Genomic DNA, 455,929 nt, shown 5'->3' on the forward strand with positions numbered 1-455,929 from the left:
CCCAGGCTCCGCTCACGACAGCATCTGGTACGGAACCACCACCAAAGGCCACTTCCAGACCGGCTCCATCGAGGTCAAGGGCACCTACACACCCGTCCCCTGAAGGCACCTGACGTCGGATCGTCCCGGTTCGGGGATCACGGTCGGGTGAGAGGCCGCCGTGATCGGTCCGATGCCGTGTGGGCCCTCGTCCGGCCGTTGCCGCCCCGGTCCGAGCGGGGCCGCAGTGGCCGGACGACGGGACGGTCCTCGGCAGAAGCATGTGGAGGTTCCGGACCGGGACGGCTTGGTGACGTGCCCGAGCGGTACGGCTCCTGGGCACGCAATGACGGGCGCAAAGCACCACTGACACCCTTCCTGCGAAGAGGCCACCACCACCGCAGTCGACGACCACCCGCCGTCCGCCGCATGAACAACCCTGCGGGGCAGGCCCTATGGCCGGCCGGCCTCCCCCAGGCAGTGCAGAGCCTCGCGGAAGTCGTCGAGCGCGGGCCCGAAATCGCGGGCGGCGGCGCGGAAGGCCGATCGGTCGATCAGGGTCCGGGCGAGGGTTCGCGTTCCCTCTGCCGGGTCGTGCCGGGACAGCCGTCGGGCCAGGTCCACCCCGTCGTCGAACAGCGGGCGCACCCGGTCCGCGAACAGATGGGTGCGGTGCTGCCAGTAGACGGCGGAGCGGATCGTGAGGACCCGGTGCAGACGGACCAGATCGGCCAGATGACGGTCCGGATCCTCGGCAGCCCGCGCGGCGAGGGTGTCGGCCTCCTCGCGGAGGGCATGACGGCTGTCGAAGTAGCGCTGCCTGGCCTCCGGTGACCAGTCCAGGAGGGCCACTCCCGCAGGCGGACGCGGCCCCTCGGACGGAGGCCGATCACTCTCGGCTCCGGAGAGGGTCAGCAGCGCCGCCCAGAACGCCGTCTGACGGCCGCTGCAGGAATGCCGCCCGCCGGTATCGGCCAGCTCCGTCAGCGCGGCGCGTGCCTCCTGCCGTACGAGGGCGGCCTGCTCCCCCCGGCCGTGCAGGTCGAGCATCCGCGCGTGTCCGATCAGCACATGGAGACGGCAGGCCGTCCGGCCGGGGTCGTTCGCGGCCCCGGCGGCTTCCGTGTCGACGACCACCCGGAACCCGGCGAGCGCTTCACCGGACCGGCCCGCATCCTGGAGAGCGGCGATCCACGCCAGGTGCGACGAGGGGAGCGCACCGCTGCCGTATCCCTCGGGCCGGACCGCTCCGACCAGCTCCGTCAGGGCGTCGGCGGCCTCGGCATAGCGGCCTTCCTCGGAAAGCCCCGTGGCCCAGCCGTACAGCCCTGCGACCACGGGCTTTCCGGACCGTTCGGCCTGTGCACGGCCGATGGCGAGCATCTCGGCGCGGGTGGCGAGCCCTTCGGCACGTCGCCCCGCGCCGTACAGCTCCCTCTGGTACGTGTCGAGGGCCCCGTACAGCACGTCCGCACGGGCCGGGTCGGCCGGGTCCATGGACCGCGCCGCGGCCACCGCCTCCTCGCCGAGGGCGAGGGAAGCCGCATGCCTCCTGCCGGTCGCGGTGTCGTAGGTCAGTCCCTGCAGCGCCCTGGCCAGGAGGGGCAGGTAGGAGGCGGGGCTGACCCGGGCGAGCACCCGGTAGGCGTCGACCTCCTCGCGCGGCGTACGGCGCCCCGACGCGAGCAGCACGTTCCGCGCTCGCATGATGTCGTCCTGATCGAATGTGCCCGCATGCTTCATGACGGGGATTCTGGGTTCCCGGGAGAGGGCTGGACAAGGCCGGCTCCCTGTGCTGTTCCTCCTACGCGAACGCCCTCTGAGCTGTCATGATGGGTGTGACGTCCTCCCTCCGGCTTTGCGGACGGCTTCCTCGACATCGGGCGGGCGACGTGCCAAACCCTCATCGATCATGCCGTCCATCAGACCACTCCCGGCCGACAGTCCCCACCGAGATGGGTGACGGCCGGCTGAACGAGGCACGGAAGCCCCGCCGGCGGGACCGGCGGGGCTCCAGCGTCACTCGCTTCGCGGCTTCTCGGATGCGTCATCCGACGAGCCGACATCAAGATACTGCCGGTACATCAGGCGCGAAAGCGCCGCATACGCATGCAGGTTGCGGGCGGATACCCGGACCTCGGGACTTCCTTCAGCAATCATCCTCTCCGCCCGGAGCAGGAGTCCGTCCAGGTAGGAGAAGACGTCGACTTTCGGAGGGTCGAAAGTCCCGTAGTCGACCAGGTTCGTCACGGACAGCAGGAATTCGTCGGATACCAGCAGGTCCATTCGGAGATCCCGGGTTTGCTCGTCCACCCCCTGCGGAGGGCGGACGAGCTGTCGCCACAGGCTGTAGGAATCCATGAATTCCATTCCCGGTGCACCTCTCCCTAGGGTCTGTCGTTGTCGTTGTACCAGAAGCTGACGAGCTTCCGGTTCTTGATGATACCTCCGGGCCCCTTCCCGCCCGGAGTCCGATACCGGGCGCCCTGCGTCCCATCTGCCAGTTCGATCAGATCCGAGTCCAAATGCTGCCTGGCCGGATTCGATTCAAGCCATGCCTGCGCGTCCGCTTGATATTCTTGTTCTGTTTTCCCGAACGCCTTGGCGTGCTTCTTGTAGTGCTCCGTGAAGCTGTCGGCGAGGGTCTTGTTCGGAGACATCCAAACGGCCTCGAGGGCCTCTTGGCATGGCGTCCAGTTGTGAACGAGGACCGGAGTCCTACCTGCCAGCACGTAATACGTGTGCAGGTCGTTCACCGTCAGGTCGTACGCCGGCCGGCGCTTCTTCCAGTGGACGACCTCGGCAATCCGGGCGGCACCGCCGACCGGGGTGCGCAGGGTGTCGCCGACGTTGAGAGACGCCGCGTCGGTCCACTGTCGACGGTTCTGGGCCCAGAACGGGTGGTGGTCGGTTGCCGTGAGGGAACCGCCGCCGGCGGCGGAATCAAGAGTGATTCCGGTGAAATCGATGTCATCGGGGGTATGGATCGTCCTCTCGACGCGGCGTGTTCCGGACTTCCCTGTGACGGGATCGGTCGCCAGGACGACGTCGCCGACTCTGACACGTTCGATGGGGCGGGAGGTTCCGTCCCCCATCAGCACCGGCGTGCCGGCGGGGAAGCTGTGCTTCTTGCCGGGACAGCGCACCGCGCTGTCAATCTTCTTTTCGAAGCGCTTCAGCTTTTCCCAGAGCGATTCAGCTTTGCTGTACCACTTCTTCCCCTTGGGAATGTAGGCACCCCAGCCGAGGAACGGGATGGCCGCAGCGCAGGACCACGCCGCATCGGTGAACTTGCTCGAGTCGCCGAACGCGACTCCCTCCAGGCCATAAAGAAGGCAGTTGTAGCCGTCGAAGAACTCTCCCAGGCCGGGGATCCCGCCGGCCAGGTCAGCCCCGGCGTGGATCAACTCCCCCTTCAGACGCATTTTGTCCGTGTACGAGAGGTTCAGATACCAGATCAGGGTCTGCTTGGCGGCTTCTCCGGCGTAGTCGACGCCGTATTCCATGCCCTCCACGAACAGCTGCCCGTAGGACTGGTACTTCTCCAGGGCCTTGTTCCACCAGGTCTGCTCGTTCGCCCGCGCCTTTTCGACGAGGTACGCGTCGAGGTGCCGCTGGTAGGTGGCGGCTGCGGCGTTTGCGTCGGCTCCGGCGTTGATGGAGGACTGACGTGCGGCCTCGGCCCCGGCGTAGGCCTCGGCGGCATAGCCGCGGGCCAGCTCGGCGCTGGCTTCGGCCCAGGCCGCAGAGGCGTTGGCGCTGTTCGCACTGGCACGGGCCTGCCGCTGGGCGTTGCGGGCGGTGGCCGCGTGTTCGGCCGCCTTCTTCGCGGAGGCTTCGGCCTGCTTGGCGGATTCGTCGGCCTGGGTGGCGAAGCCGGCAGCCTGGGCGGCGTAGACCTGGGCCTGCTGGGCGTACGCGGTCGCCTCGTTGCCCGCGTCCAGCGCGGTCGCGGCGTTCTTCTGGGCCTCGGCCGCCCGCTGCTGGGCGCCGGCCGCCACCTGTGCCGAGCCGGCGATGATGTTCTGGATCTGCGCGACGTGGCCGGAGTTGATCTGATCCCGGCGTGCCGCCTTGTACTGGCCATTCTCCACGAAGGTGTGCAGGCCCGGGGCGGGACCCTCGATGGCGATGTCGGCGTAGGCCTTCACCTCCGGCCCGGCGTTCTCCGCCAGGCCGGCCACGATCGCCTGGTCGTCGCTGTGGCGGGCGGTGTGCTGACCGGTGGTGAGGAAGTCCAGCAGGGGCTGGTAGCCGGTGCCGTTGAGGGCGGCGTCAGCGGCCTTCTTGACGGCCGGGCCCCCGGCATTGCCGATGCGGGCGACCTCGACCCGGTAGTCGGGGGCGGCCACCTTGTGCTGACCGTCCACCAGGAAGGCGTGGATCTGCGCCGCATCGCCGCTCAGCGCGGTGGTGGCGGCGGTGCTCACCGCGTCGTACGGCGAGTCGCCGGCCAGCTTGAGGACGTGGTCACGCTCGTCCCGCTGCTCCGCCGCACGCCAGCCGTTGCGGGCGTACTCCACCACCACGGCGTCCGGGGCACCGAGGACGCTTTCCGCAGCGGCCCGGCTCCACGGGCCCTGGGTCTGGAGGGCGGCCAGGGCCATCTTCCGGCCCGACATGGCGATCTGGGCGGGGTCGGCCGAGGGCTGTGCGGCGTCCTGGGCGAGGCGGGCGAAGTCGGCCTGGAGCTTCTCGGCGTCCGCCTTGGCCTTCTTCTCGTCGGCCAAGGTCTTGTCGTACGCGGCCTTCATGTCCTTGGCCTGGTTGATGCCGGTGGCCTTGCGGGCGGCGAGTTCCTCGGCCTCGGCCTTGCGGGCCTGGTCGTGGATCTCCTTGGCCTTGCCCACGGCTGCCATGGCCTCGTTCGCCCGCTGGAGGGCCGCGTCGGCGTGGGCCTTGGCCTCCTCGGCCGCCGCCCTGGACCCGGCCGCGTGCTCGCCGGCCTTCATGGCGGCATCGGCGGCGTTGCGTGCGTGCCTGGCGGCCGAGCGGGCCGCGTCGCGTGCCTCGCGGGCGGCGCGTGCCGCGTCGGCCGCGTGCGCGGCGGCCCGGTTCGCGGCGCGGGTGGCCTCCGCCGCATGGCGGCGGGCGGTGGCTGCGGCCTCGCGGGCCTCTGCGGCGGAACCGCCGGCTTCCTCGTTGTACCGGCCGGCTTCCTCCGCGGCGGCGGCTGCGCCGTCCGCGTTCACGATCGAGGATGCGGCGGCCTTCGCGGACGCGGCGGCGGCGTCGCCGGAGATCGCTGCCCGGTCCGCGGCGGTCGCGGCGGCGTCGGCGGCGTCGGCGGCCTGCCGGGCATGGGCGGCGAGCGCCTCGTCGCGCTTGCCCGCTGCCGCGAAGGTGAGCACCTTCGCCGCGGCGTTGGCGGCCCCGGACGCGGCCCGGGCGGCGGCCGTGGCGGCTGCGGCGGCGACCTGGGCCGCGGAGTTCGCGGAGCGTGCGGCGGAGATCGCCGCCTGCGCGGCCTGGGCGGCACGCCGGGTGGACTCCGCAGCGCGGCGGGCGGCGTCGGCGGCCTTGGCGGCGTCCTTCTCGGCCGCGCGTGCCTCGTCCCTGGCCCGCTCAGTTTCCTTCCTGGCCAGCAGGGACAGGGCGATGGCCTTGTCGGCGGATTCCTTGGCGGCCTTGCTCTCCCGCTCCGCCGCGTCGCCGGCGTCCTTGGCCTGCTGGGCGAGTTCGCTGACGGAGGCGTGTTCCTGGTCCTGCGCCCGGGCCACGTGCTGGCCGAAGGCGAGGAACTCGCGGACGTCCTCGATCGAGCCGTTGAGCGCCGCGGTGGCGGCGGCGCGGACCTTGGGCCCGCCGGCCGTTTCGAGCTGCGCCACGCGGACCCGTGCGTCGGAGTCGCGCTTCTTGTACTGACCCTCGCTCAGGAAGGTCCGTACCGCTTCGATGTCGGAGTTCAGTGCGGCATCGGCGGCCTCCTTCAGAGTCCTGCCGCCGGCCTCGCCGATCCGGGCCGCCTCGACCCGCTGGTCCTGGTCCAGAGGCGCCTTCCAGCCCTCCTTCAGGAAGGCGTCCAGCTGCTCCGGGGTGCCCGCCAGCGCCTGTTCGGCCGCCTTACGTACCGCCGGTCCGGCTTCTGCGACGACCTGGAGCGCCGCCTCGCGGTCGTCGAGGTTCTCCGCGATGGCGCGGCCCTTGTCGAGGAAGGCGCGGATGTCCGCGTCCGAGCCCGTCAGGGCGGCCCCGGCGGCGGACTTCATCGCCAGACCGCCGGACTTCCAGAAGGCGACGGTCTTCTCCCGGTCACTGACCGGTGTCTCCTCGGCTGCGGCCACCGGTGCCCCGGACACCAGGGTCGACAGGAGGGCCAGCGGGAGCAGGCCGCCTATCAGCAAGCGCGAAGCACCAGGTCTCCTCCCCACCCTGCCGTGTGGTCGGCCTGTTGTGTGACGCACGGATCTCCCCCTCTGTGTGCCGGAACCGCCGGGACCGGCGTGCATGAAGCCCAGCCGAACTGGGCGTGAACTGACGGACCGCCAGATGGAGACGCCCCGGGCCGCCGACGGGAACTGCACTGCCCGTCGCAGGGTTGCGCGCCCGACGGACGACGCGCGGACACGGCCGGCCATGGCCCGTGCCCGGGCATGGGGGTCTCCCGACCTGTGAGGACCCTATGAAGGAACCCGAGGGATTTCAACTGCCGTTGACATCAAGCAAACGTCAGTTGATAAGCGGGCGCTGAGCCGTTACCGTCTCCCCTCGGAAGACCACGAGCACAGGAATCCGGGGGGAGGCCACACTGTGAGTGCCAGGCCGTTTCCCGAGCCGATCGACACGCTCAGGCGCATCCTTGACCTGATCGGGCGGGCGGGGCTCGACCGCGGAGATGTGCTGAGGGTCGAGGGCGAGGGCGGTCTCGCCTTCGCATCGGGCCCTGCCGTGGCCGAAGTGGAGGCGTTGCTCCGCGGAGACCGGCCGAACACGCACACAGGCCGCGGTGATCAGGTCGTCGAACGGATCCGACTCCTGCGCAGGACCCGGCTCAAGGCGGCCGAGGACGGCGGCAGGCGCACCTACCCCCTGGCGGAGATCGCTGCGAGTGCGGGAACGAGCGCGCAGCGGCTCGACAGGGTGCTCAAGGCCGGCAGGGCCCCGAACCTCGACCACGAGGCCGAGATCGCCGGGCTCTTCGGCGAGGGCATCGAGTTCCTGACGGACCCTCCGGCAAAGGCCCTGCACCGGGTGTTGCAGCAGATCCACACGGACCTGCTGGTCCGGCTGCTGGAGGACTCCGGCACGGCCGGAGTCCCGGCCCCGGCCCCGGGCTGCGACATGGACACCGTCGCCTGCCAGGCCGCGCGTGCGCTCGCAGACGTGCCCGAGGACACCGCCCAGCCCCTCGTCCCGCTCATCGAATCGGTCGTCGGGCTGCCTCGGTAGCGCCTCGCACGGCGGCCCTCCCGCATCCTCCAGCCGTCCGGCACGAGCCGGACGGCCCCTCAACACGAAAGTGATGTTCATGGCACTGCGCACACGCCGGTGGCTGCCGGCAGCCACCGCGACCGCGGCGGTCCTCGTAGGGGCCGCGACACCCCTGGCCTCGGCCGCCGGTGAGCCGGCCGCCAACGCCGACGCCCCGTTCGTCTTCGAGGACGGCACCTACCCGAACAGCGCCGAGGTCCTGGCCGAAACCGGCGCGAAGCTGATCAGCGGTGACGGCGGCATCACCTACACCTCCTGCGACGGCCCCTACCAGATCAAGGTGTGGGCCCGCGATCTGAAGCTGCCCGAGGAGCGGATGTGCTTCGCCGCCCCGCAGGACACCGGTCACCTCACGGTCTCCATCCCGGGCGCGTACCGGATCCAGACCTACAAGCGGTCGGTGAAGGCCAGCATCTCCGTCAGGAACGAGACCCAGAGCCTGGACATCCCCGACAGCAGCAGCAAGGGCTTCGGCGAAGCGGGCGCAGACCCGTCCGCCGCCGTCCTGCTGGAGCTTCGGGTCACCGGCAGCTCCGCTGCCCGCGGGGCCGGACAGCCCGTCGACACCGCCGGGCTCGCCTTCAACACCAAGCTGACCATCGGCGACGGCAAGCGCTCCTGCTCCGGTGCGCTCGTCGACCCGTACTGGGTCCTGACCGCCAAGAGCTGCTTCGCCGAGGACCCCGCCAAGAGCAACACCGTGGCCGCGGGCGCGCCGAAGGACAAGACCACCGCCGTGGTCGGCAAGTCCCTGCTGATCACCAGCGGCGGCCACTCCAGCGACATCGCCGAGCTGGTCCCGCACGCCGACCGTGACCTGGTCATGGCCCGTCTCGCGCAGCCCGCCGATGACATCACCCCCGTCCCGCTGGCGGCCACCGCGCCCGCCACGGGGCAGGAACTGACCGTCGCCGGCTTCGGCCGTACCAGGACCGAGTGGGTCCCCGCCACCCGCCATGCGGCCGTGTTCACCGCGGGCAACGTGACCGCGACCGGCTTCGACCTCGCCGCCAGGACCCCGGCCGACGCCACCGTCTGTGCCGGCGACGCCGGCGGTCCCGCGTTCCGCACGGAGGGCGGCAAGCCCGCCCTCGTCGGCATCACCAGCCTCGGCTGGCAGGGTGGCTGCCTCGGCACCCCCGCCACCGAGACCCGCTCCGGGGCGTTCAGTACCCGGGTCAACGACCTCCACGGCTGGTTCCAGCGCGTCCGCGCCCAGTCCCCGGGGTGGAAGACCCAGGCCCTCGTGCAGTCCGGCACCACCCTCTACCAGGGCGTCCGGGTGAACGACGGTTCCTGGACCGGCTTCGAGGACATCCAGACCCAGGGCTCCGGCAACATCGGCGGCATCCGCAGCTCCGCTGTCGTCGGCATGAACGGCGACACCCACGTCCTCGCCGTCAGCAACAACGGCGGGCTGTTCCACACGACCCGCAAGCAGGACGGCACCTGGGGCACCTGGGGCGACGTCTTCAGTGTGGCCAACTCCCTCGGCAGCCTCACCAGCGTCACCGCGACCAACAACGGATGGGATCTCCACGTCGTCGCCGTCGCCGACGGCAAGGCGTTCCACACCATCCGCAACGCGAGCGGCCACTGGACGCCCTTCCGGGACATCACCTCCGGCAAGGTCGGCAACGTGACGGCCGCGGCCACCGCCGTCGTCCGGGGCGAGCTCCAGGTCACCACCGTCAGCGGTGGCAAGGCCTACCACACCATCCGCCAGGCCAGCGGCAACTGGCTCGCCTGGGGCGACGTCGCCGACGCCGCCGGCCCGACCGGCCCCATCACCGCCATCAGCACGGTCGGCTCCGGGGACCAGACCCACGTGGTCATCGCGACCGACAACGGCGCCCGCCAGTACCACGCCATCCGCAACTTCAGCGGCCACTGGGAGCCGCTGGCCGAGATCAAGGGCATCCTCGGCACCGTCACCGCGAAGTCCGTCGCCACGGCCCACGTCGCCGGCGAGGTCCAGGTGGCCGTCACCACCGCCGACAACAAGGTCCTCCACACCACCCGCCGCGCCGACCGCACCTGGACCACCACCACGGCCGTCCCGGTGAGCCTGCCCGGAGCCCCCGGCCACCTGGCCATGACCGGCACCTGGAACGGCTGACACCGGAGCCGGACGGCCACTGGCCGCCACGATCCGCCGGTGAGGGCACCCCACGGGGGTGGCGTGCCCTCACCGGCATTCGAAGGAGCCCCCGGGGGCGGCGATCCGCCGTCGGCCGGGGGCCACGGCCAGCGCCCGGGAGACCGACACCAGGAGGTCACGGTCCGCCGCCTCCGCCGAGCACACGGCGGCCAGCGCAAGAGAGCCCTGCTCCGGCGCGGGCGGCACGGTACGGGCCCGGGCCTCCGCCGCCGTGAACATGGCGGCGAGGCCGGCGGCCACCGCCTCGCGCTCCGCCGCCCCGCTCTCCTTCGCCTGCCGGTAGGCCGCCTCACGCACCTCGTCCGTGCAGTGGACGCACAGGGCGAGCATCCAGTCGTGGATGGTGGTCATCCGGTAGAGCAGGACCTGCTCCGGTCCGGCGTACCACGGCGGTGGGAGGAACATCCTGCTGCCGGGGGTCAGCCCGGAGACGCTGACCAGACGCCACAGGGGCCGCAGTGCCCTGATGCCGAGCAGCGGGTGCCACACGCGGTCGATCAGCGCGGGTCCGTACGCCGGTACGAGGAGCCCGACGCCGATCATCATCCCGCTGGCCGAGATGAAGGGCGACAGGCTCTCGTTGAGCGCGTCCCAGTCCCGGCCGGCCCAGCGGGCCGCGATGGCGGTCAACTTGAACGAGCCGAAGACGATGTTGGCCAGGGCCGCGATCACCAGCACGAGCAGCCCGATCTGCAAGGACCGGTCGCCTGCCGTCCTGGTCTCCTGCCCCGCCGTCCGTCTGCCGATGTCGAGCAGCCAGCTCCAGCAGACGACGGTGGTGGCCACCCCGGCCGCGACGTACCCGAGCAGGTACAGCACGAGCATGGCGCTGATGAACGGGGTGGTGGCGTAGTACGTGTCGAAGTCCCGCGGGCGTTCCACCGGGACCTCGCCCAGCGCGAAGAGTCCCACCAGGGCCGTGATCACCACGCAGCAGCCGGCCTTCCACACCCGTACGCGTCGGCGCGTACGGGCGCAGTCCACCGACTCCGCGCGCCAGTAGTCCAGCAGCACCAGGGACGCGCACGCATAGACGGTCAGGATGCAGTGGACGAGGAGGGCCGAGAGGTTGCTGATGCCGGTGAGCCGGTTGACGGCGGTGATGGTCGGCGGGGAGGAGAGGACGAAGCCCGCGCAGGGCAGGAGCAGCAGGGCGTTCACCGTCCGGACCGTCGCGCTGCGCCACCCGCGGACCAGAGCCGGCAGCTTCACCAGCAGGGCCGCGCCCAGCACGGCGGCGGGCAGGTAGTAGTCGGCGCCTTCGTGCATCACCGGCCCCCCAGGGACTCCCAGATGCGCCCGGCCCGTGCGTCGGGGGGCGTGCTGCTGCGCGTGCCGAGCAGGAACGGCCGGAACTTCGCCCCCAGCAGCCGGCCGAACCGCTCCGCCCGCCGTTCCTCGGCGAGGTCGTAGTCGGTGCGCGCCGCAACATGGGCGACCGCATCGCCCTCGGCCTCCTTGCGGTGCCACAGCTCGTGGCCCAGGATCACCATCTGATGGACCGACAGGGTGTTCTTCTCCACCGCGATCACTTCGTGGTCGCCCAGGTCGAGCCAGAGCCCGCTGACCGTGCCCGGAGGGAACGGCTCGAGCACGAGACGGACCTCACGCCCGCTGCTCTCCGAGACGTAGGCGCAGACCGCGTACAGCAGTTCGTGCGGTTCCGGTGCGAGCGGGCGCATCACCCCGGCGAACAGTTCGTCCCGATGACGCTTCATTTCACGGGATAGGCAAACCGCGTCCCACATGTCTTCCCCCGGACGCCTGGCCGGCCCCCCGCTCGTCGTTCCCCCGAACAGGCGCACGGCGCTCTGTCAGTCGTGCGCCCGCGACAGTAGCCATTTGTGGCGGCGGAGGCAACTGCGGCCCGCCACCGGCATCGTCCCTGGCCAGAGGCCCTTTAGCGGCTCTCCCGGGCGCGCTCCTCGCGCGAGCGCCGGGCAATGGACTCGATGAGGGCGATGATGGGCTGTGCGGTGTCGTCCGGGACGTCGGCGAAGGCACGGGCGGCGTAGCCGACGATGCCGAGATCGGAACCGGTGGGTGCGCCGGAACCGACAGAACCCACGGACGCGAGGGCGTCGGCGTTCCTGAGGCGCTCGATGTGCTCCTCCTGGCGCGCCACGGTCCGCTCCAGCAGGTCCTTGTGGATCCGCTGGAGCACCCGGTCCAGGGCCTCGGCCGGCTCGGCGACCAGGAATTCGATGCTCTCTCCGAAGAAGTCGGCTATCCCGGCCGCGTGATCGAGGTTCGGGGCCTTCCCCGTCTTGATCATCTTGTCGAGCCACTGCGCGCTCGTCCCCGCACCCGCCGCGATGTCCGCCAGCGAGTACGCACGCCGCTGGCCGTCGGAGGTGGTCCGCAGCCGGGTACGGCGCAGGAAGACGATCCGGGCGACCACCCGGCGGTGGCGCTCTTCCACCGGGTCCGCCGCCCCGCCGCCGTCGCCCAGCGGCAGCCGCTGACCGCGCAGCAGTGCCTGTACGTCTTCCACGGGCAGCCCGGAGGCGTACGACAGGCCGCCCTCGCCCTCCACCCGGAGCGGGTCCTCGCCTTCGAGCCCGGCGCGCTCCAGCAGGGACCTGATGCGCCCGGCGGTCCTGACGGGATCCGCGGCGGACCTCTCGCTCATTCCTGCTCCCCCGCTCCATGCCGGTGACTGGGCCGATGACGAATCAGAGCGTCACACACTATCGACTTCGGCTCGGCATCAGCAACCAGGGATGAAGGACATCAGCCTGCATTGACCCCGTTGACGGCCGGGATGATCTCCGCCCCGTAGGCGTCGATCGTCGCCTCCTTCGCGTCGTGCATGTCGTAGACGGCGAACTGGTCGACGCCCAGCGCCCGCAGGGCCTGGAGCTTCTCGATGTGCGCCGCGGCGGGACCGAGGAGGCAGAAGCGGTCGACGATCTCGTCGGGGACGAAGTCGGTGGACGGGTTTCCCGCACGGCCGTGGTGGCTGTAGTCGTAGCCCTCGCGCTCCTTGACGTAGGCCGTCAGCTCCTCCGGTACCGCCTCGGAGTGCTCGCCGTAGCGGGAGACGAGGTCGGCGACGTGGTTGCCGACCATGCCGCCGAACCAGCGGCACTGCTCCCGGGCGTGGGCGAGGGCCTCCGGGGAGTCGTCGGCGGTGACGTAGGCGGGGGCCGCGACGCAGACGGTGACCGAGGCCGGGTCGCGGCCGGCCTCGGCGGCGGCCCGCCGGACCGCCTTGACCATCCACTCGGTCAGGAAGGGGTCGGCGAGCTGGAGGATGAAGCCGTCGGCCTTCTGCCCGGCGAGGGCGAGGGCCCTGGGGCCGTAGGCCGCCATCCAGACCGGCAGCCGGCCGCCGCGGACCCACGGCAGGCGCAGCGTCCTGCCGTCGACCTCCGCCTCCCGCCCCTCGGCGAGGTCGCGTATCACGCCCATGGCCTCGCCGAGCCGGGCCAGGGTGTCGGGCTTGCGGCCCGCGACCCGCATCGCGGAGTCGCCCCGCCCGATCCCGCACACCGTGCGGTTGCCGTACATCTCGTTCAGCGTGGCGAAGGTGGAGGCGGTCACCTCCCAGGTGCGCGTTCCGGGGTTGGTCACCATGGGGCCGACATGGAGCGTGGTGGTGTGCTCCAGGATGCGGCTGTAGATGACGAACGGCTCCTGCCACAGCACGGCCGAGTCGAAGGTCCAGCCGTAGCGGAAGCCGTTGCGCTCCGCTCGGCGCATGAGTCCGACCACCTCGGAGGCGGGCGGGTCGGTCTGGAGGACGAGTCCGAAGTCCACGCGGGAGCCTCCTAGTCGAGGTACTGGCAGGTCGAGCGGGGTGTGTAGACGCCGTGTCCGGCCCGGCCGGTGTAGGTGCGGTTCTCGATCACCGTCTCCCCCCGGGAGAGGACGGTCTCGACGCGTCCGGTGACGGTGCGTCCCTCGTAGGCCGAGTAGTCCACGTTCATGTGGTGGGTCGCGGCCGAGAGGGTCTGGGTGGCGTGCGGGTCGTAGACGACGATGTCGGCGTCCGAACCGGGGGCGATGGTGCCCTTCTTCGGATAGAGGCCGAACATCCGCGCGGGGGTGGCGCAGGCGATCTCGATCCAGCGGCGGCGGGAGATGTGCCCGTCGACCACGGCCTGGTGGAGGAGGTCCATCCGGTTCTCCACCCCGGGCAGCCCGTTGGGGATCTTGGAGAAGTCGCCGCGGCCGAGGTCCTTCTGGCCGGTGAAGCAGAAGGGGCAGTGGTCGGTGGAGACCACCTGGAGGTCGTTGGTGCGCAGCCCCCGCCACAGGGCGGCCTGGTGCTCCCTGGGACGCAGCGGGGTGGAGCAGACGTACTTGGCGCCCTCGAAGTCCGGCTCGGCGAGGTTGTCGGTGGACAGGAACAGGTACTGGGGGCAGGTCTCGCCGAAGACGGGCAGCCCCTTGTCGCGGGCGGCCGCGAGCTCGGCGACGGCCTCCTCGGCGGAGACGTGCACCACGTAGAGCGGGGCGCCTGCCACCCGGGCCAGCTGGATGGCGCGGTGGGTGGCCTCGGCCTCCAGCAGCACCTTGCGGACCTCGCCGTGGTGGCGGGGGTCGGTCTCCCCGCGGGCCAGGGCCTGTTCGACCAGGACGTCGATGGCGATGCCGTTCTCGGCGTGCATCATGATCAGCCCGCCGTTGGCGGAGGAGCGCTGCATGGCGCGCAGGATCTGCCCGTCGTCGCTGTAGAAGACGCCGGGGTAGGCCATGAACAGCTTGAAGCTGGTGACGCCCTCCTCGACGAGGTGGTCCATCTCCTTCAGCGAGGAGGCGTCGACGTCGGAGAGGATCATGTGGAAGGCGTAGTCGACGGCGCAGTTGCCGTCGGCCTTGGCGTACCAGGCGTCCAGCCCCTCGCGCAGGGGGCGGCCGACGGTCTGGACGGCGAAGTCGACGATGGTGGTGGTGCCGCCCCAGGCCGCTGCGCGGGTGCCGGTCTCGAAGGTGTCGGAGGCGAAGGTGCCCCCGAAGGGCAGCTCCATGTGGGTGTGCGCGTCGACGCCGCCCGGGATGACGTACCGGCCCGTGGCGTCGATGACGCGGTCGGCGGTCCAGGACTCGGCGGCGGGGGTGCCGTGCGCGGCGAGTGCCGCGACGCGGCCGTCCTCCACCAGGACGTCGGCGTGGATCTCGTCGGCGGCGGTGACGACGAGCCCGCCGCGGATCAGGGTGCGGGTGCTCATGGGCGGTCCCTTGCTGGTCGTCGGTCCCTCAACGGGTCCGCGGGTCTCGGGTCACAGGCTGCGCAGGGCCCCTTCGAGCACGGCGGCGCCCTCCTCGGCCTCGGCGACGGTGAGCGACAGGGGCGGGGCGATGCGCAGCACGCTGGTGCTGTGCCCGCCGCCCTTGCCGATCAGCAGGCCGTGCTCCCGGGCGTGCTCCAGGACCCGGGCCGCGGCCCCGGGGTCGGCCTCGTCGGTGCCGGGCCGCACCAGTTCGACGCCGATCATCAGTCCGCGGCCCCGGACCTCGCGTACCGCGGCGACCTGGGCGCCGATGGCCCGCAGCCGCTCGATCAGCAGCCCGCCGACCCGGCGGGCGTTGCCCTGGAGGTCGTGTTCCAGCAGGTGGGCGAGGTTGGCGTTGGCGGCGGCCATGGTGAGAGGGGAGCCGCCGAAGGTGGAGATGGAGTTGGCGTCCAGGCTGTTCATCACCTCGGCGCGGGCGACGACCCCGCCGACGGACATCCCGTTGCCGATGCCCTTGGCGAAGGTGAGCAGGTCCGGCGGGCCGTTCCGGTCGTGGGCCTGCCAGCCCCAGAAGTGGTCCCCGGTGCGCCCCCAGCCGGTCTGCACCTCGTCGGAGATCCACAGGATGTCGTGGCGCTGCAGGACCTCGCGGAAGGCCGCGTAGAGCCCGTCGGGGGGCGCGGTGAACCCTCCGACGCCCTGGACCGGTTCCGCGATGAGGGCGGCGGGCGCGCGGGTGTGGCCGAGCAGGTCCTCCAGGTCCGCGACGCAGGCCGCGGTGAAGTCGGCGTCGGACAGGTGGGCGTAGGGGCCGCGGGTGCGGACACCGCCGTGCACGTAGAGCGTCTGGAGCGGGGACAGGCTGGTCGGGGACCAGGCGCTGTTGCCGGTGACGGAGACCGTCGAGAAGGAGCGCCCGTGGTAGCTGTTGCGCATCGCGAGGATCTGGTTGGAGCCGCGGTGCGCCGTGGCGAGGAGCAGGGCGGTGTCGTTGGCCTCGGTGCCGGAGGTGGTGAAGAAGACCCGGGCGTCGGGGATGCCGGAGAGGGAGGCGATGCGCTCGGCGAGTTCGACCATCGGCCGGTTCAGGTAGAGCGTCGAGGAGTGGATGATCCGCCCCGCCTGCTCGGCGACGGCCTTGGTGACCTCGGGCAGGGCGTGGGCGGTCATGGTGGTGAGGATGCCGCCGAAGAAGTCGAGGTAGCGGTTGCCGTCCGCGTCCCAGACATGGCGGCCCTCGCCGTGGGTGATCTCGATCGGGCGGTCGTAGTAGAGGGCGAGCCACTCGGGCAGGACGGCGCGGTGGCGCGCGTGGAGGTCGTTCACGGCCGGACCAGCCCCTCGTAGGCGTCGGGGCGCCGGTCGCGGTAGAAGGCCCACTGCCGGCGCACGGTCTCGATCAGGTCGAAGTCCAGGTCGCGGACGAGGAGTTCCTCCTCCTTGTCGCTGGCGAGGTCGCCGACGAAGCGGCCCCGGGGGTCGACGAAGTAGCTGGTGCCGTAGAAGTCGTTGTCGCCGTACTCCTCGGTGCCGACGCGGTTGATGGCGGCGATGAAGTACTCGTTGGCGACGGCCGCCGCGGGCTGCTCCAGCTGCCAGAGGTAGGCGGAGAGGCCGCGGTGGGTGGCGGAGGGGTTGTAGACCAGCTGGGCTCCGCCGAGGCCGAGTTGGCGCCAGCCCTCGGGGAAGTGGCGGTCGTAGCAGATGTACACGCCGACCTTGCCGACGGCGGTGTCGAAGACCGGCCAGCCCGCGTTGCCGGGGCGGAAGTAGAACTTCTCCCAGAACCCCTTGACCTGCGGGATGTGGTGCTTGCGGTACTTGCCGAGGTAGCTGCCGTCGGCGTCGATCACGGCGGCGGTGTTGTAGTAGAAGCCGGCGTCCTCGACCTCGAAGACCGGGACCACGATCACCATGCCGGTCTCGCGGGCGAGGTCCTGCATCCGGCGCACGGTCGGGCCGTCGGGCACCGGCTCGGCCCACCGGTAGTGCTCCGGGTCCTGCACCTGGCAGAAGTAGGGGGCGTTGAACACCTCCTGGAACCCGATCACCTTGGCGCCCTGGCGGGCCGCCTCACGGGCGTGCTCCTCATGCTTGGCGATCATGGACTCGGTGTCGCCGGTCCAGGTCGCCTGGACGAGGGCGGCGCGTACGACATGGGCCATGAGCTGCTCCTTCGACGGGACGCCAGAGAGCCTCTACGCACGTAGATGCGATGCGCAGATGGAGAACGTAAGCCACCTCACACGGCGGGGCAAGACCATCGCCGTCAACCCGCCGAGTCGATCATGTTTCATCAGCGCGCGGTCGATTGCGGCAGTATGTCCGATCAACGAGGCCGCCGCCGGTCCGAAGCGGTCGCCCGGCGGCGCGGAGTGACCGGCGGCGCGGGGTGGCCGATGCCGCGGAGCGGCCGGCGGCGCGGGGTGGCCGATGCCGCGGAGCGGCCGGCGGTGCAGGGGAGCCGATGCCGTGGAGCGGCCGGATCCAGCGCCCGGGAGCGGCTCCTTCTCGGACAGCGCGCCGGTTCTCCGGACAGCCCGCCGAGGGCCCTCAGCCCGCCAGGTGGCCCGCGACCCGCAGGGCGTGGACGAGGTCCCGCTCGCGGGAGGCGGAGACGGCCCGGGCCGCGTGGAGCAGCCGCGGCACCAGTCTGCCGGGGTCCCGTCCGGCGACCGCCGCGGCCTCCGCGGCGCTGCGGACCTCGACGTAGACGGCGAGCAGGGCGTCCGCGCGCACGCCCTGCCCGCGGTCCTCCAGCGCCACCGCCGCCTCGGCGATCTCGGCGGCCGGGCGGGCCACGCCCTGGCGCAGGAGCTGCCGGGCGTCCTCGCCGCGCCCCGAGGCGTCCAGGAACTCGGCGGCAGCCGCGACCCGGTCGGCGGGCTGGGAGGCCACCTCCCACAGCAGCGTGGAACGGTCGGCGGCGAGTCCGGCGCGGTCCAGCGCGGCGGCGAGCGGGGGCAGCCAGTCCACGGGGCGGGCCGCGGCCTCGCAGAGCACCACGTGCGCCTCGCCGCTGCGCCCCTCGGAGCGCAGCCGCCTCAGGGCGGCGGCGGTCTCCAGGGCGGCGGCAGCGGCCCCCTCGGGCACGGGCGGCGGGGCGGGTTCCGGCTGCGCCGCATCGGCAGCGGCGCCGCCGAAGCGTGCCCCGCGGGGCGAGTCGGCCGCACCCGGGAGCACCGGGACGGGGAGGACCGGCAGTGCGGGGGCCCCGGCCGTGTCGTCCTCGACCCCCGCGAACCGTGCGCCGCCCCGGCGGCGCCCGCTCCGGTGCCCGCGGGGGCGGCGCGCCGGGGCGTCGGCGGGCGGCGCGGAGGCGGCAGGTGGCGGGGAGGCAGGTGGCGGGGCGTCGGCGGGCGGCGCGGAGGCGGCAGGGTCGGCGGAGGCGGGCGGGCCCTGGGAGGCGGCCGGGTCCGGCCCGGCGGCGGGGCCGGGACCACCGGCGGGGAACGGTGCGGCGCCCGGTTCCCGGGAGGCGGCGCCCTCCTGGACCCGCCCGCCGGAGGCCCCCGTCCGCCCGGGCCGGGAGGGGGCGGACGCCCGCGGGGGCCCGCCGGGGGACCGCGGCGCGGGCACCCGGGGGGCCTGCGCGCCGCCGAACCACTCGGCACCGGGAGGGGCCGCCTCCGGTGGACACGGGCCGGGCGGGGCGGCAGGCGCGGCATCCGCGGCGGCGGTCGCCGCCCGCGGCGCCGCCTCGGGCAGCCCGCCGGGGAGCGGACCGGTTCCGCCCGGGGCCCCGGGCGGAGCACCGTGGCCGGCCGGCCCCGCCGGACGGCCGCGGGCCTCCACGCCCTCCGCGTTCACCCGCGCCAGCCGCGCGGAGAGTTCGGCGATGCGCGCCATGGCCCGGGCGTGGTCGTCACGGGTCCACGCCAGCTCGTGGGAGAGCCGCTCCGCCTCGGGGCCCCGCTCCGGTACACCGGCCAGGAGCCTCAGCAGCTCCTCGGCGCGCCCCTTGGCATGGAGTTCCTCGCGGAGCATCAGCTCCAGCCGCTCCTGGAGCGCCCCGGCCCCGCCCGGCAGCCGGTCGTGGGCGGCGGCCGCGGCGGTGTGGAGGGCGCGGGCCCGCGCGGACTCGCGTCCCGCGTAGACGGCCCCCGCTGCCGCCGCCAGGTCGTGCAGAAGGGACTCGACCACGTCCCAGGGCGGTATCTCGGTTCCGTCCAGGCAGGCGCGCAGGCCGTCGGGGTCCCGTCGGCGGAAGATCGCGTACCAGCCGTCCGTGCGGTCGATCCGGCCGGTGAGGTCCGCCAGGTATCGTGCGAACACCCCGGCCTCGACCGGCAGTTGATGCACCGTCATCGCCATCCTGCCCGTTGGTGAGGTCCAACCGGGAGGCCATTCGACCGCAGTCGTGTTACGGCGCTGCTACACAGCGTTTTCAGAAGGTGACCGCGATGCCCGTATGGGGCCGCTTTCCGAGGCGGACGACGGTTGCCGGCCAGTCGATGGCCCAGAACTGCCAGGTGTACTTCCGGGCGAGCAGCTTGCGTACGGCGCGGGTGCCGGCCTCGTCGAGCAGGCGGCCCGTCCCCTCGGCGCTCACCGCGCCCTCGGCGACGTTGCCGCGCGCATCGCACACGGTGACCACCACACGGCTGTCGTTGCGCAGCCGCTTGACCTTCCAGGAGTCGGTGCGCGTCCACACGAAGAGCTCGCCGCCCTCGACGGCGAACCAGACGGGGGTCGCCACGGGCGTCCCGTCCCTGCGGTGGGTGGTGAGGCTGACGTAGCGGGCCCCGGCGAAGCTGTCTGCTGCGTTCATGCCCGCCGACACTACGCCCCGGGGACGCCCGGTGCGCCGTCAGCCCGCCGGAACCAGGGCGCAGTGCACCACCAGCGTGTCCAGGGAGAGCCCGAGCGCGCCGGCGAGGGCCGCGACGGTGAAGAAGGCCGGCGTGGGGGCGCGTCCCGTCTCGATCTTGCGCAGGGTCTCGGCGGAGATCCCGGCCGCGGCGGCCACCTCCGCCATGCTGCGACCGGCTCGCGCCTCCCGCAGCAGGCGGCCGAGCCGCTCGCCGCGTTCGCGCTCTTCGGGGGTGAGGGGGGTGCGGACCATGCCGTTATTCTAATCCCACCCCGGCCCCGCCCCTCCAATCCCCCCAAGCGGTATTCTCATACCGGTCGACCGGTATAGTAATTGGCATGATCGAGCTCAAGACGGATGCATCCCTCGACGCGATGCGCGCATCGGGCCGCGTGGTGGCCCACGCACTGGCGGCCGCCCGGGCGGCCGCAGCCCCCGGAGTGACCCTGTGGGAACTGGACCGCGCCGCGCGGAAGGTCCTCGACGAGGCCGGGGCCGGCTCGCCCTTCCTCGGCTACCACCCCGACTGGGCGCCGGTCCCCTTCCCCGCCGTGGTCTGCACCTCCGTCAACGACGCCGTGGTGCACGGCATCCCGACGGACGAGAAGCTGGGCGACGGCGACGTGGTGAGCGTCGACTGCGGCGCCCTGCTCCACGGGTGGGCGGGGGACGCCGCCGTCACCTTCACCGTCGGCCGCCCGCGCCCCGCCGACACCCGGCTGATCCGCACGGCGGAGGACGCACTGGCCGCGGGCATCGCGGCGGCGGTGGTCGGCAACCGGATCGGGGACATCGCCCACGCCGTGGGGCGGGTGTGCCGCGAGGCGGGCTACGGCCTCCCGGACGGCCTCGGCGGCCACGGCATCGGGCGCCGCATGCACGAGGACCCGGGCGTCCCCAACGAGGGGCGCCCGGGTCGCGGGGTGCGCCTGCGGCACGGCATGGTGCTCGCGATCGAGCCGATGGTGCTCGCGGGCGGTCGCGACGGCCACTACACCGCGCGCGACGGCTGGACGGTGCGCACCGGCGACGGAAGCCGGGCCGCCCACGCCGAGCACACGGTGGCGATCACCGAGGACGGACCGCGGATCCTGACGCTTCCCTAGACGGTGCCGGACACGGCCTGGTGGCGCGGGGGCGCCGCGGCGTGGTTCCCGGCGCGGGTCCGGGCCGGTGAAGCCCGCGGCGCCGCCGTGTCCGCGCTACCCGGCGGCCCCCGGGCCGTGCGCGCTCCGGGAGGCGTCCGCGGCGCCCGCCGCGCCCCGGGGGGCGGCGGACGGGGCGGGCTCCCCGAGCGCACCCAGGTCGTGGGCGTAGGTGCCCACCGCGTTGGCGATGACGTCGGTATGGACGTCGAGTGCCCGCATGCTGATGTTCCCGAGGGTGTCGCCCGGCCCGTGGTAGTCGGCGTGGAAGGCGACTCCGGCCGTGCCCCCGAACAGGGCCGCCTCGGCTTCGGTCTTGATCGCCTCCGCCCCGGCGAAGGTACCGCCCGCCGGGATGCCCGCGAGGAGGAAGGCGGTGTAGTCGGAGCGGCTCACGAACGGGGTGCCCGCGTGCGGCAGGCCCCGCCGGTCGAGGAAGGAGGCGATGTCCCGTTCCAGTTGGGCCGACCCCTCGGGCACGGGCGTCGTGTTGGCGCCGTCGGAGCCGTCGCCGTCGAAGACGAACAGCCCGTAGTTCGGCGAGGCGATGGTGCTGAAGTCGAGGTAGAGCCGGACCTCCTGCCGCTGCCGCGGCGTGAGGGCGCCGACATGGTGGTTGGAGCCCACGAGGCCGAACTCCTCGGCCGACCACCAGGCGAAGCGCACCTTGTTGCGGGGGCGGTTCTCCTTCTGCGCGAACTTCAGGGCCACGTCGAGCAGGGCCGCGGACCCGGATCCGTTGTCGTTGATCCCGGGGCCCGCCTTCACCGAGTCCAGATGCGCGCCGAGCATGACCGTGCGGGCGGCGTCGCCGCGGGGGGTCTCGGCCAGCACGTTGCGGGTGAGGCGCTTCTCCTGGAGCTGCCGGATCTCGAAGCGGAGGGCCACCGGCCCCCGGGCGGCCTCGGCGGCGAGCCGCTCGCCGTCGGCCAGGGAGATCCCGCCGGTGGGGATCCTGGCGGCGGACGGGTCGCTCAGGGTTCCCGACAGGGGGCCGTAGCCGGTGTCGATGTTGTTGTAGATCACGGCGCCGATCGCGCCCGCGTCGGCGGCCCGCTGCTGCTTGGTGGCGAAGGCGCAGCCCCCGCGCTTGACCAGCGCGATCCGTCCGGTGAACGCGCCCTCGGCGTAGTCCCCGGGTTCGCACCCGGTGGTGCCGTCGGCGTCCACGGGGACGGCGGCGAGCTCGGCGGTGACCCCGCCGACGGGGGTGGACGTCGTGTAGGTCATGGCCTTGATCTCGACGTCCTGCGGTGCGGGCGCGACGGTGGCGAGGCGCTCGGCCAGGGTCTCGGTGTAGATGAACTCGAAGCTCTGGTAGGAGACCCGGTACCCGGCCTTCTTCAGACGGCTGTAGACGTAGGCGGCGGAGGCGTCGTGGCCCAGCGATCCGGCGACGCGGTGGCCACCGGTGGAGTCGGCTATCGCCTGTAAGCGCTCCAGGTGCCGGTGCGCACCCTCCGCGGAGGCGGCCCCGACGAGCGCCCTGGACAGCCGGGCCGCGTCCCCGCCGGCCCCGTCCCGGTGGGCGGAGGCGGAGGGCGCGGAGGCCAGCAGGAGCGGGGTGGCGAGGGCGGCGGCGGCCAGGGTGGCCACGGCTCTTCGGCTGCGTATGGGCACAGCGATCCTTCCCGGTGCGAACGATGGTGACCGGAAACTAGCGATCCACCCGTCGCACTGGGAACACATGAGCCACAACTCAGCGCCTATATCGCACCGTTGTCATCTTCTCGCAGTACGTGACCATGGCGCATTCCGCTTTGGGGACCCCGCTCCGCGGGCAGATCGCGCCTGACCGCGGGGCTCCTCCACCAGGCCGGAACGGACGGCTCCCTTCCGTCCTGGCGCGATCCCCACCGACCGTTCCGGGCCACCTGCGGGGGATCGAACCGGCCTTCCGGTCGCCACCCGGCTCAGTGCGGTCGCTCCGGCGGGCGGGCGGCGACGACGCGGCGGAAGAGGGCCTGCACGGCGGCGGTGACGTCGCCGTCGGTCCGGGTGTGGTGGCAGGGGCCGGTGTAGCCGTGGGTGAGGAAGTCGGCGGTGAGTTCGGGGTCGGGGACGTCGAACTCGCCCGCCTCGCGGCCCTGCACGAGGAGGGTGACGAGCAGCTCGCGGGCAGCGGTCAGCGGCTCCTCCGCGCCCGCACCGCCGGGTTCGTGGAAGAGCTGGTGGTAGAGCTCGTGGTGGTCCTGCTCGGCGGCGATCCAGGCGGCGACGAGTCCGTCGAGGCGTTCGGTCCAGGTCAGGCCCGGCTGCTCCAGGAGTGCGGCGGGCCGCTGGAGCATGCGGTCCCACATCTGGGCCCGGAGGGCGGCCAGGAGCGCCTGCTTGGAGTCGAAGTAGAGGTAGACCGTGCCCTTGGCGACCCCGGCGCGGGCGGCGACCCTGCTGATCGTCAGGGCCTCGTAGCCGTCGGCCAGGAGCAGGGCCGCCGTGGCGTCGAGGATCTGGCGGCGCCGTACGTCCGGGGGCTGGAAGCGGCCGATGGGCTGGGCGGGGGCGGACTGGTCCGCGGGCACGGTCCCTCCTGCGGCGTCGGATGACTGACCGGCGGTCGGTCGGTCGGGGGCTCCCAGGGTGCCATGCGCCCGGCGGGCGGGGCGGGGGCCGCGCGACCTCCCCCCGGAGCGCCGCATCCGGTGGCGGCACCCCCCGCGCACGGCGGCCACGAGGGCGCCGCCGACGCCGCGCCCCGGGTCCACGGCGCCGCCCGGGCGCCATGCGCCCGGTGGGCGCGGACCTCCGCTGCGGGGCCGGCGGCGGCCCTCCCCCGGCGATACGGGCGCCGCACACCCGGATCCGGACGCGCGGTGCCCCCGGGTCCACAGCCCCGCGGGGCGCCGGGGCGGCGACCGCTGCATATGTCGCGGCTCACACCCCCGGGGGAATGCGGGCGAGCGAATGACCGTTGGTCAGTAGTATGACCACCGGTCATTCGATGTACGCCACATCCCCTCGGAGGCACCTCGTGAACCCCGCACCCCGGTACGACACCGTGATCGTCGGCGGCGGGCCCGCCGGTCTGACCGCCGCCCTGGCCCTGACCCGCTACCGCCGCCGCACCCTCGTCGTCGAGTCCCCCGCCCCGCCCCGCAACGCCGCCTCCCGGGGAGTCCACGGCCTGATCGGCCTGGAAGGCGCCACCCCCGACGAGCTGCGCACCCGCGCCTGGGAGGAGCTGGACCGCTACGGACTGGCCCGGCGGCTCGACGCCACGGTCGGCGAGATCGTCCCGCTGGGCGGCGACGGCTTCACCGTGCGCGCGGACGACGGGACCACCGCCCGCGCCCGCACCGTGATCCTGGCGACCGGCATGGTCGACAGGTACCCGGACGTGGAGGGCTTCGCCGCGTGCTGGGGCCGCACGGTGATCCACTGCCCGTTCTGCGTGGGTGAGGAGAACGCCGACCGCACCTGGGCCCTGGTCTCCGACGAACCGGGCCACCTCGGCATGGCGGCCACCGCCTTCCGCGCCTGGACCGGCGACGCCATCGCCCTGGCCCCGCCCGCGCTGCCCGGCGCCGAGGCGCTGCGCCGGGACCTGCGCGCGCGGGGCAGCGACCTCGTCCAGGGCGAGATCACCCGTCTGCACCACACCGACGGCGACCTGCACACGGTGGAGCTGGCCGACGGGACCCTCCTGAAGCGCCAGACCCTGCTGTGGCCCCTGCCTCAGCGGCAGGTGCCGCTCGTCGAGCGCCTTGCCGCGGAGCACGGCCTGGCCCTGAGCGACGGGCGGGTGACCGTGGACGGCGACCGCCGGACCTCCGTCCCCGGCCTCTACGCCGCCGGCGACCTGACGGGCAGGACCTGGGAGCAGGGAGCCGTCCCCGCCGTCACCGCCGGAAGCACCGCCGCCGACGCCATCCACTTCGCCCACCTGGCCTGACGGCCCCGACACCGCCACCGGAGCCCTCCGTGACCGAGCAGGACTTCACCGCCTACGGCGACCGCATCGGCGACCGCACCACCCTCTACCGGGCCGTCGCCTCCCACACCGGAGCGCGCCGCGTCCTCTACCCCGGCAGCTACCTCGACCTCGCCCCCTCCTCCGTCTGGCCCGACGTCACCTACCTCGACGCCGACCACCGCGCCCGCAGGGCCTTCCAGGGCCCCGGCGCCACCGCGCTCGCCACCCGGCACAAGGAGTACGCGGGACAGCCCCGCATCACGTTCGTGCCCGGCGACTACACCCGCACCCTCGCGGAACTGCCCGAGACCACATGGGATCTGGTGATCTCCCTGTACGCGGGGCCCGTCTCCGAACACGCCACCCGCTGCCTGCGCCCGGGAGGCTGGCTCCTGGCCAACAACAGCCACGCCGACGCCGGGCTCGCCCACCTCGACCCCCGCTACCGGCTCGCCGCCGTGCTCCGGCACCGCGCGGGCCGCCACCACCTCACCACCGACGGCCTCGACCGCTACCTGCAGCCCGAACGCCCGCCCCACCCCAGCCGGGAACAGCTCCACGCCACAGGCAGAGGCGCCGCCTACACCCACCCGGCCGCCGCCTACCTCTTCCGCCTCGGCCCCCACACGCGCGAGGGGTGACCGGGCCGCGCAAACGGTGACCGGGCGGCGGAGCCGCCCCCGGTCCGCGCGAACGGTGGGCGCGGCCACGGGACGCGGGGGCCCGCCACCCCGGTGGGGCCCGCGGGTGCCGGGGGGCGGGCCCGGCGGGCGTCAGGACGGGGTACCGGCGCCGAGCGTCCCCGCGACCAGCTCACGGGCGAGCGCCTCACCCAGCGCGGTGGCCGCCGCGCGGTTCTCGACGGGCTCGGCCCGGGCGCCGGGGAAGAGGATGTAGGTGACACCCGACGCGGCGCCGCCCCGCCCCGGGTGGGGGTCGATGCCGAGGGCCTCGGCGGCCGCGTAGGAGGCCTCCCCGATGGTGTCCGCGGGCCCGGTGTCGCCCACGACGCCGTAGACCACCCGGTCCCTGTGGACCACGGCCGCGACGGTGCCGCCGCGGATGCCGGAGGCCCAGTAGTTCCAGCGCGGGCCGGGGGCGGGCACCACCACGAAGGGCAGCTCCTCGGAGTTGAGGTAGCGCCCGTCGGACTGTGTGAAGGCCGTGGTGGGCTGGAAGTAGGGGTCGGAGCCCGGATGGCAGTGCGCGGTGCGGATCCCGTCGCAGTCGATGTCGAGGTCGGCGGTCCAGTGCACGACGCCGTCGCGTCCGCACACCGGGACGTCGGCGGGGGCGCCACGGTCGGTGCGGTAGGCGCCGAGTGAGATGCGGTGGCAGCTGCTGACCGCGGCGCGCAGCGCCTCGGCGTCCACCGCGGGCGCCGAGCCCGCCCGGGAGTCCGCCGAGGGCTCCCCGGCCCCCGGGACGGAACGGCCGTCCACGTCCGTCCCGGGGGCCGGGGGCGGCATGCTCACGGGCGTCCGCCGGGCCGGGGCGGGGCGGGAGCCGGGGCCGGGCGGGCCCCCGTCGGCCGCGGTCGCGCGTTCGGCGAGCGGGCCCCGGGGCGGCGCCGCGACGGGCTGCGCCGCCGCGGGGAGGGCGAGGCTGCCGATGAGCACGGATCCGGCGGCCGCGGCCAGGACGGTTTTTCGCTTGTGCACAGGAGAGCCTTTCTGTCGACAGGCTCCTTACCCGCCCCTCCGTGAACCGGCTCCCCCGCGCCCGCCGGACGGGTTACCCCGCGCCCCGCACCCGCCCGCGCCAGGGGCCGCGCGGCCCCTGGCGCGGAGCGCGGGCCGCCCGCCTCAGCGCACCGGGCGCACCACCCGTGCCGCCCCGCCGCCCCGGCGCTCCGTCTCCGCCGCGGCCAGCCAGCGGCCGCCGCCCAGGCGCTGGATGCCGGTCACCGCGCCCAGTTCGGGGTGGGGCCGGAAGCGGTGCCCCAGGGCCTCCAGCTCACCGCGTGTCCGCGCGTCCCACAGCCCGGGCTCCAGATCGGTCGCGCTCTGGTTGCGCTGGCTGGCGCGCGGCGCGGCGATCGCCTCGACGAGCGGCATGCCGCGGTCGAGGTGGTTGGTGAGCGTCTGCAGGACGGTGGTGATGATGGTCGACCCGCCCGGCGACCCCAGGGCCAGCACCGGGGAGCCGTGCCGGTCCAGGACCACCGTGGGCGCCATGGACGAGCGCGGCCGCTTCCCCGGGCCGGGGAGGTTGGGGTCGTGGACCCGCGGGTCCGCCGGGGCGAAGGAGAAGTCGGTCAGTTCGTTGTTGAGCAGGAAGCCCCGGCTGGGCACGGTGATGGCGCTGCCGCCGGTCTGCTCGATGGTCAGCGTGTACGAGACGACGTTGCCCCACCGGTCGGCGGTCGTCAGATGGGTGGTGCTCTCGCCCTCGTAGGTGGTCGGCACCGCCCGGCCGCCACCGGCGCAGCGGGCGGGGTCGCGCGGGTCGCCCGCTGCCAGCGGGCTGGTCAGGACGGCGTCGTCGCGGACGAGGCAGGCCCGGGAGCCGGCGAAGCCCCGGGAGAGCAGTCCGCGGGTGGGGACGTCCTCGAAGGCGGGGTCCCCGACCCAGCGGCCGCGGTCGGCGAAGGCGATCCTGCTGGCCTCGATCAGGCGGTGGAGGTAGTCCGCCTCGGAGGCCCGGGACAGGTCCCAGCGCTCCAGGATGTTCAGGGCCTCGCCGACCGTGGTTCCGCCGGACGAGGAGGGGGCCATGCCGTACACCCGCAGGCCCCGGTAGGAGACCTCGGTGGGGGCCCGCAGGACGGTGCGGTACGCCCGCAGGTCGCCGCGGGTCAGGTCGCCGGGCCGGACGACCCGGTCGGCGCCCTCGGCGACGGGCGGACGCCGGACCGTGCGCACGATGTCGTCGGCGAGCGGGCCCCGGTACAGCGCCCCGGCGCCCCGGCGCCCCAACTCCCGGTAGGTGCGGGCGAGGTCGGGGTTGCGGAAGACGGAACCCACGGCGGGCGACCGGCCCCCGGGGAGGAACAGGGCCGCGCTCGCCGGGAAGTCGGCGAAGCGCTCCCGGTTGGCCTCGGTCTGCGCCCGGAAGGTCGCGTCGACGGTGAACCCCCGCTGGGCCAGGCGCTCCGCGGGGGCCAGCAGGCTCCGCAGCGGCCTGGTGCCCCAGGCGTCCAGTGCCGTCTCCCAGGTCGCCGCGGTGCCGGGGGTGCCGACGGCGAGCCCGGAGGTGACGCCCTCCGCGAACGGGATGGGCGCACCGCCCTCGAGGAACAGCGCGGTGTCCGCGGACCGGGGTGCGGTCTCCCGGCCGTCGACCGTGTGCACGCTGCGCGAGGCGGCGTCGTAGTAGACGAGGTACCCGCCCCCGCCGATACCGGCGGAGTAGGGCTCGGTGACGCCCAGCGCCGCGGCCGTCGCCACCGCCGCGTCGACGGCGTTGCCGCCGCGGCGGAGCACCTCGATCCCCGCGGCGGAGGCGTCGGCGTCCACGCTGGCGACGGCCCCGCCGTACCCGACGGCCACCGGGGTCTTCACGGGGGGCGGAGCGGGCGGTGCAGGGGCCGGGGTGGCGACCGTGGGCGGAGCGGCGGCCCCGACCGCCAGGGCGGCCGCCACCAGGGCGGGTAACGCGATGTTCCGAAGGGCGCTGCGACGCATGCCTACCTCCCGTGTGCGGACGTCGGCGCAGCGTAACCCCGCGCGGTGCCCGGCGACAGGACCGCCTCGGACAGCCCGGGGCCGATGCCGCTACCATGCGCGCCCATGAGTGACGAGATACGCGACATCGTGCTCGGCGTGGCGACGGCGGGCCTGTGCGCAGCGATCGGCTGGCTCGCCCGGACGCAGCTGTGGCGCCGCCGGCTGCGCCGCAGGCGGGTCTTCTTCGGCATGCCGGAGGGGTCCGAGTGCGCGCTCGTCGTCAACCGCGAGGCGGGCCGCGACGGCTCGGTGCACCGCTTCGACGTCTTCGCGCTGATGGAGTTGTCGGCGCTGGTCCGGGAGTGCGGGGCGCATCCGCAGGTGGTGTGGCACGACACGGCCCAGCAGGGCTTCGGCGAGCGCACGGAGTTCTGCGTCGGCGGACCGGTCTCCAACCGCCGCACCTCCGCCCACCTGTCGTCACTGCTGCCCGGGGTGCGGATCAACACGGATGCGGAACCCGGCCCGGAGCAGGGCTCGTTCCAGATCGGCCCGGACCACTACCGCATGGATCCGGGTGTCTGCGAGTACGTGCTGCTGGCGCGGTTGACGACGGGTCAGGACGCGCGTCCGGTGTTCCTCTTCTGCGGGCAGCGGGCCATCACCAACCAGGCGGCGACCCGCTATCTGTCGCGCCATCACGAGAGGCTGGCCCGCAAGCACGGCAACGGCTCCTTCGTGCTGCTGCTCAAGGTGGTCAACTCCCGCGCCTACGGGCCCGATGTGGTGGAGGTGGTCGCCGACGTGTCCCGTGCGGCGCAGGCGCCCCTCCCCGGCCCGCGGACCCAGCAGCGCGCGGCCTCCTCCTGACGCACGGGGCGGCGCACCGCGCGCGGGCGGCGTGCGGCACAGGGGGCGGTGTGCGGGACGGCTGCCGCCGTGGGCGTTCCCCCGCCCCGCCGTCCGGGCACCCTCCGCCGGCCGGGGTTCACGGAGCAGCCGGGATTCACGGAGCAGCCGGGGTTCACGGAGCGGCCGGGACGGACCGCCGGGCCGCCGGGCCGCAGGCGACGGACCGTCACCGCTGCTGCGGGGAGCCGAGGGGAGCGGTGCCCCCGCCGCCGCACATGGCGGCGGGGCACCGCTCGGCGTCGAGCACGACCCCGCCCGGTGGGCAGCTGACCTTCTCCCCGCGGGGAGTGATCACCGGCTGCCACCGGCCCCTGCTCCGGGCAGGGAAGGGCGATGCCCCGTGAGCCGCTGCCCCCTCCGTCCCCCGCGCCCGGTGGCGGGGGGCGGCCGCCCCATCACCACGGGGCTGAACGACACAGCGTAGTCCAGATCGGGCGTGCGTCGGGCGCCCAGGGGAGGCGAGCCCTTGTTCGCATCGCGGACGCGCCCCCTCAGCGCTTGACGGTCTTCGACAGGAGGCCCTCGGCCCAGCCGTTCCCCGCAGCGTCGGAGCGGGCGTCCGGGGGCCGGTCCCCGACGGCCCTCCCGGCCGCCGCGCGGAACGCCGGGCGGGCGAACCCCTGCTCGCGGGGTGCGACGACCGCGGTCGTACCCGCGCGGCTGGGGCCCCGTGCCGCGTCGGTCACCTCGTCGGTCCTCCCGGGGGCAGGCGTCGGCTCGTCGGGGAGCAGGGCCTTCGGGTCCGTGGCCGGTGGGCGGGCGAGCGCGACGCGCCGCCACCGGACCCCGGTTCGCCGCGCCGGCAACATCGCGGCCCGGTCGGCGAGTCCGAGCCGCCCCAGCGGTTCGCTGGCCCGTCGTTCGGCCTCCTGTCTGCTTCGGCCCCGGGCCCGCCGCGGCCCCGGGACGTGTTCCGGGACGGTGCCGGCGGGCCCGGGCCCGCGGGCCGGGGAGCCGAGGCGCGGCAGGTCCGCGCCCGTTTCGGCTTCCGCCCGGCCGGGCGGGAGCCCCGCGGGCCGCAGCGGCGGTCCCGCGGCGCGTGCCCCGCGGGGCTCGCCGGCCGGATCCGCTCCCCGGAGTGCGGGCAACGGGCCGGCGGGCCCGTCGGCGCGGCGCGGCTCGGTCAACGGCTCACCGGCCATCCGATGCCCTCCCCCTGGTCGCTGTCTCGGTCTCGGTATCGGTCGGAGCGCGCGGTGGCTGTTCCGCCGCGATGGGAAACTACCCACCCGGAAGGGGCCCTTCATGCCGACACGCATAAGGGCCGGATAAGCCGTACTAGTCGAGAAGTCGCACCGGGCACGACCGCGGAGCGCGGGGCGCACGCGGCGGGCGGGCGGCCGGGGCACGCGGGGCCGGGGCGCGCCCCGGCCCCGCTACGCCTCCGCGGCCTCGGCGTAGACCTGGGAGAGTTCGGGGGCGCCGGTGACGGCCCAGTCGAGTCCCGAGTCGACCACCCGGATCTCCCGGCCCGAGGCCAGGCGCACCACCGGCTGCCCGCCGGGCCAGATGTGCCAGTAGGCGCCGGGCACGGTCCGGACGATCACGGTGCCGAGGTAGAGGCCGGCGTCGTTGCCGAGCCAGGGAAGCTCCTCGGGATCGTCGCGCCAACGGGGCGGCACCTGGTCGAGGGCGGTCAACGAGGCCGGGGTGTCGTCCAGTTCGATCCCCGCCTGGGCCGCCCGGGCGCGCAGCAGCTCGCACTCCGACAGCAGTTCGGTGACGGCCGCGGCGCGCTCGGGGTCCCGCTCCCGCGCCGCGCCGTGGCCGCCGCCGGGCTCCTGCTGCTCCTCCTCGCCGGAAAGCCGCCGGAGCCAGTTGTCCAGGAAAGGGATGTTCATGCCCTCCAGCGTCCCACCCCGGCCGGAGGATGCACCACACGGCACGTCAGGGCGAACGCTGGATGTCCAGGTCCACAACAACCGGTGCGTGGTCGGACGCCCCCTTGCCCTTGCGCTCCTCGCGGTCCACATAGGCGTCCGCCGCGGCCTCGGCGAAGGCGGCGTTGCCGTAGACGAGGTCGATGCGCATGCCCCGGTTCTTGGGGAAGCACAGCTGCCGGTAGTCCCAGTAGGTGAACGGGCGGTCGTACTTCAGGGGGCGCGGGACCACGTCGGACAGCCCCTGCTCGCGCAGCGCCGCGAGGGCGGCGCGCTCGGGCTCGGTCACGTGGGTGAGCCCCTCGAAGGCCGCGAGGTCCCACACGTCCTCGTCGGTGGGCGCGATGTTGTAGTCCCCCATGACGGCGAAGGGGCGCTCGCCCGCGGCGTCGCCCGCCACGGCGCCGGAGAGCGCCTGGAGCCACCGGAGCTTGTAGCCGTAGTGGTCGTGCGCCACCTCCCGGCCGTTGGGCACATACACGGACCACACCCGCACGGGACCGCAGGTGGCGGAGACGGCGCGGGGCTCCTGCACGCCCTCGTACTCCGGCCCCCCGGGGAGCCCCCTGACCACGTCGTCGAGGCCGACCCGGGAGACCACGGCGACGCCGTTCCACCGGCCGGTCGCATGGACGGCGGACTCGTAGCCGAGCTCCCGCAGCGCCTCGGCGGGGAACTGCTCCTCGGTGCACTTGGTCTCCTGGATGCACAGCACGTCGGTGCCGCTGCCCTCCAGCCAGGCCAGCAGCCGCGGCAGCCGGGCGGTGATCGAGTTGACGTTCCATGTGGCGATGCGCATGCCGTCAGCCTAAGGGCTGCGTACGACAGCGCGGCCGCGCCCGGCCCGGCCCCCGGGGGCGCGGCAGGGCCCGCCGGAGGAGTCCGGTGGAGAGCCCTGCGGCTCGCAGCGGTCCGGCCCGCCGGGGCGGACGGGAAGCCCCCGCGGCCGGCCGGCACCCCTGCCTCCCGTCGACCGGGGCCGGCCGCGGCGGGACCGGCGGCCCTCCCCCGACGGCTCTCCCCCCGACGGCCTCCTCCCGGCCCCGGACGGCCTGGTCACGATCCGGTCTCGTCCCGCGCCACCTCTTGCCGATCACTCGTGTAATCGATTCCAATCGTCCCTGCACACCCCGTGTAATCGATTCCACTGCCGAGATTCCACGGCCTGTCCGACAGAGAGGTGGACCAGCGATGGCGAGTATCAAGGACGTCGCCGCCGAGGCGGGCGTCTCCGCCGCCACGGTCTCGCGTGTCCTGAACGACCATCCTTCGGTCAGCGCGGACGCCCGGGCGCGCGTACTGGCCGCCGTCGAGACCCTCGGCTACCGCCCGAACGCCGTCGCCCGTTCCCTGCGCACCGACCAGACCCACACCCTCGGCCTGGTCATCAGCGACGTGCTCAACCCGTACTTCACCGAGCTGGCCCGCTCCGTCGAGGAGGAGGCCCGCGCGCTCGGCTACAGCGTGATCATCGGGAACGCCGACGAGCGGCCCGACCTCCAGGACCACCATGTGCGCAACCTGCTGGACCGCCGGATCGACGGCCTGCTGGTCTCCCCCACCGACGGCGGCTCCCCGCTGATGCTGGACGCCGTGCGCGCGGGGACGCCGATGGTGTTCGTGGACCGGTGGATCCCGGGAGTGGACGTCCCCGTGGTGCGGGCGGACGGGCGCGCGGCCGTACGGGATCTGGTGGCGCATCTGCGCGGCCTCGGGCACCGGCGGCTCGCGATCATCGCGGGACCCGCCGCCACGACGACCGGGCGGGAGCGCGTGGATGCCTTCAGGGCGGCGCTCGGCGCCCACGGTCTCGAACTCCCCGACGCCTACGTGGGGCAGGGCGACTTCCAGGCCGAGAGCGGGCGCCGGGTCACCGAGGGCCTTCTCGACCTGCCCGAGCCTCCCGAGGTCGTCTTCGCGGCGGACAACCTGATGGCGCTCGGCGCCCTGGACGCCGTACGGGCGCGAGGGCTGCGGGTGCCCGAGGACATCGCGCTCGCCGCCTTCGACGACATCCGGTGGTTCGTCCACACCGACCCGCCGATCACCGCCATCGCCCAGCCCACGGGCGAGCTGGGGCGCGCCGCCGTACGCGCCCTGGTCGCCCGGATCGAGGGGCGGCCGGGCGAGTCCGTGACCCTCTCCGCCCGTCTCGTGGTCCGCCGCTCGTGCGGCGAGCCCCCCTCGGCCCTGCCGCCCCTGTCCCCCGTACCGAGGAGTAAGCCGTGAGCGACCCGGACGAGTTGCTGCGTATCGAGGGCATCCGCAAGAGCTTTCCCGGCGTGGTCGCGCTCGACGGCGTCGACTTCGCTCTGCGCCGGGGCGAGGTGCATGTGCTGCTCGGCGAGAACGGGGCCGGCAAGAGCACGCTCATCAAGATGCTCTCCGGCGCCCACACGCCCGACGCCGGGCGGATCCTGGTGGACGGCGAGGAGGTGCGCATCGGCGGTGCGCACGACTCCGAGCGGCTCGGGATCGCCACCATCCACCAGGAGTTCAACCTCGTTCCCGACCTGTCCGTCGCCGAGAACATCTACCTCGGGCGGCAGCCCCGGCGGTTCGGGATGGTCGACCGGAAGCGGATGGAGGCCGACGCCGGGGAACTGCTCGCGCGCGTCGGCGTGGACGTGTCCCCGCGCACGCCCGTGCGTGAACTCGGCATCGCCCGGCTGCAGATGGTCGAGATCGCCAAGGCGCTCAGTCACGACACGCGCGTGCTCGTCATGGACGAGCCGACCGCCGTCCTGACCACCGGGGAGGTCGAGAAGCTGTTCGCCATCGTGCGGCAGCTGCGGGCGGACGGTGTCGGGGTGGTGTTCATCACGCACCACCTGGAGGAGATCGCCGCCCTCGGGGACCGGGTGACCGTCATCCGCGACGGGCGGACCGTCGGGCAGGTGCCCGCCTCCACCGGTGAGGACGAGCTCGTACGGCTCATGGTGGGGCGGTCCATCGAGCAGCAGTACCCGCGGGAGCGGGGCGATGCCGGGGACGCGCTGCTGACCGTCGAGGGGCTCACACGGGACGGCGTCTTCCACGACGTGTGCTTCGAGGTGCGGGCCGGTGAGGTGGTGGGGATCGCCGGGCTCGTCGGGGCCGGCCGTACGGAGGTCGCACGGGCCGTGTTCGGAGCCGACCCGTACGACCGGGGGACCGTGCGGGCCGCGGGTGCCCCGGTGAGGCGCCATGACGTCAACGCCGCCATGGCCGCCGGGATCGGCCTCGTGCCCGAGGACCGCAAGGGGCAGGGGCTGGTGCTCGACGCCTCCGTCGAGGAGAACCTCGGGCTGGTCACCCTGCGGAGGGCCACCCGCGCGGGGCTCGTCGACCTCAGGGGGCAGCGGGAGGCCGCCGAGCGGATCGCGGGGCAGCTCGGGGTGCGGATGGCCGGGCTCGGGCAGCAGGTGCGGACCCTCTCCGGCGGCAACCAGCAGAAGGTCGTCATCGGCAAGTGGCTGCTCGCCGACGCCAGGGTGCTGATCCTCGACGAGCCGACGCGCGGGATCGACGTCGGCGCCAAGGTCGAGATCTACCAGCTGATCAACGAACTGACCGCCGCCGGCGCCGCCGTGCTGATGATCTCCAGCGACCTGCCCGAGGTGCTCGGCATGAGCGACCGGGTGCTGGTGATGGCCCACGGGCGGATCGCGGGCGAACTCCCCGCCGACGAGGCGACCCAGGACGCGGTGATGGCCCTCGCCGTCAGCACCCCCCCTACTACGGAAACGGAGGCCACCCGTGGCCAGTGACACCCTCAGGAACTCCGCGGGCCCGGGCGGCACCGCAGGGCTGCGCCGGCTGCTGCTCGACAACGGCGCGCTCACCGCGCTCATCGTCCTCGTCATCGCGCTGTCGGCGCTGTCCGGCGACTTCCTCACCACGGACAACCTGCTCAACATCGGCGTCCAGGCGGCCGTCACCGCGATCCTCGCCTTCGGCGTCACCTTCGTCATCGTCGCGGCGGGCATAGACCTGTCGGTCGGCTCGGTCGCCGCGCTCTCCGCGACCGTGCTCGCCTGGAGCGCGACCGACGCGGGCGTACCGGTGGCCCTGGCCGTGGTCCTCGCCGTCGCGACCGGCACGGTCTGCGGCCTGGTCAACGGCTTCCTCGTCTCGTACGGCAAACTCCCGCCGTTCATCGCCACACTCGCCATGCTGTCCGTGGCACGCGGGCTGTCGCTGGTCGTCTCCCAGGGCTCCCCGATCGCCCTTCCGGATTCCGTCTCCCACCTCGGCGACACACTCGGCGGCTGGCTGCCGGTGCCCGTGCTGGTGATGGCCCTCATGGGGCTGATCACGGCCTTCGTGCTGGGGCGTACGTACCTCGGGCGGTCGATGTACGCGATCGGCGGCAACGAGGAGGCGTCCCGGCTGTCGGGGCTGCGGGTGAAGAAGCAGAAGATCGCCGTCTACGCGCTGTCCGGGCTGTTCGCCGCCGCCGCGGGCATCGTCCTCGCCTCCCGCCTGTCCTCCGCCCAGCCGCAGGCCGCGCAGGGCTACGAACTGGACGCCATCGCGGCCGTCGTCATCGGCGGTGCCTCGCTCGCGGGCGGCACCGGCAAGGCGTCCGGGACGCTGATCGGTGCGCTGATCCTGGCGGTGCTGCGCAACGGCCTCAACCTCCTGTCGGTGTCCGCCTTCTGGCAGCAGGTGGTCATCGGTGTGGTGATCGCGCTGGCCGTGCTGCTCGACACCGTGCGGCGCCGGGCGGGGGCGACCCCGGTCGGTGCCGGCCCGGGCGGCAGCAGGGGCAGGAGGGCGGGCACGTACCTCCTCGCCGCCGTGGTCGCGGTGGCGGTCGTGGGGGCGACCTCGCTGCTGCACGGCGGCTCGTCGACGGCCGCGCAGCGGAAGATCGGACTGTCGCTGTCCACGCTCAACAACCCCTTCTTCGTCCAGATACGGGCGGGCGCGGAGGCCGAGGCGCAGAGGCGCGGGGTCGACCTCACCGTCACCGACGCGCAGAACGACGCCTCGCGGCAGGCCAACCAGCTGCAGAACTTCACCAGTGGGGGCCTGGCCTCCATCGTCGTCAACCCGGTGGACTCGGACGCGGCGGGCCCGGCGGTACGGGCCGCCAACGAGGCCGGCATCCCGGTCGTCGGCGTCGACCGGGGCGTCAGCAAGGCGAAGACGGCCGCACTGGTCGCCTCCGACAACGTCGAGGGCGGCGTGCTGGGCGCCAAGGCGCTCGCCGAGAAGCTCGGCGGCACGGGGACGATCGTCGTCCTGCAGGGCCAGGCCGGGACCTCCGCCAGCCGGGAGCGCGGCGCGGGCTTCGCCGAAGGGCTGAAGGCCTACCCGGGCATCAGGGTGGTCGCCAGGCAGCCGGCCGACTTCGACCGCACCAAGGGCCTCGACGTGATGGCGAACCTCCTCCAGGCGCACCCCGGCATCGACGGCGTCTTCGCCGAGAACGACGAGATGGCGCTGGGCGCGATCAGGGCACTGGGCCCGAAGGCCGGAACCTCGGTCCAGGTGGTCGGTTTCGACGGTACGCCGGACGGACTGCAGGCGGTCGCGGACGGGAGCCTGTACGCCTCGGTGGCCCAGCAGCCGAGGGAACTCGGCCGCATCGCCGTGGAGAACGCCCTGCGGGCCGCCGACGGCGAGAAGCTGAGTGCGACGGTGAAGGTGCCGGTGAAGGTGGTCACCAGGGAGAACGCGGCCGACTTCGGAGGCTGAGCGTCCGGCAACCGCACAGGACTGGCGCCTCGGCCCCAGTCACCCACCACGACGGGGAGCAGGGAAGACATTGATGTACGACTACGACCTCCTGGTCATCGGGTCGGCCAACGCCGACCTGGTGGTCGGGGTCGAGCGGCGGCCCGGGCCCGGGGAGACGGTGCTCGGCTCCGAGCTGGACGTCCATCCGGGCGGCAAGGGCGCCAACCAGGCCGTCGCGGCCGCCCGGCTGGGGGCCCGTACGGCTCTGCTGGCCCGGGTCGGTGACGACGCGTACGGCCGGCTGCTGCTCGACGCGCAGCAGGCGGCCGGGGTCGACACGGCGGGCGTGCTGGTCGGCGGCGCGCCGACCGGTGTCGCGCTGATCACCGTGGACCCGTCCGGTGACAACAGCATCGTCGTCTCGCCGGGGGCGAACGGGAGGCTGACGCCCGGGGACGTGCGGGCGGCGGGGGGCCTCCTCCGCGCCTCCCGGGTGGTGTCGGCGCAGTTGGAGATCCCGCTGGAGACGGTGGTGGAAGCGGTGCGGGGCCTGGCCCCCGGCACCCGCTTCGTGCTCAACCCCTCGCCGCCGCGCCCCCTGCCGCCGGAGGTGCTGCGGGCGTGCGACCCGCTGATCGTGAACGAGCACGAGGCGAGGGTGATCCTCGGCGTGGAGCCGGTCGGCGAGGAGCCCGCCGACCGGGCGCGGGCCCTGCTCGCGCGCGGGCCGCGGTCGGTGGTCGTGACACTGGGGGCGCGGGGCGCGTGGGTGGCCTCGGCACAGGGGGCGTTCCCGGTCCCCGCGGTGCCGGTGGACGCCGTCGACACCACGGGCGCGGGCGACGCCTTCACGGCGGCGCTGGCGTGGCGGCTGGGGAGGGGCGACGCGCTCGCGGACGCGGCGGCGTACGCGGTCCGGGTCGGGGCGGCGGCGGTGACGAGGGCGGGGGCCCAGGCGTCGTACCCGACGCCGGAGGAAGTCGCCGCGCTGTGAAGAGGGCCGGGATCCTCAACCGTCATCTCGCCGGGGCGCCGGCGGAGCTGGGGCACGGCGACGGCGTGCTGGTGTCCGACGCCGGGATGCCGATCCCGGACGGGCCGCGCGTGGTCGGCCTGGCGTTCCGGGCCGGGGTGCCGTCCTTCGCCGAGGTGCTGGACGGGCTGCCGGCCGAGCTGGTGGTGGAGGGCGCGACCGCGGCGGCGAGGTCCGGCGGGCCGATCCGGCGGTGGCCGCGCTGCCGGACGGGCGCTTCCCCGGGCTCGGCCTCGTACCGCACGAGCGGCTGAAGGGGCTGGCGGGCGGCGCGCGGCTCGTCGTACGCACCGGGGAGGCGTCCCCCTACGCCAACGTGCTGCTGCGCTGCGGCGTCTTCTTCCCCTGAGGGCGGTCCCGCAGCCGTGCACCGGGGGCCGCACACGCCGACGCCGGCGCGTCCGTGCGCGTCCGTGCGCGTCCGGGGCGAGCACCCGCCCGGCCGGCGCGTCCGCCCTCCGTGGTGGTGCCCTGCGGCAGCCCGCGCCCCGGGCGGGGGCAGAGGGTCCGCGGTCCCGTGCCGCGTCCCCGGACCGGACGGCGGCGCCGGTCGCCGTCCGGTCACCGGGCGCAGCGGCCTCCCACGCCCTCGGCCGCGCCGCCCCGCGCAGCTCCGGGCCACCGGGTCCGGAGCGGGCCCCTCCGGGCCGCCGGGTCCGGAGCGGGCCGATCGCCTCGGAGACCGTCGCCTCAGAGGTTCCCGGAGTGCTCCGGCAGGTCCAGGGAGGCCCCCGGAGCGAGGCGGCCGTGCTCGGCGCCGCCGAGCGCACCGATCTGGCGGTCGTAGATCGGCCGTGCACGATCCGTCAGGAGCGCGTCGTGGACGTCGAGCGCGTAGCGGGGCCGCACCTCGCGGACGTAGTCGATCACCTCGGAGATCTTGTTCCACGGTGCGTGCACGGGCAGCAGCAGGGTGTCCACCGGTGCCTCGGGCACGGTCAGGGCGTCGCCGGGGTGGAACACCGTGCCGTCCACCAGGAAGCCCACGTTGGTGATGCGCGGGATGTCGGGGTGGATGACGGCGTGCAGCTCGCCGTGGACCTGGACCCGGAACCCCGCCGCCTCGAAGGCGTCGCCGTGCCCGACGGTGCGGACCCGCCCGGGGAAGGCCGGTGACAGCTGCCCGGCGACGCTGCGCAGGGTCCACAGCTCGGCGGCGGGGTCGGCCTCCAGGGCTGCCCGCAGCCGTCCCTCGTCGAAGTGGTCGGGGTGCTCGTGCGTGACGAGCAGGACGTCCGCCCCGGCGGCGGCGTCCTGCTCGCTGAAGCCGCCGGGGTCGATGACGAGTGTCCGTCCGTCCTTCTCCAGCCGGACGCAGGAGTGGGTCTTCTTGACGATCCTCATCCCTCCATCCTGCTACGCCCGGTGCGTGGTCTCCTCCCGGATGACGTTCCGGGCGACGCGGAAGGCGGCGTTGGCGGCGGGCATCCCGCAGTACACGGCGGCCTGGAGGAACACCTCGCGGATCTCGGCGGGCGTCAGCCCGTTGCGCAGCGCCGCCCGGGTGTGGACGGCGAGCTCCTCGTGGTGTCCGCCCGCGAGCAGCGCGGTGAGGGTGACACAGCTGCGGGTGCGGCGGTCCAGTCCCCCGCGGGACCAGACCTCGCCCCAGGCGTACCGGGTGACCAGGTCCTGGAAGTCCGCGGTGAAGTCGTCGGCGGAGGCGGCGGCCTCGTCGACGTGGGCGTCGCCCAGGACCTCCCGGCGGAGCTTGGTGCCGAGCTCGTGGGGGTCGGGCCGGGTGTCCACGGGGACGGCGACGGGCTGCTCGGCCGCCGCCGGGGCGGGCTCGGGTGCCGGGGCGTCCGCAGCGGGGGCGGCCGGGACGGCGTGCGGGGCCGTCTGCGCGGGCGGGCCCGCCACCGGTACGGGGACGGCCGTGAGCGTGTCCTGCCAGGCGGTGCCGAAGTGGTGGGCCAGCAGGTCGGTGACGGCGGAGGGCTGCTCGACCGGGGCGAGGTGCGAGGCGCCCGGCACCAGCGCGAGGCGTGCGTCGGGTATCCCGGCCACCAGGGTCCGCGCCTCGGCGGGGCCGGTGACCCGGTCCTCCGAGCCGACCAGGACCAGGGTGGGGACGCCCACGCGGGAGAGGTCGCCCCGCACGTCGAAGGCGGCGAGCGCCTCGCAGGCGGCGATGTAGCAGCCGGGGTCGGTGGTGCGCACCATCTGGACCGCCCACTCGACGATGGCGGGCTGTGCGGCGGCGAAGGCGGAGGTGAACCAGCGCTCCGGGGCGCTGCGGGCGACGGGGTCCAGGCCGTTGGTGCGGACGACGACACCGCGCTGGCGGAACTCGTCGGCGGTGCCGAACCGGGGGGAGGCCGCGACCAGCGCGAGGGAGGCCACCCGGTGGGGGTGGCGCAGGGCGAGTTCGATGCCGATGGCGCCGCCGACGGAGCAGCCCGCGTAGCCGAAGCGCTGCACGCCCAGGGTGTCGAGGGTGGCGAGGAGCCGTTCTGCGAGTTCGGCGACGGAGTCGGCGGGCTGGGCGGGAGCGCCTCCGTGCCCGGGCAGGTCGAAGCGGACCAGGCGCCAGCGCGAGGACAGTTCGGCGATCTGGCGGTCCCACATGTGCCAGGTGGTGCCCAGTGAGGGACCGAGGATCAGGGCGGGTGCGTCCTCGGGCCCGTCGAGCCGGTACTGCAGGGTGTTCGTCGGTGTCTCTCTCACGCCCTGCACGCTCTCACAACTGCCCCCGCGCCCGGGTCGGAACCCCCGTCAAGTCCGCCCGGGGGGTGGCGATCGGGGGGGCCGGGGCGCCGGCGGGGACGCGGGGGCCGGGGGCGCCCGGCGCGGGGCGGCTACGGGGTGGAGGTGGAGACCACGTAGACCCAGGGCTTGAGCGGTTCGGAGAGGTCGACGGTGATGCTCTGGGTGGGCCGCGGAGGGGTGTTGCGGTGGGTGAGCCCGGCCCACCGGCGGTCCGGCAGGGTGAAGTTCCAGCCCACGACGTCGGCGTGGCGGCCGTCGATGGTGACCTCGCCGTCGTTCAGGGCGGAGCGGTCGGTGCCGACGTCCTGGAGGAACTCGTCCAGCCCGTCGGGCGTGGTGCGGAACTGCACGTAGAAGCGGCTGGTCTTCCAGTTGCTCGTCTCGAAGTAGCCGACCCGCCAGGCGCCGTCGGGGATCGGGATCTCGAAGATGCGGCGCTTCACCAGGGAGGGCCAGCGGTCGCGCAGGCCGGTGGCCTTGGCGTCCGCCTCCTTGTCGCGCCCGCTCTCGCGGCTCTGCTCGGCGGAGACCAGCAGGTAGCCGGCGGGGATGCCGACGAGGAGCACGATCGTGAGCAGGGTGAGGCTGCGGCGCACCAGCATGCGGCGCCGGCTCTCGTTCCCGGTCGGCGTCGGGGCGGGCGGGCGGGTCACGGTGGTCATGAGGCGGGGGGTTCCTGGGTCGGGCGGGCGGAGCCGGGGTTGCGCAGGGCCTGCGCGTAGCGTTCGTAGCGTTCGTGCCGCTCCACCCGGCGCCGGTTGGTCCGGCGGAAGCGCCGGGCGACCAGGCGGGCGAGGTCGGCGGCACCGACCATACCGGCCTCGGGACCCAGCTGGGCCTTGGCGATCCGGGCCTCGGGGCGGTAGCCGCGGCCGGTGAGGTGGCGCCGGAAGGCGTCGCGGGCGGGGGCGATCAGCAGGTCGTCGGCGGCGCTGACGCCGCCGCCGATGACGAAGCAGGAGGGGTCGAGCGCGGCGGCCAGGTTGGCGATGCCCACGCCGAGCCACTGCCCGATGTCCTGGAGGAGTTCGACGCACATCGCGTCGCCCTCGCGGGCCAGTTCGGTGATGAGCGGGCCGGTGATGTCCCGGACGTTGCCGCCGACCCGGTCGATGATGCCGTAGGCCACCGGGGAGTCGGCGGCGGCCAGCTCCCGGGCCTCGCGGACCAGGGCGTTGCCGGAGCTGTACTGCTCCCAGCAGCCGCGGTTGCCGCAGGGGCAGCGGTGGCCGCCCGGAACGACCTGCATATGACCGAACTCACCCGCCACCCCGTACTTGCCGCGCTTGACGCGTCCGTCCTCCAGGATGGCGCCGCCGATGCCGGTCCCCAGGGTGATCATCACCAGGTGGTCCTCGCCGCGGCCGGCACCGAAGCGCCACTCGGCCCAGGCGGCCGTGTTGGCGTCGTTGTCGACCAGCACCGGCACCGCCAGACGGGCGGTGAGGGCGTCCCGCAGGGGTTCGTTGCGCCAGGCCAGGTGGGGTGCGAACAGGACGGTGGCGCGGTGGGCGTCCACCCACCCGGCCGCCCCGATGCCCACGGCGTGCACGTCGTGCCGGTCCGAGAGGTCGAGCACCAGCTCGCAGATGGTGTCCTCGACGACCTTGGGGCTCTTGGACTTGTCGGGGGTCTCGGTGCGGATCCTCTCCAGGATGACGCCGTCGGCGTCGACGACGCCCGCCATCACCTTGGTGCCGCCGATGTCGATGCCGACCGTGGGGACCCGGGGCGCGGAGAGGTGCGAGCGGCGCTCGCGGGTGCCGACGGTCCGCAGGACGCCGGCACGGGCGGTGCCTCGCTGCGTGAAGTCGCGGTACGTGCTCACGTCGTCCCTGCGGGTAGGTCGTGGGGGTGCCGGTCCGCTCTGCGGGACCCGGGGCGGACGGCGCCCGCCGCCGTCGATGCTAGTACTCCTCCCGGCGGGCGGACGCCCGGCGCGGCCCCGCCCGCCGGGCCGTCAGGCGTCCTCGGCCCGGTCGGCTCCTGCGGGGGGCGGGGCGGGCGACCGCTCCAGCTCGTGGGCGAGGTCCTCCAGCTCGCTGCCGCCGGCCATCTGCCGGGTGAGCTCGTCCAGGGTCACCGCGCCCCGGGTGTGGGCGGCGACCATGGCGCCGCGCTTGAGGAGCACGAAGCGGTCGCCGACCAGGGAGGCGTGGTGGGGATTGTGGGTGATCAGCACCACGCCGAGACCCGCGTCACGTGCGGCGGCCACGTACTTGAGGACCACCCCGGACTGCTTGACGCCGAGTGCGGCGGTCGGCTCGTCGAGGACCAGCACCCTGGCCCCGAAGTAGACGGCGCGTGCGATGGCCACGCACTGGCGCTCGCCCCCGGACAGGGTGCCGATGGGCTGGTCGACGTCGCGCAGGTCGATGCCCATGCGCAGCAGCTCGGAGCGGGTGGTGGCGCGCATCAGCCCGACGTCCAGCCGCCGGAAGGGGCCCTTGCCCCTGACCGGCTCGGAGCCGAGGAAGAAGTTGCGCCAGACCGGCATCAGGGGGACGACGGCCAGGTCCTGGTAGACGGTCGCGATGCCGCGGTCGAGGGCCTCGCGGGGGTTGCCGAGGACCGTCTCCTCCCCCTCGATGCGCAGGGAGCCGGCGTCGTGCCGGTGCAGACCGGCGATGATCTTGATGAGGGTGGACTTGCCCGCGCCGTTGTCGCCGAGGACACAGGTGATCTCCCCGGCGCCGACGGTGAGCGAGACGCCCTCCAGGGCGCGGATGTTGCCGTAGTACTTGCTGACGCCGTCGAGTTCGACGAGGGGGGTGGTCATCGTGTCGCCTCCGCCCGTCGGCGGACCCAGGTGTTGAGGAGGGTGGCCAGCAGGAGCATGGCCCCGAGGAAGAAGGTGAACCAGTCGGGGTTCCACTCGGCGAAGACGATGCCCTTGGAGGTCATGCCGAAGATCAGGGCGCCGACGGCCGAGCCGATGGCGGAGCCGTAGCCGCCGGTGATCAGGCAGCCGCCGATGACGGCGGCGATGATGTACGTCAGCTCGTTGCCGACGCCCTCGCCGGACTGCACCACCTCGAAGGAGAACAGCAGGTGCTGGCCCGAGACCCAGGCGGCGAAGGCGACACCCGTGTACAGCAGGGTCTTGGTCCGCCGGACGGGGACGCCGACCGCACGGGCGGCCCCGGCACCGCCGCCCACGGCGAAGACCCAGTTGCCGAAGCGGGTTCGCAGCAGGATCCAGGTGGCGAGCGCCACCAGCAGCACCCACCACAGGACGGTGGACTTCACGGTGGTGCCGAGGACCGGTGTCTCGGCGAAGACCGCCCGGGCGGAGGCGAACCCCTCCATGTCGGAGATCGACTTGGTCGACACCGTGCCGCTGATCAGCTTGGTGAGGCCCAGGTTGAGCCCGGTCAGCATCAGGAAGGTGCCCAGCGTGATGATGAAGCTGGGCAGTCCGGTGCGGGTGAGCAGGAAGCCGTTGAAGCAGCCGACGGCCAGCGTGACCAGCAGCGACACCCCGACGCCGACCCAGACGTTGGCGGTCATCTGGTAGCTGAACATCGAGGAGACCAGTGCCGAGGTGGTGACCAGGACACCGGCCGAGAGGTCGAACTCCCCGCCGATCATCAGCAGGGCCACCGGCACCGCCATCACCCCGAGGGTGGAGGCCGCGTACAGCACGGTGTTCAGGCTGGACGGCTGGAGGAAGGAGTCCGCCACGAGGGAGAAGAAGACGAAGACGGCGACGGCGCCGACCACGGACCCGAGTTCGGGCCGCCCCATCAGGCGGCGTGCGAGCGAGGTGCGCAGCAGCCGCTCGTCGGCCGCCGCCCCGGGGGCCGTGCCGGGGGAGGCGGGCGGTGCGGTGGTGCTCATCGGGTGCCCCGCTCGGTGAGGTCCTTCAGCCGGGCGGCGTCCTTTTGGGTGACGATCTGCGGTCCGGTCAGCACGGGCAGGCCGCCGCCGAGGACGTCGGCGTTGTACTTGTAGAGCCACAGCAGGTCCACGGCCTGGTAGCCCTGGAGGTAGGGCTGCTGGTCGACGGCGAAGCCGAGCGAGCCGTCCTGGAGGCCGGCCGCGACCTTGGCGTTCAGGTCGAAGGTGTCGACCTCGGCGCCGGAGCCGGCGGCCCTGGCCGCCTGGACGGCGGCGTCGGCGAAGGGGGCGCCCAGGGTGACGACGGCGTCGATCCCGGGGTCGGCCTGGAGCTTGGCCTCGACGGAGGAGCGGACGTCGGGCATGTTGGTGCCGTCGACGTACAGGTTCTGCAGGTCGCCGCCGAAGCCCTCGCGGGCCCCGTCGCACCGCTGCTCGTGGCCCACGTTGCCCTGCTCGTGCAGGACGCACAGGGCCTTGGTGCGGCCGCGGGCCTGGAGCTCCTCGCCGACGGCGCGTCCGGCCACGGACTCGTCCTGGCCGATGTGGGTGAGCGCGCCGAACTCCCTGGACTGCTCGGACCCGGAGTTGACCGTGATCACGGGGATACCCGCCCGGCGGGCCTTGCCGACCACGTCCTTCATCGCCTCGGGCTTGGCCAGGGTGACGATGAGCGCGTCGACCTCCTTGGCGATGTAGGAGTCGACGAGCTGCGCCTGCTGCTGGGCCTCGTCGCTGTGGGCGTAGAGGAAGTTGATGTTGTCCTTGGCCGCCGCCTCCCGGGCGCCCTTCTGGACGATGTCCCAGAAGGTGTCGCCGTCACCGGAGTGGGTGACCATCGCGAAGGTCCAGCGGGGTGTGGTGACCGCGGCCTCGCCCCGGGCGGCCTCCGCGGCCCTGCGCGCGTCCTCGGCGCGCTTGCCTCCGGTGCTGCTGCATCCGGCGAGCCCCATGCCGACCGCCACTGCGAGCACCGCGCCGATCACGCGGAGTCCTGTCCTTGCCCGTGCCACGAAGACGTGCCCTTCTTGCTCTGCCGTTCCTGCGGGCCCGTCCGGCCCGGCCGGGGAGGCACCGCCCGGTCCCGGCCGCCGACCAGTATCCGTCACGCCTGGTGGGGGTGGCCGAAGCGGGTGGAGGCGGGCGGTGGTGCGGGGCTCGTGCATGGCGGTCCGCCGTCCTGTCCCGGGGCCGCCCGGGTGCGGCCGGACTGCGTTTCTACGGCGGGCCCGTAACCCGGTCAAGGCCCGCTCCGGACGCACGGGGCCGGTGTGGCGTGTTCCGGTCATACCGGCGGGGTGCCCCCGGTCCGGCGCACGGGACGGGCACGCTCAGGGGCGGACCAGGAGCTGGAACTCGAAGGCGTAGCGGCCCGCCCGGTAGACGTGGGAGCCGTACTCGACCGCCCGGCCGGTGTCGTCGAAGGTGGTGCGCTCCATGGTGAGCAGCGGGGCGCCGGGCTCCTCGCCGAGCAGCTCCGCCTCCGGGCCGTCCGCCGCCCGGGCGCCGACCGTCTGGCGGGCGCTGTGGAGGGTGATGCCCGCCGCCCGCATCATCCGGTACAGCCCGGTGGCCTCCAGCCGCTCGCTCTCGCAGTCCAGCAGCCGGGCGGGCAGGTGGTTGCGCAGCCGGGCCACCGGCTCGCCGTGCGCGAGGCGCAGCCGCTCGATCCGCCGCACCTCGCTGCCCTCGGCGATGCCCAGCGACGCCGCGACGAGCGCGTCGGCGGGCTCGACGGTGTTGCTGAGCACGGTGGTGGCGGGGTGCTGCCCGGCGGCTTCCAGGTCGTCGTACAGACTGCTGAGTTCCAGCGGGCGGCGCACCCGGCTGTGCACCACCTGGGTGCCGACACCGCGCCGCCGGACCAGCAGTCCCTTGTCCACCAGCGACTGGATGGCCTGGCGGACGGTGGGGCGGGACAGCCCGAGGCGTCCGGCGAGGTCGATCTCGTTGCCGAGCAGGCTTCCCGGGGTGAGCACACCGCCCTCGATGGCCGATTCCAGCTGCTGGGCGAGCTGGAAGTAGAGCGGGACCGGGCTGCTGCGGTCCACGCTCAGGGGTAGCGGCGCTGCGGGGTCGGGGTCGTGGCGGGGCTGCTTGGGCACGTGGGGGAGCGTAGTCGCACGCCATGTCGACGGGAAGCCATCAGGTCCAATTGTCAGGACAAACTCTTGACAGTGGGGCGCGCGACCCCCACCTTTGGGCCATGCGCATCGGATTGATCGGCACGGGACGGATCGGCGGCTTCCACGCCGGGATCCTCAGCCGCCACCGCGAGGTGGGTTCCCTGGTCGTTGCGGACACCGACGCGGCGCGGGCGGTGGCGACGGCCGACCGCTACGGGGCCACCGCGGCCCCCAGCGCCCACGAGGTGTTCGCCTGGGGCGTGGACGCGGTGGTGATCGCCTCGGCGACCGCCGCGCACGCCGAACTCATCGGCCGGGCCGCCCGCAGCGGGCTTCCGGCCTTCTGCGAGAAGCCGATCGCCCTGGACCTCCCGGGAACCCTCGCGGCGCTGCGCGAGGTGGAGAAGGCGGGCACCGCGCTGCAGGTCGGCTTCATGCGGCGCTTCGACGCCGGGTACACGGCGGCGCGGGAGCGGGTCCGCTCCGGGAGGCTGGGACGGCTGCACACCGTCAGGGCGGTGACCTCCGATCCCGCACCGCCGCCCGCCGACTACCTGCCGCTGTCGGGCGGGCTGTTCCGGGACTGCCTGGTGCACGACTTCGACATCCTGCGCTGGGTGACCGGCCGGGAGATCACCGAGGTGTACGCGACGGGCTCGGACGGTGCCGGCGCCGCCTTCCGGGAGGCGGGCGACGTGGACACCGCCGCGGCGCTGCTCACCCTGGACGACGGCACCCTGGCGACGGCCACGGCGACCCGCTGCAACGGCGCGGGCTACGACGTGCGGATGGAGCTGGCGGGCGAGCTGGACCAGGTGGCCGTCGGGCTGGACGACCGCACCCCGATCAGCTCGGTCGAACCCAAGGGCCTGCCGCCCGTCGACAACCCGTGGCCGGGGTTCATGGAGCGCTTCGCCCCCGCGTACGAGGCCGAGCTGGACGCCTTTCTGCGCCTGGTGACCGGCGAGGGCGGCAACCCCTGCGACGGCCGGGAGGCGCTGACCGCCCTACGGGTGGCGGAGGCGTGCGAGCTGTCCCGGGCGGAGCGCCGACCGGTGCGGCTGGAGGAGATCCCGGGCGGCTGACCGGGGGCCCGCGCGGGTCACCAGCGCACCGGGAGGCGCCGGGTGCCACGGATCAGCAGTCCCGGCAGCCACTCCTCGGGCCCCGCGTCGGGGTCCGGCGCCAGCCCGGGGCAGCGGGTGAGGAGCGAGGCCAGGGCGGTCCGGGCCTCCAGCCGGGCGAGCGGCGCGCCGAGGCAGAAGTGGATGCCGTGGCCGAAGGCCAGGTGCCCGCGGGCGTCGCGGCGGATGTCGAAGCGGTCGGGCTCGGGGAAGCGCGCGGGATCGCGGTCCCCGCCCGCGAGGCAGACCAGCACGGTCTCCCCCGCGGGCACGGTGGTCCCGCCGTAGGTGACGGGTTCGGTGGTGAAGCGCAGGGTGGCGTTCTCCACCGGGCCGTCGTAGCGGAGCATCTCCTCGACGGCGCCGTCCAGCAGTCCGGGGTCGGAGCGCAGCAGGGCGAGCTGCTCGGGGTGGGCGAGCAGGGCGCGCACGCCGCCCGCGATCAGGTTGACGGTCGTCTCGTGTCCGGCGATCAGCAGGAGGTAGGCGAGCGAGCGCAGCTCGGTGCCGGTCAGCCGCTCCTCCCCCGGCTCCGCCTCGGAGGCCGTGCCGATCAGCGCGGAGAGGAGGTCGTCCGAGGGGCCGGAGCGGCGCTTGTCGGCGATCAGCCCGTCGAGGTAGGCGCCGATGCCGAGCACGGCGGCCTCCCCGGCCTCGGCGGAGGTGGGCGCGACGATCTCGTCGGACCAGGCCCGGAAGGCGTCCCGGTCGGTGGCGGGGACGCCCAGCAGTTCGCAGATGACGATGATGGGCAGCGGGAAGGCCAGGTGCTCCACCAGGTCCGCGCGGCCGCGGGGCACCATCGCGTCGAGCAGTCCGTCGGTGATCTCCTGCACCCGCGGTGCCAGCCGCTGGGCCCGGCGCGCGGTGAACTCCCGGGCCACCAGGCGCCGCAGGCGGGTGTGGTCGGGCGGGTCGACGGAGAGCAGGGTGGAGCCGATGACCTCCTGGTCGAAGCGGACCACGCCCACCGTGGCGGGCGACTTGGACAGGGCCGGGTCGGCGAGGGCCCGGCGCGCCTCCTCGTATCCGACGACCAGCCAGAAGTGCGTGCCGTCCTCGCCGCGCAGCCGGTGGACGGGGCCGTCCTGGCGCAGACGGGCGTAGGTCGGATACGGATCGGCGGTGAACTCGGGCCCGAACACGGCGAGATCGGCTGTCGTCATCGCCTCAGCGTACGAAGCGCGGGCGCCCCCGTCATCGCGGGGCGGCCCGGCGACGGGGGCGGGGAACGCGATCCGGACACCGCCGCCGGGGCCCGTTTCCCCCGCGGTACGGGGCAGGCGGGTCCTCGCCGGGGGGAGAGGCGGGTGCGAGGTCGGCGCGATCTCGGCGCCGGGGCGGCCGCGGTGGGCAGCCGGGCCGCGCCGGGCCGCCGGAGGCGGGGGGCGGGAGGCGGGGGGCGGGGCGGGATCCGGGGGGCGTGGGGACGCGGGCCGCGGCTGGCGGGGGCGGGCAGGGCGGCTCCCCCGGAAGCTGCCGGATACCGGGGTGGCCCGGCGTGCGCGGCGGGTGCGGACGCGGGCGCCGCGGGGGGCGGACACGGGTGCAGGTGCAGGTGCAGGTGCACATGCAGGTGCGGACACGGGTGCAGGTGCAGGTGCGGACACGGGCGCGGGCGCCGCGGGTACGGGTGCGGGGCGCGCCGCCGCCGTCCGGCCGGTGCGCCCCGCGGGCGGGAGGGTGTCGCGCCCCGGTCAGCCGCCCAGTTCCCGGTGGCGGGCGGCGAGTTCCGCGGTGCCGCGCTCGGTGAGGGAGCCGAAGAGCCGCAGCCGGGAGATGCCGCCGTCGGGGTAGATGTCGAGCCGGGCGTCGGTGCCCGCGGCAGGGGCGTCCAGCACGAAGCGGTGGTTGGTGTCGGGCTGGAGGCGGGTGCGGGGCAGTACCTCGCGCCACTCGCCGTCCTCGCCGTCGCGGAGCGAGAGGGCGGCCCAGCCCGCGCTGTTGCCCTTGAGGCAGGCGGTGTCGATCTCGACGGCGCGGACCTCGCAGTGGGCCGCCAGGTGGTAGCGGATCCAGTCGTTGCCCCGGTCCCGGCGGCGGCGGGTCTCCCAGCCGTCGTCCATCTTGCGCGAGCGGCCGGGCTGGATGGTGTGGGCGGCCGGGGAGTAGAAGCGGTCGGAGGCGTCGTCGACGCGGCCGCCGTTCTCCAGGGCGGCTACGTCGAAGGTACCCAGGGCGGCCAGCCACTGCGGGTCGGGAGCCACCTCGCCGTACACCCGCAGCCGGGCGATGCCCCCGTCGGGGTGCTGGTTGACACGTAGGTGGGTGTAGCGCTGCTCGCTCCGGACGGCGAAGCCGTTGGCGGCGTGGCCGCCGACGGCGGTGCGCGGGACGAGGGTCGTCCACTTCACCTCGCCCGACAGCAGTTCCCCGGGGGAGGGGGAGCCGGCGACCGTGGCGCCCTCGACGGAGACCGCCTGCGGGTAGTTGCCGCGGAAGTGGGCGGTGTCGACGACGATGCCGCGGACGACCCCGGGGGCTCCGAGGCGGACGAGTGCCCAGTCGTGGTCCTCCGCGGCCGGGTGGGGCTCGGCGGCGGAGGCGCCTCGCCGGCGGCGGGTCTCCCAGCCGTCCATGACCTTGCCCTTGTGGCCGAAGTGCTCGGGGTCGAAGTGCGCGGCCTCCGGCCTGAGCAGGTTCTCGCGCTCGGCGAAGAACTCGTCGTTGGCGGCGATCACGCCCGCGCCGAGCCGGCGGTCGGCGAGGTCGGTCAGGTGCGCGAAGGGGAAGCCGCCGGGGCCGGGGCCGCGGTAGTCGGCGTAGGGGTCGCCGCCGCCGTAGGGGGCCGCGTCGCCGGTGAAGGACGGGAGGGAGGATGCGGACACGGTTTCAGTTGTTCCTTTCGAGCAGTCGGCCCGCCGGTCCGGCGACCTCGCCGCCGGTGGCGATGCGTCGGCCGCGCAGCCAGGTCGAGCGGACGACGCCGTGCAGCGTCCGGCCCGCGTAGGCGGTCACCTGGTTGCGGTGGTGGAGGCGGGCAGGGTCGACGGTGAAGGTCTCGTCGGGCGCGAGGACGGCGAAGTCGGCGTCCCGCCCGGCCTCGACGGCGCCCTTGCGGTCCAGGCCCGCGAGGGCCGCCGGGCCGGCGGACATCCAGCGGGCGACGTCGTCGAGGGTGTGGCCCCGGCGGCGGGCCTCGGTCCAGACCGCGGGCAGGCCGAGCTGGAGGGAGGAGATGCCGCCCCAGGCGGAGGCGAAGTCGGGGGTCTTGAGGTCGGTGGTGCAGGGCGAGTGGTCGGAGACGATGCAGTCGATCGTGCCGTCGGCGAGGCCCTGCCAGAGCAGGTCCTGGTTGGCCGACTCCCTGATCGGGGGGCAGCACTTGAACTCGGTGGCGCCGTCCGGGATCTCCTCGGCGGTCAGGGTGAGGAAGTGGGGGCAGGACTCGACGGTGACCGCCACGCCCCGGCGGCGGGCGCCGGCGATCAGGGGCAGGGCGTCGCTGGAGGAGAGGTGCAGGATGTGCACCCGTGCGCCGAGGCGCTCGGCGTGGCCGATGAGGGACTCGATCGCGGTGTTCTCCGCGTCGCGGGGGCGGGAGGCGAGGAAGTCGGCGTAGCGGGGCCCGGGTCGCCGGGGCGCGGCGTCGAGGTGGTGGGGGTCCTCGGCGTGGACGATCAGCAGTCCGCCGAAGCCCGCGATCTCGGCCATGGCACGGGCGAGGTGCTCCTGGTCGAGTGCGGGGAACTCCTCGACGCCGGAGGGGGACAGGAAGCACTTGAAGCCGAACACGCCGGCGTCGTGCAGCGGGCGCAGGTCCTTGAGGTTGCCGGGGATCGCGCCGCCCCAGAAGCCGGTGTCCACGTGCGCCTTGGAACGGGCCACCGCCTGCTTGGTGCGCAGGTGGTCCGCGGTGGTGGTGGGGGGCAGGGAGTTGAGCGGCATGTCGAGCAGGGTGGTGATGCCTCCGGCGGCCGCGGCGCGGGTGGCCGTCCAGAACCCCTCCCAGGCGCTGCGCCCGGGGTCGTTGACATGGACGTGGGTGTCGACGAGCCCCGGGAGCAGGACGTCGTCGCCGAGGTCCTCCACGCGGGCTCCGGGGGGCGGGGCGGTGTCGTGGGGGTCGACGGAGGCGATGGTGCCGCCCGCCACGGCGACCGCCGCAGGGCGGGTGCCCTGGGGGGTGACGACCCTCGTCGAGCGCAGTACGAGCGTCACACCGGCGTTCACGGCCGCGGTGTCGTCCACGTCGGGCACCCGTCCACCTCATCTCTCTCGGCACCGGGGGATCCTGTATCCAGCGTCCGGCAGCGCACGGCAAACCGAAAATTCAACGAACTGTTGAAGCGATCAGGAGTCTTCCCCTCCGCCGCACCCCCGTCAAGACCTCCCCGGCAGAAGGGCGGCCCGAGGGGAGCGGGATTGGACGTTTCCACAAAGTGGAAGTATTTTTCCGCAGAGTGATTGGGGTGGTTCCTCCGAGGGAGGTCCCGCCCACTCCTTGCCGGGGCAGCCGACACCGGGACAAACAGGCCCTGACCGGCAGGGACGGCCCGGCGGGCGCGAGCCGCCCGATGCGGGCGACCGGTAGGCTGCTGCCTTGCCCCGCCTGCCCGAAAGGACCGCCGACGTGCCGACGTCCCACGCCACCGACGCAGCCAAGCCCGCCGCCAGCGGAGGGGTGCAGTCCCTGGAGCGCGCCTTCGACCTCCTCGAACGCATGGCCGACGCCGGGGGCGAGGTCGGGCTCAGCGAGCTGTCGGCCAGCAGCGGGCTCCCGCTGCCGACCATCCACCGGCTGATGCGCACCCTCGTGGCCTGCGGCTACGTGCGCCAGCAGCCCAACCGCCGCTATGCCCTCGGCCCCCGGCTGATCCGTCTCGGCGAGTCCGCCTCGCGTCTGCTCGGCACCTGGGCCCGCCCCTATCTGGCCCGCCTGGTGGAGGAGACCGGCGAGACGGCGAACATGGCCCTCCTCGACGGCGACGAGGTCGTCTACGTGGCCCAGGTGCCCTCCAAGCACTCCATGCGGATGTTCACCGAGGTCGGCCGCCGGGTGCTCCCCCACTCCACCGGGGTGGGCAAGGCGCTCCTCGCGCACACCCCGGCGGAGGAGGTCGCCGCGCTGCTGGCCCGCACCGGGATGCCCGCCGCCACCGAGAAGACGATCACCACCCCCGAGGGCTTCCTCGCCGCCCTGGAGCAGGTCCGCAGCACCGGCTACGCGGTGGACGACAACGAGCAGGAGATCGGCGTGCGCTGCCTCGCCGTCCCCGTGCCCGACTCCCCCACCGCCGCGGCGATCTCGATCTCCGGCCCCGCCGGACGGGTGACCGAGGCGGCCACGGACACGATCGTGCCGGTCCTGCAGGAGGTCGCCCGCGAACTGTCGGCCGCCCTCAGCAGCACCGGCGGAGCGTCCGGCGCCTGAGGGTCCGGCCCGGGCGCCCGCCGGGAACCGGCACGGGCGCCGGCACGGGCGCCGGGGCCCGCGGGTCAGGCCCCGGTCAGGCGCCCGTCCCGCATCGTCAGCACCCGGTCCGCCCGCGCCAGGTGCTCCCGGTCGTGGGTCACCAGCACGGTCGCGGTCCCGCGCTCCCGGGTGAGGCCCACCAGCAGGTCCAGCACCGCCGCGCCGCGCTCGTGGTCCAGTGCCGACGTGGGCTCGTCGACGAGCAGCACCGCGGGGTCGTTCATCAGGGCACGGGCGATGTTCACCCGCTGCCGCTGCCCCCCGGAGAGCCGGTGGGGGCGGCGGTCCGCCTCGCCCGCCAGGCCCACCGCGGCCAGCAGCTCCCGCGCCCGGTCGCGCGCCGCGGCCGCCGGGCGCCCCGACAGGTGCGCCATCACCTGCACCTGCTCCACCGCGGTGAGCGACGGCAGCAGGTTGGGCTGCTGGAAGACGATCCCCACCCGTTCACGGCGCAGCCGGGAGCGGGCGCCGCGGTCCAGCGCCGCCGTGTCGGCGCCGTCCACGACGACCCGCCCCCGGTCCGGTGCGATCAGGGTCGCCGCCACGGCGAGCAGGCTCGACTTGCCGGAGCCGGAGGGCCCGACCACCGCCGCCACCGTCCCCGCGGGGACGTCGAGGCGGACGCGGTCCAGGGCGGTCAGACGGCCGCCGCCGTCCTCGTAGGTGAGCGTAACGTCGTCGAGCAGCAGGGTCATCGGGCGCTCCCCAGAGCGGTCAGCGGGTCGACGGCGGTGATGCGCCGCACGGACAGGGCGGCCCCGGCGGCACCGAGGACCACGGTCACGGCCGCGGGCACCAGCACCGTGGCCGGCTCCACGGCGAAGGGCACCTCGCTCCGCCCGATGAGCAGACCGGCCCCCGCGGCCAGGGCGGTCCCGGCGAGCGTGCCGGCGGTGAGCACCAGCACCGCCTGCCCGAGCGCGTCGCGCAGCAGATAGCCGGTCGAGGCCCCGAGCGCCTTCAGCACCGCGATCTCCGGGGCGCGCTGCACCGTCCACACCGTGAAGAAGGCGCCCACCACGAGCGCGGAGATGGCGAAGAGGAATCCGCGCATCAGCTGCAGGGAGCCGTTCTCCGCCTGGTAGGAGCCGATGGCGGCAAGGGCCTCGTCGACCGTGAGCGCGGTGGTGCCCAAGGCCTCGTCGGCGGCGTCGGACGCGGCGGCCGTGAAGCCCTCCCCCGTCGTCAGCGCGATCACCGTGGCTCCGCCGGGCGCGCCGGGCAGCCGCCGCCAGTCCTGCAGCGCGGTCCACACCACGGGCAGGTGGGCGTGGGAGGCGTCGCCGTCCACCGCGGCGACCGCGGCCGTGCCCGGGCCGAGGCGCACCCGGTCGCCCACCCGGACACCGAGCTCCTCGGCGGCCCGGGCGGACAGCACCACCCGGCCCGGAGCGAGCCCGCCGGGTGCCAGGCGCCCGCCGGGCTCCGCGCCGAACGCGGCGACGGCGACGCGGGCGGCCCCGCCGCCCGGGTCACCGCCGCCGGGGCCCGGGGCGGCGGCGGCCTCGGTGGTGCGCACACCGAGCGGTGCGGCGTCCAGCACCCCGGGACGCTTGGCCCAGGAACGCCACTGCCCTTCGGACACGGCCGAGTCCGAGAAGGACGGCGACCTGCCCTCGGGCGGTGCGGCGAACACCAGCCGGTCGGCCGGAAGGCCGCTCACCCCCGAGACGTTCTCCCTGGCCAACCCGGCGGTGAGCCCCGACAGCAGCCCCACCAGCAGGGTGACGAGCACGATCACCGCGCCCATCAGCGCGAACCGCCCCTTGGCGGTCCGCAGATCTCTCCATGCGACGAACATGGCGCCCAGCCTGCTCGGCGGGGGCCGCCGGCGGCATCGCACCCGGGTGCACCGCCGGGTCAACCTTTCGGTTGACCCGGCCGCCCGGCGGGCCCGCTTAGGCTGGACGGGACATGGACTCCCGCACCCTCACCCCCGTACTGCGCGTGCTCCGGCTGTGCCTGCACGCCCTGCTGCTGGGCCTACTGGCGCTGGCCGCCGTGCGGGCCGCCGCCCGCGGCGGGCCGCAGGCGCCCGCCGCCGCGGTCCTCGCCGCGCTCACGGCCTGCGTCTACACGGCGGGGGTCCTCACGCCCGCCGTCCGGCACTCCGCCCGGGCCTCGGGCGTGTGGCTGGCCGCCCTCGGGGCCGCCTGGCTGGCACTGCTGGCCGTCTCCCCGGACGCGCTGTGGGTGGCGTTCCCGCTCTACTTCCTCCAGCTGCACCTGCTGCCGAGGCGCTGGGCGCTGGGTGCCGTCGCCGCGACCGCGGCAGCGGCCATCGGCGGGTTCCTGGCCCACGACGGCACGGCCACCCCCGGCACCTTCATCGGACCTCTGCTGGGCGGGGCCGTCGCCGTCGCCACCGTGCTCGGCTACCAGGCGCTGTACCGGGAGAGCGAGAGCCGCCGGCGGCTGATCGAGGAACTCGTCGCCACCCGTGCGGAGCTCGCCGCCGCCGAGCGCACCGCGGGCACCCTGGCGGAGCGCGAGCGGCTGGCCCGCGAGATCCACGACACCCTCGCCCAGGGCCTGTCGAGCATCCAGCTGCTGCTCCGCGCCGCCGAGACCTCGCTCGCCGGGGACGCCCCGGCCGCCCGGCACGTCGCACAGGCGCGCCGCGCCGCACAGGACAACCTGGCCGAGGCGCGCCGCTTCGTCCGGGCCCTGTCCCCGCCCGACCTGGAACAGGGCTCCCTGCACGGCGCGCTCCGGCGGCTGTGCGCGGGCGCCACCGGCGGCCCCGAGGTCCGCTTCGGGGTGAGCGGCACGCCCGTCGAGCTGCCGACGCCGTACGAGGTGGCGCTGCTGCGCACCGCCCAGTCGGCGCTGGCCAACACGGCCCGGCACGCGGGGGCGACCCGCACCGAGGTCACCCTCAGCTATATGGACGCCTCGGTCTGCCTGGACGTGGTGGACGACGGCGCGGGCTTCGACCCCGTCCGGGCCCTGCGGGCGGCGCCGCGCGGCGACGGCGGGTTCGGCCTGCGGGCGATGCGGGCCCGGGCCCGGGCCCTCGGGGGCACGCTGAGCGTGGAGTCCGCACCGGGACAGGGGACGGCGCTGGCGGTGACCCTGCCGATGCCGGACCGGGACGCGGCGGTGGACGCCCCCGGCGCCGGGCCCGCGCGGCGGGAGGCGCGGGACGCCGGGGGGTGCGCCGCATGACCGGGGCCGCCCCGATCCGGCTGCTGCTCGCGGACGACCACCCGGTCGTCCGGGCGGGGCTGCGCGCGGTCCTGGACACGGAGGACGGCTTCGCGGTCGTCGCCGAGGCCGCGACGGCCGAGGAGGCGGTGCGCAGGGCCGCGGCGGGCGGCGTCGACGTGGTGCTGATGGACCTCCGGTTCGGGCCGGGCCTGCACGGCGCGCAGGCCACGGAGCAGATCACGGCGCTCCCCGGGGGCCCCCGGGTCCTGGTGCTCACCACCTACGACACGGACGCCGACATCCTGGCCGCCGTCGAGGCCGGAGCGGCCGGATACCTGCTCAAGGACGCCCCTCCGGGCGAACTCGCGGCGGCGGTGCGCACGGCGGTCGCGGGCCGGTCGGCACTCGCCCCGGCCGTGGCGCACCGGCTGATGGACCGGATGCGGTCCCCCGCGCAGGCGCTGACCAAGCGGGAGCTGGAAGTGCTGGGTCTGGTCGGCGAGGGGCTGTCGAACCTGCAGATCAGCAGGCGCCTGTTCCTGAGCCAGGCCACGGTGAAGTCCCATCTGGTGCACATCTACGCCAAGCTGGGCGTCGATTCGCGCACCGCGGCGGTGGCCGCCGCGGCCGGGCGGGGCCTGATCCGGCGCGCCTGACGGGCCGGGGACCGCGCCGCACGGCCCGTCGCCCGCGCCCGGCGACGGGTCCCACGGGCGCCGGGGCGACGGGGCGTCGGAGCGTCGGAGCGTCGGAGCGGGAACGCCAGGACCGGCCTCTCGGGCCCACAGGACCTGCGGGCCCTCAGGGCCGGCGGAGGCCGGCGGACCTTCAGGGTTTGCACGCCTCGACGAGGGTGCGGGTGGAGTGGGCGAGGAAGACCCCGTGCTCCAGGATGTGCTCGTGCAGGTCGCGCAGCCGCTCCCGGTGGGTGTCCACGGTGAACCCCGGCACGGTCCAGACCACCTTGCGGAGGAAGTACACGACGGCGCCGACGTCGAAGAACTCCATGCGCAGCCGCTCCGTGCGCAGGTCCGCGACCTCCAGCCCGGCGGCCCGCGCGTCCGCGGCCTCCGTGTCCGGATGGCGCAGGGCGCGGGCCTGCGGCTGCGGGCCGAGGAAGTGCTCCACCAGCTCCCAGGCGGTCGCGGGCCCGATGTGCTGCGCCAGATAGGTGCCTCCGGGGCGCAGCACCCGCGCGATCTCCTCCCACCACACGGTGGCGGGGTGGCGCGAGGTGACGAGGTCGAACGCCCCGTCGGCGAAGGGCAGGGGCGGTTCGTCGGGATCGGCGACGACCACCACGCCCCGCGGGTGCAGCAGCCGGGTCGCCCTGGCGAGGTTCGGCGGCCAGGACTCCGTCGCGGCCATGGTGCGGGGCAGCCCGGGCACCCCGGCCAGCACCTCTCCCCCGCCGGTCTGGATGTCCAGCGCCGCCTCCGCCGCGGCCAGCCGCCGGCCCATCAGGCCCTGGTAGCCCCAGGAGGGGCGCTCCTCGGTGGCCCGGCCGTCGAGCCAGGAGAAGTCCCAGCCCTCGACGGACACGGCGCCGGCCTCGTTCAGCAGCTCCTGGAATGATCGCTCCACCGCCCCAGTGTGGCCGAAGGGGGCGGCCGACCGCCCTGCCGGGGCCGCGTGTCGTCGCCTGTCCGGGCGGCCGCACCGCGACCGGCGGCGCTGCCGCGCTGGTCGGCACCGGCGCCATGGCTCGTCACCGGCGGCACGGCCGGGGCCGCGGCCCGGCACGCGACCCGGCTCAGGGGCCGCCGGGCCGCCCCGGGTCGGCGCCGGGCGGGGCGAACGGGCCGTCGGCCGGGGGCTGCACCGGCGGTGCGGCCTCGGCGAAGAGCTCGACGGCGTGGCGGACCTGCAGCAGTGCGTGCGACAGCGCGCTGACCGAGCCCACGGCACCGGCCACCAGCAGCAGCGAGCGCCGCATCCTGCGGATCTCCGGGTCTCCGGCCGCGGCCATCGCGGCCAGCACCGCCAGTTCGTCCTCGGCTATGCCCCGGTCGCCGAACTCGGCCGGATGTCCCGCCAGTTCGCGGCGGAGCCGGGAGACGGCCGCACGCAGGCGCGCCACCCTCGGATCCTCGCCGCTCCCCGCCGCACGCGTCTGCCCCACGCTCCGTAACACGGCCCCGCCCCTCGCACGTCCAGGTGCCCCTGCGCACCCCCGCGGGCAGGTGCAGCGCCCGAGGGGTGCGGGCAAGTAAACGCCATCGCCCCGCAACACGCCACCGGCAGGACGGAATTCAGGACGCGGCGGCTCGTTCGATCGCGTCGCGCCAGACCGTCATGTCCAGGGTGATGTAGGCGCTGGGGTCGGTCTCCGGCGCCGTGCCCTGGTAGGTGGCGACCCCGACGTGCCCGGAGTTGGTGAGCACGCAGAAGCGGGAGCCCTTGGAGAGGATCTTCAGGTCGATGATCGTGGCGTAGCGCGTCTCCGTGCGGCAGGTGTCCAGGTCGGCGGACTGGCTGGAGCGCAGCAGGATCAGCTTGCCGTTGTCCGTGCGCACCTGGTTGGTGAGCCCGCTGTAGCGCAGGTCGGAGGGCGTGGAGTCGTCCACGGGCTTGAGCGGCTCGTCGTCGAGGGTGAGGTGGTAGCCGTGGACGATGTTGAGCCCCTGGTAGACACGGGACTCGGGGTCGTCCAGGGGCTCGTCCGGCGGGAGGTCCACGCTCTGGCCGCCGTCGTCCTCCGTGCCCTCCGGGGTGGCCTCCGGTGCGGCGGCGGGGCTCTCGGCCGCCGGGGCGTCCGCCTCGGTGCCGCCGCCGCCCGGGTCCGCGGCCCGGCTCTGCCCGGCGGCCTCCCCGCTGCCCTCACCGCCGGAGAGGGCGAGGTAGGCGCCGCCGCCCGCCGCGCCGGCCAGCACCAGGAGGGCGGCCACGGCGAGGACGGCGGTGCGTCCGGTCCTCCTGGCGGGCCCGGGTGACGGCGCGGGCACCGGGGCGACCGGTCCGGTGCCGGCGTGCGGGGTGGGCCCGCCGGGCTGCTGGGGAGCGGCCGGATGCGGGTGGCCGTAGCCGGGGGTGTGCGGCCCGGGGGTTGCCGGGTAGCCGTACGCCGGCTGGGTGGTGTGCCCCGGCTGGGGGCCCGTCGGGGCCTGGGGGGCGGACGGCGGGGTCGGGGGGCCGAAGCCCGGGGGCGGGGTGGCCGGGGCCGCGGGCACCGTGGCCGGGTGGGTGGGCGGCGCGGCGGGGTGGGTGGGCTGTGCGGCGGGCGGCGCGGGTGCGGCCTTGCGGGTGGCGATCTCCTGCGCGACGGCGCCCGGCAGCCACTCGTCGGGGCGGCGCAGGACGGTGCCGTCGCCCGCCGCCTGGCAGAGCGCGAGGATGTCGGCGACGGAGGGGCGGTCCTCGGGAGCCTTGGCCATGCAGCGGGTGACCAGTTCCCGGAGTTCCTCGGGGAGGCCCGTGAGGTCGGGTTCCTCGTGGACGATCCGGTACAGCACGCCGTGCGAGGTGCCCTCGCCGAAGGCGGCCCTGCCGGTGGCGGCGTAGGCGGTGATCTGGCCGAGGGCGAAGATGTCGGTGGCCGGGGTGATCCGGCTGCCGGCCGCCTGCTCCGGGGCCATGAAGGACGGGGTGCCGATGGTGACGCCGCTGCCCGTGAGGGAGGTGGCGTCGGCCGCCCGCGCGATCCCGAAGTCGATCACCCGGGGGCCGTCCGCGGCCAGCAGCACGTTGGCGGGCTTGAGGTCGCGGTGGACGATGCCCGCGCCGTGGATGACCTGGAGGGCCTCGGCGACTCCGGCGACGAGCAGCAGCACGGTCTGGACGGGCAGCCGCCCGTGCTGGACGACCGCGTCGGCGAGCGAGGGGCCGGGGACGTAGGCGGTGGCCAGCCAGGGCTGCTCGGCCTCGGCGTCCGCGTCGATGACGGGCGCCGTGAACAGCCCCTGCACCCGCTGGGCGGCCTGGACCTCCTGGGCGAACCGGCGGCGGAACTCGGCGTCCTGGCCGAAGTCGGGGCGGATCACCTTGATCGCCACGGCCCTGCCGCCGGGGGTGTAGGAGAGGTAGACCTTCCCCATGCCCCCCGCGCCGAGGCGGGCGGCGAGCCGGTACCCGGCGACGCTCCCCGGATCGCCGTCCCCCAGTGGCTTGAAGACCGTATCCCCGTGCGCGTGCCCAGTCATCGACTCTCGATCCCCCTGATGAAGCCTCAGTATCGGACATGCACCCTATCCAAGAGGGATGCACGCCCTCCAATGCGAAGGCGCGAGGGCGTCCGCCGGACGCCGCGAAGAGAACCGAGGAGAAGCCGCCATGACGGACCATCGACCCCGCGGCACGGAGGCACGGCCGGACCGGCGGCCCGCGGCGGGAGCCGCGGCGGCGGGTGCGGAGCAGCCCGGCGGGCGGGCCCTCGGGGACGGCGGCGCGGCACGGGCGGACGGGCGCGCCGCCCCGGCCGCGGACAGCGCCCCGGGGACGGCCGGGGGGCGGGCCCCGGGGCGCGGCCGTGTGGCGGGGCTGCTGCTCGCGGCGGGCGGGGGGAGGAGGCTGGGCGGGCGCCCCAAGGCGCTGCTGCCGTACCGCGGCGGCCTGCTGGTGGAGCATGCGGTGGAGGTGCTGCGCGCGGGCGGGTGCGGGCCGGTGCACGTGGTGCTCGGTGCGCAGGCGGAGCGGGTCCGCGAGCGGGCCCCGGGGCTCGCGGGGTGCACGGTGGCCGTGAACGAGCGGTGGGAGTCGGGCATGGGGTCCTCGCTGCGGGTCGGTCTGGACTCGCTCACCCGGGCGGGCGGCGCGGACGCGGTCCTGGTGCTGCTGGTCGACCAGCCGGGCATCGGCCCCGAGGCGGTGGCCCGGGTGCGGGCGCACGGAGCGCGGGACGCACTGGCGGCGGCCGCGTACGGGGGCCGCCGCGGGCACCCGGTGCTCTTCGGGGCGGAGCGGTGGGCCGAGGTGGCGGCGAGCGCGGCCGGCGACCGCGGGGCGCGGGCCTACCTGGCCGCGCACGAGGAGGCCGTGACGCTGGTGGAGTGCGGTGATGTGGCCGAGGAGTCCGATATCGACACGCCCGGGGACCTGCGGCACCTGCGCTGACCCCGCCCCGCGCCCGGTGCGCGCACGCTCGCACCGTCCCCGGCGGGCGCCCGGCCGGGCGCGCCCGGAGCCCCGCCCGGGCGCTGCGGACGGGGAGGGAGGACGCCCGGTGAACGGCGTGGCACGGTGCGCCACGGTCTGTCGACCCGGAGAATCTCGATGTCAACAAACCATTGAACTTCCACTATGCGATAACTACTATCCACTGATCAGAAGCGCCTGACCCATCGGACGGCGCCCGCGACCGTACCCCCGGGCCCATGGCACCCGGTGCCGTCACCGCGGCCCGCACGTCCCGGTGTCGTCCGCGAAGACCGTGAAGACCGTGAAGCCCGCTGAAGGAAGTGACAGCTCATGTCCGCACCAGCGCCGTCCCCGCTGGCCATCGTCGAAGCCGAGCCCCTGCCGCGGCAGGAGGAGGTCCTCACCGAGGCGGCCCTCGCGTTCGTGGCCGAGCTGCACCGCCGGTTCACGCCCCGGCGCGACGCACTGCTCGCCCGCCGCGCCGAACGCCGCGCGGAGATCGCCCGCACGTCCACGCTGGACTTCCTCCCGGAGACCGCCGCCGTCCGCGCGGACGACTCCTGGCGGGTGGCCCCCGCGCCGAAGGCCCTCGACGACCGCCGCGTGGAGATCACCGGGCCCACCGACCGCAAGATGACCGTCAACGCCCTGAACTCCGGCGCCAGGGTCTGGCTCGCCGACTTCGAGGACGCCTCAGCCCCCACCTGGGAGAACGTCGTCCTGGGCCAGCTCAACCTGATCGACGCCTATGAGCGCCGCATCGACTTCACCGACCCCCGGTCCGGCAAGTCGTACGCGCTGCGTCCGGCCGAGGAACTGGCCACCGTCGTGATGCGGCCCCGCGGCTGGCACCTGGCCGAACGCCACCTCACCGTCGACGGCACCCCCGTCCCCGGTGCACTGGTCGACTTCGGCCTCTACTTCTTCCACAACGCCCGGCGCCTGCTGGACGCCGGCAAGGGCCCGTACTTCTACCTCCCGAAGACGGAGTCCCACCTGGAGGCCCGCCTCTGGAACGACATCTTCGTCTTCGCCCAGGACCACGTCGGCGTTCCGCAGGGCTCGGTCCGCGCCACGGTCCTGATCGAGACCATCACCGCGGCCTACGAGATGGAGGAGATCCTCTACGAACTGCGCGACCACGCCTCGGGCCTGAACGCGGGGCGCTGGGACTACCTCTTCTCCATCGTCAAGAACTTCCGCGACGGCGGCGAGAAGTTCGTCCTGCCGGACCGCAACGCGGTCACGATGACCGCCCCGTTCATGCGCGCCTACACCGAACTGCTGGTCCGCACCTGCCACAGGCGCGGCGCGCACGCCATCGGCGGCATGGCGGCCTTCATCCCCTCGCGCCGCGACGCCGAGGTCAACCGGGTGGCCTTCGAGAAGGTCAAGGCCGACAAGGACCGCGAGGCCGCCGACGGCTTCGACGGCTCCTGGGTCGCCCACCCCGACCTGGTGCCGATCGCGATGGCCTCCTTCGACGCCGTCCTCGGCGACCGCCCGAACCAGAAGGACCGGCTGCGCGAGGACGTCTCCGTGGCGGCGGGCGACCTGATCGCCGTCGACTCCCTCGACGCCAGGCCCACCTACGAGGGCCTGCGCAACGCGGTCCAGGTCGGCATCCGCTACATCGAGGCATGGCTGCGCGGACTCGGCGCCGTCGCCATCTTCAACCTCATGGAGGACGCGGCCACGGCGGAGATCTCCCGGTCGCAGATCTGGCAGTGGATCAACGCGGGCGTCGTCTTCGAGAACGGCGAGCGGGCCACCCCCGAACTCGCCCGCGCCGTGGCGGCCGAGGAACTCGCCGCGATCCGCGAGGAGCTCGGCGGGGAGGCGTTCGCCGCCGGCCACTGGCAGCAGGCCCACGACCTGCTGCTGAAGGTCGCCCTCGACGAGGACTACGAGGACTTCCTGACCCTCTCGGCCTACGAGCAGCTCACCGGCTGAACCGCGCCCCGAGCCGCCCGCCCTCCGTCCCGCGGTACCGCACAGCACCGGGGGACGGGGGGCGTCCGGTTGCACGGCGGAGCGGTCGGCCGGTTCGGCCGGCCGCCCCGTACCCCTTCGGCGGGGCACGCCGGGCCGGGCCGGAGCAACGCAGTCGCTGCCGTGGAGCCGGTCCGGCGCACCCGCACCGGCCGCGCCCGTGGTCCTCCCGAGCCGCGGTGAGCGGCCGCGCCCCCGGCCCGCTCCCGCCGCCGCGAGGACCGGCCCCTGCGCCGGGAACGCGCTTGCCTCGCACGCCGCGGCGCTGCGAGGGTTCGGGCCATGCACACGTTTCCCGCCCCCGACGGCACGCCCCTCGCCTACCACCCCTCCGGAGCCGGAGCACCCCTGATCTGCCTGCCCGGAGGGCCGATGCGCGACTCGGCGTACCTCGGCGACCTGGGCGGTCTCGCGGACACGGGGGTGCGGACGGTGCGTCTGGACCTGCGCGGGACCGGCGACTCGGGGGTGCCGGCCGACCCCGGCAGCTACGCCTGCGAGCGCCAGGTCGAGGACGTCGAGGCGCTGCGCCGCCACCTCGGGCTCGACCGGATCCGGCTGCTCGGGCACTCGGCGGGCGCCGCGCTGGCCGTGCTCTACACGGCCCGCCATCCCGAGCGCGTCTCCTCCCTGGTGCTGGTGACGCCTCAGGTGGAGCCCCTGGGCGAGCCGGTGCGGGTCGAGGACCGGCTGGAGACGGCCCGGCTGCGCAAGGGCGAGGAGTGGTTCCCCGCCGCCTACGCCGCGATGGAGGCCATCACCGGGGGCCGGGCCACCGAGGCCGACTGGGCGGCGGCCGCCCCGCTCAGCCACGGCCGGTGGGACGAGGCCGCCCGCGCCCACCGGGCCGCCGGCCCGGCGCAGCGCCACCCCGAGGCGGCCGCCGCCTACGCGGCGGAGGACATCGATCCGGACACCGTCCGCACGGCCCTGGGCGCCTACCGGGGCCGGGCTCTGCTGCTCGCCGGGGAGTTCGACGTCGCCTCGCCGCCCCGCCCGGTGACCGCTTGCGCCTCGGCCTTCCCCGACGCCGAGACCGCGGTGCTCACCGGCGCGGGGCACTTCCCCTGGCACGACGACCCCGCGGGCTTCGTCTCCGCGGTGGCGGGCTTCCTCGCCTGACGCCCCCGCCTGCACGGACCTCTCGCCTGCACGGACCCCTCGCCCGGGACGCGGCACCGCCCCGGGCGCGGGCGGACGGTGCGCGCGGTACGGTCCACGGGCGGCACGGCGCGGCCCCGCACCGAACCGGCCGCGGCGGGTGCGCCAGGGAGGCGGCCCGCACGAGAACGCAGGAGAACGCAGGAGAGGCAGCAGCCGTGATCGTCGTCGCCGGAGAGGCCCTGATCGACCTCGTACCGCTGTCGGCGGGCGACCCGCTGGCGCCCCTGCGCCCGGTGCGCGGGGGCGGCCCCTACAACACGGCCGTCGCCCTGGCCCGCCTCGGCGCCGAGGCCGCCTTCTGCTCCCGGATCTCGACCGACGCCTTCGGCGACGCCCTGGTCGGGCGGCTGCGGGAGGAAGGAGTGGGGGTCGGCCTGGTGCAGCGGGGACCGGAGCCGACCACCCTGGCCCTGGCCTCGGTCGGCGCCGACGGCTCGGCCGTCTACGACTTCCGCACCGAGGGCACGGCGGACCGCCTCTTCCAGGCGCCGGGCAGGCTCCCCGAGGGCACGCTGGCGGTCGCGTTCGGCACCTGCTCCCTGGTCCTGGAACCCGGCGCGAGCGCCTACGAGGAGCTGATGCGGGAGGCCGCGGGGAGGGGCGTGTTCACGGCGCTGGACCCCAACATCCGGCCCGGGCTGATCCCGGACGCCGACGCCTACCGGCGCCGCTTCGCGCGGTGGCTGCCGCACACGGGCCTGCTGAAGCTGAGCGAGGAGGACGCGGCCTGGCTCGGCGGCACGGTCCCGGACTGGCTGTCCGCAGGGCCGGGCGCCGTCGTCGTCACCCGGGGGGCGCGCGGACTGCGGGTGCACCTCCGCGAGGGCCCACCGGTCGAGGTACCGGCCGCTCCGGTCGAGGTGGTGGACACCATCGGCGCGGGCGACACCGTCTACGCCGCCCTGCTGCACGCGCTCGCGGAGCGCGGGGCCCTGCGACCGGGCGCACTCGGTGCCCTGACACGGGGCGACTGGCGGGAGGTGCTGGCGTTCGCGGCCCGTGCCGCGGCCCTGACCTGCTCCCGCCGGGGAGCGGAACCGCCATACGCGGGCGAGGTCTGAGGGAGCGCCCCAGGTCCTGCACGGGGAGTGCGGGGAGGCCCAGGAGGTTCGCCGCGGGGAGCACGGGGAGTCCCAGGAGGTCCCCGGCCCGGTCGCCCCGTCCGTGACCGCCGTGCCCGAGCGCCCCGGTCGCCCGGGGGGTCGCCCGCGGTGCCGCCCGGGCCCTGCCGGGTGGAGAAGCCCCTCACCGGGGCGCGTCGTCCTTCCCCGTCTTTCCCCCCCCCGCGTGCGCATCCCTCGACCCCGCCGGCACGATCGTCACCGTGCGCGGTCCGGTCCGGCGGGCATGCGCCACCCACCACCGGGCGGAAGGCCCGAACCACCGGCCCTGACCGCACCTCCTGCCGCACGGCGCCCCACGGAATCCGCGAGCCCGCTGTCGGTGGGCGGTGCTAGGTTCCGCGACATGACCGCTCACGCGCTACGGCTGCTGCGGCAGGACCGCCGCCTGGCCGAACTGGCCGCCTCCCCCTTCGGCTTCGATCTCGACCGCGCCGCCCGCGGCCATGTCGAGGAGGTCCGCCTCGCTTCGGGCAGGCCGCTGGAGGCGGTGGCCGGGGACGACACCGGCGGTACCTACTTCGTGTGCGCGGACGGCTCGGTGCTCCACGCCGACTCGGAAGGCTCCGCGGGGATCATCGCCGCCAGTGCCGACGAGGCCCTGGAACTCCTGATCGGCCTGCCCGGCTGGCGCGACTGCACACTGCTGTCGCCGGACGACGGCGAGCAGAGGATCCTGGCGCGCGCCGCGGAGACCGAGGACGCGATCCGTGCGGACCGCGGAATCGACGCGGAACGGGCCGAACTCCGCGCGGCGCTGGGCTTCCCGGACCGCTCCCCGGTCGAGTTGGCGGGCAGGCTGCATACCGCGCTGCTGCGCACCGAGCCGGACTTCGTCCTCCTCGACGCGGAGGAGGGGCGCGCCTACGGCCGGATGGGCCCGGCCGGTCCCCCGCTGTGGGAGCCGGTGCTCGCGGCGGGCCGCGCCGATCTCGCCCGGTTGCGGGAGGGTGACCGCACGGCATGGCGCGAGGTCGCCGAGGACCCGGTGCGACGCCGGATCACCCTGAGGGCCGCGCAGTTCGACCGCGCCGAAGGCGATCTGGAACTGCTGCGGCATCTGCTGCGGCACGAGACACGCGCGTCGATGACGGGCGAACTGCGGCTCGCGGCCGTGCTGGTGGGGCTGCGCGGGGACACCGGAGACCTGCCGCTGCTGCACGAGGTCCGGGAGACGGACTTCGACACGGCGTGCGGCCTGAGCGACATACCGGAACCGGGCGCGGACGCCGACGAGTTGCGGCTGTGGGCGCAGGCGCTCGACGCGTCGATGTTCGGGACGGACCCCTCGGACGAGCCCGTCTCCACCTGGACCGACCTGGCGCGGGACCAAGGGATGACGGAACTCGCCCGGGTGGCGCTGATCCGCGAACTCGACGGCATCGCGCCGGACCGGAGCGGGCTCCGCCGCCCCGAGGCACCCCTGGGCACGGCTCGGCTGAGCGGCCTCGCCCGGGACTTCGAGGAACTCGGCGACCTTCCCCAGGCGCTGCGCGCCCAGCGCCTGTACACCGCCCTTCAGGAGACGGCATGGGACCGGGCCTCGGAATGGCGCACCCTGGCACGCCTCGAGCGGGAGGCGGGCCGGTTGCCGCAGGCGGCGGACAGCCTGGCCGCCGTCCGCGAGGCCCTGGCCACCCCGGGCGACGCGTCACTGCGCCACTGGCAGCGGGTCAACCTCGGCCGCTTCATCGCCGAGGAGCACTACCACCTCGCACTCGCCCTGGCCGACGCCGGCCACCCCGAAACGGCCCGTGCCCTCCTCTCAGCAGCCGACGCCCTCGTCGGCGAGCTCTCGGAGAACGCCGCGAGCGGAGTCCGCGAGCTCGCCGGGCGGACCGCCGCGAGAGTACGGGGGAGCGGCTGAGGACGGGCACGGCGGGCGGGCCGCCGGGCAGCCGCGGGTGCGGGCGGAGCACGGTCCCCCTGCTGCTCCGCCGGGAGCGGCGCGGTGCGTTCGGGCGGCCTCCCGGCGGGCCGCTCAGGGCCGCGCCGGGGTCAGAAGGCGAAGCGCTCCAGCACGGGCCGCCGTCCGCGGCGGCGCAGGAAGTGGCCGCGCCAGCCGGCCGCGACGGTGAGGAGCGTCCATCCGCCGGTGCCGGTGACGAGGCCCCCCAGCCGGCCCTCCGGGTCGACGTCCCCGGCCTCCTCCATCGGCACGACGCCCTCCGGGTCGCGGACCACCTCGACCCGGTCCCCCACGTCGATACCGGGGTGGCTGCCGCGGTGGCGGAGCGTCTCGTCGAGCTCCCCCTCGGGACCCACCAGCGTGAAGCGGTGGTCCGTGCTCCCCGTGCCCTGCGCACTGTCCTCGGTGACGACGACGGCCTCGTGGACACCGCGGCGCTCCAGGGCCGCCTCGGGCGCGTACTGGACGGATCCGACCAGCACGAACAGGCCGGGGACCAGGGAGAGCAGGGCGAGCCACCAGGCTCCGTGCAGCATCCTCAGGGCCACGACCACGGCCAGGACGCCGATCAGGCCGGTGACGACGGGGACCGCGTCCAGGCCCAGACTCGCGTACGCGATCCCCGTGTTGGCGGCGGGCACCGTCCAGCACAGGCCCAGCACCGCCGAGGTGGCCGCGAGCGACCGCAGGACGCCACCCCGGACGGCCCCCGGTACCGCCGGTCCGCCGGGTGCGAGGTGTGTGGCTGCTCCGCTCATGCCGGGCAGCATAGGGGCTCGCCCGGCGGATCCGCCGGGCGGCCGCGTCCGGCCACCGACCGGGCGCGGCGGCCTCCTCGCCCAGCGCCGCGGCGATCGCCGTGACGCCTCTGCGCAGGCGGCGGAAGCCTCGGCTCCACGGCGTCCGCCGTCGCCGCGCCCGCGGAAGGAGGCTTGGACCGACCGCGTGCGCGTCCGCCGGCTCGCGGGTGAGGCGGAAGCGGAGGTGCCGTGGGCGAGCCGACCCCCGGTGAAAGTTTCCGCGCGCCCCGTCGGAACGGCCGCGGCGCGCCCAGCCGTGCAGCAGGCGGCCTGGTGTACGGCTCCGGGCCCGCCGTGAGCGGGTACCCGTCCCCCGTGCCGAGCGCCGAGCGCCGGGCACCGGGCGGGAGGGACGACGGCGCAGTCGACCCGGCGGCCGGTCGCGGCTGCCGCGGCGGCCTGCGCCACGGCCACGCTGCTGACGGGCCGGCCGGCAGTGGCGCGGCGCGGGACCGGCCGTCTGGCCCCCGCCCGTCCCCCGGTCCGCCGCGCGCTGCGGCGGACCGGCGTCCACATCGCGGGACCACGACCGTGGCAGCCGTGCTGACCTGCCCGTTTTGTGATCGGTTCGTGCTGTCCCGGAGCCGGTGCGAGCGAGCAGCATAGGCCCCTGTGCGACGGCGAGGGGTGGATCACGTGACGGTGTCGAGGCGGCGGCGTACCGCGGTGCTGGGCGCCCTGCCGATCCTGCTCGGGGCCCTGTCGTGCGAGACCGGCGGAAGCGGCACGGCGGCCCCGGCGCCCGGTGCCGCGGTCTTCTCGCTCCCTCCCGCGCAGCAGCTCCGCGCCGCGGCCGAGGCCACCCGCCGGGCGGGCACGGCCACCTTCGTCGGCACCCTCGCCCTCTCCTCGGCGGCCGGTACGGCCGTCGAGCACACCACCGGGGCCATGGACTTCGCCGAGAGCAGGTCCCGCGCGGAGGTGTCCCTGGAGGTCGCGGGGGCCTTCCCCGAGGACGCGGCCGCCGCGCTGGGCGGCGGTCGCGAGGCGCCCGGGCCGCTGTCGCTGGCGACCGACGGAGGCGATGTCTTCGCCAGGGGCGAGGACTCCGCCTGGCTCCGGTTCACCCCCGGCGCGGTCGAGGAGTTCGGGGGCGCCGTCGCTGCGTTCTCGGAGCACTCCGCGAGCCCGGCTGCGCCCTACGGCGGCACCCTGGCGGACCTGGTCCCGTCGGCGGTCGCGGAACGGGCGCCCGAGGAACGGGCGGACGGCAGCCGCCGCTACCGGGTGACGGTGCCGGCGCGCACCGCGGCGAAGGCCCTTCCGGCGGCGCTGCGCCCGGGGACCGCGGAGCGGGGCGGGGAGCAGGTGCCGCTGACCGTCGAACTGGACGGGCTGGGCCGGATCACGCGGGTCGACGCGGACTTCGGCCCGCTGCTCGCCGCGCTGCGGCAGGAGGGTCTGCCGGAGGGGGTGACGGACGTCCGCGGAACACTGGAACTCGGCGCTCTCGGCGAGCCGACCGCGTACCGGCTGCCCGGCAGGGACGGGGCGGGGGTGGAGGACGCGCGCAAGGTGCTCACCCCGCTGCGCGAGTTCGCGGCCGGGAGCTGCGCGGCCCGCGAGCCGGTGCTCGCGGCGGCGCCCCTGACCCGTGCGAGCCCGTTGCGCACCGCGGACTGCGACGCAGCGCACGACCTGCGGGTGCTGGCCCGGTTCGGGCCCGGCGAGCCGCCCTCCGGACAGCATCCGGTCGGGGGCGCGGAGTCCGCCACCCGGTGCGCGGGGGCCCTCGCCCGTGCTCCGGAGGAGTGGAGGCGCGAGGCGCGGCGGGACGGGGCCGCGCTGGTGGTCGCGGTGGAGCCGCCCGCTGCCGCGGCGCGCCCCGGCGCCGCGGGGACGGGCGGCACCACGGGCGGCACCACCTGTGTGGTGGGGCGCGTCTGAGGGACGGCTCGCGCCGGATGGCCTGCCGGTGCCACCGGGTGCCGGCCGCGGGCGCGGGGTGCCGACCGCAGCGTGCCGGCCGCGGGTGCGGGCGTCAGCCGAGGGGCGCTCCGGTGCCGGTGACGCGCACCCTGGGGTCGCCCTCGCGGAGGTCCACGGTGAGCACCCCAGGACGCCCCATGTCCTCGCCCTGGTACAGGGTGAGCGTCGACTGCGCGGGAACCAGGCCCAGTTCGCGGGCGTAGGCGCCGAAGGCACCCGCGGCCGCCCCCGTGGCGGGGTCCTCCACCACGCCGCCCACGGGGAAGGGGTCCCGGACGTGGAAGACGGCGGGCCCCTCGCGCCACACCAGCTGGACGGTGGTGAGGTCGAGGCGGTGCATCAGGGCGGTGAGGCGGTCGACGTCGTAGTCCAGGTCGGCCAGGCGCCCGCGGGTGGCGGCGCCGAGCACGAGGTGGCGGGCGCCGGCGAAGGCGATGCGCGGCGGAAGTGCCGGGTCCAGGTCGGCCGCGGGCCATCCCAGGGCCTCCAGTGCCTCGGTGAGGTCGGCGTCCCGGACCGCCTCCACCGCGGGCTCGACCGTGGTCAGCGTGGCGTGGAGGAGGCCGTCCCGCTCGGCGACCGACACCGGGACCCGGCCGGCCCTGGTGGTGAAGAGCAGCTCTCCTGGTCCGATGCGCTCGCCGAGGGCGATGGCGGCGGCGACCGTGGCATGGCCGCAGAACGGCACCTCGGCCCTGGGGCTGAAGTACCGGACGGCGAACGCGCGTCCCTCCTCGGCGTCCGTCCCGGCGGGCGGCGGCGTCAGGAACGCCGTCTCGCTGTAACCGAGTTCCGCGGCGACGGCGAGCATCTCCGCGTCGCGCAGACCGGCCGCGTCGAGGACGACCCCGGCGGGGTTGCCGCCGGCCGGGTCGGCGGAGAAGGCCGTGTAGCGCAGGACCTCGGGCTTCGTCGTCATGGTCGGGGGAACCCGGGCGGGGTGCGGATTGTTCCCGGCGCCGCCGTCGGCCCTGCGCGCTGACGCCTCCGGCGCCGGGGACGGCCGTCGCGCCCCGGGGCGGTGGCTACCCGGAGGCCGTACGCCGGAGGATGACCTCGCTTCCCAGCGGGACGAACCCGGCGGCCAGGAAGGCGCGCAGCGACCGGGCGTTGCCCGGGGAGACCGCGGCGAAGACCGGCTCGCCCTCCGGGACCAGGGCGAGGGCGTCCCGCAGCAGGCCCCGGCCGTGCCCGGCGCCGTGGCCGCGCCCGTCCAGCTCGATGCTCAGCTCGCGGCGCCCGGCCGGGCCGCGGGCGAGGGTGACGAGGCCGCGCCCGTCCCCGTGGACGCGGACGGTGCTGCGCAGGGCGCGGGCGTGGCGGACGCGGGGGTGGTCGTCGGCGTCGTGGCGGCGCGGCAGGCGGGGCTCGCCGCCTGTGCCCCGGGCGGCGAGGACCACGTCGAGGCAGTCGATCCAGCCGTCGCGGCCCGCGAGGTACCGCAGGAAGTCGGGGGCCTGGGCGCCGCCGTAGCCGTCGGGCTCCCGGGCCAGGACCTCGTCCTCGGGCAGGTCGGTGGCGATGACGGAGTGGCCCGTGAAGGCGACCGAGCAGGACAGGCCGCCCGGGAGCGCGGGGAGGACCGTCACCCGGCCGTCCACGGTGGGGAAGCGGCCGTCCACGGCGTCGTGGAGGTGGCTCAGGAGAGGATGCGGGTCGGGCACGGGGGTCCACGGTACGCGGTCCGCCGTGCGGGCAGGGCGGTCCGGGCCCGGATGCGGTCCCCGGCGGCCTTCGCCGGCGGCCCGGGTGCCGCGTAGGCTCAAGGGCGCCCCCGCCCCGGCCCGGCAGGTTCCTGCCGTCCCGTCACCCGGGGCCCGAGACCCGAGGACCATGCCATGCCCCGTCCCGCCGGCGGACCCACCGGCCCTCAGTCGGTCGACCGCGCGCTCGAGATCCTGGACGTCGTCGCGGACGCGGCCGGGCCGGTGGGTGCCAGGGAGCTGGCCCGGTGCCTGGGCTGCTCGCTGTCCACCGTGTACCACCTGCTTGCTCCGCTCACGGCCCGCGGGCATCTGGCGAGGACCGCCGACGGTTATGCGCCCGGGCCCCGGGTGGCCTCGCTGCACCGGTCCTACCGGCGGCACCTGGGGCTGGACCCGCGGGCCGCGGAGCTGCTGCCGCGGCTGCGCCGGGCGACGGGGGCGGAGGCGTACCTCAGCGCCTACCGGGACGGCCGGATCGTCATGACCGACAGCACGGTGCCGGTGACGGACCGGGAGCACCCGTTCCTGCCGGGCCCCGAGACCCGGGCGCATGCGACGGCGCACGGGAAGGTGCTGCTGGCGGGGGTGCCCCGTCCGGCGCGCCGCCGGTATCTGGCCGAACACGGGATGGCCCGGTACACCGGGCGCACCATCACGGGTGCCGAGCGTTTCGAGGCGGAGCTGGCCGGGGTGCGCGCGCAGGGCTTCGCGGTCTCGATCGGCGAGGCCGATCCGGCGTTCACCTGCCTGGCGGCCGTGCTCCCCGGCGGTGCGGGTGTCCCGGACGGCGCGCTGCACGCGGTGTCGGTGTCCCTGCCGACCGCGGACTTCCTGCGGCGGCGGGGCGAGATCCGGGCGGCGGTGGCGCGGGCCGCCGCGGGCCGGCTGCGCTGACCGCGCCGCCCCGGCGCGGGGTGCCGCCCCGCGCGTGATTCCGGCAGGGCCGGAATCACGGGCGGCGACGGTGGCGCCTGCGGGCCGTCCGGGGCCACCGTGGGGGCATGATCTTCATCGCCGTCAGGTTCACCGTCCGCCCCGAGTGCAGCGACCGCTGGCTGGACACCGTCGACGCGTTCACCCGCGCCACCCGCGCCGAGCCCGGGAACCTCTTCTTCGACTGGTCCCGCAGCGTCGAGGACCCGCACCGCTTCACGCTGCTGGAGGCCTTCGCGGACTCCGGCGCCGGGGCCGCGCACGTGGCCTCCGACCACTTCCGCGCCGGGCTGGAGGCGATGGCCTCCGCGATCGCCGCCACCCCGGAGATCATCAACGTCGAGGTGCCGGGGCAGGGCTGGAGCGAGATGGCGGAGCTGAGGCCCGCGCCCTGACGGCGGCACCGGTCAGATGCCCATCGAGGCCATCTCCACTGCGGAGCGGTAGTTCGCGGCCGTCGCCACCACGCAGGCCCGGTAGCTGCGGTTCTCCTTGACGACGAGGAAGTAGTCGCGGACCTGCTTCCAGTACTGCCGCAGGTAGCCGGGACCGGGGAAGAAGGCGGGCGGGCGCGGGACGAGGGCGAAGGCCTCCGAGCAGCGCAGGATCTCGCCGGTGGCCGTCCCGAGCAGGGCTTCGACCTCGCTGTTCATGTTCCAGCCCGCGGCCAGTTGCGGGGTCCAGATCGCACCGGCCACCTCCCGCAGGTGCTGCTGCTCCTCGGGGGTCGGGTCGGCGTGGACCACGAGGGTGGTGCGGACGGCCGCCTCCGCCGGTCCGGGATGGGCCGCCGCGGGTGCGCCGCCGAGTGCCGCGGCGAGCAGCGCCGCGGCCAGTGCGGTCGCCGCTACGGACGGCATCCGGCTTCCTCTTGTGTGCGTCATGGGTTCCCTCCCCTTGGTCGTGGCGCCCCTCCCCCGGTGCGCCCGCCCCGTGCGCGGGGCGGCGTGCCGCACGCTGGCACGTCGGCCCCGCGGGGTCAACGAGGACGTGTGCGCCACGGCCGGATTGCGCCCGGGCGGGGTGCGGAGCCGCCCGGGCGGCGAGGCGTGCTCCCTCTCGGTGCCCGTCCCCGGAACGGGGGGGTGGCCGGGGGCCTCAGCCGACGACGACCACGGTCCGCTGGGCCGAGAAGCCGCCCCAGCCGCCGTCCGGCAGTCTGGCGCGGATCTTGATGCTGTAGCGGGTGCCCGGCGGGTCGGTGACGGTCATCGTGTAGCCCACCTCGGGGCCGGGTGGGACGGTCCCCCACACGATGGTGGTGGCGGGCCGCCCGTTGAGGTGGAGCTGGTGCTCGGTGACGGGGGCGCCGGTGTCCGGCGGGGTCCAGCGGAGGTCGATACGGCCCGGACGGGCGGAGGCGGTGAGGCCGGTGGGGGCGGTCGAGGGCCCGCCGTCCGGTCCGGCGGGGGTGGCCAGGTCGACGGGTTCGCTGTCCGGGGAGGAGTTCTCGGCGGCGTCCCGCGCCCGGACGGTGAAGGTGTACACGGTGCCCGGGCGCAGGCCCGTGACCCGGGCCCGGGTGGCTCCGCCGCCGACGCTGTGGATGCGTACGTCCTCCCGGTACACGTCGTATGCGGTGACGCCGCCCGCGTCGGTGGCGGGCGACCAGGTCAGGACGGCGGCCCGGTCGCCGTCGAGGGCTCCGCGCACCGCCCCGGGGCGGGTGGGGGGCGTGTGGTCGTCGGGCGTCTGCTCCGGAGTGGTGACCGAGACGGGGGCGGTGGCCGGGGAGAGGTTGCCCGCCGCGTCGCGGGCGCGGACGGTGAAGCGGTAGCCGGTGCGCGGTGCGAGGCCGTCCACGTCGACCATGTGCCGGGGCGCGGCGAGGGTGGTGACGCGGGTGCCGCCCCGGTAGACCTCGTAGGCGGCCACGTCGGAGCAGTCCTCGGCCCGGTCCCACATCACATGGACGGAGGTGGCGCTCCCCGCCTGGGCGGTGAGGCCGGAGGGGGCGGCGGGCGGCTCGCGGTCCTCGGGCTCCGCGCAGCCGGCGAGGACCACGAGGAGCGCGGCGCAGGCCGGCGCGGCGGGGGCGGTGGGGCGTTGCACGGTCGGACCTCCGCGGGGGACGGGCGGGCTGACGTGGTGCCGCTGCCATGCTGGCAGCCAGCCACCCATTGGTCCAGACCTGCGCGGGGGCCGGTGCGGGCCGCGAGGCGCCCGGCCCGACCGGGCCGGCGCACTCCCGCGGGACCCCAAGGGGATCTTGGTCGCACCTTTATGGCTTCTTGAAGAAAGGCCTTCGGGGGCTCCGGCGCGCCGTGGGGACGCATACGATCTCCGCCAACCCCCCACGAATCCCGGCGGGCGCGGTGAGCGCCTGCCGGGATTGTGCTCAACGTCGACACTCCGAGGTGTTACCACGCATGGGTTCCCATCGAGCCGGCAAGCGCACCGCGAGCCGCCAGCCCCGCGCCCACGCCCGCCCCGCCACCGGCGGCCGGGCACGGAGTGCGGCCCTGGCGCTCGGCGTGTTCACGGTGGCCGCGGGTGTCGGCACCACCCTGGTCGCGAACGGGGGCGGGCAGGGCGCGGCGGACAGCGTCGCCGCGGACGTCCCCGACGCCACCCTGCCCTCGCTGGGGGTGAACGCGGCGGGCGGGGCCACTCCACTGGTGACGCCCACTCCCTCGGCCACCCCGTCGGCCACTCCCACGGCGCTGCCGAGTGCGACGCCGACCAAGTCCGCCACGGTCAGCGCCACGCCCTCGCAGCGGCCCACGGAGGACCGGGCCGAGCGCAGCGCCACACGGAGCGCGACCAGCGCGGCGCCGTCCCCGGCGCGCAGCACGGCGTCCGCCGGCAGCGGCGGCAGCACGGCGAGCGGCTCGGGCGGCAGCACCGGCAGCAGCACGGGAGGCGGCGGATCGTCGAGCGGAGCCCCGGCCGACGGCGCCGAGGCCCAGGTCCTGGCCCTGGTCAACAAGGAGCGGGCGGCGGCCGGCTGCCGCCCGGTGACCTCGGACCCGCAGCTCACCCGCGCCGCGGACGACTACAGCGACGTCATGGCCGCCTCGGGGGTCATGTCGCACACCGGCCCCGACGGCTCCACGATGACGAGCCGGGTCGAGGCGGCCGGGTACGCATGGTCCACCCTGGGCGAGAACATAGCCAGGGGGCAGGGCGACGCCGAGGCGGTCATGGACGCGTGGATGAACAGCCCCGGCCACCGGGCCAACATCCTGAACTGCTCCTTCACGGAGCTGGGCGTGGGCGTGCACATGGGGGACGGCGGTCCCTGGTGGACGCAGAACTTCGGGGCACCCCGCTAGGGCTGTCCTGTCCGGCCCCCGGCACAGGGGCCGAGGGGGCGTGGAGGAGGAGGCCGGGTCCGGGCGGAAACGCCCGCACCCGGCCTTTCGCCGTGCCGCGGGGAGGACGCGGACCCGGCGCCGCGGCGGCCGCCGGGCGGCGCGACCGCTCCCGCGGCGGTGGGGCCGGGACCGGCGGCGAACCGGTCCCGACGGTGCGGGGTCAGACCACCGGCCCGGCCAGGGAGAACGAGACCCGCACACGCGCGCCGCCCAGCGGCCCCCGGGAGATGCCCAGGTCCCCGTCGGCGGCGCGGGCGGCCCGGGCCACGATGTCCAGCCCGAGTCCGGTGCCCCCCGACCCGCCCGTGCTGACGCCGCGGGTGAGGGCGGCCTCGGGGTCGGCGACGCCGGGTCCGGCGTCGTCCACCGTCAGGACGGCATGGCTCCGGGTGCGCTCGACGCGCACCGAGAAGGCCGTCCCCTGGGGGGTGTGGCGGAAGACGTTGCCGATCAGGGCGTCGACCACGGCGGAGAGATCGTCCTCGGGGAAGCGCACCGGAGTCGCCCTCGGGGAGAGCGAGCGCTCGCAGGGGCGGTCCTGCTGGGCGGCGAGGACCGACCAGAAGTCCAGGCGCAGGGCGACCACGTCGCCGAGCTCCACCGGCCGCCCCGCGGTGCCGGGGCCCGGCTGGCCGGCCGCGAGCGGGGTCCGTGCGGCGGTGATGATCGAGTCCAGCTCGCGCTCCAGCCGGGCGACGGCCACGCCGATGCGCCGGGCGCCGGGCGCCTGGCCCATCAGGTCCGCCTCCAGCGACAGCGCGGTGAGCGGGGTGCGCAGCCGGTGGGAGAGGTCGGCGACCATCTCCCGTTCGACCGCGAGCAGTTCGACCACACGGTCGGCCATGGTGTTGAAGGCCTGCCCGGCCTCCTGGAGTTCGGGCGGTCCGTCCGGCTCCACCCGTACGTCGAGATCGCCCGAGCCGAGGGCGAGCGAGGCGCTCTTCAGGCTGCGGGAGGAGCGCACCACACGGGCGCCGAGCCGGTCGGCGACGAGGACGGAGCCGCCCACCAGGCCGAGCGCGAGCAGGGACATCACGCCCCAGGAGGCCCAGACGCCGCGGGTGAGGTCGGCGCCGGGGACGTACGCCTCGACGACGGCGACGCGGTCCTCGGGCAGCACCACGGGCTGGAGGTGGACCCAGCCGTCGCCGGTGTCCGCGGACAGCGTCTCGCGCTTCCCGACGGCGCGCTCCAGCGCCTGGGGAGGGGCCTTAGAGGTGCCGACGAAGCTCCCGTCCGGGAGCCGGACGGCGAGTTGGTCGCGGGAGCCGATCTCGGCCACGGCCTGCTGGACGTCGGAGCGTTCGGTGGTGAGCGCGAGGACCGGGGAGAGCGCGGCGGCGCGCTGCTCGGCCGCCGTGGTCACCCGGTCGCGGGCCTGCTCGCGCACGAGCAGCGCGAGGGGGATGAGGAAGGACAGCGCGACCATCGAGGTGACGGCGAGGGCGATGCCGACGAGGGCGCGCCTCATGGCGTGGTGACCAGTTTGATGCCGATTCCGCGCACCGTGTGGAGATAGCGCGGATCGGATGCCTTCTCACCGAGTTTGCGCCGGAGCGCGGAGAGGTGGACGTCGACGGTCGGCTCCTCCAGGTACGGCTGCTGCCAGACCTCGGCGAGGATCCGCTTGCGGGACACCACCTGGTCGGCATGGGCGGCGAGGTAGGCGAGCAGGTCGAACTCGCGGCGGGTGAGCGACAGCTCCCGCCCGGCGAGGTGGGCGGTACGGGCGTCCGGGTCGATGCGCAGTTCGGCGACCTGGAGGACGGGGCGGCGCTCCGCCTCCGCCTCGGCGGGGCCCGACCTGCGGAGCACCGCGGCCAGGCGGGCGGCGAGCTGGCCGCCGGAGAAGGGCTTGACCATGTAGTCGTCGGCACCGGCGTTGAGCAGCCGGATGACCTCGGTGTCCTCGTCCCGCGCGGTGGCGACGAGGACGGGGACACGGGATATGCCGCGGATCATCCGCAGCACGTCGATCCCGTCCAGATCGGGCAGACCGAGGTCGAGCACCACGATGTCGGGCGGGTCCTGGGTGATCTCGCGCAGCGCCTCGAAGCCCTGGTGCGCGGTCTTGACGGCGTACCCGTGCCCCGTGAGCACCTCTATCAGGGCACCACGGATGACCGGGTCGTCCTCGACGACAAGTACGGAGGCCATGGGCAGGCACGTTAGCCGGTCCGTCACTATGGTGTCGTGTCCCGTCTCCTGCGCTACGTGTTGATCTGGCTGTCCTGCACCGCGGCCAGTGTGACGGCCGTCATGCTCACCGTCCATTTCGTGGTGGGGTCGACCCGGCCGACGGCTCCGGTCGCCCAGTCCGCGCCGGGCCCCTTCCCGGCGTCCCCGTCCGCCGTGCCCTCCCCCTCGCCGTCCCCGTCCTCCTCGCCGTCGCCCTCGCCGAAGCCCAGTCCGAGCCCCCGCACCACCTCCCCGGCCCCCGCCCGCACCACGGCGGCGCCCCCTCCGCCGCCGACGCCGACACCCGTGGCGCGCACCACGGCCCCGCCGCCGTCGACGAAGCCGCCGGCCGCGCCCTCGGGCGGGGGCTGCCAGGAGGGCGGCTCGGGGGTGCACACCATCTCCGCCCAGGGCGGCAAGGCAACGGTCCGCTTCGGCAGCGGCGGCGTCTGCCTGATCTCGGCCGTACCCAACCAGGGGTTCACCGCCAGTACGGAGCAGGGCTCCCCGCAGACGCTGACGGTCACCTTCGCCGCGGAGCGGCACCGCTCGGAGATCACCGCCTCGACCGAGCCCTCGGACCGGGCCACGGTGCGCGAGACGTCCTTCTGAGAGGGGTCCCGGGGCGTCCGGCGGAGCGCCCGACCGGGTGCGCCCGGCGGGTCAGGGCCGGTGCCCGCGCCGCCGCCCGAGTTCCTTGAGCTCGTGCGCGGCCGCGTCGGCGACCGCGGTGTCCGGGTGGTGGCCGCGCAGCGCGGACAGCACCCCGCCGACCGACCCGGGCGCGGCACGGGCGAGCCCGGCCACCAGGGCCGCGCCGCCCCGGGGCCAGTCGGCGGCGGCCGCGTCGAAAGCGCCGAGCAGCCGGCGGGGTGCCTGCCCGCCGCCCTCCACGCCCCCGGGCTCCGCGGCGGCCGTGTGGCGGTCGGCGAGCCGCCGCTCCTCCAGCTCCTCGGCCAGCAGCAGCGCCCGCGACTCCAGCGGCACGGCGGCGGCGTCGGCGTCCTCGCCCCGGGCGCGGAGCACCCGCAGGGCGTGGGCGCCGAGCACCGGGTCGGTGAGCGCCGGGCGGAGCACCCCGTTCGGCACCCCGGCGTGGTCGAGCACGGCGACGGCTCCGAGCAGCGCGGGTCCGCGGTGGCCGGCGTCCCGTTCCCCGGCGAGGGCGGCGAGCAGCGGCGCCCACTCCGCGTCGCCGCCGCCGCGGTGCTCGGCCCAGGCCGCGAGCGCGGCGGCGGCGACGGCCGGGGGCCAGCGCCGGGCGGCCGCCGTGGTCGTCCGCGCGTCCCAGGCGGCCGCCTCGGCCGCGTCGGGGGCCGCCACCCCGCCGCTGAGCAGGACATGGCGCAGGACCGTGCCGCCCAGGGGGGTCAGGCCGTAGGCGTCCCCGCGGCGGAAGAGGCACCCCGTGGCCCCGAGGGCGTCCACCACGGTGGCGAGGGCGCGGGCGGGGGCGGCGAGGCGGGCACGCTGGGCCTCGGTGACCTCGGGCCGGCCCAGCAGGTCCGCGAGTTCCGCGAGCGGCGGCAGCGCGTACGCGCCGTCGTCGGCAGCGGAGGCCGGGACGGGCACCGGCTGCTCCTCGGCCTCCACCGCCACCTGCGCGCCCGCCGCCTCGGCGACCCGGCGGGCCACGGAGTCGGGGGTGCCGCCGCGCTCGTAGAGGGAGTAGAGCAGGTGCGCCGGGTCGAGCGACCAGTCCTCCCCCGTGTCCGCCCCGGCCTCCCCGTCCGGCACGGGCCCGTCCGCCGTGACCGCGGGGAGCCGCTCGGCGACGGCGGCCAGGAGGTCCGCGGCCAGCTCGGTCAGCTCCTGCGGGGTGCCGCCCTGCCACACGGCCAGCGCCCCGGGGAAGCCGCAGCGCTCGGCGATCGCCTCGATCTCCGTCTCGGCGAAGGCGGCCGGGGTCCGCCGGGGGGCGGCCCCGGGCAGGGCTCCGGCGGTGGTGCCGGGCACACCGGCCGCCACCGCGTCGGGCAGCGGGGCGGCGTGCAGCAGGGCGCGGACCTCCTCCGGGGCCGCCGCGCGCACGGGCGGCGGGAGCGGGGCGTCCCCGGCGCCGTAGTAGTCGAGGTGGTCGTCGCGCAGGCGGTCCGCCAGCTGGAGGTGGGGCAGCACCTCGGGGCCGGGGGCCAGGTCGGCGTGGCGCCCGGCGAAGGCCGCGCTGAGGCCCGCCGCCGTCCAGCGGTCGGTCAGGGTGTCGGCCAGGGTCTCCAGGGCCGCACCGAGCGCCTCGTCCGGCCGCGCGTCGGAGAGCGGCGGCGGGGGCAGCAGCGGCCCCTGCGGGTCCGGGCGGGTGTCCCGGGAGAAGGCGGCGAGGAGCAGTTCGGCGAGGCGGGCGCGGGCGGCGAAGGTCCGGCCGGAGACCGCTGCCCGGCGCAGCGTCCCGGGCAGCGCGGGACGGCCCTCGTGGGGGGCCGCGGCGTAGCCGCCGAGCCAGGCGGTGACGGCCGACGGGTCGTCGGGGTCGACCCCGTCCGCGCGCAGCAGCGAGGCGTACCAGCGGTGCCAGGTCAGCCGGGCGGGGTCGGCCATGGCCTGCCGGAAGGCGGGGACCGCCGCGTCGACGGCCTCCAGCAGCCGCAGGTGCCGCTTGGCGTTGAGCCGCCCCGCCTGGTGGACCCGGTCGGCGAGCGCGTACAGCACCTGCGGTACGGCGTCGGTCTCCGGGGCGGTCGCCCACAGCAGCCCGGGCAGGTCCTCGCCGAGCACCCGGGCGACGAGCTCGGGGGTGGGCTCGGGCACCCCGGCGCGGCGGTCGGCACCGCGCAGCGCGAGGAGGCACAGCACGGCGTCCGCGGGCCGCTCGGGCAGGGCGGGAGCGCCCTCCCGGGCGGCGGCCCAGGCGAGGAAGTCGTCGAGTCCGGTGTTCAGGCCGGTGGTACGCGTCACGTCGTGAGCGTAGGGAACCGCGGGGGCCCCGGCCCGCGGGGCCGGTCCGGTGGTACGCCGAACGGCGGAGGAAGGCGGCCGGTGCGGCGGTGCGCGGGCGGGCGGTCCGCCGCGCCGCGGGCGCCCCCCACGCCCGCCTGGCCGCCTGCCCGCCTGGCCGCCTGCCCGCCTGCCCGCCTGCCCGGGAGGAGATCCGCGGTCACCCGGGGCGGTGTGCTCGGCGGCGCCCTCGGCGCGGCCGGGCACACCGCGTACCTGCGGCGGGCTGCCGCCTCCGCTGTGGCGCCGGGGGAGGCCACCGGCGGGGCCACCGGCGGCGGGACGTCAGGGGGCCTCCTCCTCGGGCAGCGGCTGCTCGGCCCAGATGACCTTGCCCTCGTCGGTGTAGCGGATGCCCCAGCGGTCGGCGAACTGGGCCACCAGGAACAGCCCGCGACCGCCCTCGTCCGTGATCTCGGCGTGCCGCAGATGCGGCGAGGTGCTGCTGGAGTCGTGCACCTCGCAGACGAGTGTGTGGTCCGCCCTGATGAGCCGGACGGCGATGGCACCGCTGGTGTACCGGATGGCGTTGGTGATCAGCTCGCTGAGAATCAGCTCGGTGGTGAAGGCCAGGTCGTCCAGTCCCCACGCGCCGAGTTTCCCGGTGACGACTCCGCGCATCGCCGGCACGGACGACGGGTCGGGGGCCACGTCCCAGTCGGCGACGTGGTTCTCGTCGAGCGCCCGGGTGCGCGCGACGAGCAGGGCGATGTCGTCCCGCGGCCGTTCGGGCAGCAGTGCGCCCAGTACGGCGTCGCAGGTCTCCTCCGGAGCCGTCGGCGCGTCCGCCAGGCGGGCGCGCAGCAGCTCCAGTCCCGTGTCGATGTCCCGTTCGCGGCTCTCGACGAGACCGTCGGTGAACAGGACCAGCCGGCTGCCTTCCGGCAGCTCGCGTTCGGCCGTCTCGAAGGGAAGCCCGCCCAGGCCCAGTGGTGGGCCGCCGGGCAGTTCGGGGAACTCCACGGTGCCGTCGGGGCGCACCAGGGCGGGTTCGAGGTGCCCGGCGCGTGCCATGGTGCAGCGTCGCGTGACCGGGTCGTAGATCATGTACAGGCAGGTGGCGCCCGTGATCGCCCGTCCGCCGTCGTCGGCCTCCTCGTGGTCGATCCGGGTCACCAGCTCGTCCAGGTGCCACAGCAGCTCCTCGGGAGGCAGGTCGAGGGCTGCGAAGTTGTGCACCGCGGTCCGCAGCCGGCCCATCGTCGCCGCGGCGTGCAGGCCGTGCCCCACGACGTCGCCGACGACCAGGGCGACGCGGGCTCCGGAGAGCCGGATGACGTCGAACCAGTCGCCGCCGACGCCGCCCATGCCGGCGTGGGCGGGCAGATAGCGGTGGGCGACGTCGAGCGCCTGCTGTTCGGGCAGCAGACTCGGCAGCAGGCTGCGCTGCAGGGTGACGGCCATGGTGTGCTCGCGCGTGTAGCGCCGGGCGTTGTCGACGGCCAGCGCGGCGCGGGCGACGATCTCCTCGGCGAGGGTGACGTCCTCGCCGTCGAAGGGCTGGGGCCTTCCGGAGCGCCAGAACGTGACCACGCCCAGGATGTCGCCCCTGGCCTGCAGCGGAGCACTGATCATCGAGTGCAGCCCGTACTGGACCATCCTGCGGGCCCGGGACGGATCCTGTTCCTGCCAGCCCGAGAAGGTCCTCATGTCGGGCTCGAGAACGGCCATCCCGCTCTGGAAGCCCTCGGCCTGCGGAGTGGTCGGGACGAAGTCGATCAGGGCACCCAGCGGGTAGATCGGGGCGTCGCCCCGGATGCCGGACACGGCGACGCGCCGCATCAGGTCGGAGTGCGCGCCGGCGCGCCCCGGATCGTCGCCGGACAGCACGCGCTCGAGCAGGTCCACGGTCGCGAAGTCCGCGAACTGCGGCACCACGAAGTCGGCCAGCTCCTCGGACGTCCGCACCACGTCCAGGGTGTTGCCGATCCGCAGACCGGCTTCGTACACCAGCCGCAGCCGGGCACGCGCCGTGTCCGCCCGTCCGGACAGCTCCTGGAGCTCGGTGGTGTCGCGCAGGGTGGCGACGGTGCCCGGCGGTCCGCCGTCCTGGTCCGTCGACCGCTGGTTGATCGCCAGCAGCCGGTCACCGGCCAGGTACACCTCGTCCGAGGCCGGACGGCCGGACCGCAGCAGTTCGGTGAGGCGGGGACTGAGGCCGAGGTCCGTCACCTGACGGCCCTCCGCCTCCGGGGGCAGGTGCAGCAGGCGGCGCGCCTCGTCGTTGGCGAGCAGCAGGCGGCCGTCTCCGGCCACGATGACCACACCCTCGCGGACCACGTGCAGCACCGCGTCGTGGTGGTCGTACATGCGCGTCATCTCGGCCGGGCCCAGGCCGTGCGTCTGGCGCCGGAGCCGCCTGCTGGTCAGGCCCGTGCCCACGACGGACAGCAGGAGAGCGGCCCCGCCGGCACCGAGCACCACGGGCAGCTGGCGGTTGGCCTGGCCGCTGACGTGCTCCACCGTGACCCCGGCGCACACGACCCCGATGACGTCGCCCGAGTCGTCGGTGATCGGCACGATCGCCTGCACCAGCGGGCCGATGGTGCCGGTGATCCACTCGACGACCACTCCCTCGCCCTGGAGAACGGGCTCGATGGTGCCGACGAACGTCTTGCCGATCCGGTCGGGCAGGGGGTGGGTGTAGCGGATCGCGTCCTCGTTCGTCACGACGATGAAGTCGACGTCGGCCGCCTCGCGAGCCGCCTCGGCGGCCGGCTGGAGTTCCGCCGTGGGATCGGGGCTGTTCATGGCCTCGGTGAGGCCCGGGGAGTTCGCGAACGTCTCGGCGACGGCCAGGGACTGGTTGCGGGCCTCACGCCGGACGTCGCTCCGCGCCTGCAGAACCAGCGCGGTGACCGTGCCGACGACGAGCAGCGCCACGATCGCCACCTGCAGGATGAAGACCTGCCCGGCGACGGTGCGCAGGCTTTCGGCCAAGCGACGACGTCGGCCGGCGGCGGGGGCCGCCGGATGCTGCTCGGGTCCCGGAGAGCGGCGAATCCGGAGGTTCCGGACCATGTTCTCCTTTCTACCATCGGTGCCGTTTCACATCGAACGTGAATGCGATCGGCAGACCCCCCGTGTGCGGGATGCGGGGTGCGTCGGGTCGCGGCGCCCGCGACTCCCCCACTCCCCCCGCGAGGACGGGGGCGCCCGTACGCCCCCGCGCCGCTCCGGCCCGAGGGTCAGGGCCGTTCCGGAGCACCCGGTTCCGCTCCGACGGCTCCTGCGCCCGCCCCGGGCCGAGGGCTCAGCAGCAGCGCGAGGAGGTCCGCTGGCAGCAGGCCCTCGTCCAGGGCGGCTTCGACGGCCCCGGTCTCCCCGGTACGCGGTGCACGGGCGCCCGGGCGCGCCTCGGCCGGGTCGGGCCCGCCGCGGTGAGCCGTGCCGGTCATGAGGCGTCCGCATCGCGGGCGGCAGGACGGGCGTGCACGGCGGGCCGCGGCTCCCCTCCGCAGGCGAATCGGCGCCCCGCGGCCTCGGCACCCTGTGAAAGCGCCGGGACCGGCGCCTCTTCACCGGGAAACCGCGCGGGTGCGGCTTCGGCCGGGAAAGCGGAAATGAACGGCTCCGGAATGATCGTTGCGGGCAATGGGACCTCCATGAAAGGAAGAGGGTGCCGGGGGGATCGGTTCGGCAGGAATTCCCCGATGATTCCAGCGATTCCCCTGATCATGGAATCTCCTGGAATCGGTTCGGCAGGCAGGCAACCGCCCCTGCGCCTTCCGGCGGCGGGAGCCCGTCCGGCCTGCGGTCTCCCGCCCCTGCCGGCCCCGGGCCGACCGGAGGCGACGGCGCGGGACCCGGGGCCCTCCTGTGCGGGGGCAGACCGCCGCCGTCCCCGTCCGCACACGAGGGCAACCTGCCGGCGTGCACGGTCGCGCCCTGCGGCGAGGCCGGCGCAGGGCGCGCCCCTCGGTGTCCCCGTCCACCGGGAATTCGGTCATGAGAAGCGCTCCGCCCGTCGTGATGGGGAGAACGCTAATGAGGTCGGACGGGCGGCGTCATCGCATCTGAGGAGAATCTGAGGAACAGCCGCGGGCCCGAGTCGGCACCCGGAGCCCGGGGGTGCGGAAGTTTCCCGCCGGTAGGCACCTGGCGTCTGCGGTGGATAATCGATCGAATGTGTCCGCATCCCGGATGCCGTCTTGACGTCGCCCGTGGAATCGGAGTGGATTCACCGCACTGTCATTTTCCGCACGACTGATGAATGTCTGGGAGACGGAATGCGACTGCTGCTGGTCGAGGACGACAACCACGTGGCCGCGGCGGTGTCCGCCGTACTGACCCGGCACGGCTTCCAGGTGGTGCACGCCGCCACCGGCCAGGCGGCCGTGGACGCCGTGCTGTCGACGGGCGCCGGCCCGTTCGATGTCATCCTGCTCGACCTCGGTCTGCCCGACCAGGACGGGTACACGGTGTACGGCAGGATCCGAAGATGGACCGGCACTCCGGTGATCATGGTCACGGCGCGCGGCGACGTTCGCTCACGCATCCACGGCCTCAACCGCGGCGCCGACGACTACGTGGTGAAGCCCTACAGCACCAGTGAGCTGATCGCCCGAATCCATGCCGTCAGCCGGAGGGCCGCCGCACCGGTCGGTGGTGAGGCGCGGAACGAGCCCGACCTGCGGCTCGGTGCCGTACGCATCGAGCTGACCGCCCGCCGGGTGAGTGTGGGCGGCTCCGAGGTGCATCTGACCCGCAAGGAGTACGACCTGCTGGTACTGCTGGCGCAGCGCCCGGGAGTCGTCTTCCGCCGGGAGCAGATCATCAGCGAGGTGTGGGAGAGCCGCGGGGAGGGGACCGAGCGCACCCTGGAAGTCCATGTGGCCTCCCTGCGGTCCAAACTGCGGACGCCCGCGCTCATCGAGGTGGTTCGAGGTGTGGGGTACCGACTCGCCGCCACCGCCCCGTAGCGCCCTCCGGCCGGACCGCTGAACGGGCTCCGGTGCCGTGAGCACCTCTCCGGCGTGGCCGGAGCCGCCAGGTGCGGGCCGCCGTCCCCGGAGAGGGTTCAGCCGCCGCGCGGGGCGTACATGATCACGGCCATGCCCGCCAGGCAGACGAGGGCTCCGGCGATGTCGAAGCGGTCGGGGCGGTACCCGTCGGCCACCATCGCCCAGGCCAGGGACCCGGCGACGAAGACCCCGCCGTAGGCGGCGAGGACGCGGCCGAAGTCGCCGGAGGTCTGCAGGGTGGCCACCACCCCGTACAGCCCGAGGGCGACCACGCCGGCACCGACCCAGATCAGGCCGCGGTGTTCGCGCAGGCCCTGCCAGACCAGCCAGGCGCCCCCGATCTCGAACAGGGCGGCGAGGGCGAACAGGGCGGCTGAGCGGGCGACGTTCACGGGGGCCTTCCGGGTGGGGGCGGATCGCCTGGAACTCCACCGTCCCCGGCGGGGGCCCGTCAAGTCCGCGCGGCCGGGGCGGGCGGGCCGGGCCTCCGGCGGGGCGGAGGCGACGGGCGGCCCGGGACCGGGCCGCCCGTGCTGCGGGCCCAGGGGCGCGCCCGGCCGCCCGCGCGCCGCCTTCGCCGCGGGCCCCGGACGGGGCTGCCCTCTCAGTGGGCCGCGGACGCGGGCTGCCTGCCGGTGATCCCGTCGCCGGACTCCCCCGGAGCGGTGTCCTCCCCGCTCCCGTCCCGCTTCCCGAGGTGGTTGAAGACCAGGTTGAGCAGGACGGCCGCGACGCAGCCGGTGGAGATGCCGGAGTCCAGGATGATCTTCGCGGTCTCGGGGAAGGCGTGGTAGAACTCCGGGGCGCTGATCGGGATGATGCCGACGGCCAGGGAGACGGCGAGGATCAGCACATTGGCGTCCTTCTCCAGCCCGGCCCGGACCAGGGTCTGGATGCCGCTGGCGGCGACCGAGCCGAACAGCACGATGCCCGCGCCGCCGAGGACCGGGCGGGGCACGACCGCGATCAGGGCGGCGGCCATCGGGCAGAGCCCCATCAGGACCAGGAAGCCGCCGCCGCAGGCGACGACGAAGCGGCTGCGGATGCGGGTCATGGCCACCAGGCCGATGTTCTGGGCGAAGGCGCTGCACATGAAGCCGTTGAACAGCGGGCTCAGCGCGGAGCCGAGGGTGTCCGCCCGCAGCCCGGCGGCAATGGTCCTCTCGTCGGCGGGGCGCTCCACGATCTCGCCGAGGGCGAGCATGTCGGCGGTGGACTCCGTCATGGAGACGATCATCACCACGCACATCGAGAGGATGGCGGCGAGCGCGAACTGCGGGGCGCCGAAGTGGAAGGGCGTGGGGAAGCCGACGACGTCCGCCCCGGTGACGGGGGCGAGGTCGACGACGCCGAAGGGGACGGCGGCCAGGGTGCCGGCCACCAGGCCGACGAGGACCGCGATCTGCCGGAGGAAGCCGGTGGTGAAGCGGCGCAGCCCGAGGACGATCAGCAGGGTGAGGGCCGCGAGGGCGAGGGAGCGGGCCGATCCGTAGTCGGCGGCCGAGGGGTCCGGGCCCTGGGCCCAGCCGAAGGCGACGGGGAGCAGGGAGATGCCGATCAGGGTGATCACGGTCCCGGTGACCACCGGGGGGAAGAAGCGCACGAGCTTGCCGAAGAACGGTGCGGCCAGGAAGCCGAGCAGGCCGGCGACGATGATCGCGCCGAAGATGATCGGCAGGGCGTCGTCCTTGTTCGGCGCGGTGTCGACGATCGCGAGCATCGGCGCCACACCGGCGAAGGTGACGCCGTTGACGAACGGGAGCCGGGCTCCGATCCTCCAGACGCCGAGGGTCTGGAGGAAGGTGGCGAGGCCGGCGGTGAACAGGCTGGCGCCCGTCAGGAAGGTGAGTTCGGCGGCGGAGAGGCCGACGGCCGCTCCCACGATGAGGGGCGGGGCCACGACGCCCGCGTACATGGCGGCCACGTGCTGGAGGCCGCTGGTGAGCATCCTGGCGGGGGGCAGGATCTCGTCGACCGGATGCCTCCGGTCCTCCCCGTCCGCGCGGCCCGGGGACTCGGACCGGTCCGGGGTGTCGGCCCGGTCCGGGGATCCGGCCCGGTCCGGGGTGTCGGCGTTCGGCTTCTGCACGGCCACGGCGGTGCCTCCGGTCGGTTAACACGTCGTCGTCGACATGGGTGTCAGGGAGGTGGTGCTGGTGGTGCGGTGCACGCACCGGGCGCCCGTCCGGTGTGGTGCGGTGGTGCGCGGTGGCACGGGGTCCGCAGGGGGCACGTGTCACCGCATCCGGGGGGTGCGCCGTCCGTTGACGCGCACCCCCCGGTGCGGCCGCCGTGGACCCCGCTCGGGTCCACGGCCGCCGGCCGGGGGCCGTCCCCCCCGGCCGGAGCCTTGTCGGTGCGGGCCGCGGCGGCCCGCGGTCCGCGGGGCCGTCAGCCCCCCGCGGCGATCCGCGCCAGGCGCCGGGCCTCGTCCCGGGTGGAGCGGGCGACGGCCTCCTCGTCGACGGTGGTGAGGCGGCCCGCCTCGACGACCGGGCGCCCGTCCACCAGGGAGAGGGTGACGGGTGCGGCGGCGCCGAACACCAGGGCGACCACCGGGTCGGCGATCGAGGAGTGCGCGAGGGTGTCCAGCTTCCAGAGCACCAGGTCGGCGACCTTGCCGGGCTCCAGGGAGCCGATCGCGTCGGCGCGGCCGAGCACCTGGGCGCCGCCGTAGGTGCCCAGGCGCAGCGCCTGGCGGGCGTTCAGGGCCGCCTCGCGGTGGGCGCCGAGGCGGTTGATCAGGAGCGCGTTGCGCAGTTCGGTGTGCAGTTCCCCGGACTCGTTGGAGGCGGTGCCGTCGACGCCGAGGCCGACCGGGACACCCGCGGCGAGCATGTCGGGGACCCGGGCGATGCCGGCGGCGAGGCGGGCGTTGGAGGAGGGGCAGTGGGCGACGCCGGTGCCGGTGCGGGCGAAGGCCTCGATGTCGGAGTCGTTCATGTGGACGCAGTGGGCCATCCACACGTCCTCGCCCAGCCAGCCGGTGGACTCGAAGTAGTCGGTGGGGCCCATGCCGAAGAGCTCGTGGCACCACTTCTCCTCCTCCACGGTCTCCGAGCCGTGGGTGTGCAGCCGGACGCCGAGGCGTCGGGCCAGCTCGGCACCCTGCCTGAGGAGTTCGGTGGAAATGGAGAAGGGGGAGCAGGGCGCGACGGCGACCTGCGTCATGGCGTCGAAGGAGGCGTCGTGATGGGCGCGGACGGTCTCCTCGGTGGCGGCGAGGGCGCCTTCGAGGGTCTCGACGGCGAAGTCCGGCGGCAGACCGCCGTCCTTCTCGCTGCGGTCCATGGAGCCGCGGGCGAGGGTGAAGCGGACGCCCGTCTCACGGGCGGCGCCGATGATGGCGCCGGACAGGTCGCCGCTGCCCTTCGGGTAGACGTAGTGGTGGTCCATGGCGGTGGTGACGCCGCCGCGGGCCATCATGGCGAGGGAGCCCTGTGCGGCGGCGCGGACCATGGCCTCGTCGATGCGTGCCCAGGTCGGGTAGAGGGCCACGAGCCAGTTGAAGAGGTTGTGGTCGGTGGCCAGTCCGCGGGTGATCCACTGGTAGAAGTGGTGGTGGGTGTTGACCAGGCCCGGGGTGGCGAGGTGGCCCGTGGCGTCGATGCGGCGCACGACGTTCTCCAGGCCCTCGGGGGCCGCGCCCGCGCCGACGGACTCGATGCGGTTGCCCGCCACGACGATGTGGCCCGTCGCGTACTCGGTGTCCCGGGCGTCGACGGTGGCGACGGCGCAGTTCTCGATGACGAGGCGTTCGGTCGTTCCGGGGGCTGCCGAAGGTGCCATGATGCGTCCTTCTTCGTGTCGGGTGGGGTGGCGGAGGCTCCCCGGGACGGCCGTCCGGGGACGTCGCCCGGGCGGCGGCGTCCTCGGGCCGGGATCCCGGGGAAGGGCACGGCAGGACCCTGGAGGATTTGAGTGCCGCAGCCGGGCGGCCCGCCGGGGAGGCCGGTCCGGCGGCTGCGGGTGCCGAGAGGGTGGAGGAGCGGGGCGGGGGACAGGGCCGGGGCCGTGGACGGGGCGGCGGGCCGCACGGGCGCGGGTCGTGCGGAGGCGCGCCGCCCGCCCGCCAGGGGGGGGCGGCGCCGGGGCCGGTACCGGGTGCCGGGCTCCCGGACGCCGGGGGCTGTGCCATGGTCCTCCCTCCGGTCCGCGGGCCGCTCCGCCCGTGTCGGCGGGCGGGGCGGCGCGCGGCCTCGCGTCAGAGGTTGGTCATGTCGACCGGGATCCTCGGTTCGACTCCGTCGCGCAGCACGGTGGCCTCGATGAGGCCGTAGGGGCGGTCCGCGGCGAAGTAGACCTCGTTGTCGTTCTTCAGGCCGAAGGGTTCGAGGTCGGCCAGGAAGTGGTGCTTGTTGGGGAGCGAGAAGCGGATCTCGTCGATCTCGCTGCGGCTGTTGATGATGCGCGAACCCATCTGGTAGAGGGTCTGCTGCAACGACAGCGAGTAGGTCTCGGCGAAGGCCTGGAGCATGTGCTTCTTGGCCTGCTCGTAGGACTTGTCCCAGTTCGGCGAGCGCTGCTCGTCGGAGGTCCAGTTGTAGCGCCACTGGGCGGCCACCTGGGTCGCCAGGATGCGGTCGTAGGCCTCCTTGAGGGTGGTGTACCGGTCCTTGACGTAGCCCCAGAACTCGGAGTTGGTCGAGTTCATCACGACCAGGTCCTTGAGGCCGGAGACCACCTCGAAGGACGAGCCGTCGTAGGTGACCTGGGTGGTGCGGATCTCCTGGCCCTTGCGGACGAAGGAGTGCCGGACCTCGTCGGCCCCGATGAACCTGGAGTTGCCGTCGGAGGTCGTGATGCGCTCCCAGGCGTACTCCTCGATGCGGATGCGCGCCCGGTGGATCGGCTCCTGGCTGGTGACGAAGTGCCGGGCCAGGTGGATGCCGAACTGCTCGGCGGACTCGATGCCGTACTCCTTGGCGAACGCGAACACCGTGTTCTTGGTGGTGTCGGTCGGCAGGACGTGGGCGTTGGAGCCGGAGTAGTGCACATCGTCCATGTCGCCGGAGAGGGCGACGGAGACGTTCAGGTCCTTGATGTGGTGGGTGTCGCCGTCCCGCGTGATCCTGACGACGCGGTTCTCTGCTTTGCCGTACTGGTTCTGGCCGAGAATCGTGGGCATTGTCTGCTAGCTCCCTCGGTAAACGGAGTAGCCGAACGGGTTGAGCAGCAGCGGTACGTGGTAGTGCTCGCCCGGTACGACGGCGAAGGTGATCGCCACCTCCGGGAAGAACGCACCGGTCGCACCGCTGTCCCGATTCGCGGGGGCGTCCTGCTGCACATCGGCTTGCTGGGGTCCGGTGCCGCGGCGGAGGAGGTACTCCTCGGTCGCGAAGTCCAGACGTACGTGGGTCGTGCCTTCCGGCAGGGCCGGGAGGTCCTTGCACCGCCCGTCCGCGTCGGTCGCCGAGGCGCCGAGCGCCCGCCACGCCGCACCGGCGCCGCCGCCGCGGGCCGACAGGGAGACGGCGACGCCCTCGGCCGGGCGTCCGATGCTCGTGTCCAGGATGTGCGTGGACACCGATGCGGTGGTGTGCGTGCTCATGCCTCTTCTTCCTCTGCGGGCTCCACGAGACGGGCCAGCCGGATGCGGTTGATCCTGCCGAGTTCGGTGCGGACGGTCTCCCGCTCCTGCTCCGGCGTGTTGCCGATCCGCTCGCGTGCGGCGTCCCTCATCTGCTCCCCGGTGCGCCCGGTCGCGCAGATCAGGAAGACGTGCCCGAACCTCTCCTGGTAGGCCAGGTTGAGTTCGAGCATCTCGGCCTTCAGCTCCTCGGACGCCCCGGCCATGCCGCGCTGTTCGCGGGAGGAGGTGGGGTCGCCGGGCCTGGGGCGGCCGATCGGGGGGTGCCCGGCCATCGCCTCGGCCAGGTCCTGCGCCGTCAGCCCCGCCGTGGCGGTGTCGCTGGTGCGCATCAGGCTCTCCACGTCGGCGTACGGGCGCCGGGCGAGGATCGCGCCCACCCAGGCGGCGCTGGCGCACACCTCGTGCAGTGCGGTCTGCGCCGCACTGTCCTCGGAGGCGTTGAACCGGGCGAGGCCCGGGTTCTCAAGTGCAGTCACGGGAGCCTCCGTGGCTTGATCATCTCGGTGCGTCGGACGGGCTGCGGATAGCTAACGCCCTCCCGAAGTCGACGTCAACACTTTGTTGAAAAGTCGTGGGGGGTGGAGGCCGCCGGCGGCCGCACCGGGCGGCGGCTCCCACGGGCACCGGGACTCAGTCGCCGCGGGCGGCGTTCTCCCTGTTCAGGTAGTTGTACACGGTGAAGCGGCTGACCCCGAGGGCCGCGGCCACCGTCTCGACGCCGTGCCGCACGGAGAAGGCCCCGCGGGCCTCCAGCGTCCGGACGACCGACTGCTTGGTCCTGCGGTCGAGTTCGGCGAGGGGGCAGCCGTGCCGGCGCTCCATCGCGGCCAGGATGTGCTCCAGGGAGTCGGCGAGCTGCGGCAGGCGCACCGCCACCACCTCCTCGCCCTCCCAGCTGAGCACCACGTCGTCGTCCTGCGCCTCGGCGGGGGCGAGCAGCTTCCCGCCCATCGCGTCGACCAGCGGCTTCACCGCCTGCGCGAGCGCGTGCTCCGCCCCGCTCATCCGAGCCCCTCCCCGGCACCGTCCACCACGTTCACCTGGAGGGACACCCGGGTCGCACCGCTGCGCAGAGCCGCGCGCAGCAGCGCGTCGACGGCCCCGAGCACCTCGTCGGCCCCGCCCTCGGCGGTGTTGCCGAAGGGGCCGACGTCCACCTTGTCCAGCGCCGCGCCCTGGACGACCTCGCGAGCGGCCACGGCGTGCGCGGGCGGTTCGTCGAGGTCGAAGGGCTCGGTCGTGAACTCCACTCTCAGTCGCACCATGCCCCCACCGTAGCGGCGCCCGCGCGGATCGGACCCGCCCCGGCGGCACCGGCTCCGACCAGGGGCGGAACACCGGCACCCGGGCTCCCGGCGACCCGCTGGACGGAGGGGGATTTCGCGCCGGCGGCTTGACAGGCCCGAGCCCCGCTCTACAGAATTCCGTTAGGCAGAAAGAAACTTCCGCAATACGGAAGGAGCGCACCCCTCATGGGATTCGCGGACCAGCGCTTCGATGTGAACCTCTCGATCCTCTTCACCGAGCTCCCGCTCCTGGAGCGCCCCGCGGCCGCGGCCGCGGCGGGCTTCACCGCGGTGGAGCTGTGGTGGCCCTGGACCGACACCCCCACCCCCGGGCAGTCCGAGCTCGACGCCCTGAAGAAGGCGCTGGACGACGCCGGCACCCGGCTGGTGGGCCTGAACTTCTACGCCGGGCAGCTCCCGGGCCCGGACCGCGGCGCCCTGTCGGTACCGGGCGAGGAGTCCGACCGCTTCCGGGCCAACATCGAGGTGGCCGCCGACTTCGCCGCCTCGACGGGCTGCACGGCACTCAACGCCCTGTACGGCAACCGCGTCGAGGGCACCGACCCCGGGACCCAGGACGCGCTCGCGCTGGAGAACCTCGTCCTCGCCGCCCGCGCTGCCGACCGGATCGGCGCCGTCCTGCTCGTCGAGGCCCTCAACCGGCCGGAGTCCCCGCTCTACCCCCTGGTGAGCGCCCCGGCGGCGATCGAGGTCGTCGACAGGGTGAACGCGGCGACCGGCCTGGGCAACGCCCGGTTCCTGCTCGACATCTACCACCTGTCCATGAACGGCGAGGACGTCTCCGGGGTCATCGCGGCCTACGCCGACCGGACCGGCCACGTCCAGATCGCCGACAACCCCGGCCGCGGCGCCCCCGGCACCGGCTCGCTCCCCCTGGAGCAGCTGCTCGACGAGCTGCGGGCAGCGGGCTACGACGGCTGGGTCGGGCTGGAGTACAAGCCCGGCGACCGCCCGAGCGCCGAGGCGTTCGACTGGCTCCCCGCCCCGGCCCGAGCGGCCAACTGACCCCCTTCGCACGTGTTTTCCAGAGAGGTACCCTCATGAGCACTCCCACCATCGCCTGGATCGGCCTCGGCATCATGGGCTCCCCCATGTCCGAGAACCTGCTGAAGGCCGGCTACTCCGTCACCGGCTTCACGCTGGAGCAGGACAAGCTGGACCGCCTGGCCGCCGCCGGCGGCACCGCGGCCTCCTCGGTCGCCGAGGCGGTGCGCGACGCGGACGTCGTGATCACGATGGTGCCCGCCTCCCCGCAGGTCGAGGCCATCGCCTACGGCCCGGACGGCATCCTGGAGAACGCCAGGCGCGGCGCCCTGCTGATCGACATGTCCTCGATCACGCCGCAGACCTCGATCGACCTGGCCGGGGCCGCGGCCGAGAAGGGCATCCGGGTCCTGGACGCCCCCGTGTCCGGCGGCGAGGCGGGCGCCGTCGAGGCCGTGCTGTCCATCATGGTCGGCGGCGAGCAGGCGGACTTCGACGCCGCCGAGCCGATCCTCCGGGCGCTCGGCAGGACGATCGTGCTCTGCGGGCCGCACGGCTCCGGCCAGACGGTGAAGGCCGCCAACCAGCTGATCGTGGCGGTGAACATCCAGGCCTGCGCCGAGGCCGTGGTCTTCCTGGAGAAGTCGGGCGTGGACCTGACCGCCGCCCTCGACGTCCTGGGCGGCGGGCTGGCCGGCTCCACGGTGCTCACCCGCAAGAAGGCCAACTTCCTCGACCGGGACTTCACACCGGGCTTCCGTATCGACCTGCACCACAAGGACATGGGCATCGTCACCGACGCCGCCCGCGCCGTGGGCGCCGCCCTGCCGGTCGGCGCGGTCGTCGCCCAGCTGGTCGCCTCGCTGCGCGCCCAGGGCGACGGCGGGCTCGACCACTCCGCCCTGCTCCGCGCCGTCGAGCGGCTGTCCGGCTCTCAGGCCTGACCCCTTCCCGGGCTCCCGTCCCGCCCGCCGCCCTTCCCGGCGGCCCCGCACGCCCCGGCCGCGGGCGGGTGCGGGCAACGTCTTCCGGTCGGTGCCGGTGCCGACACCTGTCCTGTCGCGCCCAGGCGCCGGCACCGGCCGGAACCCCTCGCCAGAATTTCAACAAACTGTTGACGTCTTCTCGGGAGCGAACCTACGCTCCTCGCACCGTCAGCCAGTGCAGCCCCGTACGGAAGGTCACGATGTCGAAGCGCGTGCTTACGACCGAGTCCGGCGCCCCCGTCGCCGACAACCAGAACTCCGCCACCGCCGGCGTCGGTGGCCCCCTCCTCCTCCAGGACCAGCACCTGCTGGAGAAGCTCGCGCGCTTCAACCGTGAGCGGATCCCGGAGCGCGTGGTGCACGCCCGCGGCTCCGGCGCCTACGGCTACTTCGAGGTCACCGACGACGTCACCGCGTGGACCAGGGCCGACTTCCTCTCCGCGGTCGGCCGCCGGACGGAGACCTTCCTGCGCTTCTCCACGGTCGCCGACTCCCTCGGCGGCGCGGACGCCGTCCGCGACCCGCGGGGCTTCGCGCTGAAGTTCTACACCGAGGAGGGCAACTACGACCTCGTCGGCAACAACACCCCGGTGTTCTTCATCAAGGACCCGATCAAGTTCCCCGACTTCATCCACTCCCAGAAGCGCGACCCGTTCACGGGCCGCCAGGAGCCGGACAACGTCTGGGACTTCTGGGCGCACGCCCCGGAGGCGACGCACCAGGTGACCTGGCTCATGGGCGACCGCGGCATCCCCGCCTCGTACCGCCACATGAACGGCTACGGCTCCCACACCTACCAGTGGACCAACGCGGCGGGCGAGGCCTTCTTCGTGAAGTACCACTTCAAGACCAACCAGGGCATCCGCAGCCTCTCCGCCGAACAGGCGGCCGAACTGGTCGGCGAGGACGCCACCTCGCACCAGACGGACCTGCTCCAGGCCATCGAGCGCGGCGTCAACCCCTCCTGGACGCTCTACGTCCAGGTGATGCCCGCGGCCGAGGCCGCCGACTACCGCTTCAACCCCTTCGACCTGACCAAGGTGTGGCCGCACGCCGACTACCCGCTCCAGCGGGTCGGCCGCCTGGTGCTGGACCGCAACCCCGACAACGTCTTCGCCGAGGTGGAGCAGGCCGCGTTCTCGCCCAACAACTTCGTCCCCGGCATCGGCCCGTCCCCGGACAAGATGCTCCAGGGCCGCCTGTTCGCCTACGCGGACGCCCACCGCTACCGGCTCGGCGTCAACCACACCCAGCTGCCGGTCAACGCCCCCAAGGCGGTGCCCGGGGGAGCCGACAACTACGGCCGCGACGGCTTCATGGCCACCCGCAACGGCTCCCGCCACGACCGGAACTACGAGCCCAACTCCTTCGCCGGCCCGGCGCAGACGGACGCCGCGCTCGCGGCCCCGCTGGAGGTCCGGGGCTGGACGGGCACCCACCCGGCCCCCGGGCACGCCAAGGACGACGACTTCTTCCAGGCCGGCGAGCTCTACCGGCTGATGTCCGAGGAGGAGAAGCGGCGCCTGGTCGCCAACATCGCCGGCGGCCTCTCCCAGGTCACCCGCGACGACATCGTCGAGAAGAACCTGGCCCACTTCCACGCCGCGGACGCCGACTACGGCCGGCGCGTGGAGGAGGCGGTCCGCGCCCTGCGCGAGGACTGAGCCGACAGACTGCGCGCGGAGCACACCACGGGAGGTCCGCTCCGCGCGCGAAGCCCGCGCCGCGTGACCCGATGAGGGGTGGTCACGCGGCGTGGCACAGGCGAGGACCGCGGCGGTCGGACGATGCCAGTGCGGTGGTCAAGGCCACCGGCACCCTCTCCGACCTGACGTGAGGAATGCCGGCGGGCCGATCGCCCCGCCGCGGTCCCAGCCGCCCTCCCCCGCTCCGCCCGGCGGCGCGAACGCACTGCACCGACAGCCTCGCACCGTCGGGCGGCCACCACGGGGGCGCCGCCGCCCGGCGCGACCCCCGCTCCGCCCCGACGACCGGGACCCGGCCTTCACACGGAGGCCGGGTCCCGGCCGTTCCGGGCCGGGTGCCGTGCCGCGCCCCCGGTCTGCGGCGCGGCGCACCCCCGGGGCGGGCTCAGCCGCCGCCGACCGCGCTCAGCACACGCGGGCGGAGCGGCGCCGCGGGCACCGGCTCCTCGGCGGCCCCCGGCCGGCCCTCCTGCGGGTCCGTCAGCAGGGCGACCAGTGCGGCCCGCGCCCGGGCCACCCGGGAGCGCACCGTGCCCACGGGCACGCCGAGCGCCTCGGCCGCCTCCGCGTAGGGCAGCCCCAGCACCTGGGTCAGCTCGAACGCGGCGCGCCGCTCCGCCGGGACCGCGGCCAGCAGCTCCGCCAGCGCCACGCCGTCCTCGAAGCCCGGGGTCCTCGGCTGGCGCCGCTCGGCGACCCCCTGCCAGTCCTCCCGGTCCGACAGCCGGGGCCGGGCGGCCGCGCGCCGGAGGCTGTCGACGACCGTGCGGCGGGCGATGGACAGCAGCCAGGTCCGGGCGGAGGAGCGCCCCTCGAACCGGTGGAGGCTGCCGAGGGCGCGCAGGAAGGTCTCCTGGGTCAGGTCGTCCGCGCCCTGGGGGTCGGCGCTCAGATAGGCGACGTAGCGCCAGATGTCCCGGTGGAGGGCGCGCACCAGGCCCTCCACGGCACGGGCGTCCCCGCACCGTGCGGCAAGGGCGATCCGGGTGATCTCCTCGTCGGTGGCGGCCGGGTGGGAGGCCGTTCCCCGGGGGGGTGCGGCCGTGTCGGTGGCTGTCGGGGCAGCAGTCATCGCCGTGTGTCCTTCGGTGAGTCGGGGTCCGGCCGGCGCACGGCGGCCGGTGGGGGTACGGCCCGCCGCAGGGCAGGGCCGATGCCCGAGGCGCCCGGTGGCGGCGCGTCGGGGTGCCGGCTGTCAGCAGACAGCGGAGCCGGCGGGTGGACCCCGGGTGACGCAGGAGGAGGCGAGAAGGAGCAGGCGCAGCCGCACGCAGGCGCGCCTGCGGCGCACCCGGCTGCGCGGGGCGGTGGGCGGCGGCGCGAGGCGCAGCACGCACCGCAGCGGGGCGGCCAGCCAGCCGGCGAGGGCGTGCAGCGCACGAAAGACGGCGCGTTCGCCGTGCGCGAGCCACAGCCCGCACAGCAGGGCGGCCAGCAGATGGGCGGCCAGCATGCCCGCAGGCGACATGCCCGCCGACCCGTGGCCGGCCGGTATCGCCCCGTGCGCCAGGTGGGCGGCCCCGTGGCCGAGGTGCCCGGCGGAATGCGCCGCGGCGGCGCCGGAGAGGTGTGCGCCGGTGCCGGGGGCCGGTGAGCACAGCAGGTGGCCGGCCCACTCGCGCAGCAGGGAGCCGGACCCCGTCCGGGGCGCGGCCAGCGCCTGCGCCAGCGAGAAGGCCGCGTGCAGGCCCGCCTGGACGGCGACGGTGGCGCCCGTCACCGCGCCGGGGGTGCGCTCGCGGCCGCCGAGGAGCCAGGCGAGCGCCCCGGTCACGGCGAGCGCCGCGGCGAGGCCGCCCGGACCGACCGGTGAACCCGACATGAGGATGTGGCCGACGGCGGCGAGCAGCACGCAGACGGCCGCGAACATCGCGGCCCTCGCTGCGCGGCACCACCGGCCTGTCGTCATGGCGGCCTCATCCTCGCACTCCTCGGGGAGCTGACACGTGTTGGTACGGGAATCGCCCTCCGGCCCTTCACCCGGCCCCATGTGTCCTGCGCCACAGTCGCGTGGGGGAACCGGACGGGGTCCCCGCACGACGCCTGCCCGCGGGCGCGGCCCGCCCCCCGGCCGGAGGAGGCGGGCCGCCGCGGCGCCTCGCCGCCCGGTGTGACGCCCCCTCAGGCGCCCGTGCCGGCCTCCCCGTACGCGCGCAGGACCCGGCGGGCGACGGCACCGATGTGGAGTTCGTCGGGGCCGTCGAGGATGCGGGCGGCCCGGCCCACCCGCATCAGGGCGGGCAGGGCGGTGTCCGGGCCGAGTCCGGCCGCGCCGTGGACCTGCACGGCCGCGTCCGTGACCTGCTGGAGCATCCGCGCGGCGGCCACCTTCGCCAGCCCGACCTCCGTGCGCGCGTCCCGTCCGTCGGCGATCAGCGCCACCGCCTCGTGCACGAGGGGTCCGGTGGTGCGCAGGGCCAGCAGCGCGTCGAAGACGTGCTGCTGGACGAGCTGGTGGGAGGCGAGCGGCCCGTGGCTCCCCACCCGCCCCGCGGCGCGGGCGCACATCAGGTCGAAGGCTCGGCGGCCCTGCCCGAGCCAGCGCAGCGCGCGCAGCGTGCGGCCGAGCTGCAGACGCTCTCCGGCCACGGCGAGGGCGGCGCCGGGCGTGCCGATCACATGGTCCGCGGGCACCGGGACGCCGTCCAGCTCGATCTCGCCCTGCCCGGCGGCGCCCAGGACGGGGATCTCCCGGACGAACCGGAAGCCCGGCGCGTCGGCGCGGACGAGGAGCAGCGACAGCCCGTCGCGGTCGCCCGCCGCGCCCGCGGTCCGCGCGAGGACGGTGACCACGTCGGCGTGCGCCGCGCCCGAGACGAACCACTTGCGCCCGGTGACCCGCCAGCTGCCGTCCGGTCGCTGCTCCGCCCGGGTGGCGACGAGCGCCGGGTCGCTGCCGGGGACCTCGGGCTCGGTCATGGCGTAGCTGGCGGAGACGTCCCCCGCCACCAGCGGCCTCAGATAGCGGTCGCGGACGGCCGGGCGGGCGTGCCGGTCGAGCATGCCCGCGTCGAGCAGGGAGGCGGAACCGAGGACGGCGGGGCCGTGGTCGCTCGCCCCCTCGGCCTCCGCCACCGCCGCGTAGCGCAGGAGGGGCATGCCCTGGCCGCCGAACTCCTCCGGCAGCGGCAGGGCCCACAGACCGGCCTCCTTGGCCTCCCGGCGCAGCGCGGCCCGCGCACGGCGGGCGTCGGGTCCGCCGGCGTCCAGCTCCGGTTCCCGGGGCACGACCCGGGAGCGGACGAACTCCTCGACCCGGTCCCGTACCGGGTCCTCGCCGCCGGTGCCGCGGGTGCGGTCCTGCACGGAGGGGGTCATGGCGTGTCTCCCGTCTGGCCCGGCACCCCGGTCCGGGGCCTGCCGGTACCCGGTGGTGCGGCGGTCGCTTCCGTGGCAGTGGTCGGGCGGAGGCGCCGGGGGGTTCCCGAGCCCGGGGCGGCCGGGGCGGGGGCGGCGGGCCGGAGGGGACGCGCCGGGGCCCCGGCGCGCGGCGGGGCGCGGGCCGGGGCCTCGGCGGGGGTGCGGCGGGCGGTGGTCCGGTCAGACCTGAAGCGGCCTGACGGCCGTGGGGGCGTGGCCGGGTTCGGTGGCCGGCTCCTCGAACTCGGAGATGTCGCTGATGTCCATGGTGCGGCTCATCGAGATGTTGGTGACCCGTTCCAGGATGGCCTCGACCACGACCGGCACCCGGAACTCGGCGGCGAGCTTCTTCGCCTGCTCCAGCGCGGGGAGCAGGCCGTCGGGCTCGGTGACGCGGATCGCCTTGCAGCCCAGGCCCTCGACGACCTTGACGTGGTCCACGCCGTAGACCCCGATCTCGGGGGAGTTGATGTTCTCGAACTCCAGGTTGACCTGGAAGTCGATGTCCAGGCCGAGCTGGGCCTGGCGGATCAGGCCCAGGTAGGAGTTGTTGACCAGGACGTGGACGTAGGGGATGCGGTGCTGCGCGCCGACCGCCAGCTCCTCGATCATGAACTGGAAGTCGTAGTCCCCGGACAGGGCGACGACCTGGGCCTCGGGGTCGGCGGTGGCGACGCCGAGGGCGGCCGGGACGGTCCAGCCGAGGGGGCCCGCCTGGCCGCAGTTGATCCAGTGGCGCGGCTTGTAGACGTGCAGCAGCTGCGCACCGGCGATCTGGGAGAGGCCGATGGTGGTGACGTAGCGGGTGTCGGGGCCGAAGGCCCTGTTCATCTCCTCGTAGACGCGCTGCGGCTTCAGGGGCACGTCGTCGAAGTGGGTGCGGCGCTGGAGGGTGGCCTTGCGCTCCTGGGCGGAGGCGATCCACGCGGAGCGGTCGGGGAGGCGGCCGGCGGCCTTCAGCTCGCGGGCGACCTCGACGAAGAGCTCCAGGGCCGCCCTGGCGTCGGAGGCGATGCCGTAGTCGGGGGCGAAGATCCTGCCGATCTGCGTCGGCTCGATGTCGACGTGGACGAAGGTGCGCTCGCCCCGGTAGACGTCGAGCTTGTAGCCGGTGTGGCGGTTGGCCCAGCGGTTGCCGATGCCGAGGACGAAGTCCGACTCCAGGAACGTGGCGTTGCCGTAGCGGTGGGAGGTCTGGACGCCGACCATGCCCGCGTTGAGTTCGTGGTCGTCGGGCAGCGCGCCCCAGCCCATGAGCGTGGGGATGACGGGGGTCCCGGTGAGCTCCGCGAACTCGACCAGCAGCTCGCAGGCGTCGGCGCTGATCACGCCGCCGCCGGCGACGATCAGCGGGCGCTCGGAGTCCAGCAGGTAGGAGACCGCCTTCTCGATCTGCGCCCGGGTGGCGGCGGGCTTGTAGACCGGCAGCGGTTCGTAGGTCTCGGGGTCGAAGTCGATCTCGGTGAGCTGGACGTCGATCGGCAGGTCGATGAGGACGGGCCCGGGGCGCCCGGAGCGCATCAGGTGGAACGCCTGCTGGAAGACGCCCGGGACCTGGGCGGCCTCCAGGACGGTGGTGGCCGCCTTGGTGACCGGGCCCGCGATCGAGGCGATGTCGACGGCCTGGAAGTCCTCCTTGTGGATGACCGCGGTGGGCGCCTGCCCGGTGATGCAGAGGATCGGCACCGAGTCGCCGGTGGCGGAGTAGAGCCCGGTGATCATGTCGGTGCCCGCGGGCCCCGAGGTGCCGATGCAGACGCCGATGTTGCCCGGGTGGGTGCGGGTGTACCCCTCGGCCATGTGGGAGGCGCCCTCGACATGGCGGGCGAGCGTGTGGTGCACGCCGCCGCCCTCCTTCAGGGCCTTGTAGAAGGGGTTGATCGCCGCGCCCGGCACGCCGAACGCGTGGGTGACGCCTTCACGCTTGAGGATCTCAACGGCCGCTCGGGCGGCGGTCATACGAGGCATGGGTGCTCCTGCTCCGGCCTTCGGGATCGGGCTCTGCCGCGCCACCTGAGAGCGTCGGTCCCGTGTCGGCGTCCAGTCGGTATTCCCTCATCTTCCACATCGCGGAATATGAGTTCTGCTATACGGAAGCAATCTAGAACGTGCCCGTGACCACGTCAAGGGACGGAGCCGCACCCGGTCGCCCGCGGGGGCGGCTCGGGGCGCACCGGGGGCGCAGTCCGGCAAGCGCCTCGCCAACTCCCGTCCCGTGATGGACGATGGACCGCGACACACACCCACGGGGGTCCCGCGGGCAGCGGGCCGAGGGCCCGCTGCGGCGCGCGAGCCGGTGTGACGCACGAGGGGAAGACTCCGCGATGATCGAGAGCGTGCCGGTCCGCTGCCCGGCCTGCCGACGTGAGCACCTGTACGCCCCGCCGGTCTATCCGTGCGCCTGCGGGGCCCCTCTCGCGCCGCCCCTGCTGCCCGCGGCTCCGCCGCAGCCGGTCACCCACCGGACCTGGAGCGACGACTGGGTGACCGTCTGCTGCCCGGCCTGCCGACGGCACGACCAGTGGCCGCAGCCCGAACTGGGCTGCCCGTGCGGGACGGTCCTGCGCATCGCCGTGCGCCCCCCGGACGACGCCCCCGCCGCACCGCACCACCCCGCCCCCGGGATCGGCCCCGCGGGACTCCGCACCCCCGACCCGGCCGGCCCCCGGATGCCCGCCCATCTGCCGGCACCGCCGCACCTCGCCGCGCCGCCGGTGCGCCCCGCGTTCCGGCCCGTGCCGATCCGCACCGCCCGGGACGCGGTCACGGCCGCCGCCATGTACCTGCGCTGGCTCGGCTACACCGAGGTCGTGCAGCCCGAGGGCCGCCCCGTCTCGGGGATCGATCTGCGCGGCGCGGGGGTCCTGGCACAGGTGGACCCCTCCACCCGCCCCTCACCCCTCCGCTCGGTGGAGTGCCTGTGGCTGAGCGGCCTCGCCGAGTCCGCCCAGTGCGTGTTCTTCTCCCTGGCGGGCTACTCCGCCGAGGGCCGCGGCGGGGCCGACCGCCTGGGCGTCCCCCTGTTCGTGCTGGACCTGGCGGGCTGCCCCCAGCCGGTCAACGCCGCCGCGGACGAGCTGATCGCGACCGGGCCCTGAGCTTCGCCCCGCGGTACGGCACGGGCGCCGCGGGGGCGGCCGCCGCCGGCCCGGAACGCGCCCGGACCGGCAGCCGCCGGGCCGTGTCGCTCCGGCAGGCAGGACGCCTGGACGGCGCTCAGAGCCCACTCTCCAGCCTCTTGACCATGACGGAGTATCCCGGCACGTCACCGGAGGGCTCCGTCTCCCCGGCCTTGCCGTAGCCCCAGCGCTCGTACATGGCCCGCACCCCGGGGCGTCGCAGCTCGACCAGCAGTGTGACGGTTCCGGCCGCCACGTCGTCGAGCAGCGCGTCGTGGATCCGCAGTGCGCGACCGGTGCCCCGCCATGCGGGCACCACCAGGAACTCCGACAGGGCGAAGACGGGGCTCTTCAGCCCGGAGGGGCGCTCATGCCTCCTCCACCAGCCGCCCGGTGTGAACATGGAGCCGTAGGCGTACCCGACGGGGCCGCCCGCCTCCCATCCCGAGACGCATCGCCAGTCCGCCCGCGCGGACCAGAGGTCGACGTAGTAGGCGAAACGCTCACGCGAGTGAAACGGGTCCGCCGAGTCGCCGTACGCCTCGTCGTGGACGTCGAGCAGCAGGGAACGCACGTCCCGTGCGTCGGCATGCGTGTAGCGCTTCAGGTCCATGCGCCGGACTCCTCGATCCACTCGATGACCCTGGGCGACTTCGTGCCCGAGGCCAGCAGGACGCTTCGCGTGGCGTCCAGGGTCCTTGCCGTACGCCGTGATCCGCAGGCCGAGGACACCGGCAACCGCGCCTGGCGGCTCGTCGCGCAGGCCAGCTCCGGTTCGTTCTGTCTGGCCTGAACCCAGGCGAGATGTGCTGTGTACAGGGCCCGGTTTCGGGCCATGCCTTCCGGAAGAAGCGCAAGCGTGCGATGCAGGCGGTACTCGGCCCGCCCGAATTCGCCAAGTGCTGCCCACACGAACGCGGACAGGGCTTCGAACTCACCGGTGTCGTAGAAACCGATCCCTCGGAGCGTCGTTTCTCTTCGGAGCGGGCGAACGCGCGCTCGGCGTCGCCGAGCGCACGAAGAGCCTCGGACCTTCGCCCCACACGCGCCGGCCCGTTGGCGTGTCGCAGATGCCCGAGAGAGAGATACAACGGGTCACGTCGAGCAATCGACGAACGCTTCATGACGTCTGCCCCGGCGATGGCTTCAGCGGGATTCTCCTGCTGACTGGACGCCAGGAACATATGGTTCCAGACGTGGTACACCGCCTCCCCGTCTCGTGACAGACCCGCGAAGGCGAGGGCCTTGCCGAGATGGGCACGCGCCCGCAGTGGCCTGCTGGCGTCGAGTGAAGCAAAGGCCGCCGCACTGATGACCTCTGCCGCCAGTCGGTGCAGCATGTCCCGCACGCGGGCTGAAGCCGTGGAACGGGCGAGCGCCGTCCGAATCCGGGAGGCCAACTCCACGGCACGGCACTCCACGTGCCGTGGCCCCCTTCCTTCGTGGTCAGCCCGAAGGATGGTCATGTACTCCTGATGGAGGCGCCGGACGTCGCCGACGCCGACCCGGCCGTGGTCGCCGATGCCGGACACCCCGACGGCCAGCACCGAACCGCTCGCCCCGCTGAGGTGCCCGAAGGCGTCGGCAAGGAACTGCGGTTCACCGCAGCCGAGTTGGACGACTTCGCCCGCGGCTGGGTGAGGGACCGCGACCTGACCGCTTGACCTGCTCCATCCCCGTCCCGGGCGGCCCGCCCCCTCTTACGGAAGGCACGCACGATGTGGACAGGACACATCCACGGCTTCGGGCCGTGGACCGGATCACCCGACAGCTACCACCGGGAGGGCGATCGGCGGCCCCCGCCCCCCTCCACCCCGGCGCCCCCCATGTCGGGCGACGACACGGCGGGCATCCGCATCCTCCGGCGGTACCGCGAGGTCACCGCCGATTTCCCGGCATCGCGCCTGCCACCCATGATGACGGGCCAGTGGCTCATGAAGGCGAACCAGGCATCCCCGCGGCGGACCTGGGACGAGGCCCCCGCGGCCCTCGACTGGCTGGTGGAGCAGTACCTCGCCAACCCCCCTGTGGAGCGCGAGGACGGGCGGCGGGCCTACGCGAGCCTGGACGCAAAGCGCCGGTACGCACTCGACGCCCTGCCGGTCGGCGTCGACGTGAGCTGGGTCTACTACAACCACTCGGGCAGCATCGTGTCAGTCGGCCTGGTCTGCTGCCCGAACCGCCACCACCCCGGTCTCCCCTGCCCCCTCGGGCGACTCGGAAGCTGATCCCGGCTCCATCCCGTGGCCAACACCAGTGCGTTAAGCCTGTGACCTGCGGTGCAACCTGCCCAGGGAAGGTCTATCGCGATTTTGGCATTTTAGGCCATTTGACCTAGAGGCGTTTTGTTGGTCTGACTGGCCCACACTCGTCCGGCGTTAAGGCGGGCCGGTCCGCTTGGGCATCGTCTTGACGGCGCCCAGGGCGTCCTCGGGGGAGTTGTAGTCGGCCAGCATGGTGCTCGATCCTCGTGCGTTCCATCGTCCGTGTCCACCACGCCGACACGGCACTGCGCCGTCGCGCGGCTCGCCAGGTGCATCGCCGTGGCCAGGTCGGCGTGCGAGATGTTCTTGGTCGCAGGTCGGCGCAGGGAGGGGTCACGTACGGCCTCCACGCACTCCAGCAGCCCGGTGGTGCCGTCGGTGGCGGCCGCGTGCTCACCGCGCACCGGCCTGGGAGGGCAGCGCGAACAACCCGGACTCGATTTCGGGCCGTGCAGCGCCGCGGCCGACTACCCGCCGTCGCTGCCGAGCGCGGCGACGTCCTCGGCGGCGAGCGGGCGGGACCAGGAGCTGCTCCTGATGGTGGTCGAGGTGCGCGGGAATCTGTCGCCGGTCCGGCCGGGGCTGGACCGCTGCCGACCGCCGACCTACCCGGCATGGATCACGGCCGGATCAACGTGGTGGATGCCGGGGCGCAACAGGGTGTCAGCTCCGTCCTCCGAGGTCGTGATCAAGGTGACGGTGATCCTCCTGCTGCTCGCCCAGACCGCCCGGGCCGAGACCGTGGAGGACCTCATCGCGGTGCAGGCAGCCTGGACCCGGCCACCGGTCAGGCCCTCGGAGCCGGTCAGGATGTTCTGGACATGATCACTTCCTGGCCGCCCATCGGCAGGTTGAGGGAGAAGGCTGTCACTTCCGGGGGTGTGGTTCCCAGCAGGCCGGGCTCGCACTGCGTGTCCCTCGCCGTGACCTCCATGTACTCGGTGGGGCCCTTGGCCTGGAAGACCGGCACCGTCAGCATCAGCCTGCCGACCGACTGGGTGGACACGATCTTCATGGGGCCCTGGACCTGATGGGTACCGCTTGAGCCGAGCACGGCCAGTCTCATGACGTACGTGCCGGGCTTCGGGAACTCCAGCGTGTAGGTCAGCTGCTGGGGGCCGCCGTCCACGAGGGTCGTCCCGGTGAACGTCCCTTTGTAGTCGTGGAAGGACTGCCCGCACGCATCGGCTGCGAACGCGGTGGCCGCGGGAACGACTCCCGGGACCATACCTCCGAGAGCCGCTACTCCGGCGGCGATGGCAAGGCTCCTGCCCAGCAGGCGAGCAGACTTCATGTCAACCCCACTTCTCTGTGGTCCAGCCACAGCATTTGAGACGGAACACACCATGTGTTCCGTCTGTGATCACGATCTGTGATCACGATGCTTGTCGTGGCCGGACCAGAACGCCACTCGGTAGACCCGGACGGGGATCTGACCCGTCAGCCCCCGGGTGCCCGCCATCGTGCGGGCGGGTTTCTCTGAGCCGGGCACAGGCTCCCTCCCGTCGCTGCCCACGGCCTTCCCGGATCCCGGGCCGGACGGCCGGGTCCTGGGATGCGGGGAGAGGTGACAGCAGGTCAGATGGGGCTCGTGACAGGAGCCCTGACGAGGTCCGCCCCGAGGAAGTACCCGCTGGGATCGCCTCAGCGTGCGGTGCAGATGTACCGGACCACCGAGCCCGCGAACCGGCGGGCCGGGTCTGCGCCGACGAACGCCGCGGCGAACCCCGCGCCCCTTGAGAGCATTGACGGCTGCGCGACAGCCGGCACATCCGGCAACGGCCCGGCCCCCTCACGCCACGAACAGGCGCTACGCCAGTCGGGCAGCCACCGAACCAGTGAACCTGAAACCACGTCATCCCACCCCGCGCGGCTGGTGAGCCACCTTCCGTACAGCGGGGGAAACTCAGACCTCTCACAAGGACGACACATGGCACGCGGACCGGGACACATCGACGCGCAGCTGCACCTCGGAGCAGCCCTGGCCCGGCTCGCGCTCCATCCCCCACCACGGACTTGATCCGCCTCGACGGACATGCGCGACCAGAGCTCGGCCCCTGGAGGCGGTCCCAGGGGCGAGGTCTCTCATGGAGAGCATGCAGGTGAAGAATCCTCGCCCCCGCCGTTCGTTCACACCAGGGTTCAGGGCCCCGGGGCGTCGAGCTGAACCGTTCCGGGTTCGGTAGGGACTCGATGGCTCCATCGACAACGTCAACGGCCCCTACTGAACCCGACGAACACCATCCCCACCCCGCAGAACCGACCAACGGAGCACTGGGACACAGCCCCCGGGACAACGTAACCGAACACCCCGTCGCGGCCCCTCAGCCCGCCCACTGTTCAGGAGGAACTCAGGCTGCGGACCCTCTCCCACCCACACCCCCGCGCACCGCCGAACCGGTCTGCGATACCGGCTGCGCATCCCCCTGCAGCCCAAGACCTCCAGCATGCCCGACGCGTGCGGCACAACGGCCAGGACGCGGCAGCACCCCCTCGGACTCGCGGACCCACCGCTGCCGCCCACCCGAAGGGCCCCGTCCAGCCTGCCCACACGCTACTCCCAGCCGCGGGCCTCGCGGCCGGAATCCCGGTCCTGTCACTCCAAGACAGAGGTCACCATGTCATCCACACTCCAGCCGCGACCCGCGGCACACCCACACCCCGCACGCACGACATGGCGCGTGCTCCTCACCTACCTCATCACCGCCGCCCTCATCGCCGCCTCCCTCGTCCTGGCCACCGCAACCGCCAGCCACGCGGCACCCGGCAACCACAGCCCCGCCACCTGGAACATGCAAGGCGCAGGCACCGGAAAGTGGTCCTGGGTAGCGAAGTTGTCTGACGGCGGGGCGTACGGCCGCAACTTCGTAGACAGCCATGACGTGATCGCCCTCCAGGAAGCCGGATCGCTCGATTCGCTGCCCCATGGCGCAACACAGCTCGAACACACCACGCTGGCAACACATTCAACCATGTGGGATGTCGCCGTCTACGAATGGGGCAGTCGCTACATCACGTTTCTGTGGTGCGACCTGACTGGGAATCGCACCAACATTGCCTTGGTGACACACGAAAGACCAAATCTGAGTCGCGTTCACCTGGTGCATTCCGTAATGAGGAATGGAAGTGTCCCCCGCCGCCCCGCCCTAGGAATCGAACTCTCCGACGGAAGCGTGTTCTACAGTGTCCATGCAAGCTCCAACGGCAACAACACCACCAACGAAGTCGATAACCTGCTCGACGACATTGCCCAACGCCATAACCAAACCGGCAGGCGATGGGCTGCCCTCGGCGACTTCAACCGGGACCCGAATTTGGTGACAGTCCCCCAAAGCGCTGGTCTTTACCGGACCGGGCACGCAACTCATACAGGGTCCCGCGGCGGCGAACTCGACTATATGATTTCCAACGACACGCAGAACTTTGCAGGCTGGACAGGGCGGACACTCACCGGGGGCGGATCCGACCATATGAGCGTCGAATTCGCATTCCGCGCCAACGCCCAGCGTCACAACATCCTCCACAAAGACGGTGGAGTGGGTCGGGTTGGACAGAATTCATGCCTGACATTCGACCCATTCGTCGCGGGGGGCGACTTCAACGCCCATGTTGACGGTGACCCGAACCTCGTGAGATGCGAGAACGACCCCAACAAGGCCCACTATTTCGATTTCGACTTCTCGGGTGAATCAATCAAGTCATATACCCTGTGTCTGGATGTCGACTACGAGGGCACCGCCAACGGGAGCGGCGTGGGTGCGTACCCGTGCAATGGGCAGTCGAATCAAAGATGGGAGCGAACAAGTAGCGGCCTGATCAGGGGTGTGGAATCCGGACGATGCTTCGCAACGGGCGTGTCGAGTCACAGGTGGTTTGAAATCTGGGACTGCAACGCCAACGATCCTGCCCAGCAATTCATCATCCCTCAGTTCGCCCCTTACGTATGGGACATGAGCACCAGCTCCTGGGATGGCACGCCTGATGACGCAGAGCGAAACGACGGCACACCGCTAAGCGATCCACTTAGCTCGTCGTCGGGCACTGCCGGAACTTCCAACAACGACACCTCGACCGGTTCGTCGGGGGACTCCGGTTCGTGTCCCATGCCGTCCCACCCCGTCCTGGACCCCTGTCATCACATCTCCAAGCGGAGCACGACCGATGTGGACATCCCTGACAACAGTACGGTCCACAGCCCCATCAGTGTCACCGACATCGGCGGCAGCGCCCCGTCCACCCTCGGGGTCGGTGTGGACATCAAGCACACCTACCGAGGAGACCTCCACCTCTCTCTCCTCGCCCCTGACGGCACCTCATACCTTCTGGAGGACATCCCCAACAACGACGACGGGGACCACGTGTACAAGTCGTACACGGTGGACGCCTCCTCGGAGACCGCCAACGGCACATGGAGGCTGCAGGTGCGTGACACGGGCTCCGGTGACACCGGCTATATCGACGCCTGGAACCTCACGTTCCCCAATGGAAGCGACTCCGGAGGCTCTGGGGGCACGTCCAGCGGCGGCTCGTCCGGGGGCAGCACCTCCGGCGGTACGGGTGACTTCGAGAACACCAACGACGTACCGATCCTCGACAACCGGTCGAACGACAGCCTCATCACCGTCTCCGGCATCAGCGGCAACGCCCCCTCCAGCCTCGCCGTCGGCGTGGACATCAAGCACACCTACCGCGGAGACCTCACCATCAGCCTCGTCGGCCCGTCCGGCAAGGCCTACCTGCTGGAGGACTTCGACAACAGTGACGCCGGCGATGACGTGAACAAAACCTACGTCGTGGACGCCTCGTCCGAGCCGGCGAACGGTACATGGGCACTGCGCGTCAACGATTTCGGAGACGGGGACACCGGCACGATCGACGCCTGGAGCCTCACCTTCGACGAACCGATCTCCCCCCAGTCCCTCACCGGAGACGACTCCGGCTCGGGGACGTGCTTCACCCCCGGCGGCTCCCCCATCCCCTGCTAGCAGCTAGCGTCGGGACCGGGAGGCGAGTCCGTTCTCCATGAACGTGATCTCTGTGTGGACGGTGTAGTGCCGCGCGCTCTGGGGGTGTTTGCCGGCGTTGGGGCCGTACTTGCTTGTCGAGTTCTTGATGCTGCGTGCCTTGACGCGGTGGCGCCGACGGGCGGGCCAGAGGTGGGCCAGGGCGGCGGCGCCGATCGCACCGACCAGGTCGACGTTCCCGGTGGTGATGCCGCGGCCCGTGACCACGGTGTCGGCGGCGGTCTGGAGCAGGACGGTGAAGCTGAGGCGGTCCATGTCCAGGTCGGGCCGGTGGGCAACGGCGTCCGAGGCGGCTCGGATGAGGGCCTGGTAGGTGGCAAGCAGGGCCCAGACCTCCTGGTCGATGCCGTCGATGCTGTGGGAGCGCAGGACCCGGCCGTCCAGCAGGCTCGCCTTGATCGAGAAGTAGGCGGTCTCTACTTGCCACCTTTCGTGGTAGAGATCTACCAACTCGGCGGCGGGGTGGTGCTCGTGGTCCAGCAGGCTGGTGATCAGACGCCACTGTTCACGGCGCACTGTGCCGTCGTCCAGGGTGACGGTGATCCATGCCTCAACCACCCGCACCGTGTGGGACGAGTAGCCCCGGCCGGCCCGGTAGGGGCCGCTCAGCCGGGAGAGGTAGGAACCATCGGGCAGCCGGCGCACGACGGTAGGGCAGCGCGAAGCACCCCCGAGCGCACCAGGAACTGTACTCCGGTATCCCGTACGCGTTCCAGGAGGTCACGGGCGTCGAAGCCAGCGTCGGCCAGTAGCAGTGCCGTGTCGTCCAGGACGTGCAGGAGCCGGGCGGCATAGGTGGTCTCGCCGTCGCTCTCGGGGCCGAAGGCCGCGGCGAGCAGGGCCCGGGTGCCGCACTCGACGATCACCAGCAGCCGCAGCAGTGGGTAGCCGAACTCCATCTTCTCCCCGGCCCGCTTGGGGTATCGCCAGAGAATCCGCTCGTCCTCGGGGACGTGCAGGCTGGTGCCGTCGATGGCGACGGTCCGCAGGCCCCGGTAGTACACGCCGGGCCGGCTCTTCTCACCGACCGGCCCGGCCAATATCTCGAACAACACCTTCAACGGGCGGGCACCCAGGCGGCGCCGGGCCCGTGAGAGCGAGGAGACCGCCGGACGCGTGATGACCGCAGCGGGCAGATGCACGGTCAGCTTGCCCCACACCGCCCGGTAGGAGCAGTCCTCGAACAGTGCCAGCGCGAGCACGAAGTAGACCACCACCCGGGCCGGCAGCAGCCGTACCCGCTTCTCCCGCGCTCCGGTCTCGGCGAGAACGGCATCCACAAGGTCGAAATCCACGACCTGGGACAGCTCGCCCAGATGCCCCGGCGCGTGGACCCCCGAAGCCCTCCCCACGGACGACGTGATGACAGACTGCTCCTGCAACGAGACTCCCGACGACTTTCGAACTTGGTCGCAAGACGATCTATCAGGGGTCCCGTTCGTCATTCACCCCGGGGTTGCACCGCAGGTCACAGACTTAACGCACTGGTGTTGATCCCGTGGCGGACCTCTCCGGGCGCCGCGCGCGGCGGTCGCCGACGGCCCGGAACGCGCCCGGACCGTCGGCCCCCCTCCCCCGTGGACGCCGCACGCACGGGCACCCCCGAACGCGCCCGTGCGTGCGGCGGTCCCGCCCCCTGGTCAGCCGCCGAAGCGGCTCCGCAGCTCCACCTTGCGCACCTTCCCGCTCACGGTCATCGGGAAGGCGTCGAGCACCTCCAGCCGCCGCGGCACCTTGTAGTGGGCGAGGCGCTCCCGGCAGAAGGCCGCGACCTCCTCCAGGGTCGGCGGGTCCGCCGGGTCGCGCGGGACGACGCAGGCGAGGACCTCCTCCCCGTAGCGCTCGTCCGGCACGCCCACCACCTGCACGTCGGCGATCTTGGGATGGGCGTAGAGGAACTCCTCGATCTCGCGCGGGTACACGTTCTCGCCCCCGCGGATGATCATGTCCTTGATGCGCCCGACGATCCGGACGTAGCCGTCCTCGCGCATCACCGCCAGGTCGCCCGTGTGCATCCAGCGGCCCGCGTCGACGGCCTCCGCGGTCCGCTCGGGCTCCTCCCAGTAGCCGAGCATGACCCCGTAGCCCCGGGTGCACAGCTCCCCTGCCTCACCGCGCGGCAGGGTGACCCCCGTGGCGGGGTCGACCACCTTGACCTCGGTGTGCGGCAGGACCCGGCCCACCGTCGCGGTGCGGCGGTCGAGGTCGTCGTCGCGCCGGGTCTGGGTGGACACCGGCGAGGTCTCCGTCATGCCGTAGCAGATGGACACCTCGGCCATGTTCATCTCGGCGACCACCCGCTTCATGATCTCCACCGGGCACGGCGAGCCCGCCATGATGCCGGTGCGCAGCGAGGAGAGGTCGTAGGAGGCGAAGTCCGGCAGCCCCAGTTCGGCGATGAACATGGTCGGCACGCCGTACAGCGAGGTGCAGCGCTCCCGCTCCACCGCCCGCAGGGTCGCCGCGGGGTCGAAGGACGGGGCCGGGATCACCATGCAGGCGCCGTGCGAGGTGGCCGCGAGGTTGCCCATCACCATGCCGAAGCAGTGGTAGAAGGGCACCGGGATGCACACCCGGTCCTGCTCCGTGTAGCCGAGCAGCTCCCCCACCAGGTAGCCGTTGTTGAGGATGTTGTGGTGCGAGAGCGTGGCTCCCTTGGGGAAGCCGGTGGTACCGGAGGTGTACTGGATGTTGACCGGGTCGTCGCAGGAGAGCTCCGCCTCGCGGGCGGCGACCGCCGCCTCGGGCACCCCCTCCCCCGCCTCCAGCAGCCGGTCCCAGGAAGCGTCCCCGATCAGGTGGACGGACCGCAGCGCGGGGCACCGGCCGCGGACGGACTCCACCATGGCCGCGTAGTCGCTGCCCTTGTGCGAGCGGGAGGCCACCAGGAGCGAGACTCCCGCCTGGTTCAGCACATAGGCCAGTTCGTGCGCCCGGTAGGCGGGGTTGATGTTGACCATGATCGCGCCGATCCGGGCCGTGGCGTACTGCACCAGCACCCAGGCGTCGCAGTTGACGGCCCAGATCCCGACCCGGTCCCCCTTGGCGACGCCGCTGCCGAGCAGGGCGCGGGCCAGCCGCCCGACCTCGGCGTGGAACGCGGCGTACGTCCAGCGGCTGCCGGAGGCGGCGTCGACCAGCGCCTCCCGCCCGGGCCAGCGCTCCACCGCGCGGTCGAGGTTGCGGCCGATGGTGTCGCCGAGCAGCGGGGTGCCGGAGACGCCGTGCGCGTAGGACGCGGCGCCCCGGGGGGCGGACGCGCCGCCGGGGGCTCCGGTCCGCGCGGCGGGTGCCGGGCCGGAGCCGGTGGCGGCGGGTGCCGGACGGGTCATCGCAGGTCCCCCTCGTGGTACTCGGCGGTCGACCCCTCGGCGGTCAGCCGGCGCAGTTCGACCCGGCGGATCTTGCCCGAGACGGTCTTCGGCAGCTCGGCGAACTCCAGCCGCCGGATGCGCTTGTACGGGGCGAGCACGGCGCGTGCGTGGGCGAAGAGCACCTTGGCGGTGTCCGCTCCCGGTTCCCAGCCGTCGGCGAGCACCACGTACGCCTTGGGGACGGCCAGGCGCACCGGGTCCGGTGCGGGCACGACGGCCGCCTCGGCCACGGCCTCGTGCTCCAGCAGGGCGCTCTCCAGCTCGAAGGGGCTGATCTTGTAGTCGCTGGCCTTGAAGACGTCGTCGGAGCGGCCGACGTAGGTGAGGTAGCCCTCCGCGTCGAGGGAGCCGATGTCGCCGGTGCGGTAGTAGCCGTCCGCCATCGCCTCTGTGGTGCGCTCCGGGTCGCCGTGGTAGCCGGTCATCAGGCCCACCGGCCGCCCGGACAGGTCGAGGGCGATCTCGCCCTCCGCGGCGCCGGGGGCCCCGGTCACCGGGTCCAGCAGGGTGACGGTGTACCCGGGGCTCGGGCGCCCCATGGAACCCGCCTTGAGCGGCTGCCCGGGGCTGTTGGCGATCTGCACCGCCGTCTCGGTCTGGCCGAAGCCGTCGCGGACGGTCACTCCCCAGGCCCGCCGGACCGACTCGATGACCTCCGGGTTCAGCGGCTCGCCCGCGGCGACCGCCTCCCGGGGCGGGGTGGCGAGCGCGGTCAGGTCGGCCTGGACGAGCATCCGCCACACGGTCGGCGGCGCGCAGAAGGCGGTCACGCCGTGCCGGTCCATCTCGGTCATCAGCCGGGCGGCGTCGAAGCGCGTGTAGTTGTGCACGAAGACGGTGGCCTCGGCGTTCCACGGCGCGAACAGGTTCGACCAGGCGTGCTTGGCCCAGCCCGGCGAGGAGATGTTGAGGTGGACGTCGCCCGGCCGCAGGCCGATCCAGTACATCGTGGCCAGGTGGCCCACCGGGTAGGAGGTGTGGGTGTGCTCGACGAGCTTGGGCCGGGCGGTGGTTCCGGAGGTGAAGTAGAGCATCAGGGGGTCGTCGGCCCGGGTGGGACCGTCGGGCGCGAAGCCCGGGGGCGCCGAGGCGGCCTCGCGGTAGTCGAGCCAGCCGTCGACGGGCGGACCGACGGCGATGCGTGTGTAGTCGCCGGGCACTTCGGCGAACTTCCCGGTGTCCCCGGAGCGCGCCAGGACGTGCCGGACCCGGCCGCGCCCGATCCGGTCGCGCAGGTCGGCGGGGCCCAGCAGGGGGGTCGCGGGGATGAGCACGGCCCGCAGCTTCATGGCCGCGAGCGCCGTCTCCCACAGCTCGGCCTGGTTGCCGAGCATGCCCAGGACGCGGTCCCCCGCGGCGACTCCGTGCGAGCGCAGCCAGTTCGCCGCGCGGTCGGAGGCGTCCGACATCGCGGCGAACGAGACGCGTGTCCCGGTCCCGTCCTCCTCGACGAGGTGGAGGGCGGTGCGGTCGTTGTCCCGCGCGATGGCGTCGAACCAGTCCAGGGCCCAGTTGAAGTGCTCGAAGCGGGGCCAGGAGAAGCCCGCCCGGGCCGCGGCGTAGTCCTCCCGGTGCCTGAGCAGGAGGTCCCGCGCGGCCCGGAACCTCTCGGTCGCACTGCCAGACGTCATGTGTCCTCCTCGTTGCGGGAGCGGCCCCGTACATCGTGTAATCGGTGACGCAGCTCTCACCACCCCCGGACGGGGGTGCCGTCACGGGCGCGGCCGGTCAGGAGGAACAACGCATGCGGGCACCCGAGGACGCGGCCGAGATCCGTTCCGCCCTGCTCGGGCTGCGCCGCTCCACCGGGCTGCCCGTCGCCTTCGGGGGTCTGCTGCCCGGCTCCGGTGGGGCCGGAGGCGGTGGCCGGCTGCGCATCGCCGAGCTGACGGGTGCCTCGACGGGGGTGCTGCGCGGTCTGGAGATCCGGTCCGGGAACGGCCTCGGCGGGCGGACGATGGCGCTGGCGCGGCCCTGTGCGGTGGCGGACTACCCGGTGGCGCGCACCATCAGCCACGAGTACGACGCGGCGGTGGCGGCGGAGGGGCTGCGGTCCGTGGTCGCCGTGCCGGTGGTGGTGCGTCGCGCCGTGCGCGGTGTCCTCTACGGGGCGCTGCGCCAGCCCCTGGCACTCGGTGACCGGGTGCTGGACGCGGCGGTCGCGGCGGCCCGCGACGTGGAGCAGGCCCTGGCCGTCCGGGACGAGGCACGGGCGCTGCTGGCCGCCGCGGCGGGCGCTCCGCCCGGAGCGGCGCCGGGTGCCTGGGAGACCGTCCGCGAGGCGCACGGGGCGCTGCGCGCGCTGGCGCCGCGGATCGCGGACGAGGCGTTGCGGGGCGAACTCCTCGCGGTCTGCGGCCTGCTGGCCTCGGCGGCGCGGCCCGGCGGCGGGCCGGGCCGGCCGGGGCCGGAGCTGACGGCGCGGGAGAAGGACGTGCTGAGCTGTGTGGCGGGCGGGGCGACGAACGCGGCGGCCGCGCAGCGGCTGGGCCTGCGGCCGGAGACCGTGAAGAGCTATCTGCGGTCCGCGATGCGGAAGCTGGGCGCCCACACGCGGCTGGAGGCGGTCACCGCGGCCCGCCGTGCGGGGGTGCTGCCGTAAGGCCGGGGCGGTGGGCGGGGCTGGGCCGTGGCGGCCCGGCCCGCCGTGCTCAGGGGCCGGGGATCAGCCGGTCGACGGCCGGTGTGCCGGAGGAGGTGTAGCCGGCGGTCATCGCCCGGGCCAGTCCGGGCCGCTGCACCCCCGGCTCCGGGAGCCGCCCCTCCAGGGGCACGCCCGCGGCCACGACCGTCCCCTCCAGGCCCGTCGGCGGCAGGGGTGCGGCGGCGCGCGGCACGACCGACTCCGGGGCCACCGCCCGGGGAGGGAACGGCTCCACCGCGGCGGCGGGAGGGGCGAGGGACTGCGCGGGCCGCAGCGCCGGGGCGGCGTGCCGGGCCGCGGGCGGGGCCGCACCGGGCACGCTCGCCAGCATCGGCCGCACCGCCGCCGGTTCGGGGGCGGGCGGCGGAGCCGTCACGCGCCGCCCGTACAGCACCTGCTCCATCGCCCCGACCAGGCGCTCCACGTCGGGCTCGGGCCGTACCACGAGCCGGAGGAAGCGGCTGGAACTGCCGATCTTGTTGCCGCACTCCCGCACCAGCACACCGTGCTCGGCCAGCAGCCGGTCCCTCAGCACGGCGCCGTCGGCGCCCTCGGGGAGGCGCACGTACAGGAAGTTGCCCTGGGAGGGGTAGACGGTGAGCCCCGGCAGGCCGGAGAGCCGGGCGGTCATGTCGCCGCGGTCGCGGCAGACCCTGCGCAGGCTCTCGGCGTACTCCTGCCGGTGCTCCCCCAGCATGAACACCACCGTCTCGGCGAAGGAGTTGAGGTTCCACTTGGGCAGCGCGGCGCGCACCCGGCCCGCCAGCTGGGGGTTGGCGACGAGGTAGCCGAAGCGCACCCCGTGGAGTCCGAAGTTCTTGCCCAGGCTGCGCAGCACGATGACGTTCGGCCGCAGCACCGCCTCCTGGGCGACGCTCGTGCGCGGTCCGTCGTCGGCGAACTCCAGGAAGGACTCGTCCACGACCACCAGGTCGAGGTCGTGGAGCTGGTCGAGCAGCGAGAGGACCTCGCCCCGGTCCAGCAGGCCCCCGTCGGGGTTGTTGGGGTTGCAGACGACCGCGGCCCGCGATCCGCGGCTGCGGACGAAGCGCACGAAGGAGGCGGCCTCCAGGGCGAATCCGCGTGCCTCGGGCAGCAGCATCATGTCCACCCGCTTGCCCGTCTCCATGGGCTGGTCGGTCCAGCGCCCGAAGGTGGGGACCGGTACGGCGAGGGACTCCCGGACGAGCAGGTGGTCGATCCAGGTGATCAGTTCGGTGGAGCCGTTCCCCATGGCGACGGTCTGGGGGTTGAGGTCCAGCAGCCGGCAGAGCTCGGCGGTGATGGTGTCCGCGCTGCTGGGGTAGTAGGTGAGGATCTCCCGCAGCCGCCCGCCGAGCCGGTCGAACATGTCGGGCGTGGGGAAGTAGGGGTTGCAGGGGATGCAGAAGTCCACGATCTCGCCCGCCCGGGCCCCTGCGGCCCGGCCGAGCGTGAAGTACGAAGGGCTGTGCGCGGTGGTCGCGCGGAACAGTGCGGTGACGTCGCTGCCGGCCACGGCATGCCTCCCAGGGGCTGCTTCCCGCCTCCGCCCGGACGCGGACGCGTCCCGGCCGCCCGGAGGTACGCACGGCGCGGCGCGGGCGTTCACGGCCGCGGCGGCCTTGAGGCCGGGTGCGGCGGGGCCGGGGGCCCTCGCTCACCGGGCTGCCGGGGTGCGGGCGGCCGTGGACGGCGGGGCGCGCGCCGTCCCCGTAGCGCGGCCCGGCCCGGTGGCGCGGCCCGGCCCGGTGGCGCGCGGGCGGGCGGCACCGGGCCGGGACGTGGCTCGCGGCGGGTGCTCCCGGGGGCGTCCCCGGTCACCCGCCGAGGTGGTCGCGTCGTCCCGTGGCTCCCCGGCGGCAAAGGCCCCGGGGCGTATCAGGCGACCGAGCCGATGCGGCCCGCGACGTCCTCCGGGCCGTCGTGGTGGATCGGGGTGTGGGCCCCGGTGAGGGGGACGCCCGAGCCGCCGCGGCGGCTCGCGACGATCTCGGCGCCGATCGACAGGGCCGTCTCCTCGGGCGTGCGCGCGCCGAGGTCGAGCCCGATCGGCGAGCGCAGCCGGGCGAGTTCGAGTTCGGTGACCCCCGCCTCGCGCAGGCGGCGGTTGCGGTCCTCGTGGGTACGGCGCGACCCCATGGCGCCGACGTAGGCGACCGGGAGGCGCAGCGCGGCCTCCAGCAGCGGGACGTCGAACTTCGCGTCGTGGGTGAGCACGCACAGCACGGTCCGGCCGTCCACCCCGGTGGAGGCGAGGTAGCGGTGCGGCCACTCCACGACGACCTCGTCCGCCTCCGGGAAGCGGGCCCGGGTGGCGAAGACCGGACGGGCGTCGCACACGGTGACGTGGTAGCCGAGGAAGCGGCCCACCCGCACCAGCGCGGCGGCGAAGTCGATCGCACCGAAGACGATCATGCGGGGGGCGGGGACGCTGGACTCCACCAGCAGGGTCAGCGGCCGCCCGCAGCGGGAGCCCTCCTCGCCGATGACGAGGGTGCCGGTGCGGCCGGCGTCGAGCAGGGCGGCGGTCTCGGCGGCCGCCGTCCGGTCCAGTTCGGGGTGGCCTCCGAGGGTCCCCTCGTGGGTGCCGTCGGGGCGGACGAGCAGGGCCCGCCCCGCGAGGTCCGGGGGGCCGTCGGCGATCCGGGCGAGGGCGGCGGCCTCGCCCCGCGCGGCGGCGGCCAGGGCGGCCGCGTACACCGCCCGGCCGGGGTCGTCCGGGCGGACGGGGACGACCAGGATGTCGATGACGCCGCCGCAGGTCAGGCCGATGGCGAAGGCGTCCTCGTCGCTGTATCCGAAGCGTTCGAGCACGGTCCGGCCGTCGCTGAGCGCCTGCGTGCACAGCTCGTAGACCGCGCCCTCCACACAGCCTCCCGACACCGATCCGACGGCGGTCCCCTCGCTGTCGACGGCGAGCGCCGCCCCGGGCTGCCGGGGCGCGCTGCCGCCCACCGCCACGACCGTGGCGACGGCGAACGAGCGGCCCTGCCCGACCCACCGGTCCAGCTCTTCGGCGATGTCCAGCATCTGGGGTTCTCCTCGGGGGTGTCGGGAGGCGGGGGCGGACCCGCCGTGACGGGTCCGCCGGTGGCCGGCTACTTGACGCCGAGCCACCCCTCGATCGGGTGGAGGGCGAAGTAGGCGAGGAACACGGCGGTGAGGACCCACATCAGCCAGCCGACCTCGCGGGCCTTGCCCTGGGCCGCCTTGATCAGGACGTGGGCGATCACACCGGCCGCGATGCCCGCGGTGATGGAGTAGGTGAAGGGCATGAGCACGGTCGTCAGGAAGACCGGGATCGAGGTCGCCGAGTCGGTCCAGTCGATGTGCCGGGCGTTGCTCATCATCATCGCGCCGATGACCACCAGGGCGGCGGCGGCGACCTGCGAGGGGATGAGCTGGGCCAGCGGGGTGAAGAACAGGCAGAGGGTGAAGGCGAGACCGGTCACCACGCTGGACAGGCCCGTCCGTGCGCCGTCGCCGACTCCCGCGGTGGACTCGATGAAGACGGTCTGCCCCGAGGCGCCGGCCACACCGCCGATGACGCCGCCGGCGCCGTCGACGGCCAGCGCGCGGTTCAGCCCGGGCATCCTGCCCTGGTCGTCGGCCAGGTTGGCCTGCTGGCCGATGCCGATGATGGTGCCCATGGCGTCGAAGAAGCCGGCCAGCACCAGGGTGAAGACGATCACGCCGACGGTGATGCCGCCGACGTCGGTGATGCCGCTGAAGGAGACGTCGCCGAAGAGGCCGAAGTCCGGTGCGCTGACGACCGACCCGGTGATCTCGGGTGCGTTGAGACCGCCCCAGGCGTCGCGGTCGAGCCCGGCGAACTGGTGGACCAGCGCGGCGAAGACGGTTCCGCCGACGATGCCGATGAGGATCGCGCCGGGCACCCTGCGCACCTGGAGGACGAAGATGAGCAGCACGGTCACCGCGAAGCAGAGCACCGGCCAGCCGGTGAGCATGTCCGCGGTGCCGAGCTGGATGGGCTTGGCACCGGCCACGCCGCCCGGACCCGGCATGGAGGTCACGAAGCCGGCGGAGACCAGGCCGATCAGGCAGACGAAGAGCCCGATGCCCATGGTGATGGCGTGCTTGAGCGCCAGGGGTATGGCGTTCATGATCAGCTCGCGGAGGCCGGTGACGACCAGGAGCACGATCACCAGACCGTAGATGACGCACATGCCCATCGCGTTCTGCCAGGTCATCTCGGGTGCGACCTGGAAGGCGATGACGGCGGAGACGCTGAGCCCCGCGGCGAGGGCCAGCGGCACGTTGCCGACGAGGCCCATGATGATCGTGGTGGCGGCGGCCGCGAAGGCGGTGGCGGTGGTCAGCTGGTTGCCGTCGAGGGTGGCGCCGGTGGCGTCCGGCACGGAGAGGATCACCGGGTTGAGCAGGATGATGTACGCCATCGCCATGAAGGTGGTGATGCCGCCGCGCACCTCCCGGCCGACGGTGGATCCGCGCCGGGAGATGTGGAAGTAACGGTCGAGCCAGGATCTTCCGGCGGGCTGGCGCGTTCCCGCGCCGGCGTCCTCCGCCGTGGTTCTCGGCTCGGTGGACTGCTGGGTCATGATGCCTACTCCCAAGGTTCACAGGGGCACCCGCCGCACAGGGGCGGCGGCGGGATTTGGGAAGGTGCTTCGGCTGCACGACCCGGGGGACGGCCCGAGACGAACGTGCTCTGCGGGGTCTTGCGGTACTGCTCGGGGGCGCGGGTCCGGTCGCTGCCGGGGTCCCGCGGGTACTGCGTGGGGGTGCCGGTGGTCCGGCCGCGAGCGGTGCGGCGGGGCGGCTGCTCCGGGTGGTGCGGGCGGCGCCCTCCGGCCCGCGGCCGGGGCCGCGGGCGGCAGGGGGGCCTGTGCTCGGGCACTGCGCGCACCACCCGGAGGGTTCGGGGGCCTCTCAGGTTCCGGTGAGGTGCTCGGGGCGCACCGGCGTCCTGTTCAGCTCCAGCCCGGTCGCGTTCCGGATCGCCGCGAGGACGGCCGGGGTGGACGACAGGGTGGGGGCCTCGCCGATGCCGCGCAGCCCGTAGGGGGCGTGCTCGTCGGCGAGTTCGAGCACGTCGACCGGGATGGTCGGCGTGTCGAGGATCGTGGGGATCAGGTAGTCCGTGAAGGAGGGGTTCCTGACCTTGGCCGTCTTGGGGTCGACGATGATCTCCTCCATCACCGCCACGCCCAGGCCCTGGGTGGTGCCGCCCTGGATCTGGCCGATGACGGAGAGCGGGTTGAGGGCCTTGCCCACGTCCTGGGCGCAGGCCAGCTCGATCACCTTGACCAGGCCGAGTTCGGTGTCGACCTCGACCACGGCCCGGTGGGCGGCGAAGGAGTACTGGACGTGGCCGTTGCCCTGGCCGGTGCGCAGGTCGAAGGCCTCGGTGGGACGGTGGCGCCACTCGGCCTCGATCTCGACGGCCTCGTCCTCCAGCACGTCCGCCAGGGAGGCCAGTACCTCGCCGCCGTCGGTGACGACCTTGCCGCCCTCCAGGAGGAGTTCGGCGGTGGCCCAGGCCGGGTGGTAGGAGCCGAACTTGCGGCGCCCGATCTCCAGGACCTTCTCGCGGACCAGCTCGCAGGAGTTCCTGACCGCGCCGCCGGTGACATAGGTCTGGCGGGAGGCCGAGGTGGAGCCGGCGGAGCCGACCTGGGTGTCGGCGGGGTGGATGGTCACCTGGGTGACGCCGAGTTCGGTGCGGGCGATCTGGGCGTGGACGGTGATCCCGCCCTGGCCGACCTCCGCCATCGCGGTGTGCACCACGGCGACGGGCTCGCCGCCGATGACCTCGATGCGCACCCTGGCGGTGGAGTAGTCGTCGAAGCCCTCGGAGAAGCCGACGTTCTTGATGCCGACCGCGTAGCCGACACCGCGGACGACGCCCTCGCCGTGGGTGGTGTTGGACAGGCCGCCGGGCAGCGCGCGGACGTCGGCGCCCTCGGTGGTCTCCCACTGGCGCTCGGGCGGCAGCGGGCGGGCCTTGACGCGGCGGAGCAGCTCGGCGACGGGCGCGGGCGAGTCGACCGGCTGGCCGGTGGGCAGCAGGGTGCCCTGCTCCATGGCGTTGAGCTGCCGGAGGGCGACCGGGTCCATGTCGAGGGCCGCGGCGAGCTTGTCCATCTGCGCCTCGTAGGCGAAGCACGCCTGGACCGCGCCGAAGCCGCGCATGGCGCCGCAGGGCGGGTTGTTGGTGTAGAGGGCGATCGCCTCGATGTCCACGTCCTCGACCACGTAGGGGCCGACGGAGAGGGAGGAGGCGTTGCCGACGACGGCCGGGGAGGCGGAGGCGTAGGCGCCGCCGTCCAGCACGATCCGGCAGCGCATGTGGGTGAGCTTTCCGTCCCTGGTCGCGCCGTGCTCGTACCAGAGCTTCGCCGGGTGGCGGTGGACGTGGCCGAAGAAGGACTCGAAGCGGTTGTAGACGATCTTGACGGGCTTGCCGGTGCGCAGCGCGAGCAGGCAGGCGTGGATCTGCATGGACAGGTCCTCGCGGCCGCCGAAGGCCCCGCCGACCCCGGAGAGCGTCATGCGGACCTTCTCCTCGGGCAGGCCGAGGACGGGGGCGATCTGGCGCAGGTCGGAGTGGAGCCACTGGGTCGCGACGTACAGGTCGACGCCGCCGTCCTCGGCCGGAACCGCGAGGCCGGACTCCGGGCCCAGGAAGGCCTGGTCCTGCATGCCGAAGGTGTACTCGCCGGAGACGACGACATCGGCGCGCGCGGCGGCCGCGTCGGCGTCGCCGCGGACGATCGGCTGGCGGTGGACGATGTTGGGGTGGGGCACGTGGCCGACGTGGTGGTCGTCACGGCCCGGGTGCAGCAGCGGGGCGTCCTCGGCGACCGCGGAGGCCTCGTCGGTGACGACGGGCAGCTCCCGGTACTCGACCTTGATCTTCGCGGCGGCGCGGCGGGCCGTCTCGGGGTGGTCGGCGGCCACCAGGGCGACCGGCTCGCCGTGGTGGCGGACCACACCGTTGGCGAGGACGGGGGTGTCCTGGATCTCCAGTCCGTAGTTCCTCACCTCGGTGGGCAGGTCCTCGTAGGTGAGGACCGCGTAGACGCCGGCCTGGGCGAGTGCCTCGGAGGTGTCGATGGAGACGATCTCGGCATGGGCGACGGTGGAGCGCAGGATCTGGCCCCAGAGCATGTCCTCGTGCCACATGTCCGAGGAGTAGGCGAACTCGCCGGTGACCTTCAGGGTGCCGTCCGGGCGGAGGGTGGACTCCCCGATGCCGCCCCTGGTGCGGGAGCCCTGGGTGACCTCGGTGGGGGTGCCCGCGGGGGTGGACGCGACCCGGGTGTGCTGCGTCATCGTCAGACCGCCTCTTCCTGGCGCTCCTGGCGGGCGGCCGCGAGGCGGACGGCGTCCAGGATCTTCTCGTAGCCCGTGCAGCGGCAGAGGTTGCCGGAGAGGGCCTCGCGGATGTCCTCGTCCGTGGGCGAGGGGTTGCGCTCCAGCATCTCGTCGGCGGCGACGAGGAGACCGGGGGTGCAGAAGCCGCACTGGACGGCCCCGGCGTCGATGAAGGCCTGCTGGATCGGGGCCAGTTCGGTGCCCTCGCCGGTGTGGGAGTCGGTGCCCTTGGCGCTCCAGCCCTGGGCGTCCTGGAGGCTGGTGCCGCCCGGGGCGCCGCCGCAGGCCCCGGAGGCGCAGCCCTCCTCGCGCTGCCTGGCGTAGTCCGCCAGGCCCTCGACGGTGACGACCTCGCGGCCCTCGACCTGGCCCGCGGCGACGAGGCAGGAGCAGACCGGGACGCCGTCGAGGCGCACGGTGCACGAACCGCACTCGCCCTGCTCGCAGGCGTTCTTGGAACCGGGCAGGCCCAGGCGCTCGCGCAGCACGTACAGCAGGCTCTCGCCCTCCCAGACGTCGTCGGCCTCCTGGCGGCGTCCGTTGACGGTGAAGTTGACGCGCATGGCTATGCAGCTCCTTCCAGCGTGCGGGCGGTGCCGCGGTACTGCTCCCAGGTCCAGCCGAGGGTGCGGCGGGCCATGATGCCGACGGCGTGGCGGCGGTACCGGGCGGTGCCGCGGACGTCGTCGATGGGGTTGCAGGCGCCGGAGGCGAGCTCGGCGAACTGCTTGGCGACCGACGGGGTGATGATCTTGCCGCTGTCCCAGAAGCCGCCCTCGTCGAGTGCGGCGTTCAGGAAGTCCTCCGCCTCCTTGGCGCGGACGGGGGTGGGGGCGGCGGAGCCGATGCCGGTGCGGACGGTGCGGGTCTCGGGGTGGAGCGCGAGACCGAAGGCGCACACCGCGATGACCATGGCGTTGCGGGTGCCGACCTTGGAGTACTGCTGCGGTCCGTCGGCCTTCCTGATGTGCACCGCGCGGATCAGCTCGTCGGGGGCGAGGGCGTTGCGCTTGACCCCGGTGTAGAAGGCGTCGATCGGGATCATGCGGGAGCCGCGGACGGACTCCGCCTCCACCTCGGCGCCCGCGGCCAGCAGGGCCGGGTGGGCGTCGCCGGCCGGGGAGGCGGTGCCGAGGTTGCCGCCGACGCCGCCGCGGTTGCGGATCTGGGGGGAGGCCACCGTGTGCGAGGCGAGGGCCAGGCCCGGAAGCTCGGTCCTCAGGTTCTCCATGATCGCGGTGTAGGGGACGGAGGCACCCAGCCGGACGCTCTCGCCGCCGACCTCCCATTCGGTGAGTTCGCCGATGCGGTTGAGGTCCAGGAGGTACTCGGGCCGGCGGTGGTCGAAGTTGATCTCGACCATCACATCGGTGCCACCCGCGATGGGGACAGCCGTGGGGTGCTCTGCCTTCGCAGCGAGCGCCTCCTCCCAGCTGGCGGGGCGAAGGAAGTCCATGAGCGGCTCTCTTCTTCTTGGTCGAATCTGATCGGGGTCCGTCGCAACGGGCCCGGGACGGCCGGCCCTCGACTGGATGTTCATGCGCTGTTCATGCGATGTGGTCCAGTACACAAGCCGCCACCGGCGGGGTGCAGTCACCGAAACCATGAAGGAGTTGGCTGGCCGCCTCCCTCGTCTTGTAGATTCGAACGAAAGGCGGACACCGGCAACCTCACCGTTTCCCCCCGGAAACCGTGGCCACGGCTTTCCGCCTGGTACCGGCCAACCAACGACAGATCGGCGGCGACGACATGCGGCTGCGCGCACTGCTGGAGACCGATGCGCTGGGGCTGCGCCTGCTCGGCGGCGAGGAGGAGCTGGACCGCGGGGTGCGGGGCGTGATGACCACCGACCTCAAGGACCCGAGCCGCTACCTCTCCGGCGGGGAGCTCGTGCTGACGGGTCTGGCGTGGCGGCGAGGCCCCGAGGACTCCGAGCCCTTCGTGCGGATCCTCGCGGGCGCCCAGGTGGCGGGGCTGGCGGCGGGCGAGGCGGAGCTCGGGGACATCCCCGAGGATCTCGTCCAGGCGTGTTCGCGCCATCGGCTGCCGCTCTTCGCGGTGAACGAGTCCGTTGCGTTCGCGACGATCACGGAGCATGTCGTCCGCCAGGTCTCCGGGGAGCGGGCAGGGGACCTCGCCGCCGTCGTCGACAGGCACAGACGGCTGATGACCTCCGGCCCCACGGGCGGCGGCCCCGACGCGGTGCTCGACCTCCTCGGCTCCGACCTGGACCTGCGCGCCTGGGTGCTGTCCCCCACCGGCCGCCGGATCGCCGGCCCCGGCGAGGCTCTCGCCCGGCCGACGGCGGCCGCCCTCGCGGGCGAGCACCTCGCCGCCGTCCGGGCCGGTCGGCGCACCCCCCACCGGGCGGCCGTGGACGGGACCACGTACTCGCTGTTCCCGATCCGCAACGCCGCGCGAAGCGGCGGGCCCGCCGCCCGCGACGTGCGCGAGCAGGTGCTCTCGGACTGGCTGCTGGCCGTCGAGGCGGACGCCGCCGACTGGCCCGCCGCCCGGCTGGACCTGCTCCAGGGCGTCACCCAGCTGATCGCGGTCGAGCGGGACCGGCGGGAGGCGGCACGCACCGTGCGCCGCAGGCTGGCGCAGGAGGTGCTGGAGCTGGTCCAGACGGGAGCCGCACCGGCGGAGATCGCCGCCCGGCTGCGGGTGGCCGCGCCGGTGCTGCTGCCGGGCCTCGGCACGGCGCCGCACTGGCAGGTCGTGGTCGCACGGGTCGACTGGGGAGGTCCGCAGGCGGACTCCGAGCCCGGCCCGGTCGCCCAGTCCCTGCTGGAGGAGGTGCTGGTGGACCCCGCGGTGACGGGGGCCGACTCCGCGGACCGGATCGCCGTCGCCCACTCGGGCGACGAGGCGATCGCCCTGGTGCCGCTGCCGCCGCTGGGGCCCCCGGGCGCGGACGGGGAGGGCGGGCGGGGTGCGGCACCGGACGCGGACGCGGGCCTGCACGCCGACGCACTGCTCTCCTCCGTGCAGGAGCCGCTGTCCGCGGGGCTGGCCGACGACGGCCGCCTCACCCTGGGGGTCAGCGCGGCCGTGCACTCGGCCGAGGGGCTGCGCGGAGCGCTGGAGGAGGCGCGGCACGCCCGACGGGTGGCCGCCGCCCGCCCCGGGCGGGTCTGCGCGGCGGGCCACCATGAGCTCGCCTCCCATGTGCTGCTGCTGCCCTTCGTGCCGGACGACGTCCGGCGGGCCTTCACCGCACGGCTGCTGGACCCGCTGCGGGACTACGACCGCAGGCACCGGGCGGAGCTGATCCCCACCCTGGAGGCGTTCCTGGACTGCGACGGCTCCTGGACGCGCTGCGCGGGCCGGCTGCACCTGCACGTGAACACGCTGCGCTACCGCGTGGGGCGCATCGAGCAGCTCACCGGCCGGGACCTGTCCCGGCTGGAGGACAAGCTGGACTTCTTCCTGGCGTTGCGGATGTCCTGACGCCCCGGCACCCGGCCCCGGACGGACGCCGGTACGGACCAACGCGGGTACGGACGGACCCCGGTACGGACGGACGGCGGTCCGCGTGGGCGGCGTACGCAGGGCGCCGGTACGGACGGAGGGCACCCGGGGGCGCGGACCGGACACCGCACGGCGCCCCGGGTCCCGGGCGGCACCGGCCCGTCCTCCGGCCGTGCGTCGGCGCGCACCGCACGGTCTACGCAGCCGTCCACACGGCCGGCGACGCACGCGCCCCGCCTGCTGCGCATTCCGGCGTAGGCGGCGTCCGCGTCCGGGCGGGGAGCCCGCCCGCGGGCGTCGCCCCGACCGCCGGCGGGGCGCCTCCGGCAGGGGGCGGTGCGGCGCCTCACCCGCCCGGCCGCCCGGCGCCCTCACCCGTGGGGGTCGAGACGGATACCGCCGGATTGACGACGAACGGGCCGGTGGGGAGGGGTCCCTGGGGGCGCGGCCGGGAGGCCGGCCCCGCTCAACCACGGGGGCGGTGGGGGTTCCGGCACCCCCGGCGACCGTTCCCACCGCGATCCGGTCGTCCGCCGAAAGATTGTGAACCAATTCACTCGACCCCTTGGCCCGGTGCGCGGATCCGTGCTGAGATTCCCTCCTGACTCGACAGCTCAATGGCGTGCTAGGGGAGGGCAAGTGGCGCATACCGCCATGTCTGGTTCCGGAACCACAGCAGGTGACGATCCCCTCCAGACCGCGGTATGGCGGCTGCGCTCGCGCGGCTGTTGGACCGACGCTGCGGCGCTCCTGACGGACCGCGCGGACGAGCCGGCGGCGGCTCTGGAGCGGGCCGGGCTGCTCGTCGAGCGGTGCCTGTTCACCTCCGAGGGCTGGGCCGAGGCCGAGGACGCCCTGCGGACGGCCGAGGCCGTGGCGGGCGACGACGAGGAGCGCGGCGGGGCCGCGAGCGAGCGGGGCAGGCTGGCCTACACCGCCACCCGGCTCGGTGTCCGGGACCGTGCGGACGAGGCGCGCTCGGCGCTGGGCCGCGCGGCGGCGCTGCTGTCGCCGGTCTCGCCCCGCCGTCCGCTGCTCGACTTCCGGCGGGGGCTGGTCGCCGAGCACATCGGCGACGCCCCCCAGGCGGCGAGGGCGGCCTACCAGCGGGCGCACGCGGGCGCGGAGGCCCAGGAGGACCCGCTGCTGCTGTCCTTCACCTGGGAGCAGCTCGCGGGGATCGACCTGGCGGAGGGGGATGCGGCGGCGGCCCGTACGGGGTTCACCGAGTGCCTGCGGATCCGCGAGGAACTCGGCTACCTCGTGGGCACGGTGCCCGCGCTCGCCGGGCTCGCGGACTGCACGCCCGACCCGGACGCGGAGCGGCTCCGGGCCGAGGCGCGACGCCTGTTCCGGCTGCTGGGCGGAGTGCCGGTGTCCCTGGCGGGGCGGCTCTCCGCCGTCCCCGCCCAGCCTTCCCCGGAGACGCACCCGGAGCCCGCCGCACCGTGAGGACGCGCCGCAGGGAGGGCGACGTACCGGAGCCCCGGACCCGCTGGGACGAGATCACCACCGGGCTGTGGATGGGCGGTCATGTGTGGTCCGACGGCGTACTGGCGCATCAGGACGTGGTGGTGGGCCGCGAGTTCGACCTGGTGATCAGCCTCTGGACGCGCAGCGGGCACGGTCCGGCGGGCGGTGTGGAGCACCGGGTGGCGCCCATCCCGGACGACTGGCTGACCGCCGGTGAGATCGACACCGTGCGCCGCCTGGCCGTGGTCGCGGCGGACGCGGTGCGCGACGGACGCAGGGTGCTGGCGCGCTGCTACTCGGGCTACAACCGCTCGGGCCTGGTGGTGGCGCAGACCCTGATCGAGCTGGGGCACGACGGCGGCAGTGCCATCGACCGCGTGCGGCTGCGGCGTTCGCCGTGGGCGCTGCACAATCCGGCCTTCGAGCAGTATCTGCTGACGGGGCTGGACGTGGCCTCGCTGCTGTCGGGGCTGGACCCCCCGCCCTGACCGGGGGCGGCCCGGGGCCCGGGCCGCCCGGAGCGGCCGGGGCACCCGCCCGGGTGGACGGCGCCGGAGAAGGTGGGCGGCGTCAGAGGAAGGGCAGGACCTGCTCCGGGAACAGCAGGGCCAGGACGAAGCCGAGGGCGACGGCGATCCAGATGAAGGCCCACACCCCGCCCCGGCGGACGGGCGCCCGCCCGGGCGCGCTCCAGGCGCGCCAGCCCTCCGGCTCGGCGCGGCCCCCGCGGCGGCGCCGCCGCGGCCTCAGGCGGCGCAGCCCGCGGCTCCGCCGGGCGGCTTCCTCGTCCTGGCGGCGCAGGCGCTCGGCGACGATGCGCGAGCGTGCGGAGGGCTCCTTCGGCGCCCGCAGCCGGGCCGGGCCCTCGCTCTCGATCTGGAAGGCCTTCCACTCCTCGTCGGAGTAGGACGCCCGCGGTTCGTCGGACTGCTCGTCGGCCATGGCACCCCCTGACACCTGCGACGGCTCCGTCCGTCCTGAACGGATGGGCTCCCAGGGTAGTCCACCCATGGCCACGATATGACCGAACGTGATGCGTTCACGACGGGCCGGATCGCGGCCCGCCGCGCGCCTCCGCCCGTCGCGCGCCTCCGCCCGTCGCGGGTCTCCGGTCGCCGCGGGTCTCCGGTCGCAGGGCCGGTGCGAGCGGTTCCGGGCGGCCGCCCGGCGCCGGCCGAGCACACGGCCGCCCGGTGCGGGCCGAGCACACGGCCGCTCAGTGCGGGCGGAGCATGACGAGCGCCTCGTCGGTGGCCACCACGAGCTCGCCGGACCGGGTCGCGGCGACCGCCCGCACCGCAGGACCCGGCCGGAAGCCCGGGCAGGGGCCCGGTCCGGGGCCGTACAGCTCGGCCAGGCCGTCGGCCCAGGCCACCGCCACCGCCGGGCCCCGCCCGGTGACCGCCGCATGGAGGGCCACCACGGCGTGGCCGCGCTCGGCGAGTTCCTCCCCGCCCGCCCCACGGCCGGAGCGCCCGGGGCGCCAGCGGCGGACGGCGCCGTCGGCGCCACCGCTGAACACCACCGGCCCCGCCGCGGCGAGCGCCGTGACCCGGCCCGCGTGGAGCGCCGCCTGGTCCAGCCCGGCCGGGCCGAAGGCGTGCACCGACCCGGTCCGGTCCCCCACCGCTATCGCCCCGCCGCCCACGGCGAGGGCCGTGCCGGGGTGGACCTCCAGCGTGGCCGCCACGGCCCTGGTGAGGGCGCTGCCGGGGCCCCGGGTCCGCAGCCGCCCGCGCTCGTCGAGGATCAGCAGGGTGGCGTCGGGCAGTGCGGCGAGGGCACGGATCCGGGCGGCGGTCGGCACCGCCACCGGGCGCCGCTCGTCGAGGCCGTGCACGGTGCCGGAGCGGTCGGCGACCAGGAGCCGGCCCGCGAAGTCGGCGAGCGCCACCACGGGCCCGGGAGCCTCCCAGCGGTCGGCCACGGACCAGTCGGCCGCGGCGGCCAGGGCTCCCAGCGCGGCCCGCAGCACGGCGGGGGCGTCCGGGGGAAGGGCGGCGAGCAGGACCAGCGCACGGTCGGCCGGCGCCTGCTCCCGCACCAGCGCCTGTCCCGCGCGCAGCCAGGCGGTGCGCAGCCCGCCGCGGTCGTCCTCGTCCGCCTCGAAGGCCGCCGTCACCTTCAAGGGGTCCGCCGCACAGAGGGCAGCCGGGTCGCCCGGGTGGGGGTCCGGTGGCGGGGGCGGGGCGGGCTCCGGACCGGGCGCCTGTTCCCCGGAGGGTTCGAGGAGGATCCGCCCGTGCCCGAACTCGCCCAGTATCCGGGCGAGTTCGCCGAGCTTCTCGGGGTCGTGCCCGAGCGGGGCGAGGCGCACCGGGCCGCGCGGCGGTCCGGAGAGCAGGGCGGACTGGAGTTCCGCGGGCGTCGTGGCCACCACACCGAGCTGGTTGGCCACCGCCCAGACCGTGCCGCGCACCGATCCTCCCGTCAGGCGTCCGAGCCGGAGATGTGCCCGCGGACCAGCGAGCGGACGACGTCGAGGTCCTGCGCGATCAGCGCCTCCAGCAGGGCCGTGTGCTCGGCCGCGTCCGCGGCGAGGGCGGCCCGGTCCGGCGCCGCGGCGCCGGGGGCGGGCGGCGGCCACCGGGAGCTGCGGTGCAGTTCCTCGGCGAGCGCGAGCAGCCGCCGGTTGCCCGCGAGGGAGAGGAGGGCGCGGTGGAAGGCGAGGTCCGCCTCGGCGTAGGCGGCGCGGTCCCCGGCTGCCGCGGCCGCGGCCGTCGCCTCGGCGAGCGGACGCAGTTGCTCCCACCGCCCGGCGGGCACGGTCCTCGCGAGGCGGAGGACCACGGGCACCTCGATCAGCGCCCGCACCTCGGCGAGTTCGGCCAGTTCGGCGGCGGAGCGCACGCAGACGCGGAAGCCGCGGTTGGGGACCACGTCCACGGCGCCCTCGGAGGCGAGCTGCTGCATGGCCTCCCGCACCGGGGTGGCCGAGACGCCGAAGCGCGCGCCGAGGGCGGGGGCGGAGTAGACGCGCCCGGGTTCCAGCTGGCCGCCGGCGAGCGCGGAGCGCAGCGCCTCCAGCACCTGCCCGCGCACGGAGTGGCGGCGCACCGTCCGGGGAACCGGACCGGGCGCCGGGGACGCGCTGCCACCGCCCGGGCCCGCGCCCGGTACGCCGGGCGCGGGGCGACGGCCGCCGACGCCCTGCGCCGGGGAGGGGGCGGTGCTCGGCGCGGGAGCGGCCGGTGGCCCGGCGCTCGGCGCGGGGGCAGGGGCGGCGTTCGGCGCGGGGGCGGCCGGTGGCCCGGCGGGTGCCAGAGGGGCCCGGACGGGGACGCGGGCGGCCGGGACGCACGGCCGCGCCTCGGCGGCGCGCATGCGCGCCTGCTCCATGGGAACCTCCTCCGGCCGGAGCGGCACCGCCGGTGTGCGCGGTGCCCGGTGAGCACGATAGGCGGGCAGGGCGGCAGGTCAAACACCACGATGATCGGGTAAGGTAAGCCTAACCTGCTGACGATCGCGATTCGGTGGCCCCGGCATGACCGTTCCCGCACTGCTCTCCGGCCTGTCCTCCCCCGTCGGGGCGGCCTACACACGCCTGACCGAGGTCTTCGGGGGCCTACGGGTCACGGAGCTGGCGGCCGCCGACCCGGCGCCCTCGGGGCCGGACTGGGTGGCCGCGGCGGACCTCGCCGCGGGCGGCCCGGCACTGGAGGCGTTCCTCGCCTGGGACGACGCCCAGGTCCTGCGCGACTACGGGCAGCGGGCCCGGCCCGACGTGACCGCGAGCTTCGGTCTGCACCGCTACGCCTGGCCCGCCTGCCTGCTGGTCACCGTGCCCTGGTTCCTGCTCCAGCGGGTGCCCCGGCTGCCCGTCGGCGCCGTGGCGTACCACCGGGGTGCCGGCGAGATGGCGGTGCGGGTCGGGGGCTTCGCCTGCCTTCCGGGCGACCCGGCCGCCGCGCTGCCCGGTGCGCGGGTCGTGGCGGACGAGGAGGCGCTGCGCGGTGAGGTGCGGGCGGCCGTCGCCGAGCACCTCGGCCCGGTGCTCGACGGCTTCCGCCCCCGGATGCGCCGCGGCAGCAGGGCCCTGTGGGGCATGGCGACGGACGAGATCGTCGAGGGCCTGTGGTACGTCGCCCACCTCCTCGGGGAGGAGGAGCGGGCCATGGCGGAGCTGGAACTCCTGCTGCCCGGCACCACCCGGCCCTATGTGGGCACCGCGGGGTTCCGCCGCCTGGCCGCTCCGGGCGGCGGGTCGCTGCCCACACGGGACCGGGCGAGCTGCTGCCTGTTCTACACCCTGCGCCCGGAGGACACCTGCGTGACCTGCCCGCGCACCTGCGACGAGGACCGGGTGGAGCGCCTGCTGCGGTCGGCCTGAGAACCCACTCGGACACCCACCGCCCAGGTCCCTCGTTCGAGCGAGTCGATCTCGAACACATCCCGATCATCCTGCGTACCCGTTCGACCGGATCGCACCTATCCGTGCCGTGATCCGCCTCATTGGCGTTCACTTGCCCCGAAACCCCCTGGGGCCCCTTCGCGGTCGGCCACTATGTGCGCCGGAACGCCTACCGCGATGCAAGGGACACCGCATGAGACTGACCGACATATCGCTGGACTGGCTGCTGCCCGGCGGCGTGATGCTCCTCGGGGTCCTTGCGGCGGTCGCGGTGCTCACGCGCGGCAAGCGCGGCGGCGACACCGACAAGGCGGCCGAGGACACCTGGGAACGCAGCGAGGAGCGCCGGCGGCGCAAGGAGGCCGTCTACGGCACCGCGTCCTACGTGCTCCTCTTCTGCTGCGCCGCCGTGGCCGCGGCCCTCTCCTTCCACGGGCTGGTGGGGTTCGGGCGGCAGAACCTCAACCTCTCCGGCGGCTGGGAGTACCTGGTGCCCTTCGGACTGGACGGCGCCGCCATGTTCTGCTCCGTGCTCGCCGTGCGCGAGGCCAGCCACGGCGACGCCGCCCTCGGCTCCAGGCTGCTGGTGTGGACCTTCGCCGGGGCCGCCGCCTGGTTCAACTGGGTCCACGCGCCGCGGGGCATCGGGCACGCGGGCGCCCCGCAGTTCTTCGCGGGCATGTCGCTGTCCGCGGCCGTGCTGTTCGACCGGGCGCTCAAGCAGACCCGCCGTGCGGCGCTGCGCGAGCAGGGCCTGGTGCCCCGGCCGCTGCCGCAGATCCGCATCGTCCGCTGGCTGAGGGCTCCGCGGGAGACCTTCGCCGCCTGGTCGCTGATGCTGCTGGAAGGGGTGCGCTCGCTGGACGAGGCCGTGGACGAGGTGCGCGAGGACCGCAGGGAGAAGCAGCAGAACCGGATGCGGCGCCGGGACCAGGAGAAGCTGGAGCGCGCCAGGATCAAGGCGTACAACCGCCAGCACCGGTCCTGGGGGCTCGGACGCTCCTCCCGACCGGCCCAGCTGCCGGCCCTGGGGCCGGCGGGCGGCCAGCCGGGACAGGCGGCGGGGGGCGCGATGGTGGAGTCGGCGGGTTCCGTCGTGGAGCCCGCCATACCCGAGCCGCCGCAGCTGCCGGTACGTACCCGGCCCTCGCTCCAGGCGGTCGGTACACGTGGCCCTGAGCCGGTCACCGTGGACCTGACGGCGGAGGACGACACCCAGACGCTGCCCCGGCTCGACTCCCTGGAGCGCAAGCTCAAGGATCTGGAGCAGCAGTTCGGCTGAGTACGGCAGGGCCGCCCGTCCACCGCGGGCGGCGGCCACCGGACCGGGCGGATCCGCGCCGTGGGGCGGGCGGGTCCGCCCGGTCCGCCGTACGCGCGCACCGCGGGCGGCCGGAGCCGGGCCGCGACCGGGACCTGGCGCCGTCCGACCACAGGGCGGGGTGCGCGGCGTCCGGTGCGTGCCCTCGCACGGCGGAGGGGCGGCCTCGCCGTGGACGTACGCGGATGGCTCCGGCAACGCAGCGAGTGTGCGTGCGGGGCATCGCGCGCCGGGCAGGCGGTCGGTCGGCCGGTCGGCCGGAACGAGCTAGGCCGCTCCCGCGTGCAGTTCGAACCAGATGACCTTGCCCACCCCCTGCGCGGTGCGCACCCCCCAGGCGTCGGCGAGGCTCTCCACAAGGATCAGTCCGCGCCCCGAGGTGCCGAGCGGAGGATCCTCGGGCGCCCGCCCCGGATCGGGGTCGGGGGCGTCCCGCACGGGCAGTCCGGCCACGAAGTCGCGGACCTCCACATGGAGTCGGCGGTCCTCCACCGTTGCCGTCACCACGGCGCCCCGGTCGGTGTGGATCAGGGCGTTGGTCACCAGTTCGCTGGCCAGCAGCTCCGCCACGTCGACGGCGTCCACGGTGTGGTCGGCACCGGGGCTCGCGGCGTCCGCGCCGGGCTCGGGCCACTTGCCGAGCAGATCGCGTAACGCGTGGCGGACCTCGGGCACGGCCGTGAGGTCACCGCTGCAGAGTCTCCTGTGCAGCCGTCCCCGCACTTCGGTGCCCCCGTGACGTCCTGTCATGTTCCCCCCACTCGGGCCGAGTCCGCACTGCGTGTCCGTTCATGGTTCGTAGACGTTCACGGGATGCATGCCCCACCGGCGGAACGCCACGCATGGGATTCCCCGGTACCGGAAGGCGGGCCTCAGGGCGGCGGACGGTGCGTAGGCCGGATCGGGCCATGCCGGGCGGCCGCCGGGGGCCTCATGCCTCCCAGACCGCCACCGCGGTGCGGTCGTCGGCATAGCCCTTCACCCGCAGCTGGGCGTCGGCCAGGAACTCCGCCATGCCGGGCGGCTCCGCTCCCGCCCAGCGCAGTGCCAGTTCACGGGCGAGGGCGGCCTCGCCCCGGAACGGGTCGGCGAGCCCGCCGCTGCACAGCAGCAGGGTGTCACCGGGACGGGCCACCGAGGCACGGAAGCGGAACGGCTCGGCGGGCGGCGGGAGCGGGTCCCCGGCAGGGGCGCCGGGTGGTGCGGCGACGTTCAGGTCCAGGGTGAGCCGGTCTCCGCCGGGGCCCGCCTCCGGGACGTCACGGGCGACCGGGCCCCGCTCGGGCGAGCCGTAGCCCACGACGGGCCCGCCCGTCGCGGGGGCCGACGGTTCCAGGTCGTGCCAGGCTCCGTCGCGCAGCCGGAACAGCCCGCCGGGTCCGACACCGAAGAAGACCCGGGTGCGGCACCGGGGGTCGGCGGGCAGCAGCAGGCAGCGCAGCCCCGCGGTGTACTCCTCGGGGGCGATGCCGAGTTCCGCGGCCCGGGAGCGCAGCCTGCCGTAGCCACGGTCGGTGAGCCGGTGCAGGCCGGACTTCAGGTCGTCGCGGCGAGCGGCCCTTATGTCGTCGGCGAGCCGGGCGTGGCTGCGTCCGATCGCCGTGCAGATCCGGCGGCAGAGCTCGGCGGCCGCGAACGGCGCATGACCGGTGTGCCGACTGCCTCCCGCGACGGCCACGAGGACGAGCGCGCCCTCCCCGGTCCCGAAGCGGGCGGTCATCAGCGCGTCGCTGCGCGGGGCGCCCCGGAAGCGTGCGGAGTCGCCGCGCACGGAGGCCGCGCGCAGGGTGTAGGTGCCGTAGCGCGCACCGTCGAGGACCGTGTCGGGAACGACCCGGTCCGGCGCCAGGGGGTCGGCGGCGGGGAGCGCGGTGGGTTCGGGCTCGTAGGTGGGCGGTCCCGCCCCCACCACCTCGACCCGGGGCCGCGGCACGGCACCCGGCGGCTCCGCCTCGGTGCGCCCCGCCCCCTGCGCCGGGCCACCGGGGACGGCGGCCCCTGCGGCGGGTTCCCGGGCCGGCTCCGGCGGCACCGGGGACGGCGGGGATGCCGGGGACGGCGTGGGTGCCGGGGGCGGGGGCGTCCCGGGGCGCCGCTCGCGGGCGGCTGCGTCCCCGGGGCCCGCCCGCCCGGGGGACGCGGCCGGTGGGCGGGCGGGGGGAGGCGGCACCTCGGGAGGTGCGGGCCGGGCGGGCGGGTGGTCCGCCGGATCCACCGCACCTCCGACGGCCCCCGCGGGAGCGGCGGGCGGGGGCGGCGGCGCGGCGGGCGGGGGCGGGGGCTCCCCGGGAGCAGCGGCGCGGCCGGGGACGCGGGGGTCCGGGGCCCCCGGCCCGGCGGGCGGCCCGCCCGCCCCCTCCGGGGTCCGGGACAGGGCACCGGCGGCAGAGTCGAAGCGGTCGTCCAGGCTGTCGCCGGCCGGGGCGGGCGGGGGGCCCGTGTCCGGGGCGCTCTCCTCGTAGAGCCGCCGCCACCACTCGTCCTCGGACCGCGGGCCGACCGGCGGCCTCTCCCCCTGATCGCTCATGCCGGTATCTTCCACCGCCCGCCGTCCGGAAAAACGGTGTCCGCCGAAAAATGGCAATACGACGCATGGGGCCCCGGCGGCGGCGCAGGTGGTCCGCCAGGCGACCCAACCCCCCACGGGAAGATCGCCCGGCGGACCCGTCGTGGTCAGCGCACGGCGTTTGCGCCGACCACGAGCCGGTGGGCGGGGGCGCCCGGCGGGGCGGCACGGCGAGTGTCGGCCCTCTGCCGTGTCCACGGGTCCGCTGCGCCCTTCCGCGGGGTATCACGCGAACAACACCGCGTCGCGGCGGGACGGCCCGAGGACCGGGGCACCACCCGTGCGGGTCGGGGTGACGGGCGCATGGCCTTCACCTCCGGGCCGGGCCGCGAACAGGGACGAATGCCGCGTATCCGGAACTCCTCGGCTCCGCGGTGGCGCCCACCTTGGCAGACGGCCGCCCGCTGCGGGGATGATGTCGCCTGGCGGGTTTACGCCGTGGCCGATTTCCGCCAGGGCAGGGACGGCGCCCATGTCAGGGGAGGTCCGCGGTGGCGGCAGTGGCACCAGGGGAGGTCAGGCAGTGCTGGGAGCGATAGGTCTGGACGAGAGGCAGGAGACGGCCTACCGCGCGCTCGTCGCGCTGGGAGCGGCCGAGATCGGCCATCTCGCGCACCGGCTCGCACTCACGGAAGCGGAGACGGAGAGGGCGCTGAGGCGCCTGGAGCAGCACGGCCTGGCGGCCCCGTCCTCGGCGGGTGCGGGGCGGTGGGTGGCCGCGCCGCCCGGGGTGGCGCTGGGGGCGCTGCTGACCCAGCAGCGGCACGAGCTGGAGCGGGCGGAGCTGGCGGCGGCGGTGCTGGCGCAGGAGTACCGCGCGGAGTCGGCGGGGTCGGCGGAGCCGGACGTGCGGGACCTGGTGGAGGTGGTGAGCGGGGCGAGCGCCGTGGGCCACCGCTTCGCCCAGCTGCAGCTGGGGGCCGTGCGCGAGGTCTGCGCACTGGTGACGGGCAAGCCGGTCGCGGTCCGCGGCACGGACAACGAGGCCGAGGAGAAGGCCGCCGGGCGCGGCGTGTCCTACCGGGTGGTGGTCGAGCGGGAGGTGCTGGCGCTCCCGGGCGGGGTCGGCGAGCTGACGGCGGCCCTCGGGCGCAACGAACAGGTCCGGGTGGTCGACCGGGTACCCACGAAGCTGGTCGTCGCGGACCGCTCGCTGGCGATGGTGCCGCTGACCGGACGGGGTTCCGAGCCGGCGGCCGTGGTGGTGCACGGAAGCGGCCTGCTGGAGTCGCTGGTGGGCCTCTTCGAGGCGGTGTGGCGGGACGCGCTGCCCCTGAGGCTTCAGGACGGCGGCCGGGTCGCGCAGGCCGTGGCGACGGGCCCGGACGCCCTGGACCTCCAGGTGCTGTCCCTGCTGCTGGCCGGGATGACGGACGCGAGCGTCGCCAAGCAGCTGGACCTCGGTCTGCGTACGGTGCAGCGCCGCGTCAAGGGACTGATGGAGCTGACCGGGGTGACGACCCGGCTCCAGCTCGGCTGGCACGCCTACGCCGAGGGCTGGGTGGCCCGCGAGCACCCGGACCGGGGCTGAGCCCGCACCCGGACCACGGCTGAGTCCGCACCCGGACCGGGGCCGAGTCCGCACCCGGGCCCTGACCCGGTCGCCGGGGCGCCCCGTCCGGGCAGCCGTGCGCCCCGGCTCCCTCCCGGGCCCGGACGGGACGGCCCCGGGAGGGTGCCCGTGCCGGGCGGGCGGGCGGTTGTTCCTGCACGCTGGGCAGATGGGCGTGTGGCAGCAGCTGTTGGTCGGCAGCGTGATGCTGCTGGGCCTGCTGGGAGTGCTCGTCCCGGGCGTGCCGGGACCGTGGCTGGTGTGGGCCGCGGTCCTGTGGTGGTCGCTGCACGAGCTCTCGGGGCCCTCCTGGGCGCTGCTGGTGGGGGCGACCGTGGTGCTGCTGCTCACCCAGGCCGTGGTGTGGCTGCTCCCGCAGCGCCGCCTGCGGGGAGCGGGCGTCACCCGGCGCACGGCCGTGTGGGCCGGTCTGGGCGCCCTGATCGGCTTCGTGGTCGTACCGGTGGCGGGGGCGCTGCCGGGCTTCGTCGGGGGGACCTACCTCTGCGAGCGGCGGCGGCTCGGGGGCCACGGGCAGGCGAAGGCCTCGACGCGGGCGCTGATGCGGGCCGGGGGGACGAGCGTGCTGGTGGAGCTCTTCGGGTGCCTGCTGGTGGTGGCCGCCTGGGTCGGGGTGGCGGTCACGGCCTGAGCCCCGGACCAGGGCCTTCACCGCCGCGCAAGCCGGGCGCACCGTTGGAGTGAGAAGGGTCCGGGAATCAGGTCAACCACCCGTGTCACGACCGCCCCGCCGGAGCGGCGCTCCCGACGATGCCCGGTATGAGACCCATCTCCCAGCGCCTCACCGCGCTCCGTTCGCGCGCCGGTTCGACCGGCGTCGCCTGCGCCGTACTGGCCACGGTCATGCCCGTCCTGACCCTCGGGCTCGGCGCGGCGCCGGCCGCCGCCGCGCCGCTCCCGGGCGGTCTCGGCCCCTGCGTACCCGGCGACTGCCCGGACCCGTTCCCGCCGATCAACAACGATGCCGAGTTCAACGGCCGGGACGCCGCGATCAACATCTTCGTCGGTGACGACTTCCTGGTGCGGGGCCGGGCCGCGGAGGCCGAGGGCCGGGTGGTCGTGCTCGACGACTTCGACCAGAACAAGGAGGCCGGCATCAGCAGCGTCTACAACCTGGGCATCGTCGGGGTCGGCTCCCGTGTGCCCCCGCCCTCCGACGCGGACTTCCTGACCACGGGCGGGGACGTGACCGTGGCGGACGGGCAGACGCTGGACACGACGGGCGGCGTGCTCGGCGAGCAGGGCACCATCCGGCACGCGGGAACGGCCGACGGCGACTTCACCGGGACGCTCGTGCAGGACGACGAGGCGGCCGCGCCCTACCTCGCGCTGCGCGACCAGCTGTCGGAGGCCAGCCAGTGCTACGCGCGGGTGGACGGCGAGCAGCGCACGCCGACCGGCACGGCCGTCAACCAGATCTTCCAGACGACCTTCACGGGAGACGGCACCTCGCGCCTCCAGGTGTTCAACGTCGACTTCGACATGGTCGGCACGGCGGGCGCGCAGCAGGGCGTCGTCTTCGAGAACATCCCCGACGACGCGACCATCCTGGTGAACGTCTTCGGCACCGACCGGGTGCTCAACACCTACAGCGGCGGGATCGCCGACGACACCGACCCGCTGAACGCCTATCGCGAGCGCCTGCTGTGGAACTACCCGGACGCCACCTCGGTGCAGCTGACGGGCACGGGGCAGTTCCAGGGCAGCTTCCTGATGGGTGAGCAGTCCTCCATGACCACGGTGGAGCTGCCGGGCATCAACGGCCGCTTCTTCACCACCGGTTCGCTGACGCACACCAGTGCGGCCACCGGCGGTGGCGGGCAGGAGCTGCACGCGTACCCGTTCAACGGGGACCTGCCGGAGTGCGGCGAGGAGCCGGGGCTCGGCGAGGTCAGCGTCCTCAAGAGTGACGCCGACACCGAGGAACCGCTGGCCGGGGCCGAGTTCACCCTCTGGCGCGAGACCAACAACATCCCCGGGCTCCAGACCGAGGGCACCGACCCCGACACCACCGTCACCACCTGCACCACCGACACCGACGGCCTCTGCACCGTCACCACCACGCCCGGCACCTACTACTGGGAGGAGACCGCCGCACCCGACGGCTACGACCTCCCCGACCCCAACACCTTCGGCCCCCTCACCCTCACCGAGGACAACGCCGACGAAGGCGTCCGCACCGAAGCAGCCAACACCCCCACCACCGCCACCACCGGCGACGTGAGCATCCTCAAGACCGACCTCGACACCCAGGACCCCCTGCCCGGAGCCCAGTTCACCCTCTGGCGCGAAACCAACAACATCCCCGGACTCCAGACCGAGGGCACCGACCCCGACACCACCGTCACCACCTGCACCACCAACACCGACGGCCTCTGCACCGTCACCACGACACCCGGCACCTACTACTGGGAGGAGACCGCCGCACCCGACGGCTACGACCTCCCCGACCCCAACACCTTCGGCCCCCTCACCCTCACCGAGGACAACGCCGACGAAGGCGTCCGCACCGAAGCAGCCAACACCCCCACCACCGCCACCACCGGATCGATCGAGCTGGTGAAGACGGACCGCAAGAACGGCCGACCGCTCGCGGGCGCCGTGTTCGAGCTGTGGCGCGAGTCCAACGGCACCGCCGGCCTGCAGACGGGCGGCACCGCCCCGGACACCCTCCAGGACGCCGGGTGTGCGACCGACACGGCGGGGACCTGCTCCTTCGAGGACCTGCCGCTCGGCGCGTACTACCTGCGGGAGACCGCGGTGCCCGAGGGGTACGTGCTGCCGGACAACCCGGTCTCCGGCCCGTACGAGGTGACCGAGGAGAACAGCTCCACGGGCGTGGCCGTCGCGATCGGCAACACCCGCGGCGAGCCCTGCAAGGGCAAGGACTGCAAGCCCGGCAAGCCCGGCAAGGGCGGGAACGGCCGGCACGGGGTGTAGCACCTCGCCCCGGACTCGTCCCCTCACCGGTTCGGCCGCCCACGCCTGGGCGGCCGGACCGGGCAGCTGATGGACTGGCAGGGCCCCCGGCGCTCTCTCCAGGAGGTTGTGACGTGCGCCCTGCCCGACTCCCCCGTGCCGCGGCCGCCTCGGCGGCCGCGGCACTGCTGTGCGCGGCCGCCGTACCCGCCGCCTCCGCGGCCCCCGCCGGCGACGCCTCCGCGTGCACGGCGCCCACCGGCCCCTACCAGCGGCCGCTGGAGCGGTATCTCGACCGGCCGGTGGACGGCCGGCAGTCCCCGGAGGACTGCCGGGCGATCCGTGCCTTCCAGGCCGACTACGGCACCTCGCGCACGGACGGCTATGCCGACCTCGGCACCTACCGCACGATGGTCGCGGCCGAGGCGGCGCCCGACCCCAACGCGGCGGGCGACTGCCCCGTCCGCTCCTTCACGGTCACCTGCGTCGACATGGACCGCCAGCTGCTGTGGGTGCAGAGCGGGGACCGGGTGGACTTCGGGCCGGTGCCGATCCGGACAGGCCGCGACGCGCAGGAGACGCGGCCCGGCTGGCACACGATCTACTGGCGCAGCAAGGACCATGTCTCGACGCTCTACGACGACGCGCCCATGCCCTACGCGCAGTTCTTCGACGGCGGCCAGGCCCTGCACGGCCACCCGGGGGACCTGTTCGACGGAGGCGGCTCGGCCGGGTGTGTGAACCTGACCGTCGACGACGCCGCGAGCCTGTGGATGCTGCTGGACATCGACGACAGCATCTACGTGTGGGGCACCAAGCCCGGGACGGCCGACTGAGCCGCGCCCCCGGTGCGGGACGCGGCGAACGGCCGCGTCCCGCACCGGGGCTCCGCGGGCGGGTCAGCGGACGCGGCCGCGCTTGGCCTCCATCGCGGCCTTGCCCTCCGCGCTGCGGAGTTTCCACTCCCGGCGCAGCTCCGCCCGTACCCGCGCATCGGTCTTGGCGACGATGCGCATGTTCTCGCGCTGGAGCTTGCGGTAGCTCTCCAGGCGGCGGTGGTCGAGGCTGCCGTCCTCCAGGGCGGCCAGCACCGCGCAGCCCGGCTCCGCCTCATGGGCGCAGTCGTGGAAGCGGCAGTCCGCGGCCAGGTCCTCGATCTCGGAGAACACCTGGCCCACGCCGTGGCCCGCGTCCCAGAGCCCCACACCCCGTACACCGGGCGTGTCGATGAGCACTCCGCCGCCGGGCAGCGGCAGGAGGTTGCGGGTGGTCGTGGTGTGGCGGCCCTTGCCGTCGGCGTCCCGGGTGGCCCGGACGTCCATGACGTCCTCGCCCAGGAGCCGGTTGGCGAGGGTCGACTTGCCCGCTCCGGAGATGCCGAGGAGGACGCTGGTGCCGGTGGAGACGATGGCGGCCAGCACCTCGACCCCCTCACCGGTGGCGGAGCTGACCGGCAGCACCTGGACCCCGGGTGCCACGGTCTCCACGTCCTGGACGAGGTAGGACAGCCCCGTGGCGTCGGGGACGACGTCGGCCTTGGTGAGGACGACGAGGGGCTGCGCCCCGCTCTCCCAGGAGTCCGCCGACGTACGCAGCAGTGCCTCACCACTCGAACTGGACATCGCGAGCGCGAGGAACCGTTCGATCCGCCCGAGGTCGAGTTCGACCGCGAGCGACACACAGATGACGATGTGATCGATGTTAGTGGCCAGCACCTGGCCCTCGGACCGCTTGGAGGACGTCGACCGCACGAAGGCAGTCCGCCGAGGCAGGATCGTCCGCGCGTACCGGGGGTCACTGCCCTCAGGGTCGACGGCGACCCAGTCCCCCGTGCACACGACCTTCATCGGGTCATGAGGAACGACGAACGCGGTGTCGGCACGAATGACACCGTCAGGGGTAGTCACATCGCACTGGCCACGATCGACCCGGACGACCCGGCCCGGGACCAGGCCCTGGGCGGCGTACGGGGCGAACTCGGCCTCCCAGCCCTCGTCCCAGCCGTAGACGGCGAGCGGGTGCTGGACAGCGGAAGAGGAAAACGGGTAGAGCGAAGCGTTGGACAAGGGGAACCCTTCGAAGGGTGGCCCCGGCGGCGCGCTCCGAGCGCGCGGGATCGAATGGGTGTCAGCCGGAGACCACAGGGGTGGGAACGATGAACTCCTGAATGCGGGCAGAGCCCGTCACCGTGACAGTCATCAATGTCCTCACCTCCTGCTTCTTCTCGCACGAACCAACACCGTGCCCTCGGCAACGACACAGCCGCGCCTTGGAACGAGCAGAACCCTAGTCCCACCCCAGGGCGCGGCACCACCGATTAAATTCGGGGCCTCACCTGCACGACGCCGACAACCAGCCGACCGGCGTCACGCCGCGAGTCGTACAGCGTTCTGGGTGAGGACCTGGGTCCTGCCGACCTCAACGATCGGCCGCCTGTAGCTCACGGCGATCCCGGAGCGCGTGGTGAACTCCACCAGTCCGTACCGCAGTACACCCACGGCCGGAACAGCCGCCGCTTCCAGGGCGGCAGCCAACACAGGCAGCTCGGCAGCGAACTCCCACGAAGTCGACGCGAGGGAGAACACGCCCAGCTCGGGAAGGTCCGCCAGCCGGAAGTCGACTCGGATCTCCGGCGTCGGCCCGCGACCTGCCTGGGCTGCCGCCTTGCGTTCAGCCAGGCTCGCCGGACATCCGCACAGCGATCCGCGTGCGCCCGCTGGCTCCAGGAATCGGGTTCCGTCGCAGACATGGAAAGTCTCACCAGCTCCGCGCATCACCATACGAAGCGAGACGGCCCCGCGGCCACCCAGCAAGACAGGGATGTGATCGCGGCGAGTCAGGACCTCGACGGCATGCTCGTCGCCGGCGTCCAACAACTGCGGCGCACCCCCATAGAGCCCGCCCACAGCGTCAGCGATCGCATGGTCCTCGGTTGTAATGCGCCACGCGGACACCGCAATGGGCCTTCCACCTTGCTGTCGCGCCACGTGGAAACGGCCCACGGGATCCGACGCGGATCCGCGCCGCTGATCCGCCCTACCGTCGTCGAGCTTCTGATCCCGACTGGGGCTGTGGTGCGGGTGGGGAGCCATGGTCTTCCTCCGGCGGCGCGATGTTCAGAGGCTCCAAGGATCCGATGCACTCGCCGGTTGGCGTAGCCGGGATTCACATGTAGAGAGATGCCAGCTCGCACGTCATCAGGTCTGAGCAAGGTCAGATCAGGTCCACGAGCACTGCCAACTCAGCGGCGGCCCAACAGCGCATCCACGCAGCCGATGCTTTCGGTAAGTTGCCCCCCTTACAGTGGAACAGCACAGCCAGCGCACTGGCTCCGGTCACCCGGGGCCCCGCACCTACACCCCCGGGGGCTCTGTGACGGACGAGCAGCAGACAGTTGACCAGCACCTGTGGAGACTCTTCGACTCCCTCCGAGGCCGGCTCTCCTCTAATGAACTGGCTGACTCGTTGCTGTGGAATGCCGTCGACTGGAGAACCCGCGCCACCGGCCTGCCAGCTCCCAAAATCGACATTATGCAGCTTGCAGCCCAGCGTGTGAGGAAGCTCAACCCTGCGCTGGATCCCACGCTAGAAGGCGAACAGGAGCTGCTACAGACCTACACCCCGGCACAGATCCGGCGCTACGCAAGGACGTTGCTGCGCCCTGTGCACCAACACGACGAGTTTGCCACCTCCGCGTCTCTGGTGAAGGTCGCCGAAGCTACCTTGACCTCTTACGAGCGCGGAGGCCGCACGGATGCGCTGCATCTCTATGACCCGGCGTGCGGGTCCGCCACTCTGGCGCTCGATGTCGCCGAGTCTCTGACAGATCAGGCAGGCGTGCCGGTCAGCATCGCCGGCCAGGACATCAGCTCATCCACCGTTCAGCGCGCCCGGGCACACGCCTACCTTGTCGGAGCGGACGCCGCATTCAGCTTGTCAAACTCTCTCGAAGAGGACGCCTTCCCCGGCCGCCAGTTCGACTACACGGTGGCCGAGATCCCCTACAACATGTCGTGGCACAGCAGCCTAGCGTCCTGTTCAGCTGAGGCTGAGCGCCTGGATGGACGATTCCCCGCTGGTCTGCCGCAGCCCAATAATGCCTCCCTGCTGTTCGCCCAGATCCTGCTAAGCAAGCTTCGAGACCCGACGGACGGTGGCGGCCGAGGGATTATGTTCACCGCTACAGGGCCGCTGTCTGACACGGGCGGCGGCGCGATACGTACCTGGCTGCTGGAGCAAGATCTCCTGGACGCTGTGGTCGCTCTGCCCGAAGGACTCAGCGCGAACACAAGCATCCGGCTGTTCGCCCTGGTCTTCTCCAACGGCAAGCCCAAGGCGCGTCGGCGGAAGGTTCAGTTCATCGACCTCCGCGGCTTTTACGAGGACGTGCGCTCGCGCCGGCTTGAGCGCCGTACCATCAGCGACGCGGCCCTAGATGAGCTGTCACGAAGCCTGAAGCAACCGAAGCCGACGCCCTACAGCAGGACAGCCTCGGCGAGTGATCTCTCATTCCGTCGAGTCAACGTCATGCACGACACCACTGCAGCCACCGGCAAGCCCGGGCAGGGCCATGTGCCGTCGCTCACCATACTGCTGCCGGTCACGTCCTCCATCGAAACGTGGCGCAATGCCCGCTACGTCACAACGCCACCGGACGTGAGCGACGTGGCGAACTCACAGCTCACGATGTTCGATGTAGACCGCGTCTTCCGAACCGACCGACCTCCGCGCGCGCTGCGCGACCTCACCCAGCACGGCTGGAAGACCGCCCGTCTGACCGAGCTCGCTCAGCACATCTGCTACGTCCCCTCAGCCAAAGCAGCCGACCGCCCGGCCATACTGTCATCCGCCTCAGGAGAGCCAGCACTCATCCTCCCCATCGAACCGCACCTGGACGCAGTAACCGGGGATCCGGGGGAAGTCGCTCCCGACAACCGCATCCTCGTTGTCCAGACTAGAGACAAGCACGCCGACGCCGACTACCTCGCAGGCTGGCTCAACTCCCCACTAGGCCGGAAACTGCGCTCGGCGGCCGCCAGTTCCGGCAGCGACAGCTACGTCAGCCCTCGCGGCTTCAATCTCACCCAAGCCTGGCGCATGGCAGACGACCTTCTGATCGCCCTGCCAGACCTGCCTGTCCAGCGCGACATGGCCCGCACAGAGCGAGCTCTGGGCGCCGCCCGCCGTCACCTTGTCGACTCGCACCGAGAGCTCTGGAACGACCCCAGGAAGCGCTCCGATATCTACAGGGAGGCGAGCCGCCTCATCCCCTCGGCAGACCTAGCCCAATGGGCGGCAACTCTGCCCTTCCCCATGGCCAGCGCCCTGTGGGCCTACGAATCCAAAGGTGACAGCAACCTCCACGCCCGCCACGCTCAGATGTTCCACTACTGGGACGCCACTATTCAGTTCCACGCCACTGTCCTCCTGTCAGGCCTTCTCCAGGACCGTTCAGGCCTCGAGCAGGAACTCCCCGCCCTCGCTGCGCAGTTCAGTAAAGTGGGGCTTTCCCCCGAAAGGGCCAGCCTCGGTGTCTGGCATATCGTGCTGCAACGCCTCACCAAGAGGTACCGCACCGCGGTAGCCGGGACCGACACCGACGAGCAGGCACGGGTGCGGGCAACCTTCGCCGACGCGCCACCCGACTTCATGGATACCCTCCTGAGCACCGACGTCACGAACCTGTTCGGAGAAGTGATCCATCTACGCAACACATGGAGTGGCCACTCGGGTACGACCAGCGAGGACTCCCTTAGGGAGCAGCTCGGCATCCTAACCGGCCACGTGCACACCTTGCGTAACCTGATCGGTGCCGGCTGGCTGGACTTTCCTCTCGTACGCGCTGGTGGGGCTCGGATTAGGAACGGGGTATTCCACCATGAGGTGGACCTGGCCGTTGGCCCAAACACTCCGTTCAAACAGGAGCAGTTCCCGAGCAACCTGGCTCTGGAGGAAGACGGCCTATACCTCGTCTCCCGCGAGGGCGGCGGCGCACTGCCACTTGCCCCGCTGGTCAAGCTGCAGCCAGCAGCCTTCGGAGCAAACAGCGACTGCTACTACTACAACCGCCTGCAAACCAATGGCATGCGGTTTGTGGCCTACCACGAAGCAGCTAAATCAGAAACACTCACGGCCGCCGTGCCCACTGCCGCCCTTGTCGCCGCCCTGGCCTCCGGGGTGCCTGCCTCACAGTAGCCAGTTCCGACAGGTGATACGCACAAGAATCTACATGTCAAAGACCGGCGCTTCCGTTCAAGATAGACAGGAAAGAATACTCGGATTCGCCGCCGCTCGACGTCGGCACTGCACTGCACTGCACTGCACTGCACTGCAGAAGCGTGGGTATGGGGTCTCAGCACTTCGACGGTAGGACCAAACTCCACCGTCAGTCAGACGTAGCACCTTTTCCATCGTTTCGCATCTCAATCGAAGGCAGCCGCTCGACTTGGATTCCCCCGAGGATCTTCCAGATTTCAGCCAGCTTCGCTTCGTCGAGCAACGACGGATTGGCCTCAAGCATCAGCGTGATGCTGTCCTCAACCTGCTTGGGCGTGAGGGTCTCCAATACGCCACTCAGCCGCGAAGAGCCATCTTCATCCTCGATCCGCGCATTGCGTAGAATTCTGAACTGCTCTTCGCTAAACAGCCTGGCCACTAGAGCTGCAACGAATCGCTCGCGCGCCTCCACGCCACGCATGGCGACTCTATGCCCTTCGAGCTCGGCAACCAATTCTCGCAAATCCTCTGAAGACACAGATTCGACCAGGGCGGACGACTCAGGCCTGATGGCTCGACTTTCATCCTTGCCAGTCCGGGCAAGTCTGCTGCGCGTCGACTTCACGAACGGGCGGAGCTGATCATTCCACCATCTCTTGAGGTGTGGCGCAGCCCTCTCCGCAACTTCGACGAGAATAGCCAGGAGCTCGACTATCTCCTGGGGCTCCAAGCGTTCCCGCCCTCGGGAATCCGCCCCATACTCGCTGGCGACGCGGACGACCGGCGGCGAGTCCGTCAGCGAACCCCCTTCACCCTCGCCAATGTCATAAATCTTGACTTGCCCCTTAACCCCTTTCGAGCCAGGGGTGAACAGATTTGGGCTCGATGCGCCATCACCGTCTCTTGATCGCCCAAGCTGCATGCCTTCTTCGTACTCAATCTCGACTGTCTTTCTAACCATCCGTTACCTCCCTGCTGCAAAGCACGGTCGATTCTTCGGGACCCATTCTCTAACTGCACCTGTATAGGCGGCGATCCGGTCGGCGAGCCTGGTGCCCGGGGCGAGACCGAGGTCTACTGCTCTATTAGCTTCCAAGGCGCGGGGCCGATCAATGGCGCGATAGATCTTCCCCCAGCCGATTAGCCCAGGTCCTGGCGAAGGCGGCGGAGATAGGCGTCGATCTGCGCCAGCCCCGGCCAATCGTTTCCCCGTAGATGGGAGGTTTCCGACCGGAGACGACCACCAACCTCCAGTGCCTGGGGAAGGTTTTCCGCTGCTGCATGCAGGCTCATGAGCCGTGCGAGGGCATCCAGGTGGCGATTGACTGCGTCTTCACTATCGGAAGCAGGCGTGATCTCCACGACGCGGTCGAAGGCTTGGATGGCTGCGGTGGCCTCGCCGAGTTCCATCCGGCACTGCGCGGCGTAGTACCAGCACAGCTGGGCTTGCTCGTCGTGGTCGCCGTAGCGGTCGGTGTAGTGGTGGGCGAGCGGCTCGAAGAGCGCGAGGGCCTCGCGGTGGCTTCCGGCCAGGAACTTCACCTGGGCGAGGCTGAACTGCATGCCTTCTTTGAGCTCCGGGTCAGCGGCTCTCGCGATGGCTTCGGTTAGTGCGTCGGCTGCCTGGGTGAACTGGCCATCCTGAGCCAGTCGCGCTGCCCTGTCGGAGACCGCGTCCGCCTCGTGCTCGGTCAGTGCGGCGGGGCCTGGCTCCGGCCCCTGCGGTGCGGCGGCTGGCGGGGGCGCGAGCGGCGAGGGAACGACGAGCGTGGGGGTGTACGAGGAGGCGAGACTGGGGCTGGACGCCCGGCCGCCGAAGGGCCGCAGGAACGGCAGACGGGGGTCGAGGATACCCTCGTCGGTCGCGGCGGGGGCACCGGTGGCGGCATGGACGAAAGGCAGGAGGGTGTCGTAGACCTCCATCGCGTCCATGCGCTGTTCGGCTTCCTTGGTGAGCATCGCAAGCAGGAGCTTCTCGATCTCGGCTGGCACGTCCGGGCGCAGGGTGCGGATGGGCGGGGGCGAGGTGTGGACGTGGTGCCACATGTGGGAGCGGCTGTCGTCGGGGGTGAACGGCGGCTTGCCGGTGAGGAGTTCGTGGAGCACGCAGGCGAGGGCGTAGACGTCTGCGGCGGGGCCGACGGCGTTGGCCAGGCTCTGCTCCGGGGACATGTAGGGCGGGGTGCCTACGGTCATGCCGACCTGGGTGAGGCGGGGCAGGGTGCCGACTCCGCGCAGGGCGGCGACGCCGAAGTCGAGGACCTTGACCACGCCTCCGGGGGTGAGCATCAGGTTGGACGGTTTGATGTCGCGGTGAACGACGTCGTGGTGGTGCACGGTGTCAAGGACGGAGGCGATCTGGGCGCCGACGGCCGCGGCCCAGGAGACGGGGACCGTCTCGCTTTCGTAGTCGGTCTCGTCGATGAATGTCTGCAGTTCGCGTCCCTGCAGGAGCTGCATGACGACGAACAGCCGTCCGCTGGCCTCGTCGGTTCCGGTGTCGTAGACGGCCGGCACGCCCAGGTGCTCGATGCCGGCGGTGATCTGGACCTCGCGCAGGAATCGGGCGCGGCGGGTCTGCAGGGTCTCCTCGAAGGCCGCGCCCTGGAACCCGGGCGGGACCGGGCTCTCGGCCAACATCATCTTCACCGCGACCCGGCGGTCCAGGCGCTCGTCGTACGCCTGCCAGACCTCGCCCATGCCGCCCGCGCCGATGGGCGTGTGCAGCCGGTACCGACCCGCGATCACGCGGGCCGGTACGCCGGCGTCGAAGCTCGGCGTGCCGCCCTGCACCATGCGAGGTCCCTCTCTCGTGTGGTCGGAGCGTGACCACCCCGTTCGGCCTCTTGCCCGATGTGCTGCAGAGCACAGGCTATGCGGTCGGCGGTTCCGCCCGATGGCTTCCGGACGACTTGAGTTCGGCTGCCCGCTGCTCGGTGGCCCGGCGCTCGGCCTCACGTCGGACCGGGCGTCGAATGAGCTGGTACGCCTGCTGGGTCGCGACCTGCTTGAACAGGCGGTTGACGTCGGCGTCGTCGAAGTAGCGGACCATCAGGGCGTCATTCGACGCCGCCTGGTCGATGACGATCCGGTCGAGGTCCTTCTCCAGCTCCCCGCCGAAGACCTCCTGGTCCTGGTGCAGGGCGATGGCCCGGAGTTCGGGGTCCTCGCTGACGGCAACCACGAGCTGGCCGAGCAGGATCTGGTCGGTGGTGGAGAGCCCGGTCCCGTACTCGTCGTTGACGGACTGGATCACCTCGGCCAGAGACATTTCCTCCGCCTCGGCCACTGCTCCGGCCGCCTCGGGTACCAGGCCAGGCAGTACCTGCGCGCCCGCCGCCTCCAGGCGCAGCTCCGGGGTGCCCGTCTGAGCGATGCGCATGTGACTCGGGGCGGCCGTCCCTATGTCGGCACCAGCGCTACGGGCGGGCGCGGGCAGGCGGCGCAGCAGGAAGCGTCCGTACTGGTAGAGCCGTTCCAGTTCGAGGTTCTCGAATCCGATGACGTGGGAGAGCCAGCCGTACGCCTTGGTGTAGGAGTCCAGGGCGCGGCGGAATTCGGCGGCGGTGTCCGGTTCCGTGGCGTTGAGGGCGTTGAAGCGGTCCAGGGCCGGCTGCAGGTAACCGTAGAGACGGGCGTGGGCCTTCATGATGGCGGTGTCGGTGGCCGAGCCGCCCTGGAAGGCTGCGAAGTACGCGGTGACGAAGGCGTCCATCTCGGCTTCCACCAAGAGCTGATAGGCCATCACCTCGCTTTCGCGGTCGAACAGCAGGTTGGGGTCGGTGGGCTCGCTGACCGACGCCTCGTAGTACTGCTGGAAAGCCTGCTCGATGTCCTCGGGGCGGTTCGCGAAGTCGAGGATGAAGAGGTCCTCGGTGGTCTTGAGCCGGTGGGTGCGGTTGAGCCGGGAAAGGGTCTGCACCGCGGCCAGCTTCACCAAGATCTTGTCCACGTACATGGTGGTCAGCAGCGGCTGGTCGAAGCCGGTCTGGTACTTCTCGGCGACGACGAGGATGCGGTGCTCGGGCTTGGGGACGGACGGCGGGTTCGGGTCGTCCGCGCGGGTGTAGCCGAAACGTGCCGGCAGTTCGCGTTCGGGGAAGCCGTTGAGCTTGGCCTCGGTGTACTCGATCCCATCGAGGGTCAGGGCCCCGGAGAACGCGACCAAGGTGCCGCAGTCGGTGAAGCCCCGCTGGTCGATGTAGGCCCGCATGGCCTGGTAGAGCCGTACGGCGTGGTCACGGCCGGAGGTAACCACCATCGCCTTGGCCCGGCCGCCGAGACGCGGGCTGGAGTGCGACCGGAAGTGGTCGACGATGATCTTCGCCCGGGAGGCCATCGACGCCTCCGACATCAGCGCGGCCCGCACCAGCCGCGAGCGCGCCTTACGCGGGTCCACCTGCTGCTCCGCCTCCTCGGCGGCGGCCTCCTGGAGCTTGAAGTACGTGGCGTAGGTGATGTAGTTGCCGAGCACGTCGAGGATGAAGCCCTCCTCGATGGCCTGCCGCATCGAGTAAACGTGGAACGGCCCCTTCTCCTGCTCCCCCGAGCCGGGATTGGCGTAGGGCGTGCCGAAGAGGTCGATCGTCTTCGCCTTGGGGGTGGCCGTGAACGCGAAGAAGGACAGGTTCGGCTGCTTGCCGCGCGCCAGGGCCGCAGCCGTCAGCGGGTCACCGTCCTCGTCCACCGCGTCCGAGCCAAGACGTCCCAGCGCCTTCTTCAAGGCCGCCGCGCTTTCCCCGCCCTGTGAGGAGTGCGCCTCGTCGATGATCACTGCGTAGCGCTGACTTCCCAGCCCCGCGACCTTGTCCAGGACGAAGGGGAACTTCTGCACCGTGGTGATCACGATCCGGGCCGTCGGCCCGGTCAACGCGTCCGCGAGCTGCTGGGAGTTCTCGTCGATCCGCACGACCACGCCGGCCTTGTGGTCGAACTGGTAGATGGTGTCCTGGAGCTGCTTGTCCAGTACCCGCCGGTCGGTGATGACGATGACCTTGTCGAAGACCAGCTTGTTCGCTCCCAGACCAGAGGCGAGCGCGGCGGGTGCGATCTGCCCAGGGTCGTGGGAGGTGTGCAGGCTGGACAGGTGGTGCGCGAGCCAGGCGATGGTATTGGACTTGCCCGAGCCGGCGGAGTGCTGGATCAGGTAGTTCTCCCCCGCCCCGTGGCGGGCCGCGTGTGCGATGAGCTTGCGCACCGCGTCCCACTGGTGGAACCGCGGGAAGATCAACGGCTGCGTGTGCGCGCTACCCGGCTTGTGCGACGGCGCCCGACCAGCCTTCGCGGCGGCGTCCTCGACGTGCAGGAACCGCTGCAGCAGCTCCAGCCAGTTGTCCCTAGCCCACACCTCGTCGAAAAGGTAGGAGGTGGGGTACTTCCCATCAGTCGAGGCCGGGACGTTTCCCGCTCCGCCCATCTGGCCAGGGCCACCGGATCCGGTGTTGAAGGGGAGGAAGCGGGTGGCGTCGCCGGCCAGGCGGGTCGTCAGGAAGGCGAGCGTCGGATCGACCGCGAAGTGGACCAGGCTGCGCTTTGCGAAGAAGAGCTCCTTCGGGTCGCGGTCGCGGCGGTACTGCCGCTTGGCGTCCTCGACGGTCTGGCCGGTCAGTCCGTTCTTCAACTCCACCGACGCGACTGGCAGTCCGTTGAGGAAGAACGCCATGTCGAGGCTGTCGGCCGGGCGGGCGACGGAGTAGTGGAACTGGCGCACAAAGGTGAGCCGGTTGGCGTCGTACTCAACCAGGGCGTCGGCAGCGAGGGTGTGCGCCGGGCGGAAATAGGCAAGCTGGATCTTCACATTGCGGTCATTCACGCCCCGACGCAGCACGTCCAGCAGGCCGCGCGAGTCGATCTCCCGCGCCACGCGCTTCGCGAACCGGCCGATGGCCTGCTCTTCATCCTCGCCGTACGCCGCCTGGAGCGCCAACCACGCGTCGTTCTGCGACGCACCGAGGAACGCGGCCAGTTCGGAGGTGTCGATGCCGAGCGTGGGGTTGTAGGTGTTCGACAGCCCGCGCTGCCATCCCCGGCCGTTGCGGCCCCCGCGACGCATTAGCGCCGCTTCCACCGCATTCTCGAATGCCTTCTCGGTGTACACGCGGGCGTCGTCCACCTGAATCCCCCTCAGAAGTCTTAGTTGTGCGTCGGACGGGCTGTGGTGACGTCGAGCTGGCCAGTGACGGCGGCGGTGGTCAGTGCTTGGCGGCGCTCCACGAGAAGCGCGATCTGGCGCTTTACAGCATCCGCTAGCCGGTCAATGTCTCGGTTCTGATCACGGATCTCCTCCACGATTCGACGCTGTTCCGCCAGACCAGGAAGAGGAATGCGCAGCATCTGAAGGTCAGGCACATAGATGGTCTTGTGCGTGGAGCCCATGGCAAGACGCCCGAGAAGGTCTTGGCGCATGGCGCGCAGGCACCACAGTAGGTAGTACGGATCCAGACGTGGACCGCAAATCCAGGTGACGAAGTCCTGACTGGTCGCCATTTCCGTTCCCATGACGGCCGAGTAGCCCGCAGATGCGGTTCTGCACAGGACGACGGTGCCAGCCGGGCAGAGTTCGGCGGAACTGTTTTCCAAACCGAGCTCGCTAATCTTCTCACGAGTTTCGGTGATCTCTTCACGCCGATCGTCGCGAACCTGACTGACTTCACCTGTTGTAATCCACGGGATAGTGCAGTCAATCCACCACTCGGGATGAGATCTACTGGGAGTATGGCCGCTTCCCATGCGTGCCACCAGGCCCAGCCGAACTTCCTTCCAATCGCCTGGCAGAGTCGCTGACCACGCGAGCCCAGATCGCCTCCGGTCAGGATGGTGCGCCCCAGTAACTGCGGCAATGACGCCAGCCACCCTCCGCTCTGTCAGCTTGGCAGAGATTTGCTGCTGAGATTCCACCAGTCGATCGATCTGAGCGGACTCGGCATCGAGGAAGTCAGCGATGCGCCGCTGCTCTTCCAAGGCCGGTAGGGGAACGGAAATGTCGCCAAGGTCTTCCGAATTGATTCGCGGCGTGCGGACACTACCACTCTCGGTGCCACCAATTCCGCGAAGCCGCGAAATCATCTCACCAACAAACCAATGAGATCGGAAAAGATGATGCAAATACCTCGCGTCCGTATCACGGTTCGGTCTCATCACCAAGTAGTCCGGACTCACCAGACCCCGCACTGGAGAAATCCCAATCGCCCCCTGAAATGCCCGCATCCGATTCAGGACGATATCTCCGGGCAGGCACACCTTGTAGTGGCTCAGGTCTTCAGCACGAGGCAATTTATCGGTCAGGGAATCACGCGGGACGACACCGTGGTGGATCGAAACAGCCAGCAATGGAGGCTGGTCCATTCCTGCGCGGCAATCGATCACGCGGTACTGGTGCTTCAGTCGTACGCTGCGCCAGGTCATCCAGCCACCTCCCCGAGCATGTCCTGAATGTCCGACGCCAGCGATTTCAGCTCGGCATCGATTTGCGACAGCGGCCTCGGCGGCGTATAGACGTAGAAGTGGCGGGCGAAGGGGATCTCGTACCCCACCTTGCACCGCTCCACCTCCTTCGTCTTCGGGTTGCGGGTCTCTGCGATCCAGGCATCAGGGACATGTGGCAGTACCTCGCGCGCAAGGTACTCGTCAATGCCTTCGCCCAGCGGTACGTTTTCGTTGTCGCGCAGTTCGGGGTCAGGTTCAGGCCTACCCTTGATGAGCTGAACCTCGCCGTCTGGGTCGGTCACTCCTACGGCATCGCGCAGGGCCTTCTGGAACGGTGCGACGGAGGGCCACAGCACACCCCCAGCCACCATGGCCGCCCGCAGGGCATCCCATGCCTCAGCCTTTGCGGACCACTGCGAACCGATCAACGGCTTGAGCGCAGCAATTAGCAGCTGGACCACAGCCTCGCCTCCCACAGCCTTCTTCACGGCGGCCGACGCACCGAGCTGGGCAAGGCTGTCCTCGGTCAGCTCGAATCGAAGCCTGAGGGGCCGGTCTACAGTGATGCGCTGGTAGCCGAAGTCCCGGTTGGTGAAGACCTTCACGCGCCCATGATCCGGATGGGTCTCGTCGCCAGCGATACTCAACACGTCACGGTAGATCGTACAAATGTGTCCGATCTGAGCCCGCGTGATCTCCTTGCGCTTCTCGCCGAGAGACTTGCGCATCTTGGTCCACTGGTCGCGGGCGTCGAGGAGGATTACGCGGCCCTTGCGGTCGTCTGACTTGCGGTTGGTGACGATCCAGAAGTACGTGGAAATGCCGGTGTTGTAGAAGAGCTGGTCAGGGAGGGCAACAATCGCCTCCAGGTAGTCGTGCTCAATGATCCACCTGCGGATCTCCGATTCGCCTGACCCCGCTGCACCGCTGAAAAGAGGGGAACCGTTGAAAACGATGGCCAAGCGGGTGCCACCGACCTCGTCGCCCGCCGCGTCCTTTTTGAGCGGCTGCATCTTGCTCATCATGTGCTGCAGGAACAGCAGCGAGCCGTCGTTGATCCGCGGCAGGCCGGCTCCGAAGCGGCCGTCGAATCCGCGGTCCTCGTGCTCCTGGCGTACGACCTTCTCGACCTTCTTCCACTCCACACCGAAGGGCGGGTTGGCGAGCATGTAATTGAAGGTCTCGCCGTCGTGGCCGTCCTGGCTGAAGGAGTTGCCGAAGCGGATGTTCTTGGCCGTGTGGCCCTTCAGAAGCATGTCGGAGCGGCAGATCGCGTACGACTCGGCGTTCAGCTCCTGTCCGAACAGGTTGACGCGCACGCGCGGGTTCAGCTTGCGGATGTGCTCTTCAGCTGCCGAGAGCATGCCGCCGGTGCCACAGGCCGGGTCGAGGATCTTGACGACCTGGCCCTCTCCGTTCAGCCGGTCGTCATCCGGGGCGAGCAGCAGCTCGACCATGAGCTCGATGACCTCGCGAGGGGTGAAGTGCTCACCGGCGGTCTCGTTGGAGGCATCGGCGAACTTGCGGATCAGCTCCTCGAAGACGTAGCCCATGTCGTGGTTGTCCACGGCCTCGAAGCTCAGGTCCAGGCCAGCGAACTTCCGCACCACCTGGTAGAGCAGGTCGGCGTTGTCCAGGCGGTCGATCTGGAGGTGGAACTCGTAGCGGTTGATGATCTCGGTGGCCTCCGAGGAGAACCCCCGGATGTAGTCCTTGAGGTTCTTCGCCACGTTGGCCGCGTCACTGCTAATCGTGTCGAAGGTCTGCTCGGACAGGTTGTAGAACTTCAGCTTGGACGCCGCCAGGAGCAGTCCGTCCTTGTTCTCTCCGGTGTAGGAGGCCGCCCGGTCCCACACCGCCTGGCGGGTCGGAGCCATGACGCAGTCCAGTCGGCGCAGCACCGTCAGCGGCAGGATGACCTTTCCGTACTCCGAGCGCTTGTAGTCACCGCGCAGGAGGTCGGCCACCGACCAGATGAAATCGGCCAGTTCCTGGTTCTTGCTCAAAGTGTCCTGTCCTCTCGCCCCACTGCGGCGTCTCCGTTGGTCGTCGTGCTTTGGTGCTCGGCGTTCCCGCCGTTACGGGTCGGCGGCGGATCGAGTGCGCCGCCGGTGAGGCCGTCACGGGCGAGCCGCGCAGCCTGGTCGCCCATGCTGGCGAGTTCGGCGAGTTCGCGCTCGAACGCGCCCAACGAGCGAAAGGCGTCGCCGTAGCGGCGTTGTCGCTCAACATCCATGCGGGGTAGGCGCGCCGCCTGCAGGTCCGCTCGGAACGTACCCGAGGAGGACGTGCTACGACGGACGTTCGCCGCGCTGCCAGCGAACCCACGCACGTAGTCGGGGTCCAACTGATCGCTGACGGAGGTGAGCTCGTCACCGTCCAGGCTGACCAGGCCGGCGGCCAGCAGGTCGCTCACCGCCACCGGGACGCCATCGTCCAGGGCGTCGGCCCGGCCACGTGGTGGCAGCTCGGGAAGCAGCGCCCGAAGGAGGCGCAGGCGCCTGTCCAGATCCTCACGCAGCTTTGCGTACTCCACCGCGTAGTCGGGTTCCGGCTCACGTACGTAGCGGCTGGGAGTGAGGTCCACCTCGTTGTCCAGCAGATCGATCAGCGGCACCTCCGCCTCCTGATGCGGCTGAGGGTCCCACGGCCCGTCTGGGCTGTTTGCGCTGAGATCCACCATCCGTACAGTCCCCGCCGCCCGCCCGGGGAAGGAGGGACGGCCCAGCAGCCACAGGTGTAGCGGAAGTGCGTGACTGGCAGCGAGGCCGGGCGGTAGAGCCACCACCGCGGTGACGCAGCCGCGACGCACCAACTCCGCACGGATTCTGCGACCGGAGCGGCGATGGGCGACCGATGCCGGCAGGACCACCACGGCTCGCCCGCCGGGTGCCGTGTGGTGGTAGCAATGCTGAAGCCAGGCGAGTTCACTCTCCCCGCGCGACGGCACACCAGCCTCCCAACGCGGATCGACGAGCAACTGCTCGCGACCCCAGTCGGCCACGGCCGTCGGAGGCTCACACACGACCAGGTCCGCGCGGAGATCAGGGAACGCGTCAGCCCGCAATGAGTCGCCTACCACCACCTGAACCGGCGCCGCCGCCCCAGTGGCAGCCAAGGCCGCACGCACCTGGGCTACGCGTGCCGCATCCGCCTGCGTGTCCTGCCCCAGCCTGTTCTGGACCGCACCGCCGCCCACCGCAACGAGGAGCGAGCCGATGCCGCACGCAGGGTCAAAGACGGTGCCTGAGGTCTCACCAGCGAATTCTCGGACCGCGCGAGACAGTCGCAATGTCGAGGCCCCGTCCAACGCGGCGCGCGCGGTGGACTCCAGCAGACGGGCGACCAGAGCATCCATCACCTCGGTGGGCGTCCGGTCGGCGACCAGCCCGTCCACCGCCTCTCGGGCCGCCTGGTCGGCAAGGTCTTCCGCATCGCCCCGGAGATATTCCCCGAGAGCAGCCAGCGCCCCGGCCATTTCCTCGCCGTAGGCACCGCGCAGCGCCTGCCAGAGCCGGACCTCCCCGCTGACCTCTCGCCCGTCGCGCTGCCCGTCCAGCCACTGCCGTACCTCGGCGAGCGAGAACAGGGGACTCGCCGAGGTGCCGCCTACGGGCGCGGGGAAGTCCGAACGACGCCTGCGCCAGTTGGACACCGCAGCACGCGTCACGCCCGCCAACCGCGCGATCTCCGCAGCGGTCGCCGTGGCATCGGGCGCCTCGTTTCCTCCGGTCATGACGCGACCGTACACCGTTCACGCTCGGATCTCCAAGTTACATTCAGTTGACAGCGTTAACTAGCTCCTGTTCACTGGGTGTCACGCGCCAAGGACTCCGCCGCACACAACCACCGCACCGGAGGAGAACCGGGCGTGGGCACGAAGTCACGCGGATCGAGGAGAACGACCCCGCGGCACCGACCTCCGGCACCTCGACTCAAAGGAGCATGACGTGGCCGCCAAGGAGAAGAGCAGTACCGGCACCCGAAAGTCCACGTTGCACCGGCTCTCTGTTCCCAACGGTGGCGAGGTGGAACTCCGCACTCTTGTGCGCCCCCACTATCTCGACAGACCCGGTTACCAGGTCCGCGGGTTCGCCTGGGAGGGCGTCACCGGCCTGCTGGTGAACGGAGGAATCCCCCGAGACCGCGCCGACTGGTGCCCGGCCGTCGAACGGATCACCGGCCTGGAGGTCAACGAACGGAATCACTCTGCTGCCGGCCTGGTACTCATGCGCACCGAGCGCGGCCTGTACGCCCTGAGTTACGGGGTCGGCCAGCACATGCTGGACCCGTACTACCGTGATGATGAGTTCGGCCTGGAGTTCGCCACCCGCTGCCTCGACGAGGACGGCATCATCAAGGTGCGCAACCAGATCATGGACGGACGAGGGCGCGTCGACGAGTACTCCGTCGCCCGGGGAGAGCGTATCGACGGCTTCGGACTCGACCGGTTCGGCGCAGTCGTCCGCCGCATCTGTGGAACGGTCAGCGGCATCCCGTTGACCTCACTGCCCGCCGGTAGCTCCAAGCATGTTCGAGTCGAGTGTTCCGAGTCGACCATCAAGCTGCCGCTGGCCACCACCCCGGAGGAATTCCTCAACGACCTGCGCGCGATAGAGGAGGTCTGCTCGCGCCCGGATCCGCTGCCCGAACTGGGCTTCGTCGATCGGCTCCGTACGCTGGACAAGCGCAGCCGCAAGGCGGTGGACGCCCAGGCAGTCCTTGAGCGCATGCTCGCCGACCCTACTCACCCGCGGCTCACGCTGGGAGTTCCGGAGAGCTGCCAGGAGGGCTTCGGCTCCGCCCAGGCGTTCCGGATCAGCTCGGGTAGCCGCAGCATCGACGTCACCGACCTGGACCTTCCGGTCCTCCTCGGCTTCGTCTCGGACAAGACCGAGGGAGAGCGCCTCAAGGCGCTCGGCCAAGTCCGGGTCGTCATGTTCAGCGACGACGACTTGAAAACGCCGGCCAGCGCCGCGACCACCGGCAAGGAGTGGCTCATCGCGGACGTCCCTGTGGAAACAGTGCGGTACTTCTACGGCCACGGAAAGTGGTACGAGGTGGGAGCCGGATTCCTCGAGACGCTGGAGGAAGAGCTCCGGGAACTGCTCGGCAAGTCGGCCAGCGTCCAACTGCCCGCCTGGCCAAAGGGAGTACCGAACGCCAAGGGGCGGGACTCTCACGATGAGGACTGGTACAACAAGCAGGCGGCAGGCCAGGAGGGCTACCTCCTCTTCGACAAGAAGAACATCGTCACGGACAAGTTCAACGGTGGCGGCCTGGAGGTCTGCGATGTCCTCGGCCCGGACAACCAGCTGATCTGCGTCAAGAAGGCCACCAGCAGCAACGGCACCGCACCGCTGAACCACCTCTTCGCCCAGGCGGTCACCGCCGTCGAAACCCTGCGCAGCGACAAAGCCATCCGCAGCGCCTTCCTGGGGCAGGTTGCGGACCGTACTCCCGAGCACCGTCTCCTGAGCGACTTCGGCACGCTGAAGGTCGTGCTCGCCATCCTCCTCAAGGACGGAAAGGAGATCACTGTCGACTCCCTCTTCGCCTTCGCCCAGGTCTCCCTCCTCCAGTCGGCACGTCGCTTGCGCGCGATGAACGCAGAGGTCGAGGTCGTCGCTATCCGACGCTGAGCCACGCCGCCCTGGGGGTGATCCCCACACCCACTTCGCGAGCGCCGTGACGCGTCCAGCACCCGTCCGAATCTGGCAAGCCCAACGCAGCTGATCATCTTCCGTGAACGGCCCCGAGGCGTCCACGTTGGCTGAGAAACAGCGAGCGGTAGCCCGACGAGACAGGAGACGCAGGTATCCGCTGGAATACCCGCAGGCCGGTTTCGATTGCTCCTCTTGTAGTGATCACGGAGGGGGACGCTGGTGGCCGAGCTGATGTTGTTCCGGCAGGACGCGGACGGGCGGGATGTCGAGCTGTCCGGTTCGACGGTGGCGCTGGAGGTGGAGCTGCAGCGGCGGGTCGAGGCGGGTCTGGAGCAGATGCTCGGTATCCGGTTCGTGGCGTCGGAGTACGCGACCGGTCCGTGGCATCGAGGGCGGATCGACACGCTGGGGCTGGATGAGAACGGCAGCCCGGTGGTGATCGAGTTCAAGAAGGGTTCCGACAGCGGGGTGCTGTCGCAGGCCGTCTCGTACCTATCCTGGCTGCGTTCGGCGCAGCACGAGTTCGAGGCGCTGGTCCGGAAGGTGCTGGGCGCGGATGCGGCCGAGTCGATCGACTGGCAGCGTCCGCGGATGGTCTGCATCGCGGCGGGCTTCTCCCACCATGACCGTGTGGCCGTGCAGTGGTTGCCCGAGCGCATCGATCTGGTGCGCTACCGGGTCTTCGATGGCGGCCTGCTGAGTCTGCTGCTTGTCGATTCCTTGCCCGGCTCGCCGAGCGTCCCTTCGTCTCGGCGGAGCCGGGAGCGGGACGCGGTGGTCGGCAGCGTGCAGGCGGCACCGGCGACTCCTATGCCTACGGGTGCCAGCCTAGTGCCGGATTCCTTGCGGGACCTGTACGCGGAGCTGGACGAGGCGCTCACGGCGTGGGGCGAGGTCGAGGTGGCGCCGCTGCGGCACTACATCGCCTACCGACGGCTGGTGAACGTGGCATCGGTGATCTTCCGTCCGAAGCACGGGGCGATCCTGGTCTATCTCAGACTCGACCCGGACTCGGTCGTGCTGGAGGAGGGCTTCACCCGGGACATGCGCGGCGTCGGACACCTGGGGACCGGGGACCTGGAGGTGCGTCTCGCCTCGGCGGCGGACCTTGAGAAGGCGGCGCCGTTGATCCGGCGGGCGTTCGAGGCGGCGTGACGCAACGAGAAGGGCGGCTGGTGCATCGGATTCTCGATGCACCAGCCGCCCTTCGGCGTCTGCGGCCCGCCGGCCCCGGGCTCTCTCCGCTCTCATGGTCACGCCTCCGGTCCGGCCAGGTCGAAGTCGTCCTTGGTCAGCTCGGCGCGGAGCCGCTGCTCGGCCACGTCGGCGTAGTGCGAGGACAGCTCGACGCCCACGAAGCGACGTCCCTCGCGAAGGGCTGCGACGCCCGTGGAGCCGCTGCCGGTGAAGGGGTCGAGGACGGTGCCGCCTTCGGGGCAGACCTGTACGAGCTGCTGCATGATCCCGACGGGCTTCTGGGTGATGTGCACCCGGTCCTTGCGGGGCTGGGAGGCGATGTAGTGGCCGGGCAGGTAGAGGTCGCGGGTGTTGTCGAGGGATCCCTTGACGCCCCAGATGATGAACTCGGAGTCCTGCTTCGGCCCGCCCTTGCGGGGCCGGCTGGCGGGCTTGATCCACGGGATGGTGCCGCTCCAGGTCCACCCGGCCATCTGTAGGGCGTCGGACGTGGTCGGTTCCTGGCGCCAGTCGGAGAAGACCATGGCCACCGCGTGCTCGGTCGAGGCCCGGTACGCCTCGGTGAGCAGTTCGGTCAGCCAAGAGCGGTAGGAGCGCTGGTCGCGGTTCTCACCGGGGAAGTTGGCGAGGTCGTGGGCGCTGTTGCTGGTGACGTACTTGGCGCGCGCGGTCCGTCCGGTGCGTTCCGAGCTCGTCCGGCCGCCGGAGTTGTACGGCGGGTCGGTGATCACGGCGTTGACGCTCTCGTCCGGAAGAGACTTCAGCACGGTCAGGGCGTCGCCTCGGTGCAGCGTGTAGCTCATGGGAAGGGCCTCTCTCAGGGCATGGCAGGGCCGGGACCGCTCCGGGCAGGGCTCAACGGCGTCCTTCCGGGGCGGGGTTGTGCTGGAGGTTAGCGGCGATCACCGGCCGCACCTAACGAGGCGGGCCGTGCTGCGGCCCCGGTCCGGGAGTCGTTTGGTGCGGCCGGAATCCCTGTCTACTGTCTCGCCGTGTCACCGGGCAGGAGCCTCGCTCCACCCCGCTGACCTGTACTTATCCGTGCTGTCTCGTCCAGTCGAGCGGTATCGGAGGCACGTTGCCCTCTTCCTTCCCGCACACCGTCAGGAGCCCCTGTGTACCGCCTGAGATTACGAGCGCGGCTGGCTGCCGCGCATGACCTGAGACCGGCGTCCGGGAGCTACCAACTCCTCTGACCCGGGCCCGCCCGAGCGGCGGATGCACATCGGCGCGGTGCCGACGGCTTTGCACGAGAAGTCGGCACCGCGCCTCCTACGAACACCGAGGAGCCGCTGCGATGCAGCATGCCCTGATACCTCCGCGCTCCGACCCGACGCCGTCACCCGGCCGGCACCGCCGCCTCGGTGAACGGTGGCGGCGATGAAGAAGACCACCAAGGGCGTCGTCGGTCTCTGCGCAACCGCTCCGCTGCTGCTGGCCGTTCCGATTCTCGCCATCGGGGCCGGGACCGCCTCGGCCGCCTGCTCGACCGCCGGGGCACAGGATGTGGATACCGCCGCCGTCGCCGCCCAGGTGAAGGCCATCCTGGACGGCGGAGACAAGGGATCGGTCTCCGTGCCGGGCCTGGACGACCCGGTCGAGCAGGTGCCCAACGCCAAGACGATCCAGGCCACCGGCGTCGCAATGAACATCCCGGCCCGCGGGCAGGTCGTGGCCCTGGCGACCGCCCTGCAGGAGAGCGGCCTTCGGAACCTGACCTACGGCGACCGCGACTCGCTGGGGCTTTTCCAGCAGCGTCCGTCGATGGGTTGGGGCACGGCGAACGAGATCCTCGACCCGGTGCACGCCTCGACCAAGTTCTACGAGGGGCTCAAGAACGTCTCGGGCTGGCAGTCCCTGTCCGTCACGCAGGCCGCGCAGGCGGTGCAGAGGTCGGGCTTCCCGGAGGCGTACGCCAAGTGGGAGCCGCTTGCTACCGCTCTACAGAAGGCCATCGAGCCCCTGCTGCCGAAGGCCGGTGGCGCGTCACCGGACCCTTCGCCGTCCGGCTCGGCCGGCACCGGCAGCCCTTCGCCTGGTATCGCGGGCGGTTGCAGTGCCGAGGGGGACGGGACCGACTTCGGCACCATCCCGCCCGGCGCGCTGCCGCCCGAGTACAAGATCCCCGCCAACGCTCCTCCGGAGGTCCAGACGGCGATCCGGTGGGCGCTCGGCCAGCTCGGCACGCCATACCAGTGGGGCGGGACCTGCACGAGCTCCCACGGCAAGGACGCCATGGGCCGGTGTGACTGCTCCTCTCTGATGCAGCAGGCGTACAAGGCCGCCGGGGTCACCCTGACGCGGACGACGTACACGCAGGTCAAGGAGGGCAAGGCGGTGTCGGTCGATGCTCTTCAGCCGGGTGACCTGCTCTTCACCGAGGGGACGGCCTCCGTACCCGAGCACGTCGGGATGGCCATCGGGCAGGGCCTGATCGTCCACGCCCCGCGCACCGGCGACGTGGTCCGCATCACGACCCTCGCCTCCTGGAAACCGCGGATTCTCGCGGCCCGCCGAGTCGTCTGACCGGCGCTTCTCCCCCCTTCCCCTTTCCTCGCACCGCCGCTTCGCCCCAGCGGGCTTTGACGTGCATGCAATCGAACTGGAGTTCCCCATGTATCTCGCTGACCAGGTCATTCAGCTCGCCTACGATCCCGGAATCAAGCCGAACGAGGGCGGTCTGCCGGGCCTGTCCGTCCTCAAGCAGGTGATGGGCTCGATCAATCTCTTCGGGCTCATCGCCGTGGTCGGCGCCCTCGCAGTCAGCGCGGGCGTCTGGGCCTGGGGTCACCACTCCGGCGGCCACCAGGCGGAGGCCAACGGCAAGAAGGGCGTGCTGGTGAGCGCCGGCGCGGCCCTTCTGCTCGGCGCGGCGAACGGCGTGGTGGCCTTCTTCAGCACGCTGGGGACGCAGGTCCACTGATGAGTCAGCACTCCACCCACCCCGGCGGCGCACCTCGCGTGCGGCGCCGGGCGCTGCTCGGCACCGTCGTCCTGGTGGTGCTCGTCGCCCTCGCCGGCCTGGCCGCGTACCTCACCCGCGACGGCAGGGGCCCTTCCGAATCCCTTGCTCCACCGCCGAGTTCACCCTCGGGCCCCTCTTCGGCCCCTTCGGCATCCGGGTCGTCCACTCCGCACACAGTTCCTCGTGCCCTTCCCGTCCCGCCGAAGACCCATGACCCGATCGCGTACGGGAAGGCAGCCGCAGCAGCGATGTGGTCCTACGACACCCGCGCGTACTCGCAGCCCGAGCTGCGGAAGGCTCTGCACGGGTGGCTGACCACGGAGACCAAGTACGCCGACCCGGCCTCGGTCGACAAGGTCGTCCCCTCGGCGGTGCTGTGGAAGGAGATGGCCGCCAACGGCCAGTTCGCCACCGCCAACGTGCACGAGGGACACTTCCCGAACGCGTTCACCCGGGCCCTGCAGGAAGACCCCGGCGCGATCACCGAGGCGTACGTCTACGCCGTCACGGTCTCCGGCAAGCAGTCGATCGCCTGGAAGGGCTCGCCCGCCGGCGGCGCGGAGAGCCGTGCCACCACCCTCGCGGTCCAGTGTCGGCCCGACCGTCCCTGTGCCCTGGTCGGCGTCATGCCGTCCGTCGCGCCCTAATCCCCGTTCAGGAAAGGAGGTATCGCCATGGGAGTCTGCGACTTCCCGCTGATGGACAAGGTGTGCGGAGCCGTCGACTTCGCCACCAACCCCGCCGGAACCGTCACCGACGGCATCGGCGCGTGGATCGCGAAGTCGATGGGTGAACTGGCGGCCAGCGCGGCCGATCTCGCCGCGAAGGCCGTCAACGAGACGACCGCGATCGACCTCAACGCCGGATGGTTCCGGGACAACTACGAGCTCCTGCTGCCCATCGGGCTCGCTCTGACCGTCGGCATCTTCTGCATCCAGCTCATGACCGCGGCCTGGCGACGCGATGAACGCGCTCTTGCTCAGGCCGCGTTCGGCACCATGACCGGCGTCCTCTTCAGCTTCTCCGCCATCGCCTTCACTACCGTCGCCATCACCGTGGTCGACGCCCTCTCCGACGGACTGTTCCATGCAGCCAACACCTCCGTCGACGACGCGATCCGGCGCGTGGTGAAGGTCAATCAGTTGGGTGCGATGTACGGCCTCGGCTGGGGCGTCCCAGCCCTGGTCGCCCTCGGGTGCGCGATTGGCGCCTTCCTGTACTGGGGCGTCATGGTCGCCCGCAAGGTCGGCGTCCTGATCATGGTCTCGCTCGCCGTGTTCGCCGGAGCCGGCGGTGGCTGGGAGGTCGCCAAGCGGTGGCGGCGCGGCTGGATCGAGGCCACCGCCACCCTGATCGTCTCCAAGCTCCTGATGACGGTGGTCTTCCTGATCGGCGTCTCCGCCATGGGCAAGAGCGACGCGAGCGACGGGATGGCCGCCCTGTCCGACGCGATGGCGGGCATCGTCGTGATGGTCCTCGTGCTGCTCTGCCCGTATGCGACGTACAAGTTCGTGCACTGGGCCAGCGACGGCGGCGGCCACGACGACCTGCACCGCACCGGCGTCGCCGGCATGGCGGTCGCCGCCGGGGCGGCGAAGACCGCGGCCACCCTGGCGATGCAGGCCGGCACCGGCGCCCCCGCTCCCCAGGGGCCGAACCAGGTCCCCGGTGCGGGCGCCGATGGCGTCGCCTCCGGCATCAACCCCGCCGGCGGCACCCTTAGCAAGGAGGGCATCGACGCCGGTCCGCCCAAGCAGCAGACCCGCTTCCGCTACGGCGAGGACCCGAACGCCACCGGCGACAAGGGCCGGGCCCTCATCCAGCGGCCCGGGATCCCACCGCTGATCACGCGTCCTGGCACAGACGAAGCGGAAGGGTCCGAGGTGGCCGTCCACGGCGTCACCAGCAGTTCCGACCATCTCGTCGGCGCGTCGGCACCGGGCGGCAGCATGACCTCCCTGCCGCCTGTCGGCCCCGTGACTGTGCCGCCACCTCCCGCCGGACCGTCGGCCACCGGTTCTCCGACGCCGACGAACTGGGTGTTCCCCACCCAGCCGCCGTCGGGTTCCTGACCCATCACACCCGGGGCGGGCTGTACACCACGGCCCGCCCCACCCTGACCGACCAGCAGAGGAGTCCCCTCATGACCTCCAGAAGAGCGCCGCGCGCCCCGTCCTTCGCCCGCTCCCACCGTCTGGAACCACCATGTCCGGCAAGCACCAGGCCCCTACGGCCACCGTGAAGTTCCCCCACCGCAGCAGGCGCGGCATCCTGCTCGGGCTGACCGCCCCGCAGCTGATCGTCGCCAGCCTCACCGGCCTTCTCCTTCTCGCCGTCGTCCTCACCCGCGGCGTGGTCGGTGCCCTCCCGCTCATCCCGCTGTGGGCCGTCATCGCCCTGTTCGTCTTCGTCCGCCACCGTGGCCGTGCCCTGGCGGAGTGGGCTCCGATCGTCACCCGGTACGGCCTGCGCCGGATGCGCGGCCAGCTCGTCTGGCTCACGCGGCCCTCCCGTCGGCCGACCCGCGAGGGACTCCTCCACCTTCCCGGCACCGCCGCCAGCCTGCGCGTGGTCACCGCCCCCGACGGCCGGTACGGTGCGGTCCACGATCCCCACCGCGGCACGCTGACCGCCGTGGTCAAGGTCTCCTCCCGTGCCTACGCGCTGCTCGACCCGGGCACCCAGCAGGCCAATGTCAGCGGCTGGGGACGCGCGCTGGCCGCGCTGGCCCGTACCGGGCAGGTCGCCCGCATCCAGGTGATCGAGCGCACCGTCCCGGACTCCGGTGACACGCTGCGCCGCTACTGGGAAGAACACGGCCGACCCCACGCCCCCATGGCTGGCGCGATCTACAGCGAGCTGATCCAGAGCGCGGGCCCGGCAGCGGCACCCCACGAGGCATACGTCGCGGTGGCGCTGGACACCAAGGCCGCGCGACGGCTGATCAACCAGGCCGGCGGTGGCCTGACCGGCTCCTTCAGCGTCCTGGCACAGCTGACATCCGCCTTCGACCAGGCCGCGCGGACCGCCGGGCTCAACCCCACCGGCTGGCTCACCGCCCGCGAGATCGCCGCCGTCGTGCGCACCGCCTACGACCCCAAGGCCCTCACGGCGCTGGACCGGTGGTCCACCGCTGGCCGTCCCGAGGCCGAGTCCGCCGCCGCCGGACCCGTCGTGGTCGTCGAGAAGGCGGACCACATCGCGACCGACTCGGCCGTCCATGCCACGTACTGGGTGGAGAACTGGCCGAGGACCGAGACGTCGGCCGGCTTCCTGCACCAGCTCCTGTTCACCGGCGGCGTCCGGCGCACGCTGTCGCTCTCCTACGAGCCGAAGGGACTGGACGCCGCGCTGCGCGACGTCCAGCGCAAGAAGGCCAGTGTGATCGCCGATGCAGCCGAGCGGGCCCGGCGCGGCCAGGTCGACTCCGAGGCGGACTCGATCGAGTACCAGGACATCAAGTCCCGCGAGCGCCAGCTCATCGCGGGCCACGCCGATGTCGCCCTGACCGGGCTGCTGACCGTCTCGGCCGACTCCGAGGACGAACTCCGCTCCGCCTGCGCGGTCGTGGAGACCGCCGCCGTCGGTGCCCAGCTCGACGTCCGGCCGCTGACCTGGCAGCAGGCCGAAGCGTTCACCGCCGCCGCTCTGCCGCTCGCGCTCTCCGCCTGACGCCGGCCCTTCCCTCCCTTCGAAAGAGCACCCGCATGTCCCGCACCGCCAGCCCGATCGCGCAGGACTTCATGCCCTTCGCCACCGCCGCGCTCGACTTCCACCGTGCGCTCAACATCCCCGGCGGCCCGCTCGTCACCACCCGGATCGAGTTGGACGCTCTGCACGCGCACCTCGTCTCGGTGCACGGGCTGCTCGACGCCCACGCCGCCCGCACCGGTCAGCTCGTGCCGATCGAAGGCGACCAGCTTCGCGCCGCCCGCACCCGCATCTGGCAGGCCGCCGACCACCTCCACGCCGCCTACCACGCGGCGCCCCGGCCGGATTCGGGCGAGGTACCCGAGCCCGAGGCGTGCCAGGCCGGCCTGCCCGAAGGGGCACCGGAGCTGACCATCTGCCAGCGCCACCAGCGCGCCGCGCACCTGATGCGCCGCCGTACCACCCCGGCCGACCTGCACACGCCGTTCACCGGCCTCGTCCGCCGCTGACTCCATCACCTGTCTGGAGAAACATTCATGCCCCGTACCCGCGCCAGCGCCTCTCCCCTGTACGTGCCGCACAACGCTTCGCGGGCCCAGCAGAGGGCCGCCCGAGCCGGATTCGCCGAAGCCCGCCGACAGGCGCGCCTCGCCGGAACACCGCCCAAGCACCGCGCCGAGCAAACCCTCGACCCGGAGCTGCGGCCGACCTACCCGCCGACCGGTCGTCCCGGTCCGTCCTCGGCCCGGGGCGGCAAGCTCCGCCTGCCCGCCCACCGAATGACCACCGCCACCGCTTCGGGTGCCTACCCCTTCGTGGCCGAAGGCGGCCTGGGGGCGGAGGGCATCTTCATCGGCCGCGACGTCCACGCCGAAGCCGCCTTCTGCTTCGATCCTTTCTCGCTGTACAGCAGCGGCCGGATCGAGGGCTTCACGAACCCCAACGCGGTCCTCGCCGGGATCATCGGCATGGGCAAGTCCGCGCTGGCGAAGTCCATCGCCACCCGGTCGATCGCCCACGGCTACCGGATCTACATCCCCTGCGACCCCAAGGGCGAGTGGACCGGCGTCGCACAGGCCCTCGGCGGCTACAGCATCGCCCTGGGCCCCGGCCTCCCGGGCCGGCTGAATCCGCTGGACGCCCCGGCCCGGCCCGCCTCCGTCAGCGAGGACGACTGGGCCACCGAGGTCCGAAAGCGCCGTCTCCTGCTCCTGGCCGGCCTGGCACGCACCGTCCTCAAGCGCGACCTGCTGCCGATGGAGCACACCGCCCTCGACCTCGCCCTCGACCTGGTCGTCGCCGAGGCCACCGCCCGTGGCATCGTGCCGCTGCTCGGAGAGATCGCGCACGCTCTCGGCTCACCCGAACGCCTCGACCGGGCCATCGGCCACCAGGCCGGACACCTCGGGTCGGCCGCCCAGGACCTCGCGCACGCCCTGCGCCGCCTGGTGCACGGCGACCTCAGCGGAATGTTCGATGCCCCCTCGACGGTGGCCTTCGATCCGACCGCACCGATGCTGTCGATCGACCTCTCCCGCCTCGGCGGCTCCGGAGACGACACCGCCCTGGTCCTCGCGATGACCTGCGCGAGCGCGTGGATGGAGTCCGCCCTCGCCGACCCCGACGGCGGCCGGCGCTGGGTGATCTACGACGAGGCGTGGCGACTGATGAGGCACGTCGGCCTGCTCGAACGGATGCAGAGCCAGTGGAAGCTCTCCCGTGGTCTCGGCATCGCGAACTTGATGGTCATCCACCGGCTCAGCGATCTGCTCTCGGCGGGCGATGCCGGTTCACGCGGCCGGGTGCTGGCCGAGGGCCTCCTGGCCGACTGCTCCACCCGCGTCATCTACCGCCAAGAGCCCGACCAGCTCGCCGCCGCCACCTCCCTGCTCGGCCTGACCGGAGTCGAGACCCAGGCGGTGTCCGCCCTGACCAAGGGCCGCGGCCTGTGGAAGGTCGCCGGCCGCTCCTTCATCACGCAGCACATCCTGCACCCGGCCGAACGCGAACCGTTCGACACCGACGCCCGCATGTCGGCGTAGGGTCCGTCCGGAGGATCGATCATGTCTGCTTCTCCCAGTTCTTCCGGCCTGGCCGAGAATCCGCCGCCGCCGTCCACCGACCGCCTGGCGTGGCGGAGGCACAGCCCGGCGCTGGCCTCCGCCGCCGCCGGGATCAGGCAGGCGTCCGAAGCCTGGGACGCGGTCTCGGACTCCTTCTGCGACGGCGACGGCTGGCCCGTCGACGAGCAGGGATACGAGGACGGCAAGGTGAAACGCGACGCCGAGGCGTGGAAACACGTGGAGGTCTTCCTCGCCCACGGTCCCGAAGTCCTAGCCGGCGTCCGCGCCGCCGCCCGTGGAGCTGACTACGTCGAGGGGCCGGCCAGCGAAGACCTCCGCCGGCTGCGCGGGATCGACACCACCCTGGAACGGGCGGGACAGCTCCAGCGCGAGTGGGACCAGATCATGGCCCTCATGGACGCCTCGCTCCCCGGCTCGCGGAAGCTCTACGAGAGCCAGGCGGAGGAGAACCGCAACGCCGACGGCTGGCACTACGCGGACGAGCTGGCCTTCCAAGGCCCGGCCCTCGTACGGGCCGCCGACTACTTGGCCGACCGAGCGGACCGCGAACAGTCCTCGCGGACCGAACAGGCACGCGTGGCCCTCGCCCGATCCACCTCCGACCGGCGCGGGCCCCTGCCCGCTTCTCCCCCGGCGCCACCGGCACCCGGCCCACCGGTGCCGGGGCGCTCCCGCTGACGCCCGTAGCACCGAGTCCCGGCGGGACCAAACCTTCCGATCGCCAGATCCTCGTAGACCACCGCCCGCCCAGCACCGCGTGCCCGCAGCCCGCGCCGCCGACCGCTGGAACACCCCATCGCGGAGAAAGCCCATGCACCAGTACAACCCGCTGATCACCTTCGAGCGAGAGGGACCACACATCACCGCGTGGACCAGCATCTCCTCCTCGCCTGTTGTCTCCGAGGATCCGAAAGAGGATCACGGGTACGGCTGCCTCACCGCTCCCCTCCGCCAGCGCGGCCTGGAGGTCACCGTCGAATACGGCCTGAGCGACTACATCGTCCACGCCGCCCTCCCCGACGGCAGTTCGCTGATCATCTCGCCGCCGCAGGAACCGCCCAGCGAGGACCCCGAGTTCCCCGAGAGCTGGACGGCAATCCGCCACAGGGACACCGCGCCCTCGGTGTACGAAGAGGTCTACGACTCGGAACCTGGCGGCCCTGACGCCCGGTACGGCGGCAGCATCCCGAGTCTGCTCGCCGCCGTCGACACACGCCTGGACCAGCTCGGCGTGCCGCCACGCCCCGAGCAGCAGCGCTCCTCGCAGGAGCGCGTCGCCGACGCCGTGCTCCACCGTGCGGGTTTCATCGCCGCCGTCTCATTCGACGGGGAGCGCTACCACCGGCTGCCCACGGCCATGACCGATCCGACCGAGCAACGGCGGGCGGTGACCCAGGCTTTCGCCGCGCTGCAGGACCAGGGGTTCACCGTCCTGTGCGACTCGGCCCTGCTCACGTCCAAGGGCCGAAGTCCGATAGACCGGACCGCCCTGCCGGCCTCTGCTCAGCCACGGGTGAGCGCTGCTCTCGCGCCCTCGCCGTCGGCCGGACCGCGCACGGTCCGCACGCACCTGGCGCGTCCCGCGCTGCCACCCGTACGTCCCTCCACCACCCCTGGTCGCTGATCTCTTCCCGTCTCGGAGTACGCCGTATGCCTCTCACCAGCAGAACCGTTCCGGCCCTCGACCTCCCTCGTCATCGAGCCCGCACCGGATGGATCAGCCGTGTTGCCCACCTCCGCCGAAGAACTGCTTGCCGACGTCACCGTCGGCCGCCACCCCGACTACGGCATCGTCGCCGCGAACCCCAAGAACCTCGCCGCCGGAACCTGGATGCTGGAGCGGCTCGACTTCCGCCCCGTCCTAGGCGAGCCGACCCTGTACGCCCTGACCGACCAGCAGCGTGACGGGCAGGGCCGCGCCACCCGGGCCATCGCGTTGCTGCGCAACGCCGGCTTCCGGGTCGACACGGACGCCGTGTTCAACCCCTCCCTGGTACCCGGCGCGGGGCCCATGCCGTCCCGGGCTCCGCATGCCGAGCCAGATGTCGCGTTCGCCGAGCATCCACGGCTCGGCATCGTCGCGGCCGTCGACAGCCGCGCCTCCGGGCTCACCGGACTCGCCGTGGTCGAGCACGGCTGGCGGCACGATCACCGCCTAGACGTCTACACACTGCCCGCCGCCACCAGCCGCGACGAGGCCCTGGGGAAGGTCGCCAACGCCACGCTGGCTCTGCACCGTTCCGGTGTCCAGGTTGCGGTGCAGCCCCGCCTCGCCCAGGACGTAGCGGCCCGCCACCGCCCCGCGCCCGCCTCGTCCCGCGACCGCATCCAGGGTGTTGGCCGTAGTTCTCCGATCAGGGCCGCCGCGCTCGCCGCCAGCCCGACCCTCGCCGGTCTCCCGGGCAAGGCGCCGATGCCCGCTCCCGCCAACTCCGTACCGGCGGCCCGGCCGGTCGACCCGCGCATCGCGTTCTCCCGCGACCGCTGATCCCAATGAAGCGTTCCGTTCGATCCGCAAGGAGTAGGCCCGTGAGCTGCACGAGAGCCGAGCGCGCCCCGCCCCGCCCGCTCGCACCCCAAGGAACCTCCCGTGCCTTCCCCGCGCACCAGTGCGCCGTCGACCATCACCGGCTCCGACGCGCTCCTCTACCTTCTGTTCGGCGTCCTCGGCGCCGCCATGGCCTTCGGCTCCCTCGCCTGGCTGACCGGCAACCTCACCAACTCCCTCGTCGGAAGCGGCCCGTGGCCCCCGTTCCGCGCCACCGACACCCTGCTGCACCCCGAGGTGCTGTGGCCAGCCCTGAGTACCACCGCGCTGCTGGTCGGCGTCCGCGTCGTGCCCGGCCTGCTCACCCTGGCGCTGATCACCACCGGCCTGGTGCTGTGGATGCGCTGGCGCTCCGGTTCCAAGACCGGTCTTGCCCGCAAGGGCGACCTGGCCCCGCTGCTGGACAAGGAGATCACCGTCAAGGCAAAGAGCCTACGGCCGTCCCTGAGCGGCCGGGAGTGTAAAGAGGTCGCTCCCGCCGACCGCGGCATCCTGCTCGGCACCCTCGACCCGGGCCAGGCCGAAGTCCGAGCCTCCTGGGAAGACGTGATCGTCGCGATCATGGCCCCGCGCAGCGGGAAGACCTCCGGACTGGCGATCCCCGCGATCCTCGCAGCCCCCGGCCCGGTCCTGCTCACCAGCAACAAGGCCGCGAACGACGCGTTCACCGCCACGGTGGACGCCCGAGCCGAGGTTGGCACGGTCTGGACACTCGACCCCCAGCAGATCGCCCACCATCCGCGCCAGATGTGGTGGGACATCCTGGCCGACGCCCGCGACCTGGCCGGGGCGAAGCGGCTGGCCGGGCACTTCGTCGCGGCGAGCGTGGACGAGACGAGCGGCTCCGACTTCTGGTCCACCGCCGCGTCCAATACCCTCAGCGCCCTGTTCCTGGCGGCCTCGAGCCATCGACGGCCGATCACCGACGTGCTGGCCTGGCTCGCCTCCCCCGCCGACCGGACCCCGGTCGACCTGCTCACCGACGCCGACCACGACGCTGTCGCAGCCCAGCTCCAGGGCACGGTCTCCGGCGCGACCGAGACCCGCGACGGCATCTATGAGACGGCGAGGCAGTACGCGAGCTGCCTGCTCGACCCGGACGTCGCCGCCTGGGTCACCCCGAGCGAGGACCTCCCCGAGTTCAAGCCCCTCGCCTTCGCCACCTCCCGCGACACGCTGTACCTGCTGAGCAAGGACGGCGGAGGCAGCGCGTCCGCGATCATCGCGGCAGCGGCCGACGCCGTGATGCGCGCGGCCGTGATCGTCGCCGAATGCTCCGGCGGACGGCTCGACCCGCCTGCCCTGTGCGTCCTCGACGAGGCCGCCAACGTGTGCCGCATCAGCGATCTCCCGGACCTGTACAGCCACCTGGGCAGCCGGGGCGTCATCCCGATGACGATCCTGCAGTCCTACCGGCAGGGCCAGCGGTGCTGGGGCGAGGCCGGGATGGACGCCCTCTGGTCCGCCGCCACCGTCAAGATCGTCGGATCGGGCATCGACGACGCCGACTTCGCCGACCGCCTCAGCCGACAGGTCGGCGACCACGACGTCCAGACCGTCTCGGTCTCGACGAGCGAGGGCGGCAAGTCCACCTCGGTGAGCATGCGCACCGAGCGGATCCTGCCGCCCGACGCGATCCGCGCCCTGCCCAAGGGCAAGGTGCTACTGCTGGCCACCGGCCTGCGGATCGCCATGCTCAGCATCCGGCCCTGGTACAAGGAGCCCTCTGCCAAGGTGGTCGGGCCGGCCTCCGCCCGCGCCACGAAGGCGATCACCGAGCGGGCCTTGGCAAAGACCGTCGGCCACGACGACTTCGGGCTGTCGGCATGAACGCGCCCATGCCGCGTTCCGCGCGGCTGGCGCAGTCGCCGGTCGTCCTGCGCGAGGGCCGGTGGTGGCTGGTCTCCGATGATGCCGGGTCGGTTCCCGTCGCCGATCCCTCCTTCGCCACCGTGCTGGACGACTTCGCCGAGGCGGTGGCCGCCGCCGACCGGGCGGTCGCCGATCTGCGTGCCCGACCGAGTGAGCCGTCCGCTTCCAGCACACGAGGTCGTCGATGAACCCGCTGCTGAATGCCGAGCAGGCGCTCCTCGGCGCGGTGCTGCTCGACCCGGGCCAGCTCTCGCACCTGGAGTGGCTCGCGCCGGATCACTTCTACCGGCCGGTCCACCAAGCACTGTTCGCCGCGCTGTGCAAGCTCCGAGGCGATGGCCACCCCGCGGTGGAGGGCGAGGGGCCGGTGCCGCTGGCGTGGGTGACCGACGCTGTCAACGAGGCCGGCCTCCACGTCAGGGGGCTGACGGCGTCGTACGCCCATCTCCTGGTCTCGGCCTGTCCGCGTCCGGCGCACGCTCCGGTGTACGGCCGCATGGTGCTGGAGGGGGCGATCCACCGCACCGTCACCCAGCACGCGATCTGTCTTCACCAGGAGGCTCGCGCGGGCGCCCTGCGAGGCGAGGTCGAGGGAGCGCTGCACTACGCGGACGTCCTCACGGGGGTGCTCACCGATCTCGCCCGGCGGTGGGGCACCGAACCGCGACCGGTCGCGCCCGCGACGCCGCCGGCCACCGCCCCGTCCGCCCTTCCGCCGGCTCAGGCCGATCGGGTTGCCGAGGACGAGGAGTTCATTCTGACCGTCCTCGTCGAACGGCCAGGGGCCGTGGACGAGGTGGTGGATTGGCTGCGTCCGGGGGACTTCGCCGACCCGGTCCACGGGCAGCTCTACCGGTGCCTCGGGGCGTTGCACCACCGGTGCGAGCCCATCGACCGGATCACCCTGCTCTGGGAGGCCCAGCGGCGCGGCCTGCTGGCCGACGGCACGCTGTCCGAGGACCGGTTCGCCGCCATCTGCGACGGCGTGGGGGCCGGTGACGCCGAGTGGCTCGGCAAGCAGGTGATGCGCTCCTCCCTCACGCGCACCGCAGCCGCCTCCGCCCGCGCCGTCCGCGCCCTTGCCGAGGACGAGACCCTGGCCCCCGGTCGGCTCATCAACCACGCCCTGCACGCGCTCGGTCCGCTCGACGAGGTCCGCGCCCGCTGGCAGACCGCGAACGGCCGGCCAGCCTCCCGAGCGCCAGCCACCGCTCCTTCCCTGAGCGAGCCACCACCGGCACGGGTGCACGCGGCCCTCACCCGCAGTACGCCGCGCCCCGCTCCGTCTCCACCGGGCCAGCTCGGCCCCAGGCCCACCCCGACCGCCGCGCGCCCGCCCTCGCGCAACCACAGCTGACACCCCCTATCCACCGCTCGTCCTCACGTACAGGAATTCATCGTGCCCACGAACCCTCTCGCCGACGCCCTGGCCATACGTGCCACGGCCTCGGCCTTCGATGCCCAGCGCGGCAAGCTCCCGGTCTCCGGCGACCCTCACCGCCTCCCCGGCAGCGTCGCCGTCGCCCAGCAGATCTCCGAACTCGGCAAGTTGATCACCGAGCTGGGCGACGAGGTCCTCTTCCGCACCGTCAACAGGGAACACCGCTCTCGCACTTCCCTGGCCGTGTCCAGCTTCTCCGCCGCCGTACGGCCTGCCGGTGAGGCGGCAGCGGCCCTCGGGGAAGTGGCGCAGCAGCTCGCATTCCTGGAACGGACCGAGCATCTGCACGACCGGCCCGACACCCGGGATGCTCGTGAGGCGGCGGGGCGGGTGATCGACGAGGCGCTCGGGACGGCGGACACGGCCCTACGGGAAGCGGCCGACTCCCTGCACGCCGCCTCGACGGCGGTCTCGCCGCCGTCCTCGCGGCTCCGGGCCGCCCTCGGCCGGACCACGACTGCCGTGTATGAGGCCGTACCGACTGCCCCCGCAGCGTCGGCGACGGCTCTCGTGCCTCGGACCGTACGGGGCCGGTGACATGCCCGTCACCGTCTACCGCCCTCCGCTGATCGGGTCGCTCTGCTCCGGGTACGGCGGCCTCGACCTGGGCGTGCAGGCCGCTCTCGGCGGCACCCTGGCCTGGCACGCGGAGGTCGATCCGAACGCCTCGCGCATCCTGGCCCGCCACTGGCCCGGCGTCCCCAACCTGGGCGACATCACGAACGTCGACTGGTCCAGCGTCCCCCGCGTGTGCGTCCTGACGGCCGGCTTCCCCTGTCAAAGACGTCTCGGTCGCCGGCCGCCGGGCCGGACTCAACTCCCAGACCCGCTCGGGGCTGTGGCTGCACGTCGCCCGTGCGGTCGAGGCCCTCCGACCCTGCTTGGTAGTGATCGAGAATGTGCGCGGCCTCCTCACCTCCCCCGCCGGTTCCCCTGGCGACGTGGAACACTGCCCGTGGTGTCTGGGAGACACCGCAGGTCAGCCTCCTCTGCGGGCACTCGGTGCCGTACTCGGCCCCCTGGCCGACCTCCGGTACGACGCGAAGTGGCTCGTGCTTCGCGCCTCTGACGTCGGAGCCCCGCACCGGCGCGAGCGGACCTTCCTCACGGCCTGGCCCGCCGGGGACCCTCCTCAAGACGCCGACCAGCAACATCGGCAAGAACGGCGGCTCCCAGCACCCGGCCAAGAGGAAGAGCGGGGGTCACGGTCCGAACCTGGCCGACGAGGTCGAGTGGCTCCTGCTGCCGACCCCGAAGGCGTCGGACGAGATCAAGGGATCTCCCAACCAGCGCCACGGCAATGGGGACATGACCCTGCCCAGTGCGGCGGCGTCGCTGCTGCCCACACCCCGGGGCAGCGGCACGGGCACCCCGGGCCGCCGCCCCGGCAAGGGGTGGCGGCCTCCCCTGTCGGCGGTGGTCCTGCCGCTGTGGGCGGAGCGGTCCCCGGAAGCCGAGGAGTCGAGCGGCCATGGGGAGCGTACGCAGCCGCCATCGCCCGATGGGAGACGCTCACCCGCCCCGCGCCGGCGCCCACGGACGCGGCCGGTCGCCTCCGTGCCGACTTCGTCGAGTGGATGCAGGGCCTCGACGCCGGCTGGGTCACCGCCACCCCGGGACTTGGACGCCCGGCTCAGCTCACCGCGCTCGGGAACGGCGTCGTGCCCCAGCAAGCAGCACGAGCCCTGCAGTTGCTGGCGCCGCCGTTCCCGCGTTGTCCGCGCTGCGCGGCCGGGTAGCGGCTCCCTACCGGGTTTTCCCGGCCGGGCCAAACCGCGGATTCTCCGCATCCTCTCGGGCATGTCGCCGTCTCACAGATGGAGCACGCTCTCATGTCCGACACCAGCCCGACCGTCTCCGCCCCCGGCCCTGAGCCGTTCCAGGTCTCCGACGAGAACCTCGACGACCTCGCCAGCACCCTCGCCAGGACCATCGCGGAGGTCAGGCGCCACGGCGTCATCCTCGACCGCCTCGGCTCCGAGCCCGACCCCGTACCCCCTGCCGATCAGCAGACGGACGGCGCTGCGGAAGCCGGGGCGGCCGACCCCGAGAAGGTCGACGGCCCCACCTCGGTGTTCATCCTCGCCCTGGGCGGCGAGGCGTACGCCGTCGAACTCGCCGCACTCAGCGACTGGGTGAACCACCTCCTCCTGCCGGTGTACGGCCGGGAGATCAGCACGACTCGCCCCTGGTGCGCGCAGTGGCACGAGCACCCGGAGGCCGTCGCCCGGCTGCACGCCCTCTGGCTCGCGTGGCAGCAGCTCACCGACACGGAGGCCGGCTTGGCCGGTCCGTCGACCTGGCACCGCGACCACCTGGACCAGGCGCTGGTGCACCTCCGCGCCCCGGACGGTCCGTTCGCCGCGTGCACGACCAGTCCGACCCGTCCCAACCACCGGGTGCTGACCACTCCCGCCCCTGAGCAGTCGGGGGTGGCGGCATGAACGACCACTTCGATTTCGCCTTCGATTTCGATCTCGGCGAGCTCGCCCCCGCCGATGCCGCGTCCGAGGAGGCAGTGGAGAGGTTCTGGTCCGGTGACCTGACGGCGCTGTCCCGGCACCACTTCACGCCCGACGGCTCCCGCAGCTTCGTCGTCGCCCACGACCAGTCGGCCACGTGGGGAGTGCCTGGCGCGCCCCAGGTCATGGCGATCGCCGTCGCCCGGGATCTCACCCGGTTCACGTTCACCTTGGAGACGAGCTACCACGCCACGGTGTCCTTCGCCCAGGCATGGCTGGTCGAACGCGGCTGTCCGCCCGAGAAGATCGCCAAGATCCGCGACGGCGTATTGAAGCCCGCCGACGACCTCACGGTGTGGGGCGAGCGGCAGATCCGCGAGTCGGGCACCCGGTACGAGGTCCTCGACAACCACACCTCGGACTCCGATCCGTGCGAGACGTGGACACTGACGCGCGACTCCAGTGCCGCCCAGGCACCGGTTCGTCTCTTCCACGAAGAGTGGAATCACTACGCCGGCACGTACACGATGCGCGAGGGCGCCTTCGCCGACATCGGCGCCGCCCGCGCCTGGCTGGACGACCGCAGCGGCCCGCTGCCGGAACCGCCGGAGTACAGCGATCACAACGGTGCCGTCGTCCGGGCCCGCATCGCCCGTATCGCCCTCGCCCGGTCGGCCAGTGCCTCCACGACGCCGAAGGCCAGCCTGGACGCCCCCCGTACGCCTCCGGCGGGACCGGTCCAACGTCCGGTACAGGGGAGGCCGATGTGAGCCGCGCCCGCTTCGCCTTCGCCGCGCACCCTGACGCCATCGCCGACCTTCGGGAACTTCCCGATGAGATCCGTGACTTGGCGCTGCTGGAGCTGCAGAACCTGGTCCACGGAAGTGACGACTGCCTGCCGTTGAAGGGCCGCCTCGCCGGCTTCCACAAGGTCTACGTCGACCCCTCGGTCGCGTACCGGCTGGTGATCCAGTTCCGCCCGGCCGCACCGACCTCGACTCACAAGCGCGAGATCTATCTCGTCGCTGCCGGAAGCCGGAAGGACTACGCGGTCTACCGCTCGGCCCACCTGCGTACCCGCCCGCGGCAGGACACCGAGACGGCCTCCGCCGACGAGGCCCGCGTCCAGGCCGCCCGGTCCCGTTCCTCCCTCACCGCCGGCCGCCCGACGGCCGCCCCGGCAGCTCCTCCCCCAGCGGCACACTCCACGGCCGCCCCTTCCCGAAAGGTCCCCCAGCGATGACCGCCGACCGCGCCCCGCTGTCCCGTACCGCTCTGGCCGGCCTTCTCACCGAGGCCGCCCAGAGCGTCTCCGGAATCCTCGCCACCGAGTACCCGGCGGTCGCCAGCCGCTCCTACCTGCACCCCGTACTGGGCGCGCTGTCCGCCGGCCCGCGCGTGGTGGGCGAACTGACCGACCAGCTCGAGGAGTTCATGGCCTCCGAGCCGCGTCCCGCCACGCCGGCGGGTCTGTTCACCTTGGCCTCCTACGCCTCCGCACTGGGCTGGCTCACCGAGTCCCTCGCCGAGCTGACCACCGCCGTCGACCAGATCTGCACGCGCGTGGGCATCCCCACGGAACCTCGGGACCTGGCCTTCGCCGCGACCGAGGACGCCGAGAAGGAAGACGGGTTCGGCTTCGCCTTCAGCCCGCTGGAGCTGGCGGCGATCCGCAGCGCCGCCGAGGCCGCCGGGCTCCCGCCGGGCGACTACGTCGACGTGCTCTCCCAGTCGCTGCTCGCGGCCTCCCGGATCACCGACGCCTGCATGGAGATCTCCAGCGGCCTGCTCGAAGACGCCGCATACGTCCTCGACGGGGCAGCCGACCGCATCTGGACCGGCGGCGAACCAGGGGGACTGCCCACTCTGGTCCGTTCACTGCTCGCCCGGATGGAGACGGCCGAATGAACCCGCGCGATACGCCCGAGCAACCCTCCACCTTTCCCATCGGTTCGTTCGATGCCCAGCGCATCGAGGACGCGCTCTCCCTGATGGGACCGAAGTGGACCGCCTGGGCGGCGATGACCTTGGCCCAGGAGGGCCGTCCCATGCGTGTACGGGACGTCACCGCCAGGCTCCCCTTCGTCAGCGAGCAGTTCGTCGGCAAGCGGCTGGCCGCATGCACACTGACGGGTTGGTCGTCCGAACCGACGAGCGCTATGGGGCTCCATACCGACTCAGCCCGCTCGGCGAGTCCCTGACGCCCGTGCACCGCACCCTGGCTGACTGGTCCCGCGCCTACTTGTCGCCCGACAGGATGGCCGAAGCCAAACGCGTCGAGGACGCCGCACAGCGTCTGCGGCTGCGGCACTCAACCGCCATGGTCTAGGTCCTCGACGCGGGCGGCCCGATGCGGTTCGCCCACATCGCCGAAGGCGTCGACCTGGACGTCGCCCTCACCCGGCAGCGTCTTCTCCGGCTTCAGGCCGACGGCCTGGTCACCCGCACGGGGCCACGCCACGGATACCCCTACGTGCCGAGGGATGCCGGCCAGACGCTCGGTCCCGTGTACGCGACCGTCGAGCACTGGAGCACCCCCTTGGCCACGCAGCGGGTACTGTCGCCGCCCGCTTCCGTCACGGTGCCCCAGCGGACCCACCCCGGCGTCCCGTTGGGGACGGACGGCGCCCGGACCGCAGCAGCCCTGCGCCGGTGCGCTGCCGTACCGAACGCCCTGCTCAGCCACGCCTCCCAGCCACAATCACGGATGCCGACGGCCGCAACCGCCCGGTCGCCCCCGGGACGGGACAGGCTATCCGGGTGGCGCCCGAAACCCGAGACACGCCGCCATCCCCACAGCGTCCGCGTGCGCTCCAGCCGTTCATCGCGCTGCGCACGCCGGGCGCGTTCCCCTCCTCCCACACACGCCTGGAGCTTCGACCATGTCCGCCCTTCCCGACCCGTCCTGCCACGAAGAGGTACTGGTCAGCCCCACGTATCTCGCCGGCTCCAACGGGACCGGAGACGCCGGCTTCGCCCCCGTGACCCACTGGCCGCACCACTACCTCGACGACGGCCCCTGCCAGCTCCTCGTCACCTCTCCCGACCAGCGGATCCGGATCGGCTGGTTCGGCGACGACTTCGAGCTGTGGAGGATCACCGCGGCCGAGGAGGCCGTCGCCGCGCCCCGCTGGACGGCGACCTTCAACCACGTCACCCCGGCCGAGATCGTCGCCGGCCTCACCACCGCCCTGGCCCGCGACTACGCCGAATCCGACCCGTACGAGAACAACGGACGCTTCCTGGCGGACCCGTCGTCGTACTGGGCTGATGCCGTCCAGCCGTTGCTCGATGTCGGCTGGCGCCGAGGGACAGCCAAGTACGGAACTGTCGAGATCACCGCTCCCGACAGGCTGGCAGGTGTCGTGATCGATACCCTTCGCGGCGGACGGGACGCCGAGGCCGTCATACTGTGGGCCGGTCCCCGGGGCTGGGGTACGCGGGCGGAGGCGGTGTTCACGGCCCGCACTCCGTCCCATCTGATCGCTGCGACGGCGGCCGAAATGGCCAGTCCGGCCCCGGTGGTCCGTGAACGGCACATGATCCACCGCGAGATGGAGCCGCTGGTCACGCTGACGCCGGTCGGCCCGGCTGCCGATCTCCGGGTCTCTCGCTCTCCGACTCCGCTCGACGTACGCCGCACTGCTGTCACCGAGGCCGTACGCCGTGCCGCGCGCGTTCCGCGGACAGCAGCCGACCTCCGCGTGATGGCGGCCCAGAGCCGCACCACGTCCTCGGCGCAGAAACGGTCGAGCACCCTCGCGCCCGCAGCCGCAGCACGGCCGCCGGCCGCTTCGTCGGCTCCCCGGCACAGCCGCTGACCCCCGCCCGGACCTTCCCGGACGCCTCCTCCGCCCCTCCGGACAACAGGAGTTCCTTCATGCCCGACACCACCGCGCTCGACCAGGCCACTTCCATGATCGAGAAAGCCTGGGGTCAGCCCATCGAGGTGTTGGAAGTCCTCGCGGTCCGTCGCCCCTGCGACGACCCGCTTCTGCGCTCGGCCATGCACATCCGTACGACCCTGGCCATCACCGACAACGCGGTGTCCGTTCACCAGGATCGTCTGCACGCGATGACCCGACCCGGGTATGTGCCGGCCATCTACGAGCTGGACCGGCTCGTCAGCTCGGCGGCCGACCTTCGCGTCGCCCTCGCGGAGAGCAGTACGTACGTGCAGGGGATCCGGCGTGTGGTCGAAGCACGCGAAGCCGCCTCGACCGCGGACCGGGGGCCGGGGGCCGGGGGCCGGCGGCGAACCTGTCCCGGGCCGCTGCCGCCCGTTCGGGGCTCGCTTCACATGCCCCGGGCCAGGTGCCCGACCAGCCTGTTCCTGCGGCTGTCGTCGGGCCGTCGGCGCCCTCACCGGGGCCGCGCCGCTGAACTGTCAGACAAGGTCTTCGTCGTGGTGGGCGTCCTCGGTACGGGCACCCACCACGCGGGCCAGCTCCTCCACCGTCAGCTCGACGTGTCGTCCGTCCGCGACCCGGTGCTCCACCACCGCTTCCTCGTCCGCCCACCTGTCGGACTGCGCGCCGACGGCCCACTGGCCGTCGGCGACCATCGCGATGTCACCCACGGTCCACGGCCGCCCGGCGGCGCGGATCTTGCGCTGCAACCCGGCCCCGTCCCAATGTCTGCTCGGCTCCGGCATCCCTGCTCTCCCTTCGGTCCCGTACGGCCCGCTGCCATAACTCGGTTACGACAACTCCGGCCGTCGTTCCATTCCCGTGCCGCCGATGTTCTGGGCGTCTGCCCGTGATCAGTTCGCCCACGGCAGACGGGGCGTCTCCGGAAACGACTACGGACTTCGGTACACCCCATGTCAACGTACGGGTGTCAGGAAAAACCGCAGGTCAACGAATGGATTGTCCAACCGTGAACGCCTCCGCCACCCTCCTGCCCGCCGTCGTCCGGCCGACCGTGGAAGACCGCCACTGGCTCTCCTCGGACCACTGCGCGGGCCCGGTGCTCGAACTCCTTCACGCCCTCGGCTGGACGGTCGTCGACACCCCGGAGGCCAACAGCCACGCGACGAGCCCGGACGGCCGCGTCTACGTCGGCTGGCTCCCCGAGGATCCCGCCGCCTGGACGCGCGACATCGTCTGGCAGGTCCGAGCGCAGCCAACCGAAGGCGACGTGTGGGTCCAGGAGTTCGGTATCGACACCCCTTCCGAGGCCGTGGCCGGATTCGTCGCCGCCCTCGTCGCCCACTCCCCCTGCTGAGTCGGTGAGCGGGCTACACCACCGGCCCGGCCCCCTCACCTGCACCTGTTCTCGGGGCCTGCCCTCCCGGCCGACCGGCTCCGTCCTCGCTCACTGGCCCAGCAGGAGGTTCCGATCGCACGCATGCTCCTGGCGACCCGTCCCGGCTACCGCCGTAAGTGCGCCTTCGCCCGGCGCTGCACCCGCTACTACCTGCCCGGCCAGTACGGCCGCCACGCCAAGCCCCTTCGCCGCCGAGCCGCGCTCCGAGCCGAACGACGCCAGTGGTGGCGCGACCTCTCCGAATGAGCGAGCACCCTGATGTCCACCGCCCCGGCAGTCCAGGGGCTCCTCCCCAACACGATGAACTCACCGTGCCCTTCCACGCCCCGCTCACCAACCACCACTCCGACGGCAGCCTCTGCCCGGCGGATAACAAGCACACCAGCTCCGGCAAGCCGCTCCAGGCCGACTGCCCGGGGCGCTCGTACACCCAGGCCGTCTGCTCGTGCGGTGGCTGGGAGATGAAGCAACGCGGCAAGGGCTACGTCAACGAGTGCCGCAAACGGCACCTCGCCGGCCACGCCCAGGGGCCGAAGGTCCTCACGGACCTGCTCCGTCTCGACGCTCCCTGACGCTCCGCCCCGCCCACCCGTACCGCTCTCTCGGAGGCTTCCTTGCCCCAGTACATGACCGTCGGCCATCTGCTCCGCCAGCTCCAGGACCTCGATCCCACCCTGCCGATCCGCCTCGCCGTCAACCCCGACTTCCCCTTCACCCACTACGTGGGGACCGAGGTCGTCGTCCAGGACGGCAAGGCATTCATCCCCGACGACGGCCAGGAGGACTATCTCCCCACGTCGGTACGCGACGCCCTCACCTGGTCCTAACCCCTTCCCTGCTCACCGGAGGCTTCCATCTCGTCACACACCCTGCCGCTGCACAGCCTCGCCGTACATCCCATGCCGGACGGCGTCCGCGGCGCGCTGGTCCAGCGCGTCACCACCCGGCACGACGGCCCACTCGACGTCACGTGGCTCGCCGCCGAAACCCCGAAGCTCCCCCTCGGCCGCATTCGCCTCCACTGGGAGCCCGCCTCTCGCTCTGGTTGGAACGTCACCGCCCACCTGGGCCTGGCCTCCACCGAGGTGCACCTCGCCTCCTGGCTAGCCGCCCCGGACGACTGGCCGCGCCTGGTCCGCCCGACCCTCCACGAAGTGACCGGCCTGTGCGCCGCCCTCGCGTTCGCGACCGACGCCCTCGACCTCTCGAACCGCCTCGTCGAGGCCTGACCGAGAACCACAGAAGGCCGTCCCAGGCAGGTCAGGCAGCGGACGGCCTTGCCGTACGCCGTTGAGTAAGAGGGACGCAGCGATCCGAACGTTTCGTACATGGTCCCGATGACGAGCTACGGCCAGGAAGCGACGAGAAGGACGCTCCTCGATGTCTGACGCCCTGAAGTGAGTTGCGGGGTGGCGGAGGAAGCTTCCGCGACACGCGCCCCTGCTTCTACCCCCTGGCCTGCGGCCCGACATCGGGCCGAACTGGTGTCCGGCGGAGAATTCTCCGAAGAGCCCGGTCTCACCAACGCCAACGCCCCGAACTCCCTGACGAGGTAAGGGAGATCTGACACTCGGGCAAGGGCGGAAGGCAGCCACGATCCATCTGAGCGTTCCGCTCGAAGTAGGCAGCACCGAAGCCCCGCCGGCAGCGGCGGGGCTTCCTGACTTCGAGGGCCGCACTGACCTACGGCGCGGTGGCGAGCCGGGCGGTCACTCGCCCTTGGGCTTGTCGTCGTAGGTGCTGTCGAACCAGTCGATGAATTCGCGGACGCTGCCGATCTTCGCGATCCGAGCGTGCAGGGCCTTCTGGTCATGGCCGATGACGAACCATCCACCGGTCACCAGCTCGCCGCAGCCGCAGTAGCAGGTGCGGGCGTCGTGCGGGGCGTCGAAGTAGGTGATCGGGTTACGGGTCGTCTCGACGGGCGTGGCCTTGCCGACGTAGGTGTCGTACACCTCGTCGCCCGGCGTGAGGTACCTGCCTTCGATCGCCTTGCGTCCCCCTGTCACGGGGACGAGCTTGTCGATTGCGATGGCCATACGGACCTCGCCCTCGTGGGAGAGCAGGGCGAAGCGCTCCTTCTCGGCACGTTCGCCCAGTACCCAGCACCCACGGTTGGCGTGGAAGAGAGCGTCGTCGTCCATGACCGGGTCGAAGCCGACGATGTTGCGGCCGAGCTGGTCCTCCTGCGGGTTGACGTACCGCCTCGAACCAAGGGTGATGTGGATCATCGAGTACCCCCATAGATGCATACCCAGGGCTCCCCGCCCTGCGGACTATGTGGATCCTTGCACGACGACCCAATACCTTCAACCCCTAGGCCCCTAGGCTTACATCCTTTCGAACGAGAAAACACCTGCCAGCCCCTGCCAGACGACACCCCCGATTCGATTCTCTCCAAGTCACCCTTGATACAGGCGCGTTCGGCGGTCAGGCGACCAAGGGCCAGACTAGTTTCATACCCTGCACACGCGCCCCGACGAAAACTCCCAGAGGACCGTTTACACCGCAAACGTGGCGGGCATATGCTGCCGCCGAACGGAAGAGGGACAGCTCGTTCCGCCCTGGCAGGAAAGTTGAACGACCTTGGATCTCCGATCCGCACTGGCGGACCTCCTTGGTTCTCTCCGCCGCGTCGCAGTTGACGGCATCGTCCCCGCTGCCGTGTTCGAGACACAGGTGGCACCGCTGGGCCTCGACAAGGACGCACGAACGCGACTCCTCTCCGAGCTGCGCAACTTGGGTATCCAGGTGTCCGACGCCCCGTCCGTTCCCCGGCTCAAAGCATCCTCCCCTCGCGTGGGCGCTGCCTTCGACCTCCTGAGCCGATACGTGGAAGGGCGCCGGGTTACAGAACGGGCCCGTTCCGGGGTGATACGCCTGACGGGCTTGGCTTCCTCAGAACAGGCCCGTTTCGACCAGTTGGTCCGGCAAGCCGGCATCAAGGTCGTAGGCCGGAGTCCGGGGCAGACCACCACGGCCACGGTGCGGGCCCCGGAAGGCACGGGCCCAAGGGCGACAACCCGGCAAACCTCCTCAAAGGCAGCCGGGCCGAAAGCGCCCAAGCCCGTACCGCAGCCACGAGTCGCTCCGGCCCGGCCGGAGCCCCACTCTGCAGTGGCCCCGGCCGGCTCCGGGACCGCCCGGCCATCCTCATACCCAGCCGAACCCGTGCCGCGCCACCTCATGCGCCCCATCGAGGCGGCGCAGCGCGTCCTGGATGAGGACCGGAGTACCGTCAGACCGGACAAGCGGATCCTCAGCGCGGATGCAGAAGTCGGGCTAAGTGTCCTCCTGCGCGGTGGTCCCCGACGTATGGGCGTCGAGCCGACGGCCGAGGAGATCGCGGCCTTGCCGCGCGACGACCTCCGACGCCGGGCCTATGACTGCCTGGTCCTGCACAACCAGCGGCTCGCCTGGTCCTACGTCAAGGGGTTCATCGGTCAGGGCCTGGAGGACGAAGACCTCGTCCAACACGGCATACTCGGCGTGATGCGGGCCGCGCGGAAGTTCGACCCCTCGATGGGCTACAAGTTCTCGACCTACGCCTCCAACTGGATCAGGCAGAGCATGAGCCGGGCTGTCGCCGACGAGGGCGCCGCCATCCGCATTCCCGTGCACATGCACGAGACCATGCGGAAGGTCGCCCGCATCGAGCGCGAGCTCCAGCGCGCTGGCCGACCGCGCCGCGTCGCGGACGTCGCCGTCGCTGCCGACCTCTCAGTGCGCCAGGTCGAGGAGATACGCCGGATCAGCCGGGTCACCGACTCGCTCGATCGCGAGATCGGGGAGGGGGCGAACCTCGGCGACCTGATCGGCGAGCGCTGGGCGGCCCCCTCGGTCGTCGAGGCTGTCCTGGCCCTGCTGGAGGCTGAAGAACTCGCGTCACTCCTCGCCGTTCTGACAGAGCGTGAGGCCTTCGTGATCCGCCGTCGTGCTGGGGTGTTCGGAGAGGAGGAAGCCACGCTGGATGAGATCGGCAAGGACCTCGGCGTCACCCGAGAGAGGATCCGCCAGATCGAGAGCAAGGCCTACGGCAAGCTGCGTGGATACGTCCTGGAGCGTCAGCCCGAGCGGAAAGAGCCGAACGAACCGGCTCGGTCCGTGCAAAATGAGCAACAGATGCGGATGGTCCCCGAGGCACAAGCGACACCGTCGGCCCAGCCCGTTCAGCAGGCCACGGACGCGGTCAAGCGCAAGGCCTCCGCTCCTCCCGCGCCCGAGGAATACGAGGGCGAGCCGGTCGTCCTGGACGTCGATGACGCGCCTCCCTACGCCCGTTGGGACATCGCGGTCGCACGCCACACCCTCTGGAAGCGCGACGAGCCCTGGATACTGGAGTACGCGCGGCTGGCCCTGGGAGATGTCGTCCTCGACGACATCTTGGGCTCCGGGCACCTCGTCCCGGCCCGGCTCGCGGTCGCTCGTGGGCGTGCTGTGCCCGCCCTTGCGGCCAAGGCACTACGGACCCTGGCCCATGTCCTGGAGTGCCTTCAGACGACGGGCCGGCGACCTGAGGAGTTCTTCGAAGCACCTCAAGCCGCCACCTCCTCACTGTCACCTCGCCAGGCCGTGCGCGAGGTCGAACTCGTCAGCGCGCAGGGGCGGGAGCTGCTCACGAACGCACTCGACGCCTTCCTCAAGCTGACGCCGCCCGCAGGCCCGGCCCCTGAGGCGGAACCGTCGTCCACCCCCGTACCCGTGGCAGAGCTCGCGCCCGTACCCGTGCCAGTCGCCCAGGAGACGCCCGTGCCGCAGCGGAACGGCACCCCTGAGGTCCCGGCTCCGCCTGCCCCGGTGCCCACCGAAGCTCCGTACCAGGGCTGGACCGAGGCATGTCGGCTCCCGCAAACCCTTGCCCGGAATGTCCACTGGATGTCCGGGTACGTGCTGCTCGCCCTTGGCCGGGCAGTCCTCGCCGATGTACTCGGCGCCGACCCGGCGCGGGCCGTCGCCGACGCTTCCGAGAAGAAAAAGCTCTTGGACCGGCCTGTCGTCCTGGCGGTCGAGGCCCTCGTGCGCGTCCTCGATGGTCTTCGCGCGCGGGAGCTGCGACCCGAGGACTTCTTCGAGTCCTTCTTCTCCGCCTCGCTCGGCGTGACCCCCCGGGCGTACCTGTCGGAACACACCCTGGTGAAGCCCGATGGGCGCCTGGCCATCTCCCAGGCGTTCGACGCGTTTCTCTCCACCCGCCCCTCGGTCACCACCCTCGTACCCATGCCCGCGTCACTCACCGACGGCCCTGCACCGACCACTGTCACGCCTCCCCGGCCAGCCACCGGCGAGCGGGCCTCCTCGCCCCCCATGGAGAGCGACCTTTCCCGCGCGGCCGAGGAGCGGTACGAGCGCCGCCCCCTTGAGACGCGCGCACAGTACGAGCGCCGCCTCCGCACCGCCGAGGAAGGCCATGAGCATCGGCTAGGGGAGACCCACGAGCACCACGGGCGCCAGCTCCGTGAGGTCCGGGAACAGTACGAGCAGCGGCTCCGTGCTACCGAGGAGGAGGCCGGTCAACGGGTGTTGGCTCTGGAGGAGCGGCTGCGGGCGGCGGAGGCGGACTTCGCCGAACAGAAGGAGGCCAGGCAGCTCGCGGAGCAGACGGCAACCGCGCGGGTACAGGCTGCTGAGCAGTGGGCGCGACTGCGGGTCACAGAGGTGGAGCAGGCCGCGCAGGCTCGGGTCGCCGAAGCGGAACAGGCCGCGCAAGCCGCGCAGGCACGTGTCGCAGAACTGGAGGAGCGGGTGAAACCCGACACAGCCCCGTCGGCTCCACCTCCGCCCGCCGAGTCTCAGGGCCCCGACCCGCGCAAGTGGTGGCGCCGCCGCTGACGCCCGGGGCAGGCGGCCACCACGGATTCCTGCGTCCCTGCCCACCTCCCTCCCGACGATCCAGGAGAGACCCCGCACGTGCACCCGCGAGACGAACTCGCCGACTATCTGCGACGGCAGTTGGTCGGCCCCGCTCATGGCGAGGAGGAGACGCTCGACGCTCCGCCGGACCGGCAGTACCTGATGGGCACTCTCTACCCGCAGGACTCTGACCTCCAGCGGCGGCTGGCCGAGACCGCCGAGGAGCTGGAAGGACCGGGGACTGAGAACGACGCAGTCGACACGGCCCCGTCGGCTGATCCCATTCCAGAGTCGAACTCCTGGCTGCCGTCTTCCCTCGGATTCAGCTTCTACACGGACGGCTCGGCCGTGGAGGTCCTGTGCGAGGCCGCCCGCTACGCGACGCGCCAGGGCGAGCGGGCCCGACAGTGGCAGCGGGTCCCACTCCCCGTGGAGACCGTGACGCTCGGGGCGGATGAGGACGAGTTCACGGTCCTCGACGGACGGGGACAGATCCGGCTGCGCCGGCGCCCGTTCGGCGGCGGGCAGCTCATCACGGTCGCCCTCGTGAACACGGCCCGGACCGACGCCCGGACCGCGACGGGCGGGAGCCGGGGCGGGCAGTGGGACCGCATGCTGTTCCAGGTACGCCTTGAAGCCCGTCCCCTCGACGGGCGGATCCGCCCCTACCCGAGCGTTCGGCTGGCCAGCCGCGACCCCGAGGAGCAGGAGCTGCGGCTCCAGTACCGCCACGTCGTCACGTACGCGGTCGGACACGGCTGCGCGGTGCGGGAGGTCCCCGGCGAGGCGGGCGGGGTCGCAGGCGTCGCAGCCGCGGTGATGCCCCGGTCCGAGGTACCGGCGACGCGGGCCGCAGGGCCGGTCGGACTGCCCGTCCTGCGGGTGTCTCACCTGTCCGACCCGACCGTGCCACGGGACGCTCTACGGGCGGAGCTGCTCGACTTCGCCGCGGGGTACCGGCGATGGTTCGAGGAACAAAGAGACACCCAGGTCCCCGACTGGGGCAGGGAGGCTGCGGACCGGATCCTCGGCCGGATCGAGGCCGTCGTGGACCGCGTCGAGTCGGGCGTGCGCACCCTGTGCGACCCCGGACGGCCGGAGCTGCTGGCGGCGTTCCGTACGGCGAACCGCGCGATGGCCCTGCAGATGCGGCATTCCGCCTCCGACCGGGCGGGCGAGCGCCGAGCCCGGCTGCGGACCCCGATGAGCGAACCCGAGCCGTTTGCGGGCGCGGCGTGGCGCCCGTTCCAGCTGGCGTTCTTCCTGCTGGCGCTCGACGGGGTGGCGGATCCCCGGCATCCGGATCGCGAGGTCGCGGATCTCATCTGGTTCCCGACTGGCGGAGGCAAGACCGAGGCGTACCTGCTGCTCGCCGCGTTCGTGATGGTGCTGCGCCGGAACGCGCCGGACGGCGGGGGCACAGCGGTGCTCAGCCGCTACACCCTGAGCCTCCTGACGACGCAGCAGTTCCAGCGGGCCGCGACCACAGTCTGCGCGCTGGAGCGGCTGCGCCGGGACGATCCCTCGGCGCTGGGCGAGGAGCCGTTCTCCATCGGCCTGTGGGTGGGAGAGGCGACGTCCCCGAACACGTACGACGCGGCGCGCAGGGCGTTCGAGGACGTGAGGGCCGCAGCCCAACCGGAGGACGTGTTCATCCTGGACCGCTGCCCTTGGTGCGGGACGAGCATTCTGCCGCGCCACAAATCGCCAGACATCGGCGACTACGGGGTGCGGGCGGATGGAGGCTCGTTCGCGTTCTTCTGCCCGAGCGACGACTGCACCTTTCACGACGAGCTTCCGGTCGCGGTCGTCGATGAGCACTTGTACGACCGGCCACCCACCTTTGTCCTGGGGACCGTCGACAAGTTCGCGCGCCTCGCCTGGGAGGCCCGCTCAGGTCGGCTGTTCGGCTTCGGTGCGGGCGGGGCAGGAGCGGACGGCGCTGGGAAGGATGCAGCCCCTCCGTCCCTGGTCATCCAGGACGAGCTCCACCTCCTGACAGGGCCGCTGGGGTCGACCGTCGGCCTGTACGAGGCTGCGGTTCTCGGCCTGTGCACCCGAGACGGCGTTGGCCCGAAGGTGGTCGCCTCGACTGCGACGATCCGCCGTTCCGGGGAGCAGGTACGTGGCCTGTACGGGCGCGAGGTGCAGTTGTTCCCGCCGGCCGGGCTCGACGCCCGCCGCTCGTACTTCGCAGAGCCCGACACCTCCCGCCCCGGACGCGACTACGTCGGCGTGATGGCGCAGGGCCACACCGCCGGCCGCGCGTCCGTCGCCACCGCGGCGGCGATGCTCCAGGGGGCGTGGGAGTTGCCGGAGGAACACCGGGACGCTTACTGGACCCTGGTGGCCTACCACCACAGCCTCCGTGAACTCGGCCGTACGGTCACCGCCGCGGCCGATGACATCCCGGCGCAGCTCGCCGGGCTCAACGGCGGGCGGGGCACCCGCCCGCTGGCTGACGGCGAAGTGCAGGAGTTGACAAGCAATCTGCCGAGGGCGGAGCAGCCCGTGCTGCTCGACCGGTTGGAGAAGCCGTACACGGCCGCGGACGCGGTGTCGTTCCTGCCGTGCACCAACATGCTGTCGGTCGGCGTGGACGTGAAGCGGCTCGCCCTGATGCTGATGCAGGGACAGCCAAAGACCACCGCCGAGTACATCCAGGCCACAAGCCGGGTGGGGCGCCACGCGGTACCCGGGCTCGTCGTGACGTTCTTCAACGCCACCCGGCCCCGGGATCGCTCGCACTACGAGACCTTCGGCGTCTACCACCGTTCGCTCTACCGGTACGTCGAACCGACGAGCGTGACGCCGTGGTCCACACCGTCCCGCCGCCGTGCCCTGCACGCCGCTCTCGTCATCCTCGTACGCCACGGGCTCGGCCTGTACGCCGAGAACCAGGCGGGTAACGTGCTGGACCGGCTGGTGGAGGCCGATGCGATCGTCGAAGGGCTAGCCACCCGCGCGGCAGCCGGTGACCCCCGAGTGGCCGCGGCCGTGCGTGAGGAGCTCGACGAGCTGCTGTCCGACTGGCAACAGCGGGCGCTCGACGCCCGCAAGGAGGGCAAAGAGCTCTACTACCGCAGCCAGGGCAAGGGCCAGATGAACCTGCTGAAGAACTTCGAGCGGCCCGGGGGCCTGTGGGAGACCCCGCACTCGATGCGCAACGTTGACCGGGAGTGCCAGGTGACGGTGAAGGGGGCGGACCTGTGAGCAGGCGGCTGCGGGTGCGCCAGGCCCAGACGGTGCTGCCGTTCGGCGTCGGCGCGGTGTTCGACATCCAGGGCGAGTCGTTCGTGGCGACGGGCATCGGGGACTGGCCGAGGCAGCGGCAGGAGGTCGTCTCGCCCCGTCTCGCCTCGCGCCTCGGGGTGAGCGGTTTCTACGCGGCTCCCCCGGCGCTCGACGATCGCTTCGACCGCCAGAACGCGGCGGGTGCACCGTACATCCGCTTCCCCTCCTGGCTGTTCTGTGGTTCCTGCCGGCGCATGGCGCGCTGGCGCGTCGCCGACGAGAAGCCGGGGGTGCCGCCAAGCTGTTCCGGCTGCTCGCCGGTGCGCCGACTGACGCCCATGCGGTTCGTGCAGATCTGCGCCGGCGGTCATCTCGGAGACGTCGACTGGTGGTTCTGGGCACATTCCCGGCTCGATGCGGCGGCCCGGCAGGCCTGTACGACGCGTGAGCGGCTCCGTTTCGACGTCTCGGAGCGGGCGACGGGCCTCGAAGCGCTCTCCGTCACCTGCCTGGCGCGGGACTGCGGCGCCTCCCGGGACCTGCTCGACGTGCTCGGCACGCACGGCATGCGCTGCTCGGGGCGGAATCCCTGGCAGCGGCTCGGCGAGGCGGTCGACTGCGTCAAGCCCGTCCAGATCGTGCAGCGGACGGCGGGCAACGTGTACTACCCGGTGGTGAGTTCCGCCCTCGACATCCCGGAGGCCGAGGGCGCGACCGTGGTGGGGGCCGGGGGCCGGGACGAGCTGCTCGCCGAGCGAGTCCGCGCCTCCGACCTGTGGATCCCGCTGTGCAAGGAGGCCGGCACAGCCCGGGGCCTGCTGTACCGCGATCTCATCAAGGAGGACACTGGCGCAGACGACGCCCTGCTCGACGCACTCCTTGCAAAGGAGACCGGCTCGCCCGTGCCGTCCGCCCCCATCGCTTCGGCCGACAGGCCCGGTGCGTCCGGGGAGGCGGGAGATGAGGGCGGCGACGATCCCGTGGTGCCTGACATGAGCCGCGAGGAGTGGGCGGCGTTCATGGCACCGACCCCGCCCGCCACCAGGGACTTCGCGGTCCGCGCGACCGGTCTCGGCCTCGACGGCGAGCGGACGGAGCCGTGGGCCGGGCTGCGAAAGAGGATGGGCCGGATCGTGCTCGCCGACCGGCTCCGAGAGGTACGGGCCCTGCAAGGCTTCCGCCGCGTCTCGCCGAACGAGACCTTCGTCCCGGCCGACACCGCGCGGCAACTACGGTGGCTGCCCGCTGTGGAGGTCTTCGGCGAGGGGGTCTTCCTCACCCTGGACGAGGAAGCGCTGCGGTCCTGGGAGCGGGACGAGCGGGTGGTCAGGCGGGTCAGCGGGATGAGCGAGGACCTCTCCCGCTCGTTCCAGGCCGACCGGCTGGCCGCGGTGACGGGCGCCACGCTCTCCCCGCGGTTCGTCCTCCTGCACACACTCGCCCACCTCCTCATCCGGCAGCTGTCGTTCGAGTCGGGGTACGCGACGGCGAGCCTCCGCGAGCGGGTGTACGCGCGCCCGGAGCACGACCAGTTCGGGGTGCTCGTGTACACGGCGGCAGGGGACGCCGAGGGCACCCTGGGCGGGTTCGTCCAGCAGGGCGAGCCCCCGCGGCTCGCCGAGACCCTGCTGCGGATGACGGAGGCGGCCGCCTGGTGTTCGGCGGACCCGTTGTGCGCCGAACACACCGGCCAGGGCTTCGACAACCTGAACCGGGCGGCGTGCCACGCCTGCACCCTGCTGCCGGAAACCAGCTGCGAGACGGGCAACGCCCTGCTCGACCGCACCCTGGTGGTGGGCGGCGGCCAGGTGCCCGGCTACTTCGAACCGATCGTGACGGCGGCGCGCGCTGCCGCGGCGGCGGCCGGGGAGTGATCTCGCAATGACACTCACCTACACGGATCTGACGGCGCACCAGCGCACGGCGCTCGACGCGCTGCCCTTCGCGGGGAACCACGTCGTCAGCGGCCCGCCCGGAAGCGGCAAGAGCGTGCTGGCCGTGCACCGCGCGGTGATGCTGGCTCTCACCGGCGGACCGACGGTGCTGCTCACCCGTTCCCACCTGCTGCGGCAGTCGATCCAGCCCGCCGTGACCGCCCTCGGGCCGGAGGAGGACGGCGTGACAGTGTCCACCGCCCACGCGTGGCTGGCCGGCTGGTACCGGCAGCGAACCGGGACCACCGCGCCGCGCGCAGATGACGGGTGGTACGACTGGCGGGCCTTCGTCCGGGAGGCCACCCTGGCCGAGCCGGTGGCCGGCCTCTCGGTGGTCGTGGACGAGGGGCAGGACCTGCCCCAGGAGTTCTACCGCTTCTGCCGGGTGCTGGGAGCCCGGATCACGGTGTTCGCGGACGAGTGCCAGCAGCTCACGGAGACCCACTCGACGCTCGCGGAGGTGTCGAAGGCGCTCGGAGGGTGCCCGGTGCGGGAGATCGGGGGCAATCACCGCAACACCCGCCAGATCGCTCAGCTTGCGGGCCACTTCCACATCGGACGAACGCCTCCGGAACTTCCCGCGCGCCAGGGGCCGGCCCCACGTCTGCACGCCCTGCCCAGGCCGGGTGCCGTCATCGAACTGGTCCTGGGGCTCGCAGAGACGCAGCCCCGCCGGACCATCGGCGTGATCCTCGGTTCCACCCGGGCCCAGTTCGACCTGGTGACCCGGCTCGACCGAGCCGCACCGCGGCTGAACGCGCAGATGTACACCTCGGAGGCCACCCAGGGCCGATATCGCACGCTCGACCTGGCGCGCCCCGGCGTCGTCATCGTCCACCGGGCTAGCGCCAAGGGGTTGGGCTTCGACGTCGTCGTGGTCCCGGACACGCACGTGGACTCCGCTACCGACCCCACCTCCGCCTCGGTACGCATGGCCTACTACGTCCTCGCCACCCGCGCGCGGCACGAACTCCACCTCGGATACGAGGGTGCCAGCGAACCTCCCCTTCTCGCAGGGATCCCGCGAGGGAGTCTCGTCCGGTAATGAAGTGCGCACCCGGTAGGACGGCCAGCGGAGTTGGAACGGGTTGCCGCACGGACTTACGGTTCTCATCGGACGCGAGGAAGAACGACGGCACGGAATCGAGACCCTACGCGCGGCTGACCACGGTTGGTGAAAGGGCCATATCCAGGGTTCGGACGAGTGCCGCAGATGCGACTTCCGGGCACGCTTCCCAGAAGCGCGCGGGTTCCCGGAATCCTGAGCGAGGAAGGGCCCGAACCCGCTCGTCGATTGAGGGCTGAAGCGTCTTAGGTGACGGGTTCGCCGCAACCTACATTCGATCACGGCTGCTGCTGACCGACCTCGTCTTGCAGCAGGCCGGACCTACGACGCGTCTCATCTGGGGGTGCCGAGACATAGTCGCAGGCTAGCGCGTTTCAGCGTGTGAAGGGACAATGCGGCACATATAAGTGCTGAGGCGTCGCCGACCCCCTCGGGTCGCATCCCGCCGCAGCTGCCGCCCAGGGTGCGCCTTCTCCAGTCTTGTGATGCCCTGAAAGGGAGACGAATGTCCTTAGTGCGGGCGCTTCGACCACTGCTGGTGCCGGGCTTTCCCCACTGGCGGACCACAACGGACATTGGTCACTCGGGGCTTCGCCGTGTCGTATGAGCTGCTCTGTGTCTGACGAGGTGCCTCATGCGTGAGACCTTGAAAGCCGCGCTACAGGGATGGATCGGTCAGATCGATGCTGCTAGGGACCCATCTTTGGCGTTGGATCCGGGGGCTTTGGCGGCAACCCGTGAGCTCGCGGACGACATGCAGGCCGAAGATACGGATCTTGAGGCCCGGCACATGCTCGGCTGGATGTATTTCTACCAGTCCCTTGCGCTACCCAGACATCAAGGCGACTACGAGGCCGCTATGGCGGCGCTTGAGCAGTTCACGCCCTGCTTCCTGGCTGGCGAGCAGGACCTGCCCCAGCCCATGCTCCCCGCCATCGCGGACGCCGTAGCAGAAGACGCCGCCGCAACGGTCCACGGCCTGCGTACCTCCCACGACATTGCCCAGATCTCGGCTGCGGCACGGATGTGGCAGCGCATCATCGTAGTCCTGCCCGACGACCACCCAGAACGAGCGCTCCACCTGCGCTACCTCGCTCTGGCCCTCCAGCTCCTGGCCGAGCAGAGCGCCGGCCCACAGTCCATAGGCCTCTTGGACGAGGCGATCGCGGCACGTGAACGAGCGGTGAACGCCCTCCCCGTCGGCGCTCCCGACCGGGCCTCGGCGTTGTGCGATCTCGGCGCAACCTGGCAGCTACGGTTCGAGCGCACCAACGCGATCGAGGACGTGGACAAGTGGGTTGAGGCGTTCGAGCGGGGAGTGGAAGCCGCCCCCGCCACGGACCCGGACCTCTCACGCCGACTCGGCCACTTGAGCACCGCACTGCGTAACCGGTTCGAGCGCACCGGGACGATGAAGGATGCAGACAAGGCCGTGCAGACGGCTCGGAAGGCGGTGGCGGTCGCCTCGCACGAGGGCCGACCCGACGCACTGTCCGTCCTCGGTGCTGCGCTGCGCACCCAGTTCGAGCACACCGCAGACCCGGATCAGATCAACGAGGCGGTCGAGCAAGAGCGGCATGCCCTGGCAGCCGTGCCAACCGACGCCGACGACGCGAAGTACTTGTCCGGCCTGGGCATCGCCCTGGGCACTCGATTCAAGCTCACTGGCCGCCTGGAGGACATAGATGAGGCTGTTAGCCGGCTCCAGCAGGCGGTAGACGCCACTCCCAAGAGCGCTGCGGGCCTCCGCGCCCGCCGCCTGTCCCACCTCGGTGCCGCCCATAGCAGCCGTTTCGACCACATCGGGGCGGTGGTAGACCTGGACGACGCCATCGCGGCAGGCCGGCAAGCGCTGCAGCTGGCCGCTGCGGCTGCCACGGACGTGCCTATGTACATGTCCAACCTCGGCTCTTCCCTGCAGAAGCGATTCGTGCGCACCGGGGCGAGCTCGGACATCGATGAGGCCGTGGACATCCTTCGCAAAGCAGTAGGCGCCACCGAGCCAGACCACCCCGACCGTGCAGGCCGGCTGTCCAACTTGAGTAACGCCCTGCAGGTGCGCTTCGAACGATATGGACGGATGGCGGACGCGGATGAGGCCGTCGACACGGCACGCCAGGCGACGGAGGCGACGGAGGATACGCACCTCGGCCGAGTGGGCCGGCTGTCCAACCTGAGTAACGCACTGCAGGTGCGCTTCGAACGTACCGGGCAGATGGCCGACCTGGACGAGGCCATCGACACGGCCCGGCAAGCTGCGGACACCTCGCAGGCCAGTTCCGACCGCAGGGATTTGCCCGTCTGCCTGTCCACCCTGAGCATCGCCCTGCTGATGCGTTTCCAGCGAGGCAAGCAGACCACGGACCTGGACGAGGCCGTTAACGCGGCCCGTCGAGCGGTAGAGGCGACACCTGAAAATAGCCCCGCCCGTGCCGACTGGCTCTTCAACCTCGGCACTGCCCTGCACACCCAGTTCCAGCACACTGGCAACGTCGCCCACGCGCGGGGTGCGATAGACGCCTTCGCAGGGGCGTCCAAGACTGCCGATGCCGCGCCCTCGACCCGGATCCACGCGGCCCGGACGGCGGCAGGGCTGGCCGTGGAGCAGGAGGTTGGAACCCGCTACGCCGCAGAGCTGCTAGAGAGTGCAGTTCAACTGCTGCCCGAAGTGGCTCCCCGGCAGCTCGAGCGGGCCGATCAGCAGTATGAACTGGGAGGTTTCGCTGGGCTGGCCAGCGACGCCGCCGCTCTCGCCCTTGCCGATCAGGACACCGCCCGGGACGGCCACCGGCCCGCCAAGGCCCTGCGCCTCCTGGAATCCGGCAGGGCAGTGTTGCTCAGCCAGTTGCTGGACACCCGCAGTGACCTCACCGACCTGCAGCGAGCCAACCCCGAACTGGCCAAAAAACTTGCGGACTTGCGAGAGCAACTCGACCCGGCCTTCGCCCAAGGTGCCGCCGCGGCACTTGGCAGGGACCCAGCCGTCGAGCGCCATGTGGCCGCCCTGTTCAGCGCCACAGTCGCCGAGATCCGCAGGCTACCCGGCTTTGAGTCCTTCCTGTTCCCACCGGATACCAAGACCCTCACCCAGGACGCCGCCCAGGGCCCGATAGTGGTCTTCAACATCAGCAACCACCGCAGCGACGCGCTGCTGATCACGCCAGACGGGGTCACCGATCTCCCCCTCCCCAGACTCGACCTTCACTCCGTGACAGGGAAGATCAACCAGTTCCAGACAGCGCTCGAAGCACACGACGAGGAGTCGTTGAGCGGCATCCTGGAGTGGCTGTGGGATGTCGCCGCAGAACCGATCCTCGAAACCCTGGGCTACCGCATTCAGCCACCGTCCACGGCATGGAACTGGCCACGGATATGGTGGTCACCCGGCGGCCTGCTCGGTCAGCTGCCTCTGCACGCCGCCGGCTACCACCGCCAGCCAATCGACGCGAAGCACCCACGCACGGTCATGGACCGAGTGGTCTCCGCCTACACGCCCACGGTGCGGGCCCTGCACTACGCCCGCCAACCGATCCCGGCCCCCTCCACGTCGCCGAAGGCCTTGATCGTCGCGATGCCGACCACGCCCGACGCGGGCGATCTTCCCAACGTGGCAGTCGAAGCCGCCATGCTCAAAGACCGCCTTCCCCACTCCATCCTGCTCGAGGAAAAAGACGCGCCTCCTGGAGAGGACACCGCCGACCCACACACTCCCACCAAGTCTCGCGTCCTGACGGAGCTGAGTGGCTGCGCCATAGCGCACTTTGCCTGCCACGGCCTCTGTCATCCCACCGACCCGTCACAGAGCCGGCTGCTGCTCCACGACCACCGCAGTGATCCCCTGACCGTCGCCAGCCTTGCCCAACTCAAGCTCGACTCGGCGAGCCTGGCCTACCTGTCAGCCTGCCGAACGACGTTCACCGGCGAACCGACCCTTGTCGACGAGGCCATCCACCTCACCTCCGGCTTCCAACTGGCCGGCTTCCACCATGTGGTCGGCACGCTCTGGGAGATCGACGACGCTGTCGCCTGCCGCGTCGCCGATGGCTTCTACGGCGCACTACAACAGGCGCCTGAACCACTCGGCAGTGGCGCGACGGCTCATGCTCTCCATCATGCCGTCCGGGCCATCCGCGACGGACAAGACCTCCCCAAGCACCTCGACCGTAGAGATACCCCCTCCCGATGGGCGGCCTATGTACATGCCGGCGCCTGAAGAATCCGCCACACGACAGGAGGCAAGCAATGGACCGGAACATTCTCGAGGTCGCCCGCACGATCAGGCCCTACTTGCCCGAACTTGTCGGCGACGAAGCCGACGCGTACGACACCGAGATCAAGGATCTACTCACCCAAGCCCACGACGGCGTGGACGTCGGCGACGAGATCATGGCTGTTCTGACCCGCCCCAGAGTGAAGACATGGGCAACACAGGTATTCGAAGACGAACACCACAGGCCACCCATCCTCCCTGCGCGGGACCGGGGCACCATCAAGCCGCCACCGAGTCCGGTTCCCACCCCGGTCCTTTCCGATAAGTACGAATGTCCGGTGGACGGCAATTACGTCTGGTACCGGCCGTCGGTCGGATACCCGGTGCCTGATTGCAGGGACCACCCAGGAGTCAGCCTCGTGCCGGCGGCATCTGATGCTCAGTAGCTTCTGGGAGGCAGCCGGCGCCAAGTTGGCCGAGCGCTGGGCCGCCGTCTCCGCTCCCGCCCTGGTGTTCTGGTTGGGCGGACTGCTGGCCTGGATACACAGCAGAGGCGGTTTGCATACGCTCAAGGAGCCAGCTGACTGGCTGGCCAAGCAGTCCGCTCCAGCCCAGATCACCATCGTGCTGATCATCCTGCTCGCGGTCTCCGCCTCCGGCGTGATCATCGAGCGGCTTACCACCCCAGTGCTCCGCCTCCTCGAGGGGTGGTACTGGCCGTGCTTCCTCAAGCCGCTACGCCACAAGCTCGTAGAATGGAAGAAGACGAAGGCTGAAGAGCAGATGAATCGCTACCAGGAACTTAGCCCTGCCGTGGATACGGGCACAGCCTCGCCGGAAGAGCGGACAGAATACGGCCGACTCACCATGCTTCAGCGCCGGTCACCCAGTCCCGCACCAGACATGCCCACCCGGATCGGCAATACGCTGCGCGCCGCCGAGACCCGGCCGGTAGACAAATACGGCTTGGACGTCGTTTCCGTGTGGCCGCATCTTTGGCTGCTGCTGCCGGATCCGGCTCGCAAGGAAATCGCCACGGCAAGAGTCTCGCTAGACGCCTCCGTGGCCGCATGTATCTGGGGTGTGCTCTTTGTCCTCTTCGCTCCGTGGACGCTGTGGGCAGTGCCAGCCGGGCTCGGCGTTGCTGTCGTTGCGGTCATGGCCTGGGTGCCCTCCCGCGCAGAAGTGTACGCCGACCTCCTTGAGGCTGGATTCGACCTGTACCGAAGGGCGCTGTATGAGCAACTTCGCTGGCCCACGCCGCGCAGCCCGAGGGACGAGCGGACTCAGGGAGAACTGTTGACTCGCTATTTGGTGCGCGGTTCGGACAGGACCACCCCCGCATGGGATGGAGACCGCTGACCCCCTCCGTGTGCACGCACCACACAAGTTCGCCGCCAGCGTGACACATATTCAAATGGCTCTTGACCTGAGCAGACGCCACCGCGGTGTCCGCTCACGTTGAGGCGGACGTCCAGTTTGCCGATGGCCCGCCACATGCGCCACGCACTGAACTCCGAAGCAGCCCGCGGTCGCGGAGGGCCGTGCTCGATGCTGTCCTCGGTGTCCCACAACTCAGCGACGATGCGTAGCGCCGTGGCATCGGAGGTTCGGGCGCGCTCGTAGGACCACAGTCGTACCGTTCCTTGATCTTACTGAGAGGGTGGTGCGAGCGCAGCGCGCAGGCGACGACGCCCGAGTGCGCTGGGTATCCGGGCAGCTCTTCGGGGGCTGGCGACCCGCCGGGCCCGTACGGATTTGCAGCAAGGATGCCCACAACTCAGTCTTCGCTGTCCCATCGCTGGTCGGCGGGCTCCACGAAGTACCCCGGCACCTCGAGCGGGACGCTACCAGCGACGCGCTGTCTCGTAACGGCTCGCTCGACCAAGGGGCGGAAGTATCCACGGCTGGGAACGTCGGACCTGCGGTAGAGCTGTTGCAGCGAGCCGGGTCCAGGGGCATCCCTACAACGCTTGCTATTCCAGGTAGGCACCGGCAAGGATACCGTCGAAGCCGAGCGCAGCGAGACCCTTCTCCACGGTGGGGTAGGTCGTGCCGTATGGGCTGGTGATCAGGGCGTCGAAGTCGGCTCGGCTGATCTCGGGTTCAGGCCACTGATTACTGCACCGGCAGCGGATCCAGATGTTGCGGCCGTGGTTGATGAGCAGCCAGTCGCGTCGGGCCCGGCAGGCCGAGCACATCACGGGGATGCCGCCGAGGGAGAGTTCGTTTGGGTGGCTGACGCAGCGTGTCTCGCCCGGGCCGTCGGCCGGCTGCGTCTCGTACTGGCGTTGCAGCAGGGGGTCGGTGCCGGTGGGGAGGACGGGCAGCGCGGGTGTCGGCTCCGTGGTGCGGTCGGTGGTTCTGAGCACGAGCGTCATCTCCCGGTCGAGGGCTTCCTGTTTTCATCCGTAACAGCCGGTGGGACCGGCTGTCCAGGCATTTCGTGGGGTCCGGTCGGTCGGTGGCCGGCCTTCCGGACGCGCTGATCAGCGGCGCGGTGGTCGGCTGCGCGGGTCGGAGACGGCAGGGCGCGGTGCCGTCGTGGGTGCGTTCCGTTCGCTGGTGCGGTTGGCCGGGGTCTTGGTCGGACGGATGCCGGCCTGCGGGCGACGGGGACCTTCGCCCGGGTGGGCGGGGAGCTGGGCAAGGCGGCGCAGGCGCCAGACCAGGACGTCGTTCACGTCCGCGGCGGTGCCGAGTTCGCGCATGTTGATGGCCTGCTGCAGGAGGGCCTCGGGGTCGTGGCCTGCCTGCTCGGCCTGGGCGAGGGTGGCGACCAGGGCGTTGGTCTTCGTCGGCGTGCCATCAGCTCGTACGCCCTGTACCGGCAGAGTCGCACGGAGGGTGGCCTCGTGTGTTCGGCGTTGGGCCTCGGGGAGGGCGCGGCCATGGTCGTGCAGAACTCGCATCGGGGTGGCGGCGGCCTGGCGGTAGGCGGTGCGCAGGTGCTCGGCGGCTTGTCGGGAAGCGTGGGCCTGCTGGGCGTGACCGCGGGCGGAGTGCCAACGGGCGGCGGCGAGGGTGACCAGGACCAGGGTGGAGAGGAGCATGGCGGTGGTGCCGCCGTCCTCGCCCCGGCCGAGCGCGCCGCCGGCCTGGACGATGCCCCGGGCGGCCGAGCGGAGGGCCCGAGTGTCGGCGTGCTCTGCTCGGACGTGGCTGCGGGTCGCCCGCTCGAAGGCTCGGGCGGCGGCAGCCAGCTCAACGCGGGTGGCGACCGGGGAGGTCTGGGCGACTGCGTCGAGGAGTTCTCCGACGCCGACGAGCTGGGCGGCGGCTTCGTCGTCGTCGCCGTCGAGCAGGACGGCGGCACGCTCGGCAACCCCGGTGGCGTTCCGTCGCTCTCGGGCGGGCGGGGACCAGTCCGCCCTGCCGTCGGCGGCAGAAGGCGTTGCCCGCTCGGTGGTTCCGTCGGCGAGCCGGAGGCGGATCTTCGGAAGGGACAGGTCGGGAGCGAGCTTGGAGCCGGGGTACCAGACCGGTTCACCGTGGCGGTTACGGTCGCCGGGCAGGGCCACGTTGTAGCCGAGCGCGTCGCCGGACGGGGCGTGGCGCACCTTCACGCGCAGGCCCGCCTCGCGGAGCCGGGTGAAGAACTCCTTCTCGTCGTCCGCTCCCGCGACGGCCTGGCGGACGGCTTCGCGGAGCGTCTCGCGGGAGGTCTCGGGGCGGCCGGTGCGTTCGGCCTTGAACTTCTCGGCGCTGGTGGGGTTCTTCGCTGCGGTGCCGTCGCCTGCGTTGAGGCGGCGCAGGCCCATCTCCTGCTCGATGCGCCGGCAGACGGCCTGGGCCTTGTTGAAGTCGTAGTTGAGGCGGGGATTGCGCAGGTCACCGCGGACCAGGGTGGCGACGATGTGGATGTGGTCTTCTGCGTGGCGGACGGCGATCCATCGGCAGCCGTCGGGATCGCCGTCCGAGGCGATGCCGGTGGCGTGGACGATGCGCTGGGCGACGGCGTTCCACTCCTCGTCGGAGAGCCGCCGGTCGCCGGGGGCGGTCCGGACCGAGCAGTGCCACACGTGCTTGGCGGGCGCGCGGTCGCCGGCCTGCTTGACCCGGAGGTCGAGGGCGGCGGTGAGGCGGGCGAGGGTGACTTGTGGGTCGGTGTCGCGGCCGGGGTCGGGGGCGAAGCCGTCCCAGGAGCCGACGAGGTGCGCGTCGGTGTGCTCCTCGCGCCTACCGGGGCCGTAGAGGTAGACGAGGAGTCCGTGGGTGCGGGAGCCGCGTCCGATGTCGGGAACCATCACAGCCGCCTGGTCACCAGGTCGTTCGCCGCGTCGTCGAGGCGGCCGAGGGACCGGGTCAGAACGCTCAGGGCGTGCTCGAGTTCGCCGGGGCGGGGCTGTCCGCCAGCGTTGTGGACGTAGGCGATCTGGTTGATGTTGTTGCCTATCCGGGCCAGGGCGGTACGCAGGGCGGCGAGTTCGTCGATGGCCGCGTCGAGTCCTTCGTTGGTGTGCAGGGCGGTCGAACCGCGGGCGGCGGCGAGGCCGGCAGCTGCGAGGAAGCGGGCGACGGTGACGCCGCGCTGCGCGGCGGCGGTGACGATCTCGGCTTTCTCGGTGTCGGAGAGGCGGGTGGTGGTCTTGCGGGTGCGTTCGCTCGGGTTGCGGCTGCGGCGGCGGGGTTTGCGGTCGGGGAAGGCGAGTGGGCGCGGGCTCGGCTGCTCGCGGTGGTGGTCGCGGTCGGCTTCTCCCCCGGTAACCGGCGCCCCCTGGTGCCGGGTGTCCGGCTGGTTCCCGAGCGCCCTCGCTCGGGAACCAGCCGGGCTTCCCCCGCCCTCCGGGGCGGGGGCAAGTGCGTACGACGGGCCGTAGGACCGTCGTACGCGATAGCTTGCTCCGCCAGGAGCCGTCGTGGGGTCACGCTGCTGTCCGGCGGTGGTCACCGCCGGGTCGTCGGTGGTCACCTGCTCGTCTCCGGGTCCTGCTGCTGGATTTCGCGGACGAGTTCCTCGATCCAGTCCATGGCCAGGACCGGGTGGTGCAGGGTCCAGGGGCGATCGTGCTGCTCTCGTTGCACGATCCAGGTGGTGTCGGGGCCGGAGTGGGCGCGGTGGAGGTGGCCGCGCTGGTGAAGGACGGTCAGCCAGGAGTCGACTTCGGCGGGAGTGGCCGGGTGGGTGCGCATCGGGTGTTCTCCGCTGTTGCTCTGGAGGGGTGCGGGGCGGATGTCAGGAGCGGGTGACCGGCTGGGGTTGACCGGCTCGGTCACCCGCTCCGTGGTGTCCGGTCAGTTCCGGGCGAAGGTGACCGGCTGTCCGTGCTGGGCGCGGAGCTGGGCCATCAGGGCGGTCAGGGTGTCGCTGGAGAGCGGGATCTGCTGACCGCGGATCGCCTGGGCGACCACCTTGCGGGTCAGCTTGTCCTCGGCCCTGACCGCTGACCGGGCGATCTTCAGCAGTTCCTCGGTGTCCGGGTCGGGCCGCCGGTCACCGGGCGTCCGGGCCTCCCGGGCGGTGACCGGCGGCGGAGTGACCGGCGGGGTGGTGACCGCCGCCGGGCTGTCCTGGTCGCCGGTGACCGGGGCGGTGTCGTCGGGGCGGTCAGTGCCCGGCCGAGCCGAGTCCGACTGTCCGGGCAGGTCAGCGGCCTCGTTCGACTGTCCTCGGTCATCGGTGACCGGGTTGCTGCTGCCCACCGGGTCCCTGTCCCCGGTCAGTGACCGGGAGGCAGGAGCCCGCTCTTCCAGGGACAGTGGCGGCCGGTCGGTGAGGGCGGTGACCGGCTGAACGGCCTTGACCTGACCGACCGCCGGCCGGTTCTGACCGACCCGGTCAGTCCGGGTGACCTCGACGGCGTCGCGCCGGTCACCCTGACCGAGGTGACCGAGGTGACCGGGGTGACCGGGGTGACCGAGGTCCTCGCGGTCACTGCCCTTGACCGGCCCCCGAGCGATGAGGATGTAGAGGTGGACCGCTCCGGCCAAGGCGAGCGGGGCGATGGTGGACAGCACCGCGACCACCATGTCACCGAGCCGGAGGCCGGTGCCGACGGCTGCGTCCTCGTTGAGCCGCACCGCGTGGAGCGCGTTGGCCCAGATGCTGGCGGCGGTGGCCGTACCGAAGAGTGTCCAGACGTAGAGCCGGGCGCGCAGCGGCGCGTCGCGGAGGACCAGGAGCGCCCGGACGCCGTAGGCGATGAACCCGTCGATCACCAGGGGGAAGAGGTAGGTGAGGAAGCCCCGGATGTGGATGGCGACGGCCATCTGCTGGAGGGCGTCGTACGACAGTGCGCATCCCGCGCCGCCGAGGGCGATGACGACCGCGCGGTCCCAGCCGGAGATGCGCGCCGTCTTCGGCACCGCCGTGGTGGTCACGCCGCCGTCCCGAAGTCGTCGCGACCCAGGCGCTCGCCGCCGGCCTCGGACGAGTCGGTGGCCGTCTCGGGCCGGTTCAGATCTCGGTTGCGCAGGGCGCGGCGGAGTTCGCGGTACCGCTTCTGGGCGTGCTCCTCGGTGATCTTGAGGAGCCAGGCCAGGCGCTGCTCGGTCACCCCGTGGCGGTAGGCGGCGCGGATGACCGCGCGGCGCTCGGCCTTGGTGAGATGGATGTCGCGACCGGCGATGGTGTCGTTGACGCGGCTGTAGTCGAGGCGGTGGGCGATCTTCTCGTGCAGTGGTCCGCGCTCCTCTTCGGTCAGTCCGCCTCGGATGCCGTCGGTGTCGCCGGCTTCCAGCGCGGCATCCAGGCAGGTGCGGCGCACCGGGCACTGGCCGCACAGCGCCTTCGCTGCGGTGATCTTGTCGGTCTCGTCGGGGTCCGGGAAGAAGATCTCGGGGTCCACCGGGTTGTACTCGGTGCTCTGGCAGACGGCCTGGTCCCGCCAGGTGTGGTCGCCGAGCGACCGGTGGCGGACAGGGCTGCACGTCGTGCTGGTCATGCGGGTGCTCCGATCGCTCTCCGCGCGCAGGAGCGTCGGCGGAGAGGTGCGCTGGGTCAGGGAAGCTCGGGGCGGGCGCAGAAGGCGCGGCCCGGCGCGGTGGCCTGGGGCGGGTCAGGCCGCGAGGCGGTGTCGTCTGCGGTCGACCTGCTCGAACTCGACCCGGGTGGTCATCTGGGCGAGCCGGGAGGCGACGCGGTCGCCGAGGTGGGCCCGGAGGTCCCTGATCGCCAGGTTGGTGGTGATCAGGGTCGGAAGCTCGTAGTTGTATCGGCGGTTGATCAGCCGGTACGTCACTTCCTCGACCCACTCGCTGGCCTTGGCCGCGCCGAGGTCGTCGATGATCAGCAGGGGGCAGCGGCTGACGGCGGCCAGCTCCCGCTCGCTGTCGGCTCCGGGCCGGGGCCGCAGCTCGGCGTACAGGTCGGCGGCGGTGGTCGCGCGCCAGCGCACGCCGACTCCGCTCTGTACCAACCGCCGGACCGCGCCGTACGCCTGGTGTGTCTTGCCCGCGCCGACGACGCCGGCCATCAGCAGGCTGGGGCCGGTGGTGACCTGTCGCCTGGCTCCCTGGTTGGGAGCGACGGCGGCCTCGGCGACGGTCCGGACCCAGGCCAGGACCTGGGGGTGGTCGGCGACGGCGGCCCGGTAGCGCGGGGGCATCCCGGCCGACAGGGCCTCCAGCGGGGAGACGGTCTCGGGCTCCCCGGCCGGTGCGGCGACGACGCCGGGGTCGATGTTGCGGGCGGCCAGGATCCGGGCAATCCGGTCCAGGGTTCCCTCGCCGAGGGTCTGCGGTTCGCGACGACCGGTGCGCATCACAGCTCCTCGGCGTAGGCGGCAGCGGCGTTGGACGGGTTGGTCCACGCCTGGTGGGCGGGCACGTTAGGCCGGATTCCCGGCCGCGCCAAACCGCCGGAGCGGGCGTTCATGGCCTCGTTGACCATGCTGGTCAGCACGCTCGGGTGCTTGGGGTTGGTCGCGAAATTCGCCAGCCCGGCCCTGATGTGCTCCGGCGCGATGCCCTCGCCCAGGAGCTTCTTGGTGATCCGGCCGAGGTGTCCGATCACGTCGCTGGGCGGGCGCTCGTCGCAGGTGGCGACGTACTCGCCGACGAGCTGGTTCGCCGAGACGCTGGCTGCGGGCGCCGTGCGCCCCGTAGGGACAAGAGATCCAGGATCCAAGATCCTAGATCCAGGCGCCGAGCCCTCTCCGAGGCTTCGCGGAAGGTTCGGGGAGTCCTCGGAGAATGCCTCCTGACCTGTGCTCCTCGTTCCGGCCTGGCTGAGAGCACCGCCCCCGTCGTCGGCGGCTTCCTGCCAGTCGTCGGAGGCCCCACCCGCGTATCCGGAGAGCGTCGAGGTGGTCTTGGCGGGCAGGTCGAGGGCTCGGGGAGCGTTCGGCGAGGTCTCGGCGAGTCCTCGGGGAGTGGTGGACGAACCCTCGGTCCGCTTGGTGCAGGAGCCCTTGCAGGGGGCGCACCGGTCGGCGGCCTGGTGCTGAGGGCAGGAGGGCAGGCGCGACTGGCTCGGCTTGTCGATCTTCTGGTGGTCGGACCAGGTCACGATGTGGAGGTACCGGCGGCCGTCGCAGCCGGTGTACCGGCAGATCAGGCCAGCGGTCGCGAGCTGGTGGAGGTCGTCTTCGACGTGGACCGAGGTGTGCTCGGCGCGGAGGGGCCAGAGGAGCCCGGCGATGATCGCGGCGTTGTCGCGGTGGCGACCATGGTCGTCGGCCTGGGTGAGCAGCCCGAAGAAGGTCCGCTCTGCCTCGACGCGCACTTCGGCGAGCGACTCGGAGACGAATGCCTCCGGCTTGATGGTTCGTATCCGCGCCATGTCAGCGGCCCCGACCGGCGGCGACCAGGTCGCTGCGGGTGAGGGTGGCGTCGGCGAGGTGGAAGGTGTGCGGTCGCGTCCAGTCCGCCTCCGAACAGGCCCGCAGGATCCAGCGGCCCGCGACCCTGGCGGTGGTGCGGCCCAGATCCATGGTCTTCCCGGCCTCGTCCTTGACGACGGCGTGCAGGTGGGGCCACGTCTGCTTCGGGTCGTCGAAGCTGACCCGGATGGTGGCCGCGCCCGCGATCATGTCCGCGAGCTGGGCGGCGAGGCGGCGCTGGCGGCCAGCGTCCGGGCAGGCCGGGGTTCCGATCGGCATGGCGAGCATGCGATACTCCGTCTTTCGTAGGAGCGCGGTGCGGCGGTTCTCGTGCAAAAGCCCCGCCGCCCGCGTGATGTGTATGGGCACCTCTCGGGGTGCCGACCCGGCGCTTGGGAGTTGGTAGCTCCCGGGCGCCGGTTTTCGTTGCCGAGCAACGTCACGGACCATGCGCCCGCGTTCGCCCCACCTCCTCCTCGGTCTGTCTCTCCTCAGGCATACGGCGTGACTCCCGCAGGCAGGGGTGCGTGTCCCGGCGCCTTACGGCCTTAATCGGTTCGTGCCTGATCTGCTCTTTGCGTCCCTCCCCGGGTCGCCACCCGGCGGGGGACGACGAACATATGTAGACACCTGCGGCAAGTCCATCCCTGGCTCGTTACAGGTCGCACAAGGCTCACGACGGCCGGTGTCGGGGAAGGTGGTCCCACGACCGGCCGGCGACTGGACCGATCCGACCACGCGTCGCGTGAGTGGTCACGACAACGCAACGTGCACAGAGGTCCCCCAGGGCTGGCACCATAGAGAGCCGGAGCCCAGCCAGCAGGTGCGATACGGAAACGTACGTCAGTTGCGGAAATGTATCAAGCCTGGGCTACAGTCGCCCCTAGAGGCCGCCACCACCGGCCCGATCGCCACCCTGCAGGAGTTCATGTGCCACGTCAGTTCGACGGCAGCCGCGTGCGCGCTGTCCGGCGGGGCAAGGACCTCCACCAGAAGGAATTGGCCGAGATGGTAGGCGTCAGCGCCCCCACGGTCGCGCGATGGGAGAGCGGACAGGACTTCCCCAAGGGTGAGAAGCTCCCCGCGATTGCGGCGGCACTCGGTCAGTCGCTTGATGTCCTTTTCCCCCACGACGGTCCGCTGGACCTGCAGCTCCTGCGCTGCGACGCCGGCCTCAGCGTGGCGCAGGCCGCCGCGGTCATCGGCGCGAGCCGCGTGCCGGTGAGCAACGCCGAATCCGGCCGGCGCCGGCTCAGTGATGCTTACGTGCAGCCGCTCGCAGAGGCGTACGGGGTGACCGAAGAGGAGTTGCTGGCCGCCCAGGACTGCTCGTTCGGGCTTCGCCCCAGGGCCTCGCGTGACGAGCATGCGTCCGCACCCCGCACGGTGGGAGAAAAGATCAACTACCTCCTGCAGCACGGGTACGTTGGTCAGGAAGCGCCCTCCGATGAGGAGATTGCGCGAATCGTCAACGAGCATGCGGGCGTGGCGGCCGTCACCGCCGACGACATCGCCGCCCTTCGCACGGGCGCCACGACGGAGGCTTCTGACGTGGTGCGTGCCGGCCTAGCTGAGGCGCTTCAGGTCGACGCGGCCCTCTTCCAGGACGATGCCGAGGTCGACCCTGCGGCCCGCGAATTCCTGGAGGCACTCCGCTTCCTCGGCTCGATTCACAGGGGGCAGATCCTCGGCCTGGCTGCCCGCGGCAACGGCGGGGGCCTGTCTGCCGAGATGATGGCCAAGATCAACGAGCTCGTCGGAGAGCTGAAGCACAAGCTGCCAGAGGTGCAGGACGGGCAGTGACGCCGTCGGCGAGTGCCAGAACCGGAGTCAGGCCGAACGACTCGACCCACGCCACCCTCAACGGGCTCGACGTACCCACGATCGCGCTCCGTGCCGACGCGGACCTCGACGCATCACCGACGGCGATCCCCGCAGCAACGGCGAACAAGCCGACGCCGGCCGTGCACCCCCGCGCGCAGGTCATCGGCTGGCGAAGGTCTGCCGATCAGAATTCGAACACTCGCCTGGCGTCAGACGGAAGATCGTCTGTCGTGCCTTCGTAGAAGCCGAGGCCGTCGCAACCGGGGCACGTCTCCAATGTGCAGACCGATTCGTCCCCACCGACGGGGATCGAAACCTTCTTCGTGCCTTCGCAGTCGCCACACTCGAACCAGATCTCTCCGTCGAGGCCGTAGTCGATCTCGCGGTACACGCACTCCATGCACACATCACCTTTGTACGACTCGGCGTAACCAGTGCCCTCGTACTCGAAGCTGAGCGACTCTCGCGTGTTCGCAGCGCTGAAATTGTCGCCGCACCTAGCACACTTCTTCACCCGCGCATCGTACTGGCCCCGTGCGCAGGTCACTGGCGATTCGGCCATCTAGATCATGAACCGTGCCCAATCATCGCCGGGGCTCCAGTGCCTGTCGTCGGCGATCCAACTCGGTCCGGTAACTACCGTCCGGACGTCCTCGCTGTAGATCTCGTCCCCCAAGGCCTCCCTGGACCGTCGCCACCGAGCCGGGCCACCTCATGAAGAAGGGGCCTGCCGGGGATGCCCCTTGTTGAGACATCCCCGCCAGGCCCTTCGCTGTTCCTGTTCTCGACACTGCAAGGCCGACTGCGGAGGCTCGCTCACCCTCCGCGTCCACTGCGCCGTGGCTGCCTGCCACGACCGTCGATGTCTCGGGCAAGTTTGCCGTGCCCAGGGGTCGGCAAGCAGCAGGGTCGACGGCTCACTTCGATATCGAGCCTGGTCGGACCGCCGTGTGGACGGCGCCCGGCTACGACGCCGTGAGGTCCACGCCGAGCAGCTCGGAGAGAGTGACCACCGTCTGCCGAGGGTCCTGGTTGTGCACCCCCGCGAGGCCGAGCTGTTCTGCTGCCTGGACGTACGCTTCGGTGTCGTCGACGAAGACGCACTCCTCGGCCGGCAGATCCATGAGCTTGAGCGTGATCTCGAAGAGCTCAGCGTCAGGCTTGCGCAGCAGGTGCTGCTCTGAGATCACCACGACGTCGTACAGTCGCTCAAGCTCGTAGCCGTCGTACAGGTCCCAAGGGGCGAGCCCAACGCTGTTGGACAGGATGCCCACCTTGATCCCGGCCCGCCTCGCCGCGGCTGCCGCATTGATCATCAGCGGCTCGGGGCGAAGGTCGCCGAAGATGCGGCCCATCAAGTTGTCAGCCGGCACGCCCAGCATCTTGCCGGCGAACTCGTTCCACTCAGTCTGGGAGACCGTTCCGCGCTCGAGGTCGCTGGTGATCCGGACACCCTCCTCGTCCTTGTACAGGGCCGCGAGGCAGGCTCCCTGCGGGAGGCCCTCGCGCTGCTCGAACGCGAGCACTGCGGGCAGCAGCGGAGTGGTGAGAACGCCTCCGAAATCGAGGATGAGGCCAGCGCGGCGGTTGGACATGCGAGAACTCCAGATTGCTGAGATTTCGGACGCCCATCCAGACCGGATAGCGTCACTGCCCGGATACACGTGGCGACGTGAGTAGAGGTGCGTCGCAGGCCGGGGTGCACTTACGAGGCGGAGCAAGACCTATCAGTCCGCATGACCCACGGTACCAGCCCGGTTCATGCGGCGGACGGTGCCAAATCTCACTCGCCGGCCCGCCATGCAAGATCGCGATGCAGCCTGGTTTCGCTCGTCGGGAAATAGGGCCTGAACCGAGAAATCGACTGCGAAGTCAGTAACAGGCTAGCGACCCGGCTCTGATTCCACCTTCATGGAATGCAGGAGAAGCTCCCGCGCTTGATCCGTGGTGATGTGCGAGTAGGCCGCACTGACTCGCGCAAGCCACGCCGCTTCACTATCGGTGTCAACGAACGGTTTCTCTCTCAGAGGGCCAGTGGCGTACGGGTTGGCTTGCGAGGTGTCAGCGGCCTGGAGTGCGGCCTTAATCCAGTACGCTTCCGCGGCCGGCTCAGGGTCGGGGTGCGATGCGGTGATGTCCTCGGCGGCGAACATCAAGTCTCGTGGAGCGTAATAGCGCAGCTTCTCGCCAGCATCAGCAATATCCTGAGTCCATCGGTCCAGGCGAACATCGATGGGGACGCGTATCTGCCTGAGTTCCGCAAGGCGCCGCCCTGGTGGATACAGGCTCGTCCCGGGAAACGCGTCCACCAGGTCAAACCAGAGCGGGTAAGTCCTGTACAGGGTGCGCCAAGTTCTCCACCGGGCCGCCACCGCGCGGGTGGTGGGAATGCTCGCACCTACGGCAACGATCAGGAAGAGCAGGTTCATCCATACCGCTGTGGCGTCTACAAGGAGCCGGATCGTGGAGGGGCTCAGAGGGAACGCGACCGCAGCCCAAAGGGTGGTGATACGCGCCAGTGTGTGGGTCAGCCCCATCCACATGGAAATCCCCATCAGACCCAGCCCAACACGCATGCTCGTGTTCTCGACCCGTCGCGCCGCCCTTGACCACTGGTAGCCGCAAACTGCGGTCGTGACGAGCGGGAAGAAGTAGAACACGGTCATGTAGACCGCGACCCCCCATTGCCCGGCGTGGTCGATGAGGAAGTTCTGGCTCGGCTTGTCGCGGTCCACCACGGTGAAAAACAGGACCGTAAGCAGAATGACGCCTATCGCTCCCGTCCCGTAGGACGCGCGGGCGATCCAGCGTGAGACCGCCACGTGCCGGGGTACGACCGCCTCCGAGCTCTTCCCGTAGCTGGTGGCGACGTAGGTCAGGGCCGCAATGATCGCCGCAGTACTGGCAAAGTGCCTGAGTAGGGCGCTCAGGTCCACTACAGGAATGCGATCCACCGCATCCATCACTGCTGGCGTGTAGAGCCAGAGAGCTACGGCGAACCCCGCGTAACCACCCCAGAGCGCCCGGCGGTGAGCATCGGCGTACCGAACTGCAGGGAATCGCCATACGGCGATGAGGGTCATCACGGCCGCAGTAAGGTATTTGATGTAGTCGAACACGGAACCAGTGCGTATCTGCGCCGGCTGCACGTTTCGCCGGCCCGGAAGGCCAGTCGGCCGCAGCCTTGATTTGCCAATAGGTGGACTGTGCGATGTGGCGGAAGCCGTAAGGCCGGGAGCTGTGCCTCAGTGGTCGCCAGTCGATCGCGGCTAGATTCGTCGCCGCGGTGGAGCGGCGACTGGGTGAGCAAGTGAATGCTCCAGGAGGCTGACCATGTCATCTCCAGTGAACGACTGACGGCGTGCCAGCCGCTTGATCAATGAAGCCGAAAGCTCGGCCTGCTTTTCCTCGGGACTGCCAAAATCTACGCGCCCTTGGATCAGGGCCGACGGGAAACGTCGAAGGACTTCCCGACGAATGCGCTCAGGGACGTATCGCTCGATCTCTGCATCCGTCAGGGAGGTACCGTGGTTCAACCACTCGTGCGCGAGCTCATGGAGAATGATGTGCTCGGTTTGATTGCGACTTGAACGGCGGCGATAGAGGATGATCGTGAACTCCGGCGCTTTGACCCGGAGACCGCATGCCGTGCCCAGACCACCGTCGGTGTCATCCAGTGGCACTAGTCGAATCTGGCGCCCCAACACGCCCTCCATATTCCGCACCAGCGCCTCGACGCTGAAAGGGGCAGGGACAGGGAGATCGGCGAGCAGAATCTGACATTCTTTCACGAGGGCGCGCCGTGAAAGGTCTCTACGCCAACGCATCGTCGCTCCATTGAAATGCCACTGAGGTGTTCACTGCCAGCCCGCGAGGCGCTAGTAGCCAGGAGCTTGTACTTGAGGTGCGCGGCGGTCGGCCGACACACACTGTCTACGCCCAATCATACAAGGAGGAAAGTGCGATCCATGCAGGACGAGCTGTTGTGAAACTCACCCAAGCGCGACCGCCTCCCAATCTGGATCCCAAGATCGAAATTGAGTGACTGCGCGTTAATTGAATTTTGAATGCTTCTGAGGTGAGGCCGGTCCGCCCTACTTGCGCGATCCAGTCCGGTCGGGCGGGGCGCGTTTAGAGCTCGTAACGCGATCACGTCTGAGCCTTCTTGACTCGTCTCCAGCCAGGGCGGCGTCGTTCAGGCGATCTGTCCGCGTTGATGCCGGTTCAGGTGATAGGTACGGCTGCGCAGTTCGGAGACCGGGCGGGAGGAAGGCAGGCACGGCTTCCGGTGATCAGGAGGTGTCGAGTCCCTGATCGCCACGACGGAAGACCGTGCCTGCCCGCTCATCGTTGCCCATCCCGCTGGCCTGGGCCAGCTCACCAGCGCCCGACCCGCCGAGCCCGGGGAACACCTGGGTCTGCTGGACTGTCTCGCGGCCGTTCCCGATCCTCGCCGGGCCAAGGGACGACGTCATCCCCTGGTCTTCGTCCTAGCGCTCGCCGCGTGCGCGGTGCTTGCCGGGGCGAAGTCTCTGGCCGCGATCGCCGAGTGGACTGCTGACGCGCCGCCCGTCGTCCTCGCCGCCCCTGGCGGCCGGGTCCGCGAGCCGACTGGGCCCACCACTCCGGCCGAGGCCACCATCCGCCGGGTCCTGCAGCGCATCGACGGCGACGCCCTCGATACCGCGATCGGCGCCTGGCTGGCCACCCGGGCCTGGTCGGCCGCCGGGCGCCCGACCAGGACACAGCCCCAGGCCAGCGCCGCTCGCTGGCCGTGGACGGCAAGACCGTGCGCGGTGCCCGACGCGCCGACCGCACGCAGGTCCATCTGCTCGCCGCGCTGACCGGCACCGGCCTGGTCACCGCCAAGCGCGAGGTGGACGGCAAGACCAACGAGATCACCGTCTTCCAGCCCCTGCTCGCCGGACTCGACGCGACCGACACTGTGGTCACCTTCGACGCCCTCCACTCCCAGACCGCCCACGCCCGCTTCCTGGTGAAGGACAAGAAGGCCCACTACATCGCGGTGATCAAGGGCAACCAGCCGCTACTGCACCAGCACCCGAAGCACCTTCCCTGGCGGGATGTGCCGTTGCTGGACAGGACTCGCGCCACCGCGCACGGCCGCGACGAGATCCGGCGCGTCAAGACCTGCACCGTCACCCGCGGCCTCGCCTTCCCGCACGCCGCGCAGGCCGTGCAGATCGTGCGCCGCCGTCGCACCATCACCACCGGCAAGGCCACCCTCGAACGGGTCTACGCAGTCACCGACCTGACGGCCGACCAGGCCGGCGCTCCCGAGATCGCGCAACGTGTCCGCGACCACTGGGACATCGAGAACAAGATCCACCACGTCCGGGACACATCCTGGGCCGAAGACGCCTCCCGCGTCCGCACCGGCACGGAGCCCCGGGCCATGGTCGGCCTGCGCAACCTCGCGCTCGGAGCCCTCCGCGTCACCGGCCATACCAACATCGCCGCCGGTCTCCGCCACCACGCCCGCGACACCAACCGTCCACTCACCACCCTCAGCATCATGTGATCAAATCGGACAGATGCCCTGAAGGACGCCGCCCTGGGGTGAAGCCCACCACCCATTTACCACAAAGCGGCGAGACTCTCGGCGCGCTTAGCGCATGGCTGTTGGCGGCTCAGGGTACGGGGAAATTGGGGTCCACCATTTGCATTTCTGCGCCTACTTTGTCGGCGATTTTCAGCCTCTCCCACACGTCCCTGCTGGTGTATCTACCGTGATCGAACCACCCGCGATATACCACTTCAATTCGAGTGTCGAGGGAAGGGAAGAGCCGAATGGCTCTATCCGCAAGGATCGCAATGTCCCAGCGTGTGCAGAAAGCCAGAATTCTGCCTACTCTTCTGAGGATGCGGTCTGTTTCGATTACAGAGCGTCGGACGATAGCGGGGTGCAACAGAACGAGGAGGCGGATCTGCACACCTTCAAGAGCAGATTCTAGGGCGACATTGGCGCCATGGCTGTGAGCGTAGACGCATTTCAGTTCACGGATTCCATTATTTGCCGTCCACGTACGAAGCCTGCTTGCTGCACGCTGGCGGGCGTCATTATTGTAGCCACCGGCCCAGGTGAACGAATTCGGCGCGTTCCAAAGATCGGGGCTGCATGAAGCTCTGATATGAGTAGACAGTTCACTGTTCGGCTGCCACCACGAATTAAACGCAGCCCAGGTCCCGTGGATGGTAATACTGCTATGGGAAGGGTCCTCTGACCCTGACTGGTGTTCAGTGTTCTGGAATTCGCTTAGGAATTCATGTTCTTCCTCGAAGCGGGCCAGTGCGTTGACCGAAATCTCGCGCACTGTGTGGGAGTCGCTCATGCAGCCACGACGGAGTAGGTCTACCAGAGCAAGGCTTTTCTCAGTAAGTCGGAGAAGCTCGGAAGCCGACGTCACGCGCACCACCTCGTGGTGCGCGGACAAGCCCAACAGGAGCAGGACAAGGGCGGCGCCCCTTGCTGCTCCATGGTTATTGAACTGACATTCCCACCAAAGTGTCTGCTGATGCGTTGCTCTTTCTTCCGGATTTAGCTCAGTGCTCGGATTCAATCCATCAACATCAAAGGGGAGTCCCAACTCTGCGATTGCCTTCCCCGCGGCATCCTCGATGCGAATTTCACCCAGTGCGTCAAGGCGGGGCAAGAGAAGCGCTTTGGCGTCGTCCTCCCATTCTTTCAGCAGAGCGTGGTGGCCGCTAAGCTGCATGCCAAGCCCGACGAGTTGAGCAGCCTGGGCCCAGCCCGCCTCTTCGGTCGACATCTGCCATGCCATGAAGCCGGGAATGCATTGCTCCTCTTCCAGGCTGTCATGTTTGAGAGCTCTCGGAGGAGAAATCAGGGAGTTCTCCGCTAGGTCAGGCGCCTCATTCGGATCCCTCCCATAGTGAGCCAAGATTTTTCTAGAGATGCTCACGTCTAGAGTCTCGGGAGTATAAGAGAATGCCGGAGATGTATGCACCTGCTCTACCCGATAGGGGATTGTGACTTCTCCCCCTGTGTGGATGCGTGCTCCCTCTAGGGGAACGGTGCGCCAAAGGGTCAGTTTCTCTCCGAGCTGCCGATGGGGCGAGATCGCCGCAATTAGCCCCTCGCCCTGCTCCTCTCCGGCGGGTGTGAAGACGCTTCCGATCTCTCCGACGTATTGACCGCCAGCGGAAACGATCTTCATTCCGATGTAATCTTCTGGGCTGATTTCCCTGGTCATTGAATCCCCTCAGTGCGGTACATACCTGCACCATGGCTGAGGACGGTGGGGGGTTCCACTCGGACTGGGCTGGATGGCCGCACAGGGTCCGCCTACCCGTTGGCAAGGGGGCAGGGCTTCGGCGTAGTCGTGTGACGTCCGGTTCGTGCCGATCTGTCAGACAGTCTGACTGGGAACGCAGCAGGCACGGCTTCCAAGATCATGGAGTTCTCGACGCACCGTGATCCGACTGGAAGACCGTGCCTGCCGACGCATCATCGCCGGTCCCGCCCGCCCCGGGCTGCTGGAACGACTCGCGGAGGTGCCGGACCCGCGTGATCAAACCGGACAGATCCCCTGAACGACGCCGCCCTGCGTCTCCAGCAAATGAGGCTGGAGACGAGGGAGATGAAGGCGTTGTGGAGTTCGGTGCGGTGTTCACAGCGGACAGCGAGGCGTTTGAACTGGTGGAGCAGGGCGAAGGTCTGCTCGACGCCGCAACGGAGCGCGCCCGGCCTCTCGATGTTCGGGGCGCCCCTGCGGAGATGACCGGAAGGATCCGGCCCTTGCGCAGTTCGCGGCGGTTGGGGTCGGAGTCCTATCCCTTGTCGCCGAGCGATACGGAGTCGGCCAGCGCTCTCAGATCTACGGGCGCACTTGGACCAGCCCGTGAGTACCGCTCGTACGCCAAGCAGCCCCGGACCGGTCGAGGGCGTCCAGCGTTCCCTGCTCCAGGCCGACGATGACGTCCGACTTCAGCGTCCGGAGCGCTGCGACGGATCCTGGGAAGTAGGCGGTGAGCTCGGCGAACGGCACGGTCGGGTTCCACAGCCGGTCGCCCACCAGGCGACGGTAGTTGAGATCACCCTTCAGGATCGTGAGTTGGGCATCCCCGAACTCCTTCCGCAGGTCGTCGGGCATCTGCTCGTACGGCAGCGGAGCGCAGAAGTACGGGTGGGTGCGGACCTCCAGGCTCCCCGCGGCCATGGCCTTCCAGAGTCGGCCGCCGATTCGGCCGGCTTCGCCGGGCGCCTCGGTGAGGCGGCGGAGGCAGTCGACCACGTCTGAGGTCATCGCGTCGGAGACGTAGTACGGGTAGTGCTTGACGTGAAGCACTACCTGCTCGGCGTGCCCGTGTTCGAGGAGGTGGTCGATGAGGACGAGGTCGGGAATCAGCTCACGTCCCGCGTTGTCGGCGACCACGGCGACGGTGGCCGAGGTGCCGGCGGGCAGGAGCTGCCACAACGTGGCGCTGTCGTCGGCGACCAGCCCCGAGACTACGGCGTCATCCACTGCCGGCTCTCCCGCCGAGACCCGGAAGCCGAGGTCTGCGCGGTTGCCCCAGAGCGAGGCGTGCAGCAGAGCCGTAGCCCGCTCCTCTGCCGGAGCAATCGCGAGCGTGTCGAGGGCCCGCAGTTCCTCGTCCACCGCGTCGCCGCAGAGTTCGGCCTGTTTGAACGGCGCGAAGGGATCGACTCCCTGCCAAGGGCCGGCACCGAAGTACCCGACCGCGCCGAGGAGCCTGCGATAGAAGTAGCTCTCCGCCCACAGAAACGGGGCGTCGTACCACGAGCGCCCGAAGTGCTCATGCCCCCAGGCCGCCCAGCAGACGTGGTCATGGTCCGCGGGGGCGAGCGGTTGGACGACACCGTTGGCGATCTCGTCCAGCAGGGCGTCGAGCGCTTCGTGCTGCCGGAGGCCGTACGGGAAGGCGTCACGTACCTGCTGGATGATGGCAGGGTGGCGCTTGGCCAGCACACTCCAGGCGAACGAGCCGGGCTCGTTGCTCAGGATGACTGGAGCACCAACTGGGCCGGCCTCACGAACAGCCTCTTCGCCCGAGGCGCGCGGGGTCTTCTCTGTCATGGTGTCCACGCCCTTCGCATGTCGCTCACGTGGCCATGATCCCCGTGGGCATGCTCGCTGTCAGTCCAGCCCGCCGGTGGGGGATCCTCCTTCGGCGACATGGTGAACCCGCGTGCCGTCGACGTACTGGAACGGGATGCCCGAGTGCCGTCAGCGTCACTCCCGTCGGACGGGTCCGGCAACGCCGGGGCCAGTACGATCCAGGCGGCCTTGGCGCCACGTTCCGTGAGGTGGAACCCCCACTGCCCCTGGGCCAGCTCGTTCACGATGCGCAGGCCCCGTCCACGCTCGACGAGCAACCCGCTCGCCTCCTCGACCGGTTCGGCGTCCGACGACGACGTGTCACCGCGGTAGAGCCCCGCGGGGAGCAGAGGGTCCCTGTCATGGATCTCGCAGATGTACCTCCCGGCGGCCGAGCGGACGTGCACCTCGTACGGGCCGCATGCGTGCTCGTGCGCGTTCGCCACGAGCTCCGAGACGGCCAGGACGCCGTCACTGACGACGTCCCCGGACAGCCCCAGGTCCTTGAGGACACGTCGCAGGACCGCGCGGGCTTCGCCCGTCGGGTTGGGAGTGCGGTCGGTCCAGCGGTACACGAGGCCGAGAGCGGCGGATGGCGCGCTGATCATCGGGCGACGGACCTCCTGTGGGTGACAGCGATGGCCTTCTCCCGGGGCTGCGACGCGGTCGCGGAAGTGCGGCCGGTGCACCGCTGAGAGGCATACGGCCGCAGGAAGCACCTGGCTTCGGGCACGCACCCCCGGAAGGATCGTGGCTCAAGCCCCGGCCACGAGGCCGGTCGCGAGTCACGCACTCAACGATGGATGCCGGTGTCCCTGATGCTCATGGGCGTTTATGAGCGCAGGGGGTGCGAGCGGGCGGCAGGGCGCTCAGCGAGACCGCCGACCCGCCGCCGGCCTTCACCTCCGCCCCTCTGATCACTGGGAGTATGAGCAGGTGAGTGCTGACGTGTTGGGACGCTGGGTGCCGGATCGTCCCGAGGATGTGGCCACGGCCTTCGCCAAGGCGGACTTCCCGTGGTGGATCGCCGGTGGTTATGCGATCGAACTCGCGGTCGGCCGCGAGCTGCGCGCACACGGCGATCTCGACGTCCTCGTCCTCCGGCGCGACCAGGCCCTCGTACGTGAACTGCTGGCCGACTGGGACCTGTACGTGGCGGACCCGCCCGGCCAGGGGGAGCTTCGACCGTGGCGTCCTGGAGAGGCCCTTCAGCCGCCGCTGCACGACATCTGGTGCCGCCGCACTCCAGAGGCGCCCTGGTCCGTGCAGCTCATGCTGGACGAGGCCGAGGGCACCCAGTGGGTCTCGCGGCGCACCCCGGAGATCCGGCTCCCGATCAACCGACTCGGGCGGACGAGCGAGACGGGCATCCCGTATCTCGCGCCGGAGGTGCAGCTCTTCTACAAGGCCAAGGCGACCCGGGACAAGGACGAGACCGACTTCGAAGCTGCGCTGCCGCTGCTCGACGCTCCGGCACGCGCCTGGCTGGCGGACGCGATCAAGGTGATCGCGCCCGGCCACCCCTGGATTCGCCGGCTCCTGCCGGTCAGCCGAACGTGAGCAGCGGGACGTCGTACAGGTCGGGGTTCCGGGGCCGGGTCATCGTGGGCGACGTGACCTCCACGATCAGCAGCTCGCTGAGGAACTGGACCTTGGCGCTGAGGAGGTGGCTCGTCCTGCCGTCGGCCGACTGGGCCTTCAGGCCGGCGGAGACGTGGATGTGCGGGAGTATCCCGCCGGTGGCGGGGTCATGGGCGAGGGTGCCGGCGCCAAACGCCTCGACGTTGGTGACGTACGTCTTCGCCCATACCGGTGCGTCCGGGTCCGCGAGCTTCTCGCAGGCACCCACGATCTCGGCTTCCGCGAAGGCTCCGATGAACGAGGGGATGTAGCCCTGCCGCACGCCGTTGTCACGGCAGAAGGTGGACAGCGCCTCGAAAAAGTCCTCTCCGTGGTCGAAGGTGACGCCGAAGGTACGGCCTACGGTCAGCTCGTGAGCACGCATGTGCGGGTGTCTCTCCTGAAGTCGTGAGGTCAGCGGGCGAAGCCGGCGGTGAAGATCTCGCGGACCGCCGCCCCGTCTGCGCCCTGGGCGAGCAATGCCTGCAGCAGAAGCCGCGCCTGGTACGGGCCGAGGTCTCCCGCACCGATGAGTCCTCGTCCGAGGAGGTCCTTCTCGGAACCGGGGAAGCCGTACGTGTCCGAGAGGACGGGGCCGTTGCCGATGCGGGAGGCGAGGACCACGGGGATGCGGGACGCGAGCTTGGTGAGCCCTTCGACGAGACGCTCCGGGACGTGGCCGACGCCGAAGGCCGCGACCACGAGCCCGTCGCAGTTGCCGTCCCACAGGTCGAGCAGGGCGCCGTCGTCGCCGAGGGTGACGGTGTAGAGCCCGACGCGCGTCTCACGGTCGGGGGCGCCGACCAGCGGTCCGCGGTGCGGCAGGCCGCCCACCATCCGCACCCGGTTCTCCGCGATCCGCGCGATCGGGCCGCACGCCGGTGAGGTGAAGGCAGCGGGACTGGTGGTGTGTGACTTGCGGACGGTCCGTGCCGAGTGGACCTCGTCGCCGAGTACGACGAGGCAGCCGGCGCCGCTGAGTCCGGGGTCGGCCGCGGCCAGGACGGCGGCGTGGAGGTTGGCCGGACCGTCGGCGCCGGGCAGGGTCGGGTTCCGCATAGCGCCGGTGACGACTACCGGCTGCTCGTGGCCGTGGTAAAGGTCGAGGAGGAAGGCTGTCTCCTCGATGGTGTCGGTGCCCTGGGTGATGACGACGCCGTCGACGTCTCCGGTCTCCAGCTCCGCCGCGATCGCGGCCGACAGTGCGGTGAGATCCTCGAAGGTCAGGGAGGCGCCGGGCAGACGTCGGAAGTCACGCACCTTGAGGCCGATGCCGCTCGTGGCCAGGGCGGGTACCGCGGCGAGGAGTTCGTGGGCCGAGAGCGCGGGTACGACGCCTCCGGTGGTGGGATCGGTGGTCATGGCGATCGTGCCGCCGAGGGAGAGGACCGCCACGTTCCTGACCGACTCCGTCATATCCCCTGCTCCCCTGTCCGGACGCCGCCGAGCGCGGCCTCGCGAGTGGTTCAGGCAGGCTATCGGGTCGGCGCCGTCCGGGTACGCGGAATGATCACCAGCTGTTCGGCCACGAACCGGCAGGCGGCCTCCAGCCCTTCGAGGCCGAGCAACCGGCTGCGCGGCCGGGCGAGCCGCTCCGTGCCGACGGCCGACAACTGTGTGCATCGACGACCGAGCCATGAGGCATCGAGGCCGAGGTACTCCGCCGTTGCGGCGAGGCGCTGTCCGGCCAGCTCGGCCGCCGTGGCCGAGTGGTGGCTGACGTGGCCCGTCACGTCGGCGAACGTCCGCAGGGCTCCCGCCCGTGAGGTGACCGCGAGGTGGGACACCCCCTCGGTGCGTACCCATGAGGCGATGACGGCGCGGCGGCCGTGGGAGAGCGCGAAGCCGTCGGTGTGGGCGAAGCCTCCGTCGTCGGTGACCCAGGTGCGGATGCCGAAGGACTCCATGAGGGCGATGGCGAGGAAGAGCAGAACACGCTCGTACGCCGGCGAGGAGGTGACCGCCGTCTCTGGGACGCAGAACCCCCGGCCGCTGGTACCGACCGCACTCTGGGGTGCCATTCGTTCGAGGTACCGGTACTTGTGCCGGAAGAACAGCCACGTGGCGGCCTCCTCACCGCGCTGTTCCCTGGTCCAGAAGACGGGCGCGTCGCCCAGGTGGTCACGGTTCCCCAGGATGTACCGGGCTGCGGTCTCCGAGCCGATCAGCATCCGGGAGACTTCGGTCAGGCCGTGGTCGGTGGCGAGCGGCGAGCCCGGGGAAGCGGTGAGCGACGCCAGCGAGGTGTGCAGGGTCTGGTCGTCGCCGAGCAGTGCCGCCTCGAATCCCGACACGGCCCACAGGATGCCGTAGGTCAGGTCGTCCAGTTCGTACGCGGCGGGGATGTCGACCGGGTCGGAGGCGGTGCCGCCTACGCCGCTCGGTCGGGCGTCGGTGACGAACTGCCGTACCGCCCCGCCCACTGTGCGGTTCGCGACGACGAGCGCGCGCATCGGCATGGTGCGCCAGGCGTCCAGCTCCGGGCGGGAGTCGAGTCGCAGGCTGTCCCCGAGGAACGAGGCCGCGGGAAGGGTCAGCACAGGAAGCGCCGTCGTCGAGACGGACCTGCCGGCGGGTAACAGAAGCTGGCCCGGCCCTTCGGGAAGGGCCGCATATCCACGGGCTCCGGTGTCCGCCGTCCCCGGGTGGCCCGTGGAGTCCGGCATGTGCGGATCGGCCGTGGGGAGGAGCCCGAGCAGCTCCTCCGGAACTCCCAGCGCATCGGTCCACTGGACGAACTGCCGCCGGTCACGGATCTGTTTGAGCCCACGTTCCAGTCTGCTGACCTCGGCCTGGTCGATGCTGACCATCCGCGCCACGCCCGCCTGGGAGAGGCCCGTGTGCTTCCTGAACAGCTTGACGACGGTGCCGAGTTCCCACGCGGCCACGGCTCGCCGGACCGTCGGGTCACGCCAGAAGGCCGGGTCGGCCCGTCGGGCGGCGGGCCCGTCCTGACACGAGGCGCATCTCGTACCGGCGTTGAAGCGACTGAGAAGTGCACCGCAGCGCGTACACCGCCGCTGTCCGCTGTCGACCATGGTCGGCATTCTCCCTCGCTCTGCGACCACCCGGACACGTTCCGCTGGCGGCGCTCATAAACACTCATGAGCGTGGGCCTTCGTGGCGGCCATCGTGGTGGAGCACCACCGACCGGAGCCGCGTGCCGCGACTCCCCGGACGTGAGGATCCGACCTGTGACCTCCTTGACCCTGCCGCCCCGGCCCCCCGGTTCGCCGCCGCTGGCCCATGCCTGGCAGACGCTGGCGGACGGGCTGCTGACCCAGCGGCTCCATCTCCATCTCGACGAATGGCGGGCTGCCGTCACCGGGGGGAAGACTCTGCCGGACGTGCCGGGCGCCGATGTCTCCGTGCCGGCTCAGCGCCCGTCTCCGCTACCGGCAGGCGACGAGTCCGCGATGGCGTTGCTGGAGGATGCCGGCCTCGGCTTCTGGTGGGAGCTGCCCCAGCGACACGGAGCGGAGTCGCGCAACCAGCGCGGGGAGCTTCACCGCGCCGCCGACACCGCTGCCCAGAGCATCCTCGCTGAGCAGTCCGGGGCGGCCTGGTCCGACGCCGTGACCGCCGTCAGCGCCGCCGCCGCGTGGTGGGTGGGCTTCTTCACGGTCATCCGCCACCGCGGGGTGCACCACATCACGCTGGAGCCGCACCCGAGCCCACTCCATGAGCAGGCCCTGGGCACCGCGGTGGGCGTTGTGGCCCACGGCATGGCCACGCGGGTGCTGGAAGCGGCGCTGCGTGACTCCGACGACGACCCGGCCCTCCGCGCCGCGTACTGCCGGGCCATCGAGGCCGGCATCTGCGCCGAGCCCGAGCTGCCCCGCCTCATCGATGAGTTGGCGGAGCTCCGGCTGGTGGACCTGGTGTCCACCACGGCCCGCTGGCGGGGTCGCTTCACCAAGTACGCCGGCGGCACGGGGGCGGGGCAGGTCGAATGAACCACCGCTATCCGTTCATCGTCATCGAGGGGCTCGACGGCACCGGCAAGACGACGCTGCGCAAGGGCCTGTTCCGGCTCTGGGAGGGGCTCTACGGAGTCACCCCGCTGTGCATGCTCACCACCAACTTCCTCGCCGCCGACCAGGCCGCCGCCATCGTCACCGGCAAATATCAGCCGAACGCCGGGAACTGTGGCGCCTACCTGTCCGCGATCGCGGCGGACAAGCGGGCCACGCTGGATCGTCTCGTGCTCCCCCAGCGGCCAGCCCGGCCCGTGATCGCGGATCGCTGGCTTCTCAGCGAGCTGGCCTTCTTCGCCGTGAAGCACGGTATGAGGGCGTCGGAGACGTACGAGACTCTGGCCGCGCAGCTCACCGTGGCCCCGGATCTCACGCTCGTCCTGGACCTGGAGACCGACGCCTCGATGAGCCGGGCGCAGGCCCGCCAGGGAGACGCCGTCCGAGCCGACTGGGACGTGCACGACGTCCAGAACCGGGTTCGCGAGACCTACGAGGCCGTGGTCTCGAAGCCCGACGAGTTCCCGCTCCTCGGCGACGTGGTCCGCCTGGACGCCCGCCGACCCCGGTCCGAGGTGCTGCTCGCCGCCTGGGACGTACTGCGTGAACGGCAGCTGGTGCCGCCGGTCGCCGCCCGCACGGAAGGAGGAGAGACCCATGGCTGACGGCACGAAGGCGATGCATCTGCGCAGGGCCCTCGCCGACAGCGAGCGAAAGCACCCGCTCCTGGCGATCGGTGCGGTGAACGCACTCGCCGCACACGTCGCAGCGGAGGCGGGCTTCGACGCCCTGTGGGTAAGCGGCCTGGAGGTGTCCGCGGCTTCCGGGCTGCCGGACGCCAACGTCCTGGGCCCCCGGGACCTGTCCGACGTGGTCGCCTCGCTCGGCCGTGTCACCGAACTGCCCGTCGTCGTGGACATCGACAACGCGGGCGGCTCGGGGCGCACGGCGGAGCGGTTCGCGTACGACCTGATGCGCGCCGGAGCCGCGGCGGTGTGTGTCGAGGACAGCGCGTACCCGAAGTGCAACAGCTTCGCGGCCCACCGGGCCCAGAACCTCGCCGACCGGGACCTGCTGTGCGAGCAGGTGGGGCGCATACGGAAGATCGCCGGTGACGGCCTCGCGGTCGTGGCCCGCACCGAGGCCCTGATCGCCGGTGAGGACATCGCCACAGCGATCGCCCGTGCCGAGGCTTACGCCGAGGCCGGAGCGGATGCGGTACTCATCCACTCCAAGGACGCGACCGGTGAGCAGGCGCGGGCCATCGGGCGAGCGTGGAGTTACGGCGTGCCGCTGGTCAGCGTGCCCACGGCGTTCCCCGACCTGAGCGCCGCCGAGCTCGGCGAGGCCGGCTTCCGCCTCTGCATCTACGCGAACCAGCTCAGCCGTGCCGCCCTCGCGGGTATGCGCACCGCCGCCCGTCAGTTCCGGCGCGGAGGGAGTTTCCGCTCCACCGTCGCGGGGTCCCTCGCGGAGGTCGGCGACCTGATGCGCGTCGGCGAACCGGAGGCACTGTCGTGCCTCTGACGCCCGAGCTGCCTCGGATCAGTGTGTCCGTGAAGGCGGCGATCGTGCGCGACGACACCGTCCTCCTGCTGTCGTACGACGACGAGGCCGGGTTCCACTACAACCTCCCCGGCGGCAAGGCCCAGGTCGGCGAGGACCTGCGCCAGGCCGTGAACCGCAAGGTCGCACAGGAGACCGGCCTCCAGGTCGTGGCCCGGCGTCTGCTGTGCGTCGTCGAGTATGTCCCCGAGTCGTGGCAGGGCGAGTTCGGGGACGTGCAGAAGGTTCAGTTCAACTTCCTCGCCGAGCAGGTGGACGACGCCGAGCTGCGCATGCCGGAAACGCCGGACCCCATCCAGGTGGGCTTCGAGTGGGTTCCGCTGGAACGTCTTGGCGACGTGTACCTGTTACCCCGGATCAACCGTCCGCTGTTGGCGGCATTGAGCGGAGAGCTCGTCGACCCGTTCGTGGACAGGTGGTGACCTTCATGGATCCGACGTTGAAGGATCTGCGGGAGTGGCTGCTGCGGGAGCACGCCGGGACGGTCTGTTCCGACCGGCTCCGCGTGATCGCCGACGAGCTCGCCGACCTGACTGCCCGCGGTCTGCAAGGTGCTGTGGTGGAACTCGGTTGCTACAGAGGCGCGATGGCCCTCTGGATCCGTAGCGTGCTCGAATCGCTGGGCGACCACGACCGCGAGATCCACGTCTACGACTCCTTCCAGGGCGTGCCCGCACCCGGCGCCGAGGACTCGGACCATCTGGCGGCGGGCGAGCTCCGGTCGTCCCCGGACGACCTACGCGCCACGCACACGACCTGGGGCAGGCCGGCACCGGTCATCCATCCGGGGTGGTTCGACGAGACCCTTCCCAATGAGCTGCCCGAAGAGATCGCGTTCGCCTACCTGGACGGCGACTTCTACGACTCGACCCTCACGGGCCTCACGCACTGCGTCACCCGCCTGGTGCCGACCGGTGTGTTGCTCGTCGATGACTACGCGGACACGACGGTCAACCCGCGGGCCTGGGACGGGCTCCCGGGGGTGAAGCGCGCCTGCGACGTGTACTTCGGTGCGCCTTCGCCCGTGACCGTCGTCGTCGGCGAGGGCGATCTCGCCTTCGGCCGGTACGAGAAGCCGGAGTTCCCCGGATGAGCGCTGTTCTGGTGCTACGCGGTGCGGCGGACGCGAGCGCGATCCGCCGCGCCCTGCCCGATGTCCTCGTACACGAGTTGCCGGACCTGGACTCGCCTCCGCCCGCCGATACGGCCGTGATCGTCCTGCGTTCCGGCGTCCGTCTCGGCGAGAGGGAGCTCGACGCGCTCCCTCACCTGCGGCACGTCGTACGAACCGGCTCCGGCATCGACCACATCGACGTGAAAGCCCTACAGCACCGTGGCATCACGCTGCACCGCAACGCGGAGGCCGGCGCGGGCGCCGTGGGCGAGTGGGTCCTGGCCGCTGCCCTCGCCCTGGCCCGGCGGATCCCCTTGGGACATCACGCGCTGCTGCTCGGCCAGCACGAGGAGCAGGCGTGCATGGGTGCGTCACTCGGCACCCTGGCCGCAGGTATCTGGGGCGCGGGCCCAGTGGGGCTGGCCTCCGACTGGGCCCTCGCCCCGTTCATGGGCCGCACTACCTTCGCCGCGTGGCCGTCGAACCCTCCCGGTCTGCGAGAGCTGTCGCCGACAGCCCTCATGGAGCAGTCGCAGGTACACGTGATCGCTCTGCCGCTGCGCCCCACGACCGAACAGCTCATCGGCGAGGACTTCCTCGCACACGTCGCACCGCAGCGGCCTCTGCTGATCTGCGCAGGGCGGCTGGAGACCCTCGACGTGGCCGCCTGCCTGCGGGCACTGGCGGACGGGAGGCTCTCGGGCCTCGCCCTCGACCCGGTCGAGCGGGAGCACCTGCCGCTTCTCACCGGCTCCACGACGCCGCTCAACCTCTTGGCCTCGCCCCACATCGGCGCCCAGCGCTCCGACGTGCGCGGCGCGCTCGACCGATGGGCCGTCGATCTCCTCAGGGAGATCACCGCTGACAACAGGATCCTGATCGAAGGAGGCCACCGGTGAACCCATCGGCACGACTGCGCCGGGAGATCGCCGACAGAGTCGCCCGGGCGCTGGTCGCGTCCGGCGAGGCCCGCGAAGTCTGGCTGGAGGGAGCCCTCGCCTGCGGCTTCGCCCACGCAGCGAGCGACATCGACCTGCGTGGCATCGTGGACGGCGCCCTCCCGGCGTGGGAGTCGCGCATCGTGGACGGCGTCCGTGTCGACCTCCAGGCGACGGCGCCGCAGCGAGCGGAAGAACTCCGCCGCCTGCTCCGCTCCTTCGACGTCCGCCGCGACGACCTCGGATCGTTCCGCCGGGTACGCGCCTCGATGCACGACCTCATGTGTCTGCGCACCGCACTCTCGTACGGCTCCGAACGCTGGGATCCGGTGCTCGACCCCGGGGAGCGCCAGGGCTACCGACGCTGGGCGGTCGCCGACCAGGCCGAGGTCGCGGCAAGTCTCGCCGAGGACCTGACCGGCCTTGTCGAGGACGGCCTGGCCGAACCGGCCAGCGTCGTGTGCCGGAAGCTGGAGACCTGCCTCACCGCGCTCGGCTGCGCGGCGGCCGGCCGCCCGGTCCTGGGCGACAAGTGGCTGCCGCTGCTTGCCGACGCGCGTCCCCGCCCGTCGATCGACCCGGCTCGCGCAGAGACGTGGGAGTGGTTCCGTCCGGTTCAACGAGGCGTGACGAGAGCGCTTCTGGACTGCTGGCCCGTCGACGACCTGCTGCAGAAGCCTCCCAACCTGGGTGCCCCTGACGCCGGCTGGCTGCCCCAGCGGTACGCCGACGGGTGGTTCCTTCGCCGTGGCGACGTCCACATCCCCATCACCGGCGGACAGCTTCTCGGGTGGCTGTCCGCGGTCTCCACCGATGGCGCGTAGACCGCGCCTCTCCTCCTCGGGAGTCCTCTGATGCCCGCCACCCGCACCGCCTCCATCGACCTGGAGAGTCTCCACGCCCCGCTGTCGAGCACCGGCCCGGACACGGCCGTCTCCGTCATCCTCAAGCTCCGCGGGGAGACCTGCGACATCGACTGTCTGTACTGCTTCGAGAAGCGCAAGGAGTCACCGGGCGGCGCCCGCATCAGCGCGGAACAGGTCCACCGCCTCGGTTCGATCTTCTCCGGGCGCCCGCTCAGCGTCGAACTCCACGGCGGGGAGCCCCTGACCGCCGGCCGGGAACGGATCGCGGAGATCCTGGACGCGCTCGCCTCACAGCCGAACGTCATCCGCGTGAGCCTCCAGACCAACGGCCTCCAGCTCGACGACGCCTGGCTGGACCTGTTCGAGCGGCACTGCCCCCAGCTGGAGATCGGCATCTCCCTCGACGGGGACGCACTGGGGAACTCGTGGCGTGTCGGTTACGACGGCCGCCCCACGTACCCCCGAGTGATCGAAGCCCTGGAACTCCTCGGCCGTCGGGAACGCCGCGTCGGCGTCATCTGCGCCGTCACCCCGTACGTCCTCGACCGGGCCTCCGAGGTCATGGAGCACCTCGCCTCCTTTCCCACCGTGACGACGGTCAGCCTGGTGCCGTGCTTCGACGCGGCGGTCACCCGTTCGACCACGGTGGCGGGATCCCGTACGCCGACCAGCCGGGCACTCCAGCGACGGGCCATCGGCCCCACCGGGCCGGCCTGGGCCGTCACGCCGCGTCAGTACGCCGACTTCGTGCTGGAGGCCGCCCACCACTGGGTCGCCGACGGCCTGTTCCGCCGCGTCAAGCTGGAGCCCGTCGTCTCCGTCATCCGCCGCCTGAGGGGTCTACAAACCCGGTCCTGTCACTTCTCCGACCTGAAGTGCGACCACGTCCTCACCGTCTATCCCGATGACCGCCTGGGAAGCTGCGACGAACTGCCCTGGCCGCAGGCCGGCCTCGCCGCGTTCGGCGACGTACACGCCGAGGCGGACGTGGCCGGCGCCCAGGGCGGGTCTCCCTTGCTTCAGCAGGCTCGCTCCCTGGTCACGAAGTGCACGACCTGCGACTACCGCGACACCTGCGGCGCAGGCTGCCCGGCGGTCCGCCTCCGCTTCGCCGCCGCGGGCGACGAGGACGCGTACTGCGACCACCGCATGCGCCTGATCGACGGCGTCGCCGCCCTGCTCGCCCAGCCGGATCTCCCGCCCGGTGCCTCCTGTTCCCGGCTGCGCTGGCGTCCCGTCCGCCCCAACGACATGCACCACGTCGTGGCGTTCCTGGCCCGCTGGGATGACCCCGCCGCACCGCGCCCGCCAGCACGCCTCCAGGTAAGCGCCCACGGCAACATCAACACGGTCGGCCTGCCCGGCATTCACGAGGCGGACGATCTCGACCCGCGACACCCCCAGTGGTACGAGGGCATCGAGCCCGGCGTCCGCCCGGTCGTCGACGCGCTCACCGCGGGCTGGAGCACCGTCACCTATGACAGCTGCCAGGGCCACGCCTACGCCGACCTCCCCGGAGCCGAGCGCCGGTTCCTCTCAGTCGGCATCCTGCCGCGCGACCGCGCCGAGTACGCGCGAACAGCCGCGCGCCTGTGCCGCGCCGCAGACCGAGCCAAGTCCTCCCTGCCCGGAGCGTGTTCGCTGGTCCTCGGCAGCAACGAGCTCACGTGCCGCACCACCGGCCGGATGTACCCGACGCTCGACCTCCATCTCGTACCCCCTGCCGGCACCGCGCCTGCCGAGTACTTCGAGAACCTCACCGAGGCCGTGCACGTACTCACGGAGGCCCTGGCCGAAGCCGCCTCTGCCCCGCCGTCCGCCCCCTGCGCCTGCGCGGGCGAAGCCCACTCCAGCGATGGAGGCGAGCAGTGATCCACATCGCCGAGACGCTGTCCATCCGCACCGTGGAGAGCTTCCTCAGGCCGAACGAGATCGAGCGCCTCAACGACGTCATGGACGACGCGCTCGACCCCCTCGGGCGCGACCAGTACGGCGCGGGCCGCCATACGACCATCCACGAGATCCCCGGTCACTCCCCCGCCGAGGCGCAGGACGTCTACGAGCCTGCCGGCCGGATCGAGATGACCGACATCCCGTACGAGGCGACCACCCTCCTCGAGCAAGCCCTCAAGCTCCACATGACCGCCATCACGCGCACCCTTCCGTCGGTCACCGGCCACCGGCCGTGGATCTACCTCGAGTACGGCGCCGGCCAGTACATCACCCCGCATGCGGACGGCATCGCCCCCGATCCCCTCACCCGTCCTCGGCAGATCGCCGCCGCGACGGTCACGCTCACGGACACCCAGGACACGGGCGGGGCGCTCTACGTGGAGACCACGGGCAGTGACGCCGTCTGGACCGCCGACGAGGCGCCGACCGGGTCGGGTTACGCCCCGGGGATGCGCTTCGCACACGACGGGGCGGACATGTCCTCCCCCTGGTTTTGCAGCATGCCGCGCACCCGATGGAGCGTCGCCCCCTCTCCGGGAACGCTCGTGGTCTTCGGCAGCCAGCTCGTCCACGGCACCGAACCGGTCCGCGCCGGCCGTGTTCGCAAGTTCCTGACGCTCTTCGTCTCCGAGCAAGGAGCCATGCATCCGTGACCGGCCCCCGCGGCCCGCCCGCACCAGCCCTTCGCCCCGACCCACCGCCCCTACCTGAGGAGAGAGAGCGAGCAGTGGCAGACGACAAGACGTTCGACGAGTTCCTGGAGGCGGTCGCGTCCCTGCGTGACAGCGACCCGGTACGCACCACCGCGCACACCTCCAACGCGGCCACCGAGACCTGGCTGGCCACCACGGTTCAGCCTGACACCGCTGAGCCCACCACCGAGTCCTGATCCGCCGCGGGGCCGGGCCCCTCCCGGTCCGGCCCCGTTCCACTCCCGGAGCCCCAGATGAGCGCTCTCTCCCCGGAAGCCCTGGTCGCCCTCGATGGCATCGCCGACCACCAGCGCCTACGGACCAACCGCATCGCCTCCGTGCTCGGCAACCGCCTCGGCTCGTCCGCTCTCGACTACGCCGTGGCCCACCACCTGCTCGAAGGCGCCGAACACGCGGCGCGCGCCCGGGACGCGGACCGCCTCGCCTGGTATCGCCGTACGACGGTGCAAGACCTGACCCACCTGTCGGCCGACCCGCACATCGTGCTCAGCCCGCGCCCCGCGGACCTGCTCCGCTCGGAGATCTCCGAAACCGCGTACTACCTCGTCGGCCCCGACGCCGACCCTGCCCCACCCGAGGCCCATGGCCTCGTTCGTGCCGCCCTCGCCTCCGCGACCGAGCACGGCTTCGGCACCCTGCTCACCCAGCACGCCCCCGTCATCTGCCTGCTCAACCGTTGCCGGCTCGACGAGACGCTCCACAGCTGGGCCCTCACCCGCCTCCCGGGCACCGTCTTCACCGACTACACCACCCACCCCGAGGTCCTGGCCCGCGATCTCATCCACGAGGCCGCCCACAACTGGCTCAACGACGCCCTGACCGCGTACGCGGTACACCTCCCCGCCGACGTCATGTTCTTCTCCCCTTGGCGGGGCACCCAGCGCCCCGTCTACGGCTTCCTGCACGCCTGCTGGGCTTTCTCCCTCACCGTGCTGTACATGCAGTCGGTTCGGGACGATGCCACCGGCTCTGTTCTTTCTTTTCTCGACGATCACCTGGAACAGCAAAAGGGCCAGTTCACCTCCGCCCTCGGCTCGCTGGAGGAAGCGCTCTCCTTCGTCCCCTCTGAGGAGGTCTGCCAGCACATCAGGAACGCCGTAGGCCAAACCCGCTTCCTGCGTACCTCAGCCATCTGACGCAGTGCATTGGACAGCGCCTGACGGGAACTTCGGGCTCATCTGGCGCTCTGCGGGGTCTGTCAGTCGATTTACAGTCCCCATCGAGATGCACGACGAATGGATCGCCTTCCCCCGCCGCTACCTCCCCGAAGGCAGCATGGACAAGATCTATCCAGCTGAAGATCAGCCCGGCACGGCTACACCACTACAGGGGACATGACTGCCGCGCGCAATGACGTGGTGCAGCCGGTGATGTCCGAACTGGCGCGGCCATCTCCTGGTCGCGAGCCGGGATGCGCTAGTAATGACCTGTCGTGGAGTTCAGCATCCGGTCCGGAGTAGTAATAGGGTTGCCTGAAAATGTTGGTGGAGACTGCAGTTCTGACCGTTAGCAGAGTGGCGCTCGCCGCAGCGCTGCTTGTTTCGGCTCGAAGATATGTGCTGGGGTTGGCAATCTTTGTATTCACCATCTCGGGGCTGACATCGTTGATGCTGTCCGCTTTCGTGTTCACCGGCTGGTGGGGAGACTTCCTCATAAACCTCGGCCTCGGCCTAGTGTTTTCCGGTGTAGTGGACCTAATGATTCTTGGTGTCATCGGAGACTTGCGCCAGCGCGACCAGAAGGATTCGAGGCAAATTCATGTGACCTTGGATCGTGGCGGAAGTGATGAACTTTCTTCCTTGATCGCGCTAGCTCTTGAATCGCGCCTGGACATCGTTATTCGGGTTCCAGAGCGCAGCACCGAGTAATGAATAATGCAGATCGGCCTGTGCGTCGCTGCCAGCAGCCATCGTGTCAACTCTCAACGAGCTTCGCTGCTCGGAGAGTTGCGCGATGGCTGCCTCATGCCCAAGGGCTATGCGGAGATCGCTGCTACACCACTCGGCGGGACACCATCAGGGATGGATCAGCGACGAGACCCGGAAGAGCTGGGCGACGGGTATCCGAAGTCAACTGGCCGGGAAGCCGTTCACCACCGTGCGGCGCAAGGTCTCGGCAGAAGCAGCGAAGCAGGTGGCCCGCCGATGGAACGCCTCCGTAAACTCACCGGCGATCACGAGGGTCCATTGCGGTTAGGCCCGTTCACCGCCACTGGCACGGTCTCCGTGGCCTCGGCTGACAGATGGACCATGGCGCGCAGATTCCTCCGGAACAGGGCTTCCCCTGTTCCGGAATCACAGCCTCACGAAATGCGTCAGGCGACCCACTCGGGAACGACCCGGCCGAGAATCGGGGTGCGATCCCCAGGGAACCGTGCGGGAACGATCGTCAACGACTTCAGGACGCAGCCCAGGAGCATGCGCCGGTCCGCGAGCGTCGACTCCGCCCACGCGTCCGCCAGCGCCTCGCCGTCGGCGAAGAAGACAGAGAGGTCGGCTTCCCGTGCAAGTTCGGCCGCTTCGAGGTCGAGTGACTCGATCACCGCCGACTGCTCGGCTGCCAACGTATTGAACCGGTCTTCGGACAACCTGCCTTCCACGTAGAAGTCGTGTTCCAGCTTGTCGCGGCGTGTCCTCGCCGCGTCGAGGCCGGCAATGACCTCCTTGCGGCGCTGTTCCTTCTCCACGTCATGGAAGACCGCCCAGCGTCGGACTATGGCGTCAAGGCCCGGGGACCCGTGTTCGAGAGCCGAGACGTGGCTCAGCCACATCGCCTCGACCGCCGCGTCCATACGCGGCGCTCGGACCACCACACCGGGGCAGGCGTCCTTGCCGTACACCGATCGGGTGCGACACCGGTACATGAGGCTGCGGGCGCTGCCGCTGCCACTGCCCGTCATGCCCTTCCCGCAGTGCGGGCAGGAGAAGATGCCGCCGAGGAAGGTGGTGTGTGGGCGTTTCCCGCGTGATCCCCCGCCCATCTTGGTGATGCGCGCTTCGATCAGCGCGAGGATCCGAAGCCGCTCCCCCGGGCTGACGACACCGGTCCCGATCACTACCGGATTCCCTTCGGCGTCCCGCACGGGCTCAGCCGAGGGCACCCAGACGTCGAGGGGCTGGCCATGCTCGTCGACCCGCCTTTCCTTGGTCGGCAGCAGGCCGGCCCATGCCGTCGAGCGAACCATGCGTGTGATCGCCCGGGCGTCCCAGCGGGCGCCGTCGCGCGTCCGGATGCCGTCCCGTTCCAGGTCGTGGGCCACGCGCATCGCGGACTTCCCGGCCAGCAGCTCGTCCGCTATGCGACGGGCGTGCGGGTACTCGGCAGGGTCCGGTTCGATGTGTCCCGATCCCCTGGGGGAGCGGACGCCGTACGGGGTGCGACCGCCCGGCCACCTGCCGGCGGTGCGTGCCGCGTTCTTTCCGGTCGTCACCCGGAGGGTGAGGTCCTTGATCTCCTCGCGAGCGCGTTCGGCCAGGATCGCGAAGACGATGCGGGTGCCCGGCTGGCTGGAGTCCAGGCGTTCCTGGAGCACGAAGAGCCGTGCCTGCCGGCGGTCGAACTCGTCCAGGGCCGTGCCTATGGCAGCCATGCCCCGTCGGTCGAAGCGGTCCGTCTTCCAGACGGCGAGCGTCTTGATCTCGCCGTCCATGACGGCGGCCATCGCGCCTTCGAGCTTCTCGCGCCGCACGTGCTGCTTGGAAGCGCTCCGCTGCTCCAGCCAGACCTTGCGGACGGTGAGCCCCTGCCGGTCCATCTCACGGCGCAGGTCGCGCGCGTGCTGCTTGAGGGTCTCGACCGTCTCCCTCTTCTTGCTGCGGCGCAGGTAGAGGTCGACCAGGTCGTCCGGGGACTTCCCTGCCAACTCCTCGGGAGAACCGTCCCGGAACTCCTCTGCCGTCTTCTTCGCCATAGTGCCCTCCTACCTCACAGATCCGGCCGCTCCAAACGGCATCTGTGCAGGTGAGGGCTGGTGTGTACTACTCGGCGCTCTCCCAGGCGAGGGCGAGGAAGCGCTCGACGCGGCCGAGGTCGATCTCGACGGCGAGCGAGACGCAGATGACGGCGTGCTCGACGTTGGCGGCGAGGATCTGGCCCTCGGACCGCTTGGAGGAGGTGGACCGCACGAAGGCGGTGCGGCGCGGCAGGACGCAGCGGGCGTAGCGCGGGTCGCCCCCCGGGTCCACGGCGACCCAGTCCCCGGTGCACACGACGCGCAGCGGATCGTGCGGGGTGACGAACTCGGTGTCGACCTGCACGGTCCCGGCGGCGGTGACGACATCGCACCGGCCGCGGTCGACGCGCAGGACACGGCCGGGCAGCAGGCCGCGCCCGGCGTGGGGGGCGAAGCTGTCGGCCCAGGCCTCGTCCCAGCCGTAGGCGGCGAGGACCTCCTGGCCGGAGGAGGTGGAGGGGGTGTCGAACGGAGCGTGTGACAAGGGGAACCCTTCGGAGGGTGGCCCCGGCGGCGCGCTCTGCGCGCGGAAGTCGAGTGGGTGTCAGCCGGAGGCCACAGGGGTGGGAACGATGAACTCCTGAATGCGGGCAGCGCCCGTCACCGCGACAGTCATCAATGTCCTCACCTCCGGTTTTTCCTCAACGAACCAACACCGCCTCCTCGCAAGGAGACGAGCAGCACCATAGCCCCGCCCCAGGGCATGGCACCACCGATTTGTCCCAGACCTCACCCGCCCGATATCGGCTGCGGGCGCTCCGTCGCCACGCCGCGAGGGGAACCTCCTCGCGGCGCCGTGATCCAATGACGTGATGGCATGGGATGAATGGGACCGAGCGAAAGCAGACGTGACCGCCCGACAGCAAGCGTCGATGCGACTCAACCAACTGCCAGGCGGCCCAGGAGGCAACCAACAAGCTGACCTCGTCGTGAACCAGGACGTCCTCGGCGCGGTAGGGCATGAGGCGTTCCTGCTGCACAGCCGGTTACGGAAAGAAGCCGATATCGGCGGTGCCGGCGCCGACGCGGAGGGGGCCGGCTCCACGATGCAGGCGGCAGCGGCCTTGAAGGGCAGCAGCTTCGCCCTCGGGAGTGAGCTGGAGACGACGGTGTCCGTCTGGACCTCGCAGGTCAAGAGTGTCCTTCAGGCATGTGCACACATCTCGAATCACCTGGACTACTCGAAGAAGACACACGCGGAGAACGACGCCGCGATCGCCGCGTCCCTCAGGAACCGGGACGGCTCGGCCGTACCCGTCTCCCGCCTCGCCGAGTACTTCACGTAGGGGAGGAGCGCTTCATGAACTACACCGAGCTCATGGAGGTCGACCTCGGCAGACTGGGGACGGCGGTCGCCGACTGGAAGCGCATGGCGGAGAAGATGCAGCGGCTCGGCGGCGATGCTCGAGACGGTATGAAGGCGAAGGCTGACAAGGCCCGTTGGGGCGGAGTCGACGCGAGCGTGACACGGAAGTTCGTCGGCAAGACAGTGAAGGAGTTTGCGGACCTTCACGAGGAAGCTCAGAGCATTTTCAGTGTCCTCGATGACGCACTCACCGAGCTGAGGGGCCTGCAGCAGCGTGCCAGGAATGTGACCGCCGAGGCCGAGGGGAGGGGCTTCAACGTCACCGGCCGCAAGGACGGAAGCATCGCGATCGCGGACGCCCTCATCTGCGAGGTGGACGGGCCCGGGCAGAAGAAGCGCGACATGATGCAGTGGTACGCCGACACACTGACCGGGATCGTGGGTCACGCCGCTGAGGTGGACTCGGCCGCGGTACGGGCGCTGCGCGCAAGCCACGGCGGTGATCCGACCAACGCGGGCCACGCCTCGTACACGTCACTCGACCAGGACATGCTTCCCCGCGCAATGAAGCTCGCCGGGCTGGGAGGAGACGCCGATGACGGGCAGCGCGGGGAGCTGCGGCGACTGTGGCAGTCCCTGAGGCCCGGGCGCAGCTCTGGATACGGCACAAGGACGAGCTGCTGGCGGCCGGCCTGTTGACACCCTCGGTCAAGCGGGTGGGCGCCGACGACGGGGCAGGACCGTACGACGTCGATTCGCCGGGCTTCGGAGACTACTGGATGGAGTTGCAGGCCAACGGGATCTCGAACAGCGGCGACTTCATCGGCAAGACGGACGCGGCCCGGCACATGGACCACTATCTCAACGGGACCGGCAGCACTCTCGACCTCGACGTCGACAGGATGCTGAGCGATGAGGACGACACGGTGCTGCGTGACGTGTCGTCAGCGACGCGCGTCAGGCGAGAGGACGAATGGCGCCGTCAGGCGCTTGAAGCCTTCGCGCAGTCGGGCGGCGAGCCCGTCGCCATCCCCGTCGAGACCGCAGGGGTGGGGTACACCCACGACAAGGGGCCGGATGGCACAGCGAACTGGTACCTCGCGGTGGGCAGTGCCATGACGAACACCACGGGCGTGGTGACCGCAGTGGCGGGCCCGGACGGCAGGCCGCAGGTCAACATCGACTATCAGGTCAACGTCTGGGACCGGTACAACTGGGATCCCGGCAAGGCCACTCCCATCGGTCCGACTACGGTCACCGACGCCGACATGGCCCGTATGCACACGACGGGACAGGCCAGGGAGTTCGACATGAGAGGGAGCAGTTCGGTGCAGCAGCGCGACATGACGTCGGACGGCGCCTGGCCCGACCCGAAGGAACCTGGACGGGACGGCACACGTACCGACATCGGCCGGAACGGGGACGCCCGGTGAATGCGGAGCCGCGAAGCAGGTGGCACCTCGCGTCGGTCGGCGGGATGGCCGTGCTCACCGCGCTGGTGGCCGGATGCTCGGGGGCAGCGGAGAGCCGTACCCCGGCGACGGACCGTTCCTCGGGGCAGGTGTCGCACTGGGTGGACACGGCCACCGTGGAGTCGGTGGCCGAGACGCTGCACGTGCGGATTCCGGCGACAGCGACAGAGGCGAAGGCGGCGCACTTGGCGGGGCTCCAGGACGACGGTCTGATCATGGCGTTCGTTCTCCCCACAGCCGAGGTGGACGCCTTCGTCGCACAGCTCAAGCCGGAGGAACCGCTTAGCCTGCGGAAACAGGCACTCGCCCGCAACACGAACCCGTCAACGCCGTTCTCGCACCTGGGGCTGCCCGAGCCCGACCTGTCGGCGAAGGTCCGCGAAGGTCAGGTGTGCGCACCCTGCGAGGACAACCTCGACTGGCTGAAGATCGCGGTGACGCAGGTCGATGCACGCACCAGCCGGGTCTACCTCAGCGGTGCCGACTGACGACCGCCCCCTGGGTCATGCGGCTGCGGGCCGTGGGGATCCTGCATGGGCACACGGGCACGGTCTACGCACTCGGCGTCCCTGGGGAGGGAGTGCCGGTCTCACTTCCGGGTAGTCCCCGCACCGGCAGCCCGACTGAGCACCCTGGCCAACCCGCGCGACCGACTCGGACGGCGTGACTCGCCGGCCAATGTCCTGCTCTGGCCGGAGGCGACCCTGAGTCGCCACGACCGCCGGACAGGGCACGGCCGACGCGGGACCCGCACGGTGGGCGCCCAGCCATAGCCCCTCCCCGGGCCACGTCACCACCGTATTTCCCGGAGGGCGGCGGCCGGCCGGGCGGCACGGGCGGCCCGGCCCGGGGCGCCCGGGCCTGGGCGGGGCGGCGCCCAGGCCCGGGCGGGGCGGCGCAGGTGCTCAGACGCCGCCCTTGCCGAGCAGTTCGACCAGGGCGTCCGCCGCGGGGGCCGAGGAGGCCGGGTTCTGCCCGGTGACCAGCAGACCGTCCGTCAGCACGTAGGGCTGCCAGTCCTCGGTCCTGGAGTAGAGGCCGCCGAGCCGCACGAGCTCGTCCTCGACCAGGAAGGGCACGACGCCGGTGAGCTGCACGGCCTCCTCCTCGGTGTTGGCGAATCCGGTGACCTTCCGGCCCGAGACCAGCGGGGTGCCGTCCTCGTCGACGGCGTGCCGCAGCGCTCCGGGGGCGTGGCACACCAGTCCCACCGGCTTGCCCGAGCGCAGGGTGGACTCGATCAGCCGGGTGGAGGCCGGGTCCTCGGCCAGGTCCCACAGCGGTCCGTGGCCGCCGGGGTAGAAGACCGCGTCGAAGTCGCCGGACGACACCGTGTCCAGGCGCACGGTGTTCGCCAGCGCCCCGGTCGCCTCCGGGTCGGCTTCGAAGCGCCGGGTGTCGTCGGTCCGGAAGCCGGGCTCGTTGCTCTTGGGGTCCAGGGGCGGCCTGCCGCCCCGGGGCGAGGCGAGCACGAGCTCCGCGCCGGCCTCCTTGAAGCGGTAGTAGGGGGCCGCCAGTTCCTCCAGCCAGAAGCCGGTCTTCAGGCCGGTGTCGCCGAGGTCCTCGTGGGAGGTGAGAACGATCAGGATCCTCATGTCATGCTCCTATGAAAATAGACCAGTCTACTATTGGGTGTGGGCGTGAGCCCCCGTGACCGGATCGGGCACGGGGTGCGGGCCCGCTACAGGTGCAGGAGCCCGCGGGTCACCGCCGTGGCGGTGTCCAGCGGCGCCGGGCTGCGATGGATCTTGGACATGACGCTCGCACCCAGCCACATGTCGTACAGGGCCTGTGCGACCTCGTGGGGGTCCCCGTCCACCGCGAGGGAGCCGTCCTCCAGGCCGGCGACGACGGCGCGCCCGATGCGGTCGACCACGGCGCCCGTGCCGTCCTTCAGGGCGAGGCGCATGGGCTCCGACAGGTCGGCGACCTCGGCGCCGAGCTTCACGGCCAGGCATCTGCCCTGGCACTCCCCGACGCTCTGCGTCTCCCGCCACTGCTGCCAGTAGGCCATCAGCCGCTCGGCCGACGAGCGGCCGGGTTGGGAGAGCACAGCGTCCATGTCGGCCAGGTAGTCCGCGAAGTACCCCCTCAGGATCGCCTCACCGAAGGCGTCCTTCGAGGCGAAGTAGTGGTAGAAGGACCCCTTGGGCACGCCCGCCTCCGTCAGCACCTCGTTGATGCCGACGGCGGAGTAGCCCTTCCGGGCCATGATCTGCCGGGCGGTGTCGAGGATGAGCCGACGGGTGTCCGCACTGCGCGTGGTGACCGACATGCAGGGACCGTACCACCCGAATAGACCGGTCGTCTAGTAGGGCCTCCGCGGACCGGCCACAGGTCAGCCGCCCGGGACGCGCCGGGTGCGGGTCCACTCCGCGAGCTGCGCGGCCGTGAAGGTGGTGACCACCCGCTCCGGCGGGATGCCGCAGCGCTCGGCGCGGTCGCAGCCGATCAGCTGCCAGTCCAGCTGTCCGGGGGCGTGGGCGTCGGTGTCGACGGCGAAGAGCACGCCGGCCTCCGCCGCGCGGCGGAGCAGCCGCAGGGGCGGATCCCTGCGTTCGGGCCGGGAGTTGACCTCGACGGCCGTGCCGGTCTCGGCGCAGGCGGCGAAGACCCGGTCGGCGTCGAACCGGGACTCCGGCCGGGTGCCGCGCTCCCCCGCGACCAGGCGGCCGGTGCAGTGCCCGAGGACGTCGGTGAGCGGGTTCCGCACGGCGCGGACCATCCGCCGGGTCATGGCGGGGGCGTCCATCCGCAGCTTGGAGTGGACGGAGGCGACGACGAGGTCGAGGCGGTCGAGGAGTTCGGGATCCTGGTCGAGCGTGCCGTCCGGGAGGATGTCGCACTCGATGCCGGTCAGGAGCCGGAAGGGCCGCCACCGGCGGTTGAGCTCGGCGACGAGGTCGAGCTGCTCGCGCAGCCGGCCGGCGCTCAGGCCGTGGGCCACCGTGAGGCTGGGCGAGTGGTCGGTGAGGACCGCCCACTCGTGGCCGAGCCTCCGGGCGGTGGCGCCCATGACCTCGACGGGACTGCCGCCGTCGGACCAGTCGGAGTGGAGGTGGCAGTCGCCGCGCAGGGCGGCGCGCAGGGCCCGGCCGCCCTCGGCGAGGGGCTCGGCGGCCTGCTCCTCCAGGCGGGCCAGATAGGCGGGGGTGCGCCCGTCGAGCGCCTCCCGGACGACGGACGCGGTCCTGGGCCCGACGCCCCCGATGCGCTCCAGAGTCCCCGCCTCCGCGCGGCGCGCCAGGTCCTGCGGATCGAGGGCGTCGAGGGCGGACGCGGCGGTGCGGAAGGCCCGGACGCGGTAGCTCCCGGCGAGGGAGCGCTCCAGGAGGAAGGCCACCCGGTCCAGGGCTTCGAGGGGATCCATCGGCACCTCCGGCCTCGGCGCGGGCCCTCCTGCCAGTGAACCCCCCGCGGGGAACGCCGTCCAACGGACAGGCGTCCAAGGCGCCAACCAGACTTCACCTTTCAATCAACGATTCAAGAATGTTTCCACCTTGGCATTGCTCCCCGAATCCCCTCTAACGTCTTTCTTCGGCCGTTTCCCACGGCTACTGAACCGCTGGTCAGCAAGAGCCGACCCGGTCACCGCCTGGGCTCGGAGGGTGACGGGTGGTGACCGGATACCGCGGTAGGCGAAAGCGTTCTTCACGGGGATCGGTAAGACTCCTGTCCGATTACCGAAACCCCGACCCCATGGAGTGTTCGTTATGCGGTACGTCGCCAGAGGACTCGCGCTCGCCGGTCTGTCGCTCGGGCTCGCCTTCGCCCCCGCGGCCGGCACCGCGGGAGCGGCCCCGGCACCGGCGCCGGCAGGCGCCACGAGCCTGTACGCCCCCTCGGCGCTGGTCCTCACCGTCACCGCCGGCGATGACGCCGTCGACGGCACGGTGCTGCGGGCCGTCACCCTGGAGTGCGCCCCGGGGGCCCGCGGCAGCCACCCCGCGCCCGAGGACGCCTGCGGCGAACTGCGCGCCCAGGCGGGCGGCTTCGACGCCAGTGTCGCGCTCGACCCGGACCGCGCCTGCACCAAGCAGTGGGACCCGGTGACGGTGACCGCCACCGGTGTGTGGGAGGGCCGCCACGTCTCGTACAGCCACACCTTCGGCAACCCGTGCGTGAAGAGCACCGCGCGCGGTGTGCTCTTCTCGTTCTGACACTCCCCGGCCCCCCGCGCCCCGGCGCGCGGCGGACGGGCGTGACGCCGCCCCGCCGGGCGGTGCGACGACGGCGGCCCCGGCAGTTGACTGCCGGGGCCGCCGCCTCGTGTCCGGGCCCCGCAGGAACCACGGGAGCCGGGTCAGGTGCCCGGCGGCACCCGCGTGGGGCGGCCGGCTCCGCGGGTCAGCGCGTACCCGCCGACGCCCGCCAGGGCGGCGAGCACGGCCCCCGCCCCCGTCCACAGCCAGCGGTCGGACCACCAGCCGGTGGACACCTCCAGCCCGGCCCGCTCCTCGTTGCGCTGCTCCTTCGCCGAGACGCCCGGCACCAGGGGCTCCGCCAGGGCCCCGTCCACCGCGTAGGCGCCGCCGACCTCATGGGAGACGGCCTCCACCTCCGCACGCACGGGCAGCCCCAGGTCCTCCTCGGGCAGCGCGGTGACGGTGAGCCGGACGTAGTAGCTGCCCGGCAGCGGGTCGCCCTCCCACGGGTCCGCGAGGGACCGTACGGGCCGCAGCGTGCAGGCGAGGTCCACCGACGACGCCTCGGCACCCGCGGCCCGGCTCTGCATGCCGTACATGCAGGGCTGGCGGCGGCGCAGGCCGTCGTAGACGTCGATCCGCCAGGTCGAGGCGCCGTGCCGGGCCTCGGACTCGGGCAGGGTGACCGTGGCGCGCACCGTGGGGCGCTGGCCCGCGTCGGCGGTGAAGACCCAGTACAGGTAGTCGCCGCTGGAGGCGTTCGCGGTGGCGAGCTGCCCCTGCCGGACGGGCGTCGCCGTGCGGAAGGTCGTCCCGGCCTCGGTCGGCCCCCCGCCCTCGGTGCCCGTGCCGTCCGAGGACGCGGGCGAGGGGCTCTCGGCGACGGCGCCCGGCGCCGTGCCGAGCAGTGCCGCGGCGGCCAGCGCTCCGGCCGCCAGGATCCTTGTGACACGCATCAGTTGGTCCTCCAGACGGCGACGCGCCAGCGCGAGACCCAGCCCCACAGCAGGCCGGCGGCAAAGCCCACGACCACGAGCAGCCCGAGCAGCCACCAGCCGCGGCCCAGGCCGAAGGACGCCACGTCGGCCGCCTCGTCCGGGGCGTCGACGACGTCGACCGTCAGCTCCAGCGGCAGACCGGGCTCGCTCGGGACACCCGGCGCGGCGGAGAAGGAGTTGCTCACCTGGAGGCAGACCACCTCGGCCGCGGATGCCTCGACGTCGTCGTCCGAGGGCGCCTTGGGGTAGCGCAGGCCGGTGGATATCAGGTCCGTGCGGCCGTCGCCGGCCTCCGAGCCCCGCACGATCTCCCGGCCGTGCACGGTCACGGCGCGCATCAGCACGCCGTAGTCGCGGTCGACCGGGCGGTCGGCGGCGATGCTCACCGAGGCGCGCAGCTCCTGGCCCGGCCGGACGTCGACCCGGTACCAGCGGTGCTCGCCGAAGGCCTCGCGGTCGGTGTAGAGACCGGGGGTGAGCACGGGTGCGTCGGCGCAGCGCGCGGCGCCTTCGAGGGGCACCGGCGTCACCACGGGGTCGGCGGCGCGCTCGACCAGCTGGCTGACCCTGCCGGAGAGCTCCTCGGTGTGCTGGACGGAGGTGTAGGTGCCTCCGGTGGCCTCGGCGATGCAGCGCAGCTGCGCCCGGGTCTTGGCGTCCGGGACCAGGCCCAGGGTGTCGATGACGAGGTGGATGCCCTTGGCGGCGATCTCGCGTGCCACCTCGCAGGGGTCCAGGGGCGCGCAGGTGTCCTCGCCGTCGGTGATGAGGACGATCCGGCGGGTGGCGTCCCCGCCCGCCAGGTCGTCGGCCGCCCCGAGCAGGGCCGGGCCGATCGGGGTCCAGCCGGTGGGCGCGAGGGTCGCCACGGCGGTCTTGGCCTCGGTGCGGTCCAGCGGGCCGACCGGGTAGAGCTGCCGGGTGTCCTTGCAGCCGCGCTCGCGGTCCTCGCCCGGGTAGTCGGCGCCGAGCGTGCGGATGCCCAGTTCCACGTCGTCGGGGACGGCGTCGAGCACCTCGTTGAAGGCCTGCTTCGCGGCGGCCATCCGGCTCTGGCCGTCGATGTCGCGGGTCCTCATCGAGCCGCTGACGTCGAGGACCAGCTCGACCTTCGGGGGTTCCTTCGCCGCCGGTCCGTCGGCGGCGGTGGCGGGGGCCGGAGCGGCGAGCCCGGCCACCAGAGCCGCGAGCAGGGCCCAGGCCCCGGCCGCAAGGCGTTTTCTTGTGATCATCCGGCGGATGGTAGTGAGCCGCCGCCGCAGAGCCAAAACGCGCCCGTCGCCGGGGCGTTCGCCCCGGCGGCGGCCGGTGTCCCGGCGGGGCGGGGCGGGTTCAGGGGGTCCGCGCCGCGAGGGCCGCGGCCACCGCCCCGAAGAAGTCCGCGTGCGCCCGTGCGCTGCACGGCAGTTCGGGGTTCCACGGGACGACCGTGGCCCGCGCGGTGAGCTCCCGCCAGGCGGGGACGTCCCCGAGCGACACCAGGGGCTCCGCGTTGGCGCGGACGTCGACCAGCACCACGTCCGGTTCCAGGAGGGCCACCGTGTTCCAGTCCCCGCGGGCCCAGTTGACGCCCGGGCCGGGCGCCGGGGCGGCGGTGCGCACCCCCAGGTCGGCGAGCGCCCGCAGATCCGGCCAGGCCCCCGGCCTGGCGAGGTGGACGGTCCCGGCGCCCGCGGGCGAGAGCGCGAGGACGCGGGCCCCGCCGGACCGCTCGGCCGCCGCCCGCAGGGCCCGGCGGGCGGCCTCCTCCTCGCGGCGGGCCCGGGGCTCCGCGGCCCCCAGGGAGGCGGCCAGCGCGGCCGTCCGGTCCCGGAGTCCGTCGAGGGTGCGGTCCTGCCCGACGTCGATCAGGACCAGCGGGACCTGCTCCTCCAGCTGCTTGGCGGCGTCCGGGTCGAGCCCGTAGACCTGGTCCGGCCCGTAGCCGACGGCCACCACCAGGTCCGGGCGCCGGTCGAGCACCGCCGCGGCGTCGAGGGCGGGTCCGGGGCCCAGGTAGGCGACCTCCCCGAGCGGCAGGGAGCCGGCCTTCGCCGGGTCCGCGAGGGGGCCGTCGTGCGCCGAGCCGAAGACCGCCACGGGGCGCAGGCCGTGGTCCTGGAGTGCCGCCCCGGCCCTGATGTAGGCCACCACGCGCTCCGGGGTGCGCGGGGCGCTCGCCGTCCTCCCCCGGTCGTCCGTGAACCGCCATCCGCTCGTCCGCTGGTCCATGCCGCCTCCGCTCGGGTCCCCGGCGGGCTCCGCCGGGCCCCGCCGTCGCATACGTCGGGGGTCTGTCTGCCCCGGGGCGGACCGGCGTACGCACGCCAACGGGCGGAGAGCGGAGGGGAGTCGGGCCGCGGTGGCGGGAGCTGGAGGGACGGGTGCGCGCGGACCTGAGGAGCGGGGCGCGCGCGGGCGCAGGCGCCGTGCGGCGCGCCGCACGCCCCGCTGCCCGGTGCGCCTCCCGCGCGCCCCCGGAGGAGGGGGCGGTGGGGACACGGGCGGACCCGCGCGGGCGGAGCCCGGCCGTGTCCGATTCGTTCAAGACAACTCCCGGGCCCGGGGCGACCATGGCGGTATGACTCCTCGACTCGACGCCGTCGGACTCGTCGTCTCCGACATGGCCGCCTCGCTCGCCTTCTACCGCCTCCTCGGCCTCGACGTGCCGGCCGACGCGGACAACGCCCCGCACGTCGAGGCGGTGCTGCCCGGCGGGACGCGGGTGCTGTGGGACACCGAGGAGACCGTCCGGTCCTTCGACCCGGGCTGGACCGCCCCGTCCGGGGGCGACCGGCTCGGCCTGGCCTTCGCCTGCGACACCCCGGCGGGGGTGGACGCCCTCTACGAGCGCCTGGTCGCCGCCGGCTACCGGGGGCACCTGAAGCCCTGGGACGCCGTCTGGGGGCAGCGCTACGCCCTGGTGCTCGACCCGGACGGCATGGCCGTGTCGCTCTTCGCCGACGCCTCGTAGGCACCGAGCGTCATCCCCGCGAGCGCCTTCGTCTCCCGGGCCAGATGCGCCTGGTCGGCGCAGCCCGCCCGATGGGCCGCCTCGGCGTAGGACGTCCCGCCGCGCACCAGCGCCAGCGCGCGCTGGAGGCGGAGGATCCGCGCCAGCGTCTTGGGCCCGTAGCCGAAGACCTCCAGCGAGCGGCGGTGCAGGCGGCGGGGCCCCAGCCCGACGGCCTCGCCCGCGCGGGCGACGCTCCCGCCGTCGGCGAGGTGCCGCACCACCGGGGCGATCCACGGCTCCGGGGCAGGGGCGTCCGCGGCACGGCGCAGGGCGAGGTCCTCCAGGCCGGAGGCCGGGTCGCCGGGGTCGATCCGGGCCGCGAGCCGGTGCGCGGTGGCCGCGCCCCACAGGTCCGCGAGCTCGACCCTCTGGTCGCGCAGCGCATGGGCGCGGACGCCCAGCAGGGCCGGCCCGGCCCCGGGGGCCAGGCGCAGGCCCGCCCACGCGGCTCCGGGAGCGGCGGTGTGGGCGCGGGTGTCGGGGCCCGCGACGCGCAGCACGCCCTCGCTCCACAGCAGGTCCATGCAGCCGTCGGGGAGGATCGGGCGCGGCTCCCGCCCCGGCCCGGCCCCGGGGGAGACGGTCCACGCGACGGCTCCGGGGAGCCGGGAGGGGCGCTCTCGGTACACGCCTGCCAGGCTACCGGCGCCGGCCCCGGCCCCCGTTCCCGTTTCCGCGTCCCTCGCCGGACCGCGGGAGCGGGTCCTCGTGCGGCGCCGGGTCCTCTCCGGGGTGTCCCGGCCGGGGCGCGTCCGGCCTCGTGGGATCCGCCGGGCCCTTGGGCTCCTTCGGCTGCTCCCGGCCGGTGTGCAGGGTGGTGTGCAGCCGCGCCCTGACGTCGTCGGGGGGCAGGAACCTCGACCAGCGCTCGGGGAACTCCGAGGGCATGTCGCCGCCGTCGTCGTCCTCGTCCGCGTCGCCGTACAGCTGGGCCGTCCTGGCGCGGGCGAGCAGCTCGGCCGCGTCCGCGGCGCGGGCCCGCTCGTTGGCGGCGCGGGCGGCGGCGGTGGCCACCGAGGGCCAGACCCGGTCGATGGCGGCGTTCACCGCCGCGCCCACGAGCACGGCGAAGGCCGAGATGCCGATCCACAGCAGGAAGGCGATGGGCGCGGCGAGCGAGCCGTAGATGGTGGGGCCCTCGACCGTGCTGGTGAGGTAGATCCGCAGCAGGAAGCTGCCCACCACCCACATCGCCAGGGCGACCAACGCGCCGGGTACGTCCTCCACCCAGGGGGAGCGCACCGGTACGGAGACGTGGTACAGCGTGGTCAGGAAGGCGATCGACAGAAGGATCACCACCGGCCAGTACAGCAGCCGGACCAGCTCGGCGCCCCAGGGGATGAGTTCGACCAGGCGGTCGGGGCCGACCACGGCGAGCGGGAGCACCACCGCGCCGATCAGCAGGGCGACCACGTACAGCAGGAAGGCGAGCAGCCGGGTGGCGACGATGCCGCGGTGCCCGTCGAGCCCGTACATCACGGTGATGGTGTCGATGAAGACGTTGACGGCGCGGGACCCGGACCACAGGGCGATGGCGAAGCCGATCGAGATGATGTCCGGGCGGCCGCTGCGGGTGACGTCCTCCAGCAGGGGCCTGGCGATGTCGTTGACGCCCCGGTCCGACAGGACCGTGCCGACGGCGGAGAGGATGTTCTGCTCGATGGAGGCGACGGTGGTGGTGTCGGTCCAGTCGTCGATGTAGCCGAGCAGGCCCATCAGGCCGAGCAGCAGCGGGGGTACCGACAGCAGGGTGAAGAAGGCGGCCTCGGCGGCGAGGCCGAGGATGCGGTACTCGATGCACGAGTTCACCGTGTCCTTCAGCAGCAGCCATGTCATCTTCCGCTTGGAGACGTTGCGGTAGAGGACTCGGGCCCGGTGGAGCCGGCCCGGCGGTGGCTCGGGTGTTTCGTTCGCTGCCTGCACGTCCTTACCGTATCCGCATGGCAGCAGGCACCCACACAGTGACCAACCAGGCTCCGCCCCTGGTGGGGTACGACGTCTTCTCCTCCGACCGGGCCCTGGCGGAGGCGGTCGGGCGCCACGTCGCCCCCGAGGCGCTCGACGGGGCGCGGGAGGAGTTGACCGTGCTCGGCCGCTCGGCCGGGTCGGCGCAGGTGCTGCGGTGGGGCGAGCAGGCGGACCGCAACCCCCCGCGGCTGGTGACCCACGACCGCTACGGCCACCGCGTCGACGAGGTCGACTTCCATCCGGCCTGGCACCGGCTGCTCGGCAAGGCGGTCACCTCGGGGCTGGCCTCGGCCTGGGGCCGGCCCTCCGGGCACGTCCGGCGCGCCGCGGGCTTCCTGGTGTGGACGCAGGCCGAGGCGGGGCACCTGTGCCCGGTGTCGATGACGCACGCGGCGGTGCCCGCCCTGCGCGCGGACCCGGAGCTGGCGGCCGTGTGGGAGCCGCTGCTGACCTCGCGGGTGTACCAGCAGGGGCTGGTGCCCGTGCGGGAGAAGAGCGGTGCGCTGGTCGGCATGGGGATGACGGAGAAGCAGGGCGGGAGCGACGTCCGCGCGGGCACCACCCGGGCCGAGCCGCTGGGCTCCTCGGGCGCGTACGCGCTCACCGGGCACAAGTGGTTCTGCTCCGCCCCGATGAGCGACGCGTTCCTGGTGCTCGCCCAGGCTCCCGGGGGCCTGAGCTGCTTCCTGGTGCCGCGGGTGCTGGAGGACGGTTCGCGCAACACCTTCCTGCTCCAGCGGCTGAAGGACAAGCTGGGCAACCGGTCGAACGCCTCCGCGGAGGTCGAGTTCGCGGGGACCTGGGCCCGGCGGGTGGGCGAGGAGGGGGCGGGGGTGCGCACCATCATCGGCATGGTCGCCGCGACCCGGCTCGACTGCGTGCTCGGCTCGGCCGGTCTGATGCGGGCGGCGGTGGCGCAGGCCGTCCACCACTGCGCGCACCGCCGTGCCTTCGGCGCCCTGCTGGTCGACCAGCCGCTGATGCGCAACGTGCTGGCGGACCTCGCGGTGGAGTCGGAGGCCGCGACCGTGCTCGCGCTGCGGCTGGCCGCCGCGTACGACGCGGACACGCCGGAGGACCGGGCCCTGCTGCGGATCGCGGTCCCGGTGGCCAAGTACTGGGTCACCAAGCGCACCACGCCCCTGGTCGCCGAGGCCCTGGAGTGCCTGGGCGGCAACGGGTACGTGGAGGAGTCGGGGCTGCCCCGGCTGCTGCGTGAGTCGCCGCTGAACTCGGTGTGGGAGGGCGCCGGGAACGTGCAGGCGCTGGACCTGCTGCGGGCGCTGCGGCAGGGGGGAACGCTGGACGCCTTCCTGCGGGAGGTCGGGCGGGCCCGCGGGGCGGACCACCGGCTGGACGCGGCGATCCGGGGCGTGCTGACGCAGTTGGCGGACCTGGACGGCGTCGAGGCGCGGGCACGGCGGCTGGCGGGGCGGATGGCCGTGGTGCTGCAGGGGGCGCTGCTGGTGCGCTGGGCGCCGCCGGAGGTCGCCGACGCGTTCTGCGCCTCCCGGCTGGGCGGCGACTGGGACGGGGTCTTCGGGACTCTGCCGGTCACGCCGGGGCTGGCGGCCGTGGTCGAGCGGGCCCGCGTGGCCCTCTGAACGGCCCGGGGGCGGCTCGTGCGGTGCGCGTGCGGTGCGGCCCGGGGGGCGGGTCGTGCGGTGCGGCCCGGGGCGCCGGGGCGCGGGCACACGCCGGCGGGCCGCCCGCGGAGGCCGCTCCACGGGCGGCCCGCAAGGCCGTCCCACGGGTGCGGGCCGCGTTGCCGCGGTCCCCGCGCCCGTGACGGATCGGGGTGGTGCTGCGCCGACACGGCACCACCCCCGGTACCGGCGAACCGGTGCCCCGTCAGCCTCGTACAGGTGCTCGCCGCTCCGCGACGGTTGCAGAAGGTTGCATCCTGGGGAGGCCGGCGGCGGTGCCGTCCGCCCGCAGGGCAGGATGGGTGCCGTACCACCGCACCGCGCCGCCGGGGGCGTCGAAGGAGGGCCCGTGCCGCACGAGACACTCGACCTGGCCAGGCTGGCCGTGATGGACGCGACGGAGGCGGCGCGGCTGCTGAGGGAGGTGCGTCTGGCGACGCTGTCCGGGCTGCGGCCCGAGGTGGGCCCGCGCGCGGAGATCGACGAGTCCTGGCGGCGGATGCTGAGCAGCGGCGTCGACCCGGACCGGGACCGGCGCTCCGGGATCCTCGGGCTGGACGAGATCGAGAGGCGCAGGCGCTCCTCCCCGCTGCTGGAGGTGCTGCCGGTGCTGCGGGCGGGCCTGCTGTCCGTGGCCGAGGCGGCCCGGCACATCATGGTGGTGGCCGACGCCGACGGCCGGCTGCTGTGGCGGGAGGGCAGCACCGCGGTGCTCCGCAAGGGCGATGCCCACGGCTTCGTCCCGGGCGCGGACTGGGCGGAGAGCCAGGTCGGCACGAACGGGGTGGGCACGCCGCTGGTGACGCGGCGGCCGGTGCAGGTGCACTCCGCGGAGCACTTCGTCGCCTCCCACCACACCTGGACCTGCGCGGGGGCCCCGGTGATCGACCCCCGCGACGGCCGGCTGCTGGGTGCGGTCGACGTGAGCGGGCCGCTCACGAGCATGCATCCGGCCATGCTCGCTCTGGTCACCGCCGTGGCGGGGCTCGCGGAGGCCGAGCTGCGCACCCGCCACCACGAGGCGCTGGAGCGGCTGCGCTCGGTGGCCGCGCCGCTGCTGGGCCGGGTCGGCGGACGTGCGCTGGCGGTGGACGACCGCGGCTGGCCGGCCGCGGTGACGGGGATGGCGCCCCCGGACCGGCTCACGCTCCCCCGGCAGCCGCGCGCGGGCCGCACCTGGCTCCCGCCCCTCGGTATGTGCACCCTGGAACCGCTGCCCGGCGGCTGGCTGGTGCGCGTGGACGACGGCGCGGAGGCGGGTGCCGCCGCGCCCGGCCGGCTGGTCCTGGACCTGAGCCGCAGGCACCGGCCGTCGGTGCGCCTGTCGGGCGCCGCCGGCGACTGGACGTATGAGCTGAGCCCCCGCCACGCCGAGCTGCTCTACCTGCTGGCGCGCGACCGCGCGGGGCTGAGCGCCGCCCAGCTGGCACAGGACCTGTTCGCGGACCCGACCAGGACGGTCACGGTGCGGGCCGAGATGTCCCGGCTGCGGCGCCGCCTGGCGCAGGTGCTGGCCCACCGGCCGTACCGGATCGCCGACGAGGTGGACGTCGAGGTGGTGCTGCCGGAGCGCCCGTGCGACCTGCTGCCCCACTCGACGGCCCCCGCGGTCCGCCGCGCCCGCACGGGAGCGGAGCCCGCCGCCCGCGAGCCCGCGCCCTGAGCGGCCGCGGGCGCCCCCGGGCCGGGCCGGGCACGTCCGATCGGGGAACGCCGGGGGCCGGGGAACCGGGCCGGGAACGTCGGGGCCGGGAGCAACCGGGCCGGGAGCAGCCGGTGCGGGCCGCGGGAGCCCGGGGGCCGCCGGGGGGCGGGCGACCGGTCCCACCGCACCCGGTGTTGGGCCGACGGGGCGCGGCGTGGTTCCCTGGCGCCCATGAGCATCACCGTCACCACATGGTCCCTGGAGCAGACCTCGCCGGCCGACCAGCGCCCCGCGTCCGCTCCCGAGGGGGACATACGGATCACGCGGGCCGAGGTCCCCTCGCCCGAGTTCAGCCGCTTCCTCTACACCGCGGTCGGCGGCGACATCCGCTGGACCGACCGCCTGGGCATGACGTACGCGGAGTGGCAGAAGTGGCTGGAGCAGCCCGGGGTGGAGACCTGGGTGGCCTACGACCGGGGCACGCCCGCCGGGTACGTGGAGCTCCAGGCGCAGGAGGGCGGCTCGGTCGAGATCGTGTACTTCGGTCTCGTCCCCGCCTTCCGCGGGCGCCGCATCGGGGGCCACCTCCTGGCGCACGGGACCGCCCGGGCCTGGGACCTGGCGGAGCGCTGGCCGGGGCTGCCGGCCACCTCGCGGGTGTGGCTGCACACCTGCTCCAAGGACGGGCCGCACGCCATGGACAACTACCTGCGGCGCGGGTTCCGGCTCTTCGACACCGCGGTGGCGGAGGAGGAAGAGGTGGCCACGCCGGGGCCGTGGCAGGGCTCCGGCCTCTGAGACCGGGCCGGTCCCGGCCCGGGTCGCGCGGGCTGAGCCCGCTCCCCCACCCCGTACCCGCCGCGCCCGTCCCGCGCGGCCTCCCGCGGCCCGCGGACGGGCGGCGCCGTCGCCGCCGGCCGTCCGCGCCGCGGTGACCCACGACACAGCGTCTTGCCATGCGAGACAGCAGTGTCCACATTTCGGATAGCGGTGGACTGGGTCCAAAGTCCCATGACACGCTTCCGCCATGTCCAGCACTGGAATTGCCTTGGTGAGTCGGCGGCACGTCGACCTCGGCCGCATGTCCAGCGCCATCTGTCAGGCCTGCTGAGAGCTCAGCACCGCCGGACCCCCCTCTTCTCCACCCCGCCCTGCGCACCGTCGCGCTCTTCTCGCGAGTGTGCAGCTCAGAGCCGCCCTCCTGCCTTCTCGAAGGATTCATCACCATGGCCGCCACCCCGGAAAAGCCCGTCGCCGCCACGCCCCGACGCAAGGCCGGACGCCACCGTGGCGAGGGTCAGTGGGCCATGGGCCACCACACCCCGCTGAACGCGAACGAGCAGACCAAGAAGGACGACGACGGTCTCAACGTGCGGACACGCATTGAGACGATCTACGCGCACCGCGGGTTCGACTCCATCGACGGCGCCGACCTGCGCGGGCGGATGCGCTGGTGGGGCCTCTACACCCAGCGCAAGCCCGGGATCGACGGCGGCAAGACCGCGATCCTGGAGCCGGAGGAGCTGGACGACTCGTACTTCATGCTCCGGGTGCGCATCGACGGCGGCCGCCTGACCACGGAGCAGCTGCGGGTGATCGGCGAGATCTCCGAGGAGTTCGCGCGCGGCACCGCCGACCTCACCGACCGGCAGAACGTCCAGTACCACTGGATCCGCATCGAGGACGTGCCCGAGATCTGGCGGCGTCTGGAGGCCGTCGGCCTCTCCACCACCGAGGCCTGCGGCGACACCCCGCGGACCATCCTCGGCTCCCCCGTGGCGGGTATCGCCGAGGACGAGATCATCGACGGCACCCCCGCCATCGACGAGATCCACCGGCGCTACGTCGGCAACAAGGACTTCTCCAACCTGCCGCGGAAGTTCAAGACCGCGATCTCCGGGTCCCCGCTGCTGGACGTGGCGCACGAGATCAACGACATCGCCTTCGTCGGCGTGCACCACCCGGAGCACGGCCCCGGCTTCGACCTGTGGGTCGGCGGCGGCCTGTCCACCAACCCCAAGCTGGGCGTGCGCCTGGGTGCCTGGGTCCCGCTGGAGGAGGTGCCCGACGCCTGGGAGGGCGTGGTGTCCATCTTCCGCGACTACGGCTACCGCCGGCTGCGCAACCGCGCCCGTCTGAAGTTCCTCGTCGCCGACTGGGGCGCGGCGGAGTTCCGCCGGGTGCTGGAGGAGGAGTACCTGGGCCGCGCGCTGCTCGACGGCCCCGCCCCCGAGCAGCCCGTGCAGCACTGGCGCGACCACGTCGGCGTCCACCGCCAGAAGGACGGCCGCTACTACGTCGGCTTCGCACCGCGCGTCGGCCGGGTGGACGGCACCACCCTCGCCAAGATCGCCGCCCTGGCCCAGGAGCACGGCTCGGGCCGGCTGCGGACCACCGTCGAGCAGAAGATGATCGTGCTCGACGTGGCGGAGGAGCAGATCGACTCCCTCGTCTCCGGGCTGGAGGCGCTCGACCTGCAGGTCCGGCCGTCGCCCTTCCGCCGCGGCACGATGGCCTGCACCGGCATCGAGTTCTGCAAGCTGGCGATCGTCGAGACCAAGGGCCGGGGATCCAGCCTCATCGACGAGCTGGAGCGCCGCCTGCCCGGCTTCGACGAGCCGATCACCATCAACATCAACGGCTGCCCCAACGCCTGCGCCCGCATCCAGGTGGCGGACATCGGGCTCAAGGGCCAGCTGGTCCTGGACGAGGCGGGCAACCAGGTCGAGGGCTACCAGGTCCATCTCGGCGGCGCACTCGGCCTCGACCCCGCGTTCGGCCGCAAGGTCCGGGGGCTGAAGGTCACCGCCGACGAGCTTCCGGACTACGTCGAGCGGGTGCTCACGCGCTTCCGCGAGGAGCGCCACGAGGGCGAGCGCTTCGCCACCTGGGCGGCCCGCGCCCCCGAGGAGGCCCTGTCGTGAGCGAGCGAGCCGCCCCGTTCTACTGCCCCTACTGCGGCGACGAGGACCTGCGCCCCAGCGAGGAGGGGCACGGCGCCTGGGAGTGCGCGGCCTGCAACCGCGCCTTCCGGCTGACGTTCCTCGGGCTGCTCGCCCGGGGTGTGCGCTCCGACGGCAACGGAAGGGACGACCTGTGACCACCGCCCAGCAGGACCTGCGCACCCTGGCCGAGCAGGCGGGCCGGGAGCTGGAGGAGGCTCCCGCGCTCGACGTGCTGCGCTGGGCCGCCGACACCTTCGGGCCGCGCTTCTGCGTGACCTCCTCGATGGAGGACGCGGTCGTCGCCCACCTCGCCTCGCGCGCCCTGCCCGGCGTGGACGTCGTCTTCCTCGACACCGGCTACCACTTCGAGGAGACCATCGGCACCCGGGACGCGGTCGCGGCGGTGATGGACGTCAACGTCATCACGCTCACGCCGCGCCGGACGGTCGCCGAGCAGGACGCCGAGTACGGCCCGCGGCTGTACGAGCGCGACCCCGACCTGTGCTGCGCCCTGCGCAAGGTGGCGCCGCTGCGGGACGGCCTCGCCGGGTACGACGCCTGGGCGACCGGCCTGCGCCGCGACGAGTCCCCCACCCGGGCGAACACCCCGGTGGTCGGCTGGGACGAGAAGCGGCGGAAGGTCAAGGTCTCCCCGATCGCCCGCTGGACGCAGGAGGACGTGGACGCCTACGTCACCGCGCACGGTGTGCTCACCAACCCGCTGCTGACGGACGGCTACGCCTCCGTCGGCTGCGCACCCTGCACCCGCCGGGTGCAGGCGGGCGAGGACGCCCGCGCGGGCCGCTGGGCCGGGCGCGGCAAGACCGAGTGCGGACTGCACGGCTGATGACGAACGACCGGAACCCAGGGGAGAACGACGTGACCGGAGCCACCATCTGGCTCACGGGTCTGCCGAGCGCCGGCAAGACCACCATCGCCCGTGAGCTGGCGCGGCGGCTGCGCGCCGAGGGCCGCCGGGTCGAGCTGCTGGACGGAGACGAGATCCGCGAGTTCCTCTCCGCGGGACTGGGGTTCAGCCGCGAGGACCGGCACGTCAACGTGCAGCGGATCGGCTTCGTCGCCGAACTGCTCGCCTCCAACGGCGTGCTGGCGCTGGTGCCGGTGATCGCACCGTACGCGGACAGCCGGGAGGCCGTGCGCAAGCGCCACCAGCAGGAGGGCACGGCCTACGTCGAGATCCATGTGGCCACCCCCGTGGAGGTCTGCTCGGTACGCGATGTGAAAGGCCTGTACGCCAAGCAGGCAGCCGGCGAGATCAGCGGGCTGACGGGCGTCGACGACCCCTACGAGCAGCCGGAGTCGCCGGACCTGCGGATCGAGTCCCAGGACCAGACCGTCGAGGAGTCGGCCGCGGCCGTCCGCGCGCTGCTGGCCGAGAGGGGCCTGCTGTGAGGCGGGGCGCGGCCGCCGGACCGCGCACCGCCGGGCGCCCCGCGCCCGCGCACCCCCGGCACCCGGCGGGCGGCGCCGCCCGCGCCGGCGAAGAAGCCCAGCTACAGGAAAGGGGTCGGCTGTGACGACCGTCGCCACGCTCCACGAGGGCACCGACAGCCCGTTCGCCCTGTCCCACCTGGACGCGCTCGAGTCCGAGGCGGTGCACATCTTCCGCGAGGTGGCGGGCGAGTTCGAGCGGCCGGTGATCCTCTTCTCCGGCGGCAAGGACTCCATCGTCATGCTGCACCTGGCGCTGAAGGCCTTCGCCCCCGCCGCCGTGCCGTTCTCGCTGCTGCACGTCGACACCGGGCACAACTTCCCCGAGGTCATCGAGTACCGGGACCACACGGTCGCCCGGCACGGGCTGCGGCTGCACGTCGCCTCCGTGCAGGACTACATCGACCGGGGGGTGCTCAGGGAGCGCCCGGACGGCACCCGCAACCCGCTGCAGACCGTGCCGCTCACCGAGGCCATCCAGCAGCACCGCTTCGACGCCGTGTTCGGCGGCGGGCGCCGCGACGAGGAGAAGGCCCGGGCCAAGGAGCGGGTGTTCTCGCTGCGCGACGAGTTCTCCCAGTGGGACCCGCGGCGGCAGCGCCCCGAACTGTGGCAGCTCTACAACGGACGGCACGCCCCCGGCGAGCACGTGCGGGTGTTCCCGCTGTCCAACTGGACCGAGCTGGACGTCTGGCAGTACATCCAGCGCGAGCGGATCGAGCTTCCGCAGATCTACTTCGCCCACGAGCGCGAGGTGTTCAGCCGCTCGGGCATGTGGCTGACCGCCGGCGAGTGGGGCGGACCGAAGGACACGGAGCCCGTGGAGAAGCGCCTGGTGCGCTACCGCACCGTCGGCGACATGTCCTGCACGGGCGCCGTCGACTCCGACGCCGGCACCCTCGACGCCGTGATCGCGGAGATCGCCGCCTCCCGGCTCACCGAGCGGGGAGCCACCCGCGCCGACGACAAGCTGTCCGAGGCCGCGATGGAAGACCGCAAGCGCGAAGGGTACTTCTAGAGATGACCAGCACCACCGAGCAGCTCACCGCCCAGGTGTCGGCGACCACACTGCTGCGCTTCGCCACCGCGGGCTCCGTCGACGACGGCAAGTCGACCCTGGTCGGGCGTCTGCTGCACGACTCCAAGTCCGTGCTCGCCGACCAGCTGGAGGCCGTGGAGCACGCCTCCCGCTCCCGCGGCCAGGAGGCACCCGACCTGGCGCTGCTCACCGACGGCCTGCGCGCCGAGCGGGAGCAGGGCATCACCATCGACGTGGCCTACCGCTACTTCGCCACGCCGCGGCGGCGCTTCATCCTGGCCGACACGCCGGGGCACGTGCAGTACACCCGCAACATGGTGACCGGCGCCTCGACCGCCGAGCTGACCGTGGTCCTGGTGGACGCCCGCAACGGCGTGGTGGAGCAGACCCGGCGCCATGCGGCGATCGCCGCCCTGCTGCGGGTGCCGCACGTGGTGCTGGCCGTGAACAAGATGGACCTGGTGGACTACGCGGAGGGCGTCTTCGGCGCCATCGCCGAGGAGTTCACCGCCTACGCGACCGAGCTGGGCGTGCCCGAGGTGACCGCGATCCCGATCTCCGCCCTGGCCGGGGACAACGTCGTGGAGCCGTCGGCGCGCATGGACTGGTACGCCGGGCCCACCGTCCTGGAGCACCTGGAGACGGTCCCCGTCAGCCACGACCTGACCGGCTGCCACGCCCGGTTCCCGGTGCAGTACGTGATCCGGCCGCAGACCGCGGAGCACCCCGACTACCGGGGCTACGCGGGCCAGATCGCCGCCGGCGCCTTCCGGGTGGGCGAGGAGGTGACGGTGCTGCCCTCGGGCCGCACCACCACGGTCAGCGGCATCGACCTGCTGGGCGAGGCGGTGGACGTGGCGTGGACGCCCCAGTCCGTGACCCTGCTGCTCGCGGACGACATCGACGTCTCGCGCGGCGACGTCATCGTGCCGAGCGCCGACGCCCCGGCGACCACCCAGGACGTCGAGGCGACGGTCTGCCATGTCGCCGACCAGCCGCTCGCGGTGGGCCAGCGGGTGCTGCTGAAGCACACCACCCGCACGGTCAAGGCCGTCGTGAAGGACATCCCCTCGCGGCTCACCCTGGACGACCTGTCGCAGCACCCGGCACCGGGCAGCCTGGTCGCCAACGACATCGGCCGCGTCACCGTGCGCACCGCCGAGCCGCTGCCCATGGACTCCTACGCGCACTCCCGCCGCACCGGCTCGTTCCTGCTGATCGACCCTGCCGACGGGACCACGCTGGCGGCCGGGATGGCCGGCGAGTCCTTCGCCGCCCCCGCCGAGGCGCCCGGCGCCGACGACGAGGGCTGGGACTTCTGATGGCGGCCGACGTCTACGCCACCTTCGCCAAGGAGGGCGGACGCGTGGGCAGCGGGGTGCTCGGCTCGGGCACCGGCGGGGTGGCCCGATGTGCGCGATGACGCAGGTACGGGTGGCGCTCCGCCGCCCCCGTACCCGGCCCCCGCACCGCCGAAGACCCCCCGACGAACAGGACCCGGCCGCGTCCGCGAGGACGTAGCACCGGGCCGACGAGAGGAAAGCCTCCCGTGCCAGGCATCCGTTCCGCCACGCGCCGCGCCCTCACCGCGGCGCTCGCCCTGCCCCTGCTCGCCGCGGCGCTCACCGCCTGCGGCTACGGCTCCCAGGCGCCGAAGCAGGAGCAGGCCGCGTTCGCGCCCGAGGGCGAGCAGCTCTCGGCCGGGGAGGTGCGGGTCGGCTACTTCCCCAACCTGACGCACGCCACCGCGCTGGTCGGCGTCGAGAAGGGCCTGATCCAGAAGGAACTCGGCGGAACCCGTCTGGCGGCCACCACCTTCAACGCCGGGCCGTCCGCGGTCGAGGCGCTGAACGCGGGCAGCGTCGACATCGGCTTCCTCGGGCCCTCGCCGTCGGTCAACGGGTACACCAGGTCCCACGGGGGCAATCTGCGGATCATCGGCGGCGCGGCCTCGGGCGGCGTGAAGCTGGTGGTCGACCCGGACGTGATCCGGACACCGGCCGACGTCAGGGGCAAGCGGATCGCCACGCCGCAGAAGGGCAACACACAGGACGTGGCGCTGATCCACTGGATCGGCGAGCAGGGCTGGAGCGTGGACCCCGAGAGCGGCAAGGGCGACGTGTCGGTGGTCCGGTCCAACAACAAGGTGACCCCGGGCGCCTTCCGTACGGGCTCGATCGACGGTGCCTGGGTGCCCGAGCCCACCGCCTCCCAGCTGGTCGCCCTCGGCGGCGAGGTCCTCCTCGACGAGGCGGCGCTGTGGCCGGACGGGGAGTTCGTCATCACCAACATCGTCGTCTCCCAGCGGTTCCTGGCGGAGCACCCGGACGTGGTGGAGGCCGTGCTGCGCGGCACGGTGCGCACCAACGACTGGATCGACTCGCACCCCGACCAGGCCAAGGCCGCGGCGAACCGGGCGCTGGAGCGGCTGTCCGGCAAGCCGCTGCCCTCCGCGGTCCTGGACGCGGCCTGGCCGTCGATCAAGGTCACCGACGACCCGCTGGCCGGGACGCTGAGGACCCAGGCCGCCTGGGCCGCCGACGCCGGACTGCTGGCGGACCCGGAACTCGACGGCATCTACGACCTGCGCCCGCTCAACGCGGTCCTCGCGGCCGAGGGCAGGCCCGCGGTCGGCGACGCGGGCCTCGGCGCCAGGTAACCCCAACCACGTTTCCCAGGAGGTGACGACCATGGCCATCACGACCACCCGAGCCGCCGAACCCGGCGCGGCCATCACGCCCGCGGCCCGGATCGAGCACGTCTCGAAGTCCTTCGCCGGACCCGCGGGGCGGCAGCAGGTACTCGACGACATCACCCTCGACGTGGGCCGCGGCGAGTTCGTCACCCTGCTCGGCGCCTCCGGGTGCGGCAAGTCCACGCTGCTCAACCTGGTCGCGGGGCTCGACCGCCCCACCTCGGGGTCGATCGCCACGCCCGGCGGCCGTCCGGCGCTGATGTTCCAGGAGCACGCGCTGCTGCCCTGGCTGACGGCCGGCAGGAACATCGAGCTCGCGCTCAAGCTGCGCGGGGTGGCGAAGTCCGAGCGCCGCGCGGAGGCCGAGCGGCTGCTCGACCTGGTCCGCCTGGGCGGCGCCCACCGCAAGCGGGTGCACGAGCTGTCGGGCGGGATGCGCCAGCGGGTGGCCATGGCGCGGGCGCTGGCGCAGGACAGCGAGCTGCTGCTGATGGACGAGCCGTTCGCCGCCCTGGACGCGATCACCCGCGATGTGCTGCACGACGAGCTGACCCGCATCTGGAGCGAGACGGGCCTGTCGGTGCTCTTCGTGACCCACAACGTGCGCGAGGCGGTGCGGCTGGCCCAGCGGGTCGTGCTGCTGTCCTCGCGCCCGGGGCGCGTCGCCCGTGAGTGGACCGTCGGCATCGACCAGCCGCGCCGCATCGAGGACGCCGCGGTGGCGGAGCTCTCCGTCGAGATCACCGAAGAACTGCGTGGGGAGATCCGCCGCCATGGCCAGCACTGACACGCCCGCGCCCGCGAAGGACCGGTCCGGGCCCGACGACCTGGCCGGTCTGGAGGCGGGGCTGGACGCGCTCGACAGCGTGCAGAGCCAGCGCACGCCGCTGCGGCAGGTGCTCGTCGGGAAGGTGCTCCCGCCGGTCGTCGCCGTCGCGCTGGTGCTCCTGGTCTGGCAGCTGCTGGTCGCCGCGGAGGTCACCGAGTCCTACAAGCTGCCGCCGCCGTCCGCCGTGTGGGACGGGGTCCGCGAGATGTGGCTCCAGGGGACGCTGCTGGACGTGGTGTGGACGAGCGTGTCGCGCGGCCTGCTCGGCTTCCTGCTGGCCCTGGCCATCGGCACGCCGCTGGGTCTGCTGGTGGCGCGGGTCCGGTTCGTGCGGGCCGCGATCGGGCCCATCCTCTCCGGGCTCCAGTCGCTCCCCTCGGTGGCCTGGGTCCCGCCGGCGGTGATCTGGCTCGGGCTCAACGACGCGATGATGTTCACCGTCATCCTGCTCGGCGCCGTCCCCTCCATCGCCAACGGCCTGGTGTCCGGGGTCGACCAGGTGCCGCCGCTGTTCCTGCGGGCGGGCCGGACGATGGGGGCCACCGGGCTCAAGGGCACCTGGCACATCGTGATGCCCGCGGCGCTGCCCGGCTATCTGGCGGGGCTGAAGCAGGGCTGGGCGTTCTCCTGGCGGTCGCTGATGGCGGCCGAGATCATCGCCTCCTCGCCGGACCTCGGGCTGGGCCTGGGCCAGTTGCTGGAGAACGGCCGGAACAACTTCGACATGCCGGGTGTGTTCCTGGCCATCCTGCTCATCCTCGTCGTCGGCATCGCGATCGACCTGCTGATCTTCAGTCCGCTGGAGCGGTGGGTGCTGCGCAGCCGCGGCCTGCTCGTGAAGGGCTGAACCACCCCGTGCGCCCTCCCGTCCTCCTCGCCGTCGCCCACGGCAGCCGCGACCCGCGGCACGCGGCGACCGTGCACGCCCTGCTGAGGGCCGTGCGGTCGCTGCGGCCCGGGCTGCGCGCCGAGGTGGCCTTCCTGGACTTCAACGCCCCGTCGGTGCCCCGGGTGCTGGAGCGCCTCGCGGCCGACGGGGTGCGCGAGGTGGTGGCGCTGCCCCTGCTGCTGACCCGCGCGTTCCACGCCAAGGCGGACATCCCGGCCGTGCTGCGGTCGGCGCCCCCGTCGCTGCGGATCCGGCAGGCCGAGGTGCTCGGCCCCTCTCCCCTGCTGCTGGAGGCCGTGCACCGGCGGCTGTACGAGGCCGGGCTCGACCCGGCCGACAAGGGCTCGACCGGCCTGGTGCTGGCGTCGGCGGGCTCCACCGACCCGGAGGCGATCGCGGTGATCGCAGACACAGCGCGGGAGCTGCGGCACACCGGTTGGTGCGCCGTGCGGCCCGCGTTCGCCTCCGCATCCCTTCCCCGGACCGAGGACGCGGTGCGGGAGCTGCGCGCGGAGGGCTGCGCACGGGTGGCGGTCGCGCCGTATGTGCTCGCACCGGGACGGCTGCCGGACCGCATCGCCGAGGGGGCCCGCGGAGCGGACGTGCTGGCGGGGGTCCTGGGCGCGGCACCGGAGCTGGCGCGGCTGCTGCTGGAGCGCCATGACGGCGCGGTGGCGGGGGCGGGGCGGGTGCTGCGGGACACGGCCTGAGGAAGCCGGCCCGGCCGGCCCGGGGCACCGCAGCGGCCCGGCAGCGGCGATCACGGCCCCTGCCCGGCGCGGGCCCGGGGGCGCCGACCCGCGGTGGGTGCCGTCCGAGCGGCCCGATCCGACCCGACCCGGCGTGATCGGACCGACCGCGGATGCGCCGTGGCCGCCGCGGGTTCAGGCCCGGGAGGGGCCGCCCGCGCCGAAGCCGCTCTCGTGCACCCACAGATGGGTGCAGCCGGGGCACTGGAGGTGGAGCCTGCTGCCCTCGTGGGACAGCAGGTAGCGCCAGTGGTCCCGGCAGGTCCGGCCGCCCGCGCAGACGGTGCAGCCCCGGTGGTCGGCGCAGCCCGGGCAGGGCACCCAGGCGCGCCTGCCGAGGTCGGCGGTGGGGTCAATCGGCAGCACGGCCGTCTCCGTCCCGTGCGGGGAGGACTCCGGCGGCGACCAGGCGGTCGTAGGTCCGCTGCTGCTCCTCGTCCAGTCCGGAGTAGAGCAGGCGGTGCGCCTCCTCCTCGCCGGCCAGCACGGCGCCCGGGTCCCAGCCGTCGCCGATCGCCGTGACCACGGCGGCGCGGCGGACGGCCTCGTGGTGGGTCAGGTCGAACCCGAAGGAGCGGAGTTCCGCTTCGCGGTGGTGGCTCATGCTGGTTCCTCGGGCTGGTTCCTCGGCGGTCCGGTGGGTCCCGTCGTGTCTACCAAGGGCGGGGGAACCGAGGAAGCGTCAGCTGGGAGGGGTGGTCACGGCGCGAAGCGGACTGTCGACCCACCGCACCCACAATCGGGCATAAGCGGGCAAAACACCCTGATCGCGGGGCCCGGCTGTGAGGGATCGCACAAGGCGGCGGAACTGCTCCCACCTGCCCCGGGCCCGCTCTGCCGCGCTCAGTCGAGGACCGGCGAACCGGTACGGGTGCGCTTCAGCTCGAAGAGGTCGGCGTGGCCCGCGAGCACCCGGAAGCTGTCGAAGAGCCGCGCCGCCTCCTCGCCCCGCGGGATGGAGTGGAGCACGGGCCCGAACCAGACGGTGCCGTCCACATGAAGGGTCGGGGTCCCCACATAGCCGTCGGCCGCCGGGTCCTTGCCGCGGTCGTGGCTGTCGCGGACGGCGTCGTCGTACGAGGGGTCCTGCGCCGCCCCGGCGAGCGCGGCGGGGAGCCCGAGTTCCGCCAGGGAGGCGGCCACCACCTCGTCGAAGTCCCGGTTCTTCTCGCGGTGGATGCGGGTGCCGAGCGCCGTGTACAGCTCGCGCAGCACCTCGTCCCCGTGGTCCCGGGCGGCGGCCGCGACGACGCGGACCACACCGAGGGAGCGGTCGACGAGGTCGCGGTACCACTCGGGCAGCTCGTTGCCGAGGTTGTGGAGGTAGAGGCTCATCAGGCGGAAGCGCAGCTCGACCGGGCGCTCGCGCTCGACCTCCAGGAGCCAGCGCGAGGTGATCCAGGCGAACGGGCAGACCGGGTCGAAGTAGACGTCGACGGCGGTGCGTGCGGTCTCGGGGCTGTCAGTCGTGATCATGAAAGGGACTCTAGTCAGCCGGTGGCGCATCCGTCCGGGCCACTTGACGGCCGGTTCCCTGGGCCATTCCCCTCCCCCGAGGGGCCCCGTCACCGGGGCGGCGGCCCGCGTCCTGGTCAGTGCGCACCGTCCGGAGCGGGCCGGGTCAGTGCGCACCGTCCGGAACGGCCGCCTCGAAGCGGGTCGCCTGGTGGAAGTAGAGCAGCCACACGCCCTCCGTCAGACGCCATACCGAGCTGCGGTGGGCCCGACGGCCCCCGGACTCGGTGTCGAAGGTCAGATGCACCACGCTCTCGGCCAGTTGCGCCCCCCGCATCCGCGAGGCCGCGATCGGGCGGGGCGCGAGGGTCCGCCGTTCGCGCAGGGCCTCCATGATCGACGCACGGGTCCACAGCCGACCGGAGGTGCCGTACTCCTCGTACTCGGGGTGGAGGAACGCGGCGAGCAGCTCGGGCGAGGCCCGCACGACCGGGTCCAGCAGCCGCAACTCGGCCTCCATCGCCGCGTCCACCGCGTCCGGCCGCCGCTCAGCCACGGGCCGCCTCCGCGGGCTTGCGCACGAAGTTCCCATGGTGCACGAAGTTCCCATGGTGCACGAAGTTCCCGTGGCGCGTGGTGTTCCCGTGGCGCGTGGTGTTCCCGTGGCGCGTGGTGTTCCCGTGGCGCGTGGTGTTCCCGTGGCGCGTGGTGGCGACCGCGCCGGGGAGGGCGGTGGGCCCGGCCGGGGCCGCCGCGCGCACGGAGCGGCCGGGCCCGTCCGGGACGTCACGCAGGCCCGTGCCCGCCGGGGGCGGGGGCGGGGGCGGGCAGGCCCTGGGGACCCCCTTCGCACCGCCGACGTAGATCCCGCGCAGCAGCGCCGCGTAACTGGCTGTCATGGCCCATACCCTAGTGCTCCGGCAGCAGTTGACGGTCTGGCCTGCGCGGATGTCACCCGGTGGACGGGCGGGCGGCCGGGCCCGTCACGGACGGCTTCCGCCCGCCGGCCCCGGAGGAGCGCCTCGGCGGGGGCCCGGGACGGTGCCCGCGGTGCCGGTGCGGCCGTCCGGAGAAGGTACCGCCGGACGGCTCGCGGTCCGGCGGGCCGGGGCGCTCGGGGAGACGGGCGGACCCGCCCGCGGGCGGGCACGGGACGGCCGCCGTGCCCCGTGGGGGAGGGCACGGCGGCCGCCGGTCCGGTGAGGGGGAACGGGCCCTACTCGACGATCTTCAGCAGCCTGTTGGGCGTCCCCGGGGACGGGTCGGAGACGGCGTCCGGCGTGGCCCCGGCGAGGAGCGCCGCCGCGACCTCGGCGGGCGCGGAGTCCGGGTGGCCGGCGAGGTAGACGGCCGCGGCGCCGACCACGTGCGGGGTCGCCATGGAGGTGCCGGAGATGGTCCGGGTGCCCTGGTCGCTGTCGTTCCAGGCCGAGGTGATGTCCGAGCCCGGCGCGTACAGGTCCACGGCGGCGCCGTGGTTGGAGAACTCGGACTGGGCGTCCTGGTCGGTGGAGGAGGCGACCGTGATGGCCTCCTCGACCCGGGCCGGGGAGACCTGCCCCGCGTCGGCGGACTCGTTGCCCGCGGCGACGCCGAAGGTGACGCCGGAGGCGACGGCCTTGCGGACGGCCTCGTCCAGGGCCTCGTCGGCACCGCCGCCGAGGCTCATGTTGGCCACCGAGGGGCCCTGGTGGTTGGCGGTCACCCAGTCGATCCCGGCGACGACCTGCTCGGTGGTGCCCGAGCCGTTGTCGTCGAGGACCCGGACGGCGACGATCTCCGCCTTCTTGGCGACCCCGTGCGCCGCGCCGGCGATGGTGCCGGCGACATGGGTGCCGTGCCCGTTGCCGTCGTCCGCGGACCCGTCGCCGTCGATCGCGTCGAAGCCGTGGGAGGCGCGGCCCTCGAAGTCCTCGTGCGATATGCGGACCCCGGTGTCGATCACATAGGCCGTCACCCCCTCGCCCCCGCCGTCCGGGTAGGTGTAGGAGGCGTCGCCCGCGGTCGCGGCCTGGTCGATGCGGTCCAGGCCCCATGACGGCGGGTTGGTCTGGGTGGCGTCGATGGTGAACTTCTTGTTCTGCACGACCTTGTCGACGGCCGGGTCGGCGGCGAGGCGCCGCGCCTCGGTCTCCGACAGGCCGTTGGCGGAGAAGCCGTTGACGTCGGAGCTGTAGTCGCGCCGGAGGGTGCCGCCGTACTCCTCGGCGAGGTCCTTCTTGTCGGCCTTCTCGTCGGCCTTCTCGTCGAGCAGCACGATGTAGCTGCCCGCGACGGCGCCCTCGGCGTTCATGCCGTAGACGGTGCCCTCGGCCGGCGGGGCCGCGCCGGCGAAGGACGTCCCGAGGAAGGTCGCACCGGCCGCGGCGGCGACCGCGGTGGCCGCCGCGGTGAGCCTCGTCCTCGCGTTCGAGCGCTTGTGATGTGCCATGAAGAGGAGTCTCCTCGTCATCGTTTGTGTGGGGGGAAGGCCCCCGCGGAGAAGGATCTGCGGGGACTGACTCGAAACCCTGACCGATCGGCCATGACGGATCAAGGGCTTCATCCACCTCTGACAGCTCCCTCAAGGTTTCTTGACACAAACTCGACCGGACCCGCCCAGCTCCGCAACAGGCAGCAACGATGCCGGTGTCCGGGCGGCAGGCAGCGCAACTGCCGCTCGGTGTAAGGGACATGGGGCTTCGGACTCAGGGGTTGCCCCGTCCGCAGGGAGGACGGGCGCGCCCGCCGGGTCACCGGCTGGCACGACGAGGCGGCGGGGGCGGCTCCCCTACCGTCGTGGCGTTGTGGCACGGCGGCCTGGCGCCGCGCCGGTCGGCAGGCGGAGCACGGAGGGGACGAGCCCGGCATGGGGAGAGCTGAAGGAGGACCTCGCGGGTTCGCCGCGAGGGCGGGCGGCTGGAGCGCACGGCACCGGTGGGCCGCCGTGGGCATCTGGGTGCTGTTCGTGGTGGTGTCCGTGCTCGCCGGCGGCGCGACCGGCACCGAGGAACTGGGCAACGGCCAGTTGCGGGGCGAGACGACCCGGGCCGAACAGATCGTGGACGAGGCGGGCATCGTCGAACCGGCGGGGGAGAACGTCCTGGTCCAGGCCGAGGACGGCGCCCTGACCTCGCAGGACGCCGCCTTCCGCAGCGCGGTGGACGCGGTGGTCACGGCCGTGCAGGGAACCGGCGAGGTCACCGCGGTGGTGTCGCCCTACGACTCCGGGAGCATCTCCCGCGACGGGCGCAGCGCCCTGGTCGCCTTCGACATCAAGGGCGACCCCGAGACGGCACCCGACCGCGTGGGCACCGTCCTGGAGGCGGTCGCCGAGGTGCAGAAGGAGCACGCCGGGACGCTGCGGATCGAGGAGATCGGCAGCGCGAGCATGAACAGGACCTTCGACGAGGCCTTCGCCGACGACTTCACCCAGGCCGAGTACTCCGCCGTGCCGGTGGCCCTCGGCATCCTGCTGATCGCCTTCGGGGCCCTGGTCGCGGCCCTGCTCCCGGTGGTCCTCGCGATCACGGCCATCATGGCGACGATGGGGCTGATGGGCGTCGTCAGCCAGGTCCAGCCCATGAGCGACACCGCGAACTCGATGATGCTCCTGGTCGGCCTCGCCGTCGGTGTGGACTACTGCCTGTTCTACCTGCGCCGTGAGCGCGAGGAGCGGGCCGCCGGGCGGGACGCGCGCACCGCCATCCTGGTCGCGGCGGCGACCAGCGGCCGCGCCGTCGTCGTCTCCGGCGTCACCGTGTGCGTCGCCATGGCCGGGATGCTGTTCACCGGCATCGGCGAGTTCCAGTCGATGGGGCTCGCCTCGCTGATGGTGGTCGCGGTGGCCATGGTGGGCTCGGTGACCGTGCTCCCCGCGCTGCTGTCCCTCCTCGGCGAGCGGGTGGAGAAGGGCCGGGTGCCGTTCCTGGCCCGGCTGAGGAAGGGCGCGGGCGGCGAGAGCCGCTTCTGGACGGCCGTCCTCGGCGGTGTGCTGCGGCGCCCGCTGCTGTCGCTGGCCGTGGCGGGCGGGGCGCTGGTGGCCCTCGCCCTCCCGGCGCTCGGGATGAAGACCCAGAACCTGACCCTGGACCAGGAGTTCGGCGACTCCCTGCCCATCGTGGCGACCTACGAGCGGATCAACGAGGCGTTCCCGGGCGGGGCGGACCCCGCGCAGGTGGTCGTCAGGGCCCGGGACATCGACGCGCAGCCGGTGCAGCGGGCCATCGCCGCCTTCCGCGAGCAGGCCGTCTCCTCCGGCGCCTCCGAGGGGCCGGTGGAGGTGGTCACCGACGCCGGGAAGGACGTCGCCTTCATCTCCGTCCCCCTGGTCGGCGGTTCGGACCAGGAGAGGGCCGAGAAGAGCCTGCTGCTGCTGAGGGACGAGGTCCGTCCGGCGACCCTGGGCGCGGTGGACGGGGTGGAGGCGCCGATCACCGGCCAGGTGGCGGGGTCGCTGGACTTCAACGAGCAGCTCACCGGTGCGGCGCTGCCGGTGTTCGCCTTCGTCGTGGTCTTCGCCTTCGTGCTGATGCTGCTCTCCTTCCGCTCCCTGGCGGTGGCGGTGACCTCGATCCTGCTCAACCTGCTGTCCGTGGGGGCGGCGTACGGCATCCTCACCGCGGTGTTCCAGCACGGCTGGGGTGCCTCCCTGGTCGGTGCCGAGGGCGTGGGCGCGATCGTCGCCTGGCTGCCGCTGTTCCTGTTCGTCATCCTGTTCGGCCTGTCGATGGACTACCACGTCTTCGTGGTGTCCCGGATCCGCGAGGGCCGGATGCAGGGGCGGACGACCCGCGAGGCGATCACCCACGGGGTCGTCACCACGGCGGGCGTGGTGACCAGCGCCGCCGTGATCATGGTGGCGGTCTTCGCCATCTTCGGGACGCTGTCGATGCAGTCGATGAAGCAGATGGGCGTCGGCCTGGCCGTGGCCGTGCTGATCGACGCCACGGTCATCCGCGCGGTGCTGCTGCCGGCGGTGATGGCGCTGCTGGGCGAGGCCAACTGGTACCTCCCGGCGTGGCTGCGCTGGCTGCCCGAGCTGTCGCACGACGCGCCGGCCATACCCGCGGCGGCCGGGGAGACGCGGGGCGAGGAGCCGGCGCCGGTGCGGATCTGACCCCCGTGTCCGCCCCGGCGCCCGCGGCGCCCCGCCCCTCCCCACGGGCCGGGGCGCCGTTCTCCTCCCCGGGCGGGGCGCGCCTGCCGCCCGGGGAGGACGGGGCGCCCGCCGTCCGGGGCGGTGCGGTCGGGCCGCCGAACCGGCCGCATGGCGGTCAGGCCGCCGAACCGGCCGCGTGGTCGGCGAGTTCGGCCTCGACCAGGTCCGCCGCACGGGGCGCCCCTCCCTCGCGGGCCATCCCCCGGAGGATCCTCTCGAACCGCGCCGGGACCTCCGGGTCCCCGACCAGCGAGAGCACCGCCTCCCGCAGCCGCTCCGCCGTGGCCTCCTCGGTGGACAGCCGCCGGGCGACGCCCAGTCCGACCAGCATGTCCGCGTTGCCGAACTGGTCCACCGCCTGGGGGACCGCGACCATGGGCGTGCCGGTGGCCAGCCCCTCCTGGCTGCCGCCCGCGCCGGCGTGGGTGACGAAGGCGTCGGCCTGGCGCAGCACCGCGAGCTGGGGAACCCAGCGGTGCACCTCCACGCTCGGCGGCACCGCGCCGAGTTCCGCGGGGTCGACGTGGCGTCCGACGGACAGGACGGTGTGCCAGCCGGGCAGGTCCCCGAATGCCTCGACGCAGGCGCGGTAGAAGGCGGGCTGCTTGGTGAAGGCCGAGCCGAGCGAGACGAGGAGCACCTTCCCGGCGTCCGCGGGCCGCTCCCAGGTCCCCTGGCCGGCCCGTTCCCCCTGGCAGGAGCCGACGAAGGAGTGGACGGAGCGGTCGACCCGGTCCGCGTGCGGCTGGAGGGCCTCGGGGATCAGGACGAGGCTCCGGCGGGGCCTGCCGACGAAGGCGTCCGGGTGCCGGTGGATGCCGTTCGCGGCCAGCCAGGCGGTGAAGCGGTCGTCGTAGGCGCGGCCGCGGTCGGTGGCGCGCATCGGCGCGAGAGCCGGTTCGCCCACCTCCTCCTCGTACCCCTCCCAGGCGACCAGGTTCGGGGAGAGGGAGACCGCCGGAACGCCCCAGCGGTGGGCGAGCACCCGCGCCGGGTAGGAGGTGATGTCGTGGAGGACGAGGTCCGGCTCGTGCCCGGCGAAGGCGTCGGCGAGCCGCGGCAGCGCCTGGATCGCGTCGTCGAGGAAGAGTTCCAGGTGGTCGATGAGCTCCGTCCCCCACCGCTCGGGATCCTGGTCGGTGGGGAGGGTGGAGGGGTGGACCACGGGCCGGGCGCCGGTGGCGGCGACCAGGTCGGCGAAGGGGGCCGGAATCGCGTAGCTGACCCGGTGACCGCGGCGCACGAGTTCCCGGACGACCTCCAGGCTGGGATGGACGTGGCCCGCGGCGGCGATGGAGAACATGGCGAGGTGGGCGGGGGCGGCTGGTGTCATGCGCTCACCGTAGACGAGACGGAACGTCTCGTCTACTGGTTTCTCCCTCCCGGCCCGGATCGCCGGTGCGCCGCCCGCGCAGCCGGGCAGCGCCGGAGCCGCCGCCGCTGCCGGGGCGCCGCCGGCCGGGTGGGAGACTGGGCCGCATCGCAACGGGCGCGGTAACGGGAGCGGACGGGACGACATGGACGAGGCACGGGCACGCGGCGTGCTGGCCGCGGCGGGGCTGGCGTCGGGCGCGGAGCGCGCGGAACTGCTGGCGCTCGGCGAGAACGCGGTCTTCGGCACCGGCGGCGTCGTCGTCAAGGTGGGCAGGGACCGGGAGTTGCTGCCCCGAGCCGAACGGGAACTCGCCGTGGCCGGGTGGCTCGCCAAGGCCGGGGTGCCCGCGGTACGGGCCGCCGAGCCCGAGGCCCGGCTGGTGCGGGGCCACCCGGTGACGGTGTGGCGGCGGCTGCCCCCGCCGGTGCGGCCCGCCGCACCGGCCGACCTGGCCCTGCTGCTCCGCCGCTTCCACGCGCTGCCCGCGCCGCCGTTCGCCCTCCCCCCGCGTGACCTCCTCGGCGGCGTGGAGCGGTGGCTGCGACTGGCCGGGGACGCCGTCGACGCCGAGGACGCCGCCTATCTGCGCGAGCGCCGCGACGGGTTCGCGCGGGCCGCCGCGGCCCTCGTCCCCCACCTGCCGCCCGGCCCGGTCCACGGCGACGCCCTGCCCCGCAATGTGCAGGTGGGCCCCGACGGCCCGGTGCTGGTCGACCTGGAGACCGTCTCCCGCGACCTGCGCGAGCACGACCTGGTCGTGATGGCCCTCTCCCGGGACCGCTACGGCCTGGACCCGGCGGCCTACACGGCCTTCACCGCGGCCTACGGCTGGGACGTGCGCGACTGGGAGGGCTGCGCGGTGCTGCGGGGCGCGCGCGAGACGGCCAGCTGCGCGTGGGTCGCCCAGCACACTCCGGCCAACCCGGCGGCACGGGCCGAGTTCCGCCGCCGGGTCGACTCCCTGCGGCACGGCGACACCGAGGTGCGCTGGCACCCCTTCTGAGGGCGCACCCGCGCACGGGGCCGCGGGGCGGGAGCGGCCCGCCCGGCGGGCGTCCCGGGCACGCCCGTCACCGGCTCCGCGGGATGACCGGCCAGGCCGGCTCGACGACGGCCGAGGGGTTCGTGGTCCGGCGCAGATAGGACTGGAGCGAGGCCGACTGGGCGGCGGCCGCGCGCACCTGGAGGGCGTGCAGGTCCGCCGGGGACAGCGCCCCGACGGGGTGGTGGCGCTCCCCCATGCGCCGCACCACGCGCACGGCGGCCACCGCGTCCGCCCGGGCGTCGTGGGCGTCGTCGAGCGGCACACCGTAGTGCGCGCACAGGGCGTGCAGGGCGCGCTTGCCCTTGCGGTACCGGTCGACGTGCTTGTCGAGCACCAGGGGGTCGACGATCGGGGACGGCAGCACGCCCAGCCGTTCGCTGATCGACCTCAGGCCGTACCGCCGGCACTCCCGGTCCAGCAGGGACAGGTCGTAGCGGGCGTTCATCACGACCAGGGGCGTGCCCGAGCGCAGCACCTCGGCCACGGCACCGGTGATCTCCTCGACCGCGGACGCTGCCGGGACGCCGTGCTTCCGGGCGTGGCCGGTCGTGATGCCGTGGATCCCCGAGGCCTGCTCGGGTATCGCCACTCCGGGATCGAGCAGCCAGGTCCGCTCCCGCGAGACCGTGCCGTCCGGCTCCAGCCGCACGACCGCCGCCGTGACGATGCGGTCCGACTCGACATCCGTGCCGGTCGTCTCCAGGTCGAACCCGACGAGCGGTCCACCGTGCCAGGACATGACGCCCCCCTCCTCCACGAGCGCGGTGCGCCCCGATGGATCCTCACCCTCGCACGCCGCACTGACACCGCTGCGGGCCGGTCGACGGGCGCCCGCGCCCCGGCGCCCGCGGGAGGCCCCCGCCCGGGCGTGGCCCGCCCGTGCTCAGCGGCCGCCGTCGCGCAGCAGCCTGTCGACGGGGCGGGGCACCGGGTAGTCCAGCGAGTCCGAGCAGTGCCGCAGCCACCGCCGCCCCTCCGCCGGGGTGGCCGACCACGCCCGGCGCAGGGCGCGCCGGAGGCGGATGTCCGCCACGGGGCCGTGGCCCCGGACACCGCAGGGGATGCGCTGGCAGGTGTCGGCGATGACCTCGACCCTGCGCCAGTGCTCCCCCGCGGGAGGCGGCGCGCTCCGCGCGAGGGTCCTGATCTCGTCCAGTCCGGCCCTGGCGACGTCCTCGCACCAGCGCGCCACGGACACCCGCGTCCTGTCCACCGACCTCACCCGTCCCCCGGCACCGGTGGCCGGACCGCCCCGCGGCCCGCCGCGCGCACCCCCGGCGCGCGGTCCCGCGCGACCGGTGGTCGGCCGCCGCGCCGGGACCCACAGGGACCATGGTGCGCCCGGTTCAGGACACCGGCCGGGAATCGGCCCAGACCGACTCGAACTCCTCGCGATATGTCTGGAACAGACCCGTGTCGAGTTCCTGGTCGGAGCGCACCACCGCCCGCCCCCCGCCGCGGAGCACCAGCACGGGCGCCTCCATGCCGCGGGCCCGGCGCAGATAGGACTGGACGACGGCCAGCCCGCCGGGGCCGTCCCCGTCCACCAGGTAGGCGGTGAAGCGCGGGGTCTCGTCGAAGACCTGGATCTCGAAGGCCCCGGGGTCCTTCAGCCGGGCGCGCACCCGGCGCACGTGCAGGATGTTCATCTCCACGGTGCGGCTCAGCTCGCCCTTCCTGAGGCCGAGTTCCCGCTCGCGCCGCTTGACGGCGCTGCTCGCCGGGTTGAGGAAGAGGAGCCGGATGCGGCACCCGGACTCGGCGAGCCGGACCAGTCTGCGGCCCGAGAAGTTCTGCACCAGCAGGTTCAGGCCTATGCCGATGGCGTCGAGGCGGCGCGCCCCGCCGAACAGGTCCTCGGCCGGGAGCTGGCGCTGCAGGCGCACCCGGTCGGGATGGACGGAGACCACGTCGGCGTACCGGTCGCCCACCAGGTCCTCGACGGCGTCGACGGGGAGCCGCTCGGCGGAGGGCGCCCCGCTGCCGCCGCCGAGTATCTCCAGCAGACGGGCGGAGGCCCGCTCGGCCTGGGCGAGGACGGCCTCGTTGAGGGCGCGGTTGCGCGAGACGACGTTGCGGGCGACCTCCAGCTCGTCCAGGGCGAGCTCGACCTCCCGGCGGTCGTCGAAGTAGGGCTCGAAGCAGGGCCAGTGCTGCACCATCAGCTCGCGCAGCTGGGGCAGGGTCAGGAAGGACAGGACGTTGTCGTCCGCCGGGTCCAGCAGATAGCCCTTGCGGCGGGAGACCTCCCGCACGGCGACCGCGCGCTGCACCCACTCCTGACCGGCGGGTCCCGCCGCCGCCACCACCCAGTCCTCGCCGTGCACCGGGTCGTACACCGGCCGCAGGACCGCGGCGACCACGGATCTCAGCCGCTGCTCCACCAGATTCAGCCAGATGTAGGCCCGGCCGGCCCGCTGGGCGCGCGTGCGGACCTCGCTCCAGGCGTCCGCCCCCCACTCCAGCTCCGCCCCGATCTCGATCGGCCGCGCGAGCGAGACCGCACCTGGCGGGATCTCGGCGGAGTCCTCTCCCTCGTGACCCGCGTCACCGGGGGGTAGCTCCAGCCCTCCCGAGCTCACCCACGCACCGCCTTCTGCTCCTGCTACGCCGATCTTGACGATCAAGGAGCCTACTCCGGGAGCGGGATCCGGTGCAGCCCGATGGCAGGGCTTGTTTATCAACTCCCCTGATTGTGACGACCGTTCCGGGCAGGTCGGGCGGGATCCGTGAGCGGATTCACGGACGTCGGCGCCGCCCCGGCACCCCTCGGCGGGGCGGCTCCCGGACGGGGCGCACGGGGCGGCCGCGCCCGGACGGGCAGGGGGCGGGCGGCGGCACCGGGTTGACCCGGACGACCGGAATGTCGAAGGTCCTAGGAGCTTGCCCCGATTTGGGGGAGGATCTTGGCCGATAGTTCCCCGTACCCCGGATCAGAAGTGGAAGAGTCGTATCTATGCAGGTCTGGCCGGGACAGGCGTACCCACTCGGTGCCACGTACGACGGCGCCGGAACCAACTTCGCGGTGCACTCCGAGGCCGCTCGGCGGATCGAGCTGTGCCTGCTGCACGACGACGGCTCGGAGACGGCCGTCGAGCTGCGCGAGACGGACGCGTTCGTCCGGCACGCCTACCTGCCGGGGGTGATGCCCGGGCAGCGCTACGGCTTCCGGGTCCACGGCCCGTACGCGCCGGAGAAGGGGCAGCGCTGCAACTCGGCGAAGCTGCTGCTGGACCCCTACGCGCGGGCCGTGAGCGGTTCGGTCGACTGGAACGAGTCGGTCTACGGCTACCATTTCGGCCGCCCGGACTCGCGCAACGACCTGGACTCGGCACCGCACACGATGTCCTCGGTGGTCGTGAACCCCTACTTCGACTGGGGTGACGACCGCCCGCCGCGCACCGACTACCACCGCACGGTGATCTACGAGGCGCACGTCAAGGGCCTGACGATGCTCCATCCGGAGCTGCCGCCGGAGCTGCGCGGCACCTATGCGGGGCTGGCCCATCCCGCGGTGATCTCGCACCTGACCGAACTGGGGGTGACGGCGATCGAGTTGATGCCGGTGCACCAGTTCGTCAACGACCACCGGCTGGTCGACGCGGGCATGGGCAACTACTGGGGCTACAACACGATCGGCTTCTTCGCCCCGCACAACGCCTACGCCTCCTGGGGGGACCGGGGGGAGCAGGTGCTGGAGTTCAAGCAGGCGGTCAGGGCACTGCACCAGGCGGGCATCGAGGTGATCCTGGACGTCGTCTACAACCACACGGCGGAGGGCAACCACCTGGGGCCCACGCTGTCGTTCCGCGGCCTGGACAACGAGTCGTACTACCGGCTGACCGAGGACCGCCGCTACTACATGGACACCACCGGCACGGGGAACTCCCTGCTGATGCGCAGTCCGCACGTGCTCCAGCTGATCATGGACTCGCTGCGGTACTGGGTGACCGAGATGCACGTGGACGGCTTCCGCTTCGACCTGGCCGCCACCCTCGCACGCCAGTTCCACGAGGTGGACCGGCTGTCCTCGTTCTTCGACCTGGTGCAGCAGGACCCCGTGGTCAGCCAGGTCAAGCTGATCGCCGAGCCCTGGGACGTGGGAGAGGGCGGCTACCAGGTCGGCAACTTCCCGCCGCTGTGGACGGAGTGGAACGGCAAGTACCGCGACTGCGTGCGCGACCTGTGGCGGGGCGAGCCGCGGACGCTGGCGGAGTTCGCCTCCCGACTGACGGGCTCCTCGGACCTCTACCAGGACGACGGGCGGCGCCCGCTCGCCTCGATCAACTTCACCACCTGCCACGACGGCTTCACCCTGAACGACCTGGTCTCCTACAACCACAAGCACAACGAGGCCAACGGCGAGTCCAACCGCGACGGGGAGAGCCACAACCGCTCGTGGAACTGCGGAGCGGAGGGGGAGACCGAGGACAAGGGCGTGAACGAGCTGCGCGAGCGCCAGATGCGCAACTTCATCGCCACCCTGATGCTCTCCCAGGGCGTGCCCATGCTCAGCCACGGCGACGAGTTCGCCCGCACCCAGCACGGCAACAACAACGCCTACTGCCAGGACAACGAGCTGGCCTGGGTGCACTGGCCCGAGCCGGGCTCGGAGGAGGGGCCGCTGCTGTCGTTCACCAAGACGATGGTGTGGCTGCGGCGCGACCACCCCGTCTTCCGGCGGCGGCGGTTCTTCCACGGACGCCCGGTGGAGGGCACCCACGACGAGCTGACCGACATCGCCTGGTTCACCCCCCGCGGCGAGGAGATGGTGCAGCGGGACTGGCAGGCGGCCCACGCCAAGGCGCTGTCGGTGTTCCTGAACGGCCATGCGATCTCCGAGCCGGGTCCGCGCGGCGAGCGGATCTCCGACGACTCCTTCCTCCTGATGTTCAACGCGAGCGCGGAGGACCTGGACTTCACCGTTCCGGTGAACCACGGCGAGGAGTGGCAGGTCATCGTGGACACGGCGAAGGCCGACGGGATCCTGCCCGGGCAGGGCCCGAAGGCGACCGCAGGAGAGTCGCTGCGCCTGGTGGCGCGGAGTCTGACGGTGCTGCGCCGCCCCGCGTAGCAGGTGCCCGGTGGCGGTTCCCGGTGGCGGTTCCCGGTGGCGGAACAGCACTCGATGGACCGAACGGGTGCACGGAACGGCACAGAACCGTTCACAGCGGGTACGTGTGTTCGCATGACACCCACGGCCACCTACCGGCTCCAGCTCCAGCCGGACTTCACCTTCGCCTCCGCGGCGGCGGCGGTCCCCTACCTCGCCGCGCTCGGCGTCTCCCATCTGCACCTGTCGCCGGTGCTGGAGGCGGTGCCCGGTTCGGCGCACGGCTACGACGTCGTCGACCACGGCCGGGTGCGGGCGGAACTCGGCGGCGAGGAGGGGCTGCGCGCCCTGGCGCGGACCGCCCGGGCGCACGGCCTCGGACTGGTGGTGGACATCGTGCCGAACCACATGGCGGCCGTCCCCCGCCACAACCGGGCCTTCCGCGAGGTGCTGCGCGAGGGCCCCTCCTCCCCCTACGCCCGCTGGTTCGACATCGACTGGTCGGCGGGGGACGGCAGGGTGCTCCTGCCGGTGCTCCCCGGGCGCCTGGGCGCCGAACTCGACCGGCTGCGGGTCGAGGGCGGGGAGCTGCACCACGGGGAGCAGCGCTTCCCCCTGCGGGAGTCCACGGCGCATCTGCCGCTGGGGGAGCTGCTCGACGCCCAGTGGTACCGGCTCGCCTGGTGGCGGCTGGCCCGCACGGAGCTCAACTACCGGCGCTTCTTCACCGTCTCCGACCTGATCGGCGTCCGCGTGGAGGACCCGGCGGTCTTCGAGGCCACGCACGCCAAGATCCTTCAGCTGGTGCACGACGGCGTCGTCGAGGGACTGCGCGTGGACCACCCCGACGGGCTGGCCGACCCGGAGGGCTATCTGCGCCGGCTGCACGAGGCCGCGGGCGCGTCCTGCTGGATCGTCGTGGAGAAGATCCTCACCGGCCCCGAGCGCCTCCCGTCCGGCTGGCCCGTCGCCGGGACCACGGGGTACGACGCGCTGCACCGCGTCGACGGGCTGTTCACCGACCCTCAGGGGCTGCGCCGGCTGATCGGCGCCTACCGCGACACCACCGGGGTCGAGGACGGGCTGGGCGGGCGATGGGAGGCGACCGTGCGCCGGGCCGCGTACGAGGTGGTGACCCATGAACTGGCCGCGGAGACGGCGACCCTGGTGCGGCTCGCCGAGCGGATCTGCTCCGCCGACGTGCGGCTCGCGGACCTGGCGCCGTGGGCCCTCGGCACCGCCCTGCGCGAGCTCCTGGTGCGGGTGCCGGTCTACCGCCCCTACCGGGTCGGGGAGGAGGAGGCGCTGCCGGAGGAGGCGGCGCGCGCGGCGCGCGCGGTGTTCACCGTGGAGGAGGAGGCCGCGGCCGTGGACGCCGTCCGCGACCTGGCGCTCGGCAGGCTGGGCGACGGCCCGGACCACGTACGCTTCCGGGCGCGGTTCGCCCAGACCTCCTCGGCGCTGCGGGCCAAGTCGGTGGAGGACACCGCCTTCTACCGCTACGCCCCCCTGATCTCGGCCAACGAGGTCGGCGGGGACCCGGGGGACCCGGCCGTCGCCCCGGCGGCCTTCCACCGCTTCTGCGGCCGCCTCGCCGAGGACTGGGCCGCCACCGGCACGGTGCTGACGACGCACGACACCAAGCGCAGCGCCGACGTCCGCGCACGTATCGCGGTGCTGTCGGAGTGCCCGGAGCGGTGGACCGCCTTCCTCGAGGGCATCGCCTCCGACGTCCCGGCGCCGGACCCGCAGCTCGCCTGGGTCGCCTGGCAGACGGCCGTCGGGCTCGGCACCCCGGACGCGGACCGGCTGGAGGGGGCGCTGCTCAAGGCCGTCCGCGAGGCGGGGGTGCGCACCAGCTGGACGGAGGCCGACCCGGCGTACGAGAAGGCGGTCTCGGCCTTCGTCGGCGCGGGGCCCGCCGGAGCGGGACGGGAGGCGGTGGCGCGGCTGGTGGCCGGACTCGCGCCGCATGTGCGGGCGAACGTGCTGGGCGCCGCCCTGCTGCACCTGACCATGCCCGGGGTACCGGACGTCTACCAGGGGTCGGAAGGCGAGTTCCTGGCCCTGGTGGACCCGGACAACCGAGCCCCCGTCACCTTCCCTGCCGTCGCGGAGGCCGGTGCCGGGCCGGACGGGGGCCCGGCGGGTGCCGCCCCCGCAGCGTCCGCACCGGGGCCCGCGGGCCCGGCCCGTTCCGCGCCGGGAAGCGCGCCGGTCACCGGCCCGGGCGCCGGCTCCGAGCTCGGTGCGGAGAAGCTGGCGCTGACGGCGGCGGCACTGCGGCTGCGCCGCGAGCGGCCGGAGTCCTTCGGTCCCGGCGCGGGGTACGCGCCACTGGCGGCCGAGGGGCCCGCGGCCGACCACTGCGTCGCCTTCCACCGGTCGGGCGCGGTCGTCACCGCCGTGACCAGGCTGTCGATGCGCCTGGCCCGGCGCGGCGGCTGGAACGGCACGAGCCTGCCCCTGCCGCCCGGCGACTGGGTCGATCTGCTCGGCGGCGGACGCCGGTTCGCCGGGGGCGCGGTGGACCTGGCCGAGTTGTTCGGGCGGCGCCCGGTGGCGCTCCTCAGCCGCGCGGACGCACCAGCAGCGTCTTCGGGGAGCGGGTGATCAGACCGCTGGAGACGGGGCGGAAGCCCTCCGCCCACCGGATGCGCGGCATGGCCGCCATCAGCGCCCGCAGCCCGTACTCCGCCTCCATGGCGGCGAGGCCCACCGCCGGGCAGCCGCCCAGTCCGTAGGTCAGCTGCCCGGGGTCGCCGCGGAGCATGTCGAAGCGGTCGGGGTCGCGGAACCGCTCCGGGTCCCGGCCCGCGGCCCCGATCAGGCAGGCCACCGTGGCACCGGGCGGCAGCGTCCCCCCGCTGAGGGCGACCTTGGCGGCGGTCCGGCGGATGACCACGAGGACGGGCGGGTCGCGCCGCAGGGACTCCGTCCAGGCCCTCGGTATCAGCCGGGGCTCCGCGCGCAGCGCCGCGACCCGGTCCGGGTGGTCGAGGACGTTGGCGAGGAACGAGGCCAGTGCCTTCTCCCGCACGGGCACCTGGGCGACGCACCGCCCGGCGAGCAGGGCGCGCCCGGCGTTCCTGCCGCGCACCCCGACGGCGCCCGAGGGCAGCCACCGGCAGAACTCCTCGACCAGGTCCGCCTGCGGGCGGTCGGCGATGCGCCGCGCCAGGACGTACGCGGTGCGCTCCACCACCTCGCGCAGCGCGCCCGGTACCGGGGCGGCGTGAGCCGCGCAGGCGGCGTCGCCCGGCCGGTTGCCGTGGGTGAAGCGGAGGTCGGTCAGCGCGGTGGCGACGTCGCGGTAGCGGCTCAGGAGCCAGGCCCCTACGGAGGCGTCGTAGGTGAGCGGGTGGTCCTCGCGGAGGCGCCGGTAGCCCTCGTAGAGCTCGTGCTCGTTGCCGGTCGGCAGCCCCGGCAGCAGGCTGACCCGGTACGAGGAGGGGCCCGGCGGAACGGCCGAGGGGCGGGGCGGGGCGGGCTCGGGCGTGGCATGGGTGTCCGCGTGCATCGGCAACTCCCCTGTCGCGGCCGCGGCTCCTCGGTGGTGCGCGGTCGACTCCAGGCCACCACCGCCGTCCCCGGACCGCAGGCCCCGTACGGCCGTTCGGGTGGTTTCGGAGGGTGACGGGCCGGGGCGGCGGTGCCCCCCGTCGCCCGGCCCGAGGAGGGTCAGCGCGCGGTCAGGCGGAACAGCACGTTGCCGAAGCCGACCATGTCGCCGTCCTGGACGACGATGGAGCCGGTCAGCCGGCGCCCGTTGACCGTGGTCCCGTTGGTCGAGCCGAGGTCCCGCAGCACCCACAGCCGCGCCTGGTGGCTCAGCTCGGCGTGCATCCGGGAGACGGAGTCGTGGGTGAGGCGCAGCCCGTTGGCCGGGTCCCTGCCGATGCGCAGCGGATGCGGTCCGGGCTCGGGCAGCAGCAGCGGCGGCAGCTTCTCCGCCTGCCAGGCCCGCCGTATCCGCACCGAGAAGGCGGACATCCGGCCCACGAGACCGTACAGGCCCCGGGAGATCCGGCCGTCCTCGGCGGCGAGGTCGGAGGTGAGCGCCGCCAGCTCCTCCGGCCTGCGCGCGGCCAGGACGAGCTCCATCCGCTGGACGAAGGTGTCGTGCGACAGCCGCCCCTGGGCAGCGCCCTCCCGCAGCACGGCCAGGGCGTGCTCGCGCTCGGCATCGGAGACCCGCACGGGGCAGGAGGGCAGCTCATGGGACGACGTCACACGGAGGATTGTCCGCCGCGGGCACCCGGGGTGTCCAGAAGAGCCGCCGTGATCCGCGGATCCCCGCCCGCCGCGCGGGAGTTCCGCCGCGGGGCCGGGGAGGCGGGTGCGGCGGGGCGGCGGGGCGGCGGGGCGGCGGGGAAATCCGGTGGACCGGGACGGGCCGCCGCGTCTACCGTGGCCGCGACGCCCTGGAACAGGAGAGGAGGCGAGTGCCGTGACACCCACACGATCCCCGCGCTCCCTTCCCTGCCGCCCGGCGTCCGCCGTCTGACCGGGAGCGCTCCGCAGAGCCTGTCTTCCCGGAGGACCCTCCCGTGACCCGACTGGTCATCCGTGCGCTCGACGCGCACGACGCCCCGCTGTTCGACACCCTGCCCGACCCGCTCGGCCTCGCCGCCGCGCACGCCCGCACCGTCCACCGGCCCGAGTGGAAGAGGGTGGCCCTGCGCGACGGCGTCGTCGTCGCCCGGGGGGCCTGGTGGGGCGGCCCCGACGACACCACCCCCGTGAACATCAACTGGTTCGACGTCGCCGAGGGCGAGGAGGAGGCGGGCGCCGCCCTGCTGCGCACCGCCCCGCACCGGGTGGAGCTGGAACTCGACCTCCCCGCCGGGTGGCGCGACTCCCCGGTGACCCGCGCCGCCGGGGAGACCCGGCTGCGGGCCGCACGGGCGGCCGGGTACGAGGTGCTCGTCGAGCGCTACCTCTACCACTGGACCCCGCGGTGCGGGCTGCCGGAGCGGCCAGGGCGGCTGCGCTTCCGCCCGGAGGCCGACGACGCGGTGTTCTTCGACGCCCTGCGCCGCATCCACTCCGACACCCTGGACGCCCACGCACGGCGCGCCATCGCCGAGGGCGGCCTGGACCAGGCGGCCCAGGAGGAGCTGGACTTCTTCCGCTGGTGCCCCTCGCCCCGCCGGTGGTGGCAGGTGGCCCACACGCCCGGCGGCGAGTTCGTCGGCATCCACGTCCCCGCGCACAACCCGGGCGGGCCGTGCATCGGCTTCATCGGGGTGGTTCCCGAGCAGCGCGGCCGGGGCTACTCGCTGGACCTGCTGGCCGAGTGCACCCACTTCCTCGCCGAGCGCGGGGCGCAGCTCGTCAAGGGCGCCACCGACCAGGCCAACGTGCCGATGGCGCGGAACTTCGCCCGGGCGGGCCACCCGGTGGTGGCCGAGCGCATCAGCCTCGTCCCGGGCCGCGGCTGAGCTGCCGGACGGGCCGCCGACGGCGGCCCGTCCCCCCGCGCGGTTCCCTGCCGGGACCGTCGCGGCGGCACCCGGCGTCAGGACGCCGCGCGGCCCTTCTGGGCCGCGATCACCTCCCGGTACCAGCGGTAGGAGGCCTTCGGTGTGCGCTCCAGGGTCGCGTAGTCGACATGGACGAGCCCGAAGCGCTGTGCCGCGCCCTCCACCCACTCGATGTTGTCGGTGAGCGACCAGGTGAAGTAGCCGCGCACGTCGACCCCGTCGCCGATGGCCCGGTGCAGGGACCGCAGGTGGGCGTCGAGGAAGGCGATGCGGCGGTGGTCCTCCGCCGCGTCGTCGTAGGAGCAGCCGTTCTCCGTGACGACGACGGGCGGCAGCCGCCGCCCGTAGCGCGCGTCCAGCCCGAGCAGCAGCTCGCGCAGCCCCTCGGGGACGACGGGCCAGCCGAAGCCGGTGCGCTCCGCCCCGGGGTACTCCCGCAGGCCGAACGGGAGGTCCCCGGGCACCGCGACGCCCCCGAACCCGGACGGCGCCCCCTCCTTCGGGGCTCCCACCACCATCGGGTGGTAGTAGTTCACGCCGTAGAAGTCGAGGGGCGCGGCGATCACCGCCAGGTCCTCCGCGACCGGACCGGGCATCAGGGAGGCGATCGCCCCGTCGGGGTAGGCGCCGGTGAGGAGCGGGTCCGAGAAGAGGTGGTTGGTCAGCGTGTCGTACAGCCCGGCGGCCGCCCGGTCCGCCTCCCCCTCCCCCGCGGCCAGCACCGGCGAGTGGGAGACGGCGATGCCGACCCGCCGCGCGCCCGCCGCGCGCAGCGCCCGTGCCGCGAGGCCGTGGGCGAGCAGCTGGTGGTGGGCGGCGGGCAGGGCGTCGAACAGCAGGCGCCTGCCGGGGGCGTGCTCCCCCAGGGCGTAGCCGAGGAGGGTCACCTCGGCGGGCTCGTTGAGGGTCATCCACATCCCGACGCGGTCCGCGAGGCGGGCGGCGACCGCTGCGGCGTACTCCGCGAAGCGCTCGGCCGTGTCCCGGTCCAGCCAGCCGCCCGCCTCGTCCAGGGGCAGCGGGGTGTCCCAGTGGTACAGGGTCGGTGCGGGTGTGATGCCGTGCCGGCAGAGCTCGTCCACGAGCCGGTCGTAGAAGTCCAGGCCGCGGGCGTTGACCGGGCCCCGCCCGCCGGGGACGACCCGCGGCCAGCTCACCGAGAAGCGGAAGGCGTCGGCGCCGAGTCCGGCGAGCAGGGCGACGTCCTCCCGGTAGCGCGCGTGGAACCCGGTGCCGCGCGAGGTGTCGGCGCCGTCCCTGATCCGTCCGGCGGCGGCGAAGGCGTCCCACCCCGAGGGGCCCTTGCCGTCGGTGTCCGCGGCCCCCTCGGTCTGGAACGCGGAGGCGGCGGCACCCCACAGGAAGCCGGGCGGGAACGCGGGCAGCGGCTCGTGCGGCGGCGTCGGCATGGGGAGTGACCTTAATGGCCCAAGCACCCCGCCAGAAGACCCCGGACTTGCCAGGATGGACGGGCACGCCCGGACCGGCGGCGAGGTGCGGTCCGGCGGGCGGACACGGGAGCGACGCAAGCGGCGACGACCACGAGGGGACGCCAGTGCTGCTGTTCGAGGTGTGGGCACCGAACGCCGAGGAGCGGGTGACGCTGTGGCTGGAGGGCGAACCGGTGCCGATGGAGCCCGCCCAGGGACGGGCCGGGTGGTGGGCCGCCGAGGCCCCGGCACGGGACGGCTCCCGCTACGGCTTCGCCCTCGACGGCGGCCCGGTGCGGCCCGACCCCCGCTCCCGCCGCCAGCCCGAGGGCCCCGACGGCACCAGCGCCGTGGTCGACCACGGCACCTACGCCTGGCGCCACCCGTGGCCGGGGCGGGGCCTGCGGGGCGCGGTCCTGTACGAGCTGCACGTGGGCACCTACACCCGGGAGGGGACCCTGGACGCCGCCGCCGGGCACCTCGGGGAGCTGGCCGAACTGGGCATCACCCATGTGGAGCTGATGCCGCTGTGCCCGTTCCCGGGGGTGCACGGCTGGGGGTACGACGGGGTCGCCCCCTGGGCCGTGCACGAGCCCTACGGGGGCCCGGCGGCCCTGAAGCGCTTCGTCGACGCCGCGCACGGCCTCGGCATCGGCGTCCTCCTCGACGTGGTGCACAACCACCTCGGCCCGGCGGGCAACCACCTGCCCGCCTTCGGGCCCTACTTCACCGACACCCACCACACCCCGTGGGGCTCGGCCGTCAACCTGGACGCCCCGGGCTCGGACGAGGTGCGCGCCTACTTCCTGGAGAGCGCGCTGGCGTGGCTGCGCGACTACCGGCTGGACGGCCTGCGCCTGGACGCCGTGCACGCCCTGGCCGACTCCCGGGCGCTGACCTTCCTGGAGGAGCTGGGCGCGGCCGTGGACGGACTGGCGCGGGACCTCGGGCGGCCGCTGTTCCTGGTGGCCGAGTCCGACCGCTGCGACCCGCGCACGACCACGCCCCGCACCGCGGGCGGCATCGGCCTGCACGCGCAGTGGAACGACGACTTCCACCATGCGCTGCACACCGCGCTGACGGGCGAGGCGCAGGGCTACTACGCCGACTTCGCGGCCGCGCCGATGGCGGCCCTGGCCAAGACGCTGTCCCGGGCGTTCTTCCACGACGGCACGTACTCGACGTTCCGGGGGCGCACCCACGGCCGCCCGGTGGACGTCGCCGCCACGCCCGCCCACCGCTTCGTCGGTTTCGCCCAGACGCACGACCAGGTCGGCAACCGTGCCCTGGGCGACCGGCTCTCGGCGGGGCTCACCCCGGGGCTGCTGGCCTGTGCGGCGCTGCTGGTGCTCACGGGGCCGTTCACCCCCATGCTGTTCATGGGCGAGGAGTGGGCGGCGGGGACGCCCTGGCAGTACTTCACCGACCACACCGACCCGGAGCTGGCCGAGGCCGTCCGGGCGGGCAGGCGGCGGGAGTTCGCCGAGCACGGCTGGCGGCAGGACCAGATCCCCGACCCGCAGTCGCCCGCCACCCGGGAGCGGTCCTGCCTGGACCGCGCCGAGCGCGCCCGGGAGCCCCACGCGGACCTGCTGGCCTGGCACCGGGAGCTGATCTCACTGCGCCGCGGCGAGCCGGACCTGACGGACCCGGACCTGGCGGCGCTCAGGATCGCCTTCGACGAACAGGGCCGCTGGCTGGCGTACCGGCGCGGCGACCTGCTGATCGCGGTCAACCTGGGTGCCGGGCAGGCCGAGATCCCGGTGGGCGGCGGCGGGCGGATCGCCGCCGCCTGGGGCAAGGTCCGGGTTCCGGACGGGGACGGGGTGCTGCGTCTGTCGCCGGAGAGCTGCGTGGTGCTGGCGGGGAGCTGAGCGGGCGGCGGGACGGGGCGCCCGGGTGCGGTCGCGGGCGGGCTCCGCGGTACCGGGCGGGGCGGCGGGCCCGGGCGCGGTGCCCGGGCTCAGGCCCCGGTGTCCCCGGGGAGGGCCACGACCAGGTCGGCCCGGCTCCTGCCGCGGGCGACGAGGCGGGCGTTGGGCTCGTCGGTGTCGCGGACCCAGCGCTCGGCCCGGGCGCGCTCCTTGCCGAAGCGCACATGCCGCTCGACCAGCCGCCGCACGCGCAGCGCGCCCGGCGCCTCCAGGAACCACGCCTCGTCCAGGAGCGGGCGCACCCGCGCCCAGTGGCCCTCGTCGTGGAGGAGGTAGTTGCCCTCGGTGACCACCAGAGGCACATGTGGGGCTACGGGCACCGCCCCGGCCAGGGGTTCCTCGCCGAGCCGGTCGAAGAAGGGCGCGTAGACGGTCACTCCCGGCTCCGGGGTGCGCAGCCTGGCCAGCAGGGCGGCGTATCCGGCGGCGTCGAAGGTGTCCGGGGCCCCCTTGCGTCCGGCCCTGCCGAGGCGCCGGAGCTCCCTCCCGGCCAGGTGGAAGCCGTCCATCGGTACCAGCACGGCGTGCTGCGGGCCCAGTGCGGCGACGAGGCGGGCGGCGAGGGTGGACTTCCCGGCGCCCGGGGCCCCCGCGATGCCGAGCACCCGCCGCTCCCCGGGCCCGGCGAGCGCGCGGGCGCGCTCCAGCAGGCCGGCCGGGAGCCCGGTGCCGTCGGGGTGGTCGGGGACGGGCGCGGCGAAGGAGGGCATGGCGGTGATTGTCCCACGCGGATCATACGTATAACGTTCTGCCATGCCGTCTCTGCCCTCCCTCGCCCTGGTGACCCTGGTGGTCGCGGACTACGACGAGGCCATCGCCTTCTACACCGACGCCCTCGGGTTCCGCCTGGCCGAGGACGCCGACCGGGGCGGCGGCCGCCGCTGGGTGGTCGTGCGGCCCCCGGGAGCGGCGGAGGGCACCGGCCTGCTGCTGGCCCGCGCGGAGGGCGGGGCCCAGCGGGCGAGCATCGGCGCGCAGACCGGCGGCAGGGTCGGCTTCTTCCTGCACACCGACGACTTCGCGCGGGACCACGCCCGGATGACCGCGGCGGGCGTCGCCTTCCTGGAGGAGCCCCGTCACGAGCCCTACGGCACGGTCGCCGTCTTCGAGGACCTCTACGGCAACCGCTGGGACCTGCTGCAGCCGCGGTGAGGAGGCCGGCTCCCCGCGGCGGCGCCCGCCCGGGGGCGGCCGCCGCCGCTCCCCCGGAGGTCAGCCGCAGGACGGGCACAGCCCGCGGTAGACCACCTCGGCGCCGGACAGGGTGAAGCCGAAGCGCTGCCCGGCGGGGAGCCCGTCGAGCGGGTCCCCGGTGGGGCGGACGTCGCGGATGAGGCCGCAGCCCGTGCAGACCAGGTGCTGGTGCGGCCGGTGCGCGTTGGGGTCGTAGCGCTTGGCGCGGCCGTCGGCGGACAGCTCCGCGACCTCGCCGAGCAGGACCAGCTCCCCCAGGGTGTTGTAGACCGTCGCCCGGGAGATCTCCGGCAGCCTCAGGACCGCGCGGGCGTGCACCTCGTCCGCGGTGAGGTGCACATGCTCCCCGTCCAGGACCTCGGCGACGACGCGCCGCTGCGCGGTCACCCGCCACCCCCGCGCGCGCAGGCGCCTCAGCAGGTCGCTCACCGGTGTTCACCTCTTCCGGGCCGACGCGACACACACGTGTCACCAGGCCATGTCCGAGACCCGATCTGATGTACCTCAGGCGAGCTTCTTGACCTGGACAGAGTCCATCGTAGGATCGGATCCGGCGATGGCCAAGGGAGCAGGAGACTGCGGCACGGCAGGAGACGTGAGAGATGACAGGACCGCCCTCCGCGGGACCGGCACCCGTCCGCCCCTGAAGGCCGCCCCCGCCGCCCCTCCCCCGCCCCGACGGACGCCCAGCGCCCCCGGAGCGGGAACGGCGGACCGGGACCCGTTCCCCGGCTCTTCCACCGCCTGGCACTTGCGAGCCCCACGAACCGCACAGCCCGAGAGGAATCCCATGGCCGAGAACCCGGACGCGATCGTCACCGACCCGAAGACGGAGGAGGCGGGCGGCTGCCCGGTCGCGCACGGCCGCGCGCCGCACCCGACGCAGGGCGGTGGCAACCGGCAGTGGTGGTCGGAGCGGCTGAACCTGAAGATCCTCGCCAAGAACCCGGCCGTGGCCAACCCCCTCGGCGAGGACTTCGACTACGCCGAGGCCTTCGGGAACCTCGACCTCGCCGCCGTGAAGCGGGACATCGCCGAGGTGCTGACCACCTCGCAGGACTGGTGGCCGGCCGACTTCGGGCACTACGGCCCGCTGATGATCCGGATGGCCTGGCACAGCGCGGGCACCTACCGCATCAGCGACGGCCGCGGCGGCGCCGGGGCGGGCCAGCAGCGCTTCGCGCCCCTCAACAGCTGGCCGGACAACGGCAACCTGGACAAGGCCCGCCGCCTGCTGTGGCCGGTCAAGAAGAAGTACGGCCAGGCGATCTCCTGGGCCGACCTGCTGATCCTCACCGGCAACGTCGCCCTGGAGACGATGGGCTTCAAGACCTTCGGCTTCGCCGGCGGCCGCCCGGACGTCTGGGAGGCCGAGGAGGACGTCTACTGGGGCCCCGAGTCCACCTGGCTCGGCGACGAGCGCTACACCGGCGACCGCGAGCTGGAGAACCCGCTCGGCGCGGTCCAGATGGGCCTGATCTACGTCAACCCCGAGGGCCCCAACGGGAACCCGGACCCGATCGCGGCCGCCCGCGACATCCGCGAGACCTTCCGCCGGATGGCGATGAACGACGAGGAGACCGTCGCGCTGATCGCCGGCGGCCACACCTTCGGCAAGACCCACGGCGCCGGTCCGGCCGAGTCCGTGGGCGCGGACCCGGAGGCCGCCCCGATCGAGGAGCAGGGCCTGGGCTGGCGCAGCACCCACGGCACCGGCAAGGGCGGGGACGCCATCACCAGCGGTCTGGAGGGCATCTGGACCGACACCCCGACCGCCTGGGACAACAGCTTCTTCGACATCCTCTTCGGCTACGAGTGGGAGCTGTTCCAGAGCCCGGCCGGAGCCCACCAGTGGCGGCCGAAGGACGGTGCCGGCGCCGGCACCGTGCCGGACGCCCACGACCCGGCGAAGACCCACGCCCCGACGATGCTGACCACCGACCTGTCGCTGCGCTTCGACCCGGCCTACGAGCAGATCTCGCGGCGCTTCCACCAGAACCCGGACGAGTTCGCGGACGCCTTCGCCCGCGCCTGGTACAAGCTCACCCACCGCGACATGGGCCCGGTCGCCCGCTACCTGGGGCCGGAGGTGCCGAGTGAGGTGCTGCTGTGGCAGGACCCGCTGCCCGGGGCCGACTTCGCGCCGCTGACCGCCGAGGAGGCGGCCGACCTCAAGCGCCGGGTGCTGGAGTCGGACCTGACGGTCTCCCAGCTGGTCTCCACGGCCTGGGCCTCCGCCTCGTCCTTCCGCGGCAGCGACATGCGCGGCGGCGCCAACGGCGCCCGCATCCGCCTGGAGCCGCAGAGCGGCTGGGAGGTCAACGAGCCCGACAGCCTCGCCGTGGTGCTGCGCACCCTGGAGGGCATCCGGGAGTCCTTCAACTCCGCCGCCCCGGCCGGGCACGGGGTCTCGCTCGCCGACCTGATCGTCCTCGCGGGCGGCGCGGCGGTGGAGCAGGCGGCGAAGGACGCGGGCGTCACCGTGGAGGTGCCGTTCACCCCGGGCCGCACGGACGCCTCGCAGGAGCAGACGGACGTGGAGTCCTTCGCCGCGCTGGAGCCCTCCGCGGACGGCTTCCGCAACTACCTCGGCAAGGGCAACCGCCTGCCCGCCGAGTACCTGCTGGTCGACCGGGCCAACCTGCTGACCCTGAGCGCCCCGGAGATGACGGTCCTGGTCGGCGGTCTGCGCGTGCTGGGGGCGAACACCGGGGACTCGCAGCACGGCGTCCTGACCCGCACGCCGGGGCGGCTGACCAACGACTTCTTCGTCAACCTGCTCGACCTGGGCACGACGTGGCGGCCGGTGGCCGAGGACGCGGGCACCTTCGAGGGCGTCGACGCCGCCACGGGCGAGGTCCGCTGGACCGGCACCCGCGCCGACCTGGTCTTCGGCTCCAACGCGGAGCTGCGGGCACTGGCCGAGGTGTACGCGAGCGACGACGCCCGCCGCAAGTTCGTGGACGACTTCGTCGCCGCGTGGGCCAAGGTGATGGACCTGGACCGCTTCGACGTCGCCTGATCCCTTCCCCGTCCCCGGCCCGGCTGTTCCTGAGCCGGGTCGGGGGTGGTTGACGGGATCCCGCCCGGTCGTCGCGACCGGGCGGGATCCCGTTGTTTGCGGGGAGGCCGGAAGGGCTGGGCGCTACGGGAGTTCTGCGACTGGCTGACCATCGTCAAGCTCCCGCTCTACGCAGCCCTGGCCCGGCAGGGCCGCCACCAGGAAGTCCTCCACCCGCCGCGAAGACCAGCTCTCCGCGATCACCGACGAACTGGACCGGATCAGGAAGGCCCGAGCCGCCGACGCGACAAAGGCCCGGGACAAGGCGGCCAAGGCCGGCAAGCGCCCGGCCAAGCCGAACGACGCCGTCCACCGCAAGGCCGAGTGCGCGCTTCGCGACCACCTCACGCTCGGACGCTGGCTCAAGCAGCACCCGGCCACCCGACGCCTGCCCATCGACCGGGCCAAGGTCACCGCCGAGACCAAGCTCGACGGAGGTACCTGCTGGCGACCTCCGACCCGGAGCTGTCCGCCGAGGACGTCGCGCTCGGCTACAAGAACCTTCTGGAAGCCGAACGCGCGTTCCGCACGGGTTCATGGCCACTCCCAGAGCGGTGGCCAAATTTCAGTGGGTTCTAGAGTTCCCTTGCCAGGGACACGACCGCACGCACCGCTTCGTCGACGCTACGGAACTCGCACTTGCTCCGGAGCGGAGGACAACCAGACGGCGAAGAACTCTTCATCGGCGACTTGCCGAATCAGGATCTCCTCCGCCTGAACGTCCTGATGATCTTTCGACAACCTCAAGGTCAACACCAGTGCGTTAAGCCTGTGACCTGCGGTGCAACCCCGGGGTGAATGAGGAACGGGACCCCTGATAGATCGTCTTGCGACCAAGTTCGAAAGTCGTCGGGAGTCTCGTTGCAGGAGCAGTCTGTCATCACGTCGTCCGTGGGGAGGGCTTCGGGGGTCCACGCGCCGGGGCATCTGGGCGAGCTGTCCCAGGTCGTGGATTTCGACCTTGTGGATGCCGTTCTCGCCGAGACCGGAGCTCGGGAGAAGCGGGTACGGCTGCTTCTATGTCCAGGATGGCCTGGCCGAGGGCGACGAGACCCCGGGCGCGGTCTCCTACACGACGTTCTGGTCCAACTGTGACGAGATCATCAACCCGGACGTCAGCGTCCCGCTCGCGGGCGCGACGAACGTCCTGGCGGTGTCCCTGGAACACAACGGCTTCCTCGGCGACGACGCGGTATCCCAAGGGGTACGGGACTTCGTGGGATGAGCCAGCCGAGTCCGAGCGTGCCCACTAGAACGGCGGCTCGTCAACTGATCCCCGTTTGTCGTGCGAATTGTGATCCTTCCCGTGCCCGTCGGAGGGGAGTGAATCGCTAGAGGGTTCCATCAACATGCGCCCTTGCCCCCAAGACGCCAACACCTCGGAGGCCACACTTCTATGCCGTTCGCTGGAGCTTTGCGCTAGAACGTTCTCCAGCAAAGGAGTCAACCTCCTGCGGTGCATCGCCAATTCCGGGGACTCCAGAAATCGAGCGGCCGCAACAAGAGCCGCCTCAACTACTCTCGGATCAGAGTCATCAAAGTAGAAGGCGACGCCCGGAAAAGCTTCCGGGTAAACACTCCTGATGTTCAGGAAATCGGGAAATGGCTCGGTCGGCGAATATTCCCCCCACTCTCGAATGCGCTGCTCCTGCTCAATGCTGACATCGAAGGCCACATCGGCCAGCCATGAAAGGAGCTTGCCTCGGAGTGGGAATTTTTCCCCATCCCATGAAGGAGTGAGTGCGGCTCGACTTTCGCGGTCGCCCAAAAGTGCGGCGACATACCTGAAAGCCGGCGCGGTAGCAGAGTAGACGACTCCGTCGTTGAGGAGAGCGTCATACAGGTGATTGAGCGAACTCGTTACTTTGGAAAAGTCACCCGACGCCAAGTCGCGCAGCTTGGTCGGAGAGACCGGGAAGGCCGGCCCGTCGGCATTCTCGAGCTCAGCCCAGTCGGTGAGATCGATGATCGCGCATGGATTCAACTTATCGCCGTTCATGTCCATAAGGCCAGCATAGTGGCCTACAGGAAAGCAGCCAAGGCGCGGCAACTGAGCCGCGCCTTGGCGAATGCATCAGAAGGGTACCTCACTGAAAACTTGCCCGCGCTGAGATCGAACCGCTAGCGATGAGTTCCCCGGCAACATTCCGCCCACGTTTGGCGCGCAGAAACCGCATGGCCCGCCAGGCTTTGAAACCATCAGTCGGCCAGTCAAACCCCCGGATCCCGACTGCTTGGCCAGAATCCTCATGATAGTGGCCGCCTGAACCTCGACATGCGAGCCAAAGAACTTACCGCCGCCGGGGCTCGCCGCAGCAGGAATCTGACCCATGTTGGCTCTGATCAACGGATGGAGCCGATCGGAAGCCAGGTCAAACTCTCCGTGCCCCTGAACCCAGAGGTACCCGCCGGTAGCAACGTCCGGCCTGCTGGAATATGCAGCATTCTCCGATGCTCTGGCATGCGCCCGTTCGTCCGCAGTGGAGCAGTTGTGAACGAGTGCTGAGGTTCCGCCTGCCACCACATAGTACGTGTGCTCGCCGGGCGGCCGTCACCTGCATTTTCGCTGGTCAGCGAATTCCGGCCGGTCCGTAGGTGTGCGTGGAAGTGCCGTGCTGTGCGCCCCTGTTGCCGTCGGCGTTGCCGTCAGACGGCTGCGCGCGTGAGGGCGGCGGAGTGGGCTTTGGCCGGTGTCCTGCCCGGGTTGGGGTCGGGCATGGTCAGGGGGCCGTACGCTGGCCCGGCAACTCGGGCAGGTCGTGATCCTGCCCGGAATTTGAACGAGTGGCCCCCTGGCCTTGCCCGACGCGGGCCCCTGCCCGGGGAGGTGGGTAAAGCCCACGGAGCCGACCGGCCCCACCTCCGGGCCTTCGCCCCGGCCAACTCCCTGCCGTTGCCTCGCCGTCGGCCCGGCGCTCGCCGTGCGGGCACGTCCGGCTTCCTCCGCGCTTCCTGTCGTCCGCTGCGCTGTTTCTGCGGGGCCTGCGTCCGGCCGGACCGCCACCGCGGCCGGGCATCGAGCCGGTGCGGGTGCAGCGGCGGATCAGTGCTGTGGGCACGATCATGGTCTGCCGGCAGGTCGTCTCCCTCGGCCGGACGTACGCAGGCCAGACGGTGACCGTGCACGTGTCGGACACGACGATCACCGTCGACCTGGACGGCCAGGTCCGGGTCATCCGGCGCACGACCGACATTCCCGTCCGCCACGTCAAGGCGAACAAGCCCCACAAGGTTTCCGATGTTGTCTAGGCCCACCGTCAAGCATCAGCTGGGACCAGAACGTCAAACATCACCTGGGACTAGACACCCGGCGGAACGCCCTGGCTGTCGGTTGAGCGTTCGGCTGGGCTGCTGGCCTGGTGCAATGGCCTGCGGAGTGTGAGGCCTGTGCTGGTTGCCGGTGGGGCTCTACTCTGCGCGCGTGACCTTGGCGTGGTCGGTGACGACTCGTCTGAACAGGTCGTGGCCCGTGCGTCCGGTATGGCGAAGCGCCCAGTCCTGCACGGCTTCCTGTTCGTCGCGAGGACCGGATTCGGCGTCGCAGCCGACGGTGACGCAGAACGCCTCGTAGGTGATGCCGCCTTCGGGCGCGTGGCGGATGGTGTGAGCGATGTGCCGGTAGACGGCGCGGGGGCTCACTGGTGCCCCTCGGGGTGGCGTCGCATATAGACGTTGCAGTCGGTCACGGTGGTCATGTCTCCGACCATGCGGGCCCGGTCACGTACGTTGGCCAGTTCGGCACAGCCCGCGCAGCCCTCGACGGGCGTCGGCTCCGGTTCCAGACGCAAGGGGAGTTCCACCGGCGGGGTCGAGTACCTGGTCGGCTCCGTCATGCACATCGCCACCTCTCGAACGTCACATGGCCGACCTCTTGACAGGTCGGTGCTCTAGTTCAGTATTCGAGTGGCCGAAGCACTCCCGCTACGGTTCGCAGTGCACTAGTGTGCCCTCACTGACATCACGTCAACTCAACGGAGGGGCACGCCTTATGCCCAGTCCCAAGACGTTCACGAAGATCGCGGATCACTTCCGGGAGCGCATCCTGTCGGGAGAGCTTGAGCCTGGCGCCAAGCTGCCGACCAACCGGGAGATCGCCGGCCAGTGGCAGGCCGCGGCCGCCACCGTCTCCCGCGCCCTGCAGGCTCTCCAGGTGGAGAACTTCATCCGCACCACCCCCAGGGGAACCTACGTCGCCGATGACCCTCGCTGGACGCTGTCGGCGCGGGACCGGCTGGCCCGGGTCCAGCGGGTGAAGTCGTTCCTGGCCGAGGGTGAGACGAGCCGGGTGACGGCAGCCGAGCTGATCATCCCGCCGCTGTACGTGGCGGAGATCTTCGACCTGGAGCCCGGGGATCAGGTGGTGCGGCGCGAGTGGCTGGCCGGACGGGGCAAGACCCGGACCGTGTTCGCCGTCACCTGGTACCCGGCCCCGTTCGCCGCCCTCGTACCCGACCTGCTGAACACCGCCCCGGGCCGCAATCACGGACTGTCCGCCCGGGTCCTGGAAGCCACCGGGCGCACGATCACCCACGCCCGCGACGACATGCACGCCCGCCCCGCCGACGCCCGAGAGGCGAGCGCACTGGGACTGCCGGTCGGCTCCCCGATCCTGGCCGGCGCCCACCGCTGGTCGGACGCGGAAGGAATCATCGAGTACGGGGAATGGTGCCTGCCGCCCCGGTTCACCATCGGCTACGAGTACCAGCCCTGACCGATCAACGCGAAGCGTCCCCGAAAGCCAACCTGCGACCTTCGGGGACGCTGCCGTTCACGTACTCGCCTCAGTTGGTGTCGCGGCCTTCGAGACGTTCGACGCGCTCCTCCAGCTCCTCGATGCGCTCCAGGGCGCGTTCCAGCTTGTAGGCGAGATCCGCTACTCCGGCCGCCGCCGGGAACTCGTTCGGCGGGGCAGCCGACGCTTCGTCCGGCTCGTCCACCGGCTGCACCGTGACCGGTACCTCTGTGCCGAACTCGCCCCCCACGACGACGTACGCCATCGAGCCGTTGCGCTGGTGGGCCTTCTTCATCCTGCCTTCCAGGGTGAGGAAGGTCAGGGCCTGGTCGGCGGATTCCGGGTCGCCGCCGATCGTGTCGACCACCTCGTCCACGGTGACCGTGGCGCCCCTGGCCAGTGATCCGTCTCTGATCTTGCGGACCAGGCGGCCGTGGGTGAGCTGGGTGGCGAAGCCGTGGTCGTCCCAGTCGCGTACGTAGACCTCGTCGCCGGGCAGTTCACCGAGGTAACGCAGGAGGAAGTTACCGGCCAGCAGGGCGATGGCATTGGTGACCACGTTGAGCGGCACCGCATAGTGCTCCGCCAGGACCTCGCGGGCCGGGAGCCGGGAGCCAGAGTGCCGGAGTAGATCTGCTGTGTGAGATCGCCGGCGACCTTCTCGAAGGCGTCCTCGAAGTCGGCCGAGCGCGTGACGAATGTGCCGCGCCCCTGGCGGGCGATGACCCAGCCCTCGTTCCTGAGCAGCCGGATCGCCTTCTGCACGGTCAGGCTCGACGCCTTGTAGGTCTGCATGAGCTGGCTCTGGGTCGGCAGGAGCTGGCCGGGCCGCAGTTCGCCGTCCCGGATCTGCTGCCGGAGGTCGTCCGCGATGGGCTCGAACGTCAAGCGCGCTTCGTCAGCAGCAGCCATGTCCATCCCCGGTCCCAGTCCGATTCCACCCGCCGCGGGCCGCTCGCTGCCTGTCGCGTTTCACCAGTTCAGCGGCCTCACGGGGTCAGGGTAGCCGCCGTATGGATGGACCACCCCACGAACGGATGGAACTCGATAGGGATGGACTTTGGATGGAATGAATGTGGGGTTGCGGCACGCGATCACCCATACGGGTGACTTGCACCCCTTCCGAAGTGATCACCGTCAAGGTCCCGGAGCCGGGCCTGGGCAAGGGCCTGAAGGTCGGTCTGCCCGTCGTCTTCACCGGCCTGGTCGCCTCGGCCTGGGAGAACGAGATCAACGGCAAGGACCGCCACGGCATCTCCCTGCGCGCCGACGCCGTCACCGTCAAGGCAGGCGCCTGATGCCCGACAACCGCCTTGGGCTCGCGCTCCTGGCCGTGGTCGTCCTCGGCGGTCTCGGGCTGCTGGGCTGGGCCGGGTACTGCTTCGCCCGCTGGTACCGGTCCGATGCCGAGACCCGGGTCAGTCTGCGGCAGGCGCGGCGGATGCGGTGGGGTTGGAAGCGGCTCGCCCCGATGCTCGGCCTGGCGGTCAAGGACGCCACCCCGACCGTGCTCCAGCAGTACGCCCCACAGGAACAACCACCGAAGCCGCGCGTGCTGGTCCCGCGCCTGCGCACCCGCGCCGACGCCTTCGGCATCACCGTCACCGTCGATGCCCTGCCGCAGGTCGGGCTCAGCGCCTGGCAGGACGCCAGCGAGGGCCTGTGCGACGCCTGGGGCATGCGCCGCATCCGGATCAGCCAGCCCAAGCCCGGAATGATCGTCGCGCGCGGCTTCCGGCGCGAGCCGCTGGAAGCGGTGATCCGCTCACCACTCCTCGGCCCGGACGGCTCCCCGGTCTGCCGACCGGGGCAGTTCGTCTCCACCGATGACATGCTGCTCGGCTGGGACGAAGACGGCACCCCCATCGTGCTCAACCTCGCCTACTCCGCCCACGCACTCGTCGCCGGCCTCACCCGCTCCGGCAAATCGATCACCGTCGACACCCTGCTCGCACACGCCTCGCTCATGCGGGACGTGCGGCTGATCGTGATCGACCCCAACCTCGGTGCGGTCGCGCCCTGGTGGCGTACCGCCTACAAGGTCTCCGACGCCGTCCACCCCGACGAGCCGACCGAGATCCTGCGCTGGGTCCGCGAGGAGATGCAGCGCCGGGAACGGCTGTTCTGGTCCGGTCGCACCGACCGCATCACCGCATTCAGCCCCGAGCTGCCGCTGCTGCTCGTGGTGATCGACGAGGTGGCGAACTACACCCGCCACCCCGACCGCAAGGCCCGCGAACGCTTCGAGGCCGAGCTGCTGGCCATCGCCAGCCAGGGCGCCAAGTTCGGCATACGGCTGTGGCTCCTCACCCAGAAACCCTCCGCCGACGTGCTCACCACCGCCGTACGCACCAACCTGTCCGCCCGGATCTGCCACCGCGTCGACACCGTCGAGGACTTCCTGCACCTCTTCCCCGACGGCCGGGAACTCGACATCACCGCCGCCGACCGCACCATGCCCCAGGGCGTCTCCATCGCCTCCGTCGGCGACATGCGCACCCCCGTCCGGCTGCGCTCGGTCTGCTTGCCCACCGAAGCCTGCTGGCAGATCAACGACCTGATGTGCGCCGAAGGGCTCAAGGTCCGCGAGCTGCCCGACCGCGTCGACCTGGACAAGGCCGCGTGACCGCCGCCTCCTGGTCCCGCTTCGCAGTGATCCCCGGCAAGGGCGTGTAGTCGCCAAACCCTCGCCCCTGCCGGGGCCTCCCTCCCATACCCGTTCACGGCACACGCGTGTGCCGCAGTGCAGAGAGGTCCCGCCAGCATGCCACCGCACGACCCGACCACCACAATCCCCAGCCCCGAACCCGCCACGGCCGCGTTGCCCACGTTCACCGGTTACCGGAACCTGCTCGGCCTGGTACGGCAGCTGTCCTCCCTGGGTGGCTGCGCCCAACCGATCCGGCTCGAAGGCCAGCGCACCGAGATCGACGCCTTCACCGGCGAGATCCTGCGCGAACTGAAATCCAAGGAACTGCCCGCCGGACAGCTCCTGGTCCGCTGCGGCAACCGCCGCACCACCCGCTGCCCCTCCTGCGCCGAGCTCTACCGCCAGGACACCTACCACCTCATCGCCGCCGGCCTGCGCGGCGGCAGGAACATCCCCGAACAGGTCGCCACCCACCCCCGCGTCTTCGCCACCCTCACCACACCGTCGTACGGACCCGTGCACGGGCGACGCGTGGGCGGCTCCGTCCGCTGCCGTTGCGGACGCACCCACACCAAGGGCGACCCGCTTCCAGGCACCCCGCTCGACCCCGAGCGGTACGACTACACCGGCGCCGTGCTGTGGAACACCCACGCCCCGGCCCTGTGGGCCCGCTTCATGCTCCACCTGCGCCGCACCATCGCCGCCGCAGCTGGTGTCCCGCAACGCCTGCTCTCCAAGGTCGTCCGGGTCTCGTACGCCAAGGTCGCCGAGTACCAGCAGCGCGGGCTGATCCACTTCCACGCCGTCATCCGGCTCGACGGCCCCGCAGGCCCCTACACCCCGCCGCCCACCTGGGCCACACCCGACCTGCTGGCCGATGCCATTCGGATCTCGGCCACCCGTGCCCGCATCGACGGGCCGGAGATCAACGGCCGCGCCCGCTCCTTTGTCTTCGGCGAGCAGATCGACACCAGGGTCATCCGGTCCACGGCCTTCCAGGGCGGGACCACGATCACCGAGGGCAAGGTCGCGGGATACGTCGCCAAGTACGCCACCAAGGGCACCGAAGCCGCCACCGGCACCCTCGACCACCGGCTGAAGAGGATCACCGACCTCTGGTTCGAGTCGGTACCCGAGCACGCCGCCCGCATGATCCGCACCGCCTGGGCCCTCGGCGCCCGCGACGACCTCAAGCACCTGAACCTGCGCAAGTGGGCCCACATGCTCGGCTTCCGCGGCCACTTCTCCACCAAGACCCGCGCCTACTCCACCACCCTCAGCGCCCTCCGGGCCGCCCGAGCCGCCTGGCAACGCGGCCACACCCCTCCGCCCTCCCCGACCACCCTCGTCATCGCCCACTGGGCCTACGACGGCACCGGCCTCACCCCCGACCTCGAACGCCTCGCCGCACTCATCCACGGCGGCCCAACGCGCGAACAGGAGGTAGCGACTCGTGCGTGACGACGAACTCCTCACCGTCCCCGAGGCGATGGCCCGCCTCAAGATCGGCCGCTCCGCCCTCTACGACCTCCTGCGCACCCGCCGCCTGGCCTCGCTGACCACCGGCCGCGCCCGCCGCATCCCCGCCCACGCCCTCACTGACTACGTCCAGCGCCACCTGGAAGAGGCTTCCTAATGACCGCCCCCAAGCGCAAGAAGGCCCGCGCCAACGGCGAAGGCACCATCTACCAACGCAAGGACGGCCGCTGGGAAGCCGCCGGCTACGTCCTCGCCGCCAACGGCAGACGAAAGCGTGTCCGTGTCTACGGCACCACCCGCAAGAACGCGGCTGACAAGCTCGCCGAGAAGATCGCCGACAGCAACCGCGGGCTGCCGATCGCCACCGCTGACAGCACGCTCGGTGACCACCTGACGTACTGGCTCGGCAGTGTCGCGGTCCACCAGCTCCGCGAGAACACCCACACCCGCTACGCCGCCTGCGTCCGCCTCCACCTCGTCCCCAGCCTCGGCACCCAGAAGATCGCACGTCTCACCGCCAAGGACGTCCGCACCTTCCTCGACCGGCTCCGCACCACCTGTCAGTGCTGCGCCCAAGGGCTGGACACCGAAAGGAAGGCATGCTGCGCCGTCGGCGAGTGCTGCCAGAAGCAGCTGTCCCCTTCGACGGTGACGTACGTGCACTCGGTCCTCAAGTCCGCCCTGGAGCACGCCGTCCGCGAGGACGAGCTGCCCCGCAACGTCGCCCGCAACGTCAAGACCACCACACCCAGGCCCAGGCGCTTCCGGCCCCTCACTGCGGCCGAGGCCCGTCAGTTCCTCAACGCTGCCCGCGCCGACCGGCTCCACGCCCTGTACGAACTCGCCCTCCGCACCGGACTCCGCAAGGGCGAACTCCTCGGCCTCCACTGGGAAGACCTCGACCTCGCCACCGGAACGGCCAGCATCCGCCGCTCGCTCCAGCGCACCCGCACCGGCGGCCTCACCCACCTACCCACCAAAACCCGGGCGTCCGAACGCCGTATCGCGCTCCCGACCGAATGCGTCCACTCTCTCAAGGAGCACAGGGAACGGCACGACAAGGAGCGCGAAACGGCAGGACCGGACTGGAGAGACAGCGGCCTCGTCTTCACTACCCCGACCGGCGGACCTCTCGACCCTGCCAACCTCACCCGCCGCTTCCGCAGCCTCCTCGACCGGGCCGGACTCCGGCGCATCCGCTTCCACGACCTCCGCCACTCGACCGCAACCCTGCTCCTGGAACAGGGCGTCGACCTCGTCGTGATCAAGGAACTCCTCGGCCACGCCCACATCGGCGTCACCGCCGGCGTCTACGCCCACGTACGGCTCCGCCTCCAACGCCAGGCCATCGATGCCCTCGGCACCACCCTCAACCCGACCAACAACGGCAACGACGATCCACCCGCCGCCGTCCGCTGACGTTGCCGTCACGGTTGCCGTCAATCGTTCGAAGAAGCCCCACCAGGCAACACTGGTGGGGCTCTTCGTCTTCATATCCCGAGCGATGTCTGACCGTTCCAGACTTGCGACGGAAGCAGAATCGGTCCGACGGCAGCGCGGGCGCCTGCTGAATAGGCAAGCCACCTCACGTCCTCGCACTGAAAAACCGGCTCAGAACGCGAGTAAAGCCAGATCTGTACGACATTCCCCCCGGCTGCCGTCAAATCCCACCACAACCATTGACGCTTTCCCGGCTCGAAACTCCAGAGCCAATCCTGAACCTCCCAGGGCTCCTCTCCGCGATGCTCGACGTATCGACGTTGACCTTCGATTGATTCGGGCACCTCGGCCAAGTCATCCACTTCACATTCACCTGCAGATGAAAACCAGCCGGGGACATTTGATTCGGGAAGCTCGTCGGATTCAAATTCTCCCCGAATAGCCAGCTGCACGCCCGCAACCAAGGCGGACCTCACGCGCCTCGCGTACGCACCGGGGTTCCCAGCCACCTCCACCACGAAGGATGCCAGCAGTGCCGGAGCGTCAGATACGTCGGCCCGCGCACTCAAGCGCTGCGCCTCCTCATGGAACGACCATCGATCCACGTCTCACCCTCCCCCGGGGAGTATTCGACCAGACCCCGGCACTATCTGCCTGAGCAACTCGTCAAACATCGATGATGGTATTCCGAAGAGATCCGTCTGCCGACGGTCATCAATCTGCGGACGCCCAGAAGAGAATATTTTCCAATTCCTTCTACTCATACCAGGAGGTCGCCTCTGATCGATAGCGGAAGCTCGAATGGAGTCAACGTACGACGTTGGCACATCAAACGCGACAATGTGCCCACTTGATCCACGGTACGTCTGCGAATGGCTAATATCACCGCTCATGTTGAGATGAAGCATCCCGTCTCCACTGATCGAGACATTCCCATCGTCAACCGAAAGGCGCATGCTTTCGGGGTGCTCCTGGTACCGATAAACCGTCGTGGTGCAGTTATGAACGAGGACCGGCGCATCCCCCGCCACCACATAGTACGTGTGGGCGTCGGAGACGGTCAGGTTGTGGACCGTGGCGCCGGGGCTGGTCCAGCGCTTGACCGCCGCGATCTGGACGTACGTGCCCGCGCTGGTGCGCAGCCACTGGCCCGGCTTGAGGTCGGTGGCGTCGATCCACTTGCCGAGTTCGGGGACCCAGAAGGGGTGGCCGTCGGTCGCGGTGACCTCGGCGGTGGCCTCGCCGGCCGGGCCGTCGGTGTCGATCGTGACCTTGACGAGGTGCTTGAGGCCTTCGCCCTTGATCTCGGCCGTGACGGTCTCGATGCGGGTCTCGCCCGTCTTCTCGTCGGTCGCGATGACCTTGTCGCCGCCCTTGACCTGGTCGATCGGCTTGGTGGTGCCGTCGGCCATCAGGACCTTCGTGCCCGGCAGGAAGCTGTTGTTGAGGCAGGAGCCGCCGCCGCTGGTGCCGCCGTTCGAGCGGGAGGAGGCTCCGGTGGAACCGCCGTTGCTCGAGCTTCCGCTGGAGGACTTCGCTTTGCCGGCGCCCGAGGACTTGGCGGCCGAGGAGCGTGGTGCGGCGGATGCCTGGGATGACTTCTGCTTGCTGTTGCCGGTTTTGCGCGCGGCTTGGGAGGCGCGGTTGCTGGTGGTCTGCTTCTTCTGGGCTGCTGCCTTCTTCTTGGCCTGGGCTGCCTTCTTGCGGGCCGCCTCGCGCTTCTGCTTCTCCTTCTTGGCCTTGTCGATGGCCGCGTTGGCCCTGTCGATGAGCCTCTTGGCCCGCTCCTTGGCCTTGCGCCAGGCGCTGACCGCGGAGAAGACCTTCTTGACCGCCGAGTAGATCTTCTTGGTCAGGGAGAGGACCTTGTACCAGGGGACGAGGTCCAGGACGACCTCGGCGCAGGACCAGATGGAGCCGCCGATGCAGCTCATGATCGCGTCGATGCCGAGGAAGTCCCGCAGGATCGATCCGGCCGCCGAGGCGACGACGGAGCTCATCGAACGGTTGAGGTCGCCCTTGGCCGCGGCGACCATCGCCGAGGAGAGTCCGGCGCCTTGCAGGGCGAGGTCGATCTCCTTCCGGGAGAGGGAGACGGACAGGCCGGTCGGGTCGCTGTAGGTGACGGGGTTGTTGTGGGCGTAGGCGTAGCCGCCGCGCTGCATCGGGTCGGCCAGGTCCAGGACCGGGTCGGCGGACAGGAAGCGTCCGACAGACGGGTCGTACAAGCGCGCACCGAGCATGGTGTAGCCGGTGTCGTCGTCGCGGGAGGCACCCAGGAAGCCCTGGTGGGTCTGCAACCGCTGCGCCGTCGTGCCGGCGGAGCGCTCGCCGCCGAACGGGTCGGTCTTGCGGATGCGGGTCTCCATGCCCGACTCAAGCGCCACCTCGGTGTAGGGATTGCCCTGGTGGTCGTAGGTGATCGCGGCGAGACGTGAGGAACCCGCGCTGTGACTGCCATACGCCGAGCGCAGGATGCTGCCGCCCGGCACCGCATAGGTGCGCTGGACGTCGACCATCGCGCCGCCGGCCTTGACCGACAGTTCGGCCTCGCCGAGGTGCAGGGTGGCCTGGTCGCCTCGCAGAGTCAGCAGTCGTGCGCCGCCGGGTGCGTAGATGTAGCGGGACTCGGCCTGTGCGGTGAAGGACTGGGCTCCGGAGGACGCGGCGCATGCGTCCAGCACCAGATCGGTGCCCGCCGCGGTCGAACCGTCCTTGACCGCCAGGCAGAGCCCCGAGGCGGCGTGCTCGAAGTGGCCTGCGCCGTCGCGTACGAGCTTCTGGTCCGCCGTACCCGCGCACGGGCGGATGCCGATCACCGCGCCGGCTGTCGTTCCGGTCGAGGTGGCGCACCAGTCCCCCAGCACCCGCAGACTGCCGGTGTCGGGGTCGGCGGTCGGGTCGTCGGGCACGAAGCTGAACTTCTGTGCCGGGGTGTTGTTGCACGGGTAGATCTGCAGCGGCTGGTCGTTCTTCGCCCAGCCGGTCTGCAGGTCGAGGCAGGCGCCGGAGGGCGTCACGTAGGCGGTCTTGCCGTTCGTGCCCTGTCCGGAGACCGTCTCCGGGAGACCGTCGTACGTCCAGGTCAGGGTCTGGGCGTCACCGGTGTCGCCGGTGACCTGTGCCGTGTTGCCCGCCTTGTCGTAGATGCGCTGCAGGGTCTGCCTGACCTGGGCGCCGGATTCGGTGGTGTACTCGCGCACCAGCGAGGTCAGCGCATGCGGTCCGGCCTCACCCGCGCCGTAGCCGTAGGTGGTCCTCGTGTCCTTGGCCGTGTCACCCGTCAGGTCGTGCTCGACCATCGAGGTGCGTTCCGCGGACAGACCGGCGTAGGCGTAGTCGGTCCAGTAGCCCGAGCCGTCCTCACCCTTCGCCACGTCGGCGGCGGCGGTCGCGCCGCCCGCCTTGCAGGCGGTCTGGTCGGCGGAGGTCCAGGCCTCGCCCAGGCGGCCGACCGGGTCGTAGCGGAAGCACTGGCGTTCGCGGATGCCCGCGGCGCCCTGCCGGACGGAGGTGACGTTCCCCGCGGCGTCGTAGGTGTAGGACGTGTCCGAGACCTTGTTGCCGGTGGCCGCGCCGGTCTCACCGGCCTCCTCGCGCCAGGTCTGCATGCTGGTCAGTTCACCGGAGGCCTCGTGGAAGGAGGCGGTGGACCAGACCCGGTAGGGGTTGTCGCCCAGGGTGGAGCGCAGGACCTGCCCGTAGGGGGAGTAGAGGGTCTGGGACCCGTACCAGTCGTGTCCGGAGACGGTCTCGGCCAGGCCCTCCTCGTTGTAGCGGGTGATGACCTCCTCGGCGGGCAGCGTGCCCACCTGCGGCAGCCGGGTGGAGTGCGGCAGACCGGTGTCGGTGTAGGTCTGGGTGTACGTGTAGCGGTGGGCCAGGCCGTACTGGTCGGCCAGGTCCTCGGGCAGTGCGGTGGACGTGACCGTGGGCTGGTAGGCGCTGGTGTAGGCGCTGATCATCGTCTGCGCCGCGTTCCCGGTGTCGGTGTAGCGCAGCGCCGTGTACGGCATACCGATGCCGCCGCCGGCCTGGTCGTAGGAGTAGGCGCCGAGCAGCTTGCCCACCGAGGAGTTCTCACGGGTCAGGGTCGGCCGGGACAGGATGTCATAGCCGGTCCACACCGTCTTGCCGCGCGCGTCGGTGGTGGTGAGCGGGCGGTTGAGGTTGTCGTAGGTGGTCTTGGTGGTGCCGGTGTCCGGGTCGGTCGCCTCGGTGACGCGGCCGATGGTGTCGTACTTCCACGTCCAGGCGGTGCCGTCGTCCTGCTGCGCCTTGGCCAGCTGACCCCGGGAGTCGTAGGTGAAGCGGACCGACTCGAAGGCGGTGCGGGTGGGGTCGGTGAAGGTGTCGACACGGCTGGTGCGGCCCAGCGCGTCGCTCCAGGTCCGGTAGGAGGCGGTGCCGGCCGGGTTGATGACCGTGGAGTGGTCCAGCCCGTAGGTGTACGCGGTGCGCCGGTCGGTGGCGTCGACCCCGCCGAGGACCGGGGTTTCGGTCAGGACGCGGCCCATGCCGTCGTAGGTGTAGCGGGTCGCGTTCGGCACGGCGCCCGCGGTCTCGGGGAAGAACAGGACCGGCTCGGGCTCACCCTCGGTGAGGTAGGCGTTGTTGGTCTTCCACACCTCACCCGACGCGTTGTACAGGGTGTCGGTGATCAGGCGGCCTTCGCCGGTGGCCGGTTCCTGGGTCTGGCGTACCCGGCCCAGCCCGTCGTACAGGGTGACCGTGGTCTCCACCCGGTCCTCGTGACCGCGGGTGCGGGAGATGACGGCGGCCGGCTCACCGGCCTTGAGCCGGTATTCGACCTGCATGTCGGGAAGCTGATGGGTGGCCGGGTCGCGGCCGGGGCCCCAGGCCTGCACCAGGCGGCCGAGTTCGTCGTAGACGGCCCTGCTGGTGTGGCCGTTGGGGTCCTTGGTGGTCAGGGTGGTGCCGCGGCCCGGCTCGACGGTCTCCACCGAGGTGTGGCCGAGTTCGTTGGTCTCGGTCACCTTCAGCGGCATGCCGACGGCGGGTTCGTAGGTGGTGGTGGCCGATTCGGTCTGCCCGGGCTGGGTGGTCTTCACGGTGCGGCCCAGCGCGTCGTAGCCGGTGGTGCCGCCCGAGGTGAAGCCGGAGCCGTCACCCTTGAGCGTCCATATCTCGGTCGGCAGGCCTCGCGTGGGCGCGGCCCCGTAGGCGCCGCCGTCGTAGGCGACCCGAGAGGCACCGGTCAGCGAGGTGAGCGTCCCGAAGGCAGCGGCCTCGCAGGTGGTCGGTGAGACGAGGATCTGCTTGGTCAGGCCGATGTGGTGCTTGGCGGTGTTGGCGACGTACTCGGTGCGGCTGCAGGACTCGTCGCCGCTCTTGGCGGTGTCACCGAGCATCTCCACCTGAGTGGGCAGGCCGTCGGCGTTGTAGCTGGTGGTGGAGGCGAGGACGCGCATGGTGCTCGGGTCGTCGCCACTGCCCGAGGACCTGGTCCAGGACTGGTCGCCGGTCTCGACCACGCGCCAGGCGATCAGGTCCTTCAGGCCGTCGCCCAGTGCGCGGCGCGCCAGTTCGGTGGCGGCGAGCCTGCTGATGCTGCGGCTGATCCAGCCCGTGGCCGCATCCGCGGTGGCGGAGGGGTAGTCGACCTGTTCGGCGATACGGCCGGCGAACGCCTCGTGGTCGGGGCCGATATCGCCGCCCGCTACGTCCTTGACCGTGACATGGGTGCCGAGGCCGCGGTAGAAGCGGACCATGGACTTCGAGCGCGTGGCCGAGGTCGCCGTGTCATCGGCGCCGGCGATCGTGGTGACGGTGTCGAACCCGGCGAACTTCGCCCAGGTCCGCGACGACTTCTTGGAGAACTCCGACTCCGCCAGCTGCCAGGCCGGCGTGCCGTACTCGTACGCCGTGGCGGTGGCCGTCGCGCCGGAAACGGCGGGAAGCTCCTCGACCTGGGTGACGACGTACTTGTGGAACCAGTCGACCTCGTCGTCGACCGACGGGTCAGGATGCCAGGCCACCGGATAGCACAGGCCCTTGTTCGACGTCTGCGCGGGCAGGCCCTCGCCGTTCGCACAGGCACCGGACGGCTTCGAGTAGGTGATGACGCTCTCGCCGCCGTACTCGTTGACGACCCGGCCGATGCGCTGGCGCGCGAAACCGGGACGCGGGTCGTCGGCGCCGCGCAGCACCCGGTTGGGCATGTACGCGGGTGAGGCCTCGAACCTGACCGGGGGCAGCGACTGGTACTCGCCGCCCGCGACGCCGCCCCGGCCGTAGCCGGTGCGCTGGATCGACTCAAGCCACAGGGCGGTGTTGGCACCGGTCGTCATCGTCGGGAACGACTGCTTGAGCTGGTACACGTCCACCGTGGCGCGAGCGGAGCCGGCGGTGCGCTGCGCACTGGTGGAGATCTTGTCCAGCCGCTTGCGGGTGAAGAACGACGGGGCGGCGTTCCAGCAGTCACCGGTCGTCTTGCACTGCAGCGACACCGGGGTGTCGTACCAGATCCGGTAGTCGCCCGGGTCCTTGGAGGTGAAGTTGGCCTCCGTGCAGGCCAATGAGCCCTCGGCGAAGCAGCGCTCCTCCATCGAGAACCAGACCCTGGCCGGCGCCTCGCTGGTGAAGATCGCGTCCGAGCGCAGGCCGTAGTCGATGCGGCGCAGCCAGCCGCCGCGCTCGTAGCTGACGGGCTTCTTGAACTGCCAGTTCTTCGCGTAGCGGTTGGTCTCCGCCTGCCACCACAGCGTCATCGCGTTGCCGGAGGGGTCCACGACGTAGTCGAGGTTCCACTGCCAGCCCTTCTCGCAGAACGAGCCCGCGAAGTCGCCTGCCTTGTAGCAGGGTTCGCCCGGGTGATTGCCGGCCACCGGCACGGTGAACACCGAGCCGGTCTCCGCCTTGCCCTCGCTCCAGCCGGGCAGCCGGTTGAGGCCGAAGAAGTACTGCACACCGTCGCGGGTGGTGACCTTCCAGTACTCGCCGTCCGCATCCCCGTTGCCCAGGGTGGTGTTCTTGAGCAGCTCCACCTTCGAGCCGTCACCGGAGGAGGTGGTCCAGCCCTTGCCCGCTTCCCACACCAGGCTGACCGTCTGGCCGCCCAGCGTCATGGTGGCGTTGTTCGAGCCGTAGCACAGGTCGTGCGTGGGGTGGTTGGCGTTGTTGCCGCCGGACTTGCTCTTGGCGTCCTGCTTGCAGTTCACATAGCGGCGGCTGATCGACCCGGGCTGGTAGTCCCAGCCGTCGCCGATCCACGAGGCCTGGTTGTTCTCCGCACTCGTACGCCCGTCCACCGTCTGCGACGAATACGACAGGCTGACCTTCGGCATCAGACCGCCCGGAACCTCCGGCGTCTGGATGTCATACGCGTACGTGAACGCGCCCGAGGAGGATCCCGCCGCCCAGTTGCCCGAGGACGACAGTGGTGCGGCGGTGAAGTCGCCGCTACCCGATGCCCCCATGTCCAGGGCACCGAGCACTCCGGCCGAAGATCCCGCCAGCGGCTCGGCCGTCCTGGCCAAGGCGAACGAGGCGGGCTTCATGCCACCCGACGTCGACGCGCCGGACTCCGGGGAGTCATCACCTTCCGGGCCGGAGGATCCGTCGGCCTTCTCCGGTTCCCGAGGTGTCGTGGAAGGCGATGGTTCAGCGGAGGAAGAGGGCTTCGCGGCCTTCTCCTCATTCTTCGGCCCGACCCTCTTCGGCTCCTCCTTGTCCAGCGCGGCGGACCGCCCGGAGGCCGACTGCCCGGTGGCGTCGGTGAGCATCGCGACCGGCACCACACCGGTCAGTCGCCGCTTGTGCTCCCTGGCGCCCTTCTGCGTGGTCCGCGCCGCCTTCGCCGGCCGGTCGACCTCCACGCTCGACGGCAGCTCGACGAGCTGCGCGGCGGGGTCCTCCTCGTCGGCGGACAGCGTCTGGGTGGACAGGCCCCCGGCGGGGCAGTCCAGGGTGGAGGTGTCGGGCAGCGAGCAGCCCTCCAGCAGGGTGAGCCGGAACCGGTCCGCGGCCTGGGTCCCGAACAGGTCGGCGAACTCGGTGTGATCCACCTCGACGGCCACCGAGGCGGCCGGATCCACCCCGGCCGGCGGGGTCACCGACATCAGCATGCCCGGCACGTTCGCCTGTGTGGAGGCGTCCACCGAGGCGAGGTCGACCTGCCACGTTCCCGCCAGAGCCACGGGATCCTGCCCCTCGGGCACACCCAGGCGGACCGGCGTCGTCCCCACCGGCACGGACTGCCCTTCGGCCACGCCGGTCAGATCCGCGGTCTGATCGGCTGCCGCCTGCCACGGCGTCACATGCGCGGGGACGTACTCCTCGACCGGCACATCGGCCGGACGCGACAGGGACGTCGGCTCATCGGCGTCGAGGTCGACGACGGACGCCTTGTCCGGCTCGGGCAGGTCCACGTTCGCGTTCGACGTGCGGTCCATGTCCGGGCCGGGCAACGCCACGGCCGAACCGGTCAGAGAGGTGACGGTCAGCACCGACGACAGCAGCACCACCAGCGCCGTACGCCGTCGGCGACGGCTCTCGCGCACCGAGGCCGCAGCGGCCAGCCGCCCCCGCCCGGACCAGGCCAGCCCCACCCGACGACGCATCTCACAACTCCCCACCCCACGCCCTGTCCGGGCGCGCCGGCGAACACCGACAGAACCGGTACGCACATGTCATGTGCGTACCGAGCACGGGAGTCTTCACCAGACCTGCGCAGGAAGCACAGGTGACGCACAGTCATCGATCACAATGAGGGCACAGTTACCGTCGGCATATTCGATGATCTATGCGCTGCAAGATCATCGTGGCGGTCATAGACGGCCATTCGCCAGATCACGGGCATAGCAAGCACCGACACAACGGCACGAGGGCTCCAAGTGCGCATATCCGGCGCGACTTTGAGTGAGCAAGGCTCGATGGTCACGAGTTGATTGCAGGTGCAAGGCTCGACAAACACGCCCGTCTGCAGGCAACTTGTGCGGGCCCGCGCCCAGAGGCGCCCAGGTCTGCGACAAGCTCGTCACGGCCCGCGGCGCTCTGGCATCGAGCTAGCCGTGTTCTGGGGAGCCTTCGCCGTGTCCGCCCAACCCTTCGCCGTCCTCCGCCGTTTCGCGGGCACACGCGCCCGGATCGCCACCCTCGCCGTACTGTTGTGCGCGGCGCTGGTGGCGGGGCTGGCCGTCTGGACGCCCTGGCAGCACGGGGCCGCTTCCTCCGCGGCCCCCAAGGCCTCCGGTCCGCTGACCGCCGACGAGGCCATGCGCGAGGCGCAGGCACAGGAGCGGGAGGTCGTCGTCGAAGCGGAGACCACACCGACCTCACGCACCTTCGCCCTGCCCGACGGAACCTGGCGCAGCGAGATCAACGCCGTCCCCGTGCGGACCGAACAACCCGACGGCACCTGGGCTCCCGTCGACGCGGGTCTGCGGCGGAGCAAGGACGGCACCCGGCTGCGCCCCGAGAACACACCCGGGCACGTGGAGTTCGCGGCATCCTCCACGGGCCGCACCGCCTCCTCCGCTTCCCCGGCCACGACACAGCGGGCCTCCCGGTCCCCCCACTCGGCGCGCACCGCGCTCCGGCGTCCCGCGGCAGGTGCACAGAACGCCGTACGCGCGGGTACGGACGACGCCGTACGAGCGGTACAGGAGCGCGGGTCGTTCCTGGCCTCGGCCACCTACGGGGAACACACGATCACCTACACCTGGCCGGGCGCCCTGCCCGACCCCGTCGTCGACGGCAACCGGGCGCTGTACCGCGAGGTCATGCCCGGCGTGGACCTGCTCCTGGTCGCCCGCGAGGAAGGCGGCTTCGGGCAGCTGCTCATCGTCAAGAACGAGCAGGCCGCCCGCCAGGACGCGCTGCGGACCGTGTCCTACCGGCTGAGCTCCGACACCGCCGCGTTCACGCTCGACGGCACCACCGGCGGTGTGACGATCACGAACGCGGCCGACGGCAAGCCGGTCGGGGTGATCCCGACACCGTTCGCCTGGGACTCCAACGGCCTGGAGAACCCCGAAGACCCCGCCGCGAAGCCGTACACCGACACCACCACCGCCAGGACCACGCTCGCGCTGACCGGTCTGACCGGGCCCGAACCGGGCTCCGTGACCGCCCAGCTGCCCGCCGCTCTGGACGGCGACGGGACCGGGCAGGCCACGCTCACCCTCGACGCGGGCGCGACCGGTCTGCTCACCGGCAAGCAGGTCGACGCCGGCACGGTCCGCTTCCCCGTCTTCATCGACCCCACCCTCGAACTCGGGGAGAAGGGCTGGACGATCGCGTACAAGCCCTACCCAAACTCCAACTACTACGACGGCACCAACTACAGCGGCGGCACCAGCGAAGCCCGCGTCGGCTACGAATCCCAGGACGGCGGTCTGGCCAGGTCGTTCTGGAGGATGAGCTTCCCCAGCGCCGCACACGGCTCGACCGTCCTCTCCGCGAACTGGAAGATCAAGAACACGCACGCGTGGTCCTGTTCCGAACCCCGGCAGATCGAGCTGTGGCTGACCGGAGGGATCTCGACCTCCACCACCTGGAAGAACCAGCCCTCCTGGGCACGCAAGCTGGATGCGAAGTCCTACGCCCACGGCAACGAGAAGTTCGGCTGCAGCGACGCATACGTCGGCTACAACGTCAAGTCCGGGGCGCAGGACGGGGCGACCAAGAACTGGAGCTCGATCACCCTGGGGCTGCGCGCCACCACCGAGACCTCCACCTACACCTGGCGCAAGTACAGCGCCTCCACCGCGCTGTTCACCATCACCTTCAACCGGAAGCCCGAACAGCCGGTCAACGGCGGCATCACGCCCGGCGAGTGCAAGACCGTCGTCGGTGAGGAGGTCATCGGCCTCACCGATGTCGTCCTCAAGGCCACCGCCACGGACTACGACAACAACCTCAAGGGCCTGCGGTTCCGCCTGTGGGAGACCGGCGTCAGCACGAAGATCCTCGACAAGGTCATCACCGGCACCGGCGGCAGCAGGACCCAGACCGCCTCCGTCACGGTTGCCTCGACCGAACTCGCCGACGCCAAGACCTACTCCTGGGACGTCCGCGCCGAGGACACCGAAGGCGCCTTCTCCACCTTCTGGCCTCCGGGCAACCAGCCGTGCCGCTTCACGGTCGACAACACCGCGCCCGCGGCGCCCACGATGACCTCCGAGGACTTCCCCCGAGCCAACGCGGCCGGCAGCAACTGGGCGGTCAACGCACCGCACGGCACCTCCGGCAGCGTCACCCTCGACTCCGGCGACTCCACCACCGGCTACGTCATCGGCTTCAACAGCGGGAACTTCACCTACATCTACCTCGACGACCCGGCCACCGGTCAGACCTTCCGCATCGACCGGGACGCTGAGACGGGGCACCTCATCGAGTCGGTCACCCGGGCTTCCAAGGGCCAGCCCGTCACCATCACCCTCAAGGCGCCCATGGCCGGACCGATGTATCTGAAGGGTTATGCCCGGGACGCGGTCGGCAATTTCTCGCTGGCCTCGGAAATCAAGACCTACGTTCCTTCCGGCCGCGCCGCCGACGCTCCCGGCGACGTCACCGGCGACACCTATCCCGATCTGGTCGGCCTGTGGAGCACCGGCAGCCTCTGGACCTACCCGGGCGAGGACGGCGGCGAACTCTTCACCAACATGGCCGCCTCGTACAACGGGAAGGGCGAGCAGAGCCCGTCCGGCCACTTCTACGACGCCGACTCCACCGCCACCAGCAAGAAGCACGCCCTGATCTCCAAGTGGGACGACTTCTACCCCGGTGACGGTCTCACCGACCTCCTCGCCCGCACCCCTGACGGCAGGCTCTGGATCTACCAGGGCGACGGCTACGGCGGCGTCAACGTCGACGAACGTGTCCGCGTGCTCGTGCCGGACAACGCTCCCGACCCCGCCACCTGGGGCGAGATGCGCACCAGCGGCGATGTCACCGGTGACGGCGAACCCGACCTGATGATCGTCACCGACGGCGGACAGCTGTGGTTCCTCGGCGGCTACACCGCCGCCGCCTTCACCGACGCCATCCGGCTCACCAGCGACTCCGGCTGGTCCACCCGGGACGTGCTCGCCGTCGCCGACTTCGACCTCGACAAGACCCCAGACCTGCTCTGGCGCAACCTGAGCAGTGGCAAGATCTACCTGCGCCACGGCAAGCCCGGAGCGGCCGGGGAAGGCTCCGTCGACCCCGTCTCCCTCGCCCTCGGCGCCAACTCCCGCGACGGCGCCGACGCCGAGTTCGGCACTGGCTGGACCGAAGCCGCCATCAACCACATCGTGGTCATCCCCGACACCAGCGGTGACGGCATCCCCGACATATGGGCACGCGAGACGGCCACCGGCAAGATCCGGCTGTACCACCCCAGCAAGACCAACACCAATGCCTACGTCAAGATCGTCTGGAACGGCGACATGAACGCGTTCCTCACCTTCACCTGAGCCCGCGCGGCCCGTCCCGCGGCCTGCTCCGTCAGGCCGCGGGACGCGATCAAGGACCCCTCATGCACCAGCTGACGCTCGCCATCCGCACCCACCCGAAATCCGTCGGCGGCATCGCCGCGGCTCTGCTCCTCGCCGCCGCCCTCGCCGTCTACTTCCTCAACACCGGTTCCATCCGCCCCGACGCGGGCAAATGCCGCGAGGAGTCGACGGCACAGGTCGAAGCCGCCATCGCCGACGGCACCGAACTCAGCACCAGCCTCCCCCCGCACTGCCAGGGCCTCCCCGTCAGGGAACGCGACGCGACCTTCGCGGAGAGCGCCGACGACGCCATCGCGGACGAGATGGACAGGGCCCGCGAGGACATCGAGCGACTCGCCGGCGATACGGGCTACGAGAAGTAGAAGCGGGGTTGGCTGCCCTCGGACCGGCACAGCGGCGGCGGGCGCCCGAGGGGGTGACCATCAGGCCGTTGGCGAACGGGGACTGATCACCCATGGCGATCCGGCGCGCATCGGACCGGACCCGGGCGGCATGCTCTCGTGTCGCCTCTTCGATCCGGATCGCCTCGTCGGAGATCACCCCCGACCGGCGCCGGGTGCGCCGCACCGTCCCCGGCACCCGTCCGCGTCCAGCCGCACTTCCAGTACCTCGGGAAGGCAGACGCTCGTCCTCTTCATGAACATGGGGTGCCGCCTGCCGGACGGCCACGCTCAGCCCACTGACGGGGCCGCTCCTTCGGCCAGGCCGGGGCTCGGGCCCGTACCGTCCACGCGGTACCGGGCCGTCCGCCGGTCTGCCGGTACTCGGCGGCCGCGTCACTGGTCGCGGTGGTGCACCACGGTGGCGGCCACGGGGACCGACACCGCTCATTCCTCTCACAGACCAGGACTTGACGGCTGGTGCTGTGCAGGAGCCTACGGACGCTCCGACCCGTTGCACACGCGGGCGCACGATGGGGTCCGCTCAACGTCCCGCGGTGCAGTCGACGGGCGTGGGCCCAGGGAAGGCAGGGCCTTGTGCAAGGCAGGCTACTGCTCGTTCGAGCGGGCTGACGGGACGTCGACCCGGTGTCCCGGAGGGGTGCACTGCGGGCGGGCAGGAAGGCGCGGAACCGGGCTCGTGGCGCGCATTCCTCCTCATCCACACGTGACCCTCTGAGGGGAACTTGAGGTTCACTACGATCAGGAATCGGCCATTCCGAATGGATGATGTGTCGTATTTGCCGACCGAAACAAGGCGCAGAAGGGAGAAACGGCATCACATCCACTTCTGTGCGCACAGTTGGAATCAGACAGGGCCCCAATTCTCCTGTCGCTCCCCCACGTCGGATGACTAGCGTCCACCACGCCTCCAGGAACTTCTGGAGGCGCGGGCACTACCCGGACGCACACGGTTTCCAGGCCATGAGGTGCGTTGGGCGGGGTGCCCGCACCGACCAGCAGAAGGACATGCTAGTGAAGTCCAGCCTCGCCCGCATCAGTGCGGCCGCCATCCTTGCCGCGCTCGCCGTCGGCACGGTCGCGCCGCACGCTGCCGCGTCCGCCGTCAGCGACGATCCGCCCCTTGACGAGGCTCTCGTCGGTGTCGAGATGGACGAGAACGAGCTCGACGACAACCTGCCCGTCCTCGGTGAGCCCGAGGACGCGATCGTGCCTGACGGGGAGCCATCGGAGAAGGAGCCCGATGCATCCACCCAGGGGCTCCAGTGCAAGCCCGGCTGGTTCTTCAAGATCACTCAGAACCGGACGAACACCATGGACGTCAAGTACCACACCTTCGTACAGAACAAGACGTCCCGCACCATCGACTTCAAGTTCACCTCGAAGAAGTCCGGAACGACCGAAGTCGGGGGTTCGGTGAGCCTCAGCGGAGAGATGAAGGTGGCGGTTCTCGGCGCGATCAAGGCCGAGATCAACGTCAGCGCCAAGAAGAGCTGGACCTCTGAGATTGGCATCGAGACCGCAGGCAAGGTGCCGGCGAAGAGCACGGCCTACGGTGACTACGGAATCTTGAAGGAAAACGTCTACGGATACAAGTACCACCGCGGCAGCGCCTGCCAGAAGTCGAACAAGCAGTACATGACCGTCTGGGCCCCGTACCGGGAGGGCTGGAGGGTCAGCTGACCACCGCGCCCGGCCCCTGCACGGGGCCGGGCACCCCGTCCACATATCCCCAGGAGACACCTTGCGCCGTCACCTCCTCGTCGCTTCCGCCGCCACGGCCCTTCTCGTCGGGGGCTGCACCGGTGGTGCCGAAGAGAGCCCCCCTCCCCACCCCGGTTCCACGACCTCCTCAGCCCCTCCCTCGCCCGAACCCACCGCGACGCCTCCCTCCCTGGACGTGCCCGACGACGCGCGGGTCCTGGTACCCGAGACGGCGGACGGCGAGGACCGGCACCTGCCCGACTTCACCCCCGACCAGGACGTCTACACCATCTACGCCTCCTGCACCGGCAGGGGCGAGGTGGCGATCGCGGACCAGGACGACGAGGGCAGCCCTCATCCCGTCGCCTGCGACGGCGTCCGCACCGTGGGCACCGTCCACACGGAGAGGACACCGCAGCGCCTGATGGTGCAGGTGTCCGGGGGTGCTGCGCAGTGGAGGGTCGCGATCGTGTCCGGAGACCAGCAGCCGTGAGCGGCCGACCGTGGGTGCGGCCACCGGCTGCTCGAAGGCCGCGCCATGCGCCCCTGCCACCTGCTTGCCCGGATGATGATCAACAGGAAACAGCCTCAGACTCGTCCCGGATCAGCGGGAGTTCGGCGGGACGCGCTCTATCGGCTGGCAGGTCGTTCCCCCTTGAGGGGGCCTGGGGGAAGGATGCCTGAGATCCGCGAGGGGAGCCGATTTCGCCGTCATCCCGGGTTCCCGACGCTGTTTCGGTCTGGCCGGTCCGGTCGAATCATCATCATGCGGCGAGGGCGTGTATCGACGGTGCGTGTGCCGGCCGGTGTGGCGTAGTACTTCTGGGGAGCCTCAACGCCGGTCTGTTGTCACCTTGGAGCTGTCGATGGCCGTTCGCCGTGTCGTACCCAATGTCCAGTCGGAGGCTGCGCAGGAGAGCCGGGAGTTCTACGGCCTGCTCGGATTCGAGGAGGTCATGAACCACGGCTGGATCAGGACGCTCGCGTCCCCGTCCAGCCCGACGGCGCAGATCAGCCTCATGGCCGGTGACAAGACCGCGCCCGTCGTTCCCGACATGAGCGTCGAAGTGGACGACGTGGACGCGGCCTACGCGGCCGTGCGGGAGAGCGGCGCGGAGATCGTCCACCCCCTGCAGGACGAGGAGTGGGGGGTGCGGCGGTTCTTCGTCCGTGATCCCAACGGCCGGGTGGTCAACGTGCTGGGCCACCGCTGACGGTCCGCCGGCCGGCTCGCGGGGAGCCGGACTCCTCCGCGACCCGCGTACCGGGCGCGGCAGGTACGCGATGCCCCGTGTGTGCGGCGCCGAGCGGGGCGGGCGGGGTCCGCCCGGCCCCACGGGGGTGCACGTCAAACCCCCTTCACTCCAGGTCGAGTTCGGCCCGGACGGTCTTGCCGACCGGGACCCGGTCGCGGACCTCCCAGCGGTCGGCCAGGGTGTCGACGAGGAGCAGGCCGCGCCCGCCGGGGGAGGCGGGCTCGGGTGCGGGGAGGCTGCCGGGCGCGGGCGGGCGGCGTTCGCCGCGGGTGTCGGAGACCTCGATGCGCAACCGGTCCGGTGTGAGGGTGAGCCGCAGTTCGATGTCGCGTCCGGGGACGCGCCCGTGGGTGGCCGCGTTGGCGGCCAGCTCGGCGACGATGACGGCCGCGGTGGCGGAGGTCCCGGAGCCGTGGGGGATGCCCCAGGCGTCGAGTTGGTGGAGCGCCAGGCGGCGGGCGAGGCGGGCGCCGAGCGGGGTGGAGCTGAAGCGCTGGGTGAACACGCGGACGGTGCCCTGCTGCTGGGGGGCCAGGGGTGAGTGCATGGGGCCGAGCCTGGCCCCGCCGGGCGCCGTACCCCAGATCACCGACCCGTACGCTAGGTGTGCGTACGGGTACGCAGGGTGGACGGTAGGGGTGTCCGGCCGTGACGATGGCCGGGGTGCGGGCGTTGCCCAACCCAGGGACCGTGCACGGGAGGTGGACGCGCATGACGGGGTCGGCGGGCAGCGGCGGCGAGACCAGGGCGGCGGGCGGTGGCGAGGCCGGGACGGGCGGCGCCGGGGCGGACAGCGGCCAGACCAGAGCGGGCGCGGGGGGCGGCGGGGAGCCGGAGGTTTCGGACAGCCTCAGGGCGTTCGGGGCCGTGGTCAAGGCGTTCCGGAGGCGGGCGCGCCTGACGCAGGAGGAGTTCGCGCCCCTGGTGCGGTACTCGCTGCCGACCGTCGCCTCCATCGAGCAGGGGCGGCGCTTCCCTCCGGACGCCTTCGTGGACCGGGCGGAGGAGGTGCTGGACGCCTTCGGGGCGCTCACGGGGGCGGCGCGGCACCTGTCCCGGCAGCCGGGGCTGGCGAGCTGGTTCCGGCAGTGGGCGGCGCTGGAGGCGAGGGCGCTGAGCCTGTCCACCTACGAGTGCCGCCTGGTGCCGGGCCTGCTCCAGACGGAGGCGTACGCCCTGCGGCTGTTCATGGACCAACTGCCGCCGCTCGGGGACGCGCAGATCGAGGCGCAGCTGGCCCAGCGAATTGGGAGGCAGCGGCTGCTGACGGAGCGTCCGAACACGGCCTACAGCTTCATCGTGGAGGAGCATGTGCTGCGGCGGGGGCTGGGCGGCCCGGAGGTCACCCGGGGGCAGCTGGACCGGGTGATCGAGCTGGCGCAGCTGCGGAACGTGGAGGTCCAGGTGATGCCGCTGGTGCGGGAGAGCCATGCGGGGCTGCACGGTCCGCTGCGGCTGCTGGAGACCCCGGAGCACCAGTGGCTGGGATACGGCGAGGGCCAGGAGAGCGGGCAGCTGATCGCCGACGCGGCGGTGGTCAGCATGCTCCAGATGCGGTATGCCAGGATGCGGTCACAGGCTCTCCCGTTGACGGAATCCCTGGGCCTGTTGCGGCGGATACGAGGAGCGACATGAGCGGCAGCGGTGCACTGGCCTGGTTCAAGAGCAGCTACAGCGGCGGGTCCGGCGACTCCTGCGTCGAGGTCGCCCTGTCCTGGCGCACCTCGACTTACAGCAGCGGGTCCGGCGACGACTGCGTGGAGGTCGCGGCGTGCCCCGACGCCGTCCACGTCCGCGACTCCAAGGTGCCCGACGGCCCCCGCTTCGCCGTCGGCCCCGGCGCCTGGGCCGCCTTCGTCGGCCACGCCCACCGGGCCTGAGCGGCACCCCGGGCCCGGCGGGCTTCTCGGCACCAGGGGCGGCGGTCACCCGCGCCGGGGGCGCCCGGTGCGGGTGACGGCGGACCCGGCGAGGAGGGCGAAGGCCGTCAGGGAGGCGACGGTCCGCAGGGTGTTCCACCGGTTCCACTGGGACTCGTAGTCGGCGCGGATGCCGGAGAGGTCCTGGTGCGCCGCGAGGGAGACGCCCGCGAGTTCCTCGTTGAGCGGCACGTTGAGGGCGAACGTGACCCCGAAGCCTCCGAGCAGGTAGGTGGCCAGCGCCGCGGCGATCAGCCAGAACGTGGCCGACCTCCACCCGGCGGCGCGCCAGGCGAACGCGAGGGCGACGGCGGTCAGCACGATCGCCCCGAAGAACGACATCGCGAAGGGCGCGTTGCGTATCACGCTGTTGATCGCCTGCATGGCGGTGACGTACGTGGCGTCGTCCACCTCGGCCAGGCCGGTGGTGACGGAGACCTCGTAGGCGTAGAAGAACCCCGCTATCGCGCCCATGGCGAGCAGCGCGGCGATCAGGAAGACACGGAACACGGTCGGGATGGTGCTGGCCATGACGCCTCCAAAAGCGTACCTGCTGGTACGGTTAATGAAACGAACCAGCAGGTACGATTGTCAAGCCCGCCGGCCCGTCGGGCCCGGTTCGTGCGAGGAGGATCGTGACACCGCGTCAAGGTGACAGCCGCAGGGGACGTCCGCGGCAGGGAGAGTCGGACGCGCGGCGGGCGGCCGTGCTGGAAGCCGCCTTCGCGGAGCTGGTGCAGCACGGCTACGCGGGGACGACCATGCTCGGCATCGCCCGCCGCGCGGGTGCGTCCAAGGAGACGCTCTACCACTGGTTCGGCAACAAGCGCGGCCTGTTCGCCGCCATGATCCGCCGCCAGTCGGAACTGGCCAACGCACAGATGGCCGCCGCACTCGAACGCCGCTCCGACCCCCGGGAGACGTTGACCGGCTTCGCCGTCAGCCTGCTGCAGCTGCTCCTCGGCACCTACTCGATCACCCTGAACCGTGCCGCGATCGCCGCTCCCGAGCTGGCCGACGTCCTGCTCGCGGAAGGCCGCCACACCACCGGCCCCCTGGTCGCCGACTACCTGGCCCGGCTGGCCGAGGACGGCGAGCTGGCCATCGGCGAGCCCGAGGACGCCTTCCGTCTGCTCTACGGCCTGGTCGTGTCCGACAGCCAGATCCGCGTGCTCCTCGGCGAACCGCCACCGACCGACATCCAGGACCGCGCCCGCCGTGCCGTGGACCGCTTCCTGACCCTGACCGCACACGGATCGGGCGGCGCCCCGGACGGGGACTGAGCCCGGCTCCGTGAGGGGACGCCGGGGCATGCCGGTGCGTCGGGGTGATCGGCGGGCATGGCCGGGACGTTCCGCGAGCCCATGTGTGTGCCGCGGGAGCGGAACCACGCCCAGGTCGGGCCGGGCCAAGTCCGGGCGGGGCGGGCCGAGCCGGGCCAGGCCGGGCCAGGTCAGCCCGGGTCAGGTCAGGCGGAAGACCGGGCCCTTCGGGGTGAACGGCAGCGAGGCGCCCAGCGGCACGAGGTAGGCGTGCTCGCGGCGCACCCGCAGCACGTCGCACCAGCCGTCGGTGATGACCAGCACCGGCGCGTCCGGCGGGAAGTCCCGGGCGCGGTGGAGCAGGTCGATCCCCGGCTGGAGCACGGTGCCGCCGCGCCCGCGCACCCGGACCCGGCCCGCGATCTCGCTCGGCGGGAGGTACCCGGCGTCGTAGGCGGCCGCGTCGCAGAACACCACCCGGGCCGCCGGGACGTCGCGGGCCTCGGCGTAGGAGGCGATCGCGCCGAGGGCCCTGCCCAGCAGGGGCGTGCCCATGGAGCCGGAGGTGTCGAGGACCACGCCGAAGGTGCAGCGCGGCACCTCCTCCTCGGGGAAGTACCGCCCGGCGCGCGGGATGCCGGGCGTGGAGGCCTGGCGCCGGGAGGGGCGGGCGTAGGAGCGCACGGGCTCCGGGCGCGGGACGTAGGCGTCGAACCAGCGCGCCAGGCGGGCGTCCCACGGCACGGGCGGGTGGGCGAGGGTGCGGATCTCCTGCACCAGCCCGGCGGGCAGCAGCCCCCGCTCCCCCGCGCAGTGCAGCTCGAAGCCCTGGGTCAGGCCGCGGCGGTAGAACTCGTCCAGGTCCGTGTACGGCTTCGCGCCGGGGTGCGGGAGGGCGTCCCCGAGGATGTCGCCCGCGTGCCGGCCGCGCAGGGTGGCGAGGCGCCGGTGGCGGCGCAGGTCGGTGGCGATCCGGTCGTGGACCTCCTCCACCGACAGGCCCGCCAGCGCGGGGTCGTGGAGCAGCCCTTCGGGCATGTCGCCGACGCGCATCTCCACCAGCCAGCCGTTGACGACGTAGTCGGCGGCGACGTTGAACAGGAACGGGTCGCGCGGGCCGCGGCGCTCGCCGTGGCGCAGGGCGGCGTGCAGCATCTCGTGGGCGAGGACGAAGCGCCACTCCCCGTCGGTGAGGGTGCGCAGCGGGTTGACGTAGATCTCGCCCGCCACGGCGCTGACGGCGGCGATCGCGATGCCCTGGGCGCGGGCGAGTTCGGCGTCGGCGACGACCGTGAGCCCGGCGGCGAGGCCGCCCAGCAGCGGGTAGGAGGAGACGAACCAGTTGAGGGCGCGGTCCCAGGGACGCTGGGGCAGGCGCTCGCCCGTCCTGCGGTCCCGCCGCCCGCCCGCGTCGTCCATCGAGGCCGAGACGCTGCGGGTGAGGGCGTGGGCGAAGGCGGTCTCCCAGTCGGGCGGGGTGCTGCCCTCCCATGACGGCCAGGTGACGAGGAGCTGGTCGGGGTGCTCCCCGGCGGTTCCGCAGTGCTCGTAGGCGGCCGGGATGCCGTCGCGGCGCCAGCGGGCGGCGAGTTCGGCCTCGTCGCCGCCGGGGTAGCTCCCGGGCAGGTGGTCGGGGGCGCGGCCGACGGGGAAGGTGAGCAGGAAGCGGTTGACCACGGCGCAGCGCGCGGCGCGTGCGAAGCGGTCGGGCTGGGTGCGCACGCGCTCCGTGGAGGCGGGGACGTGGCCGAAGCCGAGGTGGAGCAGGCAGTGGGCGAGGCTCCAGGCCCACTGGGCGGGCTCGGCCCGCTTGGTGGGGTGTACGTGGACGACTCCGCCGGAGTCGACGGCCGCGAGCCCGCCCGCGGGGGTGCGGGCGCACTTCTTCCGACGGCAGACCTCCGCCTCCACGGCGGCGAGGGCCGGGTTGCGCTTGACCAGGGCGAGCCCGGCGGCGAAGGCCTCGGCGGCCGGGTCCGGGCGGTCGCGCCTGCCGCCGTGGCCGCCGCTCACCGGCGGGCCTCCACCAGGCGGGGCATGTCGCGGGCGGCCTCGACGAGGAACCAGGAGGGCAGCACGGGCAGGCCGTCCGCGTCGTCGGCGATCACGGTCTGGGCGACCTCGACGGAGATCTCGGCGAGCTGGACGAGCAGCGCCTTGGCCCGGTGCGCGGTCTGGCGCAGCGCCGGGGAGACGTGCTCCTTCTGCCGGGGCAGCTCCTTGACGAGCCGTCCGCGGAAGGCGTCGGCCAGGTAGTAGAGCAGGTCGCGGTCCTGGAGCCGGGTGGGCCAGGAGGCGTCGCCCTTGAGGATCGCCTCGATGCCGAAGGTGTGGCGGACGATCTTGGCGTAGCCGCAGAAGGAGACGGCGTGGGCGGGTGTGAGCGTGCCGTGGACGACCACCCGCAGGGTGTCCTCGTCGATGCCGGACCCGAAGGAGTGCAGGGCGTCGGAGAGCATGTGCCAGGAGCGGGGCGTGGAGAAGGGCTCCTCGGTCTTGGGCGGCTGGGACCACAGGTGGTCGGGGCGGTCGGTGAGGTAGTCGGTCACCCAGGGGTGGATGCCGTGGGCGCCTGCCCAGACGAGCCAGTCGGCGGCGGAGGCCCGCAGGTGGACGTGGGTGAGCCGGTTGACGAGCGCCGAGGCGATGGGGCGGGCCAGGGCGTTGTCGGTGGCCCGGTTGCCGGCGCCGATGACGATGGAGCCCTCGGGCAGCTCGTAGGAGCCGATCCGGCGGTCCAGGATCAGGGAGTAGAACGCCTTCTGGACATCGGGCGAGGCGGCGTTGAGCTCGTCGAGGAAGAGGCAGTACGGCTCGGAGCGGGCGATGGCCTCGGGCGGGCAGAACACCGAGCGGCCGTCGCGGATCTGGGGGACGCCGATCAGGTCCTCCGGGGCGAGCTGGGTGCCGAGCAGGCTCACGCACTCCAGCCCGAGCGAGTCGGCGAAGCCGCGCACCAGGGAGGACTTGCCGATGCCCGGTGCTCCCCACAGGAAGACGGGCCGCACGGTGGCGAGCCCGAGCAGCAGTTCGGGGACCTGGGCGGGGGTGACGGTCACGGCAGCCTGCACGGGCGGGAGTTCCTCTGTTCGACCAACGGCGGTCCGCCCAGTGTGAGAAGCGCGGGCGCCGGGCGCAGCCGATTTTCCTGCGGCGGGCGGATGCGGGCGGCGGGATGCGGCGGTGGGGGCGGGCCGTGGTTGTCGCGCTCGTCCGCGAGTGCGCCCTCTACCCGGTAGATGGCGGAACTCCGTGCTTTTTACACCCGGTTCACCTGAACGGGGGATGGAACTTGATATCGTCCCCATGACCGATGGCAGCCGAAACGGGGTGAATTCGACGCTGCCCGGTCTGAGGACATCGCTATCGTTCCACTCGCTGGTAACGAGCTGAACGGGGGGACGGGGGAAGCGGCCGCGGTGCCGGGCCCCCGGGCGGACGGCACGTGCTGCCGGTCCGGCAAGGGGGCCGGAGCGGTCACGGCCGCCACGGGGTGCGCCCGCGCACGCTCGCGCGCCCTCGCGCGTCGGCTCCGCGCCTACTGAACCGAACAGGTGAGACACGTCTTATGGCACGTTCCCTGGTCGACCTGCTGACCGAGCACGCCGATCGACAGCCGGACCGCACCGCGTACCGCTTCCTCGTCACGGGCGAGAGCGACGGCGAGGTCCGGGAGCTCTCCTACCGCGCCCTCGCCGCACGCTCCCGGGCGATCGCCGCCTGGCTCCAGGACCGGGGGCTCGCCGGGTCACGGGCCATGCTGCTGTACCCGCCGGGCCTGGAGTTCGTCTGCGGCTTCCTCGGCTGCCTGGCGGCCGGGGTCACCGCCGTCCCGGGCGTGCCCCCGCAGGGCCGCTCCGACAACCGCCGTGCCCTGAACCGGATGAGACGGCTGATCGACGACGCGGACGCCGGCGTCGTCCTCGGCGGCCGGGAGACGATCGCGGCACTGGACGGCATGGCCGCCCACCTGCCCGACCTGGCGGACGTCCCCCGCGTGGCCACCGAGGACATCCCCGACGAGGCGGCGGCCTCCTGGCGCGAGCCGGGCGTCGGCGAGGGGGACCTGGCCTTCCTCCAGTACACCTCCGGGTCCACCTCCGCACCGCGCGGGGTGATGGTCACCCACGGCAACCTGATGGACAACGAGCGGGTGCTGACCCGGCAGATGGGCCACACCCCGGAGATCCTGGCCGAGCACGCCAACGAGCTGTTCGTCAGCTGGCTGCCCGTCTACCACGACATGGGGCTCATCGCCCCGGTGCTGAACACCTTCTACCTCGGGGCGACGAGCACCCTGTTCTCCCCCCTGCACTTCCTCCAGCGGCCGGACCGCTGGCTCACCGCGGTCAGCCGCTACCGCCCCTACAGCAGCGGCGGCCCCAACTTCGCCTACGAGCTGGCGCTGAAGCACGCGACCCCCGCGTTCGTCGACGGACTGGACCTGAGCGCCTGGAAGCTGGCCTTCAACGGCGCCGAGCCGGTGCGCCCGGCCACCCTGCGCAGGTTCGCCGACACCTTCGGCCCGGCCGGGTTCCGCCGGGATGCGCTCTACCCCTGCTACGGGCTGGCCGAGGCCACCCTGATGGTCAGCGGCGGCCCGGTCGACGCACCGCCGGTGCTGCTCGACGCGGCGGAGGCCGGGCGCCCGCGCCTCGACCCGGCCGATGCGGCGGCCGTCGGCTGCGGGCGGCCCGGGGAGGGCATCACCGTCGCCGTCGCGGACCCTGAGCGGAAGGTGGAGCTGGCGGACGGCGAGACCGGCGAGATCTGGGTCGCGGGGGCGAGCGTGGCCAAGGGCTACTGGCGCAACGCCGTGGCCACCCGCGAGACCTTCCGGGCCGCCTTCGCCCCCGGCCCGGACGGCACCCGCCGCGAGGGGCGCTTCCTGCGCACCGGGGACCTGGGGTTCCTGCGCGGCGGGGAACTGTTCGTGACCGGGCGGCTGAAGGACCTGATGGTGCTCGACGGCCGCAACCACTACCCGCAGGACCTGGAGCTGGCCGCGGAGTCCGCCCACCCCGCGCTGAGGCCCGGCTGCACGGCGGCGTTCTCCGTCGACGGCGGGGCGGAGGGCGAGCGGCCGGTGCTCGTCGCGGAGACCGAGGCCGACATGGCGGGCGAGGCCGAGAAGATCACGGACGCCGTCCGGGCGGCGGTCGGCGACGCCTGCGGGCTGCCGGTGCACGACGTGGTGCTGGTGCGGCCCGGCACGATCCCGAAGACCTCCAGCGGGAAGATCCAGCGCCGCGCGACGCGCACGGCCTACCTCGGCGGGACGCTCGCGGTGCTGGAGGCACCCGTCATGAGCTGACGCCCGGGCACCGGGCGCCCCGGGCCCACCCGCCCGGCGGGGCCCGGTGCGCCGCACCCGCCACCGCCGCCGGGCGGGGCCGCCCGCCGTGCGGGGCCCCCGTCGCGGCCGAGGCGCCGTGCGCGCGGGCCCCGGGGCGGCCGAGGGCGTCCGCCCGTGCGCCGGGACACGCCCCGCCGCCCCCTCCCAGACCACCACCCACCCGAGCCAGGACACACGAGGACACCTGCCAGATGCCTGCGAACGCGACCCCGAAGCAGCCCAGTTCCTCCGGCTCCTCGCCGTCCGGCCCCGCGGCCCCGTCCGCCGAGGAGGTGCGCGGCTGGCTGGTCGCGGCGGTGGCCGAGGCCACCGGGACCCGCCCGCCCGCCGTCGACCCCGAGCGGCCCCTGGCCGAACTCGGACTCGGATCGCGCCAGTTGGTGACCCTGGCGGCGGACCTCGCAGAGTACGTCGACCGGCCGCTCAACCCGGCGCTGCTCTTCGACCACCCCACGATCACCGCGATCGCCCGGGCCGTGGCCGGGCCGCCCGCCCCGCACGGGGCACCCCAGGCGGCGCCCGCGCCCGGGACCGGCGCCCCGGACGCCCCGGCGGAGCAGCAGGACATCGCCGTGGTCTCCATGGCCTGCCGCTTCCCCGGCGGGGCGGACGACCCCGAGTCGCTGTGGCGGCTGCTGTGCTCGAAGGAGGACGCCGTCACCGAGGTGCCCCCCGGCCGGTGGGACACCCGGGGCCTGCACGACCCCGACCCGGAGGCCACCGGCACCGCCTACAGCCTCCGCGGCGGCTACCTGGCGGACATCGACCGCTTCGACGCGGCCTTCTTCGGGATATCCCCGCGCGAGGCCGAGGCGATGGACCCGCAGCAGCGGCTGCTGCTCCAGACCGCCTGGGAGGCCGTCGAGCGCGCCGGGATCGTGCCCGGCACCCTGCACGGCAGCTCCACCGGCGTCTACGTCGGCCTCTACGAGAGCGGCTACCTCGCCTCGGCGGGCCTCGACCGGCTCGACGGGCACGTGGGCACCGGCGCCGCGCCCAGCGTCGCCTCCGGCCGGATCGCCTACAGCCTCGGGCTCCAGGGCCCGGCCGTCACCGTCGACACCGCCTGCTCGTCCTCGCTGGTCGCCCTCCACCTCGCCGCCCGCGCGCTGGCGGCGGGCGAGTGCGACCTGGCGCTCGCGGGCGGCGCCACGCTGCTGGTGACCCCGCGCGGGCACGTGGAGTTCAGCCGGCTGCGCGGCCTGTCCCCCACCGGCCGGTGCAGCGCCTTCTCCGCCGAGGCCGACGGGGTCGTGTGGGCCGAGGGCTGCGGGCTGGTGCTGCTCAAGCGGCTGGCGGACGCCCGGCGGGACGGCGACCGGGTCCTCGCCGTGGTCAAGGGCTCAGCCGTCAACCAGGACGGCCGCAGCCAGGGACTGAGCGCCCCCAACGGCCCCGCGCAGGAACGGGTGGTGCGCGCCGCCCTGGAGAGCGCCGGGCTGCGGCCCGAGGACATCGACCACGTGGAGGCGCACGGCACCGGCACCCGGCTCGGCGACCCCGTCGAGGGCGGTGCGCTGGCGGCCGTCTTCGGCCCGGGGCGCCCCGCGGACCGGCCGCTCGGCGTCGGCTCGCTGAAGTCCCGCATCGGTCACACCCAGGCCGCGGCCGGTATCGGCGGGGTCATCGCGACCGTGCTGGCCCTGGGCCGGGAGCGGATCCCCGCCTCGCTGCACACGGGGCGGCCCACCCCGCTCGTGGACTGGGCCGGGGGCGGCCTGCGGCTGCTGGACGCCCCGCGGGACTGGCCCCGCACCGCGGACCGCGTCCGCCGGGCCGGGGTGAGCGCCTTCGGCATCAGCGGCACCAACGCCCATGTGGTGCTGGAGGAGGCCCCCGACGGCCCCGGCACCGGGTCCACCGACCCGGTGCGGCCGGACGCGGGGTCCACCGTCACGGAGCCGGATGCGCGGCCGGACGCCGGGTCCACCGCACCGGAGCCGGATGCGCGGCCGGACGCCGGGTCCACCGACCCGGGGCGGCCGGACGCCGGGGACGCGCGGCCCGGGGCCGGACCGCGCCTGTTCCCGCTCTCGGCCCGGAGCCTGCCCGCGCTGCGCGGCCAGGCCGCCCGCCTCGCCGGAGCCCTCACCACCGCACCGGAGCTGACGCCCGGGCAGGTCGCGGGCACGCTGGCCCACCACCGCACCCACTTCCCCCACCGGGCGGTCGTCCTGGCCGGCGACCGCGAGGAGCTGACCGCGGCGCTGCGGGGTCTCGCGGAGGGGGCCGAGGAGGACGCGCGGGTGGTCCGGGCCGAGGAGCCGGCCCCCCGGGACCCGGGGCGGACGGCCTTCGTCTTCCCCGGCCAGGGGTCCCAGTGGGCGGGCATGGCCCGGGACCTGCTGGCCGGCTCCCCCGTGTTCGCCGAGGCGCTCGACCGCTGCGACGCGGCCCTGCGGCAGTTCACCGACTGGTCGGTGGCGGCGGTCCTGCGCGGCGAGACGGGTGCCCCGTCCCTGGAGCGGGTCGACGTGGTGCAGCCGGTGCTGTTCGCCGTGGGCGTGTCGCTGGCCGCCGTGTGGCGGGAGCGCGGCGTCCGGCCCGACGCCGTCGTCGGGCACAGCCAGGGCGAGGTGGCCGCGGCCTGTGTGGCGGGGGCGCTCAGCCTCAACGACGCGGCGGCCGTGGTCGCCCTGCGCAGCCGTGCGCTGACCGCACTGTCCGGGTCGGGCGGCATGGCGGTGGTCGGCCTGCCGCACGGGGAGGTGGCGGCCCGCCTGGCCGACCCCGGCGGCGCGCTCTCCGTCGCCGCGGTGAACAGCGGCCGGTCCACCGTGGTGGCCGGACCCGTCGCAGCCCTCACCGCGCTGCTCGGCTCCCTCGACGCGGAGGGGGTCTTCGCCCGCCGTCTGGCCGTGGACTACGCCTCCCACTGCGAGCTGGTCGAACCGGTGCGCGAGGAGATCCTCGACGAACTCGACGGGGTGACGGCCTGGCCCGGCTCCGGCGCCACCTGGTACTCGACGGTGACCGGCGAGCCGGTCACCGGGGAGCTGGAGGCGGAGTACTGGTACCGCAACCTGCGCGAACCGGTCCGCTTCGCGGACACGGTCGAGCGGATGGCCGCGGACGGCTACCGGACCTTCGTCGAACTCTCCCCCCACCCCTCGCTGCTGACCGCGCTGCGCACGGTCGCGGAGGAGACCGGTGCCGCGGCCAGAGCGGACGACGGGCGCCCGGCGCTGCTCGCCGTCGGCTCGCTGCGCCGCGAGGAGCCGGCGGCCCGCTGCCTGGAGAGGGCCGCCGCCGAACTCCACGCGGGCGGACGGCCGGTGGACTGGCGGGTGCTCGCCCCGGCACCGCCGTCGCCCGCCGCACTGCCCACCTACGCCTGGGACGCGCAGCGCTTCTGGTCGCAGCCCACGGCGGCCGCCCAGGGCCCGGGCCTGTTCGAGCGTGCGGCCCACCCCCTGCTGGGCGTGCAGGTGCAGTCCCCGGACGAGAGCCGCTGGACCTTCCGCGGCGAGTGGTCGGCCGCCACCGCCGAGTGGCTGGGCGACCACACGGTCTTCGGACGCACCGTCGTCTCGGGCACGACCGTGCTGGAGCTGTGCCGGGCCGCGCTGGCCGCCGCCCGGCCCGGGGCCGAGGTCGCGGACCTGTTCCTGGCCGCGCCCCTGGTGCTGCCGGACTCCGGCACGGTGGAGGTGTCGGTGGAGGTCGCCGCCGGGCCGGGGCAGGAGCCCGGGGGCGGGGGCCCGGAGGTCACCGTGCACAGCCGCCCGCGGGGCCGGGAGGCCGCCGGATGGAGCCTGCACGCCACCGCGGTCGCGGCGGAGGCGGCGGGCGGCGCGGCGCAGGGCCCGGCTCCCGCCTGGCCCGGGGACGCGGCGCCCGCCTGGGGGCCGGACGCCTACGAGCGGCTGGCCGCCCGGGGGCTCGGCTACGGTCCCGCCTTCCGGGGCGTCCGGGAGGCCGTCGCCACCGGGGACGGCGCCCTGCTGGCCCGGCTGTCCCTGCCGCCCGCGGCCCGTGCGGACGCCGAGCCCTACCCCGTCCACCCGGCGCTGCTCGACGCGGCGCTCCAGGTGGCCACCGCCTTCGACCAGGGCGCGGCGGACGGGTCCGGCGGGCGGGTGCTGCTGCCCGTCGCCGTGGGCCGCTGCACCCTGCCGCCCGGGGCGGGGGGCGAACTCCTCGCCTCGGTGCGCCGGTCGGCGGAGACGGCGGGGGACCTCGCGCTGGACGTGCTGCTGTGGGACGCCGACGGGCTGCCGGCCGGGCGCCTGGAGGGCGTGCGGCTGCGGGCCGCCGCGCCCGCCGACCTGCACAGCGCCTCGGAGGCGGGGCGGAACCTGTACGAGGTGGCGTGGAGCGCGGTGACCGGCCCCGGGGAGGACGCCTCCCGGGAGGCCGGTGCGGCGGCCGAGGGGCCCCGCGGCGGGTGGGTGGTGGCGGGCGGCGCCCGCGACCCGCTGGCGGCGGGCACGGCCCGGGCGCTCGGCGCGCGGACGGCGGACGGGGACCCGGCCGCGGGGGCCGACGCGTCCGCGGGCGGCGCCCCGTCGCCGGACCCGCTCCCCGGGGCGGGCGGGGACCCGGCGCCCGGCGCGGTCCGGGTGCGCTTCTGGCCCTCGGCCGCGGGCGGCGGGCCGTCGCCCGCACCGGAGGACGGGGAACTCCCCGCCGCGCTGCGCGCGCTGGCCGAAGAGGCCCTGGACGAGCTGCGATCGCTGCTGTCCGCGCCGCCCGGCGGGGCACCGGAGCGCACCGTCTGGGTGACCTGCGGCGCGGTCGCCGCCGCGCCCGGGGACACGGTGCCCTCGCTCGCCGCCTCGGTGCTGTGGGGGCTCGCCCGCAGCGCCCGCGCCGAGCACCCGGAACTGGGGCTGACCCTCCTCGACCTGGACCCCGGCCCGGGCCTGGGCCTCGACCCCGGCCCCGGTGCCGACCCGGACCCCGGCCCCGGTGCCGACCGCCCGGCGGAGGAGAGCGCACCGGGCCCGGCCACAGGTGCGCAGGAGGGCGCGGCAGCCGCCGCGGCGGCCCTGGCCAGGGCCGCCGCGCTCACCGAGGAACCCGAACTCGCCCTGCGCGGCGGTGTGCTGCTGGCCCCGCGGCTGGTGCGGTCCCGCCCGGCGGGCGGCCCGCAGGAGCCGCCGCACCCCGCCGCGGGGCCCGCCCAGTGGTCCCCGGAGCACCTGCCCGTCCCCACCCGCGGCACGGTCCTCGTCACCGGCGGCCTGGGGGCCGTCGGACGCCGGATCGCCGCCCTGCTCGCCGAGCAGGGGGTGCCCCGGCTGCTGCTCACCTCCCGCCGCGGGGAGTCCGACCCGCGGGCCGCCGAGGTGGCGGCCGAACTCGCCGCGCTGGGCGCCGAGGTGGAGGTCGCGGCCTGCGACACCGGGGACGGTGAGGCGGTGGCCGCCCTCCTCGACCGCCTCACGGAGCGCGACGGCGCGTCCCCGCACGGACCCGAGGACGCCGGTGGCGGCGGGTCGCACCGGGAGCTGCGCGGCGTCGTGCACTGCGCGGGCGTCCTGGCCGACGGGGCCGTCGCCGAACTGACCGAAGAGCAGTTCGCCGAGGTGCTGCGCCCCAAGGCCGACGGCGCCGCCCACCTCCACCGCCTCACCCGGGACCTGCCGCTGGAGCTGTTCCTCCTGGTCTCCTCGGCGGCCGGGGTGGTGGGCAGCCCGGGGCAGGCCAACTACGCGGCGGCCAACGCCTTCCTGGACCAGCTCGCCCACCACCGCAGGGCCGCGGGACTGCCCGGCGTGTCGGTCTCCTTCGGGGCCTGGGCGGGCGAGGGCCTCGCCGCCGCCCACGCCGATCTGGCGCGGATGGCGCGGCTCGGCCACCGGGCGCTCTCCCCCGGCCAGGGCCGCGACCTGGTCGAACTGGCGCTGTGGCGGGACGTCCCGCACACGGTCGCCACGGCGCTCGACCTGCCGCGGCTGCGCGAGGCGGTGCAGGCCGCCGGGGGCGGCCCCGCCGCGGCGCTGTGGCGCACCCTGCTGCCCGCGCCGCCCCCCGCGGCCGCGGGCACCGCCCTGGCGGACCGGCTCGCCCGGCTGAGCGAGGCCGAACGCGTGGAGCGGGTGGCCGCGCTGGTCCGCGAGGAGGCGGCCCGGGCGCTGGGCCTGCCCTCCGCCGCCGCGGTCCCCGCGGACCGGCCGCTGCGGGAACTCGGCATGGACTCGGTGACGGCGGTCGAGCTGCGGGGCCGCATCGGGACGCGGATCGGCGCCCGGCTCCCCGCGACCCTGCTGTTCGACCACCCGACCCCGGCGCGGCTCGCCGCCCACCTGCTGCGCACCGCGCTGGCCGTGCCGGGCGAAGGGCCGGCGGCCACCGCCGTGCGCCCGGCCGCCGCCCGGCAGGGCGCCGGGGAACCCGTCGCCGTGGTCTCCATGGCCTGCCGCCTGCCGGGCGGCGTGCGGGACCCGGAGGGGCTCCAGCACCTGCTCGGGGCGGGAACCGACGCGATCGGCCCCTTCCCGCGGGACCGGTGGGACGTCGAGGCGCTGTACGACCCCGACCCGGAGGCCCCGGGCAAGTCCTACGCCCGCGAGGGCGGCTTCCTCGACGACATCGCCTCCTTCGACGCGGCGTTCTTCGGCATCACCCCGAAGGAGGCCGCCGCCATGGACCCGCAGCAGCGCCTGCTGCTGGAGACCGCCTGGGAAGCGCTGGAGCGGGCGGGCATCGTGCCCGGCCGCCTGGCGGGCACGAGCACCGGCGTCTACGTCGGCATGTTCGCCAGCGAATACCTCGCGGGCTCCCCCCTGGACCGGCTGGACGGCTATGTCGGCACCGGCTCCGCGCCCAGCGTCGCCTCCGGCCGCCTCGCCTACACGCTGGGCCTCAACGGCCCGGCCCTGACCGTGGACACCGCCTGCTCCTCGTCGCTGGTGGCGGTGCACCTGGCCGCCCAGGGACTGCGGGCGGGCGAGTGCGACCTCGCCCTCGCGGGCGGGGTGACCCTGATGGTCACCCCGGGGACCTTCGTGGAGTTCAGCCGCCTGCGCGGGCTGTCCCCCACGGGCCGCTGCCGCTCCTTCTCCGACGAGGCCGACGGCGCGGTCTGGGCGGAGGGCTCGGGCGTCGTGGTCCTCAAGCGCCTGTCCGACGCGGAGCGGGACGGCGACGAGGTGCTGGCCGTGCTGCGCGGCACCGCCGTCAACCAGGACGGCCGCAGCCAGGGCCTGTCCGCGCCCAACGGCCCCGCGCAGGAGCAGGTGGTGCGCCGGGCCCTGGAGCTGTCGGGGCTCGCGCCGTCCGACATCGACTACGTGGAGGCGCACGGCACGGGCACCACGCTGGGCGACCCGATCGAGGCCAACGCCCTGTCCGCGGTGTTCGGCGGCACCCGCCCGCCCGGCCGCCCGCTGCTGCTCGGGTCGCTGAAGTCCAACCTCGGCCACACCCAGGCCGCTTCGGGGGTGGCAGGGCTGATCAAGGTGGTGCAGTCGCTGCGGCACGGCACCCTGCCGCGCACCCTGCACGCCGACCGGCCCAGCCGCCATGTCGACTGGGAGGACGGCGGGCTGCGGCTGCTCACCGAGCCCGCCGACTGGCCCGCCGCCCCCGGGCGGGTGCGGCGGGCCGGGGTGAGCGCCTTCGGCATCAGCGGCACCAACGCGCACGTGGTGGTGGAGGAGGCGCCGCGCGCCTCCACGGCCGGGACGGCCGCCCCGGCGGGAGCCCCGGCGGACGGGCGGCCGGGGCCCGCGGGCGAGGACGTGCCGCGGCTGTTCCTGCTCTCCGCGCGCAGCGAGGCGGCCCTGCGCGGCCAGGCCGGGCGGCTGTCCCGCCATGTGGCCGGGGACGTCCCGGTCGAGGACGTGGCCTACTCCCTGCTGCGGCACCGCTCGCACTTCGAGCGGCGGGCCGCGGTGGTGGCGGCCGACCGGGCGGAGCTGCGCTCGGCGCTGGACGCCCTGGCGGCGGGCCGCACCCCGGTGGCCCCGGCGTGCGAGGAGCGCACCGGGAAGACGGCGTTCGTCTTCCCCGGGCACGGCGGCCAGTGGCACGGCATGGGCGTGGAGCTGATGGCCGCGTCGGGGCCGTTCCGCGAGGAGCTGCTGCGGATCGACGAGGCGCTGCGCCGCCGGGCGGGCTGGTCCGCGGTGGACGCGCTGCGCGCCCCGGAGGAGTTCTCCCCGCTGCACCGGACGGAGTTCCTCCAGCCCGTGCTCTTCGCCCTCGACGCGGCCCTGGCGGCGGCCTGGCGGGAGCTCGGGGTCGTCCCGGACGGCGTGGTGGGCCACAGCCTGGGCGAGATCGCGGCGGCCTACGCCGCGGGCGCGCTCCCGCTGGACGAGGCGGTGCGGGTGGTGACCGGGCGGGCCGAGGCCGTGGTGCCTCTGGTGGGCCAGGGCGGGATGCTCTCCGTGGAGCTGCCGGAGCAGGAGGCGGCGGCGCTGTTGGAGCCGTACGCGGGGCGGCTGTTCGTCGCGGCCCTCAACGGGCCCCGGGCGACGGCGGTCTCCGGCGCGGCCGGGGAACTGGCCGAGCTGCGGCGCGCGCTGGAGGCGCGGGGGGTCGGCGTGCGGCGGCTGTCGACGCCCTTCGCCTCGCACACCCCGCTGATGGAGCCGCTGCGCGGGGAGCTGCGCGAGCGCTTCGCCGGGGTCCGCGGGACGGACGGCGGGGTGCCGCTGTACTCGGCGGTCCGCGCCGAAGCGGTGTCCGGGGAGGACCTGGACGCCGACTACTGGTTCGCCAACCTCGCCCGGCCGGTGCGCTTCGCCGAGGCCGTGCACCAAATGCTGCGGGACGGCTACCGCACCTTCGTCGAGCTGAGCCCCCATCCGTCGCTGAGCGCCGCGGTGCAGTCGGTGGCGGCCGAGGCCGGGGTGGAGGTGGTCACCACCGGGTCGCTGGACCGGCGGCGCGACCGGGGCGACGTGCTGCTGCACCGGCTCGGCGAGCTGTACACGGCCGGGCGCACGCCCGAGGGGGGCCGTCTCGCCGCCTCCGGCCGCCGCACCCCGCTGCCCGCCTACGCCTTCGACCGGGCCCGGCACTGGCTGGCCCCCGCCCCGGCGGGCCCCGCGGGGGTGTCCCCGCTGCTGGGGGCGCATATGGAGGCGAGCGACACCCCCGGGCGGCACCTGTTCCAGAGCGAGGTGGACCTGCGCGACACTCGCTTCGCCTATCTGTCAGACCACCGGGTGGGCGGCGAGGTGTGGCTGCCCGCGTCCGCGTTCCTCGGCATGGCGCTGGAGGCCGCGGCGGCGGTGCGGGACCAGGGCGCCGGGCCCGCCGGGCAGGGCGGGGGCGGTGCGCTGTCCGGCGTCCGGTTCGAGCGCCCGCTGCGGCTCCCGGCCGACCGGGCCGTACGGCTGCAGCTGGTGCTCCGCCAGGAGGCGGACGGGCAGCAGGGGTTCACCGTCTCCTCGGCGCCCGCCGGGGAGCGTCCGGTCCGCTGGGAGCGCCATGTCACCGGGCGGATCGTGCCCGATGCCCCGGACGGCGGCGGGGCAGGGCAGCAGGGTCCGGCGGAGCTGCGCGAGCGGTGTGCGGCGCCGGTGGACACCGCCGCCGTGTACACCCGCCTCGCCGGGCTGGGCATCGAGTACGGCCCCGCGTTCCGGGGCCTTCGCGAGGCGCACCGCGGGCGGGGCGCGGCGCTCGGGCGGCTGGCCGCCCGGCCGGCCGACGGCCATCTGCTGCACCCCGCGGTCCTGGACGCCGCCTTCCACGCGGCCGCGCTGCCCGAAGGGGCCCCCGAGGGGCGGCCGTTCGTGCCCGCCGGGGTCGGCCTGGTCCGGTACACCGGGCAGGGCACCGCACCGGTGAGGGTGGGCTGCGAACTGCGCTCCGCCGGGGAGGACCGGGCGGTGGCGGACCTGCGCCTGTGGGACGCCGAGGACCGGCTGGTGCTGGAGTGCCGGGGGCTGGAGCTGGCCGCCCTGTCGCCGCTGGACAACGCGCTGTTCGAGACCGTCTGGCGTGCGCGCTCCGCGCCCCGGGAACCGGCCGGGCAGGGGCACTGGCTGATCCTCGCCGACGAGGGCGGGACGGCCCGGGACCTCGACGGGCTGCTCGGCCCCGGCACCCCGCGGGTGGTCGTCCGGCGCGGGCCGGGCTTCGCCCAGGAGGGGCCGGGACGCTATGCGCTGGACCCGGCGGACCCCGAGCAGTTCGTCCGCCTGCTGGACGAGGCGTTCCCCGACGGTCCCCCCGAGCGGGTGGTGCAGTTGTCGGCGCTCGACACCCCGGCCGTCTCGGACGCCCCGAGCGCACGGGAGGCGGCCCGGCTGTGCTGCCTGGCCACCCTGCACCTGGTCCGGGCGCTCACCGGGCGGCCCGGCCCGGCGCCGCGGCTGTTCGTGGTGGTGCGCGGCAGTCAGGCGGCCCTGCCGGGCGACCGGGTGACGGCGCCGTGGCAGGCGCTCGCCTGGGGCTTCGGGCTGACCGTGGCACAGGAGCACCCGGAGCTGGCGACCACCCTGGTCGACCTGCCCGCCTCCGGCGGCGCGGACGCGCTCTGCACCGAGCTGCGGCACGCCGACGGCGAACGGCTGGTCGCCCTGCGGGAGTCGGGACGGCTGGTGCCCCGGCTGGCCCGCACCCGGCCGGACGGGAGCGGCGACGGTGCGGTCACCGCCGAGGGCGTCCACCTGGTAACGGGCGGGCTGGGCGGTCTCGGCCGCGTCGTGGCCGAGCGGCTGGCGGGCCTCGGGGCCCGGCGGCTGGCCCTGCTGGGGCGCGGCGCCCCCGCCCCGGAGGCCGAGGCGTGGATGGAGGAGCTGCGCGGGCGCGGCGTGGACGTGCGGGCGGTCCGCGCGGACGTGGCGGACCGCGCGGGGCTGGCCGCCGCGCTGGACAGCGTCCGCCGCGGACTCGGCCCGGTCACCGGGATCGTGCACACGGCCGGTGTCCTCGACGACGCACCCCTCGCGGCGCTCACGGAGGAGCGGATGCTGCGGGTCCTGGCGCCGAAGGTGCTGGGCACGGCGCTGCTGGCCGAGCTGGCTCCGGAGGCGGAGAGCCTGGTGCTGTTCGCCTCGGCCGCGGGCCTGCTGGGCTCCGCGGGCCAGGCCCCCTACGCGGCGGCCAACGCCTTCCTCGACGCCTGGGCCCACCACGCGGGCTCCGGCGGGCTCCGGGCGCTCAGTCTGGACTGGGGGGCCTGGAGCGGCGTCGGCATGGCGGCGGAGTCCGGGGAGCGGGCCGCCGGTGTGCGCCGGTCGGGCCTGGTGCCCTTCTCGCCCCGGGAGGGCGGTGAGCTCTTCGCGCGGGTGCTGGGCAGCGAGCGGCGCCAGCTGGCGCCGCTGGCGGTGGACTGGGAGGTGCTGGGGCTCGATCCGGACGCCGTGCGCACCCGTCCGCTGCTGGCGGAGCTGGTGGCGGCCCCGGCCGGGGACCCGGCCGAGGACGCCCTCGCCGCCGCGGTGCTCGCGGCACCGGCGGGCCCGGGCCGGGTCGCGCGGCTGGAGGGGTACGTGCGGGCCCGGGTCGGCGCGGTGTCCGGCGGGGCCGTGGACGCCTCCTCGACCACGGCACTGAAGGAGCTGGGGCTGGACTCGCTGATGCTGGTCCAGCTGCGCAACGTCTTCGCCCGCGAGCTGGGGGTGGAGCTTCCCGCCGCCGCGGTGTTCTCGGCCTCCGACATCCAGGGCCTGGCCGGGGTGCTGGACGCCGCGCTCCCCGACGCCGCGGGTGCGGCCCCACGCCGCGGGGAGGCCGCCGGGGCTCCGGCGGCGGGCGGTGCGCCCGCCGAGGTGCCCGAGAGCGAACTGCGGCCCGCGACCCGGGACGTGGTGCGCCTGCTGCGCAGCGCCCGGCCGGACATGCCGGGCGCGGCCCACGCCGTGGGTCTTGCGGTCCGGCTCCTCGCGCCGGTCACCCGGGAGGCCCTGGCGGCCGCCCTGGACCGGCTCGCGGCGCGCCACGCGGCGCTGCGGACGGCGGTCGTCGCCGGTGGAGGCGCGGAGGCCGACGGGAACGCCGGGAACAGCAGGAACGGCGGGAACGGCGGAGGCGGATGGCGGCTGCGGGTGGACCGCGCGCCGGGCGGGCCGCTGCTGCGCTGGACCGGGGTGCGCCCCGGCGAGGAGCCCGCGGACCCGGCCGGGCGGCTCCGCGCCCTGCTGGAGCCGCCGTTCGACCTGGCGCGGCCGCCCCTGTGGCGGTTCGAGCTGCTGGACGGCGGCGAGCAGGGGCAGATCCTGGTCTTCGGGGCGCACCACGCGGTGAGCGACCTGCAGTCGCTGCTGCTGGTCGCGGCGGAGCTGGACGCCGAGCTGTCGGGCACCGTCCTCCCCGGCGAGGTCACCAACCGCGACATCGAGCTGCTGATCGAGGCGCAGCAGAGCGGCGGTGCCCCGGACGCCGGGACCCGCGCCCGCGACGCGGCCTGGCGGGAGGCGTTCGAGGGCAGCGGGCGGCTGGACCTCGTGCCCCCGGACGCCCGTCCCGCCACGCGCTCCTACCGGGCGGGCAGTGTCTCCGTCCCGCTCCCGGAGGGCCTGATGGACCGGGTCTCCGCGGCCGCGGGCTCCCTCGCGGTCACGCCCGCCGCCTTCTGCCTGGGCGTGCTGACGGTGCTGCTGGCGCGCCGGCGCAACCGCGAGCGCTTCGTGCTGGCCGTGCCCGTGGACACCCGTGTCCACGCCGACGCCTACGAGGCGGTGGGCTTCTTCGGCGTACCCGTCCCGTTCCCCGCGCAGGCGGGTCCGGCGGAGGCCGTCGCGGACGTGCTGCGCCGCACCGACGCGCGGCTGGAGCAGGTCCTCGGCAAGGGGACCGCGTTCACCGACACCCTGGCGACGCTGGCACGCCAGGGCCTGTACCGCGAGAACGCCCCGCTGGTGGAGGTGTACTTCAACTACGTCCGCTCCGCCGCCCGCGGCCTGTCCCGGATGGAAGTGCTGCCCGCGGGCACGGGCTGGTCCGACCTGGACCTGATGGTGACCATGACCCCGGACGCCGGGCGGGTCCGGCTCGACCACAACCTCGACATCCTCGACGAAGGGGCGGTCTCGGCCCTGGCCGGACAGTTCCTGGAGCTGCTGGACGAGGCGGCCCGGCATCCGGCGGCCCCGGTCGGCGGGGCCCGTCCGGCCGGGGAGGACGGCGCGCCCGCGGCTCTCCCGGCCGTCGCGGAGGCCGCGGGCGGGGCCCCGCTCCCCGACGGCGGCTCCCCCCGCGGCCGCACCCTGGCCCTGGCGGCCACCTTCGCCCTCGGCCATCTGCCGCTGATGTGCGCGACCGCCCTCGCCGACGGGGAGCCCGGGCCCGCTCCGGTGGTCGCCGAGGCGCCGTACCACCAGGTGCTGGCGAGCCTGCGCGACCCCTCGGGGGTGTTCGCGGACCCGGACGCGGCGGCCGGGGTGGTGCTGCTGCGCGCCGGCGACCTCGCCCGCTTCGGGCCGGTGGACGACGCGCTGCTCTCGGAGCTGGCCCGGGCCTACCCGGCCGCGCTGCGGGAACTCGCGGCCCGCACCCGCAGGCCGCTGGTGGTCGGCATCCTGCCCTCCGCACGCCCCGAGCCGCGCTTCACGGCCTGGGAGCGCCAGGTGGCCGAGGCGCTGCGCGGGGTGCCCGGGATCGCCCTCGTCACCGCGGAGTCCTGGACGGGAGGCCACGCCGTCGGTGAGCTCTTCGACGAGCGCACCGAGCAGCTGGCCCACCTCCCGTTCACTCCGCCCTTCCAGGCCGCGGTCGCACTCCGCCTCGCCGGGGTCCTGCGGGCGGCCCTGCGCCCGGTGCCGAAGGTGATCGCGGTGGACGGCGACGAGACGCTGTGGGGCGGGGTCGCCGGTGAGGCGGGGCCGGAGGCGGTGGACCTGAGCGGTCCGCGGGCCGAGCTGGCGCGGCGGCTGCTGCGCTGGCATGCCGCGGGCACGCTGCTGGTGCTCGTCAGCAACAACGACGAGGACACGGTCCGCTCCGTGCTGAAGCGCCCGGACTGCCTGCTGGCGGCCGAGCACTTCGCGGTCGTCTCGGCCGCCTGGGGCCCGAAGCCGGACCGGCTGGCACAGGCGGCCTCGGCACTCAACCTGGGCCTGGACAGCTTCCTGTTCCTGGACGACAACCCGGCCGAGATCGCCCGGATGCGGGCGGCACTGCCGCAGGTGCTGTCCGTGACCTGCCCGGAGGGTCCCGGGCTGGAGGAGTTCCTCGACCGCTTGTGGCCGCTGGTACCGGTCGCGGCGACGGCGGAGGACGCCCTGCGGGCCCGCTTCTACCGGGAGGAGCGCGAACGCGACGCGGTGCGCGCCCAGGCCGGGTTCGAGGAGTTCCTCGCGGAGCTGGGGCTGGAGGTCGAGGTGCGGCCCCTGGACGAGGAGGACGTGCCGCGGGCCGAGCAACTGGTCCGCCGCACCAACCAGTTCACCCTGCGGGCCCGTTCGGCGGACGGCGGCGACCTCGCGCGCTGGCGGCGGCGGGGCGAGGTGTGGACGGCCTCGGCACGGGACCGGTTCGGCGACTACGGGCAGATCGGGCTGCTGGCCGTGCGCCCCGAGGGCGAGCGGCTGGAGGTCGATGCCTGGCTGATGAGCTGCCGGGCCCTCGGCCGCGGGGTGGAGGAGCGGCTGCTGGGCCGGCTGGCGGACCGGGCGGAGGAACTGGGCTGCTCGGCCGTGCGGTTCACCGCGGAACGCACCCCGCGCAACGAGCCGGCCCGCCGCATCGTGGCCGCCCTGGGCGGGGGCACGGTGCAGGACGAGCGGCTGGAGGCGGTGGTCGCACCGGAGCGGCTGCGGGAGTTCCGCTCCTGGCGGCAGCGGTGACGGGCGGCGGCACGGCCCGCAGGACGGACGGCGGGCAACGGGCGTGCGGCACGCGAACGGCCGGGCGACGGGCGTGCGTCAGGCGCACGCCCGGACGACGGACGTACGGCAGGCACACGGCCGGGCGTACGGCAGGTGGACAGCCGGGCGGCGGACGTACGGCACGCGCGCGGACGGGCGTGCGGCACGCGCACGGCCGGGCGGCGGCCTGGTGGACGGAAAGGATCTGGCAGAGGGTGGAAGGCGCACATGGGTGAGGTGAACGACGCCCCGGCGGACGCCGGGGCGGCCCGCCGGACGGCGGAGGAGATCGAAGGGGGAGGCAGCGGTCTCGGCGTGGCCGAGCTGCTGGCGAAGGTGGCGGCCGCCTCCCGGCCCCCGGCGGCCGGAGCGGATCCGGGCCCGCCGCCCGCCCCGGCGGGCGGCGGGCTGCACGGTGCGGCGCCGGACGCGGGCGGGGGCTCCCCCGCCGCGCCGTCCGTGCCCGCCTTCACCGGCGGCCCGGACGAGCTGGCCTCGGCGATCGCCGAGGCGGCGGGGCGCCACCTGCCGGACGGGGTGCTCTCCCCGGACGCCGACTTCTTCGACGCGGGCGGGACCTCCGTCCAGGCAGTGGAGCTCATCGCCGCGCTCGGGCGGGAACTGGGCGTGGATCTGCCCCTGGACGAGGTGTTCGCCGACGCCCGCCCCCGCAGTCTGGCGCGGAGGTGGCTGGGCGCTGCGGACCCGGAGGCCGCCCTGCCCCCGACCGCCGGACCCGGCACCGCGGACCCCGCCGCCGTGGTTCCTCCGGCCAGGGCGCTCCCGGTCGCGGCACCCGCCCCCGCCGGGCCCGTCCCCGTGGCTGTGCCGGTGTCCGTCCCGGCGTCCGTCCCCGCGGGCGGGAGCGTCACCGGGGAGCCCGCAGGCGCCCGGCAGGAGGACCTGGACCAGATCCTGGCCGACCTCTCGCTCGCCGACCGGCTGCCCTGGACCGGTCCGCCCGAGCCGCTGCCCCCGCGGTGCATCCTGCTGACCGGGGCGACCGGCTTCCTCGGCAGCCATCTGCTGCTGGACCTGCTGCGCCACAGCGACGCCCGGGTGTACTGCCTGGTCCGGGGCGCCGACGAGGAGGCGGCCACGGCCCGCCTCGGCGAGGCGCTGCGCGGCTACGCGCTGCCCTGGTCCGCCGAGGTGCGCCGAAGGGTGACGGTGCTCCCGGGCGACATCCGCGAACCGCGCCTCGGGCTCGGCGAGGAGCGCTGGGAGGCCCTCGCCCGCGAACTCGACTGCATCGTGGGCGTCGCCGCGGCGGTGGACTTCCTGCGCGGCTACCCCTCCCTGCGGCGCAGCAACGTGCTCGGCGCGCTGACCCTGGCCGAACTCGCCGCGACCGGGCGCCCCAAGCCGCTGCACCACATCTCCTCGATCGCGGTGTTCAACGAGGTCGGCATCACCTCCATGGGCGAGGACGACCCGCTGGCCCGGGCGGACCGGCTGATCGCGGGCTACGACCAGACCAAGTGGGCCGCCGAGGTGGCGCTGCGGCGCGCCCGCGACCACGGCCTGGTGGTCACCGCGCTGCGTCCGGGCGGCATCGGGGGCCACAGCAGGACCGGGGCCTACAACCCGCAGGACCTGAGCAGCGGGCTGATCTCCGCCTTCGGCCGGTTCCGCACCGTGCCCGCCTTCCGCTACCTCAACGCCGCCCCCGTGGACTGGGTGAGCCGGGTGGCCGCGGCGATCGTGTGCGAACCCGACGCCTGGGGCTTCGACTACAACCTCACCGGTGTGCCCAACACCCTGGACGACGTGGTCCGGGACATGGCCCTCGGCGGGATGCACGTGCGCGTGCAGGACTGGGACGAGTGGCGCGCCGACACCCTGGAGCGCCTGCGGGCGGAGCCGGTGCCCGAGCTGGAGTTCCTCACCCGGGTCCTGCAGAGCCCGACCGCCCTCAAGCTGTGCGAGGCGACCCTGAAGGGCCCGGCGGCCGTGGACGAGCGGACCGCGGCCCTGGTCCGGGCCCTGGGGCTGCCGCCCGCGGCCCGCTACGACGCCCGGGCGCAGCAGCGGACCTTCGAGCGGCTGAGCCGCGACGGCCTGGCCCGCCTGCCGCAGCGCGAGGACCCGCCCTACCTGTGGTTCCCCGAGACGCTGCAGGGCGCGGTGGGCCCGGTGGGCGGGGCCCCGGACACCCCGTGCTCGCTGGCGCTCACCCTCTCGCTCGCGAGCATGTACCAGCTGGTGACCGAGCGCCGGGTGGACGTCGCGGGGGAACTGCTCTGCACCGCCCTCCATCCGCGGCCGCTGGCGGTGGAGCACGGCGACGTCTGGGTGCGGCCCGAGGAGGGCATCCCCGAGGAGCACGGGATGCGCCATCCGCTGCTGCGCTACCGGCTGCTGCTGCGCGACGCGGACGGGGGCCGCTGGTGGCTGGAGGGACGCAAGTACGCCCGCGCCCGCCGCGACCTGTGGCGGCAGACCCGGGCGCTCACCGTGGAGATCGGCCGGCAGGACGGGCCGCCGCTGCTGTCCGGGGAGGTCGTGGTGCCCGCCGACAGCTATCTGCGCGACCAGGTCGACGGCATCCGGGTCGACCCCCGCCTGAGCGACCGGGAGAAGCGGGCGGCCAAGCTCACCTGGCTCGCCTGGTTCGGCGCGGAGGTGGGCCGCGGGCTCCTCGGCCCCTTCGCCCGCGCCGCCGCCGACCTGCTCGACCTGCGCCGCGACCAGACCCCCAGGGAGCACCACCGATGATCCGCCGCACACGACGGCCCGCACCCCGGCCCGCGCTCCGCGCGGTGCGCACCGGCACCGCGCTGCGCCCGCTGCACCACCGCCTGTCCCCGTCGGCCGTCGAGGACGTCCCGCTCCGGGCCGGGGACGGCGTGCGGCTGGGGCTGACCCGGATCCGCACCGCCGGACGCCCGGCCGGACCGGCCGTACTGCTGCTGCACGGGCACACCGCCTCCTCGGACATGTTCCTGCTGCCCGAGACCCGCAACCTGGTCGACGTGCTGCTCGACGAGGGCTACGAGCCGTGGCTGCTCGACTGGCGCGGCAGCTGCCGGCTCCCCTACAACGAGACCGGCCGCCGGTACACCTACGACGACGTCGCCCTGTACGACATCCCGGGGGCCGTCGCACGGGTCCGGCAGGAGATCGGCGACCGGCCGCTGTTCGCGGTGGCGCACTGCATCGGCTCGCTGGCGCTGTCGATGAGCATGGCGGCGGGGCTGGTGCCGGGGCTCGCCGGTGTGGTCTCCCAGGGGGTGTTCCTCACCCCGAGGCTCGCGGGCCGAACCTCGCTGCGCATGACCCTCGCGGGGGAGCTGCTGAAGTCGCGGATCGACCACATCCCGGTGGACTTCCGCACGGTGGGCTTCCGCTCGAAGTACACGCCCCTGTTCGCGCTCGCCTCGCGACGGGCGGAGTGCCCCGACCCCACCTGCCAGATCCTGCACAACTCGGCCTGGGGCACGGGTGCCTCGCTGTTCGTGCACGAGCACCTGACGCGGACGACCCACGACCGCCTGGCCGAGCTGCTGGGCCCGGCGCCGCTGTGGATCCTGCCGCACCTGCGCCGGATCGAGCTGGCCCGCACCGTGGTCCGCTGGAACGACGGGGACCTGCGCTACCGCGCGCTGCCGCGGAACGCGCTGGACGCCGCGGGGGCGATCGACGCCCCGGTGCTGCTGCTGTCGGGCAGCGAGAACGGGCTGTGGCTGGATTCGCAGGAGCTGTGCCACCGGGTACTGGCGCGCAGGCAGCCCCGGTTGGACGTGGCGTACACCGAGATTCCCGGCTACGGTCACCTCGACACGTTCCTCGGCAGGGGCGCCGCGCTGGACGTCTTCGGGCACATCCTCGACTTCCTGGAGAAGCGCCGGTGACCGCCCCGGGGTGCCGCGCACGTCACCGCGGCACCCCGGGGGCTCCCCGTCCGTCCCACCCGCTCCGCACCAGGAGGCCACCCGCCATGCCCCAGCTGGAAGTCGACGGCGCACGCCTGACGTACGACGACGAGGGACCGCGCGAGGGCGGCGGCGTCCCGCTGGTGTTCGTGCACGGCTGGACGGCCGACCGGCACCGCTGGGACCACCAGACGGCGCACTTCTCCGCGACGCGGCGGGTCGTGCGGCTCGACCTGCGCGGCCACGGGGAGAGCGAGGGCTCCGGGCGGCGCAGCATCGCGGAGCTCGCCGGGGACGTCATGGCGCTCCTGGACCACCTCGGGCTGGAGCGCTTCGTGCTGGTGGGCCACTCGATGGGCGGGATGATCTCCCAGACGATCGCCCTGGCCCACCCGGAGCGGGTGGAGCGGCTGGTGCTGGTCGACTCGATCTCCAGGATGACCTACAGCCGCGCCCGGGGACTGCTGATGGCGGCGTCCACGCTGGTGCCGTTCCGGCTGTTCGTCGAGGCGAACATCCGCCGGGCCTTCGCCCCCGGCTATCCCCGGGAGCGGATCAGGCAGTACGTCCGGGAGTCGGCGGCCACCCCGCGGGAGGTCGTGATGACCTGCTACGGCGCGATGCGGGACTTCGACGTGCTGGACCGGGTGCACGAGATCCGGGTTCCCGTGCTGCTGGTGCACGGGTACCACGACATCCAGCTTCCGCTGTCGCAGATGCTGCGGATGGCCAAGGAGTACCCCGACGCGCAGGTGCGGATCGTGGACGCCGGCCACGAGCTGCCGGTGGAGAAGCCCGAGGAGCTGACCGCGCTGCTGGAGCCCTTCGTCACCGCGTCCTGAGCCGCCGTGGCCGCCGTGCGGCGGGCCGGGCCGCGGCAGGGGCCCTGCGGGGCTCCGGCCCGGAGTTCAGCGGCGTCCGGCGGCGAAGGCCGCGGGGGACGTGTCGTCCAGGTCCACGCAGCACCCGTAGCCCCAGTACACGTAGTAGTGGGGCGTCGCCAGCCGGCGACGGCAGCGGGGGCAGACCACCTGCTGGTGGGGGTTGGCGCGGATGACGGCCGTGTCCTTGAGGCCGAAGACCGCCCGGGTCGCCTCCAGGCCGTGTTCCTCGATCCCCTGCCGGACGAACTCGAGTGCGCCGTAGGTGTGCCCGTCGGGGCAGGTGATCCGGTTGGAGTAGGCCGAGCCGCACGCCTCGGCGCCGAGTTCCGCCGTGATCCGGGCCATCTCGTGCTCCGCCACGGGCTCCAGCCCCAGGTGGCTCATCCGCTGCGGTGTCCAGTACCAGGCGTTGACGGCCGAGAACTGGGCCCGGGTCAGGTAGAAGGTGGCGGTCCTGCCGCTCCTCACGGTGGCCTTCACGATGTCCACGACGATGCTGTCGTCGGCCGCGATGACGGCCCTGCCGCCACCGACGACCGACTCGACGGCGGCCAGGGAGGACGGATCCATGGTGCATCACTCCGAAACGGGCAGCGGCCGGAACGCACCGGCGCGGGTCTCTCCCGCTGCGATGCTCCGTCGGCCGGCCGCACCCCGCAATCGGAAGGATCCGTCCGGGGCCGCGCGCCCGCGCGGCACGGCCCTTCACCGGCCGGCCCGGGGCGGGTACGCCCGGGGGGGCCGGGTCTCCGCCGTGCCGGGTCGGCGGGGGGGCGCGGGGAGCGGGCCCCTGCGGCCTCCCCGGTGCCCCGGGGAGGCCGCGGGCACGCCGTGCCGGTCAGCCCTCGCCGGACTCCGGGCTCAGCGTCAGCGAGATCGAGTTGATGCAGTAGCGCTGGTCGGTGGGGGTCGGGTAGCCCTCGCCCTCGAAGACGTGCCCCAGGTGGGATCCGCAGCCGGCGCAGCGGACCTCGGTGCGGACCATGCCGTGGGAGCGGTCCTCGATCAGCTCCACCGCGTCGGTGTGCCTCGGGTCGTGGAAGGACGGCCAGCCGCAGTGCGAGGCGAACTTGGTTTCCGAGTGGAACAGTTCGGCCCCGCAGGCGCGGCAGGCGTAGGTCCCGGGGGTCGTGGTGTGGGTGTACTCGCCGGTGAAGGCGGGCTCGGTGCCGGCCTGGCGCAGCACCGCGTACTCGGCCGGGCTCAGCTCGGCCCGCCACTGCTCGTCCGGCTTCTCGACGTCGTAGGCCATCATGCGCTCCCTCGGTTCGACAGGTGGGCCAGCACGTCCGGGCCGAGGTCCGTGACGTCGCCCGCGCCCATGGTCAGAACGAGATCGCCCGGCCCGGCCATTCCCGCGACGACGGCGGGGACGTCGGCCTTGTCGTGCACGGCGACCACCTCGGCGCCCGCGTCCTTGGCGGCCTCGATGATCAGTTCGCTGGTGACGCCGGGGATCGGGTCCTCGCGGGCCGGGTAGATGTCGAGGACGACGGAGGCGTCGGCGAGGGCGAGGGCCCGGCCCATCTCGCGGCCGAGTTCCTGGGTGCGGGAGTAGAGGTGGGGCTGGAAGACGACCAGCAGGCGGGAGTCCTGTGCGGCGCCGCGCATGGCCTCCAGGTCGGCCGTCATCTCGGTGGGGTGGTGGGCGTAGGAGTCGACCACCTGCACCCCGGCCGCCTCGCCCTTGGGCTGCAGCCGCCGTCCGACGCCGGTGTAGGCGGTGAGGGCACGGGCGAGCTGCGCGGGGTCGATGCCGAGGCGCGCGCCGGCGGCCAGCGCGGCGGCGGCGTTGTGGGCGTAGTGGCGGCCGGGCACGGAGACGGTGAAGACGTGCTCGGTGCCGTCCATGACCACGGCGACCTCGCTGGTCATGCCGCGGGGGGTGAGGGAGCGGATCCACACGTCGGAGCCCTCCGCCTCGCCGACCGTGACGATCGCGGGGCCGCCGGGGCGCCCGGAGAGGCGGGCGGCCAGCTCGCGGGCGCCGGGGTGCTCGCCGACGACCAGGGTGCCGCCGGGCACGATCTTGGCGGCGAAGGCCTCGAAGGACTCGTAGATCTCGTCCATGGAGGCGTAGTTGGCGTGGTGGTCGAGTTCGACGTTGAGGACGATCGCGACCTCGGGGTCGTACTTCTGGAAGCTGCGGTCGCTCTCGTCGGCCTCGGCGACGAAGATCGCGCCCTCGCCGTGGCGGGCGTTGGTGCCGGGTCCGGCGAGGTCCCCGCCGATCGCGTAGGAGGGGTCCTCGCCCAGTTCGGTCAGGGCGACGGCCAGCATCGAGGTGGTGGTGGTCTTGCCGTGGGTGCCGGCGACGGCGAGCGGGCGGGTGCCGTGCATCAGGGAGGCCAGGGCGTCGGAGCGGTGGACGACCGGCACCGAGAGTTCGGCGGCCCTCACCAGCTCGGGGTTGTCGGCGCGGATCGCGCTGGAGACGACCACGCAGGTGGCGTCGGGGGCGAGGTGCACGGCGGCGTGGCCGAGGTGCACGGTGACGCCGAGTTCGCGCAGGGAGGCGGCGGTGGCGGAGTCCCGTGCGTCGCTGCCCGCGACCTTCGCGCCCCGGCTGGCGAGGATCCTCGCGATGCCCGACATCCCGGCGCCGCCGATGCCGATGAAGTGCGGGCGCTCCATGGCGCTGGGGACGGCGGGTGCCATGTGTCGATCTCCCGGGGTGTGCGAGTACGTGCCGGGGCCCACCCTAATGGGCGACCGGGGGCCCGCAGGGCACCGCGGGGGCCGGGCCCGCGGCGCCCCGCCGGGCCCCGGCCGGCCCGGGTGCGGCTACTCGCTGTGCGCGAACAGCTTCAGGACGGGCACACCGACCTTGTGGCGGGCCCGGGAGGCCCAGTCCCGGTGGAAGAACTCCTCGACGTAGTGGGGTTCGGTGAGCACGATCACCTCGTCGGCGCCGGACTCCTCGACCACGGCCTTCAGTCTGTCCAGCGGGTGTTTCTCCACCACCTGCCCGTGCGCCTCGCAGCCTGCGGCCTTCAGTGCGGCGAGCGAGTGGGCGAGGCCCCGCTCGGCCGGGCCCTTCGCCTCGCTGCCCTCGGGCTCGTCCCCCTCCCGGACCGCGTCCTTCAGCTCGCCGAGCGCCACGTCGTCGATGGCGCGCAGCAGGACGTCGGCCTGGTCACCTCGGGGCTGCATCAGCAGGACGAAGGCGACCGCCTCGTCCCCGTGCAGCGTGGTGAGGAACTCGACGTCTTCCGGGGACAGGGGCTTCTCGATCATCAGTACGCTTGTGAACACCGGCGGGAGCCCTTCTGCGGAAACCATCCTCCCCCGTTGACGCACGGGGCCTGCGAGACCAGTGTGCCCCTCCGGCGCTAACCGGAACGGAAAATTCCGGTGATTGTCGCCTTCCGGGTACCCAGGCTCACACGCAGGTGGGACGGCCCCTCACACGCCCGTGGGACGAGGCCGGGCATCCCTGGCCCGCTCCGGTCACCCGGCGCCCGCCCCGGCGCCCCGGGCGGAGGGGCGCACTCACGCCCGGCGGTACCGGGTGAACAGGAAGCCCGACTCCTCCAGGACCGACACCAGGGCGAAGCGCGCGGGGTCCGCCAGGGCCGGGCCCCCGGCGATGCGCTGGGCGTCGCCCGCGGCCATCGTCGGCGAGAGGGTCAGGCAGAGCTCGTCCAGCACCCCGGCCGCGGCGAACTGCCCGAGCAGACGCGGCCCGCCCTCGGTCAGCAGCCGGGTGAACCCCCGCCCGGCCAGCGCCCTCAGCGCCTGGGCGGGCTCCACACCCGGGCCGTCGCCCGCGACGACCACCTCGGCCCCGGCGCGCTCGGCGCGCCCGAGCCGGTCGGCCGGGGCCGCGGCCCCGGTGAGCACCAGCGTCGGCACCAGCGGCTCGGTGAACAGCGGCTGCGAGAAGTCCAGGTCCAGCGAGGCGCTGACCACGGCGATCGCCGGGGCCGGACCCTGGCCAGCGGCCTGGCGCCGCCGGGCGAAGGCCTCCCGGGCCCGGGCGGGCCGGTAGCCCTCCGAGCGCACCGTCTGGGCCCCGACGAGCACGGCGTCCGCGAGCCCGCGCAGCGTGCCGAAGATCCGCATGTCCGCGGCGCCGGAGAGCGGCTGCGAGCGGCCCTCGTGGGCCGCGGCGCCGTCGAGCGAGGACACCATGTTCCCCCGGAGCCAGGCGCGGCCCGCGGCACCCGGCTCCGCACCGGGCCCGTCCGGCAGCGGGTAGGCGTAGGCCTCGGCCAGCTCGTCGAGCGACCACTCCCGGTCTCTCGCCCCCTCGGAATCGGATGTCTGGTCGGTCACAGGGAACAGGCGTCGCATACCGAGCAGTCTTACACGGCCCTTACAGTTGATGACTGTGCCGACCAGCCCGATAGCAGAAGCCGCTCCCCTCTCGCTGTGCGCCCGCGAGCCGCATGTCCCCGCCGACCGGCTGGTGGCGGAGATGGTGCCGCCGCCGCGCTTCGACGCGGTGCGCTTCGACACCTACGTCCCCGACCCGAACCAGCCCAGCCAGGTCGAGGCCGTGAAGGTGCTCGGCGGGTTCGCCTCGGGCCTCGGCGGCGCCCATGCGACGGGCAGCGGCAGGCGGCGCTGGTTCTCCCGCAGGCCCCCGGCCCCCGCCGGCCCGCGCGGCGTCTACCTCGACGGCGGCTACGGCGTCGGCAAGACCCACCTGCTGGCCTCGCTGTGGCACGCCACCCCGGCGGAGCCCTCCCTGAAGGCGTTCGGCACCTTCGTCGAGCTGACCAACCTGGTGGGCGCGCTCGGCTTCCAGCAGACGGTGGCCACGCTCGGCGGGCACCGGCTGCTGTGCATCGACGAGTTCGAACTCGACGACCCGGGCGACACCGTGCTCGTGTCGACGCTGCTCAGCCGTCTGGTCGAGGCGGGCGTCGCGCTCGCCGCCACCTCGAACACCCTGCCCGGCAAGCTGGGCGAGGGCCGCTTCGCCGCAGCCGACTTCCTGCGCGAGATCCAGGGGCTGTCCGCGCACTTCCGGCCCCTGCGGATCGACGGCGAGGACTACCGCCACCGCGGACTGCCCGAGGCTCCCCCGCCGGCCACCGAGGACGAGGTGACCCGGACCGCCTACGCGACCGAGGGCGCCTCGCTCGACGACTTCCCCCTGCTGCTGGAGCACCTGGCCCGGGTGCATCCGAGCCGCTACGGAGCGCTGACCGACGGTGTCCGCGCCGTCTGCCTCACCGGCGTTCAGCCGGTGCCGGACCAGTCGACGGCGCTGCGCCTGGTCGTGCTGGCGGACCGGCTGTACGACCGCGAGGTCCCCGTGCTGGCCTCCGGGGTGCCCTTCGACGCCCTGTTCGGTGACGAGATGCTGCGCGGCGGTTACCGGAAGAAGTACTTCCGGGCCATCTCCCGACTCACGGCACTGGCACGGGACGCGAAGGGCTTGGTGGCGCAGTAGGTTTGGGGGCGTCACCCCCGTTTCCGAAGGGAAGATCATGGCTACCACGCGCCAGGCGCACACCGTTTGGGAAGGCAACCTGATGGACGGCAAGGGCGCCGTCACGATGGACTCCTCCGGAGTCGGTGAGTACCCGGTCTCCTGGCCCGCCCGCGCCGAGGCCCCCGACGGCAAGACCAGCCCCGAGGAGCTGATCGCGGCCGCCCACTCCAGCTGCTTCTCCATGGCGCTCTCCCACGGCCTGGCGGGCGCGGGCACCCCGCCCGCGCGGCTGGAGACCAAGGCGGAGGTCACCTTCCAGCCGGGCGAGGGCATCACCGGGATCCACCTGACCGTGCAGGGCGAGGTGCCCGGTCTGGACGAGGCGGCCTTCGTGAAGGCGGCCGAGGACGCCAAGGCCAACTGCCCGGTCAGCCAGGCCCTGACCGGCACCACCATCACGCTGAGCGCCTCGCTGGCCTGAGGCCCGGCCGGTGCCGCCGTGCCGCAGGTCCGGCACGGCGACACCGGCGGCCGCCGCGGCCACGCCTGGTTCCCCGGCGGAGCACCCCGTGCTACACACGAGCGGTCGCGTTTCCCGACCCCTCCCGCGCCCCCCACGGCGGCGGGAAGGGGACCCCACAGGGAGTTGATTGCCGATGAGCACCACACGACGTCAGGTACTGTCGGGCGCCGGGGCGTTGGGCGCCTCGATCGTCTTCAACGGCGCGCTCGCCGAGCTGTTCGCGGGAACGGCCGCCGCCCGCGGCCACGGCGGCTACGGCCCCCTGGTGCCGGACCCCGAGGGGCTGCTCGACCTGCCGCGGGGCTTCCGCTACCGGGTCCTCTCCCGTGAGGGCCGCCCGCTGCGCTCCGGTGAGGGCCGGGTGCCCTCCAACCACGACGGCATGGCCGCCTTCGCGGGCCGCGGGGGCGGGGTCGTGCTGGTCCGCAACCACGAGAACCGCCCCCGCAGCCGGGTGCCGGTGCCGCGGATCGAGGGCCTGACCTACGACCCGGCCGCCGAGGGCGGCTGCACCGCGCTGGTGCTCGACGACCGCGGGGCGGTGGTGTCCGAACGGGTGGCCGTCGCCGGTACCGCCGTCAACTGCGCGGGCGGCCCCACCCCCTGGCGCACCTGGCTGACCTGCGAGGAGAACGAGGACAGGGCCGGTACCCGGGGCTACACCAAGGACCACGGCTTCGTCTTCGAGGTCGACGGCACCGATCCGCGCCGCACCGGGGCCGTCCCGCTCACGGCCATGGGACGCTTCCAGCACGAGGCCGTCGCCGTCGACCCGCGCACCGGGATCGTCTACGAGACGGAGGACGCCTTCGAGCGCCCCTTCGGGCTCTTCTACCGCTTCCTCCCCGCCCGGCCGCTCGGCGGGCGGGGCTCGCTCCGGGCCGGGGGCGAGCTCCAGGCCATGCGGGTGCCGGGGGTGGCGGACCTGTCCGGCATCCGGGAGACCGGGGCCCGCTTCGACGGGGTCTCATGGGTCCCGGTCCCCGACTCCCAGGCGCGCGAGACGCCCATCCGGCACCAGGACTTCGGCCGCGGCGGCATCACCCACGCCCAGAAGCTGGAGGGCTGCTACTGGGGCGGCCGCTCGGTGTACTTCGTCTCCAGCTTCGCCCGCGTCGACGACGGCTCCGCCGGGACCCACTTCGGGCAGGTGTGGCGCTACGAGCCGGACCGCCGGCGGCTGACGCTCGTCGTCGCCTTCGGCCCCGGCACCGACGTGCAGCTGCCGGGCGAGTCGCCGGACAACATCTGCCTCGCACCGGGCGGCGGCCTGATGGTGTGCGAGGACGGCAGCGGCAGCCAGCACGTCTACGGCGTGACCAGGCGCGGCGAGGTCTACGCCCTGGCGCGGAACGCCCAGGACACCGGCACCCCCGGCGACCCCGAGTGGGGCGAGTTCGCCGGGGTCTGCTTCTCCCCCGACGGGGAGACGATGTACCTCAACTGCTACACCCCGGGGACGACGTTCGCCGTGACGGGCCCCTGGCACTGACGGACCCGGCCGCGCACGGCCGGGCTCCGGGGTCGCGGGGGCGCCGCGGGCGTCGGACCATCGTGACAGGAGCCCCGGCCGCGCCCGGCCGGGCGGCAGAAGGCCGGGACGGCGACGGAGAGGGGTTGTGCGGTGGCCGAGGCGGACGGCGGGAAGCCGGGGAAGCGCGAGGGCGCGGAGGCGGAGGCGGACGACGGGAAGCGGCTCTCCGACCTGCTGCGCCTGCCGGGCGGGAAGCGGATCGAGCTGTCCGGATACGACGCGCGCGCCACTCCGGGGGGCCCTCCCGACAAGGCCGCCGCCCTGGCGGAGACCGCCGCGACGGGCAGCCGCCTCGCCGACCTCCAGGAACGCCTGTTCGCCTCGGCGACCGGTGGTGACCGCAGGCGCCTCCTGCTGGTCCTGCAGGGGATGGACACCAGCGGCAAGGGCGGCACCGTCAAGCATGTGGTGGGCCTGTTCAACCCGGCCGGCTGCCGTATCCGGGCGTTCAAGGCGCCGACCGAGGAGGAGCTGGGGCACCCGTTCCTGTGGCGGGTGACCCGGGCCCTCCCCCGGCCGGGGGAGATCGGCATCTTCGACCGCTCGCACTACGAGGACGTGCTGATCGCCCGGGTGCGCCGCCTGGTGGCGCCCGAGCGGCTGGAACGGCGCTACGGGCAGATCAACCGCTTCGAGGAGTCGCTGGCGGAGGACGGCATCACCCTGGTGAAGGTCTTCCTGCACATCAGCTGGGAGGAGCAGCGCAAGCGCCTGCTGGCGCGGATCGACAACCCCGACAAGCACTGGAAGTTCGCGCCCGGGGACATCGAGGAGCGCGGCCTGTGGCCGCAGTACCAGCAGGCGTACGAACTCGCGCTGGAGCGCTGCGCCGTCCCGGAGGCCCCCTGGTACCTGGTGCCCGCGGACCGCAAGTGGTACCGCAACTGGGCGGTGAGCAGGCTGCTGCTGGAGCATCTGGAGGCGATGGACCCCCGCTTCCCGGTCGGCGGCTTCGACGCGGCGAAGGCCAGGAGGTTCCTGCTCGCGGGCGCCTGAGGCGTACGGCCCCCGGGCTCGCCGGGGGCCGTACGCCCCGCGGTCACTCGACGACCAGCTCCACGGGCAGGTTGCCGCGGGTGGCCTTGGAGTACGGGCAGTAGGCGTGGGTCTTCTCCAGCAGGGCGCGGCCCGGCTCGCCCTGGAGGTGCTCGGGGAGTTCCACGCGCATGATCACGGAGAGGCCGAAGCCTCCGTCGGTGTCCTTGCCGATCGAGACCTCCGCGGTGACCGAGGCGTCCTCGACGTCGATCCTCTCCTGGCGGGCGACGACCCCCATGGCGCTGGCGAAGCAGGCGGCGTAGCCGGCAGCGAACAGCTGCTCGGGGTTGGTGCCCTGACCGTTGCCGCCCAGCGCCGCGGGGAAGGCCAGCGGCAGGTCGATCACGCCGTCGGAGCTGACGGCGCGGCCCTCGCGCCCGTTGGCGGTGGCGACGGCGGTGTAGAGCGCATCCATGGAAGTCCATCCCTCGTGGGTCGGGAACCGGGAGCACCAATCAAAGCACACGATTAAGTTGTGCACAATTCAGTTGGGCACCTGAGATCCGGGGCAGGAGGCCCGGGGCGCCCCGGACAGACACCGGGCGGGCGCCGGGCGGGCGCCGGGCCGCCGCAGGACGCGGCCGCCCCGGTCGAGGGTTGTGCAGACGCCGGACGAGGGCCGCCCCGGCAGCGTGACCGCAGGGGCGGTCCGGGGCCCGGACGCGAAGCGGCGGCGGGTGGCGGACCGCCTTCCTCGGTCCACCACCCGCCGCCCCCGGGCGGCACCCCCGTGGGGGGCACCGTCACGGCACACCGTCGGCCGCGGCCTCCCGGGAAGCCGCCACCGTCCTCCGCCTCACCTCCTCGACCCTGCTCACCGGTGCCCGCCTCACGGCCGGTGCCGCCCTGGTCCTGTCAGCGGTCCCGTCAGCCCCCGCCCTGCTGCCCGCCGGCTCCGTCGATCCGCGCGCCGACCGCCGCGAGCGCCGTGGTGACCGGGTGGAAGAAGGTCTCGCCGCCGGAGGTGCAGTCGCCGCTGCCGCCCGAGGTGAGGCCGATCGCGGCGCCGTCCCGGGTGAAGAGCGCGCCGCCGCTGTCCCCCGGCTCCGCGCAGACGTCGGTCTGGACGAGGCCGGTGACCGTGCCCTCCGGGTAGTTGACGGTGGCGCCGAGGCCGGTGACCCGGCCCCCGTTCAGGCCCGTCGTACTGCCCATCCGGAAGACCTCCAGGCCCACCGCGGCCTCGGCGGGACCCCGGATGTCCAGGGTCTGCCCGTTGCCCAGGTCGACCGAGCTGGGGGCCTCGGTCGCCGGGTCGTCGTACGTCACCAGGGCGAAGTCCCCGTCACCGGGGAAGGTCGCGGCCTGGACGGTGCCCACCGGGGCACCGCCCGGCTCCTCGGACCACCGGGCCGAGGAGACGGCGCAGTGCCCGGCGGTGAGGAAGCCCGGCGCACCCCCGCCCGTCACCACGTTGAAGCCGAGGGAGCACCGGGCCCCGCCGCCGAAGATCGCGTCCCCGCCCTCCAGGAAGGTGCGGAACTCGCCCTTGGAGCGGGTGAGTCGCGCGGTGCCGGCGCCGAGCTCCTCGACGGCCGCCTCCAGGCGGTCCCAGCGCTCACCGGAGACCGTGCGGTCGGCCGTGACCCGGAGGGTGTTCGTCCGGGGGTCCACGGCCCAGGCCGTGCCGGGGACGGCGGCCCTGTCCGACAGGGTGTCCGCCGCGCGGTTCAGCGCGCCCATGCTGTTGTTGACGCTTCTCGGCACGGCTCCGGCGCGGCGCACCCGCTCGGCCGCCTCGCCGTCGCCTCCGGCGACGTTGACCACCAGCCGGCGCTCGGCCGCGTCGTAGTAGGCGCCGCCGTACGCCTCGCCGAGGTCCGGCCCGATCCGGACCATCAGATCCCGTGCGGAGGCCGCACTCAGGGCCCGCGGCGCCGCGGCCGAGGGCTCCTCGGAGCCGGACTGGGACGCGTTCGCCTGGGGCAGCAGTACCGCCGCCGCCGCGACGGCCGCTGCTCCGGCCACGGCCATCACGGCCTTCCGCTTGGGTATTCGCCTGTGACTCAACTCGCTGCCTCCTGCGGGGGGATACGGGTTCCGGTGCCGCGGGGCACCGGGGGACGCGTCCGCACAGTGATACGCAGGAGACGGGCGTTGTGCTCAACGGCGTTGCGGAACACCGCCGCCGGCTGTCCGTCCGGTTCCGCACGGGCCGCCCGCGAGGGGCCCCGTTCAGTCCGGGAGGCGGGTGCCGCAGCGGGCGCAGAAGCGGGCGTCGGCGGCCTCGGCGGGGCGGTCGCAGGCAGGGCAGAGACGGTCCGCCAGGCAGGGGGGCTCGCCGCCGTCCCCGCGTGCCCCGCCCGGCGGGGCGGAGCCGATCGTCAGGCCCGGCCGCCTGCGGTGCGCCGTCAGGTACACCAGCCCCTCGGGACCTGCGGTCAGCGACCGCCGTGCGCCGCGCGGCAGCCAGACCAGGGCCCCCGCCCCCAACCGCTGCTCCTCCCCGGCGACGGTCAGGGCCCCGCCGCCCTCCAGCACGCACAGCAGCACGTCGAGATCGGGTTCCCCGTGGGCCGCCACGCTCCCCCCGGACGGGAGGCGGACGAGGTTGGCGTCGAGCTGCCGCGCGGTGGGCGACAGGGCCCACAGGACGCCGCCGCGCTCCGGTGGGGCCTCGGCGAGCAGCTCCTCGGCGGTGGCGAGCACTCCGTGCGTGCGGCGCGGGGCCATGCCGCTCCTTCCTGGGCACCGGCGGGATCCGCCGCATCATCGCACGGCCGCGCGCGGCAACGGGTCCGCCTCGCTGCGGCGACGGGCGGCGACGCGGCGGGGCGGTGGAGCAGCGGCTGAGCGCCCGTCACGGAGGCCGTCGGATACCTTGCGTCGAGTGAACTCCTTTGTACGGACATTGACGTGTATGTGCCTGCTGGTGGCGGCGCTGGCCGGCTGCTCGGCGGGCAGCGGAACCGGCCCCGTCGCCTCGGGAAGCCCAGCGGCCGCACCGTCCCCGGCGCCGGAGGCCCGGGCGCCGGGGGCGGCCCGCTCCCCGGAGCCGACCGGTGCGGCGGGCGCCTCGGCGCAGCCGGGGAACGAGGCGGCCGGGCCCGGCCGGGCCCCGACCCTGGCGCCGGGGCCCGGCGGGGCCGCGCCGGTGTTCTCCCGTGCCGAGGACCGCGGGGCCGGGGCCCCGAAGCTGGTCGCCCTCACCTTCGACGCGGACATGACGGCGGACCAGGGACCGCGCGCCGCACGGGGCGAGCGCTTCGACAACCCGGGGCTGATCGCCGCCCTGCGCGCGCTGAAGGTCCCGGCCACGGTGTTCATGACCGGACGCTGGGCCGAGGAGTACCCCCGTCAGGCCCGGAGCATCGGCACCGATCCGCTGTTCGAGACCGCCAACCACTCCTACAGCCACCACGCCTTCACGCCCGACTGCTACGGGCTCCCGGTCATCGCACGGACGGACATGCGCGGCGATGTGGAGCGGGCGTTCCGCGCCTTCGAGAAGGCCGGCGTGCGCAACACGGTGCCCTACTTCCGCTTCCCGGGCGGCTGCCACGACGACGCGGCCCTGCGCGCCGTGGCGCCGACCGGGGTCACGGCCGTGCAGTGGGACGTGGTCAGCGGCGACGCCTTCGCGACGGACGCGGACGCGGTCGCCGAGCAGGTGCTCGCCGGGGTGCGTCCCGGCTCGCTCGTCGTCATGCACTGCACGCGCAGCGCGGCGCCGGTCACGGAGCCCGCGGTGCGCCGGATCGTCCCCGAGCTCCGACGCCGCGGCTACACCTTCGTCAAGGTCTCGGAGCTGATGCGCGGCTGAGGCCCGGGTGGCCGGACGGGGCAAGGGGGACGCAGGTTCCGGACGGGACGCAGGCCGGGCGGCCGGACGGGGCGGGCGGGACGCAGGCCGGACGGGCCGGGGGCAACGGGGCAAGGCCGGGGGCCCGTGGGGCCGGGGGCCGGGTCTCAGGACGGGTCCGCCGCCAGGGAGCGCGCCAGCGGCAGCCGGGCCAGCGCGAACACCCCCGCGGCCACCAGCGCCACCCCCACCGCCTGCGGGATGAGCCACCACCCGGTGCGCAGGTGCTCCTCGTAGAGCAGGATCCCCAGAGCCAGGCTCACGGCCGCGTCCCCGAGGGTGAGGGCGGGCTGCGAGGCGACCAGCGGACCCGCCTGCATCGCGTTCTCCAGCAGGAACAGCGCCAGGACGCCGGTGACCGCGAAGGCGTAGGTCTGCCAGGCCGTCAGGAAGCCGGTGATCCCGTCCCCGTCCAGGATGTGCATGGCGGACTTCATCAGCGCGGCCGTGACCGCGTAGGAGATCGCCGTCGCCGTGCCGAGGAAGGCCGCACGCGCCCGGCCCTCCGGACGCCGCACGGCCGCGACGGCGAGCGCGGCGACCACCGCCGCGCAGACGGCGAGCGCGGTCACCCAGCGGTCCAGGGGCACGCTGGTGCGGTTGCCGCTGGGCGACGCGGCGAACAGCGCGAGCCCCAGACCCACCACCACGGCGCCCACGGCCCGCCAGCCGGCGGCGGGCAGTCCGCTGTGGAACATCAGCGAGGCGATCACCAGGGTCAGCGGAAGCTCCAGCACGAACAGCGGCTGCACCACCGTCAGCGGGCCCGTCGCCAGCGCCACGGCCTGGCAGACGGCCGCCGCCACGACCGCCGCCATGCCGCCCAGCCAGACCGGGTGGCGCAGCAGGTCGAGCATCAGACCGGGCCGCAGGCCGGCGGAGCGCGGGACGTCGAGGGCGGCCTTGCGCTGGAGGACGGTCGCCAGGGCGTTGCTGAGAGCGGCCCCGATCGCGAAGACCACCGGGAGCAGCAGGTGCACGGGAGGTGCCTCCAGTCGTGGGGTGCGGATCAGGGGGGTAGCGGCGGTGCGCGGAGCGGTCGGGGCCCGGGACGGCGGGGGCGGGCAGGGGGCGCCCGGTCAGGAGGTGTCGGGGCGGTCGCCGCCGTCGGCCGCGGTCTCCGCGTCCCTCCTCAGCGCCTGCCGCACCGACCACACCACCGCCACCAGCGGGACGGCGGCCACGGCACCGACCACCCCCGCGGCGACGGCACCGCCGACGACGGCGAGGGCGACCACCACCGGGTGGAGGCGGACCGCCCAGCTCATCACCAGCGGGTGCAGCAGGTGCCCCTCGATCTGGCCGATCACCACGATCAGCGCGACGACGACCCCGGCGACCAGGGGGCCCTTGGTCGCCAGGGCCACCACCGCGGCCACGGCCAGGGCGACGGGCGAGCCGATGAGGGGCACGAAGGCGGCGAAGAACTCCAGCAGGGCCAGGGGGACCGCCAGCGGCACCCCCAGCAGCGAGAGCGCGATGCCGACCAGGACGGCGTTGGTGGCGGCGACGAGCAGCACGCCGCGGGTGTACCCGGTGAACGTCCGCCACGCCGCCCGGCCGGCGAGGTCCGCCCGGGCGCGGGACCGGGTCGGCAGCTGTTCGCAGAACCAGTGCCACTGGCGGTCCCCTGAGTTGATGAAGAAGACCGAGCAGAACAGAGCGAGGGCGAGGACCGTCAGGACCTCCAGCAGGCGGTCCGCACCGCTCAGCGCGGTACTGAGGACGGTGGCCCGGTGGCTGGACAGCAGGCGGCCGATCCGGGCCCGGACGTCGCTGAGCGAGTCGGGGTCCAGCCGGAAGGGCGGGGCCTCCAGCCAGTGCTCGATCCGGTCGACGCCGGTGCCGAACTCCCGCTCCAGGCCGGTGCGCTCCCCCGCGACCGCCTCGCCCACCAGGGCCAGCACACCGAGCGCCAGGAAGAGGCTGCCGATCAGGGCGGCCGCCACGGCGAGCGGACGCGGAACGAAACGTGCGAGCAGACCGGCCACCGGGCGCAGCAGCGCGGTGGCCACCAGCCCGAGGAAGACCGCCACCCCGATCTTGTGGAAGCGGCCCAGGAGGGAGAAGACGCCGTAGACGACGACGGCGACGGCGAGGACCCGCCAGGCGTAGGCGGCCGCCGTCCGCAGCCCTTCGGGCACCCGGGGGGACGGGGACGACGGGGCCCGCGGCGGCGGGGGCGGGCTGGCCTGCTGGCGGCCGGGCGGTGTGGGCATCCCCTTGGCCGTACCACCGGGTGCCCTCCCGGCCACGCCCCGGGCGGGGGAATCGCCCGAAGGCACCGCGGCCACGCGGGGCCCGGCGCCGGTCCGCTCCCCGGGCCGGGCCGAGGGGGCGCGCCGGGCTGCTGGCAGACTGACGGCGTGAGCAGCGACGGCACCGGTGAGAACGGCCCCTTCGGCGAGGAGCGCAGCGCGCGGGAGGAGGCGCCGCAGTACGTGCTGCCGCTGGTGGTGCGGATCGAGAAGGCGCGGCCCCCGGCGCGGACCGACGCCCTGGAGACGGCCGCACGGGCGGTGCTGTCGATCCTCGGCGATCCGCGCGCCCACGGCGAGGGCGCGTGGGCGGAGGCGGTGCGCGCCTGGCAGGACGGGCGCATCCGCAAGGTGGTCCGCCGGGCCCGGGGGTCCGAGTGGCGCCGCGCGGGCGAACTGCCCGGTCTGACGGTGCACGGGGAGTCGGCCGAGGTGCGGGTCTTCCCACCGGTCCCGCTCGACGGCTGGCCCAGGGAGCTCGCCCGCCTCCAGGTCTCCGGCACCGAGCTCGACGACCCCCTTCCCCCGGCCGACCCCGATCCCGCGGACCCGGTGCTGTGGATGAACCCGGGGGTGGCCATGTCGGCGGGCAAGGCGATGGCCCAGGCGGGCCACGGCGCCCAGCTCGCCTGGTGGGAGCTGGGCGAGGACGAGCGGGCGGCGTGGCGGGCGCGCGGCTACCGCCTCTCGGTGCGGACCGCGGAGCCGGCGCGGTGGGAGCGGCTGAGCGCCGGCGGACTGCCCGTGGTCCGCGACGCGGGGTTCACGGAGGTCGCCCCCGGCTCCTGCACCGTCGTCGCCGCGCACCCCGCACTGCCGCGCCGCCGCCCCTGAACGGTGCGCGCCGTCCGGGCCGGGCACAGGGCACGGACCCGCCGGCGGCCGCCCTCCCCGTCCGCGCGGACCTCGACGGCGCGGACCTCCCCCCGGGGCCTCGACAGCGGGGACCTCATCCGCGGACCTCGTCCGCGCGGACCTCACCCCGCCGCCTCGTCCGCGCGGACGGGCCTCGACCGCGCGGACGGGCCTCGACCGGCTACCGCGGGTATCCGGTGGCGACCGGGTTTCGCTACCGCGGGTAATCGACGAGGACTTCCGTCCGCACCCGGGCGGATGCGGACAGAACACCGCCGCGGCAGTGAACAATTCCGCCCCCGGGCGCGTACATGCCGGTATCGCCGAGTAGTTTGACCGGCTGATCCGGCCCCTGAAGCGCGGCGGCGGGGCCGGGCCGGACTCTCGGCCGGCATCGGTCTGCCGTGGAACGCATCGGCTCTGGAGGCACATTGTTGCAGCGCATCAACGGGACGGTTCTCATCATCGCGGCCCTGGTCGCCACGGTCGGCGCCCTGGCCTTCCCCGTGTGGTCGTTCGCCGACCGGTCGGGCACCGGGCAGGCGAACCTCAACGCCTCGACGGTGGCCACCCAGTGGGGTCCGCTGTCGGCGACGGACCGGGACTTCCTGGTGAAGGTGCGGCTGGCCGGCCTGTGGGAGCTGCCCGCGGGCCAGCAGGCGATCGAGCGGGCCCCGAGCCAGGCGATCAAGGAGGCGGGCGACCACCTGATCGTCGGTCACACCGACCTCGACGTCCGGGCCCGCGACGCGGCCGCCAAGCTGGGCGTCCAGCTGCCGAACCAGCCCACCGAGGAGCAGCAGGGCTGGCTGCGCGAACTGTCGGCCGCCAGCGGCAAGGAGTACGAGTACAAGTTCGCCAACCTGCTGCGCAACGCGCACGGCAAGGTCTTCGGGCTGATCGCGCAGGTCCGGCACACCACCCGCAACTCGCTGATACGCCAGCTCGCCTCGGACGCCAACCAGACCGTGCTCGACCACATCACCATGCTGGAGGCGACCGGCATGGTCGACTTCGACGCCATCGCCAACGAGGCCGCGGGTCTGGCCACCTCCAGCCCGACCGGCCCGCCGCCGCCGGACGGCAACCTGCCGCCCGCGCCGCAGCCCGCGGAGCCCTCCGGGGGGGTCTCGCTGACCTCGGAGCCCTCCCCCGCCGAGCCGGGGACGGTCAACACCGAGCGGCCCGAGGTCCGTCCGGCGGGCTGAGGTCCGTCCGGCGGGCTGAGCCGCCGCGCGGCGGTGCCGGGGCCGCGGCACCGCCGCCGGGGTGCCCCGGCGCTGCCGCGGAGGTGCCCCCGCACCGCCGCGGAACCTCAAATGTTGCTCTGAACGTCCCCCTTCCCGGATTCGCCCGCACAGGGCGGGGCCATCACCCCTGCGACGGTGCAGGAGTGCACGGGAGGGGGAGGACATGGAACTGGGGACGGGAATCGGCTGGCGGCCCGAGATAGCCGAGGCGGTGGAGGCACTGCCGGGGCTCGACTGGGTGGAGGTGGTGGCGGAGAACATCTGCCCCGGCCATCTGCCCGACTCGCTGGCCCGGCTGCGGGCCCGGGGCGTGCGGATCGTGCCGCACGGGGTGTCGCTGGGCCTGGGCGGGGCCGAGCGGCCCTCACCGGAGCGGCTCTCGGCCCTCGCCGAGCGCGCCGAGGCGCTCGGGGCGCCGCTGGTGAGCGAGCACATCGCCTTCGTGCGGGCGGGGGGCCCGCTGACCGCCTCGCCCTCTCTGGAGGCGGGGCACCTGCTGCCGGTCCCCCGCACCCGGGAGGCCCTGGCGGTGCTGTGCGAGAACGTGCGCATCGCCCAGGAGTCCCTGCCCGTGCCGCTGGCGCTGGAGAACATCGCGGCGCTGGTCTCCTGGCCCGGCGACGAGCTGACGGAGGGCCGCTTCCTCGCGGAGCTGGTCGAACGGACCGGGGTGCGGCTGCTGATCGACGTGGCCAACCTCCACACCAACCGCGTCAACCGGGGCGAGGACCCCGTGGCGGCCCTCGACGAGCTGCCGACGGAGGCGATCGCCTACGTGCACGTCGCGGGCGGGGTGGAGCGCGACGGCGTGTGGCACGACACCCACGCCCACCCGGTGCCGCGGCAGGTGCTGGACATCCTGGCGGAACTGCGGCGGCGGGTCGCACCGCCCGGGGTGCTGCTGGAGCGGGACGACGCCTTCCCGCCCCCCGGCGAGCTGGCGGCGGAGCTGGAAGCGATCACCGGGACTCTGCGCGGGGCGGCCGGGGGCTGCAGCCGGGACCCCGGTCCCGCCCGCACACCCGGGGCGCCGCCCGCGGCCGCCGCGCCCCCGGCCCCGGAACCGCCCGCGGCCCCCGGGACCCCGGTCCCGGCCGCGGAACCGGCGGACCGGGAGCGGGAGCGGCTGGCGATCGCTCAGACGGCCCTGCTCTCCGCCCTGGTGGCAGGCACCCCGGCGCCCGAGGGGTTCGACCCGGCACGGCTGCGGGTGCAGGCCCGCGCCCTGGCCGCCAAGCGCGCCGACGTCGTCGCCAAGATCGCCCCCGAGCTCCCGGAGCTCCTCGGCGGGACCTACCGCCCCGCCTTCCTCGCCTACGCCAAGGGCCGCCCCCTGCGCGGTGGTTACCGCCGGGACGCGCTCGCCTTCGCGGAGCACCTGCTCGCCCGCGGCCGTCCGGAGGATCCGCGCCACCGGCGGCAACTGGCCCTGTGGTGGCGGGACCGGACCGGGCCCCGACCCCCGCGGCGCGGCACCCGGCTCGTCCGGGCCGCGCGCACCCGCCTGGCGGGGGTGGGCCGATGAGCACGATGCTGGTGGTGGCCGCGGTCGTCTGCACGGCCGTCCCGCTGTCCAGCAGGCTGCTCGGACGGAGGGTCAGGACGGCGACGGGACAGCCGGTGACCCGCCCGGTGGCGCTGAGGAACATCTACGAGACGGCCTTCGCCTCCGGGGGACCCGGCCGGGTGGCGGACACGGCGATCGTGGGAATGCACACGGACGGGCTCGTCCTCATCGGCGCCCCGGGCGTCGTCACCGCCCGGCAGGACGCCGTCGCCCGGGACGACGTGGAGCAGGCGGTGCTGGACTCGCTGGCGTCGGCGCCCGACGGGGCGCTGGGCCGACTGCGGTCGGCCGTGATGCGCAGCGCCGAGGTGCAGCGCATCGGTGATTCGCTGAGGGTGCGCAAGGTGCTGCACCCGCCGGGCGGCCACCCCGGGCTGTACGCGTGGTGCCTGCTGCAGGGCGTGCTCTGCGTGCTCGGGATCCCGGCCGTCTGGGTGCTGACGGTCCTGCTGGCGCTGTGGACCGGCTCCTCGGCGGAGGTCCTGGCGTACAGCGCCATCCTGACCTTGTCCGTCCTCTTCGGCGGCGCCGGGTTCGGCTTCCGGCGGGCCGCGCTGCTCCGGCGCCGCGTGACGCCCCTCGGGCGGCGCTCGCTCGGCTCCTACCCGCCCACCGGGGGCCGCGGGCTGCGGCACCCGGCGGTCCTCACGGCACGGCACGGGGTGGGGGCCCTGACCGGCACCGCACTGGCCGGGCTGCTGGGCGAGGCCGCCCTCCACGACCCGGCCGCGGTCCGCCCCGGGGCGGTGGACACGGCGTCCTCGGCGTCGACCTCGTGCGGGTCCTCGGAGCCCTCCTGGTGCGGGGGCTCCGGAGGCGACGGGGGCTGGGACGGCGGCTCGGGAGGCGGTTCGAGCTGCGGCTCCTCGGGGTCGAGCTGCGGCTCCGGCGGCGGATCGGGCTGCGGGTCGGGCGGCGGGTCCTCCTGACGCCTCGCCGGGGGCCGGAGGCCCTCGGCCTCCGGCCCCCGGTGCGGCGGCACTTCGCCCCGCGGCGCGCCGAGGAAGCGGCGGGTGCTTCACATGCCCGGGTGTGCTGCGAGGATCCCTTCAGTCCCGGCGTCCCGATGCCCCCGGGCGGGCACGGACGGCCGGGAGCGAACGGCCGCCCCGAGGGGCCCGGCACGAAGGGGACCCATGAGAGCAGTGGCGAGGTGGGGGGCCCTGGCGGGCATCGGCTCCCTGGTCCTGACCGCGGCGGCATCCCCCGCCGCCCCGGCGGCGGCCGCCCCCGGCACCACCGCGGCGGCCGGGGCCTCCCCGGCACCCGGCCCCGCCGCCTTGGCGGCCGACGAGGCCCGGGGCACCGCGCAGGCCGCCGCCCGCGCCGCCGCGTCCGGCATCGCGTTCGCACGGTGCCCTGCCCGGGAGCGGCTGCCCGAGCAGGTGCGCTGCGGGACCGTGGAGGTCCCGCTCGACTACGCCGACCCGGCCGGTCCGGCGATCACCCTCACCGTCAGCCGCATCCCGGCGACCGGCGAAGCCTCCGAACGCCAGGGCGCCCTCGTGTACAACCCCGGCGGCCCCGGCGCCTCCGGCACCTGGTTCCCGCTGGCGGGGCGGCTGCCCGCCTGGGAGCGCATCGCCCGGGCCTACGACATGGTCGGGTACGCCCCCCGCGGAGTGCTCGGCTCCTCCGCCCCGCTGTCCTGCCAGGGCCCGGCGGACTTCCACCGGGCGCCGACCGCGGCCCCCACCCACCCCTCGCCCTCCGAGAAGCGGGAGCGGATCGCCCGGGCCCGCTCCTACGCCGCCGGGTGCGCCCGGTCCGCGGGGGCGGCGCTCGCCCACTACACCTCGCTGAACAACGCACGGGACCTGGAGGTGATCCGCGCCGCGCTGGGCGAGCCGGGGCTGACCTTCATGGGCGCGTCCTACGGCACGTACATCGGCGCGCTGTACGCCACCCTGTTCCCCTCGCAGGTGCGGCGCATGGTGTTCGACTCCGCCGTCGACCCGGACCCGCGGAAGGTCTGGTACCGCAACAACCTCGCCCAGTCCCTGGCGTTCGAGGGCCGCTGGGCCGACTTCCGCGCCTGGGTCGCCCGGCACGACGACGTCTACGGGCTGGGGGCGACGCCGCGCGAGGTGGCCCGCTCCTACGAGACGGCGCGGGCGCGGCTGGCCCTGGAGCCCGCGGGCGGCACGGTCGGCCCCGGGGAGCTGCACTCGGCCTTCCTCGGCGCGGCCTACTACGACGACTTCTGGCCCCGGCTCGCCGAGGTGCTCTCCCGCTACCTGAAGGGGGATCCCGGGCCGCTGGTGGAGCGCGCCGCGCCGGACCCCGCCGGCGCGCGGGAGTCGGAGAACGCGACCGCCGTCTACACCGCCGTCGAGTGCAACGACGCGCCGTGGCCGCAGGACTGGGCCGTGTGGGACCGGGACAACACCCGGCTCGCCCGGGTGGCGCCCTTCGAGACCTGGGACAACGCCTGGATGAACCTGCCCTGCGCCTTCTGGTCCGCGCCCCGGCGCACGCCGCTCGACGTGGGGACCCGGCGCGGCGCCCTGCCGCAGGTGCTGATCCTCGCGGCGGAGCGGGACGCGGCCACGCCGTACGCGGGGGCGCGCGAACTCCAGCGGCGGCTGCGCGGCGCGGCGCTGGTGACGGAGGAGGACGCGGGCACCCACGGCATCGGCGGGGGCGCGAACGCGTGCGTCAACCGGTATCTGGAGGAGTACCTGCTGACGGGGAGGGCGCCGGTGCGGCGCGCTTCCTGCGCGCCGCACCGGGAGCCGGACCCGGTGTCGCTGGACCGGCGCGCGAGCGGGCTCGGCCCGCCGCACACCGTCTGATCTTCCGGGTCGAGGGGCGGGCGGCGCGCCGGCTGCGCGCCCCCGCCCGGGGCCTCGTCGGGCGGCCGGTCAGGCCAGACCCGCCACCAGGTCCGCGACACTCTTGCGGCGGCCGGTGTAGAAGGGCACCTCCTCGCGGACGTGCAGCCGCGCCTCGGAGGCGCGCAGGTGCCGCATCAGGTCCACGATCCGGTACAGCTCGTCGGCCTCGAAGGCGAGGATCCACTCGTAGTCGCCGAGCGAGAAGGAGGCCACGGTGTTGGCGCGCACGTCGGGGTAGCCGCGGGCCATCTTCCCGTGGTCGGCCAGCATCCGGCGGCGGTCCTCGTCGGGCAGCAGGTACCAGTCGTAGGAGCGGACGAAGGGGTAGACGGAGACGTACTCGCGCGGCGTCTCGTCGGCCAGGAACGCGGGGATGTGCGACTTGTTGAACTCGGCGGGGCGGTGCAGCGCCATGTTCGACCACACCGGCTCCAGGGCGCGCCCGAGGCGGGTCCGCCGGAAGCGGTTGTAGGCGTCCTGGAGCGCGTCCGAGGTCTCCGCGTGCCACCAGATCATGACGTCGGCGTCGGCGCGCAGCCCGGACAGGTCGTACGTGCCGCGCACGGTGACGTCCTCGGCGTCGAGCCGGTCGAACAGCTCCTGCACCTCGTCGGCGAAGCCGGTCCGGTCCTCGGGCAGCACGTCGCGCAGCTTGAAGACGGACCACAGCGTGTACCGGATGACCTCGTTGAGGTCCTTGGCCTTCTTGCCTGCGTTCGGGATCTTTTCGGGCGCACTCATGGGGCTATTCTCCCGTGCCGCCGGGGGTGCCCCGCGCCGGGGTGGGCGTGGCGAGGATCTCGTCCGCAGCCCGCTGCCCGCTGCCGATGCAGGCGGGGATGCCGACGCCGTCGTAGGCGGCCCCGCACACCCGCAGGCCGGGCAGCGCGGCGACGGCCTCGCGGATGCGCGCGACCCGGTCGAGGTGCCCGACCGGGTACTGGGGCAGGCCGCCGCGCCAGCGGGTGACCTCGGCGGCCACGGGGCGGGCGGCGAGGCCCACGGCCGCGCCGAGGTCGGTGAGGGAGAGGCCCACCAGCTCGGCGTCCTCCCGGTCGAGGGCCTTCTCCTCGCCGTAGCGGCCCAGGGAGGTGCGCAGCAGGAACAGCTCCCCGGAGCCCTTGGCGACCCAGTCCCACTTGTTGGTGGAGAAGGTCGAGGCCTTGATGGAGCGGCCGTCGACGGGGGGCACCAGGAAGCCGCTGCCGGGCAGCGCGCCGAGGTCGGCGCGGCGGAAGGCCAGGGTGACCAGGGCCATGGAGGCGTACTCGACACGGGCGAGTTCCCCGGCGGCCTCGGGGCAGACGCCGGTGAGCAGGGCCGCCGCGGGTGCGGCGGGTGCGGCGAGGACCACGGCGTCCGCGGCGAGCGGGCCGCTGCCGGTGTGCACGGTCCAGCCCTCCGCTCCGCTCTCCAGGGCGTGGACGGCGGTGCGGGTGCGGATGTCCCCGCCCGCGGCGCGGACGGCGTCGGCGACGGCGTCCGGCAGCGTGCCCATGCCTCCGTCGAGGCCCGTGAACACGGGTCCGGCGCCCTGCTGCGCGGCGCCGCGGGCCTGCACCTCGCGCACGGCGTCGAGCAGGTGGGTGTGGCGCCCGAGGGCCTCGGCGAGCGCGGGGACGGCGGCGCGCAGCGAGATGCGGTAGGCGTCGCCCGCGTACACGCCGCCGAGCAGCGGTTCGACGAGCCGGTCGACGACCTCGCGCCCGAGGCGCTCCGCGACCAGGGCGCCGATCGCCGTGTCCTGGTCGCCCCGAAGGGGCGGCAGCTCGGCCTCGCGGGCGATCCGGGCCACGCCCTCGGGGGTGAGCAGCCCGGCGAGCGCCTCGGCGGTGCCGGGGACACCCATGACGTGGCCCTTGGGCAGCGGCCGCAGGGCACCGCGGGTCCAGACGGCGGAGACGGCGACCGCCGGGGGCTGGAGCCGGTCGCCGAGGCCGACGGCCCGGGCGAGTTCGACGCCCTCGGGCCTGCGGGCGAGCATCGACTCCGCGCCCAGGTCCACCGGCACGTCGGCGACACGGCCGGCCAGGAGCTTGCCGCCGAGCCGGTCGCCGGCCTCGGCGAGGGTGACCCGGCATCCGGCGGAGGCCAGGCGGTGGGCGGCGGAGAGACCGGCGATGCCGCCGCCCACGACGACGACATGGCGCGCAGCTGTGTCCACGTTCATGGGCCAACTCTCTCAAACCGCCCGTGCCGTCCCGGGACCGAGTCCCCTTCGTGACCTGCCGGGGGCAACCGGACCACCGGGGCGCACGTCGAACCGTCGAGCAGCCCGTCCGACGTTTCTGGGGGTCCCATGCGCGCACCACGCGCCTTCGCGGTACTGATGCTGTCCGCCGTCCTCGGCCTCACCGGCTGCGGGGCGTCCGACTCCGCCGGCTCCGAGGCGGCGGAGCAACGCGCGCCCGCCGGGCGGGAGCTGGCGGACGCGGACGCCGGGTCGGGGTACGCCGGGACGGAGCCCGGCGACGGGAAGGGCGGGGAGGCCGGGGCGGAGGGGCCGGAGGCGGACCGGGCGGCGGCGCCGGCCGTGGCGGCGCACCTGGTCCGCACCGCGGTGCTGGAGGTGGAGGTGGCGGACGCGGCCGAGGCCCTGGTCGGTGCCCGGGCGGCGGCCGAGGGGGCGGGCGGGCGCGTGGAGAGCGAGAGCACCGAGCGGCTCGACGACTCCCGGGTCACCTCGCGGATCGTGCTGCGCGTGCCGCAGGAGCGGTACGAGGCGGTGCTCGACCGGCTGTCCGGTGCCGGGAGGCTGCTGTCGCGCCAGGTGGAGGTCGAGGACGTCACCGACCAGGTGGTGGACGTGGACAGCCGGGTGGCGACCCAGCGGGCCAGCGTGCAGCGGGTGCGGGAGCTGATGGACCGGGCCACCCGGCTGTCCGACGTGGTCTCGCTGGAGGGCGAGCTGAGCAGGCGTCAGGCGGAGCTGGAGTCGCTGCTCGCCCGTCAGAAGGCGCTGGGCGACCGCACGTCGATGGCGACGGTCACGCTGGAGCTGACCGAGGCCGAGCCCTCGGGCGGGCAGGGGGACGGCGGCCCCGGGTTCCTGGATGCGCTCGGCGGCGGCTGGCGGGCCCTGGTGGCCGCGGCGCACTGGGGGGCGGTGGTGGTCGGGGCGGTGCTGCCCTTCGCGGTGGTGGCGGGCGTGCTCCTCGCCGCCTGGCGGCTGCTGGCCCGCTCCCGCCGCCCGCGCACGGACGGCGGCCCCGCGCAGGTGCCCGGTCCGGCCCGGGAGCCCGCCGGGGAGGCGGCGCCCGCGGAGGCGGCGGCCGACCGGACGGGCGGCACACCGTAGCGTGTGCCCATGACGAGCGAGCGGCTGGTGATCGTGGGAGGCGATGCGGCGGGCATGTCCGCCGCATCGCAGGCGCGCAGGACGAAGGGCCCGCAGGAGCTGGAGATCACGGCCTTCGAGCGGGGCCGGTTCAGTTCCTACTCGGCCTGCGGCATCCCCTACTGGGTCGCCGGGGACGTCTCCGGTCGGGACCGCCTGATCGCCCGCAGCCCCGAGGAGCACCGGGCCCGCGGCATCGACCTGCGGATGCGCACGGAGGTCACGGAGTTGGACGTGGCGGGCCGGCGGGTGCGCTGGCGGGCGCTGGAGACCGGCGAGGAGGGCTGGACGGGGTACGACAAGCTGGTGCTCGCGACCGGGGCGCGGCCCGTGCGGCCGCCGCTGCCGGGCATCGACGCCCCCGGTGTGCACGGCGTGCAGACCCTCGGCGACGGCCAGGCGCTGCTGGACGCCCTCTCGCAGGAGCCCGGGCGCCGGGCGGTCGTGGTGGGCGCCGGGTACATCGGCGTGGAGATGGCGGAGGCGCTGCTGCGGCGCGGCTACGCCGTGACGGTCGTCAACAGCGGCGAGCAGCCGATGGCCACCCTCGACCCGGACATGGGGCGCCTGGTCCACGAGGCGATGACGGCCATGGGGATCACCGTCGTCGGCGGCACCGAGGTGACCGAGGTGCTGACCGACGGCGAGGGGCGGGCCCGCGGTGTGCGCGCGGGCGGTGCCGACCACCCGGCGGAGCTGGTGGTCCTCGGTATCGGCGTGGAGCCGGAGACGGCGCTGGCCCGGGCCGCGGGGCTGCCCCTCGGGGCGCACGGCGGGCTGCTCACCGACCTGGGCATGCGGGTGCGCGGGCACGAGGACGTCTGGGCGGGCGGGGACTGCGTGGAGGTCCTGGACCTGGTCTCCGGCCGGGAGCGGTACGTGCCGCTGGGGACGCACGCCAACAAGCACGGCCAGGTCATCGGGTCCAATGCCGCGGGCGGCTACGGCACCTTCCCGGGTGTGGTGGGCACGGCGGTGAGCAAGGTGTGCGACCTGGAGATCGCCCGCACGGGCCTGCGCGAGAAGGACGCCCGGGCGGTGGGGCTGCGGTTCGTCACGGCGACGGTGGAGTCCACCGGCCGGGCCGGGTACTTCCCCGGTGCGGCGCCGATGACGGTGAAGATGCTCGCGGAGTACCGGACGGGCCGCCTTCTGGGGGTGCAGATCGTGGGCCGGGACGGAGCCGCCAAACGGGTGGACGTGGCCGCGGTGGCGCTGACGGCGGGGATGACGGTGGAGGCGATGACCGCGCTGGACCTGGGCTACGCACCGCCGTTCTCGCCGGTCTGGGACCCGGTGCTGGTGGCCGCCCGCAAGGCGACGGCGGCGGTCCGCGCGGCGGGGGCGTAGCCGCGCGGGGCGGGGCGTTCCATGATCGCCTCGCGGGTGCGGGCGGCCGGGACCACAATGAACCCGTCACTCGGGGATCGACCTGCGAACGGGCGGCGCCATGCACCTTGCGTACGACTACCCCCTGCTGGGGGCCATGTGGAGCATCATGTGGCTGTTCCTGTGGATCCTGTGGTTCTTCCTGCTCTTCCGGATCATCATCGACATCTTCCGCGACGACACGATGAGCGGCTGGGCCAAGACGGGCTGGCTGATCTTCGTGATCATCCTGCCGTTCCTCGGGGTGCTGGTGTACGTGCTGGCCCGGGGGAAGGGCATGGGGCTGCGCGAGCTGGAGCACACCCGGTCGCAGAAGCAGGCCATGGACGAGTACATCCGCACCACCGCGGGGGAGGGGGAGCAGAGCAAGGCGGAGCAGCTGGCGAAGCTGTCCGAGGTGCGGGCGCGCGGCGACCTGACGGACGAGGAGTTCCAGCGCGCCAAGGAGCACATCCTGCAGTGAGCACGGCCGGGGCGCCCCACACCCCGGGCTGCGCCCCGGGCGACCGCGCCCCCGGACCGCCGCGGCGGTCCGGGGGCGCGGTCGCCGGTTCCCGTCCGGTGCACCGCCTCGTGCACCCGGAGTCCGGGCGGGATGCGCCGGGCCCGCAGGGCGGGACGGAACTCAGCGGGCGGTCTGCTCGTGGACGTCGGCGACGAGCCGGGTGAGGGCGTCGGGGTCGGTCGTCGGCAGGACTCCGTGGCCGAGGTTGAAGATGTGCCCCTCCAGTCCGGCGGCGGCGTCGAGGACCTCGCGGGTCTTGGCGCGCACCGCCTCCGGGGTCGAGAACAGCACGGCCGGGTCCAGGTTGCCCTGGAGCGCCCTGCCGGGACCGACGCGGCGGGCCGCCTCGTCGAGCGGGACGCGCCAGTCGACGCCCACCACGTCCGCGCCCGCCTCGCCCATCAGACCGAGCAGCTCGCCCGTGCCGACACCGAAGTGGATGCGCGGCACGCCGTAGCCGGCGACCGCGTCGAAGACCTTGGCGGAGGCGGGCATGACGGAGCGCCGGTAGTCCGCGGGGGCGAGGGCGCCCACCCAGGAGTCGAAGAGCTGCACGGCGGAGGCGCCGGCCTCGATCTGGACCTTCAGGAAGGCGGAGGTGATCTCCGCGAGGCGGTCCAGGAGGTCGGCCCACAGCTGCGGGTCGCCGTACATGAGCGCCTTGGTGTGCTCGTGGTTGCGGGACGGGCCGCCCTCCACGAGGTAGCTGGCGAGGGTGAACGGCGCGCCGGCGAAGCCGATCAGGGGGGTGGCGCCCAGCTCCGCGGTGAGCATCCCGATGGCCTCGGTGACGTAGTGCACGTCCTCCGGGGTGAGCTCGCGCAGCCGGTCGAGGTCGGCCCGGGTGCGGACCGGGTCGGCGACGACGGGGCCGACGCCGGGCTTGATGTCGAGGTCGATCCCGATGGCCTTGAGCGGGACCACGATGTCGCTGAAGTAGATCGCGGCGTCGACCTTGTGGCGCCGCACCGGCTGGAGGGTGATCTCGGTGACGAGCTCGGGCCGCATGCAGGACTCCAGCATCGGGATGCCCTCGCGCACCTTCAGGTACTCGGGCAGCGAGCGCCCGGCCTGGCGCATGAACCAGACCGGCGTGTGCGGCACCGGCTCGCGGCGGCACGCCCTGAGGAACGCGGAGTCGTGGGTCGTGGTCTGCGGGGCCCGGGGGCTGTCGTTGGCGCTCACGCCGCAAATCTTCGCACGCCCGCGACACCCGCCCGCCGCGGGTCGGGTGTCCCTGCCTGCGCCGCGCCGCGCTTCCGCCTAGTCTTCCCGGCATGGCTGCGGCTCAGGGACATTTCTCCGATCATTCCAACGGCAACGAGGCGGCGCGGCGCACGGAGGGGGACGAGGTGCCGACCGCGTTCCGGACGGCGGTCGACGCCCTGCACTCGGCCCGGCTGCGCCCGGAGATCGAGATCGATCCGACCCCGCCGCCGCGGAAGCTGGCTCCCTACGCCCACGCCCTGGAGGCCGCCGTGGTGGCGGACGGCGAGGACCTGGCGGACGGCCGCCTGGTCCTCCTGCACGACCCGGCGGGCCACGAGGCGTGGAAGGGGACCTTCCGGCTGGTGACCCTGGTCCGCGCGGAGCTGGAGCCGGAGATGGCGGCCGACCCGCTGCTGCCGGAGGTCTGCTGGTCCTGGCTGACGGGGGCGCTGGAGGCGCGCGGGCTGGTCCCCGGGGAGCCGAGCGGGACCGTCACCCGTGCGGGTTCTCACTATTTCGGAGGACTCGCCGACCGCCGGCCGGCGACCCAGATCGAGATCCGCGCCTCGTGGACCCCGCAGGAGGGCGCGGGGGGCGTCCCCGGCACCGCCGCGCACCTCGCGGCCTGGTGCGATCTGCTCTGCCAGGTGGCCGGGCTGCCGCCGTCCCCGGCGGGGTCGGCGGACTCCGCGACGGGTGTGGTGACGCTTCCGCAGCGCAGGGGACCCCGGCCGGCCTGAGCCCGCGGAGGGCGTACGGTGCCGGGGCGACGGTGCGGGCCGACGCCCCGGCGATCGGGCCGATCACCGCTCACGTGTCCGAATTGTCCCACTTGACCCTCACTAAATCGTGATCATTCCCTAAAGGCCGACGGGTTCGGTGCCGAAGAGGTCAATGACCCGACTGCACGGTTCGCCCCGGCTTACCCCCTGAGCCGGTCCCGTCCCGCACCTTCCCAGGAGGCCTGGTGTCCGTTCTTCTCGAGCAGCCCGCAAGCCTGGTCGCCTACCGCCCGAACAAGCCGACGGCCATGGTCGTCGTGGCCGACCCGCGCGTCCGCTCCACCGTGACCCGCCACCTGTGGGCTCTCGGCGTGCGCGACGTGATCGAGGCGTCGTCCATCGCGGAGGCACGCCCCCGAGTCGGCAACCCGCGCGACATCTGCGTGGCCGACGTCCACCTGCCCGACGGCTCCGGGCTGACCCTGCTGTCCGAGACCCGCGCCGCGGGCTGGCCCAACGGCCTCGCGCTGTCCGCCGCCGACGACATCGGCGCGGTCCGCAACGCCCTGGCCGGCGGTGTGAAGGGCTATGTCGTCACCGGCACCCGCACCAACATCGGCCACCCGGGCCGGCCCGGCGCCGCCCCGATCGGCGCGGCGGCGGGCCGGATGCACCGCCGGCCCCCGGGCGCACCAAGCCACCCCGGCGGCTACCGGGAGCTGTCGGGGCGCGAGGTCGAGGTGCTGCGCCTGGTGGCGGAGGGCCAGTCGAACAAGGCCATCGGCGTCTCCATGGGGCTGTCGGCGCTGACGGTCAAGAGCCACCTCGCCCGCATCGCCCGCAAGCTCGGCACCGGGGACCGCGCCGGAATGGTGGCCGTGGCCCTGCGCACCGGCATCATCCACTGACGGCGCGGGGGACGGGGCCGGAGTACCGACGGAACGTTCCGCCGCCCTCCGGCACCCCGCCCGGCCCCGCCCACCGGGCCGTCACCACAGGGCGCAGGCCCCGCCCCGCGAACGGCCCGTCACCACAGGGCGCAGGCCCCGCCCACCGGGCCGTCACCACAGGGCGCAGGCCCCGCCCACCGGGCCGGATACCCTTGACACGTGACCGACGCCCAAGAGACCGCAGCGCAGACCTCACTGCGAACCACCGGGGGCGCTCCCCCGGCCGACGGCGTTCCGGCCGACGGGCTGCCCATCCCGCTGCTGGAACCCCGCGAGGGCATTCCCCCGGTGGTCGCCGACGACCGGGCCCTGGCGGAGGTCGTCGCGGCCTTCGCCGGCGGCACGGGTCCGGTGGCGGTCGACGCGGAACGCGCCTCCGGCTACCGCTACGGGCAGCGCGCCTATCTGGTGCAGTTGCGGCGCGAGGGCGCCGGTACGGCGCTGATCGACCCGGTCGGCTGCCCCGACCTCTCCGGACTGGGAGAGGCCCTCACCGGCACCGAGTGGATCCTGCACGCCGCCACCCAGGACCTCCCGTGCCTGCGCGACATAGGCATGCGCCCCACCAGCCTGTTCGACACCGAGCTGGCCGGGCGGCTGGCGGGCTTTCCCCGGGTGGGCCTGGGCGCCATGGTGGAGAGCGTCCTCGGCTACGCCCTGGAGAAGGGCCACTCGGCCGTCGACTGGTCGACCCGGCCGCTGCCCGAGCCCTGGCTCCGGTACGCCGCCCTCGACGTCGAACTCCTCGTCGACCTCCGCGACGCGCTGGAGAAGGAACTGGACCGGCAGGGCAAGCTGGAGTGGGCCCGCCAGGAGTTCGACGCCATCGCGGCCGCGCCCCCGGCGCCCCCGCGCAAGGACCCCTGGCGCCGCACCTCGGGCATGCACAAGGTGCGCAGGCGCCGGCAGATGGCCGTGGTCAGGGAGCTGTGGACCGCGCGGGACCGGGTCGCCCAGCGCCGGGACGTCTCCCCCGGCAAGGTCCTCGGCGACGCGGCCATCGTCGAGGCCGCGCTGGCGCTGCCGCAGAACGTCCAGGCGCTGACGGCCCTGCCCGGCTTCGGCAACCGCATGGGCCGCCGGATGCTGGAGCAGTGGCAGGCGGCCGTCGACCGGGCCAGGGCGCTGCCGGACGGGGAGCTCCCCCAGCCGGGGCAGTCCCCCTCCGGCCCGCCGCCCCCGCGCTCGTGGGCCGACAAGGACCCGGCCGCGGCCGCCCGGCTGTCCGCCGCACGGTCGGCGGTCTCGGCCCTGGCGGAGGAGCTGAACCTGCCCCAGGAGAACCTGATCACCCCCGACACCGTGCGCCGCGTGTGCTGGGAGCCGCCGGCCGTCGTCACACCGGAGACCGTCACGGCCGCCCTGACGGAGCTGGGCGCGCGCCCCTGGCAGGTCGGCCTCACCACGCCCCTGCTGACCGGGGCGCTGACCGCCTCCGCGGACGGCTGAACAGGCCCCTCGCAGCTGCCTCCGCGGACGGCCGGGAAGGCCCGTCGCGCGCCTGCGGGACGCCCCGGGGCGGAGCCGCCGCCCCGGGTGCCGGGGTTCCGGCGGAGGCCCGGCACCCGGTCGGCCGGGCAGTCGCGGCCCCCCGGCCGGGCCCCGGAGCCGTGCGTGGAACGGTCCCCCGGCCCCCGGCTCACCCCGGACCGGTGCGCCCCGGACCGGCACGCCGTGGCCCCGGCGCGGGCTGCCGGGCTGCCGGGGGCCGACGTGCCCGAACGGCCGCTCCGGACTCCGGTCCCCGCCGGTGCGAGGCGTCCCCCGGGACGGTGACGTCCGGCAACCGCGCCGGCGGGTCCCCCGGGCCCCGGCGCCGGAGCTGGGACTCCCCCGCGGGCGGCAGACGCCGGGGCCCGTGCCCCGCCCGGCAGGGGGCGGGTCCCGCAGGACGCCCGACCGGACCGGTGCGGGGCCTCCCGCCAGGGGCGGACGGCCCGGTTTCGGCCACCGCCGCACCGGGGAGACGGTCCGCGCGGAGCCCCGCGCATGTGACCTTCGCCGCTCCAGGCCCCGGGACTGGGCAGCCTGGTTACCCGTAAGTAGCATGGGGCGAGCAAGCGCACGCTCAGGCGTGTGCGCCGCAGCAGTGCCACCCCGCACCCTGGAGGAGAGCCATCGTGCCTCGTACCGTCAGGGACGTCGTCTTCGTCGACGGCGTCCGCACCCCGTTCGGCAAGGCGGGCCCGAAGGGCATCTACCACGAGACCCGCGCCGACGACCTCGTCGTGAAGGCCATCCGGGAGCTGCTGCGCCGCAACCCGGCCCTCGACCCGAAGAAGATCGACGAGGTCGCCATCGCCGCGACCACCCAGATCGGCGACCAGGGCCTGACCATCGGCCGCACCGCCGGGATCCTCGCCGGACTGCCGCAGTCGGTGCCCGGCTACTCCATCGACCGCATGTGCGCCGGCGCGCTGACCGCCGTCACCTCGGTCGCGGGCAGCGTGGCCTTCGGCGCCTACGACGTGGCCGTGGCCGGCGGCGTCGAGCACATGGGCCGCCACCCGATGGGCGAGGGCGTGGACCCGAACCCGCGCTTCGTGTCGGAGAAGCTCGTCGACGAGTCGGCCCTGTTCATGGGCATGACCGCCGAGAACCTGCACGACCGCTACCCCTCCATCACCAAGCAGCGCGCCGACGAGTACGCCGTGCGCTCGCAGGAGAAGGCGGCCAAGGCCTACGCCGACGGCAAGATCCAGCAGGACCTCGTCCCGATCTCGGTGCGCCGCACCACCCCCGAGGCCGGCGAGACGGGCTGGGGCCTGGTCACCGCCGACGAGCCGATGCGCCCGGGCACCACCCTGGAGAACCTGACCGGCCTGAAGACCCCCTTCCGGGTGCACGGCCGCGTCACCGCGGGCAACGCCGCCGGCCTCAACGACGGCGCCACCGCCTCGCTGATCGCCTCCGAGGACTTCGCCCGCGAGAACAACCTCCCGGTGAAGATGCGCCTGGTCTCCTACTCCTTCGCCGGTGTGGAGCCCGAGGTGATGGGCTACGGCCCGATCCCCGCGACCGAGAAGGCCCTCGCCCAGGCGGGCCTGTCCATCGGGGACATCGGCCTCTTCGAGATCAACGAGGCCTTCGCCGTCCAGGTGCTCGCCTTCCTGGAGCACTACGGCATCGCCGACGACGACGCCCGCGTCAACCAGTACGGCGGCGCCATCGCCTTCGGCCACCCGCTGGCCTCCTCCGGCGTCCGCCTGATGACGCAGCTGGCGCGCCAGTTCGAGGAGCAGCCGGAGGTCCGCTACGGCCTCACCACGATGTGCGTCGGCTTCGGCATGGGCGCCACCGTGATCTGGGAGAACCCGCACCACAAGGACGCCGGAGGCGACAAGTGAGCACCACCGCCGAACTTCTCAAGGGCGCGGCCGAGCTCTTCCCCGACGAGGTCGTGACGCAGGCGCACGTGCGCCACCTCGACCTGCCGGGCGGCGCCGGGCGCTTCGCGCTCATCACGCTGGACAACGGGCTGGACCACACCAAGCCCACCACCTTCGGCCCCCAGTCGCTGGCGAACCTCAACGCCGCCGTCGACCAGGTGGAGAAGGAGGCCGCCGAGGGCGCGATCGTCGGCGCCGGCATCACCGGCAAGCCGTTCATCTTCGCGGTCGGCGCCGACCTCAAGGGCGTGGAGCTGCTGAAGCAGCACTCCGACGCGCTCGCCATCGGCAAGGGCGGCCACGACGTCTTCAAGCGGCTGTCCGGCCTCGCGGTGCCCACCTTCGCCTACTACAACGGCGCGGCCATGGGCGGCGGCGTCGAGGTGGGCCTGCACTGCACCTACCGCACGGTCTCCCGGGCGATCCCCGCCTTCTCGCTGCCCGAGGTCTTCCTCGGCCTGGTACCCGGCTGGGGCGGCTGCGCCATCCTGCCGAACCTCATCGGCGCGGAGAAGGCCGTCTCGGTCATCATCGAGAACTCGCTCAACCAGAACCGCCAGCTCAAGGGCGCGCAGGTCTTCGAGCTCGGGATCGCCGACGCGATCTTCGACGGGGCCGACTTCCTGGAGCAGTCCCTGCTGTGGACGGCCTCCGTCCTCACCGGCGCGACCACCGTCGAGCGCCCCGAGGTCGACCGCGGCGAGGCCTGGGACCAGGCCGTCGCCAAGGGCCGCTTCGTCGCCGACTCCAAGGTGCACGGCGCCGCCCCGGCCGCCTACCGCGCCCTGGACATCATCGAGGCCGCCAAGGACGGCGACCTCCAGAAGGGCTTCGACGCCGAGGACCAGGCCCTGGCGGACCTGATCATGGGCGGCGAGCTGCGCAGCGGCATCTACGCCTTCAACCTGGTGCAGAAGCGCGGCAAGCGCCCCGCCGGCGCGCCGGACAAGTCGCTGGCCCGCCCGGTCACCAAGGTGGGCGTCGTCGGCGCCGGCCTGATGGCCTCGCAGCTGGCGCTGCTGTTCCTGCGCCGCCTGGAGGTGCCGGTGGTGCTCACCGACATCGACCAGGAGCGGGTGGACAAGGGCGTCGGCTACGTCCACGCCGAGATCGAGAAGCTGCTCGGCAAGGGCCGCATCAACCAGGACAAGGCCAACCGCCTCAAGGCCCTGGTGACCGGCGTGCTCGACAAGGCGGAGGGCTTCGCGGACGCGGACTTCGTCATCGAGGCCGTCTTCGAGGAGATGTCGGTCAAGCAGAAGGTGTTCGCCGAGGTGGAGGCCGTCGCCCCGGCCCACGCGATCCTGGCGACCAACACCTCCTCGCTGTCGGTGTCGGAGATGGCCTCCAAGCTCAAGCACCCCGAGCGCGTGGTCGGCTTCCACTTCTTCAACCCGGTGGCGGTGCTCCCGCTGCTGGAGATCGTCCGCGGCGAGCAGACGGACGACGCCTCGCTGGCGACGGCCTTCGGCGTGGCGAAGAAGCTGAAGAAGACCGCGGTCCTCACCAAGGACGCCCCGGCGTTCGTGGTGAACCGCATCCTGACCCGCTTCATGGGCGAGATCCAGAACGTGATCGACGAGGGCACCCCCGTGGCCACGGCGGAGAAGGCCGTCGAGCCGCTCGGCCTGCCGATGTCGCCGCTGGTGCTGCTGGAGCTCGTGGGACCGGCGATCGGCCTGCACGTCTCGGAGACCCTCAACCGGGCCTTCCCCGAGCGCTTCACGGTCTCGCCGAACCTCAAGGCGGTCGTCGAGGCGGGCAAGCGCGGCTTCTACGTCTACGACTCCGGCGCCCCGGAGCTGGACCCGGAGGTCGCCGCGCTGCTGAAGCAAGGCGACACCGTCCTGACGGAGGAGCAGGTCCGCGACCGCGTCCTCGGCGCGGTGGCCCAGGAGATCGGCCTGATGCTTCAGGAGGGCGTGGTCGCCGAGGCGCAGGACATCGACCTCTGCCTGATCACCGGTGCCGGCTGGCCCTTCCACCTGGGCGGCATCACGCCGTACCTGGACCGCGAGGGCGTCTCCGAGCGGGTGAACGGCAAGCGGTTCCTGGCGCAGGGCGTGGCGAGCGTCCCCGCCTAGCCGCGGAGCGCGGTCCGGCCCGAGCGGGGGCCGGACCGCGGCACGCGAAGGGGCCGTACGGAGTACTCCGTACGGCCCCTTCGCCGGTCCCGGCCCGGCGGCGGGTCAGCCCAGGGGCTCCCAGCGGCCGAAGGCCGGGCCGCCCTCGCCGGTCGTCTGACGGGCGGCGAGCGGCTCCCCGCCGGGTGGCAGGGCCATGGCCACCAGCCCGCCCTCCCGGTGTTCGCGCAGGGCCAGGGCGAGCCCCCGCCCGGCGCCCGGCGCGGTGGGCGTCCAGCCGGCCCCGGCACCCTCGTCCTCGCCCTCGTCCTCGGAGGGGAGGACGGCGAACGCCACCTCCCCGCCCCCGGTCTCCTGGGCGAGCACCGTGCAGTCGCGGCCGTCGACGAGGAGCCGGGCGGGGACCAGCGGGCCCGGGCCCGCGGCCTTCAGCAGCGGGCGGGGGTCCTGGCCGCGGTGCGGGGCCCAGACGTGGATCATGCCCTCCTCGTCCGGGAAGAAGAGCGACACCGTGCCGTCCGCGGAGGCCAGCGCGGCGAAGGAGCCGGAGCCCACCGCCGTCTCCAGGCGCTCGGCGAGGGCGAACGCGGCGCCCGGCTTCTCCTGTGTGTAGCGGCCGATGGAGGTGGCGTCCGGGACGAACAGCTCGACCAGGCCGGTCCCGTCCACCGCGGCGGCGAGGGTGTCGCGCGTCCCCACACCGCCGAGGTCCTGCCAGCGGGCCCACCCGCCGCGGGTCTGCTGGCAGCGGACGCTCACACCGGAGCCGCGGTTGCGCAGGGCCACGCACAGCCGGCCCTCCCCGTCCACGGCGGCCACCGGGTCGCCGGTGCGGCGGTCGGTCTTGTTGGGGTAGCCGAGCGCCGTCCAGCCCAGCAGGGGGCGACCGGTCTGCAACTGCACGGCGTGGACCAGCTCGACCTGTCCGGCGGGGGTCAGGCGGGTGCCGAGCAGGTGGATGTAGTTGTCCGCGCCCTGGGCGACGGTCAGCGGGGCCCGGACACCCGGAGCGGGGAGCAGGTCCGGCCCCTTCCAGCCGTTCCCCTTCTGCGTCCAGCGCCGCACCGCGTCCTCGCCGGGGGTGCAGGCGGTCAGCAGGCCCTCCCTGCCCCGGGTGAGCCAGGTGCCCAGCAGCGGTGCGGGATCCCGCGGGTCACGGTCGGAGGGCGTCGTCGCGGGGGCAGTGGCCATCGGCAGTCGTCCAGGAGCGTCGGGAGGCGGAGCGGGCAGGTTCACGCCCGACGATTGTGTCAGCACCCCGCGGCGCTCCCGCCCCCGGCCCGGCCCCGCCGCCGGGTGGGGGCCGGCGCCTCGCCGGGCCGCCGTCTGGGAGGCTGGCGGCCATGGACACTCTGCTCGTGGTCGACGGCGCCAATGTGGTGGGCTCCGTTCCGGACGGCTGGTGGCGGGAGCGGGAGGCCGCCGCGGAGCGCCTGCGGGACGCGCTGGCCGCGGAGGGAGGCCAGTCCGCGGTGTCCGGCCCCGTGGAGGTCGTGCTCGTCGTGGAGGGCGCGGCACGGGGGCTGGGCTCGGTGCCCGGCGTGCGGGTGGAGTCAGCCGCGGGCAGCGGCGACGACCTGGTGGCCCGGCTGGCGGCCGAGGCCGGGGCCGAGGGCCGCGCCTGCGTGGTGGTGACGGCCGACCGGGGTCTGCGGGCGCGGGTGGAGGCGGTCGGCGCCCGCTGCGCGGGGCCCCGCTCGGTGCGCAGGCGGTAGGCCGGGCGCTCCCGCCGCGGGTGAGCGGCGGCGGGCCCGGCCCCCTTCGGCCGAACGGGCCGGTGGGAGCCCCCTGCACGGGTGCTCCCACCGGCCCGACGGCGGTGCGGATGCGAGGCGCCTCAGTCGCGGACGCGCTCGACCTCCGCCTCCTCGACGCGCCCGTCGAGGGTGGAGACCAGCCCGGTGACCTGGCGGGCGATGTCGGGCGCGGTGAGCCCGATCTCCGCGAGCACCTCCTTGCGGGAGGCGTGGTCGAGGAAGCGGGGCGGGATGCCGAAGTCGCGCAGCGGGACGTCCACTCCCGCGTCGCGCAGCGCCTGCGCCACCGCGGAGCCCACGCCGCCCACCCGGATGTTGTCCTCGACGGTGACCACGACCCGGTGGCGCGCCGCGAGCGGGGCGAGCGCCTCGTCGACCGGCTTCACCCAGCGCGGGTCGACGACCGTGGTGGAGATGCCCTGGGCGTCCAGCAGGTCGGCGATCTCCAGGCACATCGGCGCCAGGGCGCCGACGGAGACCAGCAGCACGTCGGGCCGCTCGGCGTCGGCGTGCCGCAGGACGTCCATGCCGCCGACGGTGCCCACCGCGGTGACGGCGGGGCCCACGGCGCCCTTGGAGAAGCGGACCACGGTCGGCGCGTCGTCGACCTCGACCGCCTCGCGGAGCTGGGCGCGCACCTGGTCGGCGTCGCGCGGGGCGGCGATCCGCAGACCGGGTACGACCTGGAGGATCGACATGTCCCACATGCCGTTGTGGGAGGCCCCGTCGGTTCCGGTGACCCCGGCCCGGTCCAGGACGAAGGTGACACCGCAGCGGTGCAGGGCCACGTCCATGAGGACCTGGTCGAAGGCCCGGTTGAGGAAGGTCGCGTACACCGCGAAGACGGGGTGCAGGCCCCCGGTGGCGAGTCCGGCGGCGGAGACGGCGCCGTGCTGCTCGGCGATGCCGACGTCGTAGACGCGGTCCGGGAACTCCTTGGCGAAGCGGTCGAGGCCCACCGGCTGGAGCATGGCCGCGGTGATGGCGACGATGTCGCGGCGCTCGCCGCCGAGCTTGACCATCTCCTCGCCGAAGACCGAGGTCCAGTCGAGCCCGGAGCTGGCGATGGGGAGCCCGGTGTCGGGGTGGATCTTGCCGACGGCGTGGAAGCGGTCGGCCTCGTCCGCGAGGGCGGGCTGGTAGCCGCGGCCCTTCTCGGTGAGGCAGTGCACGATGACCGGGCCGCCGAAGCGCTTGGCGCGCGCCAGCGCGGACTCCAGCGCCTCGATGTCGTGGCCGTCGATGGGGCCGACGTACTTCAGGCCGAGGTCCTCGAACATGCCCTGGGGGGCGATGAAGTCCTTCAGGCCCTTCTTGGCGCCGTGGAGGGTCTCGTAGAGCGGCTTCCCGAGGACGGGGGTGCGCTCCAGGATGTCCTTGCCGCGGGCGAGGAAGCGCTCGTAGCCGTCGGTGGTGCGCAGGGTGGCGAGGTGGTTGGCCAGGCCGCCGATGGTGGGTGCGTAGGAGCGCTCGTTGTCGTTGACCACGATCACCAGCGGGCGGTCCTTCGCCGCGGCGATGTTGTTCAGCGCCTCCCAGGCCATGCCGCCGGTGAGGGCTCCGTCGCCGATCACGGCGACGACGTGGTCGTCCCTGCCGAGGACCTCGTTGGCCTTGGCCAGCCCGTCGGCCCAGCCCAGGACGGTGGAGGCGTGCGAGTTCTCGATGACGTCGTGCTCGGACTCGGCCTGGGAGGGGTAGCCGGACAGGCCGTCCTTCATCTTCAGCCGGGTGAAGTCCTGGCGTCCGGTGAGCAGCTTGTGGACGTAGCTCTGGTGGCCGGTGTCCCAGAGCACCTTGTCCTTCGGCGAGTGGAAGACCCGGTGGAGCGCGATCGTCAGCTCCACCACGCCGAGGTTCGGGCCGAGGTGGCCACCGGTCTTGGAGACGGCGTCGACCAGGAAGCTGCGGATCTCCGCGGCCAGCTGCTCCAGCTGCTCGGGGCCGAGCCGGTCCAGATCACGCGGTCCCCTGATCCGGGAAAGCGAACCCCATCCGTCGCCCATCACCGCCCGCGTAGGGCGCGCATCGCGCGGCTGCGTCACTCTGCCTCCTTGCTTCGAGCTGCGTTCGGGCTGATCGGGCGTGCTGATCGAGCCGTGCCGACTGCCCGAGTCTAATGTTCCGGTCGCCGTCGCGGACGCCCGGCGCCTGCTTACCGTGTCACGGCTGTGGCACAGAGGCACCCCTGCCCGGCACCGCGGTGCGGTGCCGGGCAGGGGTGCGGGACGGGGCGGGTGCTCAGGCGCGCCCGGCGGTCCGCTGGGTCTTGCGGGTCACCGAGTCGATCACGACGGTGGCCAGCAGGACACCGCCGGTGATCATGTAGACCACCGGGGTGCGGATGCCCTCCAGCGCCAGGCCGTACTGGATGGAGACGATCACCAGGGCGCCCAGCAGGGCGTTCCAGGTGCGGCCCCGGCCGCCGAAGAGGCTGGTGCCGCCGATCACGGCCGCGGCGATGACGTTCATCAGCAGGTCGCCGGTGCCGGCGCTCTGGTTGGCGGCCGCGATCTTGGAGGCCCAGAACAGGCCGCCGGCGGCGGCGAAGAAGCCGGCCAGCGCGAAGACCGAGACCCGGACGGCGGTGACGTTGATGCCCGCGCGGCGGGAGGCCTCCACGCTGCCGCCGAGCGCGAAGATCTTGCGGCCGTAGGCCGTCCGGCGGAGCACGAAGTCCGTGGTCACCAGGACGACCAGGAAGATCACCAGCGCCAGGGGCAGTCCGCGGTCCTGGTTGAGCATGTACGCCGCGGCGAAGGCCACCACGGCCAGCAGGACGCTGCGCAGCACGATGTCGGCGACCGGGCGGGAGGGGATGCCCGCGGCGGCCCGGCGGCGGTTGTCGGTGAAGGCGCCGAGGAAGTACGCGGCGACCGCGAGCGCGGCCAGGCCGTAGGCGGCGGCGATGTCGGTGAAGAAGTACGTGGTCAGCTGGCCGACCACGCCGTCGCCGTCGAGGTTGATGGTGCCGTTGTCGCCGAGCAGCTGGAGCATGAAGCCCAGCCAGAACAGCAGGCCCGCCAGGGTGACGGCGAAGGCCGGGGCCCCGATCCGGGCGAAGAAGAAGCCGTGGAGCGCCCCGATGGCGGCACCGCTGACGAGGGCGACGAGCAGCGCGAGCCATTCGTTCATGCCGTGGGTGACGCTCAGGACCGCGACGATGGCGCCCGAGACGCCGCTGACGGAGCCGACCGAGAGGTCGATCTCGCCGAGCAGCAGCACGAAGATGATGCCCACCGCCATCATGCCGGTGCCCACCATGGTGACGGCGATGTCGGTGAGGTTCTTGGCGGAGAGGAAGTTCGAGTTCAGCAGCTGGAAGACGACCGCGATGACCGCCAGGCCGATGACCACCGGGATGGAGCCGAGGTCCCCGGCGTGGACCTTGCGCTTGAACTCGGCCCAGTAGCCGAGCAGGCCCTGCTCGCGCACGAGCAGGCGCGGGTCGACGGCCGTGAGCGCGTCGTGGGCCGCCTCCGCGTTGACCACCTCGTGGGAGGCGGCCTCCTCCGCGGGGGCGGAGGTCCCGTCCGCCGGGGCGGTGGTCTGCTCCGCGGGGGTCCCGTCCGCGGGGGCGGTGGTCTCCTCGGCGGGGGCGGTCTCCTCCCCGGGGGCGGTGGTCTCTTCGGCCTGGGTCGAGGTCTTGTCCATGCTCACTTCTGCTCCTCCGCGGTGCGCGCCGCACGACGGGTCACGGCGTTGTCCGTGGCTCCCGTGATGGCGGAGATGATCTCTTCCTGGGAGGTCGACGCGACCTCGAAGACGCCGTTGTTCCGGCCGAGCCTCAGCACGGCCACCTTGTCGGCGACGGCCTTGACGTCCGCCATGTTGTGGCTGATGAGGATCACGGCGTGGCCGCGCTCCCGCAGCCGCTCCACCAGGTCCAGCACCTGGGCGGTCTGCTCGACGCCGAGCGCGGCGGTGGGCTCGTCGAGGATGACCAGCTTGGGCTCGCCGAGCATCGAGCGGGCGATGGCCACGGTCTGGCGCTGGCCGCCGGAGAGCGAGGCGATCGGGATCCGGACGCTCGGGATGCGGATCGAGAGCGTCTTCAGCAGTTCGAGGGCGCGGCGCTCCATCTCGACCTCGTCGAGCACCCCGCGCTTGCGGAGCTCACGGCCGAGGTAGAGGTTGCCGACCACGTCGATGTTGTCGCAGAGCGCGAGGTCCTGGTAGACGGTCGCGATGCCGAGGTTCTGGGCGTCGTGCGGGCGGTTGATGCCGACCTTGCGGCCCTCCCACTCGATCGCGCCCTCGTCGATGGGATGCACGCCGGCGATCGTCTTGACCAGCGTGGACTTTCCGGCGCCGTTGTCGCCGACGAGGGCGACCACCTCACCGGCGTGGACCTCAAGCTCTACGTCGGTGAGCGCCTGGACGGCACCGAACCGCTTGGAGACCCCGCGCAACGCCAACACGGGCGTAGCGGACACGTGAACCATCTCCTTCGCCGCCTGACCGGCGGGGATGCCGCGCCGGTGGAAGGCGGCGCGGTGGCTGAGCAGAACTGTCGCGCCCGGTGGCACCGGGCGCGGGTGCTTCTTCCGGTGCCCGCCCCGCAGCGGGGGCGGAGGGCGGGGCGGGCACCGGAAGGTTTCTGCGGGACGCTGTCGGTCGTCCCGGCGTGGGTGGAGCCTCCCGTCCCCGGGGGGACGGGGGGCTCCGTGAGCGGCCCTGGGACGCGGCCCGGGGGGGCCGGGTCCCGAGGCTCGGGCGCGTCGGCCCCGCGGGCCTACTTCAGGCCGAGCTCGTCGCACGCCGCCTTGAACTTCGGCGTGCAGATCTCCTGGACGGTGTAGACGCCGTCCTTGATCACGGTGTCCTGGATGTTGTCCTTGGTCAGGGAGACGACGGGGACGAGGACCGAGGGCACGCCCTTGGTGGTCGGGCTGTCGACCTTCGCCTTGGCGATGGCGTCCAGGGACTCGCCCCTGGCCAGCGCCACGGCCATCTCGGCCGCGGTCGCGGCCTCGGGGGCGTAGGGCTTGTAGACGCTCATGAACTGCTCGCCCGCGACGATGCGCTGCACACCGGCGAGTTCGGCGTCCTGGCCGGTGACCGGCGGCAGGGGCGAGACGCCCGCGGCCTTGAGGGCGGTGATGATGCCGCCCGCCATGCCGTCGTTGGCGGAGTAGACGCCGACGATCTTGTCCTTGCCGAGAGCCGAGATCGACGCCTCCATGTTGGCGTTGGCGTTCTCCGGCTTCCACTCCTTGGTGTCGTACTCCTTGCCGACGGTCACCTTGCCGTCGAGCTCGGAGTGCGCGCCCTTCTTGAACAGCGCGGCGTTGGGGTCGGTGACGGCGCCGTTCATCATGACGATCTGGCCGCCCTCGGCCTTGTCGCCCAGGGCCTCCAGCAGGGCCTTGCCCTGGACGCGGCCCACCTCCTCGTTGTCGAAGGAGGTGTAGGCGTCGATCGGGCCCTCGGCGAGGCGGTCGAAGGCCACCACGGGTATGCCCGCGTCCTTGGCCTTCTTCACGCTGCCGGCGATCGCCTTGGCGTCGACCGCGTCCACGATCAGGGCGTCGACCTTGTTGGTGATCATGGTCTCGACCTGCTGCGTCTGCAGCGTGGCGTCCTGCTTGGCGTTGGCGTAGACGACCTTGGCCTTGTTGTTCGTCAGCTCGCTGATCTTCTTCTCGATCAGCGGCTTGTCGAACTTCTCGTAGCGGGCGGTCTGGTTCTCCGGCAGGAGCAGACCGATGGTGAGGTCGTCGCCCTTCTTCTCGGCGGGCTCGGAGGCGTCCGATCCTCCGGCCTGCCCCGCGCTGCCGCAGGCGGCGAGCGAGACGGCCATACCCGTGGCGGCGACAGCAACGGCGGCACGACGCAGATGTGCGTTCACTTTGTAAACCTCCCTGACGTGGCCGCGTCGCTGCGGCCGAGGTGGCGTGAAGTCAACTCGGCCCCGCCGTCGCCGTCAAGGAGTAAATCCTTAACGAGATGACAACGGTGCCATCCGTTATCTAGGTGAACGCAGGTGCGGTGCTCGTCTGAGCACCCTCAGAACCGAGCAGAAGGGTCGAATCGCCCATCTCGCTGAGCACCAGGGCGAGGGCGCCCAGCACCTCGGCCCGTCCTCCGAGCGCGCCGGGAGCCACCGAGAGCCGCCGCGCCGCACTGGGGATGGCATAGCGGGACACGGAGTCGCGGATGGGCCCGAGGACCAGCTCACCGGCCTCCGCGAGGTCGCCGCCGAGCACCACCCGGCTGGGGTTGAGCAGGTTGCACAGGTTGGCGACGCCGCTGCCGACGTGACGGCCCACGTCGGCGACCACACGGCGGCAGCCGGGGTCGCCCTCCCGGGCGAGCTGCACCACGCGCTCCATGGTCAGCTCGCCGCCGTAGCTGGGCTGCAGCAGGGGCAGGACGTACCGGGCCGCGGCGAAGGTCTCCAGGCAGCCCCGGTTGCCGCAGCGGCAGACCGGGCCGGACTCGTCGAGCGTGATGTGCCCGATCTCCCCGGCGGTGCCGCCGGGACCCCGGTAGATCTGCCCGTCTATCACCAGCCCCGCGCCGACGCCGCTGGCCACCTTGATGTAGGCGAGGTCCCGGACCCCCCGCCCGGCGCCCCAGACCATCTCCCCCAGCGCGCCGAGGTTGGCGTCGTTGTCCACGTGCACGGGGACCCCGAGGCGCCCGGAGAGCTCCTCGCTGGGGTTGATGCCGCTCCAGCCCGGCAGGATGGACGTGGAGCCCAGCGTGCCGCTCTCCACGTCGATGGGCCCCGGCACGCCGAGCCCCACCCCCACCACCTTCTCCCGGCTGATCCCGGCCTGCTCGACCAGCCGGTTGACCAGCTCCTCGGCCCGGCCGAAGCCCTGGGCGGACGAGGCGTCCACGTCGAGCGGCTCCGACTCCTCCGCCAGCACCTGGTGGGCCAGGTTCCCGATGGCCACCCGCAAGTGGGTGTGGCCGAAGTCCACCCCGATCACGATGCCCGCGTCCCCGCTGAGGGACACGCTCCGGGCCCGGCGCCCGCCGGCCGAGGTCGGTGTGACCTCGACCGTCCCGCCGTCCTTCAGCTCACGCACGATGTTGGAGACCGTGGCCGCGGAGAGGCCGGTACTCCTGGCGATCTCCGCCTGCGTGAGCGAGCCGGCCATGCGCACCGCGCGCACGACCCGCTCGAGGTTGGCCCGGTGCAGCGATGTCTGCGAACCCGGAGTCTGCATCGACCCATCCACTCCTGCCCCCGGCGGGCGGCACGACCACCGCCCCCGGTCGGGGCCGCGCACGGCAGCCCCGACATCTCTCCAACTTGTGAACTCTGAGTTCAACGCTCGGGGGGTTATTCCGTCAAGACCTTGAGCGGGGTGAGACTCCGATGAGCGCGGGGGCGGAACATGGCGAAACGCCCCGCCGCCCTTGCGGGGCGGCGGGGCGGCGGAGCCCTCGGAACGGTCCGGGACCCGGGCCCGCGGGCGCTACTTGAGGGTGCCCGCGGTCAGGCCCGACTGGACCTGGCGCTGGAAGGACAGGTAGACGACGACCACCGGCAGCATGGCGATCGTCATACCGGCGAAGATCACCGGGAGGTCGCCCTCGTAGCCCTGCTGCTGGTTCAGCAGCACCAGGCCCTGGGTGAGCACGGAGCGGTCCTTGTCGAAGCCGCTCTGCTGCTGCATCAGGGTCATCGGCAGGATGTACTGGTTCCACTGGCCGAGGACGTTGAAGATCCCGACGCTCAGCAGTCCGGGCTTGGCCATGGGGACCATGACCTGGAAGAAGATCCGGGTGTGGGAGGCGCCGTCGATCACCGCCGCCTCGTGGACGGCCGTGGGCAGCGTCCGGAAGAAGGCGTGCATGAAGAAGACCGTGAACGGCAGCGAGTAGGCGACGTACACCAGGATGAGGCCCTGGTACGTGTTGAGCATGCCGAGCATGTCGACGAGGAAGTACAGCGGCACCAGGCCGAGGTAGACGGGGAACATCGCCCCGGCGACGAAGAAGTAGTAGAAGAAGCGGTTGCCGCGGAACTCGTAGCGGGCGAGCACGTAGGCCGCCATCGCGCCGAGCAGCATGGTCAGGGGGATGGAGAACACCAGCACGATCAGCGTGTTGGCGAAGTAGTCGCCGATGCCCTTGTCCCAGGCCCGTCCGAAGGCGTCGAAGTTCCAGTTCGACGGCCAGGACCAGGCGCTGGCACCGATCTCGCTGTCGGTCTTGAAGGAGCCGAGCAGCAGCCAGAACAGCGGCAGCACGATCATCACGGCCCACAGGATCAGGAAGCCGTGCGAGAAGACGTTGAGGACCCTGCCCTCCGTGTCGCCGCGCGGGGCACCGCCGGAGCGGCGCCCCGCGCCCTTGGACGGGAGCGCGACGGGTACGGCGTCCCGGGCTGCGTCGGGGATCAACCGGGTGTTCGACATGGCGTGGTACCCCGATCAGTATTCGATGCGCTCGCGGCGGCTGATCCGCAGCGTGACGAGGGACAGGACCAGCGTGAGTCCGAGGATCACGACTCCCATGGCGCAGGCGTAGCCGCTCTTGCCGAAGGCGAGGAAGTTGCGCATCAGATAGGTCGCCATGACCTCGCTGTTGTGGTCGGGGCCGCCGCCGTAGCTGTTGCCCGGGGTCATGACCGAGATCAGCGCGAAGCAGTCCATGGCCAGGATCGCCAGGTAGACCCAGGCGGTCTGCACCGTGTCCCACAGCAGCGGGAGCGTGACCTTGAAGAAGGTCTGGGTGCGGCTGGAGCCGTCCAGCAGCGCCGCCTCGTAGATCTCCCTGGGGATGGACTGCATGGCCGCCGAGAACAGCACCAGGTAGAAGCCGACCCCCCACCAGAGCAGCACGAAGGCCACGCACCACAGCACGAGGTCGGGTTCGTTGAGCCATTCGATCGGGTGGGCGGGGTCGGAGAGGCCCAGCTTGATGAAGACGCCGTTGATCAGCCCGGCGACGTCACCGCGGTAGATGGCCCGCCAGAGGACGGCGAGGATGGCGATGGACAGCACGTGCGGGACGAAGAAGAGGATCTTGTAGAAGCCGGAGCCCGCCACTCCGCGGACTCCGCCCGATCCGCCGCGCCCTCCCACGTTCACCATGTAGGCGAAGAAGAGGGCGAGCAGGATGGTGGCGACGGGGAGGAAGATCAGGAGCAGGATGTTGTGCCACAGGGCCTTCAGGAACACCGAGTCGGAGAACAGCGCGGTGTAGTTGTCGAAGCCGACGAAACCCATCTCCTGCGACTGGCCCTGCCAGTCGGTGAAGGAGTACCCGAAGGTCTGCAGATACGGCCAGATCATGAAGACCGCGTACAGCGCGACCGGAACGATCAGAAATCCGGTGACGAACCGGTACTTTCCCTGTTGCATGGCACCCTGCCCCTGGTTTCCCGGACTTCGCTACGGACGCTTGTTGTTCTTGCTCTCCGGGTCCTCGGCCGCCTTGTCGACCGCGGCCTGGGCGCGCTTGAGCCATTCGTTCGGCTGAATGCGCTTGGCCATCAGCTCGGCGGAGGCGGTGCGGATGGACTCGTCCATCTCGCTGTACCAGTTGGTGTAGTAGTAGTCGAAGCGCTGGTCCACGGGACACGCCTCAACCGCCTCGATGGCGGACGCGGTGCCCGGCCGCAGCTCGACGCTCCTGTCGACGCCGTCCTGCACGATGGTGAGCGAGTTCGCCTGCTGGGCGAAGGTGGTCGACCATTCCCGGGAGCACATCATCCGCAGGAACTCCAGGCCGCCGGCCTTGTTGCGGGCCTTCTCCGGGACGATGAAGGGCTCGCCCGCGCCCGCGCGGATCGCCTCGAAGGGCAGCTTGCTACCCGGCAGCACCGGCATCGGCAGGAATCTCATGTCGAAGTCCTCCGGGGTCTGCTTGAGCTGCTCGTTCTCCAGCCAGGAACCGGAGGGGATGAAGACGGCCTTGCCTTCGTTCCAGGCGGTCTGGGACTCGATGTGGTCCAGTGAGTTGGTGCCCGGCAGCAGCAGGCCCTTCTCCACGATCTCGTAGACCGCCTCGATGGACTGCTTGGCCGCGGCGCTGCCGGCGAAGGCCTTGGGGTCGAGGTTGTCGATCGCCTTCATGGCGTCCAGGCCGCCGGTCTTGGCGATCAGGTCCATGATCATGACGTTGATGTAGTAGGGGTGCTTGCCCTGGTGGGCGAGACCGCCGATGCCCTGCTTCTTGGCGTCCTGCATGATCGCCAGCAGGGCGTCCCAGGTCTTCGGCACCTCCCAGCCCCTGTCCTGGAACATCTTGCCCGAGTACCAGAGGCCGTAGACGGTGTAGACGTAGTTCAGGGAGTGCATCTTGCCGCCGATGAAGCCCTTCTCGGCGGTCCCGGGCACGAGGATGTCCCTGACCTTCTTCGACGGGTCGTCGGGCGCGGGGGCGTCCAGCAGTTCGGTCAGGTCGGCGAGCTGGCCGTTCTTGTGGAGGACGTCGAGCTTGATCTGCTGGGCGCCGGAGTTGTCCACGACGTCCGGCGGGTTGCCCGCGTTGAAGCGCGGCTGGAGCTTGCCGGTGATCTCCTGGGTGCCCAGGTGGCTGATCTCCGGGCCCCACTTGTCCTTGTAGAGCTTCTCCCACTCGATGGCGTACTGGTCGCCGAAGCCGCCCTTGAAGATGACCACGTCCAGCGTGCCGCCCTTGGCTACGCCGAACGGGTTGTCCTTGGTGACCTCGCCCTTCTGCCTCTCCTGGTCGTCACCGCTGCCGCTGGCGGCACAGGCGGACAGGAATCCCATGGTCGGCACGGCGATCAGGCCGAGGGCGGCCGACCGCTTGATCAGATTGCGGCGGCTGAAACCCTCGCCGTTCGCGCCGTTCGAGGTGGAGGTGGTTCCCATGCTCAAGTCCTCGCCTTCATCCAGGACTCAGGCGGTGTACTGGTCGCCCGTCCTACTCGCCTCAGGCGAAGGGCCCCGCCACCGCGGTCAGTTGCTGCGCGCTCCCGAAGGGAAGCGCGGTGGAGCTCGGATCGTGCTCGGCCGACAGGGGGAGTGCGGGCGGGCACGGGCATCCGTCCGCCTGACCGTGGGCACCACCGCCCCCTGCCCGCAACCTTGTGGAACAGCTTTGCGGACGCCGACAGGTATAGTCCACTTCCCTTCGGGGGAGCAAGATCGAATGCAGCTTTGCACGGCAGTCTTTCCCTAGTTGAGACCTCGCGGACACATCCCCCTCGCGTACACCCTTTAGGGCCCCGCGCGTTTCTGACGGTTCGAAGGATTCCAGCCAATTACCGCCGCCGACCCTCTTGACACCGCACACCGCCCGCCTCCCTACTGGAGCCTGCACTTTCTCGTTGACAACGTTGTCCTACAGACCTTCACCTGGAGGAACGACCCGGGATGCGACCCACACCCCGAGCACGGCGACGAAAACTCCGCGCGGTCACCCTGACGGTGGCCGGATCTCTTCTGGTGCTGACGGCCCACTCCCCCGCTTCCGCCTCCCCCGACCACCCCGACCACCGGCGCGGGGCGGAACGGGAATTCGCCACCTCCTTCGAATCGGACGAGACACCACCGGACTGGCGCCATTCCGTCGAGCTCGGCGCCGACGGAAAGAAGCGGTCCTCGGGTGTCGACGGCGGATTCGCCACCGGAATCCCCGGGAACGTGACCGACCGGGTGACCGGGGTGCGGGCCAGCGGCGAGAACGCCGGCGCCGGTGAGACGAAGGAGAACCTGGTCGACCTCACGCCCTCCAGCAAGTGGCTCACCTTCGCGCGCACGGCCTGGCTGGAGTTCGACACCGACACCCCGGTGAAGCTCGCCGCCTACGCCCTGACCTCGGCGAACGACCACGCCCCTCGCGACCCCCGCGACTGGACCCTCAAGGGCTCGGCGGACGGAACCGACTGGACCGTCCTCGACACCCGCACGGACGAGGCCTTCGGCGAGCGCCTGAGCACCCGGACCTTCCCGGTGGGCGATCCCGCCGAGGTCACCGCCTACGCCCACTACCGGCTGGAGATCACCGCGAACGCCGGAGCCGGGGACGCCACCCAGCTGGCCGACGTCCAGTTCTCCGACGGTGACACCTCGGCCCCCGTCCCCGAGGACATGCGCTCCCACGTGACCCGGGGCCCCGGCGGCTCGCCGACCGCCAAGTCCGGTGCGGGCTTCACCGGCACCCGCGCCCTGCGCTACGCGGGCAGCCACTCGGCCGGGGGACGGGGGTACTCCTACAACCGGGTCCTCGACGTCGACGTGGCGGTGGAGCGCACCACCCGCCTGTCGTACAAGGTCTTCCCCGCCATGACCGGGACCGATCTGTCGTACCCGGCCACCCATGTCGCCGTCGACCTCGCGTTCACGGACGGCACGTACCTGAGCGACCTGGGCGCACGCGACTCCCACGGGGGCGCCCTCACCCCGGCGGGCCAGGGCGCCGCCAAGCGGCTGTACGCCGACCAGTGGAACGCGGTGGCCTCCGGCATCGGCACCGTGGCCGCCGGGAAGACCGTCGACCGCATCCTCGTCGCCTATGACGCACCCTCGGGTCCCGCGCGCTTCCAGGGCTGGATCGACGACATCGTGCTGCGGCCCGAGACTCCGCCGGAGCCCCCGTCGCACCCGGCCGACTACGCCTCGACGACCCGCGGCACGAACTCCAGCGGCTCCTACTCCCGCGGCAACACCTTCCCCGCCACGGCCGTCCCGCACGGCTTCACCTTCTGGACCCCCGTCACCAACGCGGCGTCCAGGAGCTGGATCTACGAGTACGCGCGCGGGAACAACGCGGACAACCTCCCGACGCTCCAGGCCCTGAGCGCGAGCCACCAGCCCAGTCCGTGGATGGGCGACCGGGGGACCTTCCAGGTGATGCCCTCGGCGGCCGCCGGCACCCCGGACACCTCGCGCACCGCCCGGGCGCTGCCCTTCCGGCACGAGAACGAGACCGCCCGCCCGCACTACTACGGCGTCACCTTCGAGAACGGGCTCCGCGCGGAGATCGCACCGGCCGACCACGCGGCGATGATGCGCTTCACCTACCCGGGCGACGACGCCTCGGTGGTCTTCGACAACGTCACCCCGGAGGGCGGCCTGACCCTCGACCCGGACGGCCGCTCCTTCTCCGGCTACTCCGACGTCAGGAGCGGTCTGTCGGCCGGGGCGACGCGGATGTTCGTCCACGGGGTCTTCGACGCCCCGGTGACCGAGGCGGAGGCCGACGGCGTCCGCGGCAGGGTGCGCCTCGACGCGGGCCGCGACCGCACCGTGCACCTGCGGATCGCCACCTCGCTGATCGGCGTCGACCAGGCACGCAGGAACCTGGCCCAGGAGATCCCGGCCGGCAGCCGCTTCGAGGGCGTCCGGGACGCGGCGCGCGCCGCCTGGGACCGCATCCTCGGCCGGGTCGAGGTGGAGGGCGCCACGCGCGACCAGCTCACGACCCTCTACTCCAGCCTCTACCGCCTCTACCTGTACCCGAACGCGGGCCACGAGAACACCGGCACCCGCTCACGCCCGGTGTACCGGTACGCGAGCCCCTTCTCCCCCGCCGCCGGGCCCCACACGCCCACCCGGACCGGCGCGAAGATCGTCGACGGGAAGGTCCACGTCAACAACGGCTTCTGGGACACCTACCGGACGACCTGGCCCGCCTACTCCCTCCTCACCCCGGACACGGCGGGCGAGCTGGTGGACGGCTTCGTGCAGCAGTACAAGGACGGCGGCTGGATCTCCCGGTGGTCCTCCCCCGGCTACGCGGACCTGATGACCGGCACCAGCTCCGACATCGCCTTCGCGGACGCCTACGTCAAGGGAGTCCGCTTCGACGCCGAGGCCGCCTACGAGGCCGCACTGAAGAACGCCACGGTCGTCCCCCCGTCCTCCGGCGTGGGACGCAAGGGCATGGAGACCTCCCCGTTCACCGGCTACGCCTCCACCGCGACGCACGAGGGGCTCTCCTGGTCGCTGGAGGGCTACCTCAACGACTACGGCCTGGCCCGGATGGCCGAGACGCTGCACCGGCGCACGGGCGAGGACCGCTACCGCGAGGAGGCCGCGTACTTCCGCAACCGCGCACGCGCCTACGTGCTGCTCTTCGACCGGGACGCGGGCTTCTTCCAGGGCCGCACCCCCGGGGGCGGCTGGAGGGTGCCCTCGGACCGGTACGACCCCCGGGTCTGGGGCTACGACTACACCGAGACCAACGGCTGGGGGTACGCCTTCACCGCCCCGCAGGACAGCCGGGGGCTGGCCAACCTCTACGGCGGCCGCGCGGCCCTCGGCGGGAAGCTCGACACCTACTTCTCCACCCCCGAGACGGCCTCCCCCGAGTTCGCCGGGTCCTACGGCGGGGTGATCCACGAGATGACCGAGGCGCGCGACGTGCGGATGGGCATGTACGGGCACTCCAACCAGGTGGCCCATCACGCCGCCTACATGTACAACGCGGCCTCCCAGCCGTGGAAGACGCAGGAGAAGGTGCGCGAGGTGCTGTCGCGCCTCTACGTCGGCAGCGAGATCGGGCAGGGCTACCACGGCGACGAGGACAACGGCGAGCAGTCGGCCTGGTACCTGTTCTCGGCGCTCGGGTTCTACCCGCTGGTGATGGGCAGCGGCGAGTACGCCATCGGCTCCCCGCTGTTCACCAAGGCGACCGTGAGACTCGGCAACGGCCGGAAACTGGTCGTGAAGGCGCCGGACAACAGCGCGGAGAACATCTACGTGCAGGGCGTGAAGCTCAACGGCCGGACCTGGACCTCCACCGCGCTGCCGCACCGCGCGATCGCCCGGGGCGGCACGATCGAGTTCGCCATGGGGCCGCGGCCCTCGGCGTGGGGGACGGGGGAGGACGCGGCGCCCGTCTCCCTCACCCGGGACGACCGGGTGCCCGAGCCCCGGCGCGACCTGGCCGAGCGGACGGGGCCGCTCACCGACGACACCTCCGCCACCGGCGCGGAGTTCACCACGCTCGACCTGGACGTCGCGGAGGGCTCCCGCGCCGTCCAGTACACGCTGACCTCGGCGGAACGGGGCGAGGCACCGAGCCGGTGGACCCTTGAGGGGTCGGCCGACGGTGAGCGCTGGGTCCGCCTCGACGCGCGGTCCAAGGAGCACTTCTCCTGGGACCGGCAGACGCGGGTGTTCACGGTGGCCCGGCCCGGCCCCTACGCGCACTACCGCCTGGTCGCGGACGGGCCCGGGAGGCTGGCGGAGGTCGAGCTCCTGGGCTGAGCAGGAACGCCACGGCGCCCGGCGCCCGGTCCCGGTCCACGACCCGGGCCGGGACGCCGGGACGCACAGCACCGCCACGGAAGCCGCACCCCCAGCGGGGGGGTGCGGCTTCCTCACGCGCATGTCCCCCACACGGGTCACAGCCGCCCGTTCCCCGGTCCGCACCGCGACCGGCCTCCTACCCTGGCAGACGTGCCACAGCCCAAGGATCTCGACCCGTACAGCGACGCCCGGGCGTTCTACGGCGCGGAGCTGCGCCGACTGCGCGAACACGCGGGCCTGACACAGGAACAGCTCGGGGAGCGGGTGTTCTGCTCGGGAACGTACATCGGCATGTTCGAGTCGGCCGACAGACGCCCGCAGCAGGACCTGTCCCGGATACTGGACGACCTGTTCGACAGCGGCGAACACCTCCAGCGGCTCTGCCGGTTGGCCCGCACCTCGAAGGTCGCGGACTACTTCGCGGACGCGGCCGACCTGGAGCGCCGGGCAAGGACGATCAGCGAGTACGCACCCGTGCTGGTGCCGGGGCTGCTCCAGACGGAGGACTACGCCCGGGCGATCACGCGCACCACGATGCGCTTCAGCTCCCCGGAGCGGGTGGAGGACCTGGTACGGGGCAGGATGGAGCGCCAGGGCGTTCTGGAGGGCCCCGCTCATCCTCTGCTGTGGGCCATCATCCACGAGTCAGCGCTCCGGCCCCCGCTGGGCGGCCGTGCGGCCATGAGCGAACAACTGCTGCACATCGCGGAGCTGGCCGAGCGCACACACGTCGTCGTGCAGATCCTCACCTACGAATCGATGGCGGAGGCCTTCATCGAAACGATGCTGTCGCTGATGTCGTTCGAGGAGGAGCCCGCGGTCGTGTACCTGGAGGGCGGGGGCAGCGGCCGGCTGATCGACGATCCTGCTCTGGTCGAGCGCCATATGAGGTCCTACGATCTCGTCAGGGCCGCTGCGCTCTCCCCCGCGGCGTCCGTGACCATGCTGCGCTCGCTAGCGAAGGACTTCGCCACGCCATGTCCACCACCCTCGACCTGAGTCGCCTCCCGTGGCGCGCCTCCTCGTACAGCGACGGCTCGGGCGGAAGTTGCGTCCAGGTCGCGCACGGGCTGCCCGGTGTGCTGCCCGTGCGCGACAGCAAGGTGCCCGAGGGAGCGGTGCTGGTGTTCCCGGCCGCGAGCTGGACGGTCTTCGTGGACGCCCTGCGGGCCGGGGTCCTCTGATCCGGCGGTGCACCGGGAGCACCGCCATGGACGCGGATGGGGCCGCATCCCGTAGCGCCGGGATGCGGCCCCTCACCTCGTGGCGGTGCGTCAGCCACGGATCAGGTTCCGCAGCAAACCACCTCAGCCCCCGACCAGCTCACCCAACTACCCGACCCTGGCTGACCAGGGGATCCCTTGTCCCTTCGACAGCACCTCAACGCCCGGAGGAGTGGAATCCAGCGTCAGCCCGAGGTGACACTCGGGCCGCCGCCTGCCCGCCATCAGCCACTGAAAGCCGAACGGTCCACCGACTCCGTCGGCGGACCGTCACGAAACCTTGAGGCTAATGGATCTTCTTCAGGGTGACCCTGTCGGCCTTCTTGGTCAGCAGGGTGCCTCCCACACTCATGGAGACGAAGAGGTTGTACCGTCCGGCGGGAAGATCTGATACGTCGACACCATCGCCTGCGGTGGTGAAGTATCCAGCATCGTAGTTACCGAAATCGCCCTGCGGCACGAGACGCCTCACCCGTGTGGCGTTCTTCTTGGCCGCCAGTAGGAACGAGTGGGTCGTGGACCTTCCTTGAAGAACGAGGTAGTAGGCGGCGTGCATTTCGCTCTCGGCGTTGCGTCCCGGCAGGAAGAAGACGCCTTCCGCATGGATCTTCCGGTCCTGCTGCTCTGCCTTCACCAGCGAGAAGACCGTGTTCGCCGAGTCAGCTCCGACGATGTTCCTCTTGACCACTTTCAGACCGGCCCTGCCGCCGCGAAAGATGACCTCCGAGTCACCGAACGGCAGGCGCCGGTCGATCACTTTGGCCGAGGTCAGACGGGTCCTGCGCTCTATACCCTCGGCCTCGCTGGCCACGCAGACCGACACGTCGAAGGTGCCTCGGGGCAGGGAGGTGAAATCGAGGCCACCCTCCGTCGCGAACTCGCCTTCTGCGTACTCACAGAAGTACTCGTCGAAATACTCCCGGTAGAGCTTCTTGCCCGGCCTCGTGTCCAGAGCGTAGACCCACTCCCTCTCCTTCCCCTGCAGGACGAGACACTTGGTCTCCGCGGTCGGCCCTGCAGGCGATACTCCCGGCAGGAAGGCGTGGCCCTTCAGGTGCAGCTTGCCATCGAGGCGCACGGCACCGGTGAGGGCGGCTGCGACAGTGTCACGACGACGAAGCTCGGCGAGGTACTCGGTGGCCTTGTCCGGGTCCTGCGAACCAGCGCCGATCCGGACTTCTCCGATGCGGGGCGTGAACCCTTCCGACAGAGCGTGGACGATGCTCCAGACCGACGGCAGTGCCTGCCGCGTGACTTGGTAGTGCTCCTGGACTGTGGGCGAGTCCAGGAACAGGAAGTTGAAATTCTCGTATGCCCGGAGCCCGGGCAGGTAGTGCTTCACTTCCTGGTCGTACTGGTAGTCGTTGGGAGACGAGATGAGGTAGATGTTCCGCTTGAAGTCCACCTCCTTGTCGAGGAGGTCCTTCATCACGGAGTCCATGATGGCGACACTCTCGTCTGACTGCCCCTCGCCGAGGACGGCATCGCCGAGCTGGCCATGCCCCTTGGAATAGCTCCCCAGGAAGTACTGCGGTGTTGAGGAGACGATGTTCTTGTATTCGTACTTCAGGCCGTAGTAGAGCGCGGCGGCGCCACCCTTGGAAGTTCCCAGGAGGGTCACCTCGTCCTTTGTCAACCCCAGGCGTCGTATATGATCTTCTATGAGCTCCTGGATAGACTCGGAGACACTGAAGTCCATGTCGCGAGCCACATAGTATGAGGCTCCGCCATCGAAGTGGTCCCGAATTCGCAGGACATTACATAGAACGCCGTCGAGCGCAGCGCCGAACCCGTACTTGCTATCCACGGAAGAGAACACTACGAGCAGGTGCCGATGGTCACCGTGAGCAGGGCGGAACTGGAATTGTACAGGCCATTTCCCGTACACCTCCACACACTCCTTGGCGACACGAGATCTTTCCGTCACGTAATTGGGCGACAGGGGAGGAAGTACATTGGTCATCAGGACGTGAAGACTCTCTGGCCGACTGTTGGGGCGGGGGACATCGACTCAGTATACGAAGCCGCCGTCTGATGGCCGTCTAGAAGTAAGGGGCCGTTGGCGCTGTGTGAGTTCACTTGCAGTGTACGCACTCTTCAGCAAGTGACACCGAGCACCCCGGGCGCAGCAGAGCCTCAGCCGGTGCCTGAGCGCTCACGAGACGATGCCTGGCAGCCCGGTAAGCATGCTGACAGTTTCAGTGGCCAGGCGCAACCGCGAGGAATCCGAGACGCGCTGCGACGCGGGCATGGCTGGGGAGCGCCCTCAATCGCCTGAACAGGCAGCTGATGGCTGCAACCGAGGGCCCGGCAACTATATGCCACTTTATCCGATTCATGGTGCACTTACGACCAACGGCGGAGAGACGATTTACCGTTACCTGCCAGAATTCAGTGCGTTTTCGCCACTACGGGCAGAACTGCTTCTGCTGCCCCTTTGGCATGACTGCCGCATCATGAGGGCGTGAGCGAGAACGGCAGGGCGACGCCCTCGCACCGGCCGACAGCAAGCAGACTCCTGGTTCGCCAGTCTGAATTGACTCCATGCAGCTTGGAACACTTCTCGATGCTGCTGCGGTAGCCGCAAATGCGCACAGTTCCCAACCACGTCATGACAGGTCACAACCAGGCCGTAGGCAATCTGGCTTTCGCGGACAGCGAGATAACCATCTCGTCGCCCCCCGTCAGGCGGCTCTGTCGCTTCTTGACCACCTCGGCTCCAACGATCCGTCGCGGTCGCGGGCACGGATATCCCTACCAGCCCGACATCGGTCAGCGCAGCCCTATCTCGGGTGCCGTTGGGGAGTTGCCGCCGTTCTTCCAACAGGGTCGCGTTCGAAATAGTCGAGGTGGTCGGCGATCTCACTCCAGAGCAAACTCCATTAGTCGCTGCGGCAGTTGAGTTGCTGGAGCAGACCGCCCTCGCCGGTCAGCTGCTAGTGTCCTAAATCAGTAGTTCGTTTGTGGCTGTAGGGTTGAGGGATGCCGGGTCCGAAGCCGTTGCCGTTGGAGTTGTCCGACCGCGAACGCGGGGTGCTGCGAGGCTGGTTGCGCAAGCGGACCGCGGGGCAGGCCCTGGTGCTGCGGGCGAGGATCGTGCTGGCGTGCGCCGAGGGGCGCCCGAACTCGCAGGTCGCGCAGGAGCTCGGCATCTCGCGGGAGACAGTGCGCAAGTGGCGGTCCCGGTTCGCCGCCGACCGTCTTGAGGGGCTGGTCGACGCTCCGCGTTCCGGAGCCCCGCGCAGGATCACCGACGAGCAGGTCGAATCCCTGTTCGCCGGCACCCTCTACCAGGCGCCTCCATCGGGGGATTCGCACTGGTCGACGCGGTCGATGGCCCAGGCCGCGGGCATGTCGCAGTCGACGGTCTCCCGGATCTGGCGGGCGTTCGGCCTCAAGCCGCACATCGTGCAGACATGGAAGCTGTCCACCGACCCGCAGTTCGTGACCAAGGTCCGTGACGTGGTCGGCAACTACCTGTCCCCGCCGGAGAACGCCCTGGTCCTGGCAGTGGACGAGAAGTCGCAGATCCAGGCTCTGGATCGCACCCAGCCGGTGCTGCCGCTGGCACCGACGACGCCGGCGCGGATGACGCACGACTACGTCCGGCACGGCACCACAAGCCTGTTCGCCGCCCTGGACATCGCCTCCGGCTCGGTCATAGCCCAGCACTACCGACGCCATCGCCACCAGGAGTTCCTCCGCTTCCTGAAGACCATCGACGACGCCGTACCCAAAGACCTGGACCTGCACCTGGTCTTGGACAACTACGCCACCCACAAGACCGAAGCGGTCAAGAATGAGCTGCTCCGACACCCTCGCTTCCACCTGCACTTCACCCCCACCTCCGCCTCCTGGCTCAACCTCGTCGAGCGCTGGTTCGCCGAGCTGACCTGCCGCAAACTCCGCCGCTCGGCCCACCGCAGCGTCGTCGAGCTGGAGCGGGACATCCGCCGCTGGATCAACGAGTGGAACAAGAACCCCAAGCCGTTCGTGTGGACCAAGACCGCAGACGAGATCCTCGAAACCCTCGCCGCATACTGCACACGAACTACCGACTCGGGACACTAGTCCACCGCCTTCGCTAGCTGTGCCTCCAACAGCTCGGCTGTCTCAGCCTCCGCCACGTTCCCACTGGTCATCGGCGCCTCCTTCGTGATCGGGAGTCACACCGAACGATTTGCGGTCCCTTGGGCCACCCTGACGGGTACGTTCTGCGGGTGCCTCGAACTACGGGGGAGCTTCCAGGCAGTACTGCTGCCTGGAAGCTCCGGTACGTGGTCACGCCCTGGCGGAGGTTGCCGTTGACGGGTGTACGTCAGCTGGTGATGTCAGTGCTGTCCCAGACGCGGTAGGGGTTGTTGAAGCCGGGGCCGGTGCTCGTGAACCGCCACCAGGCGGCGCGGTAGGAGTTGTCGGCCTGCTGCCCGTAGTCGTACAGCACGTGGATGTCGTCCCTGCCGTCACCGTTGAAATCGCCGGTGACGGGCTTGGAACGGTTCCAGTCCCAGGAGCCGTTGCCGGACTCCCACTTGGTGACGGGAGCGTCGAAGCCGTCACCGTTGCTGGTCCACAGCCTCGTCTGGTTGCGTCCGTCGGCGGCCTGGCCGTTGTTGTAGAGAATGCCGATGTCGTCCTTGCCGTCGCCGTTGTAGTCGCCTGCGAACGGCTTGGAGCGGCTCCAGTTCCAGGACGTCGCGCCGGAGTACCACTGCACGACCGGTGCGTCGAACCCGGCACCGTTGCTGCTGAGAGTCCACAGCCGGACCTGGTTGATGCCTTCGGCGTTCTGGCCGTAGTTGTACAGGACCGCGACGTCCGTCCTGCCGTCACCGTTGTAGTCGCCGGACACGGGCAGGGACCGGTTCCAGTCCCACGAGGAGTCGGACGTCCACGTCGCGGCAGGCGCCCCGAACTCCGTGCCGTCGCTGGTGAACGTCCACAGCGTCGTCTTGTTGCGGCCGTCGGCGCCCTGGCCGTTGTTGTAGAAGACGCCGACATCCGTCTTGCCGTCGCCGTTGAAGTCGCCCGCGAACGGCTCGGAACGGTCCCAGTCCCAGGAGAAGGTGGAGTTCCATGCGACGACCGGCTTGTCGAACCCGGTGCCGTTGCTGAGGAAGGTCCACAGCGCGGCCTGCTTCCGGCCGTCGGCCGCAGGAGCCAGCTTGTACAGGACCGCGACGTCGTCCTTGCCGTCGCCGTTCCAGTCACCCGCGACAGCCTTGGACCGCTCCCCGTCCCATGACCCCGAACCCGCAGCCACGTTGTCCCACCCGCGCACCGGGTTGTAGGAACCGGTATCGGTGCTGGTGAACTTCCACAGCGCGGTGTGGTTGGCCCCACTCGAAGTCGGCGCGTACTTGTGCAGCACTGCCGTGTCGGTCTTGCCGTCCCCGTCGAAGTCGCCCGACAGCTCCAGCGAGGCCGCAGCACTCTCGCCCGCCTGACCCCAGCGAGCCCCGGTCGCCATCGCAACCCACGGACCGAGGTCGTCGACGCGGGTGTCGATCGCACCCGTACGGGTCTCACCGGGATCGGTTCCCAGGCAGCCACCCTGCCAGGAACGTGCGTTGACCGCGACGAGTTCGGGAAGGCCGTCGACGGTGCGCAACGCCGGCCCGCCGGCATCGCCCTGGCACACGGTCGCACTGTCGGAGCCGTCGAGGCTCACATCGGTAGAGGTGGTGGAGGTGACGGTGAACGTGCCGGTGTGGAGCTTGCTCGGCACCCATTCCGTCTTGGTACGCCCAAAGCCGGCCTTCGTCAGCCTCTCGCCCTTGGCCGCGGGCGTGGTGGCGAGCTTGACGGGCCTGATGCCCGAATCGGTGACGGCAGCAGCGAGACGGACCAGGACAAGGTCGCGGTCAGGATGAGGGACGAGGCCGACGGCCTCCCGGACACGTCCACCGCTCTGCGTCAGATCGGTCCGACCGACGGTGACCGTGGTGGCCGTCTCCGGCTTGCCGACAGAGGGCTTGCCATCAGCGGAGAAGCAGGTGGCAGCGGTCAACACCCACTCAGGGGCGACCAGGGAGCCTGTGCACGCAGCCTTCTCCCCAATATTGATCTTGGCCAGGAACGTCGGCTCCGCGGCAGCGGTGCCTGTCAGGGCACCGGCATGCGGCGCCGCCGCCAAGGCGACGAGCAAAGCAAGCGCGCCAGAGACCAGAATCGGACGCGGACGATGAGTGGTCATGGAGGGATTCCTTCGAGTGGTAAGTAAGACGCCGATTCCGCTGGTCGGGCGCGAACGCCGGGGAGACCGCCACGCGATCAGTAGGACTCGACGTGTAGGTGCCAGGGCTTGCTGCAGGTTCCGTTGTCCCTCGACTCGGATGTCAACCGCAGAGGAGCGCGGGCCGTCGTCGCCCTCCCCTGACGAGGGTTCAGGCTGGCTGCTGGAGCCGGACTACCCTCTACTGATCCGCTTATCGGGATGGTTACTGTGGCAGTAGGCGGCTGGGTGGGATACGGAACCCTGCACGTGGAGGAAGTCCATCCCCAGCCCTGAATCCCACTCGCCACGGCATGCCTGGGGCGTAGATCCATCTGGTTCACTGACCTGAAGGACATACTGCTGATGCTTGGCGACACCCCGACCGGCATCGAAGCGGCGCATCATCGGTCTGAATACTGGTCCCCTGCGCGCGCGAACGCTGAGCATCGCATGTCCCACACAGCGGAGAGAGCGAACGGGGGCCGCGATCCCGCCGATGTCCCGGAACGATATCCCGAGCACCCGGCGCCGACAGCCTTCTCTCCCCATAGTGGGCCTACTCGCCGCGCAGGGAAACCGTCAGCCCGTGACGCGGATTTCCACCAAAACGGATCGCTTGCCGCCGGAAGGGCGATCCCCCTCCCCGACGGAAACAAACTGGCCCTTTGCGAGGTTCCAGGTGGTGGTCTCACCTTCGGCGGTCAGATCAGCGCTGATGGGCTGGTCCGCAGCCTCCAAGGCGAAGACGCGGGGAAGCTCCAGTGCAACGTAACCGGTCGGGCTGGTGGCCTCGAAGCAGTACAGCTCTTTCCGACCCACCGCGGCGTCAGCGACGGTCTGCACCCGAATCTGATTGCCCGTGAAATTACACTGGGCCAGCAGAATGTGGCCGTCACCACTCTTGAGGAGAATCCCTTCCTCCGCAAGGACCCGCGCTGCGTTCGGGTAGGTGAATTCCTCGACCGCCGACGGTGGCAAGCCCTCGGCTGCGGCGTCCGCGGAAGTCACGGACGGAGCGGCAGCGAAGGCGATCGTGGTCACCCCGACCACGGACGCGGCCAACGTTGCGACTGCGGTCAGCATGCGTCTACCCATGCGTGATGTCATCAGAGGTCCTTTCTGGCAGCGTGAGGTGACGCCCAGTACGAATCAGTGACCCCCGGCTCTTGCCCCCGTCACGCTGTTCTGGCTGACGAACAGAGTGTCGGATGAGGCTAACTCATCATCAGACAACCCGGATGGTGCGCTCCGTCACACAAGTGAGCTGCCGCTGCGGCGCCAACCATCGGCTCCGTTGGTGGCCACAAAAGAACATCAAAGATATCACGGTGCCCCAGTGGGGCTTTGGCAGACCGTCTCTAACGGAGCGTCATGCTTCTGTCTAGGATCTCACAGCGCAGATGATTGGCGACCGGTGAGAGTTGCCTTGACCGAGATGAGTGACGAGTGAATCGAAGAACCCGAGGGCCGAGCGGCCCACGCAGAGCCCTGCGCGCGATACGTGCGTCAGCGCTCGCCCTACTGCCCTTGGCGCTGGCCGCGGGCCTGCTGGGATCCGCCCCCGCAGTGGCCCAGGCTGCACCCGTGTCGGCAGTGGGGCTCGCCACGCTGGCGGAGACGCCCCCCACCGACCGCGGTCGGGTCGTCGACTACTGGAAGGAGGGCGGACCCGGGGTCAAAGCCGCCGCCGAGGCTGCGCTGACCGGGACCGATGCGGACCTGCAGGCATTCCTCGCGGCTGTGGACGGCATTACGCACCAGGACAACCGCGTGGCAGCCGCCCAGCTGGCCAGTGTCGGCGGCACGGAGCTCCTGACCGCCGCCCGGGCAGCGTTGGCCGACTCCCCCGCCGGGCTGGCCGACTTCCTGGAGGACGGATGGCAGCTCCCGTTCCAGCAGGACCAGCGGGTTCAGGCCGCGCGGGTCATCAGCACCGCCGGGCCGAACGTGCAGGACGCCGGCCGTGCAGCGCTGAACGGTACGTCGGATGACGTCAGGGCGTTTCTCCGCCAAGGCCAGTACACCGCGCGCGAGCAGGACGATCGTGTGCAGATCGCCCAGATCATCAGCGTGGGTGGCGGGAACGTGCGGGCCGCAGGGCGTCTGGCCTTGTACGGCAACCCGGAGGACCGCCGGGAGTTTCTGGAAGTCGGCCAGTTCGTCGCGCGCAACAAGGACGCGGAGCACGCCACGGTTGCCCAGCTTGCCGAGCAGACGAAGGAGGCAGGTCGGCAAGCTGCCAAGGAGACCGAGGCGGCCAAGGTGGCATCGGCGGATGCGATCGAGGCGTCCAAGCTGGCCAAGGAGGCGGCCTTGAAGGCCGCAGCCGAGGCCGAGGCCGCCAAGGGCGACACCGACAGAGCCGCCCGGGCAGCGAGCCGTGCCGCCACTGCTGCCTCCCAAGCCGCAGCCTCGGCCCAGAAGGCGATCGACGCAGCTCGCGCCGCGAACAACTCGGCACGTATTGCAGCCAACGCCGCCTCTCAAGCGGCCGCCGCCGCAGCCGCCGCATCCCAGGCCGCAGCCCGCGCTCAGGCGGCGGCAGCAGCCGCCGCTGTGGACGCGGACAACGCGGCCGCCGCGCGTACTGCAGCGGAGAACGCGCGCGACATCGCAGACGGCGCCGACGTGGCCGCTGACGCCGCCGACCAGGCGGCCAAGGCCGCTACCGCGGCGGGTGACGCCGCAGCCTCCGCCGCGAGCGCGGGCAACAACGCCGATCTCGCAGCAAGCGCTGCGATGGAAGCGAGCAACTACGCGGGGAACTCCAGTGCCGCCGCCGCCCGGGCGCGTGAAGCCGCGACAGCCACCCGGCGCCACGCGCAGGAAGCAAACCGCGCCGCAGCCGAAGCCGAGAGACTGGCCCGCAAGGCCGCCACGGCCGCAGCGGAGGCCCGCGACGCCGCTCGATCGGCAGCGACTCACGCGAGGAACGCCGCAACTGCTGCGGACGATGCCGCCGAGCACGCGGGCGACGCCACCACGGCGGCCACCAGCTCCACGGCACACGCAAATGCCGCCACCGCGGCGGCGAACACGGCTTCGGTCACCGTAGCCAAGGCCCAGGAGATCTACGCACTCGCCCGCGAGGTGGAGGCCGAGGAACTGCTGGGCCGCACCAACGCCGGAATCGAACGTGCCAGGGACCAGAAGACGGCGGACGCCGTCCGCACCGCAGACTGGGCGGCGCTGGAGAAGGCGGTACAAGATCGGGATACCGAACGTGACCGGCTGGTGGCCCAGGCCGCCGGGCCGGGAGCCGACCAGGCCGCCATTGCCTCCGAGGGCCGGAAACTGGCCGTGCAGGCAATGAAGCATGGAACGGCATGGGGAAGAGCCGCGGCCGAAGCAGCACTGTCCGGCCCCGACGACGTCGTCCTCGACTATCTGAAGAACGGCTGGCAGACAGCCAGGGAACAGGATGAGCGCTCCTACGTCGCGCGCCTCGCCGAGGAGAGCGCGGCCCCGGAGATCCGAGCTGCGGCCGAAACCGCGCTGGACGGCGACGCCGAGGCCATCACCGCCTTCATCAACGACGGCCAGTACCAGGCTGCCTCCCAGAACATGCGGGTCGCCATCGCACAAACTGTCTCCGAGTCAGGCCCAGTCGTCAACGACGTAGGTAGGGCGGCGCTCAACAGCGGAGACCCCAGGAAGTACAGCGAGTTCTTGGGTGAGACTCAGTTCACTGCGCGGCACCAGGACAACCGCGTCAGAGCCGCCCAACTGGTTTCCATCGGTGGCCCCGAGGTCAGGTCCGCGGCTCGAGTCGCGTTGGAGGGCTCGCCTTCGACACTGAACGTCTTCATCACCTCCGGTCAGTACAATGCGGCGCGGAGGGACCATCTCACGGCCACTCACGTGGCGCAGGTCCAGAAGCTGATCGCGGACGCGTCGAAGGTCGCGGCGACCGCCCAGAGGGATGCCGCGCTTGCGCAGAAGGTGGCAGCCCAGGCCCGCAAGGCCGCTGGCGAGGCCAACGACTGGGCGATGAAAGCAGACAAGTCCGCCAAGGTGGCCCAGGGATTCGCCGACAAGGCCGCCCAGCACGCCAAGGACGCCGAAGCCTCGGCTGCCAGCGCCAGCCAGTCCGCGGCAACCGCGCGTTCCGCAGCCACCAAGGCCAATCTTGCAGCCAAGGACGCTGCACTGTCCGCCTCGGACGCCACCCTCTCTTCCGAGTTGGCTCAGACGTCGGCGTCCCGCGCCTGGGTCGCCGCTGACCAGGCGCGTGCGTCGGCGACTGCCGCTGGTGAGGACGCCGCCACCGCGCTCGAAGCCGCCAGCGATACCTTTAAGATCGCGGTGAAGAAGTACCGGGAAGAGGAAGAAGCCCGGCGCAAGGCCGCCATCGCCGCCAAGCAGGCGGCGATGAACGACCCTGGCGTCCGCGCCCGCGAGATCTACCGCTGCGGACAGGCGATCGTTCCCTGCGATCCTCAGGGCTTCGCCCGCTGGTGCCAGCACAATGAGGTCTACTGTGACATCATCTCCTACGGTGATGAGTTTAACGACGCTATGGAAACACTGTGGGGCGTCACCGCAGAACTCACCGGCCTCTCAGAACTCGAAGCCTGTCTCGACAACAAGGACTTCGAGAACTGCGGAAGCCTTGCGGCAGATGTCCTCATCGGTGCCAAGCTCAAAGCGCTGAACAGAGCTTACGAGAGCCTGACGTGGGTCAAGCGGGGCTGCAAGATCATCTCCGGCATGACGACCATGATGGTCACGCGAGCGGCGGCAGTCGGCAAGGGGTGCCTCGAGGGCAAGAAGGACTACGATGTCTTCGACCCTATTACGGGGAACAAGATCACCGACATCGACCTCTTCGAAGACGATATCCTGTGGGAGGACAAGAGCGTTCTCGGCTACTGGGCCGATGAAGACTGGCTCAACGAGCATATTGATGAGAAGTTCGAGCGGTACCTGAGGGCCCGCAAGCAACTTCCCGAGCACTACAAGGACGCCCCGATCGGCTTCCGGTTCACACGCCCGAACCAGGACCAGCGGTTCGTTGAAGCGGTCGAGGCCCGGTTCCAGAAGTTGAGGGAGAACTATCCGGATGTGCACATCATGACGAAGTGGTTCTGATGGGTTACCCGTTCCAAACTGCCGACAGGTCAAGAACTCTCTGGGATCCAGCGCTCAGGGTGGGGCAGGCCTATGTGGCTCTTGCCCAGGAAGCCGGTGCACTGATCGGCATGTCAACTGGTTTGACCGAGAACGAGCGACTCGGCGGGAGCGATGTAGATCTGACCGTGTTCGAGCACTTTACCCAGGGCCTCTACGACAGATACTGCTCCACCAACAACTTCGTCCTGCACGGCCTCCTGCGTGGGCTCTTGCTGACCTCGATCGTGATGCTTGAGAAGGGCGGCGGCTCGATCACTCGGACTCCCGAGGACGAGGACGGTCTACTGGAGGATCTAGACACCTACATGCGAGCCATGTGAGCAGCGGTCGTCGCTACGATCCCAACGAGGAGAGCGCCGAACGGGACTCCAGCGGGTGATCGCGGCTGGCTGCGAGCATGCGAACAGGGCCTCTTGGCAACTCGGGGTTACAGAGCCAACCGAGAGCCAGGAGACCCTGTTGCCGCAGCTGTACCCCTCGGGTATGACGGACGCGGACTGGGCCCGGCCAATCACTGCCGCTGGCACCGGGCTGGCTGCGCGGCCGGGGCGGGGAGGACTCGACGCGCGATGCGGAGCCAACTGGCGACGGCCGACGCGCAGCGAGTCAGAGCGAACGTCGGAACCTGCGGCTTCACCGCCACAGGCGGTGAAGCCTGTGGCTCGGCTTCCTCGTGCCGTTCCTCCCCCCGCCACCAGCGTGAGTTCGTCGCGCTGGCGCACGTACGCCGCCACCACACACTCCCCCGAATCGCGACCGGCTTCGGCATGTCCGTCGGCACCGCCCACGCACCCGTTACCGGCCGTCACCGGCCTGATCGCCAATCGGCCACCGGGCCTACTCAAGATGCTGCGCGAGCACGATCAGGAGTTCGACCTCCGGACGGCACCCTCGCCAAGTGCGACCGCGTCGGCGACAGCCGGGCCGACCACTCGGCCAAGCACCGCCGGCACGGCGTGAACGTCCAAGTCGTCACCGACCCAGCCGACGAGATCCTGTGGATCTCGCCCGCGCTGCCCGGCCGCCCCCACGACCTGACCACCACCCGCACCCACCGCATCATCCGGACCTGCGAGCGCCAGGGCATCCCAGTTCTTGCCGACCGCCCCTACCAGGGCGCCGACCACGAGACATCAGCGGACTCAAACGACCACCGCGTGGCAATCTCACTCACCCAACGCACTGCCAACAGGACTGGGCACGTCAACTTCTGACATCGACTCGTCAGGGCGAATCATGGTGAAGTTCCTGATCAGCTCGGAGTGGTGGCTGTATCCCGTGGTGTGTGAGATACAGCAATGGCGGTGGGTTGACCACTGTGGCGTCGGCGCCGGGAGTCGGTACGGAGGCAGGCCGCCGAGTTGTTGTTCGAGTAGGAGATCAAGTCGTTGGCGGTGGCCCGGCGTCTGCGGGTGAGCCCGAAGTCGATTCACCAGTGGCATCAGCTGTGGCGGGAGGGCGACGTGCGGGCTCCGGCCTCCCGTGGGCCTGGGTCGCGTTGCCGTCTGTAACCGCGCCGTCTGGAGAAGCTGGCCGGGCATCTCGAGGAGGGGCCTGCCGTGGATCGCATCGAGGGTGGCCACGCTGATCGGCCGGAAGTTCCACGTCTCCTGCAGCGTCTCTGGGGCCACCCTGTTGGAACACCGGCTCGGTTTCAGCCCGCAGGTCCCCGCACTCAGAATCGCGGAGCGTGATGAGCAGACCGTGGCCGTACGGAGGGAGGTGACCTGAGCGGAGGTAGCAGAGTCCAGGCGGCCTGCGGGGGTTACATCTACTTGCTCGCAACGACGGAAGGACCTCGCGCCCGGTACCAGGTACGGGGTTCTTCGTCTTCGTAGAATGCACAGCTCCGCTCCGGGAACAGATCACGTGCGATCACGCTCGCAGGCACGTCTTCCGCCCCGTCGCGCGCGAGCGCCCTGCCCCTGCGTCTCGCGCGCAGGGGCAGGGCGCTCGTTCACGTCAGGTCAGGAACCGACAAGCTGGCGAAGCACGTACTGCATGATGCCGCCGTTGCGGTAGTAGTCCGCCTCACCGGGGGTGTCGATGCGGACGACCGCGTCGAACTCCACGCCGGTGTCGGTCGAGACCTTGACCGTGCGCGGGGTGGTGCCCTCGTTGAGCTCGGTCACGCCCGCGATGGAGAAGGTCTCCTCGCCGGTGAGGCCCAGGGCCTCGGCCGAGGCGCCCTCCGGGAACTGGAGCGGCAGCACGCCCATGCCGATGAGGTTCGAGCGGTGGATGCGCTCGTAGGACTCGGCGACGACGGCCTTCACGCCCAGGAGCGCGGTGCCCTTGGCCGCCCAGTCGCGGGAGGAGCCGGAGCCGTACTCCTTGCCCGCCAGGATGACCAGCGGGGTGCCGGCGGCCTGGTAGTTCTGCGAGGCGTCGTAGATGAAGGAGACCGGTCCGCCGTCCTGGGTGAAGTCGCGGGTGTAGCCGCCCTCGGTGCCCGGGGCGATCTGGTTCCGCAGGCGGATGTTGGCGAAGGTGCCCCGGATCATGACCTCGTGGTTGCCTCGGCGCGAGCCGTAGGAGTTGAAGTCGCGGCGCTCGACGCCGTGCTCCGTGAGGTACTGGCCCGCCGGGGTGTCGGCCTTGATGGCACCGGCCGGGGAGATGTGGTCCGTGGTGACCGAGTCGCCCAGCTTGGCGAGGACGCGCGCACCGGCGATGTCCTGGACGGGGGCCGGCTCCATCTGCATGCCCTCGAAGTAGGGGGGCTTGCGGACGTAGGTGGACTCGGCGTCCCACTCGAAGGTGTTGCCGGTCGGGATCGACAGGGCCTGCCACTGGGCGTCGCCCGCGAAGACGTCCTGGTAGGACTTGTTGAACATGTCCTCGCCGATGGCGTTGGCGACGACGTCGTTCACCTCGGCCTCGGTCGGCCAGATGTCGGCCAGGTAGACCGGCTTGCCCTCGGTGTCGAGTCCCAGCGCCTCGGTGGTGATGTCCGTCTTCATGGAGCCGGCGATGGCGTACGCGACGACCAGCGGCGGGGAGGCCAGGTAGTTCATCTTGACGTCGGGGTTGATGCGGCCCTCGAAGTTCCGGTTGCCGGAGAGGACCGAGGTGACCGCGAGGTCGTGGTCGTTGACGGCCTTGGAGACCTCCTCCGGCAGCGGGCCGGAGTTGCCGATGCAGGTGGTGCAGCCGTAGCCGACGAGGTTGAAGCCGACCTTGTCCAGGTACGGGGTGAGGCCCGCCTTGTCGAAGTAGTCGGTGACAACCTTGGAGCCCGGCGCCAGGGTGGTCTTGACCCACGGCTTGCGGGTCAGGCCCTTCTCGACCGCCTTCTTGGCCACCAGCGCGGCGGCGACCATGACGTACGGGTTCGAGGTGTTGGTGCAGGAGGTGATCGCGGCGACGGTGACGGCGCCGTGGTCCAGCTCGTAGGTCGAGCCGTCGGGGGCGGTGACGGTGACCGGGTTCGAGGGCACGCCGTCGGTGACCGCGGGGGCGTCGGAGGCCGGGAAGGACTCCTTGCCCGCCTCGTCCACGGAGTCGACGTAGTTGCGCACGTCGCTCTTGAACTGCTCGGCGGCGTTGGCCAGGACGATGCGGTCCTGCGGGCGCTTCGGGCCGGCGATGGAGGGGACGACCGTGGAGAGGTCCAGCTCCAGCTTCTCGGAGAAGTCCGGCTCGGCGGCCGGGTCGAGCCAGAGGCCCTGCTCCTTGGCGTACGCCTCGACCAGCGCGACCTGCTGCGCGCTGCGGCCGGTCAGCTTGAGGTAGTTCAGCGTCTCGCCGTCGATCGGGAAGATCGCGGCGGTGGAGCCGAACTCGGGCGACATGTTGCCGATGGTGGCGCGGTTGGCGAGGCTGGTGGCGGCCACGCCCTCGCCGTAGAACTCGACGAACTTGCCGACGACACCGTGCTTGCGCAGCATCTCGGTGATCGTGAGCACCAGGTCGGTGGCGGTGGTGCCGGGCTTCAGCTCACCGGTGAGCTTGAAGCCGACGACGCGCGGGATGAGCATGGAGACGGGCTGGCCGAGCATGGCCGCCTCGGCCTCGATGCCGCCGACGCCCCAGCCGAGCACACCGAGGCCGTTGACCATGGTGGTGTGGGAGTCGGTGCCGACGAGGGTGTCGGGGTAGGCCTGGCCGCCGCGGACCATGACGGTGCGCGCCAGGTGCTCGATGTTCACCTGGTGGACGATGCCGGTGCCGGGCGGGACGACCTTGAACTCGTCGAAGGCGGTCTGGCCCCAGCGCAGGAACTGGTAGCGCTCCTTGTTGCGGCCGTACTCCAGCTCGACGTTCTGGCCGAAGGCGTCCTTGGTGCCGAACTTGTCGGCGATGACGGAGTGGTCGATGACCAGCTCGGCCGGGGCGAGCGGGTTGATCTTCGCCGGGTCGCCGCCGAGCTCCTTGACGGCCTCGCGCATGGTGGCGAGGTCGACGACGCAGGGGACACCGGTGAAGTCCTGCATGATCACGCGGGCCGGCGTGAACTGGATCTCCTGGCTCGGCTGGGCCTGCGAGTCCCAGCTGCCGAGCGCACGGATGTGGTCGGCGGTGATGTTCGCGCCGTCCTCGGTGCGGAGCAGGTTCTCCAGGAGGACCTTGAGGCTGTAGGGGAGGCGCGCGGAGCCCTCGACCTTGTCCAGCCTGAAGATCTCGTACGACTCGTCGCCCACGCGCAGCGTGCTGCGGGCGTCGAAGCTGTTCGCCGACACGACAGTCTCCTTCATCAATGTGCGCGTACTACGTCCATGCTGCCGCCACGGAACCTCACCGATCCGCTAAGGTAAGGCTTAGTTAGGTGACCCTTACCAAGTGGCGGCTTGCGGTACGCCTTCGGCAGATATCTCGATGTCGAGATAACTCTAGTACATGACCGCCGCGCGGTCATGCCCGGACACCCTCCGGCCCGGAGAACTCGCGCCCCCGGGCCCTTGGGCCGTCCCGATGCGCCGGGCGGCCAACGGCCCTCCCGGCACACCGCGCGCCGGGGTCCCGGACGTCGCTTCCCACCGCCTGGTGCGCACGGAGCACCGCCGGCCCTTCGCCGTCCGCGAAGCGGCGCGGGGCGGGTGACGCACCGTCCGCGCCGCTCGGGCGGGGCGGACGGCGCGCCCCCGTGGCCGCACGCTGCCGGGTCGCGCCCGTCCGGGCCCGGGCCGGTCAGTAGGCGAGGATCCCCGGGACCTCGGCCCGCAGGGCCGCCTGGGTCGCCGGCCCGTAGACGCCTCGCGGATCGGCCCGGACGCCCCGGCTCCGCTGGTAGGAGGCCACCGCGCGGGTGAGACGCCGGGTGTACGCGCCGTCGACCTCGCCCTTGTAGAGACCGAGGCGCTGGAGCCGTATCTGGAGGTCGACCACCTCCATCCCCCGGGCGCCGCAGCACAGGTCGCCAGCGGCCGGAGCGGACGGCCGCCCGGTCGCGGGGCTGTAGGAGGGGCGCGGCGGGGCGGGGGGCGGTGCGGAGGTGGGCCGCCGCCGCTCGGCGGCGATGCCGGGCGCGGCGGCCTCCGGCGGCGGCGCGGTCCGGGGCCGGGCCGTCCGCATCGGCGAGGCGGACGGGGCGCGGGAGGCGGAGGCGGGCCCGTCGTCCGCCGGCGGACTCGGGCTCGGACCGGGCGTCGTGGGCGGGGCCGAGGCCGGCGGGGCCGGTGTCGACGCGGCGGGTGTCGACGCGGCGGGTGCGGGCAGCCGGGTGGTCACGGGCGCCACGCGGTCCACCGAGGCGCCCTCGTCCACGAGCGCCCCGGTGAGGGTCGCCGTGCCGACCACCGCCGCCGCGGCGGCGGCGATCCCCACGGTCCTGGCCGGTCCCCCGGACGGCCTGGCCGTGCGGGCGTGCCGCCCTGCGGCCCGCCCGCGCGCCCGATGCCGTCCGCGGGCCCGCTCCGGTGCGGCCGGGTCGTCGGGTACGGGGGCGGGTGCGGGGACGCGGCGCAGCTGCACCGTGTCGTCCGGAAGCACCTCCGCCGTGTCGTCCGGAAGCGCCTCCGCCGGGAGGTCCGCGGTCGCACCCGGCCCACCGGAGGCGCCGTGCGGGGCGGTCGGTGCGCCCCAGGGGTACGGGGGCGCCTCCGCCCCGGTCGCGGCGGAGGCGTTCCCGTCGAAGAGGCCCGCCGCCCCTGCGGGTTCCCGCGGGGAGGGGTCCGGCAGCGGCGGCTGCACGATGCCCCACACCCGGTCCGGTGGACCCGGCGGGTGCCCCCCGGCACCCGCCGGGTCCACCGGACGTCCTCGCTCCCGCTCGACCCGGACGTGGCGGGTCGGTGCGGGCGCGTCCGCGTAGGGACGCACCCGGAGCCACGCGAAGGGCTCCGCGTCCTCGGGAGCTCCCGTCCATGCGGCAGTGCACGGGCAGGCGTCGGGCCGCGGCGGCGCGGCGGCGCCGCAGTGGAGGCAGACCGTCTGGGCCACTTCCGTACCTTTCCTGGAGGTCCTTTTGAGCGGGGTCGCATGCGGAGCTGCGGCCCGCCGCGGTCCGGGGGAGACAGCGGCGGGCCGCGGGGGAAGGACGCCGTCGCGGCGCGGTGCCGTGCCCCTCGGGGGGAGTCGGGGGCGGGCGACCGCGCCGCGGCGGCGTCCGGTTCAGCGGCGCGCGCGGGCGCGGGGGGCGGTGCGGGCGAGGACGGCGCCGAGCGCCAGCAGGGTCAGACCGCCTGTCGCGAGGTGCGCCCTGGTGGTGGCGTCGCCGCCCGTGGCAGCGAGGCCCGTGGCGGCGAGGCCCGTGGCAGCGAGGCCCGTGGCGGCGACGCCCGTGGGGCCGGGCCCGGCTCCGGCGCCCCCGGCCGGAGGACCGGCGGAGTCCGCGGCCGCCGGTGCGGCGACCAGCGCCGGGCCCGCGTACAGCGCGACGGCCGCCACGGCGCATGCCGCCGACCTCCCCAGTCGGTTCCCCATCAGGTCCGCTCCCCTTCTCCCGGTGGCACCTCACGGGGAAGGAGCGTCCGGGCTCCGCACCCTCCCGCGCCTTTGCCGTCTCTTTGCCTTGATCGCCGCGCACCCCGCAGGGAGCCGCGCCCCGCCGGGGCAGGCGGCGGGACCGCGCCGTTCGGCGGGGGAGGCGAGAGCCTCCCCGGCACACCGGCCTCCCCGGCACACCGGGGCCCCGTCGGCAAAGGAATGGCAAAGCCACGGGAGGAGGTGCGGCGTCGGCGGTCCCTCCCCATGCGGCCCGGGCGATCGGACCGGCGAGCACACCGGCCGTCCCGCCGCGTCCCACCGGGCGGGACGCGGCGGATCCACCCGCGAGGCCCCCGCCCGGGCCCAGGCCCCACCCGTCCGCCCATGACACCGAGGACCCCGGATGAACGACGCAGCAGACGACGCCACGACCCCCCTCGCCCTCCACGCCCGCCCCGACGGCGAGGCCGAACTCCCTCTCGTGCTCCGGCTGCGCTGGGAGGACGTGGCCGCCCTCGGCCGGGACGCCGGGCGGCTGGCCGCCCGGCTCCGACGGCCCGTCACCCTGGACGAGGCGGTCAGCCACCGACTGCGGGGCGGCGCCTCCCTCGCTCCGGCGGCCCTCGACGGATCACACGGCCCGGCGGGGTCGCGGACGACCGCCCTCGACGGGTCCCACGCAGGTTCCCGGACGACCGCCCTCGACGAGCGGCCGGCCGCCGCGCAGGCGGGCGAGACCGCCGCCGAGGGGCCCGGCGGCACGGGCGCCGGGGCTCCGCCCACGACGCCGACCGGTCACGTCCCGAACGGGCGCGTCGCCCGGGACCGGCTCGAAAGCCCCCGGTCCGGTGCCCGCTGACGGGGCGACGGGCAGGCGCGGGCGACCCCCCGCGTCCCCGGTCCGCGTCGCCGCCGTGGCACCGGCGGCGACGCGGACCGCGGTGCCACGGCGCGGGCACGGGGCCCCGCGGTCCCGCCCCGGTCACCAGTCGGTGCGGAAGTGCAGCGAGGGCGAGAGGTAGTAGTGGCGGGTCGTGGCGATCAGTGCGTCATGCGGCTCGCCACGTGCTCCGGGCGCCCACTCCTTGAGCCCCAGGTACATGTTGTCGCTGGTGAAGACGCCCGCCGTCCCCCGGTCGTCCTGGCGGTTCATCGTCCAGACCTGCAAGGGGTCGGCGGGGTCGCAGGCGGCCTGGCGCACGGGGGCGCCGTCCGTCGTGGTCCCCGTGTGGGACAGGCACAGGCCGGTGCCCGCGTTCCTCAGCACCACCCTGCGGCGCTTCTCCTGCGGCATGACGTCCCACACCTGGTGGGCGGCGCCGTTGCACTGCGCCTCCCGCGGCTGCACCCCGGCCTCGGTGCTGCCGCCGGGGATCTCCATGCACAGGCCGGTCGCGTCGATCCGCAGCCTCGTCCGCTCGCCGTACACCGTCGGCGCTGCCGCCTCGGACACGGACACGGAGGCCAGGGGGTCGGCCGGGACCGGGCCGGACGAGGTGGAGGGAGAAGGGGACGGCGAAGGGGACGGGGACGGGGCGCGGGCCGGTGCGGGCGGGGCCGCCACCGCCTGCCGCACCACGGGCGGGGCCGGGGGGCCGACCTCGGGTGCGGCCGGGAGGGCGACGTAGACGAGGGCACCGATCGCGGCCACCGCGGCCACCGGCACCCCGGCCGCCGCGGCGAGGGGCTTGGCGGCGGCCGCCGCGGACGCGGCATCGGCCCCCGGGGCGGGCACCGCTCCCCCGCCCGCGGTGCCGCCTGCCGCGAGGGAGGCGGTCGTCCCGTACGCGGCCGTGTACTTCTCGGCACCCCACAGCAGGACGGCCGCCGGCAGCACCACCCGCAGACGGGAGTTGAGGTCCCGCAGGTCCCGCAGGGCCCTCCGGCAAGCACGGCACCCCGTCAGATGCCGGTCCAGGTGCCGTCCGGTGCGCCTCCCGCCGCGCCGGACCGCGGTCGCGAGCAGGGGACCGTAGCGGCGGCACTCGTCCGAGGCGCGCGGGCCGTGGGCGTGCTCCGTGAGGTACGCCTCCCGCAGCCCCTCCCGCGCCCGCTCGGCCAGCGACCACACGCCGCTGGCGCTCAACCCCAGCATCGTCCCCACGCGCTGGGCGCTCTCCCCCTCGACGAGGGTCTGCCACAGGACGGCCTGCCACCGCTCGGGCAGGGAGCGGAAGCTGCGCACGACCAGGTCGTCCTCCTCCCCGCGGAGGGCGAACCCCTCCGCGCCCTCCTCCGCGGGCACGGCGGCGGCGCAGCGCTCGACGTCGTCGGTCAGCTCGCTGCGCCGTGCGGTGGCCGCCCAGGCGATGGCCGTACGGCGGACCACCGTCAGCAGGTACGGCCGCCACGGGCCGCTCGGCCCGCCACCCGAGCGGACCGCCTCCAGCGTCCGTGCGAAGGCCTCCGCCGCGAGGTCCTCGGCCGTGTGCGCGTCGCGGCAGCACGTGCGCGCGTAGGTGAGCACGGCCGCGCGATGGCGGGCGTAGAGCTCCGCCGTCGCCGCGTCATCGGAACCGTCGCGGAGGCCGGCGGCCAGTTCGGCGTCGGAGCGCTCCGCGGTGCGGGAACTCCCGTGTTCAGTCATGGTGCTCCTGGAAGACCGGCCGGACGGCTCGGGGGCGGGGGATCCGGTGGCCGGGGTGCGGGCGAGCACCCGTACCGGCGGCCGGAACCGGTTCACCCGATGGCCGAACCGTCGGACGAGGATAGAGGGATGCGCCGCCGGCCCCAAGGCCGGCGTCGCCGCACGGGAGGACCGGGGTGCGGCCCGTCCGTGCGCGGAACGGCCCCGTGCCGCCGCGCCCGCCCGTTCGCGGGAGCGGCGGGGAGGCCGGGGGTGCGTGTCCGGCCGCGCCCTTGCGGGTCGCGGCAACCGGCCGGATGCTCAGCCGCACCCGGGGGCCCGGGGAGGAAGGCCCCCGGCGTGCACGGCGGACGCCCGCGGCCCGGGGCCGGCGTGGGCGCTGCCGGCGCCGCGTCCGGGCGCGGCGGTGACGGGGCGGGCGGCGGGACGCGGGGCGCCCCGGAGATGTACGGGCGCGACGGTGGCGGGGCGGGCGGCGGGACGCGGGGCGCCTCGGAGAGGTACGGGCGCGACGGTGGCGGGGCGGGCGGCGGGACGCGGGGCGCCCCGGAGAGGTACGACGTGCATGGGCTTCCTCGCAGCGTGCGGGTGAAGGGCGTTCACCCCGGACGATGCGCACCTCCGCACCGCCTCCCGCGGTGTTGCCGATTCGTTATCCGCCGAGGGCGGGCGGAGGAGGCAGGGGGCGACCTGGTCCCTCGACCACGTCGCTAGGCTGACACCATGCCCCATGTGTCCGCCGCCGAGCGCCGCCCCCAGCTGATCAGAGCAGCGATCACGCTGATGACCAGGGAGGGTGTCGCCGCCGGCAGCACACGCGCCATCGCCGCGGAACTCGGCGTCGCGCAGGCGACGGTGCACTACACCTTCGGCACCAAGGAGGACCTGTACCGGGAGGTCATGGAGCAGCTCACCGAGGACCTGGTCGCGCGGGTCGAGCGGGCGGCACCGCAGGACGCGGGTTTCGAGGGGACGATCGCCGCGCTGGCCGGAGCGCTCTGGCGCACCGTCGAGGAGGAGGGCAGCGGCTACCGGCTGCTCACGGAGCTGGCGATGCTGGCCCTGCGCACCCCGGGTCTCGGCGAGGCCCGGACCGCGCACTACCGGCAGGTCAACGAGGTCACCGAACGCATCCTGTCCGAGACCGCGGCCCGCACCGGATTCACCCTCGCGCAGCCCGCGGACCTGGTCGCCCGGTTCTTCCTCGCCGGTTTCGAGGGCCTGACGATGCAGCGGCTGTACGTGCCGGACGAGCCCGTGAACGGCTCCGACCTCCGGGCCCTGGTCGCCGCGACCGTCGCGCTGGCCTCCGGCGGGCTCGACCTCACCGCCGTCCCCACCACCGGCTGACGGCACGCCCCGCCCCCTCTCCCCCGGGCGGACGCGCTGTGCGCGGACGGGGCGGGACGTCCGGCGGCCACGGACGCCCGCGCGCCCGTGGCCCCGGTCGCCGGGACCGGCGGGTCAACCCGTCCAGACGTCCTCGACGTAGCGGCCCGACTCGACCAGGCCGATCAGCCAGCCGGCCGCCTCGCCCTCCCCCGCGCCGGTCCGCCGACGGTGGAGCGCCATGAACGCCTCCCGCACCGCGGGCGCCATCCGGTTGCCGTCGCCGCAGACGTGGACCCGGCCGCCGGCCTCCAGGACCGCCCAGACCTCGTCGGCCTCGCGGGCGATGCGGTCCTGCACGAAGCGGGCGCCGTCGACGGGGGCGTGCAGGAAGGTGGGGCGCATGCTGACGGCTCCGGCGGCCTCGGCGGCCTCGAAGTCCTCGCGGTGGAGGTAGTCGACGTCCGGGTGGTCGCAGCCGAAGTAGCACAGCAGGGTGCCGGTCGCCCCGGTGCGGTGCCGGTCGAGCACGGCTCCGCGGAAGGGGGCGAGTCCGGTGCCCGCGCTGACCAGGACCACCGGGACGGAGGGGTCCTCGGGGAGGCGGAAGGACTCGTCGCACGGCAGCACCCGGGCCTGGACGACGTCTCCCGCGCGCACCCGCCGGAGGTGGTCGGAGGCGATCCCCCGGAAGGTGCCCTCCCCGGAGCGGTGGGGCACGGCGAGCAGCGACACCATCAGGTCCACCGCGCCGGGCTGGGCGGCCGCGGACGAGGAGATGGAGTAGTGGCGGGGGCGCATGACCGGCAGGAGTTCCAGGAAGCGCTCGAAGGGCAGCTCGCAGGCGCGGTAGCGCTCCAGCAGGTCCAGGACGCTGCGCCCCGGTGCGGTCACCTGCGCGTGGAAGGTGTCCGCGTCCGCCGCGGCGAGGACCGACAGGGGCTGCTTCTCGGGCGGGCAGGCGGTGTGCTCCGCGAGCACGGCAGCATCCGCGGGCGTGGCGGCGCCCTGGAGCTCCACGAAGTCGGCGAGCAGCCGACGCAGGGTCAGCGGCCGGTCGACGGGCAGGGCGCCGCGGCTGCGGCGCCGGGCCCGGAGGCGGACGGTGCGGTCCAGGTCGAGTCCGAAGCGTTCGGCGACCCGCCGGACCAGGGCGTCCGGGTTGCGTGGGAGGACGGCCAGGTGGTCGCCGGTCCGGTAGGTGACCCCCTCGGGCAGCCGCAGGCGCAGGAACCGCTTGGACCGGCCGAGTTCGTGGTCCGTGTCGACGAGTTCGCGGGTGTCGAGGACCTCCATGGGCCGCAGGCCGTGGCGCTCGGCGAGAGCGCCGACGACCGAGTCGCCCGCGTCCTCCAAGGCGTAGAGGGCCGTGCCCGGGTCGGGCTCCGCGGGGGCCCGGGCCGCGGGGGCGGCCTCGCCGTACCGTTCCAGCAACGCGGTCCACAGCTCGGCGGTCCAGCGGTCCACCGCCCCCGCGAAGTCGCCGGAGGCGTCGGCGGCGCCGCGCGCCAGGAGGGGGACGGCACCGGCCGCCGCCAGGCGTTCGTCGACGAGCGTGGGGATCCGCTGGTAGGTGGCGGCCCAGTTGCGGTCGCCGACGCCGAGCACGGCGTACGGCAGACCGGTGAGCGAGCCGGCCTCCAGCCCCTCCAGCCAGGCGAGGAACCCGGCGGCGTCGTCGGTGGGCCTGCCGTTGTAGGAGGCGGCGACGATCACCAGCGGACCGGCGGCGGGATCCAGCTTCCCGGCGGCCTCGTCGAGGGGCGCCACACGGGGGTCGAAGCCGTGCTCCGCGCCGTCGTCCGACAGCTCCCGGGCGAGACCGGCGCAGGTCCCGAGGTTGGAGCCGTGCAGCAGGGTGAGCGTGGTGCCCGGGGCCCGCCGGGCCCGGACCGCGCCCTGCCCGCGCCCCGCCGCCCTGCCGCCCGCCGCGGCGGCGGGACGGCGGCGCTCCCCGGTGGTGCGCCGGGCCAGTTCGAGCGTGAAGCCCTCCGGCTTGAGGGTGAGCGTCTGCTTGATCCGCAACCGGTAGTCGGCATGGTCGATCAGCCGGTAGCGGTGGACGAGCAGGCCGAGCAGCAGGGTGGCCTCGTGCAGCGCGAACTGCCGTCCGATGCAGGCCCGTTCCCCGCTGCCGAAGGGCTTGAAGAGGTGGACGGAGCGCTTCTCCTCCTGCTCCCGGGTGAAGCGCTCGGGGTCGAACAGCTCGACGTTGTCGCCCCAGGCGGGGTCGCGGTGCAGGGCGGGGGTCAGCACCATCAGCGTCTCGCCCTCGCGGACCCCGTACCGGCCCCCGATGACGGTGTCCCGAAGGGGCTCGACCGCGTAGCCGGGCGCGGTCGGCCACAGCCGGAGGCTCTCGTTGAGCACCTGGCGGATGTAGCTGAGCCTGCCGATGTCGCCGTGGTCGGGGTCCGGTGTCTCCTCGTCGCCCCACAGCGCGTCGACCTCGGCCTGCGCCCGTGCGAGCACTTCCGGGTGCTTGGTCAGGTGGTACAGGGCGAAGGACAGGGCGCCGCTGGTGGTCTCGTGCCCGGCGATGAGGAACGTGATGACCTGGTTGCGGATGTTCACGTCGTCGAGCGGCCGGCCCGTCCGGGCGTCCGGGGTGTGGAGCATCCGCCCGAGCAGGTCACCGGTGCCGGTGTCCCCGGACGCCCGGCGCCGCCGGACGACCTCGTCGACGAGGTCGGTCATCAGCGCGATGTCGCGGCGGAACCGCTCGGACCGCCTGACCCTGAACAGGTCCGAGCCCGGGATGGACTCCGTCCTGGCCTGGGCGAAGGCCAGGGCGCGTGCCATGGCCCCGACGAAGGGGTGCTGCCCGTCCCGCCGGAACGACGCGAAGTCGTGGCCGAACCCGCAGAGCCCGATGGTGTCGAAGGTCAGGCGCGTCATGTCCTCGGGCACGTCGACGGCGCGGCGGCCGGCGGCGGCCCGGTCCCACGCGCCGATCAGCGAGCGGGCCACGCGCAGCATGGTCGCGTGGTAGTCGCGCATCGCGCCGAGGGAGAAGGCCGGCATCAGGATGTCGTGCGCCTTGCGCCAGTTCGCCTCGTGGTGGAAGGCGGTGAACAGGCCGTCCCCGGCGAACTGCCGGAGTTCGACCAGGTCGGCGTGCACGTTCTTGCGGAAGCGGGACTCGTCCGCCAGCTCCGCCACCAGGTCCAGGCCGCCGACGATCACGACCTCGCCCCCGAAGGCGCGGACCCGGTAGACGGGCCCGAGGTCCCTGACCTCTCTCATCAGGTGGGCGGTCCCGTCGAACCCCCTGGGGAGCGTGAGGGCGTGGCCGACCAGGGGCAGGGCCGGGCGCTCGGGTACCGGAAGGGCTGGGAGGACGGACGACCGGGTCATGGGCCTGCCTTTCGTTCCGCATCGTTCGGCACCGTCACCATACAAGCGACCTTGTCACTCGACAATGTCACTTGATTGTGTCGATCGGCGCCTCGTGCGGCAGAACCGGACGGAGCCCTCGGACGTCCCGCCCCGACCCGCCGCCGGCGACCGGGCGAGCACGGGGCCGCTCCGGGCCGGACGGCGCCTCCCGGCACCCGCCCCTGCGCGATGCCGGATGAACCGTGTCCCGCCCCGGAACAGCGGGCACCGCGGACTACCGTGTGACGGTGCGTCAGAGCGAGCAGCCGTCAGGCACCCCGTGGACCAGGACCCAGACACTGACGATCGTCGCCACCGGGCTGGGACTCTTCCTGGTCTTCCTGGACGCGCTGATCGCGAACGTGGCACTGCCGGACATCCAGCGGGACTTCGGGGTGGGCGAGTCCGGGCTGCAATGGGTGGTGGCCGCGTACTCCATCGGCATGGCCGTGTTCATCATGGCCGGGGCCACCGCCGCCGACCGCTTCGGGCGCAGGCTGCTGTTCCTCACCAGCGTCTCCGTGTTCACCCTCGCCTCCGTGGCGGCGGGCCTGGCCCCGGGGCTCACCGCGCTCGCGGTCGCGCGGGCGGTGCAGGGCGTCGCCGCCGCGACGGTGACCGTCACCTCGCTGGCACTGGTGAGCGCCGCGTTCCCCGACGACGCCGACCGGGCGAAGGCCATCGGGCTGTGGACGGGCGTGGCGAGCGTCGCCACCGCCCTGGGGCCGACCATCGGCGGCGTGCTGACCGAGAGCATCAGCTGGCGGGCCGTGTTCATGGTCAACGTGCCCGTCAGTCTGCTGGTGCTGGCGCTGACGCTGCGGTACGTCACCGAGTCCCGGGAGGAGCGGGCCCGAGGGTTCGACTGGGGCGGCCAGCTGCTGTTCGTCGTGGGCGTCGGCGCCCTCGCCTACGGGCTCATCCAGGGCCAGACCGTCGGCTGGTCCTCGCCCGAGATCCTCACCCTGCTGGCGGTCGGCGCAGCGGGGCTCGTGGCCTTCGCCTGGTACGAACTCCGCACCCCTCAGCCGATGATGGACGTCCGGCTCTTCGGCCACCGCACCTACGCCGTGGCCATCGCCACGATCTTCTCGGCGTTCTTCAGCGCCTACGGGATGCTGCTGGTGGTCACCCAGTACTTCCAGAACGTCGAGGCCTACTCGCCGGAGCGCTCCGGGCTGCTGATCCTGCCGTTCTCGTTCACCATCATGGTGCTCTCCCCGATCTCGGGGCGGCTGGTCGCGCGGTTCGGGCCGCTGCCCGTCGCCAGGATCGGCCAGCCCCTGCTGGTGGCGTCACTGGTCGTCATCGCCCTGGGCATGCCGGTCTCCGTGGCCGTGGTCGCGGCGGGCCTGTTCCTGTGCGGCGCCGGGGTGGCACTGCTGGCCACCCCCATCACCGCCCTGGCCATGGGCTCGGTGCCGGTGGACCGGGCCGGGATGGCCTCGGGCATCATGAGCGCCCAGCGGGCCATCGGCTCGACCTTCGGCTTCGCGGCCCTCGGCAGCATCCTGGCGGTCTGGCTCGGCAACACCCTCAGTGCCGATCTGAGCGAGGCCGTTCCCGACGCCGAAGCCCGCCAGGCCATCGCGGACAGGATCGTCGACGAGGCGAACCCCCACGCCTACGCGGCCGAGGTCGGCCCCGGCAGGCCGCTGCCCGCCCCGTCCCCCGGCCAGACCGAGGCCATCGCGGACGCGGCGCGGGGGGACTTCATCGAGGGCTGCCAGGTGAGCGTCGGGGTCGGCGCCGCGGTGTGCGCGGTGACCATGGTGCTGCTCTGGACGGCCACCCGCCGCGACTCCGGCGGGGACCTACCCGGGCGGAGCGGGGGGTGACCGTCCCGCGGCCGCCACCGCGCGCGGCGGGCGGGGCCCGGCACCCGACCGCGGACCGGACGGCGGGCGGGGCCCCGGCGGCTGCCGTCACCCGTACGCCCCCTCACACGGCCGGGCGAACACCACCTGACCGGACCATTCACCCGAACCACCGCACCACACCCACTTCGCCTTGCCGGACATCCCGAACGGAACGACGATGCCCTCGGGGGCCGTTCACGCACCGGACCCCGGCAGCCGCCCCACCGGGGCCGCCATCGGCCCCCGTTCACCCGAACACCACACCCCGGTGCGTTCACATCTCATATATGAGATAGCCTCCACGTCATGTCAGACGACTACCTCGTACGCATCGGCAAGCTCATCCGTGACGCCCGGCAACACCGCGGCTGGACACAGAGTCAGCTTGCCGACGCGCTCGGCACCAGTCAGAGCGCGGTCAACCGGATCGAGCGCGGCAATCAGAACATCAGCCTTGAGATGATCGCGCGCATCGGCGAGGCCCTCGACAGCGAGATCGTCTCGCTCGGGTACGCCGGCCCCATGCACCTGCGCGTCGTCGGCCGCCGGCGCCTCTCCGGCGCCATCGACGTCAAGACGAGCAAGAACGCGTGCGTGGCGCTGCTGTGCGGGGCCCTGCTCAACAAGGGCCGCACCGTCCTGCGCCGCGTCGCCCGCATCGAGGAGGTCTACCGGCTGCTGGAGGTCCTCGGCTCCATCGGCGTACGGACCCGCTGGATCAACGACGGCCGGGACCTGGAGATCGTGCCGCCCGCCGACCTCGACATGGACTCCATCGACGCGGAGGCCGCACGCCGCACCCGGTCCATCATCATGTTCCTCGGACCGCTGCTGCACCGGATGGACGTCTTCCGCCTGCCCTATGCGGGCGGTTGCGACCTCGGGACGCGCACCATCGAGCCGCACATGATCGCCCTGCGCCGGTTCGGCCTGGACATCACCGCCACCGAAGGCATCTACCACGCCCAGGTGGACCGCTCCATCACCCCGGGACGCCCGATCGTCCTGACCGAGCGCGGCGACACCGTCACCGAGAACGCGCTGCTGGCCGCCGCACGGCACGACGGCGTGACCGTCATCCGCAACGCCTCCTCCAACTACATGGTCCAGGACCTGTGCTTCTTCCTGGAAGCACTCGGCGTGAAGGTCGAGGGCGTGGGCACCACGACCCTCACGGTGCACGGCGTGCCGACCATCGACGTGGACGTGGACTACTGCCCCTCGGAGGACCCGGTCGAGGCCATGAGCCTGATCGCGGCCGCCGTGGTGACGGAGTCCGAGCTGACGATCCGCCGGGTGCCGATCGAGTTCCTGGAGATCGAGCTGGCCGTCCTGGAGGAGATGGGCCTGGACCACGACAGGGGCGGCGAGTACGCGGCGGACAACGGCCGCACCCGCCTGGTGGACCTGACGGTGCGCCCCTCGAAGCTGGAGGCGCCCATCGACAAGATCCACCCGATGCCCTTCCCCGGGCTGAACATCGACAACGTGCCCTTCTTCGCGGCCATCGCCGCCGTCGCCCAGGGCCAGACCCTCATCCACGACTGGGTCTACGACAACCGGGCCATCTACCTCACCGACCTGAACCGCCTCGGCGGCCGCCTCCAACTCCTCGACCCCCACCGGGTCCTGGTCGAGGGGCCCACCCGCTGGCGCGCCGCCGAGATGATGTGCCCCCCGGCGCTGCGCCCGGCCGTGGTCGTCCTGCTGGCCATGATGGCCGCCGAGGGCACCTCGGTGCTGCGCAACGTCTACGTCATCAACCGCGGCTACGAGGAACTGGCGGAGCGCCTGAACTCGGTGGGGGCGCAGATCGAGATCTTCCGCGACATCTGATGCGAGGATGCCGCCGCACCCCGGCTGACCTGCCGTTCAGCAGGTCAGGGAGGGGGCGGCGGCATCGCGCGAAGCGCGAATCACAGCTGCGCTCGCACCATCTTCACCTGGCGCCGGACATGGACCACTTCCCTGGCGAAGTCGATGTCCTCCACGCTCAGCCCGAACGCTTCTCCTCGCCGGAGGCCAAGGCCCGCTCCGATTCCGACGAGGAGCCGGTAGCGTCCGGGGAGCGCAGCGCGTACGGCCAGCACACGCTCGGGCGGCCATGCCTCGACCCTTCCGGGTGCGGCGGCCGGCGGGCCGACCGGGTTGACTTCGAGGTTCGTCAGGACGAGCAGGGCGCGCAGAAGGCGGGGAGCGCGAGCGGGGTCGGTGCGGAGTCTGGCGGGGTCTGCCAGTTCTCCAGGTGGGCGAAGCCATGCTCGACCGGTGCGCGCCCGGTGGCGAGGACGCGGTTGGCGGTCTTCCGTCCGGGGCTGGGCTTGTGGGTGCGGGTGGCGGTGAAGCCGATGACGATGACGATGACGGGGTCGAGGATGTCGTTGTCCAGGCCGCGGAAGCCGAGGCCGGCCAGCGCCCCGAGGCACCGGCGGCGCGCAGGTGGGCCAGGATGCGGTCGTGGCGGGCGCCGGTGACGTCGTGGGTGCGGCCGGGCCGGGCGGCGGAATCCGGAGCAGGCGGCCCCTTTCGTCGGTCAGGGCAAGGAAGTGAAGGCTGTGACGGCGGTTCCTGCCGGAGTGGTTCCGCCGGTCGGCCTTTCCGGTGCGGCGCTGGGTGGGGATCAGGGTTCCGTCGATCAGGACGGCCTCCCCACCCTTCCCGGCGGCCTTCTTCCATGCGCGGTCCAGGCGCGGTGCCCCCGAGGCGAGTAGGTTGATCAGCTCATCGCGCCAGCGGCGGGCGGTGGGCGGCGGACGACAACCACTGGCCGCCGCGCCCGGCAGCGTTCTCCCCGTGGCCTGACGGGGCAGCGCGGGGCCGAGCAGGCGAGTGCTTCTGGTCACCTCAGTGAGTGAAGAGCTCCCCGGTGCCCTATGCGTGCAGATCGATCACGTGATGCAGTCGCTCGTGCAGCAGGACACCCGCATGCACCTCTACAGAAAGACGGTCATGACCACCACCGCAGACCCGATCCAGGCGAAGGTGAAGAGCTGGTTCCAGGTCATCGACTCCGATGACGACGGCGTCGTCCACTGGAGCGACTACAAGGCATACATCAACCGCACTCTCGGCGTGGTCCGGGTCGACAAGAATCATCCGATCGCCTACAAGCTGACGGACGCCTACCTGTGGCTCTGGCGGGAAGCACAGAGCCGCGTCCATGGTGACCAGATCCCCGGGGATGCGTCGCTGTCCGCGGCGGAGCACTGGAATGCCTTGAACGCGCAGATTGAAGTCCGCAGCCTGGAGCTGAGCACTGTTTTCGACGCCACAGCCAGCCTCTACGCGAACACCTTGTTGCACTCCGATCACTTCAAGGCGGTCTTGCAGGGGTGGGGCATCACGGGCGTGGACGCCGAGGCTGCGTTCGCGCAGCTGGACGGTGACAAGAGTGAACGCATCTCCAAGAGTGAGCTTTTCTCCGCGCTGTGGGATGTCTTCAGCTCCAAGGACCTGAACTCTCCGGGCAGTGTGTTCCTCGGCTTCTACCACGCTTGACACGACCGGCGCCCTCTGACGTGCAGGCGCAGTCCTGACCATGCCGACGAAGAAGTACGAAGAACGCCGGCCGGGAGCGATCCGACCCGGGGTGCGCCATGACGTTCGGTGAGCTTGTTTCGCTTTGACGGACACCATCGGTGTGGTGGTCAGGCCGCGAGGGCGGCCTCGTAGTCGGCCGGACTGCGGTAGCCGAGGCTGCTGTGCAGCCGCTGCAAGTTGTACCAGCTTTCGATCCACTCGAATATCGCGGTGCGGGCGGCGGCCCGGCTGGGCCAGGGGCGGGCGTCGCCCAGCTCGTTCTTCAAGGTGGAGAAGAAGGACTCGGCCAGCACGTTGTCCCAGCACTGCCCGGTGGGGACCTCTCCGGGGCTTTGGGGCTCCGGCGGGCTCCCCCACGTCGGCGGGGAGGTCAGCACCTTGACCTTACTCTGCACTACTGAGGTTGAACTCCCTGAGAAGTGCCTCCGGCGATGGCAGGAACAAGGACCTCGAGAATCATCGTTCTTGCTGGTCAGAGGCACTTCTCGCTTACGGGACCACCCATCGGACAGCCCGCTTCGTGGAGCGCGAGGCTAGGCGATGGACAGGTCACCCGAGATGGCGGAGTTCACACGAGAATCCGGTCGGCCTGGGCCACGACGAGCCGCGGGGATTCCTCGTCGACGGAGGACGTCTGGACGAGATCCTTCGCGCTTGTCGTCTCGGCGGAACCCAGGCGGTGGACCTGGACCGAGTCGTCACCGCTCTGCGCGAGGGCAACGGACGCCAGGTCACCCGAGGTGGCGATGTTCACACGAGGCTCCTCGGCCTCGGCCACGGCGAGCCGCGGGGATTCCTCGTCGACGGAGGACGTCTGGACGAGATCCTTCGCGCTTGTCGTCTCGGCGGAACCCAGGCGATGGACCTGGACCGAGTCGTCACTGCCCTGCGCGAGGGCAATGGACGAGCCCCCGAAAACGACGGCTCCGCTCGCGGCGGCGGCGACGGCGGTCTTGGTGAAGCGGTTCATGACTGCGTTCCTTCCTTGAGGGAATGTCGGCGGGGGCTTCCCCGCCGGGCCTCCGGGGACAGGGAATATCGAGCCTCTGGGCCACTCGGCCGGGAGATCGACCCAAGTGCGGCCGACCTGCCGCCCGCGACGTGACCGTGTCTCCTGGAGCGGGGTCCGCGCCCAGTGCTATGCCTCTCGGCTATGGCTCTCGGGCGGTGACGTCTCCTACTGTGGCCTTCGCGAGGCACCGTGCGGGACCACCGATCGACTCATCGGCAGGAGGAGAGCGACTCCTCCTCTTGGTGGGCAGCCCTGGAGTCGCCAGGGCCCGTCGAGGCGCAGGCCCGAGTAGCGCATCCGGCACTCGCCAGCCGGCGTGCCGCAGGGAGGCAGGCCGCTTGGTACTCCAGTGCGGCTTCGCAATCTGTCCGGTGCGTTCGTCAGTCGACCGTCATCGGCAGTGACTGCGTCGGGCTGTCGCCTGGTGTTGTCGGCGCCAGGTGGACCAGTGCAGCAGCCCGGCAGCGATCACGGCCGACGGGTTGAAGAGGGCGATGAGGCAGGTGTCGTATCTCCGGGACGGTCAACGGGATCGGATCGGGGCTGCGGGCGGGACGGCGAGGGCCATCGGGACACAACCACACCCCCAGATGGTCCTGGCGCACCGCCTTCGCGTCGAGCCGTGGCCTGAGTTGGTGCAGTCAACCGACCAGGCGCGTCGTCCCCAGGAACGGAACACCCCCGCGTCGGCGGGGAGGACGTGCCCGAGGCGCATTGGATCTGCGCGGACGTCGGAACACCCCCGCGTCAGCGGGGAGGACGTGATCGCGGCCGTGTTCACGGTCAGAGTGGACGGAACACCCCCGCGTCGGCGGGGAGGACCCAATCTGCTCGTCCTGATCGTGCTGGAAGTGCGGAACACCCCCGCGTCGGCGGGGAGGACACTTCCTGACCTGCGACTCAAGGAGGGGTTTGCAACTTGTTTACCTCCGGCGTAGCGGTTGACACTCCCACCATTCTCATCAAGGTGAGCCCATCGAAGTCCTCGGGCACGCGACGTCGGCTTCCCGCCGTACGAATGCCGTAGCCCTGTTCTGTCGGAGCGGGATGTACGAGAACAGCTGCTCCGTCACCGACGACCTGGGTGACGGCCTCCCAGAGTTCGTCGCGGACTCGCGCGGAGACCGAGCCGACGAAGATGCCGGCTACGACTTCCGTGGTCCATCGGCTGAGAGCGCCCCGCAGATGGTCGGGGACGGCTGTGGTGGCGATGACGAGCATGGACGGCACAGGAGATCACAGCTCCCCGCGTCCATAGTTGACGCCGGCCGGCAGGACACCCTCTCGCGGGTCCCAGAGATGGACCATCTCCACTTCACGGCGGTCGGAGCGGTCGTCGTCTTCGTTGTCGGCCTCGTCGTCCGCCGGGGTGAGCAGGGTCTGGACGTCCCGGACGATGCGCGGCAGCAGGCGCACGAGTCGGAGTCCCTCGCGGAACTTCCGGCGTGCTTCCTGCTCGGGGTTGGCTGACTGGTGGAGGGAGAAGGCCACGGGCAGGGTGAGGTCAGCCTTGTAGAGGTCGGCGATGTCGTAGACGAAAGCGTGCTGTGTGCCGGCATGGACGAATCCGAGAGCGGGAGAGCAACCGAGCGCGAGCAGAGCGGCGTGCACGATGCCGTACAGGCACGTGTTGGCCGCCGAGAGGGCGAGGTTGACGGGGTCCTGTCGGTCCCACTGGTCGGGGTGATAGTTGCGGCGGAAACGGCCGATGCCGTGCTGCTGGGCGAGCAGCCGGTAAAGGGCTTTCATCCGCTGGCCCTCAAGGCCGCGGAGCGTGTGGAGGGTGACGTCGCCGGGCACGTCACCGGCGTCGAAGCGCATGCCGTACATGCGTACGGCGACGTCGAGACGGCGTGCTGGGTCTGCCCAGCCGGCCGCCTGCTGCTCGAGCCAGTGGGTGGTGAGGGAAGAGGGGAGGATGCCTGCGTAGGCGCGTACGCCGCCCGATCCGGTGCAGACCACGCTCGTGCCGTGGCGGGCGAGGGTGGCCAGGGCGCGGGTGGTGATGGAGACGCCGGGGCCGAGGAGCAGGCAGGAGAGTGCTGCCGTGGGGATGTACACGGTGTCGGTGCGGTCTTCGGATACCTGGATCTGGGCGCAGACGCCGGTGTCGTCCTGGACGACGCGGACCATGTCCAGGTAGAGGAAGGAGAGGGAGTCCGCGACCCGCGGCAGCATGGCGAGTGTGGGGGTGGCGAGTCGGGCTCGCGCGTCGCCACCCTTTCGGGGTGCGCTCATGCGGTGGTGGCCGGGGCGAGGCTGAGGAGCCCTGCTCCGTACGGCTTTCCGCGGCCGATGCCCTGGAGGAGGGCCTGGGTGAGGGCGACGGGGTCGGTGATGGTGGCCGTCCCGTCGTAGCGGATGAGGCTGTGCCGCACGGGCGGCGCGTTCCTGCCATGGGGGCGGACCGGCCGCAGTGGCGTGGGGATCACGGAGGTCAGGTGCAGGCCGGCTTCGCGGGCGCGCCTCGCCCACCACTGGTCCGCCTCCGCGCCCGTGAGGGGCACGATCCTTCCGCGCCTGTTCTTCTGCTCCAGGGGCAGGCGTTCGCGCTTCGCCGGGTTGAGAGCGATGCGGTACCGGACACCGAGGCCCGGCCTGAGCGCGGCGAACATCGGCTTGAGTTGCTTGATGCGGACGTCGCCGTAGCCGGTGGGCAGACCGGCATGGTCGAGCGGGACCGTGGCCTGGACGAGGACGGTGCTGGTCTCGTCGTCCTCGTCGATGCGGAAGAGGAAGCCGGTGTCGTGCCGGGGGGTGTCGCCGAGGTTGTCGGGGATCATCCTCATCAGGGTGCGGTGCATCTCGGTCGCATCGCGCAGGTCACGCTGTACGGCGCGGCTGTGGGGGTTCAGGCGGATGCGGGCGATTTCCGCGGAGGGGGTCATGGGGTGGCCTCCAGGGCGTAGTCGATCAGGCGTCGGTGGAGGTCGGCCGGCTCGGCGAGGAGCGACTGGGGGAGGTCCTCCGTCGTCCGGTAGAGGTGGCGTTTGCCGTGGATGCGGCCTTGGGGTGCGAAGCTGACGGGCATGTCCTGAGCGCTCAGGTTGACGACGCTGCCGGAGCCGTCGGCCGGGGGGCGCTCCCGTAGGAAGTCCACCCGGACCGTGTCCGTGCCGTTGCGGCGTACCGGTTGCCGGTCGCCTCGGTGCGGGCTGCTGAGCGGGACTCGGGTGCGCAGTTCGGCGTCGGGGTCGTCGATGCCGGTGCGCAGCAGGAAGGGCTCGTCGGGGGCACAGGAGCGGCGCCCCAGATGGGGCGCCCAGTGAGGGGATTCGAGTGCTGCCCCGATCCGGTCGATCTCGTCGTCCGCTCCCGTGACGGCGACGACGAATACGGCGTCGGCCAGGTAGTGCCTGCGGGTGATCACCGCCGCACCCTTGTTCCCGCCGCCGGCCGTGGCGGCGGTGCGGTTCCTCGGGTAACCGCCACCCACCGTGTGGTAGTCACTCAGCAGCACGCCAGGACGGTCCACGCGCACGGTGAAGTCCAACGTCGCATAGTCCCGCGGGTCCTCCTCGCGTCCTCGCCCTTCGGCCGCGGAGATCAGGCCGATGAGGCCGGAGCGGGTCGGGAAGGACGCCGTGTCGCGGACGGCGGGGAACGCTGCGCGTTCCCCCCAGGACTGCAGCGGTCCTGCCAACCGCAGCAGCAGGCTGGTCACTTCTCGCCCCCGGCGGCCGGGAAGGCAGCCTCGATGGCGGCGTCGATGAGGCCGGGGAAGGATGTGTGGGCGGTGCCGAGGCCGGCCAGCTCCTCGTCGCCGGTCCGGGCGTATCCGTGGAAGGTCCGGTTGCGGTCGCCGGTGAGCCGGTTGAGGTCGGAGGCGTAGGAGGCGAGTCGGCTGATGGAGGGGGTGCTGAAGCCGCCGGTGACGTCGGCGGTGACCGGTGCCTCGAACGCTCCGGCGAGGGAGAGTGGGCGTTGGGCGCGGACGGCGAGATAGGCGAGGTCCGGGATGGTGTGCGGGGCGGTGCTGGTGCGCTTGGCCTGCGGCAGGCTCATCAGGAACTGATAGGCGAAGGAGGCCAGCACGGTACGCGCCGCCTTCTCGTCGCCGTCGAGGTTCTTGAGCAGGTCGGTGATGTTGACGGATGCGAATCGGTAGAAGACACCGGCGCTGAACTCGGCGGTGTCGAGGTGTCCGCTACCCGTTTCCGCCTCGCCGAGCCAGTCGTCCACCGCGGTGAAGTAGTCCCGTTGGGGCTCACTGGCGTGGGTGGTGAAGGCGTGCGCGACCTGTGCGGCGCCATCGACGTTCGCACCGGGCAGTTCGGCGAGCATGCGGCCGAGGAGGCTGATGGAGGCGGTACGCCGCTTGAGGATCTCCTCGATCCTGAGGGTGGGCAGCAGGACCCCTGGGGTCTTCTTGCCCAGTCCCTTCTCCAGCGCATCCCGGTGGTCCAGGCACACGGTGACGAGTTCGTCGATCCCGGACTCGGGGAGGAAGAGCAGGACGGAGGTGTGTCCGGCGCTCTCCGTGCCGAGGCCCTTCTTTCCGGCGCTGGCGGCGACCTGCTTGCCGGCGAACGCCGCGAGGTCGGCAGGCCAGCTGGCTCGGCTTTCCAGGGCGGCCCTGACCTTGACCGGCACCTGGCGGGTCCGGGCGGCCCTCTCTCCCAGATCTCCTTCCACCCCGAGGCGGATCTCCCGCTTCCAGGACTGGCTGGAGACCCGGATCCGCGTGGCGTTGCCGTAGCGGACGGTCTTGGGCGAGCCGAGGTCGTCGCGGTTGAGGTTGGCGGTCGGCACCGACTGGATGGCGCTCAGGTCCAGGAACAGGGACATCAGTGGTTCTCCTCAGGGGTTCCGGACGGTTCGTCGTCGTTCGGGAGTTCGCGGGTGCGGACGCGGAAGTAGCTCTCGAGCCAGCGGGTCGCGATGCGGTCCTGGTCGCGGTTCCACCAGGTGAGGTCGTGGAGCAGGACGGCCCAGTCGACGGTGACGCCCTTGCTGAGCAGCTGCCGTGTCAGAGAGGGGAGCCGGAGATGGATCGCGTCACTGGACTGCCGGGCCATCAGGTGAAGGTCGGCCTCGGCCGTATCCGGTTTGATGATCTTCTTGTTGACGGCCTCGGCGAGGGAGGCCCCCAGGTTGGGGCGTTTCCACCAGTCCGTCATCTGGGCGCGGCCGTCGGATGTCGCCGGTTCCGCCTCGTCTGCGGTCGCCTGCGCCTCTGCGTCACGCGTGGCGCGCGGTCGCCCCGCGATCAGCGAAGCGACGGCGTAGTGGGCCCGGCGGGCGTCCCGGTGCTGGGCCTCGTGATCCTTCAGGCGCGGCACGAGGAGTCGGTGCATGTAGTTGGAGCGCTCCACGGGCTTGCCCAGACCGCTACGGAGATCGGCCCGGTTCTTCTTGTTCTCGCACAGCTCGAGCACATAGGCGACGTAGGCGCTCTGCCGCGCCAGGCGGTCGACCGGAGGCTTGGATGCGGGCATTGTGGTCATGTCACTCCCCTGGGGCGATCATGTGCGGCTTCGGCAACGCAGAGCGGATCACCGTGCGCGCCCTGTTCCGAGCCCGGGCGACGCGAACGTCGGCACTGCGCGCGCCGATCGCCTCGTCCAGGGCATCGAGGGCGATCCGCACGAAGGGCGGGTAGGGCGCCGTGTCGATCAGGGCGGGGGTGGCCAGCTGCCAGAAGGCGTGCTCGGCGGCCGACCAGAACCGGCTGACGGCGAGGGCGGCCCAAGGCCCGTGCTTCTTCGGGTCCAGCTTCACCTTGGCCGAGGAGTCCTCGACCGGATCCGTGGCCAGCTTCCACCCCAGACGTGCGGCGTAGCGTAGTTTGTCCGCGACCTCTTCAGCGGCCCGGTGGCAGCGCGCCACATGCTCGGCCATCCCCGGGTACGGGCTGAGTTCCGGGTTCGCGTGCTGCTGCCAGGCGAGGACCGGCGGGGTGGTGGCCTCGAACCAGATGTTGTCACGCTGCTGACCGTCCTGGTCGAAGCCGTAGGCCCGAACCCGTAGGCGGTCCCCCAGGTTGCGGGGAAGGTGGTCCAGGGTGCTGGGTCGCTGCGTCTGGCTGTCGCCGATCAGGAGGAGCGCGTCGAGGTCCCGCCACAATGCCCTGTGCCCGTCGGCGGGTCGCGCATAGGGTGCGCCCTCGCCGGTCCGGGGCATGTCGAGGATGACGTGCGGGTCCCGTACGGCGGGGGACGGCTGGTGGGTGGACCAGGTCACGTAGGCGTCCACGACCTCTCTGCGGTCGGCCGACGGCAGCAGAAGGACAGCGTGACGTGCACGTCCCGTCAGCATGCGGCCCGGCCAGGTGTACGGGGGGAGCGCGCCGAGCGGGTCGGGGAGCTCGTCCTCCCACGGGCACAGGTCGTTCCCCTCCGCCCCGCTTCCGGGCGCGGGTACACCGAGCACCAGAGTGGTGAACAGGTCCGGGGCCCACGGGTGGAAGGAGATCGTCTTCCGGAGCGGACCCGCATCCCCGCTGCCCGCGCGGACCGTCGTGATGCGACGCGGCGTGCACTGGCCCGACGGCCCGTAGTACAGCGTCGCGATCAGGTGCCACGCTGCGACGGCCGCGGGCACCGCCACAGGGGCCGCATCGCTGAAGTGACCGAAGAGAACGGCACCGTTGACACCCGTCGGCCGTCCGATGACCAGCTTGTTGATGCCGGAGGAGTTGGGGCTGCCCTTGGTGTCCACGCACTCGGTACGCAGCCGGGGGTCCTGAAGGAAGGGACGCTGCTCATCGAAGAGGTCGAAGCGACCCGTGAGCGCCTCGTCGTCGAAGTAGGCGTCCACCGCCTTCGCATCGAACCTCCCCCGCTCCAGGACGCGCGCTCGCAGCGCGAACCACTCCTCGACGTCCTCAGCCGTGTCTTCGTCGCCGAGCGGCACGTCGTCCTCTCCGGCGATCCGAGTCGCCAACGCCCCAAGGATTCGCAGCAGTCCGGAGGCGGCCGGCGGCAGCGGCAGCTCGATGTCGTCGATCTCGTGCGCACGATGGAACAGCTGTCTGAAGCCCACCCGCACGGACTGACCGCCGAGCCTCACCGGAATCCACGGCTCGTCCCGCAGGTCGAAACTCTCCGACAACTCCAACCCCCTAAGAGCCGGACCCCACATGGGGTGGAAGAACCCCACATGGGGCGGAAGATGTGCGTTGGGACACTGAAGCACCAGCCACTGACAACTGGTCTGCGCGAGGGCGCGAAGGCCAGTAGACCACTGCGTGGCTCCCCGGGTACGCACTTTGCTGAAGCCGTAAGTGACTCGGTGATATCTGGTGGGCCTTGAAGCCCCTTCTATGGCACAGCGCGCCCGCTTGACGATTCGTCCGGGCACCCGTGGTGTCGGATTCGACCTCGCCAAGCCTCCCGAAGGAGCCCATGTGTGCTGCTTGTCAGCACCCGTCAGCACGGTCGGCTGACGGCCTGCGACACGTCCCCGGGCAACGATCGCGTTGACCGTGCTCGTCGTTCTGATCCTGAGTCCCAGTGCCAGGCAATGCGCGGCCTACGGGGCGCTCCTGATGGTTCTCCTGATGCAGCACGGCACGCCTGTGATGACCACCAGAGTGCCGTGACCGGCGGACGTCGTTCCGGGAGATACGCTGCATGGCGCAACCGGAGGCACCGTTTCCTCGCCGCCGCGAGGGTGTTCCGCCGTATGTGACGCGGTGCCTCGGTCCGGCATCGATTCCCCGCCGATGTGGGGGTGTTGCGTGCTCTCGCGGCAGCGGCTCAGGAGCGCACGAGGCCCAGCTCCTCGTCGAGCAGGAAGTGCTTGCCTCCGACAGCGACTGGCTGAGCCTCGTAGTCGTGCACCGGCAGGTGTACGACTACGAGGTCGGCCAGCATCGTGTGCTCGGCCCAGTCCTTCGGGGGCTGGTGCCGTTCTCGCTCGCCACTGAACCACTCCGCGTTGACCGGGATGGTTCGGCCCATGATGGCTCGCACATCGGAGAGTTCCATCCGGCCGCTTGCGGCGGCCTTGGGCAGTGGCCGTCTTCCCTCCGCGTCGAGAGTGACCGTGCCGTCCGGATGGACATAGACGCACAGGAGACGCACCGAGTCCGCTCCCAGGCGGGTGGATGCCTCCCATTCGTCCTCCTCGCCTTCGAGGTGGTGGAGTTGGTTCAGTCTCGTGACGTGGCCTACGCGGGGGACGGCGAGGAGGGCACCGACGCCCTGTTGCGCGGCGGTCTTGCCGACGTGGGCCACCCACGCGGCCGCGGTGTCCGGGAGACTCCAGTCGAATCGACCGCCCCGGTCGCCGTGCACCTTCTCGACAAGGTCTTGGACATCCTCGGGGATGCAGATCGCCCGTGTTCCGCGCTCATGGAGCGTCGACGAGGTCTCCATGAGGAGAGCTTCCGCATACACCTCGCCCCACTGCGCGGGCACACCGCCCTGACCTGCGATCGGGTCAAGCACCACCAGGCGCGGCCCCGCCTCCGCCCACGCCGGGCGCCCCCGCCCGCCCGGATAGCCGTGACGCACCCACCAGGTCTCATGGCGCCAACACCGCCCAGCCCGCTGCAACAGGAGCGCGAGCGGTGCGAGGTCACTGATCACGACATCCGCATCCAGGTCCAGCGACTGCTCGACGACTTGTGTGGCGACGATGACTCTTCGCTGCGGCCGTGATCCCCCTCGTCCCATTCCGGACGTGACTGCCCTGGTCAGCCTCTCCCGCACGTCACCGGGGAACCGGGCGTGCAACAACTGCAGATCGCCGTCCCCCTCTCTGTGCTCGGACAGCGTCAGCCCGCCCTCACCGAAGCGTCCCTTGAGGTGCTGGTACGTCTCCTGCGCCTGAGCGACCGTGTTGCAGACGACCAGGGCGCAGCCGCCCTCATCGGTGAAGACCGGCTCCAACAACTGCTCGATCACGGAGAGCCGTCCTCGTCGCCCGCCCTCGGCATGATGGACGACGGGCTCGATCTGCACCTGCAGGCGCATGCGGCGCTCCTCCGCCTGCGCCTCCTGATCGCCCGGCTCGATCTGCTTCGACCGGCCATCACACGCGTCTACGTACAGCCAGCCCGGATAGGGAGCCTGGAAGCACCGACCCTTCAGCTCGGAGGGCTTGCGCCCCGCACCTCGCAGGTACTCCTTGATCAGCTTGTCACCGACCGAGGCCGGCAGCGTCGCCGACAACAGGATCACCGGCACGCCGTACCTGCCGAGCCAGTTGAGCAGGCGGCCCAACAGAACCTGCATGTAGGGGTCGTAGGCGTGCGCCTCGTCGACGATGAACGTCTTCCCCGAGAGAGCAAGCAGCCGCAAGGCGTTGTGCCGCACCGGCAGGACGGCCATCAGCGCCTGGTCGATAGTGCCCACCGTGTACTGAGCAAGCAACGGCCGTTTGGCCCCGAACAACCAGCTCGACGGGCGCATCGCAGCCAGGTGCTCCGCAGCCCTCTTGCCGGCCGGCGTAGCGTCGTCCTCGCCTTCACACACCAGCACCGGCTCACCGGCCGTGAGGTCCTCAGCCGCGTATGCGCTGCTCAACCACGCCATACTGTGCGTCAGCGTCAAGCCTGCCTCTGTTCCATCCTGCCTGGCCAGAATCCGAGCGATGCGACTGTGCATCTGATCGCTCGTCGCCATCGTCGGCAGGAGGAACGCGAACCCGCGTGTGCCGAAGGCTCGTGAGAAGACGCGCTCGGCTTCCAGCGCCGCCTCGCTCTTCCCGTCGCCCGGCGCGGCCGTCACCAGCAGGATCCCCGCCCTACGGACGCCGCGCCCGGCCCCGTCGCAGAGCGGAGCCAGCCCTTCGGCGATCGAGCGCTGCAACGGGTTCGGCCCACCCGCAATGCCGTACGCCTCCGCGAACCCCTTGCGCTCCAGATCCACCGACATGAGACCGGCCTCGCGCACCAAGGTCTCAGCGTCCTTGAGTGACGTCTCGAAGTGACGGGCGAGAGAGGGATCGAGCTGTCGTTGCCGGCGTCGAAGATACCCCTCCTGGCTGACCAGCCAGTCAGCCAGGATCACCACCCCGGTCACCAGCACGGCCGCCGGAGCAGCGAACTTCGCCGGCGGCGATGGATCGTCCAGAGCACCCAGGACCGCGGCGGCATGCGCCTCACGCTGACGTGCCCACGTTGCGCCACCCAGATGCGACTGACGCGACGGGTGTGCCCGCTGCGAGTCGAACCGGTGAAAGCGCCCGTGGTGCCCGCCGAGCACCTCGGCGATACGCTCGATGGCCACGTCCGCCGTCGCACCGAAGCCCAGAGCTTCCAGAACGGCGGGGGCCGCTTCCATCCCGGCGATGTCGTGCCCGAGTCGCTCGACGCCGATCCGTCCCGGATCATCCGCCAGCGAATCGCTCAGGCCGCCGCGCCCCCGGGCATCGCAGAACTGGAACGCGGAGAGCTTCCCGATGTCGTGGAGCCCCGCGCAGAGCGCGGTCAGAGCGCGTGCCCGGTCCAGGGCATCAGGCTCGTCGAAGCCCTCGGCGATGGCCAGCCTCTGGTTGTCGGACAAGTAGCAGTCCCACAAGAACAGCGCCACCGCTGCAGCATCTAACAGGTGCCTCACCAGCGGATAGGCCGGCAGCCTCGGATCCAGCCCCCGGGACTTCCCCCACGCCGTCTCGTCAGGAGCCACGTCCGGCCGTTGCATCATGCGTACTCCCCCGCCATCCGTGCGCCCTGACCCTTGCCATCGGAGCCGTCCATTGCCTACTCCACCATGCGGCACTGACAACGGGTGGGCATACGGTCGGGTAGCTTTGCGGTATGCGCTTCAGCTCCCGCCCGGCAACACCGGTAAAGCAATGGCAAAGCCCCCATTAAGCCGCAGGTCGCGAAGTGTCCTCCCCGCCGACGCGGGGGTGTTCCGGCTCTGGCCGTCGCCCGCCTGATCAATGGTGAGTCCTCCCCGCCGACGCGGGGGTGTTCCGGACCGCGCGATGCTCGCCGAGGTCATCAAGGCGTCCTCCCCGCCGACGCGGGGGTGTTCCGAACGGGACATTCCCGCCCGATGCCGCCTCAGAGTCCTCCCCGCCGACGCGGGGGTGTTCCGCACCGGGAGGACGCGCAAGCCGAGCTGGAGACGTCCTCCCCGCCGACGCGGGGGTGTTCCGGTGGCGATCGGAGTCGGTCTCGTGCTCCTGGCGTCCTCCCCGCCGACGCGGGGGTGTTCCGTAGCCGCCCCACGACGCACCCACCACCAAGCGGTCCTCCCCGCCGACGCGGGGGTGTTCCGCTCATCGCCGACCGAAGGCCCCACATCGAAACGTCCTCCCCGCCGACGCGGGGGTGTTCCGCTGCCCGTCGACCAGGTCCGCGAAGCCCATCTGTCCTCCCCGCCGACGCGGGGGTGTTCCGCCGGACCCGGCCCCGGCCGCCGTCGACCCGGAGTCCTCCCCGCCGACGCGGGGGTGTTCCGCTTCGCGAGGTCTCGGAGGACCGCGACCGCGCGTCCTCCCCGCCGACGCGGGGGTGTTCCGCGCGTTCGCTACCGCGGTCGTGGCGCCCGCGAGTCCTCCCCGCCGACGCGGGGGTGTTCCGCCCGGTGATCAGCTCGTTGCGCTGGTCCTCGGGTCCTCCCCGCCGACGCGGGGGTGTTCCGCGGCGGTCGTGGTCGTCGGCCCCGGGCCGTGAGTCCTCCCCGCCGACGCGGGGGTGTTCCGCCGCGCGCGCGGCGGGGATCCCACTGTCCACGGTCCTCCCCGCCGACGCGGGGGTGGTCCGATTCGGTTGGCGCTGCTCCAGCCCATGGGCTGGTCCTCCCCGCCGACGCGGGGGTGTTCCGGTCTGGCTGTCGTCGGCGTCGGTGAAGATCGCGTCCTCCCCGCCGACGCGGGGGTGTTCCGGTCCCGCTCACCGTGCACGGGCAGGTGGCGAGGTCCTCCCCGCCGACGCGGGGGTGTTCCGCAGCCCGGAGGACCACGACCACCACCCACACCGTCCTCCCCGCCGACGCGGGGGTGTTCCTCCAGGGGGCGTGATGGGCATTCGTCAGGTTCCGTCCTCCCCGCCGACGCGGGGGTGTTCCGACCTGCACCTCACCATCGGGGCCGTCGCCGACGTCCTCCCCGCCGACGCGGGGGTGTTCCGCATCGAGTCGGACAGCAGGATGCGGCCTTTCCGTCCTCCCCGCCGACGCGGGGGTGTTCCGCCGGAGGCGAGCGCGTCAAAGAACCACACGGCGTCCTCCCCGCCGACGCGGGGGTGTTCCGCTCCTGGCCATGGAGTTCGAGATCCCTGTCGTGTCCTCCCCGCCGACGCGGGGGTGTTCCGGTTTTGCAGTAAACGGTTTCTGGACGGTGAGAGTCCTCCCCGCCGACGCGGGGGTGTTCCGCCGGTGGTGGTGTAGGTGGTGGTGCGGGCGCGGTCCTCCCCGCCGACGCGGGGGTGTTCCGCCGGTGGTGGTGTAGGTGGTGGTGCGGGCGCGGTCCTCCCCGCCGACGCGGGGGTGTTCCGGCTTGGCCGTTGTCGTGCTGCGCAACGCAGCGGTCCTCCCCGCCGACGCGGGGGTGTTCCGGACCGGGCGCGATGGAACTCGCCCTGGCCCTCGTCCTACCCGCCGACGCGGGGGTGTTCCGTTGGACGGGGAGGCCCAGTTGTCGAGCCGCGCGTCCTCCCTGCCGACGCGGGGGTGTTCCGACCTCCGGGCCGCACTCGACGGGGACGAACTGGGTCTCCCCGCCGACGCGGGGGTGTTCCGGTCACCAGGGTGCTGCACCAGCAGGCGCAGACGTCCTCCCCGCCGACGCGGGGGTGTTCCGCCCCTTCTGCTGGGCCCGGTGCTGCCGTGGTGGTCCTCCCCGCCGACGCGGGGGTGTTCCGGTGCCGTGCGGCAGGTACACGGTGCCGCTCTCGTCCTCCCCGCCGACGCGGGGTCTCCTCCCCGCCCGGCCGGGGGGTGGGCACGCGCAGGAAGCCGTCGAACTCCAGCGTCGGGTAGGCCCGCGACAACTCCCGGAAGTCGGAGGGCAGACCGGTCCCGAGCAGTTGTGCGATGAGAGCGAAGTCGATGTCACGCGGCTGCTCCGGGCGATGGGCCCGAAGACCGCCGACGACCTCTTCGAGACGTGCGACTGTCAGCATGTGACGCGCCAATCAGAGCCGTTCTGCACTGTTTTGCCGAAACAACAGACCGACCTGAGTGTAGGCGGACATGCGGATCGCTTCGGGGATGGCATCGTCGCCGTCTCCGTAGACGAGCTGCCCGGAACGGAACACCGGCCGGTTCGCACGCAGCTGGCGCGCTATCCGGTTCTCGCAGCGCTTCATGGTGGTCGTGGCCATGGGCCGCAAGGCGCAGGCCGGTTGGGCCGTCCGCCGGGAGCGCTGCGCCCCGAGGGTGCGCACCCTCGGGGCGCAGCGCTTTCGGCCTTGCGCCCGAGCCCGCGTGTGTTCGCGTCCCGGCCGGGAGCCCGATGGAAGGTCCTGGAGGTCAGGCGGGTGGCCGCCCGGCTGCTGAGCACGGCCTGAACCGAACACGGCCTGAACCCGGCGGCCGACGGGTCCTGGCGATGACGGTCCGGCCGTTCAGGAGGCCGCGCAGACGACCTCGACGAAATGGCCCACCTGGTCCTCGGACAGGTGGCGGGCGAGGTCCGCCTCACTGATCATGCCGACGAGACGGTGTTCGTCGATGACCGGCAGCCGGCGGATGCGGTGGCTCTCCATGGCCTGGAGGACCTGGTCGGCGTCGGCCCCGGCGTCGATCGTGACCGGCTTGCCCTGTTCGAGCTGGCCCGCGGTCACGGTCCTCGGGTCCTTGCCCCTGGCAAGGCACTTCACCACGATGTCGCGGTCGGTGACGATCCCGTGCAGCCGGTCGTCCTCGCCGCAGACGGGGAGGGCACCGACGTCCAGCTCCTTCATCTTGCGGGCCGCGGCCTCCAGAGTCTCGCCCTCCTGGATGCAGACGGCACCCGAGTGCATGATCTCCCGGGCAGTGGTCATGGTCGTCCCGCCTTTCCGACGTCGCCTTCGAGCGCCAGAAACCGCGCCGGGCGGGCTCACCGGGAGCGTGGCCCGTCCGCGGCCTGTGCTCCTCTCCCCCAGTGTCGGAGCGTCGTGTCCCGTGCGCATGCCGAACGCCTGCGGCCACGTCGGGGCCCGCCTCTGCCTCCTTGGTCGAGCCGTGGCGGCGTAGCCCGGTGGGAGGGACCGGCTCTCCCGCCGGGTCCGCGGAACGGCGGGTCCCGGCCCCCTGCCGACGGCCTTCCACCGGGGCGCCCGAAGGCCGTTGACCGTACGCCCGGGGTCGTCGCCCGGCCCCGACGGTGCGGTACCGGGACCGCGGGGCCCGGGCCCCACCGCATGCGGGGGCCGTCGCCCTGCGCCATCGTGGGAAGCAGGCCGCCTCCCTGCCTGCGGAGATGAACGCGATGACCCGAGGCCATGTCCAGCAGACGGCACGCAGAGTACGGACGACGGGCGCGATCGGCGGTACGTCGCTGTGAGCGCCGCCGCGGCCCCGCCCTCCGGCGCGGAACGGGCGGCCGGCGGCGCGGGAGACCCGCGGAGTCCGGCCGGTGGGCCGTATGTGCCGACCCTGACGATGAGTCCCACCGTCGATCTCGCCTGGGAGGTCGGGCGCCTGGAGGACGTCGGCAAGAACCGCGCCCGGGTCAGGTCGGTGACCGCCGGGGGCGGAGGGATCAATGTGGCCCGTGGCGTGGTGCGGCTCGGAGGGCGGGCCACCGCGGTCCACACCGCCGGAGGCGAGGTCGGCCGGCGCCTGAACCGGCTGCTGGAGGAGGAGGGCGTCCACCACGTCGCCGTCGGCATCACCGGCGAGACACGTGAGGCGCTCGTGCTGTTCGAGACCGCAGCGCGCCGCGCGTACCACATCGTGCCGCCCGGCCCGCACCTGGAGAGCCACGAGGGGCTGCAGTGCCTGGACGCCCTGGAGCGGACCATGGGCGGCTGCCGGTACGTCGTGGCCAGCGGCAGCCTGCCCGGCGGCCTGCCCGCCGGCTTCTACGGGGCGGTCGCCCGCCGGGTCAGGGAGTGTGGAGCGCGATTGATCCTGGACACCTCCGGACCGGCCCTCCGCGGAGCTCTCGCGGAAGGCGTCCATCTGCTCAGGTGCAACCGGACGGAGGCGGAGAGCCTGGCGGGCCGGGTCGTCCGCGGCTTCGACGACGCCCGGGCCGTCAACGAGTACCTGCTCACCTCGGGAAGCGCCGAGGTCGCCGTCACGACCGTGGGTGCGCTGGGTGCGGTGTGCTCGACCGGACACGGCCACACCGAGCTGCACGCGCCGCCGCTGCCCGGCGAGCCCTTGAGCGATGCCGGGGCGGGAGACGGCATGGTGGCCGCGATCGCGACCCGGCTGGCCGCAGGCGACGACTCCGTCGGCGCCGTCGCGCTGGGAGTGGCCGTGGCCGCGGCGTCGATGCTCACCCCCAGCACCGAACCCTTCGACCGGGACGTGGCCGAGGCCCTCCGCCCCGAGGTGAGGGTCGGTTACCGGACCCGTGGATGACACCCGGCCGACGCGGTCGGCCCCTGCCGGTCAGCGCCAGGCCGGCCAGCCGTGGGCCGGGCTACGGCCGGCCGGTCCACGGGTGGGCCGGTAACAGCGGTGCACTGGTCAGCGGTGGCGCGAGTGCCCTCGGAGGTTCGGGACGGGGGACCGTCCGCGAACCTCCGCGAACTCCGCGAGAGCCGTGCGGCGGGCTCTCAGGCTCAGGTGGTGATCTCCACGTGGTGGGCCTTGGCCGGCTGGGACTTGGGAACGGTGACGGTGAGCATCCCGTCCGCGAGCGACGCGGTCACCTGCTCGGCGTCCACTTCCGCCGGCAGCAGCGCCCGGTACTCGAAACGGCCCGTGCGGCGCGTCGTGCGGCGCAGGGTGCCCTCGCTCTCGCGTTCCCCGAGTTCGCCGGTGATCGTCAGTTCCCTGCCGCCCACCTCCACGTCGATGTCCTCGCGCTTCATTCCGGGCAGTTCGCACTCCACCGTGTAGGCGTCATCGGTTTCGCGCAGTTCGGCGAGGGGCGACCAGGCCGTCGTCCCGGTCCACGAGGGGGCGGCGGCCTCGAGGAACCGCCCCATCCTTTCGAAGAGTTCGTCGAACTCCGCGGCCATCGGTTCCCGCCACGGGAAGGCCCGCTCCAGCGGAGTGCCCATCCCGTGTCGCGCAGGCAGCGTCATCACGGCTCACCTCCAGTCGGTCGGATGAACGACTGCTGTCGCTCCTCCCATGGTCGCGCGCCGGATTCCGCCGGGCGACCCGTGGCCCCGGGGGCGCTCGGCCCTTCTGTGCGCCCGGCCCGCGCGTCCGCGCCGGAGGCCGCCCGGTGACCTCCCGCGGCGAGGCGGTCCGGTCCTCGTAAGGCGCGGGCCGCGGCCCGGCAGGCGGCCCGATCGCCGGACCCGGTCGCGGACAGGCGGGCCTCGTCGGGGCCGGTCGTCCCGAGCGGCGGTCCGGTGCGGCGACCCCGCCCGCCGGGGGCTTCGGAGCGCTCCCGGCGGGCAGGCTCCCCGTGGCGTGCCCGGGCGGCGTGGACGAGCGGCGTGGACGGGCAGGCCATCGGGCACAGAATCCTCGACGGAGGGTGAAGGCAGTGGCACAGCCGACGAGGACCGTTCCGCTGATCCTCCGTTTCGTCGTCGGGCACACGGACACCGGACGGACCGCGGCACCCCTCGTCGCCCACTCCAGCAGGCTGGAGCTGGAACGCCCCGAGACCGGCGAGGCCGTCCGGGAGGTCGTCTGCGGGGATCCCGCATGCCGTCAGCGGCTGCGCGTACGGGTACGCGGCCTGACCGAGACCCGGTCGCGCCGCCGCGCCCTGTGGAGCTGGGCCGCCGCGGCCGGACCGGTGTCCGCCGCGTCGTGGTTCCTCGCGGCCGGACTGCCCGGCACCGCACCGGCCGTGCTCCTCGGACTGGCCGGGACGGCGCTCGGGGCGTCCGCGCTCGTCCTGGCGTGCACGGCGCACGCCCATCTGGGCGTCGGCCGACCCGATCCGGTGCCGGCGGGCTCGGAGGGCGGCGGCCGCCATGTCCTCGTCGGGCCGGGGAGGCACGACCCGGGGGCGGGCGGGCCGCCTCACGGCCGGTAGACCACCTCCACCGGCCCCGCGCCCACCAGGGTCCAGACCCCGATCCCGAGGAGCCAGCGGGAGCCTGCCAGGGCGCCGACCGCCACCAGGGCCACCGCGGCGAGCAGGAGAAGCAGTCCGAAGCGGCGGACCGCCGGATCCGGGTCGTGTCCGTCCGCTGCTCCTCCTGCCGCCCGGTTCCGGGCCTGTCCGGTTCCCCGGCCGTCGTCCGGGAGGCATCCCGGGCGAGGGGACTTCGCGACTCCGCGCCGGAAGACGCGGGGGCGGGCCGGGGACGACGCCGTGACCGGCGGGAGGGGTGCGATCCCGCCGAAGGCGAGGTCATGGCGCGGTCACGTCCCTCAGAGCGAGGTTGAGTTGCAGGACGTTGACGTGCGGTTGGCCGAGGAAACCGGCCGTCCGCCCCTCGGTGTGGTCCTCGACCAGCTTCGCGACCTGCTGCTCGGGCAGTCCGTTGGCCTCGGCGACGCGCGCGGCCTGGATCCGCGCGTACTGCGGGGAGATGTGCGGGTCGATCGCGGAGGCCGAGCCGGTGACCGCGTCCTTCGGCACCGCGGACTCCGGTACGCCGTTGAAGGCGGCCACGGCCTTCCTGGTGTCGCCGACCAGCCTGGTCAGTGTCGGGTCGGAGGCGCCGAGCTGGCCGGAGCCGGTGGACAGCGGGTCGTAGCCGCTGTGTGACGGGCGCGGCTGGAACCAGCGCGGGTCCGGACGCGGGGCCTCGTTCGCGTCGTCCGGGTTCTTCTTCGGCAGGTCCCAGGTCTGGCCGATGAGCGCGGAGCCGGCCTCGCGGCCGTCCACCGTCACCATCGAGCCGTTGGCCTTGTCGTGGAAGAGTCCCTGGGCGATGCCGGTGACGGCGAGCGGGTAGACGATCCCGGTCACGACCGTGAGCACGAGCAGCATGCGCAGCGCGGCCCAGGCCAGGCGTCCCGTGTCTGCTACGGAGTTCTTCATGATCGGTCAGCACGCTTTCTGGTCAACGCAGACCGGGGACGAGGGAGAGGAGCAGGTCGATGAGCTTGATGCCGATGAACGGGGCGATCAGACCGCCCAGGCCGTAGAGGCTCAGGTTGCGGCGGAGCATCCTGTCGGCACCGGCCGGCCGGTAGCGCACGCCCTTCAGGGCGAGCGGGACCAGCGCGACGATGATCAGCGCGTTGAAGACGACAGCGGACAGGATCGCGGACTCGGGCGAGGTCAGGCCCATGAGGTTGAGCCTGTCCAGGCCCGGGTAGGCGGCCGCGAACAGCGCGGGGATGATCGCGAAGTACTTCGCCACGTCGTTGGCGAGCGAGAAGGTGGTCAAAGCTCCTCGGGTGATGAGGAGTTGCTTGCCGATCCCGACGATCTCGATGAGCTTGGTCGGGTCGGAGTCGAGGTCGACCATGTTCCCGGCCTCCTTCGCGGCCGACGTGCCGGTGTTCATCGCCACGCCGACGTCCGCCTGCGCCAGCGCGGGGGCGTCGTTCGTGCCGTCGCCGGTCATCGCCACGAGCCTGCCGCCGGCCTGCTCGCGTCTGATGAGCGCCAGCTTGTCCTCGGGGGTGGCCTCGGCGAGGAAGTCGTCGACGCCCGCCTCCTCGGCGATGGCCCTGGCGGTCAGCGGGTTGTCGCCCGTGATCATGACGGTCCTGATGCCCATGCGGCGCAGCTCGTCGAACCGCTCCCGCATGCCGTCCTTGACGACGTCCTTCAGGTGGACGACGCCGAGGACGCGGGCGCCCCGGCCGTCGGCGGCGGCGACGAGCAGCGGGGTGCCACCGGCCTGCGCGATGCGCTCGGTCAGCTCGCGGGCGTCGGTGGCGACCGTGCCGCCCTGCTCCTCGACCCAGGCGGTGACGGAGCCGGTCGCGCCCTTGCGGACCTTCCGGCCGTCGACGTCCACACCGGACATCCGCGTCCGGGCGGTGAACCGGATCCACTCGGCGTGGGCCAGTTCGCCCCGGTGGCGCCCGCGCAGCCCGTACTCCTCCTCGGCGAGGACCACGATGGAGCGGCCTTCGGGCGTCTCGTCGGCCAGCGAGGAGAGTCGGGCGGCGTCGGCGAGTTCGGCCTCCGTCGTCCCGTGAACCGGGACGAACTCCGCCGCCTGCCGGTTGCCCAGCGTGATCGTGCCGGTCTTGTCGAGCAGCAGCGTCGACACGTCACCGGCGGCCTCGACGGCGCGCCCGGACCTCGCGAGGACGTTGCGCTGCACGAGCCGGTCCATGCCCGCGATGCCGATCGCGGAGAGCAGCGCGCCGATGGTCGTCGGGATCAGGCAGACCAGCAGCGCGGTCAGCACGATCACCGAGGTCTGCCGGTCGGCGCCCGCGTGGATCGCGAACGGCTTCAGCGTGACGACGGCCAGCAGGAAGACGACGGTGAGGGACGCCAGCAGGATGGTGAGGGCGGTCTCGTTCGGCGTCTTCTGGCGGGCCGCGCCCTCCACCAGGCTGATCATCCGGTCGATGAAGGTCTCGCCGGGCTTCGTCGTGATCCTGACGACGATGCGGTCGGAGAGCACCTTCGTTCCGCCCGTGACCGCGCACCGGTCGCCGCCGGACTCGCGGATGACCGGGGCGGACTCGCCGGTGATGGCCGACTCGTCCACGGACGCCACCCCCTCGACGACGTCACCGTCGCCGGGGATGGTGTCGCCGGCCTCGCAGACGACGAGGTCGCCGACGCGCAGTTCGGTACCCGGAACCCGCTCCTCACCGCTGCCGACGACCCGGCGGGCGACGGTACCGGTCCTTGCCCTGCGCAGCGTGTCGGCCTGGGCCTTGCCGCGGCCCTCGGCCACGGCCTCCGCCAGGTTGGCGAAGACCGTGGTGAGCCAGAGCCAGGCGGCGACCGCCCAGCCGAACGCGTCTCCCGGGTTCGCGGCCGCGAGCACGGTGGTGAGGACCGAGCCGACCAGGACCACGAACATCACCGGCGACCTGGCCATGGTCCGCGGGTCGAGCTTGCGCAGCGCGTCCGGCAGGGAGGCCAGGAGCTGCCTGGGGTCGAACAGGCCTCCGCCGGCCCGGCCGCCCCCGGGCCTCCGCCGGGCGGGCGGCTCCGGGTGCGGCGCCGGGGCCGTCGTCGTGGTGGCCATCGTGTCCTCGTGCCTCTCCGTGTGGGTGGTCATGCCGCGAGTCCTTCGGCGAGCGGGCCCAGCGCGAGGGCCGGGAAGAAGGTCAGACCGGTGGTGATGGTGACGGTGCCGACCAGGAGAGCGCTGAACAGCGGCTTCCCGGTCCGCAGGGTGCCCTCGGTCTCGGGGACGGGCTTCTGCTCCGCGAGCGAGCCCGCGAGGGCGAGGACGAACACCATCGGCAGGAACCGGCCGAGCAGCATGCACAGACCGAGCGCCGTGTTGTGGAACCCGGTGTCCGCGCCGAAGCCGGCGAAGGCCGAGCCGTTGTTGTTCGAGGCGGAGGTGTAGGCGTACAGGACCTCGGAGAAGCCGTGCGCGCCCGTGTTCGTCATCGAGGACTCACCGGTGCCGGTGGCCATCGCGATCGCCGTGCCGGTCAGGACGAGGGCGGGGGTGATGAGGATGTAGCAGGCCGCGTATGTCATCTCACGGGTGCCGATCCGCCTGCCCAGGAACTCGGGCGTGCGGCCGACCATCAGACCGGCGAGGAACACCGCCACGACGGCCATGACCAGCATGCCGTAGAGGCCGGAGCCGACCCCTCCGGGCGCGATCTCGCCCAGCATCATGCCGAGCAGCAGCACACCGCCGGACAGTCCGCTGTAGGAGTCGTGGAAGGAGTTGACCGAGCCGGTCGAGGTCATGGTCGTGGAGACCGCGAACAGCGAGGAGGCGCCCTCGCCGAAGCGCTGCTCCTTGCCCTCCATCGCGCCGCCCGCGAGCTGCGAGGCGGTGCCCGGGTGGGCGTACTCGACCCAGGTCACCAGGACCACGCCGACGCACCAGATCGCGGCCATCGCGCCGACGATCGCGTGGCCCTGCTTCACGCTGCCGACCATCGTGCCGAAGGTGCGGGGCAGCGAGAACGGGATGAGGAGGAGCAGGAAGACCGTCAGGAGGTTGGAGAAGCCGTTGGGGTTCTCGAAGGGGTGGGAGGAGTTGGCGTTGAAGTAGCCGCCGCCGTTGGTCCCCAGGTTCTTGACGGCCTCCTGGGAGGCGACCGCGCCGGGGCTGATCGACTGCGTCTGCCCGGTCACGGTGGTGATCTCGTGGATGCCCGCGAAGTTCTGGACGGCGCCGGCCGCGACCAGCAGGACCGCGGCGATCACCGAGATCGGGAGCAGGATGCGGACGACACCGCGGACCAGGTCGGCCCAGAAGTTGCCCAGCTCACGGGTGCGGGACCGGGCGAAGCCGCGGACCAGGGCCACGGACACGGCGATGCCGACGGCGGCGGAGACGAAGTTCTGCACGGCCAGGCCCGCGGTCTGGGCGGTATGGCCCATGGAGGACTCGCCGGGGTACGACTGCCAGTTCGTGTTGGACGTGAAGGAGGCGGCCGTGTTGAACGCCTGGTCCGGGGTGATCGCGGCGAAGCCGAGCGATCCGGGCAGGTGGTCCTGGATCCGCAGGAGCAGGTAGAGGAACAGCACGCCGGTCACGGAGAAGGCCAGCACTCCGCGCAGGTAGGCGGGCCAGCGCATCTCCCTGTCGGGGTCGGCGCCGACGGCGCGGTAGATCCACCTCTCGACGTGCAGGTGCCTGCCGGAGGTGAAGACGGCGGCCATGTAGTCGCCGAAGGGGCGGTGCACCAGGGCCAGCGCGGCGATGAGCGCGGACACCTGGAGCACGTCAGCGGGAACGGGGCTCATGACCGTGCTCAGAACCTCTCCGGCTTGACGAGGGCGAGGACGAGGTAGCCCAGCAGGGCGGCGGCCACGACGAGGCCGACGAGGTTCTCGGCGGTCACAGCTTCGCCACCCCCCTGGCGACGAGGACCACCAGCGCGAACACGGCGACCGTGGTGACGACGAAGGCCAGATCGGCCATCGCATGCTCCTGAAAGGGATCGGAGGACGTCGGACAGCACGAGACAAGCGCATGTCCGGCCGGAAACCGACCCCTGTTGACGGGGCCCATACGCGCGGGCCCGCCGCCTTGACGGCATTCATACGCGGGCGGTGGCCCGGGTCACGCTCGCGGTGCCGCGGACGGGCTCCCCGGGCACGGGAGGCGGGAACGGGGCGGCGGCACGGTACGCGGGGGCCGGGGCGGGGAACGGGGCGATGAGGCGGGCGGGAACGGGGTGCGGTCGTGGCGGACGGGGCCCGGACCGGGGTCGGCACCGCCTCCGGGGCCCCCGACCGGCCCCCGCCCGCCTGTCGGGGGGGGCGGGGCGGGGACGGGGCGGCGGGCTCAGCGGCGGCGGGGCAGGCGCACCACGCTGACGAAGAAGTCGTCGATCTGCCGGACCGCCGCGATGAACTGCTCCAGGTCCACCGGCTTGGTCACATAGGCGTTGGCATGGAGCTTGTAGCTGCGCAGGATGTCCTCCTCCGCCGAGGAGGTGGTGAGCACCACGACCGGGATCATGGCCAGGTCCTCGTCCGACTTGATCCGCTCCAGCACCTGGCGGCCGTCGTACTTCGGGAGGTTCAGGTCGAGCAGGATCAGGTCCGGCCGGGGGGCCTGGGCGTACCGGCCCTTCCGGAAGAGGAACTCCAGGGCCTCCTGGCCGTCCCTGACCACGTGCAGGGTGTTCCGGATCTTGTTGTCCTCGAACGCCTCGCGGGTCATCAGCTCGTCGCCCGGGTCGTCCTCGACGAGCAGGACCTCGATGGGTTCCACGGGGGTGTCCACAGCGGTACTCCGGTTCTGGGGTGGGGATGGGGGGCGTTGGCGGTGCACGGGGGCCGGCGCGTCACTCCCGGGGCAGGGTGAAGCGGATCGCCGTGCCGCAGCCCTCGGCACTGTCGATCGTGATCCGGCCGCCCGCATGCTCGATGATCTTGCGGCAGAGGGCGAGTCCGATGCCGGTGCCCTCGTACTCCTCCCGGCTGTGCAGCCGCTGGAAGATGACGAACACCTTCTCGGCGAACTCGGGCGCGATGCCGATGCCGTTGTCCCGGACGGTGAACTCCCACTCCTCCCCCGCCCGGTCGCAGGAGATCTCGACGCGGCAGTCCCGTTCCGGGTGGCGGAACTTGACGGCGTTGCCGATCAGGTTCTGCCACACCATGGCCATCAGGGTGGGGTCCACCGTCACCGTCGGCAGTTCGCCGGTGCGGACCACCTCCGCTTCGGCCTCCTCGACGACGGCGCCGAGGTTGCGCAGCGCCCGGTCCACCGTGGAGTCCAGCGCCACCGCGGAGCGGTGCTCGTCCAGCCTGCCGACCCGGGAGAAGGTCAGCAGGTCGTTGATCAGGACCTGCATCCGCTTCGCGCCGTCGACGGCGAAGTCGATGTACTGCCGCCCCCGGTCGTCCAGTTCGGAGCCGTACCGCTTCTCCAGCAGCTGGCAGAAGGAGGCCACCTTGCGCAGCGGCTCCTGGAGGTCGTGCGAGGCGACGTAGGCGAACTGCTCCAGTTCGGCGTTGGAGCGGCGCAGCTCCGCCGCCTGCTCCTCCAGCTCCACGGTCTGCTCGGCGAGCAGCCTCTCCCGGTTGCGGGTCGTCCTCAGGGCGTCCACGATCCGGTGGCGCATGGCCTCCACGGCGGCCGAGACCGCGCGGACGTCCGCCGGCCCGTCGATGGAGATCTCCTCCTCGAAGGAGCCTTCGCGCACCCGGGTGGACGCCTCCTCCAGGCGGCGCAGCGGCCGCCCCACGATGCGGTTGACCAGGACGGCCATCAGGACGGCCGCCAGCAGGATGGCGGCCACCATGACGGCGAAGGAGGCGTTGCGCTGGGTCCGGGCCGTCTCCAGGCCCTCCCGGGCGCGGACCCGTTCGGTGTCGATGTGCAGCTGCTGACGCGCGAAGCCGAGCCGCAGCGAGTCGAAGGACCGCTTGCTGCGCTCCAGGGTCGCGGCGGTGTCCGGGTCGGGCGCGGTGCCGGTGCCGGACGCCGTGCCGGACGCTTCCGGGGTGGTGATCGTCTCCGCGTACTCGGTGCGCCAGGCGGCGCCCGCGCTCTGCAGCTCCCGCAGGTCCTGCCGGAGCACCGGGTAGTCGGAGACCAGCTCCCGCAGCGCGGCCAGGGCGCGCTGCTCGTCCGCCTTGCCCTGCTCGTAGGGCTCCAGGAACCGGGGGTCGCCGGTCAGGGCGTAGCCGCGGATGCCCGTCTCCTGGTCCAGCAGCGACTTCTGGAGCTGGAAGGCGGTCGAGCGGGCGGGCTGGAGCCGGTCGACCAGTTCGTCGGTCCGCTGCTGGGTGCGCACGAGCATCTGGGTGCCGACCACGGCGGCGAGCACGACCACGAGGGCCATCAGGGCGAGGACCAGGTGGATCCAGCCCTGTGTCGACAGCCGGCCGCGCAGGGTGCGCGGGGCGCTCCCGCTCTCGCTCATGATCCGTGCTCCCAGTCGAGGTGGAGGATGGCGACGTCGTCCGACAGGCCGCCGTGGTCCGCGGCCCGGTCCGAGACGTCCTGGACCAGGCGGTCCACGAACTCCTGGCCGGGAAGGCCGTGGAGTCCTTCCGCGGCGCGCAGCAGTCCCTGCTCGCCGAGGCGCTCGCCGGCCGGGCCGGTGCGGCCCTCGAAGAGGCCGTCGGTGAAGGCCACGACGGAGGTCCCGGGCCGGAGCGGCAGGGAGTCCTCCGTCCACCGGGCGTGGCCCGGGAGGAAGCCCAGGGCCATCCCGCCCGGCGACTCGTACCAGGAGACCCCGGTCCCGGTGCGCAGCATGATGCCGGGGTGCCCGGCGCGCACCACGGTGAGTTCGGTGCCGCCGGGCGGGAAGACGCAGGTGACCAGGGTGGCGAAGAGGTGCTCCTCCTCGCGCTCGGCGACCAGGATCTCCTCCAGCAGCCGGAGTTGGTCCGGTCCGGTCCGGCCGCTCATCACGGCGGCCCGCCAGGCGACGCGCAGGCACACGCCCAGCGCCGCCTCCGCCGCCCCGTGGCCGGAGACGTCGCCGACGACCGCGTGGACGGAGCCGTCCTCGGTCTGCACCACGTCGTAGAAGTCGCCGCCGAGGATGGCGTGGTCCCGTCCGGGCTCGTAGCGGGCGACGACGCGGAAGCCGGGGTCGCGCAGCAGCGGTACGGGGAGCAGGCCGCGTTCCAGGCGGGCGTTCTCCTGCGCCTGGAGCCTGCCGGCCTGGAGGGCCGCCGTGGCGCGCTGGGCCTGCTTGCGCTGGAGGGCGTAGCGGACGGCCCGGTTGAGGCCGTCGGCGGTGAGCTGGGCCTTGGAGAGGTAGTCCTGGGCTCCCTCGGCGACGGCGGACAGGCCGGTCCTGCCGTCGGCCAGGCCGGTGAGCACCACGATGGCCGCCTCGGGTGCCACCTCCAGCATGCGCCGGACCGCGGCCAGGCCGGTCGCGTCGGGCAGGTGGAGGTCCAGCAGGATGCAGGTGCCGCTTCCGCTGCCCCGCAGTTCCTCCTCGGCCTCCGCCAGGCTCTTGCTCCAGGTGAAGTCGTGGCCCAGGTCGCTGTCGGCGAGCACCTCCTCGAAGAGCACGGCGTCGCCGGCGTCGTCCTCGACGAGGAGGATGGGCACGTCGTGCCGGTGCGGCACGGGCGGCTCCGTTTGAGCCGGCACCGCCGCGGTGCCCGCCTTCGACCAGTCCACGGGACAGCCTCCCCTTGAGTCGCCGCACCCGGGTGTGCGGCAGCGAGCAAGGATACTGAGGTGGGGTCATGTGTCCTACCGGCCGGTCACCGGCAGTGCGACGGGACGGGCGCGACCGCGGAGCGGAGGATTCCGCGCCGGGGACGCCGGGCGCAGGCACGCCGGGCGCGTGGGGCGCAGGGGCCGTGGGGGCCGCGGGGCGCAGCTTGGGTTCTAACGGTCCTCGCAACACCCGCGATCTGTGGGAGTTGCGAGGACCGTGGGCGTTGAGCGTGATGATCTTTCGGGGTTGCGGGAGCGTTTCCTCGCGCGGCTGGATGTCGTGGGGAACGTGACCGTTGTGGCGCGTGAGCTGGGGGTGAACCGGAGCACCGCCTTCGGCTGGGCTCGGAAGGCCGGACGAAGTTCGGTGCGCCTGCCGCGCCGGCATCCCGGGCGGGACGAGTACGAGGGGCTTCGGGCCGCTGGTGTCGCACGCCGGGCCGCGGCCCGGCAGGTCGGTGTGAACGAGCGCAC

Annotated in this window: 370 protein-coding genes, 8 pseudogenes and 2 CRISPR repeat arrays; of the genes and pseudogenes, 183 read left to right on the top strand and 195 right to left on the bottom strand. The window is 72.5% G+C overall.

Going from position 1 to position 455,929, the window contains the following annotated elements; all coding sequences use genetic code 11:
• Nucleotides 1-432 precede the first annotated feature (432 nt).
• The 3 genes from ACGF15_RS02415 to ACGF15_RS02425 form a co-directional block, all read right to left on the bottom strand.
• Entirely contained in the window at nt 433-1,686 is a 1,254-nt protein-coding gene (locus ACGF15_RS02415) for a hypothetical protein (protein WP_392796625.1), read from the bottom strand.
• A 312-nt stretch (nt 1,687-1,998) separates the two neighbouring features.
• Nucleotides 1,999-2,349 (bottom strand): hypothetical protein, encoded by a 351-nt coding sequence (locus ACGF15_RS02420; RefSeq protein ID WP_345608999.1) that lies wholly within the window; start codon nt 2,347-2,349, stop codon nt 1,999-2,001.
• A 17-nt stretch (nt 2,350-2,366) separates the two neighbouring features.
• On the bottom strand, nt 2,367-6,323 hold the full coding sequence (locus tag ACGF15_RS02425) for a polymorphic toxin-type HINT domain-containing protein (protein WP_392796626.1): 3,957 nt from the start codon (nt 6,321-6,323) through the stop codon (nt 2,367-2,369).
• A gap of 406 nt (nt 6,324-6,729) precedes the next feature.
• Between ACGF15_RS02425 and ACGF15_RS02430 the strand changes: the two genes are divergently transcribed.
• Nucleotides 6,730-7,368 carry a hypothetical protein gene (locus ACGF15_RS02430; protein ID WP_392796627.1) on the top strand — a complete coding sequence of 213 codons (639 nt, stop codon included), beginning with the start codon at nt 6,730-6,732 and terminating at the stop codon, nt 7,366-7,368.
• A gap of 79 nt (nt 7,369-7,447) precedes the next feature.
• Nucleotides 7,448-9,529 carry a trypsin-like serine protease gene (locus ACGF15_RS02435; protein WP_392796628.1) on the top strand — a complete coding sequence of 694 codons (2,082 nt, stop codon included), beginning with the start codon at nt 7,448-7,450 and terminating at the stop codon, nt 9,527-9,529.
• A 69-nt stretch (nt 9,530-9,598) separates the two neighbouring features.
• Here ACGF15_RS02435 and ACGF15_RS02440 read toward each other — a convergent pair whose 3' ends face one another.
• The 10 genes from ACGF15_RS02440 to ACGF15_RS02485 form a co-directional block, all read right to left on the bottom strand.
• Nucleotides 9,599-10,840, bottom strand: coding sequence for a DUF6545 domain-containing protein (locus ACGF15_RS02440; RefSeq protein ID WP_392796629.1), 1,242 nt, complete (start codon nt 10,838-10,840; stop codon nt 9,599-9,601).
• Nucleotides 10,840-11,289, bottom strand: a complete 450-nt coding sequence (locus tag ACGF15_RS02445) for a toxin-antitoxin system, toxin component (RefSeq protein ID WP_345609009.1) — start codon at nt 11,287-11,289, stop codon at nt 10,840-10,842. The genes ACGF15_RS02440 and ACGF15_RS02445 overlap by 1 nt, the downstream gene beginning before the upstream one ends.
• A 182-nt stretch (nt 11,290-11,471) precedes the next feature.
• A complete protein-coding gene (locus tag ACGF15_RS02450) occupies nt 11,472-12,203 on the bottom strand; it encodes a hypothetical protein (protein ID WP_392796630.1) in 732 nt (243 codons plus the stop codon).
• A 101-nt stretch (nt 12,204-12,304) separates the two neighbouring features.
• Nucleotides 12,305-13,333 (bottom strand): TIGR03842 family LLM class F420-dependent oxidoreductase, encoded by a 1,029-nt coding sequence (locus ACGF15_RS02455; protein ID WP_345609013.1) that lies wholly within the window; start codon nt 13,331-13,333, stop codon nt 12,305-12,307.
• Between the two features lie 11 nt (nt 13,334-13,344).
• The gene (gene hydA / locus ACGF15_RS02460; protein WP_345609015.1) at nt 13,345-14,748 is read right to left on the bottom strand and encodes a dihydropyrimidinase; all 1,404 of its coding nucleotides are present in this window, start codon (nt 14,746-14,748) and stop codon (nt 13,345-13,347) included.
• Between the two features lie 51 nt (nt 14,749-14,799).
• Complete coding sequence (locus ACGF15_RS02465) at nt 14,800-16,080, bottom strand: aspartate aminotransferase family protein (RefSeq protein WP_362607452.1); 1,281 nt, start codon at nt 16,078-16,080, stop codon at nt 14,800-14,802.
• Nucleotides 16,077-16,919 (bottom strand): nitrilase-related carbon-nitrogen hydrolase, encoded by an 843-nt coding sequence (locus ACGF15_RS02470; protein WP_345609019.1) that lies wholly within the window; start codon nt 16,917-16,919, stop codon nt 16,077-16,079. Before ACGF15_RS02470 ends, ACGF15_RS02465 begins: the two co-directional genes overlap by 4 nt.
• Before the next feature lie 388 nt (nt 16,920-17,307).
• Nucleotides 17,308-19,062 carry a hypothetical protein gene (locus ACGF15_RS02475; protein WP_392796631.1) on the bottom strand — a complete coding sequence of 585 codons (1,755 nt, stop codon included), beginning with the start codon at nt 19,060-19,062 and terminating at the stop codon, nt 17,308-17,310.
• A 79-nt stretch (nt 19,063-19,141) separates the two neighbouring features.
• The gene (locus ACGF15_RS02480) at nt 19,142-19,525 is read right to left on the bottom strand and encodes a PPOX class F420-dependent oxidoreductase (RefSeq protein ID WP_345609023.1); all 384 of its coding nucleotides are present in this window, start codon (nt 19,523-19,525) and stop codon (nt 19,142-19,144) included.
• Nucleotides 19,526-19,564: 39 nt separating this feature from the next.
• Nucleotides 19,565-19,819 (bottom strand): helix-turn-helix domain-containing protein, encoded by a 255-nt coding sequence (locus ACGF15_RS02485; protein WP_392796632.1) that lies wholly within the window; start codon nt 19,817-19,819, stop codon nt 19,565-19,567.
• 86 nt (nt 19,820-19,905) lie between these two features.
• On the opposite strand from ACGF15_RS02485, the gene map reads away from it, so the two are divergent.
• Nucleotides 19,906-20,673 (top strand): type I methionyl aminopeptidase, encoded by a 768-nt coding sequence (map, locus tag ACGF15_RS02490; RefSeq protein ID WP_362607458.1) that lies wholly within the window; start codon nt 19,906-19,908, stop codon nt 20,671-20,673.
• A 96-nt stretch (nt 20,674-20,769) separates the two neighbouring features.
• Here map and ACGF15_RS02495 read toward each other — a convergent pair whose 3' ends face one another.
• Together ACGF15_RS02495 and ACGF15_RS02500 are read right to left on the bottom strand one after the other, a co-directional pair.
• Nucleotides 20,770-22,332 carry a M28 family peptidase gene (locus ACGF15_RS02495; RefSeq protein ID WP_392796633.1) on the bottom strand — a complete coding sequence of 521 codons (1,563 nt, stop codon included), beginning with the start codon at nt 22,330-22,332 and terminating at the stop codon, nt 20,770-20,772.
• Nucleotides 22,333-22,625: 293 nt separating this feature from the next.
• Nucleotides 22,626-23,234 (bottom strand): TetR/AcrR family transcriptional regulator, encoded by a 609-nt coding sequence (locus tag ACGF15_RS02500; protein ID WP_345609029.1) that lies wholly within the window; start codon nt 23,232-23,234, stop codon nt 22,626-22,628.
• Between the two features lie 449 nt (nt 23,235-23,683).
• On the opposite strand from ACGF15_RS02500, the gene ACGF15_RS02505 reads away from it, so the two are divergent.
• Together ACGF15_RS02505 and ACGF15_RS02510 are read left to right on the top strand one after the other, a co-directional pair.
• Nucleotides 23,684-24,604, top strand: a complete 921-nt coding sequence (locus tag ACGF15_RS02505) for an NAD(P)/FAD-dependent oxidoreductase (RefSeq protein ID WP_345609031.1) — start codon at nt 23,684-23,686, stop codon at nt 24,602-24,604.
• Between the two features lie 29 nt (nt 24,605-24,633).
• Complete coding sequence (locus tag ACGF15_RS02510) at nt 24,634-25,266, top strand: hypothetical protein (protein ID WP_392796634.1); 633 nt, start codon at nt 24,634-24,636, stop codon at nt 25,264-25,266.
• Between the two features lie 132 nt (nt 25,267-25,398).
• Here the strand turns inward: ACGF15_RS02510 and ACGF15_RS02515 are convergent, their stop codons facing one another.
• Both ACGF15_RS02515 and ggt read right to left on the bottom strand, forming a co-directional pair.
• On the bottom strand, nt 25,399-26,286 hold the full coding sequence (locus ACGF15_RS02515) for a glycoside hydrolase family 75 protein (RefSeq protein ID WP_392796635.1): 888 nt from the start codon (nt 26,284-26,286) through the stop codon (nt 25,399-25,401).
• A 144-nt stretch (nt 26,287-26,430) separates the two neighbouring features.
• The gene (ggt, locus tag ACGF15_RS02520; RefSeq protein ID WP_392796636.1) at nt 26,431-28,251 is read right to left on the bottom strand and encodes a gamma-glutamyltransferase; all 1,821 of its coding nucleotides are present in this window, start codon (nt 28,249-28,251) and stop codon (nt 26,431-26,433) included.
• A gap of 105 nt (nt 28,252-28,356) precedes the next feature.
• On the opposite strand from ggt, the gene ACGF15_RS02525 reads away from it, so the two are divergent.
• Nucleotides 28,357-29,103 (top strand): hypothetical protein, encoded by a 747-nt coding sequence (locus ACGF15_RS02525; RefSeq protein WP_392796637.1) that lies wholly within the window; start codon nt 28,357-28,359, stop codon nt 29,101-29,103.
• A gap of 208 nt (nt 29,104-29,311) precedes the next feature.
• Here the strand turns inward: ACGF15_RS02525 and ACGF15_RS02530 are convergent, their stop codons facing one another.
• The 4 genes from ACGF15_RS02530 to ACGF15_RS02545 all read right to left on the bottom strand — a co-directional run bounded on the left by ACGF15_RS02530 (nt 29,312) and on the right by ACGF15_RS02545 (nt 31,824).
• Nucleotides 29,312-29,440 carry a hypothetical protein gene (locus ACGF15_RS02530; protein ID WP_345609041.1) on the bottom strand — a complete coding sequence of 43 codons (129 nt, stop codon included), beginning with the start codon at nt 29,438-29,440 and terminating at the stop codon, nt 29,312-29,314.
• A gap of 196 nt (nt 29,441-29,636) precedes the next feature.
• Complete coding sequence (locus ACGF15_RS02535; RefSeq protein ID WP_392796638.1) at nt 29,637-29,831, bottom strand: hypothetical protein; 195 nt, start codon at nt 29,829-29,831, stop codon at nt 29,637-29,639.
• Between the two features lie 690 nt (nt 29,832-30,521).
• Nucleotides 30,522-30,986 (bottom strand): DUF6278 family protein, encoded by a 465-nt coding sequence (locus tag ACGF15_RS02540; protein ID WP_345609045.1) that lies wholly within the window; start codon nt 30,984-30,986, stop codon nt 30,522-30,524.
• A 46-nt stretch (nt 30,987-31,032) separates the two neighbouring features.
• Complete coding sequence (locus tag ACGF15_RS02545; RefSeq protein WP_345609047.1) at nt 31,033-31,824, bottom strand: exodeoxyribonuclease III; 792 nt, start codon at nt 31,822-31,824, stop codon at nt 31,033-31,035.
• Nucleotides 31,825-32,216: 392 nt separating this feature from the next.
• Here ACGF15_RS02545 and ACGF15_RS02550 point away from each other — a divergent pair, with 392 nt between their 5' ends.
• The 5 genes and pseudogenes from ACGF15_RS02550 to rbsD all read left to right on the top strand — a co-directional run bounded on the left by ACGF15_RS02550 (nt 32,217) and on the right by rbsD (nt 38,074).
• Nucleotides 32,217-33,254 (top strand): LacI family DNA-binding transcriptional regulator, encoded by a 1,038-nt coding sequence (locus ACGF15_RS02550; protein ID WP_345609049.1) that lies wholly within the window; start codon nt 32,217-32,219, stop codon nt 33,252-33,254.
• Nucleotides 33,251-34,774, top strand: coding sequence for a sugar ABC transporter ATP-binding protein (locus ACGF15_RS02555; RefSeq protein ID WP_392796639.1), 1,524 nt, complete (start codon nt 33,251-33,253; stop codon nt 34,772-34,774). The genes ACGF15_RS02550 and ACGF15_RS02555 overlap by 4 nt, the downstream gene beginning before the upstream one ends.
• Nucleotides 34,764-36,710 carry a substrate-binding domain-containing protein gene (locus tag ACGF15_RS02560; protein WP_392796641.1) on the top strand — a complete coding sequence of 649 codons (1,947 nt, stop codon included), beginning with the start codon at nt 34,764-34,766 and terminating at the stop codon, nt 36,708-36,710. The genes ACGF15_RS02555 and ACGF15_RS02560 overlap by 11 nt, the downstream gene beginning before the upstream one ends.
• 73 nt (nt 36,711-36,783) lie before the next feature.
• Nucleotides 36,784-37,686, top strand: coding sequence for a ribokinase (locus ACGF15_RS02565; RefSeq protein WP_345609055.1), 903 nt, complete (start codon nt 36,784-36,786; stop codon nt 37,684-37,686).
• A pseudogene (gene rbsD, locus ACGF15_RS02570) lies at nt 37,683-38,074 on the top strand (D-ribose pyranase). Before ACGF15_RS02565 ends, rbsD begins: the two are co-directional and overlap by 4 nt.
• Nucleotides 38,075-38,415: 341 nt before the next feature.
• Here the strand turns inward: rbsD and ACGF15_RS02575 are convergent.
• The 8 genes from ACGF15_RS02575 to ACGF15_RS02610 all read right to left on the bottom strand — a co-directional run bounded on the left by ACGF15_RS02575 (nt 38,416) and on the right by ACGF15_RS02610 (nt 46,382).
• Nucleotides 38,416-39,069, bottom strand: coding sequence for an MBL fold metallo-hydrolase (locus ACGF15_RS02575; RefSeq protein WP_392796642.1), 654 nt, complete (start codon nt 39,067-39,069; stop codon nt 38,416-38,418).
• Between the two features lie 12 nt (nt 39,070-39,081).
• On the bottom strand, nt 39,082-40,395 hold the full coding sequence (locus ACGF15_RS02580; RefSeq protein WP_345609059.1) for an alpha/beta fold hydrolase: 1,314 nt from the start codon (nt 40,393-40,395) through the stop codon (nt 39,082-39,084).
• Between the two features lie 131 nt (nt 40,396-40,526).
• Nucleotides 40,527-41,099 carry a hypothetical protein gene (locus ACGF15_RS02585; protein ID WP_345609061.1) on the bottom strand — a complete coding sequence of 191 codons (573 nt, stop codon included), beginning with the start codon at nt 41,097-41,099 and terminating at the stop codon, nt 40,527-40,529.
• A complete protein-coding gene (locus tag ACGF15_RS02590; protein WP_345609063.1) occupies nt 41,096-42,265 on the bottom strand; it encodes an ROK family glucokinase in 1,170 nt (389 codons plus the stop codon). Before ACGF15_RS02590 ends, ACGF15_RS02585 begins: the two co-directional genes overlap by 4 nt.
• A gap of 132 nt (nt 42,266-42,397) precedes the next feature.
• Entirely contained in the window at nt 42,398-43,216 is an 819-nt protein-coding gene (locus ACGF15_RS02595) for an ATP-binding cassette domain-containing protein (protein ID WP_392796643.1), read from the bottom strand.
• Nucleotides 43,213-44,277 carry an ABC transporter permease gene (locus ACGF15_RS02600; RefSeq protein ID WP_392796644.1) on the bottom strand — a complete coding sequence of 355 codons (1,065 nt, stop codon included), beginning with the start codon at nt 44,275-44,277 and terminating at the stop codon, nt 43,213-43,215. The genes ACGF15_RS02595 and ACGF15_RS02600 overlap by 4 nt, the downstream gene beginning before the upstream one ends.
• On the bottom strand, nt 44,274-45,290 hold the full coding sequence (locus tag ACGF15_RS02605) for a sugar ABC transporter substrate-binding protein (RefSeq protein ID WP_392796645.1): 1,017 nt from the start codon (nt 45,288-45,290) through the stop codon (nt 44,274-44,276). The genes ACGF15_RS02600 and ACGF15_RS02605 overlap by 4 nt, the downstream gene beginning before the upstream one ends.
• A gap of 318 nt (nt 45,291-45,608) precedes the next feature.
• Complete coding sequence (locus ACGF15_RS02610) at nt 45,609-46,382, bottom strand: GntR family transcriptional regulator (protein ID WP_345609069.1); 774 nt, start codon at nt 46,380-46,382, stop codon at nt 45,609-45,611.
• A gap of 101 nt (nt 46,383-46,483) precedes the next feature.
• Between ACGF15_RS02610 and ACGF15_RS02615 the strand changes: the two genes are divergently transcribed.
• Entirely contained in the window at nt 46,484-47,488 is a 1,005-nt protein-coding gene (locus tag ACGF15_RS02615) for a Gfo/Idh/MocA family oxidoreductase (protein WP_392796646.1), read from the top strand.
• A gap of 17 nt (nt 47,489-47,505) precedes the next feature.
• Here the strand turns inward: ACGF15_RS02615 and ACGF15_RS02620 are convergent, their stop codons facing one another.
• The 3 genes from ACGF15_RS02620 to allB all read right to left on the bottom strand — a co-directional run bounded on the left by ACGF15_RS02620 (nt 47,506) and on the right by allB (nt 51,718).
• Nucleotides 47,506-48,693, bottom strand: coding sequence for a cytochrome P450 (locus tag ACGF15_RS02620; protein WP_392796647.1), 1,188 nt, complete (start codon nt 48,691-48,693; stop codon nt 47,506-47,508).
• A gap of 531 nt (nt 48,694-49,224) precedes the next feature.
• Nucleotides 49,225-50,355 (bottom strand): allantoicase, encoded by a 1,131-nt coding sequence (gene alc, locus ACGF15_RS02625; RefSeq protein WP_392796648.1) that lies wholly within the window; start codon nt 50,353-50,355, stop codon nt 49,225-49,227.
• A gap of 4 nt (nt 50,356-50,359) precedes the next feature.
• Nucleotides 50,360-51,718 (bottom strand): allantoinase AllB, encoded by a 1,359-nt coding sequence (gene allB / locus ACGF15_RS02630; RefSeq protein WP_345609838.1) that lies wholly within the window; start codon nt 51,716-51,718, stop codon nt 50,360-50,362.
• A 382-nt stretch (nt 51,719-52,100) separates the two neighbouring features.
• On the opposite strand from allB, the gene ACGF15_RS02635 reads away from it, so the two are divergent.
• Nucleotides 52,101-52,901 carry an IclR family transcriptional regulator gene (locus ACGF15_RS02635; protein WP_362610932.1) on the top strand — a complete coding sequence of 267 codons (801 nt, stop codon included), beginning with the start codon at nt 52,101-52,103 and terminating at the stop codon, nt 52,899-52,901.
• 65 nt (nt 52,902-52,966) lie between these two features.
• Here the strand turns inward: ACGF15_RS02635 and ACGF15_RS02640 are convergent, their stop codons facing one another.
• Nucleotides 52,967-53,638 (bottom strand): ABC transporter ATP-binding protein, encoded by a 672-nt coding sequence (locus tag ACGF15_RS02640; protein WP_392796649.1) that lies wholly within the window; start codon nt 53,636-53,638, stop codon nt 52,967-52,969.
• Nucleotides 53,635-54,744: an ABC transporter permease gene (locus tag ACGF15_RS02645; protein WP_392796650.1), complete on the bottom strand. Its 1,110-nt coding sequence runs from the start codon at nt 54,742-54,744 to the stop codon at nt 53,635-53,637. The genes ACGF15_RS02640 and ACGF15_RS02645 overlap by 4 nt, the downstream gene beginning before the upstream one ends.
• A gap of 113 nt (nt 54,745-54,857) precedes the next feature.
• On the opposite strand from ACGF15_RS02645, the gene ACGF15_RS02650 reads away from it, so the two are divergent.
• Nucleotides 54,858-56,111, top strand: a complete 1,254-nt coding sequence (locus tag ACGF15_RS02650; protein WP_392796651.1) for a sensor histidine kinase — start codon at nt 54,858-54,860, stop codon at nt 56,109-56,111.
• On the top strand, nt 56,108-56,749 hold the full coding sequence (locus tag ACGF15_RS02655) for a response regulator (protein WP_392796652.1): 642 nt from the start codon (nt 56,108-56,110) through the stop codon (nt 56,747-56,749). The genes ACGF15_RS02650 and ACGF15_RS02655 overlap by 4 nt, the downstream gene beginning before the upstream one ends.
• A gap of 172 nt (nt 56,750-56,921) precedes the next feature.
• On the opposite strand, the gene ACGF15_RS02660 is transcribed toward ACGF15_RS02655, so the two are convergent.
• The 3 genes from ACGF15_RS02660 to ACGF15_RS02670 all read right to left on the bottom strand — a co-directional run bounded on the left by ACGF15_RS02660 (nt 56,922) and on the right by ACGF15_RS02670 (nt 60,232).
• Nucleotides 56,922-57,677, bottom strand: coding sequence for a class I SAM-dependent methyltransferase (locus ACGF15_RS02660; RefSeq protein ID WP_392796653.1), 756 nt, complete (start codon nt 57,675-57,677; stop codon nt 56,922-56,924).
• A 169-nt stretch (nt 57,678-57,846) separates the two neighbouring features.
• Nucleotides 57,847-58,227: a DUF5955 family protein gene (locus ACGF15_RS02665; protein WP_345609089.1), complete on the bottom strand. Its 381-nt coding sequence runs from the start codon at nt 58,225-58,227 to the stop codon at nt 57,847-57,849.
• A gap of 118 nt (nt 58,228-58,345) precedes the next feature.
• Complete coding sequence (locus tag ACGF15_RS02670; protein ID WP_345609091.1) at nt 58,346-60,232, bottom strand: serine/threonine-protein kinase; 1,887 nt, start codon at nt 60,230-60,232, stop codon at nt 58,346-58,348.
• Nucleotides 60,233-60,560: 328 nt separating this feature from the next.
• On the opposite strand from ACGF15_RS02670, the gene ACGF15_RS02675 reads away from it, so the two are divergent.
• The 5 genes from ACGF15_RS02675 (at nt 60,561) to ACGF15_RS02695 (ending at nt 67,310) form a co-directional block, all read left to right on the top strand.
• Nucleotides 60,561-61,142, top strand: coding sequence for an NTP transferase domain-containing protein (locus ACGF15_RS02675; protein WP_392796885.1), 582 nt, complete (start codon nt 60,561-60,563; stop codon nt 61,140-61,142).
• Between the two features lie 354 nt (nt 61,143-61,496).
• Nucleotides 61,497-63,119, top strand: coding sequence for a malate synthase A (gene aceB, locus ACGF15_RS02680; protein WP_392796654.1), 1,623 nt, complete (start codon nt 61,497-61,499; stop codon nt 63,117-63,119).
• A 321-nt stretch (nt 63,120-63,440) separates the two neighbouring features.
• Nucleotides 63,441-64,280, top strand: coding sequence for an alpha/beta fold hydrolase (locus tag ACGF15_RS02685; protein WP_392796655.1), 840 nt, complete (start codon nt 63,441-63,443; stop codon nt 64,278-64,280).
• A gap of 197 nt (nt 64,281-64,477) precedes the next feature.
• Nucleotides 64,478-65,383 (top strand): carbohydrate kinase, encoded by a 906-nt coding sequence (locus ACGF15_RS02690; RefSeq protein WP_345609097.1) that lies wholly within the window; start codon nt 64,478-64,480, stop codon nt 65,381-65,383.
• Nucleotides 65,384-65,789: 406 nt separating this feature from the next.
• A complete protein-coding gene (locus tag ACGF15_RS02695; protein WP_392796657.1) occupies nt 65,790-67,310 on the top strand; it encodes a hypothetical protein in 1,521 nt (506 codons plus the stop codon).
• Nucleotides 67,311-67,441: 131 nt separating this feature from the next.
• Here ACGF15_RS02695 and ACGF15_RS02700 read toward each other — a convergent pair whose 3' ends face one another.
• On the bottom strand, nt 67,442-68,110 hold the full coding sequence (locus tag ACGF15_RS02700) for a hypothetical protein (RefSeq protein WP_392796658.1): 669 nt from the start codon (nt 68,108-68,110) through the stop codon (nt 67,442-67,444).
• A 678-nt stretch (nt 68,111-68,788) separates the two neighbouring features.
• On the opposite strand from ACGF15_RS02700, the gene ACGF15_RS02705 reads away from it, so the two are divergent.
• Nucleotides 68,789-70,039, top strand: a complete 1,251-nt coding sequence (locus ACGF15_RS02705; RefSeq protein ID WP_392796659.1) for a hypothetical protein — start codon at nt 68,789-68,791, stop codon at nt 70,037-70,039.
• Between the two features lie 94 nt (nt 70,040-70,133).
• On the opposite strand, the gene ACGF15_RS02710 is transcribed toward ACGF15_RS02705, so the two are convergent.
• Together ACGF15_RS02710 and ACGF15_RS02715 are read right to left on the bottom strand one after the other, a co-directional pair.
• Complete coding sequence (locus ACGF15_RS02710) at nt 70,134-71,000, bottom strand: PhzF family phenazine biosynthesis protein (RefSeq protein WP_392796660.1); 867 nt, start codon at nt 70,998-71,000, stop codon at nt 70,134-70,136.
• 106 nt (nt 71,001-71,106) lie between these two features.
• Nucleotides 71,107-71,745, bottom strand: a complete 639-nt coding sequence (locus ACGF15_RS02715) for a hypothetical protein (protein WP_392796661.1) — start codon at nt 71,743-71,745, stop codon at nt 71,107-71,109.
• A gap of 174 nt (nt 71,746-71,919) precedes the next feature.
• Between ACGF15_RS02715 and ACGF15_RS02720 the strand changes: the two genes are divergently transcribed.
• Together ACGF15_RS02720 and ACGF15_RS02725 are read left to right on the top strand one after the other, a co-directional pair.
• Nucleotides 71,920-72,681, top strand: a complete 762-nt coding sequence (locus ACGF15_RS02720) for an IclR family transcriptional regulator (protein WP_392796662.1) — start codon at nt 71,920-71,922, stop codon at nt 72,679-72,681.
• A gap of 107 nt (nt 72,682-72,788) precedes the next feature.
• Entirely contained in the window at nt 72,789-73,115 is a 327-nt protein-coding gene (locus ACGF15_RS02725; protein ID WP_345609111.1) for a putative quinol monooxygenase, read from the top strand.
• Between the two features lie 12 nt (nt 73,116-73,127).
• Here ACGF15_RS02725 and ACGF15_RS02730 read toward each other — a convergent pair whose 3' ends face one another.
• Together ACGF15_RS02730 and ACGF15_RS02735 are read right to left on the bottom strand one after the other, a co-directional pair.
• The gene (locus tag ACGF15_RS02730; RefSeq protein ID WP_345609113.1) at nt 73,128-73,580 is read right to left on the bottom strand and encodes a hypothetical protein; all 453 of its coding nucleotides are present in this window, start codon (nt 73,578-73,580) and stop codon (nt 73,128-73,130) included.
• A gap of 238 nt (nt 73,581-73,818) precedes the next feature.
• Nucleotides 73,819-74,772, bottom strand: a complete 954-nt coding sequence (locus ACGF15_RS02735; protein ID WP_392796663.1) for a fibronectin type III domain-containing protein — start codon at nt 74,770-74,772, stop codon at nt 73,819-73,821.
• A 317-nt stretch (nt 74,773-75,089) separates the two neighbouring features.
• On the opposite strand from ACGF15_RS02735, the gene ACGF15_RS02740 reads away from it, so the two are divergent.
• Entirely contained in the window at nt 75,090-75,995 is a 906-nt protein-coding gene (locus ACGF15_RS02740) for a CAP domain-containing protein (protein ID WP_362610967.1), read from the top strand.
• A 202-nt stretch (nt 75,996-76,197) separates the two neighbouring features.
• Here the strand turns inward: ACGF15_RS02740 and ACGF15_RS02745 are convergent, their stop codons facing one another.
• The 3 genes from ACGF15_RS02745 to ACGF15_RS02755 are packed head-to-tail and all read right to left on the bottom strand — an operon-like array spanning nt 76,198 to nt 78,616.
• Nucleotides 76,198-77,508: a sensor histidine kinase gene (locus tag ACGF15_RS02745; RefSeq protein ID WP_345609119.1), complete on the bottom strand. Its 1,311-nt coding sequence runs from the start codon at nt 77,506-77,508 to the stop codon at nt 76,198-76,200.
• Nucleotides 77,505-78,194, bottom strand: a complete 690-nt coding sequence (locus tag ACGF15_RS02750) for a response regulator transcription factor (RefSeq protein ID WP_392796665.1) — start codon at nt 78,192-78,194, stop codon at nt 77,505-77,507. Before ACGF15_RS02750 ends, ACGF15_RS02745 begins: the two co-directional genes overlap by 4 nt.
• 53 nt (nt 78,195-78,247) lie before the next feature.
• Nucleotides 78,248-78,616: a hypothetical protein gene (locus ACGF15_RS02755; protein WP_362615618.1), complete on the bottom strand. Its 369-nt coding sequence runs from the start codon at nt 78,614-78,616 to the stop codon at nt 78,248-78,250.
• Between ACGF15_RS02755 and ACGF15_RS02760 the strand changes: the two genes are divergently transcribed.
• On the top strand, nt 78,606-78,827 hold the full coding sequence (locus tag ACGF15_RS02760) for a hypothetical protein (protein ID WP_345609125.1): 222 nt from the start codon (nt 78,606-78,608) through the stop codon (nt 78,825-78,827). The two genes, ACGF15_RS02755 and ACGF15_RS02760, sit on opposite strands and share 11 nt — an antisense overlap.
• Nucleotides 78,828-78,878: 51 nt before the next feature.
• Here ACGF15_RS02760 and ACGF15_RS02765 read toward each other — a convergent pair whose 3' ends face one another.
• From ACGF15_RS02765 to ACGF15_RS02775, 3 genes are all read right to left on the bottom strand, one after another.
• Nucleotides 78,879-81,107 (bottom strand): hypothetical protein, encoded by a 2,229-nt coding sequence (locus tag ACGF15_RS02765; protein ID WP_392796666.1) that lies wholly within the window; start codon nt 81,105-81,107, stop codon nt 78,879-78,881.
• 324 nt (nt 81,108-81,431) lie between these two features.
• Nucleotides 81,432-84,167 carry a SpoIIE family protein phosphatase gene (locus tag ACGF15_RS02770; protein WP_392796667.1) on the bottom strand — a complete coding sequence of 912 codons (2,736 nt, stop codon included), beginning with the start codon at nt 84,165-84,167 and terminating at the stop codon, nt 81,432-81,434.
• A gap of 167 nt (nt 84,168-84,334) precedes the next feature.
• On the bottom strand, nt 84,335-84,544 hold the full coding sequence (locus ACGF15_RS02775; RefSeq protein ID WP_345609131.1) for a hypothetical protein: 210 nt from the start codon (nt 84,542-84,544) through the stop codon (nt 84,335-84,337).
• An 831-nt stretch (nt 84,545-85,375) separates the two neighbouring features.
• On the opposite strand from ACGF15_RS02775, the gene ACGF15_RS02780 reads away from it, so the two are divergent.
• Nucleotides 85,376-86,068, top strand: coding sequence for a response regulator transcription factor (locus ACGF15_RS02780; RefSeq protein WP_345609133.1), 693 nt, complete (start codon nt 85,376-85,378; stop codon nt 86,066-86,068).
• A 98-nt stretch (nt 86,069-86,166) separates the two neighbouring features.
• On the opposite strand, the gene ACGF15_RS02785 is transcribed toward ACGF15_RS02780, so the two are convergent.
• From ACGF15_RS02785 to ACGF15_RS02820, 8 genes are all read right to left on the bottom strand, one after another.
• Nucleotides 86,167-86,502, bottom strand: a complete 336-nt coding sequence (locus ACGF15_RS02785) for a YnfA family protein (protein ID WP_392796668.1) — start codon at nt 86,500-86,502, stop codon at nt 86,167-86,169.
• Nucleotides 86,503-86,714: 212 nt separating this feature from the next.
• A complete protein-coding gene (locus ACGF15_RS02790) occupies nt 86,715-88,058 on the bottom strand; it encodes a nucleobase:cation symporter-2 family protein (protein WP_392796886.1) in 1,344 nt (447 codons plus the stop codon).
• A 443-nt stretch (nt 88,059-88,501) separates the two neighbouring features.
• Nucleotides 88,502-89,899 carry an 8-oxoguanine deaminase gene (locus ACGF15_RS02795; protein ID WP_392796669.1) on the bottom strand — a complete coding sequence of 466 codons (1,398 nt, stop codon included), beginning with the start codon at nt 89,897-89,899 and terminating at the stop codon, nt 88,502-88,504.
• 415 nt (nt 89,900-90,314) lie between these two features.
• Nucleotides 90,315-91,238 (bottom strand): factor-independent urate hydroxylase, encoded by a 924-nt coding sequence (gene pucL, locus ACGF15_RS02800; protein ID WP_345609139.1) that lies wholly within the window; start codon nt 91,236-91,238, stop codon nt 90,315-90,317.
• Between the two features lie 6 nt (nt 91,239-91,244).
• Nucleotides 91,245-91,661, bottom strand: a complete 417-nt coding sequence (uraH, locus tag ACGF15_RS02805; RefSeq protein WP_345609140.1) for a hydroxyisourate hydrolase — start codon at nt 91,659-91,661, stop codon at nt 91,245-91,247.
• Nucleotides 91,658-92,179 (bottom strand): 2-oxo-4-hydroxy-4-carboxy-5-ureidoimidazoline decarboxylase, encoded by a 522-nt coding sequence (gene uraD / locus ACGF15_RS02810; protein ID WP_362614524.1) that lies wholly within the window; start codon nt 92,177-92,179, stop codon nt 91,658-91,660. The genes uraH and uraD overlap by 4 nt, the downstream gene beginning before the upstream one ends.
• A gap of 154 nt (nt 92,180-92,333) precedes the next feature.
• Complete coding sequence (locus tag ACGF15_RS02815; protein WP_345609143.1) at nt 92,334-92,708, bottom strand: helix-turn-helix domain-containing protein; 375 nt, start codon at nt 92,706-92,708, stop codon at nt 92,334-92,336.
• A complete protein-coding gene (locus ACGF15_RS02820; protein WP_345609844.1) occupies nt 92,705-92,965 on the bottom strand; it encodes a hypothetical protein in 261 nt (86 codons plus the stop codon). Before ACGF15_RS02820 ends, ACGF15_RS02815 begins: the two co-directional genes overlap by 4 nt.
• A 210-nt stretch (nt 92,966-93,175) precedes the next feature.
• Between ACGF15_RS02820 and ACGF15_RS02825 the strand changes: the two genes are divergently transcribed.
• From ACGF15_RS02825 to ACGF15_RS02835, 3 genes are all read left to right on the top strand, one after another.
• On the top strand, nt 93,176-94,015 hold the full coding sequence (locus ACGF15_RS02825) for a TIM barrel protein (RefSeq protein ID WP_392796672.1): 840 nt from the start codon (nt 93,176-93,178) through the stop codon (nt 94,013-94,015).
• A gap of 35 nt (nt 94,016-94,050) precedes the next feature.
• Nucleotides 94,051-94,938, top strand: a complete 888-nt coding sequence (locus ACGF15_RS02830) for a 2-hydroxy-3-oxopropionate reductase (RefSeq protein ID WP_392796673.1) — start codon at nt 94,051-94,053, stop codon at nt 94,936-94,938.
• Between the two features lie 242 nt (nt 94,939-95,180).
• Nucleotides 95,181-96,644: a catalase gene (locus ACGF15_RS02835; RefSeq protein ID WP_360651883.1), complete on the top strand. Its 1,464-nt coding sequence runs from the start codon at nt 95,181-95,183 to the stop codon at nt 96,642-96,644.
• A gap of 427 nt (nt 96,645-97,071) precedes the next feature.
• Here the strand turns inward: ACGF15_RS02835 and ACGF15_RS02840 are convergent, their stop codons facing one another.
• From ACGF15_RS02840 to gcl, 4 genes are all read right to left on the bottom strand, one after another.
• The gene (locus ACGF15_RS02840) at nt 97,072-97,758 is read right to left on the bottom strand and encodes a sigma-70 family RNA polymerase sigma factor (protein WP_345609151.1); all 687 of its coding nucleotides are present in this window, start codon (nt 97,756-97,758) and stop codon (nt 97,072-97,074) included.
• Between the two features lie 123 nt (nt 97,759-97,881).
• On the bottom strand, nt 97,882-98,595 hold the full coding sequence (locus tag ACGF15_RS02845) for a hypothetical protein (RefSeq protein ID WP_392796674.1): 714 nt from the start codon (nt 98,593-98,595) through the stop codon (nt 97,882-97,884).
• 212 nt (nt 98,596-98,807) lie between these two features.
• On the bottom strand, nt 98,808-100,004 hold the full coding sequence (locus ACGF15_RS02850) for an acyl-CoA dehydrogenase family protein (protein WP_345609155.1): 1,197 nt from the start codon (nt 100,002-100,004) through the stop codon (nt 98,808-98,810).
• A 222-nt stretch (nt 100,005-100,226) separates the two neighbouring features.
• On the bottom strand, nt 100,227-102,014 hold the full coding sequence (gcl, locus tag ACGF15_RS02855) for a glyoxylate carboligase (RefSeq protein ID WP_392796675.1): 1,788 nt from the start codon (nt 102,012-102,014) through the stop codon (nt 100,227-100,229).
• 356 nt (nt 102,015-102,370) lie between these two features.
• Here gcl and ACGF15_RS02860 point away from each other — a divergent pair, with 356 nt between their 5' ends.
• On the top strand, nt 102,371-103,144 hold the full coding sequence (locus ACGF15_RS02860) for a hypothetical protein (protein ID WP_392796676.1): 774 nt from the start codon (nt 102,371-102,373) through the stop codon (nt 103,142-103,144).
• Nucleotides 103,145-103,262: 118 nt separating this feature from the next.
• Here the strand turns inward: ACGF15_RS02860 and ACGF15_RS02865 are convergent, their stop codons facing one another.
• The gene (locus ACGF15_RS02865) at nt 103,263-103,778 is read right to left on the bottom strand and encodes a GNAT family N-acetyltransferase (RefSeq protein WP_392796677.1); all 516 of its coding nucleotides are present in this window, start codon (nt 103,776-103,778) and stop codon (nt 103,263-103,265) included.
• Here ACGF15_RS02865 and ACGF15_RS02870 point away from each other — a divergent pair.
• The 4 genes from ACGF15_RS02870 to ACGF15_RS02885 all read left to right on the top strand — a co-directional run bounded on the left by ACGF15_RS02870 (nt 103,755) and on the right by ACGF15_RS02885 (nt 106,254).
• A complete protein-coding gene (locus ACGF15_RS02870; RefSeq protein WP_392796678.1) occupies nt 103,755-103,958 on the top strand; it encodes a hypothetical protein in 204 nt (67 codons plus the stop codon). The genes ACGF15_RS02865 and ACGF15_RS02870 overlap by 24 nt on opposite strands.
• Nucleotides 103,959-104,640: 682 nt before the next feature.
• On the top strand, nt 104,641-104,829 hold the full coding sequence (locus tag ACGF15_RS02875) for a hypothetical protein (RefSeq protein WP_392796679.1): 189 nt from the start codon (nt 104,641-104,643) through the stop codon (nt 104,827-104,829).
• A gap of 54 nt (nt 104,830-104,883) precedes the next feature.
• Complete coding sequence (locus ACGF15_RS02880) at nt 104,884-105,393, top strand: hypothetical protein (protein WP_392796680.1); 510 nt, start codon at nt 104,884-104,886, stop codon at nt 105,391-105,393.
• 336 nt (nt 105,394-105,729) lie between these two features.
• Entirely contained in the window at nt 105,730-106,254 is a 525-nt protein-coding gene (locus ACGF15_RS02885; RefSeq protein ID WP_392796681.1) for a hypothetical protein, read from the top strand.
• Here the strand turns inward: ACGF15_RS02885 and ACGF15_RS02890 are convergent.
• Nucleotides 106,235-106,723, bottom strand: a complete 489-nt coding sequence (locus ACGF15_RS02890) for a hypothetical protein (protein ID WP_392796683.1) — start codon at nt 106,721-106,723, stop codon at nt 106,235-106,237. The genes ACGF15_RS02885 and ACGF15_RS02890 overlap by 20 nt on opposite strands.
• A 1,387-nt stretch (nt 106,724-108,110) precedes the next feature.
• On the opposite strand from ACGF15_RS02890, the gene ACGF15_RS02895 reads away from it, so the two are divergent.
• Complete coding sequence (locus tag ACGF15_RS02895) at nt 108,111-110,414, top strand: proprotein convertase P-domain-containing protein (RefSeq protein ID WP_392796685.1); 2,304 nt, start codon at nt 108,111-108,113, stop codon at nt 110,412-110,414.
• 3 nt (nt 110,415-110,417) lie between these two features.
• Here the strand turns inward: ACGF15_RS02895 and ACGF15_RS02900 are convergent, their stop codons facing one another.
• From ACGF15_RS02900 to ACGF15_RS02915, 4 genes are all read right to left on the bottom strand, one after another.
• The gene (locus ACGF15_RS02900) at nt 110,418-111,098 is read right to left on the bottom strand and encodes a transposase (protein WP_392796686.1); all 681 of its coding nucleotides are present in this window, start codon (nt 111,096-111,098) and stop codon (nt 110,418-110,420) included.
• Entirely contained in the window at nt 111,059-111,898 is an 840-nt protein-coding gene (locus ACGF15_RS02905; protein WP_392796687.1) for a transposase domain-containing protein, read from the bottom strand. Before ACGF15_RS02905 ends, ACGF15_RS02900 begins: the two co-directional genes overlap by 40 nt.
• A gap of 195 nt (nt 111,899-112,093) precedes the next feature.
• Entirely contained in the window at nt 112,094-113,785 is a 1,692-nt protein-coding gene (locus ACGF15_RS02910) for an AMP-binding protein (protein WP_345609171.1), read from the bottom strand.
• The gene (locus ACGF15_RS02915; RefSeq protein ID WP_392796688.1) at nt 113,782-115,458 is read right to left on the bottom strand and encodes an AMP-binding protein; all 1,677 of its coding nucleotides are present in this window, start codon (nt 115,456-115,458) and stop codon (nt 113,782-113,784) included. Before ACGF15_RS02915 ends, ACGF15_RS02910 begins: the two co-directional genes overlap by 4 nt.
• A gap of 113 nt (nt 115,459-115,571) precedes the next feature.
• On the opposite strand from ACGF15_RS02915, the gene ACGF15_RS02920 reads away from it, so the two are divergent.
• Nucleotides 115,572-116,429 (top strand): helix-turn-helix transcriptional regulator, encoded by an 858-nt coding sequence (locus tag ACGF15_RS02920; RefSeq protein WP_345609175.1) that lies wholly within the window; start codon nt 115,572-115,574, stop codon nt 116,427-116,429.
• Nucleotides 116,430-116,478: 49 nt separating this feature from the next.
• On the opposite strand, the gene ACGF15_RS02925 is transcribed toward ACGF15_RS02920, so the two are convergent.
• The 6 genes from ACGF15_RS02925 to ACGF15_RS02950 form a co-directional block, all read right to left on the bottom strand.
• Nucleotides 116,479-117,969 carry a histidinol-phosphate transaminase gene (locus ACGF15_RS02925; RefSeq protein ID WP_345609177.1) on the bottom strand — a complete coding sequence of 497 codons (1,491 nt, stop codon included), beginning with the start codon at nt 117,967-117,969 and terminating at the stop codon, nt 116,479-116,481.
• Nucleotides 117,970-118,331: 362 nt separating this feature from the next.
• A complete protein-coding gene (locus tag ACGF15_RS02930) occupies nt 118,332-119,483 on the bottom strand; it encodes an XdhC/CoxI family protein (protein WP_345609179.1) in 1,152 nt (383 codons plus the stop codon).
• Between the two features lie 68 nt (nt 119,484-119,551).
• Nucleotides 119,552-121,033, bottom strand: coding sequence for an NCS2 family permease (locus ACGF15_RS02935; protein ID WP_362609823.1), 1,482 nt, complete (start codon nt 121,031-121,033; stop codon nt 119,552-119,554).
• A 331-nt stretch (nt 121,034-121,364) separates the two neighbouring features.
• Nucleotides 121,365-123,770, bottom strand: a complete 2,406-nt coding sequence (locus ACGF15_RS02940) for a xanthine dehydrogenase family protein molybdopterin-binding subunit (protein WP_392796689.1) — start codon at nt 123,768-123,770, stop codon at nt 121,365-121,367.
• A 2-nt stretch (nt 123,771-123,772) separates the two neighbouring features.
• Nucleotides 123,773-124,375: a (2Fe-2S)-binding protein gene (locus ACGF15_RS02945; protein WP_345609185.1), complete on the bottom strand. Its 603-nt coding sequence runs from the start codon at nt 124,373-124,375 to the stop codon at nt 123,773-123,775.
• Between the two features lie 2 nt (nt 124,376-124,377).
• The gene (locus ACGF15_RS02950; protein WP_345609187.1) at nt 124,378-125,268 is read right to left on the bottom strand and encodes a xanthine dehydrogenase family protein subunit M; all 891 of its coding nucleotides are present in this window, start codon (nt 125,266-125,268) and stop codon (nt 124,378-124,380) included.
• Nucleotides 125,269-125,561: 293 nt separating this feature from the next.
• Between ACGF15_RS02950 and ACGF15_RS02955 the strand changes: the two genes are divergently transcribed.
• The 3 genes from ACGF15_RS02955 to ACGF15_RS02965 all read left to right on the top strand — a co-directional run bounded on the left by ACGF15_RS02955 (nt 125,562) and on the right by ACGF15_RS02965 (nt 129,247).
• Complete coding sequence (locus tag ACGF15_RS02955; protein WP_392796887.1) at nt 125,562-127,265, top strand: PucR family transcriptional regulator; 1,704 nt, start codon at nt 125,562-125,564, stop codon at nt 127,263-127,265.
• A gap of 675 nt (nt 127,266-127,940) precedes the next feature.
• Nucleotides 127,941-128,738 (top strand): hypothetical protein, encoded by a 798-nt coding sequence (locus tag ACGF15_RS02960; protein ID WP_345609189.1) that lies wholly within the window; start codon nt 127,941-127,943, stop codon nt 128,736-128,738.
• Complete coding sequence (locus ACGF15_RS02965) at nt 128,735-129,247, top strand: protein phosphatase (RefSeq protein ID WP_345609191.1); 513 nt, start codon at nt 128,735-128,737, stop codon at nt 129,245-129,247. The genes ACGF15_RS02960 and ACGF15_RS02965 overlap by 4 nt, the downstream gene beginning before the upstream one ends.
• Before the next feature lie 82 nt (nt 129,248-129,329).
• Here the strand turns inward: ACGF15_RS02965 and ACGF15_RS02970 are convergent, their stop codons facing one another.
• The 3 genes from ACGF15_RS02970 to ACGF15_RS02980 form a co-directional block, all read right to left on the bottom strand.
• On the bottom strand, nt 129,330-129,701 hold the full coding sequence (locus tag ACGF15_RS02970; RefSeq protein WP_345609193.1) for a hypothetical protein: 372 nt from the start codon (nt 129,699-129,701) through the stop codon (nt 129,330-129,332).
• Nucleotides 129,702-129,975: 274 nt separating this feature from the next.
• On the bottom strand, nt 129,976-131,178 hold the full coding sequence (locus tag ACGF15_RS02975) for a hypothetical protein (RefSeq protein WP_345609195.1): 1,203 nt from the start codon (nt 131,176-131,178) through the stop codon (nt 129,976-129,978).
• An 11-nt stretch (nt 131,179-131,189) separates the two neighbouring features.
• Complete coding sequence (locus ACGF15_RS02980) at nt 131,190-132,098, bottom strand: GntR family transcriptional regulator (RefSeq protein ID WP_392796690.1); 909 nt, start codon at nt 132,096-132,098, stop codon at nt 131,190-131,192.
• Between the two features lie 145 nt (nt 132,099-132,243).
• Between ACGF15_RS02980 and ACGF15_RS02985 the strand changes: the two genes are divergently transcribed.
• Together ACGF15_RS02985 and ACGF15_RS02990 are read left to right on the top strand one after the other, a co-directional pair.
• Entirely contained in the window at nt 132,244-133,089 is an 846-nt protein-coding gene (locus tag ACGF15_RS02985) for a (2Fe-2S)-binding protein (protein WP_392796691.1), read from the top strand.
• A 214-nt stretch (nt 133,090-133,303) separates the two neighbouring features.
• Complete coding sequence (locus ACGF15_RS02990; protein ID WP_362609839.1) at nt 133,304-134,392, top strand: DUF2637 domain-containing protein; 1,089 nt, start codon at nt 133,304-133,306, stop codon at nt 134,390-134,392.
• 306 nt (nt 134,393-134,698) lie between these two features.
• Here ACGF15_RS02990 and ACGF15_RS02995 read toward each other — a convergent pair whose 3' ends face one another.
• The gene (locus tag ACGF15_RS02995) at nt 134,699-135,106 is read right to left on the bottom strand and encodes an ATP-binding protein (RefSeq protein WP_392796692.1); all 408 of its coding nucleotides are present in this window, start codon (nt 135,104-135,106) and stop codon (nt 134,699-134,701) included.
• A gap of 256 nt (nt 135,107-135,362) precedes the next feature.
• Nucleotides 135,363-136,958 (bottom strand): protein phosphatase 2C domain-containing protein, encoded by a 1,596-nt coding sequence (locus tag ACGF15_RS03000; RefSeq protein WP_392796693.1) that lies wholly within the window; start codon nt 136,956-136,958, stop codon nt 135,363-135,365.
• Between the two features lie 562 nt (nt 136,959-137,520).
• Here ACGF15_RS03000 and ACGF15_RS03005 point away from each other — a divergent pair.
• The 4 genes from ACGF15_RS03005 (at nt 137,521) to ACGF15_RS03020 (ending at nt 142,325) form a co-directional block, all read left to right on the top strand.
• On the top strand, nt 137,521-138,528 hold the full coding sequence (locus tag ACGF15_RS03005) for a helix-turn-helix transcriptional regulator (protein ID WP_345609207.1): 1,008 nt from the start codon (nt 137,521-137,523) through the stop codon (nt 138,526-138,528).
• Nucleotides 138,529-138,718: 190 nt separating this feature from the next.
• A complete protein-coding gene (locus ACGF15_RS03010; RefSeq protein WP_345609209.1) occupies nt 138,719-139,201 on the top strand; it encodes a DUF456 domain-containing protein in 483 nt (160 codons plus the stop codon).
• A gap of 128 nt (nt 139,202-139,329) precedes the next feature.
• Nucleotides 139,330-141,510, top strand: coding sequence for a SpaA isopeptide-forming pilin-related protein (locus tag ACGF15_RS03015; RefSeq protein ID WP_392796694.1), 2,181 nt, complete (start codon nt 139,330-139,332; stop codon nt 141,508-141,510).
• Nucleotides 141,511-141,623: 113 nt separating this feature from the next.
• Complete coding sequence (locus ACGF15_RS03020; protein ID WP_392796695.1) at nt 141,624-142,325, top strand: L,D-transpeptidase family protein; 702 nt, start codon at nt 141,624-141,626, stop codon at nt 142,323-142,325.
• A gap of 63 nt (nt 142,326-142,388) precedes the next feature.
• On the opposite strand, the gene rsgA (ACGF15_RS03025) is transcribed toward ACGF15_RS03020, so the two are convergent.
• Together rsgA (ACGF15_RS03025) and ACGF15_RS03030 are read right to left on the bottom strand one after the other, a co-directional pair.
• On the bottom strand, nt 142,389-143,555 hold the full coding sequence (rsgA, locus tag ACGF15_RS03025; protein WP_392796696.1) for a ribosome small subunit-dependent GTPase A: 1,167 nt from the start codon (nt 143,553-143,555) through the stop codon (nt 142,389-142,391).
• A 300-nt stretch (nt 143,556-143,855) separates the two neighbouring features.
• On the bottom strand, nt 143,856-144,581 hold the full coding sequence (locus tag ACGF15_RS03030; protein WP_392796697.1) for a hypothetical protein: 726 nt from the start codon (nt 144,579-144,581) through the stop codon (nt 143,856-143,858).
• A gap of 280 nt (nt 144,582-144,861) precedes the next feature.
• Here ACGF15_RS03030 and ACGF15_RS03035 point away from each other — a divergent pair, with 280 nt between their 5' ends.
• Nucleotides 144,862-147,684, top strand: a complete 2,823-nt coding sequence (locus tag ACGF15_RS03035) for a class I SAM-dependent DNA methyltransferase (RefSeq protein ID WP_392796698.1) — start codon at nt 144,862-144,864, stop codon at nt 147,682-147,684.
• Nucleotides 147,685-147,874: 190 nt separating this feature from the next.
• Here ACGF15_RS03035 and ACGF15_RS03040 read toward each other — a convergent pair whose 3' ends face one another.
• The 6 genes from ACGF15_RS03040 to ACGF15_RS03065 form a co-directional block, all read right to left on the bottom strand.
• Entirely contained in the window at nt 147,875-148,666 is a 792-nt protein-coding gene (locus ACGF15_RS03040; protein ID WP_392796699.1) for a hypothetical protein, read from the bottom strand.
• 179 nt (nt 148,667-148,845) lie between these two features.
• The gene (locus ACGF15_RS03045; RefSeq protein ID WP_392796700.1) at nt 148,846-150,501 is read right to left on the bottom strand and encodes a protein kinase; all 1,656 of its coding nucleotides are present in this window, start codon (nt 150,499-150,501) and stop codon (nt 148,846-148,848) included.
• Nucleotides 150,502-150,577: 76 nt separating this feature from the next.
• Complete coding sequence (locus ACGF15_RS03050) at nt 150,578-153,757, bottom strand: type I restriction endonuclease subunit R (protein WP_392796701.1); 3,180 nt, start codon at nt 153,755-153,757, stop codon at nt 150,578-150,580.
• Nucleotides 153,758-153,837: 80 nt separating this feature from the next.
• Nucleotides 153,838-155,109 carry a restriction endonuclease subunit S gene (locus ACGF15_RS03055; RefSeq protein WP_392796702.1) on the bottom strand — a complete coding sequence of 424 codons (1,272 nt, stop codon included), beginning with the start codon at nt 155,107-155,109 and terminating at the stop codon, nt 153,838-153,840.
• Complete coding sequence (locus ACGF15_RS03060) at nt 155,106-157,136, bottom strand: N-6 DNA methylase (protein ID WP_392796703.1); 2,031 nt, start codon at nt 157,134-157,136, stop codon at nt 155,106-155,108. The genes ACGF15_RS03055 and ACGF15_RS03060 overlap by 4 nt, the downstream gene beginning before the upstream one ends.
• The gene (locus ACGF15_RS03065) at nt 157,133-158,866 is read right to left on the bottom strand and encodes an N-6 DNA methylase (protein ID WP_392796704.1); all 1,734 of its coding nucleotides are present in this window, start codon (nt 158,864-158,866) and stop codon (nt 157,133-157,135) included. The genes ACGF15_RS03060 and ACGF15_RS03065 overlap by 4 nt, the downstream gene beginning before the upstream one ends.
• 214 nt (nt 158,867-159,080) lie before the next feature.
• Between ACGF15_RS03065 and ACGF15_RS03070 the strand changes: the two genes are divergently transcribed.
• Both ACGF15_RS03070 and ACGF15_RS03075 read left to right on the top strand, forming a co-directional pair.
• On the top strand, nt 159,081-160,772 hold the full coding sequence (locus ACGF15_RS03070) for a DUF6119 family protein (RefSeq protein WP_392796705.1): 1,692 nt from the start codon (nt 159,081-159,083) through the stop codon (nt 160,770-160,772).
• A gap of 243 nt (nt 160,773-161,015) precedes the next feature.
• Nucleotides 161,016-161,951 carry a DUF5655 domain-containing protein gene (locus ACGF15_RS03075; RefSeq protein ID WP_392796706.1) on the top strand — a complete coding sequence of 312 codons (936 nt, stop codon included), beginning with the start codon at nt 161,016-161,018 and terminating at the stop codon, nt 161,949-161,951.
• A gap of 98 nt (nt 161,952-162,049) precedes the next feature.
• Here ACGF15_RS03075 and ACGF15_RS03080 read toward each other — a convergent pair whose 3' ends face one another.
• The gene (locus tag ACGF15_RS03080; protein ID WP_392796707.1) at nt 162,050-162,796 is read right to left on the bottom strand and encodes a DNA-methyltransferase; all 747 of its coding nucleotides are present in this window, start codon (nt 162,794-162,796) and stop codon (nt 162,050-162,052) included.
• A gap of 577 nt (nt 162,797-163,373) precedes the next feature.
• Between ACGF15_RS03080 and ACGF15_RS03085 the strand changes: the two genes are divergently transcribed.
• The 21 genes and pseudogenes from ACGF15_RS03085 to ACGF15_RS03185 all read left to right on the top strand — a co-directional run bounded on the left by ACGF15_RS03085 (nt 163,374) and on the right by ACGF15_RS03185 (nt 181,217).
• Nucleotides 163,374-164,519, top strand: a complete 1,146-nt coding sequence (locus ACGF15_RS03085; protein WP_392796708.1) for a C40 family peptidase — start codon at nt 163,374-163,376, stop codon at nt 164,517-164,519.
• Between the two features lie 88 nt (nt 164,520-164,607).
• Nucleotides 164,608-164,916 (top strand): DUF6112 family protein, encoded by a 309-nt coding sequence (locus tag ACGF15_RS03090; RefSeq protein WP_030195549.1) that lies wholly within the window; start codon nt 164,608-164,610, stop codon nt 164,914-164,916.
• Entirely contained in the window at nt 164,916-165,605 is a 690-nt protein-coding gene (locus ACGF15_RS03095; RefSeq protein ID WP_392796709.1) for a hypothetical protein, read from the top strand. Before ACGF15_RS03090 ends, ACGF15_RS03095 begins: the two co-directional genes overlap by 1 nt.
• 27 nt (nt 165,606-165,632) lie before the next feature.
• Complete coding sequence (locus tag ACGF15_RS03100; RefSeq protein ID WP_392796710.1) at nt 165,633-167,030, top strand: ATP-binding protein; 1,398 nt, start codon at nt 165,633-165,635, stop codon at nt 167,028-167,030.
• A 133-nt stretch (nt 167,031-167,163) separates the two neighbouring features.
• Nucleotides 167,164-168,630 carry an SCO6880 family protein gene (locus ACGF15_RS03105; RefSeq protein ID WP_392796711.1) on the top strand — a complete coding sequence of 489 codons (1,467 nt, stop codon included), beginning with the start codon at nt 167,164-167,166 and terminating at the stop codon, nt 168,628-168,630.
• A gap of 35 nt (nt 168,631-168,665) precedes the next feature.
• Nucleotides 168,666-169,118: a DUF6238 family protein gene (locus ACGF15_RS03110; RefSeq protein ID WP_392796712.1), complete on the top strand. Its 453-nt coding sequence runs from the start codon at nt 168,666-168,668 to the stop codon at nt 169,116-169,118.
• A 27-nt stretch (nt 169,119-169,145) separates the two neighbouring features.
• Nucleotides 169,146-170,651 carry an ATP-binding protein gene (locus tag ACGF15_RS03115; protein ID WP_392796713.1) on the top strand — a complete coding sequence of 502 codons (1,506 nt, stop codon included), beginning with the start codon at nt 169,146-169,148 and terminating at the stop codon, nt 170,649-170,651.
• A gap of 84 nt (nt 170,652-170,735) precedes the next feature.
• Complete coding sequence (locus ACGF15_RS03120; protein ID WP_392796888.1) at nt 170,736-171,371, top strand: hypothetical protein; 636 nt, start codon at nt 170,736-170,738, stop codon at nt 171,369-171,371.
• Between the two features lie 133 nt (nt 171,372-171,504).
• Nucleotides 171,505-172,317 (top strand): hypothetical protein, encoded by an 813-nt coding sequence (locus tag ACGF15_RS03125; RefSeq protein ID WP_392796714.1) that lies wholly within the window; start codon nt 171,505-171,507, stop codon nt 172,315-172,317.
• 99 nt (nt 172,318-172,416) lie between these two features.
• On the top strand, nt 172,417-173,181 hold the full coding sequence (locus ACGF15_RS03130; RefSeq protein ID WP_392796715.1) for a hypothetical protein: 765 nt from the start codon (nt 172,417-172,419) through the stop codon (nt 173,179-173,181).
• A gap of 102 nt (nt 173,182-173,283) precedes the next feature.
• Nucleotides 173,284-175,071 carry a type IV secretory system conjugative DNA transfer family protein gene (locus ACGF15_RS03135; protein ID WP_392796716.1) on the top strand — a complete coding sequence of 596 codons (1,788 nt, stop codon included), beginning with the start codon at nt 173,284-173,286 and terminating at the stop codon, nt 175,069-175,071.
• Nucleotides 175,072-175,079: 8 nt separating this feature from the next.
• Nucleotides 175,080-175,301 carry a hypothetical protein gene (locus ACGF15_RS03140; protein ID WP_392796717.1) on the top strand — a complete coding sequence of 74 codons (222 nt, stop codon included), beginning with the start codon at nt 175,080-175,082 and terminating at the stop codon, nt 175,299-175,301.
• Entirely contained in the window at nt 175,298-176,470 is a 1,173-nt protein-coding gene (locus ACGF15_RS03145) for a DnaB-like helicase N-terminal domain-containing protein (RefSeq protein ID WP_392796718.1), read from the top strand. Before ACGF15_RS03140 ends, ACGF15_RS03145 begins: the two co-directional genes overlap by 4 nt.
• A gap of 42 nt (nt 176,471-176,512) precedes the next feature.
• The gene (locus ACGF15_RS03150) at nt 176,513-177,091 is read left to right on the top strand and encodes a hypothetical protein (protein ID WP_392796719.1); all 579 of its coding nucleotides are present in this window, start codon (nt 176,513-176,515) and stop codon (nt 177,089-177,091) included.
• Nucleotide 177,092: 1 nt separating this feature from the next.
• Nucleotides 177,093-177,266 (top strand): annotated as a pseudogene (locus ACGF15_RS03155) (DNA cytosine methyltransferase); the annotation flags it as partial.
• A 121-nt stretch (nt 177,267-177,387) separates the two neighbouring features.
• Nucleotides 177,388-178,293: pseudogene (locus tag ACGF15_RS03160) on the top strand (DNA cytosine methyltransferase); the annotation flags it as partial.
• 93 nt (nt 178,294-178,386) lie between these two features.
• Nucleotides 178,387-178,998 (top strand): DUF4913 domain-containing protein, encoded by a 612-nt coding sequence (locus ACGF15_RS03165; protein ID WP_392796720.1) that lies wholly within the window; start codon nt 178,387-178,389, stop codon nt 178,996-178,998.
• On the top strand, nt 178,995-179,786 hold the full coding sequence (locus ACGF15_RS03170; RefSeq protein WP_392796721.1) for a glycosyl hydrolase: 792 nt from the start codon (nt 178,995-178,997) through the stop codon (nt 179,784-179,786). The genes ACGF15_RS03165 and ACGF15_RS03170 overlap by 4 nt, the downstream gene beginning before the upstream one ends.
• Nucleotides 179,783-180,259 (top strand): hypothetical protein, encoded by a 477-nt coding sequence (locus tag ACGF15_RS03175; RefSeq protein WP_392796722.1) that lies wholly within the window; start codon nt 179,783-179,785, stop codon nt 180,257-180,259. The genes ACGF15_RS03170 and ACGF15_RS03175 overlap by 4 nt, the downstream gene beginning before the upstream one ends.
• Nucleotides 180,256-180,924, top strand: coding sequence for a hypothetical protein (locus ACGF15_RS03180; protein WP_392796723.1), 669 nt, complete (start codon nt 180,256-180,258; stop codon nt 180,922-180,924). Before ACGF15_RS03175 ends, ACGF15_RS03180 begins: the two co-directional genes overlap by 4 nt.
• Nucleotides 180,921-181,217 (top strand): hypothetical protein, encoded by a 297-nt coding sequence (locus tag ACGF15_RS03185; RefSeq protein WP_392796724.1) that lies wholly within the window; start codon nt 180,921-180,923, stop codon nt 181,215-181,217. Before ACGF15_RS03180 ends, ACGF15_RS03185 begins: the two co-directional genes overlap by 4 nt.
• Nucleotides 181,218-181,327: 110 nt before the next feature.
• Here the strand turns inward: ACGF15_RS03185 and ACGF15_RS03190 are convergent, their stop codons facing one another.
• Nucleotides 181,328-181,477 carry a hypothetical protein gene (locus ACGF15_RS03190; protein WP_392796725.1) on the bottom strand — a complete coding sequence of 50 codons (150 nt, stop codon included), beginning with the start codon at nt 181,475-181,477 and terminating at the stop codon, nt 181,328-181,330.
• 421 nt (nt 181,478-181,898) lie between these two features.
• Between ACGF15_RS03190 and ACGF15_RS03195 the strand changes: the two genes are divergently transcribed.
• A complete protein-coding gene (locus ACGF15_RS03195) occupies nt 181,899-182,837 on the top strand; it encodes a DUF317 domain-containing protein (RefSeq protein ID WP_392796726.1) in 939 nt (312 codons plus the stop codon).
• A gap of 566 nt (nt 182,838-183,403) precedes the next feature.
• On the opposite strand, the gene ACGF15_RS03200 is transcribed toward ACGF15_RS03195, so the two are convergent.
• The gene (locus ACGF15_RS03200; protein WP_392796727.1) at nt 183,404-183,670 is read right to left on the bottom strand and encodes a hypothetical protein; all 267 of its coding nucleotides are present in this window, start codon (nt 183,668-183,670) and stop codon (nt 183,404-183,406) included.
• Nucleotides 183,671-183,894: 224 nt separating this feature from the next.
• On the opposite strand from ACGF15_RS03200, the gene ACGF15_RS03205 reads away from it, so the two are divergent.
• The 5 genes from ACGF15_RS03205 (at nt 183,895) to ACGF15_RS03225 (ending at nt 185,513) form a co-directional block, all read left to right on the top strand.
• A complete protein-coding gene (locus tag ACGF15_RS03205; protein ID WP_392796728.1) occupies nt 183,895-184,242 on the top strand; it encodes a DUF317 domain-containing protein in 348 nt (115 codons plus the stop codon).
• 123 nt (nt 184,243-184,365) lie between these two features.
• A complete protein-coding gene (locus ACGF15_RS03210; protein WP_392796729.1) occupies nt 184,366-184,530 on the top strand; it encodes a hypothetical protein in 165 nt (54 codons plus the stop codon).
• A 65-nt stretch (nt 184,531-184,595) separates the two neighbouring features.
• Nucleotides 184,596-184,856: a hypothetical protein gene (locus ACGF15_RS03215; protein ID WP_392796730.1), complete on the top strand. Its 261-nt coding sequence runs from the start codon at nt 184,596-184,598 to the stop codon at nt 184,854-184,856.
• 42 nt (nt 184,857-184,898) lie between these two features.
• Nucleotides 184,899-185,111 (top strand): hypothetical protein, encoded by a 213-nt coding sequence (locus tag ACGF15_RS03220; RefSeq protein WP_392796731.1) that lies wholly within the window; start codon nt 184,899-184,901, stop codon nt 185,109-185,111.
• A 72-nt stretch (nt 185,112-185,183) separates the two neighbouring features.
• The gene (locus ACGF15_RS03225; RefSeq protein WP_392796732.1) at nt 185,184-185,513 is read left to right on the top strand and encodes an esterase; all 330 of its coding nucleotides are present in this window, start codon (nt 185,184-185,186) and stop codon (nt 185,511-185,513) included.
• Nucleotides 185,514-185,993: 480 nt separating this feature from the next.
• Here ACGF15_RS03225 and ACGF15_RS03230 read toward each other — a convergent pair whose 3' ends face one another.
• Nucleotides 185,994-186,536: a hypothetical protein gene (locus tag ACGF15_RS03230; protein ID WP_392796733.1), complete on the bottom strand. Its 543-nt coding sequence runs from the start codon at nt 186,534-186,536 to the stop codon at nt 185,994-185,996.
• A 1,063-nt stretch (nt 186,537-187,599) separates the two neighbouring features.
• On the opposite strand from ACGF15_RS03230, the gene ACGF15_RS03235 reads away from it, so the two are divergent.
• The 7 genes from ACGF15_RS03235 to ACGF15_RS03265 all read left to right on the top strand — a co-directional run bounded on the left by ACGF15_RS03235 (nt 187,600) and on the right by ACGF15_RS03265 (nt 201,940).
• A complete protein-coding gene (locus ACGF15_RS03235) occupies nt 187,600-190,113 on the top strand; it encodes a sigma-70 family RNA polymerase sigma factor (RefSeq protein WP_392796734.1) in 2,514 nt (837 codons plus the stop codon).
• A gap of 78 nt (nt 190,114-190,191) precedes the next feature.
• Nucleotides 190,192-193,347, top strand: coding sequence for a helicase-related protein (locus ACGF15_RS03240; protein WP_392796735.1), 3,156 nt, complete (start codon nt 190,192-190,194; stop codon nt 193,345-193,347).
• Complete coding sequence (gene drmB, locus ACGF15_RS03245) at nt 193,344-195,242, top strand: DrmB family protein (protein ID WP_392796736.1); 1,899 nt, start codon at nt 193,344-193,346, stop codon at nt 195,240-195,242. The genes ACGF15_RS03240 and drmB overlap by 4 nt, the downstream gene beginning before the upstream one ends.
• 7 nt (nt 195,243-195,249) lie before the next feature.
• Nucleotides 195,250-196,347: a DNA helicase gene (locus ACGF15_RS03250; protein ID WP_392796737.1), complete on the top strand. Its 1,098-nt coding sequence runs from the start codon at nt 195,250-195,252 to the stop codon at nt 196,345-196,347.
• A gap of 655 nt (nt 196,348-197,002) precedes the next feature.
• Nucleotides 197,003-200,581: a CHAT domain-containing protein gene (locus ACGF15_RS03255; RefSeq protein ID WP_392796738.1), complete on the top strand. Its 3,579-nt coding sequence runs from the start codon at nt 197,003-197,005 to the stop codon at nt 200,579-200,581.
• 29 nt (nt 200,582-200,610) lie between these two features.
• Nucleotides 200,611-201,024: a hypothetical protein gene (locus tag ACGF15_RS03260; RefSeq protein ID WP_392796739.1), complete on the top strand. Its 414-nt coding sequence runs from the start codon at nt 200,611-200,613 to the stop codon at nt 201,022-201,024.
• A complete protein-coding gene (locus ACGF15_RS03265) occupies nt 201,014-201,940 on the top strand; it encodes a hypothetical protein (RefSeq protein ID WP_392796740.1) in 927 nt (308 codons plus the stop codon). Before ACGF15_RS03260 ends, ACGF15_RS03265 begins: the two co-directional genes overlap by 11 nt.
• Before the next feature lie 614 nt (nt 201,941-202,554).
• Here the strand turns inward: ACGF15_RS03265 and ACGF15_RS03270 are convergent.
• The 9 genes from ACGF15_RS03270 to ACGF15_RS03310 all read right to left on the bottom strand — a co-directional run bounded on the left by ACGF15_RS03270 (nt 202,555) and on the right by ACGF15_RS03310 (nt 209,628).
• Nucleotides 202,555-202,959 carry a hypothetical protein gene (locus ACGF15_RS03270; protein ID WP_392796741.1) on the bottom strand — a complete coding sequence of 135 codons (405 nt, stop codon included), beginning with the start codon at nt 202,957-202,959 and terminating at the stop codon, nt 202,555-202,557.
• Nucleotides 202,960-203,067: 108 nt separating this feature from the next.
• Nucleotides 203,068-204,825 carry a relaxase/mobilization nuclease domain-containing protein gene (locus tag ACGF15_RS03275; protein WP_392796743.1) on the bottom strand — a complete coding sequence of 586 codons (1,758 nt, stop codon included), beginning with the start codon at nt 204,823-204,825 and terminating at the stop codon, nt 203,068-203,070.
• Nucleotides 204,825-205,490 (bottom strand): plasmid mobilization protein, encoded by a 666-nt coding sequence (locus ACGF15_RS03280; RefSeq protein WP_392796744.1) that lies wholly within the window; start codon nt 205,488-205,490, stop codon nt 204,825-204,827. Before ACGF15_RS03280 ends, ACGF15_RS03275 begins: the two co-directional genes overlap by 1 nt.
• Nucleotides 205,487-205,711 (bottom strand): hypothetical protein, encoded by a 225-nt coding sequence (locus ACGF15_RS03285; RefSeq protein WP_392796745.1) that lies wholly within the window; start codon nt 205,709-205,711, stop codon nt 205,487-205,489. Before ACGF15_RS03285 ends, ACGF15_RS03280 begins: the two co-directional genes overlap by 4 nt.
• 102 nt (nt 205,712-205,813) lie before the next feature.
• Nucleotides 205,814-206,899, bottom strand: a complete 1,086-nt coding sequence (locus tag ACGF15_RS03290) for a DUF2637 domain-containing protein (RefSeq protein ID WP_392796746.1) — start codon at nt 206,897-206,899, stop codon at nt 205,814-205,816.
• On the bottom strand, nt 206,896-207,462 hold the full coding sequence (locus ACGF15_RS03295; protein WP_392796747.1) for a WhiB family transcriptional regulator: 567 nt from the start codon (nt 207,460-207,462) through the stop codon (nt 206,896-206,898). Before ACGF15_RS03295 ends, ACGF15_RS03290 begins: the two co-directional genes overlap by 4 nt.
• 114 nt (nt 207,463-207,576) lie before the next feature.
• On the bottom strand, nt 207,577-208,281 hold the full coding sequence (locus tag ACGF15_RS03300; RefSeq protein ID WP_392796748.1) for an ATP-binding protein: 705 nt from the start codon (nt 208,279-208,281) through the stop codon (nt 207,577-207,579).
• Nucleotides 208,281-209,300 (bottom strand): hypothetical protein, encoded by a 1,020-nt coding sequence (locus ACGF15_RS03305; protein ID WP_392796749.1) that lies wholly within the window; start codon nt 209,298-209,300, stop codon nt 208,281-208,283. Before ACGF15_RS03305 ends, ACGF15_RS03300 begins: the two co-directional genes overlap by 1 nt.
• 1 nt (nt 209,301) lies before the next feature.
• Nucleotides 209,302-209,628, bottom strand: coding sequence for a transcriptional regulator (locus tag ACGF15_RS03310; RefSeq protein WP_392796750.1), 327 nt, complete (start codon nt 209,626-209,628; stop codon nt 209,302-209,304).
• Nucleotides 209,629-210,270: 642 nt separating this feature from the next.
• Here ACGF15_RS03310 and ACGF15_RS03315 point away from each other — a divergent pair.
• The gene (locus ACGF15_RS03315) at nt 210,271-211,143 is read left to right on the top strand and encodes a helix-turn-helix domain-containing protein (protein ID WP_392796751.1); all 873 of its coding nucleotides are present in this window, start codon (nt 210,271-210,273) and stop codon (nt 211,141-211,143) included.
• Between the two features lie 205 nt (nt 211,144-211,348).
• Here the strand turns inward: ACGF15_RS03315 and ACGF15_RS03320 are convergent, their stop codons facing one another.
• The 4 genes from ACGF15_RS03320 to ACGF15_RS03335 all read right to left on the bottom strand — a co-directional run bounded on the left by ACGF15_RS03320 (nt 211,349) and on the right by ACGF15_RS03335 (nt 214,991).
• Nucleotides 211,349-211,678: a hypothetical protein gene (locus ACGF15_RS03320; RefSeq protein WP_392796752.1), complete on the bottom strand. Its 330-nt coding sequence runs from the start codon at nt 211,676-211,678 to the stop codon at nt 211,349-211,351.
• Nucleotides 211,679-212,129: 451 nt separating this feature from the next.
• Nucleotides 212,130-212,759: an HAD-IA family hydrolase gene (locus ACGF15_RS03325; RefSeq protein ID WP_392796753.1), complete on the bottom strand. Its 630-nt coding sequence runs from the start codon at nt 212,757-212,759 to the stop codon at nt 212,130-212,132.
• 288 nt (nt 212,760-213,047) lie between these two features.
• Nucleotides 213,048-214,283: an MAB_1171c family putative transporter gene (locus ACGF15_RS03330; protein WP_392796754.1), complete on the bottom strand. Its 1,236-nt coding sequence runs from the start codon at nt 214,281-214,283 to the stop codon at nt 213,048-213,050.
• 150 nt (nt 214,284-214,433) lie between these two features.
• A complete protein-coding gene (locus ACGF15_RS03335; protein ID WP_392796755.1) occupies nt 214,434-214,991 on the bottom strand; it encodes a hypothetical protein in 558 nt (185 codons plus the stop codon).
• A gap of 651 nt (nt 214,992-215,642) precedes the next feature.
• On the opposite strand from ACGF15_RS03335, the gene ACGF15_RS03340 reads away from it, so the two are divergent.
• Nucleotides 215,643-216,008: a transposase family protein gene (locus ACGF15_RS03340; protein WP_392796889.1), complete on the top strand. Its 366-nt coding sequence runs from the start codon at nt 215,643-215,645 to the stop codon at nt 216,006-216,008.
• A complete protein-coding gene (locus tag ACGF15_RS03345; protein ID WP_392796756.1) occupies nt 215,939-216,706 on the top strand; it encodes an ISAs1 family transposase in 768 nt (255 codons plus the stop codon). Before ACGF15_RS03340 ends, ACGF15_RS03345 begins: the two co-directional genes overlap by 70 nt.
• A gap of 109 nt (nt 216,707-216,815) precedes the next feature.
• Here the strand turns inward: ACGF15_RS03345 and ACGF15_RS03350 are convergent, their stop codons facing one another.
• The 3 genes from ACGF15_RS03350 to ACGF15_RS03360 form a co-directional block, all read right to left on the bottom strand.
• Nucleotides 216,816-218,399 carry a hypothetical protein gene (locus ACGF15_RS03350; RefSeq protein WP_392796757.1) on the bottom strand — a complete coding sequence of 528 codons (1,584 nt, stop codon included), beginning with the start codon at nt 218,397-218,399 and terminating at the stop codon, nt 216,816-216,818.
• A 624-nt stretch (nt 218,400-219,023) separates the two neighbouring features.
• Nucleotides 219,024-220,244 (bottom strand): damage-control phosphatase ARMT1 family protein, encoded by a 1,221-nt coding sequence (locus tag ACGF15_RS03355; protein ID WP_392796758.1) that lies wholly within the window; start codon nt 220,242-220,244, stop codon nt 219,024-219,026.
• The gene (locus ACGF15_RS03360) at nt 220,241-220,873 is read right to left on the bottom strand and encodes an ATP-binding protein (protein ID WP_392796760.1); all 633 of its coding nucleotides are present in this window, start codon (nt 220,871-220,873) and stop codon (nt 220,241-220,243) included. The genes ACGF15_RS03355 and ACGF15_RS03360 overlap by 4 nt, the downstream gene beginning before the upstream one ends.
• A gap of 328 nt (nt 220,874-221,201) precedes the next feature.
• Between ACGF15_RS03360 and ACGF15_RS03365 the strand changes: the two genes are divergently transcribed.
• Complete coding sequence (locus tag ACGF15_RS03365; protein WP_392796761.1) at nt 221,202-221,825, top strand: nucleotidyltransferase domain-containing protein; 624 nt, start codon at nt 221,202-221,204, stop codon at nt 221,823-221,825.
• Here the strand turns inward: ACGF15_RS03365 and ACGF15_RS03370 are convergent.
• The 3 genes from ACGF15_RS03370 to ACGF15_RS03380 are packed head-to-tail and all read right to left on the bottom strand — an operon-like array spanning nt 221,812 to nt 224,773.
• Entirely contained in the window at nt 221,812-222,270 is a 459-nt protein-coding gene (locus tag ACGF15_RS03370) for a PPC domain-containing DNA-binding protein (RefSeq protein WP_009311896.1), read from the bottom strand. The genes ACGF15_RS03365 and ACGF15_RS03370 overlap by 14 nt on opposite strands.
• A gap of 29 nt (nt 222,271-222,299) precedes the next feature.
• Nucleotides 222,300-223,301: an asparaginase gene (locus ACGF15_RS03375; RefSeq protein WP_392796762.1), complete on the bottom strand. Its 1,002-nt coding sequence runs from the start codon at nt 223,299-223,301 to the stop codon at nt 222,300-222,302.
• A gap of 59 nt (nt 223,302-223,360) precedes the next feature.
• Entirely contained in the window at nt 223,361-224,773 is a 1,413-nt protein-coding gene (locus ACGF15_RS03380; protein WP_392796763.1) for a helix-turn-helix domain-containing protein, read from the bottom strand.
• Nucleotides 224,774-225,079: 306 nt separating this feature from the next.
• Between ACGF15_RS03380 and ACGF15_RS03385 the strand changes: the two genes are divergently transcribed.
• From ACGF15_RS03385 to ACGF15_RS03440, 12 genes are all read left to right on the top strand, one after another.
• Nucleotides 225,080-225,841, top strand: a complete 762-nt coding sequence (locus tag ACGF15_RS03385; protein ID WP_392796764.1) for a hypothetical protein — start codon at nt 225,080-225,082, stop codon at nt 225,839-225,841.
• Nucleotides 225,838-226,524, top strand: a complete 687-nt coding sequence (locus ACGF15_RS03390) for a dTMP kinase (RefSeq protein ID WP_392796765.1) — start codon at nt 225,838-225,840, stop codon at nt 226,522-226,524. Before ACGF15_RS03385 ends, ACGF15_RS03390 begins: the two co-directional genes overlap by 4 nt.
• Nucleotides 226,517-227,386: an isocitrate lyase/phosphoenolpyruvate mutase family protein gene (locus ACGF15_RS03395; RefSeq protein ID WP_392796766.1), complete on the top strand. Its 870-nt coding sequence runs from the start codon at nt 226,517-226,519 to the stop codon at nt 227,384-227,386. The genes ACGF15_RS03390 and ACGF15_RS03395 overlap by 8 nt, the downstream gene beginning before the upstream one ends.
• Nucleotides 227,377-227,847: an NUDIX domain-containing protein gene (locus ACGF15_RS03400; protein WP_392796767.1), complete on the top strand. Its 471-nt coding sequence runs from the start codon at nt 227,377-227,379 to the stop codon at nt 227,845-227,847. Before ACGF15_RS03395 ends, ACGF15_RS03400 begins: the two co-directional genes overlap by 10 nt.
• A 5-nt stretch (nt 227,848-227,852) precedes the next feature.
• A complete protein-coding gene (locus ACGF15_RS03405; RefSeq protein ID WP_392796768.1) occupies nt 227,853-228,518 on the top strand; it encodes a TylF/MycF/NovP-related O-methyltransferase in 666 nt (221 codons plus the stop codon).
• Nucleotides 228,515-229,438 (top strand): NAD(P)-dependent oxidoreductase, encoded by a 924-nt coding sequence (locus ACGF15_RS03410; RefSeq protein ID WP_392796769.1) that lies wholly within the window; start codon nt 228,515-228,517, stop codon nt 229,436-229,438. The genes ACGF15_RS03405 and ACGF15_RS03410 overlap by 4 nt, the downstream gene beginning before the upstream one ends.
• Nucleotides 229,435-230,301 carry a hypothetical protein gene (locus ACGF15_RS03415; protein ID WP_392796770.1) on the top strand — a complete coding sequence of 289 codons (867 nt, stop codon included), beginning with the start codon at nt 229,435-229,437 and terminating at the stop codon, nt 230,299-230,301. The genes ACGF15_RS03410 and ACGF15_RS03415 overlap by 4 nt, the downstream gene beginning before the upstream one ends.
• A gap of 30 nt (nt 230,302-230,331) precedes the next feature.
• Nucleotides 230,332-232,215 (top strand): radical SAM protein, encoded by a 1,884-nt coding sequence (locus tag ACGF15_RS03420; RefSeq protein WP_392796771.1) that lies wholly within the window; start codon nt 230,332-230,334, stop codon nt 232,213-232,215.
• Complete coding sequence (locus ACGF15_RS03425; protein WP_392796772.1) at nt 232,212-232,949, top strand: 2OG-Fe(II) oxygenase; 738 nt, start codon at nt 232,212-232,214, stop codon at nt 232,947-232,949. The genes ACGF15_RS03420 and ACGF15_RS03425 overlap by 4 nt, the downstream gene beginning before the upstream one ends.
• 74 nt (nt 232,950-233,023) lie before the next feature.
• Nucleotides 233,024-233,185: a hypothetical protein gene (locus tag ACGF15_RS03430; protein ID WP_392796773.1), complete on the top strand. Its 162-nt coding sequence runs from the start codon at nt 233,024-233,026 to the stop codon at nt 233,183-233,185.
• A 57-nt stretch (nt 233,186-233,242) separates the two neighbouring features.
• Nucleotides 233,243-234,145, top strand: coding sequence for an aKG-HExxH-type peptide beta-hydroxylase (locus ACGF15_RS03435; protein ID WP_392796774.1), 903 nt, complete (start codon nt 233,243-233,245; stop codon nt 234,143-234,145).
• Between the two features lie 378 nt (nt 234,146-234,523).
• Complete coding sequence (locus tag ACGF15_RS03440) at nt 234,524-234,877, top strand: hypothetical protein (RefSeq protein WP_392796775.1); 354 nt, start codon at nt 234,524-234,526, stop codon at nt 234,875-234,877.
• Nucleotides 234,878-235,323: 446 nt separating this feature from the next.
• On the opposite strand, the gene ACGF15_RS03445 is transcribed toward ACGF15_RS03440, so the two are convergent.
• Both ACGF15_RS03445 and rsgA (ACGF15_RS03450) read right to left on the bottom strand, forming a co-directional pair.
• Nucleotides 235,324-236,919, bottom strand: coding sequence for a recombinase family protein (locus ACGF15_RS03445; RefSeq protein WP_392796776.1), 1,596 nt, complete (start codon nt 236,917-236,919; stop codon nt 235,324-235,326).
• Nucleotides 236,920-236,995: 76 nt separating this feature from the next.
• A pseudogene (gene rsgA / locus ACGF15_RS03450) lies at nt 236,996-237,445 on the bottom strand (GTPase RsgA); the annotation flags it as partial.
• Between the two features lie 328 nt (nt 237,446-237,773).
• Here rsgA (ACGF15_RS03450) and ACGF15_RS03455 point away from each other — a divergent pair.
• From ACGF15_RS03455 to ACGF15_RS03470, 4 genes are read left to right on the top strand one after another with little or no spacing between them, the layout of a single operon-like run.
• Nucleotides 237,774-238,247 (top strand): hypothetical protein, encoded by a 474-nt coding sequence (locus ACGF15_RS03455; protein WP_392796777.1) that lies wholly within the window; start codon nt 237,774-237,776, stop codon nt 238,245-238,247.
• 14 nt (nt 238,248-238,261) lie between these two features.
• The gene (locus tag ACGF15_RS03460; RefSeq protein WP_392796778.1) at nt 238,262-238,966 is read left to right on the top strand and encodes a hypothetical protein; all 705 of its coding nucleotides are present in this window, start codon (nt 238,262-238,264) and stop codon (nt 238,964-238,966) included.
• Nucleotides 238,894-239,700 (top strand): hypothetical protein, encoded by an 807-nt coding sequence (locus ACGF15_RS03465; RefSeq protein WP_392796779.1) that lies wholly within the window; start codon nt 238,894-238,896, stop codon nt 239,698-239,700. The genes ACGF15_RS03460 and ACGF15_RS03465 overlap by 73 nt, the downstream gene beginning before the upstream one ends.
• A 44-nt stretch (nt 239,701-239,744) precedes the next feature.
• A complete protein-coding gene (locus ACGF15_RS03470; RefSeq protein ID WP_360655234.1) occupies nt 239,745-240,227 on the top strand; it encodes a hypothetical protein in 483 nt (160 codons plus the stop codon).
• A gap of 417 nt (nt 240,228-240,644) precedes the next feature.
• On the opposite strand, the gene ACGF15_RS03475 is transcribed toward ACGF15_RS03470, so the two are convergent.
• The 3 genes from ACGF15_RS03475 to ACGF15_RS03485 form a co-directional block, all read right to left on the bottom strand.
• Complete coding sequence (locus ACGF15_RS03475) at nt 240,645-241,334, bottom strand: type 1 glutamine amidotransferase domain-containing protein (protein ID WP_392796780.1); 690 nt, start codon at nt 241,332-241,334, stop codon at nt 240,645-240,647.
• A gap of 86 nt (nt 241,335-241,420) precedes the next feature.
• On the bottom strand, nt 241,421-242,014 hold the full coding sequence (locus ACGF15_RS03480; RefSeq protein WP_392796781.1) for a TetR/AcrR family transcriptional regulator: 594 nt from the start codon (nt 242,012-242,014) through the stop codon (nt 241,421-241,423).
• Between the two features lie 63 nt (nt 242,015-242,077).
• Nucleotides 242,078-243,109: a PHP domain-containing protein gene (locus tag ACGF15_RS03485; RefSeq protein WP_392796782.1), complete on the bottom strand. Its 1,032-nt coding sequence runs from the start codon at nt 243,107-243,109 to the stop codon at nt 242,078-242,080.
• Nucleotides 243,110-243,452: 343 nt separating this feature from the next.
• Between ACGF15_RS03485 and ACGF15_RS03490 the strand changes: the two genes are divergently transcribed.
• Complete coding sequence (locus ACGF15_RS03490; protein WP_345609225.1) at nt 243,453-243,899, top strand: subtilase-type protease inhibitor; 447 nt, start codon at nt 243,453-243,455, stop codon at nt 243,897-243,899.
• Between the two features lie 143 nt (nt 243,900-244,042).
• Here the strand turns inward: ACGF15_RS03490 and ACGF15_RS03495 are convergent, their stop codons facing one another.
• The 3 genes from ACGF15_RS03495 to ACGF15_RS03505 all read right to left on the bottom strand — a co-directional run bounded on the left by ACGF15_RS03495 (nt 244,043) and on the right by ACGF15_RS03505 (nt 247,093).
• Complete coding sequence (locus ACGF15_RS03495) at nt 244,043-244,840, bottom strand: hypothetical protein (protein WP_392796783.1); 798 nt, start codon at nt 244,838-244,840, stop codon at nt 244,043-244,045.
• Nucleotides 244,840-246,114, bottom strand: coding sequence for a VWA domain-containing protein (locus tag ACGF15_RS03500; protein ID WP_362609533.1), 1,275 nt, complete (start codon nt 246,112-246,114; stop codon nt 244,840-244,842). Before ACGF15_RS03500 ends, ACGF15_RS03495 begins: the two co-directional genes overlap by 1 nt.
• Nucleotides 246,115-246,214: 100 nt before the next feature.
• On the bottom strand, nt 246,215-247,093 hold the full coding sequence (locus ACGF15_RS03505; protein ID WP_392796784.1) for an ABC transporter substrate-binding protein: 879 nt from the start codon (nt 247,091-247,093) through the stop codon (nt 246,215-246,217).
• 349 nt (nt 247,094-247,442) lie between these two features.
• Between ACGF15_RS03505 and ACGF15_RS03510 the strand changes: the two genes are divergently transcribed.
• A complete protein-coding gene (locus tag ACGF15_RS03510; RefSeq protein WP_392796785.1) occupies nt 247,443-247,835 on the top strand; it encodes a VOC family protein in 393 nt (130 codons plus the stop codon).
• Here the strand turns inward: ACGF15_RS03510 and ACGF15_RS03515 are convergent.
• Nucleotides 247,775-248,506: a helix-turn-helix domain-containing protein gene (locus ACGF15_RS03515; protein WP_392796786.1), complete on the bottom strand. Its 732-nt coding sequence runs from the start codon at nt 248,504-248,506 to the stop codon at nt 247,775-247,777. The genes ACGF15_RS03510 and ACGF15_RS03515 overlap by 61 nt on opposite strands.
• Before the next feature lie 10 nt (nt 248,507-248,516).
• Nucleotides 248,517-249,800, bottom strand: coding sequence for a YihY/virulence factor BrkB family protein (locus tag ACGF15_RS03520; protein ID WP_392796787.1), 1,284 nt, complete (start codon nt 249,798-249,800; stop codon nt 248,517-248,519).
• Between the two features lie 17 nt (nt 249,801-249,817).
• Between ACGF15_RS03520 and ACGF15_RS03525 the strand changes: the two genes are divergently transcribed.
• The 14 genes from ACGF15_RS03525 (at nt 249,818) to ACGF15_RS03590 (ending at nt 263,695) form a co-directional block, all read left to right on the top strand.
• Nucleotides 249,818-251,449 carry an acyl-CoA dehydrogenase family protein gene (locus ACGF15_RS03525; protein ID WP_392796788.1) on the top strand — a complete coding sequence of 544 codons (1,632 nt, stop codon included), beginning with the start codon at nt 249,818-249,820 and terminating at the stop codon, nt 251,447-251,449.
• A 391-nt stretch (nt 251,450-251,840) separates the two neighbouring features.
• Nucleotides 251,841-253,154, top strand: a complete 1,314-nt coding sequence (locus ACGF15_RS03530; RefSeq protein ID WP_392796789.1) for a GAF domain-containing protein — start codon at nt 251,841-251,843, stop codon at nt 253,152-253,154.
• 213 nt (nt 253,155-253,367) lie between these two features.
• A complete protein-coding gene (locus ACGF15_RS03535; RefSeq protein ID WP_345609243.1) occupies nt 253,368-253,934 on the top strand; it encodes a GNAT family N-acetyltransferase in 567 nt (188 codons plus the stop codon).
• Nucleotides 253,935-254,163: 229 nt separating this feature from the next.
• A complete protein-coding gene (locus tag ACGF15_RS03540; RefSeq protein WP_360643994.1) occupies nt 254,164-254,247 on the top strand; it encodes a putative leader peptide in 84 nt (27 codons plus the stop codon).
• Between the two features lie 115 nt (nt 254,248-254,362).
• Nucleotides 254,363-256,060: a nitrite/sulfite reductase gene (locus tag ACGF15_RS03545; protein WP_345609245.1), complete on the top strand. Its 1,698-nt coding sequence runs from the start codon at nt 254,363-254,365 to the stop codon at nt 256,058-256,060.
• Entirely contained in the window at nt 256,057-256,236 is a 180-nt protein-coding gene (locus ACGF15_RS03550; protein ID WP_345609247.1) for a hypothetical protein, read from the top strand. Before ACGF15_RS03545 ends, ACGF15_RS03550 begins: the two co-directional genes overlap by 4 nt.
• Nucleotides 256,233-256,928 (top strand): phosphoadenylyl-sulfate reductase, encoded by a 696-nt coding sequence (locus tag ACGF15_RS03555; protein WP_345609249.1) that lies wholly within the window; start codon nt 256,233-256,235, stop codon nt 256,926-256,928. Before ACGF15_RS03550 ends, ACGF15_RS03555 begins: the two co-directional genes overlap by 4 nt.
• Entirely contained in the window at nt 256,928-257,494 is a 567-nt protein-coding gene (gene cysC / locus ACGF15_RS03560) for an adenylyl-sulfate kinase (RefSeq protein ID WP_345609251.1), read from the top strand. The genes ACGF15_RS03555 and cysC overlap by 1 nt, the downstream gene beginning before the upstream one ends.
• Nucleotides 257,495-257,615: 121 nt before the next feature.
• Entirely contained in the window at nt 257,616-258,551 is a 936-nt protein-coding gene (cysD, locus tag ACGF15_RS03565; protein ID WP_392796790.1) for a sulfate adenylyltransferase subunit CysD, read from the top strand.
• Between the two features lie 2 nt (nt 258,552-258,553).
• A complete protein-coding gene (locus ACGF15_RS03570) occupies nt 258,554-259,894 on the top strand; it encodes a GTP-binding protein (protein ID WP_360643821.1) in 1,341 nt (446 codons plus the stop codon).
• A gap of 227 nt (nt 259,895-260,121) precedes the next feature.
• The gene (locus ACGF15_RS03575; RefSeq protein ID WP_392796792.1) at nt 260,122-261,231 is read left to right on the top strand and encodes an aliphatic sulfonate ABC transporter substrate-binding protein; all 1,110 of its coding nucleotides are present in this window, start codon (nt 260,122-260,124) and stop codon (nt 261,229-261,231) included.
• A gap of 31 nt (nt 261,232-261,262) precedes the next feature.
• Nucleotides 261,263-262,054, top strand: a complete 792-nt coding sequence (locus tag ACGF15_RS03580; protein WP_345609260.1) for an ABC transporter ATP-binding protein — start codon at nt 261,263-261,265, stop codon at nt 262,052-262,054.
• Nucleotides 262,041-262,943: an ABC transporter permease gene (locus tag ACGF15_RS03585; RefSeq protein WP_392796793.1), complete on the top strand. Its 903-nt coding sequence runs from the start codon at nt 262,041-262,043 to the stop codon at nt 262,941-262,943. The genes ACGF15_RS03580 and ACGF15_RS03585 overlap by 14 nt, the downstream gene beginning before the upstream one ends.
• An 8-nt stretch (nt 262,944-262,951) precedes the next feature.
• Nucleotides 262,952-263,695, top strand: a complete 744-nt coding sequence (locus ACGF15_RS03590) for a sirohydrochlorin chelatase (RefSeq protein WP_376428436.1) — start codon at nt 262,952-262,954, stop codon at nt 263,693-263,695.
• Nucleotides 263,696-263,869: 174 nt separating this feature from the next.
• Here ACGF15_RS03590 and ACGF15_RS03595 read toward each other — a convergent pair whose 3' ends face one another.
• The 6 genes from ACGF15_RS03595 to ACGF15_RS03620 all read right to left on the bottom strand — a co-directional run bounded on the left by ACGF15_RS03595 (nt 263,870) and on the right by ACGF15_RS03620 (nt 267,620).
• Complete coding sequence (locus ACGF15_RS03595) at nt 263,870-264,100, bottom strand: hypothetical protein (RefSeq protein ID WP_256521776.1); 231 nt, start codon at nt 264,098-264,100, stop codon at nt 263,870-263,872.
• A complete protein-coding gene (locus tag ACGF15_RS03600; protein WP_345609265.1) occupies nt 264,087-264,338 on the bottom strand; it encodes a DUF6400 family protein in 252 nt (83 codons plus the stop codon). The genes ACGF15_RS03595 and ACGF15_RS03600 overlap by 14 nt, the downstream gene beginning before the upstream one ends.
• Nucleotides 264,339-264,577: 239 nt before the next feature.
• Entirely contained in the window at nt 264,578-265,210 is a 633-nt protein-coding gene (locus ACGF15_RS03605; protein WP_392796794.1) for a DsbA family protein, read from the bottom strand.
• A gap of 145 nt (nt 265,211-265,355) precedes the next feature.
• On the bottom strand, nt 265,356-265,745 hold the full coding sequence (locus ACGF15_RS03610; RefSeq protein ID WP_392796795.1) for a DUF4440 domain-containing protein: 390 nt from the start codon (nt 265,743-265,745) through the stop codon (nt 265,356-265,358).
• Complete coding sequence (locus tag ACGF15_RS03615) at nt 265,738-266,088, bottom strand: hypothetical protein (protein ID WP_392796796.1); 351 nt, start codon at nt 266,086-266,088, stop codon at nt 265,738-265,740. The genes ACGF15_RS03610 and ACGF15_RS03615 overlap by 8 nt, the downstream gene beginning before the upstream one ends.
• Nucleotides 266,089-266,405: 317 nt before the next feature.
• A complete protein-coding gene (locus ACGF15_RS03620) occupies nt 266,406-267,620 on the bottom strand; it encodes a S8 family peptidase (protein ID WP_392796797.1) in 1,215 nt (404 codons plus the stop codon).
• A gap of 417 nt (nt 267,621-268,037) precedes the next feature.
• Between ACGF15_RS03620 and ACGF15_RS03625 the strand changes: the two genes are divergently transcribed.
• On the top strand, nt 268,038-270,287 hold the full coding sequence (locus ACGF15_RS03625) for an MMPL family transporter (protein ID WP_362609485.1): 2,250 nt from the start codon (nt 268,038-268,040) through the stop codon (nt 270,285-270,287).
• A 157-nt stretch (nt 270,288-270,444) separates the two neighbouring features.
• On the opposite strand, the gene mgt is transcribed toward ACGF15_RS03625, so the two are convergent.
• Nucleotides 270,445-271,662 carry a macrolide-inactivating glycosyltransferase gene (gene mgt / locus ACGF15_RS03630; protein WP_392796798.1) on the bottom strand — a complete coding sequence of 406 codons (1,218 nt, stop codon included), beginning with the start codon at nt 271,660-271,662 and terminating at the stop codon, nt 270,445-270,447.
• 184 nt (nt 271,663-271,846) lie between these two features.
• Here mgt and ACGF15_RS03635 point away from each other — a divergent pair, with 184 nt between their 5' ends.
• On the top strand, nt 271,847-272,707 hold the full coding sequence (locus tag ACGF15_RS03635; protein ID WP_392796799.1) for a phosphotransferase: 861 nt from the start codon (nt 271,847-271,849) through the stop codon (nt 272,705-272,707).
• A gap of 67 nt (nt 272,708-272,774) precedes the next feature.
• On the opposite strand, the gene ACGF15_RS03640 is transcribed toward ACGF15_RS03635, so the two are convergent.
• From ACGF15_RS03640 to ACGF15_RS03650, 3 genes are all read right to left on the bottom strand, one after another.
• Complete coding sequence (locus tag ACGF15_RS03640) at nt 272,775-273,488, bottom strand: exonuclease domain-containing protein (RefSeq protein WP_392796800.1); 714 nt, start codon at nt 273,486-273,488, stop codon at nt 272,775-272,777.
• A gap of 144 nt (nt 273,489-273,632) precedes the next feature.
• A complete protein-coding gene (locus ACGF15_RS03645) occupies nt 273,633-273,962 on the bottom strand; it encodes a hypothetical protein (RefSeq protein ID WP_345609283.1) in 330 nt (109 codons plus the stop codon).
• A gap of 133 nt (nt 273,963-274,095) precedes the next feature.
• The gene (locus ACGF15_RS03650; RefSeq protein WP_392796801.1) at nt 274,096-275,331 is read right to left on the bottom strand and encodes an SAV2148 family HEPN domain-containing protein; all 1,236 of its coding nucleotides are present in this window, start codon (nt 275,329-275,331) and stop codon (nt 274,096-274,098) included.
• Nucleotides 275,332-275,705: 374 nt separating this feature from the next.
• Between ACGF15_RS03650 and glgX the strand changes: the two genes are divergently transcribed.
• Together glgX and treY are read left to right on the top strand one after the other, a co-directional pair.
• Entirely contained in the window at nt 275,706-277,823 is a 2,118-nt protein-coding gene (gene glgX / locus ACGF15_RS03655) for a glycogen debranching protein GlgX (RefSeq protein WP_345609287.1), read from the top strand.
• A 114-nt stretch (nt 277,824-277,937) separates the two neighbouring features.
• The gene (treY, locus tag ACGF15_RS03660) at nt 277,938-280,415 is read left to right on the top strand and encodes a malto-oligosyltrehalose synthase (protein ID WP_392796802.1); all 2,478 of its coding nucleotides are present in this window, start codon (nt 277,938-277,940) and stop codon (nt 280,413-280,415) included.
• Here treY and ACGF15_RS03665 read toward each other — a convergent pair.
• Both ACGF15_RS03665 and ACGF15_RS03670 read right to left on the bottom strand, forming a co-directional pair.
• Nucleotides 280,372-281,322, bottom strand: coding sequence for a cytochrome P450 (locus tag ACGF15_RS03665; RefSeq protein WP_392796803.1), 951 nt, complete (start codon nt 281,320-281,322; stop codon nt 280,372-280,374). The genes treY and ACGF15_RS03665 overlap by 44 nt on opposite strands.
• 161 nt (nt 281,323-281,483) lie before the next feature.
• A complete protein-coding gene (locus ACGF15_RS03670; protein WP_345609293.1) occupies nt 281,484-282,035 on the bottom strand; it encodes a DUF1707 and FHA domain-containing protein in 552 nt (183 codons plus the stop codon).
• A gap of 317 nt (nt 282,036-282,352) precedes the next feature.
• On the opposite strand from ACGF15_RS03670, the gene ACGF15_RS03675 reads away from it, so the two are divergent.
• Entirely contained in the window at nt 282,353-283,246 is an 894-nt protein-coding gene (locus ACGF15_RS03675) for a GNAT family N-acetyltransferase (RefSeq protein WP_345609295.1), read from the top strand.
• A 77-nt stretch (nt 283,247-283,323) separates the two neighbouring features.
• Here the strand turns inward: ACGF15_RS03675 and ACGF15_RS03680 are convergent, their stop codons facing one another.
• On the bottom strand, nt 283,324-284,697 hold the full coding sequence (locus ACGF15_RS03680; protein WP_392796804.1) for a GH1 family beta-glucosidase: 1,374 nt from the start codon (nt 284,695-284,697) through the stop codon (nt 283,324-283,326).
• 149 nt (nt 284,698-284,846) lie between these two features.
• Here ACGF15_RS03680 and treZ point away from each other — a divergent pair, with 149 nt between their 5' ends.
• The gene (gene treZ / locus ACGF15_RS03685) at nt 284,847-286,592 is read left to right on the top strand and encodes a malto-oligosyltrehalose trehalohydrolase (protein ID WP_392796890.1); all 1,746 of its coding nucleotides are present in this window, start codon (nt 284,847-284,849) and stop codon (nt 286,590-286,592) included.
• Between the two features lie 89 nt (nt 286,593-286,681).
• Here the strand turns inward: treZ and ACGF15_RS03690 are convergent, their stop codons facing one another.
• Complete coding sequence (locus ACGF15_RS03690; RefSeq protein ID WP_392796805.1) at nt 286,682-287,362, bottom strand: nucleoside/nucleotide kinase family protein; 681 nt, start codon at nt 287,360-287,362, stop codon at nt 286,682-286,684.
• Nucleotides 287,363-287,414: 52 nt separating this feature from the next.
• Between ACGF15_RS03690 and ACGF15_RS03695 the strand changes: the two genes are divergently transcribed.
• A complete protein-coding gene (locus tag ACGF15_RS03695; RefSeq protein ID WP_345609854.1) occupies nt 287,415-287,804 on the top strand; it encodes a VOC family protein in 390 nt (129 codons plus the stop codon).
• 60 nt (nt 287,805-287,864) lie between these two features.
• Here the strand turns inward: ACGF15_RS03695 and ACGF15_RS03700 are convergent, their stop codons facing one another.
• Entirely contained in the window at nt 287,865-288,275 is a 411-nt protein-coding gene (locus ACGF15_RS03700) for a Fur family transcriptional regulator (RefSeq protein WP_345609300.1), read from the bottom strand.
• Between the two features lie 361 nt (nt 288,276-288,636).
• Between ACGF15_RS03700 and katG the strand changes: the two genes are divergently transcribed.
• Together katG and ACGF15_RS03710 are read left to right on the top strand one after the other, a co-directional pair.
• The gene (gene katG, locus ACGF15_RS03705; protein WP_392796806.1) at nt 288,637-290,868 is read left to right on the top strand and encodes a catalase/peroxidase HPI; all 2,232 of its coding nucleotides are present in this window, start codon (nt 288,637-288,639) and stop codon (nt 290,866-290,868) included.
• An 837-nt stretch (nt 290,869-291,705) separates the two neighbouring features.
• Complete coding sequence (locus ACGF15_RS03710; RefSeq protein WP_362609232.1) at nt 291,706-292,002, top strand: transposase domain-containing protein; 297 nt, start codon at nt 291,706-291,708, stop codon at nt 292,000-292,002.
• 154 nt (nt 292,003-292,156) lie between these two features.
• On the opposite strand, the gene ACGF15_RS03715 is transcribed toward ACGF15_RS03710, so the two are convergent.
• Nucleotides 292,157-292,912: a hypothetical protein gene (locus ACGF15_RS03715; protein ID WP_362609235.1), complete on the bottom strand. Its 756-nt coding sequence runs from the start codon at nt 292,910-292,912 to the stop codon at nt 292,157-292,159.
• A 1,046-nt stretch (nt 292,913-293,958) separates the two neighbouring features.
• Here ACGF15_RS03715 and ACGF15_RS03720 point away from each other — a divergent pair.
• Nucleotides 293,959-294,156, top strand: coding sequence for a hypothetical protein (locus ACGF15_RS03720; RefSeq protein ID WP_392796807.1), 198 nt, complete (start codon nt 293,959-293,961; stop codon nt 294,154-294,156).
• Nucleotides 294,157-294,315: 159 nt separating this feature from the next.
• On the opposite strand, the gene ACGF15_RS03725 is transcribed toward ACGF15_RS03720, so the two are convergent.
• The gene (locus tag ACGF15_RS03725) at nt 294,316-294,546 is read right to left on the bottom strand and encodes a hypothetical protein (protein WP_362609240.1); all 231 of its coding nucleotides are present in this window, start codon (nt 294,544-294,546) and stop codon (nt 294,316-294,318) included.
• Entirely contained in the window at nt 294,543-294,740 is a 198-nt protein-coding gene (locus tag ACGF15_RS03730; RefSeq protein ID WP_362609243.1) for a hypothetical protein, read from the bottom strand. The genes ACGF15_RS03725 and ACGF15_RS03730 overlap by 4 nt, the downstream gene beginning before the upstream one ends.
• A gap of 155 nt (nt 294,741-294,895) precedes the next feature.
• Between ACGF15_RS03730 and ACGF15_RS03735 the strand changes: the two genes are divergently transcribed.
• On the top strand, nt 294,896-295,618 hold the full coding sequence (locus tag ACGF15_RS03735; RefSeq protein ID WP_043432614.1) for a GntR family transcriptional regulator: 723 nt from the start codon (nt 294,896-294,898) through the stop codon (nt 295,616-295,618).
• 70 nt (nt 295,619-295,688) lie between these two features.
• Here the strand turns inward: ACGF15_RS03735 and ACGF15_RS03740 are convergent, their stop codons facing one another.
• Nucleotides 295,689-296,210 carry a hypothetical protein gene (locus tag ACGF15_RS03740; protein ID WP_392796895.1) on the bottom strand — a complete coding sequence of 174 codons (522 nt, stop codon included), beginning with the start codon at nt 296,208-296,210 and terminating at the stop codon, nt 295,689-295,691.
• A 69-nt stretch (nt 296,211-296,279) separates the two neighbouring features.
• Between ACGF15_RS03740 and ACGF15_RS03745 the strand changes: the two genes are divergently transcribed.
• Nucleotides 296,280-296,426, top strand: a complete 147-nt coding sequence (locus ACGF15_RS03745) for a hypothetical protein (protein ID WP_362609295.1) — start codon at nt 296,280-296,282, stop codon at nt 296,424-296,426.
• On the opposite strand, the pseudogene ACGF15_RS03750 reads toward ACGF15_RS03745, so the two are convergent.
• A pseudogene (locus tag ACGF15_RS03750) lies at nt 296,393-296,557 on the bottom strand (GntR family transcriptional regulator); the annotation flags it as partial. The gene ACGF15_RS03745 and the pseudogene ACGF15_RS03750 overlap by 34 nt on opposite strands.
• Before the next feature lie 209 nt (nt 296,558-296,766).
• Here ACGF15_RS03750 and ACGF15_RS03755 point away from each other — a divergent pair.
• The 5 genes from ACGF15_RS03755 (at nt 296,767) to ACGF15_RS03775 (ending at nt 301,187) form a co-directional block, all read left to right on the top strand.
• On the top strand, nt 296,767-296,937 hold the full coding sequence (locus ACGF15_RS03755; protein WP_362609248.1) for a hypothetical protein: 171 nt from the start codon (nt 296,767-296,769) through the stop codon (nt 296,935-296,937).
• On the top strand, nt 296,937-298,265 hold the full coding sequence (locus tag ACGF15_RS03760; protein ID WP_362609250.1) for an FtsK/SpoIIIE domain-containing protein: 1,329 nt from the start codon (nt 296,937-296,939) through the stop codon (nt 298,263-298,265). Before ACGF15_RS03755 ends, ACGF15_RS03760 begins: the two co-directional genes overlap by 1 nt.
• Nucleotides 298,266-298,403: 138 nt before the next feature.
• Nucleotides 298,404-299,750, top strand: a complete 1,347-nt coding sequence (locus ACGF15_RS03765; protein ID WP_392796808.1) for a replication initiator — start codon at nt 298,404-298,406, stop codon at nt 299,748-299,750.
• Nucleotides 299,743-299,925, top strand: coding sequence for a helix-turn-helix domain-containing protein (locus ACGF15_RS03770; RefSeq protein WP_362609254.1), 183 nt, complete (start codon nt 299,743-299,745; stop codon nt 299,923-299,925). Before ACGF15_RS03765 ends, ACGF15_RS03770 begins: the two co-directional genes overlap by 8 nt.
• On the top strand, nt 299,925-301,187 hold the full coding sequence (locus ACGF15_RS03775; RefSeq protein ID WP_362609256.1) for a tyrosine-type recombinase/integrase: 1,263 nt from the start codon (nt 299,925-299,927) through the stop codon (nt 301,185-301,187). The genes ACGF15_RS03770 and ACGF15_RS03775 overlap by 1 nt, the downstream gene beginning before the upstream one ends.
• 71 nt (nt 301,188-301,258) lie before the next feature.
• Here ACGF15_RS03775 and ACGF15_RS03780 read toward each other — a convergent pair whose 3' ends face one another.
• Entirely contained in the window at nt 301,259-301,813 is a 555-nt protein-coding gene (locus tag ACGF15_RS03780; protein ID WP_362609259.1) for a hypothetical protein, read from the bottom strand.
• Between the two features lie 3 nt (nt 301,814-301,816).
• A complete protein-coding gene (locus tag ACGF15_RS03785) occupies nt 301,817-309,790 on the bottom strand; it encodes a polymorphic toxin-type HINT domain-containing protein (RefSeq protein WP_392796809.1) in 7,974 nt (2,657 codons plus the stop codon).
• A 471-nt stretch (nt 309,791-310,261) separates the two neighbouring features.
• Here ACGF15_RS03785 and ACGF15_RS03790 point away from each other — a divergent pair, with 471 nt between their 5' ends.
• The 5 genes from ACGF15_RS03790 (at nt 310,262) to ACGF15_RS03810 (ending at nt 316,991) form a co-directional block, all read left to right on the top strand.
• Nucleotides 310,262-313,630: a hypothetical protein gene (locus ACGF15_RS03790; protein ID WP_362609263.1), complete on the top strand. Its 3,369-nt coding sequence runs from the start codon at nt 310,262-310,264 to the stop codon at nt 313,628-313,630.
• A 62-nt stretch (nt 313,631-313,692) separates the two neighbouring features.
• Nucleotides 313,693-314,034: a hypothetical protein gene (locus ACGF15_RS03795; protein WP_362609266.1), complete on the top strand. Its 342-nt coding sequence runs from the start codon at nt 313,693-313,695 to the stop codon at nt 314,032-314,034.
• A gap of 1,053 nt (nt 314,035-315,087) precedes the next feature.
• Entirely contained in the window at nt 315,088-315,756 is a 669-nt protein-coding gene (locus tag ACGF15_RS03800; protein WP_362609269.1) for a hypothetical protein, read from the top strand.
• Between the two features lie 217 nt (nt 315,757-315,973).
• On the top strand, nt 315,974-316,270 hold the full coding sequence (locus ACGF15_RS03805) for a hypothetical protein (RefSeq protein WP_392796810.1): 297 nt from the start codon (nt 315,974-315,976) through the stop codon (nt 316,268-316,270).
• Between the two features lie 373 nt (nt 316,271-316,643).
• Nucleotides 316,644-316,991 (top strand): VOC family protein, encoded by a 348-nt coding sequence (locus ACGF15_RS03810; RefSeq protein WP_345609315.1) that lies wholly within the window; start codon nt 316,644-316,646, stop codon nt 316,989-316,991.
• A gap of 145 nt (nt 316,992-317,136) precedes the next feature.
• Here ACGF15_RS03810 and ACGF15_RS03815 read toward each other — a convergent pair whose 3' ends face one another.
• Nucleotides 317,137-317,580 carry an ATP-binding protein gene (locus ACGF15_RS03815; RefSeq protein WP_392796811.1) on the bottom strand — a complete coding sequence of 148 codons (444 nt, stop codon included), beginning with the start codon at nt 317,578-317,580 and terminating at the stop codon, nt 317,137-317,139.
• 164 nt (nt 317,581-317,744) lie between these two features.
• On the opposite strand from ACGF15_RS03815, the gene ACGF15_RS03820 reads away from it, so the two are divergent.
• Together ACGF15_RS03820 and ACGF15_RS03825 are read left to right on the top strand one after the other, a co-directional pair.
• Nucleotides 317,745-318,668, top strand: coding sequence for a Scr1 family TA system antitoxin-like transcriptional regulator (locus ACGF15_RS03820; protein WP_392796812.1), 924 nt, complete (start codon nt 317,745-317,747; stop codon nt 318,666-318,668).
• Nucleotides 318,665-318,913 carry a DUF397 domain-containing protein gene (locus ACGF15_RS03825; protein ID WP_392796813.1) on the top strand — a complete coding sequence of 83 codons (249 nt, stop codon included), beginning with the start codon at nt 318,665-318,667 and terminating at the stop codon, nt 318,911-318,913. The genes ACGF15_RS03820 and ACGF15_RS03825 overlap by 4 nt, the downstream gene beginning before the upstream one ends.
• A 45-nt stretch (nt 318,914-318,958) precedes the next feature.
• Here ACGF15_RS03825 and ACGF15_RS03830 read toward each other — a convergent pair whose 3' ends face one another.
• On the bottom strand, nt 318,959-319,483 hold the full coding sequence (locus tag ACGF15_RS03830; RefSeq protein WP_392796814.1) for a DUF1772 domain-containing protein: 525 nt from the start codon (nt 319,481-319,483) through the stop codon (nt 318,959-318,961).
• 104 nt (nt 319,484-319,587) lie between these two features.
• On the opposite strand from ACGF15_RS03830, the gene ACGF15_RS03835 reads away from it, so the two are divergent.
• Complete coding sequence (locus tag ACGF15_RS03835; RefSeq protein WP_392796815.1) at nt 319,588-320,235, top strand: TetR/AcrR family transcriptional regulator; 648 nt, start codon at nt 319,588-319,590, stop codon at nt 320,233-320,235.
• Between the two features lie 180 nt (nt 320,236-320,415).
• Here the strand turns inward: ACGF15_RS03835 and ACGF15_RS03840 are convergent, their stop codons facing one another.
• Both ACGF15_RS03840 and ACGF15_RS03845 read right to left on the bottom strand, forming a co-directional pair.
• Complete coding sequence (locus ACGF15_RS03840) at nt 320,416-322,227, bottom strand: hypothetical protein (RefSeq protein WP_392796816.1); 1,812 nt, start codon at nt 322,225-322,227, stop codon at nt 320,416-320,418.
• Complete coding sequence (locus ACGF15_RS03845; RefSeq protein ID WP_392796817.1) at nt 322,224-323,285, bottom strand: ATP-binding protein; 1,062 nt, start codon at nt 323,283-323,285, stop codon at nt 322,224-322,226. Before ACGF15_RS03845 ends, ACGF15_RS03840 begins: the two co-directional genes overlap by 4 nt.
• A 497-nt stretch (nt 323,286-323,782) precedes the next feature.
• Here ACGF15_RS03845 and ACGF15_RS03850 point away from each other — a divergent pair, with 497 nt between their 5' ends.
• The 5 genes from ACGF15_RS03850 to ACGF15_RS03870 all read left to right on the top strand — a co-directional run bounded on the left by ACGF15_RS03850 (nt 323,783) and on the right by ACGF15_RS03870 (nt 345,001).
• Nucleotides 323,783-325,528, top strand: coding sequence for a fatty acyl-AMP ligase (locus ACGF15_RS03850; protein WP_392796818.1), 1,746 nt, complete (start codon nt 323,783-323,785; stop codon nt 325,526-325,528).
• Between the two features lie 233 nt (nt 325,529-325,761).
• Complete coding sequence (locus tag ACGF15_RS03855; protein WP_392796819.1) at nt 325,762-340,263, top strand: SDR family NAD(P)-dependent oxidoreductase; 14,502 nt, start codon at nt 325,762-325,764, stop codon at nt 340,261-340,263.
• Between the two features lie 249 nt (nt 340,264-340,512).
• On the top strand, nt 340,513-343,002 hold the full coding sequence (locus tag ACGF15_RS03860; RefSeq protein ID WP_392796821.1) for a thioester reductase domain-containing protein: 2,490 nt from the start codon (nt 340,513-340,515) through the stop codon (nt 343,000-343,002).
• Nucleotides 342,999-344,138 (top strand): alpha/beta fold hydrolase, encoded by a 1,140-nt coding sequence (locus ACGF15_RS03865; protein WP_345609336.1) that lies wholly within the window; start codon nt 342,999-343,001, stop codon nt 344,136-344,138. The genes ACGF15_RS03860 and ACGF15_RS03865 overlap by 4 nt, the downstream gene beginning before the upstream one ends.
• Nucleotides 344,139-344,224: 86 nt before the next feature.
• Complete coding sequence (locus ACGF15_RS03870; RefSeq protein WP_345609338.1) at nt 344,225-345,001, top strand: alpha/beta fold hydrolase; 777 nt, start codon at nt 344,225-344,227, stop codon at nt 344,999-345,001.
• 66 nt (nt 345,002-345,067) lie between these two features.
• Here ACGF15_RS03870 and ACGF15_RS03875 read toward each other — a convergent pair whose 3' ends face one another.
• From ACGF15_RS03875 to ACGF15_RS03895, 5 genes are all read right to left on the bottom strand, one after another.
• Nucleotides 345,068-345,613 carry a hypothetical protein gene (locus tag ACGF15_RS03875; protein WP_392796823.1) on the bottom strand — a complete coding sequence of 182 codons (546 nt, stop codon included), beginning with the start codon at nt 345,611-345,613 and terminating at the stop codon, nt 345,068-345,070.
• Nucleotides 345,614-345,881: 268 nt separating this feature from the next.
• Nucleotides 345,882-346,295: a peptide-methionine (R)-S-oxide reductase MsrB gene (gene msrB, locus ACGF15_RS03880; protein WP_362740482.1), complete on the bottom strand. Its 414-nt coding sequence runs from the start codon at nt 346,293-346,295 to the stop codon at nt 345,882-345,884.
• Nucleotides 346,295-347,701, bottom strand: coding sequence for a UDP-N-acetylmuramate--L-alanine ligase (murC, locus tag ACGF15_RS03885; protein ID WP_392796824.1), 1,407 nt, complete (start codon nt 347,699-347,701; stop codon nt 346,295-346,297). The genes msrB and murC overlap by 1 nt, the downstream gene beginning before the upstream one ends.
• Nucleotides 347,702-347,827: 126 nt before the next feature.
• The gene (locus ACGF15_RS03890) at nt 347,828-348,298 is read right to left on the bottom strand and encodes an indole-3-glycerol phosphate synthase (protein WP_392796825.1); all 471 of its coding nucleotides are present in this window, start codon (nt 348,296-348,298) and stop codon (nt 347,828-347,830) included.
• A 237-nt stretch (nt 348,299-348,535) separates the two neighbouring features.
• On the bottom strand, nt 348,536-349,339 hold the full coding sequence (locus ACGF15_RS03895) for a pyrimidine reductase family protein (protein WP_362610835.1): 804 nt from the start codon (nt 349,337-349,339) through the stop codon (nt 348,536-348,538).
• Between the two features lie 31 nt (nt 349,340-349,370).
• On the opposite strand from ACGF15_RS03895, the gene zapE reads away from it, so the two are divergent.
• From zapE to ACGF15_RS03915, 4 genes are all read left to right on the top strand, one after another.
• On the top strand, nt 349,371-350,447 hold the full coding sequence (zapE, locus tag ACGF15_RS03900) for a cell division protein ZapE (RefSeq protein ID WP_345609352.1): 1,077 nt from the start codon (nt 349,371-349,373) through the stop codon (nt 350,445-350,447).
• Nucleotides 350,448-350,484: 37 nt separating this feature from the next.
• Entirely contained in the window at nt 350,485-350,910 is a 426-nt protein-coding gene (locus ACGF15_RS03905; protein WP_345609354.1) for an OsmC family protein, read from the top strand.
• Between the two features lie 175 nt (nt 350,911-351,085).
• Nucleotides 351,086-352,444 (top strand): alkaline phosphatase PhoX, encoded by a 1,359-nt coding sequence (locus ACGF15_RS03910; RefSeq protein WP_345609356.1) that lies wholly within the window; start codon nt 351,086-351,088, stop codon nt 352,442-352,444.
• 132 nt (nt 352,445-352,576) lie between these two features.
• A complete protein-coding gene (locus ACGF15_RS03915) occupies nt 352,577-353,482 on the top strand; it encodes a PPK2 family polyphosphate kinase (RefSeq protein WP_345609358.1) in 906 nt (301 codons plus the stop codon).
• A 43-nt stretch (nt 353,483-353,525) separates the two neighbouring features.
• Here the strand turns inward: ACGF15_RS03915 and ACGF15_RS03920 are convergent, their stop codons facing one another.
• The 3 genes from ACGF15_RS03920 to ACGF15_RS03930 all read right to left on the bottom strand — a co-directional run bounded on the left by ACGF15_RS03920 (nt 353,526) and on the right by ACGF15_RS03930 (nt 356,197).
• Nucleotides 353,526-353,939, bottom strand: a complete 414-nt coding sequence (locus ACGF15_RS03920; RefSeq protein ID WP_345609360.1) for an organic hydroperoxide resistance protein — start codon at nt 353,937-353,939, stop codon at nt 353,526-353,528.
• 452 nt (nt 353,940-354,391) lie between these two features.
• Nucleotides 354,392-355,534, bottom strand: a complete 1,143-nt coding sequence (locus ACGF15_RS03925; RefSeq protein WP_345609362.1) for a S1 family peptidase — start codon at nt 355,532-355,534, stop codon at nt 354,392-354,394.
• A 165-nt stretch (nt 355,535-355,699) separates the two neighbouring features.
• On the bottom strand, nt 355,700-356,197 hold the full coding sequence (locus ACGF15_RS03930) for a cupin domain-containing protein (protein ID WP_392796826.1): 498 nt from the start codon (nt 356,195-356,197) through the stop codon (nt 355,700-355,702).
• A 187-nt stretch (nt 356,198-356,384) separates the two neighbouring features.
• Here ACGF15_RS03930 and ACGF15_RS03935 point away from each other — a divergent pair, with 187 nt between their 5' ends.
• Entirely contained in the window at nt 356,385-357,287 is a 903-nt protein-coding gene (locus ACGF15_RS03935; protein WP_392796827.1) for a polysaccharide deacetylase family protein, read from the top strand.
• 146 nt (nt 357,288-357,433) lie between these two features.
• On the opposite strand, the gene ACGF15_RS03940 is transcribed toward ACGF15_RS03935, so the two are convergent.
• Both ACGF15_RS03940 and ACGF15_RS03945 read right to left on the bottom strand, forming a co-directional pair.
• Nucleotides 357,434-358,306: a DMT family transporter gene (locus ACGF15_RS03940; RefSeq protein WP_345609368.1), complete on the bottom strand. Its 873-nt coding sequence runs from the start codon at nt 358,304-358,306 to the stop codon at nt 357,434-357,436.
• A 99-nt stretch (nt 358,307-358,405) separates the two neighbouring features.
• The gene (locus ACGF15_RS03945; RefSeq protein WP_392796829.1) at nt 358,406-359,545 is read right to left on the bottom strand and encodes an AI-2E family transporter; all 1,140 of its coding nucleotides are present in this window, start codon (nt 359,543-359,545) and stop codon (nt 358,406-358,408) included.
• Between the two features lie 147 nt (nt 359,546-359,692).
• Between ACGF15_RS03945 and ACGF15_RS03950 the strand changes: the two genes are divergently transcribed.
• The 5 genes from ACGF15_RS03950 (at nt 359,693) to ACGF15_RS03970 (ending at nt 366,051) form a co-directional block, all read left to right on the top strand.
• Complete coding sequence (locus ACGF15_RS03950; RefSeq protein WP_392796830.1) at nt 359,693-360,418, top strand: peptidyl-tRNA hydrolase; 726 nt, start codon at nt 359,693-359,695, stop codon at nt 360,416-360,418.
• Nucleotides 360,419-360,873: 455 nt separating this feature from the next.
• The gene (locus ACGF15_RS03955) at nt 360,874-361,647 is read left to right on the top strand and encodes a DUF4142 domain-containing protein (protein ID WP_345609374.1); all 774 of its coding nucleotides are present in this window, start codon (nt 360,874-360,876) and stop codon (nt 361,645-361,647) included.
• Nucleotides 361,648-361,852: 205 nt separating this feature from the next.
• Entirely contained in the window at nt 361,853-363,214 is a 1,362-nt protein-coding gene (locus ACGF15_RS03960) for a DUF692 domain-containing protein (protein WP_392796831.1), read from the top strand.
• A complete protein-coding gene (locus ACGF15_RS03965) occupies nt 363,211-364,185 on the top strand; it encodes a TIGR04222 domain-containing membrane protein (RefSeq protein WP_392796832.1) in 975 nt (324 codons plus the stop codon). Before ACGF15_RS03960 ends, ACGF15_RS03965 begins: the two co-directional genes overlap by 4 nt.
• Before the next feature lie 207 nt (nt 364,186-364,392).
• The gene (locus ACGF15_RS03970; RefSeq protein WP_392796833.1) at nt 364,393-366,051 is read left to right on the top strand and encodes an alpha/beta hydrolase; all 1,659 of its coding nucleotides are present in this window, start codon (nt 364,393-364,395) and stop codon (nt 366,049-366,051) included.
• A gap of 69 nt (nt 366,052-366,120) precedes the next feature.
• On the opposite strand, the gene hemQ is transcribed toward ACGF15_RS03970, so the two are convergent.
• Both hemQ and hemG read right to left on the bottom strand, forming a co-directional pair.
• Nucleotides 366,121-366,834: a hydrogen peroxide-dependent heme synthase gene (gene hemQ / locus ACGF15_RS03975; protein ID WP_392796834.1), complete on the bottom strand. Its 714-nt coding sequence runs from the start codon at nt 366,832-366,834 to the stop codon at nt 366,121-366,123.
• A 4-nt stretch (nt 366,835-366,838) separates the two neighbouring features.
• On the bottom strand, nt 366,839-368,263 hold the full coding sequence (hemG, locus tag ACGF15_RS03980; protein WP_345609384.1) for a protoporphyrinogen oxidase: 1,425 nt from the start codon (nt 368,261-368,263) through the stop codon (nt 366,839-366,841).
• A gap of 129 nt (nt 368,264-368,392) precedes the next feature.
• Between hemG and ACGF15_RS03985 the strand changes: the two genes are divergently transcribed.
• The 3 genes from ACGF15_RS03985 to ACGF15_RS03995 all read left to right on the top strand — a co-directional run bounded on the left by ACGF15_RS03985 (nt 368,393) and on the right by ACGF15_RS03995 (nt 371,282).
• Complete coding sequence (locus ACGF15_RS03985) at nt 368,393-369,391, top strand: DUF4349 domain-containing protein (protein WP_392796835.1); 999 nt, start codon at nt 368,393-368,395, stop codon at nt 369,389-369,391.
• A gap of 9 nt (nt 369,392-369,400) precedes the next feature.
• Nucleotides 369,401-370,780, top strand: a complete 1,380-nt coding sequence (locus ACGF15_RS03990) for an FAD-dependent oxidoreductase (protein ID WP_345609388.1) — start codon at nt 369,401-369,403, stop codon at nt 370,778-370,780.
• Between the two features lie 100 nt (nt 370,781-370,880).
• Entirely contained in the window at nt 370,881-371,282 is a 402-nt protein-coding gene (locus tag ACGF15_RS03995) for an SHOCT domain-containing protein (RefSeq protein ID WP_345609390.1), read from the top strand.
• A gap of 162 nt (nt 371,283-371,444) precedes the next feature.
• On the opposite strand, the gene hemE is transcribed toward ACGF15_RS03995, so the two are convergent.
• Nucleotides 371,445-372,509, bottom strand: a complete 1,065-nt coding sequence (gene hemE / locus ACGF15_RS04000) for a uroporphyrinogen decarboxylase (protein WP_392796836.1) — start codon at nt 372,507-372,509, stop codon at nt 371,445-371,447.
• 92 nt (nt 372,510-372,601) lie between these two features.
• Here hemE and ACGF15_RS04005 point away from each other — a divergent pair, with 92 nt between their 5' ends.
• From ACGF15_RS04005 to ACGF15_RS04025, 5 genes are all read left to right on the top strand, one after another.
• On the top strand, nt 372,602-373,273 hold the full coding sequence (locus ACGF15_RS04005) for a DUF3000 domain-containing protein (RefSeq protein WP_345609394.1): 672 nt from the start codon (nt 372,602-372,604) through the stop codon (nt 373,271-373,273).
• A gap of 227 nt (nt 373,274-373,500) precedes the next feature.
• Nucleotides 373,501-374,163: a response regulator transcription factor gene (locus ACGF15_RS04010; protein ID WP_256521874.1), complete on the top strand. Its 663-nt coding sequence runs from the start codon at nt 373,501-373,503 to the stop codon at nt 374,161-374,163.
• Nucleotides 374,164-374,364: 201 nt separating this feature from the next.
• Nucleotides 374,365-375,654 (top strand): ribonuclease D, encoded by a 1,290-nt coding sequence (locus ACGF15_RS04015; protein WP_345609396.1) that lies wholly within the window; start codon nt 374,365-374,367, stop codon nt 375,652-375,654.
• Nucleotides 375,655-376,325: 671 nt separating this feature from the next.
• The gene (locus tag ACGF15_RS04020) at nt 376,326-377,552 is read left to right on the top strand and encodes an acetyl-CoA C-acyltransferase (RefSeq protein WP_345609397.1); all 1,227 of its coding nucleotides are present in this window, start codon (nt 376,326-376,328) and stop codon (nt 377,550-377,552) included.
• Nucleotides 377,549-379,678 (top strand): 3-hydroxyacyl-CoA dehydrogenase NAD-binding domain-containing protein, encoded by a 2,130-nt coding sequence (locus ACGF15_RS04025; RefSeq protein ID WP_392796837.1) that lies wholly within the window; start codon nt 377,549-377,551, stop codon nt 379,676-379,678. The genes ACGF15_RS04020 and ACGF15_RS04025 overlap by 4 nt, the downstream gene beginning before the upstream one ends.
• A gap of 105 nt (nt 379,679-379,783) precedes the next feature.
• On the opposite strand, the gene ACGF15_RS04030 is transcribed toward ACGF15_RS04025, so the two are convergent.
• On the bottom strand, nt 379,784-380,869 hold the full coding sequence (locus ACGF15_RS04030; protein WP_392796838.1) for a hypothetical protein: 1,086 nt from the start codon (nt 380,867-380,869) through the stop codon (nt 379,784-379,786).
• 152 nt (nt 380,870-381,021) lie between these two features.
• Here ACGF15_RS04030 and ACGF15_RS04035 point away from each other — a divergent pair, with 152 nt between their 5' ends.
• A complete protein-coding gene (locus ACGF15_RS04035; protein ID WP_392796839.1) occupies nt 381,022-381,393 on the top strand; it encodes an NTP pyrophosphohydrolase in 372 nt (123 codons plus the stop codon).
• A gap of 122 nt (nt 381,394-381,515) precedes the next feature.
• Here ACGF15_RS04035 and dxs read toward each other — a convergent pair whose 3' ends face one another.
• The 8 genes from dxs to ngcE all read right to left on the bottom strand — a co-directional run bounded on the left by dxs (nt 381,516) and on the right by ngcE (nt 392,240).
• Nucleotides 381,516-383,441 carry a 1-deoxy-D-xylulose-5-phosphate synthase gene (gene dxs, locus ACGF15_RS04040; RefSeq protein ID WP_345609405.1) on the bottom strand — a complete coding sequence of 642 codons (1,926 nt, stop codon included), beginning with the start codon at nt 383,439-383,441 and terminating at the stop codon, nt 381,516-381,518.
• Nucleotides 383,442-383,676: 235 nt separating this feature from the next.
• Nucleotides 383,677-385,089, bottom strand: a complete 1,413-nt coding sequence (locus tag ACGF15_RS04045; protein WP_392796840.1) for a sugar ABC transporter permease — start codon at nt 385,087-385,089, stop codon at nt 383,677-383,679.
• A gap of 2 nt (nt 385,090-385,091) precedes the next feature.
• Nucleotides 385,092-385,880 carry an ATP-binding cassette domain-containing protein gene (locus ACGF15_RS04050; RefSeq protein ID WP_345609409.1) on the bottom strand — a complete coding sequence of 263 codons (789 nt, stop codon included), beginning with the start codon at nt 385,878-385,880 and terminating at the stop codon, nt 385,092-385,094.
• Between the two features lie 290 nt (nt 385,881-386,170).
• A complete protein-coding gene (locus ACGF15_RS04055) occupies nt 386,171-387,238 on the bottom strand; it encodes a substrate-binding domain-containing protein (RefSeq protein WP_392796891.1) in 1,068 nt (355 codons plus the stop codon).
• A 169-nt stretch (nt 387,239-387,407) separates the two neighbouring features.
• Nucleotides 387,408-388,616 carry an ROK family transcriptional regulator gene (locus ACGF15_RS04060; protein ID WP_345609411.1) on the bottom strand — a complete coding sequence of 403 codons (1,209 nt, stop codon included), beginning with the start codon at nt 388,614-388,616 and terminating at the stop codon, nt 387,408-387,410.
• A 252-nt stretch (nt 388,617-388,868) separates the two neighbouring features.
• A complete protein-coding gene (locus ACGF15_RS04065) occupies nt 388,869-389,813 on the bottom strand; it encodes a carbohydrate ABC transporter permease (protein WP_392796841.1) in 945 nt (314 codons plus the stop codon).
• 15 nt (nt 389,814-389,828) lie between these two features.
• A complete protein-coding gene (locus ACGF15_RS04070) occupies nt 389,829-390,761 on the bottom strand; it encodes a carbohydrate ABC transporter permease (RefSeq protein WP_256521888.1) in 933 nt (310 codons plus the stop codon).
• A gap of 30 nt (nt 390,762-390,791) precedes the next feature.
• Nucleotides 390,792-392,240: an N-acetylglucosamine/diacetylchitobiose ABC transporter substrate-binding protein gene (gene ngcE, locus ACGF15_RS04075; protein WP_392796842.1), complete on the bottom strand. Its 1,449-nt coding sequence runs from the start codon at nt 392,238-392,240 to the stop codon at nt 390,792-390,794.
• Nucleotides 392,241-392,744: 504 nt separating this feature from the next.
• Between ngcE and ACGF15_RS04080 the strand changes: the two genes are divergently transcribed.
• The 3 genes from ACGF15_RS04080 (at nt 392,745) to ACGF15_RS04090 (ending at nt 397,810) form a co-directional block, all read left to right on the top strand.
• Nucleotides 392,745-396,584, top strand: a complete 3,840-nt coding sequence (locus ACGF15_RS04080) for a GH92 family glycosyl hydrolase (RefSeq protein ID WP_392796843.1) — start codon at nt 392,745-392,747, stop codon at nt 396,582-396,584.
• Between the two features lie 192 nt (nt 396,585-396,776).
• Entirely contained in the window at nt 396,777-397,625 is an 849-nt protein-coding gene (locus tag ACGF15_RS04085) for a helix-turn-helix transcriptional regulator (protein WP_362610090.1), read from the top strand.
• A complete protein-coding gene (locus ACGF15_RS04090) occupies nt 397,604-397,810 on the top strand; it encodes a DUF397 domain-containing protein (protein ID WP_362610088.1) in 207 nt (68 codons plus the stop codon). Before ACGF15_RS04085 ends, ACGF15_RS04090 begins: the two co-directional genes overlap by 22 nt.
• A 325-nt stretch (nt 397,811-398,135) precedes the next feature.
• On the opposite strand, the gene ACGF15_RS04095 is transcribed toward ACGF15_RS04090, so the two are convergent.
• Nucleotides 398,136-399,656: a hypothetical protein gene (locus ACGF15_RS04095; RefSeq protein WP_392796844.1), complete on the bottom strand. Its 1,521-nt coding sequence runs from the start codon at nt 399,654-399,656 to the stop codon at nt 398,136-398,138.
• A 1,175-nt stretch (nt 399,657-400,831) separates the two neighbouring features.
• Here ACGF15_RS04095 and ACGF15_RS04100 point away from each other — a divergent pair.
• A complete protein-coding gene (locus tag ACGF15_RS04100; RefSeq protein ID WP_392796845.1) occupies nt 400,832-401,920 on the top strand; it encodes an IS630 family transposase in 1,089 nt (362 codons plus the stop codon).
• A gap of 247 nt (nt 401,921-402,167) precedes the next feature.
• On the opposite strand, the gene ACGF15_RS04105 is transcribed toward ACGF15_RS04100, so the two are convergent.
• Complete coding sequence (locus ACGF15_RS04105; protein WP_392796846.1) at nt 402,168-404,045, bottom strand: FG-GAP-like repeat-containing protein; 1,878 nt, start codon at nt 404,043-404,045, stop codon at nt 402,168-402,170.
• A gap of 600 nt (nt 404,046-404,645) precedes the next feature.
• Nucleotides 404,646-405,149: a hypothetical protein gene (locus tag ACGF15_RS04110; protein ID WP_392796847.1), complete on the bottom strand. Its 504-nt coding sequence runs from the start codon at nt 405,147-405,149 to the stop codon at nt 404,646-404,648.
• Between the two features lie 501 nt (nt 405,150-405,650).
• Here ACGF15_RS04110 and ACGF15_RS04115 point away from each other — a divergent pair.
• From ACGF15_RS04115 to ACGF15_RS04130, 4 genes and pseudogenes are all read left to right on the top strand, one after another.
• A complete protein-coding gene (locus ACGF15_RS04115; RefSeq protein ID WP_392796848.1) occupies nt 405,651-409,157 on the top strand; it encodes a chemotaxis protein in 3,507 nt (1,168 codons plus the stop codon).
• The gene (locus ACGF15_RS04120) at nt 409,157-409,519 is read left to right on the top strand and encodes a DUF6086 family protein (protein ID WP_392796892.1); all 363 of its coding nucleotides are present in this window, start codon (nt 409,157-409,159) and stop codon (nt 409,517-409,519) included. The genes ACGF15_RS04115 and ACGF15_RS04120 overlap by 1 nt, the downstream gene beginning before the upstream one ends.
• 261 nt (nt 409,520-409,780) lie before the next feature.
• Nucleotides 409,781-410,392, top strand: a pseudogene (locus ACGF15_RS04125) (transposase family protein); the annotation flags it as partial.
• 382 nt (nt 410,393-410,774) lie between these two features.
• Nucleotides 410,775-410,930 (top strand): winged helix-turn-helix domain-containing protein, encoded by a 156-nt coding sequence (locus tag ACGF15_RS04130; RefSeq protein ID WP_392796849.1) that lies wholly within the window; start codon nt 410,775-410,777, stop codon nt 410,928-410,930.
• Between the two features lie 236 nt (nt 410,931-411,166).
• Here the strand turns inward: ACGF15_RS04130 and acnA are convergent, their stop codons facing one another.
• From acnA to ACGF15_RS04145, 3 genes are all read right to left on the bottom strand, one after another.
• Nucleotides 411,167-413,881, bottom strand: a complete 2,715-nt coding sequence (gene acnA / locus ACGF15_RS04135; protein WP_345609862.1) for an aconitate hydratase AcnA — start codon at nt 413,879-413,881, stop codon at nt 411,167-411,169.
• Nucleotides 413,882-414,329: 448 nt separating this feature from the next.
• On the bottom strand, nt 414,330-415,580 hold the full coding sequence (locus tag ACGF15_RS04140; RefSeq protein ID WP_392796850.1) for a peptidoglycan-binding protein: 1,251 nt from the start codon (nt 415,578-415,580) through the stop codon (nt 414,330-414,332).
• A 171-nt stretch (nt 415,581-415,751) separates the two neighbouring features.
• Nucleotides 415,752-416,063: a hypothetical protein gene (locus ACGF15_RS04145; RefSeq protein WP_392796851.1), complete on the bottom strand. Its 312-nt coding sequence runs from the start codon at nt 416,061-416,063 to the stop codon at nt 415,752-415,754.
• 406 nt (nt 416,064-416,469) lie between these two features.
• Between ACGF15_RS04145 and ACGF15_RS04150 the strand changes: the two genes are divergently transcribed.
• Nucleotides 416,470-416,925 (top strand): hypothetical protein, encoded by a 456-nt coding sequence (locus tag ACGF15_RS04150; RefSeq protein WP_345609453.1) that lies wholly within the window; start codon nt 416,470-416,472, stop codon nt 416,923-416,925.
• A gap of 123 nt (nt 416,926-417,048) precedes the next feature.
• Here the strand turns inward: ACGF15_RS04150 and ACGF15_RS04155 are convergent, their stop codons facing one another.
• Nucleotides 417,049-418,653 carry a sigma-70 family RNA polymerase sigma factor gene (locus ACGF15_RS04155; protein WP_392796853.1) on the bottom strand — a complete coding sequence of 535 codons (1,605 nt, stop codon included), beginning with the start codon at nt 418,651-418,653 and terminating at the stop codon, nt 417,049-417,051.
• Nucleotides 418,654-419,376: 723 nt separating this feature from the next.
• On the opposite strand from ACGF15_RS04155, the gene ACGF15_RS04160 reads away from it, so the two are divergent.
• Nucleotides 419,377-420,003 carry a TetR/AcrR family transcriptional regulator gene (locus tag ACGF15_RS04160; RefSeq protein WP_392796854.1) on the top strand — a complete coding sequence of 209 codons (627 nt, stop codon included), beginning with the start codon at nt 419,377-419,379 and terminating at the stop codon, nt 420,001-420,003.
• 114 nt (nt 420,004-420,117) lie between these two features.
• On the opposite strand, the gene ACGF15_RS04165 is transcribed toward ACGF15_RS04160, so the two are convergent.
• Complete coding sequence (locus ACGF15_RS04165; RefSeq protein WP_392796856.1) at nt 420,118-423,339, bottom strand: bifunctional cytochrome P450/NADPH--P450 reductase; 3,222 nt, start codon at nt 423,337-423,339, stop codon at nt 420,118-420,120.
• 269 nt (nt 423,340-423,608) lie between these two features.
• Between ACGF15_RS04165 and ACGF15_RS04170 the strand changes: the two genes are divergently transcribed.
• The 3 genes from ACGF15_RS04170 to ACGF15_RS04180 all read left to right on the top strand — a co-directional run bounded on the left by ACGF15_RS04170 (nt 423,609) and on the right by ACGF15_RS04180 (nt 428,717).
• Nucleotides 423,609-425,198, top strand: a complete 1,590-nt coding sequence (locus tag ACGF15_RS04170) for a DHA2 family efflux MFS transporter permease subunit (protein WP_392796857.1) — start codon at nt 423,609-423,611, stop codon at nt 425,196-425,198.
• 327 nt (nt 425,199-425,525) lie between these two features.
• Complete coding sequence (locus ACGF15_RS04175) at nt 425,526-427,055, top strand: UDP-N-acetylglucosamine 1-carboxyvinyltransferase (protein ID WP_345609463.1); 1,530 nt, start codon at nt 425,526-425,528, stop codon at nt 427,053-427,055.
• A gap of 1,011 nt (nt 427,056-428,066) precedes the next feature.
• A complete protein-coding gene (locus ACGF15_RS04180; RefSeq protein WP_392796858.1) occupies nt 428,067-428,717 on the top strand; it encodes a hypothetical protein in 651 nt (216 codons plus the stop codon).
• Nucleotides 428,718-428,866: 149 nt separating this feature from the next.
• On the opposite strand, the pseudogene ACGF15_RS04185 reads toward ACGF15_RS04180, so the two are convergent.
• The 12 genes and pseudogenes from ACGF15_RS04185 to ACGF15_RS04240 form a co-directional block, all read right to left on the bottom strand.
• Nucleotides 428,867-429,088, bottom strand: a pseudogene (locus tag ACGF15_RS04185) (integrase core domain-containing protein); the annotation flags it as partial.
• A 239-nt stretch (nt 429,089-429,327) separates the two neighbouring features.
• Entirely contained in the window at nt 429,328-429,729 is a 402-nt protein-coding gene (locus ACGF15_RS04190; protein WP_392796859.1) for a hypothetical protein, read from the bottom strand.
• A gap of 713 nt (nt 429,730-430,442) precedes the next feature.
• Nucleotides 430,443-430,654: direct repeats of the CRISPR family, unit length 29 nt; unit sequence CGGAACACCCCCGCGTCGGCGGGGAGGAC.
• A gap of 17 nt (nt 430,655-430,671) precedes the next feature.
• Entirely contained in the window at nt 430,672-431,001 is a 330-nt protein-coding gene (gene cas2e, locus ACGF15_RS04195; RefSeq protein ID WP_345609467.1) for a type I-E CRISPR-associated endoribonuclease Cas2e, read from the bottom strand.
• A gap of 6 nt (nt 431,002-431,007) precedes the next feature.
• Nucleotides 431,008-431,949, bottom strand: a complete 942-nt coding sequence (gene cas1e, locus ACGF15_RS04200; protein WP_392796893.1) for a type I-E CRISPR-associated endonuclease Cas1e — start codon at nt 431,947-431,949, stop codon at nt 431,008-431,010.
• A gap of 56 nt (nt 431,950-432,005) precedes the next feature.
• Nucleotides 432,006-432,659, bottom strand: coding sequence for a type I-E CRISPR-associated protein Cas6/Cse3/CasE (gene cas6e, locus ACGF15_RS04205; protein ID WP_345609469.1), 654 nt, complete (start codon nt 432,657-432,659; stop codon nt 432,006-432,008).
• Nucleotides 432,656-433,435 carry a type I-E CRISPR-associated protein Cas5/CasD gene (gene cas5e / locus ACGF15_RS04210; protein WP_392796860.1) on the bottom strand — a complete coding sequence of 260 codons (780 nt, stop codon included), beginning with the start codon at nt 433,433-433,435 and terminating at the stop codon, nt 432,656-432,658. The genes cas6e and cas5e overlap by 4 nt, the downstream gene beginning before the upstream one ends.
• Complete coding sequence (cas7e, locus tag ACGF15_RS04215) at nt 433,432-434,559, bottom strand: type I-E CRISPR-associated protein Cas7/Cse4/CasC (protein ID WP_392796861.1); 1,128 nt, start codon at nt 434,557-434,559, stop codon at nt 433,432-433,434. The genes cas5e and cas7e overlap by 4 nt, the downstream gene beginning before the upstream one ends.
• The gene (gene casB, locus ACGF15_RS04220) at nt 434,559-435,209 is read right to left on the bottom strand and encodes a type I-E CRISPR-associated protein Cse2/CasB (protein WP_392796862.1); all 651 of its coding nucleotides are present in this window, start codon (nt 435,207-435,209) and stop codon (nt 434,559-434,561) included. Before casB ends, cas7e begins: the two co-directional genes overlap by 1 nt.
• Before the next feature lie 10 nt (nt 435,210-435,219).
• A complete protein-coding gene (gene casA, locus ACGF15_RS04225; protein ID WP_392796863.1) occupies nt 435,220-436,824 on the bottom strand; it encodes a type I-E CRISPR-associated protein Cse1/CasA in 1,605 nt (534 codons plus the stop codon).
• Between the two features lie 647 nt (nt 436,825-437,471).
• A complete protein-coding gene (cas3, locus tag ACGF15_RS04230) occupies nt 437,472-440,366 on the bottom strand; it encodes a CRISPR-associated helicase Cas3' (RefSeq protein ID WP_392796864.1) in 2,895 nt (964 codons plus the stop codon).
• A gap of 187 nt (nt 440,367-440,553) precedes the next feature.
• A CRISPR array of direct repeats spans nt 440,554-442,595; the repeat unit is 29 nt; unit sequence GTCCTCCCCGCCGACGCGGGGGTGTTCCG.
• A 212-nt stretch (nt 442,596-442,807) separates the two neighbouring features.
• Nucleotides 442,808-442,996 carry a hypothetical protein gene (locus ACGF15_RS04235; protein WP_345609483.1) on the bottom strand — a complete coding sequence of 63 codons (189 nt, stop codon included), beginning with the start codon at nt 442,994-442,996 and terminating at the stop codon, nt 442,808-442,810.
• A 243-nt stretch (nt 442,997-443,239) separates the two neighbouring features.
• Entirely contained in the window at nt 443,240-443,659 is a 420-nt protein-coding gene (locus tag ACGF15_RS04240) for a CBS domain-containing protein (RefSeq protein ID WP_345609485.1), read from the bottom strand.
• A gap of 601 nt (nt 443,660-444,260) precedes the next feature.
• Here ACGF15_RS04240 and ACGF15_RS04245 point away from each other — a divergent pair.
• Nucleotides 444,261-445,190, top strand: a complete 930-nt coding sequence (locus tag ACGF15_RS04245; RefSeq protein WP_392796865.1) for a 1-phosphofructokinase family hexose kinase — start codon at nt 444,261-444,263, stop codon at nt 445,188-445,190.
• Nucleotides 445,191-445,393: 203 nt separating this feature from the next.
• Here the strand turns inward: ACGF15_RS04245 and ACGF15_RS04250 are convergent, their stop codons facing one another.
• Nucleotides 445,394-445,861, bottom strand: a complete 468-nt coding sequence (locus tag ACGF15_RS04250; RefSeq protein ID WP_345609489.1) for an Hsp20/alpha crystallin family protein — start codon at nt 445,859-445,861, stop codon at nt 445,394-445,396.
• Between the two features lie 413 nt (nt 445,862-446,274).
• Between ACGF15_RS04250 and ACGF15_RS04255 the strand changes: the two genes are divergently transcribed.
• Nucleotides 446,275-446,775 carry a hypothetical protein gene (locus tag ACGF15_RS04255; RefSeq protein ID WP_392796866.1) on the top strand — a complete coding sequence of 167 codons (501 nt, stop codon included), beginning with the start codon at nt 446,275-446,277 and terminating at the stop codon, nt 446,773-446,775.
• A 321-nt stretch (nt 446,776-447,096) separates the two neighbouring features.
• On the opposite strand, the gene kdpC is transcribed toward ACGF15_RS04255, so the two are convergent.
• The 8 genes from kdpC to ACGF15_RS04295 form a co-directional block, all read right to left on the bottom strand.
• On the bottom strand, nt 447,097-447,732 hold the full coding sequence (kdpC, locus tag ACGF15_RS04260) for a potassium-transporting ATPase subunit KdpC (protein WP_345609493.1): 636 nt from the start codon (nt 447,730-447,732) through the stop codon (nt 447,097-447,099).
• A 22-nt stretch (nt 447,733-447,754) separates the two neighbouring features.
• Entirely contained in the window at nt 447,755-449,893 is a 2,139-nt protein-coding gene (gene kdpB, locus ACGF15_RS04265) for a potassium-transporting ATPase subunit KdpB (RefSeq protein ID WP_392796867.1), read from the bottom strand.
• Nucleotides 449,890-451,554: a potassium-transporting ATPase subunit KdpA gene (kdpA, locus tag ACGF15_RS04270; protein WP_392796868.1), complete on the bottom strand. Its 1,665-nt coding sequence runs from the start codon at nt 451,552-451,554 to the stop codon at nt 449,890-449,892. The genes kdpB and kdpA overlap by 4 nt, the downstream gene beginning before the upstream one ends.
• Before the next feature lie 8 nt (nt 451,555-451,562).
• Complete coding sequence (gene kdpF, locus ACGF15_RS04275; RefSeq protein WP_345609499.1) at nt 451,563-451,652, bottom strand: K(+)-transporting ATPase subunit F; 90 nt, start codon at nt 451,650-451,652, stop codon at nt 451,563-451,565.
• Nucleotides 451,649-451,822 carry a hypothetical protein gene (locus ACGF15_RS04280; RefSeq protein WP_392796869.1) on the bottom strand — a complete coding sequence of 58 codons (174 nt, stop codon included), beginning with the start codon at nt 451,820-451,822 and terminating at the stop codon, nt 451,649-451,651. Before ACGF15_RS04280 ends, kdpF begins: the two co-directional genes overlap by 4 nt.
• A 276-nt stretch (nt 451,823-452,098) precedes the next feature.
• Nucleotides 452,099-452,542 carry a response regulator gene (locus tag ACGF15_RS04285; RefSeq protein ID WP_345609503.1) on the bottom strand — a complete coding sequence of 148 codons (444 nt, stop codon included), beginning with the start codon at nt 452,540-452,542 and terminating at the stop codon, nt 452,099-452,101.
• A gap of 61 nt (nt 452,543-452,603) precedes the next feature.
• Nucleotides 452,604-454,190 carry a CHASE3 domain-containing protein gene (locus tag ACGF15_RS04290; protein ID WP_345609505.1) on the bottom strand — a complete coding sequence of 529 codons (1,587 nt, stop codon included), beginning with the start codon at nt 454,188-454,190 and terminating at the stop codon, nt 452,604-452,606.
• Nucleotides 454,187-455,413, bottom strand: coding sequence for a PP2C family protein-serine/threonine phosphatase (locus tag ACGF15_RS04295; protein WP_376428077.1), 1,227 nt, complete (start codon nt 455,411-455,413; stop codon nt 454,187-454,189). Before ACGF15_RS04295 ends, ACGF15_RS04290 begins: the two co-directional genes overlap by 4 nt.
• Nucleotides 455,414-455,672: 259 nt before the next feature.
• Here ACGF15_RS04295 and ACGF15_RS04300 point away from each other — a divergent pair.
• A pseudogene (locus ACGF15_RS04300) lies at nt 455,673-455,929 on the top strand (IS30 family transposase); the annotation flags it as partial.

This window comes from Streptomyces sp. NPDC048001 (genome assembly GCF_043203115.1).
GTDB lineage: Bacteria > Actinomycetota > Actinomycetes > Streptomycetales > Streptomycetaceae > Streptomyces > Streptomyces sanyensis.

Excerpts from the sequence above, each read along its gene's own strand:
- ACGF15_RS03305 (WP_392796749.1), bottom strand. The coding sequence starts at position 209,300 with ATGGCGCGGATACGAACCATCAAGCCGGAGGCATTCGTCTCCGAGTCG.
- ACGF15_RS04070 (WP_256521888.1), bottom strand. The coding sequence starts at position 390,761 with ATGCAACAGGGAAAGTACCGGTTCGTCACCGGATTTCTGATCGTTCCG.
- ACGF15_RS02550 (WP_345609049.1), top strand. The coding sequence starts at position 32,217 with ATGGCGAGTATCAAGGACGTCGCCGCCGAGGCGGGCGTCTCCGCCGCC.
- ACGF15_RS02740 (WP_362610967.1), top strand. The coding sequence starts at position 75,090 with ATGGGTTCCCATCGAGCCGGCAAGCGCACCGCGAGCCGCCAGCCCCGC.
- katG (WP_392796806.1), top strand. The coding sequence starts at position 288,637 with ATGGCCGAGAACCCGGACGCGATCGTCACCGACCCGAAGACGGAGGAG.
- ACGF15_RS02890 (WP_392796683.1), bottom strand. The coding sequence starts at position 106,723 with ATGAAGTCTGCTCGCCTGCTGGGCAGGAGCCTTGCCATCGCCGCCGGA.
- ACGF15_RS03295 (WP_392796747.1), bottom strand. The coding sequence starts at position 207,462 with ATGACCAGCACGACGTGCAGCCCTGTCCGCCACCGGTCGCTCGGCGAC.
- ACGF15_RS03015 (WP_392796694.1), top strand. The coding sequence starts at position 139,330 with ATGAGACCCATCTCCCAGCGCCTCACCGCGCTCCGTTCGCGCGCCGGT.
- ACGF15_RS03495 (WP_392796783.1), bottom strand. The coding sequence starts at position 244,840 with ATGCGTGTCACAAGGATCCTGGCGGCCGGAGCGCTGGCCGCCGCGGCA.
- ACGF15_RS03235 (WP_392796734.1), top strand. The coding sequence starts at position 187,600 with ATGGGCGTCGAGCCGACGGCCGAGGAGATCGCGGCCTTGCCGCGCGAC.
- ACGF15_RS03355 (WP_392796758.1), bottom strand. The coding sequence starts at position 220,244 with ATGACAGAGAAGACCCCGCGCGCCTCGGGCGAAGAGGCTGTTCGTGAG.
- ACGF15_RS02485 (WP_392796632.1), bottom strand. The coding sequence starts at position 19,819 with ATGGTCCGCACCCCCCTCACCCCCGAAGAGCGCGAACGCGGCGAGCGG.
- ACGF15_RS02440 (WP_392796629.1), bottom strand. The coding sequence starts at position 10,840 with ATGCACGAAGGCGCCGACTACTACCTGCCCGCCGCCGTGCTGGGCGCG.
- ACGF15_RS03010 (WP_345609209.1), top strand. The coding sequence starts at position 138,719 with ATGGGCGTGTGGCAGCAGCTGTTGGTCGGCAGCGTGATGCTGCTGGGC.
- ACGF15_RS03945 (WP_392796829.1), bottom strand. The coding sequence starts at position 359,545 with ATGCCCACACCGCCCGGCCGCCAGCAGGCCAGCCCGCCCCCGCCGCCG.
- ACGF15_RS03435 (WP_392796774.1), top strand. The coding sequence starts at position 233,243 with ATGAGCGCTCTCTCCCCGGAAGCCCTGGTCGCCCTCGATGGCATCGCC.
- gcl (WP_392796675.1), bottom strand. The coding sequence starts at position 102,014 with ATGCCTCGTATGACCGCCGCCCGAGCGGCCGTTGAGATCCTCAAGCGT.
- ACGF15_RS03815 (WP_392796811.1), bottom strand. The coding sequence starts at position 317,580 with ATGCACTCACCCCTGGCCCCCCAGCAGCAGGGCACCGTCCGCGTGTTC.
- ACGF15_RS03535 (WP_345609243.1), top strand. The coding sequence starts at position 253,368 with ATGAGCATCACCGTCACCACATGGTCCCTGGAGCAGACCTCGCCGGCC.
- ACGF15_RS02710 (WP_392796660.1), bottom strand. The coding sequence starts at position 71,000 with ATGACGACGAAGCCCGAGGTCCTGCGCTACACGGCCTTCTCCGCCGAC.
- ACGF15_RS04005 (WP_345609394.1), top strand. The coding sequence starts at position 372,602 with ATGGCTGCGGCTCAGGGACATTTCTCCGATCATTCCAACGGCAACGAG.
- ACGF15_RS02930 (WP_345609179.1), bottom strand. The coding sequence starts at position 119,483 with ATGCTGGACATCGCCGAAGAGCTGGACCGGTGGGTCGGGCAGGGCCGC.
- ACGF15_RS02815 (WP_345609143.1), bottom strand. The coding sequence starts at position 92,708 with ATGAGCGGGGCGGAGCACGCGCTCGCGCAGGCGGTGAAGCCGCTGGTC.
- ACGF15_RS03140 (WP_392796717.1), top strand. The coding sequence starts at position 175,080 with ATGCCGCGTTCCGCGCGGCTGGCGCAGTCGCCGGTCGTCCTGCGCGAG.
- ACGF15_RS03170 (WP_392796721.1), top strand. The coding sequence starts at position 178,995 with ATGAACGACCACTTCGATTTCGCCTTCGATTTCGATCTCGGCGAGCTC.
- ACGF15_RS03370 (WP_009311896.1), bottom strand. The coding sequence starts at position 222,270 with ATGCGTGCTCACGAGCTGACCGTAGGCCGTACCTTCGGCGTCACCTTC.
- ACGF15_RS03065 (WP_392796704.1), bottom strand. The coding sequence starts at position 158,866 with ATGACCGGAGGAAACGAGGCGCCCGATGCCACGGCGACCGCTGCGGAG.
- ACGF15_RS02575 (WP_392796642.1), bottom strand. The coding sequence starts at position 39,069 with ATGAGGATCGTCAAGAAGACCCACTCCTGCGTCCGGCTGGAGAAGGAC.
- ACGF15_RS04050 (WP_345609409.1), bottom strand. The coding sequence starts at position 385,880 with ATGGTTCACGTGTCCGCTACGCCCGTGTTGGCGTTGCGCGGGGTCTCC.
- ACGF15_RS03580 (WP_345609260.1), top strand. The coding sequence starts at position 261,263 with ATGGCCATCACGACCACCCGAGCCGCCGAACCCGGCGCGGCCATCACG.
- ACGF15_RS04100 (WP_392796845.1), top strand. The coding sequence starts at position 400,832 with ATGCCGGGTCCGAAGCCGTTGCCGTTGGAGTTGTCCGACCGCGAACGC.
- ACGF15_RS03985 (WP_392796835.1), top strand. The coding sequence starts at position 368,393 with ATGCGCGCACCACGCGCCTTCGCGGTACTGATGCTGTCCGCCGTCCTC.
- ACGF15_RS03525 (WP_392796788.1), top strand. The coding sequence starts at position 249,818 with ATGGCAGCAGGCACCCACACAGTGACCAACCAGGCTCCGCCCCTGGTG.
- ACGF15_RS03115 (WP_392796713.1), top strand. The coding sequence starts at position 169,146 with ATGCCCCGTACCCGCGCCAGCGCCTCTCCCCTGTACGTGCCGCACAAC.
- ACGF15_RS02645 (WP_392796650.1), bottom strand. The coding sequence starts at position 54,744 with ATGTTCGTCGCATGGAGAGATCTGCGGACCGCCAAGGGGCGGTTCGCG.
- ACGF15_RS03920 (WP_345609360.1), bottom strand. The coding sequence starts at position 353,939 with ATGGATGCGCTCTACACCGCCGTCGCCACCGCCAACGGGCGCGAGGGC.
- ACGF15_RS02845 (WP_392796674.1), bottom strand. The coding sequence starts at position 98,595 with ATGACGACAGGCCGGTGGTGCCGCGCAGCGAGGGCCGCGATGTTCGCG.
- ACGF15_RS02480 (WP_345609023.1), bottom strand. The coding sequence starts at position 19,525 with ATGAACGCAGCAGACAGCTTCGCCGGGGCCCGCTACGTCAGCCTCACC.
- ACGF15_RS03730 (WP_362609243.1), bottom strand. The coding sequence starts at position 294,740 with ATGACGGAGCCGACCAGGTACTCGACCCCGCCGGTGGAACTCCCCTTG.
- ACGF15_RS03350 (WP_392796757.1), bottom strand. The coding sequence starts at position 218,399 with ATGACCAGGGAAATCAGCCCAGAAGATTACATCGGAATGAAGATCGTT.
- ACGF15_RS03710 (WP_362609232.1), top strand. The coding sequence starts at position 291,706 with ATGAGGAACGGGACCCCTGATAGATCGTCTTGCGACCAAGTTCGAAAG.
- ACGF15_RS02595 (WP_392796643.1), bottom strand. The coding sequence starts at position 43,216 with ATGACCACCCCCCTCGTCGAACTCGACGGCGTCAGCAAGTACTACGGC.
- ACGF15_RS02935 (WP_362609823.1), bottom strand. The coding sequence starts at position 121,033 with ATGACCCAGCAGTCCACCGAGCCGAGAACCACGGCGGAGGACGCCGGC.
- ACGF15_RS03905 (WP_345609354.1), top strand. The coding sequence starts at position 350,485 with ATGGCTACCACGCGCCAGGCGCACACCGTTTGGGAAGGCAACCTGATG.
- ACGF15_RS02830 (WP_392796673.1), top strand. The coding sequence starts at position 94,051 with ATGAGCACTCCCACCATCGCCTGGATCGGCCTCGGCATCATGGGCTCC.
- ACGF15_RS02650 (WP_392796651.1), top strand. The coding sequence starts at position 54,858 with ATGGACTCCCGCACCCTCACCCCCGTACTGCGCGTGCTCCGGCTGTGC.
- ACGF15_RS03260 (WP_392796739.1), top strand. The coding sequence starts at position 200,611 with ATGGACCGGAACATTCTCGAGGTCGCCCGCACGATCAGGCCCTACTTG.
- ACGF15_RS03820 (WP_392796812.1), top strand. The coding sequence starts at position 317,745 with ATGACGGGGTCGGCGGGCAGCGGCGGCGAGACCAGGGCGGCGGGCGGT.
- ACGF15_RS03785 (WP_392796809.1), bottom strand. The coding sequence starts at position 309,790 with ATGCGTCGTCGGGTGGGGCTGGCCTGGTCCGGGCGGGGGCGGCTGGCC.
- uraH (WP_345609140.1), bottom strand. The coding sequence starts at position 91,661 with ATGAGCACGCACACCACCGCATCGGTGTCCACGCACATCCTGGACACG.
- ACGF15_RS03500 (WP_362609533.1), bottom strand. The coding sequence starts at position 246,114 with ATGATCACAAGAAAACGCCTTGCGGCCGGGGCCTGGGCCCTGCTCGCG.
- ggt (WP_392796636.1), bottom strand. The coding sequence starts at position 28,251 with ATGCGTCGCAGCGCCCTTCGGAACATCGCGTTACCCGCCCTGGTGGCG.
- ACGF15_RS02730 (WP_345609113.1), bottom strand. The coding sequence starts at position 73,580 with ATGCCGTCCGTAGCGGCGACCGCACTGGCCGCGGCGCTGCTCGCCGCG.
- ACGF15_RS02750 (WP_392796665.1), bottom strand. The coding sequence starts at position 78,194 with ATGGCCTCCGTACTTGTCGTCGAGGACGACCCGGTCATCCGTGGTGCC.
- ACGF15_RS04080 (WP_392796843.1), top strand. The coding sequence starts at position 392,745 with ATGCGACCCACACCCCGAGCACGGCGACGAAAACTCCGCGCGGTCACC.
- ACGF15_RS03640 (WP_392796800.1), bottom strand. The coding sequence starts at position 273,488 with ATGTCCTGGCACGGTGGACCGCTCGTCGGGTTCGACCTGGAGACGACC.
- ACGF15_RS02420 (WP_345608999.1), bottom strand. The coding sequence starts at position 2,349 with ATGGAATTCATGGATTCCTACAGCCTGTGGCGACAGCTCGTCCGCCCT.
- ACGF15_RS02940 (WP_392796689.1), bottom strand. The coding sequence starts at position 123,770 with ATGACGCAGCACACCCGGGTCGCGTCCACCCCCGCGGGCACCCCCACC.
- ACGF15_RS03570 (WP_360643821.1), top strand. The coding sequence starts at position 258,554 with ATGACCAGCACCACCGAGCAGCTCACCGCCCAGGTGTCGGCGACCACA.
- ACGF15_RS03050 (WP_392796701.1), bottom strand. The coding sequence starts at position 153,757 with ATGCGTCGCGGGGGCCGCAACGGCCGGGGATGGCAGCGCGGGCTGTCG.
- ACGF15_RS02470 (WP_345609019.1), bottom strand. The coding sequence starts at position 16,919 with ATGGCCCATGTCGTACGCGCCGCCCTCGTCCAGGCGACCTGGACCGGC.
- aceB (WP_392796654.1), top strand. The coding sequence starts at position 61,497 with ATGTCCGCACCAGCGCCGTCCCCGCTGGCCATCGTCGAAGCCGAGCCC.
- treY (WP_392796802.1), top strand. The coding sequence starts at position 277,938 with ATGACACCCACGGCCACCTACCGGCTCCAGCTCCAGCCGGACTTCACC.
- ACGF15_RS03105 (WP_392796711.1), top strand. The coding sequence starts at position 167,164 with ATGTCCGGCAAGCACCAGGCCCCTACGGCCACCGTGAAGTTCCCCCAC.
- ACGF15_RS03510 (WP_392796785.1), top strand. The coding sequence starts at position 247,443 with ATGACTCCTCGACTCGACGCCGTCGGACTCGTCGTCTCCGACATGGCC.
- ACGF15_RS03830 (WP_392796814.1), bottom strand. The coding sequence starts at position 319,483 with ATGGCCAGCACCATCCCGACCGTGTTCCGTGTCTTCCTGATCGCCGCG.
- ACGF15_RS03765 (WP_392796808.1), top strand. The coding sequence starts at position 298,404 with ATGCCACCGCACGACCCGACCACCACAATCCCCAGCCCCGAACCCGCC.
- cas6e (WP_345609469.1), bottom strand. The coding sequence starts at position 432,659 with ATGACCCCCTCCGCGGAAATCGCCCGCATCCGCCTGAACCCCCACAGC.
- ACGF15_RS04245 (WP_392796865.1), top strand. The coding sequence starts at position 444,261 with ATGAGTCCCACCGTCGATCTCGCCTGGGAGGTCGGGCGCCTGGAGGAC.
- ACGF15_RS04150 (WP_345609453.1), top strand. The coding sequence starts at position 416,470 with ATGAACGACGCAGCAGACGACGCCACGACCCCCCTCGCCCTCCACGCC.
- ACGF15_RS03185 (WP_392796724.1), top strand. The coding sequence starts at position 180,921 with ATGAACCCGCGCGATACGCCCGAGCAACCCTCCACCTTTCCCATCGGT.
- ACGF15_RS03195 (WP_392796726.1), top strand. The coding sequence starts at position 181,899 with ATGTCCGCCCTTCCCGACCCGTCCTGCCACGAAGAGGTACTGGTCAGC.
- ACGF15_RS02795 (WP_392796669.1), bottom strand. The coding sequence starts at position 89,899 with ATGGCACCTTCGGCAGCCCCCGGAACGACCGAACGCCTCGTCATCGAG.
- ACGF15_RS02545 (WP_345609047.1), bottom strand. The coding sequence starts at position 31,824 with ATGCGCATCGCCACATGGAACGTCAACTCGATCACCGCCCGGCTGCCG.
- ACGF15_RS03300 (WP_392796748.1), bottom strand. The coding sequence starts at position 208,281 with ATGCGCACCGGTCGTCGCGAACCGCAGACCCTCGGCGAGGGAACCCTG.
- ACGF15_RS02960 (WP_345609189.1), top strand. The coding sequence starts at position 127,941 with ATGTCTGGTTCCGGAACCACAGCAGGTGACGATCCCCTCCAGACCGCG.
- ACGF15_RS02990 (WP_362609839.1), top strand. The coding sequence starts at position 133,304 with ATGAGACTGACCGACATATCGCTGGACTGGCTGCTGCCCGGCGGCGTG.
- ACGF15_RS03165 (WP_392796720.1), top strand. The coding sequence starts at position 178,387 with ATGTCCGACACCAGCCCGACCGTCTCCGCCCCCGGCCCTGAGCCGTTC.
- ACGF15_RS03715 (WP_362609235.1), bottom strand. The coding sequence starts at position 292,912 with ATGGACATGAACGGCGATAAGTTGAATCCATGCGCGATCATCGATCTC.
- ACGF15_RS03505 (WP_392796784.1), bottom strand. The coding sequence starts at position 247,093 with ATGGACCAGCGGACGAGCGGATGGCGGTTCACGGACGACCGGGGGAGG.
- ACGF15_RS02985 (WP_392796691.1), top strand. The coding sequence starts at position 132,244 with ATGACCGTTCCCGCACTGCTCTCCGGCCTGTCCTCCCCCGTCGGGGCG.
- ACGF15_RS02780 (WP_345609133.1), top strand. The coding sequence starts at position 85,376 with ATGCGACTGCTGCTGGTCGAGGACGACAACCACGTGGCCGCGGCGGTG.
- kdpA (WP_392796868.1), bottom strand. The coding sequence starts at position 451,554 with ATGAGCCCCGTTCCCGCTGACGTGCTCCAGGTGTCCGCGCTCATCGCC.
- murC (WP_392796824.1), bottom strand. The coding sequence starts at position 347,701 with ATGGCACCCGCCGTCCCCAGCGCCATGGAGCGCCCGCACTTCATCGGC.
- ACGF15_RS02435 (WP_392796628.1), top strand. The coding sequence starts at position 7,448 with ATGGCACTGCGCACACGCCGGTGGCTGCCGGCAGCCACCGCGACCGCG.
- ACGF15_RS03265 (WP_392796740.1), top strand. The coding sequence starts at position 201,014 with ATGCTCAGTAGCTTCTGGGAGGCAGCCGGCGCCAAGTTGGCCGAGCGC.
- pucL (WP_345609139.1), bottom strand. The coding sequence starts at position 91,238 with ATGCCCACGATTCTCGGCCAGAACCAGTACGGCAAAGCAGAGAACCGC.
- ACGF15_RS03615 (WP_392796796.1), bottom strand. The coding sequence starts at position 266,088 with ATGACAGCCAGTTACGCGGCGCTGCTGCGCGGGATCTACGTCGGCGGT.
- ACGF15_RS03080 (WP_392796707.1), bottom strand. The coding sequence starts at position 162,796 with ATGAGCTACACGCTGCACCGAGGCGACGCCCTGACCGTGCTGAAGTCT.
- ACGF15_RS02620 (WP_392796647.1), bottom strand. The coding sequence starts at position 48,693 with ATGACGACAGCCGATCTCGCCGTGTTCGGGCCCGAGTTCACCGCCGAT.
- ACGF15_RS04175 (WP_345609463.1), top strand. The coding sequence starts at position 425,526 with ATGTCAGACGACTACCTCGTACGCATCGGCAAGCTCATCCGTGACGCC.
- ACGF15_RS02790 (WP_392796886.1), bottom strand. The coding sequence starts at position 88,058 with ATGCTCACCAGCGGCCTCCAGCACGTGGCCGCCATGTACGCGGGCGTC.
- ACGF15_RS03475 (WP_392796780.1), bottom strand. The coding sequence starts at position 241,334 with ATGAGGATCCTGATCGTTCTCACCTCCCACGAGGACCTCGGCGACACC.
- ACGF15_RS03045 (WP_392796700.1), bottom strand. The coding sequence starts at position 150,501 with ATGGTGCAGGGCGGCACGCCGAGCTTCGACGCCGGCGTACCGGCCCGC.
- ACGF15_RS03310 (WP_392796750.1), bottom strand. The coding sequence starts at position 209,628 with ATGCTCGCCATGCCGATCGGAACCCCGGCCTGCCCGGACGCTGGCCGC.
- ACGF15_RS04290 (WP_345609505.1), bottom strand. The coding sequence starts at position 454,190 with ATGAGCGAGAGCGGGAGCGCCCCGCGCACCCTGCGCGGCCGGCTGTCG.
- ACGF15_RS04045 (WP_392796840.1), bottom strand. The coding sequence starts at position 385,089 with ATGGACAAGACCTCGACCCAGGCCGAAGAGACCACCGCCCCCGGGGAG.
- ACGF15_RS04240 (WP_345609485.1), bottom strand. The coding sequence starts at position 443,659 with ATGACCACTGCCCGGGAGATCATGCACTCGGGTGCCGTCTGCATCCAG.
- ACGF15_RS02825 (WP_392796672.1), top strand. The coding sequence starts at position 93,176 with ATGGGATTCGCGGACCAGCGCTTCGATGTGAACCTCTCGATCCTCTTC.
- ACGF15_RS02775 (WP_345609131.1), bottom strand. The coding sequence starts at position 84,544 with ATGACCGGCACGGCTCACCGCGGCGGGCCCGACCCGGCCGAGGCGCGC.
- hemG (WP_345609384.1), bottom strand. The coding sequence starts at position 368,263 with ATGAACGTGGACACAGCTGCGCGCCATGTCGTCGTCGTGGGCGGCGGC.
- ACGF15_RS03445 (WP_392796776.1), bottom strand. The coding sequence starts at position 236,919 with ATGGCGAAGAAGACGGCAGAGGAGTTCCGGGACGGTTCTCCCGAGGAG.
- ACGF15_RS02565 (WP_345609055.1), top strand. The coding sequence starts at position 36,784 with ATGTACGACTACGACCTCCTGGTCATCGGGTCGGCCAACGCCGACCTG.
- ACGF15_RS04060 (WP_345609411.1), bottom strand. The coding sequence starts at position 388,616 with ATGCAGACTCCGGGTTCGCAGACATCGCTGCACCGGGCCAACCTCGAG.
- ACGF15_RS04145 (WP_392796851.1), bottom strand. The coding sequence starts at position 416,063 with ATGGGGAACCGACTGGGGAGGTCGGCGGCATGCGCCGTGGCGGCCGTC.
- ACGF15_RS03870 (WP_345609338.1), top strand. The coding sequence starts at position 344,225 with ATGCCCCAGCTGGAAGTCGACGGCGCACGCCTGACGTACGACGACGAG.
- ACGF15_RS02880 (WP_392796680.1), top strand. The coding sequence starts at position 104,884 with ATGTGGACAGGACACATCCACGGCTTCGGGCCGTGGACCGGATCACCC.
- ACGF15_RS03325 (WP_392796753.1), bottom strand. The coding sequence starts at position 212,759 with ATGTCCAACCGCCGCGCTGGCCTCATCCTCGATTTCGGAGGCGTTCTC.
- ACGF15_RS03125 (WP_392796714.1), top strand. The coding sequence starts at position 171,505 with ATGCACCAGTACAACCCGCTGATCACCTTCGAGCGAGAGGGACCACAC.
- ACGF15_RS03635 (WP_392796799.1), top strand. The coding sequence starts at position 271,847 with ATGGACGAGGCACGGGCACGCGGCGTGCTGGCCGCGGCGGGGCTGGCG.
- ACGF15_RS03605 (WP_392796794.1), bottom strand. The coding sequence starts at position 265,210 with ATGATCACGACTGACAGCCCCGAGACCGCACGCACCGCCGTCGACGTC.
- ACGF15_RS03850 (WP_392796818.1), top strand. The coding sequence starts at position 323,783 with ATGGCACGTTCCCTGGTCGACCTGCTGACCGAGCACGCCGATCGACAG.
- msrB (WP_362740482.1), bottom strand. The coding sequence starts at position 346,295 with ATGGCCTACGACGTCGAGAAGCCGGACGAGCAGTGGCGGGCCGAGCTG.
- zapE (WP_345609352.1), top strand. The coding sequence starts at position 349,371 with ATGACTGTGCCGACCAGCCCGATAGCAGAAGCCGCTCCCCTCTCGCTG.
- ACGF15_RS03865 (WP_345609336.1), top strand. The coding sequence starts at position 342,999 with ATGATCCGCCGCACACGACGGCCCGCACCCCGGCCCGCGCTCCGCGCG.
- ACGF15_RS03095 (WP_392796709.1), top strand. The coding sequence starts at position 164,916 with ATGAGTCAGCACTCCACCCACCCCGGCGGCGCACCTCGCGTGCGGCGC.
- ACGF15_RS03270 (WP_392796741.1), bottom strand. The coding sequence starts at position 202,959 with ATGACGCTCGTGCTCAGAACCACCGACCGCACCACGGAGCCGACACCC.
- ACGF15_RS03455 (WP_392796777.1), top strand. The coding sequence starts at position 237,774 with ATGGCATGGGATGAATGGGACCGAGCGAAAGCAGACGTGACCGCCCGA.
- ACGF15_RS02615 (WP_392796646.1), top strand. The coding sequence starts at position 46,484 with ATGCGCATCGGATTGATCGGCACGGGACGGATCGGCGGCTTCCACGCC.
- ACGF15_RS02980 (WP_392796690.1), bottom strand. The coding sequence starts at position 132,098 with ATGGAGCAGGCGCGCATGCGCGCCGCCGAGGCGCGGCCGTGCGTCCCG.
- ACGF15_RS04160 (WP_392796854.1), top strand. The coding sequence starts at position 419,377 with ATGCCCCATGTGTCCGCCGCCGAGCGCCGCCCCCAGCTGATCAGAGCA.
- ACGF15_RS02850 (WP_345609155.1), bottom strand. The coding sequence starts at position 100,004 with ATGACCCCCTCCGTGCAGGACCGCACCCGCGGCACCGGCGGCGAGGAC.
- ACGF15_RS02720 (WP_392796662.1), top strand. The coding sequence starts at position 71,920 with ATGCCCCGTCCCGCCGGCGGACCCACCGGCCCTCAGTCGGTCGACCGC.
- ACGF15_RS03990 (WP_345609388.1), top strand. The coding sequence starts at position 369,401 with ATGACGAGCGAGCGGCTGGTGATCGTGGGAGGCGATGCGGCGGGCATG.
- ACGF15_RS03485 (WP_392796782.1), bottom strand. The coding sequence starts at position 243,109 with ATGGATCCCCTCGAAGCCCTGGACCGGGTGGCCTTCCTCCTGGAGCGC.
- ACGF15_RS03000 (WP_392796693.1), bottom strand. The coding sequence starts at position 136,958 with ATGAGCGATCAGGGGGAGAGGCCGCCGGTCGGCCCGCGGTCCGAGGAC.
- ACGF15_RS03910 (WP_345609356.1), top strand. The coding sequence starts at position 351,086 with ATGAGCACCACACGACGTCAGGTACTGTCGGGCGCCGGGGCGTTGGGC.
- hydA (WP_345609015.1), bottom strand. The coding sequence starts at position 14,748 with ATGAGCACCCGCACCCTGATCCGCGGCGGGCTCGTCGTCACCGCCGCC.
- ACGF15_RS02905 (WP_392796687.1), bottom strand. The coding sequence starts at position 111,898 with ATGACGAACGGGACCCCTGATAGATCGTCTTGCGACCAAGTTCGAAAG.
- ACGF15_RS04065 (WP_392796841.1), bottom strand. The coding sequence starts at position 389,813 with ATGTCGAACACCCGGTTGATCCCCGACGCAGCCCGGGACGCCGTACCC.
- ACGF15_RS03795 (WP_362609266.1), top strand. The coding sequence starts at position 313,693 with ATGCACCAGCTGACGCTCGCCATCCGCACCCACCCGAAATCCGTCGGC.
- ACGF15_RS02600 (WP_392796644.1), bottom strand. The coding sequence starts at position 44,277 with ATGAGCACCACCGCACCGCCCGCCTCCCCCGGCACGGCCCCCGGGGCG.
- ACGF15_RS03180 (WP_392796723.1), top strand. The coding sequence starts at position 180,256 with ATGACCGCCGACCGCGCCCCGCTGTCCCGTACCGCTCTGGCCGGCCTT.
- ACGF15_RS02695 (WP_392796657.1), top strand. The coding sequence starts at position 65,790 with ATGACCGCTCACGCGCTACGGCTGCTGCGGCAGGACCGCCGCCTGGCC.
- ACGF15_RS03395 (WP_392796766.1), top strand. The coding sequence starts at position 226,517 with ATGGCTGACGGCACGAAGGCGATGCATCTGCGCAGGGCCCTCGCCGAC.
- ACGF15_RS03145 (WP_392796718.1), top strand. The coding sequence starts at position 175,298 with ATGAACCCGCTGCTGAATGCCGAGCAGGCGCTCCTCGGCGCGGTGCTG.
- ACGF15_RS03690 (WP_392796805.1), bottom strand. The coding sequence starts at position 287,362 with ATGCCCTCCTTCGCCGCGCCCGTCCCCGACCACCCCGACGGCACCGGG.
- ACGF15_RS03625 (WP_362609485.1), top strand. The coding sequence starts at position 268,038 with ATGGGGAGAGCTGAAGGAGGACCTCGCGGGTTCGCCGCGAGGGCGGGC.
- ACGF15_RS02450 (WP_392796630.1), bottom strand. The coding sequence starts at position 12,203 with ATGAGCGAGAGGTCCGCCGCGGATCCCGTCAGGACCGCCGGGCGCATC.
- ACGF15_RS03390 (WP_392796765.1), top strand. The coding sequence starts at position 225,838 with ATGAACCACCGCTATCCGTTCATCGTCATCGAGGGGCTCGACGGCACC.
- ACGF15_RS02945 (WP_345609185.1), bottom strand. The coding sequence starts at position 124,375 with ATGCGCGTCAACTTCACCGTCAACGGACGCCGCCAGGAGGCCGACGAC.
- ACGF15_RS03935 (WP_392796827.1), top strand. The coding sequence starts at position 356,385 with ATGTGCCTGCTGGTGGCGGCGCTGGCCGGCTGCTCGGCGGGCAGCGGA.
- ACGF15_RS03200 (WP_392796727.1), bottom strand. The coding sequence starts at position 183,670 with ATGCCGGAGCCGAGCAGACATTGGGACGGGGCCGGGTTGCAGCGCAAG.
- ACGF15_RS03490 (WP_345609225.1), top strand. The coding sequence starts at position 243,453 with ATGCGGTACGTCGCCAGAGGACTCGCGCTCGCCGGTCTGTCGCTCGGG.
- ACGF15_RS02540 (WP_345609045.1), bottom strand. The coding sequence starts at position 30,986 with ATGAACATCCCTTTCCTGGACAACTGGCTCCGGCGGCTTTCCGGCGAG.
- ACGF15_RS03410 (WP_392796769.1), top strand. The coding sequence starts at position 228,515 with ATGAGCGCTGTTCTGGTGCTACGCGGTGCGGCGGACGCGAGCGCGATC.
- ACGF15_RS03760 (WP_362609250.1), top strand. The coding sequence starts at position 296,937 with ATGCCCGACAACCGCCTTGGGCTCGCGCTCCTGGCCGTGGTCGTCCTC.
- glgX (WP_345609287.1), top strand. The coding sequence starts at position 275,706 with ATGCAGGTCTGGCCGGGACAGGCGTACCCACTCGGTGCCACGTACGAC.
- ACGF15_RS03810 (WP_345609315.1), top strand. The coding sequence starts at position 316,644 with ATGGCCGTTCGCCGTGTCGTACCCAATGTCCAGTCGGAGGCTGCGCAG.
- ACGF15_RS02840 (WP_345609151.1), bottom strand. The coding sequence starts at position 97,758 with ATGACTGCTGCCCCGACAGCCACCGACACGGCCGCACCCCCCCGGGGA.
- ACGF15_RS03255 (WP_392796738.1), top strand. The coding sequence starts at position 197,003 with ATGCGTGAGACCTTGAAAGCCGCGCTACAGGGATGGATCGGTCAGATC.
- ACGF15_RS04155 (WP_392796853.1), bottom strand. The coding sequence starts at position 418,653 with ATGACTGAACACGGGAGTTCCCGCACCGCGGAGCGCTCCGACGCCGAA.
- casB (WP_392796862.1), bottom strand. The coding sequence starts at position 435,209 with ATGCCCGCATCCAAGCCTCCGGTCGACCGCCTGGCGCGGCAGAGCGCC.
- ACGF15_RS02910 (WP_345609171.1), bottom strand. The coding sequence starts at position 113,785 with ATGACCCGTCCGGCACCCGCCGCCACCGGCTCCGGCCCGGCACCCGCC.
- ACGF15_RS03735 (WP_043432614.1), top strand. The coding sequence starts at position 294,896 with ATGCCCAGTCCCAAGACGTTCACGAAGATCGCGGATCACTTCCGGGAG.
- ACGF15_RS02640 (WP_392796649.1), bottom strand. The coding sequence starts at position 53,638 with ATGACCCTGCTGCTCGACGACGTTACGCTCACCTACGAGGACGGCGGC.
- ACGF15_RS03585 (WP_392796793.1), top strand. The coding sequence starts at position 262,041 with ATGGCCAGCACTGACACGCCCGCGCCCGCGAAGGACCGGTCCGGGCCC.
- ACGF15_RS02885 (WP_392796681.1), top strand. The coding sequence starts at position 105,730 with ATGTTCTTGGTCGCAGGTCGGCGCAGGGAGGGGTCACGTACGGCCTCC.
- cysC (WP_345609251.1), top strand. The coding sequence starts at position 256,928 with ATGACGAACGACCGGAACCCAGGGGAGAACGACGTGACCGGAGCCACC.
- ACGF15_RS03285 (WP_392796745.1), bottom strand. The coding sequence starts at position 205,711 with ATGCGCACCCACCCGGCCACTCCCGCCGAAGTCGACTCCTGGCTGACC.
- kdpC (WP_345609493.1), bottom strand. The coding sequence starts at position 447,732 with ATGAAGAACTCCGTAGCAGACACGGGACGCCTGGCCTGGGCCGCGCTG.
- ACGF15_RS03225 (WP_392796732.1), top strand. The coding sequence starts at position 185,184 with ATGCCGGACGGCGTCCGCGGCGCGCTGGTCCAGCGCGTCACCACCCGG.
- ACGF15_RS03420 (WP_392796771.1), top strand. The coding sequence starts at position 230,332 with ATGCCCGCCACCCGCACCGCCTCCATCGACCTGGAGAGTCTCCACGCC.
- ACGF15_RS03875 (WP_392796823.1), bottom strand. The coding sequence starts at position 345,613 with ATGGATCCGTCCTCCCTGGCCGCCGTCGAGTCGGTCGTCGGTGGCGGC.
- ACGF15_RS03680 (WP_392796804.1), bottom strand. The coding sequence starts at position 284,697 with ATGCCGACGCCGCCGCACGAGCCGCTGCCCGCGTTCCCGCCCGGCTTC.
- ACGF15_RS04030 (WP_392796838.1), bottom strand. The coding sequence starts at position 380,869 with ATGGCCACTGCCCCCGCGACGACGCCCTCCGACCGTGACCCGCGGGAT.
- ACGF15_RS02745 (WP_345609119.1), bottom strand. The coding sequence starts at position 77,508 with ATGAGGCGCGCCCTCGTCGGCATCGCCCTCGCCGTCACCTCGATGGTC.
- ACGF15_RS04110 (WP_392796847.1), bottom strand. The coding sequence starts at position 405,149 with ATGCTGACCGCAGTCGCAACGTTGGCCGCGTCCGTGGTCGGGGTGACC.
- ACGF15_RS04165 (WP_392796856.1), bottom strand. The coding sequence starts at position 423,339 with ATGACCCGGTCGTCCGTCCTCCCAGCCCTTCCGGTACCCGAGCGCCCG.
- hemQ (WP_392796834.1), bottom strand. The coding sequence starts at position 366,834 with ATGAGTGCGCCCGAAAAGATCCCGAACGCAGGCAAGAAGGCCAAGGAC.
- ACGF15_RS04055 (WP_392796891.1), bottom strand. The coding sequence starts at position 387,238 with ATGGCCGTCTCGCTCGCCGCCTGCGGCAGCGCGGGGCAGGCCGGAGGA.
- ACGF15_RS03210 (WP_392796729.1), top strand. The coding sequence starts at position 184,366 with ATGCTCCTGGCGACCCGTCCCGGCTACCGCCGTAAGTGCGCCTTCGCC.
- ACGF15_RS02955 (WP_392796887.1), top strand. The coding sequence starts at position 125,562 with ATGCGGCTGCGCGCACTGCTGGAGACCGATGCGCTGGGGCTGCGCCTG.
- ACGF15_RS02475 (WP_392796631.1), bottom strand. The coding sequence starts at position 19,062 with ATGACGGTGCATCAACTGCCGGTCGAGGCCGGGGTGTTCGCACGATAC.
- ACGF15_RS03860 (WP_392796821.1), top strand. The coding sequence starts at position 340,513 with ATGGGTGAGGTGAACGACGCCCCGGCGGACGCCGGGGCGGCCCGCCGG.
- ACGF15_RS03405 (WP_392796768.1), top strand. The coding sequence starts at position 227,853 with ATGGATCCGACGTTGAAGGATCTGCGGGAGTGGCTGCTGCGGGAGCAC.
- ACGF15_RS02875 (WP_392796679.1), top strand. The coding sequence starts at position 104,641 with ATGGAGGCGCCGGACGTCGCCGACGCCGACCCGGCCGTGGTCGCCGAT.
- ACGF15_RS03250 (WP_392796737.1), top strand. The coding sequence starts at position 195,250 with ATGACACTCACCTACACGGATCTGACGGCGCACCAGCGCACGGCGCTC.
- ACGF15_RS02970 (WP_345609193.1), bottom strand. The coding sequence starts at position 129,701 with ATGGCCGACGAGCAGTCCGACGAACCGCGGGCGTCCTACTCCGACGAG.
- ACGF15_RS04235 (WP_345609483.1), bottom strand. The coding sequence starts at position 442,996 with ATGGCCACGACCACCATGAAGCGCTGCGAGAACCGGATAGCGCGCCAG.
- kdpB (WP_392796867.1), bottom strand. The coding sequence starts at position 449,893 with ATGACCACCCACACGGAGAGGCACGAGGACACGATGGCCACCACGACG.
- ACGF15_RS02950 (WP_345609187.1), bottom strand. The coding sequence starts at position 125,268 with ATGGACTTCCTTCGCCCCGCCAGCTGGGAGGAGGCGCTCGCTGCGAAG.
- ACGF15_RS02835 (WP_360651883.1), top strand. The coding sequence starts at position 95,181 with ATGTCGAAGCGCGTGCTTACGACCGAGTCCGGCGCCCCCGTCGCCGAC.
- ACGF15_RS02860 (WP_392796676.1), top strand. The coding sequence starts at position 102,371 with ATGATCGAGAGCGTGCCGGTCCGCTGCCCGGCCTGCCGACGTGAGCAC.
- ACGF15_RS02585 (WP_345609061.1), bottom strand. The coding sequence starts at position 41,099 with ATGACCACCGTGACCCGCCCGCCCGCCCCGACGCCGACCGGGAACGAG.
- ACGF15_RS03040 (WP_392796699.1), bottom strand. The coding sequence starts at position 148,666 with ATGGTTAGAAAGACAGTCGAGATTGAGTACGAAGAAGGCATGCAGCTT.
- ACGF15_RS02700 (WP_392796658.1), bottom strand. The coding sequence starts at position 68,110 with ATGAGCGGAGCAGCCACACACCTCGCACCCGGCGGACCGGCGGTACCG.
- ACGF15_RS02445 (WP_345609009.1), bottom strand. The coding sequence starts at position 11,289 with ATGAAGCGTCATCGGGACGAACTGTTCGCCGGGGTGATGCGCCCGCTC.
- ACGF15_RS03090 (WP_030195549.1), top strand. The coding sequence starts at position 164,608 with ATGTATCTCGCTGACCAGGTCATTCAGCTCGCCTACGATCCCGGAATC.
- ACGF15_RS02865 (WP_392796677.1), bottom strand. The coding sequence starts at position 103,778 with ATGGACCTGAAGCGCTACACGCATGCCGACGCACGGGACGTGCGTTCC.
- ACGF15_RS03960 (WP_392796831.1), top strand. The coding sequence starts at position 361,853 with ATGGAACTGGGGACGGGAATCGGCTGGCGGCCCGAGATAGCCGAGGCG.
- ACGF15_RS04105 (WP_392796846.1), bottom strand. The coding sequence starts at position 404,045 with ATGACCACTCATCGTCCGCGTCCGATTCTGGTCTCTGGCGCGCTTGCT.
- ACGF15_RS03030 (WP_392796697.1), bottom strand. The coding sequence starts at position 144,581 with ATGGCTCCCCACCCGCACCACAGCCCCAGTCGGGATCAGAAGCTCGAC.
- ACGF15_RS03600 (WP_345609265.1), bottom strand. The coding sequence starts at position 264,338 with ATGAGCCACCACCGCGAAGCGGAACTCCGCTCCTTCGGGTTCGACCTG.
- ACGF15_RS03375 (WP_392796762.1), bottom strand. The coding sequence starts at position 223,301 with ATGACGGAGTCGGTCAGGAACGTGGCGGTCCTCTCCCTCGGCGGCACG.
- ACGF15_RS02920 (WP_345609175.1), top strand. The coding sequence starts at position 115,572 with ATGCGGGCACCCGAGGACGCGGCCGAGATCCGTTCCGCCCTGCTCGGG.
- ACGF15_RS03360 (WP_392796760.1), bottom strand. The coding sequence starts at position 220,873 with ATGATCAGCGCGCCATCCGCCGCTCTCGGCCTCGTGTACCGCTGGACC.
- map (WP_362607458.1), top strand. The coding sequence starts at position 19,906 with ATGATCGAGCTCAAGACGGATGCATCCCTCGACGCGATGCGCGCATCG.
- ACGF15_RS03895 (WP_362610835.1), bottom strand. The coding sequence starts at position 349,339 with ATGCGACGCCTGTTCCCTGTGACCGACCAGACATCCGATTCCGAGGGG.
- cas7e (WP_392796861.1), bottom strand. The coding sequence starts at position 434,559 with ATGTCCCTGTTCCTGGACCTGAGCGCCATCCAGTCGGTGCCGACCGCC.
- ACGF15_RS02915 (WP_392796688.1), bottom strand. The coding sequence starts at position 115,458 with ATGACGTCTGGCAGTGCGACCGAGAGGTTCCGGGCCGCGCGGGACCTC.
- ACGF15_RS03970 (WP_392796833.1), top strand. The coding sequence starts at position 364,393 with ATGAGAGCAGTGGCGAGGTGGGGGGCCCTGGCGGGCATCGGCTCCCTG.
- ACGF15_RS03470 (WP_360655234.1), top strand. The coding sequence starts at position 239,745 with ATGGCCGTGCTCACCGCGCTGGTGGCCGGATGCTCGGGGGCAGCGGAG.
- ACGF15_RS03665 (WP_392796803.1), bottom strand. The coding sequence starts at position 281,322 with ATGCACGCGGACACCCATGCCACGCCCGAGCCCGCCCCGCCCCGCCCC.
- ACGF15_RS03620 (WP_392796797.1), bottom strand. The coding sequence starts at position 267,620 with ATGGCACATCACAAGCGCTCGAACGCGAGGACGAGGCTCACCGCGGCG.
- ngcE (WP_392796842.1), bottom strand. The coding sequence starts at position 392,240 with ATGGGAACCACCTCCACCTCGAACGGCGCGAACGGCGAGGGTTTCAGC.
- ACGF15_RS02685 (WP_392796655.1), top strand. The coding sequence starts at position 63,441 with ATGCACACGTTTCCCGCCCCCGACGGCACGCCCCTCGCCTACCACCCC.
- ACGF15_RS02415 (WP_392796625.1), bottom strand. The coding sequence starts at position 1,686 with ATGCGAGCGCGGAACGTGCTGCTCGCGTCGGGGCGCCGTACGCCGCGC.
- ACGF15_RS03335 (WP_392796755.1), bottom strand. The coding sequence starts at position 214,991 with ATGCGTTGGCGTAGAGACCTTTCACGGCGCGCCCTCGTGAAAGAATGT.
- ACGF15_RS02755 (WP_362615618.1), bottom strand. The coding sequence starts at position 78,616 with ATGGTGTGCACCCCCGAGCCGCCCTCCTGGCAGCCCCCGCCCGAGGGC.
- ACGF15_RS04035 (WP_392796839.1), top strand. The coding sequence starts at position 381,022 with ATGGACACTCTGCTCGTGGTCGACGGCGCCAATGTGGTGGGCTCCGTT.
- ACGF15_RS02670 (WP_345609091.1), bottom strand. The coding sequence starts at position 60,232 with ATGACTGGGCACGCGCACGGGGATACGGTCTTCAAGCCACTGGGGGAC.
- cas3 (WP_392796864.1), bottom strand. The coding sequence starts at position 440,366 with ATGATGCAACGGCCGGACGTGGCTCCTGACGAGACGGCGTGGGGGAAG.
- ACGF15_RS04250 (WP_345609489.1), bottom strand. The coding sequence starts at position 445,861 with ATGACGCTGCCTGCGCGACACGGGATGGGCACTCCGCTGGAGCGGGCC.
- ACGF15_RS04280 (WP_392796869.1), bottom strand. The coding sequence starts at position 451,822 with ATGGGCCCCGTCAACAGGGGTCGGTTTCCGGCCGGACATGCGCTTGTC.
- ACGF15_RS03230 (WP_392796733.1), bottom strand. The coding sequence starts at position 186,536 with ATGCATCTATGGGGGTACTCGATGATCCACATCACCCTTGGTTCGAGG.
- ACGF15_RS04120 (WP_392796892.1), top strand. The coding sequence starts at position 409,157 with ATGGGTTACCCGTTCCAAACTGCCGACAGGTCAAGAACTCTCTGGGAT.
- ACGF15_RS03545 (WP_345609245.1), top strand. The coding sequence starts at position 254,363 with ATGGCCGCCACCCCGGAAAAGCCCGTCGCCGCCACGCCCCGACGCAAG.
- ACGF15_RS03275 (WP_392796743.1), bottom strand. The coding sequence starts at position 204,825 with ATGGTTCCCGACATCGGACGCGGCTCCCGCACCCACGGACTCCTCGTC.
- ACGF15_RS03460 (WP_392796778.1), top strand. The coding sequence starts at position 238,262 with ATGAACTACACCGAGCTCATGGAGGTCGACCTCGGCAGACTGGGGACG.
- ACGF15_RS03110 (WP_392796712.1), top strand. The coding sequence starts at position 168,666 with ATGTCCCGCACCGCCAGCCCGATCGCGCAGGACTTCATGCCCTTCGCC.
- mgt (WP_392796798.1), bottom strand. The coding sequence starts at position 271,662 with ATGACACCAGCCGCCCCCGCCCACCTCGCCATGTTCTCCATCGCCGCC.
- ACGF15_RS04190 (WP_392796859.1), bottom strand. The coding sequence starts at position 429,729 with ATGAACCGCTTCACCAAGACCGCCGTCGCCGCCGCCGCGAGCGGAGCC.
- ACGF15_RS02770 (WP_392796667.1), bottom strand. The coding sequence starts at position 84,167 with ATGGTCCGGAACCTCCGGATTCGCCGCTCTCCGGGACCCGAGCAGCAT.
- ACGF15_RS02725 (WP_345609111.1), top strand. The coding sequence starts at position 72,789 with ATGATCTTCATCGCCGTCAGGTTCACCGTCCGCCCCGAGTGCAGCGAC.
- ACGF15_RS02525 (WP_392796637.1), top strand. The coding sequence starts at position 28,357 with ATGAGTGACGAGATACGCGACATCGTGCTCGGCGTGGCGACGGCGGGC.
- ACGF15_RS02655 (WP_392796652.1), top strand. The coding sequence starts at position 56,108 with ATGACCGGGGCCGCCCCGATCCGGCTGCTGCTCGCGGACGACCACCCG.
- ACGF15_RS03930 (WP_392796826.1), bottom strand. The coding sequence starts at position 356,197 with ATGGCCCCGCGCCGCACGCACGGAGTGCTCGCCACCGCCGAGGAGCTG.
- ACGF15_RS03540 (WP_360643994.1), top strand. The coding sequence starts at position 254,164 with ATGTCCAGCACTGGAATTGCCTTGGTGAGTCGGCGGCACGTCGACCTC.
- ACGF15_RS03055 (WP_392796702.1), bottom strand. The coding sequence starts at position 155,109 with ATGACCTGGCGCAGCGTACGACTGAAGCACCAGTACCGCGTGATCGAT.
- ACGF15_RS03855 (WP_392796819.1), top strand. The coding sequence starts at position 325,762 with ATGCCTGCGAACGCGACCCCGAAGCAGCCCAGTTCCTCCGGCTCCTCG.
- ACGF15_RS03825 (WP_392796813.1), top strand. The coding sequence starts at position 318,665 with ATGAGCGGCAGCGGTGCACTGGCCTGGTTCAAGAGCAGCTACAGCGGC.
- ACGF15_RS03100 (WP_392796710.1), top strand. The coding sequence starts at position 165,633 with ATGGGAGTCTGCGACTTCCCGCTGATGGACAAGGTGTGCGGAGCCGTC.
- cas1e (WP_392796893.1), bottom strand. The coding sequence starts at position 431,949 with ATGCTGCCGCGGGTCGCGGACTCCCTCTCCTTCCTCTACCTGGACATG.
- ACGF15_RS03995 (WP_345609390.1), top strand. The coding sequence starts at position 370,881 with ATGCACCTTGCGTACGACTACCCCCTGCTGGGGGCCATGTGGAGCATC.
- ACGF15_RS03775 (WP_362609256.1), top strand. The coding sequence starts at position 299,925 with ATGACCGCCCCCAAGCGCAAGAAGGCCCGCGCCAACGGCGAAGGCACC.
- ACGF15_RS04090 (WP_362610088.1), top strand. The coding sequence starts at position 397,604 with ATGTCCACCACCCTCGACCTGAGTCGCCTCCCGTGGCGCGCCTCCTCG.
- dxs (WP_345609405.1), bottom strand. The coding sequence starts at position 383,441 with ATGGGCGACGGATGGGGTTCGCTTTCCCGGATCAGGGGACCGCGTGAT.
- ACGF15_RS03085 (WP_392796708.1), top strand. The coding sequence starts at position 163,374 with ATGAAGAAGACCACCAAGGGCGTCGTCGGTCTCTGCGCAACCGCTCCG.
- ACGF15_RS02870 (WP_392796678.1), top strand. The coding sequence starts at position 103,755 with ATGCGTGTAGCGCTTCAGGTCCATGCGCCGGACTCCTCGATCCACTCG.
- ACGF15_RS03480 (WP_392796781.1), bottom strand. The coding sequence starts at position 242,014 with ATGTCGGTCACCACGCGCAGTGCGGACACCCGTCGGCTCATCCTCGAC.
- ACGF15_RS03965 (WP_392796832.1), top strand. The coding sequence starts at position 363,211 with ATGAGCACGATGCTGGTGGTGGCCGCGGTCGTCTGCACGGCCGTCCCG.